319 protein-coding genes, 7 tRNA genes, 3 pseudogenes and 2 riboswitches are annotated in these 383,962 nt (G+C 70.5%); of the genes and pseudogenes, 153 read left to right on the top strand and 176 right to left on the bottom strand.

What is annotated here, in order from left to right; all coding sequences use genetic code 11:
- Positions 1-203 precede the first annotated feature (203 nt).
- Positions 204-593 carry a hypothetical protein gene (locus tag ACIBH4_RS04350; RefSeq protein WP_362505988.1) on the bottom strand — a complete coding sequence of 130 codons (390 nt, stop codon included), beginning with the start codon at positions 591-593 and terminating at the stop codon, positions 204-206.
- A 95-nt stretch (positions 594-688) separates the two neighbouring features.
- Here ACIBH4_RS04350 and ACIBH4_RS04345 point away from each other — a divergent pair, with 95 nt between their 5' ends.
- Genes ACIBH4_RS04345 through ACIBH4_RS04335 form a run of 3 tightly spaced genes read left to right on the top strand, consistent with a single transcriptional unit; the run spans position 689 to position 1,775 of the window.
- Positions 689-1,054, top strand: coding sequence for a hypothetical protein (locus ACIBH4_RS04345; protein ID WP_362505985.1), 366 nt, complete (start codon positions 689-691; stop codon positions 1,052-1,054).
- A 4-nt stretch (positions 1,055-1,058) separates the two neighbouring features.
- Positions 1,059-1,448: a hypothetical protein gene (locus ACIBH4_RS04340; protein ID WP_362505982.1), complete on the top strand. Its 390-nt coding sequence runs from the start codon at positions 1,059-1,061 to the stop codon at positions 1,446-1,448.
- Between the two features lie 60 nt (positions 1,449-1,508).
- Positions 1,509-1,775, top strand: coding sequence for a hypothetical protein (locus ACIBH4_RS04335; RefSeq protein ID WP_350949216.1), 267 nt, complete (start codon positions 1,509-1,511; stop codon positions 1,773-1,775).
- A 177-nt stretch (positions 1,776-1,952) separates the two neighbouring features.
- Here ACIBH4_RS04335 and ACIBH4_RS04330 read toward each other — a convergent pair whose 3' ends face one another.
- The 11 genes from ACIBH4_RS04330 to ACIBH4_RS04280 form a co-directional block, all read right to left on the bottom strand.
- Positions 1,953-2,204: a hypothetical protein gene (locus ACIBH4_RS04330; RefSeq protein ID WP_362505979.1), complete on the bottom strand. Its 252-nt coding sequence runs from the start codon at positions 2,202-2,204 to the stop codon at positions 1,953-1,955.
- A 271-nt stretch (positions 2,205-2,475) separates the two neighbouring features.
- The gene (locus ACIBH4_RS04325; protein ID WP_362505976.1) at positions 2,476-2,934 is read right to left on the bottom strand and encodes a winged helix-turn-helix domain-containing protein; all 459 of its coding nucleotides are present in this window, start codon (positions 2,932-2,934) and stop codon (positions 2,476-2,478) included.
- A 215-nt stretch (positions 2,935-3,149) separates the two neighbouring features.
- Positions 3,150-4,043, bottom strand: coding sequence for an aldehyde dehydrogenase family protein (locus ACIBH4_RS04320; protein ID WP_362505973.1), 894 nt, complete (start codon positions 4,041-4,043; stop codon positions 3,150-3,152).
- The gene (locus tag ACIBH4_RS04315; protein WP_362505970.1) at positions 4,036-5,475 is read right to left on the bottom strand and encodes an aldehyde dehydrogenase family protein; all 1,440 of its coding nucleotides are present in this window, start codon (positions 5,473-5,475) and stop codon (positions 4,036-4,038) included. The genes ACIBH4_RS04320 and ACIBH4_RS04315 overlap by 8 nt, the downstream gene beginning before the upstream one ends.
- A 15-nt stretch (positions 5,476-5,490) precedes the next feature.
- The gene (gene deoC / locus ACIBH4_RS04310) at positions 5,491-6,411 is read right to left on the bottom strand and encodes a deoxyribose-phosphate aldolase (protein WP_362769391.1); all 921 of its coding nucleotides are present in this window, start codon (positions 6,409-6,411) and stop codon (positions 5,491-5,493) included.
- Complete coding sequence (locus ACIBH4_RS04305) at positions 6,404-7,408, bottom strand: ABC transporter permease (RefSeq protein WP_362505965.1); 1,005 nt, start codon at positions 7,406-7,408, stop codon at positions 6,404-6,406. Before ACIBH4_RS04305 ends, deoC begins: the two co-directional genes overlap by 8 nt.
- The gene (locus ACIBH4_RS04300) at positions 7,405-8,907 is read right to left on the bottom strand and encodes a sugar ABC transporter ATP-binding protein (RefSeq protein ID WP_362769388.1); all 1,503 of its coding nucleotides are present in this window, start codon (positions 8,905-8,907) and stop codon (positions 7,405-7,407) included. The genes ACIBH4_RS04305 and ACIBH4_RS04300 overlap by 4 nt, the downstream gene beginning before the upstream one ends.
- The gene (locus ACIBH4_RS04295; protein WP_362769385.1) at positions 8,904-9,881 is read right to left on the bottom strand and encodes a sugar-binding domain-containing protein; all 978 of its coding nucleotides are present in this window, start codon (positions 9,879-9,881) and stop codon (positions 8,904-8,906) included. Before ACIBH4_RS04295 ends, ACIBH4_RS04300 begins: the two co-directional genes overlap by 4 nt.
- Positions 9,878-11,395: an FGGY-family carbohydrate kinase gene (locus tag ACIBH4_RS04290; RefSeq protein ID WP_362769382.1), complete on the bottom strand. Its 1,518-nt coding sequence runs from the start codon at positions 11,393-11,395 to the stop codon at positions 9,878-9,880. Before ACIBH4_RS04290 ends, ACIBH4_RS04295 begins: the two co-directional genes overlap by 4 nt.
- A 2-nt stretch (positions 11,396-11,397) precedes the next feature.
- Positions 11,398-12,450 (bottom strand): galactitol-1-phosphate 5-dehydrogenase, encoded by a 1,053-nt coding sequence (locus ACIBH4_RS04285; protein WP_362505952.1) that lies wholly within the window; start codon positions 12,448-12,450, stop codon positions 11,398-11,400.
- Between the two features lie 158 nt (positions 12,451-12,608).
- On the bottom strand, positions 12,609-13,601 hold the full coding sequence (locus ACIBH4_RS04280) for a substrate-binding domain-containing protein (protein WP_362505949.1): 993 nt from the start codon (positions 13,599-13,601) through the stop codon (positions 12,609-12,611).
- Between the two features lie 235 nt (positions 13,602-13,836).
- Between ACIBH4_RS04280 and ACIBH4_RS04275 the strand changes: the two genes are divergently transcribed.
- The 7 genes from ACIBH4_RS04275 to ACIBH4_RS04245 all read left to right on the top strand — a co-directional run bounded on the left by ACIBH4_RS04275 (position 13,837) and on the right by ACIBH4_RS04245 (position 20,564).
- Positions 13,837-15,015 carry an AI-2E family transporter gene (locus ACIBH4_RS04275; RefSeq protein ID WP_362769394.1) on the top strand — a complete coding sequence of 393 codons (1,179 nt, stop codon included), beginning with the start codon at positions 13,837-13,839 and terminating at the stop codon, positions 15,013-15,015.
- 240 nt (positions 15,016-15,255) lie between these two features.
- Positions 15,256-16,503 carry a glutamate-cysteine ligase family protein gene (locus ACIBH4_RS04270; protein WP_362769379.1) on the top strand — a complete coding sequence of 416 codons (1,248 nt, stop codon included), beginning with the start codon at positions 15,256-15,258 and terminating at the stop codon, positions 16,501-16,503.
- On the top strand, positions 16,500-17,957 hold the full coding sequence (egtB, locus tag ACIBH4_RS04265) for an ergothioneine biosynthesis protein EgtB (protein ID WP_362769377.1): 1,458 nt from the start codon (positions 16,500-16,502) through the stop codon (positions 17,955-17,957). Before ACIBH4_RS04270 ends, egtB begins: the two co-directional genes overlap by 4 nt.
- Positions 17,958-18,671: an ergothioneine biosynthesis protein EgtC gene (gene egtC, locus ACIBH4_RS04260; RefSeq protein ID WP_362505939.1), complete on the top strand. Its 714-nt coding sequence runs from the start codon at positions 17,958-17,960 to the stop codon at positions 18,669-18,671.
- An 85-nt stretch (positions 18,672-18,756) separates the two neighbouring features.
- The gene (gene egtD, locus ACIBH4_RS04255) at positions 18,757-19,737 is read left to right on the top strand and encodes an L-histidine N(alpha)-methyltransferase (RefSeq protein ID WP_362505936.1); all 981 of its coding nucleotides are present in this window, start codon (positions 18,757-18,759) and stop codon (positions 19,735-19,737) included.
- A 268-nt stretch (positions 19,738-20,005) separates the two neighbouring features.
- Positions 20,006-20,242 (top strand): DUF2945 domain-containing protein, encoded by a 237-nt coding sequence (locus tag ACIBH4_RS04250; protein ID WP_362505933.1) that lies wholly within the window; start codon positions 20,006-20,008, stop codon positions 20,240-20,242.
- Positions 20,235-20,564, top strand: coding sequence for a DUF3140 domain-containing protein (locus ACIBH4_RS04245; RefSeq protein WP_362505930.1), 330 nt, complete (start codon positions 20,235-20,237; stop codon positions 20,562-20,564). Before ACIBH4_RS04250 ends, ACIBH4_RS04245 begins: the two co-directional genes overlap by 8 nt.
- A 236-nt stretch (positions 20,565-20,800) precedes the next feature.
- On the opposite strand, the gene ACIBH4_RS04240 is transcribed toward ACIBH4_RS04245, so the two are convergent.
- From ACIBH4_RS04240 to metG, 3 genes are all read right to left on the bottom strand, one after another.
- Positions 20,801-21,091 (bottom strand): IS3 family transposase, encoded by a 291-nt coding sequence (locus ACIBH4_RS04240; protein ID WP_362505927.1) that lies wholly within the window; start codon positions 21,089-21,091, stop codon positions 20,801-20,803.
- Positions 21,088-21,393 carry a transposase gene (locus tag ACIBH4_RS04235; protein ID WP_362505924.1) on the bottom strand — a complete coding sequence of 102 codons (306 nt, stop codon included), beginning with the start codon at positions 21,391-21,393 and terminating at the stop codon, positions 21,088-21,090. Before ACIBH4_RS04235 ends, ACIBH4_RS04240 begins: the two co-directional genes overlap by 4 nt.
- A 302-nt stretch (positions 21,394-21,695) precedes the next feature.
- A complete protein-coding gene (gene metG / locus ACIBH4_RS04230; RefSeq protein ID WP_362505921.1) occupies positions 21,696-23,249 on the bottom strand; it encodes a methionine--tRNA ligase in 1,554 nt (517 codons plus the stop codon).
- 384 nt (positions 23,250-23,633) lie between these two features.
- On the opposite strand from metG, the gene ACIBH4_RS04225 reads away from it, so the two are divergent.
- A complete protein-coding gene (locus ACIBH4_RS04225) occupies positions 23,634-23,942 on the top strand; it encodes a MiAMP1 family antimicrobial peptide (protein ID WP_362505918.1) in 309 nt (102 codons plus the stop codon).
- Positions 23,943-24,136: 194 nt separating this feature from the next.
- Here the strand turns inward: ACIBH4_RS04225 and ACIBH4_RS04220 are convergent, their stop codons facing one another.
- From ACIBH4_RS04220 to ACIBH4_RS04205, 4 genes are all read right to left on the bottom strand, one after another.
- Positions 24,137-24,286, bottom strand: coding sequence for a hypothetical protein (locus ACIBH4_RS04220; protein WP_362505915.1), 150 nt, complete (start codon positions 24,284-24,286; stop codon positions 24,137-24,139).
- Between the two features lie 136 nt (positions 24,287-24,422).
- Positions 24,423-26,006: a right-handed parallel beta-helix repeat-containing protein gene (locus tag ACIBH4_RS04215; protein WP_362505912.1), complete on the bottom strand. Its 1,584-nt coding sequence runs from the start codon at positions 26,004-26,006 to the stop codon at positions 24,423-24,425.
- Positions 26,007-26,319: 313 nt separating this feature from the next.
- Complete coding sequence (locus ACIBH4_RS04210) at positions 26,320-27,573, bottom strand: pectate lyase (RefSeq protein WP_362769374.1); 1,254 nt, start codon at positions 27,571-27,573, stop codon at positions 26,320-26,322.
- A gap of 522 nt (positions 27,574-28,095) precedes the next feature.
- Positions 28,096-29,691 carry a CocE/NonD family hydrolase gene (locus ACIBH4_RS04205; protein ID WP_362505906.1) on the bottom strand — a complete coding sequence of 532 codons (1,596 nt, stop codon included), beginning with the start codon at positions 29,689-29,691 and terminating at the stop codon, positions 28,096-28,098.
- Positions 29,692-29,764: 73 nt separating this feature from the next.
- On the opposite strand from ACIBH4_RS04205, the gene ACIBH4_RS04200 reads away from it, so the two are divergent.
- Together ACIBH4_RS04200 and ACIBH4_RS04195 are read left to right on the top strand one after the other, a co-directional pair.
- Entirely contained in the window at positions 29,765-30,058 is a 294-nt protein-coding gene (locus tag ACIBH4_RS04200) for a type II toxin-antitoxin system prevent-host-death family antitoxin (protein WP_362769371.1), read from the top strand.
- Positions 30,055-30,315, top strand: a complete 261-nt coding sequence (locus tag ACIBH4_RS04195; RefSeq protein WP_362505900.1) for a Txe/YoeB family addiction module toxin — start codon at positions 30,055-30,057, stop codon at positions 30,313-30,315. Before ACIBH4_RS04200 ends, ACIBH4_RS04195 begins: the two co-directional genes overlap by 4 nt.
- Positions 30,316-30,431: 116 nt before the next feature.
- On the opposite strand, the gene ACIBH4_RS04190 is transcribed toward ACIBH4_RS04195, so the two are convergent.
- Genes ACIBH4_RS04190 through ACIBH4_RS04170 form a run of 5 tightly spaced genes read right to left on the bottom strand, consistent with a single transcriptional unit; the run spans position 30,432 to position 36,264 of the window.
- On the bottom strand, positions 30,432-31,028 hold the full coding sequence (locus tag ACIBH4_RS04190; protein ID WP_362769368.1) for a DUF1349 domain-containing protein: 597 nt from the start codon (positions 31,026-31,028) through the stop codon (positions 30,432-30,434).
- Positions 31,025-31,990 carry a Gfo/Idh/MocA family oxidoreductase gene (locus tag ACIBH4_RS04185; protein WP_362769365.1) on the bottom strand — a complete coding sequence of 322 codons (966 nt, stop codon included), beginning with the start codon at positions 31,988-31,990 and terminating at the stop codon, positions 31,025-31,027. Before ACIBH4_RS04185 ends, ACIBH4_RS04190 begins: the two co-directional genes overlap by 4 nt.
- Positions 31,972-32,982 carry a zinc-binding dehydrogenase gene (locus ACIBH4_RS04180; RefSeq protein WP_362769362.1) on the bottom strand — a complete coding sequence of 337 codons (1,011 nt, stop codon included), beginning with the start codon at positions 32,980-32,982 and terminating at the stop codon, positions 31,972-31,974. The genes ACIBH4_RS04185 and ACIBH4_RS04180 overlap by 19 nt, the downstream gene beginning before the upstream one ends.
- 1 nt (position 32,983) lies before the next feature.
- Entirely contained in the window at positions 32,984-35,038 is a 2,055-nt protein-coding gene (locus tag ACIBH4_RS04175; protein ID WP_362769359.1) for a N,N-dimethylformamidase beta subunit family domain-containing protein, read from the bottom strand.
- On the bottom strand, positions 35,035-36,264 hold the full coding sequence (locus tag ACIBH4_RS04170) for a galactosyltransferase-related protein (RefSeq protein ID WP_362769356.1): 1,230 nt from the start codon (positions 36,262-36,264) through the stop codon (positions 35,035-35,037). Before ACIBH4_RS04170 ends, ACIBH4_RS04175 begins: the two co-directional genes overlap by 4 nt.
- A 303-nt stretch (positions 36,265-36,567) precedes the next feature.
- Between ACIBH4_RS04170 and ACIBH4_RS04165 the strand changes: the two genes are divergently transcribed.
- From ACIBH4_RS04165 to ACIBH4_RS04140, 6 genes are read left to right on the top strand one after another with little or no spacing between them, the layout of a single operon-like run.
- On the top strand, positions 36,568-37,761 hold the full coding sequence (locus ACIBH4_RS04165) for a radical SAM protein (protein WP_362769353.1): 1,194 nt from the start codon (positions 36,568-36,570) through the stop codon (positions 37,759-37,761).
- A gap of 15 nt (positions 37,762-37,776) precedes the next feature.
- Entirely contained in the window at positions 37,777-39,858 is a 2,082-nt protein-coding gene (locus ACIBH4_RS04160; RefSeq protein ID WP_362769350.1) for a DegT/DnrJ/EryC1/StrS aminotransferase family protein, read from the top strand.
- Positions 39,855-41,048: a hypothetical protein gene (locus tag ACIBH4_RS04155; RefSeq protein ID WP_362769347.1), complete on the top strand. Its 1,194-nt coding sequence runs from the start codon at positions 39,855-39,857 to the stop codon at positions 41,046-41,048. The genes ACIBH4_RS04160 and ACIBH4_RS04155 overlap by 4 nt, the downstream gene beginning before the upstream one ends.
- 44 nt (positions 41,049-41,092) lie before the next feature.
- On the top strand, positions 41,093-42,160 hold the full coding sequence (locus ACIBH4_RS04150; protein WP_362505874.1) for a hypothetical protein: 1,068 nt from the start codon (positions 41,093-41,095) through the stop codon (positions 42,158-42,160).
- A complete protein-coding gene (locus ACIBH4_RS04145) occupies positions 42,160-43,029 on the top strand; it encodes a phytanoyl-CoA dioxygenase family protein (RefSeq protein WP_362769345.1) in 870 nt (289 codons plus the stop codon). Before ACIBH4_RS04150 ends, ACIBH4_RS04145 begins: the two co-directional genes overlap by 1 nt.
- On the top strand, positions 43,016-44,332 hold the full coding sequence (locus tag ACIBH4_RS04140) for an MFS transporter (RefSeq protein ID WP_362505868.1): 1,317 nt from the start codon (positions 43,016-43,018) through the stop codon (positions 44,330-44,332). The genes ACIBH4_RS04145 and ACIBH4_RS04140 overlap by 14 nt, the downstream gene beginning before the upstream one ends.
- 10 nt (positions 44,333-44,342) lie before the next feature.
- On the opposite strand, the gene ACIBH4_RS04135 is transcribed toward ACIBH4_RS04140, so the two are convergent.
- Positions 44,343-45,554 carry an ROK family transcriptional regulator gene (locus ACIBH4_RS04135; RefSeq protein ID WP_362505865.1) on the bottom strand — a complete coding sequence of 404 codons (1,212 nt, stop codon included), beginning with the start codon at positions 45,552-45,554 and terminating at the stop codon, positions 44,343-44,345.
- A gap of 147 nt (positions 45,555-45,701) precedes the next feature.
- Between ACIBH4_RS04135 and zwf the strand changes: the two genes are divergently transcribed.
- The 7 genes from zwf to ACIBH4_RS04100 all read left to right on the top strand — a co-directional run bounded on the left by zwf (position 45,702) and on the right by ACIBH4_RS04100 (position 53,525).
- Positions 45,702-47,177 (top strand): glucose-6-phosphate dehydrogenase, encoded by a 1,476-nt coding sequence (gene zwf / locus ACIBH4_RS04130; RefSeq protein ID WP_362505862.1) that lies wholly within the window; start codon positions 45,702-45,704, stop codon positions 47,175-47,177.
- 74 nt (positions 47,178-47,251) lie between these two features.
- The gene (gene edd, locus ACIBH4_RS04125) at positions 47,252-49,147 is read left to right on the top strand and encodes a phosphogluconate dehydratase (protein WP_362769342.1); all 1,896 of its coding nucleotides are present in this window, start codon (positions 47,252-47,254) and stop codon (positions 49,145-49,147) included.
- A gap of 43 nt (positions 49,148-49,190) precedes the next feature.
- On the top strand, positions 49,191-50,147 hold the full coding sequence (locus ACIBH4_RS04120; RefSeq protein ID WP_362505856.1) for a glucokinase: 957 nt from the start codon (positions 49,191-49,193) through the stop codon (positions 50,145-50,147).
- On the top strand, positions 50,144-50,755 hold the full coding sequence (gene eda / locus ACIBH4_RS04115) for a bifunctional 4-hydroxy-2-oxoglutarate aldolase/2-dehydro-3-deoxy-phosphogluconate aldolase (RefSeq protein ID WP_362505853.1): 612 nt from the start codon (positions 50,144-50,146) through the stop codon (positions 50,753-50,755). Before ACIBH4_RS04120 ends, eda begins: the two co-directional genes overlap by 4 nt.
- 115 nt (positions 50,756-50,870) lie before the next feature.
- On the top strand, positions 50,871-52,094 hold the full coding sequence (locus tag ACIBH4_RS04110; protein WP_362769339.1) for a TIGR03118 family protein: 1,224 nt from the start codon (positions 50,871-50,873) through the stop codon (positions 52,092-52,094).
- A 380-nt stretch (positions 52,095-52,474) separates the two neighbouring features.
- Positions 52,475-53,131, top strand: coding sequence for an AAA family ATPase (locus tag ACIBH4_RS04105; protein WP_362505847.1), 657 nt, complete (start codon positions 52,475-52,477; stop codon positions 53,129-53,131).
- 67 nt (positions 53,132-53,198) lie between these two features.
- Positions 53,199-53,525, top strand: a complete 327-nt coding sequence (locus tag ACIBH4_RS04100; RefSeq protein WP_362505844.1) for a cupin — start codon at positions 53,199-53,201, stop codon at positions 53,523-53,525.
- Between the two features lie 40 nt (positions 53,526-53,565).
- Here the strand turns inward: ACIBH4_RS04100 and ACIBH4_RS04095 are convergent, their stop codons facing one another.
- The 3 genes from ACIBH4_RS04095 to ACIBH4_RS04085 all read right to left on the bottom strand — a co-directional run bounded on the left by ACIBH4_RS04095 (position 53,566) and on the right by ACIBH4_RS04085 (position 55,355).
- A complete protein-coding gene (locus tag ACIBH4_RS04095; protein ID WP_362505841.1) occupies positions 53,566-54,267 on the bottom strand; it encodes an NAD-dependent deacylase in 702 nt (233 codons plus the stop codon).
- 11 nt (positions 54,268-54,278) lie between these two features.
- Positions 54,279-54,809 (bottom strand): hemerythrin domain-containing protein, encoded by a 531-nt coding sequence (locus ACIBH4_RS04090; protein WP_362505838.1) that lies wholly within the window; start codon positions 54,807-54,809, stop codon positions 54,279-54,281.
- A gap of 93 nt (positions 54,810-54,902) precedes the next feature.
- Positions 54,903-55,355 (bottom strand): Lrp/AsnC family transcriptional regulator, encoded by a 453-nt coding sequence (locus ACIBH4_RS04085; protein ID WP_362505835.1) that lies wholly within the window; start codon positions 55,353-55,355, stop codon positions 54,903-54,905.
- A gap of 112 nt (positions 55,356-55,467) precedes the next feature.
- Between ACIBH4_RS04085 and ACIBH4_RS04080 the strand changes: the two genes are divergently transcribed.
- Positions 55,468-58,956 (top strand): indolepyruvate ferredoxin oxidoreductase family protein, encoded by a 3,489-nt coding sequence (locus tag ACIBH4_RS04080; protein WP_362505832.1) that lies wholly within the window; start codon positions 55,468-55,470, stop codon positions 58,954-58,956.
- Positions 58,957-58,959: 3 nt separating this feature from the next.
- Here ACIBH4_RS04080 and ACIBH4_RS04075 read toward each other — a convergent pair whose 3' ends face one another.
- Together ACIBH4_RS04075 and ACIBH4_RS04070 are read right to left on the bottom strand one after the other, a co-directional pair.
- A complete protein-coding gene (locus ACIBH4_RS04075; RefSeq protein ID WP_362769335.1) occupies positions 58,960-60,000 on the bottom strand; it encodes a carbohydrate kinase family protein in 1,041 nt (346 codons plus the stop codon).
- The gene (locus tag ACIBH4_RS04070) at positions 59,997-61,067 is read right to left on the bottom strand and encodes a LacI family DNA-binding transcriptional regulator (RefSeq protein WP_362505826.1); all 1,071 of its coding nucleotides are present in this window, start codon (positions 61,065-61,067) and stop codon (positions 59,997-59,999) included. Before ACIBH4_RS04070 ends, ACIBH4_RS04075 begins: the two co-directional genes overlap by 4 nt.
- A gap of 294 nt (positions 61,068-61,361) precedes the next feature.
- Here ACIBH4_RS04070 and ACIBH4_RS04065 point away from each other — a divergent pair, with 294 nt between their 5' ends.
- Positions 61,362-62,651: an ATP-binding cassette domain-containing protein gene (locus tag ACIBH4_RS04065; protein WP_362770295.1), complete on the top strand. Its 1,290-nt coding sequence runs from the start codon at positions 61,362-61,364 to the stop codon at positions 62,649-62,651.
- Between the two features lie 54 nt (positions 62,652-62,705).
- Here ACIBH4_RS04065 and ACIBH4_RS04060 read toward each other — a convergent pair whose 3' ends face one another.
- From ACIBH4_RS04060 to ACIBH4_RS03995, 14 genes are all read right to left on the bottom strand, one after another.
- A complete protein-coding gene (locus ACIBH4_RS04060) occupies positions 62,706-63,428 on the bottom strand; it encodes a hypothetical protein (protein ID WP_362505820.1) in 723 nt (240 codons plus the stop codon).
- A 229-nt stretch (positions 63,429-63,657) separates the two neighbouring features.
- On the bottom strand, positions 63,658-64,296 hold the full coding sequence (locus tag ACIBH4_RS04055) for an amino acid-binding protein (RefSeq protein ID WP_362505817.1): 639 nt from the start codon (positions 64,294-64,296) through the stop codon (positions 63,658-63,660).
- Positions 64,297-64,390: 94 nt separating this feature from the next.
- Entirely contained in the window at positions 64,391-65,665 is a 1,275-nt protein-coding gene (locus ACIBH4_RS04050; protein WP_362505814.1) for a right-handed parallel beta-helix repeat-containing protein, read from the bottom strand.
- Positions 65,666-65,870: 205 nt separating this feature from the next.
- Positions 65,871-66,902, bottom strand: coding sequence for a methyltransferase (locus ACIBH4_RS04045; protein ID WP_362505811.1), 1,032 nt, complete (start codon positions 66,900-66,902; stop codon positions 65,871-65,873).
- Positions 66,903-66,979: 77 nt separating this feature from the next.
- Positions 66,980-68,296 carry an MFS transporter gene (locus ACIBH4_RS04040; RefSeq protein ID WP_362505808.1) on the bottom strand — a complete coding sequence of 439 codons (1,317 nt, stop codon included), beginning with the start codon at positions 68,294-68,296 and terminating at the stop codon, positions 66,980-66,982.
- Positions 68,293-72,912: an amino acid adenylation domain-containing protein gene (locus tag ACIBH4_RS04035; RefSeq protein WP_362770297.1), complete on the bottom strand. Its 4,620-nt coding sequence runs from the start codon at positions 72,910-72,912 to the stop codon at positions 68,293-68,295. Before ACIBH4_RS04035 ends, ACIBH4_RS04040 begins: the two co-directional genes overlap by 4 nt.
- Positions 72,912-73,586 (bottom strand): DUF6875 domain-containing protein, encoded by a 675-nt coding sequence (locus ACIBH4_RS04030; RefSeq protein ID WP_362505803.1) that lies wholly within the window; start codon positions 73,584-73,586, stop codon positions 72,912-72,914. The genes ACIBH4_RS04035 and ACIBH4_RS04030 overlap by 1 nt, the downstream gene beginning before the upstream one ends.
- Positions 73,583-75,064 (bottom strand): NAD(P)/FAD-dependent oxidoreductase, encoded by a 1,482-nt coding sequence (locus ACIBH4_RS04025; RefSeq protein WP_362505800.1) that lies wholly within the window; start codon positions 75,062-75,064, stop codon positions 73,583-73,585. The genes ACIBH4_RS04030 and ACIBH4_RS04025 overlap by 4 nt, the downstream gene beginning before the upstream one ends.
- Entirely contained in the window at positions 75,061-75,186 is a 126-nt protein-coding gene (locus tag ACIBH4_RS04020) for a hypothetical protein (protein ID WP_362505797.1), read from the bottom strand. Before ACIBH4_RS04020 ends, ACIBH4_RS04025 begins: the two co-directional genes overlap by 4 nt.
- Before the next feature lie 430 nt (positions 75,187-75,616).
- Positions 75,617-76,669, bottom strand: a complete 1,053-nt coding sequence (locus ACIBH4_RS04015; RefSeq protein ID WP_362505794.1) for a LacI family DNA-binding transcriptional regulator — start codon at positions 76,667-76,669, stop codon at positions 75,617-75,619.
- Positions 76,659-78,275 carry a glycoside hydrolase family 13 protein gene (locus ACIBH4_RS04010; protein WP_362505791.1) on the bottom strand — a complete coding sequence of 539 codons (1,617 nt, stop codon included), beginning with the start codon at positions 78,273-78,275 and terminating at the stop codon, positions 76,659-76,661. Before ACIBH4_RS04010 ends, ACIBH4_RS04015 begins: the two co-directional genes overlap by 11 nt.
- A gap of 50 nt (positions 78,276-78,325) precedes the next feature.
- Entirely contained in the window at positions 78,326-79,201 is an 876-nt protein-coding gene (locus ACIBH4_RS04005) for a sugar ABC transporter permease (protein ID WP_362505788.1), read from the bottom strand.
- Entirely contained in the window at positions 79,198-80,184 is a 987-nt protein-coding gene (locus ACIBH4_RS04000; protein ID WP_362505785.1) for a sugar ABC transporter permease, read from the bottom strand. The genes ACIBH4_RS04005 and ACIBH4_RS04000 overlap by 4 nt, the downstream gene beginning before the upstream one ends.
- A gap of 24 nt (positions 80,185-80,208) precedes the next feature.
- A complete protein-coding gene (locus tag ACIBH4_RS03995) occupies positions 80,209-81,501 on the bottom strand; it encodes an extracellular solute-binding protein (protein WP_362505782.1) in 1,293 nt (430 codons plus the stop codon).
- Positions 81,502-81,867: 366 nt separating this feature from the next.
- Here ACIBH4_RS03995 and pulA point away from each other — a divergent pair, with 366 nt between their 5' ends.
- Together pulA and ACIBH4_RS03985 are read left to right on the top strand one after the other, a co-directional pair.
- Positions 81,868-87,732 carry a pullulanase-type alpha-1,6-glucosidase gene (pulA, locus tag ACIBH4_RS03990; RefSeq protein ID WP_362765600.1) on the top strand — a complete coding sequence of 1,955 codons (5,865 nt, stop codon included), beginning with the start codon at positions 81,868-81,870 and terminating at the stop codon, positions 87,730-87,732.
- A gap of 129 nt (positions 87,733-87,861) precedes the next feature.
- Positions 87,862-89,586, top strand: a complete 1,725-nt coding sequence (locus ACIBH4_RS03985) for a carbohydrate-binding module family 20 domain-containing protein (protein WP_362765596.1) — start codon at positions 87,862-87,864, stop codon at positions 89,584-89,586.
- A 161-nt stretch (positions 89,587-89,747) separates the two neighbouring features.
- On the opposite strand, the gene ACIBH4_RS03980 is transcribed toward ACIBH4_RS03985, so the two are convergent.
- The 3 genes from ACIBH4_RS03980 to ACIBH4_RS03970 form a co-directional block, all read right to left on the bottom strand.
- On the bottom strand, positions 89,748-92,210 hold the full coding sequence (locus ACIBH4_RS03980) for a serine/threonine-protein kinase (RefSeq protein WP_362765593.1): 2,463 nt from the start codon (positions 92,208-92,210) through the stop codon (positions 89,748-89,750).
- A 135-nt stretch (positions 92,211-92,345) separates the two neighbouring features.
- Positions 92,346-92,996 (bottom strand): response regulator transcription factor, encoded by a 651-nt coding sequence (locus ACIBH4_RS03975; protein WP_362505770.1) that lies wholly within the window; start codon positions 92,994-92,996, stop codon positions 92,346-92,348.
- A complete protein-coding gene (locus ACIBH4_RS03970; RefSeq protein ID WP_362505767.1) occupies positions 92,993-94,102 on the bottom strand; it encodes a histidine kinase in 1,110 nt (369 codons plus the stop codon). The genes ACIBH4_RS03975 and ACIBH4_RS03970 overlap by 4 nt, the downstream gene beginning before the upstream one ends.
- 111 nt (positions 94,103-94,213) lie before the next feature.
- On the opposite strand from ACIBH4_RS03970, the gene ACIBH4_RS03965 reads away from it, so the two are divergent.
- Positions 94,214-95,197 carry an ABC transporter ATP-binding protein gene (locus tag ACIBH4_RS03965; RefSeq protein WP_362765590.1) on the top strand — a complete coding sequence of 328 codons (984 nt, stop codon included), beginning with the start codon at positions 94,214-94,216 and terminating at the stop codon, positions 95,195-95,197.
- Positions 95,194-95,958, top strand: a complete 765-nt coding sequence (locus ACIBH4_RS03960; RefSeq protein ID WP_362765587.1) for an ABC transporter permease — start codon at positions 95,194-95,196, stop codon at positions 95,956-95,958. The genes ACIBH4_RS03965 and ACIBH4_RS03960 overlap by 4 nt, the downstream gene beginning before the upstream one ends.
- A gap of 138 nt (positions 95,959-96,096) precedes the next feature.
- On the opposite strand, the gene ACIBH4_RS03955 is transcribed toward ACIBH4_RS03960, so the two are convergent.
- The 3 genes from ACIBH4_RS03955 to ACIBH4_RS03945 all read right to left on the bottom strand — a co-directional run bounded on the left by ACIBH4_RS03955 (position 96,097) and on the right by ACIBH4_RS03945 (position 98,094).
- Complete coding sequence (locus ACIBH4_RS03955) at positions 96,097-96,894, bottom strand: metalloregulator ArsR/SmtB family transcription factor (RefSeq protein ID WP_362505760.1); 798 nt, start codon at positions 96,892-96,894, stop codon at positions 96,097-96,099.
- 162 nt (positions 96,895-97,056) lie between these two features.
- Positions 97,057-97,773 carry an MgtC/SapB family protein gene (locus tag ACIBH4_RS03950; RefSeq protein ID WP_362505757.1) on the bottom strand — a complete coding sequence of 239 codons (717 nt, stop codon included), beginning with the start codon at positions 97,771-97,773 and terminating at the stop codon, positions 97,057-97,059.
- 48 nt (positions 97,774-97,821) lie between these two features.
- The gene (locus ACIBH4_RS03945) at positions 97,822-98,094 is read right to left on the bottom strand and encodes a hypothetical protein (RefSeq protein ID WP_362505754.1); all 273 of its coding nucleotides are present in this window, start codon (positions 98,092-98,094) and stop codon (positions 97,822-97,824) included.
- A 271-nt stretch (positions 98,095-98,365) separates the two neighbouring features.
- On the opposite strand from ACIBH4_RS03945, the gene ACIBH4_RS03940 reads away from it, so the two are divergent.
- From ACIBH4_RS03940 to ACIBH4_RS03925, 4 genes are all read left to right on the top strand, one after another.
- Complete coding sequence (locus ACIBH4_RS03940) at positions 98,366-99,328, top strand: alpha/beta hydrolase family protein (protein WP_362505751.1); 963 nt, start codon at positions 98,366-98,368, stop codon at positions 99,326-99,328.
- A 170-nt stretch (positions 99,329-99,498) separates the two neighbouring features.
- Complete coding sequence (locus ACIBH4_RS03935) at positions 99,499-101,556, top strand: N-acetylneuraminate synthase family protein (protein ID WP_362765584.1); 2,058 nt, start codon at positions 99,499-99,501, stop codon at positions 101,554-101,556.
- A 276-nt stretch (positions 101,557-101,832) separates the two neighbouring features.
- On the top strand, positions 101,833-102,759 hold the full coding sequence (locus tag ACIBH4_RS03930; protein ID WP_362505745.1) for a glycosyltransferase family 2 protein: 927 nt from the start codon (positions 101,833-101,835) through the stop codon (positions 102,757-102,759).
- Positions 102,759-104,081 (top strand): polysialyltransferase family glycosyltransferase, encoded by a 1,323-nt coding sequence (locus ACIBH4_RS03925; RefSeq protein ID WP_362765581.1) that lies wholly within the window; start codon positions 102,759-102,761, stop codon positions 104,079-104,081. The genes ACIBH4_RS03930 and ACIBH4_RS03925 overlap by 1 nt, the downstream gene beginning before the upstream one ends.
- 89 nt (positions 104,082-104,170) lie before the next feature.
- On the opposite strand, the gene ACIBH4_RS03920 is transcribed toward ACIBH4_RS03925, so the two are convergent.
- The gene (locus tag ACIBH4_RS03920) at positions 104,171-105,379 is read right to left on the bottom strand and encodes a DUF6716 putative glycosyltransferase (RefSeq protein ID WP_362505739.1); all 1,209 of its coding nucleotides are present in this window, start codon (positions 105,377-105,379) and stop codon (positions 104,171-104,173) included.
- A gap of 91 nt (positions 105,380-105,470) precedes the next feature.
- A complete protein-coding gene (locus tag ACIBH4_RS03915) occupies positions 105,471-106,511 on the bottom strand; it encodes a hypothetical protein (protein WP_362505736.1) in 1,041 nt (346 codons plus the stop codon).
- A gap of 698 nt (positions 106,512-107,209) precedes the next feature.
- A riboswitch (cyclic di-AMP (ydaO/yuaA leader) is annotated at positions 107,210-107,348 on the top strand.
- Between the two features lie 18 nt (positions 107,349-107,366).
- Between ACIBH4_RS03915 and ACIBH4_RS03910 the strand changes: the two genes are divergently transcribed.
- The 7 genes from ACIBH4_RS03910 to ACIBH4_RS03880 all read left to right on the top strand — a co-directional run bounded on the left by ACIBH4_RS03910 (position 107,367) and on the right by ACIBH4_RS03880 (position 115,359).
- Complete coding sequence (locus tag ACIBH4_RS03910) at positions 107,367-108,062, top strand: CHAP domain-containing protein (RefSeq protein WP_362505733.1); 696 nt, start codon at positions 107,367-107,369, stop codon at positions 108,060-108,062.
- A 431-nt stretch (positions 108,063-108,493) separates the two neighbouring features.
- On the top strand, positions 108,494-109,843 hold the full coding sequence (locus ACIBH4_RS03905; RefSeq protein WP_362505731.1) for an extracellular solute-binding protein: 1,350 nt from the start codon (positions 108,494-108,496) through the stop codon (positions 109,841-109,843).
- 83 nt (positions 109,844-109,926) lie between these two features.
- Positions 109,927-110,904, top strand: coding sequence for a sugar ABC transporter permease (locus ACIBH4_RS03900; RefSeq protein WP_362505728.1), 978 nt, complete (start codon positions 109,927-109,929; stop codon positions 110,902-110,904).
- A gap of 92 nt (positions 110,905-110,996) precedes the next feature.
- Positions 110,997-111,803 (top strand): carbohydrate ABC transporter permease, encoded by an 807-nt coding sequence (locus ACIBH4_RS03895; RefSeq protein WP_362505725.1) that lies wholly within the window; start codon positions 110,997-110,999, stop codon positions 111,801-111,803.
- Between the two features lie 35 nt (positions 111,804-111,838).
- A complete protein-coding gene (locus ACIBH4_RS03890; RefSeq protein WP_362506321.1) occupies positions 111,839-113,224 on the top strand; it encodes a GH1 family beta-glucosidase in 1,386 nt (461 codons plus the stop codon).
- 34 nt (positions 113,225-113,258) lie between these two features.
- Entirely contained in the window at positions 113,259-114,266 is a 1,008-nt protein-coding gene (locus ACIBH4_RS03885) for a LacI family DNA-binding transcriptional regulator (protein WP_362505722.1), read from the top strand.
- Positions 114,267-114,369: 103 nt separating this feature from the next.
- Positions 114,370-115,359, top strand: a complete 990-nt coding sequence (locus ACIBH4_RS03880; RefSeq protein ID WP_362505719.1) for a phosphotransferase — start codon at positions 114,370-114,372, stop codon at positions 115,357-115,359.
- A 66-nt stretch (positions 115,360-115,425) separates the two neighbouring features.
- Here the strand turns inward: ACIBH4_RS03880 and ACIBH4_RS03875 are convergent, their stop codons facing one another.
- On the bottom strand, positions 115,426-115,833 hold the full coding sequence (locus ACIBH4_RS03875) for a YkvA family protein (protein WP_362505716.1): 408 nt from the start codon (positions 115,831-115,833) through the stop codon (positions 115,426-115,428).
- A 229-nt stretch (positions 115,834-116,062) separates the two neighbouring features.
- Between ACIBH4_RS03875 and ACIBH4_RS03870 the strand changes: the two genes are divergently transcribed.
- Both ACIBH4_RS03870 and ACIBH4_RS03865 read left to right on the top strand, forming a co-directional pair.
- Entirely contained in the window at positions 116,063-117,280 is a 1,218-nt protein-coding gene (locus tag ACIBH4_RS03870; RefSeq protein WP_362765578.1) for an FAD-dependent oxidoreductase, read from the top strand.
- 65 nt (positions 117,281-117,345) lie between these two features.
- The gene (locus tag ACIBH4_RS03865; RefSeq protein WP_362765575.1) at positions 117,346-118,677 is read left to right on the top strand and encodes a class II 3-deoxy-7-phosphoheptulonate synthase; all 1,332 of its coding nucleotides are present in this window, start codon (positions 117,346-117,348) and stop codon (positions 118,675-118,677) included.
- Between the two features lie 91 nt (positions 118,678-118,768).
- Here the strand turns inward: ACIBH4_RS03865 and trxA are convergent, their stop codons facing one another.
- Positions 118,769-119,140: a thioredoxin gene (gene trxA, locus ACIBH4_RS03860; RefSeq protein ID WP_344748620.1), complete on the bottom strand. Its 372-nt coding sequence runs from the start codon at positions 119,138-119,140 to the stop codon at positions 118,769-118,771.
- A gap of 296 nt (positions 119,141-119,436) precedes the next feature.
- Positions 119,437-121,818, bottom strand: coding sequence for an ExeM/NucH family extracellular endonuclease (locus ACIBH4_RS03855; protein ID WP_362505703.1), 2,382 nt, complete (start codon positions 121,816-121,818; stop codon positions 119,437-119,439).
- A 163-nt stretch (positions 121,819-121,981) separates the two neighbouring features.
- Here ACIBH4_RS03855 and ACIBH4_RS03850 point away from each other — a divergent pair, with 163 nt between their 5' ends.
- Positions 121,982-123,031, top strand: a complete 1,050-nt coding sequence (locus tag ACIBH4_RS03850) for a pentapeptide repeat-containing protein (RefSeq protein ID WP_362505700.1) — start codon at positions 121,982-121,984, stop codon at positions 123,029-123,031.
- A gap of 81 nt (positions 123,032-123,112) precedes the next feature.
- Here ACIBH4_RS03850 and ACIBH4_RS03845 read toward each other — a convergent pair whose 3' ends face one another.
- Positions 123,113-123,949: an alpha/beta hydrolase gene (locus ACIBH4_RS03845; RefSeq protein WP_362505697.1), complete on the bottom strand. Its 837-nt coding sequence runs from the start codon at positions 123,947-123,949 to the stop codon at positions 123,113-123,115.
- Positions 123,950-124,115: 166 nt separating this feature from the next.
- Between ACIBH4_RS03845 and ACIBH4_RS03840 the strand changes: the two genes are divergently transcribed.
- Positions 124,116-124,802 carry a permease prefix domain 1-containing protein gene (locus ACIBH4_RS03840; RefSeq protein ID WP_362765572.1) on the top strand — a complete coding sequence of 229 codons (687 nt, stop codon included), beginning with the start codon at positions 124,116-124,118 and terminating at the stop codon, positions 124,800-124,802.
- A gap of 18 nt (positions 124,803-124,820) precedes the next feature.
- Here ACIBH4_RS03840 and ACIBH4_RS03835 read toward each other — a convergent pair whose 3' ends face one another.
- Positions 124,821-125,150: a helix-turn-helix transcriptional regulator gene (locus ACIBH4_RS03835; RefSeq protein ID WP_362505691.1), complete on the bottom strand. Its 330-nt coding sequence runs from the start codon at positions 125,148-125,150 to the stop codon at positions 124,821-124,823.
- 166 nt (positions 125,151-125,316) lie between these two features.
- Here ACIBH4_RS03835 and ACIBH4_RS03830 point away from each other — a divergent pair, with 166 nt between their 5' ends.
- The 8 genes from ACIBH4_RS03830 (at position 125,317) to menC (ending at position 134,419) form a co-directional block, all read left to right on the top strand.
- Positions 125,317-126,501 carry a cytochrome ubiquinol oxidase subunit I gene (locus ACIBH4_RS03830; RefSeq protein WP_362505688.1) on the top strand — a complete coding sequence of 395 codons (1,185 nt, stop codon included), beginning with the start codon at positions 125,317-125,319 and terminating at the stop codon, positions 126,499-126,501.
- Positions 126,502-126,512: 11 nt separating this feature from the next.
- Entirely contained in the window at positions 126,513-127,283 is a 771-nt protein-coding gene (locus tag ACIBH4_RS03825; RefSeq protein ID WP_362765569.1) for a cytochrome d ubiquinol oxidase subunit II, read from the top strand.
- Positions 127,284-127,299: 16 nt separating this feature from the next.
- A complete protein-coding gene (cydD, locus tag ACIBH4_RS03820) occupies positions 127,300-129,087 on the top strand; it encodes a thiol reductant ABC exporter subunit CydD (protein ID WP_362765566.1) in 1,788 nt (595 codons plus the stop codon).
- Entirely contained in the window at positions 129,084-130,838 is a 1,755-nt protein-coding gene (gene cydC / locus ACIBH4_RS03815; RefSeq protein ID WP_362505679.1) for a thiol reductant ABC exporter subunit CydC, read from the top strand. The genes cydD and cydC overlap by 4 nt, the downstream gene beginning before the upstream one ends.
- Before the next feature lie 162 nt (positions 130,839-131,000).
- The gene (locus ACIBH4_RS03810) at positions 131,001-131,132 is read left to right on the top strand and encodes a hypothetical protein (RefSeq protein WP_362505676.1); all 132 of its coding nucleotides are present in this window, start codon (positions 131,001-131,003) and stop codon (positions 131,130-131,132) included.
- On the top strand, positions 131,129-132,343 hold the full coding sequence (locus ACIBH4_RS03805) for a M20 family metallopeptidase (RefSeq protein ID WP_362765563.1): 1,215 nt from the start codon (positions 131,129-131,131) through the stop codon (positions 132,341-132,343). The genes ACIBH4_RS03810 and ACIBH4_RS03805 overlap by 4 nt, the downstream gene beginning before the upstream one ends.
- Positions 132,340-133,119: a GNAT family N-acetyltransferase gene (locus ACIBH4_RS03800; protein ID WP_362765560.1), complete on the top strand. Its 780-nt coding sequence runs from the start codon at positions 132,340-132,342 to the stop codon at positions 133,117-133,119. The genes ACIBH4_RS03805 and ACIBH4_RS03800 overlap by 4 nt, the downstream gene beginning before the upstream one ends.
- A 199-nt stretch (positions 133,120-133,318) precedes the next feature.
- Positions 133,319-134,419 (top strand): o-succinylbenzoate synthase, encoded by a 1,101-nt coding sequence (gene menC, locus ACIBH4_RS03795; RefSeq protein WP_362505667.1) that lies wholly within the window; start codon positions 133,319-133,321, stop codon positions 134,417-134,419.
- A gap of 260 nt (positions 134,420-134,679) precedes the next feature.
- On the opposite strand, the gene ACIBH4_RS03790 is transcribed toward menC, so the two are convergent.
- Positions 134,680-136,005 carry a serine hydrolase gene (locus ACIBH4_RS03790; protein ID WP_362765557.1) on the bottom strand — a complete coding sequence of 442 codons (1,326 nt, stop codon included), beginning with the start codon at positions 136,003-136,005 and terminating at the stop codon, positions 134,680-134,682.
- A 371-nt stretch (positions 136,006-136,376) separates the two neighbouring features.
- Positions 136,377-137,738, bottom strand: a complete 1,362-nt coding sequence (locus ACIBH4_RS03785; RefSeq protein WP_362765554.1) for a trypsin-like peptidase domain-containing protein — start codon at positions 137,736-137,738, stop codon at positions 136,377-136,379.
- Positions 137,739-138,099: 361 nt separating this feature from the next.
- Here ACIBH4_RS03785 and ACIBH4_RS03780 point away from each other — a divergent pair, with 361 nt between their 5' ends.
- Together ACIBH4_RS03780 and ACIBH4_RS03775 are read left to right on the top strand one after the other, a co-directional pair.
- Positions 138,100-138,675, top strand: coding sequence for a PadR family transcriptional regulator (locus ACIBH4_RS03780; protein ID WP_362765551.1), 576 nt, complete (start codon positions 138,100-138,102; stop codon positions 138,673-138,675).
- Complete coding sequence (locus ACIBH4_RS03775) at positions 138,672-139,478, top strand: SGNH/GDSL hydrolase family protein (RefSeq protein ID WP_362505655.1); 807 nt, start codon at positions 138,672-138,674, stop codon at positions 139,476-139,478. Before ACIBH4_RS03780 ends, ACIBH4_RS03775 begins: the two co-directional genes overlap by 4 nt.
- Positions 139,479-139,598: 120 nt before the next feature.
- On the opposite strand, the gene ACIBH4_RS03770 is transcribed toward ACIBH4_RS03775, so the two are convergent.
- From ACIBH4_RS03770 to ACIBH4_RS03725, 10 genes and pseudogenes are all read right to left on the bottom strand, one after another.
- A complete protein-coding gene (locus ACIBH4_RS03770) occupies positions 139,599-140,204 on the bottom strand; it encodes a hypothetical protein (RefSeq protein WP_362505652.1) in 606 nt (201 codons plus the stop codon).
- A gap of 168 nt (positions 140,205-140,372) precedes the next feature.
- On the bottom strand, positions 140,373-141,029 hold the full coding sequence (locus ACIBH4_RS03765) for a methionine ABC transporter permease (protein ID WP_350943662.1): 657 nt from the start codon (positions 141,027-141,029) through the stop codon (positions 140,373-140,375).
- A complete protein-coding gene (locus ACIBH4_RS03760) occupies positions 141,026-141,988 on the bottom strand; it encodes an ATP-binding cassette domain-containing protein (protein WP_362505648.1) in 963 nt (320 codons plus the stop codon). Before ACIBH4_RS03760 ends, ACIBH4_RS03765 begins: the two co-directional genes overlap by 4 nt.
- A gap of 193 nt (positions 141,989-142,181) precedes the next feature.
- Positions 142,182-143,324, bottom strand: a complete 1,143-nt coding sequence (locus ACIBH4_RS03755; RefSeq protein WP_362765548.1) for a Fic family protein — start codon at positions 143,322-143,324, stop codon at positions 142,182-142,184.
- Between the two features lie 136 nt (positions 143,325-143,460).
- On the bottom strand, positions 143,461-145,830 hold the full coding sequence (gene lon / locus ACIBH4_RS03750) for an endopeptidase La (protein WP_362505642.1): 2,370 nt from the start codon (positions 145,828-145,830) through the stop codon (positions 143,461-143,463).
- Positions 145,831-146,160: 330 nt separating this feature from the next.
- A complete protein-coding gene (locus tag ACIBH4_RS03745) occupies positions 146,161-146,661 on the bottom strand; it encodes an FCD domain-containing protein (protein ID WP_362765603.1) in 501 nt (166 codons plus the stop codon).
- A gap of 18 nt (positions 146,662-146,679) precedes the next feature.
- Positions 146,680-146,886 (bottom strand): annotated as a pseudogene (locus tag ACIBH4_RS03740) (GntR family transcriptional regulator); the annotation flags it as partial.
- 116 nt (positions 146,887-147,002) lie between these two features.
- Positions 147,003-148,700: a dihydroxy-acid dehydratase gene (locus ACIBH4_RS03735; protein ID WP_362505636.1), complete on the bottom strand. Its 1,698-nt coding sequence runs from the start codon at positions 148,698-148,700 to the stop codon at positions 147,003-147,005.
- Positions 148,701-148,757: 57 nt separating this feature from the next.
- Positions 148,758-149,732, bottom strand: coding sequence for a cyclase family protein (locus tag ACIBH4_RS03730; RefSeq protein WP_362505633.1), 975 nt, complete (start codon positions 149,730-149,732; stop codon positions 148,758-148,760).
- A gap of 29 nt (positions 149,733-149,761) precedes the next feature.
- Positions 149,762-150,709: a carbon-nitrogen hydrolase family protein gene (locus ACIBH4_RS03725; RefSeq protein WP_362505630.1), complete on the bottom strand. Its 948-nt coding sequence runs from the start codon at positions 150,707-150,709 to the stop codon at positions 149,762-149,764.
- Positions 150,710-150,779: 70 nt separating this feature from the next.
- On the opposite strand from ACIBH4_RS03725, the gene ACIBH4_RS03720 reads away from it, so the two are divergent.
- From ACIBH4_RS03720 to ACIBH4_RS03705, 4 genes are all read left to right on the top strand, one after another.
- Complete coding sequence (locus tag ACIBH4_RS03720) at positions 150,780-151,535, top strand: SDR family oxidoreductase (protein WP_362505628.1); 756 nt, start codon at positions 150,780-150,782, stop codon at positions 151,533-151,535.
- A 62-nt stretch (positions 151,536-151,597) separates the two neighbouring features.
- Entirely contained in the window at positions 151,598-152,644 is a 1,047-nt protein-coding gene (locus tag ACIBH4_RS03715) for an ABC transporter permease (RefSeq protein ID WP_362765545.1), read from the top strand.
- 53 nt (positions 152,645-152,697) lie between these two features.
- A complete protein-coding gene (locus ACIBH4_RS03710; RefSeq protein ID WP_362505623.1) occupies positions 152,698-153,864 on the top strand; it encodes a substrate-binding domain-containing protein in 1,167 nt (388 codons plus the stop codon).
- A 71-nt stretch (positions 153,865-153,935) separates the two neighbouring features.
- Positions 153,936-156,428 carry an ATP-binding cassette domain-containing protein gene (locus ACIBH4_RS03705; RefSeq protein ID WP_362765542.1) on the top strand — a complete coding sequence of 831 codons (2,493 nt, stop codon included), beginning with the start codon at positions 153,936-153,938 and terminating at the stop codon, positions 156,426-156,428.
- 164 nt (positions 156,429-156,592) lie between these two features.
- On the opposite strand, the gene ACIBH4_RS03700 is transcribed toward ACIBH4_RS03705, so the two are convergent.
- Entirely contained in the window at positions 156,593-157,267 is a 675-nt protein-coding gene (locus ACIBH4_RS03700; RefSeq protein WP_362765539.1) for a cellulose binding domain-containing protein, read from the bottom strand.
- A 514-nt stretch (positions 157,268-157,781) separates the two neighbouring features.
- On the opposite strand from ACIBH4_RS03700, the gene ACIBH4_RS03695 reads away from it, so the two are divergent.
- From ACIBH4_RS03695 to ACIBH4_RS03675, 5 genes are all read left to right on the top strand, one after another.
- The gene (locus ACIBH4_RS03695; RefSeq protein WP_362505614.1) at positions 157,782-159,104 is read left to right on the top strand and encodes a histidine kinase; all 1,323 of its coding nucleotides are present in this window, start codon (positions 157,782-157,784) and stop codon (positions 159,102-159,104) included.
- A 37-nt stretch (positions 159,105-159,141) separates the two neighbouring features.
- Positions 159,142-159,918, top strand: coding sequence for a response regulator transcription factor (locus tag ACIBH4_RS03690; protein ID WP_362505611.1), 777 nt, complete (start codon positions 159,142-159,144; stop codon positions 159,916-159,918).
- Positions 159,919-160,041: 123 nt separating this feature from the next.
- Complete coding sequence (locus ACIBH4_RS03685; RefSeq protein ID WP_362505608.1) at positions 160,042-160,782, top strand: alpha/beta hydrolase; 741 nt, start codon at positions 160,042-160,044, stop codon at positions 160,780-160,782.
- Positions 160,775-162,022, top strand: coding sequence for an acyltransferase (locus tag ACIBH4_RS03680; protein ID WP_362765536.1), 1,248 nt, complete (start codon positions 160,775-160,777; stop codon positions 162,020-162,022). Before ACIBH4_RS03685 ends, ACIBH4_RS03680 begins: the two co-directional genes overlap by 8 nt.
- A gap of 60 nt (positions 162,023-162,082) precedes the next feature.
- The gene (locus ACIBH4_RS03675) at positions 162,083-162,736 is read left to right on the top strand and encodes a biliverdin-producing heme oxygenase (RefSeq protein ID WP_362765533.1); all 654 of its coding nucleotides are present in this window, start codon (positions 162,083-162,085) and stop codon (positions 162,734-162,736) included.
- A 185-nt stretch (positions 162,737-162,921) separates the two neighbouring features.
- Here ACIBH4_RS03675 and ACIBH4_RS03670 read toward each other — a convergent pair whose 3' ends face one another.
- Positions 162,922-163,296: a DoxX family protein gene (locus ACIBH4_RS03670; protein ID WP_362765530.1), complete on the bottom strand. Its 375-nt coding sequence runs from the start codon at positions 163,294-163,296 to the stop codon at positions 162,922-162,924.
- 240 nt (positions 163,297-163,536) lie between these two features.
- Between ACIBH4_RS03670 and ACIBH4_RS03665 the strand changes: the two genes are divergently transcribed.
- Positions 163,537-164,166, top strand: coding sequence for a TetR/AcrR family transcriptional regulator (locus tag ACIBH4_RS03665; protein WP_362505591.1), 630 nt, complete (start codon positions 163,537-163,539; stop codon positions 164,164-164,166).
- Positions 164,167-164,240: 74 nt separating this feature from the next.
- Here the strand turns inward: ACIBH4_RS03665 and ACIBH4_RS03660 are convergent, their stop codons facing one another.
- The 5 genes from ACIBH4_RS03660 to ACIBH4_RS03640 form a co-directional block, all read right to left on the bottom strand.
- A complete protein-coding gene (locus ACIBH4_RS03660) occupies positions 164,241-165,104 on the bottom strand; it encodes an STM4011 family radical SAM protein (protein ID WP_362505588.1) in 864 nt (287 codons plus the stop codon).
- A gap of 126 nt (positions 165,105-165,230) precedes the next feature.
- Positions 165,231-166,640 carry an STM4012 family radical SAM protein gene (locus ACIBH4_RS03655; RefSeq protein ID WP_362765527.1) on the bottom strand — a complete coding sequence of 470 codons (1,410 nt, stop codon included), beginning with the start codon at positions 166,638-166,640 and terminating at the stop codon, positions 165,231-165,233.
- On the bottom strand, positions 166,631-167,437 hold the full coding sequence (locus tag ACIBH4_RS03650) for an STM4013/SEN3800 family hydrolase (protein ID WP_362506318.1): 807 nt from the start codon (positions 167,435-167,437) through the stop codon (positions 166,631-166,633). Before ACIBH4_RS03650 ends, ACIBH4_RS03655 begins: the two co-directional genes overlap by 10 nt.
- 1 nt (position 167,438) lies before the next feature.
- Entirely contained in the window at positions 167,439-168,569 is a 1,131-nt protein-coding gene (locus ACIBH4_RS03645; protein ID WP_362505583.1) for an STM4014 family protein, read from the bottom strand.
- Positions 168,566-169,516: an STM4015 family protein gene (locus ACIBH4_RS03640; protein WP_362505581.1), complete on the bottom strand. Its 951-nt coding sequence runs from the start codon at positions 169,514-169,516 to the stop codon at positions 168,566-168,568. Before ACIBH4_RS03640 ends, ACIBH4_RS03645 begins: the two co-directional genes overlap by 4 nt.
- A 128-nt stretch (positions 169,517-169,644) precedes the next feature.
- On the opposite strand from ACIBH4_RS03640, the gene ACIBH4_RS03635 reads away from it, so the two are divergent.
- Positions 169,645-171,072 carry an MFS transporter gene (locus tag ACIBH4_RS03635; protein ID WP_362765524.1) on the top strand — a complete coding sequence of 476 codons (1,428 nt, stop codon included), beginning with the start codon at positions 169,645-169,647 and terminating at the stop codon, positions 171,070-171,072.
- 31 nt (positions 171,073-171,103) lie between these two features.
- On the opposite strand, the gene ACIBH4_RS03630 is transcribed toward ACIBH4_RS03635, so the two are convergent.
- Positions 171,104-172,333 (bottom strand): cytochrome P450, encoded by a 1,230-nt coding sequence (locus ACIBH4_RS03630; protein WP_362505576.1) that lies wholly within the window; start codon positions 172,331-172,333, stop codon positions 171,104-171,106.
- Between the two features lie 95 nt (positions 172,334-172,428).
- Here ACIBH4_RS03630 and ACIBH4_RS03625 point away from each other — a divergent pair, with 95 nt between their 5' ends.
- Entirely contained in the window at positions 172,429-173,850 is a 1,422-nt protein-coding gene (locus ACIBH4_RS03625; protein ID WP_362765521.1) for an FG-GAP repeat protein, read from the top strand.
- Between the two features lie 176 nt (positions 173,851-174,026).
- Here ACIBH4_RS03625 and ACIBH4_RS03620 read toward each other — a convergent pair whose 3' ends face one another.
- The 3 genes from ACIBH4_RS03620 to ACIBH4_RS03610 form a co-directional block, all read right to left on the bottom strand.
- Positions 174,027-174,464 carry a hypothetical protein gene (locus tag ACIBH4_RS03620; protein ID WP_362505570.1) on the bottom strand — a complete coding sequence of 146 codons (438 nt, stop codon included), beginning with the start codon at positions 174,462-174,464 and terminating at the stop codon, positions 174,027-174,029.
- A 151-nt stretch (positions 174,465-174,615) separates the two neighbouring features.
- Positions 174,616-176,166 (bottom strand): alkaline phosphatase D family protein, encoded by a 1,551-nt coding sequence (locus tag ACIBH4_RS03615; RefSeq protein WP_362505568.1) that lies wholly within the window; start codon positions 176,164-176,166, stop codon positions 174,616-174,618.
- A gap of 218 nt (positions 176,167-176,384) precedes the next feature.
- Positions 176,385-177,218: a hypothetical protein gene (locus ACIBH4_RS03610; protein ID WP_362505565.1), complete on the bottom strand. Its 834-nt coding sequence runs from the start codon at positions 177,216-177,218 to the stop codon at positions 176,385-176,387.
- A gap of 371 nt (positions 177,219-177,589) precedes the next feature.
- Between ACIBH4_RS03610 and ACIBH4_RS03605 the strand changes: the two genes are divergently transcribed.
- From ACIBH4_RS03605 to ACIBH4_RS03595, 3 genes are all read left to right on the top strand, one after another.
- Positions 177,590-178,834: a mannosyltransferase family protein gene (locus ACIBH4_RS03605; protein WP_362765518.1), complete on the top strand. Its 1,245-nt coding sequence runs from the start codon at positions 177,590-177,592 to the stop codon at positions 178,832-178,834.
- A 326-nt stretch (positions 178,835-179,160) separates the two neighbouring features.
- Positions 179,161-179,583, top strand: coding sequence for an alternative ribosome rescue aminoacyl-tRNA hydrolase ArfB (gene arfB / locus ACIBH4_RS03600; RefSeq protein ID WP_399171361.1), 423 nt, complete (start codon positions 179,161-179,163; stop codon positions 179,581-179,583).
- 204 nt (positions 179,584-179,787) lie between these two features.
- The gene (locus ACIBH4_RS03595; RefSeq protein ID WP_362505556.1) at positions 179,788-180,231 is read left to right on the top strand and encodes an NUDIX hydrolase; all 444 of its coding nucleotides are present in this window, start codon (positions 179,788-179,790) and stop codon (positions 180,229-180,231) included.
- A 45-nt stretch (positions 180,232-180,276) separates the two neighbouring features.
- Here ACIBH4_RS03595 and ACIBH4_RS03590 read toward each other — a convergent pair whose 3' ends face one another.
- The 3 genes from ACIBH4_RS03590 to ACIBH4_RS03580 all read right to left on the bottom strand — a co-directional run bounded on the left by ACIBH4_RS03590 (position 180,277) and on the right by ACIBH4_RS03580 (position 183,845).
- Entirely contained in the window at positions 180,277-181,764 is a 1,488-nt protein-coding gene (locus ACIBH4_RS03590) for a glycosyltransferase family 39 protein (protein ID WP_362765515.1), read from the bottom strand.
- A 166-nt stretch (positions 181,765-181,930) separates the two neighbouring features.
- Positions 181,931-182,713, bottom strand: coding sequence for an HAD-IIA family hydrolase (locus ACIBH4_RS03585; protein ID WP_386203120.1), 783 nt, complete (start codon positions 182,711-182,713; stop codon positions 181,931-181,933).
- 232 nt (positions 182,714-182,945) lie between these two features.
- Positions 182,946-183,845 (bottom strand): TIGR03619 family F420-dependent LLM class oxidoreductase, encoded by a 900-nt coding sequence (locus ACIBH4_RS03580; RefSeq protein ID WP_362505550.1) that lies wholly within the window; start codon positions 183,843-183,845, stop codon positions 182,946-182,948.
- A gap of 57 nt (positions 183,846-183,902) precedes the next feature.
- Here ACIBH4_RS03580 and ACIBH4_RS03575 point away from each other — a divergent pair, with 57 nt between their 5' ends.
- Complete coding sequence (locus tag ACIBH4_RS03575) at positions 183,903-184,817, top strand: aminoglycoside phosphotransferase family protein (RefSeq protein ID WP_362505547.1); 915 nt, start codon at positions 183,903-183,905, stop codon at positions 184,815-184,817.
- 44 nt (positions 184,818-184,861) lie between these two features.
- Positions 184,862-185,149, top strand: a complete 288-nt coding sequence (locus ACIBH4_RS03570) for a zf-TFIIB domain-containing protein (RefSeq protein WP_362505544.1) — start codon at positions 184,862-184,864, stop codon at positions 185,147-185,149.
- 140 nt (positions 185,150-185,289) lie between these two features.
- Here the strand turns inward: ACIBH4_RS03570 and ACIBH4_RS03565 are convergent, their stop codons facing one another.
- The 14 genes from ACIBH4_RS03565 to ACIBH4_RS03500 all read right to left on the bottom strand — a co-directional run bounded on the left by ACIBH4_RS03565 (position 185,290) and on the right by ACIBH4_RS03500 (position 203,794).
- A complete protein-coding gene (locus ACIBH4_RS03565) occupies positions 185,290-186,267 on the bottom strand; it encodes a hypothetical protein (RefSeq protein WP_362505541.1) in 978 nt (325 codons plus the stop codon).
- 174 nt (positions 186,268-186,441) lie between these two features.
- Positions 186,442-187,893 (bottom strand): phosphatase PAP2 family protein, encoded by a 1,452-nt coding sequence (locus ACIBH4_RS03560; RefSeq protein ID WP_362505538.1) that lies wholly within the window; start codon positions 187,891-187,893, stop codon positions 186,442-186,444.
- Between the two features lie 168 nt (positions 187,894-188,061).
- Positions 188,062-188,847 (bottom strand): UDP-galactose-lipid carrier transferase, encoded by a 786-nt coding sequence (locus ACIBH4_RS03555; RefSeq protein WP_362505535.1) that lies wholly within the window; start codon positions 188,845-188,847, stop codon positions 188,062-188,064.
- 103 nt (positions 188,848-188,950) lie between these two features.
- Positions 188,951-189,592 (bottom strand): ATP/GTP-binding protein, encoded by a 642-nt coding sequence (locus tag ACIBH4_RS03550; RefSeq protein ID WP_362505532.1) that lies wholly within the window; start codon positions 189,590-189,592, stop codon positions 188,951-188,953.
- A complete protein-coding gene (locus tag ACIBH4_RS03545) occupies positions 189,573-189,959 on the bottom strand; it encodes a DUF742 domain-containing protein (RefSeq protein ID WP_362505529.1) in 387 nt (128 codons plus the stop codon). The genes ACIBH4_RS03550 and ACIBH4_RS03545 overlap by 20 nt, the downstream gene beginning before the upstream one ends.
- Positions 189,956-190,399 (bottom strand): roadblock/LC7 domain-containing protein, encoded by a 444-nt coding sequence (locus ACIBH4_RS03540; protein ID WP_350943732.1) that lies wholly within the window; start codon positions 190,397-190,399, stop codon positions 189,956-189,958. The genes ACIBH4_RS03545 and ACIBH4_RS03540 overlap by 4 nt, the downstream gene beginning before the upstream one ends.
- A 100-nt stretch (positions 190,400-190,499) precedes the next feature.
- Entirely contained in the window at positions 190,500-193,040 is a 2,541-nt protein-coding gene (locus tag ACIBH4_RS03535; RefSeq protein ID WP_362505526.1) for a nitrate- and nitrite sensing domain-containing protein, read from the bottom strand.
- A gap of 210 nt (positions 193,041-193,250) precedes the next feature.
- Positions 193,251-194,942, bottom strand: coding sequence for a prenyltransferase/squalene oxidase repeat-containing protein (locus ACIBH4_RS03530; RefSeq protein ID WP_362505523.1), 1,692 nt, complete (start codon positions 194,940-194,942; stop codon positions 193,251-193,253).
- Positions 194,939-195,895, bottom strand: a complete 957-nt coding sequence (locus ACIBH4_RS03525; protein WP_362765511.1) for a terpene synthase family protein — start codon at positions 195,893-195,895, stop codon at positions 194,939-194,941. The genes ACIBH4_RS03530 and ACIBH4_RS03525 overlap by 4 nt, the downstream gene beginning before the upstream one ends.
- Positions 195,892-197,280, bottom strand: coding sequence for a cytochrome P450 (locus tag ACIBH4_RS03520; RefSeq protein WP_362505516.1), 1,389 nt, complete (start codon positions 197,278-197,280; stop codon positions 195,892-195,894). The genes ACIBH4_RS03525 and ACIBH4_RS03520 overlap by 4 nt, the downstream gene beginning before the upstream one ends.
- 478 nt (positions 197,281-197,758) lie before the next feature.
- Positions 197,759-198,745 (bottom strand): methylmalonyl Co-A mutase-associated GTPase MeaB, encoded by a 987-nt coding sequence (gene meaB / locus ACIBH4_RS03515; RefSeq protein ID WP_362765508.1) that lies wholly within the window; start codon positions 198,743-198,745, stop codon positions 197,759-197,761.
- Complete coding sequence (scpA, locus tag ACIBH4_RS03510) at positions 198,729-200,942, bottom strand: methylmalonyl-CoA mutase (RefSeq protein WP_362765505.1); 2,214 nt, start codon at positions 200,940-200,942, stop codon at positions 198,729-198,731. The genes meaB and scpA overlap by 17 nt, the downstream gene beginning before the upstream one ends.
- The gene (locus tag ACIBH4_RS03505; protein ID WP_362765502.1) at positions 200,939-202,798 is read right to left on the bottom strand and encodes a methylmalonyl-CoA mutase family protein; all 1,860 of its coding nucleotides are present in this window, start codon (positions 202,796-202,798) and stop codon (positions 200,939-200,941) included. Before ACIBH4_RS03505 ends, scpA begins: the two co-directional genes overlap by 4 nt.
- Positions 202,799-203,026: 228 nt before the next feature.
- Complete coding sequence (locus ACIBH4_RS03500) at positions 203,027-203,794, bottom strand: N-acetylmuramoyl-L-alanine amidase (protein ID WP_362505504.1); 768 nt, start codon at positions 203,792-203,794, stop codon at positions 203,027-203,029.
- 394 nt (positions 203,795-204,188) lie between these two features.
- Between ACIBH4_RS03500 and ACIBH4_RS03495 the strand changes: the two genes are divergently transcribed.
- The gene (locus ACIBH4_RS03495) at positions 204,189-205,634 is read left to right on the top strand and encodes a serine/threonine-protein kinase (protein ID WP_362765499.1); all 1,446 of its coding nucleotides are present in this window, start codon (positions 204,189-204,191) and stop codon (positions 205,632-205,634) included.
- On the opposite strand, the gene ACIBH4_RS03490 is transcribed toward ACIBH4_RS03495, so the two are convergent.
- The gene (locus ACIBH4_RS03490; protein ID WP_362505498.1) at positions 205,600-206,562 is read right to left on the bottom strand and encodes a DMT family transporter; all 963 of its coding nucleotides are present in this window, start codon (positions 206,560-206,562) and stop codon (positions 205,600-205,602) included. The two genes, ACIBH4_RS03495 and ACIBH4_RS03490, sit on opposite strands and share 35 nt — an antisense overlap.
- A 69-nt stretch (positions 206,563-206,631) precedes the next feature.
- On the opposite strand from ACIBH4_RS03490, the gene ACIBH4_RS03485 reads away from it, so the two are divergent.
- From ACIBH4_RS03485 to ACIBH4_RS03470, 4 genes are all read left to right on the top strand, one after another.
- On the top strand, positions 206,632-207,516 hold the full coding sequence (locus ACIBH4_RS03485) for a LysR family transcriptional regulator (RefSeq protein ID WP_362505495.1): 885 nt from the start codon (positions 206,632-206,634) through the stop codon (positions 207,514-207,516).
- A 54-nt stretch (positions 207,517-207,570) separates the two neighbouring features.
- Complete coding sequence (locus ACIBH4_RS03480; RefSeq protein ID WP_362505492.1) at positions 207,571-208,698, top strand: DUF5925 domain-containing protein; 1,128 nt, start codon at positions 207,571-207,573, stop codon at positions 208,696-208,698.
- Between the two features lie 162 nt (positions 208,699-208,860).
- On the top strand, positions 208,861-209,304 hold the full coding sequence (locus ACIBH4_RS03475; protein ID WP_362765496.1) for a DUF1622 domain-containing protein: 444 nt from the start codon (positions 208,861-208,863) through the stop codon (positions 209,302-209,304).
- Positions 209,297-209,608, top strand: coding sequence for a hypothetical protein (locus ACIBH4_RS03470; protein ID WP_362505486.1), 312 nt, complete (start codon positions 209,297-209,299; stop codon positions 209,606-209,608). Before ACIBH4_RS03475 ends, ACIBH4_RS03470 begins: the two co-directional genes overlap by 8 nt.
- Here ACIBH4_RS03470 and ACIBH4_RS03465 read toward each other — a convergent pair.
- On the bottom strand, positions 209,590-212,391 hold the full coding sequence (locus ACIBH4_RS03465; protein WP_362765493.1) for a DUF6493 family protein: 2,802 nt from the start codon (positions 212,389-212,391) through the stop codon (positions 209,590-209,592). The two genes, ACIBH4_RS03470 and ACIBH4_RS03465, sit on opposite strands and share 19 nt — an antisense overlap.
- Entirely contained in the window at positions 212,388-213,755 is a 1,368-nt protein-coding gene (locus ACIBH4_RS03460; RefSeq protein ID WP_362505480.1) for an SWIM zinc finger family protein, read from the bottom strand. The genes ACIBH4_RS03465 and ACIBH4_RS03460 overlap by 4 nt, the downstream gene beginning before the upstream one ends.
- A gap of 1,262 nt (positions 213,756-215,017) precedes the next feature.
- On the opposite strand from ACIBH4_RS03460, the gene ACIBH4_RS03455 reads away from it, so the two are divergent.
- The 6 genes from ACIBH4_RS03455 to ACIBH4_RS03430 all read left to right on the top strand — a co-directional run bounded on the left by ACIBH4_RS03455 (position 215,018) and on the right by ACIBH4_RS03430 (position 222,727).
- Positions 215,018-215,401 carry an Lsr2 family protein gene (locus ACIBH4_RS03455; RefSeq protein WP_362505477.1) on the top strand — a complete coding sequence of 128 codons (384 nt, stop codon included), beginning with the start codon at positions 215,018-215,020 and terminating at the stop codon, positions 215,399-215,401.
- Between the two features lie 159 nt (positions 215,402-215,560).
- Entirely contained in the window at positions 215,561-216,829 is a 1,269-nt protein-coding gene (locus tag ACIBH4_RS03450; protein WP_362505474.1) for a M20/M25/M40 family metallo-hydrolase, read from the top strand.
- A 648-nt stretch (positions 216,830-217,477) separates the two neighbouring features.
- The gene (locus tag ACIBH4_RS03445) at positions 217,478-218,845 is read left to right on the top strand and encodes a hypothetical protein (protein WP_362505471.1); all 1,368 of its coding nucleotides are present in this window, start codon (positions 217,478-217,480) and stop codon (positions 218,843-218,845) included.
- A 57-nt stretch (positions 218,846-218,902) separates the two neighbouring features.
- Positions 218,903-220,075: a DegT/DnrJ/EryC1/StrS family aminotransferase gene (locus ACIBH4_RS03440; protein ID WP_362505468.1), complete on the top strand. Its 1,173-nt coding sequence runs from the start codon at positions 218,903-218,905 to the stop codon at positions 220,073-220,075.
- Positions 220,076-220,416: 341 nt separating this feature from the next.
- Positions 220,417-221,508 (top strand): GNAT family N-acetyltransferase, encoded by a 1,092-nt coding sequence (locus ACIBH4_RS03435; protein WP_362765490.1) that lies wholly within the window; start codon positions 220,417-220,419, stop codon positions 221,506-221,508.
- Between the two features lie 19 nt (positions 221,509-221,527).
- On the top strand, positions 221,528-222,727 hold the full coding sequence (locus ACIBH4_RS03430) for a DegT/DnrJ/EryC1/StrS family aminotransferase (RefSeq protein ID WP_362505462.1): 1,200 nt from the start codon (positions 221,528-221,530) through the stop codon (positions 222,725-222,727).
- A 47-nt stretch (positions 222,728-222,774) separates the two neighbouring features.
- On the opposite strand, the gene ACIBH4_RS03425 is transcribed toward ACIBH4_RS03430, so the two are convergent.
- From ACIBH4_RS03425 to ACIBH4_RS03410, 4 genes are all read right to left on the bottom strand, one after another.
- A complete protein-coding gene (locus ACIBH4_RS03425) occupies positions 222,775-223,293 on the bottom strand; it encodes an ATP-binding protein (RefSeq protein ID WP_362765487.1) in 519 nt (172 codons plus the stop codon).
- 80 nt (positions 223,294-223,373) lie between these two features.
- Entirely contained in the window at positions 223,374-224,192 is an 819-nt protein-coding gene (locus ACIBH4_RS03420; protein ID WP_362505456.1) for a DUF1206 domain-containing protein, read from the bottom strand.
- A gap of 37 nt (positions 224,193-224,229) precedes the next feature.
- Entirely contained in the window at positions 224,230-225,162 is a 933-nt protein-coding gene (locus ACIBH4_RS03415) for a Ppx/GppA phosphatase family protein (protein WP_362505453.1), read from the bottom strand.
- Between the two features lie 12 nt (positions 225,163-225,174).
- The gene (locus ACIBH4_RS03410; RefSeq protein WP_362505450.1) at positions 225,175-225,909 is read right to left on the bottom strand and encodes a methyltransferase domain-containing protein; all 735 of its coding nucleotides are present in this window, start codon (positions 225,907-225,909) and stop codon (positions 225,175-225,177) included.
- Between the two features lie 512 nt (positions 225,910-226,421).
- On the opposite strand from ACIBH4_RS03410, the gene ACIBH4_RS03405 reads away from it, so the two are divergent.
- Positions 226,422-228,209, top strand: a complete 1,788-nt coding sequence (locus ACIBH4_RS03405; RefSeq protein ID WP_362765484.1) for a tetratricopeptide repeat protein — start codon at positions 226,422-226,424, stop codon at positions 228,207-228,209.
- 420 nt (positions 228,210-228,629) lie between these two features.
- On the opposite strand, the gene ACIBH4_RS03400 is transcribed toward ACIBH4_RS03405, so the two are convergent.
- Positions 228,630-229,631, bottom strand: a complete 1,002-nt coding sequence (locus ACIBH4_RS03400; protein ID WP_362765481.1) for a phosphotransferase — start codon at positions 229,629-229,631, stop codon at positions 228,630-228,632.
- A gap of 243 nt (positions 229,632-229,874) precedes the next feature.
- Between ACIBH4_RS03400 and ACIBH4_RS03395 the strand changes: the two genes are divergently transcribed.
- The gene (locus ACIBH4_RS03395; protein WP_362765478.1) at positions 229,875-230,294 is read left to right on the top strand and encodes a heme-binding protein; all 420 of its coding nucleotides are present in this window, start codon (positions 229,875-229,877) and stop codon (positions 230,292-230,294) included.
- 142 nt (positions 230,295-230,436) lie between these two features.
- A complete protein-coding gene (locus ACIBH4_RS03390) occupies positions 230,437-230,580 on the top strand; it encodes a hypothetical protein (protein ID WP_350943780.1) in 144 nt (47 codons plus the stop codon).
- Here the strand turns inward: ACIBH4_RS03390 and rbsK are convergent.
- The 3 genes from rbsK to ACIBH4_RS03375 form a co-directional block, all read right to left on the bottom strand.
- Positions 230,554-231,456, bottom strand: a complete 903-nt coding sequence (gene rbsK / locus ACIBH4_RS03385) for a ribokinase (protein ID WP_362765476.1) — start codon at positions 231,454-231,456, stop codon at positions 230,554-230,556. The genes ACIBH4_RS03390 and rbsK overlap by 27 nt on opposite strands.
- Before the next feature lie 68 nt (positions 231,457-231,524).
- A complete protein-coding gene (locus ACIBH4_RS03380) occupies positions 231,525-232,172 on the bottom strand; it encodes a response regulator transcription factor (protein WP_350943783.1) in 648 nt (215 codons plus the stop codon).
- A complete protein-coding gene (locus ACIBH4_RS03375; RefSeq protein WP_362505434.1) occupies positions 232,163-233,413 on the bottom strand; it encodes a sensor domain-containing protein in 1,251 nt (416 codons plus the stop codon). Before ACIBH4_RS03375 ends, ACIBH4_RS03380 begins: the two co-directional genes overlap by 10 nt.
- Positions 233,414-233,764: 351 nt before the next feature.
- Here ACIBH4_RS03375 and ACIBH4_RS03370 point away from each other — a divergent pair, with 351 nt between their 5' ends.
- From ACIBH4_RS03370 to ACIBH4_RS03360, 3 genes are all read left to right on the top strand, one after another.
- On the top strand, positions 233,765-235,126 hold the full coding sequence (locus ACIBH4_RS03370; RefSeq protein WP_362765473.1) for an acyltransferase family protein: 1,362 nt from the start codon (positions 233,765-233,767) through the stop codon (positions 235,124-235,126).
- 127 nt (positions 235,127-235,253) lie between these two features.
- Complete coding sequence (locus ACIBH4_RS03365) at positions 235,254-237,746, top strand: DUF3516 domain-containing protein (protein WP_362505429.1); 2,493 nt, start codon at positions 235,254-235,256, stop codon at positions 237,744-237,746.
- A gap of 112 nt (positions 237,747-237,858) precedes the next feature.
- The gene (locus ACIBH4_RS03360) at positions 237,859-238,377 is read left to right on the top strand and encodes a DUF2087 domain-containing protein (protein WP_362505426.1); all 519 of its coding nucleotides are present in this window, start codon (positions 237,859-237,861) and stop codon (positions 238,375-238,377) included.
- Here ACIBH4_RS03360 and ACIBH4_RS03355 read toward each other — a convergent pair.
- From ACIBH4_RS03355 to dusB, 3 genes are all read right to left on the bottom strand, one after another.
- Positions 238,344-238,580, bottom strand: coding sequence for a hypothetical protein (locus ACIBH4_RS03355; protein WP_362505423.1), 237 nt, complete (start codon positions 238,578-238,580; stop codon positions 238,344-238,346). The genes ACIBH4_RS03360 and ACIBH4_RS03355 overlap by 34 nt on opposite strands.
- Positions 238,517-239,602: a sulfite oxidase gene (locus tag ACIBH4_RS03350; RefSeq protein WP_362505420.1), complete on the bottom strand. Its 1,086-nt coding sequence runs from the start codon at positions 239,600-239,602 to the stop codon at positions 238,517-238,519. Before ACIBH4_RS03350 ends, ACIBH4_RS03355 begins: the two co-directional genes overlap by 64 nt.
- A 213-nt stretch (positions 239,603-239,815) precedes the next feature.
- On the bottom strand, positions 239,816-240,937 hold the full coding sequence (gene dusB / locus ACIBH4_RS03345) for a tRNA dihydrouridine synthase DusB (RefSeq protein WP_362765470.1): 1,122 nt from the start codon (positions 240,935-240,937) through the stop codon (positions 239,816-239,818).
- A 90-nt stretch (positions 240,938-241,027) separates the two neighbouring features.
- On the opposite strand from dusB, the gene ACIBH4_RS03340 reads away from it, so the two are divergent.
- The 4 genes from ACIBH4_RS03340 to ACIBH4_RS03325 all read left to right on the top strand — a co-directional run bounded on the left by ACIBH4_RS03340 (position 241,028) and on the right by ACIBH4_RS03325 (position 242,155).
- Positions 241,028-241,690, top strand: a complete 663-nt coding sequence (locus ACIBH4_RS03340; protein ID WP_362505414.1) for an amino acid-binding protein — start codon at positions 241,028-241,030, stop codon at positions 241,688-241,690.
- 206 nt (positions 241,691-241,896) lie between these two features.
- Positions 241,897-241,968: transfer RNA gene (locus ACIBH4_RS03335), tRNA-Gly, on the top strand.
- A gap of 25 nt (positions 241,969-241,993) precedes the next feature.
- Positions 241,994-242,064, top strand: a tRNA-Cys gene (locus ACIBH4_RS03330).
- A gap of 16 nt (positions 242,065-242,080) precedes the next feature.
- Positions 242,081-242,155, top strand: a tRNA-Val gene (locus tag ACIBH4_RS03325).
- A 107-nt stretch (positions 242,156-242,262) separates the two neighbouring features.
- On the opposite strand, the gene ACIBH4_RS03320 is transcribed toward ACIBH4_RS03325, so the two are convergent.
- Complete coding sequence (locus tag ACIBH4_RS03320; protein ID WP_362505411.1) at positions 242,263-243,159, bottom strand: methyltransferase domain-containing protein; 897 nt, start codon at positions 243,157-243,159, stop codon at positions 242,263-242,265.
- A 199-nt stretch (positions 243,160-243,358) separates the two neighbouring features.
- Positions 243,359-243,871: a hypothetical protein gene (locus ACIBH4_RS03315; RefSeq protein WP_362505408.1), complete on the bottom strand. Its 513-nt coding sequence runs from the start codon at positions 243,869-243,871 to the stop codon at positions 243,359-243,361.
- 384 nt (positions 243,872-244,255) lie between these two features.
- Here ACIBH4_RS03315 and ACIBH4_RS03310 point away from each other — a divergent pair, with 384 nt between their 5' ends.
- From ACIBH4_RS03310 to ACIBH4_RS03290, 5 genes are all read left to right on the top strand, one after another.
- A complete protein-coding gene (locus ACIBH4_RS03310) occupies positions 244,256-245,932 on the top strand; it encodes a metallophosphoesterase family protein (RefSeq protein ID WP_362765467.1) in 1,677 nt (558 codons plus the stop codon).
- A gap of 78 nt (positions 245,933-246,010) precedes the next feature.
- Positions 246,011-246,685: a hypothetical protein gene (locus ACIBH4_RS03305; RefSeq protein WP_362505403.1), complete on the top strand. Its 675-nt coding sequence runs from the start codon at positions 246,011-246,013 to the stop codon at positions 246,683-246,685.
- Complete coding sequence (locus tag ACIBH4_RS03300) at positions 246,682-247,473, top strand: hypothetical protein (RefSeq protein ID WP_362765464.1); 792 nt, start codon at positions 246,682-246,684, stop codon at positions 247,471-247,473. The genes ACIBH4_RS03305 and ACIBH4_RS03300 overlap by 4 nt, the downstream gene beginning before the upstream one ends.
- A 407-nt stretch (positions 247,474-247,880) precedes the next feature.
- Positions 247,881-249,059, top strand: a complete 1,179-nt coding sequence (locus ACIBH4_RS03295; RefSeq protein ID WP_362765461.1) for a Cmx/CmrA family chloramphenicol efflux MFS transporter — start codon at positions 247,881-247,883, stop codon at positions 249,057-249,059.
- Between the two features lie 246 nt (positions 249,060-249,305).
- Complete coding sequence (locus tag ACIBH4_RS03290; protein WP_362505392.1) at positions 249,306-250,946, top strand: DUF885 domain-containing protein; 1,641 nt, start codon at positions 249,306-249,308, stop codon at positions 250,944-250,946.
- Positions 250,947-251,229: 283 nt separating this feature from the next.
- Here ACIBH4_RS03290 and ACIBH4_RS03285 read toward each other — a convergent pair whose 3' ends face one another.
- Together ACIBH4_RS03285 and ACIBH4_RS03280 are read right to left on the bottom strand one after the other, a co-directional pair.
- Entirely contained in the window at positions 251,230-254,385 is a 3,156-nt protein-coding gene (locus ACIBH4_RS03285; RefSeq protein ID WP_362505389.1) for a BTAD domain-containing putative transcriptional regulator, read from the bottom strand.
- 357 nt (positions 254,386-254,742) lie between these two features.
- The gene (locus ACIBH4_RS03280) at positions 254,743-254,892 is read right to left on the bottom strand and encodes a hypothetical protein (protein WP_350943812.1); all 150 of its coding nucleotides are present in this window, start codon (positions 254,890-254,892) and stop codon (positions 254,743-254,745) included.
- A 252-nt stretch (positions 254,893-255,144) separates the two neighbouring features.
- Here ACIBH4_RS03280 and ACIBH4_RS03275 point away from each other — a divergent pair, with 252 nt between their 5' ends.
- From ACIBH4_RS03275 to ACIBH4_RS03265, 3 genes are read left to right on the top strand one after another with little or no spacing between them, the layout of a single operon-like run.
- Positions 255,145-255,483: a hydroxyisourate hydrolase gene (locus ACIBH4_RS03275; RefSeq protein ID WP_350943813.1), complete on the top strand. Its 339-nt coding sequence runs from the start codon at positions 255,145-255,147 to the stop codon at positions 255,481-255,483.
- 41 nt (positions 255,484-255,524) lie between these two features.
- On the top strand, positions 255,525-256,364 hold the full coding sequence (locus ACIBH4_RS03270) for a BTAD domain-containing putative transcriptional regulator (protein WP_362505384.1): 840 nt from the start codon (positions 255,525-255,527) through the stop codon (positions 256,362-256,364).
- 20 nt (positions 256,365-256,384) lie between these two features.
- A complete protein-coding gene (locus tag ACIBH4_RS03265) occupies positions 256,385-257,050 on the top strand; it encodes a hypothetical protein (RefSeq protein ID WP_362765458.1) in 666 nt (221 codons plus the stop codon).
- 226 nt (positions 257,051-257,276) lie between these two features.
- Here the strand turns inward: ACIBH4_RS03265 and ACIBH4_RS03260 are convergent, their stop codons facing one another.
- The 13 genes from ACIBH4_RS03260 to ACIBH4_RS03200 all read right to left on the bottom strand — a co-directional run bounded on the left by ACIBH4_RS03260 (position 257,277) and on the right by ACIBH4_RS03200 (position 270,515).
- Entirely contained in the window at positions 257,277-258,323 is a 1,047-nt protein-coding gene (locus ACIBH4_RS03260; RefSeq protein WP_362505378.1) for an FAD-dependent oxidoreductase, read from the bottom strand.
- Between the two features lie 13 nt (positions 258,324-258,336).
- The gene (locus tag ACIBH4_RS03255) at positions 258,337-259,641 is read right to left on the bottom strand and encodes an MFS transporter (RefSeq protein ID WP_362505374.1); all 1,305 of its coding nucleotides are present in this window, start codon (positions 259,639-259,641) and stop codon (positions 258,337-258,339) included.
- The gene (locus tag ACIBH4_RS03250; protein ID WP_362505371.1) at positions 259,638-260,876 is read right to left on the bottom strand and encodes an ATP-grasp domain-containing protein; all 1,239 of its coding nucleotides are present in this window, start codon (positions 260,874-260,876) and stop codon (positions 259,638-259,640) included. Before ACIBH4_RS03250 ends, ACIBH4_RS03255 begins: the two co-directional genes overlap by 4 nt.
- 1 nt (position 260,877) lies before the next feature.
- Entirely contained in the window at positions 260,878-262,257 is a 1,380-nt protein-coding gene (locus ACIBH4_RS03245; RefSeq protein ID WP_362505368.1) for a cation:proton antiporter, read from the bottom strand.
- A gap of 5 nt (positions 262,258-262,262) precedes the next feature.
- Entirely contained in the window at positions 262,263-264,068 is a 1,806-nt protein-coding gene (locus ACIBH4_RS03240) for an ABC transporter substrate-binding protein (RefSeq protein ID WP_362505365.1), read from the bottom strand.
- A gap of 2 nt (positions 264,069-264,070) precedes the next feature.
- Positions 264,071-264,442 carry a hypothetical protein gene (locus ACIBH4_RS03235; RefSeq protein ID WP_362505362.1) on the bottom strand — a complete coding sequence of 124 codons (372 nt, stop codon included), beginning with the start codon at positions 264,440-264,442 and terminating at the stop codon, positions 264,071-264,073.
- Positions 264,439-265,287, bottom strand: coding sequence for a dimethylargininase (ddaH, locus tag ACIBH4_RS03230; RefSeq protein WP_362505359.1), 849 nt, complete (start codon positions 265,285-265,287; stop codon positions 264,439-264,441). The genes ACIBH4_RS03235 and ddaH overlap by 4 nt, the downstream gene beginning before the upstream one ends.
- Positions 265,284-266,528 (bottom strand): ATP-grasp domain-containing protein, encoded by a 1,245-nt coding sequence (locus ACIBH4_RS03225; RefSeq protein ID WP_362505357.1) that lies wholly within the window; start codon positions 266,526-266,528, stop codon positions 265,284-265,286. Before ACIBH4_RS03225 ends, ddaH begins: the two co-directional genes overlap by 4 nt.
- Before the next feature lie 11 nt (positions 266,529-266,539).
- Positions 266,540-268,075 (bottom strand): class I tRNA ligase family protein, encoded by a 1,536-nt coding sequence (locus ACIBH4_RS03220; RefSeq protein WP_362505354.1) that lies wholly within the window; start codon positions 268,073-268,075, stop codon positions 266,540-266,542.
- On the bottom strand, positions 268,072-268,437 hold the full coding sequence (locus ACIBH4_RS03215; protein ID WP_362505352.1) for a cupin domain-containing protein: 366 nt from the start codon (positions 268,435-268,437) through the stop codon (positions 268,072-268,074). Before ACIBH4_RS03215 ends, ACIBH4_RS03220 begins: the two co-directional genes overlap by 4 nt.
- Before the next feature lie 40 nt (positions 268,438-268,477).
- The gene (locus tag ACIBH4_RS03210) at positions 268,478-269,776 is read right to left on the bottom strand and encodes a SidA/IucD/PvdA family monooxygenase (RefSeq protein WP_362505349.1); all 1,299 of its coding nucleotides are present in this window, start codon (positions 269,774-269,776) and stop codon (positions 268,478-268,480) included.
- A 74-nt stretch (positions 269,777-269,850) separates the two neighbouring features.
- Positions 269,851-269,997 carry a hypothetical protein gene (locus tag ACIBH4_RS03205; protein WP_362505347.1) on the bottom strand — a complete coding sequence of 49 codons (147 nt, stop codon included), beginning with the start codon at positions 269,995-269,997 and terminating at the stop codon, positions 269,851-269,853.
- 149 nt (positions 269,998-270,146) lie between these two features.
- Positions 270,147-270,515, bottom strand: a complete 369-nt coding sequence (locus ACIBH4_RS03200; protein ID WP_362505344.1) for a hypothetical protein — start codon at positions 270,513-270,515, stop codon at positions 270,147-270,149.
- A gap of 393 nt (positions 270,516-270,908) precedes the next feature.
- Here ACIBH4_RS03200 and ACIBH4_RS03195 point away from each other — a divergent pair, with 393 nt between their 5' ends.
- The 5 genes from ACIBH4_RS03195 (at position 270,909) to ACIBH4_RS03175 (ending at position 278,767) form a co-directional block, all read left to right on the top strand.
- Positions 270,909-271,898: a LuxR C-terminal-related transcriptional regulator gene (locus ACIBH4_RS03195; protein ID WP_362505341.1), complete on the top strand. Its 990-nt coding sequence runs from the start codon at positions 270,909-270,911 to the stop codon at positions 271,896-271,898.
- A 172-nt stretch (positions 271,899-272,070) separates the two neighbouring features.
- A complete protein-coding gene (locus ACIBH4_RS03190; RefSeq protein WP_362765455.1) occupies positions 272,071-276,159 on the top strand; it encodes a Pls/PosA family non-ribosomal peptide synthetase in 4,089 nt (1,362 codons plus the stop codon).
- Between the two features lie 22 nt (positions 276,160-276,181).
- The gene (locus ACIBH4_RS03185; protein ID WP_362765452.1) at positions 276,182-277,474 is read left to right on the top strand and encodes a M1 family metallopeptidase; all 1,293 of its coding nucleotides are present in this window, start codon (positions 276,182-276,184) and stop codon (positions 277,472-277,474) included.
- A gap of 31 nt (positions 277,475-277,505) precedes the next feature.
- Positions 277,506-277,922 carry a DUF2809 domain-containing protein gene (locus ACIBH4_RS03180; protein WP_362765450.1) on the top strand — a complete coding sequence of 139 codons (417 nt, stop codon included), beginning with the start codon at positions 277,506-277,508 and terminating at the stop codon, positions 277,920-277,922.
- A gap of 35 nt (positions 277,923-277,957) precedes the next feature.
- Positions 277,958-278,767, top strand: a complete 810-nt coding sequence (locus ACIBH4_RS03175) for a DNA-formamidopyrimidine glycosylase family protein (protein ID WP_362505329.1) — start codon at positions 277,958-277,960, stop codon at positions 278,765-278,767.
- Between the two features lie 107 nt (positions 278,768-278,874).
- On the opposite strand, the gene ACIBH4_RS03170 is transcribed toward ACIBH4_RS03175, so the two are convergent.
- A complete protein-coding gene (locus ACIBH4_RS03170; protein ID WP_350943850.1) occupies positions 278,875-279,729 on the bottom strand; it encodes a tryptophan 2,3-dioxygenase family protein in 855 nt (284 codons plus the stop codon).
- 149 nt (positions 279,730-279,878) lie between these two features.
- On the opposite strand from ACIBH4_RS03170, the gene ACIBH4_RS03165 reads away from it, so the two are divergent.
- Positions 279,879-280,304, top strand: coding sequence for an Lrp/AsnC family transcriptional regulator (locus ACIBH4_RS03165; protein WP_362506312.1), 426 nt, complete (start codon positions 279,879-279,881; stop codon positions 280,302-280,304).
- Positions 280,305-280,568: 264 nt separating this feature from the next.
- Here ACIBH4_RS03165 and tnpA (ACIBH4_RS03160) read toward each other — a convergent pair.
- Positions 280,569-280,968, bottom strand: a pseudogene (tnpA, locus tag ACIBH4_RS03160) (IS200/IS605 family transposase).
- A gap of 55 nt (positions 280,969-281,023) precedes the next feature.
- On the opposite strand from tnpA (ACIBH4_RS03160), the gene ACIBH4_RS03155 reads away from it, so the two are divergent.
- On the top strand, positions 281,024-282,166 hold the full coding sequence (locus ACIBH4_RS03155) for an RNA-guided endonuclease InsQ/TnpB family protein (protein ID WP_399171359.1): 1,143 nt from the start codon (positions 281,024-281,026) through the stop codon (positions 282,164-282,166).
- Between the two features lie 97 nt (positions 282,167-282,263).
- Here ACIBH4_RS03155 and ACIBH4_RS03150 read toward each other — a convergent pair whose 3' ends face one another.
- On the bottom strand, positions 282,264-283,625 hold the full coding sequence (locus ACIBH4_RS03150) for an alpha/beta hydrolase (RefSeq protein ID WP_362505322.1): 1,362 nt from the start codon (positions 283,623-283,625) through the stop codon (positions 282,264-282,266).
- A 41-nt stretch (positions 283,626-283,666) separates the two neighbouring features.
- On the opposite strand from ACIBH4_RS03150, the pseudogene ACIBH4_RS03145 reads away from it, so the two are divergent.
- The 4 genes and pseudogenes from ACIBH4_RS03145 to ACIBH4_RS03130 all read left to right on the top strand — a co-directional run.
- Positions 283,667-283,852: pseudogene (locus ACIBH4_RS03145) on the top strand (hypothetical protein); the annotation flags it as partial.
- Between the two features lie 314 nt (positions 283,853-284,166).
- Positions 284,167-284,724 (top strand): GNAT family protein, encoded by a 558-nt coding sequence (locus tag ACIBH4_RS03140; protein WP_362505313.1) that lies wholly within the window; start codon positions 284,167-284,169, stop codon positions 284,722-284,724.
- Positions 284,725-284,993: 269 nt separating this feature from the next.
- Positions 284,994-285,809, top strand: coding sequence for a CbiX/SirB N-terminal domain-containing protein (locus ACIBH4_RS03135; RefSeq protein WP_362763251.1), 816 nt, complete (start codon positions 284,994-284,996; stop codon positions 285,807-285,809).
- Positions 285,810-285,920: 111 nt separating this feature from the next.
- A complete protein-coding gene (locus ACIBH4_RS03130; RefSeq protein WP_362505307.1) occupies positions 285,921-286,328 on the top strand; it encodes a nitroreductase family deazaflavin-dependent oxidoreductase in 408 nt (135 codons plus the stop codon).
- A gap of 132 nt (positions 286,329-286,460) precedes the next feature.
- Here ACIBH4_RS03130 and pgeF read toward each other — a convergent pair whose 3' ends face one another.
- The 3 genes from pgeF to tnpA (ACIBH4_RS03115) all read right to left on the bottom strand — a co-directional run bounded on the left by pgeF (position 286,461) and on the right by tnpA (ACIBH4_RS03115) (position 288,879).
- Positions 286,461-287,147 (bottom strand): peptidoglycan editing factor PgeF, encoded by a 687-nt coding sequence (gene pgeF, locus ACIBH4_RS03125; RefSeq protein WP_362506306.1) that lies wholly within the window; start codon positions 287,145-287,147, stop codon positions 286,461-286,463.
- Positions 287,148-287,279: 132 nt separating this feature from the next.
- Entirely contained in the window at positions 287,280-288,464 is a 1,185-nt protein-coding gene (locus tag ACIBH4_RS03120) for a transposase (protein WP_362763254.1), read from the bottom strand.
- Positions 288,457-288,879 carry an IS200/IS605 family transposase gene (gene tnpA, locus ACIBH4_RS03115; RefSeq protein WP_362505301.1) on the bottom strand — a complete coding sequence of 141 codons (423 nt, stop codon included), beginning with the start codon at positions 288,877-288,879 and terminating at the stop codon, positions 288,457-288,459. Before tnpA (ACIBH4_RS03115) ends, ACIBH4_RS03120 begins: the two co-directional genes overlap by 8 nt.
- A 154-nt stretch (positions 288,880-289,033) precedes the next feature.
- On the opposite strand from tnpA (ACIBH4_RS03115), the gene ACIBH4_RS03110 reads away from it, so the two are divergent.
- Positions 289,034-289,399, top strand: a complete 366-nt coding sequence (locus ACIBH4_RS03110) for a PH domain-containing protein (RefSeq protein ID WP_362505298.1) — start codon at positions 289,034-289,036, stop codon at positions 289,397-289,399.
- A gap of 104 nt (positions 289,400-289,503) precedes the next feature.
- Here ACIBH4_RS03110 and glgA read toward each other — a convergent pair whose 3' ends face one another.
- Positions 289,504-290,679 carry a glycogen synthase gene (glgA, locus tag ACIBH4_RS03105; RefSeq protein ID WP_362505295.1) on the bottom strand — a complete coding sequence of 392 codons (1,176 nt, stop codon included), beginning with the start codon at positions 290,677-290,679 and terminating at the stop codon, positions 289,504-289,506.
- 48 nt (positions 290,680-290,727) lie between these two features.
- Between glgA and glgC the strand changes: the two genes are divergently transcribed.
- Complete coding sequence (gene glgC, locus ACIBH4_RS03100) at positions 290,728-291,954, top strand: glucose-1-phosphate adenylyltransferase (protein ID WP_362505292.1); 1,227 nt, start codon at positions 290,728-290,730, stop codon at positions 291,952-291,954.
- A 194-nt stretch (positions 291,955-292,148) separates the two neighbouring features.
- On the opposite strand, the gene ACIBH4_RS03095 is transcribed toward glgC, so the two are convergent.
- The 6 genes from ACIBH4_RS03095 to ACIBH4_RS03070 form a co-directional block, all read right to left on the bottom strand.
- Positions 292,149-293,300 carry a mechanosensitive ion channel domain-containing protein gene (locus tag ACIBH4_RS03095; protein ID WP_362505289.1) on the bottom strand — a complete coding sequence of 384 codons (1,152 nt, stop codon included), beginning with the start codon at positions 293,298-293,300 and terminating at the stop codon, positions 292,149-292,151.
- 60 nt (positions 293,301-293,360) lie between these two features.
- A complete protein-coding gene (locus ACIBH4_RS03090; protein WP_362505286.1) occupies positions 293,361-294,356 on the bottom strand; it encodes a ribonucleotide-diphosphate reductase subunit beta in 996 nt (331 codons plus the stop codon).
- 62 nt (positions 294,357-294,418) lie between these two features.
- Positions 294,419-296,839, bottom strand: a complete 2,421-nt coding sequence (locus ACIBH4_RS03085) for a ribonucleoside-diphosphate reductase subunit alpha (protein ID WP_362505283.1) — start codon at positions 296,837-296,839, stop codon at positions 294,419-294,421.
- A gap of 115 nt (positions 296,840-296,954) precedes the next feature.
- A riboswitch (cobalamin riboswitch) is annotated at positions 296,955-297,156 on the bottom strand.
- A 4-nt stretch (positions 297,157-297,160) separates the two neighbouring features.
- Complete coding sequence (locus ACIBH4_RS03080) at positions 297,161-298,177, bottom strand: tripartite tricarboxylate transporter substrate-binding protein (protein ID WP_362763257.1); 1,017 nt, start codon at positions 298,175-298,177, stop codon at positions 297,161-297,163.
- Between the two features lie 91 nt (positions 298,178-298,268).
- On the bottom strand, positions 298,269-300,089 hold the full coding sequence (gene glmS, locus ACIBH4_RS03075; RefSeq protein ID WP_362505277.1) for a glutamine--fructose-6-phosphate transaminase (isomerizing): 1,821 nt from the start codon (positions 300,087-300,089) through the stop codon (positions 298,269-298,271).
- A gap of 53 nt (positions 300,090-300,142) precedes the next feature.
- Positions 300,143-300,418 (bottom strand): hypothetical protein, encoded by a 276-nt coding sequence (locus ACIBH4_RS03070; RefSeq protein ID WP_362505274.1) that lies wholly within the window; start codon positions 300,416-300,418, stop codon positions 300,143-300,145.
- 153 nt (positions 300,419-300,571) lie between these two features.
- Between ACIBH4_RS03070 and ACIBH4_RS03065 the strand changes: the two genes are divergently transcribed.
- From ACIBH4_RS03065 to ACIBH4_RS03045, 5 genes are all read left to right on the top strand, one after another.
- Positions 300,572-302,788 carry a peptidoglycan recognition family protein gene (locus ACIBH4_RS03065; RefSeq protein WP_362763260.1) on the top strand — a complete coding sequence of 739 codons (2,217 nt, stop codon included), beginning with the start codon at positions 300,572-300,574 and terminating at the stop codon, positions 302,786-302,788.
- A 90-nt stretch (positions 302,789-302,878) separates the two neighbouring features.
- Positions 302,879-302,950: transfer RNA gene (locus ACIBH4_RS03060), tRNA-Gly, on the top strand.
- 25 nt (positions 302,951-302,975) lie between these two features.
- Positions 302,976-303,046: transfer RNA gene (locus tag ACIBH4_RS03055), tRNA-Cys, on the top strand.
- Positions 303,047-303,120: 74 nt separating this feature from the next.
- Positions 303,121-303,192 (top strand) — tRNA-Gly (locus ACIBH4_RS03050).
- A gap of 13 nt (positions 303,193-303,205) precedes the next feature.
- Positions 303,206-303,280 (top strand) — tRNA-Val (locus tag ACIBH4_RS03045).
- 192 nt (positions 303,281-303,472) lie between these two features.
- Here ACIBH4_RS03045 and ACIBH4_RS03040 read toward each other — a convergent pair.
- Together ACIBH4_RS03040 and ACIBH4_RS03035 are read right to left on the bottom strand one after the other, a co-directional pair.
- Positions 303,473-305,218, bottom strand: a complete 1,746-nt coding sequence (locus ACIBH4_RS03040) for a lectin (protein WP_362763263.1) — start codon at positions 305,216-305,218, stop codon at positions 303,473-303,475.
- A 167-nt stretch (positions 305,219-305,385) separates the two neighbouring features.
- Positions 305,386-308,307, bottom strand: a complete 2,922-nt coding sequence (locus ACIBH4_RS03035) for a lectin (protein ID WP_362505265.1) — start codon at positions 308,305-308,307, stop codon at positions 305,386-305,388.
- 776 nt (positions 308,308-309,083) lie between these two features.
- Between ACIBH4_RS03035 and ACIBH4_RS03030 the strand changes: the two genes are divergently transcribed.
- From ACIBH4_RS03030 to pcp, 7 genes are all read left to right on the top strand, one after another.
- Positions 309,084-309,515, top strand: coding sequence for a PPOX class F420-dependent oxidoreductase (locus ACIBH4_RS03030; protein ID WP_362505262.1), 432 nt, complete (start codon positions 309,084-309,086; stop codon positions 309,513-309,515).
- 85 nt (positions 309,516-309,600) lie between these two features.
- On the top strand, positions 309,601-310,125 hold the full coding sequence (locus tag ACIBH4_RS03025; protein WP_362505259.1) for an NUDIX hydrolase: 525 nt from the start codon (positions 309,601-309,603) through the stop codon (positions 310,123-310,125).
- A gap of 296 nt (positions 310,126-310,421) precedes the next feature.
- On the top strand, positions 310,422-311,309 hold the full coding sequence (locus ACIBH4_RS03020; RefSeq protein ID WP_362505256.1) for a hypothetical protein: 888 nt from the start codon (positions 310,422-310,424) through the stop codon (positions 311,307-311,309).
- Between the two features lie 32 nt (positions 311,310-311,341).
- Entirely contained in the window at positions 311,342-312,289 is a 948-nt protein-coding gene (locus ACIBH4_RS03015; RefSeq protein ID WP_362505253.1) for a hypothetical protein, read from the top strand.
- A gap of 116 nt (positions 312,290-312,405) precedes the next feature.
- A complete protein-coding gene (locus ACIBH4_RS03010) occupies positions 312,406-314,259 on the top strand; it encodes an endonuclease/exonuclease/phosphatase family protein (protein WP_362763265.1) in 1,854 nt (617 codons plus the stop codon).
- Between the two features lie 28 nt (positions 314,260-314,287).
- Positions 314,288-314,824, top strand: coding sequence for a DUF393 domain-containing protein (locus tag ACIBH4_RS03005; protein WP_362505247.1), 537 nt, complete (start codon positions 314,288-314,290; stop codon positions 314,822-314,824).
- The gene (gene pcp / locus ACIBH4_RS03000) at positions 314,821-315,447 is read left to right on the top strand and encodes a pyroglutamyl-peptidase I (RefSeq protein WP_362505244.1); all 627 of its coding nucleotides are present in this window, start codon (positions 314,821-314,823) and stop codon (positions 315,445-315,447) included. The genes ACIBH4_RS03005 and pcp overlap by 4 nt, the downstream gene beginning before the upstream one ends.
- Before the next feature lie 114 nt (positions 315,448-315,561).
- Here pcp and ACIBH4_RS02995 read toward each other — a convergent pair whose 3' ends face one another.
- Together ACIBH4_RS02995 and ACIBH4_RS02990 are read right to left on the bottom strand one after the other, a co-directional pair.
- Positions 315,562-316,608, bottom strand: coding sequence for a hypothetical protein (locus ACIBH4_RS02995; RefSeq protein WP_399171358.1), 1,047 nt, complete (start codon positions 316,606-316,608; stop codon positions 315,562-315,564).
- A 91-nt stretch (positions 316,609-316,699) separates the two neighbouring features.
- Positions 316,700-318,136 (bottom strand): glutamate--cysteine ligase, encoded by a 1,437-nt coding sequence (locus tag ACIBH4_RS02990; RefSeq protein WP_362763268.1) that lies wholly within the window; start codon positions 318,134-318,136, stop codon positions 316,700-316,702.
- Positions 318,137-318,320: 184 nt separating this feature from the next.
- On the opposite strand from ACIBH4_RS02990, the gene ACIBH4_RS02985 reads away from it, so the two are divergent.
- From ACIBH4_RS02985 to ACIBH4_RS02975, 3 genes are all read left to right on the top strand, one after another.
- Positions 318,321-319,358: an alcohol dehydrogenase catalytic domain-containing protein gene (locus tag ACIBH4_RS02985; protein WP_362505235.1), complete on the top strand. Its 1,038-nt coding sequence runs from the start codon at positions 318,321-318,323 to the stop codon at positions 319,356-319,358.
- A gap of 112 nt (positions 319,359-319,470) precedes the next feature.
- Complete coding sequence (locus tag ACIBH4_RS02980; RefSeq protein ID WP_362763270.1) at positions 319,471-321,387, top strand: S9 family peptidase; 1,917 nt, start codon at positions 319,471-319,473, stop codon at positions 321,385-321,387.
- 159 nt (positions 321,388-321,546) lie between these two features.
- Positions 321,547-322,521, top strand: a complete 975-nt coding sequence (locus ACIBH4_RS02975) for an aldo/keto reductase (protein WP_362505229.1) — start codon at positions 321,547-321,549, stop codon at positions 322,519-322,521.
- A 275-nt stretch (positions 322,522-322,796) separates the two neighbouring features.
- On the opposite strand, the gene ACIBH4_RS02970 is transcribed toward ACIBH4_RS02975, so the two are convergent.
- From ACIBH4_RS02970 to ACIBH4_RS02960, 3 genes are read right to left on the bottom strand one after another with little or no spacing between them, the layout of a single operon-like run.
- On the bottom strand, positions 322,797-323,069 hold the full coding sequence (locus tag ACIBH4_RS02970; RefSeq protein WP_362505226.1) for a DUF6510 family protein: 273 nt from the start codon (positions 323,067-323,069) through the stop codon (positions 322,797-322,799).
- Positions 323,066-323,824 (bottom strand): ferredoxin reductase, encoded by a 759-nt coding sequence (locus ACIBH4_RS02965; RefSeq protein WP_362763273.1) that lies wholly within the window; start codon positions 323,822-323,824, stop codon positions 323,066-323,068. The genes ACIBH4_RS02970 and ACIBH4_RS02965 overlap by 4 nt, the downstream gene beginning before the upstream one ends.
- A complete protein-coding gene (locus tag ACIBH4_RS02960; protein WP_362763539.1) occupies positions 323,794-324,393 on the bottom strand; it encodes a sulfite oxidase-like oxidoreductase in 600 nt (199 codons plus the stop codon). The genes ACIBH4_RS02965 and ACIBH4_RS02960 overlap by 31 nt, the downstream gene beginning before the upstream one ends.
- A 354-nt stretch (positions 324,394-324,747) precedes the next feature.
- On the opposite strand from ACIBH4_RS02960, the gene ACIBH4_RS02955 reads away from it, so the two are divergent.
- A complete protein-coding gene (locus ACIBH4_RS02955; RefSeq protein ID WP_362505220.1) occupies positions 324,748-325,311 on the top strand; it encodes a DUF4142 domain-containing protein in 564 nt (187 codons plus the stop codon).
- A gap of 5 nt (positions 325,312-325,316) precedes the next feature.
- Here ACIBH4_RS02955 and ACIBH4_RS02950 read toward each other — a convergent pair whose 3' ends face one another.
- Both ACIBH4_RS02950 and ACIBH4_RS02945 read right to left on the bottom strand, forming a co-directional pair.
- Positions 325,317-326,339 (bottom strand): substrate-binding domain-containing protein, encoded by a 1,023-nt coding sequence (locus tag ACIBH4_RS02950; RefSeq protein ID WP_362505216.1) that lies wholly within the window; start codon positions 326,337-326,339, stop codon positions 325,317-325,319.
- Entirely contained in the window at positions 326,323-328,788 is a 2,466-nt protein-coding gene (locus ACIBH4_RS02945; protein WP_362763276.1) for a glycoside hydrolase family 3 N-terminal domain-containing protein, read from the bottom strand. The genes ACIBH4_RS02950 and ACIBH4_RS02945 overlap by 17 nt, the downstream gene beginning before the upstream one ends.
- A 348-nt stretch (positions 328,789-329,136) precedes the next feature.
- Between ACIBH4_RS02945 and ACIBH4_RS02940 the strand changes: the two genes are divergently transcribed.
- The 3 genes from ACIBH4_RS02940 to ACIBH4_RS02930 are packed head-to-tail and all read left to right on the top strand — an operon-like array spanning position 329,137 to position 332,342.
- Positions 329,137-330,492, top strand: coding sequence for an extracellular solute-binding protein (locus tag ACIBH4_RS02940; RefSeq protein ID WP_362505210.1), 1,356 nt, complete (start codon positions 329,137-329,139; stop codon positions 330,490-330,492).
- Positions 330,489-331,415 carry a sugar ABC transporter permease gene (locus tag ACIBH4_RS02935; RefSeq protein ID WP_362505207.1) on the top strand — a complete coding sequence of 309 codons (927 nt, stop codon included), beginning with the start codon at positions 330,489-330,491 and terminating at the stop codon, positions 331,413-331,415. Before ACIBH4_RS02940 ends, ACIBH4_RS02935 begins: the two co-directional genes overlap by 4 nt.
- Positions 331,416-331,418: 3 nt before the next feature.
- Positions 331,419-332,342, top strand: a complete 924-nt coding sequence (locus ACIBH4_RS02930) for a carbohydrate ABC transporter permease (protein ID WP_362505204.1) — start codon at positions 331,419-331,421, stop codon at positions 332,340-332,342.
- 68 nt (positions 332,343-332,410) lie between these two features.
- Here ACIBH4_RS02930 and ACIBH4_RS02925 read toward each other — a convergent pair whose 3' ends face one another.
- Complete coding sequence (locus ACIBH4_RS02925) at positions 332,411-333,919, bottom strand: alpha-N-arabinofuranosidase (protein WP_362505201.1); 1,509 nt, start codon at positions 333,917-333,919, stop codon at positions 332,411-332,413.
- Between the two features lie 287 nt (positions 333,920-334,206).
- Between ACIBH4_RS02925 and ACIBH4_RS02920 the strand changes: the two genes are divergently transcribed.
- A complete protein-coding gene (locus ACIBH4_RS02920) occupies positions 334,207-335,166 on the top strand; it encodes a TAXI family TRAP transporter solute-binding subunit (RefSeq protein ID WP_362505198.1) in 960 nt (319 codons plus the stop codon).
- A 156-nt stretch (positions 335,167-335,322) separates the two neighbouring features.
- Here ACIBH4_RS02920 and ACIBH4_RS02915 read toward each other — a convergent pair whose 3' ends face one another.
- Entirely contained in the window at positions 335,323-336,792 is a 1,470-nt protein-coding gene (locus ACIBH4_RS02915; protein ID WP_362505195.1) for a HAMP domain-containing sensor histidine kinase, read from the bottom strand.
- Between the two features lie 6 nt (positions 336,793-336,798).
- The gene (locus ACIBH4_RS02910) at positions 336,799-337,482 is read right to left on the bottom strand and encodes a response regulator transcription factor (RefSeq protein ID WP_362505192.1); all 684 of its coding nucleotides are present in this window, start codon (positions 337,480-337,482) and stop codon (positions 336,799-336,801) included.
- Between the two features lie 174 nt (positions 337,483-337,656).
- Between ACIBH4_RS02910 and ACIBH4_RS02905 the strand changes: the two genes are divergently transcribed.
- The 4 genes from ACIBH4_RS02905 to ACIBH4_RS02890 all read left to right on the top strand — a co-directional run bounded on the left by ACIBH4_RS02905 (position 337,657) and on the right by ACIBH4_RS02890 (position 341,781).
- Complete coding sequence (locus tag ACIBH4_RS02905; RefSeq protein ID WP_362505189.1) at positions 337,657-338,682, top strand: tripartite tricarboxylate transporter substrate-binding protein; 1,026 nt, start codon at positions 337,657-337,659, stop codon at positions 338,680-338,682.
- A 1-nt stretch (position 338,683) separates the two neighbouring features.
- Complete coding sequence (locus tag ACIBH4_RS02900) at positions 338,684-339,145, top strand: tripartite tricarboxylate transporter TctB family protein (RefSeq protein WP_362505186.1); 462 nt, start codon at positions 338,684-338,686, stop codon at positions 339,143-339,145.
- 20 nt (positions 339,146-339,165) lie between these two features.
- Positions 339,166-340,671 carry a tripartite tricarboxylate transporter permease gene (locus ACIBH4_RS02895; protein ID WP_362505183.1) on the top strand — a complete coding sequence of 502 codons (1,506 nt, stop codon included), beginning with the start codon at positions 339,166-339,168 and terminating at the stop codon, positions 340,669-340,671.
- A gap of 180 nt (positions 340,672-340,851) precedes the next feature.
- Positions 340,852-341,781 (top strand): alpha/beta hydrolase, encoded by a 930-nt coding sequence (locus tag ACIBH4_RS02890; RefSeq protein WP_362763279.1) that lies wholly within the window; start codon positions 340,852-340,854, stop codon positions 341,779-341,781.
- 44 nt (positions 341,782-341,825) lie between these two features.
- Here the strand turns inward: ACIBH4_RS02890 and ACIBH4_RS02885 are convergent, their stop codons facing one another.
- Genes ACIBH4_RS02885 through ACIBH4_RS02870 form a run of 4 tightly spaced genes read right to left on the bottom strand, consistent with a single transcriptional unit; the run spans position 341,826 to position 346,361 of the window.
- The gene (locus ACIBH4_RS02885; RefSeq protein ID WP_362505178.1) at positions 341,826-343,217 is read right to left on the bottom strand and encodes a cellulase family glycosylhydrolase; all 1,392 of its coding nucleotides are present in this window, start codon (positions 343,215-343,217) and stop codon (positions 341,826-341,828) included.
- 35 nt (positions 343,218-343,252) lie between these two features.
- Positions 343,253-344,077: a carbohydrate ABC transporter permease gene (locus ACIBH4_RS02880; protein WP_362505175.1), complete on the bottom strand. Its 825-nt coding sequence runs from the start codon at positions 344,075-344,077 to the stop codon at positions 343,253-343,255.
- On the bottom strand, positions 344,074-345,054 hold the full coding sequence (locus ACIBH4_RS02875) for a sugar ABC transporter permease (RefSeq protein ID WP_362505172.1): 981 nt from the start codon (positions 345,052-345,054) through the stop codon (positions 344,074-344,076). Before ACIBH4_RS02875 ends, ACIBH4_RS02880 begins: the two co-directional genes overlap by 4 nt.
- 8 nt (positions 345,055-345,062) lie before the next feature.
- The gene (locus ACIBH4_RS02870; protein WP_362505169.1) at positions 345,063-346,361 is read right to left on the bottom strand and encodes an extracellular solute-binding protein; all 1,299 of its coding nucleotides are present in this window, start codon (positions 346,359-346,361) and stop codon (positions 345,063-345,065) included.
- A 176-nt stretch (positions 346,362-346,537) separates the two neighbouring features.
- Here ACIBH4_RS02870 and ACIBH4_RS02865 point away from each other — a divergent pair, with 176 nt between their 5' ends.
- The 6 genes from ACIBH4_RS02865 to ACIBH4_RS02840 all read left to right on the top strand — a co-directional run bounded on the left by ACIBH4_RS02865 (position 346,538) and on the right by ACIBH4_RS02840 (position 354,658).
- Positions 346,538-347,548 (top strand): LacI family DNA-binding transcriptional regulator, encoded by a 1,011-nt coding sequence (locus ACIBH4_RS02865; RefSeq protein WP_362505166.1) that lies wholly within the window; start codon positions 346,538-346,540, stop codon positions 347,546-347,548.
- A 295-nt stretch (positions 347,549-347,843) separates the two neighbouring features.
- Entirely contained in the window at positions 347,844-349,166 is a 1,323-nt protein-coding gene (locus tag ACIBH4_RS02860; RefSeq protein WP_362505163.1) for a glycoside hydrolase, read from the top strand.
- 140 nt (positions 349,167-349,306) lie between these two features.
- A complete protein-coding gene (locus tag ACIBH4_RS02855) occupies positions 349,307-349,984 on the top strand; it encodes a cupin domain-containing protein (RefSeq protein ID WP_362763282.1) in 678 nt (225 codons plus the stop codon).
- Positions 349,985-350,152: 168 nt separating this feature from the next.
- Positions 350,153-351,838, top strand: a complete 1,686-nt coding sequence (gene polX, locus ACIBH4_RS02850) for a DNA polymerase/3'-5' exonuclease PolX (RefSeq protein WP_362505157.1) — start codon at positions 350,153-350,155, stop codon at positions 351,836-351,838.
- Positions 351,839-352,160: 322 nt separating this feature from the next.
- Positions 352,161-353,672 (top strand): wax ester/triacylglycerol synthase family O-acyltransferase, encoded by a 1,512-nt coding sequence (locus ACIBH4_RS02845; protein WP_362505154.1) that lies wholly within the window; start codon positions 352,161-352,163, stop codon positions 353,670-353,672.
- A 62-nt stretch (positions 353,673-353,734) separates the two neighbouring features.
- Positions 353,735-354,658, top strand: coding sequence for an aldo/keto reductase (locus ACIBH4_RS02840; protein ID WP_362505152.1), 924 nt, complete (start codon positions 353,735-353,737; stop codon positions 354,656-354,658).
- A 189-nt stretch (positions 354,659-354,847) separates the two neighbouring features.
- On the opposite strand, the gene ACIBH4_RS02835 is transcribed toward ACIBH4_RS02840, so the two are convergent.
- The 11 genes from ACIBH4_RS02835 to ACIBH4_RS02785 all read right to left on the bottom strand — a co-directional run bounded on the left by ACIBH4_RS02835 (position 354,848) and on the right by ACIBH4_RS02785 (position 365,532).
- Positions 354,848-356,458, bottom strand: coding sequence for a cation acetate symporter (locus ACIBH4_RS02835; RefSeq protein ID WP_362512311.1), 1,611 nt, complete (start codon positions 356,456-356,458; stop codon positions 354,848-354,850).
- Positions 356,455-356,784 carry a DUF485 domain-containing protein gene (locus ACIBH4_RS02830; protein WP_362512308.1) on the bottom strand — a complete coding sequence of 110 codons (330 nt, stop codon included), beginning with the start codon at positions 356,782-356,784 and terminating at the stop codon, positions 356,455-356,457. The genes ACIBH4_RS02835 and ACIBH4_RS02830 overlap by 4 nt, the downstream gene beginning before the upstream one ends.
- Positions 356,785-356,956: 172 nt before the next feature.
- Positions 356,957-358,141 carry an MFS transporter gene (locus ACIBH4_RS02825; protein WP_362512304.1) on the bottom strand — a complete coding sequence of 395 codons (1,185 nt, stop codon included), beginning with the start codon at positions 358,139-358,141 and terminating at the stop codon, positions 356,957-356,959.
- Between the two features lie 249 nt (positions 358,142-358,390).
- Complete coding sequence (locus ACIBH4_RS02820; RefSeq protein WP_362512301.1) at positions 358,391-359,890, bottom strand: cation acetate symporter; 1,500 nt, start codon at positions 359,888-359,890, stop codon at positions 358,391-358,393.
- Complete coding sequence (locus tag ACIBH4_RS02815) at positions 359,887-360,387, bottom strand: hypothetical protein (protein WP_362512298.1); 501 nt, start codon at positions 360,385-360,387, stop codon at positions 359,887-359,889. The genes ACIBH4_RS02820 and ACIBH4_RS02815 overlap by 4 nt, the downstream gene beginning before the upstream one ends.
- A complete protein-coding gene (locus tag ACIBH4_RS02810; RefSeq protein ID WP_350943945.1) occupies positions 360,384-361,145 on the bottom strand; it encodes a LytTR family DNA-binding domain-containing protein in 762 nt (253 codons plus the stop codon). The genes ACIBH4_RS02815 and ACIBH4_RS02810 overlap by 4 nt, the downstream gene beginning before the upstream one ends.
- A 105-nt stretch (positions 361,146-361,250) precedes the next feature.
- The gene (locus ACIBH4_RS02805) at positions 361,251-362,447 is read right to left on the bottom strand and encodes a histidine kinase (RefSeq protein WP_362512293.1); all 1,197 of its coding nucleotides are present in this window, start codon (positions 362,445-362,447) and stop codon (positions 361,251-361,253) included.
- A 130-nt stretch (positions 362,448-362,577) separates the two neighbouring features.
- Entirely contained in the window at positions 362,578-363,054 is a 477-nt protein-coding gene (locus ACIBH4_RS02800) for a VOC family protein (protein ID WP_362512290.1), read from the bottom strand.
- Positions 363,055-363,397: 343 nt separating this feature from the next.
- Complete coding sequence (locus ACIBH4_RS02795; RefSeq protein ID WP_362763285.1) at positions 363,398-364,417, bottom strand: YihY/virulence factor BrkB family protein; 1,020 nt, start codon at positions 364,415-364,417, stop codon at positions 363,398-363,400.
- On the bottom strand, positions 364,418-365,137 hold the full coding sequence (locus ACIBH4_RS02790; RefSeq protein WP_362512283.1) for a DUF3618 domain-containing protein: 720 nt from the start codon (positions 365,135-365,137) through the stop codon (positions 364,418-364,420).
- A complete protein-coding gene (locus tag ACIBH4_RS02785) occupies positions 365,134-365,532 on the bottom strand; it encodes a phage holin family protein (RefSeq protein WP_362512280.1) in 399 nt (132 codons plus the stop codon). The genes ACIBH4_RS02790 and ACIBH4_RS02785 overlap by 4 nt, the downstream gene beginning before the upstream one ends.
- 484 nt (positions 365,533-366,016) lie before the next feature.
- On the opposite strand from ACIBH4_RS02785, the gene ACIBH4_RS02780 reads away from it, so the two are divergent.
- Complete coding sequence (locus ACIBH4_RS02780; RefSeq protein ID WP_362512277.1) at positions 366,017-367,744, top strand: NERD domain-containing protein; 1,728 nt, start codon at positions 366,017-366,019, stop codon at positions 367,742-367,744.
- A 53-nt stretch (positions 367,745-367,797) separates the two neighbouring features.
- Here ACIBH4_RS02780 and ACIBH4_RS02775 read toward each other — a convergent pair whose 3' ends face one another.
- The 3 genes from ACIBH4_RS02775 to ACIBH4_RS02765 form a co-directional block, all read right to left on the bottom strand.
- Positions 367,798-367,956 carry a hypothetical protein gene (locus ACIBH4_RS02775; protein ID WP_350943952.1) on the bottom strand — a complete coding sequence of 53 codons (159 nt, stop codon included), beginning with the start codon at positions 367,954-367,956 and terminating at the stop codon, positions 367,798-367,800.
- Positions 367,957-368,036: 80 nt separating this feature from the next.
- A complete protein-coding gene (locus tag ACIBH4_RS02770; protein WP_362763288.1) occupies positions 368,037-368,975 on the bottom strand; it encodes a YegS/Rv2252/BmrU family lipid kinase in 939 nt (312 codons plus the stop codon).
- A 111-nt stretch (positions 368,976-369,086) separates the two neighbouring features.
- Entirely contained in the window at positions 369,087-371,867 is a 2,781-nt protein-coding gene (locus ACIBH4_RS02765) for an immune inhibitor A domain-containing protein (protein WP_362512272.1), read from the bottom strand.
- A 189-nt stretch (positions 371,868-372,056) separates the two neighbouring features.
- Between ACIBH4_RS02765 and ACIBH4_RS02760 the strand changes: the two genes are divergently transcribed.
- The 3 genes from ACIBH4_RS02760 to ACIBH4_RS02750 all read left to right on the top strand — a co-directional run bounded on the left by ACIBH4_RS02760 (position 372,057) and on the right by ACIBH4_RS02750 (position 375,836).
- The gene (locus tag ACIBH4_RS02760) at positions 372,057-373,418 is read left to right on the top strand and encodes an FAD-linked oxidase C-terminal domain-containing protein (RefSeq protein WP_362512269.1); all 1,362 of its coding nucleotides are present in this window, start codon (positions 372,057-372,059) and stop codon (positions 373,416-373,418) included.
- A gap of 110 nt (positions 373,419-373,528) precedes the next feature.
- Positions 373,529-375,421, top strand: a complete 1,893-nt coding sequence (locus ACIBH4_RS02755; RefSeq protein ID WP_362763291.1) for a protein kinase — start codon at positions 373,529-373,531, stop codon at positions 375,419-375,421.
- A 118-nt stretch (positions 375,422-375,539) separates the two neighbouring features.
- Positions 375,540-375,836 carry a hypothetical protein gene (locus ACIBH4_RS02750; RefSeq protein ID WP_362512262.1) on the top strand — a complete coding sequence of 99 codons (297 nt, stop codon included), beginning with the start codon at positions 375,540-375,542 and terminating at the stop codon, positions 375,834-375,836.
- 182 nt (positions 375,837-376,018) lie between these two features.
- Here the strand turns inward: ACIBH4_RS02750 and ACIBH4_RS02745 are convergent, their stop codons facing one another.
- Positions 376,019-376,975 carry a TIGR01777 family oxidoreductase gene (locus ACIBH4_RS02745; RefSeq protein ID WP_362763294.1) on the bottom strand — a complete coding sequence of 319 codons (957 nt, stop codon included), beginning with the start codon at positions 376,973-376,975 and terminating at the stop codon, positions 376,019-376,021.
- Positions 376,976-377,340: 365 nt separating this feature from the next.
- Between ACIBH4_RS02745 and ACIBH4_RS02740 the strand changes: the two genes are divergently transcribed.
- On the top strand, positions 377,341-378,189 hold the full coding sequence (locus tag ACIBH4_RS02740) for a hypothetical protein (protein WP_362512256.1): 849 nt from the start codon (positions 377,341-377,343) through the stop codon (positions 378,187-378,189).
- Positions 378,150-380,810 carry a PQQ-binding-like beta-propeller repeat protein gene (locus ACIBH4_RS02735; protein WP_362763297.1) on the top strand — a complete coding sequence of 887 codons (2,661 nt, stop codon included), beginning with the start codon at positions 378,150-378,152 and terminating at the stop codon, positions 380,808-380,810. Before ACIBH4_RS02740 ends, ACIBH4_RS02735 begins: the two co-directional genes overlap by 40 nt.
- Positions 380,811-380,852: 42 nt before the next feature.
- On the opposite strand, the gene ACIBH4_RS02730 is transcribed toward ACIBH4_RS02735, so the two are convergent.
- From ACIBH4_RS02730 to ACIBH4_RS02715, 4 genes are all read right to left on the bottom strand, one after another.
- Complete coding sequence (locus tag ACIBH4_RS02730) at positions 380,853-381,374, bottom strand: N-acetyltransferase family protein (RefSeq protein WP_362763300.1); 522 nt, start codon at positions 381,372-381,374, stop codon at positions 380,853-380,855.
- Entirely contained in the window at positions 381,371-381,787 is a 417-nt protein-coding gene (locus tag ACIBH4_RS02725) for an arsenate reductase ArsC (RefSeq protein ID WP_362512247.1), read from the bottom strand. The genes ACIBH4_RS02730 and ACIBH4_RS02725 overlap by 4 nt, the downstream gene beginning before the upstream one ends.
- Before the next feature lie 64 nt (positions 381,788-381,851).
- Entirely contained in the window at positions 381,852-382,937 is a 1,086-nt protein-coding gene (gene arsB, locus ACIBH4_RS02720; RefSeq protein WP_362763303.1) for an ACR3 family arsenite efflux transporter, read from the bottom strand.
- A complete protein-coding gene (locus tag ACIBH4_RS02715; protein ID WP_362763306.1) occupies positions 382,934-383,317 on the bottom strand; it encodes a metalloregulator ArsR/SmtB family transcription factor in 384 nt (127 codons plus the stop codon). The genes arsB and ACIBH4_RS02715 overlap by 4 nt, the downstream gene beginning before the upstream one ends.
- A gap of 125 nt (positions 383,318-383,442) precedes the next feature.
- Between ACIBH4_RS02715 and ACIBH4_RS02710 the strand changes: the two genes are divergently transcribed.
- Positions 383,443-383,931, top strand: a complete 489-nt coding sequence (locus tag ACIBH4_RS02710; RefSeq protein ID WP_362763309.1) for an ArsI/CadI family heavy metal resistance metalloenzyme — start codon at positions 383,443-383,445, stop codon at positions 383,929-383,931.
- Positions 383,932-383,962: the final 31 nt, after the last annotated feature.

The following is a 383,962-nucleotide window of genomic DNA, read 5'->3' as shown; positions in this document are numbered from 1 at the left end:
ACCCCTCCCCCGGGGGGGGGACTGGCCCCCCCCCGGGCCCACCCCGCCCCCGCCCCCCTACCCGCGCTCCCCCCCCACCCTTGGGGGGGGGGGGGCGGGGTTGCCGGCCCCCCCACCGCCATGTCGGGAGGAGTCCTTGCCGGGCCCCTGTCCGCCCTCGTTGGGCGGGGCCCCATAGAACACCCGGTCAAAGGGGGCGGCTCTCAGGAGGCCGGGCCGACCTCCGGTTCCGGTGCCCCGTCACCGGACGTGTCCTCTCCCCCGTCGCCCGCGACCTCACCGTCGGCCTCGTCCTCGGTCTCGGTCTCGGCCTTGGCCTCGCTCACACCCTCCGGCCTTTCCTCTTCAGGAGTGCGGCGCGCGTCATCAGGATCCGCCAGGAGTGGTCGCTCGGGGAAGGTCGTGTCCGCCCCCGACCGCTCCGCCACGACCCTGCTCTCGCCGTCGATGCCCCGCGGACCCGCGGGCGGCGGATCCTGCTCGGGGGCGTCACTTTCGGCATCGGTGCTCTCGGCACCGGTACTTTCGGTGCCGCCCGTCTCGGCATCTTCACGCTCGGCCGTGTCTTCGCTCGTCTCAGGAGTGTCCGTCATGCCGACCCCCTCCCCTGACAAAGTCCAAATATGTCGCCGGCAGGCATGGGGCCGGTCAGCCGGGTAGGGAAACCCTCGACGAAGGGAGCGAGATCATGACGGTCACCCGGTTTCAGGATCTGCCACTGGCCGAGCACGACAGGGCCTGGGACGGCGAAGCGGCCGAGAAACGCGTCCGATCATGGTCGGACGCCGAGGAGGAGCCCAATGCCCGATACCGAGAGGCCCATCTCTGGTACGACGGCGACGAGCCGGACAACTTCGGGAGTTACAAACTTCCCATCGCCGATGTGATCGACGGCAGGCTCAAGGTGGTGCCGCACGCCGTACGAGCCGCGGGAGGGGTCCTGCAGGGGGCCAGGGGCGGGGTCAAGGTGCCCGAGGAGGACCTCGGCCGGATCAAGGCCCACCTGGCCAGGTACTACGCCAAGATGGGCGAGAGCGCCCCCTGGGAGTCCTGAGGGGATGACGCGCTTCGCGTTCGAATTCGACCCGGCGTGGCGGATACCGCTGCTGGTGGTCGGGGTGAGCCCCGGGAGGGCCTTCGCCGAGGTCCGCGAGGGCGATCTCTCGGTTCGCTTCGGCCCCTGGTCGCTGCGCACGCCCCTGTCCAATGTCGCGGGCACCACCGTGACCGGCCCGTACGCTCCGTGGAAGGCCATCGGACCGCGCCTGTCGCTCGCCGACCGCGGGGTGACGTTCGGCACCAGCACCAGGCGGGGCGTGTGCGTCCGGTTCCACGTCCCGGTGCCCGCTCTGGCACCGGGACGTTTCCTGACCCACCCGGCCGCAACTCTCACGGTCTCCGATCCCGAAGGACTGGTGGAAGCCCTCGGGCAGTCGCCCGAGACGTGAGCTGGACACATGACAGAGGGGCATCCGGGTAAAAGGGGCGTTCCAACCAAGGAGGGAAACATGACGGCCGAAGGAGAGATGCCGGAGGAGACTTCGGCGAGCGGGAAGCCCATGGTCGCGGCCACCCCGCGCGACGTCGTCCACATTCGCCTGGGCTCGTTCGCCCTGATAGCGGCGATCGGCCTCGGGGTGCTCGGTTTCGTGGCCGGAATCACCTGGCTCACCGTCGTGATGGCCGTGCTGGCCGTGATCGCGATCGTGGACATCGCCCTGGCGGTGCACAGGCAGTCGCGTTCCGCTCCGGGTACGACGACGGAAGCCGGCTGAGCCGCCGCGTTCGGCGCCGTCAACGGGTCGCGACGGGGCGGGTCCCGGCCGTGTCGTCCGCCGCACCTCGGCGGACGGCGGCGCCACAGGCGCCGTGACGGCGAACGGCGCCGGGCGTGATGACCACGCCCGGCACCGTCGCGCCTCGCCCATTACCGTTTTCTACTTTTTCCTGGTTTACCAGTAGGTGTAGACAACGGGGCGGTAATAGGACTGGAAGCCGAAGGGAACGTAATTGTTGTAGAAAGTGAATGGCGAATACCTGTTGTAGTAGGTGTAGGGGCCGAAGGGGTCGTGGTTGTTGCTTCCGGCGACCACCGAGACCTGCTGTGGCGCCACGCTTGCCCCGGCGGGCTGAGCCGACACCGTCATGCCGACGATCAGGGTGGAGGCCACCAAGGTGCCGGCGGCGAGAGCCTGCTTGAACATGAAAGATCACTCCGTGTCTGATGGTTGAACCCGGCATGCCGCCAGGACTTACAGGGCGCCGATCGGATTTCCAGGAAATATGACGAATCGATGCCACGTAAGACGCTAGTTCAGAGCCATAACGACCTTCGCCCCAGAAAGGACAAAGCCTTGGTCCGGGATCATTTCCGGAAAGGAACGGCGGAGGTTACATCCGAGCGGCTCCTCCGCTCCCCCAAGGAAGCGGCTTCTCACCGAGCCGCCCGCGCGGCATGGAGATCACGAAGCCCGCTCACGCCGGGGATCCACCACGCGTCCGCGCGGGCCCGCGCATCGGCAACCCGAACCGGCCGGTCCATCCCAGCCGGTCCAGCAGATAGGCCACCCCGCGCACGGTGTAGGAGACCTGGAACCTCTCCGCGATCACCACGGCGACACGCGCGGTGGTCCAGTGGCCGTCGTCCCAGCCGTGGGCGGCGGCGCCCTCCTCCAGGGTCGCCTCCAGCCGGGCCAGTTGCTCGTCGGTGAGCTTCCTGCCGCCGGCGGCGCCCCTGGAGACCAGTGCCGCCCTGCCGCCCCGTCTCCAGAGCGCGTACCACTCGTAGGCGGACTTGCGGGTGACTCCCAGCAGCCGGGCCACCCGCGCGGGCGCGATCTCCCCGGCGAACATGTCGGCGGCCCGGAACCGCAGCCTCTCGCGCCTGGCTCGCTCCTGCGCCGACAGCCCACCGCCCCTGTCTGAATATCTCATACTTTAAGGCTCTCACCTGGGCAAATGGGACCTAACAGGCGCCCGCCCCCGTGTCACCCCCGAGCTTCTCTGCCGGGCCGGGTGAGAGGCGTGCCCGGCCCCGGAGCGTCGGGGACGCGATGGCGGCGCTCCTGAGCAGGGCGCCGTTCCCGCGCGGACCCCGGCGCGTGGGCGGGAACGGAGACCGCGCTCGCCACGGCCGGCCCACCCCGGTGTCAGACACCCACCGGATGCCAGACCGTCTTGATCTCCATGAAGGACCTGATCCGGGAGACGCCGGGATCGGCGGCGGTCCAGTCGTCGTGAAGGCCCGGCCGCAGGACCCGCTTGAGGGTGGTCGCCGCGCTCTCCTCCAGCTCGGAGGCGAGGTCGCCCGCCCCGGTCAGGTCGAGGGCGTTCACGTCGGCGTGGCCGGCGAGTGGCGGGGCGAGCTCACCCAGGCGTCCGGTCAGGATGTTCACGACCCCCGCCGGCAGGTCCGAGGTGGCCAGCGCCTCGGCGAGCGTGACGGCGGGGAGCGGGGCACGCTCGCTCGCCACCAGCACCGCCGTGTTGCCCGAGGTGATCACCGGCGCCAGCACCGAGACCAGTCCGAGCAGCGGGGAGTCGGCGGGGGCGATGACGCCCACGACCCCGGTCGGCTCGGGCTCGGAGTGGTTGAAGAACGGACCCGACACCTGGTTCGCCCCGCCGAGAACCTGGCCGATCTTGTCGGCCCAGCCCGCGTAGTAGACCCAGCGGTCGATGGCGGCGGACACCAGCCTCTCGGCCCCCGCCCTGCTCACCCCCTCGGCCGCGGCGGTCTCCTCGGCGAACTGGGCCCGGCGCCCCTCCATCATCTCGGCCACCCGGTACAGGATCTGGCCCCGGTTGTAGGCGGTACGGCCGGACCAGCCGGGAAACGCCTTGCGCGCCGCCACCACGGCGTCGCGCGCGTCCTTGCGGGACGCCTGGGCCGCGTTGGCGAGATGGACCCCGCGGGAAGATGTCACCGGATAGGACCTGCCTGACTCCGAGCGAGGGAACGCCCCGCCGAGATACAGCTTGTACGTCCTGCGCACGGCGACGCGTGCCGGCGCGGGGAACGGAGGGTCGGTTCTGTCAGCCAAGGTATGCCTCCAGCCCGTGCCGGCCGCCCTCGCGGCCGTAACCGGACTCCTTGTATCCGCCGAACGGGCTGGCGGGATCGAACATGTTGAAGGTGTTGGACCACACGACGCCCGCGCGCAGCCGGCTCGCGGTCCACAGCATCCGGGAGCCCTTCTCCGTCCACACCCCGGCGGACAGGCCGTACGGCGTGTTGTTCGCCTTGGCGACGGCCTCCTCCGGTGTGCGGAAGGTGAGCACCGAGAGCACCGGGCCGAAGATCTCCTCGCGGGCGACCCTGTGCGCCTGCGTGACGCCGGTGAACACGGTGGGCGGGAACCAGAAGCCACGCTCGGGGATCGGACACGCCGGTGACCAGCCGCTCACGCCCTCCGCCTCGCCTGCGGCGACCAGTTCGCGGATCCTGGCGAGTTGCGCGGCCGAGTTGATCGCCCCGATGTCGGTGTTCTTGTCCAGCGGATCGCCCAGCCGCAGCCGCTCGATCCTGGTGCGCAGCTTCGCCAGCAGCTCCTCCGCGATCGACTCCTGCACCAGCAGCCGAGATCCCGCGCAGCACACGTGCCCCTGGTTGAAGAAGATCCCCGAGACGATCCCCTCCACGGCCTGGTCGATCGCCGCGTCGTCGTACACGATGTTGGCGCCCTTGCCGCCCAGCTCAAGGGAGAGCCGCCTGCCCGTGCCCGCCACGGCGCGGGCGATCTCTCTGCCCACCTCGGTCGAGCCGGTGAAGGCCACCTTGTCGGCGTCCGGGTGGGCGACCACGGCCCGGCCGGTGTCGCCGGCGCCGGTCACGATGTTCACCACGCCGGGCGGCAGTCCCGCCTCCTGGCAGATCTCGGCGAACGCCAGCGCGGTCAGCGGGGTGGTCTCCGCGGGTTTGAGCACCACCGTGTTCCCGGTGGCCAGCGCGGGCGCGACCTTCCAGGCGAGCATCAGCAGCGGAAAGTTCCACGGGATGACCTGCGCGGCCACGCCCAGCGGGCGCGGCGAGGGGCCGAGCCCGGCGTGGGCCAGCTTGTCCGCCCATCCCGCGTGATAGAAGAAGTGTGCCGCGACCAGGGGCAGGTCGACGTCCCTGGTCTCCTTGATCGGCTTGCCGTTGTCCAGCGATTCGAGCACGGCCAGCTCGCGTGCGCGCTCCTGGATGATGCGCGCGATCCGGAACAGGTACTTGCCGCGCTCCGCCCCCGGCAGCGGCGACCAGACCCGCTCGAAGGCCCGACGGGCCGCGGTGAAGGCGCGGTCGACGTCGGCCTCGGAGGCGACGGCCACCTCGGCCAGCGGCTCCTCGTCGGCCGGGTTGATCGTGACGATCCGCTCGTCGCTCTTGGCCTCGACGAACTCGCCGTCGACGAACAGGTCGTAGGACGGCCGGATCGACACGGTCGACCGTGACTCCGGCGCGGGCGCGTACTCGAAGATCTCCTCCGTCATGTGATCGGAGTCCCCCTAGTCGATCGTGTAGTAGTCGGGCCCGGCGTAGTGTCCGGTGTTCAGCTTGGTGCGCTGCATGAGCAGGTCGTTCAGCAGGGTCGAGGCGCCGAGCCTGAACCACGCCGGATCCAGCCAGCCCTCCCCCGCCACCTCCTTGACCAGCACCAGGTAGCGCATCGCGTCCTTGGTGGTGCGGATGCCGCCCGCGGGTTTCACCCCCACCCGCCGTCCGGTGGCGGCCAGGTAGTCCCGCACCGCCTCCAGCATGATCAGGGTGACCGGCAGCGTGGCGGCGGGCGTGACCTTGCCGGTGGAGGTCTTGATGAAGTCCGCCCCGGCGTGCATGGCGAGCCAGGAGGCCCGCCGCACGTTGTCGTACGAGACCAGCTCCCCGGTCTCCAGGATGACCTTCAGGTGCGTCTCGCCACAGGCGTCCTTCACCGCCGCGATCTCGTCGAAGACCTTGCGGTAGTCGCCCGAGAGGAACGCCCCCCGGTCGATGACCATGTCGATCTCGGTGGCGCCGGCGGCCACCGCCATACGCGTGTCGGCCAGCTTCACCTCCGGCGACGTGCGGCCCGAGGGGAAACCCGTGGCGACCGAGGCGAGCCCCACCCCGCTGCCGGACAGCCTCTGGGCGGCCACCGACACCATGTCCGGGTAGACGCAGAGCGCGGCGACCGGGGGCACGGTCGGGTCGGCGGGGTCGGGACGCATCGCCTTGCTCGCCAACGCGCGTACCTTGCCCGGGGTGTCCGCCCCCTCGAGCGTGGTCAGGTCGACCATCCGGATGGCCAGGTCGATCGCCCGGCGCTTGGCCGTGGTCTTGATGGACCGGGTCGCCAGGTCCGCGGCCCGCCGGTGCACGCCGACCTGGTCGACCCCCGGCAGTCCGTGCAGATAGGCCCGCAACGAGCCAGGGACGGTGTCAGGCACGAGCGCCCCGCCTTTCGATGAGCATGTTGAGGATGAGGGCGACCAGCAGGATCAGGCCGGTCACCACCATCTGGAAGAAGGAGCCCAGGCCGAGCAGGTTGCACAGGTTGCGCAGCACCGACAGCAGCAGCACCGCCACGAACGTGCCGAACACCCCGCCCCGGCCGCCGAACAGGTTGGTGCCGCCGAGCACGACGGCCGCGATCGCGTCCAGCTCCAGCCCGCTGAAGGCGGTGGGCTGGCCCACGGTCAGCCGGGAGGTGAGCAGCACCCCCGCGAGCGCGGCGAGCGCGCCGGACACCGCGAACACGGCGGTGATCACCCCGCGCACCGGCAGGCCGGACAGCCGCGCGGCCTCCTTGTTGCTGCCGACCGCGTAGACGTACTCGCCGAAGGTCGTGCCCCGCAGCACCACGGCGGCGAGAATCGTGATCACGACGAACACGATCCCGATGATCGGCACGTAGCCGATGAACCCGCCGCCGAGGAGCTGGAACGTCTCCGAGCCGCCGCCGCCCGCCGGTTTGCCGTCGGTGAGCAGGTAGGTGAGCCCGCGAATGGCCGTCAACCCGGCCAGCGTGGTCATGAACGAGGGCAGCGACAGGTAGGCGGACAGCCCGCCCATGAGCGCGCCGAACAGCGCGCCCACCGCGACGCTGAGCAGGATCGCCGGTACGAAGTGCACGTCCGACCCCATGAGCAGGGCGACCGTCATCCCGCCGAAGGCGGCCACGCTGCCGACCGACAGGTCGATCCCCGCGGTCAGCACCACCATCGTCATGCCGATGGCGACGATCCCGGTGAGCGACGACTGCTGCAGCAGGTTGGCGATGTTGCGGCCGGTGAGGAACTGCGGGGCCAGCAGCGTCGCGACGACGCACAAGGCGATGAAGACCAGCAGCAGGTTGGATTTGACGATCAGGTCGGTGCCGCGGCGCGACCTGGAGCCGCCGGGGTCCTTGGTCGCCGGGGTGGCGGATCCGATCGATGTGGTCATGGAGTCGCTCCTGTGATGACGGTGTGCGCGATGACGTTCTCCGGGCTGACCCTCGGGTCGAAACACGCGACGTTGCGGCCCTCGTACAGGACCTGGATGCGGTCGGCGTTGGCGGTGAGCTCGGTGAGCTCGCTGCTCGCGAGCAGTACCGCCACCCCCTGGTCGGCCAGGTGTCGCACCTGCCGGTAGAGGTCCGCCTTGGCCCCGACGTCGAGGCCGCGCGTGGGCTCGTCCAGCAGCAGGACCCTGATCCCGCCCCGGGTGATCCACTTGGCCAGCACGACCTTCTGCTGGTTGCCGCCCGACAGCTCTCCCACGAGCTGGTCGGGTCCGGCGGACTTGATGCCCAGACCGGTCAGCGCCGGCCGGGTGAGCCGCCGCCCGAGGCGGCCGGGCAGCAGCCACGGGGGCCGGCCGATCGCCGCGATCGCCGCGTTGCGGCCCACGGACAGGCCGAGCATCAGCCCCTGCTCCTTGCGGCTCTCCGGCACCAGCGCGAGCCCGGCGCGTACCGCCGCCGACGGGCTGCCCACGCGCATCGGGCGCCCGTCCAGCTTCGCGGTGACGTGTGCCCTCAGGTCGCCGAAGAGCGCGCGCAGCAGGGTCGTACGGCCCGCGCCGCCGAGTCCGGCGAGCCCGACGATCTCCCCCGGCCGCACCTCCAGGTCGCGTACGTCGATCAGGCCCGGCAGGTGGACCCGGTCCACGCTCAGCAGCGGCTCGCCCTCGGGGGCGGGGTGGTCGGTGGGGCGTATGAGTTCCCTCGCCTCGCCGATCATCGCGGCGACGATCTCGCCGGGGCCGGTCGAGGCCAGGTCGTAGACGCCGACCGTACGGCCGTCGCGCAGCACCGTGGCACGGTCGCCGATCTCCATCACCTCGTCCATCCGGTGCGAGATGAAGATCACCGAGCGTCCCTCTGCGGTGAGCGACCTGATGACGTCGAAGACGGCGAGCAACTCGCTCTCGCCGAGGGTGGCGGAGGGCTCGTCCATCACGATCACTCGCGCGTCGGCGGTGAGCGCCTTGGCGATCGCGGTGAGCTGCTGGGCCGCGATGGGCAGCTCCCTGACGGGCGTGGTCACCGAGAAGCGCGCGCCGACCCGGTCCAGCGCCTCGCGGGCCAGCCGCGCCCGCCGGGACCTGCGCACGAACGGGCCGAACCTCGGCGTCCTGCCCAGCAGCAGGTTCTGCGCGACGGTGAGATCGGGCAGCAGGTCCAGCTCCTGGTAGATCACGGCGATGCCCGCGGCGAGCCCGGCGTGCGGGGTGGCGGCCCTGAAGGGTTCCCCGTCGAGCAGGATCGTGCCCTCGTCCGGCTGGTAGGAGCCAGAAAGGATCTTCATGAGCGTGCTCTTGCCTGCGCCGTTCTCGCCCAGCAGGCAGTGCACCTCGCCGGGGCGTACGGTCAGCTCCACGCCGTCCAGGGCGACGGTGCCGGGGAAACGCTTGACGATCCCGGCCATCCGCAGCCTCGGGTGCTCGGCGGTGTCCGTCATGGCTCCTCCCTCGTCTCCCTCGTCGCGGTGTCCAGCAGGTAGGTCGCGCTCTGGTCGTCGGTGATCAGCACGTCGCAGAGACGGCTCACCACGACCGCCCGGCACACCGCGTGTTTCGCCGCGCCGCTGACGAGCGCGACGGAGGTGGTGGCCGAGCGCAGGGCGTCCAGCGAGAGGCCGAGCGTGCGCCCGTCCAGGCCCGGATCGACGATCCGGCCGCGCTCGTCGACGAAGCGGCCGAGCACGTCGCCGACCGCGCCGGCCCGTGCCAGCCGGGTGACGTCGTCGGCGTCGATCTGGCCGGAGTCCACCAGCACCGAGTCGCTGCCCATGCCGCCGGGACTGAACAGGAACAGGTCGGCGCGGGTGGCGAGGGCGAGCACGTCGGAGACGGCCCGGTCGCTCTCCAGCACCGCCCGGGTGCTTTCCTGCTCCAGGATCGCCGGGGCGGGCAGCAGCGTCGCGGTGCCGCCGCCGTGGTGCGCGATCAGGTTCGCCATGCTGTGCGCGGTGGTCGGCTGCCGTGATCGGCTGTGCGCGCCGTTCACCTGCACCACGTTGACGCCCGTGGCCCACCCGGGGGTGAGCCCACCGGCCAGCCGGTCGAGCGTGCGTCCCCAGGAGACGCCGATCAGCTGGGGCGCGGGACGCATCGCCATCAGGTGGTCGGCCCCCGCGGCGGCCACCCGGTCGCGCAGGTACTCCGGGTCGTTCCTGGCGTTCCCCGCCACCACGATCGCCTCGCGCAGACCGAACCGCTCCTTGAGCGAGCGCTCCAGGGCGTGCACCCGGGAGCGGGGGTGCAGCACCTCGATCCTCACGATCCCGGCCTGGCGGGCCTCGGCGAGCATCCGGCCCACCTTCCAGCGGGTGAGATGCATGCGGTGGGCGATCTGCTCCTGGGTCTCCCCGCTCTCGTAGTAGCGGACGGCGACCTGGTAGAGCTGGTCGTGATAGTCCACGGGAATGCTCATGTCAGCCCGTCCCCTCGTTCAGGTGCGCTCAGCCGGTGCGCGATCGCCGTGGTGGCGGCGGTCGCCGCGAGATAGTCGTCGTAGCCCTGCCGGTACGGGTTCCGGTGCTCGGCGACCGGCTCGACCACGCGGATCCTCGGCTCGTAGTGCGCCGCGGCCTCGGCCAGCGAGGCGTGCCATCCCGCACCCACCGAGGCGATCACCGAGCAGGCGCGCAGCGTGAGATTGTCCCCGGTGACCAGGCTGATCGGCCGGCCGAGCACGTCGGCGGTCGTCTGGAGCCACAGCTCGTTGTGCCGGATGCCGCCGGAGACGAAGACCTCCTCCACGCCGATCCCTCCCGCGACGAAGGAGTCGATGACCTGGCGGGTGCCGTACGCGACCCCTTCCACGGCCGCCCGGTAGACCTGCTCGGGGGTGCTGGCGAGGGTCAGCCCGAGCACCGCGCCGCGCAGCCGCGGATCGCGCAGCGGCGTGCGGTTTCCCATGAAGTAGTCCAGGACGATCAGTCCGTGCTCGACCGGCGGCAGCACCGCCGCGGCCTCGATGAGCCCGCCGATCTCCGGCCTCGGCCGCCCGATGAGCCGCTCGCCCGCCCAGGCCAGCACCGAGCCCGCGCTCACCTGACCGCCCTCCACCAGCCAGTGCCCCTCGCGCAGCGCGTCCGGGTACGGGCCCCACACGGTGGAGGGGAAGACCGGTTCCGCGATCTCGGTGACGAACGCGTTGGACGTGCCGCACACGATCGACACCCGCCCCTCGCGGGCGCCCCCGACTGCCAGCAGGGACAGGTGCGCGTCGATCCCGCCGGAGGCGACGACGGCGGGGCCGGTGATCCCGAGCTGTTCGCGGGCGTCGGGGCCGAGGGGTCCCACCGGGTCACCGACCGGCACGATCTCGTCCGGCAGCTTGTCGCCGAGGTCGCCGATGCCGAGCTTCTCGTACAGGTCGTGCGGGAACCCCGCCCCGCGCGGATCGTAGTTGCTCTTGCAGACCGCGTTCATCTGCGATCCGGCCCACCGTCCGGTGAGCCGCCACACGATGTAGTCCACGGCCTCGACGACGCGTGCGGCGGCGCGGTAGATCTCGGGCTCGTGACGGGCCAGCCACATGGCCTTGGGCACCAGCCACTCCACCGCGTCACAGTCGCCCGAGTAGCGCAGGGCCGGGTGGTCGATCTGCGCGGTCAGCGCCGACTCCTCGCTCGCCCTGCCGTCCATCCACAGCAGGGCCGGGCGCAGGGGGCGCCCGTGGCGGTCGAGCACGGCGACCGTCGAGGCGGTGGTCGCCACCGCGACACCGGCGATCTCCGGGTTCCCCGCCTCGGCGAGCGCCGCCCGCGCGGCGTGGACGCTCGCCCGCCACCAGTGGTCCGGGTCCTGCTCGGCCCAGCCCGGCCTGGGGAAGATGGTCGGGTAGGACTCGTCGCCCGCCCCGAGCCGCGCGCCGCCGGCGTCGTAGACCGCCGCGCGGGCGCCTTCGGTTCCCAGGTCGAGGGCGAGGAAAGCGCTCACGGTCACCCCTCGTTCGGCAGGAACAGGACCTTGGAGCTGAAAATGGAGCGTTCGCCGAGGCTGACCATGGTCTCGGGAAGCGCGTCCAGCCCCAGCTCATGCGTGATCATGAACTTCCAGGCGAGGTCGCCGGAGGCGAGCGTCCTGGCCGCCACCCGCCACTCCTCGCCCGGGAACGGCGCGGAGAAGGAGTTCCACGCGCCGTGCAGGGTGACCTCGCGGCGCAGGAAGGAACTGAAGGTGGACTTGGGCAGCACCACGGGGTCGTGCGGGATGCCGATGAACACCGCCTCCCCGTGCCGTCCGGCCAGGCCCACGGCCTGGTCGACGGTGGCGGGCACGCCCGCGGACTCGATGACCACGTCGTAGCCCTCTCCGGCCACCTCGGCGGCGGCCTCGGCGCTGACCGCGGTGTGCGTGGCCCCGGCCTCCGTCGCCATGGCCGCCTTCCGCTCGTCCAGTTCGATCACGAGCACCTCGGCGGCCCCGGCGATGCGCGCCCACTGCACGGCGAACAGCCCGATCGGGCCGGCGCCCACCACCGCAACCCGGTACCCGCCGCGCATCTTCGTGCGCCACAGGGCGTGCAGCGCGATCGCCGCCGGGTCGAGCATCGCCGCGGCCCTGGGGTCGAGGCCGTCGGGGAGCACCATCAGGTTCTCGGCCGGTACGGAGACGTACTGCGCGTACGCTCCGTCCCTGCGGCTGCCGAAGTAGCCGTAGTCCTTGCACAGGCCGAACCGGCCCTGGCTGCAGGGTCCGCAGGCGTGGCAGGGGATGAGCGGCGGCACGGTGACCAGGTCGCCCTCCCGCACCCGGCCGGTGGCCGACAGCCGCTCGCCCATCCGCACCACGTGCCCGGAGAACTCGTGGCCGCAGATGATCGGGAAACGGTAGGCCCCGGCACGCAGCATGCGCGGGATGTCCGAGCCGCACACTCCGCACGCCGCGACGCGGACGAGCGCCTCGTCGGGGCCCGGTGTGGGCACGGGTACCTGCTCGACCCGGATGTCCCCGGGGGCGTGGAGCACTGCGGCCTGCATGGTTTCCGGCATTTCTTCTTTCTTCCTCGTCTTCTGCTTCTCGCGTGTCGGTGTCGCGGGCCGTGTCCTCCAGGGGTCTTCCTGAGGTCTTTCACGACCCGGACCACCGGCCTTCGCCGCGGATGCCCGCGTGCCCGCCCCTGCGGGCCGGTCCTTGGGGGAACGGTCGCCTACGGGAGTGTCTGGGCGAACTCGGTCTCTCCGCTGTACTTCGCGGCGTTCTCACCGTCGATCAGCGCGGTGCCCGCGTCGACCGAGGGCTCGACCTGCTCGCCCTTCTGGACCTTGAGCACCGTCTCGACGGCCGTCGCGCCGAGGGAGATGGGGTCGTTGAGCGCGGTGGCCACGTACCGGTCGCCGTCGGCGATCTGCTTGACCGCTTCCATGAGCCCGTCCACCCCGGCGACCAGCACCTTGTCCTTGCCGTTCTCGGTGAGGACCTGTAGCGCGCCGAGCGCCATGTCGTCGTTGTGGGCGTAGACCGCGGCGACGTCCGGGTGGACCTGGAGCAGGTCCTGCATCGCGGTGACGGCCTTGGCGCGGACGTAGTCGGAGTACGGCCCCTCGATGATCTTGATCTTGGGGTTCGCCTCGACGGCCTCGTGGAAGCCCGCGCTGCGGTCGCGCGCCACGGCTCCACCGGCGTCCCCGCGGATCTCGATGACGGTGCCGCCCTCGGCTCCGAGCTTCTCGCTGAGCCGCTTGCCGACGAGTTCACCCATCGCCTTGTTGTCCCGCCCGACGTGCGCGACCGCGCCCTCGGCCACCGGCCGGTCCACGGTCACCACGGAGACCCCGGCCGCCTTGGCCGCGGCGAGGCTGGGCTGCACACCCTGCGGATCCACCGGGTTGATGAGCAGGATGTCGACCTGCCGGGTGATGAGGTCCTGGATGTCGTTGTTCTGCTTGGTGACGTCCCCGTCCGCGTCGGCGAAGTGGAGCGTGGCGCCGGCCTTCTTCGCGGCGGCCTCGGCCCCCTCGCGCAGTTGCACGTAGAAGGGGGACTGCTGGGTCGCCTGGCTGAAGCCGATGGTGATCGCGCCGTCCGCCTTCTGGTCGGCACCGGCGGTGGATCCACCGGGGGTGGACGACACCGAGCAGGCGGACATCGCCGTGAGGGCGAGGAGGAGCGCGGGCATGGTGAGCAGCCGCAATCTACGCATATGGGACCTCCAGGGTGTGATTTAGATAACGCACGCTAAATCGGACGTTAACCTCACGGCAACACATGAGCCAAAATTTGCTCATATGAGCACGCTACCCCGTCTCCCGGCCACCGGCTCCCGAACGTACCTGCTCTACCTGCGGAAACGTGCCAATCCACGCACGGAGGGAGGCCCGATCCGGGCCTCGCGTTGACGTGGGCCCGACCATGTCTAGGGTGAACACGTGCCCGCCATGCTGAACGCCACCAAGACCCGCACCGCGCTGCGCACCTCGGCGCGCATCTCCCTGGAGATGCTGCTCGTCGTGCTCATGACCGCGGTCAGCCTGTGGATCCTGGGCCAGATGTGGTCCATCCTCTGGCCGCTCGTGATCGCCCTGCTCCTCACCACGCTCACCTGGCCCGTGACCCGCCTGCTGCGCCGGCACGGCTGGCACCCCACCCTCGCCGCCACGACCGTCACCGTGCTCTTCCTCCTGCTCGCCGCCGGCACCGCGGTGCTGATCGCCGTCCCCGTGGCCTCCCAGTCCGGCGAGCTGGCCACCGGCGTGAGCAACGGCATCCAGCAGCTCCGCAGGTGGGCCGCCGGCCCGCCGCTGAACATCGGCGCCGACCAGGTGAGCACCGCGCTCGACACCGCGGCCTCCCGCATCCAGGACAGCGTCGGCAGCATCGTCACCGCCACCCTCAGCGGGGTCGGCACCGTGGTGAACGGCCTGGTCAACACCGTCCTCGCGCTCTTCCTGATGTTCTTCTTCCTCAAGGACGGCCCGCGTTTCCTGCCCTGGCTCACCCGTCAGCTCCCCGGCCGCCTCGCCACGGACGTCCCGGCCGTGGCCACCCGCAGCTGGGACACCCTCGGCTCGTTCGTCCGCTCCCAGGCCTTCGTCGGCCTGCTCGACGCCGTCTTCATCGGCCTGGGCCTGTGGATCGTGGGCGTACCCCTCGTCCTCCCCCTCGCCGTCCTCACCTTCGTCTCGGCGTTCATCCCCATCGTCGGAGCCCTGTTCGCCGGCTTCGTCGCGGTCCTCATCGCGCTGGTGTCCAACGGCCTCACCGACGCGCTGATCGTGCTCGCCATCATCGTCGCGGTGCAGCAGCTTGAGGGGAACGTGTTCCAGCCCATGGTGCAGAGCCGCGGCCTCGGCCTGCACGCCGCGGTGATCCTGCTCGCGGTGACACTGGGCGGCAACCTGGCGGGCATCGTGGGCAGCCTGCTCGCCGTGCCGGTCGCCGCTCTGATCGCCGTGGTGTGGAACTACATCCGCGAACAACTCAGCGACCCACCCCGGGAACCCGACACCGGCGGGCCGGACACGGGCGGGCCCGGCACGGGCGGGCCGGAGACCAAGAAGCCGGAGACCGAGAAGCCGGGCACCGGTGCGGCCGTCCCCGCACAGAGCCCCAGCTGACACCGTCGAATACCACGTAACTCACCAAAAGGTGTCGAACTAGGTTAGAACGGGAATTTCCCCTCTAGAGCTACCATTTCTCCGGCGCCCTCCACCAGGAGGGCGCCGCGACGACCGAAAGGCCGGACGAGACGCCGCGACCTCGCGCGCCTCGACGCCCTTCATTCCCCCTAACGCCTGAGCCTTCACGGCTCTATAAATCCATACCTAAATGGACATATAAGGCGAAAGGGGATGAGGATGACCGGTCTGGCGACCGAGAACACACTTATCCGGAACGCCTCGGATGTGGAGACCTTCGCACGACGCTGCTTCCTCGGCTCCCCCGGCGACCGGGTGGGTGTCGAGCTGGAGTTCCTGGTCTTCGACCATACGGATCCCGCCCGCCAGGTCCCGCTGGCGAGGATCACCGACGCCCTGCCCTCGCTCCCCGGAGGGAGCCTGGTGACCTACGAACCCGGGGGCCAGCTGGAGCTCTCGGGACCGCCCGGCTCGCTGCCGGACGCGATCGCCCTGCTGACCGCCGACGTGAACGCGGTGCGCCGGGCGCTCCGGGACGCCGGCCTGGTGCTGGGCGGGGTGGGTCTCGACCCGCTGCGACCGCCCAGGCGGCAGCTGCGCCTGCCCAGGTACGAGGTGATGGCGCGGTTCCTCGGCACCCCGTACGGGTCGCTGATGATGTGCTCGACGGCGTCGGTCCAGGTCAATCTGGACCTGGGCGACAGACCCGTGGCTCGCTGGGAACGCGCCCACCTGCTGGGGCCCGTCCTCGTGGCGGCCTTCGCCAACTCGCCGCTCAGCGAGGGACGACCGTGCGGATGGATGTCGGGGCGGCAGGCGGTGTGGGAGCGGCTCGACCGCACGCGCACGGCCGCCGTCCCGGTGAGCCGCGACCCCGGCGCCGCGTGGACGGACTACCTGCTCGACGCCCGTCTCATGGCCGTGCGCGACACCGACGGAGACGGGGAGGACACCGAGTCCTACCGTCCGGTCCTCGACGGCTCGACCTTCCGCGACCGGCTCGCCTCGCCGGAACACCCGCCGACCCTGGCAGACCTGAGCTACCACGCCACGACGCTCTTCCCGCCCGTACGGCCGCGCGGCTGGCTGGAGATCCGCTATCTCGACGCCCAGCACCCGGCGATCTGGCCGGTGTGCGCGGCGGTGACCCACACCCTGGTGACGGACGACCGCGCGGCCGACGCGGCCCTGGCCGCGGCCGGGCCGTGCGCGGGGATGTGGGCGTCGGCGGCGCGCCGCGGCCTGGCCGAGCCCCGGCTGCGCAGAGCCGCCGACGCCTGCTTCCGCGCCGCCCTCGCCGCGCTGCCCCGGCTGGGGGCGGCCCCGGCCCTGGTCTGCGAGGTGGCCGCCTTCGCCGACCGCCACGTGACACCGGGCCGGGCCCCGGCCGCCGACCTGCTCGATCTGGTGAGGGAATCGGCGGAACGCCTGCCCGACTGGCTGGCCGAGGAAGGACGGATCCGATGAGCGACTTCAAGGAACGGATCGCCGCCGAACTGACCGCCGCGCGGAACCGCTCCACGACCTACACCGACGCCGAGGACGACCTGCTGGTCAGACAGCATTCGCCGCTGATGTCACCTCTGGTGTGGGATCTGGCCCACGTGGGCAACTACGAGGAGCTGTGGGTGCTGCGGCAGGTCGGCGGGATCACCCCGCTCCGCCCGGAGATCGACGACCTGTACGACGCGTTCAAGCACCCGCGCGCCGACCGCCCGTCCCTGCCCATCCTCGGGCCGGCCGAAGCGCGCCGCTACATCGAGGGTGTGCGCGGCCGGGTGCTGGACGTCCTGGACACGGTCGACCCCTACGATCCCGACCCGCTGCGCAGGAACGGCTTCGTCTTCGGCCTGGTGATCCAGCACGAGCACCAGCACGACGAGACGATGCTCGCCACCCTGCAGCTGTCGGGGCGGCCTGGACTGGTCCGCGACGGCGACCTGCCTCCCGGAGGAGCGCCCGGCTCCGAGGAGGTGTTCGTCCCCGCGGGTCCTTTCATGATGGGCACCGACACCCAGCCTTGGGCCTACGACAACGAGCGCCCCGCCCACCGGCTCGACCTGCCCGGCTACTGGATCGACAGGCTGCCCGTCGGCAACCGCGCCTACGCGGACTTCGTCGAGGACGGCGGCTACGACGCCCCCCGCTGGTGGTCCCCCGACGGCCTGCGCTGGCTGCGGCGCAACCACGCCTCCGCCCCGCTGTTCTGGACCAGGGACGGCGACACCTGGTGGCGTAGCCGTTTCGGCAGGACCGAGCCCGTACCCATGGACGAGCCCGTGCAGCACGTGTGCTGGTACGAGGCCGACGCCTACGCCCGGTGGGCGGGAAAGCGGCTGCCCACCGAGGCCGAGTGGGAGAAGGCCTGCGGCTGGGACGCCGCGGCCGGGCGGGCCCGGACGTATCCGTGGGGCGACGACGACCCGGGACCCGGCGTGGCGAACCTCGGGCACAGGGCGGCACGGCCGGCCCCGCTCGGCTCCTTCCCGCTGGGAGCGAGTCCCTGCGGCGCCGAACAGATGATCGGGGATGTGTGGGAGTGGACCGGTTCGTGGTTCCTGCCCCACCCAGGTTTCCGTAGTTTCCCCTACCGCGAGTACAGCGAGGTGTTCTTCGGCGCCCGCTACCGGGTGCTGCGCGGCGGGTCCTGGGCCTCCGACCCGGCCGTGGTCCGCACCACGTTCAGGAACTGGGACCGCCCGGCCCGCAGGCAGATCTTCGCCGGCTTCCGGTGCGCCCGCTCGGCCTCCCCTGAGCACTCCCCCCGGCGTTCCCCCGGCCACTCCGTCAAGCGCTCCGCGCCGCGTTCCCCCGGTGACTTTCCGGGAGGTTCGCCCGGAAGTCCGCCGGGACGCCACCGGGAGCGCCCGGCGGAGCGCCTTACCGAGCGTTTTACCGGGCGTCCTACGGAGCGCGGCTAGATGTGCCGCCACGCCTCCTGGCTGGGTGCTCCACGCACCCTCGCCTCGCTGATCCACGACCCGGTCCACGGCCTGCTCCGGCAGTCCTACGCCCCGCACCTGCAGCGCCACGGCAGGCTCAACGCCGACGGCTTCGGCATGGGCTGGTACGACGCCTTCGCGGAGCCGGTCCGCTACCGCCGGACGATCCCCGCCTGGGCCGACGCCAACCTGGCGGGCCTCGCTCGAACGGCCCGCTCCGGCTGCCTGCTGGCCTGCGTACGGTCGGCCAGCGCCGGAATGCCGATCGAGGAGAGCGCGACCGCGCCCTTCGCCGACGGGCCGTGGCTGCTCAGCCACAACGGCCGCGTCTCGCGAGAGGTGGTGAGGGAGCTCGCCGACGACGCGGAGAGTTCCTGCGACTCCGCGTGGCTCGCCGCCGCCGTGTTCGCCAGGCGGCGGATGGGCGACCCGCTCGGCGAGGCCCTGGCGGAGGTCGTCACCCGCGCCGGACTGAAGGATTCGCGCGCCCGTCTGAACCTGCTCGCCTGCGACGGCGCGTCGATCGCCGCGACCGCCTGGGGCGACACGCTCTTCCTCCGCCTCGACGGCCACCCGCGCGACGGCGTGCTCGTCGCGAGCGAGCCGCTGGACGACCGGCCCGGCTGGCAGGCCGTGCCGGATCACACCCTGGTCCTCGCCTCACCCGACGGGGTGAGCGTCCAGCCGCTGTGACCGGGCGGGGCGAGACCACGAGAAAGCACAGCACCCGGCCACGGACCGGCGAGCGGGATCGTGGCCCCCACATCCAGGAGGCCCAGTGACCGTCAGCGAGCCAACCATCCGCCTGGTCAACCATCTCGGCCGCGACCATCTCCGGCAGGCACTCGAACACGACGTCCGCGCCGGGCTGACGTCGACGCCGAAGTGGCTGCCGCCCAAGTGGTTCTACGACGAGGCGGGCAGCGAGCTGTTCTCCCGCATCACCCGGCTGCCCGAGTACTATCCCACCCGTCGCGAGCTGGCGATCCTGCGCAGGGAGGCCCTCGACATCGCCGTGCGCGGCGGCGCGGACACCCTGGTCGAGCTCGGTTCGGGGACGAGCGAGAAGACGGTCCTGCTGCTGGACGCCCTCTCCGCGGCCGGGACGCTGCGCGCCTACACGCCGGTGGACGTCGACGCGGCCACCCTGAGCGAGGCCGCGCACCGGCTCGCCTCCCGCTACCGTGGCCTCACCGTGCACGCGATCTGCGCCGACTTCGAGGCGCACCTCGCCCTGCTGCCCCGTACGGGACGGCGGATGGTGGCCTTCCTCGGCGGGACCATCGGCAACCTGGCCCCGGCGGCGCGCGAGGTGTTTTTGAAGGAACTGCGCGCCACGCTCCGTCCCGGCGACACCTTCCTGCTCGGCGCGGACCTGGTCAAGGACGCCGACCGGCTGGTCGCGGCGTACGACGACGTGAGCGGGGTGACCGCCGCCTTCAACCGGAACGTCCTGCGCGTGATCGACAGGGAACTGGACGCCGACTTCGAGCCGGACGCCTTCGAGCACGTCGCGCTGTACGACGCGCGGCACGAGTGGGTCGAGATGCGGCTGCGCGCGAGCCGCGCCATGCGCGTGCGGATCGGCGACCTCGGCCTGCGGATCTCCTTCGCGGCCGGAGAGGAGATCCGGACCGAGATCAGCGCCAAGTTCCGCACCGAGGGCCTGCGCAGGGAACTCATGGCGGCCGGTTTCGGGATGATCCGCCAGTACATCGACCCCACCGGCGACTTCGTCCTCCTCCTCGCCCACCCGTGACCCGCGCTCCCCTTGGTGCTCGACACCGTATTCCGGGCACCGCCGGTGAGCTCGGCGGAGGTGTGGAACCGCTCACAGCCACCCCGGCGCCCGGCGCCGGCTCTCGCCGGGCGCCGGGCCGGGGTGGCAATCAGCGAGTAACCACCTGCTAAACACCGGCCATCGACCACGGCGCCCCGTCGATCGTTGAGGGCGATCCGATCCAGCGAAGCGCCTGGGTTCGAGCCCGGCACGATGGGGTTCGAAAGGGTACGGGTAAGGGTCGGCCATGACCGACAAGCGCAAGCAGGACGACCTCGACGTGGGTGACGAGGTCACGTGGGAGAGCCACGGCTCGTCGACCTCGGGCAGGGTCGAGAAGAAGATCACGGAGCGGACCGAGGAAGCGGGCCGTACCGTGGACACCTCGGCCGACGATCCGCAGTATCTCGTACGCAGCGACAAGAGCGGCAAGACCGCCGTGCACAAGCCGTCGGCGCTGCGCAGGAAGAATCGCCATGACTGACGACGGCGAGCGGATCGCCGCGGACTTCGACCAGGCGGTCAACATGACGGCCGCGGAACTGGAACGCTGGCTGGACACCGATGAGTCCAAGAGCGCCGGGGACAAGTCGGGCGGCGAGGAGTCGACAGGCCACCGGTCCGGCCGCCAGATCATCGAGATCCTGCGGAAGCGGAAGGACGACCTGGGAGAGGACGACTACGCCCACATGCGCAAGGTGATCGGCTATGTCCGCCGCCATCTGACGCAGCGGCCGTCCCGGGACGTGAAGGAGACCCGCTGGCGATACTCCCTCATGAACTGGGGGCACGACCCGCTCAAGTGAACGCGGCCCGCGCCGCCGGTCACGCGCGGACAGGCCGTCCGGACCTCGTCCCCGGCGGGCCTGAACCGGCCGAGGGACGTCGCGGTGTTCTCCGCTTCGCGGAGGGCGACCACCGCATCTAAAACTGACGTGAACCGCGCCGGGTTTCGTGGAGACTCTGGTGTGTCCCGAGTCCGGTGGAGTCGCGTTTCTGGATTGTCATGCCACGATGGTCGTGTTTTCGAACTCTATCGGGGTCAACATGCCAAGGCTGCTGTGACGCCGGCCAGCCCGGCCCGGCGCATCAGGAGTTCCACTGCGCCGTGACTGACCGGCACGCCGTGGCCCAGCCGCAGCTCGGCGTGTACACGGCGGGCACCGTAGGTGCTGCGGGAGTCGGTATGCACCTGAGTGATCAAATCGGTCAGCCAGGCGTGCCGGATCGCACGCTGGGAGGGGGGCCGGTTGCGCCAGGCGTAGCAGCCCGAGACCGACACCCGAAGGACCCTGCAGGCGACCTCGACCGCGATGGCTTCATCGACCGTCACCGCGACGGCTTCGAACCGCCTTTTGGGGGCACCACCTCTCGCACCAGCTCGATCGCACGGCGGGTGGCCCGCAGTTCGGTCTCCAGCTCGGCGATGCGCTGCTTGGCCGCGACCAGTTCGGCCTTCTCTCTGCTGGTCAGACCGGGTTCCAAGCCGCGGTCGATGCGGTCTTGTCGACGCCAGGAATAGATCGTCTGGCTGCTGATGTCCAGGTCACGGGCCACATCGGTGACCGTGCGGCCCGCCTCAACGAGATCCAGTACCTTGCGTCGGAACTGCGATGGGTAGCCATGCCGTCCCATGCCATTCTCCTCTCAACGAGTGGCACAAGAATCCAAGAACCCGCCTCCACAAGACCAGGGGCACACCAGGAGCAACGGCCGGGATGTCTGGGCAGAGGAGCCACGCAAGCCTGCGGGGAGCGCCAGTTCTGGGTGACCAACTGGGGGGCAACGCCCCCGGACGGGAGCGTTTCCGATGGCCGCTGCGTCGCGGTGAGGGCCGGGACACGGCCCCGCCCGCGTCGCACCCGGCGCGGATCGGAGCACGGCCCCCTTACACCGCGCGCCGGAGCACGGAACCCGGCCCTCGTGCGCGGTGTGCGTCAGGGCAGGGGTTCCGGCTCCGGGGCGGCGAGCCGCCGGAAGAGCGGGCTCGGCTCGGGAAGGCCACTCTCCCCGGCCGTGCACTGCGCGGCGATCCGGGCGGCCGTACCTGGCAGGAACGGCGCCAGCTGATCGGCCAACGTCTCGCACGCCCGGACGAGCGCGGCGAGGACGGCGTCGAGCCGGGCCGCGGCGCCGGGGTCGCCGTCGCGTTCGGCACGGGCCAGCTCCCAGGGCCTGGTGAGGTCGACGTAGCGGTTGGCCTCGTCGACGATGGCCCAGACCGGCGCGGTGGCCCGGCGGAACGCGAAGTCGTCCAGGGCCGAGCGGACGAGACCGGGCGCCTGGCGGCAGACCGTCTCAAGGGCCTCCCCTCCCGGCGCGCCGATCCCACCGTCTCCCCCGGGCCCGGCGAGGGGAACGTGCCCGTCGCGGTAGCGATGGACCATGGCGACGACCCGGTTGACGAGGTTGCCCAGCCCGTTGGCGAGTTCGTCGTTGGCGCGGGCGACGAGCCGGTCGACCGTGAAGTCGGCGTCCCCGACGCGCGGCACCTCGCGCAACAGCCACCAGCGGACGGCGTCGGTGCCGTACTCCCCGGCCAGGGCGATCGGATCGGCCGTGCCCCCACCGGATTTGCTGATCTTGCGGCCACCGGCGGTGAGGTAGTCGTGTACCACCACGTCCGTGGGCGGCGGCTGCCCGGCCGACAGCAGCATCGCCGGCCAGTAGACGGCGTGGAAGCGCAACACCCCCTTGCCGACCAGGTGGATCCGGCGGTCGGCGCCGACCCACCAGCGGCCGTGGTTCTCACCGCCGGTGCCGTAGTCCAGGGCCGTGATGTAGTTGCCGAGCGCGTCCCACCACACGTAGACGACCTGGCCGGGGTCCCCGGGAACCGGGATTCCCCACCCCCGGGCACGGGCGGTCGACCGGGAGACCGAGAGGTCCTCCAGACCTCCGGCGATGAAGCCGAGGACCTCGTTGCGACGCTCCGCGGGCTCGATCCTCAGGCGTCCGCCGGCGACGAGGTCGTGGAGCCGGTCCGCGTAGCGCGAGAGGCGGAAGAACCAGTTCTCCTCGGCCACCCGCTGGGGCTCGACACCGTGTTCCGGGCATCGTCCGCCGGTGAGCTCGGCGGGGGTGTAGAACTGCTCGCAGCCGACGCAGTAAAGACCCTCGTAGTGCTTGCGGTAGAGGTCACCGGCATCGGCGCAGGCCCGCCAGAGCCTCTCCACGCCACTGCGGTGGCGGGGGTCGCGGCTGGTACGGATGACGTCGTCGACCGCGAGTGCCAGCGGCTCGCGCAGCGCGACGAACGCCTCGGCGTTACGGTCGACGAACTCCTGGACGGGAACACCGGCCGCCTCGGCGGCCAGCACGTTCTTCAACGAGTTGTCGTCGGTGCCGGTCTGGAACCGCACCTGCTCGCCCTGTGCCCTGCGGAACCGGGCGAGCACGTCGGCCTGCACGAGCTCCAGCGCGAACCCCAGGTGGGGGCGGGCGTTGACGTAGGGAATGGTGGTGGTGACGTAGATGTGCGGCGTGGTCATCGGAACCTCCGGGAAAACGGGGGCTCCGGCCGGTGAAACGCGCCGAGGCCCCGTGACAGGGCCTCGGAAACGAACGTCCGTGCGGCGTCAGCGGCCCCGTGAGCGGGGCATCATCACCTGGCGTCCGAACGTGTTCATGCGGTCAGGCTAACACCCGCCCCTCGGCACGAGCCGCCGGTTTTACGGCGAACGCCCTCAGCGCCACGAGGGATCAGGTGCCCTCGCGACGAGCCGCTGGGAAACCATGACACCCCGCGCGGGTCGCCTCATGGCCTCGGCGATACCTCTGGTAAACGATCCGGACCATGCATTGACCGCTTGCTTCACTCTGAGTGATAGTCTCATTACTCATTGTAGACAATCGAGATCGTCGAGAGGATCGTCGTGAAGCGAATCGCCCTCGTCCCCGTCATCTCCGCTGCCTTGGTCGTGGTCATGGGCAGCGCCGCCTACGCCTCGCAGTACGTGGCCTACGAAGGGCCGGGCTTCACCGGCCGGTCGGTGGTCATCGACCGGTGCGGCCCGTCCAACATCCCCTTCCACGGGTCGTACAGGTGGTACGGCGACGGCCAGAGCGGCCGGATGTACAACCAGCCCGACACCCAGGGGGTGATGCACTTCGAGTTGGCGTCCAACCGCAACGCGGAGCAGAGGACGCCCGTCGGCTGGAAGAGCATCTTCATCGTGTGCTGACGTCCCGAAGACATGGCCGGAAGGCGGAGCCCGTCCGCCTTCCGGCCACGCACCCGCGTCTCCGCCGCCCGCCTCCTCAGACCGAAAGTCGCCGGCTCCGGACGCAGTAGAGCATGACCGGCAGGTCACCCTTGTCGACGACAAGGTGGACGGCGCGGTGTTCGAGGAGGGCTCGGCGGACAGCAGGCCACCGGTTACCTGGCCGACTCCATGATGGCGAGCACCTCCGGCATCATCTCCCGGTAACCGGCGCCTTGCTTGACCCGAGCGCTGAAGTTCTGGGCTTCGTGCGTCGTCGGCAGGACACCCACGAGCAGCATCCGGAGCCCTGCCGGCCCGTACACCTTGAAGAAGGTGCGCCTGTCCTGCTCGGCTCCGGCCCCCGTGGAGAGATCATCACCTACGGGGGCCGGGCGTGCCGGCGATGTCTTCGCCGGAGCGGCCGAGGAGCGAATCCGTGCCGCGTGGTGTGGGGACGGGTCAGATGCGCGCGCCGACGTCGGCGCCGTTGGAGGGGCGTAGGAAGGTGGAGGAGCGGATCGAGCCGTCCGCCGCGCGGGGTCCGGTCATCGTGCCCGGGTCGGTGCCGGTGAAGGTCCAGGTGCCGCCGAGGTTCCAGGAGTTGCCCGAGCCGGAGGAGGACGAGCCGAGCGAAACCTGCGTCGCGTTCGCCACTGACAGGTTCTTGGTGAGGGTGGAGCCGGAACGGGCGAAGTTGAATCCGGTGCCGCCGTTGCGCCACGCGGTGTTGCGGTCGGCGGTCAGTAGTCCGGGATTGCCGTTGTCGATGAAGCCGCCGACCGCGTTGTCGAACGCGATGGAGTTGCGGATCACGTGGTCGGCCCGCGGGTCCGGGTCACCGCCGCCGAGCTTGAAGCCGTTGCCGTCTCCGGTGTAGTCGGGCAGGTTCCACCGGTTGAAGCCGTTGCCCCACGCCACCGACGACTCCACGGTGATCGGTGACGGGAACATCCAGAAGTCCAGGCCGTCGTCGGAGTTGTTCCACAGCCGGGCGCCGCGCACCACGTTGCCGCTGCCCGAGCCTTCCTTGATGGCGAGGCCGTCGGCGCTCTCGCCGTTCTTGCGCGGGTCGCGATTGCCGTAGGCGTCCAGGTTGATGATCTGGTTGTTGCCGGAGGCGCCCTGAAGGTGCAGGCCAGACTCGTAGTTGTCCCGGGTGATCAGACGGTCGAAGACGTTGTTGTTGGTGTCCAGGCCGAAGACGCCGTACGGGCCGTGGATGACCTCCAGGCCGATCAGGCGCCACCAGTCCCCCTCGATGTGGATGGCGCCTCGCTCGGGGCGGGGAATGGAGGAGCCGACCGCGCCGGGCGTGTAGGGCATGTTCTCACCGTCGAGGATCACTTTTTCGCCGTTGTGGTTGCGCATCGTGATGGGCTGGCTCGGGGTGCCGTTCTTGAGGATCTGGATGTTGGTGCTCGGCGCGTACGTTCCGCCGCGGAGGATGATGGTGTGGCCGGGCTGGGCCAGGTCGACCGCCCGCTGGATGGTCTTCAGCGGTGCGCTGAGCGTGCCCGGAGCGGCGTCGTCGCCGTTGGTCGCCACGTACAGCTCGTTGACCGGTTGCGGTCCGCCTCCGGTCTCGACGTCGAGGTAGTCGATGTTGGGCAGCCCGGCGGAGGTGGTCGGGGTGAGGCGGATGGTGTTGCCGCCCGCGTTGACCGGCACGGTCAGGGTGGTGGTGGTCCAGGCCGTCCAGGCACCGGTGCCTCCGAACGACGGGGTCGCCACCGTGGATCCGTTGACGACCAGACCGGCGGGCCTCGCAGTGGTGGTGCCGTTGGCGAAGCGAATTCCCAGTGTCGCGACACCGGCGGCGGAGGCGTTCACGGTGAACTGGGCGTAGCCGCCGACGGCGTTGTCGCCGTTGCAGAAACCGCTGCCGGAGTAGCCGGTCCAGTTGGAGTCGACGGTGCCGACGCAGACCGCGGGCGAGGTCTCGGCCTCATGGCGGATGGGAGCGGCGTGCGCCGCGTTCCCGGACAGCGCGACGAGTACGCCGGCGAGCAGACCGGCACACGCGAGGAAAGGTGTCAGACGCATCGTTGGTCTCCAGGGGCGTTTCATCGTGGGGCGGCGGCTGGAGCGGGACCGTCACGAGCCGATCTTTCTCGCGCCCCGGTCGGCGGACTCGACCCGAGAGGCGACCGCCCTCGCGTGCTCGGGCGGTCGCCGGTGTGGGTGTTCTGCCAGGTATGGGCGGTTCCACCGCCCTCGCGTGCCTGGGGGTCGATGCGGTCTCGCGGTTGCGGTCGGGGTCGTCTTCGGGGAGCACCGGGTAGGCGGGGTGGGGGGGAGCACCCCGCCTACCCGGCACAGGGCAGGAGGTGTGCGTCTGCCCGCCTACCCGGAGGTTCTAGCGGCGGGTGATGTTGGACTCCGAGTACAGGCAGTTCGTGCCGTCGGGTCCCTCACCGATCTTGCTGGGCTCGCTGCCCTTCGGCACGCCCTTGTAGCGCTCGCAGATGGTGGTGTTGCCGTAGACGGTGATCCGGCTGAAGCGCGCGGTGTCGCCCCAGTTGGAGTTGATCCCGGCCAGCACCTTCGTGGAGCGGGCGGTGATGCCGTCCATCACCACGTGGCGCGTGTAGGAGCTGGAGCAGTTGCCGCAGGCCCGGTACAGCTTGCCGGAGCTGTGCACCTGGAAGTTCCTGATCGTGAGCGTGCCGGCGCCGTTGTGCTGGAAGACCTTGTCGGCGCCGGACTTGGCACCGCCGCCGTCCACCAGGTAGGTGGCCGAGGAGCTGGAGGACTTGAACGTCGCGGCGTCCTCGCCGACGTCGTTCCACCACACGTTGCGAATGGTGCAGGAGCCCTCGCAGTGGATGCCGTCACCGGCCGGGGCGTCGAGGATGACGTTCTGGATCGTGCCGCCGTTGGCCACGACGAACATCGGGTCCTGGCTCTCGCCCTGGCCTCCGTCACCGATGCCGTAGTAGCGCTTCATGCCGCCGTCGAAGAACGTGCCGGCGTTGCGGGTGGTGGTCTGGTGCACGCTGCCGGTGTCCGAGGGCCACGAACCGCTGCCGTCACCGCCGCCGGGGGGCGGGGTCGGGGTGGGAGTCGGGGTGGGGTTCGGAGGGGGCGTGCCACCGGCGGTCCGGAACGTCCACTGCTTGGTGGTCACCGAGTCGCAGGAGTTCTGCTGCAGCAGGGCGCCGGAGGAGGTGGAGTTGTCCTGGACGTTGAGGCACTTGCCGCCGTTGGCGTTGACCACCCGGTAGTTGGACCCGGAGGCGGTGAGCTGCCAGGTCTGTGACGCGGCTCCGGTGCAGGACTCCTGCTGGACCGCCTTGCCGGCGCTGGTGGAGGCGTCCCGCACGCCGAGGCACTTGCCGCTGTGCGCCGCCTTGATCTGGTATCCGCCGCCCGAGGAGGTGAGCGTGAAGACCTGTCCGGCGGCGTTGGTGCAGGCGTTCTGGGCCAGTTGCACGCCGTCGCCGGTGCTCTGCCCCGGTACGGCGGCGCACAGGCCGCTACCGGCGTTGGCGAGCGTGTAGTTGCCGTTGGAGGGGGCCGCCGAGGCCGGGGTGGAGAGCACGGTCACCAGTCCGCTGCCCGTCACGAGGGCGGCGGCCAGCATGACCGCGAGTCTTCGGTCCTTGCGCATCGTCATCTCCAGTTCGGTTGGGGGGGTGCGAGCGCTTGGCGGGGCCGAAGCGCGTCAGGGGGTGATCCCCTTGGCGGCCACACCTGCGGCAGCCCGGACACCCTGATCGTCACCGTCCTCGTCAAGCTCCCTTCGCCGGCGGGCACGCCTGCCGGACACCATGGAGAAGGTCGCCCACCTTCTGTCGGTAAGCGCTTTCCCGCATGCGCTTGGAGTGAAGCACAAGGTGGATGAGGATGAGAAGCCCCAATAGGCGAAAAGCCCCGATGGCTCGTCATCGGGGCAGTTCACAGCGATTTTCCGAGGGCCGCCCACCTCAGGGCAACCCTGAAACTTTCATTTCGGGAGGGGTGGGTCACTCACCGCCGCGCCGCTTGGGCTCTCGCCCTCGAAGGAGTCCGGAGACACCGTCACCGGCGGGCCTCGACGGTGACCGTGGTTACCTCCGGGCCCGCTCGGATCCGGATGCCGACAGGTGACGGGTGACAGGTATTGGCGCGGTGGGCGTCCGGCGTAGGTCTGTTACCGAGGGACGATCGGAAGGGTGATGTAGGAGTCGGGGAAGACGGTCTGGTGCTGGACGACCAGGTCGGCCTCGGTGGAGTCGGCGGAGGTCCGGCCGGTGCCGGGGTTGCGGTCGAAGCGGGGGAAGTTGGAGCTGGAGATCTCGACGCGGATGCGGTGGCCGGTCTTGAAGACCTGGCTGGTCGCGACGAGGTCGACCTCGTGCACCCCGGAGACGACGAAGGTCCGGACGATGCCGTCGGTCACGCTCACGGCCCGGCCGTCGGGGTGGACGTCGACGAGCTTGGCCGTCCAGTCGGTGGAGACCGCCGAGGTCTCCGCGTGCAGGGTGACGGAGAGGGGGCCGGTCACCTCGACATCGGAGGCGAGCGTCTCGGTGGTGAAGCAGAGCACGTCGGGGCGGAGTTCGACGTCGCGCTGGTCCTGGGGGCCGACGTTCGTCACGTCGGGGAGCAGGAGCGGACCACCGGTCGTGGGCACCGGATCGCGGGGGTCGAAGGTGAAGGTGGACGGCGCGGGGTCCGGAGGAGGCTCGACCGACAACAGGCCGCCGGTGTGCAGGTGGTAGCGGGTGCCGACCGCGCGGGACAGCGGCCACTCCTCCTCGTCCCGCCAGACGTTGTCGCCCATGACGAAGATCTTCACAGCCGGGCCGGTGTCCTCGCCGCAAAGGAAGTCCAGCTGCCGCTGCGGCAGCATGACCGCCTGCGCCGAGGCGGAGAACCCGAAGTCCAGGTGTCCGGTGCCCGTCGCGTAGGAACCGTGCGACCAGGGGCCGATGACCAGCGGGCCGCCCAGCCGCCGATGGTTCTCCAGGGTCCCTGCGAGGAACAGGTCGAACCAGCCCGCGACGTGCATCACGGGCACCTCGATCCGGTCGTGCCGCAGGGTCTCGGCCAGCCCCTCCCAGTAGGCGTCGCGGGTCGGGTGCGAGATCCAGTCGCTCCACCACGGTCCGGCGGGGACGTCGCGCAGCGGCAGCGTTCGCACGGCGGCGGCCTGGTCGCCCAGTACGGGCAGGAGCGCGCCGAAGCCCGCCCCCACGTCCTCGCCGGCCTCCATCCCGTGCATCAGCCCGAGCATCTCCTGCAGCAGGCCCCAGTTCAGCGCCGAGCCGAGCGCGAAGGCCCCGCCGTGATACTTCAGCCCGTCGTAGAAGTCGTGCGGGGTCATCGAGGCGACCACCGCCCTGAGCCCCGGCGGGCGGGTCGCGGCGGCCTGGAGCGCGCATCCGGCGAGGTAGGACATCCCGAAGGCCACGACCTCGCCGTTCGACCACGGCTGGGAGGTGATCCACCCGACGGTGTCGTAGCCGTCGTCGCCCTCGTCCAGCCACGGACGGAACTCCCCGTCGCTGCTTCCGCGTCCCCGGCAGTGCTGGAGCACCACCGCGAAGCCGGCCTCCAGCGCGGGGATCTTCGGCGCCACCGCGAACGAGTCCGAGCCGTACGGTGTGCGGACGAGCAGGGCGGGGAACGGCCCGTCCGAGGCGGGGCGGTAGACGTCGCCGCGCAGGATCGTGCCGTCGCGCACCGGTATCGGAGTGTCGTGCTCGGCGACGATGGCGAGCGGAGGGCGGTTCAGCTTCGGCATCACGAGTTCCTTGAAAGTGTCCGTCGGGCCTCGGGGGGCGTGCCGGGGAGATGATCCACCGCCGCCACCGTTGATGTACATCATCATGTACGCTGGCGACATGAAGGTGATGACCATGTCCGAATCGCGGGCCAACTACGCCGCCACCCTCGACGCCGTCATCGACGACCAGGAAGAGGTCCTCATCACCCGCCCCGGCGGAGAAGGCGTCGTCATGGTGTCGCAGCGCGAATACGAATCGATGCGCGAGATGCTCTATCTGATGGCCTCTCCCGTCAACCGCAGAAGGCTGTCGGAAGCGGTCGCCCGGCTGGAGGCCGGAGGCGGCACCATCCGCGAGCTGGCGGATGAGGACACCACCTCTTGAAGATCCTTTTCGACGAGCTCGCCTGGCAGGACTACTGCTACTGGCAGCGAGAAGATCGGCGCATCCTCAAAAGGATCAACCAGTTGATCACCGACATAGCCCGGAACGAGAACGAGGGCATCGGCAAACCAGAGCCATTGAAGTACGAATGGTCCGGCTACTGGTCCCGGCGCATCACCTCGGAACACCGGCTCGTCTACCGTGTCAACGACGACACCATCATGATCGCCGCCTGTCGATATCACTACGAGAAGTAGTGTCCGTCCGGCAGACCCCGCATCCTCGACGGCTCGCCATCCGGGCTGGTCAGCGCGATTTTCCAAGGGTTGCCCGCATCAGGGCAACCCTTGAACCCTCATCCGGGAAAGGCGGGTCACTCACCGCCGCGCAGGTCGGCCAGACGTTTGGGCGAGTACTCGATGTCCTCGAAGCGTACGGTGCAGCCGTCGCCGGTGGGGCTCTGCGCGAGGAAGCCGACCTCCGGGTCACCGTCGAGCGCGAAGTATCTGATGAGGTTCCAGAAACCGGACTCGTCGGCGACGTGGAAGGCGAAGGCGGAGCCGATGCGGGAGATCCGCAGCCGGATGTCCCGGCCGTCCATGGTCACGGAGTTGCAGTCGTCGGACACCCCGCGGGTGACCACCGAGACGATCGTGGGCTTGCCCTGCGGGGAGAGTTCGAGGCAGAACTTGGCCCACCGGTCGTCGTCGGCGTACAGCAGCAGGACGGCCGCGTCGTAGGTGGACAGCAGGTCGAGCCTGACCCGCGCGCTGAGGGTGAAGTCGCCGTCCAGGCGGCCGACGAGGGCGGGGGCGTTGGCGTAGCGGTTCGGCTCTCCAGGGTCGGAGAAGAGGTCGGTGCCCGCCCCCGCGACGATGGAGAGCGCGTCGCCGTCGGCGCTCCAGTCCTCGGGCCGGTTCAGCCAGCGCAGCGGCGCGGGGAAGGCGGGCAGGGAGACGGTTTCGCTCACGGGTGTTCCTCCAGAGGGGTTGCGATCGCGTAGGCGGTCGCGATGAGACGGTCGACGGTGTCGGCGTCGCGGACGGTGCAGACCGGATCGGTCCCGTTCCTGACGCTACGGGCGAAGTCGGCCATGAGGGGGAGATGCGGGTTCGGCGGCGGGGGAAGGAACTCGTCGACGGCGACCCCGCCGACGATCCCGCGCACGGTCCCCGAGTCGAGGGGGTCGAGTTCCAGGTGACCGCCGTCGAAGAACAGGCGCAGCCGGTCGTGGCGGGCACCGGGCCTCCACGCCGTCTCCAGGCCGGCCGTGGTTCCCGACGGCCAGGCCAGTTCCACCCGGGCGAGGCGCTCGGCGCCCAGGTCGAAGGGCCGCCCGGTCCACGCGGCGGTCACGGCCGGTTCCCCCAGCAGCCAGCAGAGCAGGTCCAGACGGTGACTGCCCACGTCGGCGAGTACTCCCCCGCCGGAGAGCGCGGGGTCGGTGCGCCAGAGCCTGGGGTCGTCGGGGCCCGGGTCGAAAGGGCTGGAGAACTCCACGATCGCGCGGTGTACGGCACGCCCGCGCAGGATCTCGCGCACACACCCGAGCGCGGGCGCGAGCCGGCGGTAGTAGGCGACGCCCGCGTGGGCGCCGGCCAGTTCGGGCGCCGCCCCGCCGAGCGGTTTCTCCACCAGGACCGGCAGTCCCGCACGCGCCGCCGCGATCGCGAGCGGCAGATGGGCCGCGACCGGTGTGGCGACGTAGACGACCTCCGCCGCGTCGAGCAGTTCGGTGTAGTCGGACGTGCCGAAGGCGCCGGACCCGCCAGGAGAGAATCCGAACTCCTCACAGATCGCCCGGGCCCGCGTGGCGTCCCTGCCCCACACGCAGGTGACGGTCTCGCCCAGGGAGAGCAGGGCGGGAAGGGCCTTCCTGCGGACGATGTCGCCGTATCCGGCGATCCCCCATCTCAGCCCTGGCCGGGACATATGGCGATCTTCAGGGTTTGCGGGGGCGGAGTCTGGAACGGCGCCGCGCTTCCCGCCGGATGAAGGGTGGGACTCTCTGAGAGGCGGTCGAGGGCGTCCTGAAGCCGCTCCAGCGGGTAGACGGCGCTGAGGATCGCGTCGAGACGCAGATCCTTGGTGAACGTGGCGGCCAGCCGCTCGGCCACGCGCATCGCCTCGGCCCTCGCGGTGTCGGTCGGCTCGGCGGAGCTGTGCACCCGCAGTCCCTTCTTCTCCCACTTGACCATGTCGAAGGTGACATGGGTGTCGATGTGGTGGGTGCCGAGGAAGACGACCAGACCGTTCTGCCGGACCAGGTCGACGCAGGCGTTGGCGGTGTGCGGGGTGCCGACCGCCTCGATGGCGACGTCGAACTCCGTTCCCAGTTCCTCCGGTACGGCCTGCGGTGACTTCACCAGCGAGGTCCGGTCCGCGCCGAGGAGCACCGAGCGCTCCAGACGCCAGGGATCCAGGTCGGCGACGGCGATCTCGGCCGCGCCGCGCAACCGTGCGACCCGCAGGGCCATCAGCCCGACCGGCCCCTGCCCCACGATGGCCACCCGATCGCCCAGCCGCACCCCCCGGGTCGCGTGCACGGCCAGGGGCAGCAGTTGCAGGATCGCCCCCTGCTCGAAGGGCACGTCGTCGGGAAGGACGCCCACGCTCACCTCCCTCGCCGCCGCGTACTCGGCGAACCCCGAGGTGAGCGGGGTGCGGACGAACACCCGCCGCCCCGGCTCGACGCGGGTCACCCGCTCCCCCACGGCCTCGACGGTGCCGGCGACCTCGTGGCCGAAGCAGCCGGTCGCGCAGTGGTCGCGCAGGCCGAAGTAGTGATAGTAGGCCAGGTCGCTGCGGTTGCAGACGGTGCAGGCTCCCACCCGGACGAGCACGTCGCCCGGCCCGATGGGCGGGACCGGCGCGTCGCCGTCCAGGCGGATGCGGTGTCGGCCGACGAGTTCGATCCGGCGCACGTCACTCCTCGTTGTTTCCGGTCTGCGGATGTCCCGTGATCGCTTCGCCCGCCGGGGGCCGTGGACGTCCCGGGGCTGCATCGCCCGCCAGGGGATTCGGAGGTCCCGTGATCGCGCCGCCGACCAGTTCGCGCCAGAACAGGTCGCCGCCCGGCGTGGCGCCGACGAGTCTGCCCGCCGTACCGGTCAGCGTGGCCAGCCCGGGGGTGGTGCCCAAAAACGCCCACTCGTCATCCCGCGTCCTGACCCGCAGTTCCCCGTCGTGGGTCAGCCCGATCAGCCGTCCCCCCACGTGGGCGAGCGCGGCGAGCCTCGGCCCTTCGCCCGCAAGGGTCCACGGCCGCGACCGCCCCGCGGCGAGCGGACGCTGCCACAGCTCGCCTCCGGCACCGGCGGCGAACATGGTCTGGTCGACGGGGGCGATCCCGACCGCCTCCGGCGGGGCGTCGTACAGCTCCTTCCACGAAGCCCGATCGGTCACCGGTTCGCGGACGACGACGCGCCCTTCGGAGTGCAGGCCGTACAGGAGGACGGGCGAGCCCGGCGTCGCCTCTCTCGGCGCGGTCAGCGCCACCAGACCGGGCGCGGGCTCGATCCGCCGCCATCTCAGGTTCTGGGTGCGGTACGGCCTCACCCAGAGATCACCGTCGGTGAGGACGGCGAAGAGACGGTGCTCGCAGGCGGCGAGCGCGAGCGCGGCGGCCCCGCGCCCCATCGGCTCCCACCAGCCGGGATCACCGGCGAGCCTGGCGAGCACGTTGCGGGTGACGCGGTCGAGCACCGGGTCGTCGAGGGCGTCGCCCCAGCCGATCGTGGCCGCGTTGAAGACGGTGCCCGCCCCTCGGCGCATGATGCCCATGGTGGCGTGGCCGCCCTGGCCCAGGTGCCGCCAGTGGCGCAGGTCGGCGGTGGCCAGGATGGCGAAGTCGGCGGGGGTGCCGTCGGCGCCGGTCGCCAGCGGGACGCCGTCGACCTCGACGTACTCGGCGGCGTCGGTCTCGTAGCCGACCGCACCCCTGCCGAAGGTGTCGCCGTCGCGCAGCCCCGTGCCCTCGAACACCCAGTGCTCGGCGAAGCGCACCGTGTACGACTCGGACTTCATCGCGTCCATGTCCTCCCAGCAGCCCGCGCCGCGCCGGAAGCTCACGCCGGTCAGGCTGTTCTCCGGCCGGCCCACGGGGGAACCCGACCACTCCACGGTGACCAGGCTCGGATCGGTCGCGGCCATCGGGTCGAGCAGGGCGTCGCGGTGGCACACCATGGTGCGGCCTTCGTCCTCCAGCCGGATCTGCCACCAGCACGTGTTGCCGGCGAAGAAGGCGATGTTCCCTCCGGAGGCCACGAAGGACTCCGCGGCGTCGCGCATCTCCCGGGTCCAGTACTCGTCGTGCCCGGGGATCACGAGCAGTCGGCGGCCGCGCAGCAGCGTGTCCGGATCCTCGTGCAGGTCCAGGTTGGAGCAGTAGTCGGCCCGGACGCCGTTACGGCTCAGCCACCGGTAGAAGTCGTCCTCCCAGTTGCCCGCGGGTCCGCCGCCCGGCCGGTCGAAGGTGACCCTGCCGGCTCGCTCCGGGCTCTCCGTGGGATACAGGCCCTCTCCTGGAACTCCGGCCCTGTTGTACGCCTGCCAGGTGAGGAAGGGCACCGACACCAGGATCGCCTCGGCGGATCCCGGTTCGCGGGCCCGGACGACGAAGTAGGTCTCGTCGTCCTCGCTCTCGTCGGCCCAGGCCTCGCCGCCTCGGGTCCCGTCGTCCCCCTCGCCGAGGGTGAATCCCACGGCGTAGAGGGAACTGGGCCAGCTCTCGGGGACCCGCAGGGTCCACCAGGGCCCGGAGGCGTCCAGCTCGGCCCTGACCTCGCCGGTCACGGCGTCACGCACCCGGGCACGGCAGCCGACCGCGCCATGCTCGCCGCCTGCCGCCGGATCGCCGGCGGCGATACCGCCGGGCATCGGGCCCTCGGTCGTCGGAGCACCGGGCAGGAGACGGAAGCGCAGCGATCCGCCCTGCGGCACCGAGGTGCGCGCCGCGTAGGCGCGAACGGCCAAGGTCATGCCCTGGGGCCTCGCAGGTCGCCGTATCCGCCGGCGACGTTCCAGCTCAGCGGGGCGATGTGGGCGTTGAACGGCACCCCGCCCAGGGTCATCTCCGGACGCGGGTGGGCCAGGTGCAGCAACGGGTCGTCGAACCGGGTGAACCCTCCCGCCAGGCTCAGCCGCGCCACGACGTCGTCGTCCTCGCCGCCCCAGCCCTGGTATCGCTCGTCGAACCCGCCGATCGCGTCGAAGGTCGTCCTTCTCACCCAGAGGCAGGCCCCCGGCGGTTCCTTCAGCACCAGCGCGCGTACGGCGTCGAGCGGCACGTCGGCCTCGCCGCGCTCGCAGCGCCGGCGGACGGCGGCGGCGGAGGACTCGGGATCGAGGCAGAACATGCGGCGGTAGGGCAGGAAGGCCGAGAGTTCGGGCTCGCGTGCCATGCGGTCCAGGTTCCGGCTCAGGAACCGGCGGTCCGCCAGGATGTCGGTGTCCAGCACGCAGATCAGCTCGGGCTCGCCAGGGGTGTCGCGAACCCCGACGTTGACCGCCCAGGACTTGTTGAAGTGCCCGTCGTGTCGCGCGAACACGTAGTGGTCCACCAGTGGTTCGACGGTGTCACGCCAGGTGGGCGCCGAGTCGGACTCGACCACGGTGACGCTCACCCGGGCGTCGCGACCGTCCTGGTCGCGCAGGGCGGCAAGGCAGGCCAGCAGGTTGCGGGTACGGGCACCGCCGACGCGGTCCCTGAAGGGGATGACGACCACCGTCTGTGCCCCCGACGCCCCCGACGCCCCTGGTGCCCCCGGTGCTCCCGACATCCCCGGCGTTCTCGGCGTTCTCGGCCGTGACCAGGCGGAGGCGTCGGCCACCGACACCTCGGCGGCGGAGCGGTCGGTGAGCGCGCCGTTGTGGTAGTCCACCAGCACGCGCGCGTCGGCCGCGACGACCAGTTCCCCGAGGCGCGCACGGTCGGCGGGGGAGCGGTCCAGCAGGGGAAGAAGCGCGTTCACCAGCGCGGTCTCCAGCTCGCGATCCCCGGGAGAGGCGGCGAAGCGGCGCAGGTCCTCCGCCGCGGGCTCTCCGGCCACGAAGTGGGCGAGAGCGGCGGCCACCGCGTTGTAGTGCGGGCCGCTGATCTCCCACCAGTCGGCGGCGACCATGGGAACCGACGGGTCGTTGGCGAGGAAGGCGTAGGCGGCCAGCCTGGACCCGAGTGTCCGCGTGTCCGGAAAGGAACCTGGCATTTGGGGCGACACTATCGGAGTTTCTGTCATGCCGTTTCCCTCCACCTGCACGAACTCCCTCCGACCGCGCGAATGTCGGACCCGACGTACCGTACCGTGTCCGAAAATGCCCCACAAGAGGTCTTGACCCATTTAAGGGCGTCATTTAGGATCCCCATTTGGGAGCGCTCCCATGGCCTGAATGTCACGATCACGACCCTAAATCGACCTACTTCAACACGTATCCGAGCGACGCCTGCCAGCGCGCCGAATTTGGCACAAGGACCGGGTTGACAAAATCCTTCCTGGTCGATTGGGGATGAAATGTCGAACGAGAGTTACCGGGCGGCGAGACCCACCAACGGGGAGGGTCTGGCGGAGGTCGAACTCGACCAGGCACACGCTCCCGACAAGGTCATGGCCCACGAGGATCTACTGAGGAAGTTCGTCAACGGGGAGAGCTTCCGACCCGTCCATATGCGCATCGGCATCATGGGCGCCTGTAATATGCGCTGCAATTTCTGTAACTTCCATTCGCCGAACGAGGAGAACTTCTACGATCTGTTCTCCTTCAAGGACGCAATTCCCACGGACAAGAGCGTCAAGCTCATGCGGGAGTTCGCCGAGTCCGGCGGCCGGGCCGTCACATTCTGCGGCAGCGGCGAATGCACCATTCACAAGGGCTATACGGAGATCTGCGATTCCGGGCACGCGGCCGGGCTGCGCATCGGTCTCATCACCAATGGCTCCCGGCTGCATCGGGACGACATCGCCGACTGCGTGGTGAACACCCACACCTGGGTGCGCATCGGCCTCAACGCCGGCACCGAGGCCACCTTCAACGAGATCACCCGGGACCGCGAGCAGACGTTCAAGTCCTTCCTCGGCTCCGTCCGCAGGTTGCGCGACAACGCCGTCGACCCCGAGTTCCGCATCGGGTTCAACTTCGTGATCACCATGCAGAACTACCGGGAGATCACACAGGCCGCCCTGATAGCGCGCGACTCAGGGGCCCACTACGTACGGTTCGAGCCGGAGTTCTACAGTTCGATGGGCCACGAGACGATCGAGCAGGTCATGGCGGAGGTCTCCGCCTCGCTCGACGAGGTCTCCGCGCTGTCGTCGGAGGAGTTCGAGGTCTCCGTGCCCAAGCTCGACCGGGGACCGATGGACCAGGTGGAGTCCGTCGAGGGCGACTTCGACCACTGCCACTACAGCCGTTTCGTCACGGCCGTCGGCGCGGACGGCCATCTCTACCCCTGCCCCCAGGTCCACCTGAACAGCCGCTACCGCATCGGCAACGTGCTCCAGGACGGCTACCTGAACGTCCTTGAGGGCGGCCCCAGAGCCGAGTGGGAGTCGAGCAACCCGCTCAGGACCGACCTGTGCAAATCCTGTTTCTACCGGCCGCAGAACGAGTTACTCGAATGGCTGCGCAAGGGACGGATCAAACTGGACGACGCGCTGAACACCTACCGCGTCGAGGTTCCGCACACGCTCCACGCCGACTTCGTCTGAGATCCGGGGTTCGCGTTGACGTCGATCGACCGGTTCCACCATCTCGGCCACTCTCCGGTCGATCCCGCCCCCGGCTCCCCCGCACCTGACCCTGCCGTCCGCAACGGCCAGGTGCGCAGGGCGGTGGCCCGGCTGGCCGCCACCCGGCAGGTGCCCCTTCGGGTGCGCTCCACCCGCAGGCAGGAGGGCGGGGAGCCGCGGGTGGACCACTACCTCTTCGAGCACGAGGGCCGCCGGGAGCTGCGCGCGGTCATGCTGGCCCCGCCGGGCCCGGGGCCGTGGCCGGCCGTGCTGGTCTGCGCGGGGCGTAACGCGACCCTGGAACGGGTCACCGGGCTCCTGCCTCCCGACCATCCCGGGCGCGACGTCGCCGCGCACCTGACCCGGGCCGGTTTCCTCACCCTCACCCTCGACCACGGTCTCGACCGCTGGGTGGAGCCCGCCACGCTGGGCGGGCGCGATCCCGGCGACGTGCTGGACGGCACGCTGCGGCTGCGTGGCGGGAGCCTCCTCGGGGCGATGGCGGAGGACGCGGGAGCCGCGCTCGACTGGCTCGGCACGCACCCGGACGTGGCACCCGGGCGGATCGGCCTGTTCGGGCACAGCATGGGCGCGGCCGTGGCGCTGCACGCCGCGCTGCTGCGCCAGGAGCCGCTCCCGCTGTGCGCCGCCAGCCACCTGGGCACGTACGAGACGATGATCGGCCGGTCGCTGGCCTGGAACCAGTACGTCGCCCTGCCGTCCATCCTGCGTCACGCCGACCTCCCCGACCTGTACGCGGCGCTCGCCCCTGCTCCCCTGCAGGTCCAGTACGGCACGGCCGACGGTCGCCTCGATCCCGGCGACGCCAAGACCGCCGGCGAACGGATCGTGAGCGCCCACCCTTCGGCCGAGATCCTGCCGCTGCCCATGGGCCACGGCACCGGCCTGGCCGAAGCGGCGGACTTCTTCACCCGGTCCCTGGCCGAGCCCGCCACCGCTGTGCCGGACGTGCCCGCGGCCAAGGTGGGGTTCGACGTCCGGGCCCGCCTGGACGTCCTGGACCTCGTCGACGACGCCCTCGCCTCCGGCTCCCTCACGCTCGGAACGCGCGGCATCCGGCTGGAGGCGCTCGCGACCGGGGAGATCGGGCGCGGCACGGCGGCGGTGAGCTCGGGTTCCTCCGCGCTGGAGATCGCTCTGCGGATCGTCGGGGTCGAGGGGCGCACCGTCCTGGTCCCGGCCAACACCTTCTTCGCGACCGCGGCGAGTGCCGTCCGCGCCGGCGCCCGGGTCGACTTCGTGGACATGGAGCCGGACGGTCTCGGTATGGACCCCGAAGGGCTGCGCGCCGCCCTCGCCGCCCACGAGGACGTGGCCGCGGTCGTGCCCGTGCACATCGCCGGGGTCGTCCCCGACTCGCTGGCCGAGGTGCTGGCCGAGTGCGACAGGCAGGGGATCGCCGTCGTCGAGGACGCCGCCCACGCCCTCGGCTCCTCGTTGCACGGACGCCCGGCGGGCACCTTCGGCCGGCTGGCCGCCTTCTCCCTGTACCCCACCAAGATCATCACCAGTGGCGAGGGGGGCCTGCTCAGCGCGGACGAGAGCGACCTGAAGCGCGTCATGCACCTGCGGGACCACGGCAAGCGCTCCTTCGAGGAGAACCTCCACGACGATCTCGGCAGCAACTGGCGCATGAGCGAACTGCACGCGGCGGTGGGTCTGATCCATCTGGCCCGGCTGGCCGAGGTGCTGGCCGAGCGTACGGAACTGGCCGCCTGGTACGACGACAGCCTGGCCGGCGTGCCCTCCCTGAAGCGCCCCGCCGTGCCTGCGGGGTGCGCGACGAACCACTACAAATATCTCGCCCTGCTGCCCGAAGGCGTCGACCGCGCGGCGCTCAAGCGGCACCTCCGCGCCGAGGGGGTACGGCTCGCGGGCGAGGTGTACGACGTCCCGCTCCATCGCCAGCCCTACTTCGCCCGGCACTTCGCGAACCGGTCCTTCCCGAACGCCGAGGCGTTCACCTCCCGGCACATCTGCCTGCCGCTCTTCCCCGGTATGGCACGCGCCCAGCAGGAGCGGGTCGTCGGCGCGCTGCGGGACGCGCTGTCGTGACCGGCGAGGTGGTCCTGCCGTTGCTGCGCGCGGGACGGTGGTACCGGTCGATGGACACCGTGCCCGTCCCCGGAGGGCCGTCGCTCTCCCTCGCCCCGGAGATCCTCATCCGCGACGACGGCGCGCGCCTGCGGGCGCGCCGTGCCGCGATGACCGTCCCCTCCCTCGCCCGGCGCCTGGAGATGCTCCGCGAGGCCGTCGCGCTGTTCCGGCACGGCCGCGTACCCGTCGAGTCCCTCGGCGTTCAGGACGCCGGGCAGTTCGACGAGGCGATGCGCGCCACGGCGGGGCTCCCCTCCGCTCTCGTGCGACGCTGGTCGGCGATGCTCGGCGAGCGGCTGGAGGAGATCGCGGCGGACGTGCGCGAGACCGGCGGGCTCACCCTGGTCTCCCTGCCCGCCAACACCTTCACCTGCCTGGAGGGAGTGCTCGAGGCGGCGCTGTCGGGCGCGGCGGTCTGGGTCCGCCCCAGCAGGCGCGAGCCGCTGTCGTCGGCCCGCCTGATCGGGGCCCTGCTGAGCGTGGGCTGGCCGCCGGAGACGCTGGGTTACTACCCGAGCGCGCCCCGGGTCCTGCCCGCGCTGATCCGGGCGACCGACAGGCAGATCGTCTACGGCGGCGACGGCCTGGCCGCGGAACCGGCGATGGACACGCCGTCCCTCGATCTGCGCGGCCCCGGGCGGGCCTGCATGATCGTGGGCGCGCGGGATCCGGTGTATCCCGAGGAGCTCGCCTTCAGGATCGCGCGGGACGCGGGCCGTTTCTGCACCTGCGTGTCCACGGTGGTCTGCCTGCGGACGGCCGGGGAAGCCGCCGTCGAGCGTGGTCGCGCGGTCGCGGCGGTGCTCGACGGCATCTCCCTCGACCCGTCCGACCTGCGTCTGCCGCAGGCGTCGTGGCCCGAGGCCGACGCCGTGCGCATGGCCGCGTTCGTCTCCGACCGGCTCCTCCCCGGCGGGCGCGTCCTCACCCGGCGGCCGCTCCTGGTCAGGTCGGGTGGGCTGACGTTCCTCGCGCCCACCCTCGTGCACGTCGACGACGTCGGTCATCCACTCGTCGGCTGCGAGCTGCCCTTCCCCTTCGCCGTCGTCGTCTCCACGGACGAGGCGGGAGCGCGTGGCGTCGCCGCCGGGTCCCGCTTCGTTCACCCGGCCTGCTTCGCGGCCGTTCCCCAAGGAGTGTCGTCCTGAACCCGAGCAGTCATCTCCTTCCTGTCGGCTCCCTGCTGGACGCCATGCGAGAACAGATCCCCCCCATGCGCGAGTCCCTCGACGAGTGGACGGCGCGCATGATGAGCTGGCACTTCAGTGAGGAGAGCGGCTCACCGTTCTGGCTGGCGCGCAGGAGCCGCCTGCCCTTCGACCCGATCCGCGACGTCACCGACTACGCCTCCCTGCGCCTGTTCGGCCTGTTCGACAAGACCGATCTGCGGGGGGTGAGCGCGCGCGACCTCGTGCCCAGGGGCTTCGCGGGGCGGCCGTTCCGCGTCGTGGAGACCGGCGGGACGTCCGGGCCGCCGTACCGGGTCGTCGATGTGACCCGTGCCGTCTACGACGTGAAGATGTACCGCGTCATGCTGGAGGCCCGCGGCCTGCTCGGCGGCGACATCCTGGCCATGACCCCCAGCGGCCCGCACGCCTACGGGCACTTCGTCAAGCTGCTCGGCGACAGCTGGGGGGCGGCGGTCTTCTCCGTGGACTTCGACCCGCGCTGGGTGAAGCACCTGCTTCGCGCCTCCTTCGGCGACGGCGCCGACGCCTACGTCGAGCACCTCGTCGCGCAGACGGCGGACCTCCTGCGGGAGGAGCGGGTCAGCCTGCTCTTCACGACCGCCAAACTGCTCCTGTCGCTCGCCCCCGCGCTGGACAAGCCTCTCGCGGAGTACGGCGTCCGCGCCGTGTGCACCGGTGGCACCTCCTGCTCCCCCGAGGAGGCGCGCTATCTGCGCGAGGAGTATCTGGACGGGGTCCAGTGGATCGACACCTACGGCAACACCCTCGTCGGACATGCCCTCCAGGGTGACGCCATCTCCCCCGACGAGCCGCACAGCTACCATCTGCCGCCGCCCTTCGCGGTCATGCACGTCGTCCGGCCCGACGACGTGTGGCAGGAGGTCGCCGCCGGCGAGCGGGGCCGGATCAGGGCGGTGACCCTCCTGGAGGACCTCTTCCTGCCCAACCTGCTGGAACGGGACAGCGCCGTCTCCGCCCCGCCGCATCCCTGGTTTCCGTGGCCGGGGGTCGCGCGAGTGGGGCCCTACGAGGCGGAGGACGCCGACCAGATCACCGAGGGGGTCTACTGATGCCAGGAGACAGGCGAGCCGTCTCCTCCAACGGCGTGCCCATCCCGTTCACCGACGAGTTGTTCGCCCCGCTTGCCGACAGCAGCGCGCTGCTCGGCGATCCCGAGGCGCTCAGGCGGCGGTTCCACGACGACGGACTGTTGCTGCTGCGGGGGTTCCTCGACCGCGAGGCGGTTCTCTCCCTGCGGGGGGCGTACCTGTCGGCGTTTCCCGAAGGTCTGCTCAGGCCGGGGACCACCCCCGAGGAGGGCGTCTTCTCCGGTCGCCCGCCGGAGGGGCTGCCCTCCCACGGGGTGAGGGACCACCCCGCCTACGACTTCGTGCGTACGGAGCGGTTCACCTCGTTCGCCCGGCAGCCGGCCCTGACGGAGCTCGCCTCGACCCTGCTCGGCGGCCCCGTCCGGCTGCTGCCCCGGGGCATCCTGCGCCACTTCTACGCGGGCTCGCTCCGGGCCTCCCGCGCCCACACCGATCACGCGTACATGTCCCAGGGCAGCGACCGCGTCCTGACGATGTGGATACCCGTCGGCGACTGCCCGATGGAGACCGGGGGCCTGGTCTACCTGGAGGGCTCGCACCGGGAGTCCGCGGAGCGGTTCGATCCGGCGCGGCTCAGAACCGATCGGGCCCACGACTCCCGGCCGATCAGCCACGACCTCCAGATGACGGCCCGCGTCGTCGACCGGCGATGGTTGTGGAGCGACTACGAGGCGGGCGACCTGACCGTGCACAACCCGTACGTGGTGCACGCCTCCCTCGACACCGTGACCGACGTCATGCGTGTCTCGGCCGACGTGCGGTTCATCCGCGAGGAGGACGAAGTGGACCCCAGGTGGATGAAGGAGTGGGCCGGCGATGACGGCGCCTGAGAACATGACCGAACCCGCGTCAGGAGGACGGCCTCCCAAGGATCCGCCCGGGGTGGACTCGCCCGCCGGTGAGCCGCCGGGGACGCCTCCCGAAGCGGTGATGTCGCGGGCCGCGGGCCTGACCCGCCTCGCCGCGATGTCGGCGTTCCTGATCGTGGGGATCTCCTACGCCAGCTTTCTGATCAGGGTCCCCTCGCTGAAGGTGGAGCACGATCTCTCCGCCGGGCAGCTCGGCCTCCTGCTCGTCGTCCCCTCCGTCTCCGCCCTGGTCGCCATGCAGCTCGCGGGTGGCCTGGTGGCCCGGTACGGCAGCGCGCCGATCGCCCGGGTGACCGGGGTGGCGCTGCCGCTCTCCCTGGTCGGCCTCGCGCTGGCCTCCGATCCGATCCAGCTCGCCGTCGCACTGGTGATCTTCGGTCTGATCGACGGGCTTCTCGACGTCTCCATGAACGCCCACGCCATCGCGGTCGAGCGCGCTCACAAACGGTCCGTCATGAACCGCTGCCACGCCGCCTGGAGCATCGGCGCGATGATCGCCTCCGTGCTGGGCGGCCTCGCCATCCAGGCCGGTCTCACTCCCATGTCGCACTTCTTGTGGCTGGGCGTGGCCGTGGCCCTGTTCTCGCTGGTCACCGGGATGTGGATGCTGCCGGCCTCGGCCGACCGGCACGCGCCCCAGGAGGGCGAGAAGAAGGTCCGGGTGAAGTGGCGGGACGGGTGGACCCCTCGGGTGCTGATGTTCGGCGCGATGGGCGCCGTCATCCTGATCCTGGAGGGCGCGGTCGGTAACTGGAGCGGCGTCTTCCTCCTGGAGGATCGCGGCGCCACCCTCGCCGTCGCCTCGCTGGGATACACGTTCTTCAACCTGTGCCAGACCGCCGGCCGCCTCGTCGGTGACCGCCTCCACGAGCGGTACGGCGCGCCCGCCCTGGTCAGGGTGAGCGGTGGCATCGCCCTCTGCGGCCTGCTGATGGTCGTGCTCAGTCCCGGGATCGTCGTCGCGATCGCGGGTTTCGCGGTGGTGGGGATCGGCCTCTCGGTCCTGCTCCCCCTCATCTTCAGCGCGGTGGGGCACGGCGGCGCGGAGGGCCTCGGGGCGGCCGCGGCACTGGCCAGGTTCACCACGCTGACCTATTCGGGACTGCTGCTGGGCCCCGTCCTGGTCGGCTGGTTCGCCGAGTTCGTGGGCCTGGCCGTGACCTTCGCCGGGTTGCTCGTCCTGCTGGCGCTGGTGGTCCTCAATGCCAGGTCCACGGGCACGGCGGATCGCGCGGATCGCAAGGAGCCGGCGCGGGAGGCGTAGGAGGAGCGGCTCAGACGAGGGAGCGGACCGAGCGGACCGAGCGCAGCGGCTGCCAGCCGGCGGAGTCGACGGCCTCGGGCGACAGGATGTGGTCCAGGACCATGTGGGCGCAGCCGATGATCCCGGCGCTCGGGCCGAGTCGGCTGCGCTCTATCCGCAGGTTGCGGGTGGCCAGCGCCGTCGAGCGGCGGTAGATGACCTCGCGGACCCCCGAGACCATCGGCTGGAAAGTCTCCGCGACGTCTCCGCCGAGGACGACCACCGAGGGGTTGAGCAGGTTGACCGCGCTGGCGACGACCTCGCCGAGCATTCTGGCGGCGTTGCGGACCACGGTCATGGTCTCCGCGTCCCCTGCCCTGACCAGGCTCACCACGTCGGCGAGGCTCGTGACCTCGTGCCCCCTGGCACGGAGCTGACGCAGGATCGCGGTGCCGCTGGCGACGGAGTCGACGCAGTCGATGTTGCCGCAGCGGCAGAGGACGCCCCCGCCGTCGCGGACCGGGATGTGCCCGATCTCCCCCGCGGCGCCCAGCGCCCCCCGCAGGATCTCGCCCCCGGCGATCACTCCGGAGCCGATCCTGGTGGAGACCTTGATGAACAGCAGGTCGTCGGCCTCGCCCGCGTAGATCTCGCGGTGCTCGCCGATCGCGATGACGTTCACGTCGTTGTCGAGGAAGACCGGGGCGGGGAAGCTCTCGGCGATGATCGGCGGGATGGCCACACCGGTCCAGCTGGCCATGATCCGGGCGCTCTCGGTGCGGCCGGCCGCGAACTCCACCGTGGCGGGGACCCCCAGGCCGACGCCCCGGACCAGGGAGACGGGGCGGTCGCCGAGCAGCTCGCTCCAGCTCCGCATGACCAGGGGCAGGACGACGTCCGGCCCCTCCTCCACGTCCACCGAGAGGGCGGTGTCGGCCAGCACCTTGCCCGCGAGGTCGCAGACGGCGACCTGTGCGCGGCTCGCGCCGAGGGAGCCGACCAGGACGACCCCGCCTGAGGCGTTGAAGACCAGGCGGGTGGGCGGGCGGCCTCCGGTGGAGGGGCCCTCACTGTCCTCCACGACGAGGCGCCGCTCCAGCAGCTCGGTGACGCGCAGGGACACGGCGGGTCTGGACAGGCCGGTGACACGCCCTATGTCCGCTCGGGTGGCGGCCTCGCCCGAGCGGATGAGGCGCAACACCTCACCGCTGGTGGCCAGCGCGGCGGCGGGACGTCGAGGCATCCGCCAAGTGAATCACACCCACTTAGGAAATGAAAACTTCATACTTTCTCATCTCAAATTACAAAACTCCGCTTGTGTAGAGCGCAAGATCTAGCTAGTGTCCGATCTATCCCCAAATTCGATAGATCATCACGGAGAGTTCCCCCGATGTCCGAGACCCCGCAACCCGCCGACCTCATCGTCTTCGGCGGCACCGGCGACCTCTCCATGCGGAAACTCCTCCCGGCGCTCTACCACTCCGACCGGGACGGGCGTCTCGCCCCCGAGACCCGCGTGATCGCGATGTCCCGCGGCGGGCTCGACGACGCCGACTTCCGCGGCAAGGTGGACGCCGCGATGCGCGGCTCGGTGCCGCAGGACGACCTCGACACCTGGCGGCGCTTCCTCGGCCGCCTGCACCACGTCACCATCGACATCAGCGGCCAGGACCCCACCGGGTGGACGAGACTCGCCCGGACGCTCGACGGGCACGAGCACCGCGACCGGGTGTTCTACCTGGCCAGCCCGCCCATGACATTCGGCCCGTTCTGCCGCGAGGCGCACCGCGCCGGCCTGGTCACCCCCGCCTCGCGGGTGGTGCTGGAGAAGCCGCTCGGACGCGACCTGCGCAGCGCGATGCGGATCAACGACGAGGTCGGCGCCATCTTCGACGAGCGGCAGATCTACCGTATCGACCACTACCTGGGCAAGGAGACGGTCCAGAACCTCCTCGTGCTCCGGTTCGCCAACGCGTTCCTGGAGCCGATCTGGAACTCCCTGTGGATCGACCACGTCCAGATCACCGTCGCCGAGACCGTCGGCACCCCCGGCCGTCGCGGCTACTACGACCACGCCGGCGCGCTGCGCGACATGGTGCAGAACCACCTGCTCCAACTGCTCTGCCTGGTGGCGATGGAGCCGCCGTCGCGCAACGACCGCGAGTCGATCCGCGACGAGAAGGTCAAGGTCCTCCAGGCTCTGCGGGCCATCACCGGCGGCGAGGTGGACCGTTTCACCGTGCGCGGCCAGTACACGGCGGGCGAGTCCGGCGGCGTCCCGGTGCCCGGCTACCTCGACGAGCCCGACAACACCGCGCCCACCGACGACTCCCGCCGGGTGGAGACCTTCGCCGCGATCCGCGCCGAGGTGAAGAACTGGCGCTGGGCAGGGGTGCCGTTCTACCTGCGTACGGGCAAGCGCATGCCGCAGCGCTGCTCGGAGATCGTGGTGCAGTTCAAGGACGTGCCCCACTCGATCTTCCCCGGTAGCACGCCGAACCGGCTGGTGCTGCGGCTGCAGCCGAGCGAGGGCATCCAGCTGAACATCATGGCCAAGGAGCCCGGCGCGGGCGAGGTGGCGCTCAAGCCCGTCCCGCTGAGCCTCAGTTTCGCCGAGACCTTCACCGGCCGGGTGCCCGAGGCCTACGAGCGGTTGCTCATGGACGTCCTCGCCGGCAACCCGACCCTGTTCATGCGGCGCGACGAGGTCGAGGCCGCCTGGCGGTGGATCGACCCGATCCTCGACGAGTGGGAGTCGCGGGGAACCCCGCCCGAGCCGTACCCGGCGGGCAGCGCGGGACCCGCCGCGGCCCACGAGCTCGTCGGCCGCAGCGGCCGCGTCTGGCACGAGGAGGGGGCGGAGTGAGCGCGCGAGCCGACCGCCCTGACCGAAGCGACCACCCCGGCAACGATGACGCCGACCACGATCGAGGAGTCCGGATGCACCCCGTGATCCAGGAGGTGACCGACCGTCTGGTCGAGCGCAGCCGCCCCAGCCGCACCGCCTACCTGAACAGGCTGCGCGCCGAGGCCGAGGCGGCCCGCCTGCGCGGCCCCGCCAGGGCGAGCCTGGGCTGCGCGAACCTCGCGCACGGCTTCGCCGCCGTGGGCGAGAGCGACAAGCGGGACCTGCGCGCCAACGTCAAGCCCGGCGTGGCGATCGTGTCGAGCTACAACGACATGCTGTCGGCGCACCAGCCCTACGAGACCTACCCGGCGATCCTCAAGGCGGCCGTCAGGAAGGCCGGCGGCGTCGCGCAGTTCGCCGGGGGCGTGCCCGCGATGTGCGACGGCGTCACGCAGGGCCGGGCGGGTATGGAGCTTTCGCTCTACAGCCGCGAGGTCATCGCGATGGCCACCGCGATCGCGCTCTCGCACGACATGTTCGACGCCTCCCTCATGCTCGGCGTCTGCGACAAGATCGTTCCCGGCCTGCTGATCGGGGCGCTGCACTTCGGCCACCTGCCCGCGGTGTTCGTCCCCGCCGGTCCGATGACCTCCGGTCTGCCCAACAAGATCAAGGCCCGCACCCGGCAGCTGTTCGCCGAGGGCAAGGTCGGCAAGGGCGAGCTGCTCGACGCCGAGGCGAAGTCGTACCACTCCCCCGGCACCTGCACCTTCTACGGCACCGCCAACTCCAACCAGGTCATGATCGAGGTCATGGGTCTGCACCTGCCGGGGTCGACGTTCGTCAACCCGCGTACCGAGCTGCGCGAGGCCCTGACGAAGGCCGCGGGCAGGCGGGCGGTCGAGCTGACCGCGCACGGCTCCGAGTACACCCCCGTCGGCGAGGTCGTCGACGAGAAGGCGATCGTCAACGCCTGCGTGGCACTGCTCGCGACCGGCGGCTCGACCAACCACACCATGCACATCGTCGCCATCGCCGCGGCGGCCGGCATCGAACTCCTGTGGGACGACCTGGCCGCGCTGTCGAAGGCGGTGCCGCTGCTGACCCGCATGTACCCCAACGGTCACGCGGACGTGAACCACTTCCAGGCCGCGGGCGGCATGCAGGTGCTCATCGGCGACCTGCTGGACGCCGGGCTGCTCCACCGCGACGTGCTCACGATCGCCGGGCGCGGGCTGGACCACTACCGCTCGGCCGCCGAACTCAAGGAGGGCGAGCTGGTCTGGCAGGAGCGCACCGAGGGCAGCACCGACCTCGACGTGCTGCGCCCGGTCTCCGAGGCGTTCTCCGCAGACGGCGGCATCCACATGCTCGACGGCAACCTGGGCCGCGCGGTCAGCAAGGTCTCCGCCGTCAAGGACGAGCACCTCGTCATCGAGGCCCCGGCCAAGGTCTTCGACGACCAGCTTGAACTGCTGCGCGCCTTCGACGCGGGCGAGCTGGACGGGCAGGACTTCGTGGCGGTCATCCGCTACCAGGGACCGAGCGCGAACGGCATGCCGGAGCTGCACAAGCTCACCCCGCCGATGGCGGTGCTGCTGGACAGGGGGCAGCGGGTGGCGATCGTCACCGACGGCCGCATGTCCGGCGCGTCCGGCAAGGTCCCCGCGGCCATCCACCTGTCGCCGGAGGCCGCCGACGGAGGCCCCATCGCGCTGGTGCGCGACGGCGACCCCATCCGCCTCGACGCCGCCGCGGGCACCCTGGAGCTGCTGGTCGGCGCCGAGGAACTGGCCGCCAGGCCCCTTCAGGGCGCGCCGCTCACCGACGCCCAGTGGGTGGGCACCGGCCGCGAGCTGTTCGGCGCCTTCCGCCGCACGGCGGGCCCCGCGGAGCGCGGCGCGGGCGTCTTCGCCCTGAACGGCCACGCCGAGGCCGTCGCGAACGGCACCCGCCCGGCGACCGCCCAGAGCGGAATCCGGGCGTGAGCGTGCACATCGTCTCCTTCGCACGGTCCGCGAAGGAGATCTCGTGAGCCTTCCCTGGCTCGTCGCCGACATCGGCGGCACCAACGCCCGGTTCGGGCTGGTCACCGAGCCCGGTGGACAGCCCGAGGCGGTGGCCGTGCTCGCGGGCGCGGAACACGATGGCCTTCCCGAAGCCGTAGCCGCCTATATCGCAGATCATGCGGGCGGAGTTCAGCCGGGAGCCGCGTGCGTCGCGATCGCGGGGCCCGTGGAGGGCGACCGCTATCGGCTCACCAACTCCGGGTGGACCGGGTCGGTACGCGACCTGGGCATCCCGAACACCTGGCTGCTCAACGACTTCGAGGCCCTGGCCGCGTCCCTGCCGTACCTGCGGGGCGACGACCTGGTCTCCCTGGGCGGCCCCGAGCCCTCGCGCGGCGTCAAGGCCGTACTCGGGCCGGGGACGGGTCTCGGCGTGGGCGGTCTGGTGCCCGCGGCCGAGGGCTGGGTGCCGATCCCCGGGGAGGGCGGGCACGTCACGGCGCCCGTCCTCGACAGGCGGGACCACGAGATCGTCCGGGCACTGCGCGCGGACGGCCTGGAGCACGTGGTGGCCGAGCACCTGCTGTCCGGGCCGGGGTTGTCGCGCCTGCACCGGGCCCTCGCGCTCGTCCACGGAACGGACGCGCCGACACTGTCCGCCTCCGACATCGTGGCCCGGATGGACGATTCGCTGTGCGCGGAGACCGTCGAGGTCTTCTGCGCCATGCTCGGCACCTTCGCCGGGAACGTCGCTCTCACCCTCGGCGCGCGGGGCGGCGTCTACCTGGGCGGCGGCGTGCTGCCGCGTATCGTGGACCGGGTCCGCTCCAGCGACTTCCGCCGTCGCTTCGAGGCCACCCCGACCCTGAACGACTACCTTTCCGACATCGCCACGGTGCTGATCGTGGCCCCTCAGCCCGCTCTCACCGGCGCGGCGGCCTGGCTGAGCCGGCGCCTGTCCAACCTGGAGTTCGTATGAGTCTGCTCGACATCGCCCCGGTCGTCCCGGTCGTCGTGATCGACGATCCGGAGACCGCGGTCCCCCTGGCCCGCGCCCTGGTCGCGGGTGGCCTGCCGGTCATCGAGGTGACCCTCCGCACCGCCGCCGCCCTGGACGCCATCACGCGCATCGCCGCCGAGGTCCCGGAGGCGGTGATCGGCGCGGGCACCATCCGCACCCCGGCCGACGTGGCGGCCTCCGTCGCGGCCGGCGCCAAGTTCCTGGTCAGCCCGGGGACCACCCCGGGGCTGGTCGACGCGATGGAGGTGAGCGGGGTGCCGTTCCTGCCCGGCGTGGCGACCGCCTCCGAGGTCATGGCGCTCGCCGACCGCGGGGTGACCGAGATGAAGTTCTTCCCCGCCGAGGCCGCCGGCGGCCTGCCGTACCTGAAGGCGCTCGGCGGCCCGTTGCCGCAGGTCAAATTCTGTCCGACGGGCGGCATCAAGCTCGCGACGGCCCCCGACTACCTCGCGCTGCCGAACGTCGGCTGCGTGGGCGGGACCTGGCTCACCCCGGCCGACGCGCTCGCCGGCGGCGACTACTCGCGCATCGAGAAACTGGCCGCCGAAGCGGCCGCCCTCCGCTGACTCCGCCGCCCCCGCGACTCCTCCCGGGTGCCGGCCCTGGAGAAGCGGACTGAACCGCGCACGGACCCCACGCGTATCTCGCGGCGAAAGGCACTCCCTCACAGAGGAGCCATGAATGCGAGTACGCACCGTCACGATCTGCGCCACGGTCCTGGTCATGGGCGTCGCCGGTACGGCGTCCGCCGGGACCCATCAGACGCGGGCCGGAGCGAAACAGGCCGGGTCCGCGAGCGGTCCCGAGAAAGCCGGTCAACAGAGCCTGCGAAACCATTTCGCGGTCACCAACCTGGTCTCGGACGTCAGCGGGCGGGCCGCGGTCACCGACCCCGCGCTGGTCAACCCGTGGGGACTGGCGATGGGCAAGACCCTCTGGGTCTCGGCCACGGGCACCGGCATGGCCACCGTCTACTCCGGCGGCGCGGGCACCGTGAAGCAGGAGAAGACCCAGGTCCGCGTCCCCGGCGGCAGGCCCACCGGGCAGGTCGTCAACATGGGCGAGGAGTTCGTCGTGAAGGGTCCCGGTGGTTCCGGGCCGGCCACGTTCATCTTCGCCAGCCCCAGCGGGGCGATCACCGGCTGGAACGCCGAGGCCGACCCCGACGACGCGATCATCAGCGCGTTCGTCAAGGGCGCCGACTTCAAGGGCCTCGCCCTCGCCGAGACGAACCGGGGGCCGATGCTGCTCGCCGCCGACTTCGCCCGCAACCGGATCCACGTCTTCAACGGCGACTTCGACCGGATCTCGATGGGCCGCCGCGCGTTCCAGGACCCCGGCCTGCCGGAGAACTACGCGCCGTTCAACGTGGAGGTCGTGGGCAACTCCGTCCTCGTCGCGTACGCCAAGCGCGACCCCGAGACCGGCAAGTCCGTGGCCGGGCAGGGCAAGGGGTTCGTCAGCCAGTTCAACGGCTCCGGCCGCTTCCTCGGCCGCTTCGTCGCGCGCGGAGCCCTCAACGCTCCCTGGGCGATGACGCTGGCCCCGAAGAACTTCGGCAAACTCTCCGGTGCCCTGCTGGTCGGCAACTTCGGCGACGGCCGCATCAACGCCTACAATCCGCGCAACGGCCGCCCGCTCGGCCCGCTGCGCTCCTCCGACGGCAGGGCCATCACCCTGAGCGGCCTGTGGGACCTGGAGCCCGGCACCGAAACCGTTGGCGGCACGAACTCCCTGTGGTTCAGCGCGGGCAGCGACGGCGGCACGCACGGCCTGCTCGGCCTGATCAGGCCCGGTGGAGCGGCCACCTCGACGACCTCCCCCACGGGCGGCTCCTCCCCCACGCCCTCCTCGCACCCGAGTTCCCACAACTCCGGCTCCAACAACTCCGGTTACAACTACTGACGGACCATCGACGGGCGTCAGGGCCCAGGGCTTTCCCGGCGGCGCCGGCACCCCCGCACCAGCGGACCGCGAGGCCGAGCCGGCCCGCACGGATCGCGGGAGGGGTGTCGGCGCCGCGGCGCGTCCGGAAGAGTCACCTCTCCATGAACGCGAGATCGCCCGGTTTCCTTTAACCTTGAACGAACGAGGGGAGTACTTCCCAAGGACCGGTCCGGTCAGTACGGACGCCCTGTGGCGTCCCCGGACGGTCGCCCGCGTGACGCGGGTGAAGGAGACCTCGAATGGCCGAGCGCATTCGAGGAGCGAGCATGCCCCCTGACAGTCCCCTCCCCCTCCGGGCACCGTCCCACCGGCGTCTTTCCTGGAACGCGAGAGGCGGCATGAGAGAAGTCCCCCACACCAGCGAGGTGCACGTGATGGCCACCACACCGGCCAGCGGGCCCTCCGCCGAGGATCTGCGCTATCCGGCCGGATCGCTGGTGCTCCTCGCGGGGCTCCCGGGCGCGGGCAAGAGCACCCTGCTCGACCGTCTGTACGGGCTGCGCGGCGACGAGAGGGAGCCGGTGCGCGCCGGTGACACCCTCGTCATCGACTCGCGCCAGTCCCGCAACTGGTGGGCCCCCTACCTTGGCCCGATCCCGCAAAGAGCCCGCATCCCACTCGTGCACACCACCCACGCGGTGCGGATCGCCCGCGCCATGTGGAAGGGGCACGCCGTCGTCGCGCACACCCGCGGCACATGGCCGCACATCCTGTACGGGTTCGCCTGGCTGGCCCGCCGGGTCGGCAACGAGGTCCACCTGATCCTGCTCGACGTGGAGCCGAGGCTCGCCCGCGAGGGGCAGCTCTCGCGCGGCCGGGTCGTCACGAGCGCGACCTTCGCCCGGCACTGCCGCCGCTGGCGGGTGCTCGTCGAGCGTGCCCGCGGCGGCTCGCTCCCCCCTGCGGCGAGCGTCACGATCCTCGACCGTCCCGCCGCGGACCTGCTCAGGACCATCCGCTTCGACGAGCGGCCCTCCGCGCGGCGGAACGGATGACTTTACCTTCGCCTGGCTCTGCGCCTCGTCCGGCCAGGGCAGGTACACAGCGACCGGAAGGAAACCGATGACCGACGTACTGGCTCTCGCCCAGGAGCATCTCAGCCTCGCCAGAGCGAGCGCGCACGGCCGCAGCGCCCACACCTACCTCAACGAGGGCACCCTGCGCCAGGCTCTCATCGCGCTGACCGCCGGGACGGCCCTCGGTGACCACGAGGCCCCGCCGGCCGGGAGCCTGCACGTCCTGATGGGGCGGGTACGGCTCGTCGACGGCGAGCAGACCGTCGAGCTCGGCGAGGGCCACACCGCTCCGATCCCGCAGCGGCGGCACTCGCTGGAGGCCGACGAGGAGTCGGTGGTCATCCTCACCAGCGTCGTCAACATCGGCGGCTGAGGGCGTTCACGCCCACCCCCCTCAGGTGGGCACAGCTCTCTCAGATGAGGGACGAGCACAGGCGCGGGACGGCGACCCCGATGGGGTCGTGGATCACCTCGTCGGCCAGGTGGTCGTACGGGGTCGGCTCGGCGTTGACGACGACCAGCCGGGCACCCGCGCGCACCGCCACCTCCACCAGGGAGGCCGCGGGCTGCACCCGCAGCGAGGTGCCGACGGCGAGGAACACCTCGCACTCCTCGGCCGCCTCGACCGCGCGGGTGAGGACGACCGGGTCGAGGGACTGGCCGAACATCACGGTGGCCGTCTTGACGATGCCTCCGCACTCGTGACAGGCGGGGTCGCTCTCGCCCGCGTCGATCCGGTCGATCGCCTCGCGCGTGGTGGAGCGGACACCGCAGGCGGTGCACAGGGCGCCGAACATGTTGCCGTGCAGTTCCAGCACCCGCTCGGGCGGTGACCCGGCCCGCTGGTGCAGGCCGTCGACGTTCTGCGTGACGAGCCACGCGTCCGGCAGGGCGGCCAGGGCACGATGCGCCGCGTTCGGCTCGGCCTCCCACGCGGGGTTGTCGCGGCGCATCAGCCACGAGCGCCGCCGGATCTCGGGATCGGCCATGTAGTAGTCGTAGGTGACGAGCTTCTCGTGGTCGGGGTCCCTGCGCCACATGCCGTTCGGCCCCCGGTAGTCGGGGATCCCCGACTCGGTCGAGATCCCCGCACCCGTCAGCACCGTCACCCTCATGCCCAGTGATCCTAGCCAGCCGAAGGTTCGTCCTCGTCGTCGATCAGCAGGAAGTCGGGCCGGTTCTCGCGCCACTCGGGCACGTCCATCGAGTTGAGCACGGAGATGAGCTTCTTCTCCTCGTAGATGAAGTGCGTCTGCATGATCGCCGACAGCGCCCCCACCTCCTCGCGCACCTTGGAGGCCGTGACCGGGTCGGGTCTTTCCGGGAGGGACTCAAGGAGTTTCCGCAGATTCCCCAGCAGCCAGTCCAGCTGGTTGTGGTCCGCCCGCAGCTCGGAGAGCACCTTGCGCAGCTCGGGGAACTCCTCGGCGATCACCGGGAACGCGCCCCTGTCCTCACCGGTGTGGTGGCGCGTCAACGCGGTGCAGAAGGAGAGACAGTGGGCACGCAGGTCCCGTGGCGGGAGCCCCTTGCCGTCGAAGTAGTCGTCGACGCTGTCCTGGAGGTCCTCCAGCATCTCGCGGAGCCAGATGTGCACTTCGAGCAACTGTGTGCCCATGGCGGTGAGGCGGTCGCCCGCTCCTGAACGTGCGTTCACACTCCTCCTTATTCGATGGGGTGATTCCCCGGTGTTCTCGAAGTCCCGGGGAGCGCGGCGAATTCCGGTGTGGTCCTGACGGCGTCCGGAAGCTCAGAGGGGCAGGATGCCGCCGGGCTTGAGGGCTTTCATGGCGATCTGGGAGGTGAGCTTGTCGAGACCGGGCAGGCGGCCGAGCTTCTCCAGGCACAGCTGGCTGTAGGCGTCCATGTCGGGCACCGCCACCCGCAGCACGTAGTCGGGGCGGCCGAACATGCGCAGGCACTCCACCACGTCGTCGATCTCCATCACGGCGGCCTCGAAGGCGGTGACCGTCTCGGCGTCCTGGCCCTCCAGCTCGACGTAGGCGACGACCTGGAAGCCTCGCCCCACGGCCACCGGGTCGATCACGGCACGGTAGCCGGTGATCACTCCGGTCTCCTCCAGGTTGCGGACCCGGCGCAGGCACGGCGAGGGGGTGAGCCGCACCCGTTCGGCCAGCTCCAGGTTGCTCAACCGCCCCTCCGCCTGCAGGAGACCGAGAATTGCGCGATCCGTCACATCCATGACATCGGATGCTAACGGGAGGTCCCCTCTCTGGAAAGTTTGACATCGAATTTTGTTCTACCTGGCATAACCTTGCGGCACCGCAGGAGCGCCGACGACGGGACGACAAACCATGACGATCTTCGCAGACGCCCGTGAGATCTCCCCCGACGACCGCTACCTGCTCGACGAGAGCCAGGTCTTCATGACCGGCACCCAGGCCCTGGTGCGGGTCGTCCTCGACCAGATGCGCGCCGACAGGGCCGTGGGCCTGCGTACCGGCGCGATGGTGTCCGGCTACCCCGGCTCCCCGCTCGGCGGCTTCGACCAGGAACTGGCCCGCTCCCGCCGGCACGCCGAACCGCTCGGCGTCGTGCACCGCCCAGGACAGAACGAGGAACTCGGTGCCACCGCCGTCTGGGGCAGCCAGCTCGTGCCCGCGCTTCCCCGCCCGCGCACCTCCGGCGTGCTGGGCGTCTGGTACGGCAAGGCACCCGGCGTCGACCGCGCGGCCGACGCGTTCCGGCACGGCAACTTCGTCGGCGCCCACCCCGAGGGCGGCCTGATCGCGCTCTGCGGCGACGACCCCACCTGCAAGTCCTCCACCCTCCCCTCGGCGACCGAGGGCACGCTCGCCACGCTGGGCATGCCGATCGTTCACCCCGGCAGCGTCCAGGAGCTGCTCGACCTGGGACGCCACGCGATCGCGGCGTCCCGGGCCAGCGGCCTGTGGGTCGCGGTGAAGGCCGTCTCCAACGTCGTGGACGCCACCGGCACCGTGGACGTCGGGCGTGACCGGGTCGTCCCGGTCACGCCCGTCGTCGAGTACGAGGGCAGGCCGTACCGGCACATGCCCGACGCCACCCTGCTCACCCCGTGGTCGCTGGAGATGGAGCGCACGCTCGTCGGCCCCCGCCTCGACCTGGCCCGCGCCTACGCCCGCGAGAACGGGCTCAACCGCGTCACCGCCGACCCCCGCGACGCCTGGCTGGGCATCGTCGCCTCGGGAACCGCCTACCACGACGTCCGCGAGGGCTTCCGCAAGCTCGGCGTCACGCCGGAGGAGGCCGGTGTCCGTCTCCTGAAGATCGGCATGCTCTGGCCGCTGGACCCCGAGGTCGTCCGGACCTTCGCCCGGGGGCTGTCGGAGATCCTCGTCGTGGAGGAGAAGGCCCCGCTGCTGGAGACCTCGATCAAGGACGTCCTGTACGGGACCGCCGACGCCCCGCGCGTGCTGGGCAAGCTCGACGAGAACGGCGCGCGGCTCATTCCCCCGCACGGTGCGGTCGACGCCGACCTGGCCGCCAAGGCCATCGCCTTCCGGCTGCGCCGCAGAGGGCTGACCGACCTCGGCGAGCGGGTGGCGAAGGGGCTCTCCGTCATCTCGCGCCCGGCACCGCTCACACTGCTCGCGCCCAAGCGCACCCCCTTCTTCTGCTCGGGCTGCCCGCACAACCGTTCCACCGCCGTCCCCGACGGCGCGCCCGTCGGCGCCGGAATCGGCTGCCACACGATGGTGGTGCTCAACCGCGAGGGCAAGGGCACGCTCACCGGCCTGACCCAGATGGGCGGCGAGGGGGCGCAGTGGATCGGCCAGGCGCCGTTCACCGACACCCCGCACATCTTCCAGAACCTCGGCGACGGCACCTTCCACCACAGCGGCTCGCTCGCGGTGAGGGCCGCGGTCGGAGCGGGCGTGAACATCACCTACAAGCTGCTCTACAACAGCGCGGTCGCGATGACCGGCGGCCAGACGATCACCCCGGCCCTGTCGGTGCCCGACCTGACCCGCTGGCTGGAGGCCGAGGGGGTGCGCAGGGTCGTCGTCACCACCGACGAGCCGGAACGCTACCGGGGGGTCAGGCTCGCGGGCATCGCCGAGGTCCGCGACAGGACGGCGCTGGAGGACGCCCAGCGCGAGCTGGCCGCGGTCCCCGGCGTGACCGTCCTCGTCCACGACCAGCAGTGCGCGGCCGAGAAGCGGCGACTGCGCAAGAAGGGCGACCTGCCCGACCCCGTCAGGCGGGTCGCGATCAACCAGCGCGTCTGCGAGGGCTGCGGCGACTGCGGGCAGAAGTCCGAGTGCCTGTCCGTGCTGCCGGTGGAGACCGAGTTCGGCCGCAAGACCGAGATCCACCAGTCGTCCTGCAACAAGGACTACTCGTGCGTGGAGGGCGACTGCCCGTCCTTCCTGACCGTCCTGCCCGCCACGAAGAAGGCCGCCTCCCGCAGGCGCGCACCGGTGCCCGCGCCGCCGGACATGCCCCTCCCCGAGGCGCGCACCGGCGATGCCTCGATCAGGCTGGTCGGCATCGGCGGCACCGGCGTGGTGTCGGTCGCGCAGATCCTCGGCACCGCCGCGATGCTCGACGGCAGGCGCTCGCGGGGACTCGACCAGACCGGCCTCGCCCAGAAGGGCGGCACGGTCGTCTCCGACATCCTCATCTTCGACGGTGACGGCGAGCGTTCGGCGCGGGGCGGGGCGGCCAGCGTGGACGCCTACCTGGCGCTGGACCTGATCGGCGCCACCGACCCCGCCCACCTGGCCGCCGCCGACCGTGACCGTACCGTGGCGGTGGTCTCCACCAGCCTGGTGCCGACCGGTTCGATGGTGCTCGACCCGTCCACCCACCTGACCGACCCCCGCTCGCCGATCGCCGCGCTGGAGTCGCGGACCCGGCGCGAGCTGAACGTCTACCTCGACGCCGAGGAGCTGGCCCAGGCGCTGTTCGACGACCACATGCCGGCCAACACGATCATCGTCGGGGCCGCCTGGCAGCGCGGGCTCATCCCGCTCGGCCTGGAGTCGGTCGAGCGGGCCATCCGCGCGGGCGGAGGCAGGGCCGCCGAGCGGACCGTCGCCGCCTTCCACTGGGGCCGCGCGGTGGTCGCCGCCCCCGAGGCCGTGGCGGCGGTGACCCGCCCCGCCGTCCCCGCCGCGCCGCTCCCCGACCGGTCGGCGGCACACCTGATCGACGCGGTCGCCGAACCCGGCGGCGAGCTGCACCGGATCCTCACCGTCCGGGTCCCCGACCTCGCCGCGTACCAGAACGCGCGCTACGCCGCCGGGTACGTCGACGCCGTCCGCGCGGTCCTCGCCAGGGAGCGCGAGGTCTCCCCGGGCAGCACCGCCGTCACCGAGGCCTACGCCAGGCAGCTGCACCGGCTGATGGCGTACAAGGACGAGTACGAGGTGGCGCGCCTGCACCTCGACCCGGCCGAGCGGGCGCGGATCGCCGCCGAGTTCGGAGAAGGCGCGAGGGTCTCCTACAACCTGCATCCGCCGTTCCTGCGCGCCCTGGGCATGAGGCGCAAGCTCCGCCTCGGCCCCTGGTTCGACCCGGCCTTCCGCCTGCTGTACGGCATGCGCGTGCTGCGCGGTACCCGCCTGGACCCGTTCGGCCTGGGCGGGGTGCGCGCGACGGAGCGGGAGCTCGTCGCCGAGTACACCCGCGACGTGCACCGGGCGCTGGACCACCTGCGCCCGGCGACCGAAGAGCGGGTCCGCGAGCTCGCGGAGCTGCCCGCCATGGTGAGGGGGTACGAGCACGTGAAGCTGCGCAACGTGGCCGCCTACCGCGAGCGCGTGACCGCGCTCCTCGACGACCTGCGCGAGGGCTGAACGTCAGGTCTTCGGGACGACTCCCGCGCCGCCGGCGGGGAGCGACTCCCCTCCGAGCCGCTCGTGCGGCCTCACGGGGTCGAGTGCCCCCGCGCGGCCGAGGAGGTCCGGCTCGGTGATGGGGTTCTCGTGGGTGCCCTCCGACGTGCAGGCATGGGCTCCGGCGACGGCGCCGAGGGGGACGGAGTCGTCGAGGGAACGGCCGGAGAGCAGCCCGTACAGGACTCCCGAGACGAACGCGTCCCCGGCGCCGTTGCTGTCGGCCACCGGGCCCGGCAGGGGGGCGGCGGGGAAGGCGCGCAGGCCGGCCGCGTCCAGGACGTGGCAGCCCTCGGCGCCCTCCGTGCAGACCACGGCCCTCGCCCTGCCGCGCGCCAGGATGTCGCGCATGACCTCGTCGCGGCGCGGGCCGAGTGCGGCGGCCGACAGGAAGACCAGGTCGGAGGAGTAGGCGAAGTCCCTGTGGTGGTCGTTCTCGCCGTCCCAGTCGTGCAGGTCGGTGGAGACCGACCCTGCGCCCAGGACGATCCCCGCCACCGGTCCGGCTCCGCCGACCGGCTCGGGACCGGTGCGCGGGTCGGACCCGTTGCGCAGGTCGGGGTAGACGTGCCGGGAGAAGTCGGTGATCGACACGTGGACGTGCCGGGCCGCGCGGACCGCGTCCAGGTAGAGCTCCCTGGGCAGTCTCTCGCCCGCCGCGGCGCGCGGGTCGAACAGCGAGGTGCGCCGCCCGTCCGGGCCGACGAGCAGGACGCTGCGCCGGGTCCCCTGCGGGGCGAGCGCCCAGCCGGTGTCCACCCCCTTCTCCTCGAAGTGGGCCCGGACGAACCTGCCCTGCGGGTCGTCGCCGATCAGGTCGACCAGCTTCACCCTCAGCCCGAGCGCGTGACAGCCGAGGGCGACACCGCTGCCGGTGTTGCCGATCCGGTCGATCACCGGGGGGACCGGGTAGGTGTCGGCGTACGGCAGGGGGAGCGAGGGCACGTAGGCGGTGGTGTCGACACCGGTACCGCCGATGACGACGACGTCGTGGCCGGTGTTCAACGTGTTCCTTTGACCAGGGGGCCCGAGCCGGTCGAGCGGCGGACGACGAGTTCGGGCTGGAACATCAGCTCGACGTGTTTGGCGCGGACTCCGTTGATCTCCTCCAGGAGGGTCGCCACCGCCGCCGAGGCCATCGCGCCGATGGGCTTGCGCACGGTGGTGAGCGGCGGGTCGGTGAACGCGATCAACGGCGAGTCGTCGAACCCCACCACCGACACCTCCCCCGGCACCGACAACCCCCGATCCCGGCAGGCCCTGATCGCACCCAACGCCATCAGGTCGGAGGCGCACACGATCCCCGTACACCCCCGCGCCAGCAACTGCGCCGCGGCCGCCTGCCCACCCTCCACCGAGAACAACGAATGCGAGATCCACTCGTCGACCTCCGTCACCCCCAGCAACTGCGCCATCGCCTGCCGGTACCCCTCGATCTTCCTGATCACCGGCACGAACCGGCGCGGGCCGACGGCCAGGCCGATGCGCTCGTGCCCGAGGTCGGCCAGATGCTGCACGGCCAGCCGGGCCGCGGCCCGGTCGTCCGGGGAGATGAACGGGGCCTCGATCCGCTCGCTGTAGCCGTCGAGCAGGACGATCGGCAGTCCGCGTTCGATCAGGCGACTGTAACGGTCCATCTTCGCCGTGGTGTCGGCGTGCAGCCCGGAGACGAAGACGATGCCGCTCACCCCGCGGTCCATCAGGAGTTCGGTGAACTCGTCCTCGGGGGCTCCTCCGGGCAGCTGGGTGCAGAGCACCGGGGTGTAGCCGTGCTGGGTGAGCGCCTTCTCGATGGCCTGGGCGAAGGCGGGGAAGATCGGGTTGTCCAGCTCGGGGGTGACCAGGCCGATCAGCCCGTTGCTGCGCTGGCGCAGCCGCTGCGGGCGCTCGTACCCCATCAGGTCCAGAGCCGTCAGTACCGCCTGCCTGGTCGACTGCGAGACGCTGGGTTTGCCGTTGAGCACCCGGCTGACGGTGGCCTCGCTCACCCCGGCCTGCGCGGCGATGTCGGCCAGTCGTATCGTCGTCCCGTCGGAGCGGGAACGCGAGTTCCGAGGGAGCTCATCCTCCATCAGGCAGTCACCCCACCATGCGGCTGAACCGGGCGCGAGCCGATCGGCGTCCGGCGCCCTCTATGAAATTCGTTTCTGCAATTTTTCGCAAACTGTAACATTTCAACCCTCGTCTGGCGCTCTGGTCAGGACTCCCTGTCACCGCTGGTCGTCACATCGGGGAGCGGAGAAGTAACTAACAGATGAGCGATTTCTAACGACATCTATGGACACGCGGGTAAGTGTCGCGATGTACTACCTCATCAATCACACAGCTGGGATCCGGGCGGGGGCGCCCGGGAGGAACGAGCGCGCATGAGTACCGTCGTCCTCGACAACGTGAGCAAGGTATACCCGGGCGGGTACCTCGCGATCGACCGCATGAGCCTGCGGGCCGAGAACGGGGAGTTTCTCGTGCTGCTGGGCCCTTCGGGCTGCGGTAAATCCACCCTGCTCCGGATGATCGCGGGCCTGGAGGAGGTCACCGAGGGGGACCTGTGGCTGGGCGGCACGCTCGCCAACGATCTCGCTCCCCGCGACCGCGACGTGGCGATGGTGTTCCAGAACGGCGCGCTCTACCCGCACCGGACAGTACGCGGCAACCTCTCCTTCCCCTTGGAGATAGCCAAGGCCGACCCCTCACTGGTCAAGGAGCGGGTGACGGAGCTGTCCAAGGCGTTGCACATCGACGAGACCCTGGAGCGGCGCCCTGGAACGCTCTCCGGTGGCCAGCGCCAGCGCGTGGCGATGGGTCGCGCGATCGTCCGCCAGCCCTCCCTCTTCCTGATGGACGAGCCGCTCTCCAACCTGGACACGGGCATGCGCACCGAGCTCCGGATGGAGATCTCGTCGCTGGTCCGCTCCCTCGGAGTGACCACGATCTACGTGACGCACGACCAGGTCGAGGCCCTCACCCTGGCCGACCGGATCGCCATCATGAACCGCGGCGTCCTGCAGGACGTCGGCACCCCCGGGCAGGTCTACAACGACCCGGCGACCGCCTTCACCGCGGCCTTCCTCAGCTCCCAGCAGATCAACCTGCTCGCGGCCACCGTCCGCACCCCGCAGAACCAGTTCATCCTGCTGGACTTCGGCCCGCACCAGATCATGATCCCCTGGACCGATCCCAGGGCGTACGTCATCTCACAGCACGTGGGCCGCCAGATCATCGTCGGCCTGCGTCCCGACTGCCTGGCCCCGGTCCCCGACAGCTTCGAGGGGCCGACCTTCCTCGGCCGCGTCCGCGCCCTGGAGTACCACGGCCACGAGTGGCTCGCCTACGTCGAGAGCGGGCTCACCTCCGTGACCGTCCCCGAGCCTCCCGACCCCCGGCAGAAGGTGAACGGCATGGGCGTCCCCCTCGTCGGCGGGCGGGTCCGTTCGATGTTGCGGAGGCTGATGCCCAGTGCCATGTTCGACGAGGACGAGCCCCAGCCGGAGCAGGAGCAGGAGCGCTCCGGCGGCCACCGCCGGGCCGACCTCATCGTCCGCCTGGGCTCCCGCCCGGTCTGGCGGGCAGGGGAGTCCGCCAGGGTGGGGGTCGACGTCACCCGCCTGATGCTCTTCACCATGGACGGCGCCCGCATCGACCCGCCGCAACGGTGAGACGACACCGCCCCGGCACCGTCGTGGCGGCGGTCGTACGGGCGGCGGCGCCGGTCAGACCGTCCTGATCGTCTCGCCGATCCGGTCGAACAGTGCCTGCTCGCCCTCGGCGTCGGTGCTGAGCGTGACGATGCAGGTCTTGTCCTCGGCGGGTACGTAGTACTGGGTGCCCCGGATGTGGACGCCGTTGGTCTCGAACGAGTAGACGAGCCGTGCGGCCTCCTTGGAGCCGATCGGCACCTTCCTCGCCTCGAGGACCTTGGCGCCGAGCTGTTCGAGCTGGGCTCTGGTCTCCTTGATCAGCTGTTCCGTCGGGATCCGCCGTCCGGCCTGGCAGAAGGCGTTGAGGTTGGTGGGGAATCCTTTCGCGGAGGGCTCGGCCGAGCCGCCCGAGGCCCAGAGGCCTTTGTTCTCGACCAGGGTCTGCAGGCTCTCCTTGGCCTGCTCCAGCATGGGCCCCGACAGGCCGCTGTTCCTCAGTCCTTTGTCGAGGTCGTCCTTGGCCAGGTCGAGCGCGACCCAGTCCTTGGGGACCGCGACGACGACGCCGTTGGCGGGCCCCCCGATCAGCTTGAACCCCTCGGGCACGGGTGCGGGGCTCCGCGTGGAGGTGGCACCGGGGGTCGCGCCCTGCCCGGGACCGGGGCTTCGCACCGTCCCCAGGCCCCGCGCGGGGGCGGCGTCCACGGCGACCGGCCCCCCGCCCCCGCAGGCCGTACTCACCCACAGGCAGAGCCCGAGCAGGCTCGTCGTCACGACGTGATGGCGCTTAGGCATCAGGCTGCCCTCCTCCCGGACCCGCGAGGGCCCGGTACCGATACGACCTGCGGCGTCTGTCGGGGGGAGAGCTGATGCGGATGTGGGCGACGGCCATCGCCTCGCCGGGGGAACCGGCCCGCGGCGGGCGGGACCGGGCACGACGGGCGGGAATGCACGGTCATGGGAGTGGCATCAGGCCACTCCTCGTCTTCCTACCCCATAACCGACATATCGGAAACGCTGGCACTCAAGAAGCACGTCCCATGATGGAGACGATCTCCAGGACCCGCATGGCACGGTCCAGCTCCGCGCGGTGGAAGGGCGGGCCGTCGGTCCTGGCCAGGATCAGGTGCCGGCTCGTCCCCGGCACCGGAAGGCTCATCAGCTGGTGCCGCCCCGAGCCGAGGACGGCGGGCCTCAGCGTGGCGAGATCGGCCACCTTGACACCGACGAGACCGCTCCCCTCGTCGAAGGCCTCAGGTGCCTGCCAGCTGCGCTGGAGGAGCTCTCCGCTCTCCAGCGATATGATCACCGCCCACTCGGCGCTCACCAGGTCGGGCACGGCGTCCACGAGGGTGGCGAAGGCCCTGCCCGGATCGGCGGCGACATGCTTCAGCAGGTCGTAGTCGGGGGCGGCGCCGGGAATCTCCCGGGTGGGCCAGACACCCTCGACGCGCATCCCGGGGACGCCGGAGAGGCGGTCCCTCACCGTCTCCGCATCCACGGTGCCGGGCCAGGAGACGGTGAAGTCGTCCATCGCCCGGCCGAGCTCACGTTCCAGCACCGTCACCTGGAGAATGTCCGCGCCCAGCGTGCCGAGCACCCGGGCCGCCTGCCCCAGGGCGCCTGGCCTGTCGGGGAAGGAAACGCGTAGCCGCAACATCATGCCGATCACCTCACTCTGCGCACCAGACTGTCCTAGCCAGGTTTCACGGAGGTTCCGGGGAGATGTCCAAAATAAGACCTGAAATGGGTATAAGTCAGGACTGATAGGCCCCGGCGGCGGGGGACGCGGACAGCGCGGCGCCGGAGAGGTCACGGGCGAGACCCGTGCCTCCGTACCAGGCGGGGCCGAGCTTGACACCGCGGCCGAGCGCCGGGGAACCGGGGCGCAGGCGCAGGTCCGTCCGGCTCCTGAAACGGGGATCGGCCATGATCGACCGGGGGCCGAGCTTGAACTTGCGAGAGCGGCCCTTGTAGACGCCTGCGTCCTCGTCGGCCCCCTTGCCGTCCTCGAAGCCCACCTCGCCGCCGACCACGATGATGTTGTTGCGCAGCTTCAGGATTCCCGGGGAGCAGCCGTCGTGACAGGCCCAGCCGAGGGTTTTGCGTGCGGGCAGGTAGACCGAGTTGTGCACCGCGACGGTGCCCTTCACCGGCCCGACCACGTGGCGGGCGCCTCGGGTGACGAGGAAGGCGGCCCTGCGCGAGGAGGTGACCACGTTGTGGGCGAAGACGTTGTCCGCGGCGGTTTTGCCCTTTCGCGCGCCGAGCTCGACGAAGGTCTCGTTGTTCCTGGCGATGTTGTGGGTGACCCGGTTGCGGTTGCCGTTGAACACCTCGACGGCGGCGCCGTCGTTGCCGTAGTCCTTGCTGGCGGCATAACTGCCGGTGATCACGTTTTCCGTGACGAGGTTGTCGTCGCCGTTGAGCAGCACGCCGAACGCGCCGGAGTCGTCGTCGCCGCCCTCGGTGTTGACGCTCATGCGGTTGTTCTCGCTCAGCAGGCTGTTCTTGACGACGTTGTACCTGCCCATGAAGTGGACCCCGGTGATGTTGCGTTCGGCGATCACGCGGTCGAGCTCGTTGCGGTTGCCGCTGACCTCGAAACCGGCCCACCGGCAGTTGACGGCCCGCACCCCCACGACCCGCACGTAGGAGCCCGTGATCACCACGCAGTCCTCGTCCCTGCCGCTGATCTTCGGGGCCGTGCCCCTGCCGTAGGGCTCGACCACGATGGGGGCGGCGGCGGTGCCCCGGCCGGACAGCGTGAGCACTCCCGGCCAGCTGCCGCCGCGCTTGAGGCGCACGGTGTCACCGGCGCCCAGGGTGGCGGCGTTCACGTTGTCCAGGCTGCGCCAGGCCGTCGCGGCCGAGGTCCCGGCGGCGGAGTCGTCACCGGATCTGGAATCGACGTAGTAGACGGTGCCCGCCGTGGCCACCGTGGCTCCGGCGGCCCCCGGCACGGCGACAAGCATGCTTCCCACCATGAGAGCCCCCGCCACGGGAGCGGCCCACGGCCTCGTCGAGTTCATTTCTGGTACGCTCCATCGCCTTCACCGCCGGTACGTCAGCGCAGATCTTCGCACACCCGGAGTTCGCTCAGCGGTCCGAGTGACGGACCCACAGCCGACCGTTATCTACTCCTCACTCCGATGACTCGGCAAGTTCGCCGCGGCGGGCTCGGAAGGCGGCGTGCGGAGCCGGGACGCCGGGGTCACGGGGGTACCCCACGCGGGTTCATCGCCGGGTGGCGACGATCAGGAAGTGAGCCGGGGAGCGCGTCAGGGCGTACTCCTGCGGTTCGTGACAACCGGCCTCGGCGAGCCACCGGGTGACCGTCTCCTGGGAGTACAGACGCCCGCCCTGGGTGTGGTGCAGGTTGAGCTCGAAGAGCGGGGTGAAGGCCCGTGCCGCCGTGTCTCCCGGATGGTCGGGAGCCCTGTCGAGCACCAGCGCGACCCCTCCGGGGCGCAGCGTGCGCGCCGCGGCCCGCAGCAGGGCCGAGGCCTGCTCCTCGCCGAAACCGTGCAGCAGGTTGAACAGCAGCACGGCGTCCTGGTCCCGGTACGGGAGATCGCCCAGGATGTCCCCGGAGAGGACGGTGACGCGATCGGCCACTCCCTCCGAGACCACCGCCGAACGCCCCGCCTCGATCCCCGAGGGCAGATCGACGACGGTGGCGCGCAGATCCGGCCGGTCACGGCAGTAGGCGATGCTGTAGCGGGCGTGCCCGCCCCCCAGGTCGAGCAGCCGGGAGGCGCCGTCCGGCAGGGGGACGACGGCGGCGATCTCCTCTCCCAGCCATCCCGCCTGGTCCTGGAGTAACCGTTGGAAGCGGGCCAGCACCTCGGGGCGCCCCGCCAGCCAGGTGTAGAAGTCGGCGCCGCGCTCGCCGGAGCGCACCGACTCCTCAAGGCCGCCCCAGAGCCCGGCCAGGACCTCCTGCCAGAACAGCAGCATGTTGCCGTACGCGCCGAGCAGCGGGCGGGACACGGCGGTGAGCGCGTACCCGTCGGCCCCGGACGTCACGTACCCCGTCGCGGCGAGCGCGCCGAGCAGGACGCGCAGGCCCTCACGGTCGGCGCCGAGCGCGGCGGCCAGCCCGGGCAGGTCTCTGGGACCGTCGGCCAGGGCCTCGAACAGGCCGAGCCGGAGCCCGGCCGCGGCGGCGTGCGCCGACATGGCGCCGATCACGTCGAGATGGGGACCGGGTGCCTCTCCGCTCTCCAGGTAGCGGCGGGTGTCCTCGGGTGTCAGGTGCAGCGGCATCGGACCTCGTTCACAGGTTCGTAAGTGGTGAGGATCATGGGTTCGTGGAAGCCGTGGGTCACGGAGGTCTGGAAGGATCAGGAGACCGGGGCGGGTGCGGTGTCCGTCCTGGGTGCGTCGGGGATCTCGCGCTCCAGGCGGCGAAGCCGGGGAAGGACGAACGTCGTGACCGCGAGGGCGACGAGCAGAAGCCCGTCGATCAGGAAGATCAGGGCGGTGCCCCTGCCCGGCCCCGTCCCGATCAGCTCCCCGACGCTCCCGGCGAGCGCGCCCCCCGGCATCAGCAGGGGGCCTGTGAGGTGCTCGGCGGCGGGCGCGGCGCTCAGGTAGGCGATGGGCATCGCGCACTGTCCCAGGGTCCGCGCCGTGGCGAGAACCCGGCCGAGCGCCCCGGCCTCCGTCTTGACCTGCAGGACCGTCATCACACAGCCGTTGACCACCGGCAGGACGAACAGGAACGCGGGAGCGACCACCGCGATGAGCGCCACCGAGGGAGACAGGCCGTGCGCGGCCAGGGCGAGCCCGCCCGCTCCCATGAAGACGCTCATCCCGGTGATCCTGCGACGTGGTCCTCCCCACAGGCCCATGACCATGCTTCCCGCGAACAGTCCCGCCCCGCCGGCGAACACCAGTACCCCGAGCGTGGCGGGCCCGGTGAACGACAGGATGAGCGGGCGGATCAGCACCCCCGCGACGGCGAACACGAGGTTGAACGCGGCGAAGACCGCCACCAGGGGAAGCAGCCCGTGGGAGCGCAGGTGCCGCAGCCCGAAGAGCAGGTCGGTGCCGAGCGAGGGCGGGCTCGCGACGGTCTCGGGCCGGGTGGCCGACCGGGGCAGCCTGGTCGCCAGGACCACGGCCGTCGCAACGGCGAACGACAGGAGGTCCAGCAGAAGCACCCCGCGCAATCCCACCACCTCCAACAACGTCCCCGCCGCCACCGGGGCCGCGATCTGCAAGCCCCAGGTGGCCTGCGTCAGTCCGTTGACCCGCCCCAGGTGGCGTTGGGGCACCAGCAGCGGCGTCATCGCCTGGTAGACGGTGAGGTGGAAGGTCCCGCAGATCGCGCCGACCGCGGTGGCGACGTAGACGTGCCATACGGCCAGGCTCTCCATCTGGACGATCAGCAGCAGCGCGACCGTCGACAGCGCCGCCCCGCAGTCGCTCAGCACGAGCACCCACTTCCTGTCGAAGCGGTCGACGACCACCCCGGAGAAGGGGGTGATGAGGATGCCGGGCAGCGTGGTGCAGAGCAGGGTGAGAGCGAACTGGGTCTCGGATCCGGACTCCTGGTAGACCCAGACGCTGAGCACGAAGCCGGTGAGACTGGAACCGATCACCGACACCAGCTCGGCGGACCAGATACCGGCGAACCTGAGCGCGTCGGCCCTCAACGGAGCCCTCCTTCCGCGGACATGTCGGCAGACGTTCGGGAGGACACCTCGGTGGACGTCCTTGGAGATCTTTCGGGAAGGATCCCGGGGGACGACGTTTCGAGGAACGCCAGATAGCGGCCGATCAGGGCGGGATCGGGCGGTGGACAGGTGAACGAGCAGTCGAACCGCGGTCCGCGCGGCCCCGGCGGCTCCTCACCGAGATCGGCGGCGAACGGCCCCATCGCGACCGGCTCCCCTTCGGCGGATCTCCGCAGGATCTCCGCCCGCCAGCGCTCCCAGGGGACCCGTTCCACCTCGTATCCGTGATCGAGGAGAGCCGCCGCCATCCGCCGGTAGGTGATCCCCTCGGCGTCGAAGTAGTGGAAGTCGCGCCCGGCCACCGCCGGGTCGAGGAGCCTGGCGGTGATGGCGGCGGCGAGGTGGTCGACGGGGATGACGTCCTCGGCGACCGGTATGTCAGGCACCATGCGGAGTTGGACGAACGTGGTGAGCAGCCGGTTGAAGTAGTCACCGGGGTCGCCCCGGCCGGTGAGGCTGTGGCCACCGACCCGCGCGGGCCGGTGGATCGTCACGGGCAGGCCGTGCTCACGAGCCCGCCGCGCCACCGCGTCGGCGACCCACCGGGTCTGGTAGTACGGGGAGGCCAGCCCGGCGGGGTCGTCCGGGGCCTCGTCCTCGGCGATCGGGCGATCCCTGCCCGCCCAGCCGAGATACACGCCGAGAGTGGAGACGGTGTGCAGCGGGGTCGGCCTCAGGTGCGCGGCCAGCCGGATCATCTCGACGGTCCCGCCGACGTTCACGGGATCGAGCATCCGGTACGGCTGGAGGAAGTTGACGATCCGCCCGGTGTGACAGATCAGGTCGCTCCCCTCCGCCACGGCGTCGTAGACGTCGGGTTTCAAACCCAGCCGGGGCGCCGCCAGGTCCCCGGCCAGGCCGGTGACCCTTTCGCCGTAGCCGGGCCTCCAGAGGCCGTGCCGGGCCAGGGCCTCACGGACCCGGTCGGCGGCGGCATGCTCATCCCTCGCTCTGACCAGGCACATCACCTCGGTGACGCCGCGCTGAAGCAACTCGGCCAGCAGGTGCGTCCCGAGAAGGCCCGTCGCCCCCGTCAGCAGCACCCGCCCGCCCGGCGCGAAGCCGATCGGGCCGGGGACGTCGCGCGCACCGGACGCGGAGCCGGTGACCTCACGCGCGTCCCCCGGTGCGCCGCGCATCGAGCCGAGGGCCTCGCGCACGTCATCGGGCAGCACCGCCAGCGCCCTCAGGTCGTCGTCGCCCGGCAACGCCTCCGGCGCGGTCGCGGAGGCCGCGAGCTCCGCCAGGTCGGCCGCCTCGAAGAGACCCCCCAGGGTGATCTCGACCCCGGCCTCCCCGCGCACCTCGCCGAGCACCCTGGCGGCCAGCAGCGAGGACCCGCCGAGGGAGAAGAAGTTGTCGTGACGTCCCACCCGTGGAAGGTCGAGCACCCTGGCCCACACCCCGGCCAGCGCCGTCTCCAGCGGGCCGCGCGGCGGGACGTATCCGGGCGCGTCCCGTGAGACGGCCGGGAGCCGCCCGGTGTCGACCTTCCCGTGTGGCGTACGCGGGATCTCGTCGAGCGGGACGAGCACGGCGGGCACCATGTGCCGTGGCAACCGCTCGCGCAGGAAGCCTCGCAGTTCCTCGGAGCCGGCGGTGCGCGGCGCCACGTAGCCGATGAGCCGGTCTCCCTCGGGAGAGGCCACCACGGCCGCGTCCCGCACCGCCGGGTGCGCCACGACGGCGGACTCGATCTCGGCAGGTTCGATGCGGTAGCCGTTGACCTTCAGTTGCCGGTCGACTCGCCCGAGGAACTCCAGTGTCCCGTCGGGCAGGTATCTGGCCAGGTCCCCTGTCCGGTACATGCGAGCCCCCTCGCGCCCGGCGTGAGGGTCGCGGACGAACCGTGCCGCGGTCTCCTCCGGCTGGGCGACGTAGCCCCGGGCCAGGCAGTCACCGCCCAGATGAAGCTCACCCGGCGTGCCGGTGGGCGCGAGGCCGCCCCTGCGGTCGAGGACGTAGGCGCGGACGTGCGGCAGGGGGCGCCCGATCGGCAGATGGTCCCGCCCGGCCGCCTCGGCGCCGTCGCGGGTGCGGTGCACCGTGGCGCACACGGTCGCCTCGGTCGGGCCGTAGTGGTTGAACAGCTCGACCCGGCCGCCGGTGGCGGCGGCCCAGGCGCGGACCGCCCAGAGCGGTACCCGCTCCCCGCCGACCATCATCGTGGTGACCGGCCAGTCGTCGGGCACCGCGCCGGGCGCCAGCGCGGCCGCCCACCCGCGCCACAGGGAGGCCGCCGTGTCGACCGCGGTCACGCCGTGCCGCGCGCAGAAGCGCACCAGCTCCGGCCCGTCCAGCAGGGCGGGGTCGGGATGCAGCACGACGGCGGCCCCCGAGCACAGGGCGGGGAACACGTCCCCCACCGAGGCGTCGAAGGTCAGCGGCGGCAGCATCAGCACCCGCCCGCCGGGCCCGAAGCCGTGGACGACGCGGAACGACTCGGTCAGCCGGGCGAGGGTCCCGTGGGTCACCATCACCCCCTTGGGGCGTCCCGTGGACCCCGATGTGTAGATCACGTACGCGAGGTCCTCCGGTTCCGCGGGCGGCGTCTCATCGAGACCGCCCGTGTCATCCGAGCCGTCCGTGTCATCGGCGTCACCGGGGTCACCGGGGTCACCGGGGTCACCGGGGTCACCGGCGAGACGCCGGGAACCCCGCGCGGCCTCGCGCTCCCCGGCGCCCCCGACGCCGTCCTCGGCGATGAGAACCGTCCCCGGGTAGCCGACCAGCGCGTCCCGGTGCCCGCCGGAGGTGACCGCGGCGACCGCTGCGGCCTCCTGGAGTATCCCGGCGATCCTGTCCGGCGGGTCGGCCGGGTTGAGCGGCAGGTAGGCGGCGCCCGCCTTCAGCGCGGCGAGCAGGGCGACGACGGCGTCCCCGCCGTTCGGCAGGACGATGCCGACGACGGACTCGCGTCCCGCCCCGGCCCTCCGCAATCGTGCCGCCAGCCGCGCCGAGCGGCGTTCCAGTTCGCCGTAGCCGATCGTCCCGGCCTCCGAGACCAGCGCGGGGGCGTCGGGGGTCTCGGCCGCCCACCGGGCGATGAGGTCGTGGACCGCCGTGAAGTCCCGGGCGGTACCGGGATCGCAGGACTCGGGGCCGCCGGGCACGTCCCCTGCCGAGGGGTCCTCGCCCCGGGAGAGGCCCTCGGGCGAAACGGTCCCGGAGACAGCGCCGGAGACCGACGCGGAGGCGTCCGGCGTGCCGGTGTGGATCTCCTCATGGAGCGGGATCTGCCAGACCCGCAGGTCGGGCGTGGCGGTGAAGGCGGAGAGGAAGACGACGACGTGACGCAGGAACCGGTCGACGGTGTCCTCGTCGTAGAGGTCGGCGGAGTAGTCGGCGTGCAGCTCGATCCCTCTCTCGCCCACACTCACGACGAGGGTGAGGTCGAAACGGGCGCCGGGGGACGACTCATCGAGTTCCCATGTCTCCACGGCGATGTTCGCCGCCCGCTCGACGGACCGTCCTCCCTCTCCCATGACGAGCAGCGTCTGGAAGACGGGATTCCTGCGCAGGTCCCGGGGTGCCCCGGCCAGCTCGGCGATCTCCTCGAACGGCGTCGCCCGGTGGCCGAGCCCCCTGATGACCGAGCCGCGTACGGCGCGCAGGAGTTCGGCCAGGGTGGGGTCGGCCCGCAGGTCCGTCCGTACGGGGATGAGGTTGATGTAGCAGCCGACCGAGCCCTCCAGCTCGATCAGGTGCCGGTCGACCAGGGCGGTACCGACGACCACGTCCTCCTCGTCGGAGTGCCTGGCCAAGGTGGCGGTCATCGCCGACATCGCGATGACGAACAGGGTGCAGCGCCGTGCCCTGACGAGGGCGTACAGGTCGGAGACCAGGTCGGCGGGCAGCCGCAGGGAGCGGCGGGCCCCGCCCAGTACGGGTTCGCGGGGCCGTGGCCGGTCCTGCGGGAGGGTGGTGACGGCGGGTGCGCCGGACAGGTACTCGCGCCAGTGTTCCAGGCCCGCCTCACGCCCCTCGGCCCCCTGCCCGGCGAGCCAGGCGGCGTAGTCGGGGAACTGGGTGGGCGCCGACTCCGGCGGCTCCCCACCGTCGACCAGCATCCGGTAATGGGCCCAGAGGTCCTCCTCCAGGATCCCGAGCGAGGGCGCGTCGCACATGATGTGGTGCAGGCACCAGCTCAGGATGTGTTCCTCGTCCGTGAGCCTGATCAGCACGGCCCTGTGCAGCGGGGCGCCGTCGAGGACGAACCTGCGCGAGAGCACATCCCTGACGAGGTCGCGCGCCCGCTCCTCGTCGGGCGCGTCCACCACCCGCAGTTCCGGCCCGCTCTCCCGTACCACCTGGGCGGGGCCCTCGACGATGACCAGGCGCAGCGCCTCGTGGCGGTTCACGACGGCGGTGAAGGCCGCGCGCAGCGCGTCCGTGTCGAGCGGCCCGGTGAGACGCTGGAAGGTCCAGCAGACGTAGGACGCCCCGCCGGGCCCGGCCCGGTCGAGGAACCACAGGCGCGCCTGGGCGGGGGTGAGCGGGATGGGCGCCGCGGAGTCACGGCGCGCGATCGGCATCACTCCACCCCTTCCATGATGGTCTCCATGACGATCTCCCTCAGGTGGGCGGGCACCTTACCGTCGAACCGGGTCAGGTACGCGCGGCGGTGGGCCGGGTCCCCCCACAGGAAGGGAAGGTCCGTGGCGACCATGTGGCGGATCGCGAGCAGCGGCACGGGACCGGCGAGAGGGCGCAGCAGCGGGTTCCACAACCCCGGCTTGTCGGGCGGCCCGTCGTGGAACTCGCCGATCATCAGACCTTCGTCGACGAATGCGTTCTTCAGCTCGTTCTGCGCGCCGTCGATGAACTCCAGGCGGTCGCCGAGGCAGGGAAGGAGCAGCAGGATCGTGGTGAACACGGCCTCGGGCCCGTCCAGCGGCGCGAGCGTGGTGAACCAGGCCCGGTAGGGCTCCACCGCGGCGACGACGTCCTTGACGGTCTCGACGGCGCGGGGGCCCGCCTCGGGCATCGCCAGATAGAACCTGCCTCTGCTCAGCGACCCCTGGGCGTACGGGCAGACCGGGCCGTTGCGGCCGAGGTCGGGGTGCGGGCGGCACAGGTAGGTCTCGGCCCACTCCACGACGGCCCGCAACTCGTCCTTGTGCGTGAGGACCTCGCGCGGCGGTGAGGTGGCGTCGAGGTCCGAGACCTCGATCAGGCGGAGCGAAGGATCTTCGGGATGCGTGATCACGGGGTCGTCCTCCGCGACGAGGAGCCGATCCGTACGGCCGCCAGGGCGGCTCCCGCGGCCAGCGCGGCGCCCGACCAGCGCAGCACGCGGTCCTGCCGGTGTGCTCGGCGCAACGCCTCGCCGTAGGGCATGTCGGTGTGCGAGACCATGGTGTAGAGCGGTCGCCACAGGGTGGGGAAGGCGCGGTTCAGCGCGAGGTCGGCCTGCCTGCGGGCCAGCCGCAGAGGCGACCGGGTGCCGTCACGCAGATCGGCGAAGTTCCGCTCGGACAGGTCGGCCAGGATGTCGGTGTGCGGTTTGCGCAGCCGCTGGTACTCGTCGAACGCGGCCGCGCGGTCGCCGGAGTGCCGGGCGAGACAGCCGTCGAGCACCAGGCAGTCCTCCAGTGCCGAGTTCATGCCCTGGCCGTAGAACGGATAGACCGCGTGGGCGGCGTCGCCTGCCAGGACCACCCGGTCGGCGTGCCGCCAACGCGAGGTGCGAATGGTCACCAGGTTCCCCACCGGGTTGGCGGCGTACTGCTCGGCCAGGTCGGGGACGAGGTCTGCCACGCCGGGGAACATCCGCAGGAAGAAGCGGGTGACGTCCCGCTCCCCGGCGAGTTCGGCGAAGCCCGGGGTACCGGAGTGCGGCAGGAAGAGCGTCGCGGTGAGCGAGCCGTCCACGTTGGGGTGGGCGACGATCAGGGCGTTCTCACCGGGCCAGACGTGCAGCGCGTGCAGCGGGACGCGCGACCCTCCTCCGGGGGCCGCGGGGATCGTGAGTTCCTTGTACCCCCATTCGAGGAACTCCTGGCGGTAGTCGGCGGCGAGCCCTCGCTGCATGGAGGCGCGTACTGCGGAGAACGCTCCGTCCGCGCCGACCACGAAGTCCGCGCGGGCGTCGCGCGTCTCCCCGGTGATCGCGTCGGCGAGGGTGAGATCCCCGCTCCCGCGGTCGACTCCCGCGCAGCGGACGCCGAAGAAATGCCTGACCCCCTCGTGCGCGGCGGCACTCTCGACGAGAAGCGTGGTCAACTCGTCCCTGCGGATCGAGTACAGGATCTCCCCCGGGTCGGTGCCGTACGCCTGGAAGGCCGCGGGCCTGCCCGGACGGTGGATCATGCGTCCCCGCATCGGTACGAGCCTGTCCCCGAGAGTGTTCCAGAGACCGACGTGCCGCAGGGCACGGATGCCACGGGCCGACAGGCCCAGGTTGATCGAGCGTCCCTCGCCGTCGCCTTTGCCGTCGCGCGGGTCGGGGCGCAGGTCGTAGACGTCGACCGGGTGGCCGCGGCGGGCGAGGAGGATTGCGAGCAGCGATCCCGCCGGGCCCGCCCCGACGATCGCGGCCCGCGCGCCCCGGTCTCCGTGACCGGCCGCGCCGGCCCGGTCGGCAAGGGCGCCGGGAGCGCTGTGGAGGTCCGGAGGCCCGGAGGCGCTGTGGGTCTCGTGGCGGCTCGGGCCGCCGGGCGGGCGTGAGTGGGAGACCTCCCTCACAACGTCCCCTCCGCCCTCGCTCCGCGGTGGGAGCGCATGCCCACGCGGTCGCGGATCGGGAAGGGGGTGGGCAGAGAGGAATCGGTGGTCATGGCGATCTGGGCGGTACCGTGCACACTCAAACCGGCCTCCTGAGGCGGGCGCGCGAGATCTACGGATCGAACGAGAGTGAGGGCCCGGGCCGCGGATGGCCCGGGCCGAGCACATGCCGAGCGAAACAACCGGCGGCTGTGGCGGCCTTCGCGATGTTCGAGAGAGCCGGCGACTGCGGCGGTCTTCTCGATACCGGGAAGGACCGGCGGCTGTGACGGCCTTCGCGGCGTTTCCGGAGGACCGGCGACTGCGGCGGCCTTCTCCGTGCCCGGAAGGACCGGCGGCTGTGGCGGCCTTCGCGGTGTTCCGAAGGACCGGCGACTACGGCGGCCTTCGCGATGTGAAGATCTCGGAGTATAGAGATCGACGGGCGCACCGGGGAAGCCCGTGACAATGGCGGAAATGGGTTACCGCGAAATGTCAAGCGGGTTATCAGGAAATGTCAGCAGGCGAACGTATTCAGCGAACGATCTTGGGACCCGATCCCGTCGAGCCCCGCACGATGAGTTCCGGCTGGAAGATCAGCTCGGAGTGCTGGCCGGGCGCGCCCGCGACGGCCTCCAGGAGCGTGTGCACGGCGGCGGTGACCATCGGCTGCACGGGCTGGCGCACGGTGGTGAGCGGCGGGTCGGTGAACGCGATCAACGGCGAGTCGTCGAACCCCACCACCGACACCTCCCCCGGCACCGACAACCCCCGATCCCGGCAGGCCCTGATCGCACCCAACGCCATCAGGTCGGAGGCGCACACGATCCCCGTACACCCCCGCGCCAGCAACTGCGCCGCGGCCGCCTGCCCACCCTCCACCGAGAACAACGAATGCGAGATCCACTCGTCGACCTCCGTCACCCCCAGCAACTGCGCCATCGCCTGCCGGTACCCCTCGATCTTCCTGATCACCGGCACGAACCGGCCGGGGCCGACGGCCAGGCCGATGCGCTCGTGCCCGAGGTCGGCCAGATGCTGCACGGCCAGCCGGGCCGCGGCCCGGTCGTCCGGGGAGATGAACGGGGCGGGCACGTCGGCGGCGTGCCCGTTGAGCAGGACGATCGGCACGCCCTGCCCGATCAGCTGGGTGTAGCGGTCCGAGCGCGCGGTGATGTCGGCGTGCAGCCCGGAGACGAAGATGATGCCGCTCACCCCGCGCTCCACGAGAACCTCGGTGAACTCGTCCTCGACCGCCCCGCCGGGCAGCTGGGTGCAGAGCACCGGGGTGTAGCCGTGCTGGGTGAGCGTCTTCTCGAATGCCTGGGCGAAGGCGGGGAAGATCGGGTTGTCCAGCTCGGGGGTGACCAGGCCGATCAGCCCGTTGCTGCGCTGGCGCAGCCGCTGCGGGCGCTCGTACCCCATCAGGTCCAGAGCCGTCAGTACCGCCTGCCTGGTGAGGGCCGACACGCCCGGCTTGCCGTTGAGCACCCGGCTGACGGTGGCCTCGCTCACCCCGGCCTGCGCGGCGATGTCGGTCAGCCTCGCGGTGCCGCCGGTGCCGAGCTGCCCGGTGCTACTCGACATCGGGTTCCCACCAGACGGCGGAGTCGGGGGCGAGCCGCACCACGCCGTCCACGACGGCCGTATCCGCGCTGGCCAGCAGGATCCGCCCGGGGGCGGACAGTTCCACGGACTCGCCGGTGAGGTTGAGCGTGCAGGCGAAGCCTTCGCCCCTGGCGAAGGCGAGGGTGCCCTCCGGGGAGTCGAGCCAGGTCAGCGGGGCGTCGTCGAAGGAGCGGCGCTCGCGTCTGATCCTCAGCGCATCCCGGTAGAGGTTCAGCGTGGAGAGCGGGTCGTCGAGCTGGGAGGCGACGCTGAGCGGCCCCCAGGAGGGCGGCATGGGCAGCCACGTCGCCTCGGCTCCGGGCAGGCTGAAGCCGAAGTGCGGCTCGTCGTCGGCCCACGGGAGCGGCACCCGGCAGCCGTCGCGCCCGTGGTCGGGGTTGCGCAGGCGCTGCGGGTCGCGCTGGAACTCCTCCGGTAGGTCGAGTACCTCGGGCAGCCCGAGTTCCTCGCCCTGGTAGACGTAGGCCGAGCCGGGCAGGGAGAGCGTCAGCAGGGCGGCGGCGCGGGATCGGCGCAGGCCGATCTCGCCGCCGCCGTACCTGGTGAGATGGCGTTTGACGTCGTGGTTGGAAAGCACCCAGGTGGAGGGCGCCCCGACCATTCCCGCCGTCGTGAGCGACTCCTGGATGACCGCGCGGAACGGGGCGGCCTCCCAGGGGGTGACGAGGAAGTGGAAGTTGAACGCCTGGTGCATCTCGTCGGGGCGGACGTAGTTGGCCAGCCGCTGCGAGGACGGCGCCCACGCCTCGGCGACGCCGATCCGCTCCCCCGGGTAGGAGTCGAGCAGTTTGCGCCAGGCGCGATGGATCTCGTGCACGCCGTCCTGGTCGAAGAACGGCACCACCTCGGTGCCGATCATCCCGACCTGGTCGGCGTGACCGACGTCGGGCAGGCCGTCGGCCTTGACCATGCCGTGGGCGACGTCGACGCGGAAGCCGTCCACGCCCATGTCGAGCCAGAACCGCAGGATCGACTCGAACTCCGCGTGGACCTCGGGGTTCTCCCAGTTCAGGTCGGGCTGCTGCGGGGCGAACAGGTGGAGGTACCACTCGCCGTCGGGCAGCCGGGTCCACGCGGGGCCGCCGAAGATCGACTCCCAGTCGTTGGGCGGCAGCTCACCGCCGGCGCCCCTGCCCCGGCGGAAGATGTAGCGCTCGCGTGCGGGGTCTCCGGGGGGCGCCGCGAGGGCCTCCAGGAACCACGCGTGCCGGTCGGAGGTGTGGTTGGGCACCACGTCCACGATGACCCGCAGGCCGTGCCGGTGCGCGTCCTCGATCAGCGCCCCGGCGTCGGCGAGCGACCCGAAGATGGGGTCCACATCCCGGTAGTCGGCCACGTCGTAGCCGAAGTCGGCCATCGGCGAGGTGAAGAACGGGGTGAGCCAGATCGCGTCGACCCCGAGGTCGGCCAGGTACGGGAGCCTGCCGCGCACGCCGAGCAGGTCTCCCACACCGTCGCCGTTGCCGTCGGCGAAGCTGCGCACGTAGACCTGGTAGATCACCGCGTCGCGCCACCATCGGGTGACGGCCCCGGCAGTGAGGCCCGCCTGGACAAGCTCGGTCATATTAAATCCCCCGATCAGATGACGTACCAGGATGTAGTAGCACGGTGGTGTTACGACTTCGTGGCACCGGCGGTAAGCCCGGTGACCAGATGCCGCTGGACGAGCAGGAAGACGACCGCGGCCGGGACCGCGATCAGCACCGCCGCGGCCGTGAGCAGGCCCCAGTCCGACCAGTGCTGGCCGACGAACTGCTGGAGCCCGATGGCGAGCGTGCGCTTCTCCTCCTGCGACATGAACACGGTGGCGTAGGCCACCTCGCCCCAGGCGGTCATGAACGAGTAGAACGCGGTGACCGCGAGGCTCGGCCTGGCCAGGGGCAGGACGACCCGCCAGAACGTGCCGAACGGGGTGAGCCCGTCGACCAGCCCGGCCTGGTCGATCTCACGCGGGATGGAGTCGAAGTAGCTCTTCATCATCCACGCGCAGAACGGCACCGCCACCGTCATGTAGGCGATGACGAGTCCGGGGATCTGGTTGAGCAGCCCGAGGCCCGCCATCAGGTTGTAGAGGGGGACGATCAGGATCGCCACCGGGAACATCTGGATGACGAGCAGCATCCACATCACCCCGCGGTAGCCGGGGAAGCGGAAGCGGCTGACCGCGTACCCGGTCGTGGAGGCGAGGAAGACGCCGATGACCGTGGTGAGGCCGGCGACGATCACCGAGTTGAGCAGCCAGGTCGGGAACTGCGTCTCGGTCAGCACCCGGACGTAGTTGTCCAGCGAGGGCTGGTTGAAGATCTCCAGTTCGCTGGAGAGCCAGCCGTCGCGCGGCTTGAGCGAGGTGAGGAAGAGCCAGACGATCGGGAACAGCGAGACGGCGACCGCGGCGAGCAGGGTGGCGTGCAGCAGGATCGACTTGCCCACACCGCGTTCCCCGCGTCCCCTGACGCGCCCGCTCCCGGCCCCGGTGGTGACGGTGCTCACCAGACCTCCCCTTGCTTGCGCAGCGAGCGCCGGTAGACCACGGCCAGCACGACGAGGAGCAGAAGGATGATCACTCCCCATGCCGCGGAGTTGGAGTAGTTGCGGACGCCGGTGAAGGCCTCACGGAAGGCGTAGGTGACCAGGATCTCGGTGGAGCTTCCCGGCCCTCCCCCGCTGATCAGATAGATCACCGGGAACATGTTGAACGTCCAGATCGTGCCCAGAAGGACAACCGTGCTCGACACGGTACGCAGGCTGGGAATCGTAATGAAGCGGAAGCGCTGCCACGGCGTGGCGCCGTCCACCTCGGCCGCCTCGTACAGCTCACCGGGGATCGACTGGAGCCCGCCCAGCACGGCGACCATCATGAACGGCACGCCCATCCAGACGTTGACCGCGATGACCGCGATCTTCGCGGTGGTCGGGTCGTCGAGCCAGCCGACCCCTCCCAGGCCCGCGGCCCGCAACATCGCGTTGATCACACCGAAGTCGCTGTTGTAGAGGTAGCGCCAGATGAACGCCGAGACGAAACCCGGGATCGCCCACGGCAGGATGAGCAGCAGCCGGTAGGCCGAGCGGAACCTGATCTTGCGGTTGAGCAGCAGGGCGAGGCCGAGTCCGAGCCCGTAGTGGAATCCCACGCAGGTGACGGTCCACACGACCGTCCAGGTCAGCTTCTCCCAGAACAGCCCGCTGGTCAGGATCGCGACGTAGTTGTCGAACCAGACGAACTCGTAGGTCGAGGGGATGACGTTGACGCCGATCGTCCGGCCGATGTTGGCCTCGGTGGCGTCGGTCAGCGACAGGTAGACGCCCCTGGCGAGCGGCCAGCCGACCAGCAGGGCGGTGACCAGGATCACCGGGGCGACCATGGCCCAGGCGTACCAGTGCCTGCCCAGCGCCAGCCGGAGGGCCCCCGGGGGGCGGCCCCGGCCGCGGGTGCCGTCGGCACCCGCGGCCCGGCCCCTGGCCGTGTTGTTCACACGCCCAGTCGAGAGCGCCACGGATCAGCTCCAGTCCTTGAAGATGCCTCGGTACTGGTCGTCGACCTTCTTGAGCATGTCCTCGGGGGTCGCCGTGCCGCCCACCAGCGACTGGTAGCCCTCAAGGAGCGGCTGGAAGAGCTGGCCGCCCTCGGGGATCCACGGTCGCGCGGTCGCGGTCTCCATGATGGGCTTGAAGACGGAGACGTCCTTGTTGGCCTGCACGTCGGGGTTGTCGTACGCGGAGGCGCGGGTCGGCAGGAGGCTGATCTCCTTGGCGACCTTGGCCTGGGCCTCGGGGGTGCTCATGAAGCGGACGAACTCATAAGAGGCGTCCAGGTTCTTGGAGCCGGCGTAGATGGCCAGGTTCCAGCCGCCGGTGGGGGCCCCGGCCTTGACCGAGCCCGCGGGGACGGGCGCGATGCCCAGGTTCTCCTTGTCCTTGAACTCCTTGCCCTGGTAGATCTCCGACAGCGCCCACGGGCCGTTGTAGATCATCGCGGCCTTGCCGTCCTTGAGGGCGGTCATGGCGTTGGCGTAGCTGTCCTGGATCGCGGGCTTGGGCGCGGCACCGGAGGTGATCAGGTCGGAGACGGTCGCCATCGCCTTCGCGTTCTCCGGGGAGTTGACGGTGATCTTCTTGTTCTGCACGTCGAGGAGGTCACCGCCCTCGCCGTACATGAAGGGCAGCAGGAAGTAGGAGTCGACGTTGAGCGCGAGGCCGCTGGCGCCGGTCTTCTTCTTGACGTCGAGCGCGGTCTGCTTGAGCTCCTCGACCGTGGTGGGGGCCTCCTCGTGCCCCGCCTCCTTCAGCAGCCGCTTGTTGTAGATGAGCGCGAGGGTGTCGGTGACCTGCGGGACGGCGTACGTCTTGCCGTCGTACTTGGTGCTGCTCAGCGGTCCCGGCAGGAAGTCCGCCTCGTTCTCCACCGCGCGGGTGCCCTCCAGCGGCTGCAGGTAGCCGAGTGAGGCGAACTGGGAGGTCCAGGCGACCTCGGAGCGGATCACGTCCGGTGCCCCCGCACCCGCCTGCGCCGCGGTCTGGAACTGGTTCTGCGCCTGGTCCGAGGGGACGTTGACGTACTTGACCTTGATGCCCGGGTATTTCGCCTGGAAGTCCTGGATGAGCGCCTGGAACGTCGGGCCCTCGCTGTCGGGCCTGACGGTGTCCCACCAGGTGATCTCACCGGTGATCTTCGACGGATCCGCCGCCGCGGACTGGGCGGGGGCCGCCGTGCCGGCGTCACCGCCACCGCAGGCGGAGACCGCCAGGGCGAGGGCCGCGACGATCGTCGCGGCCGAGAAGGCTCGCCGCATGTTCTTCTCCTCGTGTTCAAGGGGGCGGCCGGGACCGAAGAGCCGTCCGGCCGGGTCTGGAGTACGCCGGACGTTACGCCTACGTGAATCCCATTGGAAGAAGTTTCTGCAAGAGGCTGCAAAGTCGTTACAAAGCCACCCCAATTCCAAGGAGTCGGACCATCCTCCGACGGGATTGCAAGTGGCTATATCAACCACTTAAGGGCAATAAATCCCTTTTCATGCGTTTTGGCCCCTCGACCAAACCTCTTCCGGACGTCCGCGAATTGCCGGGATTCAGAAATTTGCCGCAAGGGATTGCACAGATCACCACTAGTGAGTAACTTCCGGGCAATACCCTCGAAACAACTCCCGTGGAGGCCCCCCGTGGTCTGGCCGCTCCCCCCACGGCGCGCGAGAACGACCCTTCTGACGGGCGCCGCGCTCGCGGCAGCCCTGATCGCCACCCCTCTCGTCGCCACCCCGCCCTCCGCCGCCGCGTCCACCTCCCCCGCGTCCGCGCCCCGCACCGCACCGGTCTCCGCAGCGCCGTCCACGGTGCCCTCCGGCGATCCCGTGGTGTCCGCGCTCAGCCGCACCGCCGAGCCCTCCGACAGGGACCTCGCCCGCGACGCGCTCCGCACCGACCTGAGCCGCGAGCGCTTCTACTTCGCGATGACCGACCGGTTCGCCAACGGCGACACCCGCAACGACCGGGGCGGTCTGTCCGGCGACCGGCTCACCACGGGCTTCGACCCCACGCACAAGGGCTTCTACCAGGGCGGCGACCTCAAGGGCCTGCTCGGCAGGCTCGACTACGTCAAGAACCTGGGCAGCACCGCGATCTGGATCACCCCGGCGTTCGTGAACCGTCCCGTGCAGGGCTCCGGCGCCGACGTCTCGGCCGGCTACCACGGCTACTGGATCACCGACTTCACCAGGATCGACCCGCACCTCGGGACCAACTCCCAGATGAAGGAGCTGGTGCGCGAGGCACACCGGCGCGGGATGAAGGTCTTCTTCGACATCATCACCAACCACACGGCCGACGTGGTCGACTACGCGGAGAAGACCTACTCGTATCGCGCCAAGGGCGCCTACCCCTACGTCGACACCCGCGGCACACCGTTCGACGACCGCGATCACGCGGGCAAGGACACCTTCCCCAAGGTGGACACCGGATCTTTCCCGTACACGCCGGTCGCGCCGAAGAACGTCAAGACCCCGGCCTGGCTGAACGACCCGACGATGTACCACAACCGGGGCGACTCCACCTTCAGCGGCGGCGAGAACGACGAGTACGGCGACTTCTTCGGCCTCGACGACCTGTGGACCGAGCGCCCGGAGGTCGTCAAAGGGATGATCGACATCTACAGGACGTGGGTGCGCGACACCGGCCTCGACGGCTTCCGCATCGACACCGCCAAGCACGTGAACATGGAGTTCTGGGAGAGGTTCTCCCCCGCTCTGCGCGGCTACGCGGCCCAGCGGGGCAACAAGCGGTTCTTCATGTTCGGCGAGGTCTACTCGGGCGAGCCCTCCTTCACCAGCCGCTACTCCACCCGGGGCGGCATGAACGCCACCCTGGACTTCCCGTTCCAGGAGGCCGCCCGCTCCTTCAGCGGCGGCACGGCGGACGCGTCCAGGCTGGCACGGCTGTACGCCGAAGACGACTACCACACCGACGCCGACGGTAACGCCTCGTCGCTGCCGACCTTCCTCGGCAACCACGACATGGGCCGCATCGGCCGCTTCGTCTCCCAGGACAACCCCGGCGCCCCCGACTCCGAGCTGCTGCGCAGGTCGCTGCTCGCCCACGAGCTGATGTATCTCACCCGCGGCCAGCCCGTTGTCTACTACGGCGACGAGCAGGGTTTCACCGGCAAGGGCGGCGACCAGGACGCCCGCGCGTCCATGTTCGCCTCCAGGACGGAGAGCTACCTGAGCGACGACCTGATCGGCACCGACTCCACCCACGCCAGGGACAACTTCGTCCCCTCCCACCCGCTCTACCGGGGGATCTCCGCCCTGGCCTCGCTGCGCGACGCCCACCCGGCCCTCGCCGACGGCGCCCAGATCGAGCGGCTCGTCTCCGGCGGCGTCTACGCCTTCTCCAGGATCGACGCCGCGCGGCAGGTCGAGTATCTGGTGGCGGTCAACAACGATGAGCGGCCCGCGACCGTGAGCGCGCCCACCTTCTCGGCGAGCGCGGCCTTCACCAGGGTGTACGGCGAGGGTGCCGCCACGCTCACCACCGGCGCGGACACGAAGCTGGCGCTCAGCGTCCCCGCCCTGTCGGCGGTGGTCTACAAGGCGCCCGCCAAGCTCGCCGCCCCGGCCTCGGCCCCCGCCGTCTCGGTCGCCCTGCCGGGGGCGGAGATCAGGGGCACCGCACAGGACGGCCGGATCCCGGTCGTCGCGATCGTGCCCGGCACCGGCTTCGACCAGGTCACCTTCGCCGCCCAAGTGGGCGAGGGCCCCTGGCGGGCGATCGGCACCGACGACGCGCCGAACACCACCCCCTCGGGCCGTGCGTTCCGGGTCTTCCACGACCTGCGCGGCATCGCGGCGGGCACACCGATCTCGTACAAGGCCGTGGTGAAGGACTCCGCGGGCCGGTTCGCCTCGGCGAGCGCGGCGGCGACCGTCGGCGCCGAACCCGCCCCCGAGGAGCCGGGCGCGGTGAAACGCGACTGGCTCGTCGTGCACTACCAGCGGGAGAACGCCGGCGACTACGACGGCTGGGGCCTGCACGTCTGGGGTGACGTGGAGAACCCGACGGAGTGGGCGACCCCGCTCCCGCTGACCGGCGAGGACGCCTACGGCCGCTTCGCCTGGATCAGGCTCAAGCCGGGTGCCACCAGCGTCGGGATCATCGCCCACAGGGGCGACGAGAAGGACGGCGGCGACCGGATCGTGAACCCCGCCAGGAACGGCGAGGTCTGGCTGGCGAAGGGGAAGGTGGAGACATACCCGTCCCGCGCGGCGGCCCAGGGGTACGCGACCGTCCACTACAACCGCCCCGACGGCGACTACGAGGGCTGGGGGCTGCACCTGTGGGGCGACGGGCTCGCCGACGGGGTGCCCACCGACTGGGCCGCGCCGCGCCCGCCCGACGGCACGGACTCCTACGGCGCGTTCTGGAAGGTACCGCTGAAGGACGCCTCCACCCCGGCGAACTTCATCGTGCACAGGGGCGACACCAAGGACCCCGGGCCCGACCAGTCGTTCACCCCCGCCCTGCGGCCCGACGCCTACGTCGCCTCGGGCGTGGCGAAGGTCCACCAGAGCCGGGCCGCGGCCGAGAACGTCGCGATCCTGCATTACCACCGGCCCGACGGGAACTACGACGGCTGGGGACTTCACCTGTGGGGTGACGTGGCGACTCCCACCGAGTGGGGCGCGCCGCTGCTGCCCGCGGGCGAGGACGGGTTCGGCGTTCACTTCCGCGTCCCTTTGACCGAGGGGGCCAAGACCGTGAACTACATCGTCCACAAGGGTGACAACAAGGACCTGCCCGACAACCAGTCGCTGGACCTGACGGCGACCGGCCACGAGGTGTGGCGGGTCGCCGCCACCGAGGGCCACCTGCTGCCCCAGCCCTCGGCGCGCGGCGCCGACGCCGACCTGTCGAAGTCGTCGGCGCACTGGATCGACCGCGCCACCGTCGCCTGGAAGATCGACCCCTCCACCGCCGGCCGCTACTCCCTCGCCTTCTCCGCCAAGGGCGGCATCGCCTACTCGGGTGGCGACCTCACCGGTGAGGTCAGGCTGATTCGCCTCGCGCCCGGTGCGCTGACCGAGGCGCAGAAGGCGAAGTGGCCGCACCTGGCGGGGCACGCCGCGTTCACCGTCGACCCGCGCGACGCCGACCTGGTGAGGGAGGCCACCCGCGGCCAGGTCGTGGCCGTCGAGCGCGACGCCTCCGGCGCCCTGCTCGCCGCCACCGGCGTGCAGCTGCCCGGTGTGCTCGACGACCTGTACGCCAAGGCGGCGACCGCCGGCCTCGGCCCCTCGTGGAGCGGCGGCAGGCCCGGCCTGTCGGTCTGGGCCCCCACCGCGGTCAAGGTCGAGCTCGCGCTCTACCGCGACTCCTCGGGCGGCAAACGCACCGTCCACCCCATGCGCCGCGACGACGGCACCGGCGTCTGGTCGGTGCGGGGAGAGCGGGACTGGAAGGACCGCTACTACACCTTCCTGGTGACGGTCTACGCACCCGGCGAGGGCACGGCGGGGAAGGTCGTCGTCAACGAGGTGACCGACCCCTACAGCCTGTCGCTGTCGGCGGGCTCGGGCCGCAGCCAGCTCGCCGACCTGTCCGACGGCGCCCTGCGACCCGACGGCTGGACCTCCCTGGCCAAGCCCAGGGCCGTCCCCCAGGAGAAAGCGTCGATCTACGAGCTGCACGTGCGCGACTTCTCCGCCTCCGACACGACCGTCCCCGCGGCGAGGCGCGGCACGTACGCCGCGTTCACCGGCGACTCGGCGGGGATGAGGGAGCTGCGCGGGCTGGCCGAGGACGGGCTCACCCACGTGCACCTACTGCCCGTCTTCGACATGGCGACCGTCCCCGACAGGAAGGCCGACCGGACGGAACCGGCCTGCGACCTGGCCTCGATGCCCCCCGACTCCGAGGAGCAGCAGGCCTGCGTCGCCGGAACAGCGGCGAAGGACTCGTTCAACTGGGGTTACGACCCGCTGCACTACACCGTGCCCGAGGGCTCCTACGCCTCCGAACCGGACGGGTCGTCGCGGATCAGGGAGTTCCGCGGCATGGTCGGCGGGCTGAACAGGGCCGGGCTGCGGGTGGTGATGGACGTGGTCTACAACCACACCCACGCCTCGGGCCAGGACACCTCCTCGGTGCTCGACCGCATCGTGCCGGGCTACTACCACCGGCTGCTCGACGACGGCACGGTGGCCACCTCCACCTGCTGCGCCAACACCGCGCCCGAGCACGCCATGATGGGCAGGCTCGTCGTCGACTCCGTCGTCACCTGGGCCCGCGAGTACAAGGTGGACGGCTTCAGGTTCGACCTGATGGGCCACCACCCCAAGGCGAACCTGGTAGCGGTCCGCGCGGCGCTGGACAGGCTCACCGTCGCCCGCGACGGCGTCGACGGAAAGTCGATCATCCTGTACGGGGAGGGCTGGAACTTCGGCGAGGTCGCCGACGACGCCCGTTTCGAACAGGCCACCCAGGCGAACATGGCCGGCACCGGCATCGGCACCTTCAACGACCGGCTGCGCGACGCGGTGCGCGGCGGCGGCCCGTTCGACGCCGACCCCCGCGTGCAGGGCTTCGGCTCGGGGCTGGCCGGGGCGCCCAACGACTCACCGGCCAACGGCGACGAGGCGCAGCGGCGGGCCCGGCTGCTGAACTACCAGGATCTGATCAAGGTCGGGCTCGCCGGCAACCTCCGCGACTACACATTCACCGCCACCGACGGCAGGCGGGTCAAGGGCTCGGAGGTGAGCTACAACGGCTCCCCCGCCGGGTACACCGCCTCACCGGGCGAGGTCGTCACCTATGTCGACGCCCACGACAACGAGACGTTGTTCGACGCGCTGGCGTACAAGCTGCCACCGGCGACCGCGATGGCCGACCGGGTGCGCATGCAGTCGCTCTCCCTGGCCACGGCCGTCCTCGGGCAGGGCACCTCGTTCATGCACGCGGGCAGCGAGCGGCTCCGTTCCAAGTCACTCGACCGCAACTCCTACGACTCCGGCGACTGGTTCAACCGGCTGCTGTGGGACTGCTCGGCGGGCAACGGTTTCGGCGCCGGGCTTCCCCCGAAGCCCGACAACGAGGACAAGTGGCAGTACGCCAGGCCGCTGCTGGGCGACCCGGCGCTGAAGCCGGACTGCGCGGCGATCGGCGCCGCCCGCGCCCGCTACGGCGAGCTGCTGAGGATCCGCTCCTCCTCGCCGGTCTTCGGCCTCGCCACCCTGGCCGAGGTGCAAAGGCGCCTCACCTTCCCGACCGGCGGCACCTCGGAGACCCCGGGTGTCGTGACCATGCACCTGGACGCCACGGGGATCGACCCGCGCTGGAAGTCGGTCACCGTCGTCTTCAACGCGACCCCCGAGGCCCGGCCGCAGACCGTCGCCGCGCTGAAGGGCACCCAGGTGACGCTCCATCCCGTCCAGACGGCCGGCGACGACGCCGTCGTGAAGCAGTCGACGTTCGACACCGCCACGGGCACGCTCACGGTCCCCGCTCGCACGGTCGCCGTCTTCGTCCAATCCTGACAAACAGCACAGAACTCCCCTCGGGGGGTTCGCGCACAGCCCCGCAGAGCCCGTAAAAGCCGCCGGGCCGGGTGTTGCAGCACCCGGCCCGGCCAGGGAACCCGTCCATCGATCCTGGAGGCCCCACCCGTGAAACCCTACAGAGTCGTCCTCGCCACGGCGTTGAGCGCCCTGGTGAGCGCCGCCGTGCTGGTGCCCGGCGCGCTCCCCGCCCAGGCGGCGCCGCCCACCCCCGGTCCGATCGTCAAGCTGTGGAACTGGAACTGGAACTCCGTCGCCAGGGAGTGCACCGACGTCCTCGGCCCCGCCGGGTACGCCGCCGTGCAGGTCTCCCCGCCGAACGACTCGATGTCCAAGGGCGGGTCGGTCTGGTGGGACATCTACCAGCCCGCCCGCTACACCCTCACCAGCAAGTTCGGCGACGAGAACGCGTTCAAGAACATGATCAACACCTGCCACGCGGCGGGCGTCAAGGTCCACACCGACGCCGTCATCAACCACATGACCGGCCAGGGCAGCACCAGCTACGGCGGCTACACCTTCGGCAAGTACAACTACCCCGGCCTCTACTCCGCCGCCGACTTCCACTCCCCCACCTGCACGATCAACGGCTCCGACTACGTCAGCGACGGCTGGCGGGTGCAGAACTGCGAACTGGTCGGCCTGGCCGACCTCAACACCGGCTCCGAGTACGTCCGCAACCAGATCGCCGGCTACCTCAACAGGCTCACCTCCCTCGGCGTGGACGGCTTCCGCGTCGACGCCGCCAAGCACATCAACCCCGGCGACCTGGCCGCGATCAAGGGCAAGCTGACCGGCTCGCCGTACATCCACCAGGAGGTCATCCAGGGCGACGGCGAGGCGATCAGCCCGAGCCAGTACACCGGGATCGGCGACGTGCACGAGTTCGTGTACGGGCGCAAGCTCAAGGAGCAGTTCGGCGGCGGCCAGATCAAGAACCTGCAGTCCTTCGGGCAGAGCTGGGGCCTGTCGGTGCCCGGCGACAAGGCCGTGGTCTTCATCGACAACCACGACACCGAACGCAACGGCTCGACCATGAACTACAAGTACGGCGACGCCTACCGGCTGGCCAACGTCTTCATGCTCGCCTGGCCGTACGGCACGCCGAGGGTCTACTCCGGGTTCACCTGGAGCGACGGCGAGGCCGGCCCGCCCTCGGCGGGCGGCGGCTTCGCCGTCGACGCCGACTGCGGCAACGGCCGGTGGACCTGCTTCCACCGCCAGATGAACGGCATGGTCGGCTTCAACCGCGCCGTCCAGGGCACCACGGTCGGCAACTGGTACGACAACGGCAACAACGTGATCGCCTTCAGCCGGGGCGCGAAGGGCTGGGTCGCGATCAACAACGAGGGCGGGAGCGTCACCCGCGCCTTCTCCACCGGCCTGCCCGCCGGGACCTACGCCAACGTCGCCGGAGGCGGCTCGGTCACCGTCGGATCCAACGGCACGGCCTCGGTCACCGTCCCCGCGAGGGGCGCGGTCGCGATCCACACCGGCGCCTCGGGCCCCGGCCCCAGCCCGACGCCGACGGTCACCCCCGGCCAGGTCGCCACCTCGTTCAACGCGACCGTGACCACGAACTGGGGCCAGAACGTCTTCGTCGTCGGCAACGTCGCCGCGTTGGGCTCCTGGAACCCGGCGAACGCCGTCGCCCTGTCGTCTGCCGCGTACCCGGTCTGGAGAGCCACGGTGAACCTGCCGCCCGGCACGACGGTCCAGTACAAGTACGTCAAGAAGAACCCCGACGGCTCGGTGACCTGGGAGAGCGACCCCGACCGCTCCTTCACCACCTCCTCCGGCGGCACCGCCACCCGCACCGACTCCTGGCGCTGACCTCTCTCCCCCCGGCACCGGCCCCGGCCGGTGCCGGCTCAGCGCCGGAACTACGGGCGCGCCCGCTCCACCAAAACGGCGAACCCGTCGAGATGGCGCGAGGCCGTACTCGAACAACCCGTCCACGTCCGGCACATTCTCCCCGGTGACCTGGAGACCGGTCAGCCCAGGCGCCAGACGCGGACGGTGTCGTCGCCGCCCCCGGTGACCGCGACGGGGCGCCCGTCGAGCTCGGCCACCGCGGCGGCGAACACGTTGTGGTCGTGGGCCTTGAACAGCCGTCCCGCCCGCTTCCCGGTGTCGAGGTCGTGGACCTGCGCGGTGGAGTCGTTGCTGCCGGAGACGACGACGGTGAGCGACCCCACCCGGCCGACCGCGAGGGAGTAGATCCACCCGCTGTGGCTCCGGATGGGCGGGCGTGCCTCACCGGCGCCGGCGGCGTCGTCGATGTGGATGTCCTGCGCGCCGCCGGCGGACAACACCACGAGCCTGCCGTCCAGCTCGGCCGTGGTGACGGCGGTGACCTGGGCCCGCTGGGTGAGGATCGTCTCGCCGGACCCCGAACGAAGCGGCCAGCGGCGCACCGTGCCGTCGCCGCCGCCGGTGAACACGACGGGCTCGCCGTCGAGGGTGGCCGTGGCGAGGCCGAACACGGCGCCCTCGGAGGCGCGACGGGCCTTGCCGATCGCGGCGCCCGTCCTCAGGTCCCACACGCGCAGGCTTCCGTCGCGGCCTCCGGTCACCACGACGGGCTCGCCGTCGAGGGTGGCGAGGGCGAGGGAGAAGACGGGCACGGCGGCGTCGAAGGGCTTGCCGACCGGCTTGCGGGTGGCGAGGTCCCAGCGGCGTACGGTGCCGTCGTCGCCGCCCGACACCGCGATCGTCCTGCCGTCCAGCTCGGTGACCGCGACGGAGCGCACCCAGTTGGTGTGCCCGGTGAGGGTGGCCAGCGGCTTGCGGGTCGCGAGATCCCACAGGCGGACGGTGCGGTCGTTGGCACCGGAGACGATCACGGACCTGCCGCCGACCTGGGCGATCGCCACCGACTGCAGGTCGTCGCGATGGCCGCGCAGCGGGCCGCCGACCGGTGCGCTCTTCCAGTTCCCGGTGACCGAGGTGGGGGTGGCGGCGGGGGACGGCGATCCACTGGGAGAGGGTGAAGCGCTGGGAGACGGTGAGGCGCTGGGAGACGGTGAGGCGCTGGGCTGAGTGGACTCGCCGGGTGAGGGGGAACCGCCGGTGACCGACGGGGAGCCGGTCATCGCGACGGGAGTGGGGTCCGCGCCCTCCTCCCCGGTCCCGGCCAGCAGTGGCGGGAGCACGAAGACTCCCGCGGAGACCGCGACGGCGCAGACGGCGACGGCGGCCCCGATCCGCCACGGACGCGATCGTCCTGACCCGCCCGGCGCGGCCGTGCCGACGGCCCCTTCCCACGGGCCACCGGGAGAGGTGGAGACCCCGTGGCCCTCCTGGTGCCACTGTCCAGGCTCGGTGCTCGAACCCGTCGGTGACCACCCGGCGGACGGCGGCCGCGGAGGTACCGCGCCCGGCTCGAACGGCGACGACGGCTGGGACGGCGACCGCTGGTGATCGGCCTCCCACCCGGATGACGGTTGCGGTTGCGGTTGCGACGAAGGCGACCGGTCATGGAGCGGTGACTGCGGAGACGGCGGCTGTGAAGACTGTGGCTGAGAAGACTCTGGCTGCGAAGAGGGCGTGGGCTGCTCGGTCTGCGACGGCCACTGGGACGACGAGGACTGGACCCGAGCCGATTGACCGGTCTGCGGCGATTCCGAGGGCGGCATGGCGGCGCCGGCCGAAGGCTGGCGGATCAGCCGGAACAGCAGGTCGGAGGCGACCGGCCGATCGGCGGGCTCCTTGGCCAGGCAGGCGCGCAGCAACGGGCGCAACCCCTCGGGCACCCCCGACAGGTCGGGCTCGGTGGTGAGGATGCGGTGAAGCACCGCAGGGATGGTGTCCCGGCCGAACGCGGGGCTGCCGGTGGCCGCGAACACCATCGTCACGGCCCAGCTGAACACGTCCGAGGGGACGGCGGCGGGCTGGCCGTGGATCTGCTCGGGCGACATGTACGTCGGGGTCCCGACGGCACCGCTGGTCTGGGCGAGCCCGGCGTCGAGTTCCTTGGAGATGCCGAAGTCGATCACGCGCGGGCCGTCGAAGCCGAGGAGCACGTTGGCCGGTTTGAAGTCGCGGTGCGCGATCCCCGCCTGGTGGATGGCGACGAGCGCGGTGGCCGTGCTGATCGCGATGCGCTGCAGGGCGGCGCCGTCGCGCGGCCCCTCCCTCTCGACGGCCTGCTGCAGCGAAGGCCCGTCGATGAACTCGCTCACCACGTAGAGGTGGTCGCCGCTCTCCCCCGCGTCGAGCACTCGGGCGGTGCAGAACTCGGCGATCTGCCGGGCGACGGCGATCTCCCGCTCGAAGCGCGTCCTCGCGACCTGGTCGGCGGCGAACCTGGGGTGCAGCACCTTGACCGCGACACGCTCGCCGGCCGGATCACGGCCGAGGTAGACCGTTCCCTGTCCGCCCTCGCCGAGCCTCGCCTCGATCACGTACGGCCCGAAGGCGGTGGGGTCGCCGGATCTGAGCTCCGTACCGGCCATCGTGCTCCTCCCCGCCGCGAGCCCGCCCGAGTGGTCCGGCGGCCACGCCCTGCCGCACGCGCCGGGTTCCGGGCAGTCTGGTCCCGGAAAAGAGCATGCCAGTATCAGCAAATTTGACCAAATGCCTGCCGGCTATCAGTCGAGAAGGTTGGCGTGCAGGGCGCGCAGCACCGCGTTGGTCCGGTCGCGCGCCCCGAGTTTGAGCAGCATGGTCGAGACGTGGTTCTTCACCGTGCCCTCGGCCAGGAAGAGAGCCTGGGCGATCTCGCGGTTGCTGTAGCCCTCCGCGACGAGCCGCAGCACCTCCACCTCTCGTTCGGTGAGCCGCTGGATCGCGGGCAGGTCGTCGTCATCCGCCGGTCGGCGGCGGTGCACCGCGCGCAGCAGCCGGTCGGTGATCGACGGCGAGATCAGCGTCCCTCCGTCGGCCAGGACGCGGATGGCCCGGGTCAGCCGTTCGAGCGTCACGTCCTTCAGCAGGTAGCCGCACGCCCCCGCCCGCATCGCGTCCAGTACCAGGGTGTCGTTGTCGAACGTGGTCAGCACGAGCACCGGCGGTGAGCCGTCCGCACGCTCCCGCAACGCCCTGAGCACCCAGATGCCGTCGTGGCGGGGCATGCGCAGGTCGAGCAGGACGACGTCGGGGGCGTGCTCCTCGATCGCCGCCAGCGCGGCCATGCCGTCGTCGGCCTCCCCCACCACCTCGATGTCGTCGGTCAGGCCGAGCAGGCTGCGGATGCCCTGCCGAACCAGGGTCTGGTCGTCGACCACGATCACCCTGATCATCGCGCGGGCACCGTGGCGGTGACACGGAAACCGTCGCTGCCGTCGAGCCGCACGTCTCCGCCGATCGCCTCGATCCGCTCGCTCAGGCCGCGCAGCCCGTTGCCCGGCCGCAACTCGGGGCTGCCGCGCCCGTCGTCGACGGAGGTGAACCTCACGTCCCGCTCCGGTGTGCTCTCGATCCGGATGCGCAACGAGGTCGCGTCCGCGTGCCGGATGGTGTTGGTGACGATCTCCTGGACGACACGGATGAGCGCCAGGGTCACCTCCTCGGTGGGGCACACGTCGTCGTCGATCCACACGCCGATGTCGAGGCCGGGAATGTCGCGTACCACGGCGGCGAGGGCCTCACGCAGATCGGGCGCGTCGGTGCGCAGCTGTCCGACGGTCGCGCGCACGTCGCGAAGCAGGTCCCGCGCCACCCGGTCGGCACGCTCGATGTGCACGCGCGCGCCCGGCCCTTCGCGGTGCCGGGCGACCTCCAGCTCCAGGGTGAGCGCGGTGAGCTGGTGCCCCATCAGGTCGTGCAGCTCCCTGGCGATGCGCAGGCGTTCGTGAGCGCGTGCGGTGTCGGCCAGAATCACACTCGCCGCCCGCAGATCCAGATGCGCCTCGCCCAGCTCGCGGCGCATCCGCTGCTCCCTGATGGTCACCAGCACGCTCAGCAGCGTCGCGATCTGGATCAGCAGGTACAGCAGCGCGCTGAGGGCGATCTCGGCGAAGGTGGAACCGGTGAGGCCCACGGTCACGGCGATCACGACGACGTTGAGCACGATCACCACCGGGCCCACCCACGGCGGCGCGACGTACGCGCTCAGGGCGGCGGTGAAGACCAGCAGGATCGGCAGCCACCCGGCGCCGGGCGCCGTCAGGATCGTGAGCCATCCCAGCACGACGGCCGCGCCGTAACAGACCCACGCCTGCCTCGGCCGGCATTCCTCCCAGAGGGCGGCGATCAGCGCGGTGACCAGCAACGCCACGAAGAGCGCCCCCCACACCGGCCGGGGCACCTGCGTCTCGGCCACGCCGAGCAATATCGGGGTGCCCACCGCGAGGCACACCAGCAGTGCCGCCAGCCCCGCCCACACGTCCGGCTCGATTCGCCGCATGCCGTTCACCCTACTTGCGCTCGCGTCCCCGCTGAGGTGCCGAAAGTCATGGGTACCGATACTGACCATCGGCACAGGCGCCGACGGCTCGCCCTTCCTAACGTCGACGGCATGCATGCGACAACGTCATCTCCCGCCGTCGAAGCGAACGGCCTGCACAAGCGCTACCGCTCCAAGGTCGCCGTCGAGGAGGTCAGCCTTTCTGTCGCCACCGGCGAGATCTTCGGCATCCTGGGACGCAACGGAGCCGGTAAGACGACCACCGTCGAGCTGATCGCCGGGCTCAGACGACCCGACCGCGGCACCGTCCGCGTGCTCGGCCTGGACACCCGGCGAGACCGGGCCCGGCTGCGCCAGGTCCTCGGGGTCCAGCTGCAGGAGGCCGTCCTGCACTCCGCGCTCACGGTCACCGAGCTGGTCCACCTGTACGGGACCTTCTACCGCGACCCGCTACCGTCCGACGACCTGATCGAGTCGGTCGGCCTGACCACCTCCCGGCGCACCCGCTTCGAGAAACTCTCCGGCGGCCAGCAGCAGCGACTGTCGATCGCGCTCGCCCTCGTCGGACGGCCCCGGGTGGTGATCCTCGACGAGCTCACCACCGGCCTCGACCCCGAGGCGCGCCGTCAGATGTGGTCGACCCTTGAGCGGTTGCGCGAGTCCGGCGTGACCGTCCTGCTCGTCAGCCACACCATGGAGGAGGTCGAACGACTGTGCGACCGGGTCGCGCTGCTCGACGAGGGCCGGGTCGTCGCCCTCGACTCGCCCTCGGGGCTCGTGCGAAGGGCCGGGTTCGTCCAGCGGGTCACCTTCCGCGCGATCACCCCTGTGCCGAGCGGGCTGCTCGAAGGACTCGACGGGGTCGACCGGGTGCATGCCGAAGGCGACCGCGTCGTCGTCGAGGGCCGCGGTGAGCTGCTCCAGGCCGTCAGCGTCGCGCTCGTGCACGCGGGCGTCGCGGCGGCCGAGACGCGCAGCGAGCAGGCCGGCCTCGACGACGCCTTCCTCGCGCTGACCGGACACCGGCTCGACAACACCGTGCTCGACACCAAGCTCGACACCGTGCTCGACACGAGGGAGGAGACGGTCCGATGACGGACATCACCGTCCACCGCCCGGGCCCGCGGGCCTGGGCGGCACTGCTGATCTGCGAGCTCAAGATGGTCGTCCGCGACACCGCCGGGCTGATCGTGCCGATCGGCCTGCCCATGCTCATCCTGGTGATGAACGCCTCGTCCGCCGGCCGGGAGGCGATCGCGCACGGTCGCACGGCGTTCGACGTCTACGTGCTGCCGCTGGTGTTCACGATGGTCGTGGCCACGACCGGCATCGTCAACATGCCGAGCTTCCTGGCCTACTACCGTCGCAGCGGCATCCTGCGACGCCTGGGGGTGACGCCCGCCTCGCCCGCGCTGGTCCTCGTCGCCCAGGCGGCCGCCGGCGTCCTGCAGATGGCCCTCGGTATCGCGGCCGCCTGGATCCTCGCCCTGCTGGCGTTCGGCGCCCACCCCCCGGTGCGCGTCGGCGCGGCGCTCGTTGTGCTGGCGTTGACGGTGGCCGCCATGTACGCCCTGGGTCTGACCGTCGCAGCGCTCTCGCCCACCCCGAACTCCTCCGTCGCGATCGGCCTGGTCGTCTTCTTCGTGCTGGGCGCCACCGGCGGCATGTTCGGCGGGCGCGGCAACCTCCCGGAGGTGATCGCGACGATCGGGCAGTGGCTGCCGTTCGGCGCCGGGAGCCAGGCCCTGTCTGCCGCCTGGATCGGCGCGCCCATCGAGGCCTCCAACCTGATCGGCCTCGCCGCCGCCATCGTGCTCGGCAGCGGCGTCGCGGCCGTGTTCTTTCGCTGGGAGTAACCCGCCGTACGTCCCACGGGGGACCGGCACTCGGGCACGGCCCGATGGGACGGTCCGCGAGCCGGCCCCCGTCAGGCTCGCGGCCTTCCCGGCAAATCGGGGCAGGCCACCGGACATCCGCGGAGGCCGCTCCGGCCCTTAGCCGAGCGGCAGCGTCTCGCCCGATTCCAGCAAGGTCTTCAGGTTCGACAGGATCTCGGGCCAGCCCTCGCTGACGCCCTTGATCATCTCGCTGCCCGCGACGAGTCCCTCATGGGTCACGATCAGCTTGACCGTGGCCCCACCGGCGGGTTCGATCTCGAAGGTGATCTTCGAGATCGGCTCCTTCCTGAGCTCGGCGAGCTTCTCGTCGCTCCATCCGAACATGTCGGCCACCTCCTGCTCGTAGTTGTGCCAGGTGTACGACAGGCGCTTGCCGGGGTCGGCCTCGAGCACCCGCTGGCCCCAGTCGTTGTACTCGCCGTCCGCGGTGACCTTCCACTCGACCGGGGCGCCCGGCGTCCAGTCGGAGCGCGGGCCCCCACCACCGAAGTAGCGGGTGATGAAGGCCGTGCTGGTCAGGGCCTCCCACAGCCGCTCCGGCGTGGTCCTGATGTAACTGATGTAGACGAAGCTGGTCTCGGACACGTCCGTACCCTCCAGGGCTCGTTTCAGGTCGGCGAGCGCACGCGCCCGCTCGCGGTCGTAGCGGCCGATCCACCGGTCGGCGATCTCGTTGATGGGCGCGGCGTTGAGGTAGTGGAGCTTCTCCCTGCCGCGTCTGACCGTCTCCACCAGGTGGGCCGCCTCCAGGACGGACAGGTGCTTGGTCACGGCCTGCCGGGTCATGTCCAGCCCCGCGCACAGCTCGCGCAGGGTCTGGCCGTTGTGCCGGTTGAGACTGTCGAGCAGCCTCCGGCGACTGGCGTCGGCGAGTGCTTTGAATACCGCGTCCATGCTGTCTCACAGAGTTAGGCAACCATTCGGATGCATGTCGGAATATAGGCAACCTTTTAGTTGCCTGTCAATGCGGACCCTTGCGCCTTCACGATCTCCCGTAGGGCGACGAGCGCGGCGGTCGCGACCACACCGGGGACCCCGAAGGCGCACGACCGCGGTTCAGGACGCCGCCGCGTCGGTGTCCCGGCTCACCACGGCGAGCACCCCGTCGATCTCGGAGAGCGCCGTGGTCAGCTCCGTTGTCGACCCGACGCCGTGCACGGTGAGCCAGAGCGAGACGACGGCCGGGCTCTGGCCCTCGCTGCGCCGGTCGACCGAGAGTTCGTCCACACCGAACCCCCGGTTCGTGCATTCGGCCAGTGCCGACCGCAGCACGCCCCGGCCGCCGAGGTAGGTCAGCCGGAACCGCGAGGGTGCGTACTTGGACCCGGGAAGCCGGTCGGCCAGCGGCGTGAGGACCAACACCGTCACGAGGTATCCGGCGGTCACGATGACCGCCAGCAGCCACAGCCCGGCCCCCGCCGCCATCCCCACCCCGGCGGTGAGCCAGACCGCCGCGGCGGTGGTGAGGCCCCGGACCGCGTCACCGCGGACGAATATCAGGCCCGCGCCGATGAAGCCGATACCGGACACGATCTGGGCGGCCACCCGGGACGGATCGACCGTGACGTTATCCCCCAGAACATCAGAGAAGCCGTACTTCGACACCAGCATGATCAGAGCGGCTGCGAAGCCGACCAGGGTGTGAGTACGCAGGCCCGCGCTCTTCTGGCGGGCCTCCCGCTCAAGGCCGATCAGGGCCGAGAGCACGAAGGCGAGGAGCAACATTCCCACCTGTGCCCAGCCCTGTCCCGCGAGTTCGCCGAGAGGCGCCATCACCGTCACCCCGGTCTCGTGTCCCGGCGGGGGCGTCCGCGTTCCCGGCTACGCCGCCTCCGCGGCCTCCCCCGCCTGCCGCAACATCGGGAACCGCCGCTGTTCCGACAGGTAGTGGCCGAACCCCACGACGAGCGCGACGGGCCATTCGATGACCCCCAGCGCCCCCAGAGCGCCCAGCACCCCGTAGAAGACCAGCCGGTCCGGCGGCGGCAGGGTCAACGTCCCGATCACCGGCACGGTGATGTGCGGCGGCAACTGCTCCCCCTTCGCCCTGCCACGCGCCCTGCCGTTCGAAGCGGTGGTGGTTGTCCTCGCCATGGCAGCCTCCACAAATCACGACATATCCCGCCAATCCCCTGCCTCACACGAGCCGTAACGCCGTTTGACCAGGACTTTGCCCCTCCGACCGGCTCTCGGACCACCGGCTCGCGAAGCCCCACGCGTCGCCGGAATCGATACGAACGGATGATCCGGATCAGCCGAGCCACATCGACCATGAGCTCCAGCGCCTCCGCGAGAGGACACCGCTTCGGGCCCGGTACGGCAAGTAGGCTTCACGCGATCAGCGGGAGGCGGCAGGATTGGCGGCGTGAACCGCACCGCTGTACGTCTGGGAGTGCTCCTGCTGGCCGCCGTCGCGGTCGGGGCGGTGCTGCTCGCACTGCTGCCACCGTCCTCGACAGGCACGTACGGCAAAGAGGACACCCGAGCCTCCGCCGTCGCGGTGAAGAAGGTGGGCGAGCGCGACCACGAGCTCACCGTCACCTCCGCCGCGCTCGGCCGCGAGGGCAGGGTGAGGGTCCTGCTGCCCGAGGGGTGGGCGCCGGGCTCGGGTCCGTGGCCGGTGCTGTATCTGCTGAACGGCTGCTGCCAGTCCGGCTACGACACCTGGATCACCAAGGGCGGCGCCGCGGAGCTCACCTCCGGCTACCGCGCACTCGTGGTCGTCCCCGAGGGAGGCACCGTCGGCTTCTACTCCGACTGGCGCGAGGGCCCCGGCTGGGAGACCTTCCACCTCACCGAGGTACGGACCATCCTGGAGCGCGACTACGGCGCCGGAGACCGGCGGGCGGTGGCGGGGCTGTCCATGGGCGGGTTCGGGGCGATGTCGTACGCGGCCCGCCACCCCGGCATGTTCCAGGCCGCGGCCTCCTTCTCCGGGGTGCTGCACACCCGCGACGGCAACGGCGGCGTCGACTGGCTGCTCGGGCAGTACGACGAGAAATCCGTGAAGCTCTGGGGTCCCCCTCGGGATCCGGAGTGGGCCGCCCACAACCCGGCCGACCTCACCGGCGCGCTGCGCGGGGTACGGCTCTTCGTCTCCAGTGGCGACGGCGCCCCTGGCCCGCTGGACGACGTCTCCGAGGCGCGCGACGAGGGCGAGGCCTCCCTGTTCCTCCAGGCCGTGACCTTCGTCGAGCGGGCCAAGGCGAACGGCGTCGATGTGGCGGTCGACTTCTACGGCCCCGGTACCCACTCCTGGCCCTACTGGCGCCGCGGCCTCGAACGCTCGCTTCCCATGCTCATGAGCTCCATCGGCGCGGCGGCCTGAGAATCCACGCGGCGGCCTCCGCTCCCGGCTGGGTCTCCCGGCGGCGCGGAAAGTTAAGACTGGCGACTTTGGACGTTCAGCTCAGACACCCCTTTCCGGTCCATCCCCGTGGCTAGGTTCCTATGACACCCCAGCTCAGGGGCGTTCGCCGTATGTCATGAGGAGCCACCTTGCGAGTCCTGGCCGTTGTCCCCGCCCGTGGAGGTTCGGTGGGGGTCCCCCTGAAGAACCTGGCCGCGGTAGGCGGCACTCCCCTGGTCGCCCGTGCGGTACGAGCCTGCGTGCGCGCCGAGTTGGTCGACGAGGTCGTGGTCAGCACCGATCACGAGGGAATCGCCGAAGTCGCCCGCGCCGCGGGCGCGACCGTGATCGACAGGCCGGGAGAACTGAGCGGCTCGACCGCCTCCAGCGAGTCCGCTGTGCTCCACGCGCTCGACCACGTCCCCGACGTCCCCGACGTGGTCATCCTGGTGCAGTGCACCAGCGCGTTCATCGACCCCGCCGACCTGGACGGCGCGATCGCCAAGGTCCTGGACGGCAGCGCCGACGTGGTGTTCTCCGGGCTGGAGACCCACGAGTTCCTCTGGGACGCCGCCGGCGCGGGTGTGAACCACGACCCGTCCTACCGCCCCCGCCGCCAGGATCGCGAGCCGCACTTCCGCGAGACCGGCGCGTTCTACGTGATGCGCACCGAGGGCCTGCGCGAACACGGCCACCGCTTCTTCGGTTCCGTCGCCGTGCAGCAGGTGCCCTCGCGCCACGCCATCGAGATCGACACCCCCGAGGACCTGGAGATCGTACGGGCGCTCGCCCCCTTCGTCGACGAGCCCGAGCCGATCGACGTGGACGCGGTGATCACCGACTTCGACGGCGTGCACACCGACGACCGCGCCTACGTCGACCAGGACGGCCGCGAGATGGTCACGGTGAGCCGCTCCGACGGCATGGGCATCTCGCTGCTGCGCCGCTCGGGCGTCAAGCTGATGATCATGTCCACCGAGCACAACCCGGTGGTCGCGGCCCGTGCCCGCAAGCTGGGCGTGCCCGTGCTGCAGGGCCTCACCGACAAGCGGACCGTGCTGCGCGACTGGCTCGCCATCGAGGGGATCGACCCGGCCCGCGTCGCGTACGTCGGCAACGACGTCAACGACCTGGGCCCGATGAGCGACGTCGGCTGGCCCGTCACGGTCCCCGACGCCCACCCCAAGGTCCGCGCCGCCGCCAGGACCGTGCTGACCAGGCCAGGAGGCGCCGGGGCCGTACGGGAGCTGTGTGACCGCGTCCTCGCGGCCCGCCCGGTGGACGAGGTCGCCGTCGCCCCCGCGCCGCGCGCCGAGCTGCGGCTCACCCCGACCGCCAGGCCCGTCCAGATCGGCGACGCGCTGGTCGGCACCGGGCAGCCGGTCTACGTGATCGGCGAGATCGGCATCAACCACAACGGCGACCTGGACATCGCGCGCAGGCTCATCGACGTGGCGGCCGAGGCGGGCTGCCAGGCGGTCAAGTTCCAGAAGCGCACGCCGGAGATCTGCGTGCCGCTTGAGCAGCGCGACCAGATCCGGCAGACGCCCTGGGGCGAGATGACCTACATGGAGTACAAGATCAGGACCGAGTTCGGCCTGGACGAGTACACCCAGATCGCCAAGTACTGCCAGGAGCGCGGGCTGCACTGGTTCGCCTCGCCGTGGGACGTGCCGTCGGTGGAGTTCCTGGAGTCCATGAACGTGGTCACCCACAAGGTCGCCTCGGCGAGCGTGACCGACCTGGAACTGCTCCGCGCGCTCGCCGCGACCGGCAAGCCGATCATCCTGTCCACCGGCATGTCCACGCTGGAGGAGATCGACCGGGCGGTGGAGATCATCGGCACCTCCAAGCTGGTCCTGATGCACGCCACCTCCACCTACCCCCTGCCTCCCGAGGAGGCCAACCTCCGCACGATCATCACCCTCCAGGAGCGGTACGGCGTGCCGGTCGGCTACTCGGGCCACGAGCGCGGCCTGCAGATCTCGCTCGCGGCGGTGACCCTGGGCGCGGTGACCGTGGAACGGCACATCACGCTCGACCGCACCATGTGGGGCTCCGACCACGCCGCCTCCCTGGAACCGGCCGGGCTGGAGCACCTGGTCCGCGACATCCGGATCATCGAGACCGCCCTGGGCGACGGCGTCAAGCGCGTCTTCCCCGGCGAGGAGGCTCCCAAGTCGCGGCTGCGGCGAGTCAAGGTGTAAATGGCGCTGCTACATGGCGACGCTAACGCGTCGCGGTGAGGCCGCTCTTACCCGACTCCTGTTTGTTTGCGACGCTAACGCGTCGCGGTGAGGCCGCTCTTACCCGACTCCTTCCCTCGTCGAGGAAGATCGCTCGTTCCTCGCGACCTCCCTCTCCTCGGTCCAGTCGTCGGCGCGGCCTCACGGGGAGTCCCGTCAGGGGGGAGGTGAGGGGGGTCCGTTGGGAGGGAGTGAGGGGGTTGTTGGGGTGGTTGAGGTGGGGATGGGAGGGTTAAGTTGATCAAGTTGTCGGTGGTGGTTCCGGTGCGGGACGCGGAGGGCTACATCGGTGACGCGCTGACCTCGCTGACCAGGAACGCGCGCAGGGACTTCGAGTTCATCGTGGTGGACGACGGCTCCGCGGACGCGACCGGGCAGATCATCGAGGACTTCCGCGACGACCTGCCGGGGCTGGTCGTGCTGCGCAACGAGGCGCCGGCCGGGCTGGCCGACGCACGCAACCTCGGGGTCTCGCTGGCCTCCGGCCGCTATCTGACCTTCATGGACGGCGACGACTGGCTCGCGCCCGGATACCTGGAGAGCCTGGTCGGGGCGATCGAGCGGCTCGGCTGCGACTTCGTCCGGGTCGACCACGTCCAGGTGGAGGGCAGGAAACGGACGGTCCACCGGGCGCCGCTCGCCACCCGGGAGGTGGTGGTGAAGCCGCGCGACCACATCCTGCCCGCCGGGTCGAAGACCATGGTCGACTACCCGTACGCGTGGGCGGGGATCTACCGCCGCGACCTCGGCGAGCTGCTGACCTTCCCAGGGCACCTGCACACCGCCGAGGACAGGCCGTGGATCTGGCGGCTGCACCGTGAGGCGGCTTCTTTCGCGGTGGTGTCGCTGGCCGGGCTGTTCTACCGGCGGATGGTGGCGGGCTCGCTGACCCAGATCGGCGACGCGAGGCAGCTGCACTTCTTCGACGCCTTCGACCTGGTCTTCGCGGGCCTGGAGGAGGAGTTCACCCCCAAGGCGGCGCGGATGTTCCTCGCGCTTCTCGCCCACCACCTGGAGACGGGCGAGCGGTTCTCCCCCGAGCTGCGCGCCCGCTTCGAGGAGCGTGGCGCCGCGGCCCTGAGGCGCCTCCCCTCGGATCTGCTCGCCGAGATCCGCCTGGATCCAGAACGTGACCAGGTCCTGCGCAGACTCCTGGAGGGCTGATGACGCAGCTGTTCTACGCCTCGACCCTGTTCGGCGCGATGACACTGGCGGCGGCGATCGACGACGGCCGCTTCGGTCCCCGCGAAGGGCGCCGGATCCTGCTGGTGTCCAACAACGCGGCCATCCCGGAGATCACCCCGCCCCTGGACGAGGCGGCCGGTTTTGCCGCGCTGCGCCCGCACTTCGACGAACTCCACTCGTGGAACGAGATCATCGCCCCGCTGCACCCCTCGGACTGGAGGGCTCGCGTCATCGAGGTGCCGATGCTGAGCCGCATGGTCGCCTCGCGTCTGTCCCTGGATGACGGTCCCGCCGAGCTGATCCTGGAGTCCGTCGCGGTCCCCCCGGCCAGGACCCTGGGAGGGCTGGTCAGGGACTGTCCGATCACGGTCTACTCCGACGGCCTGATGAGCTACGGCCCGACCCGCGACCCGCTGCCGTTGGAGATCTCCGGGCGGATCACGCGCCTGCTCCACCTCGACCTGGTACCCGGCCTCACGCCGTTGCTGCTGTCGGAGTACGGGGTTCCCGCCGAGTCCCTTCCCGGCCGGGCCTTCCTCGACGTGATCGGGAAGGTCGGCGGGGAGGCCGGGGACGCGCGTTCGGGGCGGGCGATGATTCTCGGGCAGTACCTGTCCGCCCTCGGCATCCTCACCCCCGAGGAGGAGGCGCGACTGCACGCCGACATGCTGGGCGGCCTCGTCGCCCGGGGGTTTCGCAGCGTGCTGTTCAAGCCCCACCCGGCCGCCGGGCGCAGGCACGCCCAGCGACTGCGCGAGACGGCCGCCGAGCTGGGCGTCGAGCTCGACGTGGTGGCGGAGACCGTACCCGCCGAGTCGTGCTTCGCCGCGCTGAGGCCCGAGCTCGTGGTCGGCTGCTTCTCCACCGCCCTGATCACCGCGAGCCGGTACTTCGGGCTCCCGGTGGCGACGTCGGGCGTCGAATCGGTCCTGGATCGTCTCACCCCGTACGAGAACAGCAACCGGATCCCGGCCACCATCGCCGACGCCCTGCTGCCGCGCCTGTCGGCGGACGGCTCGCTGGAGGAACCGCCGCCGGTGGATCTTCCCGCCCTGGTGAGCGCGGTCGGCTACTGCATGCGGGCCGAGGTGTATCCGGGGCTGCGCGAGAGCGCCGCCGCCTACCTGGAGGCGCACGGCCCCGCCCGCTACTTCAAACGCCGGCGCCTCGGCTCCCTGGATCTGATCACCGCTCCCCCTGCCGCCGCCCCCAGGGAGCGGAGCCCGCTGGGCAGGCTCCGCGACCGCCTGTCGAAGGCGCTCCCCCTAGAGAGCCGGTCGGGTAACCGCGCAGAGCGTTGATCGACATCGGATGCGGCCAGGCCGATCCGTTGCGACCTGTGGTTTTACCCGATGGCCGGACATCACCCGGTCCTTGTTCGACCGGCGCTCTAGATCCGGCCGAACCCCTTGAGATAGCGGCGCATCCGGCGCTTGGCGCGGTAGCCGACGCGCAGCATGTTCGGCGGCACCTCCACGCGCATGCGGGCGCGGCGGCGGGCGGCGGCGTACTCGGGACCTTCGAGCAGGGACTTCGCCGGGACGAGGCGCCCGGAGCGGGCCCTTCCGACCAGGGAGACCATCCGCGACACCCAGTCGCTCTCGCCACCGGGGTGGAAGTAGTTGACCTTGCACCAGGCGTCGTCCGGGTGCAGGAAGCGCCCGGCGGAGAGGTCGTCGAGGGTGCCGAGCAGGCCGCTGTCCTCGAAGACCAGGTTGATCATCTCGGCGCCGACCCCGAAGTCCGACAGCACCAGGAGCGGTACCTTCTGGGCGATCGCCTCCAGCGCGGCGGTCGAACTGACGGTGACGAAGCCGGCCGCGTGGGCCAGGTGCTCGTGCATGGGTCCCACCGCGAAGCGCACGGCCCCGGCGCGCACCCGGCCCTCCTCGGCGAGCGACTGCCACAGGCGCTGGTAGTGGTAGCGCTCGTTGTGGGTCTGACGCTCGGTGTCCAGGGCCCGGAGCTTGACGACGACGTCCAGGTCGGGCCGCCTTCCGGCCAGCTCGGCCAGGGCGAGCAGGACGCGTTCGCGCTCCTCCCTGCGTTTGGGCACCTTGGCCTGGGTGGCGAACACCACCCGGTCGCGCGGCCCGGTGGCGGCGATCTCCGCGTCACCGCGCAGGAACGGCAACCTGGCCAGCCCGATCTGGCCGCCCCCGCCCAGCCTGACGCCGATCTCGGAGAACTCCTCGATCTCCCGGCCGCTGTGCAGCACTAACAGGTCGCATCCGCTGCGAAACAGCCACGCCTTCTCGGTGGCGGGTACGGAGATGCCCGGCAGCCCCGAGACGAACACCGGCCGGAACCGCAGCCCGGTCAGCACGTCTGCGGTCAGCACGTCCACCACGGGTCCCGTACAGGCGACGAGCACCACGTCGGGCCTGAATCGCTCGGCGGCCCGGCGCAGCGCGCGGGCCGACAGCACCGGCGGGTCTGCCGCCGAACCGGCCACGGCGGCGTGGATCTGCGCCGGCGACGGAGTGATGGGGGTGCGGACGACCGCCAGTTCCGACTCACAGCCCGCGGGCAGGTCCCGCAGCAGGCAGGCCGCCCACTTCAGGTAGGAGTCGGAGTCGGCCACGGCCAGGACCTTCAAAGAGAACCTCCGACGGGGAATCCCCCGGTTTCGTGTGCGGGCACGGTGTGCGTAGCGCGAGCGGCGAGCCCGCCCGGCCTCGGCCGTCGGGTCATGACCCGGTGACGCCCGTGTCGTGATGGGCGAACCTCGACAGGTGGGAGCGCAGTGACGGCGCCGCCTCGGCCGTCCACCACTCGTCGGGAACGTCCACCGTCTCCACGGCGACTCCCCGGGCCGAGAGCAGGACCCGCAGGGAGGTGACCGCGGTGGACGGCAGGCTCAGCACCCGCTGCTCGGCGGCCAGGCCGCGCAGGGTCATCTCGGCGGGGATCCCGCCGTCGTAGACGGTGATTCCCGGCTGTTCCCCGACCCGGGCCAGGTCGCCGGGGTCCTCGCGGCGGTGCGGGAAGTAGGCCACCGGCTCGGCCGATCCGAGCCCGGCCAGCCAGCCGAAGTAGCGTTCGCGGTGGATCAGGCCGTTGCGGACCAGCGAGGTGCCGAGGACGACGGTGCGCTCGGCGGGACGGGGCCTTCGCAGCGGCTGGGATCGCAGCCAGGCGAAGTCGTGGGTGACCAGCTCGACTCCCCTGGCACGTACGGCCTTCGCCAGGTCGGAGGGCACCGGCAGCGCGGTGAAGATCGACAACCGCCCCGCACGGGCGGCGGCGCGCAGCCTGAGCCCGGCCGCCGTGGCGAGGACGGTCCTGAGCCCTCCCGCCTTCCCCCTCGCCCTCAGCAGGGGCGTTCCCGCTCTGCCGGTGAGCAGTTCCAGGAGCCTGATGGTGGCGAGCCCGTCGTCGACGATCACGATCCGGCCGGGGGACGCGGTGAGCCAGCGGAACTGGACCTTGCCGGAGAAGGCGTCACCCACCGCCCAGGTCTCACCCCGGCGAGGCCGGGGCATGTCCGGGCGTGCCGGGGTGAGCTCAAGCCCTCTCGGCAGGGTGAGGCGGCCGAGTTCGCGGCCTGTCACGGCCAGCGGGCGGAGTTTCGCCCGGGGGACGAGATGGCTGCGGACGCCGAGCAGCCCGGCGTGGTGGGCCTCCACCGCGCAGAGCATCTGCAGCGGGGATTCCACCCAGGCGATGGCCGAATCCTGCTCCCGCGCGTGGTCTCGACCGTCCTCCACGCCGGGCGATGACCCGTTCACGACTGGCACAACCTAACCCGGTGGCCTTAAGGAGCAGGGAACTGCGGATGAACAGCCGACCACGCGCGACTGCAGATGATCTTTCCGGCCTCCGCCTTTCCGTGGCCGCCGTCCGAGGTCGGATACGACCGGATGTCCGTCGACCAGGTCGTCGGGCGGGGAGGCGTCGGCCCCGAACTCGAACCGCAGCCCTCTGGAGGTTGGGAGGACCTCCGGGCATGGTCGCGAGCCGACGGATCCCGCGTGCGCTCTCCGGCCCTTTCATGGGAGAACCCCTACCGTCCGCATACTTTTTACTATCGAATATTTGTTCGAAAATATGGCGAGCACAAGATCTTCGATGGAGGCCTTCCTCCTCGCGCGATAGCACGCCCGGGCCGACGCTTCGCGGGCGGGCCCGGTAAGCCCGAATCGCCGTGAACACGGGGGATCCCGGACACCCTCCCCATCCCCGCGGGAAGACGCGCCCGACGTCGGAGGGACATGATCGACTTCCTTTCCCCCGCCCGGCGGCCCCCTGCCGTACCCCCTCATTTGGGACGTATTACCAAGTCAGAGCAATGTGTCCTACTTGTAATCGTCTGCCCTGTTGTCGTACGTTCGTCCTGTTCATGGCAATTGTCTAGGTCTATACAGGTCTGTGCATTGCCGTCACATTGCCCGACCGTGCTCCACCCGGCGGAACCCTCCGCCATCGGTGAGCACGGCCGCCGAATCCGCGAAGTCTGCGGAACCGGGGAACCACGTTCCTGGGGTGAATCAACGCACTCATGCGTCGTAGGGCACTTCCCAGCCCGAACCCGTCAGCTAACCCGGTAGGCGGTATGGAAGCGAAGCAAGGAGCCGAACCCCCACATGACCAAGCATCGCCTCACCTCCACCCCCCGCGCCGCCTGCGCCATCCTGGGCGCCTGCGCCGTTCTGGCGACCGGCACCACCGGCGCGGCCCTGGCCGACAGTCACAGTGTCGTGAACGCACCGCCCGCCGACACCCGCGCGCAGGGCACCAGTGCCGCGAAGACCCCCCTGCAGGTCGTGGCCGAAGGCCTCCCCAAGGTCTCGGCCGCCCAGGTCCTTGACATCGCCTCCAAGCAGATCGGCGTCCGCGAGAACTCCCGGGGCGGCGGAACCAAGTTCCACTCCTGGTACATGTCGAGCCCCCGCGCCATGGAGACCATGGCCCGCGACGGCGGCAAGAGCGTGTACGAGTACGCCAACGCCCCCTGGTGCGCGATGTTCGTCTCCTGGGTCGGCGAGACGGCCGGCATCCGCCCCACGATGGGCTGGGACGCCTACACCGTCACCCACGCCAAGTGGTTCAAGAACAACGGACACTGGGGCACCACCCCCACCCCCGGCGCCGTCGTCTACTTCGACTGGGCCGGCGGCAAGAGCATCGAGGGCATCGACCACGTCGGTTTCGTGAAGAAGGACAACGGGAACGGCACGATCACCACGATCGAGGGTAACACCGGCAACGGTGTCGTCGAGGAGCGTGTCAGGCCCGTCTCCCAGATCGTCGGTTACGGCTACCCGGTCTACTCGGACTGACTCCCAGCCGACCCCTGGCCGCCGCCCGGCCCCCTCGCCGGTGAACGCGTGCGGCCCTCACGCTTCCAGGGGCACCGCTCGAACGAGCGGTGCCCCTGACGGCGTTCCATCTTGCCCCCTCCGCTCTTCCCGCGAGCCCCGCGCGACCACGAAATGCCCCAACTGGTATGCCCGTGAGGTGGGAGCGCTCCCAATCACCCTTGTGGGAGGTATGTACATTTTTCATACCAAAAGTCCCACCTAAAGCGACCGGATGTAACGGTTGAGTTTCGGCATATTGACGTCCTGGTTGCCTATCGTCCACTCTTCGTGGGAGCGCTCCCAAAAGCACATTGAGGAACGATCTCGTCGCGACGACCGCGTTTGTCGGGGACCGGTCCGCGATGTCGCCTCCCAATGAAATTCGGGCGACCACCTGAGAGGGGTCCGGAATGTTGAACAACAAGCGACACGGCAAGCTCGCCGCCGTCGCGGTCATGGCGGCCACCGCCCTGGCCATCACGTCATGCAGCTCCAGCGAGCCGGCGGCACCCGCCGCGGAGGGCGGTTCCTCCGCCCCGGCCGAGCCGGTAACCATCACCGTGCACACCTTCGGCGGCGGTGAGAACTTCGGCTACGACAAGGCCGTGGAGACGTGGAACGCGGCGAACCCGAACATCCAGGTCAAGTACCAGAACCTGACCGACCGTTTCGAGGACGTCTATCTTCCGCAGCTGCTCCAGCGCCTGCAGGCCAACAGTGGCGCGGCCGACATCATCGCCCTGGACGAGGGCGCGATGGGTCTCATGAAGGCCCGCCCGCAGTTCTTCACCGACCTTGCCGAGTACGGGCTGGACAGCCGTAAGGCCGACTTCCCCGCAGCGAAGTGGGACAACGGCATCAACGCCGACAACAAGCTCTTCGCGCTGGGCACCGACATCGGTGGCATGACCATGTGCTACCGCAAGGACCTGTTCGAGAAGGCGGGCCTGCCCACCGACCGCGAGGAGGTCGGCAAGCTCTGGCCGGACTGGAACGCCTTCAAGGCGATCGGCGAGAAGTTCAAGGCCGCCAACCCCGGCAAGACCGACCCCAAGTTCCTCGACGGCCCGAACACGCTCTACAACGTGATCCTGTCGCAGGAGGCGCCGAAGAACGGCAACGTCGCCTACTTCGACAAGAGCAACCAGCTCATCATCGAGAGCAACCCGGCCATCAAGACCTCCTTCGACACGGTGAAGGACTTCAGCGAGGCGGGCCTGACCGCCAAGCTGGCCTCGTTCACCCCGCCGTGGAACGCCGCGATCAAGAAGGGCGCCTTCGCGACCATGGGCTGCCCGGCCTGGATGCTCGGCGTGGTCTCCGGTGCGGCCGGCGACGACAACAAGGGCAAGTGGGACGTCGCGTCCGTGCCCGGCGGCGCGGGCAACTGGGGTGGCTCCTACCTCGCGATTCCCAAGCAGAGCAAGCACCCCAAGGAGGCCGCCGAGGTCCTGAACTACCTCACCGGCAAGGAGGGCCACGTCATGGCCTTCCAGGAGGCCGCGGCCTTCCCGAGCTCCATCCCCGCCCAGCAGGACCCGGCGGTCGCCGACCTGAAGAACCCGTTCTTCAACGACGCGCCGACCGGTCAGATCTTCGGTGCCTCGGTCAAGGACCTGCTGCCCGTGTTCCTCGGCGAGAAGCACGCCCAGGTCAAGACCGCGGTGGAGAAGGTGCTTGAGGGCATGGACCAGGGCTCGGTCCCCTACGACCAGGCCTGGACCAAGTTCCTTGAGGCCGGCGTCAAGGCAGCGGGCTGATCCCCGTACCGACCCGCATCGGCCCGGCTGCGGCGATCCCGCAGCCGGGCCGGTCGCCTGCCCCCGCTGAAAGGCTCTGACCGATGACACTGCACGTCGACTCCCCGGCCGCGCCGCCACGGCCCAGCCCTCGCCGGTCCGGCGGGCGCCGCGGACCGAAGCAGGGCGGTGGGTGGTCCCGCTTCGACCTCCGGGCGACCCCCTACTTCCTCGTATCCCCGTACTTCCTGCTTTTCGCGATCTTCGGCGTCTTCCCCCTCGGCTACACCCTCTGGGTCTCCCTGCACGACTGGGAGCTCGCCGGAGACAAGACCCTCGTCGGCCTCGACAACTACATCGAGCTGATCACCGACGAGGCCTTCTGGAACGCGGTGATCAACACCCTCGGCATGTTCGTCATGTCGACGATCCCGCAGCTCGTCCTGGCCCTCCTGCTGGCCAACGCGCTCAACAAGCGCATCCGGGGACGGCTCTTCTTCCGCCTCGGCGTACTGCTGCCGCTGATCACCTCCGTCGTCGCCGTCGCCGTCGTCTTCACCCAGCTCTACGGGCGCGACTACGGCATGATCAACTGGTTCCTGAGCTTCTTCGGGGTCGACGCGATCAACTGGCAGAACGAGAAGTGGTCCGCGTGGATCGCGATCTCCACGATGATCGACTGGCGCTGGACCGGCTACAACTCGATCATCCTGCTCGCCGCCATGCAGACCATCCCCAAGGACCTCTACGAGGCCGCCGCCATCGACGGTGCCACGCCCAGGCGGCAGTTCTGGCAGATCACCATCCCGATGCTCCGCCCGACGATCATCTTCGTCGTCTTCATCTCCACCATCGGCGGCCTGACGCTGTTCACCGAGCCGGTCATGTTCGACGGCAACCCGACGATGAGCGGCGGCGCCACCGGCCAGTACCAGACCGTGGCGATGTTCATCGTCAAGGAGGCGTTCCGCGACTTCGACTTCGGCTACGCCGCCGCGGCCTCGTGGCTGCTGTTCGCACTGATCCTCATCGGGACACTCATCAACTACTCCTTCACCCGCCGTATCGGGGGTTCCAAGTGACGGCCACCCAGCTCCGGCGGCCCCCCGCGCAGCACTCCCGACGCCCCTCGGGCCAGTCGGCCGCGCGAAACCGCATCTGGGACGCGGGCCCGATGACGAAGGTCGTCCTGGCCTTCGCCCTCGTGCTGTCGGCGTTCCCCATCTACTACATGTTCATCATGGCCACCCGGACCAACGAGGAGGCCATCGACGTACCCCCGCCGCTGTTCCCCGGCGGCCACCTCGGTGAGAACATCGCGCGACTGCTGTCCACCGAGGACGCCTACTTCATGACCGGCCTGATCAACTCGGCCATCGTCTCGGTCACCGTGACGGTCTCGGTCGTGCTGATCTCCACCCTCGCCGGCTTCGCCTTCGCGAAACTGCGCTTCAAGGGCAGCAAGATCCTGCTGGGCCTGATCCTGGTGACGATGATGGTCCCGCTCCAGCAGATGGGCGTCGTGCCGCTGTACGAGCTCATGGTCACGCTCGGCTGGACCGGTCAGCTGAAGGCGGTGATCCTGCCCTTCCTGGTCAACGGCTTCGGGGTCTTCATGATGACCCAGTACGCCACCCAGGCGGTGCCGGACGAACTGGTCGAGGCGGCCCGTGTCGACGGCGCCTCCACCATGCGCATCTATCTCAACGTCATCCTCCCGGCGCTCCGGCCGGGTATGGCGGTGCTCACGCTCCTGGTCTTCATGCAGACCTGGAACGAGTTCATGTGGCCGTTGATCGTGCTGAACCCGGACAACCCGGTGGTCCAGACCTCGATCGCGGCGCTCAACCAGGCCCACGGAACCGACTACGTGATGCTGTTCACCGGCACCGCGGCATCGGTCCTGCCGCTGTTCATCGTTTTCATCGCGTTCGGCCGCCAGATCGTCGGCGGACTCATGGAAGGTGCGGTCAAGGCGTGACCACGCAAGAGACGCGGATCAAGAGCCCGGATCTAATGTTTCCGACGAACTTCGTCTGGGGTGCGGCCACCTCCGCCTACCAGATCGAGGGCGCTGTCTCGGAGGGCGGCCGAGGCCGCTCCATCTGGGACACCTTCGTCAAGCAGCCGGGAAAGGTGGTGAACGGCGAGCACGCCGACATCGCCATCGACCATTACAACCGCTACCGGGACGACGTGCGGATGATGGCCGAACTCGGCCTCAGCGCGTATCGGTTCTCCGTCTCCTGGCCCCGGATCCAGCCCGAGGGGCGCGGGGCCGTCAACCCCGCGGGCATCGACTTCTACAGCCGCCTGGTCGACGAACTCCTCTCCCGGGGCGTCGACCCGTGGGTGACGCTCTACCACTGGGACCTGCCCCAGCCCCTGGAAGACGCGGGCGGCTGGCCCGCACGGGACACGTCGAAGCGCTTCGCCGACTACGCGGTGGCCGTGCACGACGCGCTGAGCGACCGGGTCCGCAACTGGAGCACGGTCAACGAGCCCTGGTGCTCGGCGTACCTCGGGTACGCCTCGGGAGAGCACGCCCCCGGCCGGCGTGAGCCGGAAAAGGCCGTGTACGCCGCCCACCACCTCCTGCTCGCGCACGGCCTGGCCGCGCAGGCGATCCGTGCCCAGCGGCCCGAGAGCATGATCGGCGGCTGCGTCAACCTGTACGCGATCTCGCCCCAGACCTCCTCGGAGGCCGACCAGGACGCCGCCCGCCGCATCGACGGGCTGCAGAACCGTTTCTTCCTGGACGCCCTGCTCAAGGGCGAGTACCCCGACGACGTCCTGGAGGACCTCGGCCGGCCCGAAGGGCTCGTCCACGACGGGGACATGGAGATCATCTCAACGCCGCTGGACAAGCTGCTGATCAACTACTACAGCCGCTTCACCGTCTCGGGAACCCCCGGCGGCGCCGCGTCGGCCGCGGCGGCGCCCACCGACAGCGGGTCGCCCTGGGTCGGTAGCGAGCACGTGTCGTTCGTCGAGGGCGGGCGGCCCGTGACGGCCATGGGCTGGGAGATCGACCAGTCGGGGCTGCTGGAGATCCTGCACCGGCTGACCACCGAGTACCCGCGCGTCCCCCTGATCATCTCCGAGAACGGCGCGGCCTTCGACGACGTCGTGGGCCCCGACGGGGTCGTCCACGACCGCGACCGGGTCGACTACTTCGACGCCCACCTGCGCACCTGCCACGCCGCCATCGAGGCCGGGATCCCGCTGGAGGGCTACTTCGCCTGGTCGCTGATGGACAACTTCGAGTGGGCGTGGGGGTACGGCAAGCGGTTCGGGCTGGTACACGTCGATTATGAGACCCAGATTAGAGTTCCCAAAGAGAGCGCTCTCTGGTATGCCGGGACCATCAGGCGTGGAGGCCTGAGCGGTCCGGCAGAATAGGGGCCCGGAAATTCATCACTGGGGGCACAATCACATGAACGGCGACCGTCGTCCGACGCTTGAGGCGGTCGCGGCCCTGGCAGGTGTCGGCCGGGGCACGGTGTCGCGGGTCATCAACGGCTCGCCGAAAGTGAGCGAGAGGGCTCGCGACGCCGTGCTGCGGGCGATCCAGGAGTTGGGCTACGTGCCCAACCGGGCGGCCCGCGCGCTGGTCACCCGGCGCACCGACACCGTGGCACTGGTCGTCTCGGAGTCGGAACTGAGGGTCTTCGACGAGCCGTACTTCGCCGGGACCATCCGCGGCATCGGCTCGGCCCTGTCGGAGACCGGCCTGCAACTGATCCTCGCGATGGCGCAGTCGGCGCAGGAGCACGAGCGGCTGGAGCACTATCTGACCGGGCAGCACGTCGACGGGGTGCTGCTGATCTCTCTGCACGGCGCCGACCCGCTGCCGGGGCGGCTGGAGGCGATGGGCGTGCCGACCGTCATCGGCGGTCGGCCGGTCGGCCTCACCCCCTACAGCTACGTCGACGTCGACAACCGGGCCGGGGCCAGGCAGGCGGTCAAATACCTGCTGAGCAAGGGCCGCCGCCGGATCGCCACCATCGCGGGCACCCAGGACATGGGGGTGGGCGTCGACCGGCTCGCGGGCTACCGCGACGCGCTGATCGCGACCGGCGTGAGCGAGATGGTGACGTACGGCGACTTCAGCGAGGAGAGCGGCATGGCCGCGATGCACAGGCTCCTCGCCGAACACCAGGACCTCGACGCCGTCTTCACCGCCTCCGATCCGATGGCGCTGGGCGCGATGCGTGTGCTGCGCGAGGCGGGAAAGTCGATTCCCGATGACGTGGCGGTGATCGGCTTCGACGACTCCCCCGCGGGGGCGCACTCCTCGCCCGCTTTGACCACCGTGCACCAGCCCACCGAGTCGATGGGCCGGCAGATGGCCCATCTGCTCGTCGCCCGCATCAACGGCGAGCAGCTGGAGCAGCCGGTGGTCATACTGGACACCCACCTGATCGAGCGCGACTCCGCCTGACCTGCCCTCAAAGGCCGGCGCCCACCTTCCTCCCCTGCCCGGCGCGCCACGTCCAGGCCGCACCACCGTTCCCCAGCCGCGCCGAGGCAGGACGAGGTAGGACATGGACAGCAGAACGAAACGCCCGCTCACGCTCGCCCAGCTCGACGCGCTGGCGCGGCGGGCCCTGGGGGGCGGCCTCTCCTCCGCCACCGAGCTCACCGGCGGCTTCGCCAACGCCGTGTGGCGGCTCACCCTGCTGGACGGGCGGGAGGTGGTACTGAAACTGTCACCGCCACCAGAGCTGGAGCAGCTGCGCTACGAGCGCAACCTGTTGCGTACCGAGGCCACGGTCTACGGTCTGGCCGCTCAGGCGGGAATTCCGGTCCCCGAGCTGCTGCGCGCCGGGTTCGACGATCCGGTGCTGGGCGGCGACTACCTGGTCCTGTCCGCCCTCGACGGGGTGCCGTGGAGCCAGGCGAAACCGGCGAAGGCCGACCGGCGGGCCCTGCGCAGGGAGCTCGGCGGCCACCTGGCCAGGCTGCACGCGATCACCGGCGACGTCTACGGCTACCCGTACGCGGGTCTGACCGGCGGCACGTGGCGGGAGGCGTTCCTGGTGATGACCGATGCGATCCTGGCCGACGCGGGCCGCTACGCCACCCCGCTGCCGAGGCCGGTGTCCGAGATCGCGGCGGCGATCGAGGCAGGCGCGAGCGCGTTGGAGGAGGTCGTGACCCCCTGCCTCGTCCACTTCGACCTGGGGTCGGGCAACGTCTTCCTGACCCGCGACGAGACACCGCGCATCCAGGCGATCATCGACCACGAGCGGGCCTTCTGGGGTGACCCGCTCGCCGACTTCGTCGCCCCGACGATCTTCGGCGAGCTGGAGGAGTCCGATCCGATCGTCGCCGGATACCGCGACGCGGGCGGCGTCGTGGAGTTCACCGGCCCCGCCCGTACCCGGATGGTCCTCTACCGCCTCTATCTGGCGCTGATGATCCTGATCGAGAACGGCCCCCGCCAGTATCCGGAGAAGGAGTACGCCCCTCTGCGGGACCGCTGCGCCGCCGACGTGCTCGAAGCCCTCGACAAGCTCTCGGCGGCGCCGTGACCCGCGTCGCTCAGATGACCTGAGCCGCTCGTCGCCGTCCACCGGTGCGGGAGGCGCGACTCGCGACTATCCCGGCTCTCCGACGAGGCGCCGAACGACGGCGAGCCCTTCGGGCGTACCGGGCCAGTGTCCTGCCAGCGCGTCGGGACCCGCACGTCTGACGACCGACCGCAGGACGAAGGCGACGACGATCGCGTCGTCGGCGTAGCCGAGCACCGGGATGAAGTCGGGGATCAGGTCGATGGGCAGTGCCAGGTAGCCCAGCAGCAGCCACAGCCGGACCCGCACCCCGCGAGGCAGGCCGTCGTCGCGCGCGAGCCTGGTGACCAGGCGGAGCAGATCGGGCAGTAGGCGCAACGCCTCGCCCAGGGCGCCGCCTCTGGGGCGCGCGATCACCAGGAAGACGGCGAGGGTGAGCCAGAGCATCAGCAGGCCCCCCGCGATCGCCGCAGCCACCTTCCAGACCTCGGCCACCTTCCCTCGCCTTCCTCGTTCTCACCGGTTCTCACCGGTTCTCACCGCCCGCGAACGCCCTTCACATCGACGGTTCCGTGGCAGCGGAACGGGCATGGCCAGACCGGAGGTCAGGATACGCGCCCTCGGGAAGACGGTCCGAGGCGAAAAGCTTTGATCACCACTATCGCCCCCCAACCTGCTTTCCTTCCCCCGGGTCCTGTGTCAGAATTTCACTAGGTGATGAATTATGCGGAGAAACACATGCGTGATCGCCGGGGGCGGCCCGGCGGGGGCGATGCTGGCGCTGCTGCTGGCGAGGGCAGGCGTCGAGGTGACGCTCCTGGAGAAACACGAGGACTTCCTGCGGGACTTCAGGGGCGACACCATCCACCCCTCGACCCTCCAGATCCTCGACGAGCTGGGGCTGGCCGAGCAGTTCCACCGGCTGCCGCACCGCAAGGCGTACGGGATGGAGATCCACACCGACGACGCCACGGTGCCAATCGCCAATCTGAGGCGACTCAAAGGCAAATATCAATACATCGCCTTTGTCCCGCAGTGGGAGTTCCTCGACCTGCTCACCACCGCCGCCGGGCGCTACCCGAACTTCCGCCTCGTCATGAAGGCCGAGGTGTACGGGGTGATCCGCGAGGGCGACGCGGTGCGCGGGGTCCGCTACCGAGACCCCTCGGGCGAGCACGAACTGCGCGCGACCCTCACCGTGGCCGCCGACGGCCGCCACTCCGACGTACGCCGGGCCGCCGGGCTCGTTCCCGTTGAGCACAGCGCCCCCATGGACGTGGTCTGGTTCCGGCTGCCGCGCGAGCCCTCCGATCCCGACAAGACGTTCCTGCGGCTCTCCAACGGCCACATGATGGTGTCGATCAACCGTGAGACCTACTGGCAGCTCGCCTACCTGATCGAAAAGGGCGGCTTCGAAACCCTGCGCTCGGAGGGGATCGAGGCGCTGCGCGGGCCGGTCGCCAGACTCCTGCCCTTCCTCGACGACCGGGTCGGGCGGCTGCGGGACTTCGGGGAGGTCAGCGTGCTCTCGGTCGCGCTCAACCGGCTGCGCCGCTGGCACCGCCCCGGCCTGCTGGTCATCGGCGACGCCGCGCACGCCATGTCGCCGATCTTCGGCGTCGGCATCAACCTCGCCGTACAGGACGCGGTCGCCGCCGCCAACCTGCTGGCCGGGCCGCTCGCCTCCGGGGCCGAGATCCCCGAATCCCTGCTCGCCAGGGTCCAGCGGCGGCGCACCCCGCCCACCATGATCACTCAGTTCGCCCAGCGCGTCGTCCAGAGCCGGCTGATCCGCCCGACGCTGAGCGGGCGCGGCCGGCCGGTGCGGCTACCGCGCGACATCTCCCGCCTTCCGCTCATCGGCTTCCTGGCCAGGCGTTTTGTCGGGTTCGGCGTCCTTCAGGAGCATGTTTCCAGCCCCACGGAATCTCACCAGGTATAAAGTCCTTCTCACTGGGTGGACGATCGGGTCTGTTCTAACACCCGGTTGCAATAGCCTGGTATGTCGTGAGCATCAACCTCGAATCCTGGCGGCGGCTGCCCGCGGCGCAGCAGCCCGAGTGGCCCGACCGTGGCGAGCTGGACAAGGTCGTCACCGAGCTGAAGGGCCTCCCGCCCCTCGTCTTCGCGGGCGAGTGCGACAACCTCAAGGCCGACCTCGCGGCGGTGGCGCGGGGAGAGGCCTTCGTCCTCCAGGGCGGAGACTGCGCCGAGACCTTCGCCGGCGCCACCGCCGACGACGTGCGCAACAAGCTCAAGACACTGCTCCAGATGGCCATCGTGCTGACCTACGCGGCGAAGGTCCCCGTGGTGAAGATCGGCCGGATGGCCGGGCAGTTCGCCAAGCCGCGCTCGAAGAACACCGAGATCCGCGACGGTGTCGAGCTGCCCGCCTACCGGGGCGACATGGTCAACGGCTTCGAGTTCACCCCCGAGTCCCGCGTTCCCGACCCCTGGCGACTGCTGCGGGCGTACCACTCCTCGGCGGTGACGCTCAACCTGGTCCGCGCCTTCACCAAGGGCGGTTACGCCGACCTGCGCCAGGTGCACGCCTGGAACCAGGACTTCGTGATCGAGTCCCCGGCCGGCAAGCGCTACGAGCAGCTCGCCCGTGAGATCGACCAGGCGCTCGCCTTCATGCGCGCCTGCGGGGCGGAGCCCGAGGAGTTCCACACCGTCGAGTTCTACTCCTCGCACGAGGCGCTGATCCTCGACTACGATCAGGCGCTCACCCGGATCGACTCGCGGACCGGCCGGCCGTACGACGTCTCGGCGCACATGGTCTGGATCGGCGAGCGCACCCGCCAGCTCGACGGCGCCCACCTGGAGTTCTTCGCCAGCATCCGCAACCCGATCGGCGTCAAGCTCGGCCCGACGACCAGCTCCGAGGACGCCCTCGCGCTGATCGAGAAGCTCAACCCCGACAACGAGGCCGGACGGCTCACCTTCATCACCCGGATGGGCGCGTCGAAGATCCGCGAGCACCTCCCCGAGCTGGTGGAGAAGGTGACCGCGAGCGGCGCCCAGGTGGCGTGGATCTGCGACCCCATGCACGGCAACACCTTCGAGGCGCCCAGCGGCCACAAGACCCGCCGTCTGGACGACGTCCTGAACGAGGTGGCGGGCTTCTTCGAGGTGCACCGCGCGCTCGGCACCCACCCGGGCGGCGTCCACATCGAGTTCACCGGCGACGACGTCACCGAGTGCGTGGGCGGCGGCGCCGAGATCGTCGAGAACGACCTCGCCAGGCGCTACGAGACGGCCTGCGACCCGCGCCTCAACCGCGGCCAGTCACTTGACCTCGCCTTCAGGGTGGCCGAGCTCTACCGTTCGGTCTGATCTCACCGACCGACTCTCGATCACGTGAAAGCCCCGCTCCATCGGTCTTCCTCCGGTGGCGCGGGGCTTTCACGTGATCGGGAGCCGGGCATCAGCCCTTCTGCGCGCCCAGCTCGTTGGCGAGCTCGGCGCGGATCGCGTCCATGTCGAGCGCGCGAACCTGGCCGATGAGGTCCTCAAGGGCGGGCTCGGGCAGCGCGCCCGGCTGGGCGAAGACGACGATGCCATCACGAATGGCCATGATCGTCGGAATCGAGGTGATCTCGAACCCCTGCGCGAGCGCCTGCTCGGCCTCAGTGTCGATCTTGCCGAACTTGATGTCGGTGTGCTTCGCCGACGACTTCTCGAAAATCGGCCCGAAGGTGCGGCACGGTCCGCACCAGGCCGCCCAGAAGTCCAGCAGGACGATCCCCTCGTCGGCGATGTCGTTGAAGTTCTTCTCGGTTACCTCGATGGTGGCCACCGGTGGCTCCTTCTGTCGTTCACGTCTGTATGGCTGGCATAACCACTTCCCCTCCCCGCGCATTCCATCCCGCCATCCCGCCGGGCATGCTCCTCACACGGCTCGCCGTCCGGCGTCGCGCATCGCATCGGGCGTCTCCTGTCCACCGGAACCGGAAGCCGAGGACGAGGACAAGGGCGAGGGCGAGGGCCGCCCCCACGCCCCTCGCCGGCCGGGACGATCCGGGCCCGGCCATACGGCGAGACCTCCGCGGGGCCGCCCCGCGGAGGTCTCGCGTCAATGTCTCGTGGTCGTGATCAGCGCTTTCCACCGGTCAGCGTCAGTCCGATGATCACGGGGTCGTGGTCGGAGGAGCGGAACGCGTCGGGCTGGTAGAGGCTCGGCGGGTTGAACTCGGTGTTGTAGTCGAGGATCCGGCTCTCGTCGGCGTTGATGTGCCAGATCGTCGCGCTGGTCACGCGCTTGAGCAGGTCCTTGCCGACCAGGGCGTGGTCCAGCTCGCCGACCAGTCCGTCGAAGAGGTAGCTGTAGCGCAGCGGCGCCGGGACGAACCTCTTGGTCACGCTGGTCAGACCCGCCGCCTCCAGGGTGTCGATCGGGTCCTCCTCGCCGTAGGCGTTGAGGTCACCGAGGACGAGCGGGTTGGTCAGGTTCAGGCTGTTGATCAGGCCCAGCGTCGCCTGCGCCTGGCGGATGCGCTCGCCGTTGTAGCAGCTCTGCCCGTCACCCTGGTCGGCGTCGGGGCCCACGGCCTGCGCGTCGCAGCCCTTGGACTTGAAGTGGTTGACCAGCACGGTGAAGGACTGGCCGCCCTGGACCCTGCGGAAGGTCTGGATCAGCGGGGGCCTGCGGAAGACCGGGTCGGTGGAGGAGCGCGCGGCCCCCACCGGCTCGACCTTGCCCGGCTTGTAGATGGCGGTCACATGGATCACGTCGGTGCCGGGGTAGGGGTGGGTGATCGCCGCGTAGGTGCCCGCGCCGACCTCGGCGTTGAGCGCGTCGACCAGGGCCTGCACCGCGGTCTGGCCGTTGTTCTGGACCTCCATGAGGCCGACGACGTCGGCGTTCATGCCCTTCAGCGCGGCGACCAGCTTGGTCAGCTGGCGCTGCTGCTCGGGGGCGTTGCTCGCACCGCGCGAGCCGAGGGTGGTGAACCAGTTGAGCGTGTTGAGGCTGGCCACCTTGACGTTGCCGACGACCGGGAACGGTGCGGGCAGGCGCGGGTTGGTCCGCAGGAAGTTGACCTGCTTCGTCGGCTGGAGGCGGTACTTGCCGAAGCCGTACCCCATCACGCCGGTGACGCCGAGCGCGGTGTCACCAAGGCGGACGGTGCGCGGGTCGGTGTAGGGGATCGTCGGCGGGTTCTCCACCGTGGAGCCGTCGTCCAGCAGCAGGGTGCGCCGCGCGTTCTTGGCGGCGTCCACCCCCGCCCTGTCGGTCGGCTGGAACACGCGCCCCCCGGAGGCGACGGTGACCTCGCCGTAGCGGCCCAGGTTGTAGTGGTCGTTGACGGTGAGCAGCTCGGGGAAGGTGACGAGCATGCTCTCGACGGGCTCGAAGGTGGCGCCCTCGGCGAGCGGCAGCTTCTGCCTGACAGGGGTGATGGTGCCCTTTCCGCAGACGTCCACCGCGGTGACCGGCGACAGCTCGGTCCAGCCGTTGAACTCTATGACCCTGCCGGTGACCAGGACGCGGTCGCCGACCTTGACGTCCTTGAAGGAGTCGCGGGCGAAGGCGAACAGCCCCTCGGAGGTGGCCGGGTCGGAGTCGGGGGTCGGGTCCTGCAGGAAGAAGCCGCTGAGCTGCGTGCTCTTCTGGAGATCGGCGGTCACGACGCCCTCGACGCGGACGGTCTGGCCGGCCAGCGGGCTGACGTCACCGCTCCCCTGCACCTGGGCGATCTGGTGGGTGACCGGAATCTCGCACGGCTCCCCCGGCGGCGTGGGAGTCGGGGTGGGGGTCGGCGTGGGCTCCACCGTCGGGGTCGGCGTGGGGGTGGGGGTCGGCTCGACGTCGCCGCAGGGCGCGGGGGTGGTCGCCCGGTTACGCGGCGCCGGGTCTCCTGTCTCCACGTCGTCACCGTTGACGTCGGTGTCGGCGCAGCCGTGGTCCTTGCGCAGGCCCGCCAGGGCGACCGCGAGGGCGGGGGCGGCGGTGCCCTCGAAGTAGTTGGCGCCGCCGTACCCGATCAGGTCGGCGATGAGTGTCGTCTGCTCCGGCGAGCAGGGAGCGGAGCCGCCGTTGCACGCCAGGCCCGTGGCCGAGCGGACCAGGGCCACCTTGCCCGCGGAGCCGCTCAGGTTGATCGTTCCTGTGGTGTCCGCGGCGGGCAGCGGGGAGCCGTTGGCGCCTCCGGCCAGCTGGACCAGGTGGTACTGGCCGGGCGCGAGGGTGCCCGCCAGGGGGACGACCGGGTTGGCGCCGAAGTTTCCCGTACCGGTGGCGCTCGCGTACTGGACGGACCAGCCGTCCAGGGCGACGGGCGCGGCGCTGCGGTTGAACAGCTCGACGTAGTCGTTGGCGAGCGGTGCTCCGGCGTTGCCGCCACCGCCGTAGACCTGGCTGATGACAACGGTGCCCGGTTCCGCCAGGGCCGGGGATGAGGCGAGGGCCGCGACGCCGCCGGTGGCGAGGCAGGCGGCCACGAGGGCGGCGAACGCCCGGGTTGAAGCACGCATGAACCGGAGCGTAAGGCTCCATGCATTGCTTATCACTCACATATAAGTGGATAGATAGTGAAATCCCGAATATTGACACTTCATGTCTATCCGACCCGGTCAGATATGGCTTTCCTTGACCTAGAAGTCGCTTGTCCCGGCGTTCGCGGGTATCACTGGAATTATGAGAACTCTGGACGTGGGTTGGGTCACCTGCGCCGCCTCCCCCGAGTGCGCCGGATCCGCGCGGCAACCGTACGGGCGATGCCTGGCACATCTGGACACCGCCGAGCTCGACGAGGTTGTCCGCGGCCTCTCCCCCGGTTCCGCCGTCGACCTGCGGGCCACCGTCGTCGGCAGGGACCTGCTGGAGCGGATCCTCACCGCCACCCGAGGGCGCCTGGGCAGGGCCCGGTTCGACTGGGCGACCTTTCCCGAGAGCGTACGGTTCGGCGACATCACGTTCGGCGGGGACGTCTCCTTCGACCACGCGCACTTCCGGCGTCTCGCCTCGTTCTTCAACGCCCGTTTCGCACGCAACGCCTCCTTCAGAGAGGCGAGGTTCGACCGGGGGTTGTCCCTGCACGGTGTCGCCGTCACCGGGCACGCGGCCTTCGACCGGGTCTCCATCGACGGTGACGCCCTGTTCGGTGCCGCCCTCTTCGACCGGACCGCGTCCTTCGAGTGCGCCGACTTCCATGGCTTCGTCACCTTCGACGGCACCGGCTTCGCGGGCGACGCGACCCTGCGAGGGTGCAGGTTCCGCCGTACGGTGTCCTTCCGCAAGACGAGCTTCGGCGGGCTGGCCGGGTTCGACGGCGCGCGTTTCTCTGCGGGCGGCTACCTGGCCCCGATCTCGGTCGGCCGCCACCTCACCCTCGCCGGGGCGTGGGCGGGCAAGGGACTCGACGTGACCACGGGCGGGTGCTCGGTGGACCTGCGGCGCCTGGAGGTGGGCGGGCGGTTGAACGTCCGGCTCGACGACGCCGAGGCCGACCTGGAGGGGGCGACCCTGCGCGGCCCCGCCACGGTAAGGGGCCGGGACGGCGCCAGGGTGACCTCGCTGCACGAGGTGGACGCCGAGGAGCTGGAACTCGCCGACCTGGATCTCAGCACCTGCCTCTTCACCGGCATCCGCCACCCGGAAGGACTCAGGATGAGCGGCTGCGCGCTCGCCGTCGTCCCGCGCGGGACGCGCTGGTGGTCCCTGTGGCGCTCCCCCGACCACGGGTGAGAGCTTTTCGTGCGGCCGGACGGCCCATCGGGGGTCCGGCCGTGCGAGCCGGGGGCGGGGAAGGGCGGGGAGCCGTGGCGGTCAGGAGGTCGTGCGGGTGCTCTCACCCGGGCCGGTTCCCGTCAGGAAGGCCGTGACGTCTTCCGCGAACCGCCCGCTGCGGAAGGCTCCCAGGTGGCCGAGGCCCGGATAGGTGATCAGGCGACCGTCGCAGACCCCCTCGGCGGTCCGCCTGAAGAGCTCGACCGGGTAGTCCAGATCTCTCTCGCCGCCGATGACCAGGGTGGGGGCGGCGATGTCGGCGAGACGGCCGGTCAGGTCGAACCTCTCCTCGGCGTGGGCGAAGGCGAGCATGTCGCGAGGGTCGTCGGGGCGTGCCAGCGGATCCAGCAGCCACAGCAGTACCCCGGCGAGGGCCTGCCCCGCGGGCGAGGCGACGGTCGTGACCGCCTGGTGCTGCAGGCCGCGCCGCCCGGCGGCGACCGCCTCGGTGTAACGGCGCTGGAGCCGCCTGACGCGCGGCGTGAGCCTGCAGGCCGCCCCCGCCACGACCAGCGCGCGGACCGCGTCCGGACGGTCGGCCGCCAGCTGCAGCGCCACCGAGCCTCCCGACGACAGGCCCATCACGTCGACGGGCCCGCCGAACCGCGCGTGCAGGGCATCGGCGTGGCGGGCGGCGATGTCGGCCATGGTGGTTCCCTGGGCCATGCCGGGGGCGCGGCCGACGGCGTACAGCCGGAAGTGGCGTGCCAGCGGGGCCAGCACCCGCAGTTCCAGGCCGCGCACCAGTCCGGTCGGGTTGGTGTGGGCGGGGGTGAACCAGCGCAGTACGACGAGCGGCGTGCCATCGCCGAAGGCGTAGTACGGCAGGCCACCCGCCAGCGTGCCCTCGCGCACCTCAAGATCCTTGGTCCTCACGACGGGCCCCTCCCTCCCACCGGTGCCGCTGGGTTCGAGCGTATTCGCAGGTGGATCTGGGCCGGCTCGGGGTCTTCTCAGGGGCCTCCCCGATGCGCGGGTTCCGAACGGAAGACCAGGATGGGAGACGCGTACCCTGGATGGAAATCGGGCGACTGGAGAGCACATGGCAGGCACCGAGGTCATCGAGGACTACGTGACCGGGCTCAGCCGCGCTCTCAGGGGTCCTCGGAGACCGAAGCTCGACATGATCGCCGAGGCGCGCGACAGCCTGCTCGACACCGCCGAGGCACTGGAGAGCGAGGGCCTGAGGCGTGAGGAGGCCGAGCGGGCCGCGGTCGAGGAGTTCGGGGCGATCCGCGAGATCGCGCCCGGCTACCAGGAGGAGCTGTCCAACTCGGCGGGCCGGAGGCTCGCCGCCCTGCTGTTCGTCACCGTGCCGCTCACCACGGTCATGTGGAGCGTGATCTGGAAGATCTTTCCCGCCGCCCCGGCGTACGAGGCCATGCCGGACTGGTTCGTCCCGGTCGCCCGTAGCGTGGACCTGCTCCAGATGCTCACCGGCGTGATCGGCGGGGTCGCGTTGTTCTCGCTGGGCAGAGGGCTGCGCAGGATCAGGCGGCCCCGGCTCGTCACCCGGGCCCTGGCCATGTTCGTCTGGGCCATGCTGCCGGTCATGCTCGTGCTGTGCGGGGCGTTGATGTTCGGCTCACGCGGCCCGGCCGGGTTCGGCGACTATCCGCCGGGGATCGTCGCGTCGCTGATGAGCTACGTGTTCTGGCTCGCACAGCTGTACTGCGCCTCCCGCTGCCTGAGCATCACCCGGCGCGGGCCCGTCCCCGTGACCGCCTGAGGGCGGCTCAGGAGGGCGTCAGCGGGTGGTGCGCGGTTCCAGGACGCTGCCGATCACCCCGGCGAACTCCCGCCAGGCGGAGCGCTCGCCGGCGAGGGCCGTGCGCCCCGAGGAGGTGAGCCGGTAGGTGCGCCTCCTGCGCCCGCCCACCGTGGCCCACTCGCTGGCCAGGTATCCGGCCTGCTCCAGCCGCCGCAGCGCCGGGTAGACCGTGCCCGTCGGCACGTTCAGCGCGCCGCCGCTGCGCGCCTGAAGCGCCTCGATGATCGCGTAGCCGTGCAGCGGCTCGTGCTCGAGCACGGAGAGCAGCAGGGCGTCCATGTGACCGCGGAGCGCGTCGGTGTTCATCCGGTCACCTCCGCCCGCCGGACGGATCCCGTCTCACCACACCCGGCGGTTCGTTCACTTCGCTGGCTCACGTCGTCAGCCTACCTCTCGTATAGGCATGCTACATGTAGACGTTCTACATGTAGCATGCCTATAGGTAGACAGACACAACAATGGAGGTGAGTCCGTGGACGTGCTCGACCTGGCCCGGACGCAGTTCGCCGTGACAGGAAGCCTCCACTTCCTGTTCGTCGTGCTGACCCTGGGCCTGGCCCCCCTGATCGCGATCATGCACACCCGCTACGCCATCACCGGCAAGCCGGTCCACGAAAGGGCGACCCGCTTCTGGGGCCAGATCTACGTGATCAACTACGCGCTCGGCATCCTCACCGGGCTGGTGATGGAGTTCCAGTTCGGCATGAACTGGAGCGGCCTCTCGCACTACGCCGGGGACGTCTTCGGCGCGCCGCTCGCGATCGAGACGCTCGGCGCGTTCTTTCTGGAGTCCACCTTCCTCGGACTGTGGATCTTCGGCTGGCACCGGCTACCGAAATGGCTCCACGTGGCGTGCATCTGGGTGGTGACGCTGACCGCCTACGCGTCCGCCTTCTGGATCATGGTGGCCAACTCGTTCCTGCAGAACCCCGCCGGAGCCGTGGAAGGGGACGGTCACCTCGTCCTGACCGACTTCGGCGCGCTGCTCACCAACCCGATGCTGACCATGGCGCTGCCGCACGTACTCGGCGCCGGTCTGTGGGCCGGCGGTTTCGTGCTGATGGGGGCGAGCGCGTACCAGTTGTTCCGGCGCACCGCCGAGCGGGAGTTCTTCACGAGCTCGCTCCGCACGGGAGTGATCACCTCGCTCGTCGGCTCGCTGATCACGGTCGGCTTCGGCTACGCCCAGTTCGGCCCGATCTCCCTGTTCCAGCCGGACAAGTTCAACGGCGGGGGCCTGTCCGCGTGGGCGCTCGGCTTCATGATCGCGATCGGCCAGCTGCTCCAGTTCCTCATCATGTTGGTGCTGGCGCCGACCGTGTACTGGCTGCCGCGCTGGCGCTGGGCACACCCCCTGCTGATCGCGATCACCCCGCTGCCGTTCGTGGCGGCGATCCTGGGCTGGCTGGCGAGGGAGTCCGGCAGGCAGCCCTGGATGATCAACGGGAGGCTGACCGTCGCCGACGCCATGTCCCCCGGCCTCACCTCCCAGATGGTCACCGTCTCGCTCATCGCCTTCGGCGGCGTGCTCGCCCTGCTCGCGGTGATCGACTACGTGCTGATCGCCCGCACCGTACGGCGCGGACCCGCCGCCACCACCCTCGGCGCGGACGCACCGGCCGACCCCACCGAGCGCGCACACGCGCTCAGCCACTAGGGAGACAGACCGTGGACATCCTCTGGCTCGGCGTGTTCGCCCTCCTGCTGATCGGCTACTTCGCCCTGGAGGGCTTCGACATCGGCCTGGGCATGCTGTTACCCGTACTCGGCAGGACGAGGAGGGACCGAGACGAGATCGTCGCCGCCATGGCGCCGTTCGTCCTCGCCAACGAGGTGTGGCTGGTGGCCGTGGCGGGCGTCCTGTTCGGCGTCTTCCCCTCGATCGAGGGAGATGTGCTGTTCGGCCTCTACCCGCTGGTGGTCTCCCTGCTGGTGTCGTGGATCGTGCGCGACGCCGGGCTCTGGTTCCGCCGCCGCGCCGACGGGAGCGCGTGGCGGACGACCTGGGACTGGGCGATCGTCATCGGCTCGTACGGCCTGGCGTTGAGCTGGGGCATGGCCCTGGTCGCGGTGGCCGGCGGCCTGGTGGGGTCCCCGATCAGCCTGCCGGGGCTGGTCGGCGGGCTGGCGGTCGCCGCGCTGCTCGCCTTCCACGGCTGGACGTTCGCCTCGTGGCGGCTGCCCGGACAGGTGACCGGCGCGCGCCGCACCGGACGGGCGCTCCTGCTCTCCGCGTGCGCCGCCGCGGCGCCCGTCGCGGTGCTGCTCGCCGTACTCGCCCCCTGGCTGCTCGACCGTACGGCGCCCGCCGGGACGCTGAATGTGCTGAGTGTCATGATTCTGCCCTTCGCGCCGGTCATGGTGGGTGCGCAAGTATGGGTATGGCGGACGTTCGGTCCCGGGCGCGCCGCCTCCGATCGGGTTCCTTCGTTCTTCTGAGCTCTCTAGGGTTGGCATGCACAAGGATCTTGTACGGCTGGCACTGGGCGAGCGGGCCGTCCGCCGCCACCTGGCCGTGTGCCTGGCCGCCGCCGTCCTGACCGGGCTGCTCGTCCTCGTCCAGGCGGAGCTGCTCGCCGGGGTGCTGTCCGGGCGGTTCGCGACCCCGGCCCTGATCCTGCTGGCGCTCGTCGTCGGCGTCCGGGCGCTGCTCACCCTGGGGCAGGGGATCGCCGCCGGGCGCATGACCACCGGGGTGAAGTCCGCCCTGCGGCACCGCCTGCTGGCGCGGCTGCGGGATCTGGGCCCCGTCAGGCCCGCCTCGCAGCGCTCGGGCGAGCTGGTGACCCTGACCGGCCGGGGCCTGGACGCCCTCGACCCCTACCTGTCGGGCTACCTGCCGGCGGTGGCGGTCGCGGGCGTCGTGCCGATCGCGGTGCTCGTCCGGCTGTTCACCGCCGACCTGGCCAGCGCGGTGATCGTACTGGTCACGCTGCCGCTCATCCCGATCTTCGGGGCACTGGTCGGCATGCACACCAAGGCCGTGACGGAGCGCCAGTGGAAGGCCCTGTCCCGCCTCGGCGGGCACTTCCTGGACGTGGTCAGGGGCCTTCCCACGCTGCGGGCCTTCGGCAGGGCCCGCTACCAGGCCGAGGTGATCCGGCGGGTGGCCGACGCCCACCGGGCCGCGACGATGCGCACGCTGCGGGTGGCGTTCCTGTCCTCGCTCGTCCTTGAGCTGGCCGCGTCCCTGTCGCTCGCCCTGGTCGCCGTCCCGGTGGGCCTGCGGCTGCTTTCCGGCTCCCTGGACCTGTCGACCGCGCTGCTGGTCCTGCTCCTGGCGCCGGAGGCGTACCTGCCGCTGCGCAACATGGGCGGCAGGTTCCACGCGGCGATGGAGGGCGTCGCCGCCGCCGACGAGGCGTTCGCCGTCCTGGACGGCGAGGCGGAAGCCCCAAGGGCAACGGGGGCCGCGGGAGCCTCGGCGGTCTCGGCGGTCTCGGCGGTCTCGGCGGTCTCGACAATGGGGCCCGCGCGCGACGGGCGGGCGGGAATCCGTACGGCGGAGGAATCCCCGCCGGAAGCGGAGTCCGGAGCGGGGAGCGCGCCGGAGATCCGGCTGGAGCATGTCACGGTGCGCTACCCGGACCGTGAGGAGGCCGCGCTGCGGGACGTGTCGCTGGTGATCGCCCCCGGCGAACGGGTGGCCCTGGTCGGCGAGAGCGGCGCGGGCAAGAGCACCCTGCTCCACCTGCTGCTCGGCTTCGTCACCCCCACCGAGGGCCGGGTGCTCGTCGACGGCGCCGAGATCGGCGACCATGACTCCTGGCGGGCGCGCCTGGCGTTCGTCCCCCAGCGCCCGCACCTCTTCGCCACCTCGGTCGCCGACAACATCAGGCTCGGTGCCCCCGGCGCGACGATCGACGAGGTCAGGGCCGCGGCGCGGGCCGCGCAGGCGGAGGAGTTCATCCTGGCACTGCCCGAGGGCTACGACACGGTGCTCGGCGAGCGCGGGACGAACCTGTCGGCCGGGCAGCGGCAGCGGGTCGCGCTCGCCCGCGCGTTCTGCCGCCCGGAGGCCGACCTGCTCCTGCTGGACGAGCCGACCGCGCGGCTCGACGGCCGCAGCGAGGGCGCGGTCGTGAACGCGACCCGCGACCTCGCCGAGGGCCGCACCGCCGTGATCGTCGCCCATCGGCCCGCGATGATCGACCTGGCCGACCGGGTGATCCGGATCGCCGACGGACGCGTGGTGGCCGGGGAGAGACCTCCGGCGGGGACACGAGAGGAGGTCTCCTCGTGACCGACGTCAGCCAGATCCCGACGGGCCGGATGGACGGGGAGCGAACGGTGGGCCAGGCGGACGGACGACCTGCCGACCGGTCCGGCGGGCGGCTCGCCCTCGCCGCGGCCGCGGGGGCGGCGGCCGAACTGGCCGGGCTCGGGCTGATCGGCTCCGCCGCGTGGCTCATCACCAGGGCCGCCGAGCAGCCCCCGCTCGCGGCGCTGAGCGTGGCGATCGTCGGGGTCAGGGCGTTCGCGACGACCAAGGGCGTCTTCCGCTACGGAGAGCGTCTGGCCGGTCACGACGTGGCGCTGCGGGCCCAGGCGACGACCAGGGAGCGGCTCTACCGGGCGCTCATCCCCGGAGGATCGCCGAGGCAGCGGGGGGCCGACCTGCTCAGCCGCATGGTCGACGACACCGACGCGGTACAGGACCTGCTCGTACGCTGCCTGCTCCCGGCGCTGGCGGCGCTGGTCACCGGCGTGGCCGCGGTGGTGATCGGACTGTTCCTGCTCCCGGTGGCGGCATTCGCGCTCCTCGCCGGGCTGCTGGTGGCCGGGGTGCTGATCCCCGCGGGCACGGCCGCCGCCGCGCGGCGCTGGTCGGCGCGGATCGCCCCGGCACGGGCCGACCTGGCCGCCCGGGTCGCCGATCTGGTGCACGGGGCCGCCGACCTCGCCGCCTACGGGGCGGACGAGCGGGCACTCGCCGCCGCCGCCGAGACCGACGCCCGGCTGGCGGCGCTGGAGCGCAGGCAGGCACGGGCGAACGCGGTGGCCTCGGCCCTGGGCATGCTCACCCAGGGACTGACCGTGACGGCGGTCGTCCTGCTGGCGGGGAGCTCGGGGGCGGGTGCGGTGACCACCGCGGTTCTCGCGCTGGTCTCGCTGGTGTCCTTCGAGCCGGTGCTGCCGATGGCCGCAGCCGGGGAGCGGCTGACCGGGGTGCTCGCCGCCCTGCGCCGCCTGCGGGAGGTGGGCGCGACCCCACCGGCGGTGACCGAGCCGTCCGTCCCGGTCCCTGTCCCCGGCGGGCCGCCGACCGTCGAGATCGAGAACCTGGTGGTCCGGCACGACGCCGGTCTCGCCCCCGCCCTGGACGGCGTCAGCCTCACCCTCACCCCCGGTAGGCGCGTCGCCCTGGTCGGCCCCAGCGGTGCCGGCAAGAGCACCCTGCTGTCGGCCCTGATGCGCCTGGTAGAGCCCGAGTCGGGGACGATCAGGGTCGGCGGGGTGGACGTCCGGGAGCTCGCGTCCGACGACGTGCGGCGGGTGATGACCGGGCTGACGCAGGATCCGTACGTGTTCCAGACCTCGCTGAGGGACAACCTGCGGCTCGCGGGCCCGGAGGCCGGTGAGGAGGAGCTGGCCGAGGCGGTGCGGCGGGCACGCCTGGACCGGTGGGTGGAGCGCACCGGCTGGGACGCGACGCTCGGGGAGGACGGGCGTACGGTGTCCGGTGGCCAGTTGCAGCGGCTGGCGCTGGCGCGGGCGCTGTTGCACGACCCGCCGGTGCTGCTGCTCGACGAGCCCGCCGAGGCCCTGGACGAGACGACGGCGGACGCGCTCATGGCCGACCTCCTGGACGCCACCCACGGCCACACGACGCTGCTCGTCACGCACCGGCTGCGCGGGCTGGAGCGGGTGGACGAGATCGTCGTACTGGAGAACGGGTCGGTGACGCAGCGGGGCACCCACCGGGAGCTGGTCTCCTCTCCCGGCTACTACCGCGACCTGTGGCGCTCGGAGGCGCTCACCGCCGGCCGGTGACATCTCGCTCCCCTGCCGCCCGTCCCCCCTCTCCAACCGGAGCGAAACAAGTGATCTTGGCCGATTGGATGAACAATTCACCACTCTTAGGAAAACCAGCCGAATTACATCTCCCTCAACCTGTCGTACCGTCGCGGTAACCAAGCATCGGAGGGCCGGCACGTGTCCGTTGAGCTCCACCACCGCGCCGTCGCCGCGACCGGCGGCGTCGTCTGCGTCGACTTCCTGACCGCCTTCCTGGCCGAGTACACCGTGGACCGGCTGTTCCGCGCCGAGCTGGGACGGGCGCGATGAACCTGGACGTCATGCTCGAGGACCTGGAGGAGCTCGTCGCGTGCGAGTCGTTCTCCGCCGACCACGAGGCGGTGGCCCGTAGCGCCCGGGTGGTCGCCGACCAGGGGTTCAGGAGGCTCGGCGCGCGCGCCGAGACGATCGTGATCGGCGGGGTCACCCACCTGCGGTGGACCTTCGGCACGCCTCGGGTCCTGCTGGTCGGCCACCACGACACGGTCTGGCCGCTCGGGACGCTCGCCGAGCGCCCCTGGTCGGTGAGCGGCGGGATCGCCCGGGGCCCCGGGGTGTTCGACATGAAGGCCGGGCTGGTGCAGGCGTTTCACGCGCTCGCCGCGCTGCCCTCGCCGGACGGGGTGTGCGTGCTGGTCACCGGCGACGAGGAGGTCGGTTCACCGTCCTCACGCGCGCTGATCGAGGAGTCGGCACGCGGCCTCGCGGCCGCGTTCGTGCTGGAGGCGAGCGCCGACGGCGGAGCGCTCAAGACGGCACGCAAGGGAACGTCGGTCTACGAGCTCGTGGTGCGCGGAACGGCCGCGCACGCCGGCCTGGAGCCGGAGAAGGGGGTGAACGCGGGGATCGAGCTGGCCCATCAGATCCTCGCCGTCACCGGGATCGCCGATCGGGTGAACGGTGCTCCCCCTGTCGTGACGACGGCGGAGACGTCGCCCGCCGCGACGCGCGGGCTGCCCCTGCTCCCAGATCCGCGGCCGGGCTCCGCGGCACCGGAGACGCCGCACGGCGGGCCCGGCGGCCTGGGCCGGATCACCGTCACGCCCACGGTGCTGTCGGCGGGGACCACGGTCAACACCGTGCCCGCGCTGGCCCGCCTGTCGGTGGACGTGCGGGTGCCCACTCTCGCCGCGCAGGAGCGGGTGGACGAGCTGATGAGGGCGCTGTCCCCCCGGCTCGCCGGGACCCGGCTGGAGGTGACAGGTGGCCCGAACCGCCCTCCCCTGGAGGAGGCCTCGTCGGCCGGATTGTTCGCCGTCGCCCAGCGGATCGCCGCCGGCCTCGGGCTAGCCCCGCTCATCGGTGTCGGAGTGGGCGGAGCCTCCGACGGCAACTACACCGCCGGAGCCGGCTGTCCCACCCTCGACGGGCTGGGCGCGGTGGGCGGCGGCGCCCACGCCGACGGTGAGCACGTGGTCGTGGCCGAGATGCCCGGTCGTACGGCGCTGCTGACCGGCCTGCTCCGGGCGACGCTCGGATGAACGGCGTGATACTGCGCGAGCTGCGCTCCATCGAGGAGATGGAGGAGGTCTTCCGGCTGTTCGACGGCATCTGGCACCCCGATCCCGGCGGGGAGCCCATCACCGTCGAGCTCATGCGGGCGCTGTCACACGCGGGCAACTACGTCACCGGCGCCTACCAGGGCGATCGGCTGGTGGGCGCCTCGGTCGGCTTCCTCGCGGCCCCGGCCGGGCAGGTGCTGCACTCGCACGTCACCGGCGCCGCCGTCGGGCGCGGGATCGGATTCGCGCTCAAATCGCACCAGCGCCGCTGGGCGCTCGACCGGGGCCTGGATCTCATCACCTGGACCTACGATCCGCTGGTGCGCCGCAACGCCCACTTCAACCTGGTCAAGCTCGGTGCCCGTCCCGAGGAGTACCTGCCGTCCTTCTACGGCGTGATGGAGGACGCGATCAACGCGGGCGACGAGTCCGACCGGGTGCTCACCGTCTGGCGGCTGACCGAGCCGCGGGTGCTCGCCGCCGTACGGGGCGAGCCGCACCGGCCGAAGGTCCCGCCGGACGCGGTGACCGCCCTGGCCGAACGCGACGGCCGCCCGGTCCCGGGAAGGACCGACGCCCGGATGCTGCTGGTCGCGATACCGGCCGACATCGAGGCGCTGCGCCGCACCGATCCCGGCGCGGCCAAGTCATGGCGCCACGCCGTGCGCGACGTGCTTGGCTCACTGATGGAAGAGGGCGCCCGGGTGACCGGGTTCACCGCCGAGGGTGACTACCTCGTGGAGCGGGCCGGGTGACCGGGTTAACCGCGAGGGCCGCCACCCCGTGGAGCGGACCCGCTGAATGCCCCGATCTGCGAGGCTCGCGGCGGACGCTCAGGGAACGTCCGGTGGGGCGCTCGGAGAAGGACGCGGCGCGAGCCGCGCGACATCGTGGAACGGGTCGCCTGACCGGCGGCGCTAGAGGAGGGAGACGCGGCGGAGGCCGCACACCGTCATGAAGATCACTGGAATCGAGCTGCGGCGGATCAGAATGCCGCTGGTCGCCCCCTTCCGCACCTCGTTCGGCACCGAGACCGAACGCGACGTCCTGCTCCTGCGCGTCGTCACCCCCGACGCAGAGGGCTGGGGCGAGTGCGTGGCCATGTCCGACCCCCTCTACTCCCCCGAATACGTCGACGGCGCCGCCGACGTCCTGCGTCGTTTCCTCATTCCCGCCCTGCCCGCCCACGTCGACGCCCACGGCGTGAACCGCGCCCTGCGCCCTTTCAAGGGCCACCGCATGGCCAAGGCCGCCCTGGAGACCGCCGTCCTGGACGCCCGGCTCCGCACCTCCGGCGAGTCCTTCGCCTCCTTCCTCGGCGCGGAAGCCGACCGCGTGCCCTGCGGAGTGTCGGTCGGCATCATGGACTCCGTCCCCCGGCTCCTCGACGCCGTCACCGGTTACCTCGACGAGGGTTACGCCCGGATCAAACTGAAGATCGAACCCGGCTGGGACCTCGCCCCCGTCCGCGCCGTCCGCGAACGCTTCGGCGACGATCTTCTCCTGCAGGTCGACGCCAACGCCGCCTACACCCTCACCGACGCCCCCCACCTGGCCAGGCTCGACGACTTCGGCCTGCTGCTCATCGAGCAGCCCCTCGCGAACGACGACATGGTCCAGCACGCCCGCCTCGCCACGAAGATCACCACCCCCATCTGCCTGGACGAGTCCATCGAGTCGGCCGAACACGCAGCCGCCGCCATCACCCTGGGCGCCTGCTCGATCATCAACGTCAAGCCCGGCCGCGTCGGCGGCTACCTCGAGGCGCGGCGCATCCACGACCTCGCCCGCGCCCACGGCGTCGCCCTGTGGTGCGGCGGCATGCTGGAGACCGGGATCGGTCGCGCGGCCAACCTCGCCCTCGCCGCGATGCCCGGCTTCACGCTGCCCGGCGACACCTCCGCCTCTCGCCGCTACTACGCCACCGACATCACCGCCCCCTTCGAGCTGAACGAAGGGCATCTGGAGGTCCCCACAGGGCCCGGCATCGGTGTCGACCCCGTCCCCGCGATCCTGGACGAGGTCACCGTCTCCACCGAATGGATCACCGTCTGAAGCGTTCCCCACCTCGGCGAGAACCCGGGTGGAGCCGGTCGCGTGGCCCGCGCCGCGGCCGGCTCCCCCACCTCGTAGGTGAGCGTCGGCCCCCGGCATCTGCCGGGGTACGGCGTGAGGTCCACGGCCTGCGGCGTCCCGGCGGGGACCGGGAAGTCCGGGGCCGCGAGCCCGGTGCTCTCGCGTATCACCGGTCCAGCTCGACCAGTTCCTCGTCGACGAGCTGCATCACGAGGGCCGCGGTCCAGAACTCCGGCTCCTCAGGCGATCTTGGGTGTGGCACGCACACCCAGGTGGATGTACGGCGAGCCGTCGGGGAGTTCGTAGAACACCGCCGACAGCCACTGCGGCTCTCCTTCGGGGCGGCCGACGAAGGTGACGTCGTCCACCGCGACGAGATCGAACTCCATTGGCTGCTTCAGCCCGGCGAGGGCTCCGGTGGCCTCGATGTGCAGCGAGAGCCTGCCGCCGCGGATCGTGAGCGTCATCCGGCTGCCCGCCCGCTCGTACACGCCGGCGTACCGCTCGACGTCGGTCTCGAACGGCGCGGCCGGCGGTCCCAGCACGGGCGGCACGGCCAGGCCGAGCAGTTCGCCGAAGAGCTCGGTGGCGAGGGCGTGATGGAACGCGGCGGTGTGGCCGCCGTTCGCCAGCGCGCACACCACGGTCTCGCTGTCGGGTACGGCCCAGAGCATGGCCGCCTGGCCGATGGTGTTGCCGCCGTGGGAGATGATCCGGTGCCCCTGCCACTCGTCCAGGATCCAGCCCAGCCCCCACTGCCTCCCCAGGGTGTACGGGTTGGGGATGTCCACCTGCGGCTCCCACATCGCCCGCGGGTCGGCGAGCAGGCCGGTGCCCAGGTGCGCGCGGGCGAAGGCCACGACGTCGGCGGGACGCGCGCAGATCAACCCCGCCGGGCCGCAGGAGCGCATCAGGCCCCAGACGGGGGCGGGCGCGCCGTCGATGTGGCCCATCGCGCCGCGGAAGCGCAGCACGTCCTCCGGCAGGGTCCAGGTGTGGCTCAGGCCGAGCGGCTCGATGATCTGCTCGCGCAGCGCGGCGTCCCATCCCTTGCCGGTGAGACGTTCGATGACGCGCCCGGCGATGATGAAACCCGAGTTGCAGTATGACTGGGTGGCGCCCAGGGGGTGGTTCTGCGCGAGGTTCGCACAGGCCTCGACGTACTTCTCGACGCAGTCGTCGCCGCGGCCGGTGTCGAGGAAGAGGTCCCCGTCGATGCCGGAGGTGTGCGAGAGCAGGTGCCGGATGGTGACGGTCTTGGTCACCTCGGGGTCGGCGACCCGGAACTCCGGCAGGATCTCGGCGACCGGGGCGTCGAGCGTGAGCGCGCCCCGCTCGACGAGGAGCATGATCTGGGTGGCGGTCCAGACCTTGGTGACCGAGCCGATCTGGAAGAGCGAGTCGGTGGTCGTCTCCACCCCGGTCTCCACGTTGAGCACGCCCGCAGCGAACTCGTGCACCTCCCCCTCGTGCAGGAAGGCCAGGCCAGCGCCGGGCACCTCGTACTCGGTGATCAGCTCGGCGAGACGGGCGTGCCAGCGACCGGGATCCACTGCTCCAGCCATTCGACGATCCTTTCTTCGTGGTCCACCCGGTGGGACGGACGGCCGTCGAGGATGAACACCCGGGTGGCACACCAGCGCTTACTTGTACGTTCCACTCGCGGGGAAAGGCGAGGCATGTCCGAAGGTTAAGCCCACCCGGGCGCCGCTTCTTCGGCCTTCACGACGAACCGGACCCGATCCGTTGTGTCGTCCTCCAACCGCCTCGCGGGAGCGCCCGCTCTCCGGCCCCGCCGAGGGGGCGCGTCCACCGAGGTCTCGAAACCGGCGGGACCCGCGCGGCGGACCACGGCGACCGGATGTGCCGTGAACGACGAAGACGGATGTGCCGCCGGAGCCGTGGTGGCCTCCGGCGGCACATCCGTCGGGGAACCTTACTCGCCGGTCTTCTCCGCGAGGGTCACCGTGACGGTGTGGGGCTGCCCGTCGCGGGCGTAGGTGATGCTCACCTGCTGGCCGGGCTTGAAGCCGCGGACGGCTCCGACCACGGTGGCGGCCTCGTCCACCGCCGTGTCGTTGATCTTGGTGATCAGATCGCCCTGCTGGATGCCCGCCTTGGCCGCGGGGCTTCCCTCGGTGACCTGGCCGACCAGGGCTCCGCCCGCGTCCCCGGTGGCGTCGGTCATGCTCACGCCCAGGAAGGCGTGGGAGACCTTGCCGCTCTCGATGAGCTGCTGGGCGACCTGGTTGGCGGTGGTGATGGGGATGGCGAAGCCGACGCCGATGCTGCCCTCCCCGCCGTTGGTGGCGATGGCGGTGTTGATGCCCACCACCTGGCCGGCCGCGTTGACCAGAGCGCCTCCCGAGTTGCCGGGGTTGATCGCCGCGTCGGTCTGGATGGCGCCACCGATGGTGGTGCCCGCACTGCCGCCCTGCTGCTGCCTGCCCCAGCCGGGCGGGAGCTGCTGCCGGCCCTGGTCACCGCCGACGGTCAGGGTACGGTTCAGCGCGCTGACGATCCCGGCGGTGACCGAGCCGGACAGGCCGAGCGGGCTGCCGATCGCGAGGACGGAGTCACCCACCTTCAGCCGGTCGCTGTCGCCGAGCGAGGCCTTGGTCAGGCCGGAGACCCCCTCCGCCTTGATGACCGCGAGGTCGGTGGCCGGGTCGGTACCGACGATCTTCGCGGTGGCGGACTTCCCGTCGCTGAACTTGACGGTCACCTGGCTGCCCGGACCCCCCTGGCCCCCGGCCTCCACCACGTGGTTGTTGGTCAGGATCAGTCCGTCCTCCGACAGCACCACCCCGGACCCCTCGCCCCCGCCGGCGGCGGTCCTGATCTCGATCGACACCACGGAGGGCTGGACGGCCTGGGCGATGTCGGCGACCGTGGTCACGTTGCCGACCTGGCTCACCACCGGGCCGGCCGACGAGACCTGGGCGACGGTGCCGCCGTTGAGACTCGTCGCGGCGAAGGCCCCCGCGACCCCACCTCCGACGGCCATGGCCGCCAGAGCGAGACCGGCGCCTACTTTCTGCCCGACGCTGAGCCTGCCTCGCTGCGGGGGGAGCGCCCCCGATCCCCCGTACCCCCCGGCTCCTACTGGTGCCTCGGCGGCGAGCTGTTCCGGCACCGGGTGGATCAGCGTCGGCTGCGGTCCGGTGTCGGCGTCGGCGCGGTAGGCGCCGACGCGCGGCGGCACCTTGCCGAACTGGGTCCAGCCGTCGTTCCCGGGGGTCGCCTCGGCCGGTATGCCCTGCTGCTCATTCCTGTTCGGGTCCATGTCTTCCCCCAAGTCCTACATCCTCCCCGGTTCGACGGGGCGGAGGCCGGTGCTCACCGGTTAGGGAAAACAATGCCCGACCGCACGTAAGACCAGCTTAAGAGCCTGATCGCGTCGAGCGGGATCCTCTGACAACGGCTTTATCCGCCGTGCTCAGCGGGCGCCCCGCGGCGCGGAGACCACCATGAAGATCTTTTCCGGAATCAGCGCGCGGGCGGGGGTGCCGATGATCACCCGCCCCTCCGGCCGGGGAATGTGGCGATCGTCCGTGAGGACGCCGCCGAGCTTTCGCTCCGCTCTCTTGTCCCGGACTCACTCATGCCACATACTCATAAATATGACTATTAATCATCATGACTACTGCGGCTAGCCGGTGGCCCTGCGACACGCGGTGCTGGCCGCGCTGCTGGACGGCGAGTACAGCGGTTACCAACTGACCAAGATCTTCGATGTGGGGGTCTCCAACTTCTGGTACGCCGCCCCCCAGCAGCTCTACGCCGAGCTGGCCAAGCTGGAGTCCGACGCTCTGGTGACGGGCCGCGAGGTCGTTCAGCAAGGACGTCCCAACAAGCGTGTGTTCACCGTGACCGAGGCCGGGGTGGGCGAGCTCGCCGCCTTCGCCGCGATCCCGGCCAAGCCCCTGCTCATCCGCGACGACCTGGCCGTGAAGGTCCACGCGTCCGACCTGCTCGCCCCCGAGATCCTGATCGCCCAGCTCCACGAACGCGCGGAGGAGGCGGCGGCCAAGCTCACGCTGTTCGGCAAGATGCTGGTGCGCCTGCGCGGCGACATGGACGAGAAGTCGTTCCTACGCCTGGGGGAGCGCGTCGGCCCGTACCTCACCTGCCTGGGCGGGCTTCGGCTGGAGCGGGAGATGCGCGACTGGTGCCTGCAGACGGCCCGGACGCTGGGTGAACGTGCCGTACACAACGAAGGAAAGCCGGCGTGAAGACCTACCACCGCTATGTCGCGCTCGGCGACAGCCAGACCGAGGGGCTCGGCGACGGCGACGACGTGAGCGGGTACCGCGGCTGGGCCGACCGGCTCGCCGAGCACCTGGCCGACGCCAACCCGGACCTGCTCTACGCCAACCTCGCCGTACGCGGCCGCCAGGCCGCCCGGGTCCGCGACGAGCAACTGCCTGTCGCTCTGGAACTGCGCCCCGACCTGGCCACGGTCGTGGCCGGCATGAACGACGTCATCCGCCCCGGATACCGGGCCGCCGAGGTCGCCGGCGCCCTGGAGGACATGTTCGCGGGCCTGACCGCCATCGGGGCGCACGTGGTCACCGCGACCTTCCCCGACATCACCAGGGTCGCGCCGCTCGCCCGCCCGCTCCTGCCCAGGGTGCTCGACATCAACGAGCGCATCCGCGAGGCCGCCGCCCGCCACGGCGTCACCGTGATCGACATGTACCCGCTCGCGTTCGTCACGGATGCCCGGATGTGGCACGAGGACCGCCTGCACATCAGTTCCGTGGGGCACGCCAGGCTCGCCGCCGCCATGGCGCACGCCCTGAGCCTGCCGGGCAGCGACCCCACCTGGAGGTCTCCGCTCCCCGCGCTGCCCGCCCCCGCCGTCTGGCGGACCGCGGCGACGGAGCTGCGCTGGCTGGTCACCTTCGCCAGGCCGTGGATCGGCCGCCGCCTGCGTGGCCGCTCCTCGGGTGACGGCCGCACGGCCAAGCGCCCCCTTCTCACTCCACCGGCAAGGAACGATCAGCCGATGCCCGGCGGATCGGGCATCGGCTGATCGACGAGTTCGACCCGCGGGTTCGGTGAGAGGTGCCCGCACGCGACCGGGCCGCGATCTCGCGGACGAGATCGCGGCCCGGTGGACGGTCAGGCCCTACGCGGGACCCGGCCGTATGGATCAGGCGTGGCTGTAGATGTTCTCCCAGCCACTCTGGTAGCCGTTGAAGTGGCCGTGGTTGCCCCGCCCCACCTTGACGTAGATGTGCTCGGCGTCCTTACCGGAGAAGGAGTGGAAGCCGGGCCGCTTGGAGCAGTTCTTGAAGCTCTTGAAAGTGGTCGAGCCGTCGAAGCCCACGACCTTGAAGGTCTCCCAAGCGCAGAAGTGCCTGGGCTTGCCCCACCACTTGTGGTTGGTGAGCTTACTGTCGACGGTGTAGTGGTATGTGTCCTCCCACTTCCACGCGCGCTTCTTGAACCACTGCTTCACCCACTTGCACTTCTTCTCACCCTTGTACCAGGTGCACTTCTTGACGATCTTGGAGTACTTCTTCCAGTACCACTTCTTCTCTGACTTCTTCTCCACGGTGACCTTGCCTTCGGCCTTCGCCTTCTCGTCACCGGAGTAGTACGGCCCCCAGCTGTCGGCGTAGAAGGGGTCCGCGGCGGTGGTCGTGGCGACGGTCTGGACGGGGGTCACGGTCGCGGCGCTGGCCATCGCCGGAGTAGCCGTGGCGAGCAGGGCGGCGGCACCGGCGCCCAGGAGGATTCGGCTGGCGAATCGCATTTCGAGGGTTCCTCTCGGGAGTGAGGATTTTGACACCCACGTTGTACGATGCGCCGATTGCCCGTAACTTTCACTTCACTTAAAAGGCGAGGCCACACCAATGATCAAATAAAATCACTTGCCGGATAAATCATAAAACAGGGGTAAATGATCAGTGCGACAATCCGGTCAGTTACGCGCGAGACGGCGGGCGACGGTGTCACCCAGGGTCTGCACGAGTTGCACCACGACGACCAGCACGACAACGGTGACGATCATGAGCGTGGTCTCGAAGCGCTGGTAGCCGTAGCGGATGGCCAGGTCCCCCAGTCCTCCCCCGCCGATCGCCCCGGCCATCGCCGAGTACGAGATCAGCGCGACCACGGTGACCGTGAGCCCCGCGACCAGGCCGGGCATCGCCTCCGGCAACAGGACCTTGCCGACGATGGTCACCCGTCCCGCCCCCATGGCCTGGGCCGCCTGCACCCTGTCCCTGCCGACCTCGCGCAGCGCGGTCTCCACCAGCCGGGCGAAGAACGGTGCCGCGCCGAGGGTCAGCGGGACCACCGAGGCGATGGTGCCGATGGTCGTGCCGACGATGAGCCTGGTCAGCGGGAGAATCGCGATCATCAGCACGATGAAGGGCAGCGAGCGGCCGATGTTCACGATCAGCCCGAGCACCCGGTTGAGCGCGGGCGAGGGGAACAGCCCGCCTCGGTCGGTGGCGACCAGCGCCACCCCGAGCGGGAGACCGAGGATCACCGTGAACAGGGTCGACCACAGGACCATCTGGACGGTCTGGCCGGTCGACTCCAGCAGCAGCGGGAGCATCTCTTCCCAGGTCATCGGGCCTCCTCGACGAGCAGGCCGCGTCCGGCCAGGTAGGTGAGCGCGGCGGCGCGCTCGTCACCGGTGACGAGCAGGCGCAGCCGTCCCGTCGAGAGGCCCGCCACCTCCTCCAGCGCCCCGCCGAGGATGTTGACGTCGACGTCGAACTTGCGGACCACCTGCGAGACCACCGGCTCACCGGCCTGCCCGGTGAAGGTGATCGTGACCTGACCAGGCTCCGGCTCGGGAAGGGGGAACAACTCGGCGGCGAGCCTGGAGCCGGGCCTGGAGATCAGCTCGGGGATGGTCCCCGACTCCTCGACCACGCCGTCCCGCATGATGGCGACCGAGTCGCAGATCGACTTCACGACGTGCATCTCGTGGGTGATCAGCAGGATCGTCAGGCCGAGCTCGCGGTTGAGGCGCTTGAGCAGGGCGAGGATCGACTGCGTGGTGCCCGGGTCGAGCGCCGAGGTGGCCTCGTCCGACAGCAGGACCGGAGGGCTTCCCGCCAGCGCGCGGGCGATGCCGACCCGCTGCTTCTGCCCGCCCGACAGCTGCGCGGGGTGCGCCCCCGCCTTGTCGGCCAGCCCGACCAGTTCCAGCAGCTCGGCCGTACGCCTGGCACGCTCGGCTTTGGCCACCCCCATCACCTCCAGCGGGAAGGCGACGTTCCCGGCGACCGTGCGGGAGGAGAGCAGGGCGAAGTGCTGGTGGATCATCCCGATCCGCTGCCGGGCCCTGCGCAGGTCACCCTCCTTCAGGCCGGTCAGCTCCTGCCCCGCCACGGAGACGGTGCCGGAGGTGGGTCGCTCCAGGAGGTTCACGCAGCGCAGCAGGGTGCTCTTACCGGCGCCGCTCTGCCCGAGCACGCCGAATATCTCACCCTCGCGGACGTGGAGATCCACCCCGTCGACGGCGACCACCTCTCGGCCCCGATCCTGATAGACCTTCCGCAGGCCCGACACATCGATCACAACCGGTTCCCAACGCGTCTGCTTTTACCCTAATTCCCGACATGTTATGTGAAACCAATCACTTGTCAGAAATATCCGCATATGGGACACCACCCATGACCGTACCCGGTCGCGCCGAGGTCCAGCCGGGGCCGGTCACGCCGATACCGATTCCGCGGGATCGTCCCGATGGACGGCCGTGTCCGATCGCGAGCTAGTCATGCCGGTACGGATCCCGCAGGGGGGTGATCCGCTGGGCGAAGTCCTCCTTGATCACCCGCATCCTCTCCCCGGGCGCGTAGAAGCGGCCCTTGGTCTCCCCGTACGGCGTCAGCCAGCCCTTCGCCGCCAGGTCACGCAGGTCCCTGACCGCCTGCCCCTGACTGAGCGTCTCGTCCAGCTGGTATCTGCTCCGGCGCAGTCGCCGGTTGACGAACACCTCGTACAGCGCCGAGACCGTGCGGGGGTTGAGCCCGTCGGCGTCGACCCGCTCCTCCAGGAGCATCCACACCTCCCCCGCCTCCGAGAGTCTCCGCCGGACCTGCTGGGCCTGGAGGTGGTGGGCGCGCAGACAGAAGCGCACCCAGTGCAGCGTGTCCTTGTGCGGACTCCAGGTGCGCCTGACCACCGCGGCCAGCGTTCGGTAGTAGTCGACGGTGTTCTCGGCGCCTCCCAGCCATTCCTCGATGGAGGAGAACTCGGGGGTCGTGATCCGGTCCCTGCCGAGCACGAGTGTCTGGAGCGCCCGCGACATGCGGCCGTTGCCGTCGCGCCAGGGGTGGATGCTCACCAGGTTGAAGTGGGCCATCGCCGCCCGCACGTAGCTCGGCGCCTCCAGGTCGCCCTCGTTGAGCCAGACGACCAGCTCGGTCATGAGCTCCGGCACCCGCTCGGCGTCCGGACCCTCGTAGACGACCTCTCCGGTGGCGGAGTTGCGGACGTAGATGACACCGGGCCGCACCGTGCCCGGGGTCTTGTCATGGTGATGGCCGATCATCATGAAGTTGAGCGCGTGGAGCAGGCCGGCGTCGAACGCGAACACCGGGGCGCGGGAGAGCATCTGGATGTAGGTGAGCGCCTGCTGGTAGCCGGAGATCTCCCTGGCGACCGCACCGGAGGTCTCCAGCGGCTCCTCACCGGCCATGATCGACTCGATGTCCTCGACGCTGGCCCGGTAACCCTCGATCGAGTTGGATCCCTGGATGGCCCGTGCCTGGAGCTGGCGCCGGAGCTGGCCGTCCCAGCGGTGGCTCTCCGCGAGACGGTATTTCAGGTCGCGGCGCATCTCCTCGATCTCGCCGAGCACCGCTTCATCGACGGCCTCCAGTGAAGGTGTTCCGTACAGCATGGAGCCCATGCCATCATGACCAGATCATTTGGTCAATCGACTTTATGATTCGTTCATTTATGTTCGTTAAGCCTGTTTCATCCGGGAACAACGCGGACGGCCCGCCCTCTCGTCGTAGAGGGCGGGCCGACACGGGGAGCGCGGGTCAGGCGGCGGCGCGCTCGGCCACCTTGGCCGGGGTGAGCGCGATCTCCAGGACCTCGCGCACGTCGCTCACCGCGTGCACGGTGAGCTCGTCGCGGACGGCCTGCGGGACGTCGTCCAGGTCGGGCTCGTTGCGCGCCGGGATCAGCACGGTCGTGATGCCCGCCCGGTGGGCGGCGAGCAGCTTCTGCTTCACCCCGCCGATCGGGAGCACCCGGCCGGTGAGGGAGACCTCGCCGGTCATCGCCACATCGGCGCGGACCTGACGGCCCGACAGCAGCGAGGCGAGGGCCGTGATCAGGGTGACGCCCGCGGACGGGCCGTCCTTGGGAACGGCTCCGGCCGGGAAGTGGACGTGCACCGAGCGGTCCTTGAGGGAACCGACGGGCAGCTCCAGCTCCGCGCCCCGCGAGCGCAGGTAGGAGAGCGCGATCCGAGCCGACTCCTTCATGACGTCGCCGAGCTGACCGGTGAGGGTCAGGCCGGTGTCGCCGGTCTCGGGGTCGGCCAGGGACGCCTCCACGTAGAGGACGTCGCCTCCCGCCCCGGTGACCGCGAGGCCGGTGGCCACGCCGGGCACCGCCGTACGCTGGCTGGACTCCGGAAGCGAGGACTCCGGCACGTTGCGCGGGCGGCCCAGGTAGGGGACCAGATCCTCCACCGTCACGGGCAGCTCGCTCTCGCCGAGCGCGACGTTCGCCGTCACCTTGCGCAGGATCCTGGCGATCGAGCGCTCCAGGGAGCGGACCCCGGCCTCCCTGGTGTACTCACCGGCGAGCCTGCGCAGCGCGTCCTCGCCGACGGTGACGTCTTCCGCGGTGAGACCGGCCTTGTCGAGCTGGCGCGGAAGCAGGTGGTCGCGGGCGATGGCGACCTTCTCGTCCTCGGTGTAGCCGTCGAGCGTCACGATCTCCATGCGGTCCAGCAGCGGGCCGGGGATCGCCTCCAGCACGTTCGCGGTCGCCAGGAAGAGCACGTCGCTGAGATCGAGCTCCACCTCCAGGTAGTGGTCGCGGAAGGTGTGGTTCTGCGCCGGGTCGAGCACCTCCAGAAGCGCGGCCGTGGGGTCGCCCCGGTAGTCGGAGCCGACCTTGTCGACCTCGTCGAGCAGCACGACCGGGTTCATCGAACCGGCCTCGCGGACGGCCCGGACGATCCGGCCGGACTGTGCCCCCACGTAGGTGCGCCGGTGACCGCGGATCTCGGCCTCGTCGCGCACGCCGCCGAGGGCGACCCGGACGAACTTCCTGCCCATCGCGCGGGCCACGGACTCGCCGAGGGAGGTCTTGCCGACCCCGGGAGGACCGGCCAGCGCGAGCACGGCGCCGCTGCGGCGCCCGCCGACCACGCCGAGGCCCTTCTCCGCCCTGCGCCCGCGGACGGCCAGGTATTCGATGATGCGGTCCTTGACGTCGTCGAGGCCGGTGTGGTCGGCGTCGAGGACGGCGCGGGCCGCGGCGATGTCGTAGGAGTCCTCGGTCCGCTCGTTCCAGGGGATGTCGAGGACGGTGTCGAGCCAGGTGCGGATCCAGCCGGTCTCGGGAGACTGGTCGGAGGTCCGCTCCAGCTTGTCGACCTCCTTGAGCGCGGCCTCGCGCACCTTCTCGGGCAGGTCGGCGGCCTCGACACGGGAGCGGTAGTCCTCCTCTTCCGAGGCGGAGGTGTCACCGTTCAGCTCGGCGAGCTCCTTGCGGACCGCGGCGAGCTGCTGGCGAAGCAGGAACTCGCGCTGCTGCTTCTCCATGCCCTCCTGGACGTCCTTGCGGATCGTCTCGGCCACGTCGAGCTCTGCCAGGTGCTCGCGCGACCACTCGACCAGCTTCTCGAGCCGGTCGGCCGGGTCTGCGGTCTGGAGGATCTCGGCCTTGCGCGGGACGCTCAGCCAGGGGGCGTAACCCGAGTTGTCGGCGAGGATCGAGGGGTCGTCCATCTGGTTGACCGCGTCGACGACCTGCCAGGCGCCCCGCTTCTGCAGGATCGTGGTGGCCAGCGCCTTGTACTCCTTGGCGAGCTCGTGGGCGCGCTCGCCCGCCGCGACGGCGGGAATGCGGGTGGCCTGCACCCACAGGGCCGCGCCGGGGCCGGTCGTGCCGGCGCCCACGCGCACCCGGTCGACACCGCGCACCACGGCAGCCGGCTCGCCTCCGGGGAGCCTGCCCACCTGCTCGACGATCGCCCTCACGCCCACCGAGCCGTATCTGCCGTCGATCCGGGGAACGAGAAGGACCTCGGGCTTGTTGTCAGCGAGAGCCTGCGCCGCGTCGATCGCGGCCCGGACCTCGGTCTCCGACAGGTCAAGCGGGACCACCATGCCCGGCAGCACGACCTCGTCGTCGAGCGGCAGGACCGGGAGGATCAAGCTCTCACTCATGTGAACTCCAAGGGTTGAGTTATACACACTCAATTAATGGGAGTCCGATAATGTTCCCGGCGTTGAGCCTGTTCGCTGTGAGCGATCGTAATTGTGTAATCATGGCTGCTCGGACAACTCGACCGCTTCAGGAGTGCGCGTACACCGGACCGCGTCGGCAGAGGGGCAGGGAAGAACGCGCCTCAGGGCCGGAGGACGGCCGATACGCCGCCGGGCGCCCCTGGTGAAGAGCGCCCGGCGGCGAGACGTCCGGCGCTCGCGCGGAGCCGTCTCACCGTCATCGAGCACGAGGCCGACGTGGGGCACGTCCGGTGCCCGCGCGCGGAGCCGTCAGGGGTTCGAGGAGTTCTGGGGCGAGACGACGGGGAGGACGGGAGGTTCGAAGCCGGCACCCGTGAGCGGATCCCCGGTCGACTGGGTCAGCAGCAGGCGCGTGGTCTCCAGTAGATGATCGTGCATGGCCTGTGCGGCTCCCTGGTTGTCACGGGCCTGAATGCGCTCCAGAATGCGCTCGTGAACTCGCCAGATGTCGGTGAGCGTCCTGGTCCGGGTCGTGGACAGGCCTCGGGCGGACATCTGGGCGCGTGTCGTCGCGACGCTCTGGGTCACCCGCTCGTTGCCCGCTCCTTCCAGGATCAGCTGATGGAACTTCACATCCTCCTCCTGGAAGAGGCGCTCGTCCCCGATCTCGACCGCCTTGCCCATCTTCTCCAGTGCCTCCGAGACCGATGCGATCTGGTCGTCGTTCATCATGGTCGCGGCACGATAGACCGAGGGGACCTCGAGCAGGAAACGGATCGAGTAGATCTCCTCGATGTCACGCGTCGTCATCTGGAGGATCCTGACACCGCGGCTGCGTTCGAAACTGACGACCCCATGGGTGGCGAGTTGGAGGAGAGCCTCCCGGACCGGTGTCCTGGACACCCCCAACTGGGCGGCGATCCCCACCACGGAGTGCAACGTGCCAGGTGCCAACTCGCCTGTGAGGATGGCCCGGCGGATGACTTCGAACGTCTGAGTCGTCAACGTTGTCTTATCCGTCGAAATCTGTTCCATCCGGCATGGCTCCTGGTGTTTTGATCTACAGCGTCTGACGTGACGCTCAATGATGCCCCTGCTGAATCAGAAACGCATCGAGAGAGCGACATGCGGCGTGTGGCATGGCGGCCGTTTCAGAGAAATGATAGATCGGCTCCCTCGGTGGCCGGGAGTACCGTCTGCGCGTACAGTCGCCGCCAGCCGCGTGCCGGCAGTTCAGGCGGGACGAAGTCCGCGCGGCGCCGCTCCAGTTCGTCCTCGTCCACGAGCAGGTCGAGTCGCCGGGCCGCGACGTCCAGCCTGATGAGATCGCCGTCACGGACGAGCGCGATCGGTCCCCCGGCCGCGCTCTCCGGAGTGCAGTGCAGCACCACGGTGCCGTAGGAGGTGCCGCTCATCCGCGCGTCGGAGACCCTGACCATGTCCCGGATCCCGGCGCGGGCCAGCTTGGCGGGGATGGGCAGGGCACCGGCCTCCGGCATCCCCGCGGCGACGGGTCCCGCGTTGCGCAGCACCAGCACGTGATCCGGCGTGACGTCCAGATCGGGGTCGTCCAGGATCCGGGCCGCGTCCTCCGCCGAGTCGACGACCAGCGCGGGTCCGGTGTGGTCCATCAGGTGAGGGCTCGCGGCGGCGGTCTTGATGACCGCGCCGCCCGGGGCCAGCGTGCCGTACAGCACCGCCAGACTCCCCGCCGCTCCCAGGGGGTCCTTCAGCGGGCGGATCGTGGTCTGCCAGTCCTGCCGGGCGGGGGTCTGCTCGATCAGCGATCCCAGGGTGCTCCCCGAGACCCCGACGGTCTCCGGTTCGAGCATGGGCTCCATGACCTTCAGCAGCGCCGACAGCCCTCCTGAACGGTGGAAGTCCTCCAGGTATCCCGATCCTGCGGGCTTGCAGTCGACCAGGAGCGGCACCTCGGCGCCGATCGCGTCGAAGTCCCTGAGGTCGAGCGGCACCCCGGCCCTTCGTGCCACGGCGGTCAGGTGGATCAGCGCGTTCGTCGATCCGCTCAGCGCCGAGAGCACGCGGATGGCGTTGCGGAACGCCGCGGGGGTCATGATCTCCCTCGGCAGCGGACCTCCCGACCGGCCGAGTTCCACGGCACGGCGGCCGGTCTCGACACCGTGTCGGAGGCGGGCGCCGGTGGCGGCGGGCGGCGTCGCGCCCCCCGGCAGCATCATGCCGAGGGTCTCGGTGAGACAGGCCATGGTGGAGGCGGTTCCCATGACCGCGCATGTTCCCGCGGTCGACACCAGTTCGTTGCGAACACCGGTGATCTCCGCCTCGTCGAGTTCGCCGCCGCGGTGCCTGCCCCAGAAACGCCGGCAGTCGGTACAGGCCCCGAGCCGCTCACCCTGCCAGCTGCCTGTCATCATCGGCCCGACGACCTCGAGAAGTACCGGCTTGTCCGAGGAGGCCGCGGCCATCAACTGGGCCGGCACGGTCTTGTCACATCCGCCGAGCAGGACCGCGGCGTCCATCGGAAGCGCGCGGATCATCTCCTCGGTGTCCATCGCGAGCAGGTTGCGGAACAACATCGTCGTCGGGGAGGTCAGGATCTCCCCGAGCGAGATGGTGGGGAACTCCATGGGAAGGCCGCCGGCCTCCAGGACTCCACGCCTGACCGCCGCCAGCAGGGCGGGCATGTCGCGGTGGCAGGTGTTGTAGTCGGACTTCGTCACCGCGATCCCGACGATCGGCCGGTCCAGCGCCACGTCGTCGTACCCGCTGGAGGCCAGGAAGGCACGCCGGAGGTACTTGCTGAAACCGTCATCACCGTATGACGTGCGAGCCCGGTCGATGACCGATTCGGTCGGGGGCGTCGTATTCATGGCGGGTGGACCTCCGGGGGTCAAACCGATCGGGGGAAGAGGAAGGAAGAGGGGGCGTCAGTGCCGGAGAGGCATGGCGAGCGGACGCGTGGGAGCACCGGTCGCGCCACGGAGCTTCAGGGAGGCGGCGACGAAGGCGAATTCATGGAGCCCGTCCGCCGAGAGCTGCTCGCAGTCGACCACCTCCATGATGGGGACGCCCGCTTCTCCCATGAGATAGGTGTGGACGACCTGCCAGTTCTCCTCGTCCGCGGCCGGCATCTGCTCCAGGGCGAGGGTGTCGCCGCCGATGACCGAGGCGCCGAGCCGGGCGAGGAACCGGGCCCCTTCCAGGTTCAGGCCAGGACTGTTGTCGATGTAGGCGTCGATCTTCGGCCAGGCACGCATCCGGCCCGTGCGCACCAGCGCCACGTCACCGGGCCGGAACTCGACGTTCTGACGCCGCAACGCCTGGCGGAGGTCTTCCTCACCGATCCCGTGGTTGTCGGGAAGCATGTCGACACCGTGCAGCGCGGCGATGTCGAAAAGCACGCCGCGGGCGATGATGGGAGGGATCTTGTCCGCACCGCACTTGGTCCAGTGCCGGGAGCTGATGTGGTCCTGCGCGGAGAAGCCGTTCCAGATCTGGCCGTTGTACCCGAAGTGGTTCAACGTGTCGATGTGGGTTCCGCAGTGCGTGTACATCGAGATGGCGTCGCCGGAGTAGGAGACCAGTTCGTTCTGCTCGCGCCCCATTCCGGTGATGTCGTCCAGGATCGTGCCGGCCGGGGTGTGCGTCATCCACTGCTGGAAGCCGGGGTCGCCCGCCTTCGTCCACGAGGGCATTCCGACGAAGTAGTCCACCGACAGGTCGATGGCACTGCCGCCGTCCGCCCGTCGCAGCACCTCGCGCGAGGCCTCGGGGGTGAGCAGGTTCAGCATGCCGATCTCGTCGTCGGGACCGAATGGGCTACGGGTGACCTCTCGGAACTTGGCGCAGTACGCCGCGATCCTGTCTCTGGTCGCCTCACTGATGAGTGCGGGCCCGCACATGGTGATGTCCGCCTTCCTGTTCGATCCGCTTACCGGCCCGAGGGCACCGAGCGGGTGATCTCGCCGTACATCTCGGGGCGGCGTCCGGAGAACACCGGGAGTTCGAACCGGCCGGGTTCGATGATCAGTCTCTTCGTCCGGGCCTTCCGCACGTCGATCTCCGCTCCGAACAACCCCTCCTCCTGCCCGGCGTCCACCAGCACCGCTCCTGAGGGCGCGATGATCTGGCTCCTGCCGATGAAGGGGGTGCCCGCCTCGGAGTCGGGGCGGTCGGCCACCGCGAGATAGGTGAGGTTCTCCAGCGCGCGCACCCGTGTCACGTGGTCGGCGAGGATGTCCGACCCCGCGGGCCAGTTGGTGGGCATCGCGATGACGTCGGCGCCCTGGAGCGCGAGCTCGCGGGCGGACTCGGGGAACCTCAGGTCGAAGCAGATCATCACACCGACCCTGCCGAAGGGGGTGTCGACCACCCTGGGCGCGGTGCCGCCGCCCTGTTCGACGAAACGGTCCGCACCGAGGTAGGGCAGGTGCTGTTTACGGTATCGGCCGATGATCCCGGAGGGCCCGATCACCAGGGCCGAGTTGTGGACCTCCCCGTCCGTCTCCTCCAGGAGACCGACCACCGCGTGGATGGAGCTCTCCCGGCAGGCGTCCACCACGCGGCCGATCCGCGGATCCGCGACGTTGAGCGCGGCGGCGTAGGTGTCGGCGCGGGAGTCGAACAGGTAACCGGTGAGCACGCATTCGGGGAAGACCACCAGCCGGTGCCCGGCCGCGGCGCCTGCCCGCAGGATCTCAACGACTCGATCGACGTTCGCCGCCACATCCGTTCGGTCGACGCTCATCTGAGCCACACCGATCGGGATGCCGGATCCCGTATCCAAACCGGGCAATGTGCACCTCTGATGTCCATGAGGGAGTGAACACGGCTCAGAGTTGCATGCAGCATGCTGCACGTCAAGCGCAGCATTCACCATTGACATGCAAAGTGCTGCATGCAATGGTGACTCGACCGATTCGGACATCGCACCTGAGAGGTAATGAGTCATGCCAAAAGTAGTTATCCTCGCCGGTGCCGTGGGCGGGATCGGCGCCGCGACGGCCCGCGAATGCGCGGCAGCCGGTATGTCCGTCCTACTGACGGATCAACGGGCCGAGCTCGCGGAGCGGCTCGCCGCCGAACTCCGCTCGAACGGCGCGGACGCGGTGGCACACGGGCTGGACGTCACCGACGAGGAGGCCGTCGCCGGGACCGTGCGGATCGCTCTCGACCGGTGGGGCCGGATCGACGGTCTGGTGAACTGCGCCGCCACCATCGTGGCGAAACCGCTGGTCGACACCACACTCGCCGAATGGGAGCGGGTCATCACGATCAACGCGACCGGCACCTTCCTGCTGAACAAGCACGTGGTGAGCGCGATGCTCGCCCAGGGGTCACCGGGCTCCATCGTCAACCTCTCCTCGATCTCGGGGACGGTCGGCCTGGCCAACCAGGCCGCGTACTGCGCCTCCAAGGGTGCGGTGTCGCAGCTGTCCCGCCAGATCGCCGTCGACTACGCCGCCGCCGGGATCCGGTGCAACGTGGTCAGCCCCGGGTCCGTGGTCACCGAGCAGTTGGAGACCTACCTCGGCTCCCAGCCCGATCCCGAATCGGCTCGGCGGCACCTCATCGAAGGCCACCCGATCGCGCGTCTCGCGGAACCGCAGGAGGTGGCCAAAGTGGTCCTTTTCCTGCTGAGCCCCGCCGCCAGCTTCATGACCGGGGCGGACGTGGCGGTAGACGGCGGCTACACCGCCGTCTGAAAGCACCGGCGTACCTCCTCCTCCATCCCCGGCTCACGCAGTTTCCAGGAAGGGAACCGGAAATGTCTCGGCATACGACCTTGCCGCCGACGAGGCGCACCGCTCCCGGTGGACCGATCGACCCGCGCCGCCTCCTGACAGGCCGGTTCTCCTCGATCTGGCTGATCACGCTGCTGCTCTTCGCCGCCAGCCCGCTGATCTCCCCCGGCAGCCTGTCCGGCTCCGCCGTCCTGTCGATGCTCCCGTTCGCCGCCGTGATGGCGATCGCCGCGCTCGGCCAGACCCTCGTCGTCTCCCAGGGCGGCATCGATCTGTCGGTGCCGGGGGTGATGGCGCTGGCCGCGGTCCTGGCGACCAAACTGCCGACGGTCACGAGTGTGCCGGTCTGGGCGGCGGTCGCGATGGGGGTCGCGGCGGGCGCGGTGAGCGGTCTGATCATCGGTATCGCCGTGGTGCGGCTGTCCATCGCCGCGTTCGTCGCCTCCCTCGCGGTGAACTCCATCCTCATCGGTGTCGTCCTGCAGGTCTCCAAGGGGTTCCCCGCCTCTGCCGCCCCCGGCCTGAGCGCCTTCGCCGTCGGATCCGTGTGGGGCGTCCCCAATCTGCTGCTGGTCGCCGTCGTGGTGGTCACCTTCGCGCACTGGGGTGTCCGGCACACGGTGCTCGGCCGTCGCTTCATCGCGGTCGGCGCCGGGCGGCCTGCGGCGCGGCTGCTCGGTCTGCCCACCGGCTCCTACGAAGCGGGTGCCTACGTGGCGGCGGGTATCTGCTACTCGCTGGCCGGCGTCCTGCTCGCGGGTTACCTGCGGACCCCGGACATCCTGCTCGGGAACACCTACCTGCTCCCCACGATCGCGGCCGTCGTCCTGGGCGGAAGCCTGCTGTCCGGCGGCATCACCAGCCTGGCCGCCACCGCCGTCGCCGCGCTGTTCCTCACCCAGCTGGACCAGGTGGTCCTCGCCGCCGGCGCCTCCACCGCCACCCAGCTGCTCGTCCAGGCAGGCGTGCTCGCACTGAGCGTGGTGGCCCGCGGAGTGCCCTGGGGCGCCGTCCGCACGCGGCTGAGAACCCGTTCCCCCGCTACCCGATCCGTGCCGTCATCACCGTGAACGGCGAGCTTCCTCCCCTCCCCAAGAAGTGTCACCCCCGACAGGAGATCGCAATGCCTCCCAGCAAACCTCGATTCCGGGCCCGCCAATCGGCCGCCGTTCTGGCACTCGCGCTCCTCGGCGCGGCGGGCTGCGCCGGCGGCCCGGGTGAAACGAAGGCCGCCGGCGGTGTGCAGGACGTCTACAGCGACATGGCCCGGACCGGAGACGTCTCCCAGCTCCGCCCCATGACGGACTTCTGCGGCACCAAACCGGTGAAGGTCGCGCTCGCCGACGGTACCGGCGACAACGCCTTCAGGAAGACGGCCCGCGCCGAGTTCGAGGACGAGGCGAGCAAGTGTCCCAACATCACCGTGCTGCCGTACGCCGACGGTCAGAACAACCCGCAGAAGGCGATCAGCGACATCAAGGCCCTGGTCGCCCAGGGGGTCGAGGCCCTGGTCGTCTTCCCCGACGCGGGCGAGGCGCTGCTGCCGACACTGCGCGAGGCCTACAAGGCGGGCGTGCAGGTGGTGCCGTGGACGGCGAACCCGGGAGGCAAGCCGGGCCAGGACTACACCACGTTCGTCGGCCACAACACGGTCAACGACGGCGTGACGTGGACGCGCTGGATGTGCGAGAACCTCGGGAGCAAGGGCGGCAACGTCGTCTTCCTCGGCGGTACTCCGGGCAACACCCAGAGCATCACCGAGATGGTCGGCATCGAGAAGGAGCTCAAGGAGAACACCGCCTGCGCGAGCGTCAAGCTGCTGAACGAGCCCGGCAAGCCGATCGACACGAACTGGAACCCGGCCCAGCTGCAGAAGGTCGTGTCCGGACTGCTCACCAAGTACCCGGCCATCGACGGTGTGATCACCGACTCCGGTGACGCGTCGCTGGGTGGCATCCGCGCCTTCCTCCAGGCCGGTCGGCCCCTGCCGTTGTGGACCGCCAACGACCTCAACGGCTTCGCCTGCGCCTGGAAGGAGAACTCCGCCAAGCAGCCGACCTTCCAGACCGTGACCGTGTCCTCGCGTACCTGGATCATCCGCCTCGCACTGCGCAAGGCCGTCGCCGCGCACCAGGGCATCAAGAACGACGAGCCCGAGATCATCAACATCCCGATCTTCGAGAACACCCTCGACACGACGAAGCCCCCCAAGTGCGACCCCGATCTTCCCGCCAGCGCGATCCTGTCCTCCGAGCTTTCGCCGGAGCAGCTCAAGCAGGCCTACAACTGATCACTCGTTGTGTTCCGCCGGGCGCGTGCTCGGCGGAACACATTGAGCCTGAGTGAGGAGTGATCCTTCGCATGGCCGATTCGAACGCTGGACTGGTTCTCCGCGGGGTGACCAAACGCTTCCCCGGCGTCGTCGCGCTCGACGGCGTCGAGTTCCAGGCCCATCCGGGCGAGGTGCACGCCCTGGTCGGAGGTAACGGCGCCGGGAAGTCCACGCTCATGGCCGTGGCCTCCGGCGCACTGGCACCCGACGCCGGCACCGTCGAGATCGCGGGCTCGCCGATGCGGCAGCAGTCCCCGATCGCCGCCCGGGAACAGGGCCTGGCCATCGCCTTCCAGCATCCGGCGCTTCTCCCCGACCTCACGGTCACCGAGAACCTCCTGCTGAGCGTGCCGAAACGGCTGCGGCCGTCATTCGGCAACGCTCAGGACTGGGCTCGGGAACAGCTGCTCGTCATGGGGATGGACATCGACCCGGCCGTCGCGGCCGGGCGGTTGACCCTGGCCGAGAAGCAGGCGGTCGAGATCTGCGGTGCCTTCGCCTGCGAGCCCAGCGTCCTGATTCTCGACGAACCGACCGAGCCCTTCATGGCGGCCGAGATCGAGAGACTCTTCGAGCAGGTCAGGCTCGCCGCGGCCCGCGGCATGACGGTGATCTACATCAGCCATCGGCTGCCCGATGTGATGGCCCTGTCCGACCGGCTGACGGTACTGCGCGACGGACAGGTGCGCGGAACCTTCCTCTCCTCCGAGGTATCCGAGCAGGAGGTCATCACCCGCATCGCGGGACGCGAGATCGAGGCGCTGTTCCCACCGCGCCCCTCATCCGTCGGCGACGTCGTGATGGAGGTCAGGGACCTGCGCTCGGACCGGCTCCGGGGGATCACCACCACGCTGGCCCGCAACGAGGTTCTCGGCCTCGCCGGCGTGGAGGGCAACGGACAGCGCGACTTCATCCGGTCACTCGGCGGCGCCGACCCGGTGACCGGCGGCGACGTCATCGTCTCCGGTCGTCCCGTCGATCTCGGCAGCCCACGTCGTGCCCGGCGTGCCGGCGTCGTGCTCATGCCTCAGGAACGGCACGTCGAGGGCGTCGCGACCGTACTGTCGGTCAAGGAGAACCTGGGCGTCGCCGCCACGGGTCAGACGGCGGTCGCCGGTGTGGTGCGAGGCTCGGCGGAGAACTCGATCGTGGCCGAGGAGATCAGCCGACTCGGCATCAAGGTGGCCTCGCCCGAGTCTGCCGTGGAGCACCTGTCGGGAGGAAACCAGCAGAAGGTCGTACTCGGCCGGGCGCTGCTCTCCGCGCCCAAGGTGCTGCTCTGCGACGAGCCCACCCAGGGCATCGACGTCGGTGTCCGCTCCGACATCTACCACCGGCTCCGCTCCACCGCCGAGTCGGGAACACCCGTCGTGGTGCTCAGCTCGGACAACGTCGAACTGGCCGGGTTGTGCGACCGGGTACTGGTCTTCTCCCAGGGGCGGGTCGTCCGCGAACTGACCGGCGACGAGATCTCCGACCACTCCCTCACCGAGGCGTCCCTGACGGCCGCGACCTCGGCGCGGACGGCGGAGTCCTCGGTACGGACACGAGGCACGGGCCTGTTCGGCGGAGTGCGGCGTCTGCTCTCCAGCGAGCAGGCACCCAGCGCGTTCCTCGCGATCGCGATCGTGCTGCTCGCCGCGGTGAGCGCGACCCGTAGCGACCGCTTCCTGTCCGAGTTCAACATCGCGAGCATGCTGGGACTGCTGGCACCGGTACTCTTCCTCGCCGCCGGCCAGCTCGTCGTCATCCTCACCGGGGGGATCGACCTTTCCGTCGGACCCCTGAGCGGAGCCCTCGTGGTCATCGCGTCGTTCTACATCCTCGACGGGTACGGGGCCGGCTGGTGGATCCTGGGCTTCCTGCTGATGATCCTCATGGCGACCGGTGTGGGTCTGGCCAATGGGGCGATGGTCAGATTCGCCAGGGTGACACCGGTGGTCGCCACCCTGGTCACCTACACCGCGCTCCAGGGATTCTCCCTGTTCATGCGGGACTCGCCTGGAGGCTCCATCGCCACCTCCGTCACCGAGGCGCTCAGCGCGCGCATCGGCCCGATTCCCTGGGCTGTGATCGTCGGTGCCGCTCTCCTCGTCCTGCTGGAAGTGATGTCCAGGCGCTCCATGATGGGGCTCAGGTTGCGGGGTGCCGGCTCGTCCGAACACGCGGCACGGAACCGGGGCATCCCGGTGGCACGTGTTCACCTGGTCGTCTATCTCGCCAGCGCGCTCTTCACGGTGCTCGGCGCCCTGCTGCTGATGGCACAGATCGGCGTCGGCGACCCGACTGCGGGCATCAGCTACACGATGGCCGCCATCACCGCGGTCGTCCTCGGCGGGGCCTCGATCTTCGGGGGCAGGGGCAGCTTCGTCGGCGTCCTGTTCGGAGTCGTGCTCCTGCAGCTCATCCAGAACACCACGGTGTTCCTCGGTCTGTCGCAGTCGTGGCAGTACTGGATGCTGGGCCTCATGGCACTGGGCGCGACGGCCGTCTACTCACAGGTCCGCACCGCGCGAACGTGACAGGCGGACGGCCACGCGCCTCCCGGCGGGCAGCCCGGATCACGGGTGCCCGACATCGCGACCGGCTGCCACCGGGACCATCGGGGCCCTCTTTGGCCTCCGGTCACGCTGTCGGGCACACCTTGACCGTTCAGAGGGGGCGTGTCATCGGGTCGGTCCCTCTCTTAGGACTGAGCGCACACGATCCCGTTGATCGACAAGGCCGCCGGGGTGGGGTTGGCTCCGCCATGGGTGCCCTGGAAGCCGATGACCCGGGACTGCCCGGGAGACAGGTCCTTGTTCCAGGCCAGGCTCTTGGCCGTCACCGCGGTTCCGGTCTGCGACCAGGTGGCCGACCAGCCCGAGGTCACCCGCTGACCCGGGTCGGCGAAGGTGAAGGTGAGCCGCCAGTCGGTGAGGGGGGTGGAGCCGGTGTTGGAGACCTTGATGTTCGTGCTCATTCCGGTGCTCCACGGCCAGGAGGTGTACTCCACCTCGCAGCTGCCGGTCGGCGTCGGCGTGGGTGGGATGGGGAGGTCGTTGTAGATCTTGACGGCCACCGTTCCCGACGGAGGGCTCACCTCGTTCAGGGGGTCGACGGCCACGACGTACAGGTGGTATGTCACCGACTCGACGCCACGTGGGGGAAACGGAAGGTAGACCGTCCCCTCGGTCGCCGCGGACTGGAAGGTGGCCACCCGGACGGCCGTGCCGTTCCTGTCCTCGTACACGTAGTAGCAGGCGATGCCCTGCGGGTCGGTGGAAGCGGCCCAGCTCAGGCGTACCGAGTTGAGCATGACGTTCAGGACCGTCGGCGTTCCCGGCGCGGTCGGCGGGCTGCTGGAGGGCGCCGGGGTCACCGGGCCCGTATGGCACGGGGGAGCACCGGACGGAGCGGGCGACGGCACCGGTGACGGCGCGGCCGTGGCGCTCCCTGCCGCCAGGAGGACGAGAGCCGCGGCCGTCATTCCTCCGGTGACCCAACCGGCCAACCATGTTCTTACTCGCATCGACCTACCTCCCCGTAGCGATCAGCCTTTTCAAGAAAAATCACACCCAGGATGGGAATGGTCAACGCAGCGCGACCACCACGACCGGATGCCCCTGATGAACGAGGCCGGCCGATGAAACGTTCAGCGACGACGGGTGCCGATGGAGAGCCGGAGAAGGCCCTCGGATCACGGTGAGGACACGGGAGGTACCAAGGCCCGGCCACCGCTCCGGGTGGACCGCTCTTCCTAAAGACCCCGGGTGGTTCCTGCGGGTGATGCCGGAGCCTCGCCCCATGGTGGCCGAGTGGCTCCTGCGGGTGATGCCGAGGTCTCACCCCACGGTGGGACGCGGAGTGGGTCCGCCCCTGCCTAGGCTGTTCCGGTGATCTCCAGCTCCGCCCGGCGGTTCCTCTCGCGACATACGTGGCGGGTACGGGAGATCGCCGTGCCGCTGGTCCGCCCTCTCACCGAGGCGCTGGTGACCGGGGTGTCCGACCCGGCCCGCCCTCGGTCACGCCGCCTCGCTCCCCGGATGCCGGGAGTGCTGGGACTGCTGCCGTTCCGCAGGGTCGACCTGGTCCTGCTGGGTGACCTGCTGCTCGCCTTCCTGTTGTTCAATCTGGCCCTGTCCGACCTCCAGGGCCGGGTGGTCGCGACGCGCTCTCCCCTCGATCCCCAGGGGATCGTGTTCGCGGCCCTCGCCTTCTCCCTGCCGCTCGCGCTGCGCGACCGGTGGCCGCTGGCGGCCTGGCGGTCGGCCTTCCTTCTCATCCCGCTGGGAACGGTCGTCTCGCGGCAACTCCTCATCGGCATCCCCTACACCGCCTCCACCACGTTCATGTACACGCTCGTGGTCTACGCGGTCGCGGCCCGCTGCGAGCGGCACATCACCATCGGTGTGTGGATCGCCTCGATCCTGGGCTCCTGGATGATCCATCCCGACTCGGTGACCGTCATCACCGGCATGGTCACGGTGACCGTCCTGTTCGGCCACAACGTGCGCGCCCGGCGGCTGGCCGCCGGACTGCTGGCCAGGGAGGAACGACGCAGCGAGCGCGCCCTCGCGGCCCAGGCCGCCCTTGAGGAACGGGCCAGGATCGCCAGAGAGCTCCACGACGTCGTCGCCCACCACATGTCGGTGATCGCCATCCAGGCCGAGGCCGTCCCGATGCAGGCGGCCGGGGACGCGCGGCGCCTGGAGGAGGGACTGAAGGAGATCCGGGCGCTGTCCCTCGCGGCGATGACCGAGATGCGCCGTGTGCTCGGCGTCCTGCGGGAGGAGGACGAGTACGCCGACACCGCGCCGCAGCCGGGTCTCGGCCGTCTGGAGGAACTCGTCGACACCGCGCGCTCCGCCGGGCTCGGCGTGACGCTCAAACTGGGCGGTGACCTGAGCGGGCTGCCCACGGCGGTGAGCCTGTCCGCCTACCGGATCGCCCAGGAGTCTCTCAGCAACGCCATGCGGCACGCCCCCGGCTCCGCCGTCTCGCTGCGCATCACCCGATACCGTTCCGAGCTGCACATCCACGTGACGAACAACACCGGATACCGCTCCCCCAAGAAGCAGGGAACCGACAACCACATGGGACACGGCTTGATCGGGATGCGCGAACGGGTGTCCATGCTCGGCGGGAAACTCTGGGCCGGTCCGACCGGGACGGGCTTCGCGGTCACCGCCATACTGCCGATCACCGAGGATGTATGAACCCTTCCCTCAAAGGCTCCCCGCTCAAGGAGATGTGATGACGATCCGGGTGCTCATCGCCGACGATCAGGGCATGGTACGGACCGGTTTCACGGTGTTCCTGAGCTCGCAGCCCGACATCGAGGTCGTCGGCGAGGCCGCCAACGGCGCCGAGGCCGTGGCTCGGGTGGCCGAGTTACGGCCCGACGTGGTGCTGATGGACGTGCGGATGCCGGTGATGGACGGCCTGACCGCCACCCGCCACATCCTCACCCCCGGCGTCTCTTCTCCTCCCGCCCCTTCCTCACGGGCGAGCTCCGGCCCCGCCGTACCCACGCATTCCTCCGTACGGTCGGACTCCCACGCCTTCCCCGGCCCGCCCGACGATCCCGGCACGCGTCCTTCCATGCCGAAGGTGCTGATCCTGACCACGTTCGACCTCGACGACTACGTGTACGAGGCGCTGCGCGCGGGGGCGAGTGGCTTCCTGCTCAAGGACGCCTCCGCGCAACAACTCGCCGAGGCGGTCCGGGTGGTGGCGGCCGGGGAGGCGCTGCTGGCGCCCTCGGTGACCCGGCGGCTGATCGCGGAGTTCGCCCGCGTCGGCCCGAGCCGCCCGCGCGGACGCCTGGACGACATCACCGAGCGGGAGACGGAGGTGCTCGCGCTCATCGCGCGAGGCAGGTCCAACCAGGAGATCGCCGAGGAGCTCATGCTCTCGGAACAGACGGTCAAGACCCACGTGGGCCGGATCCTCGCGAAGCTGAACCTGCGCGACCGCGCCCAGGCGATCGTCCACGCCTACGAGACGGGCCTGGTCCGCCCCGGCGAGTGACCCCGGGATCGGCCCTCTCCTTCCCGAGGGGGACCGGGAAGGTGACCGCCTCGGGGTGACGCGGGTTACGGATCGTGATTCCTAGCGTTCTGTCCGGTTCTTCAGACCTGACAGGAGGCTCGCATGTTCCGCCGTACGCTCGCCGTGGTCGTCGCCGCGGCGTTCGCCTACGTGACGGTTCCGCCGCCCGTGGGCGACCGGGTGGTGCGGGTCTACGGCGACCTCGGCACGGCCGAGCGCGTCGCGGTCATCGTTCCCGGCACCGACACCACGGCCGCCACCTTCGACGGTGGCAGGGCGAGGCCGTACAGCACGCCGGGGGGCGGCGCGCGAGCGTTGCTGGCCGAGGCGCGGGCGCTGGATCCGGGAGCGCGGCTCGCGGTGGTCGCCTGGCTCGGCTACGACAGCCCGGCGATGCTCAGCCTGCGCGCGGTGACCGGCGAGGCCGCGGAGCGGGGCGCGGTGGAGTTGCGACGGTACGTCACCGAGACGCTCGGGGGGAAACGGGTCAGCCTGCTGTGTCACAGCTACGGCTCGGTGGTGTGCGCCGGGGCCGTGCCCGGTTCCGGGGTCGCGGACACGGCCGTGTTCGGCAGCCCTGGGCTGGGCGTCTCGTCGGCCGCCGAGCTGGACGGCACCCGGTTGTGGGCGGGCAGCGGCACCCGCGACTGGATACGTGAGGCGCCCAAGCTCAGGATCGGGCCGCTCGGATTCGGCCCCGACCCCGCCGGCCCGGCCTTCGGTGCCCGCCTGTTCGGTACCGGTTCCGCAGATCACAGCGAATATCTCCGGCCGGGCAGCGAGTCCCTGCGCAACCTGACCCTGATCGCGCTCGGCCGTGTCGGCGAGGTGTCCCGTGGCTAGCCTCGTGGCCCGGATCGAGGCGGCCACCCCCGAGGGCAGGGATCGTGGGGTGGACGCGCTGCGGGCACTCGCGATCGTGGGCGTGGTGCTGGGGCACTGGCTGGTGACGGCGTGGGATCGGGGCGCGGCGGGGGCCGTTCACCTGTCCAGCCCGCTCGCCCACCTGCCGGAGTTCACGCCGATGTCCTGGGTGCTGCAGACGCTGGCGGTGTTCTTCCTCGTCGGCGGCTACGCGGCGGCACGCGGCCTCCGCTCGGTGGCGGCACGCGGCCCGACGCCTCATGGGTCAAAGACCCATGAGATGAAGACCCGCGGACCGGACTCCCCGTCGCACGCTGCGGGTCCCGTGGCGGCGCGCGGCGCGCGTCGGGGAGCGGGGAGCGGCGCTCACCCGGCGGGAGCCTGGGTGCGCGCCAGGATGGGGAGACTGCTGGGGCCGGTGGTGCCGCTGGTCCTGGTCTGGGCGGGGATCGCGGTGGGGATGGCGCTGCGCGGGTCCTCGGCGGGAACGATCAGGGTGATGGTGCTTCCGGCGATCGGGCCGCTGTGGTTCCTCGTCGTCTTCACCGTGCTGACCGCGGCCACCCCCCTTCTCCTGCGCGCGCATCCGGTCGTCGTCGCCGTCGTGGCGTTCGCGGTCGTGCTCGGGGTGGACCTGTGCAGGTTCCGGTTCGGCGCCCCGGCCTGGACGGGATGGGTGAACCTGACGGCCGGGTGGCTGGTGCCGTACGCGCTGGGGATCGCCTGGGCGGGCGGGCTGCTCGCCTCGCGGCGGGTGGCCGCGGCGCTGCTGGTCGGCGGCTTGGCCGGGGCCGCGCTGCTGGTCGGCGCGTTCGGGTATCCGGCGAGCATGGTGGGCGTGACCGGGGACGCGGCCTCCAACCTCAGCCCGCCCAGCCTGGCCGTGGTCTGCTTCGGGCTCGCCCAGGTGGGGGTGGCGCTGCTCGTACGCGCGCCGCTGGCCCGGTTGATGCGGCGTCCCCGGTTGTGGGCGGTGGTCGCGTTGGCGAACCTGTCGGCGATGACGCTCTTCCTGTGGCATCAGAGCGCGGTGAGCGCGATCGCCGTCGCCGCCCTGCGTTTCGGCGACGTACCCGGCCTGCTGGCCACACCCGACGAGCCTGCCTGGTTGCTGCACCGGCTGGCCTGGATACCGGTGTTCGCGGCCGTTCTCGCGCTCGCCTGCCTTCCGGGATCAACTCGGGGGCGATTTAATGACAGGGTGTCGTCATCGGCTTGACGACGTGGCGCGATTTTTGTGACACTGTGTCATGAAAGTGCCCCTCGTCGCGGAGTGATCATGAGCGATTCGCCCTTCTCCGAAGTCCTCAGGAACGCCACCTGGGGTGACCACGAGTCCGCCGAGGACGAGAGCTACCTCAAAGCCCTGATGGCGGGCCATCTCAGCCCCGAAGCGTACGGCGAGATGGTCGCCCAGCACTACTTCGCCTACGTCGCCCTGGACGGCGCCTCGCGGTCGCTCGCCGAGGACCCCGTCGCGGCACCGTTCGTCCTCCCCGAGCTCTACCGGGAGGAGGCCCTGGTCCGCGACCTGGAGACGATCTACGGATCCGGCTGGCGGTCCAGGATCGAGCCCTCCAAGCCGACCCTCACCCTGGTCGCCCGGATCAACCAGGTCGCCACCTGGCCCGCCGGCTACATCGCCCACCACTACACCCGCTACATGGGCGACCTGTCCGGCGGACAGTTCATCCGGATGGAACTGCAGAAGATCTACGGCTACCAGCCGGGTGGCGGCGTCGACTTCTACCTGTTCGACGAGATCGGCAGCCTGCCCCGGTTCAAGAACGAGTATCGGGCCCGGCTGGACGCGCTGCCCCTGGACGAGGCGGAGAAGCAGCGCCTGATCCGCGAGACCAAGCTCGCCTACCTGCTCAACACCGAGGTCCTGGGCGAGCTCGGCCGGGTGGCCAGGGCCGAGGTCGCCGCCTGAAGGCGGCCCCTCCACGACATGGGTGAACGCTCCGGCACGGGTGTATCCGTGCCGGAGCGTTTCGCGGGTCGATGACCAGCTGATACCTGCTCTTGCCTGGAGTACGGATGTCCCCGCGCCGGAGCGTTCACCCATCCGGCGTCAATCCTCCGGTCCCGGAGAAAGCGCCGAAGGGCGTACGGCACTCAGAAGGCGTACGGCCCGAAACGCCCCCAGGCCACGAAGGCGGCCAGCAGGAGAAGGATCACGTTCATCGGAAGCGCCGAATACTCCTTGCGCCTGACGTGCACGACGATGGCGCCGATCATCGTGATCACCAGGCCGGCGGCGGCGAGCGGGGTCAGCACGGGCAGGATGCCGGAGACGGCGGGCAGGACCAGCCCGATCCCGGCCAGCACCTCAAGAACGCCGATGCCCTTGATCTGAGCGGCGGAGAAGTCCCCCACCCATCCCCCCAGCTTGGGGATGAGTTCCTCGCGCGGCTGGGTGGCCTTGGTGAGACCCGCGATGAGGAACATCCCGGCGAGCAGGATCTGCACGGCCCAGAGGGCAATATTCATGAGGAACTCCGAAAACAGGTAAAGGCACGGCTTCGTTCGCCGCCACCGTAGCGCGGGCGACGGAGGCGCCCGACCGGGGATCGGCCTCACCTTCAACGCCTGCCATGTCGACCGCGTCGGCCCGCGTTCTCCGCGGCCCCGACGAGATGACCCGCGCCTCGCCATGGGATCGGGCAAACGCCCGGCGCCGACCCCGCAACGACCTGACAGCCGGGGACGGCATTGTGCGACCATGGGGCCATGCCCCGGATTTCGGCCGCGACCATCGGCGAGCACCGTGCCCAGACCCAGGATCGCATCCTGCGGGCCGTCTCGCGTCTCTCGCGGGACCAGGGCATCGACGCCATCTCCATGACCGACGTGGCGAGCGAGGCCGAGATCACCCGCACCGTGCTGTACAACTACTTCCCGGACAAGGCCGCGCTGCTGCTCGCCTTCACCGAGCGGGTGACGCACTACTTCATCGACAGCTACGAGCGGGAGTTGCCCGACCTGGCCTCACCCGCCGAGCGCCTGCGGGTCTTTGTCAGGCTCCAGCTCGACGGGTTGCTCGCCCACCCGCACCCCGGCCCCGCCGACCTGTCCGCGGCGCTCGGCCCCGACGCCTACCAGCGCCTGGCCGACCACGTCGAGCCGATGCAGCGCATCCTGACGGGCATCATCGAGAGCGGCGTGGCATCGGGTGACTTCCAGGCCCCCGACGTGGCCGCCGCCGCCCGGATCATCCTCGCCGTCATCGGCGCCGAGCGGGTACCGCTGCTCAGCGGTGAGGTGACGCCCGAGGAGGCCGAGAGGATCGTCTCGGGTTTCGTGCTGCGCGGTCTCGGTTGCCCGAGCGCCCCTGCCCCCGAGCCCGAGGACGGTATCTGAGTCCCCGAGGCCCCGGGCTCTCCGGGCTCTCCGGAACGGTATCCGAGCTTCCCGGAGACGGCCGGGCCCTCCGATCAGCCCGGCGGCAGGAGGGCGGGGATGCGCTCAAGGACTCCCCCGGCGAAGACGTCGTACAGGCCGGTCGTCTCCAGGTGCACGTAGCCGATGTGGCAGTCGCACACCGCCACCGGACACGCCGCGGCCCTCGGGGCGAACGTGCCGTCGTAGAGGTTGCCGAGCACGGCCGGGACGAAGTGGCAGCGCCGCACGGTGCCGTCGCCGTCGACGGAGATCACGCTGTCTCCCGTACGGCAGGGCAGGCCCGCACTCCGGTGCGGGGTCCTGCTGTGGTGGAACAGCGGGTCGATCTCCGTCCAGGCGTCCGCCTCGTCGTCGGTGTAGACGGTGCCCTCCGCGGCGTTCACCCAGACGTACACCTCCGTCGGCAGGTCGGCCCGGAGGCGGCGAGCCTGGCCCAGGTGCTCGGGCAGGCCGACGACGCCGACGCTGAAGCGGACCCCGTGCTTGAGGAGGTCACGGCAGCGGCCGAGGAAACGCTCGTACGTGACCTGTCCGGGGTGGTAGGTCACCCAGAGGGCGAGCGTGTCCAGGTCGGCCTCGGCCAGCCAGCCTGACCGGCAGCTGAAATTGGTCTGAATGGCGACCCTTCGTACGTGGGGTAGGTGGCTCAGCTCGACCATCGCCCGGCGGTACCAGGAGCGGACAAGGCCCTCGCCCCAGGGGGTGAACAGCACCGAGACCGGATGGTCTCGCCCGGCCACCCAGGCGGTGAAGCGCTCCAGCGCCGCCCGGTCCCGGCTCAGTTGCCCGGAGCCGTCACGCCGCTTGGCGAACGGGCAGTAGGGGCAGTCGTAGTCGCAGCTCGCCAGCGGCCCCCGGTAGAGGATCGTCAACTCACCGTGCTCCCGGCCGGGCATCGCCGGACGGTCGCGGTCCTGGTCAAGGACCGTCAGATGATCGCGACCTCGGCCGCCGGCGCGTGTCTCCCCTGCGCCTTCTTCGTGCGGCGCGCTCGATTCGTCCGCCTGTGTCCTCATCGGTCATCACCGATTCTCGTATCGGGCCATCAGCGCGCGGACCCTGCCGGAGAACAGGGCGGGGCCGATCGCGTCGGAGTGGGCCAGACCCTCCGCGGTGAGCCGGAGCCATCCGGGCCCGGCACCCCCGGGCGACGGGGCGTCGCGTTCCAGCAGGCCCCGCTCCGCCAGACGCTCCAACTCCTCGCCGAAATGGGCTTCGACCCCGGCGCCGAAGCGGTCTCGGTAGACGGCGGGATCGAGACCCTCGGCCTGGAGCAGCGACTGGATGAGGTGGCGGCGGCGGCGATCGTCGTCGTCCAGCCGGAATCCCACGTTGGCGACCGCGAACTCCTCCGGGGCGAGACGCACGTAGTCGTCGATGATCGCGCGCACCTGCCCGGCGCCGACCGCGTACTCGTAGGAGTAGTGCAGGCCGGAGGTGTAGGAGCGGGCGCCGCAGCCGAGGCCGACCATGCCGTCGCTCTGGCAGGTGTATTCGGCCGGGCTGGATCGCCCCGGCAGCCGGAACATCCGCATTGAGACCTGCTCGTACCCTGCGGCGAGCAGGTGGTCGCGGCCCTGGCGGTAGAGGGTGAGGCGGTGGTCGTCCCAGTCGCGGACGCGGCGCCCGAGGCCGGTGAGCGGGCGGACGTACAGGGGGTAGAGGTAGATCTCCTCCGGTTTCCAGGCGAGCGCGGCGTCCAGCGAGTAACGCCAGGACTCCTCCGTCTGCCCGTCGATGCCGTAGATCAGGTCGATGTTGAGCGTCTCGAACCCGGCCTCGCGGATCCGGCCGAGCGCCGTCTCGACCTCCCGCCGCCGCTGCGGCCGCACCGCCGCGCGCGCCTCGGCGTCGACGAAGCTCTGCACGCCGATCGAGACGCGGGTCGCACCCCGCTCGGCGAGGACGGCGAGCCGCTCGGCCGTCGCGGTCGCCGGGGAGGTCTCCACCGACATCGGGACGGCCCGCAGGTCGGCGCCCGTGATCCGCTCGGTGAGGTCGAACATCCGGGTGAGCTCGGCGGCGCTCAGGTAGGTCGGCGTGCCGCCGCCGACGGCGGCCGCCGTGAAGCGGGGATCGTCCAGCGCGTCCCGTACGGCGCCGGCCTGGCGTTCCAGCGCGTCGAGGTAGGCGGCGACAAGCTCCTCGGGGGCGCCGGTCCTGGTGAACAGGTTGCAGAATCCGCAACGCATCTCGCAGAACGGGATGTGCAGGTAGAGGAAGAGGCGCCCGGTGGGCTCACCCGCCCACACCTCCGCCAGCGACGGCCGCGGGTCCAGCGGCCGGTAGGCCGTCTTGTGCGGGTACGCGTAGACGTAGCCCTGGTAAGGCCCCGCGTCGGTGGGCGGGGACGACGAGGAAAGCACGGGGAGCACAGCCCGTCCGCCGCCCGCCGTCTTCGGCACCCGGCCGGAATCCGGAGTCACCGCCATCGCCCCCGCTCCATCGTGAACTCCCCGTAGGGCACGGTCCAGACGACCTCGTGGCCGATCCTGTGCCCGATATATCCGTCTTCACCGTAAGCGGTGCCGTGATCGGAACAGACGATCGCGAACCCCGGCCGCCGCTCGCTCATCAGCGCGAACAGCCTGCCGATGTGCCGGTCGACGTATTCGAGGGCGGCGGCGTGGCTTTCGCGGCTGTCGCCGTGCTCGCGAGTGCCCCCCGGCAGGTGGAACCAGTTGGGCTGGTGCAGCGCCGAGACGTTGACGAACAGGAAGACCGGCCGGTCGGCTCCCGCCACCGCCCGCTCCGCGCGGTCGATCTGCGCCTCGAACGAGGTGGGCGCGGTGACCCCGAACCCCGGCTCCCAGTGGCTCTCGGCGAACATCCCCGGCAGCGCGGACCCGAGCGGGGTCAGCTTGTTGAAGAACCCGACTCCCCCGACGCAGACCGTGTGGTAACCCGCCCTCGCCAGCCCCGAGGGCAGGTCGGGGGCGTCGAACACCCAGGTGCCGGGGGCCGTGGTCTCGCTGCCGGGGAACGCGGCGGCGAACGGGCGCGGGTGCGGTCCCGGCACGGCGGGGGTCGGCAGGAAGCCGGCGAGGATCGCGGCGTGCGCGGCGTAGGTGAAGCTGCCGGGGCTGTGCCGGCGCTCCCAGCGCCCGCCGGGGAGCGCCCGCGCCAGGTTGGGCAGCCGCCCGGCCGCCATCGACTCCTCCGCCACGTCGTAGCGGAGGGTGTCGAGCGTGACCAGCAGCAGGTCGTGGCTGCCCACGATCTCGTTCATGTCACGCACGGGGCCCTCTCCCCCCGTTCCGCACCGGGACCCTCGCTCTCCCGATCGGGGCGTGCCTGGCGAGGATCGCGCGGACCTGGGCGCCGTAGGTGTCGAGCCCCTCGGCTCCGCCACCCGGCAGCCCTTCCAACCCGGGAAGCAGGTCTCCGAACGCGTTCACCTCGGCCACCGCGAACTCCCGCCAGTCGACCCCGATCATCAGATCGACCCCGACGGCGAGGCTCCCGGGGAAGCGGGCCGCCGTCCGCGCGCAGACCTCCAGGGCCGACTCCCATCCCCGGGGGCCGAGAGCGGCCTCGACGGCACCCAGATCACCTCGTACGCCACCGAGGTGGAGGTTCGTCATCGGGCTGCGGCTCGCGCGGACGACCGCGTGGGTGGGCGTGCCGTCCACGACGACCACCCTCAGGTCGATCGCGCGCCCTTCGAGGCTCGCCTTGGGAAACCAGCGCTCGACGTGCAGGCCGTCGGTGGCCAGCAGGTCGACGATCGCCGCGACCTCGGTCTCGTCCTCGTAACACCTGACCCGCAGGGAGTTGCGCAGCCCGCCGGAGACCGTCTCCGCCGAGGTCACCGCCCTCACCCGGCGCCCCGACGCGTGCAGGGCGACGACGCCGGAGGCCGACGAGCCGTGGGCCGGTTTGACGAACACCCGGCCCCAGCGGGCCTCGCCCATCCGCTCGCGCAACTCGGCGTAGCCGCCGACCGGCCCGGCGAGTGCCGGCGGCACCGGCACCCCGGCCGCCGACAGCCTGGCGTGGCAGCGCCGCTTGTCGAACATCACCGAGACGTCCTCGACGTCGGCGAGCAGCACGGCCCCCGGCGTCGCGGTCACCGCCCGAAGGACCCCGGTGATCCCGGCAACGAACCCGGCGTACCAGCGGGCGCCTCCATCGACCCTGGACGGCTCGCCGGGGCCGCGCAGCAGCGCGTCCGCCTCGGCGTCCTCCCCCGGCGAGTCGATCCTCACGAGCGTCTCCGGCGCGATCCGGATCTCCTCGCCGCGCAGCACGGACGTCCACGGCACGACGACGGGCTCGTCCAGCCCCTGCCGGACGCAGGCGTCGGCGAACATGGTCACCCGCCGGTCGCCCGGCGTGCCGACGACGGCGAGCGCCCTCACTCGGCGACCGCGACGTAGCGCCACTCGTCGTCGGGCTCCCGCTGGTCGGACACGTCGAGCAGGATGCCGGAGAACGTCGCGGTGAGGCGCTCGACCATGGCGTCGGTGAGGTAGTGGTGGTGCAGGTCCAGGCGCTTGAGATGGGTGAGGGAGACCCCGGAGAGCAGGGCCTCGGCGCCCTCGTCGGTGAGCACCCCCATCGACAGGGAGAGCGACTCCAGCCGGGCCACGACGGGGGCGGAGGCGACGAGAGCCGCGACCTCGTCCTGGATCTCGCTGTCCTGCAGCCCCAGGTGCCTGAGGGCGGGCAGCCGCTCACCGGACAGGATGTTCTCCAGGTCGGCCCCGGTGGTCTCGCCACCGTAGTCGCTCGTGCCAAGCCAGAGCTCCAGGTATTCGAGCGCGGGGAACTCGCTCATGCCGACCGTCCTGACCACGGAGGCGGGCAGCCCGCCCGCCTCGAAGCGCAGTATCTTGAGGTGCTCGTGCCTGACCGGCCGCAGCTCCAGCCCCGTCCCGCCCCGGACCTCCAGCCGCTCCAGCAGCGGGAAGGACTCCAGCAGCGGGGTGACGTCGCTCTGCTGGATCCAGGAGATCTCGCACTCCTCCTGCGGCATCGCGGCGAAGAAGAGCGAGCGCAGGGCGGGGAAACGCTCCGCGTTCTCCGCCAGCAGCCGGATGGGCTCCGAGGCGTCCTTTTCGTAGGCGTCGGCCCAGCCGCCGATGATGAGCGCCCTCACCCCGGTGGTGTCGACGGTCTCGATGAAGCGCGTGAAGTGCTCCTCGAAGGTCTCCTTGGCGTCGTAGACGCGGACCGAGACACGCCACGCGGCCTCCCCCGCACCGGGCATGGGCGCGCCCGGGGGGCGCAGACCCACGATGGGCAGGCCCGCGTAGTCTCCTCGGTAAAGACCGTCGACGTCGTCGTTGAACTCGCTGTAGTCCATCGGAGGCTCCCCGTCAGGCTCGGCTGTGACAAGGACCGTCCTATCAGAGGCGCGCGACACTTCGGACCTCGCTCCCGGGGTCGCGGACGCGGTCGGACAGGTGCGAGAGGTCGGCGATGATGAGCGGCATGGACAACGGTCACATTCGCTTCACCTCCGCGACGGGTCGCTGGGTCCTCCTGACCACCGTGCTCGGCTCCGGCATGGCCATGCTGGACGGCACGGTCGTCAACGTGGCCCTGCCCGCCCTCGGCGCCGACCTCGGCGCCGACATGGCGGGCCTGCAGTGGACGGTCAACGCCTACACCCTCACGCTGGCGGGCCTGATCCTGCTGGGCGGATCGCTCGGCGACCGGTACGGCAGGCGCAAGGTCTTTCTGGTCGGCGTCGTCTGGTTCGCCCTCGCCTCCGCCCTGTGCGGCCTGGCGCCCAACGTGGAGACGCTGATCGCCGCCCGTGCCCTGCAGGGCGCAGGCGGGGCGCTGCTCACCCCGGGATCCCTCGCCATCATCCAGGCGTCCTTCGACCGCGACGACCGGCCCAGGGCGATCGGGGCGTGGTCGGGCCTGGGCGGGGTGGCCGCGGCCATCGGCCCGCTGCTGGGCGGCTGGCTGGTGGAGACGGCCGGGTGGCGCTGGGTGTTCCTGATCAACCTGCCGCTCGCGGTTCTCGTCGTGGCGGTCGCCCTACGGCACGTCCCCGAGAGCAGGAACCCCTCTGCTACCGGAAGGTTCGACGTCCTGGGCGCGGCGCTCGCGGCGCTCGCGCTCGCCGGGATCACCTACGGCCTGATCGACCTCGCGATCGTCCCGATCGCGGTGGGCGTGCTGCTGGGCGCGGCGTTCGTCTGGCTGGAGATCAGGCGCTCGCCCGAGGCGCTCGTACCGGTCGAGGTCTTCTCCTCAAGGGTGTTCAGCGCGGTCAACGTCGTCACCTTCATCATGTACGCCGCGATGGGCGTGGTGTTCTTCCTCCTCGTCGTCCAGTTGCAGGTCTCTGCGGGCTTCTCCCCGCTGGTGGCCGGGACCTCGATGATCCCGGTGACGATCCTGATGCTGCTGCTGTCGGCGCGGGCGGGTGAGCTGGCCAGGCGCCTGGGGCCCCGGCTGCCGATGACGGCCGGCATCCTGGTCTGCGCCGGCGCCCTGCTGCTGATGTCACGGATCGGCCCCGGCTCGTCGTACGTGGTGGACGTGCTGCTTCCCGCGACCCTGTTCGGGCTCGGCCTGTCGGCGGCGGTCGCGCCGCTCACCGCGACGGTGCTCGCCACCGCCGCCGAACGCCACGCGGGGGTGGCGAGCGGGGTGAACAACGCCGTCGCCAGGACCGGCGGGCTGCTCGCGGTCGCCGCGATCCCCCCGCTCGCCGGGCTGACCGGCGACGCCTTCGCCTCCCCCGTGACCTTCACCGCGGGATTCCACACGACGATGCTGGTGAGCGCGGCGATGATGGGGTTCGCGGCGCTGATCACCTTCCTCACCATCAGGGAGAACGTCCTCGTCCAGGCCGAGCCGAAGCTGGGCTGCCCGGTGACGGCCCCCCAGCCCGGTAAGTGAACGCGGGCCTCAGAAGGGGCTCAGGACGGCCTCAGAAGGTGAACGCCTGGCTGCGGACACTGTTGTCGAAGTTGGACACCAGCAGCTCGGGCTCGCCGACCGAGCGGATCTCCGGCAGCCGGGTGAACAGCTCGCGGAACATCGCCCTGATCTCCTGCCTGGCGAGGTTCGCGCCCAGGCAGAAGTGCGGCCCCGGACCGCCGAAGCCCACGTGGGGCTTGGTGTCACGGGTGATGTCGAACCGGTCGGCGTCGGGGAAGACCGTCTCGTCGCGGTTCGCCGAGCCGTAGAAGAGCACGACCTTGTCACCCGCCTTCAGGTGCAGGCCGCGCAGGTCGTAGTCCTCGGTGACGGTGCGGCGGAACTGCATGATGGGTGAGACGTAACGGACCATCTCCTCGATCGCGCCGCCGATGTGGGCGTCGAAGTCGTCCGCCAGCAGGCGCCGCTGCTCGGGGTTGTCGGTCAGCAGTTTGATGCCGTGCGCCATGGTGTTGCGGGCCGTCTCGTTGCCCGCCACGAGCAGCAGCGTGAAGAACGATCCCAGCTCGCGGTCGGTCAGCCTCTCGCCGTCGACGTTCGCGGTGACGAGCGCCGAGACGAGGTCGCCGCGCGGCGCCTGGGCGCGTTCCTTGCCCAGGTTGATCACCAGCCGCTGCAGGGCGAGCAGCGCGAGCGTGTTCTGGGCGGCCATCCTGACGGTGTGCGCCAGGCTGGGCCGCACGCCGGAGTAGGCGGTGGAGATGTCGACGTGCTGGTGGACCTTGGCCCGCACGTCGTCGGGGACGCCCATCATGTCGCAGATGACGTGGATGGGAAGCTTGGCGGCCACCTGGCCGACGAAGTCACCAGGCCCGGAGGCCGCCACGTCGTCGACGATGCGCGCGCACGCGGCGTCGATGTCACCCTGCAGGCCTGCCAGCATCTTCGGACTGAACGCGCGGGAGACGATGCGGCGGAGCCTGGCGTGCCGGGGGTCGTCCATGTTGACCATGGACTCGCCGAACACGTGCTTGACCCATCCGGGCGGCTCGGGGCTGGTCACTCCGGGCTCGCTGGAGAACACCTTGGCGTTGCGGCTCGCCTCCACCACGTCGGCGTGGCGGACCAGTGCGTAGAAACCCTTGCCCGAGCGGAGCAGCGGGACCCGCTTCTCCTCGAAGAACACCGGCTTGTCGAGATCCCGAAGCCGCGCGAACGCCTCATGCCGCTCCTTGAGCGGCCGCCGCCAGAATCCCAGGTCGGCCAGGTCGATTTCCATGGCGTCAATCCTGGCATGTTCTTTACGCGTACCGGCCACGTGAATTTCATGTCCCGGTGGGCCGCGTGTCCGAATCACCGGAAACCATCTCGGGTATGAGAGCCGCGCTCCTCACCTCCGCAGTCCTCACCTTCCTGCTGGTCTCCGCCTCCCCTGTCCCCGCCCACGCCTCGGCCGCCGCCTGCTCCGGCGTACCCTCCGACTTCGACGGCGACGGGCGGGCCGATCTCGCGGTCGCCGCGCCCTACACCCGCTCCGGCCACCACGCCCGCGCGGGATCGGTCACCGTCCTGTACGACCTGCGCGACCCCGTGGAACTCACCCAGGACACGCCCGGGGTGCCCGGCGAGAGCGAGACCGGGGACTCGTTCGGCTCGGCGCTCGCGACCGGTGACCTCGACGGCGACGGCTGCGCCGACCTCGCCGTGGGCGTCTCCGAGAAGAACCGCTCCCGGCCGGGAGAGGACGGTCACGGTGTCGTGCAACTGTTCCACGGCTCGCCTGACGGCCTGCGGCCCGGCAGGACGATCGACGCCGGGGACCTGGGCCGCGAAGGTGATCCCGGCCGGTTCGGTGCCGCGCTCGCGGCGGGGGACCTGGACGGCGACGGCGACGACGAACTGGCGATCGGCGCCCCCGGGCTGGGCGGTGGCGCGGTCGGGGTGTACGGCCTCAAGGGCCGCAAACCGTACATGATCACGCAGGAGACCGGCTGGGTGGGGCAGCGCGAGCGGGAGACCGACCAGTTCGGCGCGGCGCTCGCCACCGGTGACTTCGACGGCGACGGCCGGGCCGAGATCGCCGTGGGCGCACCCGCGGACACGGTGCTGAAGAACGGCCAGGGCTCGGTCACCGTCCTCGACGTCCGGCGCCGAAAGGCGACCATACTCACCCAGGACAGCCCCTGGATCAGCGGCCTCGCCGAGGCCTGGGACTTCTTCGGCAGCGCCCTCGCCACCGGTGACTTCGACGCCGACGGACGCGACGACCTGGTGATCGGGGTGCCCGGCGAGGGACTGAGCGAGAACCAGCGGGCGATGGACTACGGCGACGGCACCGTGCACGTCGTCTACGGCTCCCGCTCAGGACTGCGGACGGCGGTCTCCGAGACCTGGTCGCAGCGCTCCCTGAAGGGCGAGCCGCGCTACTTCGACCGCTTCGGCGCCGCCCTCGCCGCCGGGGACCTCAACGGCGACGGCGACGACGAGCTGGTGATCGGGGCGCCGGGTGAGAACGCCGTCCACGTGCTCGCGGGAACCCGTTCAGGCGGCCTCACCAGGAACCACAACCTGCTGGTCACCGGTGCGGGCGGCGACTTCGGCGCGGCCCTGGCCACGGTCGCCGGCCGCCGCCTCGTCGTCGCGGCCCCGGGCAGCGGCAGGCTCACCCTGCTGCGCGGAAGCGTGCGCAAGGGCTCCTACCCGGGCATCCGCCCGTCGACGGCGAAACCTCTTGTCGGCGCTCCCAAGGACACCCTGTTCGGCTACACCTTCGCGAGCCCGTCCTCCCCGCGGTAGGGGCCTGCGAGAGTGCGGGCTGCACCGGTCGTCGACGAGACCGTCACCTACCCGGGTGCCGGGCCGGTCGGCCTGACGGCCGAGACCGATCGTGAGGTCGAACGGAGTCTTCGCGCGTCTTCTGCGCCGGGCCGGGGGCCGATCCCCGCGCCCGGCGCCGGAAAGAGGGCTCGGGTTCAGCGGATGCGCGTGCTGGCCTTGATCTTGCGGCCGATCTCCTTGCGGAGCTTGCGGATGTCGGCGTCCGCGTTGGATGTGGCGATCACGCCGAAGGTGGCGGTGGCGACGCCCCGGCGCGAGCCGGCCCAGGCGCGGATCCGCACGGTCGTCGAGTCGCCCTTGTCCAGGGAGGTGATCCAGCACGACAGGCTACGGCCCTTGACGGAGCATTTGACGCTGCGCGGTTTGGAGGCCACCCGGATCTTGCGGAAGCGTTTGGAGAAGTCTCCGACGAGCGCCACGTAGTGCTGGCCCTTGGCCTTCCTGTTGCGGACCTTGACGGAGTAGACGAGGGATCCGCCCCGTTTGACGTGCTTGGGGAAGGTGATCACGTACCCGAAGGCGGAGGGCGCCGCGGCGGCGGACGCGGCCGGTAATGCGGGTAACGCGGACAAGGCTGAGGAGGCTGATCCGGCGGCTGCGGCGGAGGACGGAGAGAGGAGGGCGCCGCCCACCGCTGCGGCGAGAGCCGCGGCGGTGAGCCTCGTGGTGAGGGGACTCATAAGCGGCATCATCCAACAAATCAGTCTGAATTCCTCTCACGTTTCAGGTAAGTGCCGACTGTCCTGACGGCACGGTGAACCGTGCGCCGGTCTTCGCGGGGGCGCCGCGCCTGCTGATGTAGTCGAGCGTGCGGAAGTCCGCCCGCAGTTCCTCCGGGGTGACCCGACAGACGATGTAGCCGCGCCGCTGGTCAAGGTAGGAGATATGCGGATTCTCCGCGATCGTCCCGGCGATCCTGCCCTCGTCGCGGTAGCCGTCGCCGTCACTCGCGATCGAGGAGGTGACGAGTTCCACCGCCACGCGGGGAGAGTCGGGGTCGTCGAAGTCGAGCTTCAGGTCCGCCGCGTGGTGCATGTGCGCGTCGCCGGTCAGCACGACCGGGTTTGACGCGCCCGAGTCGCGGAAACCGGTGAGCAGACGGGTGCGCTCGGCGGCGTAGCCGTCCCAGGAGTCCATGTTGACCTCGACTCCCGGCCCGACCTTGGAGTCGCGCTGGGCCATCAGGATCTGCTGGCCGACCAGGTTCCAGCGGGCGCCGGAACTCGCGAGACCGTCCAGCAGCCAGCGCCGCTGGTCCTCGCCGAGCAGGGTGCGGCCGGTCGCGAGCCGCTCGTCGCAACCGGACCTGAGCCCGTCCTCGCACGCCTGGTCGTCGCGGAACTGCCGGGTGTCGAGCAGGTGGAAACGGGCGAGCGGCCCCCAGTCCACCCGGCGGTGGACCCGCATCGACGCGCCTCCCGGCACGCTCGTCCTGCGCAGCGGCATGTTCTCGTAGTACGCCTGGAAGGCGTTCGCCCTGCGCCGGGCGAAGGCCGGGGCGCCGGTGCTGGAGACGTCCCCTGCCCAGTTGTTCTCGATCTCGTGGTCGTCGAAGGCGACCAGCCAGGGCGCGACCGCGTGCGCCGCCTGCAGGTCGGGATCGCTCTTGTACTGCGCGTGGCGCATCCGGTAGTCGGCCAGCGTGGCGCACTTGCCCCAGGTGTGCTGCCGGACACTCCCGCCCAGCGCCGTGTATCCCCGAGGGGCGTACTCGTACATGTAGTCGCCCAGGTGCACGACCAGTTCGGGGTCCTGCTCGGCCAGTCTTCTGTACGCCGTGTAGAAGCCGTGCTCGTAGTGGGCACAGGCGGCGACGGCGAAGGTGAGCGGGGACGACGAGGACACGGCGGACGGTGCCGTACGGGTGCGGCCGGTCGGCGACAGGTGGCCCTCGGCGCGGAAGCGGTAGAAATACTCCCGCCCCGGCTCCAGGCCGTCGACCTCGACGTGGACGCTGTGCGCCTGCTTCCAGCGCGCGGTCTCGGTGCCCTCGCGGACCACCTTGGAGAACCGCTCGTCGGTGGCGAGCTGCCATTCGACGTCCACGTCCCTCACCGGCATGCCACCCCGGCCGTTCAGGCCGAGCGGGTCGAGGGCGAGCCTGGTCCACAGCACGATCCCGTCCTTCGACGGGTCGCCGGAGGCGATGCCGAGGGTGAAGGGATCACGGGCGAGGGTCCGGGAGGGGCCCAGCCCCGCCCCGGTCAGCAACAGGCCGCCCGCACCCGCGGCGGCGAAGGAAAGGAACACTCTGCGTGACGGCTTCTGCTCCACCCCACCAGTGCAGCCGTTACAGCTTTCCCCGCCGTGACCTGCGAATCAAGGCGAGATGAACAGCCGTCGCACAGACAGACGCCTTACCCACCGTGATTGAACGACGGCCGACCTCAAGGCGACATCGCGGCGAAGGATCGGCCTCCCGCCGGTGGCCGCGCGGCATTGTCGGCGGCGACGGCCCGCACCGAGAGCCGCACCGAACCACGCGAGCGAGGTCAGCGCAGGTAGGGCTTGAGGTGGGGGGTGAGGGCGCCGCAGCCCAGGTATTTCTCCACGGTGTGGAAGTCGATCCAGTCGAGGTTGACGATGACCTCCTGGTCGACCCCGGTGAAGCAGGTCCTCAGCGCCGGAGGGATCGCCGCGATGTCGTCCTTGTCGGCGATGTTGACCCACCGCTTGACCTTGCGGGGGCGCTCGCCCCAGTTGTTGACCGGGGCGGGCACCAGGCGCTCGAAGATCACGTTGCGCATGCCGAGCGGGCTGCCGAGGGTGACGAGCAGATCGACCTCCAAGTCGGGGTTGGCCCAGAGTGTCTCGTACGTCACCACACTGCCCAGCGAGTGGGCGATCACCACCTTGGGGCGGTTGCGCCTGATCACCTCGGCCACGGCCGCCCGGGCCTTCGCCCGGGCCTCGCCCCCGGCGGCCATGTAGGCGGCGACCTCGGGACAGAACAGCCTGGCGAACTCGGCGGCGTTGACCTCCAGCCGGTCCAGCAGCCAGCCGGTCATCCGGTACAGAGCACCGGTCAGCCCCTCCCCCACCGCGTCGATCTGCCTGGCCCAGGCGACGAAGACCTCCTGGGCGCCGACGTCCATGGTCCGCACCGCGCGTACGGACTCGTCCTTGCTCTCGCCCAGCAGGTGGGCGTAGTAGGCGATCTCGGTGACGTAGCGCTCCTTGGCGTGCGGCTTGCCGCCGGTGAGGCCCTTGTGCAGGTAGCGGTCCCACTTGTCGCGCATCGCGACGGCCGCGCCGCTGACCGAGTTACCCGCGTCGCGGTAGTACCGGTACTTGCCGATACCGTGCACCCCGACGATCGTGTCCACACTTCCTCGCCTTCTGTGTTGGATGCCTGGCTTTCACGGGTGTTGATGACATACGCCCCGAGCAACTCTGGCGGAAGCGAACCCCACGCCACAAGACCGCGGCGACGACCCGGCCGGCCCCGTCTGACTGTCCGCAAGTGTCGCCGGTACCCGGCCACGGTTGGCCGGACTCACCGATGCCTGGTCTGACATCCCCCTTCCACGGCGGGCACGGCGGCTAGCACCGCGTGGAAGTTTCATGGCGGGGCGGGGCGTCCCGCCACCGGGCGGGAGTGGTCTTCGCAGGAGACGAGCGAGGACGGGCCGGCACGGAAGGATCATGCCGTGGGCAACCGGTTGCCCGGATTTTGCGGCTATATAAGGATTCTCGCATGACTGATCGCGCGCCCGCCGGGCCGGTGGAGATCACGGAGCCGGAACCGGCCGACGCGGAACCCGGCGCACGTCCCGGCGAGACTTCCAGCGAGACGACCGGCGAGTCAACCGGTGAGGTGGTCGGGCGGCGGCGGGTGCCCAGGTTCCTGACCGACCCCGGCGACCGGCTGGCCCTGCTCCTCTGGGCGCTGTCGCACGTCGGTGTGCTGATCTACGCCTACCTGGCCGGCCCTGGCCGGACCACCGATCCCTTCCTCAACCGGTTCACCCGCTGGGACGCCGAGAACTTCATCGCCATCGCCCAGTTCGGCTACGACGGCCCCCCGGGCATGCAGGACGCCGAGAAGCTGCCGGCGTTCTTCCCCGGCATGGCGATACTGATCAGGATGATGCGGCCGGTCGTCGAGGACGGCCGGCTGGCCACGATGATCATCTCGCTGGTGGCCAGCGCGGTGCTCGCGGTGGCGCTGTCGCGGCTCGCCGAGACGTACGCGGCAGGCAGCGGCCGGTACGCGGTGGCGGCGCTGTTCCTCAGCCCGTTCGCCGTGTTCCTGTACTCCGGCTACTCGGAGGCGCTGTTCCTCGCCCTGGCCGTCTCGGCGTGGCTGCTCGCCAGGAACGGCCGCTGGGAGGACTCTGCGCTGATCGCCACCGGAGCCGCCACGGTGCGCATCTCCGGCCTGTTCCTGGCCTTCGGACTGCTCGTCATGTTTCTGGTGGCGGAGAACGGCCGCAAACGCCCGGGCGGGTGGCGCCTGCTGCCCTGGCTCGCGCTCCCCGGCGTGCCGCTCGTGCTGTACAGCTTCTACCAGTGGACCCGCACCGGCGACTGGCTGGCCTACAACTCGGTGCAGGACCGGTTCTGGGGCCGGCACGCCGTCTGGCCGTGGGAGGCGCTCGCCAACACCTGGAGCATGTCCGACGACGTCGCCTCGCTCACCACGTCCTACTACGAGGAGATCATCTCGGCCGCGGTGCTGCTGGTGCTGGCCGTCTGCCTCGCGGTGCGGCGCAAGTGGCCGGAGTTCGCGTACATCCTCCCCCAGGTGCTGTCCTTCCTCACCCTGTCGTCGTTCTACATGTCGATCGGCCGGGGGTCGCTGACCTGGTTCCCCCTGTGGATCGCCATCGGCGTCGCGGGGGTGCGAAGACCCTGGGTGTGGCTGGTGAGCATGGCCATCATGATCCCGGTCATGGCGATCAACACCGGGAACTTCACCACCGGCGCGTGGATCGGCTGACACCGCCCGCGCCCGCCCTGACGCCCGCGCCCGGCGGTCCACCGGCGGGCGTCAGGGCGGGCGCGGGGCGGCGGGTGCCGTCAGGGTCAGGAGGAGTCCTGCTCGGGGTCGCCACCGTCGGACAGCAGACCAGAGTCTCCACTGATCCCGGAGCGCTTCACACAACGCGTAAGCTCCTCAGCGTCCTCGCGTAGCTGCCTTGCCTGGGGCGTCAGCCTGCTCCCAGGGCCAGGGCGGATGAGAAACGGGGCATAAAACTATTTGCTCCATGCTTGTCACCCCTCGGTACGCTGGAAGCACACCCCCGTGAGAAGGAAGTCACCGCCATGCCCGGTCCGCTCCAGATCAGCGGCTCGGTCTCGGTCCCCGAGGCCGAGCTCGGCTGGCGGTTCTCCCGCTCCTCCGGCCCCGGAGGCCAGGGGGTGAACACCACCGACAGCCGGGTCGAGCTCAGCTTCGACCTCGCCGCCACCGAGGCGCTGGGTCCCGTCTTCAAGGCCCGCGCCCTCGAACGCCTCGCTCCCCGCCTGGTGAACGGGGTGATCACCATCGCCGCCTCGGAGTTCCGCTCCCAGCTGCGCAACCGCGAGGCCGCCGAGATGCGCCTGGCCCAGATCCTGCGCGAGGCGATCGCCCCGCCGCCCAAGAAGCGCCGCCCGACCAAGCCGAGCAGGGGCGCGATCGAACGGCGGATCACCGCCAAGAAGCAACGCTCCGACCTCAAGCGCCTGCGCAGGGACCACCACTGACCCGCTCTTCGCACACGCCGCAGGCGGCCATGTCCGATCCGACGCGGTGAGCGATCACCCCGGGCCGGTCGGGGGCAGGTGCGGAACACAGGATCGGCCGGCCTCCCGTTTCAGGAGGTGGTCGGCCACCCGGGCCGTGAAGAAATCCCGGATCCCCGGGCTCGGATGCGGATCGCGCGACCGGGGCGGTGACAGAATGGCTCCATGTCCGTCGTGCCGAGCGTCCGCGCCGTACTTCTCGACGAGGACCGTCTGGTGGTGTTCCGGCGCACGGTTCCCGGCAGGGAGCCGTACTGGTCCGTTCCCGGCGGCCACGTCGAGCCCGAGGACGCCTCCCTGGAGCACACCCTGCACCGCGAGGTCATGGAGGAACTGGGCGCCGTGGTCTCCGCTGTCACCCCGCTCACGACCCTGCAGTGCCTTCGCGACGGGGGGATCAAGACCCAGCACGTCTACGGCTGCCGCCTCGTCTCCATGGACCCCGCACTGCGCTGCGGCCCGGAGTTCGACGACCCCGCCCGCGGCGAGTACGAGGTGGTGCGGCTCCCGCTCGACCCCGCCGAGATCTCCGCCATCAACCTCGTCCCCCCGGAGCTCGGCGCCTACCTCACCGGCACCGTCACCCGCCTGCCCGCTCTGATCGCCTGACCTTCCGCACGCGAGAGCCCGCGCACCTCTGCCGGGCTCGCGTGGTCAGCGCCGTTCGCGGACGTACAGGGCGAACCAGGAATACCCGAAGTCGTCGGTGGACGTGAGGGTGAAGTCGCGGTCGGCCATGAGGGCCAGATAGCGCTCGTCGTCCTCCACGAAGGACCTGTCCTTGTGCTTCCTGCCGCCGCTGACCAGCCAGACACGCTCGACCCCCTCCAGCGCGGCCGCGAACTGCGCGGCGGTCCTGGGCTCGCGCCGGCCGGGAGCGTAGGTGAGGTCGCGCAGGCCGCGGTAGGCGTCCTCGTAGACGGCGACGAACAGGCGCCTGTTCTTCGTCACGTAGAGTACGGCGTCGCCGGGACGCTGCCTGGCCAGCAGCGTGGCCGCCATGTCACGCAGGTTGTCGGGCCGCGTGTCCGGCTCGCGGATCGTGAGGTGCGCCGGGACGGTCAGCGCCGCGACGAGGAGTACTCCGATCCAGCCCAGCGCCCGGGGCCGCATGGCGTTCAGGCCGGCCCCGGCGAGCAGCGCCATCGCGGGGACGGCGAAGAGCACGTATCTGGGCTGGAAGACGGGGTGGACCACCGAGATCGCCATGGACACGAACGGCAGCAGCGCCCAGGGCAGCGCGACCGCCGTCAGCCGCCCACCGGAGAACGCACCGATGAGCATGAGGGCGACCAGGAGCAGCGCGACCCACCCGGTGCCCGCCACCTCCTCCCCGAACCAGACGACGTCGGTGAGCTTCGACGGCTTCAGCCACGACAGCTGAGCCTCGCGCTGGCCCGCCGCCAGGAGCGCGAGCGGGACGATCCCGGCCGCGGCCACGACGAGCGCACCGGCGAACCGTGCGATCCCGGACCGGGACGCCGACACCGACGCGGGCGAGGGCCGGGACGGTGGCGCCGACGCAGGCAAGGACGGAGAGGCGGGCACCGACCGGGGCGCTTGGCGCCACCACAGCACCGTCACCGCGTGCGCGACGACCAGGAGGAGGGCGTAGACGTGAAACCAGCCGAGCAACACCAGGCAGGCCCCGTAGGCCGCGTACCATCGGCGGCTCGACCGCCTCGCCGCCTCGATGAGCACCCAGGTGGCCAGGACGGCGACCGCCGTCACGATCGCGTAGCTGCGCGCCTCCTGGGCGTACCGGCTCACCATCGGCAGCACGGCGTAGAGCGATCCCGCGAGAAGACCGGCCCCCGGGGTGGCGAGCCTCCTGCCCAGGACCGCGATGCCGTACGCGGCGGCGGCCGTGGCGATGGCCGAGGGCAGGCGCATGGCCAGCTCGCCGGTCGAGAACGCGGCGAACGGCCGGAGCAGGAGATAGTAGAGCGCGTGCACCCGGTCGATGCTGCCGAGCAGGTGCCACAGGTCGTCGATGGGCATCGAGGCGGCCAGGGCGCTGACCGACTCGTCGCGCCAGAACGAGGGCGTGGTGATGCCCCAGAGCCCGATCAGCATCGCCGCCACCGCGGGGATCGCCTCCGGCAGACGACACCGGGCCCTGCCCTTCTCCGCAACATCCATCACATCGCGCTATTTCACACCATGAAGGCGATCAACGCGACGGTACGGCCGAACCCGGCCGTGAGTGGGGGCGCCGAGCCTAACGACTATCACCCTTATACCGATATTTCCGGTATTGCGGATGGTGTGGGCACCGCCGTGTCGGCCCGGCGGCTCCGGTCGATCCCTAGTCGATCAGGTCGATCAGGTCGGCGACCGAGTCGACCACCATGGACGGACGGAACGGGTAACGATCGATCTGGTCCTTGCTGACGACCCCGCTGAGCACCAGGATCGTGTGCAGCCCCGCCTCCATGCCGGAGACGATGTCGGTGTCCATCCGATCGCCGATCATGGCGGTGGTCTCGCTGTGGCCGTCGATGGCCCGCAGCGCGCTGCGCATCATCATCGGGTTGGGCTTGCCCACGAAGTAGGGCTCCACCCCCGTCGCCTTGGTGATCATCGCGGCGACCGCGCCGCAAGCGGGCAGCGACCCCTCGTTCGAGGGACCGACCGGGTCGGGGTTGGTGGCGATGAACCGGGCACCACCCTCGATGAGGCGGATCGCCCGGGTGATCTGGGTGAAGCTGTACGTGCGGGTCTCGCCGAGGACCACGTAGTCGGGGGCGATGTCGGTCAGGACGTAGCCGACCTCGTGCAGGGCGGTGGTCAGCCCCGCCTCCCCCACCACGTACGCCGAGCCGCCGGGGCGCTGGCCGTCCAGGAACTTCGCCGTGGCCAGCGCGGAGGTCCAGATCGACTCCGGCGGGATCTCCAGACCGGCCGCGCGCAGCCGTACGGCCAGGTCGCGCGGGGTGTATATCGAGTTGTTGGTCAGCACGAGAAACCGCTTGCCCGACTCGCGCAGGCGTCGGATGAACTCGTCGGCGCCGGGCACCGGATGTCCCTCGTGGACAAGGACCCCGTCCATGTCCGACAGCCAGCACTCGATCTGCTTGCGCTCGTCCACCGTTCTCCTCTGTTCCCGTGTTCCCGCCGGGTACGTATCGGAACCAAGGATGACAGGACCGGGCCGATCCCGCGTCACCAGACCCGTACATCCGGGCATCTCGAAGGTGAAAAGACCGGCCACGCGAGACCTCCGGCCGCCACGCGGCCCGCCGCGGCCCCTGGGAGGCCGCCACCCGGCCCACCGGCTCCGTTCGCCGCCCGGCTCCCCGTACGCGGGACCGAACTCCCGCTCAGGGCGCGAGTGCCTCCAGCGCCTCCAGCGCCCTGCGCATCGACACCTCGGGGTCGGCGTCGGGCGATCCGATCTCCGGGTCGAAGTTGAGGTCGTGGAAGACCTCGGTGACCCCCTTGGCCTCGAGTTCCTCGACGTCCCGCCTGATCTCCTCGAACGAGCCGGTCAGCGGCTCGCGGCCGGACGCTCCCGCGGGACGGACCCGGGTGACGCCCCGGGTGACGAAGCGCAGCGCCTCGGGATCGCGCCCTGCGGCACGCGCCGCCTCCTTGACGACGGCGATCCTCTCCCCGATGCCGCCGAGGTCCTCCCGGCTCGAACTGATCCAGCCGTCCGCCAGCCGCCCCGCACGCCTCAGCGCCACCTCCGCGGAACCGCCCAGCAGGATCGGCGGCACGACGGGCGGTTTCGGATCCTGGTGCGCCGGGGGCACCTCGTAGAACTCGCCCCTGTGCTCCACGGTCTCCTCCGTCCACAGGCGCCGCAGCAGCGGGACGTACTCCTCCGCGCGCCGACCGCGCCGCTCCATCGCCCCTCCTGAGGCGGCGAACTCCTCGGGCAGCCACCCCAGGCCGAACCCCGCGTCCAGTCGCCCACCGGAGACCGCCTGCAGGCTCGCCAACTGCTTCGCCATCAGCGCGGGCGAGGCGAACGGCAGGTTGAGCACCGCCACCCCCAGCCGGACGCGGCTCGTCAGGCCCGCCAGGTAGGCGAGCGTGACCACCGGGTCGTGCACGCTGCGATAGGTCGGGCCCATGGTGTGACCCCGCGGGTAGAGAAGGCGCTGGAAGGTCCACAGCTCGTGATAGCCGAGCCCTTCGGCCTCCTTGGCGACCCGCGCCATGTTGTCCGGCGTCGCCCAGGACCCCGAGACCGGCACCGCGAAACCAATCCTCATACCTCGCACTTTATTGCGCCGGTGCGCGGAGCCTTTGACCGGTGGTTCACTTGCCGGGTGGACAGCGAGGATCCGATCGACGAACTACTTGGGATCGCCGCCGGATACGGCGGTGTGCCCGGCACGGTCCTGCCGACCAGACCGGACGTGATCATCGTGCGGGCCGGTTCCGTCGTGGTCAAGGCGCACGCGCCGGGCGCGGAGCGGGAACCGCTGGTGGAGCGGATGCGGGCCACCGCGCACCCGGCACTGCGAGGGATCATCCTCCAACCGGTGACCGAGGAGGTCATGACCGCCGGGGACCGGCTGGTCACCGTCTGGCCGGCCGGTACACCGGTGGACCACGCGGATCCGGACGCGGCCCCCTGGGAGGCCGCCGCCCGGCTGCTGGCGCGGCTGCACGCCGTACCGGCGCGGGCGCTGCCTCCGCTGCGGGCCGCGGGCGGACCGGCGCGGGTGGCCTCGACCGTCGCCCGCCTGGGCGACCGCTCCGCCGCCGAACTGGCGGTGCGCCGTGCCTTCACCTGCCTGCCCTTTCTCCCCTCACCCGGCGCGCACCTCCCCGATACGACGGCTCCCGGTCTGACCCACGGCGACTGGCACATGGGCCAGATGGTCCGCGCGCCGGACGAGTGGATCCTCATCGACATCGACGACCTCGGCATCGGTGACCAGGCATGGGACCTGTCCAGGCCCGCCGCCTGGTTCGCGGCCGGACTGCTGGAGCCCGACGTGTGGTACCGCTTCCTCGGGGCCTACCGCGCCGCGGGCGGGGTCGCCGCCGGACCGGACGGCGACCCGTGGGAACGGCTGGAGACACCGGCGCAGGCGATGACCGTGCAACTCGCTGCCACCGCGGTGGCAGCCGCGGGGCGGGCGGGGCGTCCGCTGGACGAGGTGGAGGAGGTGCTCGTCGAGTCCTGCCTGAGGATTGTCCGGCATCGAAGCGCCTGCAATAGTGTGCCGCAGTAGGTTGTGGTTACTCGTTACCACGCCAGAACAAGGAGACCAGCCAGATGCAGTGCCCCAAGTGTCGGGGCGCCATGCGCACCTATGAGCGCAACGGCGTCCACATCGACCAGTGTGAGAGCTGTCGCGGAATCTTCCTGGACTACGGCGAGCTCGAGACGCTGACCCGCATGGAAAGCCAGTGGTCGCAGTCCCACGCAGCTCCGCCGCCGCCCCCGCCGCCTCCCATGCATGGTGCTCCCGGCTACGGCGCTCCCGCCTGGGGTGCACAGCGTCACGGCCACTACGGCCACCACCGCCAGCGCAGCTGGGTCGGGATGCTCTTCTCGACCTGATATCCGCTGAGGCGACACCGCGACCTCGTCATGAGGTCGCGGTTTTCACGGCCTCGGCGCCCTCGCGTCCCGAGAGAAGTACGCCCCCGTGCCCTCGGCCGCCCAAGAGGAGAGGCGTCAGGGCGGCGCAGGAGAAAACCTCAGGCGGGGAAGTCGCCCGGCTTGACCTTCTTGGGCTTCACGGTGCCCCCGGTCACGGCGTGCAGGGTGATCGTCCAGTTGGTCCAGCGGATCTGGGTCCCGGTGTTGACGGTCCTGAACCGCACGGACTTGCCGAACTGCTCGAAGTTGCACGACCGGGTGAAGGTCTTGGCCTTCGCGTCCCAGTCCTCGCCGAGGGTGTAGTAGATCTTGTAGCTGCCGTCCCGCACACCCTGGATCTTGAAGTTGGACTTCCTGCGGACGTACACGGTGACGGCCTTCTTCTTCCCGCGCACCAGGACGACGACGGCGTCCTGCCTGGTGCCGTTGCGCAGTTCGAGGAAGGCGCGGCCAGGACGTCCTTCGGAGGCGATGAACCTGCCGTTGGACAGTCGGCGATTACGCTTCTTGGCCGCCTTGACCGGGATGACGCTCGCCGGATAACCGCTCAGCTCCTTGGCGACGTCTTCCACGTCGGACAGCTGGTTCGCCTGGGCCATGCCGGTCAGCACGGCCGGGCCGGTGCACACCCGCTGGTCCTCCGCATCCTGGCGGGCGGTGTCGAAGGAGGTGCGCAGCCGGCCCAGGGCCTCGACATAGCTGTCGTGCTGGACCTTCACCTCGGCGGGAGGGGCGAGGGCGGAGAGCCGGGTCACCGCGGCCTCCACCGCTCCGGAGGTCTTCTGCAACTGCTTGCCGAGGGTCTTCAGCCCGCCGGTCGCGGCGAGCTTCTTCACCGCTTCACGCACCGGGCCGCGCGCCTGCTCCAACTCGGCCCGGTACTCATCGGGCGTGAGCGTCACGACGGCGGGCAGGGAGATCTGGCCGCCGGCTCCCTGTCCCGTTTCCGCCGTTCCCGTTCCCACGGTGCCACCCGCGGTGGCCGGGCCGACCACGGGATCATCCGGGGACGAGGTGCAGGCGGTGAGGGTCAGCAGGGTGACCACGGCACAGGCGAGCAAACGGGGGGAAGTCACCCGCACAACTATTGCCGGATCGATCACTGTGCGTCAAACGGTGTCCGGCGACCGGCAATCCCCGACGAGGTCACCTGCCGGTTCACCACCGGCCATCGGCTGACGAGGGTCGATCCCGGCAACGGCGGATCGCGGCCGGCGACGTCCCGCCCCCGAGCCGGTACGTCACGGGGATCAGCCGGACGGCCGGATCACGAGAAGCGACCGCGGACGCTTGGTGAACTCCACCTCTCCCGTGACCGTGAACGTCTCGCCGTCGCACGCCAGTGGCAGCCGTCCCGAAGGTGCGGAGACGCGCAGCGTGTCGGCCTGCCACTGCTGGTAGTGGCGTGACAGCTTCACCCGTCCCGCCAGCAGGCTGAGGAACACCCGCAGCCTGGGCAGCCGGTCGGCGGCGGCGAGCACGCGGATGTCCAGCAGGCCGTCCTCCAGACGCTGCCGTCTGGAGGGGGCTCCGCCGCGCTCCTCGTAGCGGCAGTTGCCCACGAACACCATCCAGACGCGCCGGGGCACACCGTCCACGACGAGTTCGACGGGGCGCGCGCCCCCCGGCCCGAGCGCCTCGGCCATCGCCCAGAACAGCGCGGGCCACTTACCGATCCGGCTCTGCCTTCGCTCCCCACGCTCCACCAGCGCCGGGTAGACGCCCACGCTGGCGGTGTTGACGAACGTCCGGCCCGCGACCTCGCCGACGTCGACGGCGACGAGGTCGCCGCTGTGGTAGGCCGTCACGGCCTCCTGTGAGCTCTCCACCCCGAGCGCGCGGGCGAAGTGGCCGTGCACGCTCGCGGGGACGACCAGCAGCGGGGTCGCCCCGCCCACCGCCTCCTGGGCCGCCAGGTTGACCACGGTGTCTCCCCCGGCCACCGCGAGCACCTTGGCCCGCGAGGCGGCGTCCCGCACGGCGGCCCCGAGGTCGTCGCCCGGCGCCACCTCGACGACCTCGGCCCGGGGGAAGGCCACGCGCAACGCCTCGGCCGTTCCCGCGACGGCGTCGGCGGAGCCGTCGACCACGGCGATCGCCCCCTCGCCGTCGGGGTCGAGTCGCGCGGACGGCGCCGTGAGGGCGGCGCGCGCCTGGCCCGCCTCACCGGCGTCGGGCCAGATGCGGCGGGTGAGCAGCCCCGCCGCCACACCGATCCCGGCTCCGGCGAGCACGTCGCCGGGGTAGTGCACTCCGGTGTAGACGCGGGAGAAACAGACGGCCGCCGCGAGGAGCGCGACGGGGACAGCGACCACGCGTGGCGCCTCCAGTGCCACGGCCGCGGCGAAGGCTCCGGCCGTGGCGGAGTGACCTGAGGGGAACGACGCCGAGGCGGGCATCTTGATCAGCCGGGCGAGCGGGAGCCCTTCCGCCGACGGCCTGTTCCTGCCGAAGGCCTGCTTGCCGACCAGGTTGACCAACGGACTGGCGAGGCTGACCGCGAGCAGTCCCCTGGTCGCGGCCCGGCGCAGTGGCCGTCGCCCGCTGACCGCCAGCGCCCCCGCCACTCCGGCCCACAGGAGCGAGTTGTCGGCCGCGCGTGACAACGCGGGGACGACGCGTTCGAGACCGGGCAACCTCGCGCCCGCCACCATGGCGAACACCCGCCGGTCCAGCCTGCTCAGCCGCGACCCCAACCGCATGCGCCGCACCCTCCTGCGATGAAGAAAAGCCATGACGAACCGCCACGACCCACCCGCCACGACGAACCGCTCACGACGAGCGGTGATGACGAACGAACGGACGGCCATTCGATTCTGCCCGGTGCCCGGGGCCCGGGGCGTCTTCGCCGCTCCCGTACTTCTCACACGTCATTCGTCCGCGGCCGCCCCCACCGCGGAGGAGATCACCGGCTCGTGGCCTCTGGTGGTGAGTTCGGCCTCGATCGCGGCGCAGACGGTCTCCACGACCGTGACGCGGGCCAGGCGCTTGTCGTCGCCGGGGACCACGTGCCACGGCGCCTTGGGGTGGTCGGTGCGGGCGAGCATCTCCTCCACCGCGGCCTCGTACTGCGGGCGCTTCTCTCGGTTGCGCCAGTCCTCGTCGGTGAGTTTCCACACCCGCAGCGGGTCGCCCGCCCGGTCCTGGAAACGCCTGAGCTGCTCCTCCTCGGAGACGTGCATCCAGAATTTGACCATGATCATGCCTTCGGCGGCGAGGGTCCGCTCGAACTCCACGATCTCCCCGTACGCGCGGGACCACTGCTCCTCGGTGGCGAAGCCCTCGACGCGCTCCACCAGCACCCGGCCGTACCAGGAGCGGTCGAGCACGGCCATACCGCCCCAGCCGGGCAGGACCGGCCAGAACCGCCACAAGAAGTGGTGGCGCTTCTCGTCGTATGTCGGCGCGGCGAACTGGGCGACGCGGACGTGGCGCGGGTCAAGTGGGCGCACCAGCCGTTTGATGGCCCCTCCCTTGCCCGAGGCGTCCCACCCCTCGAAGACCACGCACAGCGGCGGGCCGATGCGCTGCTCACCGACCTGGCCGCCGAGTGTGAGGCGCAGGCGGAGTAGGTGGTCCAGAGCGGCGTCGAGGCGCTCGGAGGCGTCCTTCTTGGAGAGCTTCTGTGACAGGTCGACCTGGGAGAGGCGGTTCATGCCGACAAGCCTCGCATGTTCCCGCTGACCCGCGATCCGGGGAGCCACCCGGGTCCCGCCGCCTGTCGTCAGGCCAGGCGGTCCCCGGAAGGGTCCGCCGCTGTCAGCGGGTCGCTGCCTGCCCCGTGGCGGGTTCGGCGTCCGCCTGTGAGGAGACCGCGCCCAGCCGCGTCCGCATCGCGTGCTCGACAAGGGTGATGAGCACTTTCTTGCCCGACTCCCGCTGCCTGGCGTCGCACAGCACGATCGGGATGTCCTGGTGGAGGGTGAGCCCGAGCCTGACCTCGTCGAGCTCGTACTTGCGGGCCCCGTCGAAGCAGTTGACCGCGACGATGAAGGGCGTCTCGCGCCGCTCGAAGTAGTCGAGCGAGGGAAAGCAGTCGGCGAGCCTGCGGGTGTCGGCGAGCACCACCGCGCCCAGCGCGCCCAGCGCGAGCTCGTCCCAGAGGAACCAGAAACGCTCCTGGCCGGGCGTGCCGAACAGGTAGAGGCGGTAGTCGTCACCGATGGTGATACGGCCGAAGTCCATCGCGACCGTGGTGGTCTGCTTGGCCTCCACGCCCAGCAGGTCGTCGACACCGATACCCCGGTTGCTCAGGGTCTCCTCGGTGCGCAGCGGCTCTATCTCGGAGACCGCGCCGACCAGCGTCGTCTTGCCCGCGCCGAATCCACCGGCGACCAGGATCTTGATCGCCTTGGGCAGCTTCACGCGTCCGGCGTCGCGGCTAGAGCGCACGGAGTCCATCGAGCACCGCCCTGTACAACCTCTCGTCGTGCATGTCCGTCTCCGAATGCGGTTCTTGCATGGCGATGAATCCCTGATCGAGCAGGTCGCTGAGCAGGACACGGACCGTGCCTGCCGGAAGGTTCATATGGGCCGCGATCTCCGCGACCGACTGGGGCTGCAGGCAGAGCCGGACGATGGCCTGACTTTCCGGCTCCAGTCCTGGCTCCCTCGACGAGACCTGCCGGATGGTCACCACCAGGGTGATGAGGTCGAACCTGCCGCGACCCGGTTCGGTCCTGCCGCGCGTCAGGACGTACGGCCTGACGATCGGCCCCGCCTCGTCGCCGACCCACTGGGACTCTGGCTGCTCGTCGAAGATGCTCATCGTAGGCCGTCGCCCCTGAAGGAGTCGGCCCTGGAGGAGTCGGCCGTTCTGGTCGGCGAGGTGAGGTACTGGCCCACGCGGGTGACGAGCATGGCCATCTCGTAGGCCACCAGGCCGACGTCGGCCTCGGCGCTGCAGAACACCGCGAGGCAGGCTCCCTGCCCCGCGGCGGTGACGATCAGGTACGCCGTCCGCATCTCGATGATGGTCTGGCGCATCGGCCCGCCACCGACCCGGTCGCTGACTCCCCTGCCAAGGCTCTGGATCGCCGATCCGACGGCGGCCAGATGCTCGGCGTCGGCCGGGGAGAAGCCCGCCGAGGCGGCCAGCAGCAGGCCGTCGGTGGAGAACACGATGCCGTGCTGAGCTTCCTCCACCCGCGAGACCAGGTCGTCCAGCAACCAGGCCAGGTCCGTGAAAGACCCTGTTCCCTGCACCACTTCGTTGTCCTCTCCTTCCGCCCGCCGGCGTTCCCTCGCCGGTTCGTGGCAGCTCATCGGCGCCTGCCCGGCACCCGCAATCTGAGATCGTTCACTGGGGTCACACGGCGGACCCGCCTTCGCCCACGGGATCGCCTTCGCGGTCGAGCAGTTGGGCGGCGTCGTCGCGGCCTCGTCGCGTACCCGCCTGGAAGGACGACATGGCCGCGCGGATCGTCTCCGGCGAGCGCTCGTCGTCGGCGTCGTCGGCCGGAGACTGCGGGGCCACGGGCTCGTCCTCCTGCAGGGGGGCGGCGAGGTGGGTCTGGGGAACGCGCCTCGGGAGACCGCCCGGCGTGTGACTGCTGTCGGGCGGGGGCAGCACGGGCGGCAGCGAGCTCCCGGAGCCGCCGGGACGCGCGTGGGCGCCGGAGTCGTCGGGGCCTTCGCCCGCGGGGGCGCCCTGCGAGACCTGAGTTCCCGGGGCGGCGAAGTCGGGCAGGTGGCCGGGCGTTCCGGTCTCCGGCGACCACCTCAGTGCCGAGGGATCGGCGAAGCGACCGGGAAACGTCGGATCGGCGATTTCCTCCCCGGGCGCGGGACCCGCGGAATGCCGTCCCGAAGGCGCCTGTTCGGCCTGCGCGGGGACTCCGGCGATGCCCAGGGGGTCGCCCACCCGGCCGCGGACCGCGGCGACCGCGGAGGTGGCGCCGTTCATCTCGGTGCTGCTCGCCGGGCGCGCCTGCGGCACGCCGACGCCGACGGAGGCCCCCTGGTCCTCCTCGTTGATCAGGTCCTGCGGGATGAGGACGACGACGGTCGTGCCGCCGTACGGGGAGGATTTGAAGGTGACCCGGATGTCGTGCCGTTCGGCCAGGCGGCTGACGACGTACAGGCCCAGGCGGGCGTTGCCGGAGAGCTTGAGCTCCGGCGGGTTCGCGATCCGCTCGTTCGCCTCCGCGATGTCCGCGGCGCTCATGCCCAGGCCCCGGTCCTCGATCTCCAGCGCGTAGCCGTGGGCGACGAGGTATCCGCCGACCTGCACCGTCGTGTAGGGCGGGGAGAAGGAGGCGGCGTTCTCGACGAGTTCGGCGATCAGGTGGATGACGTCGCTGACGGCCCTGCCGTCCAGCGAGACCTCGCCCAGGGGCATCACGTCGACCCGGGTGTAGTCCTCGATCTCGGCGAGGGAGCCGCGGACCACGTCGATCATCGGGACCGCGTCGCGCCAGGCGCGGCCCGGAGCCGCGCCGGAGAGCACGAGGAGGTTCTCCGCGTAGCGGCGCATGCGGGTCGCGAGGTGGTCGAGCCTGAACAGGTCGCGCAGTTCCTGAGGATCGTTCTCGCGCCGTTCCATCACGTCGAGCACGCTCAGCTGGCGGTGCACCAGCGACTGGGTGCGGCGGGCGAGGTTGCGCAGGATGTCGGCGATGTCGCGGCGCAGCTGCGCCTGCTCCGCGGCGACCTTGATGGCGGTCCGCTGCACGGCGTTGAACGCCTGGCCGACCTGCCCGATCTGGTCGTCTCCGAACTTGAGGGGGGGCGCCTCGGCCGCGACGTCCACCACCTGGCCGTGGCCGATCCGCTCGACCACGGCGGGCAGCCGCTCGTTGGCGAGTTCCCAGGCGGCGGCCCGCAGTTTCTCCAGCTGCTGTACCAGGGCGCGGGCCGTGGTGATGGCCAGGACGACCGAGGCGATGACCGCCACCAGGCCCAGGCCGCCGGCGAGCGCGAGCCGCACGATGACACCGACGGCGACCGGACCCGACCGCTCGACCACTCCGCTGCCGGCCGTGAGCACGGCCTGCGTGAACTTGACCTGTGCGGGCTGGGCGTCAGAGCTCCACCGCGTGACGTCGATCACTCCGGCCGACACCACGTTCGGGTCCTCGATCAGCTGGTTCTCCATGACGCGCAGTCGGGTGAACTGCTCGCCGGCGACCATCCGCTTGTGGGCCTCCTGGTCGGCCGGGGGCAGTTCGGCCACCGCCTGTTCGGTGAGGAAGCGCCGCGTGCCGACCATCTGCGTGAACCTGACCAGCTCTCCTTCGGAGAACTTGCCCCCGGTCAGGGCGCCCATCACCAGGGCGTCCTCCTGGGAGAGCATGTCCCTGGCCCGGTTCATCGCGATGAGCGTGCGGGTGTCCTTGGCGAGTTCCTCGTCGTCCAGCGTGGCCAGCGAGTCATAGACACGGAAGATCGAGTCGACGATGCCGGTGATTTCCGCGGCCGCCCAGGTCCGGTTGACCCGGCCGGCGTCGATCGCCTTGCGCGCGGCGGGCAACCCGTCCAGCAACCGCTGGGTCTCGCCGATGCGGCGGTGCAGGGCGGGACTTCCCAGCAGTTCCACCCCGCTGCCGCCGGTGAGTTCCCTGAAGTTCGCGTCGGCGGCGTCGGTGCGCTTTCGCTGGGCGGTCATCGCCTCGCGCCGTTGGCGTTCCGCGCTGACCGAGCCTAGGGTGATCGCGGTCAGCCGCCGCTCGGCCTGCAGTTCGACGATGAGCCGCTCGCTCGGGTCGGCCACCTCGGTGTTGAGAGTCGCCACGCCCAACATGTTCAAACCGTCACGGACCGTCACCCATGCCGTGAACGCCCAGAGCGCGGTGAGCGACACCAGAAGTGCCGTGACCTTGGTCCGCAAGCTCGCGTTACGCAAGCGCATGGTATCCACCCCGGGAAACAGAAAAGATAGACGGCATTTTTCGTGGCAGTTGACACATCCTGGTCAAACAGGTCAAACAGTCGCCACATCGCTGGGATCAGCGGGGCATCCCGCATCACACCCGCCGAACCTTAGCAATGTCCCTATAAACCCTCAAGACGGACAGAGTGGATGCACCCTTGTGTCCTGTTTTGAATTCACGGTCAATTCTCAATACGGGTTGTCCTCGGGAATGGTGAGCGCGCGTCGCGCCAGGTGAAGCGCGCCCAGAACAGCCGCCCTGACGATCGCCACCGGCAGATACAGGTCCTTGTCGACCCAGAGCGAGGGCGCCTCGCCGTCACGGGCGGCCAGCAGGTGTCGGTATCCACGTTCCACGGCCTGTCGCCACCGCCTGTCCCGCGCGGCGTCGGTCAGCAGCAGGATCTGCAGCGCGTAGGCGGTCTCCTCCGCGGTGCCCTCCCATCGGCCCCACGACCCGTTCCCGCGCTGGGTGGCGAGCACCCAGTCCACGGCACCGCCCACCGCGCCCGCCGACTCCCCGCCGCCGAACTCGCGCAGCGCGATCGCGCAGCAGGCCGTGGCGTAGTACGGAGAGACGTGCCAGCGGTCCGTCCAGCTGCCGTCCGCCTCCTGGCGGTCACGCAGCCATGCCGCCAGCTTCGCGACGACGGCCGCGTGGCGAGGCTCTCCCTCACGGCGGCGCAGGTATTCACCGAAGGCGTCGAGCACATGCGCGTTGGTCGTCGGGGACATCCCCTCCTCCCCCCGCCAGGTGCAGAAGTGGGTCTCCAGCTCGAACGACCACAGCCCCTCCGGCTCGCGCGGCTCGTCGAGCAGCGCGAGCGCGTACAGGGCGACGGAGGTGGTGTCGGCGTCCGCGGGCAGGCCGGGCCCCGTGGCGATCCCTTCGGGGCCGAGGCCGTCCCGCAGGCTCGCGACCAGTTGCGGCGGCACGTCCAGCGGGATCCCCGCACGCCGCAGCCAGCTCAGCGTCCAGCCGCGCTCGAACACGGCGATGGGCAGGGTGCACGGCATGGGACCGCCTGAGGAGGCCACGACGGCCTCCAGATACCGCCGTACGGCCGTCTCGTCACGCGCCCTGCGTGCCGCGCGCTCCTCGGCTCCGGCTTCGGTCCCGGGTGCGACCTCGGCTCCGGGCCGGGGCCCTGGCTCGGGCGGCGAGGCCAGCCAGGCCGCGCTCGCCCCGGGTGAGGCTCCCACGGCCGCCATCCCGCCGGGCATCGGCGTGGGAAGGATTCCCGAGGCGGCTATCGCCTCCGGGCCCGCGACCTCGAGGGCATGGACCAGTTTCTGCGGGATCGGCGCGCCCGACATCAGCCACGCCCTGACGGCCGTCAGCTTGGCGCCGCCCGTGCCCGGGGGCGGTTGCGGCCCCTCCCCGTCGAGGTGACCGTCGATCAGGGCGAACAGGGAGGCGACGATGAGCTCGATCGCGGGCGTGTCCGGCGGCCAGCCGGCCTGGAAGGACCGGTTCCCGATGGCCTCCAGCCCGCGTTCCACGGCCTTGGCGAGGAGGGCGCGGTCGGAGGAGCCTTCGCGCCCGAGTTCGACCAGGAGCGCCTCGACCGCGCTCAGAGTGGGGACGAGGGCGTGGTCGCCGGAACGCCCCCAGCTACCGTCCGGCCGCTGGGTGTCGAGCAGGAACTCGACCCGGGTGGCGTGCCCTGCCAGCCACGGCGCCAGGCTCACCACCCGGCCGGTCTCGTACGGGGAGGCGGACACCTGCCCCCAGGGCTCGGCCGACAGTCCGGCGACCAGCTCGCGCGCCTCGGCGACCACGTCGATCCCGGCGGCGATCCCCGCGTGATCCTCCGTACGGATCCCGGTGCCGGCCTCGGTGCCCGGTTCCGTGATGGTCAGCAGGCCGTCGCCCCTCACAACGTCCCCCAGTAGTCTCCGACCTGGTAGAAACCCGCGCAGAAGTCCATCTGGCGTTCCATGTAGCCCGCCAGCTCCGGGTGGGCGGTCCGTAGCGGGGCGATGAGCTCCCGGCTCCGGGCGGCGAGCCCGGCGATCCGCTGTTCCACCTCGGCGCGGCCGACACCGAGCAGCAGGACGTTGAGATCTCCCCAGGCGACGTCCCGCTCGTAGGTGCCCAGGTCGTTGAGAAGGCGGATGACCCGTTGCACCGCCCAGCCCGCCTCACGCAGCGCGTCGACGTCCGCGACCGCGCCGGGGCCCGTGACGTGGATCCAGTGGGCCGCGAACGCGTAGGAGAAGCCGAGGTTGTCGGCGTTGCCGAGGTACTCCTCGTAGGTCGGCGTGACCTTGTCGGTCTTCCAGCGCCACTCCGTGAGCATCCCGTCCAGCATGCGCTCCAGCTCGTCGCGCCAGACCGGCCCGAGTTCGGGGAACGCGGGCGAGGCCGCGAGCTCGTCGCGGATGTCGCCGAGCATGCGGGTCAGGTCGTCATCGGGGACCGGCGAGGCCCCGTCCGCCACGTCCAGGCACCTCCGGGCGATGGCCCGCACCTCGGGCAGCGAGGTGGCGACGTAGTCGACGAGCCAGTCCAGGCCGAACGCCCAGAGGGAGACCTTGTTCGCCATCCGCAACTGCTCGGCGCCGAACCAGGGGCCGCCGAACGCCATGGCCAGTGAGAGCGTGCTGTACAGGGCCGCGTCGAACGGCTTGGCGGAGAACAGGCCGGGATAGGTCTCCGCCCACTCGCGCATGTCCCGCTGGGACCGCCCGGCGCGGGCGCAGATCGCCCCCGCCTCCCTGGCGTCCCCCCGGACGCCGGAATCGAGCCGTGCACCGGGATCTGGCCGGACGTCCGGATTGGAGCGGAGCCAGGAATCGGGCCGGACGTCCGAGTCGGGCGGTAGCGTCATCGCAGGACCCCGCTCCGGTCACGTCCGTTGAAGGACACGCCCAGCGAGACCTTCTTCCGGGGACGCAACGAGGCGGCCCAGCCGGTGTCGAACGGCCCCGGGGTGCGCACCGACATGCGGAACCGGCTGAGGATGCTCGCGACGAGGAGCGGCGCCTCGATGTAGAACAGGGGCTCGCCCAGGCACCTGTGCGGGCCGCCGCCGAAGGGGAAGTAGGAGTATCTGTGCCTGCGCTCCTCGCTCCCGGACCTGCTGGGCGCGAACCGCTCGGGGTCGAACTCCTCCGGGCGCTCCCAGAACTCCTCCAGTCGCTGCGTGGCGTACGGGGTGACCAGCACCGACGATCCGGCCTTGATCCGGATGCCGCCGATCTCCGTGTCCTCCATGACCTTGCGGGGGAGAAACCAGCCCGCCGGGTACAGGCGGAGTGTCTCCTGCAGGACCATGCGCGTGTAGACGAGACGGGGGATGTCCTCGGGGACGGCCGGACCCTCGCCCACCACCTCGTCGATCTCCGCCCGGAGCTTGGCCTCCACGTCCGGGTGCTCCTCAAGGAGCAGCCACAGCCAGGTGAGGACCATCGCGGTGGTCTCCGACGAGGCGGCGTACACGCTGACCAGCGCGTCGCGGATCTGCTTCTCGGTGAGTCTGTCACCGTTCTCGTCGACGGACCGGCAGAGCACGGAGATGACGTCGACGTTGTCGTCGGGCTGGGCCATCGCCTTTCTCACCACCGGAAACACCACGTCGTCGATCGACTGGACGGCCCGCAGAAAGGTCTTGTCACCGGGTATCCGCATGAAATACGGCATGAAAGGCATGAGAATCCGGTAGACAAGCGAATAGGACGCCTGTTCGAAGGCGGGGATAATGCGTTCCCCGTCCTCCCGGTTCAACTTGTCCCCGAACAGCACCCGGTTGACGATGTAGCTGAGGATCCTGGACATCTCCGTGGCCGCGTCGAAGTCCTGCCCCGACCGCACGTACTCGTCCCATTCCTCGACGCGCCCCGCGACGCGCCTGGACACCTCATCGGCGATCGTGGCGATGTACCGCGTGGTGAACAGGGGTTGCAGGACCTTCCTGCTGTTCTGCCAGTGTTCGCCGTCGCTCATGATGCTGTGCCCGAAAAGCCGCTCCAGAGGGCGCCAGAACATTCCCAGGCGCTGGTGTTTCGCCCATTCGATGCGCATCACCTGCTGGACGTGATCGGGATGTGTGATCAGATAGGGGCGAAAGGGCCCCAACTCCAGCCGGACGATCTCACCTCGCGCCTCCCGTGCGAACCCGGCGAGAGCCCCCGCCGGTTCGCGGAGAAGCTTGGGCAGGGCTCGACGCATCGGAACGGATCTCGCCCGGCGACCGGCACGGACGTGCACGTCCATGGACATAGGCAAACATCTCCCACCTCGCGTGACGTGAATTCGCGCAGCACGAGACAACCGCCCGCGCGGGTGAGCGCGGCGGTGTTCGAAAACGGGGACACCCCACGTGTCCCGTTCCCACCCGGGGCGCGAATCAGGACTGGTCAGCCAACGGAACAGGACCGCTCGGCCGACAATCCACCTGGGACGCTCCGAGCCTCCTCGCCTGTCTCATTCTGTGTTTTACACGCTAAAGCGCATCACATCACAACATTAGTTAATCTTCGCACAAAGTATCACATGACTCACCAGAAGTGATCAAGGGTGTATAGCATATAAAGCTCACCACTTTCGGGCGTGATCCTCGTTAACATGCGCTGTTAACACGCGCTTAACATGAGCGCTTAATTAGTGGATCAGCCGCCAATCATGCGATGACCTGGCGTTACGCAGTGTGACGGCGGGCCCTCAGCCCCGAGCCGTCAGACTTCCCGAGCGCTCAGGCGCCCTTGGCGAAGGCCGCGAGGATGCGGTCAGCGGCCAGCGACGGGGTGAGGACACCCTCCTGAACCTCGCACTCCACCTGGCCGACGATCGCCGCGACCTCGGGGTGCTCACGGAGCCGGGTGAGCAACCTGTCGGTGATCAGCGCCCAGGTCCAGCGGACCTGCTGGCGGCGACGGCGCTCGGCGAGCTCCCCCGAGGCCTCCAGGGTGTCGCGATGGTGGACGACCTGCCGCCACAGCTCGTCCAGCCCCTTGCCGGTCAGCCCGCTGCAGGTGAGCACCGGGGGCGTCCGCCCCGCGCCCAGCAGGCGAAGCGCTCCCGCGAGCTCCCTCGCGGCCTTGCGCGCGTCCAGCTCGTAGGAGCTGCCCTCGGCGCCGTCGGCCTTGTTGATCGCGATCACGTCGGCCAGCTCCAGCACCCCCTTCTTGATGCCCTGGAGCTGGTCTCCCGTCCTGGCCAGGGTGAGCAGCAGGAAGGTGTCGACCATGTCGGCCACGGCGGTCTCCGACTGGCCGACGCCGACGGTCTCCACGAGGACGACGTCGTATCCGGCGGCCTCGACCACGACCATCGCCTCGCGGGTCGCCCTGGTGACCCCGCCCAGGGTGCCCGAGGTGGGCGAGGGGCGGATGAAGGCGGCCGGGTCGACCGCCAGGCGGGACATCCTCGTCTTGTCGCCCAGGATGCTCCCGCCCGTACGCGTCGAGGACGGGTCGACGGCGAGCACCGCCACCCGGCGCCCCTCCCCGGTCAGCCGGGTGCCGAGCGCGTCGATGAACGTGGACTTGCCGACACCGGGCACGCCGGTGATACCGACCCTGCGCGCGGCGCCGGAGAGCGGGGTCAGCTCGGCGAGCAGCCGCTGGGCCAGGTCCCTGTGATCGGCCCTGGAGGACTCCACCAGCGTGATCGCCCGCGCGATCCAGGCCCTGGACCCCTCCTTCACTCCCTGAACGTAGTCGTCAAGCGTTCGCGTCATGGCCCAGCCGGGTGAGCAGGTCCGCCAGCAGTCCCCGGGCGGCGTCGGCGATCACGGTGCCGGGCGGGAAGATCGCGCTCGCCCCCGCCGCGCGCAGCGCGTCGAAGTCACCGGGCGGGATGACCCCGCCGACCACGATCATGACGTCCTCCGCGCCCAGCGCGGCCAGCGCCTCGCGGAGCGCGGGCACGAGCGTGAGGTGCCCGGCGGCGAGCGAGTTCACGCCGACCACGTGCACGTCGGCCTCGACCGCCTGGCGGGCGACCTCGTCGGGCGTCTGGAACAGCGGGCCGACGTCCACGTCGAAGCCGAGGTCGGCGAAGGCCGTCGCGATCACCTTCTGGCCCCGGTCGTGACCGTCCTGGCCCATCTTCGCCACCAGGATGCGGGGACGGCGGCCCTCCAGTCGCTCGAACTCGGCGCAGGCCGCGCGAACTCCGTCCACGCCGGATCCCACCTCCTCGCGATAGACCCCGGTGATCGTACGGATCTGCGCCGCGTGCCGCCCGAAGACCCGCTCCAGCGCGTCGGAGATCTCCCCGACCGTGGCCATGGCGCGGGCCGCCTCGATCGACAGCGCGAGGAGGTTCCCGTCGCTCGCCGCGCCCTTCGTAAGCGCGGTGAGAGCTTCCTCCACCCGGATGGGATCGCGCTCCTCGCGCAGGCGGCGCAGCTTCTCCAGCTGCTGGGCGCGTACCGAGGTGTTGTCGACCTTGAGCACCTCGATGGGCTCGTCGGCGTCCGGCCGGTACTTGTTCACGCCGATGACCGGCTGGCGTCCGGAGTCGATGCGCGCCTGGGTGCGGGCGGCGGCCTCCTCGATGCGCAGCTTCGGCAGGCCCTGGTCGATCGCCCTCGCCATACCCCCGGCGGCCTCGACCTCCTCGATGTGGCCCCACGCCCTGGAGGCCAGCTCGTGGGTGAGCCGCTCGACGTAGTAGGAGCCGCCCCAGGGGTCGATCACCCGGCAGGTGCCCGACTCCTGCTGGAGCAGCAGCTGGGTGTTGCGGGCGATCCGGGCGGAGAAGTCGGTGGGCAGTGCGAGCGCCTCGTCGAGGGCGTTGGTGTGCAGCGACTGGGTGTGCCCCTGGGTGGCGGCCATCGCCTCCACGCAGGTGCGGACGACGTTGTTGTAGACGTCCTGGGCGGTGAGCGACCAGCCGGAGGTCTGTGAATGGGTCCGCAGCGAGAGCGACCTCGGATTCTTCGCCCCGAACCCGGACACCAGCCGCGCCCAGAGCAGCCGCGCCGCCCGCAGCTTGGCGACCTCCATGAAGAAGTTCATGCCGATGCACCAGAAGAACGACAGGCGTGGCGCGAACCTGTCGATGTCCAGGCCCGCCTCGACGCCGGCCCGGAGATACTCCACCCCGTCGGCGAGGGTGTAGGCGAGCTCCAGGTCACACGTGGCCCCGGCCTCCTGGATGTGGTAGCCGGAGATCGAGATCGAGTTGAACTTCGGCATCTTCTCGCTGGTGTACGCGAAGATGTCGGAGATGATCCGCATCGAGGGGGTCGGCGGGTAGATGTAGGTGTTGCGGACCATGAACTCCTTGAGGATGTCGTTCTGGATGGTCCCCGCGAGCTGCTCGGGGGCCACCCCCTGCTCCTCGGCGGCCACGACGTAGAGCGCGAGTACGGGCAACACCGCGCCGTTCATGGTCATCGACACGCTCATCCTGTCGAGGGGGATCCCGTCGAACAGCTGCCGCATGTCGTAGATGGAGTCGATGGCCACGCCCGCCATGCCGACGTCCCCGGCCACGCGGGGGTGGTCGGAGTCGTAGCCCCGGTGGGTGGCCAGGTCGAAGGCGACCGACAGGCCCTTCTGCCCGGCGGCCAGGTTGCGCCGGTAGAAGGCGTTGGACTCGGCCGCGGTGGAGAATCCGGCGTACTGGCGGATGGTCCACGGCTGGTTGACGTACATGGTCGGGTACGGGCCGCGCAGGTAGGGGACCGCGCCGGGGTAGGTCTCCAGGAAGTCGAGCCCGGCCAGGTCGGCGGCGGTGTAGAGGGGCTTGACGCCGATGCCCTCCGGCGTCTCCCACAGCAGGTCCCCGGGATCGCTCCCGGTGGCCTCCCGAACGGATCGCGCCCAGTCCTCCAGGCCGGGATCCGGAGCCGCGAGGTCCGCCGGGTGCTCGCCGGGGGCCGCCGCCCGCGCACCGAGCTCAATGCCGGAGAAGTCGGGAATCATCGAGCCACCCCCAGATCGTCGAAGGTCGTCCGGAGCACGCCGAGCGCGTCACATCCCGCGTAGAGATCGCCGTCCACACCCTCGTAATCTCCCTTCCCCGCCAGCCACACCTTTACCGCCCCCGCACTCCTCAGCGCGGCGGCCACCGCCTCGGCGTGCCCGGCGTACAGCCGGTCACTGGAGCACAGGCAGGCGATCTTCGCCCCGGAGGCGGCGAACGCGGCGGCGATCTCGCCGGGATCCGTGACGGCGCCGCCGGTCACGGTGGCGATACCGCCCGCCTGGAACAGGTTGGCCGCGAACGACGCCCTCGCGGTGTGCGAGGCCACCGGGCCGATGGTCGCCAGGAAGACCTTGGGCCGGGTCTCCTGGGCGTCGGCCAGATCGCGCAGCGCCTCGAACTCCTGCGCGTAGTGCACCCCGGTGCTCCCGCTGGGCCCGGCCTCCCTGCTGAGAGGCCGCTCGGCCAGGTCGGGGAACTCGCTGACGCCGGTGATCGGGTCGCGGCGCCTCGCGATTCCGGCCGCACGCCGCTCCCAGGTGGCCGCGAGCCGTCCCGCGACGAACCCGGAGGCGAGGGCGTCGGCCATACCCCCGACACGCTCGATCTCCTGGAACCACTCCCAGGCTCTGACCGCGAGGTCCTCGGTGAGCCGCTCGACGTACCAGGAGCCCCCGGCCGGGTCGATCACCCGGGCCACACCGGCCTCCTCCACGAGCAGCGACTGGGTGTTGCGCGCGATGCGGCGGGCGAAGGCGTCCGGCAGGCCGAGGCGGGCGTCGAAGGGCTGCACCGTCACCGCGTCGGCCCCGCCGGTACCGGCCGCGAAGCAGGCGAGCGTGGTACGGAGCATGTTCACCCACGGGTCGCGGGCGGTCATCATGGCCGAACCGGTCACCGCGTGCTGTCGCTGCGCCGCGCCCAGGACGCCGCACACCTCGGCGACGCGCGCCCAGAGCCTGCGGGCGGCCCTGAGCTTGGCGATGGTGAGGAACTGGTCGGCGGTGGCGGCGTAGCGGAACTCCAGCTGCCCGAACGCCTGCTCCATCGTGAGGCCCGCACCGGTCAGGGCACGCAGCGCGGCGACCCCCGCCGCGACGGAGCAGCCGAGCTCCTCGGCGTCGCCGCCCCCCGCGTCGTGGTACGGCGTGGCGTCCACGACCACCGCCCGAAGGCCCGGATGGTCCTCGACGCAGCGGCGGGCCAGCTCGATCGCCGTGTCCGCGTCGGCGAGGACGTCGGCGCCCAGGTTCCCCGTGAGCCTCCCCGGTCCGCCATCGGCCGCGTGGCCGGTGGCACCGGAGACCGCCCCCGGTCCGTCGCCGGACACCACCGTTCCCGGCCCGCCGCCGGGCGCTGCGGCCTCGGCGCCGCGCGGCGCCGAGGCTTCCCGCTCCCCGGCCAGTGCGAAAAGCGCCATTGCCGCCTCGCGGGTCCGCTTGCCCGCGTCGAGCGTGACCGAGATCAGGTTCAGGTGGACCCGCTCCAGCGCGCGTGGCAGATCCTCCGGGTCGAGGGCGAGCCACAGCGAGTCGACGCCGTTCTCCAGGTCCGCGAGGATCGCCTCGGGGTCGGGCACCTCGTGGCGCTGCCGTACCTCCCAGCCACCCTCGGGACGGGAGCCGCGGACGTAGGGCGCGGCTCCGGGAAGACCGGGATCACCTGGCAGGTCGGACGCGTCGTAGATCGGCGCGATCGTCACGCCGTCGTAGGTGGTGAAGGCCAGCGCCTCTTCCGGGGAGTCGGTCTCGACCCCGGACTTGCGCAGCACCCCGAGCGCCAGCTCCCGCCACCGGTCACGGGTGACCGGTGGGAACTCGGCGGCCGATCGAGACTCCTCAGGCGGCACGGTCATGCACCGGATCCTAAGCGTCGCGCCGCCGAGAACTTCCCCCGCCCCCCGGACGAATACCAACACTGGGGTCAACAGGGGGTGCGGGCAGGGGGTTCGGCGTGACTCGTGACCGGCGTGATCCGCGCTGGTGCGGCGTCAACAGGGGGTGTGGGCAGGGGGTTCGGCCCCAGGACCCGTCGCCCGGTGGCGACGGCGAGGCACGCCACCGGGGAGCCGGTCACGCGGCGGTCAGGTGACGGGCTCCTCCCAGGCCGCGTCCCAGGTGGCGCGGTCGACGGCACCGGTGACGGCGAGGCCCTTCTCCTTCTGGAACTTCCTGCAGACCTCACTGGAGGCGGGGCCGTACAGGCCGTCGACGTCGATCGCCCAGCCCCGGTCACGCATCCGCCGCTGCCAGGTGCGGACGTCCTCCCCCTGCATGATCGGCGGCTGCTTGAGTGTGCGGCCGGGGAAGGAGGGATGAGGTCCGGGCGGGTTGGGAGCCCCGCCGGGGCGGGGGGCGCCGCGCTTGACCCACGCGTACAGGGGCTCGCCGGGGCAACTGGTCGAGTAGCCGTCGCGGTGCCCCTTGATCTCCCTGCCCGCTCCGCCCTTGTCCCTGAGGTATTCGATGGCGTCGAGGATGCCGTGCAGGATGTCGTCGGTCGGCTTGGTGAATCCCGAGGAGCCGACCAGTCCGAGCACCGCGTAGTGGTCGCTGTTGAGCCCGGCGCCGTTGGCGGCCGGGACGTTGCGCACGCCGCGCCCCTCGAAGACCTTCCGATGCGGACAGACCAGCATGGAGTATCCGACATCGATCCAGCCGTTGCCGTCCATGTGGTGGCTCTGGATGGACTTCACCAACGCGACACACTTGGCGTGGTCGTTCACGATGTCCGGGCTGACCTGGCCACCCGTGTAATGAACCTTCACTCCCTTGGTGGAGTTGAGCTTGCTGTAGGAACCGCGCGGCTGGCGGGCGCCCCACTCACGGCGAGTAACGAGATCGATGGCCACGAAACGTCTCCACTGTCTGAGTGATATTGCCCTACCGGAGCGTAATGGCTGACACGGCACCAATGAGGCTGTTAAACCAATTGATCCCTTGTCACGGTGTGATGGGGGAAGGGCTCCGGATGGTCGTCGGGTAGCGAAACAGCCGTTCTCCTAACCCCTGCCGGGCACCCTAAACCGCGTCTTCCCCCCGGTCCGCGAGACTCGGCGAGCCCCGTCGAGGTGGGGGCGCGTTCCCCTCTTCCAGGTTCCTCTCCCCTCGGCGCGAACGCCGTGGATCACCGGCGAGCCAGGCATCCGGCACGCAGCCTCGAACCGGGCGGTTCCCCTTTCTCCTCCGTGTCATCCGTTCACCCATCACACTTCACATCACCGACAAGACGGATAGCCTTCCCCCATGGTCGTGACCCCCCTCACCCCTGACGACCCGGTTCGGCTCGGCGCGTTCCAGCTCGCAGGGAGAGTCGGTGAGGGCGGCCAGGGCGTCGTCTACCTCGCGCACGCTCCCAGCGGCGAGCAGGTGGCGGTGAAGGTGCTGTTCCGCGGCGACACCGCGTCGCGGGCGCGGCTCGCCCGCGAACTGTCCGCCCTGGAGAGCGTCGCACCCTTCTGCACGGCGCGCGTGCTGACCGCCTCCGTGGACGGCCCCCTCCCGTACGTGGTCAGCGAGTTCGTCGACGGCCCCTCGCTGGAGGAGAGGATCCGCGAGCGAGGCCCGCTGCGGGGCGGCGAACTGGAACGCCTGGTGGTCGGTACGGCGACCGCACTGACGGCCATCCACGCCGCCGGGGTGGTGCACCGCGACTTCAAGCCCGCCAACGTGCTGCTCGGCCCCGACGGCCCCAGAGTGGTCGACTTCGGCATCGCGAGGGCGGAGGGCGCGGCCACGACCGCCTCCGGCCTGATCGGCACCCCCGCCTACCTGTCCCCCGAGCAGATCGGCGGGGCTCCCGCCTCGCCCGCCTCCGACGTGTTCGGCTGGGCGGCCACCATGCTCTGCGCGGCGAGCGGCAGTCCTCCCTTCGGCGCCGACACCGTGCCGGCCGTGCTGAACCGGATCCTCAACCACCACCCGGACCTGTCGCCCCTGCCCCCCGCGTTCGCGGGGCTGATCGCCTCCTGCCTGGACAAGGATCCCGCCCGCCGCCCGACGGCCCGCGCGCTGATGGTCGGCCTTGTCGACCCGGTCGCCGCCGACCCCTCCACCGAGGACCTCGCCAGGATCGGCAGCCGGATCGCCGCCCCTCCGGGACGGTCGGCGCTCACGACCCAGGAATCCCGCCGTGGCCGGCGGGGCGTCGTCACCGGCGCGGCCCTCGTCGCGGTGTCGCTGCTGATCGCCGCGGGGGTCGCCGCCCGGCTGATTCCGAGCACCCCCGAGACCGGCGTCGACGGTTCCGGCCGGACGACACCGTCCGCCCCGCCGCCCTCGTCGTCGCCGTCCGGGAGCGAGGCCCCGTCCACTCCGGAGCCCTCCGGCACCGAGAGGTCGGCCCCGCCGGGGAACGGGGTCGAGATCCCCGCCTCCTTCGCCGGAGCGTGGGCCGGTGACGGCGTCACCTCCACCAACCCGTTCTCCCCCGGTGAGAAGCGGATCGAGGTCACGCTCAGAAAGGGCGACGACGGAGCCGAGTGGGCGGAACCGGTCAACGGCTGCAAGGGGCGGATCACCCTGACCAAGGTCACCGCCGAGGAGTTGACCTTCACCCTCGGCTCCGGCACCGGCTGCGTCCCCGGCACCGTGTGGCTCAAGCGCAAAGGTGACGCCCTGACCTACACCTGGAAGGACGTTCCCGGCCCCGAACTGGTCACCGAGACCGGCGACCTGACCAGGAGCCGATGAGGCCCTGACCGGTCATGATGCCGATGACGACGATCACCGCGCCCAGCGGCTGATTCCACGTCAGCGTCTCACCCAGGACGAGCACCCCGAGGACGACCCCCACCAGCGGGGTCAGGTACGTCACCGTCGAGGCGGCCGTCGCCCCCCAACGGGCGATGACCGTGGTGTTCCAGATGTAGGCGAGCCCCGTACCCAGGATGCCCAGGGCGGCCATGCTCGCCACGACGGGCAGGTCCAGGCGCACCGGACCGCCTGCCAGCAGTGGGCTCAGCGCGAGCATGACCAGGGCCGCCACACTGATCTGGGCGGCGGCGATCGTGGTGGCGTCGTGGCCGTAGGAGACCACGAAGCGCCGCGTGTAGGCGAAGGCCAGGCCGTAGCAGAACGTCGCCCCCAGGCAGGCCGCCTGCGCCCATCCGGGACCGGCCTCGCTCAGGTTCCACGGGGCCAGGACGACGACGACACCGGCCGCGCCCAGCAGCAGGCCGAGCACGCCGGCCGCGTTCAGGCGCTCTTGGCGGACCGCGGCCAGGGTCACGAACATCGTCATCAGCGGCGTCGTGGCGTTGTAGATGCTGGAGAGCCCCGAGGGGATGTGCTGCCCGGCCCAGGCGAACATCAGGAACGGCACCACGCACAGCAGCAGCGCGACCACCCCCAGGTGCGCCCAGAGTCTCGGCTGCCTCGGCCATCTCCGGCGGGTGACCAGCATGATCGCATTGAGGGTGAGTGCTCCCAGCGTGAGACGACCCAGCACCGTCTGGACGGGAGACAGGCCGGTGAGGGCGACCTTGATGAACAGAAAGCTCGCCCCCCAGGTCAGGGCGAGCGCGAGATATCGGGCGAGCACGGACCTGCTCGCCGGGAGCGGCGCGGCGTCGGCCACCCGCACCTGCGGAGATGCCGGGAGGGTTCTTTCACGGGTCACCGGAGCAGTCTCATCAGGCTCTGAGCATGTGTCCAATGAGTTGCCCCAGCAGTGTGATGAGATGTCCTCATGAGGGCCACGGTCGCGCAGCTCCGAGTCTTCGCCGCTGTGATCGCGAACGGTGGCTTCGGCGCGGCCGCCGAGGAGCTGGGCATGTCCCAGTCGGCGGTCTCCCACGCGCTCGCCGCACTTGAGCGCGCTCTCGGCGCACCGCTGGTGCTGCGACACGGAGGCGTGGGGCCCACCGCCCTGGGGATGACGATCCTGCCGCACGCCCAGGCGGCGCTCGCCTCGGTCTCCGCCATCGACGAGGCCGTCTCCGCACACCTGGGACAGCACACCGGAGTCGTCCGCGTCGCCGCCCCGCCCACGGTCTGCTGCGGGCTGCTCCCCCAGCTCATGCGGACGTGGCGCGCGGAACTCCCCGGTGTCGAGGTGCAGGTCTTCGAGGGCGACGACGACGAGCTGTCTCCCTGGCTGGAGACCGGAGTCGTCGACGCCGCCGTCCTTGTCGATCCGCTGCCTCCTCCTCCCGCGCATGTGGTGGTGGGCCGCGACGCCTTCCACGCCGTGGTCCGCACCGACCACCCCCTCGCCGGCCAGGAACACGTCACGATGGCCGAGTTGACGGAGGATCCGCTGCTCGTCTCCAAGGGGGGCTGCGAGCCGCAGACCCGCCTTCTGTGTTCCCTGGCGGGTGTCCCCTACGCCCCTGTCCAGCATGTGCGCGAGCTCGGCACGCTCATCGGAATGATCGCCGCGGGCATCGGCGTCTCGACGGTTCCCGACCTCGGCCGCGGTCTCCTCACCCCCGGGCTAGTCATGATCCCGCTGAAGCCGTCCCTGACCCGCGCCCTCGTCCTCACCGGTCCGCTCACCCGCCCGCCGAGCCCTTTGGTCGACGCCCTGCTTCGCACCGCCCCCGAGGCCCCTGCTTCCCCGGCGGCCTCCTGAGTCCGGTGCGAAAACCCTTCGACCGGAGGGCGCCCCACGAGGATCATTGGCGCCATGTCCGTACTCAAGGAGGTCGACTTCCAGCCCGAGCCGCGCCCGGTCGAGCTGCCGATGAAGATCTGGCTCGACGACGGCGACGCGGCGGTGGACGTGATCGACGCCCTCGCGTTGTCCCCCTTCGCGACCGGGGCCCAGCCCTGGTCGCGCACCGCGAACCTGGAGCGGGTCCGTCCCGACGCCTCTCTTGCCCCCGCCTCGGGAACGCTCGTCCGTGCGGCCTCGGAGAAGGACGGTCGTGACTCGCGGCTGCTGTGCGGAGAGGGCTGGACCCTGCGCGTGGTCCGCTACCGCAACCGCGCCGCCACGGTCAGCGTGACCGCGGTCGACGAAGGACTGGCCCGCTCGGTGATCGAGGAGATCACGAGGGACGCCGAGGAGCCCGCCCCCGAGAGCGACCACGTCACGATGGGCTTCTGGTGGCAGGGGCCCCGGGGCAGCCGCCGCTCGGAGAAGCCGATCACCGCCGCTCCCTGGGCGGGGGTCTCCGGCAACTACGCCAGGTCCGTGAGCGAACCGCTGTCGCGGCTGATGTCCGTCACCCCCTCGGAGGCACACGGCCGGCTGATCCTGCTGCACGGGCCGCCGGGCACCGGCAAGACGACGCTGCTGCGCACGCTCGCCCACGAGTGGCGGTCGTGGTGCCAGGTCGACTGCGTGCTGGACCCCGAGCAGCTGTTCCACTCTCCCGGATACCTCATGGAGGTCGCCGTCGGCTCCGACGACCATGACCACGACGGAGGCGACAGCGGGGATCGGTGGCGGCTCCTGGTGCTGGAGGACTGCGACGAGCTGATCAGGTCCGGCGCCAAGGAGGCCACCGGGCAGGGTCTGTCGCGCCTTCTCAACCTGACCGACGGGCTCCTCGGCCAGGGCCGTGACGTCCTGGTGGCCATCACCACCAACGAAGCCCTCGCCCACCTCCACCCTGCCGTCACCCGTCCGGGCCGCTGCCTCGCCCAGATCGAGGTCGGCGCCTTCCCCCACGACGAGGCCGCCCGCTGGCTCGGCACCACCGAAGGGCTCTCCCCCTCCGGCGCGACCCTCGCCGAGCTCTTCGCCCTCCGCGACGGCGTCGTCAGCCACGCACCGGCCACCCAGGAGAACACCGGCCTCTACCTCTGATGAGCGCCGCGAGCCGAGCGACGACCGCGGGCGAGTGATCGGAGCGCCGCCGATCGGCTGGGGGACAGCGCGGGCGGAGCGCCGCGCTCCGCCTTCGAGGGGCGCGGACCGGGCGGCGACCGCGGGCGCATGGGCCGGGATCCGGCGGGGTACCAGCAGCGCATGCCCGATCTTCTACCGGAGGAGACCCTCCGGCGGCTCGTCGACCTGCTGGTACGCCTCGTCGAGGCGGCCGGGGCGGCCGTCATCTTCGTCGGCGCCGCGATCGCGTTCGTGCGGTTCGTGCTGGTGGCCGTACGGCGGCACGAGGACGGGTTCATCGCGGTGCGGCTGTTCCTGGGACGCTTCCTCGCGCTCGGCCTGGAGTTCCAGCTGGCGAGCGACGTGCTGCGCACGGCGATCGCGCCGAGTTTTCCGCAGATCGGGCAGCTCGCGGCGATCGCGGCCATCCGCACCGCCCTGAACTTCTTCCTGAACAGGGAGATCCAGCGGGAGGGACGCACGATGAGCGAGGCACGCGGGCGCGCCTCACAGGCCGCCCTCGGCGGACGGGGTTCGCCGGACGACCCCGGTGGGCACGTCCCGCCCGGTGCGGGGAATGGCTGACCTCGCCCGCACGCTCGTTCCTCTCATCGTCGTCATGGGACTGGCCGCGGCGCTCGCCGTCCTGCTCTCCGGCGGCGCTGCCGGCACTGCCCTGGGAGTGCTGCTCGACTTCCTCCTCGCGGCCGGGCTCCTGCGCCTCTCCCAGGCCCAGACCTGGGCGGCGATCATCACCGCGGCGCTCACGGTGCTGATCCGCAAGCTCGCCGCCGCCGGGTTCTCCGCGCGCCCGACGGGACGGCGTCCGCCCGGCCGCCGTCCCGCCACCCCCACCCCGAGCGGGCGGGCTCAGGGCCGTACGAGATAGTCGTGCAGGCGGCGGCACTGGCGGCCGAACCCCGACGAGGAACGGCGTGACGACGGGGTGAGCCCGGTGATCTCTCCTCGCGCCCCGGCCCAGCCGGCCACCTCCACGCCCAGGGCGACGAGCCCGGTCGCGCCCGAGCGCGGCCGCTCCCCCTCTCCCGGCAACACGTGCGGCAGTGCCGCCCGGATCATCTGCCAGACCTCTCGGTGGGCTCCCTGCCTGGCCGCCCGCTCAAGCCCGGCCACCGCGTGCGGCAGCTTCACCCAGGTCCGCTCCGTGAGCAGGGCGAGCTGCCTGCCGAGTGCGTCCGCGGGCAGGTCCCCCCTCGCCGCCATCCGCAGTACCAGCCGCACGCCGCGGTCCGGATCCCGTTGGGCGAGAAAGAAGGCGAGCAGCAGCGCGGTCGGTTCACCGGCCTGCCCCTCACCGGCGATGAGCGCCTCGACGTCTTCCGGCTGGACCGCGGGCCCGTACCAGGAGTGGAGCAGATGAGGGAGATAGCCGACGGCGACCACGTCACGGTGCGAGGGCAGGACTGCGGGCCACCAGGCCATGTACCGGCCGTGCATCTCCCCGTCGCGGCTCGGCACCCCGCCGAGCAGTTCGTCGACGAAGGTCAGGCCGGTCGCCTCGGCCCGCGTCCAGGGGACCGGATTCAGGCCGGCGCCCGAAGGCGGCTCGTGTTCGTCGGTGTAGCGGAGGTTCCCGTTCTCGGTGAACGTCCAGCGGACGCGCGTCTCCACCTCGACCGGCCCCTCCGCCAGCCATCGCGCCGCCCGGCGCCCGGCCTCGGAGGTGAGCGCTCCGGCCCGGACGACCACCTCGGGTTCCACGGTCGCCGGCAACCGCAGCAGCGCCTGCTGGAAGTCGGCGGGCAGTGGCTCGGCCCCGGTGGCCTCGACCTCCTCCAGACGCGTGAGGAAGACGGCGGGATCGAGGTGGCCGGTGGCGGCGGTCGGGGTCGCGAGCAGGACCGGCGGCAGCGTTCCCGCCCTGAGCGCGGCGAGCACCTCCGCGCACCGCCGGAGCACGAACCGGTGCGGCGTGGAGACGTCGTGCTCACCGGGGAGCCGGTCGGGCCTGAGTTCTCGGGCGGTGCCGCGCGCCTCCCCTGGTCCTGCCGCCCCGCCGCTCTCGCCAACTCCGGCGAGGACCCGCATGATCTGGTGGCGCGCTCCGGCGAGAAAATCACCGAGGAACATCTCCCAGCCGCCCGCGTCCCCCGGACCGGTCGTACTACTCCCGAAGGCCCACCCCTCGGAAACCTCCGGAGCCTCAGACATCTCCCAGGCCGCCGGTCCGGGGTCGGCGCCAGGGGTGACGAGTTCGGCGGCGATCGCGGTGAACCAGTCGTGTGGCGCGTACCAGTCCTCCCTCTGGTAGAGCTCGTGAATTCGGTCGACGCTCCCGCTGAGCGCGGCGCGCAGCGCCTCGCGGTCCTCCGCCGTGAGCAGGACGAAGCCCGCGAGCCACCGCTCGGCCTCCTGCCAGTCGCGAGACGAGCCCGCGCGGACCAGTTCGGCGACCGTGCCCGGCGGGTCGGGGAAGGCTCCTACCGGATCGGGTGGGGTGAGCGGCGGCGGGGCGAGAACCTCCGGCTCCGACTCGGGCTCCGGCTCTCCCCCGAGAGCCTCGGCGAGGAGCCGTCTCAGGTCGGGCGGGAGCGCGCCCGGAGCCGAGCGCAGCGTCTCCGCGCCGAGCGGAGTGAGGTGTGCCGCGTGCTTGACCGCGAGACGCGTGGCACGTTCCTGTACGGCGTACGCCTCGTGGCCGAACGCGGACGCGAGGGCCGGGGCCAGCTCGTCGGCCCGTTCCGGCGACCGCCGCAGGGTCTGGTCGAGCCAGATCAGCCCCGTGCGTACCAGCCCGCTCTCGGCGCGGAACAGCACGCTCTCCAGCGCCTCGGTCACGTCGGCCGGGTCGAGGTGGTCGAGGCGGCGCAGGTGCCTGAGCGCCAGCTCCGCGACCGGCCCCGGCGCGGCCGGCAGCAGGCGCAGGTAGTCGCGGGCGCGGGCCTCCACCTCCGCGTACGTGGGTTCGAGCAACTCGTGGAGGCGGACGAAGAACCGCAGGTCGGTGGCGTCCCCTCCGCGCAGGAACCGGCTCACGCAGCCGTTCACGAGCATCTCGCGGCTCGCCCGCCCCTCGCCGCCCAGCATGGCCAGTGCACTGAGCCAGGAACCGGCGCGCAGCGGGGTGCTTCGCTCCTCGCGCAGGGCGCGGCCCACGCCCTGCGCCTCGAAGATCCTCGGCAGCATGGTGTCGAGGAGCGGATCCCTGCGGAGCCTGCTCGCACTGGGCGGCGTGGCGAGCCAGCCGAGCACGAGCGGGTCGTGCTCGGGCGGGGTCACGCCGGTACGGCGGAGCAGAGCCAGCACCAGCGGTATCCCCGGTGAGGTCCGGTCGCGGATCCGGAGCGTGAGCCGGGTGACCAGATCGGCCTGCCACCCGGGCTCCCGCGCGGAGATCACCGTCATGAGGGCGTCGGTGTCACCCGGCGTCTCCCAGCCGAAGAACGCGAGTTCGCGGCGGTTCAGCCAGGTGGCCGCGGCCGCCGCGCCACCGAGCGAGCCCGCGCCCGCCACCCGCAGGTGCTCTCTCCGCGCGCCCCGCCTCTCCCACCGATCGAAGGCGTTCGTCCCGAGACGCGCCGACCTGAGGTGTCCAGGAAGTTCCTTCGCGACCTCCTTGCGCCCGGCGGCGTCGAGTCCCGCCATCCGGGCCGCGAGCTCGTCGAGACCGCCCTTGTCGATGAGGTCGCGGACCTCGTCCCAGACCGTCATCGGGAGTCCTCCCCGACGTGGGAGAGCGGCGCCGCCGGGGAGGCGTCCGCGGTGCCGGCGGCCATCCGGGCGGCGAGCACGTGCTTGCAGGGGCCTCGCGAGCCCCGGTGGTCGTACCACCAGGGGCAGGTGCACGACCCCTCCGCCATCCGCACCAGGCGGACGCCGCCTCCGGTGGTCACCTCGGCCGAATCGGGACCGGTGAGGCGGACCGCGCCGGAGGCCACCAGGGCGCGGGCGGAGCCGAGCCTGGGGTTCAGCGCCGCGACGTGGTCACGGTCGTAGGGCAGCTCGCGGTGGAAGTGCGCGGCCTCGAAGAGGTCGTAGCCGACCCGGCCCGCCGTGCCGAGCTGGGTGAGCGCGGCCCGGACCCGCTCCGGCGCGAGTCCGGAGCGTTCGGCGAGCAGGCCGAGCTCCAGGGTGGGCTCGAAGTCGAGCAGGATGCCGACCAGGTCGGCGTCGCCGGCCACCACGTCTGAAGAAAGATCGTCCAGGACGGCTCCCTCCCCGGAGAAACCGCGCCAGGCCTGCGGAGAAAGCACCAGCGTGTACCGCATACCGGGCAGTTCCAGCTCCCAGGCGCTCGCCCCGGAGCCGTCCGCCGGCCCGTACACCCGCAGAGCCTTGGTGAAGCGCAGCGACGGCATCATCGTCGCCAGCCTGCCGGTCCCGGCCAGATGGACCCCACCGGGTACGGCCCGCTCCGAGAGCCTCAGTTCCCTGCCGGCGGGGACCGCCCACACCTCGGCCGTCGCCCGCTTCGGCAGTCCTCGCAGGAACCTGACGGCCTGCGGCCCGGCGAGTTCGGCACGCAGGTCGAACCCGGACGCGATCACCTGGACCTCCGCGAAACCGCGCAGCCACCGGTCGGGCAGCGGCACCTTCTTCTCCACGACCGCGCCGTCCAGGGTGGTCACGGTGAGCTCGTCGGGGCCGACCCCGACGTGCAGCGGGTCACGGGCGCCGACCCTGGCCAGTGCCTCACGCAGCGGGTTGTTGACGTCCACATTGGTGGTGCCCCGGTCGAAGATCTCACCGTCGAGGGCGGGGCCGAGCACGTCCAGCCGGGCGTAGACGCCGCCGCAGGCGGAGAAGGACTCGAATCGAAGACGGTCGCCACCGCAGGTCACGACCGGATCGCGGGTGAACCCCGGCTGCGGCCGGTGGTAGCGGGCCAATGCCACGTCGGCGACCGCGAGCAGGCCGGTCGCGGCCGGTGCGGCCTGGGTGAGCACCCCGCTGAAGAAGCGGGGATGGTCGAGAAAACCCGACGTGGTCCGGCCACCGGATGTCGACAGGCCCAGATGTCCGTCGGCGAGCGCGGAGGGACCGGCATAGGCGTAGGCCTGCACTGCGTTTGTCATGAGCCGGACGGTAGAGATCGCTACCGACAAATCCGATCTCGTCCGCAGGGGAGGTGTCGGCCACCGACGCCGAGGACTCCCGCTGAGACTCCCGAGGCTCCGGAGCGAAGGGCCGAGGGTTCGGGAGCCCGCCCGAGGCCCGGGACCGCCGGACCTCCCGGTCGCCGGGGTGGGCGGGCCAGGGGGCGGAATCCCCGGTGACCACGTCCGGGCGATCCGGTGATCGGGCCGGACGGCCGGGTACCGGACCCCGAGTGTCCGGCCGAACCGGGAACGCCGGGATCCGGTCAATACGCCTATCCGATCTCCGATCGGTTCGCGAACAATTCGGGGAACGCCGCCTGATTGATCCGGGTGATGGAACGGGCCAATGTCGACCAAGGAGCAAACGACCGCCGACGTCTCCCCTCCCCCGCAATGCGAGACGCCCGGAATCATACGGTCCGCAAGGCGAGTCTTGCCTTACCTGAGAGTGTCGAGATCACACCTCAATGTGATCGGCAACGTACCGGCGGGCGTCTTCGAAGGCACCCGATACCGGACACCTGAAACCCGTGGACGGGCGGCACGCATTCCGGGGGCGGCGAAGTCATTTGTCCTCCGGAATCCCGGAACGCGCTCGGTTACGAACTTCCGGCGTGCGTGAATTGTCCGCCGAGCGTCCGGCGCGACCCGCGCGAAGCCTCTCCTTCCGCCTCTCCCGGCCTGGCCCACCCCTCGCCCCTTCCGTGCGATCTCGGTTTGACAGGTACCGTGAGCAGCGAAAAGGGAACGAAAGAACCTGTCTGCGGGCCGAGATGACGGCCGCGGGAGACCGGCGTCTCCGGTGCCGCGGAGCCAGGGAAACGAACCGCGGCGGAACGATGGACCGGAGTGGCCCGAAGTGGTGGAAGTCGATTTTTTTCCGGGCGGCCAGGATGGAAACCACCCGGAGGTCACGAAACTCCAAAGTGCCCCGGCACTCCTTCGGGAAAGCCCGCCGGGGCAGCCGACAGAGCCCGGCATACAAGGCGCCAAGGGGTCCCGGTGTCGTCGTCGTTTTTAATGCCCCGCGAACGGGAAGCATTTACCAATGACGTGGAGGCGCCGGAGTCCGACCTTGAGTAATTAACCTGAGAGAGTGGATCTCCGGCGAACAGAGGTTTCCTGAGCGCGACAACGAAAGGAGGGACTAGAGTTTTACGCGCGGGGAAGAGACGCGGGACCATCGTCGGCCGGGTTCACAGCCGCACGCTCCGGCGCCAAGATTAAGGAGTCACACAATGGCACGTCAGCAAGTCGTCACGTTCACCGATGACATCACCGGCAAGAAGGCCGACGAGACCGTCTCGTTCGGCCTCGACGGCACCGCCTACGAGATCGACCTGAGCTCGAAGAACGCCACGAAACTTCGCGAAGCCCTCAGACCGTTCCAGTCCGCCGCCCGCAAGGCGAGCACTTCCATGGGCCGCAAGGGCAGGTCGAAGAGTTCCGGCGGCAACCGTGAGCGGAGCGCCGAGATCCGGGCGTGGGCGAAGTCCCACGGGATCGAGGTGAGCGAGCGCGGACGCATCGGAGGAAAGGTCGCCGAGGCGTTCGCCGCGGGCGACCCCAGCGTGGCGAAGGGCTCGACCAAAAAAACCCCGCAGACCGCGCACAGCGAGTGAGGCCGGGCTCCCGGACCCTGGAGGGGTGGCGGCGTCATAGCCGACCGGGAGTGCTCGAAACGACCACATAATGACCACATGGGGTGCTATTTCCAACCCGGAGGGGTATGCACCTTTTGATCAAAAGCTTTGGGAATCTGGCTCCGGGGGCGTTCTTTGATGAGCGAGGTCGCGCAGATCTGTTCGGATCTGATCAGATTCGACACCACCAACCCCGGTACCGGTGAACGTCCGGCGGCCGAGCACGTCGCCACCCTGCTGTCCGACGCCGGGATCGAGCCCGTGGTGTTCGAGTCGGCCAGCCGCAGGACCAGCGTGATCGCCAGGATCCCCGGCGACTCGCCCGAGGCCCTGCTGATCCACGGCCACCTCGACGTAGTCCCCGCGAGGCCGTCCGACTGGCGGATCCCCCCCTTCTCCGGCGAGGTCTTCGGCGGATGCGTCTGGGGCCGGGGCGCGGTCGACATGAAGGGCACCCTCGCCATGACGCTCACCCTGGTCCGCGACTGGGCCCGGCGCGGAGTACGGCCGGACCGGGACATCGTGCTCGCCTTCCTCGCCGACGAGGAGGCCACCGGCGAGTACGGGGCGCGCCACGCGGTACGGCACCACCGCGAACTGTTCGACGGCTGCACCGACGCGATCAGCGAGTCCGGCGGCTACAGCGTCACGGCCGGGGGCACGCGGATCTACCCGGTCGCGGTGGGCGAGCGCGGCACCGCCTGGATGCGGCTCACCGCGACCGGCGTCGCGGGCCACGGCTCCCGCCCGCCGGTGGACAACGCGGTGGCCGAACTCTGCCACGCCATGTCCAGGATCGCCTCCCACCGCTGGCCGGTGCGGCTGACGCCCGGAGTGGCGGCGCTGATCGAGGACCTGTCGGCCATTCTCGGCGAGCGCATCGATCTCGACCGGCTGGAGGAGGAGGCGCGGCGGCTCGGCAGGATCGGTGACCTGTTCGGGGCGCAGATCCGCAACTCGGCGAACCCGACGATGCTCCAGGCGGGCTACAAGGTCAACGTGGTCCCCGGCACCGCCGAGGGGCACGTGGACGGGCGGTTCCTGCCGGGGCATCGGGAGGAGTTCCTGGAGACGATCGACCGTCTGCTCGGCCCCCGGGTGACCCGGGAGTTCGTCAACATCGAGGACGCCCCCTCCGCCCCGATGGACTCGCCGTTCTTCGACCGGCTCCGCGCCGCCCTGGTGGCCGAGGACCCGTCGGCGCGACCGGTGCCTTACGTGATGTCGGGCGGTACGGACGCGAAGTCCTTCGCGGGGCTCGGCATCAGGGGCTACGGCTTCGCCCCTCTGATGCTCACCCCGGATCTTGACTACTTCGGCATGTTCCACGGTGTGGACGAGCGTGTCCCCGTCGAGGGTCTGGAGTTCGGCGTCCGCGTCCTGAACCGCCTCCTCACCTCCCGCTGAACCGCGTCCCGGAACCTCGGACTCCATCCGAACCGCGTTCCGGCCCCCTCCCGGCCCCCTGACGTCCCCGGCTCCCGGCGTCCGAACCGCCGCGAAAAGCCCTGGCCTTCCGGATCTTCCGGCTTCCCCGGGCCTTACGGATCGCTCCGATTCCTCCCCCACGCGCCGAGCCGCTCGCGGCGGCATCGGTGATCTCAGCCACTCCCGCTCATCCCAATCCCTACGAAAGCAGGGCAGCCTCTATCACAATCAAGTCCTGCCTGGGACTTCCGTATACATGCCGGACACGGCCCGCCGGAAACTGGGGCATCATGACTCACGTGCCGATTCTCATGTACCCCTCGGTGACCGGCAGGTCTCGCGACGAGACGCGAAGGCCGGTGACGTGCCCTTCCGTCCCCGTCGACGAGACCACCGCCCCACCCCGCCCGAGCGATTCGCGGCGCTCCCGCGCCGCCTCCGGGAACGGCGCGGATCGGAGAGACCGGCGTGGGTGAGCACGGCACCGGCCGGCACGCCAGGCCGGGGAGCGGCGTCCCCGCACCGGACAGCGGGCCGGACATTCTCGGGCCCGGCGCGAACACGGCCTCCGGTCTCCGGACAGCCGGCGGCAAGGTCGATGCAAGCGACCCGGCCGATGATGGCGGCGTGACGCGCGACGAAGGCGAGCGGGCGACGGGCCGGACGGCCACCGAGGCACGCGGGACCGGCCTGATGGACCGCCTCCGCAAGGACCTCAGGAACCCTCTGTTCCTGCAGGGCTACGCGCTAATGATCAACACGGGGATCACCGCCGTGCTGGGGCTCGGCTACTGGTTCCTCGCCACGCACCTGTACAGCGCCACCGCGTTCGGTGAGGGACAGGCCCAGATCAGCGCGATGCGGCTGTTCTCCTCCCTGACCGGGCTCGCCTTCGCGGGCGCCATGGCCAGGTTCATCCCGGTGGCCGGGCGCCGCACCGCCGAGTTCATCCTGCGCGGCTACGCGGTCGCCGGAGCCACCGGCCTGGTGGCGGCGCTGGGGTTCCTGCTGACCTTACCGCTGTGGGGATCGGTCTACGCCGACCTCGGCGGGCTCGGTCCCGGCCTGTTCTTCCTCGCCTCGGTGCTCGTGTGGACGATCTTCACCCTCCAGGACGTGACACTGGCCGGGCTGCGCAACGCCGTCTGGGTGCCGGTCAACAGCCTGGCGTTCGGCCTGGTCAAGATGGGCCTGCTCATCGCGCTGGCGCACGCGCTGCCGCAGGGTGGCGTCTTCGGCGGCATCTTCGTCTCGTGGATCGTGCCGACGGCCATAGCGCTGATCCCGATCAGCTGGCTCATCTTCGGGGTCATCATCCCCAGGCACGTCAAGAACACCGAGGTGACCGCGGCGAACCCGCCGCGCCTGCGCGAGGTGGGGCGCTTCCTCGCCGGAGACTTCCCCGGCGCGTTCTCCATCCTGCTGATCCTTTATCTCGTCCCGGTCATCGTCGCGGGCTGGCTCGACGACGCCCCGACGTTCGGCTATTTCTCGATAGCGCACACACTGGGCTCCATGGTCGGGCTGCTCGCGGCCAACATGGCGGTCTCGCTCACCGTCGAGGGCTCCTTCAACGCCGCCCAGCTGGGACAGAGCGTGCGCAACGCGCTGCGGCGCACCTTCCTGATCGTCGGGCCGGTCGTCGCGGTGGTCGTGATCGGCGCGCCGCTGATCCTGGGCGTGTTCGGCCCGGGGTTCGCCGAGGCGGGCACGCCGCTGCTGCGCCTGATGGCGATCGCCGTGCTCCCCCAGACGGTGATCGAGATCTGCCTCAGCATGCTGCGCGCCCAGAGCGAGGCACGCAAGCTCGCCCTCGTCCAGATCGGGATGGCCGTCCTGGTCCTCACCTCGATAGCGGTGCTCTTCCCCCACTTCGGAATCGCCGCGGTGGGCTACGCCATGCTCGGCAGCCAGCTCCTGGTCGCGCTGCTGATCTTCCCAAACATGCGCAGAGTGATGAAACATGGCAAAACATCCCAGGTGGCGACCGGTTAGGGCGACACGACCCTTCCGGTTTGCGGTCACGATGTCGTACGTGATATCTGGTCTCCGGTGACTCCTGAGCACATAGTGGCGAAGCGGACTCATCGCCTCTGCCTTCCGCTGCCCTCCAACCGCCTTGGCCTGTATCTGGCCCTGCGGCACTGGTGCAGCCCTGGTCAGCGACTGCTGATGTCACCGCTGTCGGCGGACGAGATCCTCTTCCTCGTGCTCGCGGCCGGGCTGCGCCCGGTCATCGCCCCTCTCTCCCTTGACGACGGCAACATCGACGCCGACGCCGTCGACCTCGACACGGTCGACGCGGTGCTGACCACCAACCTGTACGGCCTGCCGGACCGGGTGGCCGCGTTCGGCGGCAAGATCCTGATCGAGGACGTCGCGCACGCGATCGAGACGAGCGTGAACGGCAGGCCGATCGGCACCTTCGGGGTGGCCGGCGTGTTCAGCCTGTCCAAGCACGCGGGAGCGGGCTCCGGCGGGGTGATCGCGGTCGAGCACCTCTCGGATCTGCGTGCCCTGGAGCGTGAGCGCGACCGGCTGCTGCAGCCCGGTGTCTTCAAGAAAGAGATCCACAGTGTGCTGACCTCCGCGGGCCGGCACGCCGCGCTGCGCCTGAACATGGTCCGCCCGGCGCTGAGGGCGATGCGTGCCCTCGGCATGGAGGAGGAGCGCGAGGGATACCGCATCGCACCACGCCCCGAGGATCTGCACAGGGCGATGGAGTACGCACCGCAGCAGTTGCCGGCGTTCGACTCCTGGGTCCGGGCCGACCTGCACGACTACCGGGCCAGGCGGGGCCACCTTTCTCGCTGGTACCAGTCGAGGCGCCTGCACGCGCTGCCCCGGCAGCGGTCACGGCGGATCGCCGGCGTCTCGGTGCTGGCCGCGCTGCCCACCGTCGCCCCTGCCGTACGCCGCCACCTGGACCAGCCGCTTTTCCGGGTTCCGCTGCTGGTCTACGGCCGTGACGCGGCCATCGCCGAGCTGGAGCGGCACGGGGTCGCCACCGGATACCTCTACGACCCGCCGTACGACGGTTACCTGCCCGAGTTCACCGACCCCTCACCCGAGCCCGAGGTGGCGCGTTGGTGGGCCCGGCACGTGCTGCCGGTCGACCCTCTGTACGCCCATCGCGCCCTGCCGGTCATCGAACGGCTCATCCCCGCGCTCCCTCCGATGCCGCCCAGGACGCCCTCGGGGCCGGCCTCCTTCGACGTCGCGTAGCGAGCCTGCCGCATTAATAAACGAACTATCTCGTTACTAAGCGAATAGGGCGATATCCCGATAGATTCAGCGCATCGGGCGGTAATTCGGGGGAACAGCGGATCGGGGGATCCGCAGTTCGGGAAGTCGGGGAATCCGCGGATCGGGAGATCAGCCGCCGCCTGGTTCCGGGCTGGTCTCCACGTGCCGTGACGCACGTTCCGCATGCCCGCCGTCTGGACCTCCCCCTGCTCCGACGACGTCCAGTTGCCTGGTCCCAGGCTTCGAGAAAGGACCACCGGCCTCGTGAACGGTAGGTTTGCGCACACCGCCGGTCACCCCGGCGCGACGGGGGACGGCGCATGAGAATCAGCGTCATCCGGCCCTCGGAGTTGGGCACGGCCGATATCTCGGCATGGCGCGGAATGCAACGTTCCAGCTCACACCTGGACAATCCCTTCCTCAGCCCGGACTTCACGATCGCGATGGGCGAGGTCCGCCCGGAGGCGCGGGTAGCGGTGATCAGCGAGTCCGACGGGCCCGTCGGGTTCTTCCCCTTCGAACTGCACGGTGGCGGGGTGAGTGCCGCTCTGGGCGGGTGGGTGTCGCTCTCCCAGGGGGTCGTCCACCGCCCGGGCGCCGAGTTCGACTCCGACGCCCTGCTTCGGGCGTGCGGGCTGAGCGTGTGGGAGTTCGGCTGTCTGGTCGACCACCAGCCGTGGTTCAGGCCGTTCGAGACGCTCAGGCAGGAGGCCGTGGTCCTCGACTTCGCCGACGGCTACCACGCCTTCCTCGACGAGCTGCGCGAACGCTCCCCGAAGTTCCTCAAGTCCACCCTGTACAAGGAGCGGAAGCTGAGCCGCGACGTGGGCGAGGTCACCTCCGAGTTCGCGGTGGACGACCCCGAGAGCTTCCGGCTGCTGCGCCGGTGGAAGTCCGCCCAGTACCAGCGGATGGGCCGCGCCGACCGCTTCGGCAAGGCGTGGGTCGTGGAGCTGGTCGAACGCCTGCACGCCGCCGACACCGACGACTTCGCGGGGCCGCTGTCGATGCTGTACGCCGACGGCAGGCCCGTCGCGGGCCACTTCGGGCTGCGCACCGGCACGACGATGATCGGCTGGTTCCCCGCCTACGATCCCGGGTACGCCAGATACTCCCCCGGCCTGATCCAGCACCTGCGCATGGTCGAGGCCGCCGCGAAGCTCGGGATCACCTCGCTGGACCTGGGCATCAGTAACGGCTCGGAGTACAAGGACGCGCTGTGCAGCAGGACCGTTCCGGTCACCGAGGGCATCGTGCGCCGCCGGTCGGTGGGCGCGGCGGCGCACTGGCTGCGTACCGAGCCGGTCCGCCGGGTGCGGCGGTTCATCCTCGACAGCCCGGTCCTGTACGGCGCCGCCGACAGGGCCATGAAGCGGTACGGTCGGCTGCGCACCGGCAGGAGGAGTCGATGAGCCCTCGGAAGGAGGCCCGATGAGCGCCCGCCCTGCCACCTTTGACCACGCGGACGGCCGCCGCGCGCTGGAGGCGGTCATGCGCGACCGGATCGGCCGGGAGTGCCTCCACGTGCCGTCCGCCAGGTTCGGCCTGCTCATCGCGCTGCGCCACTGGTTCAAGCGCGGCGACAGGGTACTGATCTCGCCGACGAACTGTGAGACGGTGCTGTTCGTCGTGCTCGCCGCCGGGCTTGAGCCGGTGATGGCGCCGGTCTCCTGGCGCGACGGCAACATCGACGTCCCCGCCGTCGACTGGACCGGCCTCGCCGGTGTCGTCACCACGCACCTGTACGGCCAGCCCGACCGGGTGACCGAGCTGCGCGCCGAGTGCGACCGGCGCGGCGTGATCCTCCTCGACGACGCGGCGCACGCCATGCAGACGACTGTGCAGGGCCGCCCCGCGGGTACGTTCGGCACGGCCGGAGTGTTCAGCCTCGCCAAGCACGGGCGGGCGATGTCCGGCGGGTTCCTCACCGCGGAGGACCCGGCCGTGCTGCCCGAGCTGGCGCGTGCCAGGGACGAGCTGCTGCTTCCCGGAGGGGCGCGCGCCCAGTTGCTCGGCACGCTGCGGCCCGTGCTGCGCGAGACGATCTACCGCACCGGGCTGGTCAGGCCGATGTGGCACGCCCTCAAGGCGCTGGGTCTCGTGCGCTGGACCGGCCACCGCTGCCCGCCCCGCGAGGAGGAGTTGCGCGCGGTCGTCGCCGCCGACCCGGTCGACCCGCGCGCCATGGACCACTGGCTGCGGATCGACCTCGACGACTGGCGGATGCGCCAGGGGGCGCTGCTTCGCGGATACCACCGCTCCCGGTTCCGGGTGATCGACCGCGAACGGGAGCGCCGGGTGGCCGGGGTCGAGCTGCTGCGCACCCTGCCCTGGGCGGCCGACGGCGTCCGCGAGGCGGCGCCACTGCCGCTGCTACGGGTGCCCCTGCTCGTCGAGAACCGCGACGAGGTCGTCGCCCGGCTGGAGAGCCGGGGCGTGGTGCCCGGTTTCATCTACGACCCGCCGCTGGACGACTATCTGGACCGGGTTCCCTCGGGGCCGACCCCGGAGATCGCCCGCTGGTGGACCGGTCACGTCCTGCCCGTCGACCCGCTCCGCGCCGCCCGCATCGCGGGGCTGCTGGCCGAGCTGGACGTCCGCCCGGCCACGCGGCCCTCCACGACGCCGTGACGGCCGAGCTGAGCGAGGAGGCGCTCCCGCAACCTGTACCGCCGGGACTACCGGGCGGCGGCCAGGCTGCCCGTGCGCAGGTCGGCCGTCTCCAGCTCGAACCAGACCCTGTTGGAGCCCGCCTCCCTGACCATGCCCCAGCGGTGGGCCAGCGTCTCCAGCATGGGCAGGCCCCGGCCCCCTGTCGCGTCGGCCGAGGCGCGGCTCGCGGTGGGGGCCTGGCAGGAGCCTTCGTCCTGGACCGAGACACGCACTCCCGCCGGCAAGCGAACCACCGTGACGGTGAACGCCCCGCCGTCCCCCGACCTGGAGTGGATCACCGCGTTGGTGGCGATCTCACTCGTCAGCAGGACGCAGTCGTCGTGGAGGGGGTGGTCTCGCCCCAGGATCACCGAGACCAGGTGGCGAGCTCTCGCCACCTGGTCCGGGGACCCCGCCAGGCGGAGAACCCATTCACTGCCGTCGTACTCCGACGAGTCCATACCGCCCCCTCCGATGACGTTCACTTCTGGGAAGACGCGGAGGTCGGCGGGGAAGATGTCGCGGAAAAGTAGGAATGTGATCACTTACCGGATAGACAGGTGAGGCTTGCCAGAGCGGCTTTCACCTGCGTGTCCGCACCTGGCGTACCGTGCGGCTCCATCCGTCACAGACGGCGCCAGCGAGCCTCGAAGAAACAGTAGGCCGCGAACAGCAGCAGACCGATCGCGATGACACCGAGCAGCCACGGACCGACAGGGGTGTCGGCGAGCGAGCGCAGCGTGGAGTCGACGCCCTTGGCCTTGTCGGGGTCATAGGTGATCGCGGCCTGGATGACGAAGACACCGGCGGCCACGGCGATCGTGCCTCGGGCGATGAAGCCGGCCATGCCGAACTTCTCGGCGAGGTCTCGCGCCTTCGCGGGCATCTCTCCGGTGCGCAGGTCCTCAAGGAACTTCTTCTTCCAGCCCTTGTGGATCCAGTAGCCTCCCAGGGCGATCAGACCCAGCCCCATCAGGCCCACCAGGAACTGCCCGGCGGGCAGGTCCATCAGCATCGCCGTGATGTCCTTCGACTGGCTGTCCGACGAGGAGGCCGAGTCGCCGCGCAGCAGCACGCTGAGCAGCGTCGCCACGACCAGCGAGTAGACCACCACCCGTGCGGCGGCCTCCACCCTGTCCTTGGTCTGGCCACGGCCGATGATGGCCTCCGACAGCTGCCAGGCGACCAGCGCGACGAACCCGACCACCATGAGCCAGAGCAGGAACGTCCCGAACGGCTGCTCGGCCACCGTCTCGATCGCGCCGCTGTTGTCGGCTTCCTTGCCTCCGCTTCCACCGCCGAAGGCGATCTGCAGGGCGAGGAAACCGATCAAGCCGTAGAGGACACCGCGGCACGCTATGCCGACGCGTGCCAGCCTGTCCAGCGTCTGACTGTTGGCCGCTTTACGAGCGGCCCCTTCCACGTGAGCCTGAGGGGTGTTCATAACCACCCGCTCTTACCTGTGAGCGCCCTGGCAAACCTTACCGTTCGGGCATCGCGTCCAGCCGCCGCAGAATCACTCCCTCGCGCAGCGCCCAGGGGCACACCTCCAGCTGGCTCACCCCGAACAGGTCCATCGCGGCGTCGGCGACGATCGCCCCGGCCGGCAGTTGCGGCGCCCGCGCCTCGGAGACCCCGGGCAACTCGGCGCGCTGCCCGGTGGTCATCTTGATGAGCCGGTCGGTCCACCCGACGAGGTCGGTGTGCCTGAGCACCCGGCGCACGGACGGTCCCTCGTTCGAGGGAGCGGCCCCGGCGATCCTGGCGAGCTGTCTGAACGTCTTGGACGTCGCCACCGCGTGGTCGGCCTGACCGTACCGGGACACGTTGCCCACCGTGCGGGCGATCTCGGTCCGTACGTGCCTGCGCAGCGCCCGCACCTCCTCGGCGGGTGGCGGGTCGGCGGTGAAGCAGTTACGGGTGAGCCGGCCCGCCCCCAGCGGGAGCGACACCGCGACATCGGGCTGTTCGTCGATGCCCGAGGCGATCTCCAGTGATCCCCCGCCGATGTCCAGCACCAGCAGCCGCCCGGACGACCACCCGAACCAGCGGCGCACGGCCAGGAACGTCAGCCTCGCCTCGTCCTGGCCGGACAGCACCTCGATGTCGACCTGCGTGTCGGCCTTGATCCTGGCGAGGACCTCCTCGCCGTTCACCGACTCCCTGACCGCGGAGGTCGCGAAGGCCATGAGGTCCTCGACCCCCTTGTCCTCGGCGAGCCGCAGCGCCTCCTCGACGAACCCCTGAAGCCGCGCGGCGCCTTGCGCGGACAGGCGGTCGCCGTCCTCCATGTGCTCGGCAAGCCTCAGGTCCACCTTGTGGGAGTACGCTGGCAGCGGCCGGGCTCCCCGGTGCGCGTCCATCACCAGCAGATGGACCGTATTGGAACCGATGTCGAGAACGCCCAGTCGCATGGGACGAAGTTACTACCCCTGCGGGCCCCGTCGGTCCGGGGTGCGCGTGTGAACGCTCACCGCGTATCCGCCGCCGTCGTAGGGTGCCCCCTCCCACGTGGCGAGGCGCCTCAGCGGGGAGAGCCCCGAGTCCCGGCACCAGCCGTCGTAGTCGGCCAGGGTGACCGTCGCCGAGGCGAGCGGGAGGTGGGCGGCGTCCAGCCCGAACCCGCTCACCAGCAGCCCGCCGGGCCGCAGCAGCGCCGCGAGGCCCGCGACGGTCCGCGCCTCGGTCCCGGGGGCGAGCAGGGGGATGACGTTGCCCGCGGCGACGACCATGTCGAAGCTCCCGCCCTTCTCGCCTCCCTGAATAGAAGTATCCCGTTCATCCCGTACGATCCGGTTCTCCTGATCCGTTCGGTCCGCGAGCGCCACGGGATCGCCAAGGCCGCCGAGATCACCGAGATCGCTGAGGTCGGCCAGTATCCAGGGCAGTCGTGGCGCGACCCTCCGGGCGACGGCGAGCATGGACGCGTCGAGATCGACGCCCACGCAGTCGTACCCCAGCTCGGCGAGCCGGATCGCCACCCGCCCGGTGCCGCACCCGGCGTCCAGCACCCGGGCCGGCGGCGGCAGCAGTTCCTCGCACAGCCGCGCCTCACCGTGCATGTCCGCCCCCGACTCGGCCAGCCGGGCGAACCTCTCCGCGTACCGCTCCCCGGCGTCGCCCCCCGCGATGTCCGTCCAGCGGCTCCTCGGTTCTCTCATCGCACCAGGGTCTCACCCCCGGGGGAGCCCTCCGCGACGGCCGGCGCGAGGGCGTTCCGGCTCTCCACGCCCCCACCGCGCGTACGAGACCGCCACGCGGCGAGCGGATGGCGGGACATCAGCGGCTCCCGGCGCGGATCGCGGACGGGCCGGTCTCAGCGAGACCACCGCGCGGCGCCTGTCCATAGGACTGTCCGGATCCGGCCACGATAAGAAATACTTCTTGTCAATATGGGCGATTACTGCGAATACTTGCAATTTGTTATTATTCGTGAGGAAGGCCCGCAATGAAGCGTGTTATTGTTCACAAGCCTGGCACCATCGCACTCAGTGGCACCGCCAGCCCTAAACACATCGGCTGAGGCGGAATCGTAGATCCGGCGTCCAGCGATGGGCGCCGGCTCCCCGGTAGAGTCATATCACCAAATATCGACTAATCGAGTTAAAGGAGTCCGGTGAGTCGGGGACAGCAACCGCAAGGAGACCCGCCGCCCCCCACGGTAGACACAACGGTGGACACAGTGGACGCGGATCGGCGCCTGCGCGGGCCGTACACCGCCGGGAGCGCGATCGTCTCCGCCCTGCTGCCCGCCGCCCGGCCCGAGCTCGTCTCCCGCTACGACATCGAGTTACGCGCCGTCGCGCCTGACCTGCGCGATCAGATCCCCGCCCGGCGCCGGTCGGTGGCCGCGAGCCTGCCCGCCGCGGAACGGATCCTGGTACACGCCCCGCGCCGCACGCTGCGCCTGGCCAACGGCCTGGCCGAGTTCGTCCGTGAGCACCTGTCGGAAACCGGGGCCCGCACGTTCGTCGTCGAGAACACCGACCTGGCCGACCCCACCGACCTTGAGCTCCTCACGGTGCTGCGGCGCCGTGTCCCCGCCGACCTGCTCACCGTGCTGACCCGCGAACGTGCCGTTCCCGAGGAGAGCCTCGGCGCGGAACGGCACGACGCCCTCGCCGACGAACTGGAGAGGGAGGGGACACTCGGCGCGCGACTCGGAGCGATCCCGTACCACCGTGAGCGCGGCGGCGATCCGTCGAAGGCGGTGGAGGCGCTCCTGTTCGCGGTGCAGTGGTGCCTGGACGAGGGCTACCACGACGCCGTGGTGGATCTCGGCGAGCGTGCCCTGCGCCTCACCCACCCCGACGACGACCCCGCGACGTGGTGGCGGCTCCTGCACAGCACCGCGACCGCGCTGGCCGCGCTGGGCCGCGAGGACGACTCGGAGGCCCTGTTCGACCTGGCCAGGCGCGAGAGCCTCTCCCCCGTCGTCCACGCCTCGGCCGCCTACGCCACCGGGATGCTGAAGGTCCGCCACCGCGACCCGGCACGGCGCGACCCCGACGCCGCGCTGGCGCTGGTGAACCAGGCGATCGCCATCTCCTCTCTGCTGCCCGACCCTCGCGAGCGGGCGTTCAAGCTGGGGTTCGACCTCAACGGCCGGGCGCTGGTGGAGGTACGGCGGGGCCGTCCCGCCCAGGCGCTGGAGCTGGTCCAGCAGGCCGTCGCCCTGGCCGATCGCGACCTGCCGCCCGGCGAGCACCCGATACACCGACTGGTGCTGCTGGCCAACAGGGCGCAACTCGCCGTGATGCTGGGCCGTCCCGCGGCCGCGCTCGACGATCTGAACGCGGTGATCGCGGCCGACCCCGGCTATCCCGACTACTACATCGACCGGGGCAACCTGCTGCACCGCCTGGGCCGGACGGACGAGGCGGTCGCCGACTACGAGACGGCGATGCGGGTCGGCCCTCCCTTCCCCGAGCCCTACTACAACCGGGCCGAGATCCGTTTCTCCGCTGGTGACCATCGAGGCTCGCTCGCCGACCTGAACCACGCGCTGGAGCTGGACCCGGAGTTCGTGGACGGCCTGGCCAACCGGGCGGGGCTGCTGGCCGCGCTCGGCGAGTACGCCGCGGCCAGGGCGGACGCGGAGACCGGGCTCGCCATCGATCCCGTCAACCCGTACCTGTTGTGCGCGCTGGGCCAGGTGGAGACCGCCGAGGGCCGCTACGACAGGGCGCGCACCGCCTTCGACCGCGCCCTGGAACTCGCCCCCTCGCTCGCCGCCGCCTGGGCGAACCGAGGGCTGCTGGCGTTCGAGACCGGCGATCCCGAGGGCGCCGTCGCGGACTTCACCCGGGCACTCGACGCCGGGGACGATCCCGCCCTGCTGTTCAACCGGGCGATGGCGCTGCGCGCCGCCGGACGCGACCAGGCGGCGGTCGCCGATCTCACCCGCGCGCTGGAACTCGCCCCGGACGACGAGGACATCCGGCGCGAGCTGAAGTCCTGACCCCGTACGGCCCCTCACCGAGCACGGCGAAGACGCCGAAAAACATTCCGGATTCAGAGATTGGAACCAGAAAGTCACGGTCGGTAAGGTGTCGTGCCCATACGAGAGAATCCCGCTATCCGAATATCCATCACACACACAGTGATGTGCGTGTGCCGTCTCGTATTCGCCTCCGGTATTTCAGGGGTCGGAGGCGGGTAGGGGCGATTTCCCGATTCCGGACGCGCGATCACCGTGCGCCACGCCGCCGGACACCCCGTGCCCGAGTGCCGCGCCCGCGAGGGACGGATGGTGACGGATTCGGGGCCCGGCGAGCGCGGGCGGTGGACGACGAGCGGCCGACCGGCGTCGACCGGGTGGTCGACAAGAAGCAACCGGGCGGTCGGAAGTCGGGAAGGCGACGGGCAGCCGACGACAGGGTCAGCGGAGCGAGCCGCCGAGATGGCGTTCCGCCAGCTCGCAGGTGCCCTCGGTGTAGCCGGCGCCGAGTTCCGCGGCGATGTCGGCACCGGTGTGGGTGCCGATCCAGGCGACGAGCAGCAGGCGGCGGAACATTACGAACGTCCAGATCTCGGCCTCGTCCTCGGCCGGAAGGTCCAGGACGGTCCGGTATCCCCGCACCCACGCGTCGATCAACTCGGGAACCTCGGGACGGTGCTCGACGAAGCTGACCGCGGCGGCCAGGTCGTAGAGGTACCAGCCGAAGCCGCAGTCGTCGAAGTCGATGACGCCTGGCGGGTTCTCGCCCTCCACGAGCAGGTTGGCGGCGCGCAGGTCGGCGTGGATCAGGCCGTAGCGTCCGGGGGCGCGGCCGAAGCGGTGGAGCCGCTCGCGCAACTCCTTGTCCAGCCGCCCCAGCACGGCCCGCGCCTCGGTGTCCATCCCCAGGCCGTCCTGCCAGCGGCCCCACCGCGACTCGGCGCCGAGAGCGGCCTCGTAGTCCCAGTGGAAACGGGTGAATCCCTCGGGCGGGGACCACCCGCGCGCGTGCCGGTGCATCCGCGCCGTGAGGGCGCCGAGCCGCTCGAAGCCGGGCAGCGGATCGTCCTGGGGCGGCTCTGTGCCGGGCAGGAACTCGAACATCACGCAGTCGCGCGGCTCGGGACCGGGGACGGTCAGCACCCTGGAGCCGTCGGGAGCCGGGATCACCCGGGGGGTACGGATCCCCGCCTGCTCGCGAAGCGCCTCCAGCCAGGACAGCTCGGACAGGATCGCCGGGGTGGAGTGATAGCCGAGCCGGTGCACCCGCAGGATGGAACGCGTGCCCGAGACCGGGTCGTCCACCCGGTAGGTGGCGTTCTCCGACACGTTGACCAGGGTGACCTCGGCGTCGGGCAGGCCGTGGAACCGCGTCGCCGCGCGGGCCACGTCGTGCACACGGGCCAGCACGTCACCCCCGGCGGACAGGTCGTGGACCCGCATCGGCTCCTCCATCGTCGGTCGGATCGGGCGCGCGAGACGCCAGATCCTATCCAAGATTCCGGTGTCGCCCCGCGGTGCCATTTCCCTTCCGGTACGACGCTCCCGGCCCGCTCCGGTCCTCCGAAGGGCTCGCGCGGGCGTCGCATCGTTATGACACCTCACATCACCAGAACGGCGGCGCACGCGCACCCGGCCGTCCATGCCGACGACCTTCGAGACGGTTTGGCGACGGTGGGGAGACCGGTGAACCTGGAACTCGCGCTGCGCATGTGTGAGGCCGCGGTGAGGCAGGCCGCGCGGGAGGGCGCGCTCATCTCGGTCGCCGTGGTCGACGCGGGCGGGGACCTGGTCGCGTTCCAGCGGATGGACGACGCGCGGATCACCGGATCCGTCCTCGCCCCCGGCAAGGCCTACACCGCGCTCGCCCACCGCATGCCGACCGCCGACCTCGCGCCGCTGGTCCTGCCGGGAGGCGATTTGTACGGTCTGGCGGGTGATCGGTACGTGTGCTTCGGCGGGGGTGTGCCGCTCGGAGGGGCCGGCGACGGGTACGGGGCGGGCCGGGCGAGCCGGGTGGTGGGCGCGGTCGGCGTGAGTGGCGGCACCGTTGCCCAGGACATCGCCTGCGCCGAGGCCGCCGCAGCCCTCTGGGAAAGCGCATAAACGGATATATCAATAAAAAAGGGACGGCGGAAATCGCCATTCCTGTGAAACAGAAGCGCGGCGTGTTACCTCCGCCGACCGCGGGGCAGTGAGGGCCTACCCCGGACGATGATCGTCTGGGATGACCCTTTGGAGGATTCTCGTGGACGTTCTCGTGCTGCTCGCCCTGGTCTGCTTCCTGGCCGCCACGATCTGGTCCGCCATCAGCCGCTCCTGGCCGATCGCGCTGCTCGCCGCGGGGGCGTTCCTGCTCACGCTGTCAGAGACCTCCCTCATCAGCGGCTAGGCTCCCGTCGATCTCGGCGCGGGTGGGCATAGAGGTGCTGGCACCCGCGCGCTGGACGGACAGGCCCGCGGCCGCGGTGGCGAAGCGGACGGCCCGCTCGACGGGCTGCCGCTCGACACGAGCCGCGGCGAGGGCTCCCACGAAGGTGTCGCCCGCGGCCGTGGTGTCCACCACGGCCACCGTGGGAGCCTCGACGCGCACCACGGGCCCGTCGCCCGAGGCGGTGAGCACGCCGCGCGCCCCCAGGGTGATGATCACCCATCCGACCGAGCCCCTCAGTTTCTCCAGGGCTCGCTCGTGGTCGGCCAGGCCGGTGATCGCCGAGGCCTCGTGCTCGTTCGCCACCAGGATGTCCACGGCCTCCAGCAGCTCCGCGGGGAGCGGCTGGACGGGCGCGGGGGTGAGGACGACGGTGGTCCCGGCCGCGCGGGCGGCCCTGGCGGCCGCGGTGACGGCCTCGATGGGGAGCTCCAACTGCAGAAGCACCATGTCGGAACAGGAGATGACCTCGATCTCGGCCGCCGAGGGGGCGGTCACGGTCCCGTTGGCGCCGGGGACCACGATGATCGAGTTACCGCCGTCGCCGTCCACCACGATCTGGGCGATGCCGGAGGGGCCGGGGACCGTGCGCAGGTGGGTCGCGTCGACCCCCGCCTCGGTGAGCGTACGCCGCATCTCGGTCCCGAAGGCGTCGTCGCCGACCGCACCGAGAAAGGCGACCCCGGCTCCCGCCCGCGCGGCGGCGACGGCCTGGTTGGCGCCCTTGCCGCCGGGCACCGTGCGGAAGGCGCGGCCGGTCACGGTCTCACCGAGCGCGGGGGCGACGTCGACGTAGGCCACGAGATCCATGTTGGCACTGCCGAAGACCGAGATCACTGTTCCTCCTCGCGGTCGGAAGCGCGGGTGTGCGGGCGGGTGTGAGGGCGGCGGTACGGGAACACGGGTCAGGAACGCAGGTAGGCCAGGACCGCGAGGACACGGCGGTGCTGGTCGCCGTCCTCGGCGTACAGGCCGAGCTTCGCGAAGATGCTGCGGATGTGCTTCTCCACGGCCCCGTCGCTGACCACCAGCTGACGGCCGATGGCCGGGTTGGACCTGCCCTCGGCCATCAGGCCGAGCACCTCGCGCTCTCGCGGGGTGAGCTGGGCGAGGGGATCGTCGCGGCGGCGTCGCACCATCAGCTGTGCCACCACCTGGGGGTCGAAGACCGTACCTCCGGCCGCGACCGTGCGCAGCCCTCCCATGAAGTCGTCCACGTCCACGACGCGGTCCTTGAGCAGGTATCCCACCGCGCCCCTGGCGTCGGCGAGCAGATCGTCGGCATAGGACACCTCCACATACTGGGACAGGATCAGCACCGGCGCGCCGGGAACCCTCCGGCGCGCCTCCACCGCCGCCCGCAGCCCCTCGTCGGTGAAGCCGGGCGGCATTCGTACGTCCACCACCGAGACGTCGGGCCGGTGCTCCGCGACGGCCTCCACCAGCCGGTCGCCGTCACCCACCGCCGCGACCACCTGGCAGCCGAACTCCTCCAGGAGCCTGATCAGGCCTTCCCTGATGAGCACCGCGTCATCGGCCACAACTACCCGCACGGAACCTCCGCCACTATGACCGTCGGCCCTCCGACGGGTGAGTCGACCGCCAGCTCGCCGTCCACCGCCTTCAGGCGGTCCCCGAGCCCCGACAGGCCATGTCCCTTGGCGACATGGGCGCCGCCGACCCCATCATCCCCGATTGTCAGCATGAGGAAGTCCCCCGTCCTGCTCAGCGTCACGGTACAGATCGTGGCCTGGCTGTGCTTGGCGACGTTGGTGAGGGACTCGGCGACGACGAAGTAGACGGTGTTCTCCACGGCCGCGGGGAAGCGCCCCACCACCTGGACGTCCAGCTCGACGGGGACGGTGCAACGGCCGGCGAGCGCGGCGAGCGCCGGGGCCAGGCCGCGGTCGCTGAGGATCGGCGGGGCGATACCGCGCGAGAGGGCGCGTAGCTCGTCCAGGGTGTCGCGGGTGGAGGTGATGGCCTCGCCGAGCATCCGTTCGACGGCCCCCGGGTCGCGCTTGAGCTGGCGCTGGGCCCGCGACAGGTCCATCGCCAGGGAGACCAGGCGCTGCTGAGGTCCGTCGTGGATGTCACGCTCCAGCCGGCGCAGCGCGTTGGCCTCGGCCGACACCGCGGCGGCCCGGCCCTCGGCCAGGTCGTCGATGCGCTCGTGCAGCTCGGCCACCCCGGTCAGCATCGCCCTGCCGAGTCCGGCCTGGACGAGCGCGGCGCCCCGCACGATCGCCGGGAGGGTGAGGGCGAAGAGCACGCCGATGGTCGTGTTGATGATCACATCGACCCACAGGCTGTCACCCAGGCCGAGGAGCCTGCCGAGTCCTCCGTCGTTGCCGGGGATGGCGTAGATGATCCACCCGTAGAGCGGGTAGGTGAGACCGACGATCGTCCCGACCCACCAGACCGTCGCCAGCACGAAGGTGACGATGGAGATCGGGAAGACCACGACGCCGTAGAGCAGGTCGAGCCACGACTGGCCGTTGGTGAGCGGGTTGATCATCCTGCGGAACCATCCGGCGCCCTCCGGGGCGGGCAGATATCTCGGCCGCGCCACGGGACGGCCGAGCACCTCGGGCAGCCAGCGCCGCTCGACGTCGGCGAAGCCCCTGGCCACCAGGAGGGTCGTCGCGAGGATGGGCAGCCCCACGAACACGACGGTCGTGCCGCTCCCCGCGGCGAAGCCGGCCACCATCAGGACGAACCAGATGGCGGAAAGCGGGAAACCCACGATCAGATAGCGGGTGTCGGTGCCGATGCGGCCGAGGAGGGTTCTCATGGCGCCAACGCTACGAGGGCCGGCCCCGTCGATCGACCCTGTGTGCCCGCGTACCGGGGTAGGGCCAGCACTACCCGGGACGGTGGGGAGATCGGGCGAGAAGACTGCTGCGGGCGTCACTGTGCCGCCGGGCTCCTGGCGGGAGGCTTTTCACATCGTCACACCTGCGATTTTCGTCCTCCTTCCCGGAGATCGCCCTCCCTGAGAATCGAGATCCCCTTGACCGCCGTGATCCCTGTTTCGGCAGCGCCTCCCGCAGCGCCTTCGTCGGTGACTCCGACAGCGCCGCGACCCGTGACCGCGGCGGCGACCGCACTGTCGGCTCCCGCGGATTCGGTGGCGACTCCGCCCGTGACAGCCGTCCCGCTCCCCCGTACGGCGCCTCGCCCGGCCTCCGCGCGCGCCGCGCGCGATCCGTTCGTCGACGTGCTCCGCGTGTTCGGCATGGTCCTGGTGGTGCTCCAGCACTGGAGCATGCCGCTGCTCTCCTTCGCCGACGGCCGGATCTCCACCGGTAACGCGCTGGCCGCGGGGAACGGATGGATGATCACGTGGTTCAGCCAGGTGATGCCGCTGGTGTTCTTCGCGGGGGGCGCGGCCAACGCGATCAGCCGCCGGAGCGCGGCGAGGCGCGGCGAGGCGACCCCCGCGTGGCTCGCGGGGCGCCTGCGCCGCCTGGCCTGGCCGGTGGTCCCGCTGGCGGCGGTCTGGCTGCCGTTGCCCCACCTGCTCCTCGCGCTCGGCGTTCCCGAGCAGCCGGTCATGACGGCCTCACGACTGGCCGGGCAGCTGCTCTGGTTCCTCGCGATCTATCTCGTCGCGGTGGCGGCGACGACGCCGATGCTCAGGCTCAACATGGTGTACGGCTGGCGGGTGCCGGTCGCGCTGGCGGCGGGGGCCGTGGCAGTGGACGTCCTGCGCTTCACCAGCGGCCTGGACATCGCCGGTTTCCCCAACATCGTGCTGGTCTGGCTGGCGGTGCACCAGCTCGGCTTCCTCTATGTCGACGGCCGGCTGGGCCGCCCCTGGGTCCTGGCCCTGGCCGGGTACGGTCTGGGCGCGGCGCTCACGGCCTTCGGCCCCTACCCGCTCAGCATGATCGGGATGCCGGGGGCCTCCGTCTCCAACATGGCACCCCCCACGGTCGCGCTGCTCTCGGTCGGGGTGGGCCAGATCGGGCTCGCGCTGGCGCTGCGCCGATGGATCGTCCCCTTCGCGGAGTGGCCGGGGGTCTCGCGGGCTCTGGACTGGGCCGGCTGCCGGATGATGACCCTCTACCTGTGGCACATGAGCGCGCTGTTCGTCATCGTCTCGGTGGTCGTCGTGGGTCTGGGCATCTCCACCCCCAAGCCGGGCACCCCGGCCTGGCTGTCCGGCTGGCCCCACTGGTTGCTCATGCTCGCCCTGGCGATGTGGCCGCTGCTTCGGGGGTTCGCCAGGTTCGAGACGCCTCCCGCGACGGGGCCGTACACCGGCGGGCCGGTCAGGATCCTGCTGGCCACCGTGCTGGTGGGGCTGGGTCTGCTCACGTTCACGGTGACCGGCTTCGTCCCGGGGACGGTGCCCCTGCTCGGGGCGGGCGCGATCGTGGCGGGCCTGGCGCTCACCGGCTCCTCCCGCCGCACCTCCCCACCTCGCCGGACCTTCCCGTCTCGCGGGCACCGGGGCGTACCGAGCGTGCCGGGCCAACGAGCCAACGGCGTGGTTGTCTAATTTGATCAGCATTCCTGCCGGAAAAAGCAGCCATAACTACACAAAGTTACGCACTTTACCTGGAATGTAAGGTGATCCGCGACCGCCTCCGGTCCGACCACCTCAAGTTCTTCGGCAGTATTGAACCGTGAGCCTTGTAGACCGCCTGCCAGAAGAGATCGACGCCGACCCCGACACCATCTTCGACGCCTTCGTCGAATGGAACTCCGAGCGAGGGCTGACCCTCTACCCGGCGCAGGAGGAGGCTCTTATCGAGGTGGTGTCGGGAAACAACCTGATCCTGGCCACCCCGACCGGCTCGGGCAAGAGCCTGGTCGCCGCCGGAGCCCATTTCACCGCGCTCACCAGGGACGTGCGCACCTTCTACACCGCGCCGATCAAGGCGCTGGTGTCGGAGAAGTTCTTCGACCTGTGCGCGGTGTTCGGCACCGAGAACGTCGGGATGATGACCGGCGACGCGAGCGTGAACCCCGGAGCGCCGATCATCTGCTGCACCGCGGAGATCCTCGCCAACGTCGCGCTGCGCGACGGCGCCGCGGCCGACATCGGCCAGGTGGTGATGGACGAGTTCCACTTCTACTCCGAGCCCGACCGCGGCTGGGCCTGGCAGGTACCGCTCCTGGAGCTGCCGAACGTCCAGTTCATTCTGATGTCGGCGACCCTGGGAGACGTCACCAGGTTCGAGGAGGACCTGACCCGGCGCACCGGCAGGCCCACCGCGGTGGTGAAGAACGCCGAGCGCCCGGTCCCGCTCGTCTACTCCTACCGGCTCACCCCTCTCCACGAGACGCTGGAGGAGATGCTCACCACCAACCAGTACCCCGTCTACGTCGTCCACTTCACCCAGGCCGCGGCCATGGAGCGGGCGCAGGCGCTGATGAGCATCAACATGTCGACCAAGGCCGAGAAGGAGGCGATCGCCTCCATGATCGGCCACTTCCGGTTCACCACCCGGTTCGGCAAGGCGCTCTCCCGGCTGGTGCGGCACGGCATCGGCGTGCACCACGCCGGGATGCTCCCGAAGTACCGCCGCCTGGTGGAACGCCTCGCCCAGGCGGGCCTGCTCAAGGTCATCTGCGGCACCGACACGCTCGGCGTCGGCGTCAACGTCCCGATCAGGACCGTGCTGTTCACCGCGCTGTCGAAGTACGACGGCAACAAGGTGCGGCGGCTGCGCGCCCGCGAGTTCCACCAGATCGCCGGGCGGGCCGGGCGGGCCGGATTCGACACCATCGGCTACGTCGTCTGCCAGGCCCCCGACCACGTCGTGGAGAACGAGAAGGCCCTGGCCAAGATCGGCGACGATCCCAAACGGCGGCGCGGTTTCGCCCGCAAGAAGCCCCCGGAGGGCTTCGTCGGCTGGAGTGAGGAGACCTTCGAGAAGTTGCAGGCCGCCGAGCCCGAGCCGCTGAACTCCCGGTTCAAGGTCAGCAACGCCATGCTCCTCGCGGTGATCAACCGTCCGGGCGACTGCTACGCGGCCATGCGCCACCTGCTCACCGACAACCACGAGGACCGCAAGTGGCAGCGGCGGCACATCAGCCAGGCCATCGCGATCTACCGGTCGCTGCTGGCCGGAGGCGTGGTGGAGAAGCTGAGCGAGCCCGACGAGCACGGCCGGATGGCCCGCCTCACCGTCGACCTGCAGGAGGACTTCGCGCTGAACCAGGCGCTGTCCACCTTCGCGCTCGCCACCCTGGAACTCCTCGACATGGAGTCGCCGAACTACGCCCTGGACATGGTCTCGATCATCGAGTCCATCCTCGACGATCCCCGCCAGATCCTGTCCGCGCAGCTCAACAAGGCGCGCGGCGAGGCGGTGGCACTGATGAAGGCCGACGGCATCGAGTACGAGGAGCGGATGGAGCTCCTGGCCGAGGTCACCTATCCGATGCCGCTCGCCGACCTGCTGCTGGGCGCGTACGAGACCTACCGGCGCGGCCACCCCTGGGTGGGCGACTACACGGTGAGCCCCAAGGGCGTCGTCCGCGACATGTACGAGCGGGCGATGACCTTCGCCGACTACGTGCAGTTCTACGAGCTGACCCGCTCGGAGGGCACCGTACTGCGCTATCTCGCCGACGCCTACCGCACCCTGTCGCGGACCATCCCCGAACACCTCAAGACCGAGGACCTGGTCGACCTCATCGAGTGGCTCGGCGAGCTGGTCCGCCAGGTCGACTCCAGCCTTCTGGACGAGTGGGAGCAGCTGCAGAACCCGACCGGGGAGCTGGAGGCGCCCTCGCTGGAGGAGAGCACCAAGCCCGTCACCGCCAACACCCGCGCGTTCCGCGTGCTGGTCCGCAACGCGATGTTCCGCCTGATTGAGCTCGCCGCCCTGGAGAACGAGCAGGAGCTGGAGCAGCTGGCACCCGACGTCGACTGGGGCGCCGCGCTCGACGCCTACTACGACGACCACGAGGAGATCGGCACCGGCCCGGACGCCCGCGGCCCCGGCCTGCTCCGCATCGAGGAGGAGAAGGAGTTCTGGCGCGTCCGCCAGGTCATCTCCGACCCCGCGGGCGACGGCGACTGGGGCATCGACGCACAGGTGGACCTCGCCGCCTCCGACGAGGAGGGCCGCGCGGTGGTCCACGTCATCGGCCTGAACCGCCTCTGAACCGCCTCTGAACCGTCCTCGCCACGTCCCTGCCGGCGCCGGCAGGGGCGCTCAGCGTAGGAGACCGCCCGTGCGCGCAGAAATATCAGGCGGGACCGACAAGAATGACCGGATGAGCGACGAAGCGATCAGGCAGGTGCTGGGCCTGCTGTACCAGGAAGACACGTTGAGGGTGCTGGCCGCCCTGGTGCTGGGCGGCAAGCCGGAGGAGGAGTCCGGGCTCGACAGGGAGGCGGTCAGGCGCGCGCTGGACCGCCTGGAACGCGGCGGGCTGGCCGTACGGGGAGAGGGCGGCGAGTGGGAGGTGCGGCGCGAGCGCTTCCGTGAGCTGCTGCACGCCACAGCGAGACCCGCCACCCCGGCCTCCCCCGAGGAGAGGGTTCTGCAGTCCTTCCTCGTCGAGGGACGACTGCGGGCGATCCCCACCAAGCGCGACAAGCAACTGGTCGTGCTCGACTACGTGGTCCAGGTCTTCGAGCCGGGAGTCCGCTACCCGGAGAAGGAGGTCAACGTCGCGCTGCGCGCCTTCCACGACGACTACGCGGCCCTGCGCCGCTACCTGGTCGACGAGGGCATGCTCAGCAGGGAGAGCAACGTCTACTGGCGCAGCGGCGGCTCCGTCGAGGCTTGAAGTCGGGCGGTCAGCGTCCGGATGTGGTCGATCAGCTCTGGCGGCTCCCGTACGGTGAAGTCCAGGCCGAGCTGCCCGATGGTGAGCGCCAGCCACTCCAGCGAGTCGCCGCCGGTGCGCAGGCGGTCGATGCGCGCCCTCAGGGGGCGCAGGTGACGCGGGCGCGAGACCAGGAGGTGTTGGCGTACCCCTTGGGATTCCACACGTGCCGGGGCGATTCCGGCTGGGTGGCACCGGCGCTGTCCCACGCGCGGGCGACGATCACGGTCTCGCCCTCCCCCAGTTCGACGGTGGTGTGCCAGTGCCGCCACGCCCAGGGGCCCACCTGCTCGCCGAGGTCGGCCTGCATCCAGGTGTCGCCCCCGTCGAGGGAGACGTCGACGCGGGCGACGGTACGGCCGTCCCCGGCGTAGGCGTAACCGGTGATCCGGGTGAGGCCCGGCCACGTGCGGGCGCCGTCGCCGGGGCTCAGGATCGCGGTGTTGAGGACGACTGGTCCCAGGGAGATGCCGTCACCGGGCCCCGCCTTGGCGGGGTCGGCCTCGGGGGGCAGGAGACGGTAGGCGGTGGCCTGGAAGTAGTTGTCAGAGGGCTCCTCCCGCGCGGTGACGCGCTGAAGCCATTTGACGCTGCGGGCGCCGATCCAGCCGGGGACCACGACGCGGAGCGGGGCGCCGTGTGCCCGGGGCAGCGGCCGGTCGTTCATGGCCCAGGCCAGCAAGACGTCCCCGCCGACGGCCTTGGCCACGGGGATGGAGGCACCGTAGGGCTGGGGTGGATCGGCGAGTTCGGAGACATCGGGGGCGGCGAAGGCGATGTGCGCGGCCCCGGGAAACAGCCCGGCGCGGGCGAGGACCTCGGCCAGGCCGACACCGCTCCAACGCGCGGTCGAGGTGGCTCCGGGCCCCCACGGATCCTCACCGGGAATGTCGCGGACCTCGACCAGACCGGCACGGCGGTTGCCCGCGCACTGCAGGGTCGCCACCAGCGTGACCTCGGAGAACTCGGAACGCAGCTCCTCCAGCGACAGCGTCAGCGGGCACTCGACCAGGCCGTCCACCCTCAGGCGCCAGGATGTCGGATCCAGGTCGGGGACGGGACCGTGGTTGCGGCTGTAGAAGGTGTCGAGCGGGGTGAGGATGTGATCGGCCAGGGCGCCCGGCGGAGCCTCGGCGTTGTACGGCTCGCTCCCGTGGACCACCATGTCGTCTCTCTTGCCCCACATGTTCACATGACTCGGAATACCCGGGAACGGGGGCACGACACGGCTTCGGGCCGAGACGGGAGGCGGCTGTGGGCCTCCCGGTGCCCCGCGTGGCGCGCGGCACCGGGAGCAGGCGCGATGGGCGGTGGCGGGGGCGCCGATTGGCCGTCCCGTACGGAGTCCGGCGGCCACCCGGCCCGGTGGCCCGGCGCTCCGAGCGCCGCCCCGGCGCCGTCAGCCGCCCGAGGTGTCGCTCTCGGCGTCGGCGCTGGGAACCGCGAGATCATAGGGATCGTCCAGCCACCCGGCGGGCAGGTGGACGCGGTCGCGCGGGTTGGTCTTGCCCCGGGGGGTGTCCACGCCGTCGGGCCACGGCTGGGCGGCGTCGAGTTCGGCGAGACCCTCGCGCAGGTCCGACAGGCTCTCCGAGGTGGCCAGGCGGCGGCGGAGGGCGGCACCGACGGTGAAGCCCTTGAGATACCAGCCGACGTGCTTGCGGAAGTCGACCACCGCGTGCCGCTCGCTCTCGAAGCACTCGGCCATCAGGGTCGCGTGCCGGTCCATCGTCGCGGCGACCTCGCCCAGCAGGGGCCTGCGCCGCTCCTCGCCGCCCTCGCACATGGTCGCCAGGTCCGCGAACAGCCACGGGCGCCCCAGGCAGCCCCGGCCCACCACGACGCCGTCGCACCCGGTCTCGTCCATCATGCGGCGCGCGTCGGCGGCGCTCCAGATGTCGCCGTTTCCGAGCACGGGGATCTCCGTCACGCTCTCCTTGAGCCGCGCGATCGCCTCCCAGTCGGCGATGCCGCCGTAGTGCTGGATCGCGGTGCGGCCGTGCAGCGCGATCGCGGAGACGCCCTCCTCGACGGCGATCCGCCCGGCGTCCAGGTAGGTCAGGTGGTCGTCGTCGATGCCCTTGCGCATCTTCACGGTCACCGGCAGCGTCCCCGCGTTGCCCACGGCCTCGCGCAGGATCGACCGGAACAGGTTCCGCTTGTACGGCAGCGCGGAGCCACCGCCCTTGCGGGTCACCTTGGGCACCGGGCAGCCGAAGTTGAGGTCGACGTGATCGGCCAGGTCCTCCTGCGCGATCATGCGGACGGCCCTGCCGACGGTCACCGGGTCGATCCCGTACAGCTGGAGGCTGCGGGGGCTCTCCTCGGGCTCGAACCGGATCATCTTCAGGGTCTTGGGGTTGCGCTCCACCAGTGCCCGCGTCGTGATCATCTCGCAGACGAACAACCCGCCGCCCTGCTCCCGGCAAAGGGTGCGGAAGGGCGCGTTGGTGACCCCGGCCATCGGGGCGAGGACGACCGGCGGCCACACCTCCAGTGATCCCAGCTTCAAGGACTCCACCTGGCTTTTCTACCGCACCGCGACGAGCAGGACGAATCATCGCTGGGTATTCTGTTCCTGCGTGGATCGACGTGACATGGGAGGCCGCGGATGCTGCTGCGACTGCGGATCGCGCTGCCCGACCAGCCGGGCTCGTTGGGGAAGGTGACCCGTGTCCTCGGTGTCGCGGGCGCCGACATCACCCAGGTGGTCGTCCTCGACCGGGGCGAGGGCCAGGCGCTGGACGACATCACCGTCTACTGGCCCGACTCAGCCTCCAGGGAGAGCCTGGTCGAGGGGCTGGAGAGCGTCCCTGGGGTGAGGATCGAGGGCATCTGGGGCACGCGAGAGGCGCCGGGGACCTATCCGGAGCTGGAGATCCTCAAATACATCACCACCGCGGGCGACCGCGCCCTCGCCACCCTGATCGACTCCATGCCCGTGCTGTTCAGCGCCGACTGGGCGGCCGCGGCGACCGAGAAGAGCCCGCGCACGGTCGTCCACTCCAGCTGGCGCGCCCCCGAGCAGGTGCCCTTCCCCGACGAGACCCCCGTCCGCCCGACGGCCTTCACCCTCGACTCCGGCCTGCACGTGATCGCCGCCCCGCTGCCCCCTCTCGCCCTCACCTTCCTGCTGGCCCGCACCGACGGTCCCGCCTTCCACCGCATAGAGGTGCACCGCCTCACCCGCATCCTGGAGATCTTCCTCACCCTGCCCGCCGTGGAGCGCGTGGTCACGCGCCAGCTGCGCCGCCCGGCCGAGCAGGACGGCTGAGCAGGACGGCTGAACGAGAGGGCCGAACGCCCGGCCTGGATCCGCACCGTGTGGGAGCCCGCGGACGGGTGCCGCCGCACGGGTGCCGGCGGGCGGATTCACGCGACGGCCACGGGGTCGGCGACTGAACGCGCGGTTACACAACCGCCGGGAAAACCCGCTAGAGTTCTCTCGTCGCCACCGGGTACGAAACCCGGAGGAAACACGCGGAAGTGGCTCAGTGGTAGAGCATCACCTTGCCAAGGTGAGGGTCGCGGGTTCGAATCCCGTCTTCCGCTCGAAGGGTCTTCGGGCTCTCACTCCGGTGGAGTGGCCGAGAGGCGAGGCAACGGCCTGCAAAGCCGTCTACACGGGTTCAAATCCCGTCTCCACCTCTGGTCCTTCCCATGCGGACGATTAGCTCAGCGGGAGAGCGCTTCCCTGACACGGAAGAGGTCACAGGTTCAATCCCTGTATCGTCCACCATCGCCCATGGTATCCATGGGCCGATCACATCAAACGGCCGCCAAAGTCCCAATTCGGGGGCCTTGGCGGCCTTCTGCCTTTCGGGCCGATATCCGGTGTTTCGGCTCTCACACCGGCTTCTCGGCGACGACGATGACGTAGTCCAAGCCGGCGAACTTCTGCCGCATACGCGTGTCGTCGGTCAGCTCGCGATGCAACCAGCGGCGGTAGACCCAGGTGACCTTCTGCTGAAATGCCTGGTCGTCCAGCTTCTGTTCCGCCCATTTGCACCACGGTTCGTACACGTGGTCACGAATGGAGGTCAACTGGACATGGGCGAACCCGGCGGCCCGGAGGCGGGCGACATACTCGTTGCCGTCGTACAGGTTTTCCTCGGGGACCGAAGTGGAGAAAAGCTCTCGGCGGCCGCCGTTGTCGACACTCAACGGCACGACGTCCGCCGTCGCGAGCACCCCGCCGGGTCGAAGGATGTGGTGAGCCTGGCGGAAGAATTCGTCCCTGGTCCGGAAATGCAGGGCCGACTCCAGGGCGACCACCCGGTCGAAGCTGCCGGGCTCGAACGTCATCGCGGTCGCCGACCCCTCCTGGAAGATCAGCCGATCGTCCAGACCGCGGGCGCGGGCCTTCTCCTGAGCGATCCGCACATGCGTCGGCGTTACGTTCAATCCAACGATCTTCGCTGGATTGTGCCGTTCCAACCACATGAAGTCCTGGTCGCCGTATCCGAATCCGGCATCAAGAATGCGATCGCCCTCCCGAAAGCCCGCGGCGTCCCCCAACTTCTTCGCCAGCGCCTCGCACGCGTCGTCGAGCGTGTCGGCCCCATCGCGCCAGTAACCGAAATTGAGGTACGAGCTGTGCTCGTTCAGGGCGGTCCAGGTGCTCGGCGGAAAGATCTCGTAGGCACGTTTGGCACGGGTCTCCGGCGACGACATGCTGAGCCTGATACTTCGGCTAACGGCGAGCACGTCATCCCAGAGTGAGATCCGCTGCGGGGTGGTCATAGGGGACCTCCTGGGTGTGCTCATGCTTCAGGTACGACAGGGCGACAGCCTTGATACTGGGTACACCGGCGCTAAGGATTTCCACAGATATCGAGTTGCCCCGCATATCGGTGGGCTGGTTACCGGCCTTTGTCGGGCGGCGCGGCCGAGGCCGGGAAAATTCGCGGTGAGCCGGTGAGCCCCACGGACGACCGCTCGGTCACCAACTCGCCATGGGGAGCGCCGAGCCGTCCATCGGGCCTTGCGGACTGTAGACAACGCACATGACGTCGCGGTCGCCGTCGGCCCAGGTCTTCCTGGTCGGCATGACCGGGTAGAAGTCCAGGCCCGAGGCCGAAGCGCCGCTCCAGTTGCTGTCGAACCCCCGTCCGCAGCTCTCCTTGGCGAACACGGTCAGCGCGGCCGGGTCCCATTCACCGTCGGGGGCGTGCACGAAGCCGTACGACTGGTTGGCCGCCCGCTCCTTGCAGGGTGTGTAGAGGACGATGACCTCGGCCGCCTCCGGAGAGTAGGCCGGGTCGGTGAAACACTCCCCCGCCTCGATGTGCAGAAGCCCGCCGGTCTCCGCGGTGACGAAGGTCTCGTCCTTGATCGTCGGCCCCGCCGAACCCGCCGTGGACGACGGCAGGAAGAGCGCGCCGAGCACCACGAGGCCGGGGAGCAATGTCCGGCGGGCTGACCGCCGGTCACCCGCCTGCCGGGGGCCGATCATCGAACACCTCTCGTTCGGGAACGTCGGTCTCGCCCCCTTTCGGGAGGAAACGCGGCACGACGCCGCGTACCGGACCCGTCGAAACCCCGGGCGAGGCCACATGCCGTGTGACGCGGGTCGTGAAGCGGGCGCACACGTTCCGCCTCCGTCAGAGCCCGCTCGCCCGAGGTTAGGGGTGTTCCAGCGAACGCGAGGACAACGGAAGGCGTCGAGCGCACGACCTTCTGGCGACATCAACGGGGCTTTTGGTGCCAGAGATATAGAAGAGGAGGTATTCATCCTTATGTAACGCTCCATATGGGCTTTTGTCCTTCTTTTTTGGATCAATGTCGACGTCCACCGCACTCCCTCGATGGAATGCGATCCCTCCCTGGAGAAGAGCTCATGATGGGCGAAGCCAAACTGCCCCGATCCGCCGGATCCCGGCGTACCAGGCTGACGGCGGTGAGCGCGGGCGTGCTGATCGCCGGCGGCCTCGCGTTCAGCCCGGTGGCGTTCGGCGCGGCCGCGCCGCCGAAGTACCCCGCCGCCGATATCCACAAGCCCTCCCCCATGCCCGACCGGGTCATCCTCACCCCGACCACCACGCCGGCGGCCAGCCAGAAGGTCACCTGGCGGGCCGTGACCGACGCCGAGTCGGCTCAGGCCCAGATCCTCGAGGCCCCGCGCGCGCTCGGCGACGTCGCGCCGTCCGCGGGCGCGGTCACCACCGTCAAGGCGCTCAGCACCACCCCGGTCAACACCACGCTGGGGTACGCCTCCGTCTACCACACCGTCGAGTTCACCGGCCTGAAGCCGAACACCCGCTACAGCTACCGGGTCGGCGACGGCACCAACTGGAACGAGTGGAGCGACTTCACCACCGCGGCGGCCGACCTCCAGCCGTTCTCGTTCATCTACTACGGCGACGCGCAGAACTACATCGACTCCGCGGTGCCGCGCGTCTTCCGCCAGGCGTTCGCCGACCGCCCGCAGGCGAAGGTGATCGTCAACGCCGGTGACCTCATCGACAACGCCAACAACGAGGAGCAGTGGGGCCAGTGGTACAAGGCCGCCGGCTTCATCGACAGCCAGGTCAACAACATCTCGATCCCCGGAAACCACGAGTACAGCGGCGGCCTGTCCACCTTCTGGCGTCCGCAGTTCCCCTATCCGGACAACGGACCGGGTAACCCGGAGCTGAAGCAGACCGCCTACACCGTCGACTACCAGGGCGTGCGCTTCATCGGCCTGGACACCAACGTGCAGAGCAACGCCACCCTGATGGCCGCGCAGACCACCTGGCTGGAGGGTCTGCTCAAGGACAACCCGAACAAGTGGACCGTGGTGACCTTCCACCACCCCGTCTACTCCACCACCGGCACCCGCAACAACCCCGCCGTACGCGGCCAGTGGGGCCCGCTGTTCGAGAAGTACGGCGTGGACCTGGTCCTCCAGGGCCACGACCACTCCTACGGCCGAGGCAACGTGGCGACCGCCCGCAAGTCCGTCACCGTCAACAACGGTGTCGCCTACGTCGTTTCCGTCTCCGGCGGCAAGATGTACGCACTCAACAACGGCGAGAACTGGACCGGCAACGGCGCCGAGGTCGTCAGCAAGAGCCAGAACACCCAGCTCTACCAGCTGATCGACATCGAGGCCGACAAGATCACGTTCGAGGCCCGTTACGCCAACGGCGAGCACCACGACGGCTTCGTCGTCCGGAAGAACGCCAAGGGCGAGCGCACCGTCAACGAGGTCCGCACCGCGGAGAACACCGTCGGCGAGCAGGTCGTCGTCGACAAGACCGCCGTCGAGCACCGCGGCGAGCTCACGATCTCCGCGTACGGCTACGACCCCGCCGAGCAGGTGTCCGTCGTCATGAGGAAGGCCGGCGACGACGAGCGCGGAAAGGGGAACGACACCGTCTCCGTCGGCACGCGGGAGGCCGATGAGCTGGGCCGTCTCACCCACACCTTCAAGGTGCCGAGCAGGCTGAAGAAGGGCGAGACCTACGTGGTCCACCTGGACAGCGCGAACCAGAAGATCACCAGCCCGGCCGTCACGGTCACCAAGAAGTAGCCCCTCCCGGGGACGGGGCCGCCGTCACGGCGGCCCCGTCCCTCGGGCGTACCGGAGCCCCGTCGGACAGGAAACGCATTGAAAATCCACGCCCGTACGCTGGCGGGCGCGCTGCTCGTCGGCGCCCTGGTCGGCTGGGCCGCCCCAGCCTCCGCCCATCCCTTCGGACCGCCGTCCACCGCACGGATCGGGGCCGACGGCTCGCAGGTGACCATCTCGTGGCTCCCCGCCGAGGATGACTGGGTCGCGCTCGGCCAGTCGCTCGGCGCGTTCGAGGACCCCTCCACCGGCACGGTCTCGACGGAGCTGACCGGTGAGCAGAAACTGGGGCGCTCAACGGCCCTCCGCGACTACCTGCTGGAGAAGATCACGGTCGCCCAGGCCGGCCGGCCGTGCCAGAGCCGGCTGGAGGAACTCCGGGCGCTGCTCGTCGACGGCGCCCGGTTCGTCTTCGACTGCCGGAGTCCGGTGACCGAGGTGGAGGTGACCGTCGCCGCCCTCACCGATCTCAACACGGCGTACCGGACGATGCTCATCGCGGACACGCCCGCCACCCCCGAGCAGACCCTCTTCACCGAGGCGGTCAGCACCCAGCGCCTGAGCTTCTCCGGCACGGCGGAGGGCGGCACGTCCTGGCAGACGACAGGTGTCGCCGTCGGCGCCGCGGTGCTGCTGGCCGGATCGGGCGCGTTCACCATGCTGCGGACCCGGCGCAGGACAGGCACGACGAGTACGACAGGTAGGCGACCATGACGGAACTCAGCGGCTTCGAGAGCCGGTTCATCTCCCTCTTCGACAACAGGGGCGTCTTCTGGGCGGTCCTCGCCGTCGCCCTCGTCGCCGGAGCGATGCACGCGGTCGCCCCCGGGCACGGCAAGAGCGTCACCGCGGCCTACCTGGTCGGCACCCGGGGCACCTACCGTGACGCGCTGCGCCTGGGATTCATCGTCGCCCTGATGCACACCTTCTCGGTGCTTGTGCTGGCGTTCGCCTGGGTGGGGCTGAGCAGCGCCGCGAGTTTCGGCACGAAGAGCGTCACCGCCTGGATGCAGGTGCTGGCCGGCGTGATCACGATCTGCGTCGGCATCCACCTGACCTACCGCCACCTGCGAGGACGTCGGCTTCGGGCGCAGGCCCAGCACGGCCACGGCCACGGCCACAGGCACGGGCACGGGCACGGGCACGGGCATCAGATCGGGGAGGGGCCGGATCCCTGGTCGCGCCGGGGCCTCGTCGCGCTCGCCCTCTCCGGTGGACTGCTGCCCTCGCCGTCGGCGTTCGTCGTCCTGATGAGCGGGCTGCTCACCGGCCGGGCCTTCGACGCCGTCACCCTCGTCGCCGCCTTCGGCGTGGGGATGGCCCTCACCCTGACCGGCGTGGGCATCGTGACGATCCGCGGCCTCACCCTGCTGACCCACGGAACTCACCGGTGGTCACTCGCCTCCACGATGATGGCCTGGGCTCCGGCCGCCGCCGGCCTCGCGGTCTCCTCCGCCGGAGGCCTCTACCTCGTCGCGGCCCTCGGCACCATCACCGGCTGACAGCCCCGCCGCCCATCAGGGTCCCTCCGAACCGGACCACGGCGAAAAAGATCGTTCTCGATGAGCTCGCGGCCAAACGGCTGGACATGACGCGTCCGGCGTTGCTAACTTGCGCCTATGTCCAGCCCCGAGGCATCCAGACACTAGCCACCGGTCGTCCGGTGGCCGGCCACCGTCGTCGCGTTGAGGCCTCGCGGCCAATGAGGCCGCGCTCACTGCCGTCCGCGACCACCGCCACCGGATCGCCATAGCGCAGGCTGTGCTCGACCTGGACCGAACGTCACCTCCGTGACGTCGGCAGGGTCTCTCGCGCGATGGCCGCACCCCGATCGGACGGTTCCTCTCTCCGACACCGGCGCGGCCTATCGCCTCCTTATCGATCCACAGTGTGGTCGCGGAGTTTTGTCATGCCATTCGTTGTTCACCTGCTCGGACTGGCGGTCTTCGCCCAGGCGACGTCCGAGTTCATGCTGTCCGGCCTCGTGCCGGGCATCGCACGGGACCTGCACGTGTCCATCCCCGCCGCGGGATTTCTGACCTCGGCGTTCGCGGTGGGGATGGTCATCGGCGCGCCGCTGATGGCGATCCTGAGCCTGCGCCGGTCGCGACGTCGCTCGCTCCTCACCTTCCTCATCACCTTCATGCTCGTCCATGTCCTGGGCGCGGTCACCACCGACTACGGGGTGCTGCTGGTCTCCCGGGTCGTCGGGGCGCTGGCGTGCGCCGGGTTCCTGGCGGTGGCCCTGGCGACCGCGATGAGCCTGGTCGCACCGAACGCCAAAGGACGCGCCACCTCCGTCCTGCTCGGTGGGGTCACCATCGCCTGTGTCGTGGGCGTTCCCGGCGGTGCGTTGCTGGGTCAGCTGTGGGGGTGGCGCTCGGCGTTCTGGGCGGTGGCCGTCCTGTCGGTGCCGGCCATCATCGCGATCCTGCGGTCGGTACCGGCCGACGGCCCCGAATCCAACCACACGAGCGCGCGCGGTGAACTGCGCTCGCTGCGCGATCGGCGGCTTGTGGTGATCCTGCTGCTGGGATGCCTGGTGAACGGCGCGACGTTCTGCTCGTTCACCTACCTCGCGCCGCTGGTCACCACCGTCACCGGAATCGAATCCGCATGGGTGCCCGCCGTACTGGCCCTCTTCGGGCTGGGTTCGTTTCTCGGTGTCACCGTCGGCGGCCGGATGGCCGACGTACGACCTCTCGCGCTCCTGGTGAGCGGCGGGGTGGCCCTGCTCGTCGGCTGGATGGTGTTCGCGGTGGCCGCGGGGAGCCCGGTGGCGACGACGGTGCTCGTCCTCGTCCAGGGAACCCTCTCGTTCGCCGTCGGGTCGACGTTGATCTCGCAGGCACTCTACGCGGCGACCGGGGCACCGACCCTGGCCGGTGGGTTCGCCACGGCCGCGCTCAACGTGGGCGCCGCGCTCGGTCCCTGGTTCGGTGGAATCTCCATCGGCGCGGGACTCGGTTATCGCTCGCCGCTGTGGGTCAGTGCGCTGCTGGTGGCCCTGGCACTCGCCACCGCCGGTGTCGCCTGGGGGATTCGACGCGGGGCGGCCGGCTTCCGCGAGGAAGGCGTCGCGTCGTAGCCGACCGGGATCGAGGCGGCGCCGGGTCGAGCCGGTCGTCCGGCGGAGGAGCATGAGGGAAGCCCCCGGCCCGGCCGCCTCCTGCTTGTCCGGCATCGTTGTCCGGTGCCGGACAAGCGGGGCGCGGAGCTCGAAAACGAATCGGGCAACGGAGTCCCAGCCGGCCGGAGGACTGGTTTCCCCAGGTCCTGGGGTCGGATAGCGAAGGAATAGGGGGCCGATGCCGGGCCTTCCTAAGTTTCGGACATGAGCACTCCGATCTTCGCGCTTTGCGATGAGTACGTCACCCGCTGGGCGGCACTGGACCCGATCGCGGCAGGTGCCGAGGGCATCGTGTCCGACTTCGTAGCCGCCACCGACCACAGTCCCGCCGGGAGCGCCGCCCGGGCCGAGATGATCCGCTCGACCTTGAAGAGTCTCGACGAGCTGGTCCCGACCGGTGAGCCGGACATCAGGGCGGCCACCCACCTGCGGGAGCGGCTGGAGGCCGAGCTCGCCTGGCACGACACGGGCGAGCCGCTGCGCTGGGTGGCGGCGCCCTACGGGCTGCCCTACCGGGTGCGCTCCAGCGTCGTCCTCCTCCCCCACGGCAACGACGACGAATGGCGTGATGTCGCCGCCCGCCTCGCGGCGATCCCGGAGATGCTCGCCGGGTGGCGGGAGAGCCTGGAGACCGGTCTGGCGATGGGGCTGCGGGGTGCCCGCAGGCAGGCGCTCGCCATGGCGGACCAGGCCGACCAGTTCTCCGGCGCCGGCGGGACTCCCCCGGCCCACGACGCCTTCGTCGCCACCTACGGTGAGGGTCCGGTCAAGGAGGAGCTGCTCAGCGCCGCGGCGGCGGCCCACGCCGCGTACGCCGACGCCGGGCGCTACCTGCGCGAGGAGTACGCCCCGAGGGCGGACGAGGCCGACGCGGTGGGCCCCGAGCGCTACGCGGTCGTCGCCAGGATCAGTCTGGGCGCCGACATCGACCTGCGCGAGGCGTACGAGTGGGGCTGGGCTGAGCTGGAGCGCATCGGAGCCGAGACGGCCGCCGAGGTCGAGCGGATCAAGCCCGGTGCGACCATCGAGGAGGCGACCGCGATCCTCAACGAGACCCAGGCCGTCGACTCGCTCGAGGAGTACCAGGCGTGGCTGCAGGAGCGCCACGACCGGGCGATCGAGCAGCTGAACGGCACGCACTTTGACATTCCCGAGCCGCTGCGGCTCATCGTGGCCGAGGTCGACGTGAGCTCCACCTCCGGCGCCGCCTCCTACAACGCGCCCAGCGAGGACCTGTCGCGGCCGGGCCGCACCCTGTGGCCGGTCGGGGGCCGGACCCGCTTCGCCACCTGGAGCGAGCTGACCACGATCTTCCACGAGGGCGTGCCCGGCCACCATCTGCAGTTCGGTGCGATGCGCATGGCCGGCGACACCCTGTCCAGGTTCTCCAAGGTCTCCTGGGTGGACGGCCACGGCGAGGGGTGGGGCCTGTACGCCGAGCGGCTGGCCGACGAGCTCGGCTGGTTCACCGACCCCGGTACCCGGCTGGGCATGCTCAACTGGTCGGCGCTGCGTGCCGCCCGGGTCGTCATCGACCTGGGCGTCCACCTCGATCTTCCGCTGCCCGACGGTTCGTCGTGGACCTTCGAGAAGGCCTGCGAGGTGCTGCGCGAGCAGGGCCGCTGTGAGCCGCACCGGGTCGAGGCGGAGGTGGTGCGCTACTTCGGCTGGCCCTCCCAGGCCATCTCCTACAAGCTGGGCGAACGAGCGTGGGTGCAGGCCCGCGAGGAGGCCAAACTGCGCCTGGGCGACGCCTTCGACCTGCGTGCCTGGCACACCGCCGCGCTGGAGCTGGGGCCCGTCGGCCTGTCCAGTCTCGCGGAGGCCCTGCGCCGCATCTGCTGAGCACCGGCGATCCGGCGGCGCCGATGGTCTCGTGACCGGCGGCACGACCGGTCACGACCGCCCGGAGAGGTCCCTCCCGGACCTCTCCGGCGGTTCGTCGCTCACGTCTTCGGAGTTCGCCGGACCGTCCCCGCTCCGGGCCGTTCGGCTCAGGGCACCGGCATCCATCCACTTTCGACCGGGTCGGGCTCAGGACACCGGCGCCCTCGCCCTCAAGGCGCTCAGGAACTCGGTGCCCTCGGCCGTACGGCGCTCAGGATCTCGGGATTCGACCGTACGGGGCTCAGGACGCCGGGACCTTCCGTGCCCGGTCGTGCGGGCGTGCCTGACGGGGCGAAGGAAGGTTCTCCAGCTGGGCGCGCACCCTGGCGGCGATCGCGGGGGGCATCGTGTCCGCCAGTTCGAGCGCCTCCTCGGAGACGCTCCGCGCCGCCTCCTCCTCGTCGACGGCGAGGTAGGCCGCGGTGAGCATGACCAGGACGCGCACCTGGTGGAGCGGCGCGTTGATCTTGTGGAACAGGCCGAGGGCCTGGTGGAAGCGGCCGATCGCCTGTTCGGTCTGGTCGCAGGCGAGCGCCAGCTCACCGAGCCCGAGCACGACCCTCGCCTCGGCGAGTCTCTCCCCCGCGGTACCCGCCACCTCCAGGGCGTTCTGGAGGGTGGTCTCGGCCTCCTGGAGGTCCCCCTGGCGCAGCTTCGTGATGCCCAGGCCGTGCAGGGCGTACGCCTCGCCGGTCGGGTCGCCGATGTTGCGCACGGTCGTGAGCGTCTGCTCGAAGACCTCCGCCGCCGACGCGAAATCCTCCAGCCTGAGGTAGGTCTCGCCCAACCGGTGCAGCACCTGCGCCTCCACCCTGCGGCTGCCACCGACCCTGCTGAGTTCCAGCGCCTCGCCCAGCAGACGTCTGGCCTCTTCGAGTTCGTCGCAGTCGAGCCTGATCTGGGCCATGCTGTGCAGCACGTAGGCGGAGGCGACCTGGTCGCCGGTGCCGCGGAAGATGCCCAGCGCGCGGTCGTAGCGTTCCACCGCGTCGTCGAGTTGGCCGCTCATCCGGTCCAGGAAGGCGATGTTGCGGATGACGAGGGCCACCCCCAGGTCGTCCCCGGCCTCCTCGAACAGCTTGGCCGCCGACTCGAAGTCGCGCCGCGCGTCCCCGAAGCGCTGCTCGGCGATGTAGAGCGACCCTATTGAGTAGAGCATCGCCGCCTGCCCCCGGCGGTCCCCGGCCTGCCGGGCGGCTGCCAGCGCTATCTGGTGGGTCTCCCGCCAGTCGTCGAAGTAGATTCTCGACTCGAACAGGGTGACCGCGCTGATCGCGAGATCCCAGCACAGCTCGACGAACCCGGCCTGCGCCGCCTGGCGGATGCCCGAGACCAGCGTCAGCCGCTCGCGTTCGTACCAGGGCAGGGGGGCCATCACCAGCTTCTCGACCAGCCGTCCCGGCAGCGGCCAGCGCGGCGCGTCGCTGTGGACCTGCACGTAGTCTCCGCCGTACTCGCGGCGGTGCGCCTCACCGGTCAGGAAGAGCAGGCCGCCGAGCACTCTCTGCAGCGCTGCGTTGCGGTCGGCGACCGCCTCCTCGCCGGCGAGGCGCTCGCGGGCGAACACGTGGATCAGGTCGTGGAAGCGGTACTGGCTCTGCACGCCGTACCCGGCGTCGGTCGTCTCGACCAGCTGGGCGTCGGCCAGGTCGTCGAGCAGGTCCTGCGCGTCGGAGGGATGGCAGTCGAGCAGCGCGGCGGCGACCCAGCCGGAGAAGTGCCGGGACTCCAGGATGGCGAGGCGCCTGAACAGGCGGCGCGCGTCCTCGCTCACGCTCTCGTAGGTGAGGGAGATGCTCGCCCTGATGCCCAGGTCGCCGTGTTTGAGCTCGTCGAGCCTGCGGGTCTCGTCCTCCAGCCGTCCCACGAGCTGGTCGATCGACCAGTGCGGGCGGGCGGCGAGCCGCGCGCCCGCGATGCGCAGTGCCAGCGGCAGGTGGCCGCAGAGGTCCGCCAGCTCGGCCGCCGACTCCCGCTCCGCCTGCACCCGCTCGATGCCCGCGATTCTGGAGAGCATGTCCACCGACTGCCTGGAGTCGAAGAGACCGACGTCGAGGTGGGCCGCGCCCGGCAGGCCCGCGAGCCTGCTGCGGCTGGTGATGATCACCGCGGCCTCGGGGTTGCCGGGCAGCAGGGGCAGCACCTGGCTCTCGCTTCTGGCGTCGTCCAGGACGATCAGCATCTTGCGCCCGGCGAGCAGCGCGCGGTACATCTCCGCCCGCTCGTCCACCCCGTCCGGGATCGCGTTGCCCGGCACGCCCAGCGCGCGGAGGAAGCGTTCGAGCACCTGCCCGGAACCGATCGGATGGGACTCCCCTCCGTGCAGGTCGGCGAAGAGCTGGCCGTCCTCGTAGCGTCCGGCGACGCTGTGCGAGACGTGCACCGCGATCGTGGACTTGCCGATGCCCGGTTTGCCGACGACGGCGATGACGGGGACGGCGAGCCGCTGACGGTCCTCCGCGGCGAACGTGAGCTGGCGGCGGATGGCCTCGACCAGCTTGATCCGGCCGGTGAAGTCGGCGATGTCGGTGGGAAGCAGGCGGGGAACCGTCCGGCGGGCGGCCGGCGCCTCCTGCGGCTCCGCGTGGCGTTGGGAGGATTGCTGTTGCTGCTGTTGCTGCTGCTGTTGCTGTTGCTGCCGCCCCGGCGCGTCGATGCTCTCGTCGGAGGTGAGGATGGCGTACTCGAGCTGCTGGAGGCTCTCGTTGGGTTCGATGCCCAGCTCGTCGATCATCGTCTGGCGGGCACGGCGATAGACCGTGAGCGCCTCGGCCTGGCGTCCCGAGCGATAGAGCGCGAGCATCAGCAGGCCGCGCAGCCGCTCCCTGAGCGGGTGCTCCTCGACGAGCTCGCTGAGTTCGCCCACCAGCTCGTGGTGCCTGCCCAGTTCCAGCTCGATCTCGACGCAGTCCTCGTTCGTCGTGATCCGGCGCTCGCTCAGCCTGCCGACCGCGGCCTGCACGAGCCGGCTCTCCTGGCCGTCGAGGGCCGGCCCTCGCCAGAGGGCGAGCGCGGCCCGATAGTGCCTGACGGCGTCCTCCAGGTGGCGGTCGTCGCGAGCCTGGCGGGCCTGGTTCAGCAGGCCCTCGAAGTTCTGGGAGTCGAGTTCCCCCTCGGCGACTCTTAGCGTGTATCCCTGGGAGTGGGTCGCGATGACGTCGGGCCCGCCGTTGGCGGCGAAAAGCCGCCGCAGCGAGGAGATACAGATCTGCACCTGCGCGCGCGATGTGCTGGGGAGATCCTCTCCGTAGATCGCGTCTGTCAGCCGTCCGATGGTGACCATTCGGTTGGCCTCCAGCAGGAGGCAGGAGAGGACGACCTGTTGCCGAGGCGCGCCCAGATCCAGAGGGCGAGCGTCGGCGAGGACCTCCAGGGGGCCGAGGATTCGATACTCCACCGAATCTCCTTACAGAATCGCGGCCTGACCAGGAATTCTCCGCACGGTTGGTGTAAGAGAGACATCAGGGATCTAACCGCTGCCTTAAAGCAGGCAACAATAGACTCAACCCCACCTCTCCGCGATCTTCGGACATATAACCCGACGATCACGGCGAGCAATTTTATATGCATGAAACGTGGTCTGTCCGGGATCATACAACGTCACTGATGGGAGAACCAGTGGGGTTTGTGAAGGTCTGACCCAACTTGCGACTAACGTGCGGGTTTGTGACATGAACAAGCGGCCGGGCCCTGGAAGGCTCCGACCGCTCCGGTGAACTCCCACCGCCGGCGACCCGCCGGGTGGGTGTGTGCTTCAGCCCCAAGGGGTGTTGCTGGCGAGCACGGTGGTCTTCGCGGCCCCGTCGGCGACCGAGGGGACAACCGCGGCGAGACCGAGGCATCCGAGAACCGCGATGGCGGAGACGATGATCCGGAGGGTGTTGATGCTCGCGAATTCCCGCATTTCCTGTACCTCTTCTTCGTGTCTCGCAGGCCGTTCACTGCTGTCCGCCTGTCTGCTTCAAAACGTAAACAGCCCCCCTATCCGCGCCTTATCCGATCTCTTCTGATCCGATATCCGGCACGAAAATGGGCTCGGGTAGCCGATGGATAGCGGGCCGAAAGCGGACGGATAGCCCTCCCGTGGAGCCTGATAGGGCCGAGGTCGCGCGATACAGGTCACGCGGCCCCGAACCAGAAGATGGGTATCCTCACCATGAGCATCGCCACGCAGGCACTTGACGGCGTCTATGGCCGATCCGCGGCCGGTGTCCGAGCTCGCCTGGAGCGCGCCTCGGGTAACGGCTGGGAGCCGGTATCCGAGGGCGAGACCGACATCGACGGAAATGTTAAAGAATGGGTGGACGAATTCATGGAGCGCGGGCTCTATCGTCTCATCCTCGCCACCGACCACTATTTCGCCGGGCTCGGCATGACCACCTCCTACCCGGAGATCACGGTCATGTTCAGAATGCACGACGATCGCATGCCTTATCAGGTCCAGGTCGTACTGGCTCCGCACTCGTACTCGACGTGCTTCGGCGTCCGCGGGTGAGTCCGCGAACGGCGGAGTCCGTCCTCCCAAGGGAAGCGAACATGCCCGTTCAACAATTGGCGAAAGCCGGCCCCCACAACCCCGGGCAGGACGAGGGCACCCCCTCGGTCATCGCCCGATGCCTGAGCAACTTCCGCCTGGAGGTCGACGGGCAGGCCGTCTCACACTGGCGTGCCGGCAAGTCGCGGGCCCTGTTCCAGTACATGCTGGTCAACCGTGAGCGGTTCGTCCACAGGGACCGGTTGCGCGAGGTGCTGTGGCCGGAGCGGGAGGGCCACCCCTCCAGCTCGCTCAAGGTCGCCGTGCACGGCGTGCGACGGGTGCTCAACGAGTTCGAGGGGAGGGACGGCTTCTCCCTGCTCCACCAGGACCGCGGGTACGTGCTGCGGACGAACAGCGCGTGGGTGGACATCGAGGAGTTCCAGCGCGCCTTCGACCGAGGCCGGAGCGCGTGGGTGGCCAAGGACTACGACACCGCGATCGCGTGGTTCCAGCGGACCGCCGACCTGTACGTCGGGGACTTCCTCTCCGGCGAGACCGGCGACTGGATCAACGAGCAGCGGCAGTGGATGCGCGCGACCGCCCTGCGCGCCCTGACCTCGCTGCGCACCGAGGCTCTGGAGCGCGAGGACTGGCCGGCCGCGATGCACTGGTGCCGCAGGGCCCTCGACGTCGATCCCCACCACGAGACCACCTACCAGACCCTGATGATGATGCACGGCGAGCTCGGCGAGCTCGGCCGCGTCCTGAGCTGGTACGAGGTGTGCCGCCACCGGTTGCGTACCGACCTCGACGTCGAGCCGAGCGAGCGCACCGAGCGGCTGCTGGCCACGCTCATGCGAGGCCGGAGCCGGCCGCCCCTGACGGGTCAGCGCCTGTGACGGCGCCTGCGACGGCGCCCGTGAGGGAACTCGCGACCTCTCTCGGCCGGGGGCCCGACCTGGAACGCCTGCGCGCGGCGGTCGGCGAGTTCGCCCGCTACGGCGCGGCCGACAGGTCGTGGGAACGGCTGTTGCTGGCGACCGGGCCGCAGGTCGACCCCGCGCTCGCGGCCCATCGCCGGGCACTGCTCGCCTGGTTGAACGCGTGGGGGTGCCGGCTGCGCTATCCGCGTGACGGCGAGCCCGACGTCTTCGGCGCGGAGACCGCGGCCTGGTGGGAGCGCTGGAGAGAGCACCTGCCCGGCCAGGACGCCACGCTCGCGACGCTGGGCGACACGGAGATCGACGTGCTGGGCGGGTGTTACGCGGACCTGTCGGCGATGCGGGCGACCCCGGGGGCCAGACCCCGTTCGCTGGGGCCGACCGCCGCGACCAAGATGCTGCACGCCCTGCGCCCGGGGGCGCTGATGCCCTGGGACGCGGCCATCGCCGAGGCCCTGCACGGGGCGCGTACGGCGGACGCCTACCGTGCGCACCTGCGGATGGGCCGGGGCTGGGCACGGCACCTGCTCAAGGAGACGGGTCTCGGCGAGCGAGAGCTGGCGGTGGAGCTGGGCCGCCCCGGGCGTCCGCTCGCGAAGATGCTGGACGACTACTGCTATCTCGCGTTCACCGCGGCGACCTGACAGGCCCTCGCTGCGACCGGCGAACCCGCCAACTGCCGCGGAGACGAGCAACCCCACCGGACTCCCCCTCACCGCGGCGTTCACGACCGGCGACCCCGCCGGATGGCCGCTGAGACAGGCGCCCCCACCGGGCTCCCCCTCACTGCGGCGTTCACGACCGGCGACCCCACCGGATCCCGTCTTCGGAGCGGCGGGGACGCGACCCGCACGGGCCGCGTCCCCGCGCTCAGCGCAGCGACCTGACCAGGCTTCGCGCGGCCGTGCGGCTCGCGGCGAGCACGGTCTTGCCCGCGCCGCCGCTCCCTCCGGTGAAGGTGTAGACGCCCTTGGCCAGGGGACGCAGCGACAGCCCTCCCGTGGGGTGGTAGCACTCGACCGCGGTGACGGCCTTGACCGACCCGTCGGCCGGCCGGTATCCGATCCTGGCCTCGGCGACATCGAGGATCCTGCTGGTGAGCACGGGGTCGGTCGGCACGGTTCCAGGGGTGATGTCCCATCTGTCGGTCGGCAGCCCGAGCAGGACCCGCCCCTCGGCGTAGGACCTGCCGTACAAACCGGACGTCTCGTCGACGAACGCGTTGGGCCCCCTGCCCGAGGTGGGGCCGAGCACGTACTGGATCACCTTGGTGCGCAGCCCCGCGTCCGACAGGCCCGTACGGGCGAGAAGGCTCTGGGTCCACGCCCCGGCGGCCACCACGACGGCGTCGAACCTGGCCGGGCTGCCCTCGGCCGGCCGGACCTCGGCCTCGGCGGTGATGCCCTCCACCTGCCCGTCGGTGACGAAGGCGCCCGACCTGGCGAGCTCCACCAGGAGCCGGTCGCGGAAGGCGTTCGGGGAGAGGTGTCCGGCACGCTTCTCGACGACGGCCACGCTCCCCTCCGGCAGCTCGCGGAACGTACCGCGGCTGCTGAGCTCCTCACCGCTGACCAGGGAGATCGAACCGGGCAGGCGGCTGCGTACCAGCTCCACCAGGCCCTCGGTGCCCGGCCCGAGGCCGGGCAGCAGGTACACCGAGCCGGTCTCCCGGTAGGAGGCCCATTCCCGCAGCTCCCGGTTCGAGTGGAGCTCGGCCAGGCTGTCGGCGGCCTCCAGGCACAGGGCGGGGTCGGGCTCGAAGGCCCTGGTCAGGCCCCCGGAGGCGGCGCTGGCGTCGGCCCTCCTGTGCGGTTCTCCGGTGTAGAGGTGGACGGAGCTGCCCCTGACGACCTCGCACAGGCGCCAGGCGAGCATCGCCCCGGCGATCCCACCGCCCACGACGGCGATTCTGATCATGTAACTCCTCCGTTCATGTCGCCGAGGCGGTCGCGGTGCGCGACTCGTCGGCCTTGTTCGGGTCCCGCATGCCGATCAGGCCCGCCACGGTCGCGATCGCGGAGAGCAGGGCGGCCCACAGCCACACCGAGCGCCCCACCTGGAACCACACCAGGGTGCCGATCACCGGCCCGATCGCGGTACCGAGCCCGAAGACGCTCTGCATGGCGCCGATGTAGCGTCCGCGGAGCCGCTCGGGGCCGGCCAGGGCGGGGTAGGCGAACGTGGTGGGTCCACCGATGATCTCCGAGAGCGTCCAGACCAGGGTGCCGAGCATGAACCAGATCGGGAGCGGGGAGATCGCGTAGATGGCGTAGCCGACCGAGACGAGACCGAGGCCGAGCAGCGCGGTCAGCCGGATCGGCCACTTCTGCACGACCTTCGTCATCGCCAGCTCGCAGGTGATGACGATCAGGCCGTTCAGCGAGACGGCCGCGCCGTACCACCACAGGCTGAGGCCGGCCGCGGAGATGTCCAGCGGGAGGGTGGCCGTGTACTGGCAGTAGACGATGGAGGTGAGCAGCATCGCGAGCAGGTAGACGCTGTAGCGCCAGTCGGCGAAGACCGCGAGATAGCCGGAACGGCCCTCGGCGGGCGCCGCCTTCGCGGCCTCCGCCTCCGCCAGCTTGGCCGCGGCACGCACGGCCTTCGGCGCGCGCCGGGGCAGCGCGAACATCACGATGCCGCCGAAGATCAGTGCCGCGGCGGCCTCTCCCCAGAAGAGCGCGTTGTAGGAGACGGCGAGCAGCGCGGCGCCGATGAGCGGGGCGGCGGTCATACCGAGGTTCAGCCCGAGCCGGTACATCGCCGTGATCATCACGACCCGGTGTCTCGGGGTGAGCTCGGTGAGCATCGTCTGGGCCGCGGGCCGGTAGAACTGGCCGACCGTGCTGACCATGAAGACGGCGGCCAGAAGCAGGGCGTAGGTCGGGGCGTAGAGGATGGACACGATCAGCAGGGCCGAGCCGCCCATGCTGATCAGGGTGACCGCCCGGGCGCCGAGCCGGTCGGAGAGCGAGCCTCCGGCCAGCGAGCCCACCACCGCGCCGGCACCGTACACGCCCAGCGCGAGCCCCGCCTGGGTGGCGGAGAAGCCCCGGTCGGTCAGGAACAGCACCAGGTAGATCTGGATGAACGCGGCCAGCCTGCTGATGAAGCCGCCGAAGAGCAGTGCCTTGACGGCGCGCGGGGCCTCTCGCAGGGTGACGAAAACCCCGTCGTCCTGCTTGCGCGGGGGTGTCCCGGACAGGTCGTTCTCGTTCTCGATAACGGCGGTCATGCGGCTGCCTTCACCTTCAGGTGTGCCTCGGCTGCGTCCAGCGCGGCCCGGCACTCGTCGACGGTCGGGGATAGCGCGGTGGCGTAGGCGATACGCCCCCACAGGGTGCCCTTGGGCGGTGGTGAGACGGTCGCGCCCGCGGCGACCACCGGGACCGCCCGGTCGATCTCCGCGGGCAGGCCGGCCTCGTCGAACTCGATCGACTCGATCGTGGTGTCGTCCTCGGCGACGTAGAAGAAGCGCACGCCGCCGACGAGCTTGCGCTCGGGGGCGATGTCGGGGGTACGGCCACAGGCCACCGCCGCGGCGGCGAGGCCGGGGTCGATCCCGGTGGTGATCATGCCGAGGTAGGGGATCATGTCCCCGCCCAGGCGCGCGTTCACCTCGATGACGCGCAGTCCCCTGGAGGAGAGCTTGACCTCGGTGTGGGTGAAGCCGTCGGTGAACCCGAGCGCGGTGTGCGTGTCCTGCAGGACGCGGCAGAACTCGGGGTCCTGCAGGAGCTCGTCCTGGGCGTCGACGAAGTGGCCCACCTCCTCGCAGTAGGGCTCGTAGCCGAGGACCTTCCTGCCGAGGAAGAGCGGGGTCACCACGCCGTTCTGGACGACGGCGTCGACGCTGACCTCGGGTCCGTCCGCGAACTCCTCGACCAGGACGGGGATCTCGAACGTCGCGCCACCGGGGACCCTCAGGTCGTGGACGAAGGCGAACCGCTCCGCCAGTTCCTCGGGGTCCTCCACCTTGATGACGCCCAGGCTGCCGCCGAGGCCGCGCGGCTTGAGGATGGCCGGATAACCGACCGTCTCGGCGGCGCGCAGGGCCTCGTCGAGTGTGGAGACCGCGAGCGACCTGGGCTGCGGGACGCCGAGCGCGTCGAGCGCGACGCGGGTGAGGTGCTTGTCGCGGCAGCGGCGCACCATCTCGGGGTCGCCGCCCGGCAGGCCGAGGGCCTCCGAGACGTGCGAGGCGGCCAGGATCGTCGCCTCGTCCCAGCAGAGCACCCCGTGCACGGGCTCGTGGGCGGCGAGTTCCAGCGCGGCGGCCGCCAGCGCGGGGCCGTCGGCCAGGTCGGCGACGACGGTCCAGCCGGTGACGTACTCCCGCTCCCAGCCGGGCTCGGCGGTCATCATGAGGTGGACGCGGTACTCGGTGGCGATGGAGCGCAGCAGGTATTCGCGGTAGTGCCGCATTCCCGTCGCGACCACGAGGAGCAGCGGCCTGGTGTCGGTGATCATGTCACGCCTCCTTGGCGGTGGTCACGAGCTGTCTGTCGGTACCGTCGGCGCCGTCGGTGCCCTGCAGGGTGTCGAAGAACTCCTCGCGGACGGCCTCGTCCTCGGTGGGGGCGATCCTCGCCGCCGCGAAGCGCAGCAGGGGCGGCGCCATCATCGAGGTCACGACCGCGACCAGGACGATGACCGTGTAGGACGCGGTGGTGAGCACGCCCAGGCGGAGGCCCACCATCGCGATGATCACTTCGATCACGCCGCGGGAGTTCAGGCCCGCGCCGAGCGCGAGGGCCTCCCAGCGGGTCCTGCGGGCGATGCGCGCCCCGAGGTAGGCGCCGCCGAACTTGGCCGCGATGGCGACGGTGAGCACCACGATCCCGGCCACCAGTACGGGCGGGTTGGCCAGTTCCGTCAGGTCCATCCGCAGGCCCGCCGTCGCGAAGAAGATGGGCGCGAGCACCGCGGCGACGAGCGTCTGCAGGGGGGCCAGCCTGGCGACCTTCAGGTCAGGAGAGGAGCCGACGAGCGCGCCGCAGACGAAGGCGCCGAGGATGGCCTCGAACCCCATCGCCTGGGTGGCCGCGGCCGAGAGCAGGATCATGATCGTCACCGCGGCGATCGTGGTGACGCTCCCGCCCCTGTCTGCGAGGCGCAGCACCTTGGCAACCACCCTGCGGCCGAGCAGGACCGACACGGTCACGAGCCCGACGAGCAGCGCGATCGCGGTGAGCGCGGCCTGCCCGGTGCGCGCCCCGGCGGTGGCGAGCGCGGAGACCACCGAGAGCAGGAGCCAGCCGACCACGTCGTCGATGACGGCGCTGCTCAGGATGAGCTGGCCGATGTCGCGGTGCAGCAGGCGCATCTCCATCAGTACCTTGGCGATGACGGGGATGGCGCTGACGCAGAGCGCGACGCCGAGGAAGAGGGCGAAGACGGTGTGGTCGACGCCTTCGGCGATCATCTCGGCGGGGGCGAGGAACCCGATCCCGACGCCGAGGACGAGCGGTACGGTCAGTCCCGCACCGCTGATCACGGCGGCGGTCTTCCCCTGGCGGCGAATGAAGCCCAGGTCGAGGTGCATGCCCGTCAGGCCCACCAGCAGCAGGACGCCGACCTGACCGACCGCGTCGATCATGTGGAATCTGGCCGGGTCGGTGGGCAGCAGCCAGGCGGAGAACTCGGGGGCGACGTTGGCGAGCAGCGAGGGCCCGATCAGGATTCCCGCGCTGAGCTCACCGAGCAGGGCGGGCAGGCCCAGCCGGACGGAGAGACGGCCCAGGACGGTGGCCAGCCCCAGGAGCAGCCCGAGCTGCAGCAGGAGGATCATGAGGTTCTCGGCGGGGATGACGGCGACGGGAGCCATGGCGACCGGCACGGGGATCGGCATGGGGATCAGTCACCGTTCTCGACGTAGTACCAGTTCTCCGGGCTGATCATCCCGAAGGGGTTGATCGGCTCGAAGCCGCGGAGGTTGTTGGCCACCTCGAACAGCCGCAGCGAGAAGTTGGGGATGAAGATGACGGGGACCTGCTCGGCGATGTAGTCCTGGTACTCGTAGAGCGCGGCGGGGTCGTCGCTGGTCAGGGTGCGGTCGATGAGCTCGTCGGCCTTCGGGTCGGTGTAGTGGCCGAAGTTGCCGCCGGCGTCGGTCCGGAAGAGGATCTCGCCGCTCGGGTAGTGGTAGACCCAGCCGCCGCCCCAGGTGCTCAGCTCCCACAGGCAGGGACTGTCGGGCCCGACGACGCAGGGGGCGTCCTCGGCGACCAGGACCGAGCCGTAGACCTCCTGCAGCCGCAGCTCGATGCCGGCCGCGACCGCGTCGTCACGGAACTGCTCCATCAGCCGGGTGAGGGCGGGACGGCCCTCGGCGTACCTGAGCGAGAAGCTGAGCTTGGTCCCGCCCGGGATGCCCTCCCCGGCCTGGCCGGGGCCGGTGCCGGGGTTGACGCAGACGGCCGGCGTCGTGCTGGTGTCCCAGCCGTTCGCCTCCAGCAGCTCGCGGGCCCGCTCCGCGTCGAAGGGCAGGATCGGCGCGCCCTGCAGGGTGGGCGAGACCAGGTCGCTCACCGGGTAGCGGGGCACCGGCCCGTCCTGCCGGTAGGCGTAGCCGTGGTAGATGTCGCGGGCCGCCCGGTCCTGGTCGAGCGCGTGCTGCATCGCCTGCCTGATGTAGGTCTGGGCGAGCATCTTCCCCGCGACGGTCGGGTTGTTGTAGTTGAGCGGGATGTAGCGGATACAGAAGGCCGCCTGCGGGACCAGCGTGTAGTTCTCACCCAGCGGGTTGGGGCCGCCCTTGGTGGGGTCGTCGGTCGGCTCGGTGCTGAAGCTCAGCGGGAGGTAGCCGACCTGGATGCCGTCCGGCCCGTCCGGTCCCTCCAGCAGCTTCTGGTACTCCTCCCCGTCGGACATGAAGGGGAGCTGCCGGAACTCGTCCAGGTGCGGCTTGTTCGGCCCGGAGTAGTGCTCGTTGGGGACGAAGGTGACGACGCCCTCCATGGTGTAGCTCTTCAGCCGCCACGGGCCGCTGACCACGCTCCACACCGGGCTCGTCGCCCAGTGCACCCGGTCGGAGTTGTCCTCCTCGATGACGCCGCCGTTCTCGCCCATCAGGAAGTCGTAGACCGCGGCGACGTTCTCCAGGCTGTACGAGGCGTCGGAGGGCCCGTCGGCGGTGCGGTCCCAGGCCTTGGGCATCGGGGTGATGGTGCTGAGCTGGTTCATCAGCACCCAGCGCTTGGAGTAGACCTTGTCGAAGGTGAAGTAGACCTTGTCCTCGGCGAGCTTGCCGTAGGAGACGAGGTTGTCGGGGAAGCAGCCCGGCACGTACTCGCCGTAGCGCTCGCCCTTGACCGCCATCATGTTCACCCAGAACAGCACGTTGTCCGCGCAGATCGTCTCGCCGTTGGACCATTTCCAGGGCTTGACGGTGACGGTGACGGTGAGGCCGTCCTCGCTCCACTGCGGGGGCTCGCCGATGCTGAGGTCGTAGTCGACCTCGGGGGTGCCGTGGGTGCCGAAGAAGTAGAGCGGCCGGTACATCAGGATCTGGAACTCGAGCAGGTTGCGGGTGCCGAAGCGCTCGGGCGGGGTGAAGGGGAAGATGATCGAGGGAGGGAATCCGGGGGCGCAGGCCCAGGTCACCGTGCCGCCCTTGACGGGCCGCTCAACGTTCGGACGGGCAATGGTGTTCAGGGTCATGATCAGCTCTCAGTCCTCTGGTGGGGCAGGGCAAAGGTCTCGGGATCGATCTCTTCGAGCAGGGAGACACCGCTGCTCGCGTGGGCTCCGTAGCGCTCCCACGTCTCGTGGAGCAGAACGCGGCCGTCGGGGAGGAGTTCGGGGGTGCTGCGGCAGTGGCCCGACACGACGGCGCCGGTGTCGAGGACCATGGTGTAGGCGAAGTCGAGGGTGCCGTCGGAGGCGCAGAGCCCGGTGAGGGTCCCCCGGCGGGCGTGGCCGCCGGAGAACTCGCCCCACAGCAGGTCGCCGTCCTGGCGGTACAGGGCGATCGGGTGCTCCTCCCCCGCCGGGACGCCGCCGGTGGTGAAGCGGCGTCCGTTGTAGTCGATCATGAGCGGGCCGCCCGGAGTTCGAGGGTGCAGCACTTGGCGCTGCCCCCGGACTTCAGCAGCTCGGAGAGCTCGACGCCGATGGGCTCGTAGCCGCGCTCGCGCAGCTCGCCCATCAGATGGGTGGCCGCGGGCGGCAGCAGGACGTGGCGGCCGTCGGAGACGGCGTTCAGCCCGAACACCTCGGCGTCGGCCTCGTTGGCGATGATCGCGTCGGGGTACAGGACGCGCAGCACGCCCTGGCTCTCCCTGGAGAAGGCCCCCGGGTAGTACATGATCTGGTCGCGGTCGAGCACCGCGAGCGCGGTGTCGAGGTGGTAGAAGCGCGGGTCGACCAGCCTCAGCCCCGCCACGGGCATCCCGAAGAACCTCTCCGCCTCGCGGTGCGAGCGGATGTCGGTGCGAAAGCCGGTGCCGGCCAGCAGGTACCTTCCCGCGTGCAGGTAGTCGCCCTCGCCCTCGTTGACGAAGACGGCCTCGCGGGTCTGGTAGCCGCGGGCGCGGAACCACTCCAGGTAGGCGGGCCCCTCGGCGGCCCGCTCCTCGTGGCGGAACCTGGCCGACAGCACCTTGCCGTTGATGACCGTCGCGCCGTTGGCGGCGAAGACCATGTCGGGGTTGCCGGGCAGCGGTTCGATGAACTCCACCTGGTGTCCCAGGGCGCGGAAGGCGCGCAGCAGGCCGTCCCACTGGAGCCTCGCCAGCGCGCCGTCGACCGGTTTGCCGGGGTTCATCCAGGGGTTGATGGAGTAGACGACATCGAAGTGGGTGGGAGGGCACATCAGGTAGCGGCGGGTGCGGGCGACCCTCAGGGTCCGCTGTGGCGCCTCCTCGGCCAGCTGCGTCATGACAGTTCTCCGTCCCGGACGAACGTGACGTTGATCTTGGAGGCGTAGTCGAGCATCGTCTCCCTGGCGTCCTCCAGGGAGGTGCCGGTGGTGCCCAGGAAGCCGAGGATGCTGTTGCCCTCCGGCGGGCGCCGGACGACGTCCCCGGGCTTGGCGGTGATCTTGAGGAAGAAGACCCGCTCGGACTCGGAGACCTCGGCGGGCACGTCGATCGCGGCGATCTTGCCCGCGTCGCACATCAGGCACATCGCGGTGATGTGGACGCCGGTCGGCCGGTAGTGGCGCACCCTCGGCGCGGCACCGCGGGCCACGTCCATCACGGCGCGGATCGGGTTGTGCGCGGCGGTGATCCCGGCGATGAGGTCCAGCCCGCCGCCACCGGGCCTGATCGCGATCTCCAGCAGGTACGGCTCGCCCTGGTGGAAGCGCACCTCGGCGTGCAACACGCTGCGGCGCAGCCCCTGGGAGTGCGCGCCGGCCCTGACCACGCGGTGGACCGCGTTCACCTGCTCGGGGGTGAGGGCGGTCGGCCCGTGGTGCACGTCGTCGTCGAAGGTGCCCCCCTCGACGGTGATGCGGTCCACGATGGAGCCGAGGTAGACCTCGCCGTCCCAGGCCACGGCCTCGATGAGGAACTCGTCGCCGTCGAGGAACGCCTCGACGAGCAGGCCGTGCGGGCCGAGGTCGAGGCCGTGCGCCTCCATCTCGAACCACGACATCCCCTCGATGCCCTCCAGCGCCTGCGGGAACAGCTCCGCCATCTCCTCGGCATCGTCGACCTTGAACACGAAGTTGCTCGCGGCGCCGAGGGTGGGCTTGAGGATGACCGGGTAGCCGAAGTCGCCGGCCGCGCCGAGCGCGGCCTCCAGGTCGGTGACGAAGCGGAAGCCGGGGTGCGGAGCGTCGTATTTGCGGTGCGCCTCGCGCATCAGCAGCTTGTTGCGGCTGGTCCTGGCCGCCTCGACGCCCACGCTCGGCAGTCCGAGCGCCTCGGCGACGGCCGCGACCGTGGTCACGGCCGACTCCGAGAAGGTGATGATCCCGTCGAAGCGCTCCTGCTCGTGCCACTCCTTGGCCTCGGTGATGAGGTCGTCGATGTTCTGGGAGCCCACGACGCGGTAGCGGTCCTCCGGCCAGAAGTCCGGGGTGCCGATGCCGTTGAGGACGTAGAGTTCCGCGCCGTAGTCCTGAACCTGCTGGTAGCGGGAGTGGTAGTAGGTGGCGTTCTGGCGTGCTTCCATGGCGAGGAGTTTCATCGGGGGCTCCCGGGCAGTCGCGGTAGCGTGAAGGCGTCGATCGTCTCCGCGGAGGTGTCGAGGGTGAGCTCGACACCGGCCGCCTCGGCCTCGGCCGCGACGTCGATGAGGATGGGGGCGGCGCAGGAGAGGAAGGCGCGCACCTCCATCAGGAGGTCGCCGGGCTCGTCGCGCTCGGCGGTCAGCAGCCTCGCGAGCTGGGTGACGATGTTGTCCGCCGCCCGGGTGAGGCTGAACGAGGTGAGGTCGTAGCAGAGCCGGAACCTCTCGACGACCACCGTGGCCCGGCGGCGTCCGGCGTCGGTGACCTTCAGCTCCTCCCCCGGGTCGGTGACGAGGGCGTCGAGGCGGTCGGCGAGCGCGTTCCACGGCTCGCGCAGCCTGCGGGAGGTGACCTTGTCGAGCCCCTCCCTGGTGAAGTTGGCCCGCTGGTCCTCGGGGCAGGTCAGGGCGAGATAGAACCGGACGAGGTCGCGTGGCACCTCGGCGACCAGGTCGGCGCCGCGGATGAGGTGGTTGCGGCTGGTGGAGAACTTCTCGTTCTCCAGCTCATAGAACTCGTTGCAGATGTTGGTGTCGGGGGTGATGTAGCGGTCGCCGTGGGCGAGCAGCATGACCAGGTCGACCATGCCCCAGAAGTAGACGTTGTCGAATCCGTGGAAGTAGACGAGGCTGTTGCCGCTCTCGGCGCGCCAGGCCTGGTCGACGGGGCCCTCCGGCTCGCCGGCCGCCTTCCAGGTGCTGTAGATCGAGGCGGGCATCGCCTCGACCCACGGGTAGAGGATCTGGCCGGGCGTCTCGGCGAAGGGGGCGTCGATCCCCCAGCCCGGCGAGGGCACCGTGATCGGGATCTCGGGAAGCGGCCTGGCCAGGATCTCGCGGATGAGCTGCTTGCTGTGTCCCCGCCAGGTGCTCTCCCGGGCGGCGTAGTAGGCGGTGAGCTCCTTTCGGTAGTTCTCGATGGGCAGGACCAGGACGGTGACCTCCCGCGAGGTCACCGGGTCTGCGGGGTCGAGGACCGAGCGCGGGTCGCCCAGGTCGTCGAAGTGGTTGGGGTGGCCGCAGCCCTCGCACGACCCGCCGCAGCTCTCGGTCAGGCAGGCCGGGCACTCGCCCTTGACCAGCCCGTCGAACAGGTAGGTTCCCGCGTTCTCCGCGTACGGCATGCGCACGGTCCGCGTCTCGAACCGGCCCTGCTCGTGCAGGGCGGTGACGAAGTCGAGCACGGTACGCCGGTAGACGTCGTCGATGGGCGGCATCGGGGCCAGCGAGATGCCCATCGCCTCGACCGACCGCTGGATGCGGGCGGTGGACGTCGCGCACAGCTCGGCCGGCGTGGTGCCGTGCTTGTGGGCGGTCGAGATCATGTACGACTGGCTGTCGTCGGTGCAGGTGTTGTAGTTGACCTCGCGGCCGTCGGCCCGCAGGTAGCGGGCGTAGACGTCTCCGGCGACGTAGGGACCCGCCATGTGACCGACGTGCAGGTCACCGTTCGGCGTCGGCGTCGCGGCGATGACGATCGTCTCCGTCATCTCTCCTCCTGGTGGCGGTTCTCGAACGTGCGGGTCATGTCGTGGTCCCACCAGATGCCGTACATCTCGAAGCTGGCGGTGCCGTCGTTGACGACCCGGTGGTCGGTGCCAGGCGGGAAGTAGACGACGTCTCCGGCGGAGAAGGGGGTGCTCTCGCCCTCGCTCTCCAGAACCGCCTCGCCGGAGACGGCGATGAAGATCTCGTACTCGTGGTGGGCGTGCCGGGTCGAGGCGGTTCCCGGTTCGATGACGCACCAGGCGCCCTCGAAGGGGGCGTTCAGCGTCTCCCAGGGCAGCAGCCGCTTGGCGAGCAGCCCGTTGTCCTGGCGCAGGTGGGCGGGGTCAAAGGTACGGAGGTCCACGGGGGTTCTCCTCGAAGGTTTCTGAGAGGCTCGGCAGGGGTCAGGAGGCGATCGGGAGGGCGAACGGCGTGAGGAGCTCGGCGGCGGCGTTGTTGCCCTGGATGTCGTAGACGATCTCCTCCGCCCGGTTGGCCAGCGTGCTGAGCAGGGAGTCGGCGATGCCGTGCGTGTCCTCGTTCACGCCCTGCAGGTAGCAGGCGGCGCCCGAGCCGGTGGGCAGCGACAGCTTGTAGAAGCGGTCGACGCCGATCTCGCCGAGGCCGGCCTTGGTGGCGAGGTCGCGGATCAGCGTGGGCATCCGGCGGTCGAAGCCGGTGCCGAGCAGCAGGACGTCGCAGGTCAGCTCGTCGTGGTCGCCGCTCTTCCTGTCCCGGAGGGTGAGGACGATCTCGTCGCCCTCGATCCTGGCCCGGGCGATCTCGGCCATCGTGATCATCCGGATCCTCTCCTGTCCGGCGAGGCGCTCCAGGTAGATCTGCCGGTAGAGGTTTTCGAGCAGGCCCGGCGACAGCCCGGCGTAGTTGGTGCGGTGCATCTCGCCGAGGAGCTGGCGTCGCGCCTCGGGACGCGACCGGTGGAACTCGTCGACGAAGGAGGCGTAGAAGAGCTCGTTGGTGAACTTGCTGCTCTCGTAGCCGGTGAGGCCGATGGAGCGCATGATCATCGTGCACTGGGCGTTGGGCATGCTCTGGTGGGTGGACCACAGCATCTCGGCCGCGCTCTGCGCGCCGCCGATGACCGCGACCCGGTGCGGGGCGTCGTGGTCGATCTCGGCGATCACCTGGCTGTACTCGGTGCTGTGGATGATCCGTTCGCGGGGGAGCTCGTCGAACACCTCGGGGATGTGGGCGTCACGGCCCGCGCCGACCACCAGGGTGCGGCAGCCGATGGTCGAGCCGTCGGCGAGCCGGACGATCCACCGTTCGACGCCGCCGTCCTCGGCCATGACCGGCTCGACCGCCACGCAGCGCCGGCCGTACTCGATGCGCACCTGAGCGAGCGACTCCGCCACCCAGAGCAGGTAGTTCGAGATCTCCGTTCTGTACGGGGTGAAACTGCCCAGGTTGACGAATTCACTGAGCCTTCCCACGGAGTGCAGGTGGTTCACGAAGGAGAATCTGCTCTGCGGGTTTCTCAACGTGACCAGGTCCTTGAGAAAGGAGACCTGGCTCTGGGCCCAGGGCAGCAGCATTCCCCGATGCCAGACCACGTTCTCGTGCTGTTCTATGATCAGCGTTCTTGTGGCCAGTTCCGGAGCGAGCTCTTCGAGGGCCACGGCGAGGGCGAGGTTGGACGGCCCTGCGCCGAGAGCGAGTAACTCGACTTCCTGGTGCTTCACGATGGTCGCCTCCCGGACGACTTCTCGGGCTCGGTGCCCGTGACGAATGGTTTTCTGGGTTTCTCCTGGTCGGCTCACTGCCAGCCGGCGCCGCCCGCCGGGGTGCGGGCCGCGGTGGCCGTGAGGCCGGCCCTCATCCCGGGCACGGCCGCGGCGACGAGAAGGGCGGTGAGAGAACGGGCGCCGAGTGCGGGGGCGATGCGACTGACCGTGGTGCTCATTGTTCTTCTTTCCTTTCGACCGGCGATTCTCGGCGCCCTTTTTCTGTTTCACGGGTGATCTCCGAATTACGTTTCCGGATATTTCCCGCTTCGTTCTGACACTTTGATTCTTGAGCGATCGTGGTTGCTTGCGGAAGCCCTGGAGCCTGTCAGCGCGCTGCAATGGCAGGACGCTGACAGGCCTCCTCGTCGAAGGACTCAAGACGCCCGAGTGCGAGGTCGAGGTCGGTGCCGCAGGCCACCAGCGACCACCCGGAGAGTTCGGGCACGCTGCGGAGAGCACGCAGACACAGTCGGGCCGCGGCGCTCTCGGCCTCGTCGAGGGTGGGCCTGCGGATGAAGAGACCGAGATGGATTCCGGCGGGATGCTGCTCGCTGTAGATGTGCTCTATCCCGTCGGCGGACTCCGCCAGCACCAGAAGAAGGTGGCGGAGCTCACGCGCGGGCATCCACCCACCGTCCGGGGCCAGGTGGCCTTCGATCTGGGGGGCACGCAGGCGCGCGTTGATGAGATACATGAATCGACCGTGGTTCGCGCGCGGCGAATCCACCAGGTATTTCCCCTGTCAGGTCCATGGCGTGGCAGCATCATGCCAGCGCGCCCCGCTCCCGCGGCCCGATGCCGGCGGCCCCGCACGACGCCCCCGCAGACCCCGCGTCCCACCCCGGCAGGACCCCCGGACAGCGTCCCCGCAGGCCTCGCGCCCACCCCGGAAGGCCCTCGGAGGACACCCCGCCACACCCCGCGTCCGAAGGAGGATCCCAGCGGACCGGCACGCCCCGGCGGGGGCGGGGGCGATCGCGTAACCCGGTCATCACTGCGCCCGGCTACTTTTCAAGCTGTGATCGTCGTGGGTCCCGCCCACCGGATCGTGTCTCGGTCATGCTCGAACCGTGGAGGAGTCGTGCTCATGCTGCTTGGCATCGGGTCCGCCGAGGAAACCGTCTACCGCACCATTCTGGAGAACCCCTCCTTCGGGGTGACCGAGCTGAGCCTGGAGCTGGGATGGCCGGTCCACCGGATCCGCGCCACCCTGGACGAACTGGCCAAGTTGTCACTCCTGCGCCCCTCCTGGGAGGAGCCGGACGTGCTGCGCCTGGTCCGCCCGGAGGTGGGACTCTCCGCGCTGCTGGCCAGGGAGGAGGCCGCGCTGCTGGCCAAGCAGCAGGAGATCGAGCGGAGCCGGACGGCCGTCGCCCAGATGATCGCCGCCTACGGCGACCACCACCCGGCGCGCTCGGACGGCGACTCCGAGGCGCTCGTCGGCATCGACACGATCCGCGGCAGGATCGAGGAGCTGGTCGACGGGTGCCGGCAGGAACTACTCGGGTTCGAACCCAAGAGCGCCCAGACGCCGGAGAACATCCTGGCGAGCCGCCCGCTGGACGAGACCCTGCTCGACCGTGGCGTGACGATCCGCATCATCTACCCCGACAGTGTCCGCAACGACCAGGCGACCACCGGATACGCGGCCTGGCTCACCGGTAAAGGCGGCCAGGTCCGCACCACCCCCGGACTCCCGCTTCGCATGCTCATCTTCGACCGCCGAACGGCCCTGCTGCCTACGGACCCGGCCGACAGCAGCGTCGGAGCGGTTCTGCTGCGCGGGGCGGGCGTCGTCGCCGCCCTGGTCTCCCTGTTCGAGCAGACCTGGGGGACCGCCGGCCCTCTGGGCGAGGAGCGCATGCGCGACGAGAAGGGCCTCAGCGACCAGGAACGCGAGGTGCTCCGCCTGCTCTCGACGGGGTTGACCGACGAGGCGGTGGCCCGCAGGCTCGACGTCTCGGTGCGCACCCTGCGGCGCGTCACCGCCGAACTGATGGAACGGCTCGGGGCTCGCAGCCGGTTCCAGGCGGGGTGCCTCGCCGCGGCCAAGGGATGGCTGCCCTCCTGCCCGTGACGACGCGGGCCGCCCCCGACGTACGGTGATCACTCAGGCCTCGCGGCCATCTGGGTGAAATGTGCCCGAAAGGGAAGGTTCATGTGAGGTACGGCCCCACGGAGGAAATGCGTTAACCCCGTGCACGTAGGCTGTCCCGGGCCCACAGGGCGCGTACACATGGGGGAAGCCAGTGATTCCGTTACCGGTCGGCACCGGCATGCCGTCGCGAGCGCTCCTGCCCGGAGGGGCCGCGCCGCAGGTCAGGACGTTGCTGGACATCCTCGACCAGACCACGCGACGGCACCCCCACGCGCTCGCCCTGGACGACGGTAAGACCCGTCTCGACTACACCGGGCTGCGGGCCGAGGCGAACCGGATGGCCCTGGAGATGCGGGCGGCCGGGATCGGGCGCGGGGACCGGGTCGGGGTGCGGATTCCCTCGGGCACCGTCGGCCTGTACGTCGCGATCGTCGCCGTGCTCACCGCCGGGGCCGCCTATGTGCCGGTGGACGCCGACGACCCCGACGAGCGGGCCGACCTGGTCTTCGGCGAGGCGGGGGTCCGCGCCGTCATCGGCGACGGCGGGAAGATATCCCCCTACGGCGACCCGTACGAGCACCTGGACGCCTCCTCTGGTGACGCCGCGGCCGGCCGCGTCGGGCACCTCGGTGAGCTCTCCGGTGAACCCTCCGCCGAGCAGGGTGTCGAATGTGAGATTCACCACCTTCACGGCCCCGGGCACCTCGCGCCTGAGCCCCGGCGCACCGGCGGCTCCGAGCTCGACTACGCGGCCGAGCTGCACGGCGGGGGCCCGTACCACGGGCGCGGTGCAGACGCGACGGGCGGGAGAGCGGGCGAGGAGCGAAGGCGGGTCGGCGAGCGCCCCGGCCCCGAGGACGACGCGTGGATCATCTTCACCTCCGGCTCCACCGGCAGGCCCAAGGGGGTGGCGGTGACCCACCGCAGCGCCGCCGCGTTCGTGGACGCCGAGGCGCGGCTGTTTCTCGTGAAAGAGCCGATCGGCCCCGGTGACCGGGTGCTGGCGGGGCTGTCGGTGGCGTTCGACGCCTCCTGCGAGGAGATGTGGCTCGCCTGGCGTCACGGGGGTTGCCTGGTGGCGGCGCCGCGCGCGCTGGTGCGCACCGGCATGGACCTGGGGCCGTGGCTGCTGGACATGGGCATCACGGTGGTGTCGACCGTACCGACGCTGGCGGCGCTCTGGCCCGTCGAGACGCTCGACGACGTACGACTGCTGATCTTCGGTGGCGAGGCGTGTCCCCCGGAGCTGGCCGAACGGCTGGCCGTGCCGGGGCGCGAGGTGTGGAACACCTACGGTCCGACCGAGGCGACGGTGGTGGCGTGCGCGGCGCCGCTCACCGGGGAGGGCCCGGTGCGGATCGGGTTGCCGCTGACGGGCTGGGACCTCGCCGTCGTCGGCAAGGACGGCGAGCCGGTGGCCATGGGAGAGACCGGCGAGCTGGTCATCGGCGGGGTCGGGCTCGCCAGATACCTGGATCCGGTCAAGGACGCGGAGAAGTACGCGCCGCTCACCTCGCTCGGCTGGAAGCGCGCCTATCGCAGCGGCGACCTGGTGAGGGCGGAGCCGGAAGGGCTCATCTTCGTCGGGCGGGCCGACGAGCAGATCAAGCTCGGCGGGCGCAGGATCGAGCTGGGCGAGGTGGACGCGGCGCTGCAGGCGCTACCCGGGGTCGCCGGGGCGGCCTCGGCGGTCCGCACGACCGGCGGCGGACACCAGTTGCTCATCGGCTACGTCGTGCCCGGCGAGGAGTTCGACCGGCGGGACGCCGGAGACCGCCTCCGCCACTCCCTGCCCGCCGCGCTCGTCCCCAGGATCGCCATCGTGGACGAGCTCCCGACGCGCACCTCCGGGAAGATCGACAGGGACGCCCTGCCCTGGCCGCTGCCCGGCAGGCCGGGGACGGCGGAGACGCCGGACTCCGGCGTGCCTGACGTCGACCCGTGGGTGACCGAGTGCTGGACGGACATCCTGGGCGGCGTCGAGGGCGACTTCTTCGCCGAGGGCGGCACCAGCCTCGCGGCGGCGCGGCTGGTCTCGACCCTGCGGACCCGCTACCCGGCGGTCACCGTCGGCGACGTCTACGACCACCCGACGCTGGCCGGGCTCGGCAGGCACCTGTCGGCGCTCGACGCGCCGGAGATCGTGACCACCGACCGGATCGTCACGCCGATGCCGCGCCGCGCCGCGATCGCGCAGGCGGCGCTCACCGTGCCGCTGCTCAGCGTCGGCGCGCTGCGCTGGGTGGTGGCGCTCGCCGCGCTGAACAACCTGGCCGGATCTCCCTGGGCTCCTGCCGTCTCGTGGTGGTGGGTGCTCGCCGGCGCGCTGCTGTTCGTCAGCCCCGCCGGACGGATCGCGCTGGCCGCGGGCGGCGCCAGGCTGCTGCTGCGCGGCCTTGAGCCCGGCACGTACCCCAGGGGCGGCGGCACGCATCTGCGGCTGTGGTTCGCCGAGCGGCTCTCCGAGCGGCTCGGCGTGGGCGAGGTCTCCACCGCCCCGTGGCTCACCCACTACGCGCGGGCGCTCGGCGCCCAGGTCGGCGACGACGTGGACCTGCACTCGATGCCGCCGATCACCGGGATGCTCAAGCTGGGCAGGTACGCGGCCGTCGAGCCCGAGGTCGACCTCAACGGCTACTGGATCGACGGCGACCAGGTGCGTGTCGGCGAGATCAAGATCGGGGCCTCCGCCACGGTCGGCGCCCGCACCACCCTGTTCCCCGGCACGAAGATCGGCAAGAACGCCCAGGTGGCGCCCGGCTCAGCGGTGGCGGGCTCGGTGCCCTCCGGGGAGCGCTGGGCGGGTGTGCCCGCGAGCCGGACGGGCAAGGCCCGGCCCGCGGCCGTCGACCGCCCGCCGCGCTCGTGGCCCTGGGCGACGGCGTACGGGCTGTCCGCGCTGGTTCTGAGCCTCTTCCCGGTGATCGCCGCACTGCCGGGCCTCGCCATCCTGCTGCGCGACGGCGCCCCCTCCCTGCTCTCCGTCCTGTACGGGGTGCCGCTCGCCACCCTCGCCTCGGCGGCCACCCTCGCCCTGCTCACCGTGGCCTCGGTGCGGCTGCTCTCGGTCGGCCTGCACGCCGGGCAGCACCCGGTGCACAGCCGCCAGGCCTGGCAGGCGTGGGCGACGGGCCTGCTCATGTCGATGGCGCGGGTCTGGCTGTTCCCGCTGTACGCGAGCATGGTCACCCCCGCCTGGCTGCGCGCCCTGGGCATGAAGGTCGGCCGTGACGTGGAGCTGTCGACGGTGCTGGCCCTGCCGTCGATGACCTCGGTCGGCGACGGCGCCTTCCTCGCCGACGACACGATGGTCGCGCCGTACGAGCTGGAGGGCGGGCGGCTGCGGGTCGGCCACGTGCGGATCGGCAAGCGCGCGTTCCTCGGCAACTCGGGGATGACCGCGCCGGGGCGCAAGGTGCCCAAGGACGGGCTGGTCGCGGTGCTGTCCGCGACGCCGAAGAAGGCCAAGGCGGGCTCGTCGTACCTGGGGATGCCTCCGGTGGAACTGCGCAGGTCCGCCGAGGAGGGCGATCGGAGCCGTACCTACGACCCGCCGCCGAGGCTGAGGTTCGCCCGCGCCGCGGTCGAGGTGTGCCGCGTGGTGCCGGTGATGTGCACGGTCGCCGTGGCCGTGCTCGTCGCGGCGGCCGTGGAGTGGCTGGCCGGGGCGTACGGCTTCGCGGTGGCGGCGGCCCTGTCGGGCGTGGCGGTGCTGGGCGGCGGGGTGCTCGCCGCGGCGACGGCGACCGTCGCCAAGTGGGTCCTGGTGGGCAGGATCGCGGTGGGCGACCGGCCGCTGTGGAGCTCGTTCGTGTGGCGCAACGAGCTGGCCGACACCTTCGTGGAGGTGCTCGCCGCGCCCTGGTTCGCCCAGCGCTGGCTGGGGACGGCTCCGCTGAACCTGTGGCTGCGCTCCCTGGGGGCGCGGGTGGGCAGGGGCGTGTGGTGCGAGACCTACTGGCTGCCGGAGGTCGACCTGGTCAGCCTGGGTGACGGGGTGTCGGTCAACCGGGGGTGCGTGTTGCAGACGCACCTGTTCCACGACCGCGTGATGAGCATCGATACTGTCGTCATGCGGGACGGATCCACACTCGGCCCCCACGGGGTGGTCCTGCCCGCGGCGACGATCGGGGAGAACACCACGGTCGGACCGGCGTCCCTGGTGATGCGCGGTGAGTCCGTGCCCGCCGGGACCCGCTGGTTCGGCAACCCGATCGCGGCCTGGGCCCGGCGAGGATAGCGCGCGAACAGAGGAAGCCGGTGTGGCTTTGAGCACGACCTCCACCCTCCAGCTGTACTTCCCCATGCACGGCGACGACGGCTACCGGGTGGAGCACTACGACCTCACCCTCGACTACCGGGTGGGCCCCAACCGCCTGGGCGGGGTGGCCAGGATCTCCGCGGTGGCGCTGCGGCCGCTCACCCGGGTCGCCTTCGACCTCGGCGCCCTGCGGGTGAGCGGCGTGCTGGTCGACGGCGCGCCGGTGCGTTTCACCCACCGCGGCGGCAAGCTCCACCTGTCGCCCGCCGGGCTGCGCCCCGGCCGGTTCACCGTCGAGATCCGCTACGCGGGCACCCCCCGCCCTGTGAGCAGCCACTGGGGCGGGCTCGGCTGGGAGCAGCTCACCGACGGCGTCATCGTGGCCGGCCAGCCGATCGGGGCGCCCTCGTGGTTCCCGTGCAACGACCGGCCGGACGACAAGGCCACCTACCGGATCTCGGTCACCGCCGCCTCGGTGTACCAGGTGATCGCCAACGGGGAGCTCGTCTCCAAACGGCGGGCGGCCTCGACGACCACGTGGGTGTACGAGCAGGCCGAGCCGATGTCCTCCTACCTGGCGAGCGTGCAGATCGGCCGCTACCAGCAGGCCGAGGCCGGTCCGGGGACGCGGCTGGTCTTCCCCGCCGGATACGCCACGCGGGTGCGCCACGACTTCGGGCGCCAGGAGCGGATGATGGAGGTCTTCCGCGAGCGGTTCGGCCCCTACCCGTTCGGCTCCTACACCGTGGTGGTCGTGGACGACGAGCTGGAGATCCCGGTCGAGGCACAGGGTATGTCGATCTTCGGGGTGAACCACGTGGACGGCAAACGGGGCGAGGAGCGGCTGGTGGCGCACGAACTGGCCCATCAGTGGTTCGGCAACAGCCTCACGGTGGCCGACTGGAGCGGCATCTGGCTGCACGAGGGGTTCGCCTCGTACGCGGAGTGGATCTGGTCGGAGAGTTCCGGCGGCCTGTCCTCCGACGACCACGCGCACCGCTGGCACCGCCGCCTTTCGGCGCTCCCGCAGGACTTCACGCTGGCCGACCCGGGTCCCCGGCGGCTGTTCGACGACCGCGTCTACAAACGCGGCGCGCTCACCCTGCACGCGCTCCGGCGCACCGTCGGCGACGACTCCTTCTTCGCGCTGCTCAGGGAGTGGACGGCCGGGCACCGCCACGGGACCGTCACCACCGACGCCTTCACCGCGCTCGCCGCGCGCCGCACGACGCGGCCACTGGACGACCTGTTCGCCGGCTGGCTGCACGGCCGCCCCCTGCCCGCCCTCCCCTGACCTTCGTACATCGGACAACGCGATGGCCCTGATGGAAGATCCCTCCTCCCGCACGCGCCTGCTCGCCGCGCTCGCCGCCGTGGTGACCGTCGCCGCCGGGCTCACCGTCCGCGCGGTCACCGGCGGCTGGTTCGGCAAGTACGCGGGCGACGCCCTCTACACCGTGCTCGTCTACGCGCTGGTGGTGCTGGTGTGGCCCCGGATCACGCCGGTGCGGGCCGCGATCAGCGCGCTGGCGTTCAGCTGGGCGGTCGAGCTGGCCCAGCTGACGCCCGTTCCCGCCGCGCTCTCCGAGGTGAGCGTCGTGGCCAGGCTGGTGCTCGGCAGCACGTTCGGCGCGGCCGACCTCGTGGCGTACCCGGCCGGGGCCCTTCTCGCCGCGTCGGTCCACGCCCTGGCCCGGCGCCGTTCCCGGCGTCGGCGGGAACGGGCGTCCGCCGTGCCCTGAGCATCGCCGCGCGGATCGTATGATTCTCATCAATCATGCCTGAAGGACACACCATTCATCGCCTCGCCCGAGAGCATCGGCGGGCGTTCGGCGGACGGGCCGTGCACGCGGAGAGCCCCCAGGGGCGGTTCGCCGCCGGGGCCCTGCGGATCGACGGGCGGGTGCTCACCGAGGCCGACGCCCACGGCAAGCACCTGCTGCTGGGTTTCGACGACGAGCGGTGGCTCCACGTCCACCTGGGCATCTACGGCAAGTACGCCTTCGGCCCGGTCCCCGTGCCCGCCCCGACAGGGATGGTGCGCCTACGCCTGAGCAACACGGGCGAGTACGCCGACCTGCGCGGCCCCAACACCTGCGAGCTGCTCGACCCCGCGGGAAAGGCCGCGCTGCACGCCAGGCTCGGGCCGGACCCGCTGCGCGCGGACGCCGATCCGGAGATCGCCTGGCGGCGGATCAGCCGCAGTCGCGTCTCCGTCGGGGTCCTGCTGATGGACCAGTCGGTCGTCGCGGGGGTGGGCAACATCTACCGCGCCGAGGCGCTGTTCCGCCAGGGGGTCGACCCGTCACGGCCCGGCCGCGACCTCACCCACGGCCGGTGGGAGGCGATCTGGGCGGATCTGGTGCTTCTGATGGCCGACGGCGTCCGGGTGGGCCACATCGACACGGTCAGGCCCGAGCACACTCCGCAGGCGATGGGCCGCCCGCCCCGCGTCGACGGCCACGGCGGCGAGGTCTACGTCTACCGGCGCTCCGGCATGCCCTGCTTCCTGTGCGGCACCGAGATCCGCACGAAGGTGCTCGCCGGCCGCAATCTCTTCTGGTGCCCGGTCTGCCAGGTCGGCTGACCTCCTCCCCGGTGGGGAAGGGCGCCGAGCGGGCCGCTGACGAGCGCGGGCATCGGAGAGTCCGAAGGATCTCGGAGGATCCTCGGGGTGAGGCGCCGGGGATCGCCTCACATCAGGGTTCTGGCCGTCCAGAGTTCGGGGAAGATCTCCCGTCGCATGCTCCGCTCCAGCCAGCTCAGGCCGCTCGACCCGCCTGAGCCGGGCTTGGCGCCCATCGAGCGGCGCACCGCCATCAGGTGCCGGTAGCGCCATTCGGAGAACTGCTCGGCCAGGTCGGTCAGCGCCTCGGCCAGCGGGGCGAGCGGGCCGCCGTACACCTCGACCCAGACCGCCTCGACCTCGGGGACGGGCTCGTGCTCGGTGGCGAGGTCGCGATCGAGCACCGCACGGGGGACGGCGTGGCCCGCGCGGGCGAGGAAGGCGAGGACCGAGTCGTAGAGGCTCGGCCGGTGCAGGGCCTCCACGAGCTCCTCGTACGCCTCGGGGTTGCGGCGGTGCGGCCGGATGAGCGCCTCGGACTTGTTGCCGAGCAGGAACTCCACATGGCGGTAGAGGGCCGACTGGAAGCCGGACCCCTCGCCGAGCGCGTCGCGGAAGGAGTTGAACTGCGCGGGGGTCAGCCAGCTCAGCGCGGCCCAGGCGGCGTTGAGCGCCTCGAAGTGCCGTACGGTGCGCTTGATCGTCGAGATCGCGGCGTCGGCGTCGTCCTCGTCGAGCTGCCGCTGGGCGAGGTGCCACTCGGTGCGGAGCAGTCCGAAGTAGAGCTCCATCACCTGGGTGGTGACCAGGAACGGCAGTTCCTCGGGAACGTCGGTGAGGGTGCGCTGGATGCCGCGCAGTGCGGCGGTCCCCACGTAGTCGTCGTAGGGCGTGCCCTCTTCGAAGCCCAGCGTCGGCAGCCCCTCGTTGGCCTCGGCGCGCGCCTTACGGTCCTGCTCTGTGAGCTGCTTGATGCCGGTCATCACTCCTCCTCCGCCTGCGTACCTCCATGGTGGTCTGTATCGGTCTGTACGGAAATAATGGAAGAAAGGCGATTATTGGGCTGAGCCTTCGGAACGTAAGGCATCGGGCAGATCAAGTTACGACGTGACGGAGTGTGACCGTGGACGCGATGGATTGGGCGCTGCTGGCCGAGTTGCAGGACGACGCACGTCTGTCGTACAGCGAGCTCTCGCGCCGGGTGCACCTGTCCGCTCCGGCGGTGGCGGAGCGGGTGCGGCGGCTGGAGGAGACCGGGGTGATCACCGGCTACCACGCCCGGGTGGACGCGGCACTGGCCGGGCGCGGGGTGGCCGCACTGATCAGGATGTCGTGCTACGGGCCCCGCTGCGTGCTCCGCGACGAGCAGGCGCTCGCCTGGCCGGAGATCCTGGAGGTGCACCGGGTGACCGGTGACGCCTGCTGCCTGCTGCGGGTGGCCGCCTCCTCGATGACGGCCTTCGAGGAGATGATCGACCGGCTCGCCCCCTACGGCCACCCGTCGAGCATGATGGTGCTGTCCAGCCCGGTCCCCTGGCGCCCGCTCTCCTCGCTCTGACGGACCTCCGACGGGCCTCCGAGGGGTGGGCCTGGGTGGGTCCGCCAGGTCGGGCGACCCGGCTCGGTGGGCCTTCGCCGGACGGGCGCTCACCCTTCGGGGCGGGAATCGTTTCGAGGCCGGAATCGCGGGCCTTCTCCTGTCGAGGGACCTTTCAGCGGAATCTGGCGTGGAACCCCGGACGTTTACGCCCGGGAGGAAACGACAGCGCGGGAGGGCCTCCAGGCCCGAACGGTGCCGTGACGGCTGGTTCATGTGAGCAGATCAGTCCGGCCGTTTCTGGCTTTCGATGCACTCCTTGATGATCGACAGCGGGGCGCCGCCGCAGGAGGCGGCGACGTAGGACGGGGACCACAACTGCCCGCCCCACAGATATTGACGCACGTGCGGGCCGAACTCTTCGCGCAGCAGCCGGGCCGAGACGCCCTTGAAGGAGTTGACCAGGACCGACAGGGCCACTTCGGGCGGGTAGCCGACCAGCAAGTGCACATGATCGTGCTCGCCGTTGACCTCGGCCAGGACGGCGCCGACGTTGTCGCATACCTCGATCATGATGGCTTCACCGCGGTGCGGCATCTCGCCGGTGAACACTTTCCGCCGGTATGTGGGAGTGAAGACTAACTGCGCATGGAGGCTGTAGACGGGCGGTGCGGCCCCTGCGGATATCGGGTTCAGGTTTTCACGGCGGCGACAGGGGCCGATGGGTAGTGTGTGCGATTGTGAAACTGGTGGTGCGGGTGAAGCTCCTGCCAACGCCCGAGCAGGCGACAGCGTTGGAGGCGACCCTGCGCGCGGTCAACACGGCCGCCTGCCAGGTCTCCCGCCAAGCCCACGAGCAGCGCATATTTCGCAACTACGACCTGCGCAAGCACACCTACACGCAGATCAAGGACAGGTACGGGCTGGCCGCTCAGGCCGCGCAGCACGTCGTCAAGAAGGTCGCCGACGCCTACGCCACCCTGCACGCCAACCTCCGAGCCGGGAACCTGGGCAAGGTGGGCTCTGCCCGCCGGGCACGGGCCCAATCCACGCCGATCGTCTTTCGCGCCGACGCCGCCCAGCCGTTCGACGACCGCTGCCTGTCCTGGCAGATCGACGCGCGGACGGTGTCGATCTGGTCGGTGGCCGGCAGGCTGAAGAACCTTCAGTTCACCGCGTCCGCCCAGCAGCTCACGACCCTGTCGGCCCACCGCAGGGGCGAGTCCGATCTGGTCTACCGCGACGGCAGGTGGTTCCTGATCGCGACCTGCGAGGTGCCCACCCCCCGCGTCAAGGACCCCGGCGCCTTCCTGGGGGTGGATCTGGGCATCGTCAACCTCGCCACCACCAGCGACGGCACCCGTCACTGCGGCAAAGCGCTGAACGCGGTCAGGCACCGCCAGCGCGAGCTACGCCGCCGCCTGCAGTCCAAACGCACCAAGTCCGCCAAGCGGCTGCTCAAACGGCGCCGCCGCAAAGAAGCGCGGTTCGCCGCCAACACCAACCATGTCATCGCCAAGCAGATCGTGACCGAGGCAGAACGCACCGGCTCCGGCATCGCCCTGGAAGACCTCCAGGGCATCCGGGACCGGGTACGGCTTCGCAAGCCCCAGCGGGTCACGCTGCATTCCTGGAGCTTCCACCAACTAGGGAGCTTCATCGGCTACAAGGCGGCCCGGGCCGGGGTCGCCCTCATCCACGTCGATCCGGCTTTCACCTCCCAGCAGTGCTCGTCGTGTGGGCAGGTGGACCGCAAGAACCGGCTCGATCAAGCCTCTTTCTCGTGTACGTCGTGCGGCTTCGCTGAGCACGCGGACGTCAACGCAGCCCGCAACATCGCCGCACGCGGTGAGACGGGCTGGGCAGTGAGTCACGCTGCCTGACGCGGACCGGACCGTCGAAGCCATCGACGGCGAGGAGCTGCAAGCTCGGTCGTTCACGGCCGAGAAGCTGACGAGTCCTTCGATCGGTGGAAGCGCTTCAGGAGGGGGTTCGGTGCTCGGCGACCGCCCCGGCGGTGGCCCGCCAGATCGGTGAGGCGGGGTCGATGACGTCAAAATGATCGCCCGACATTTCGAGATATGTCACTTGATCGCCCGCCGCCTGGGCGGCTCGCGCGTAGCGGCGGCTGAAGTCCACCAGGTCCAGGTCGTCCCCGCCGCCCTGCACGATGAGCTGGGGCACTCCTACCGGAAGCCGTTCCAGCGGCCCCGAACTCCGATAGACGTCGGGCACCTCGGCGAGGGATCCGCCGAGCGCGGCGGCGACCGCGCCGGTGCCCGTGTGCCTGCGATCCCCCTCGGCCAGGTCGAGCACCCCCGCCAGGGAGACGGCCAGGGTGATCCGGTGGTCGTCGGCGGCGGCGCGCAGCGCGAGCTGTCCGCCCGCCGAGTGGCCGATCACCACGAGCGGGCCGTTCGCGCTCTCCGCCGCGAGGGCGACGCCCCGGGCGACGTCCTCGGTGGTCGCGTCCCAGCCGTGCAGGTCGGGGCGGCGGTACTCGAGGTTCCAGGCGACGAATCCGCGCTCGGCGAGGTCGACGGCGAGCGCGTCCATCAGGTCCGCGCCCCAGATCGAACGCCAGAAACCACCGTGCAGCAGCACCGCGGTGGGCACCTGTTCGCCGCTCTCCCCCGGCGCCGCGAGGGCCCGCCCGTCGATCCCGTCCGGCATCTCGTCCGGCGCCGCGGCGACGGGCGCCTGCCCCTCCGCCTCACCCGGCGGAACCGCGGACGCCTGCCCGGCGCTTCCGGGCGGCGACGTCGTGGCGAGGGCCTGCCCCCGCGCAGGATCGTCTCCGTACGGGGAGCGGACCTCCGCCCACTGGTCGGGGTGGTCACCGTAGGCGATCCTGCGCGCGGGCCGGCGCAGGCGATGGACGGCGTGCCTGATCGCCCAGGTCAGTCCCCAGATTCCCCGCCCGTGCATGTGGGTGCCCGACACGGTCCCCGCCGCCCTCGTGGCTCCGGTGGCGCCCACGCCACCGGCGGCCCCCGTGCCGCCCGTGGAGGCCGCGCCGTCCGCGGTCCCGGTGCCCGCCTCGGCCGTCGGAAGGGGCGCGTCGGCCTTCGCCGGGTGGGGCGTCATCGTCAGGTCGAGCCAGACCGCGTCGGGACGCTCGGAAGCCAGGCGGCGGGCCTCCGGATCCGGGCCCGGCAGGACGACCAGGACGTCCGAGGACTCCAGCACCGCCCGGAAGCCGGGCACGTCCGGGGTCGCCGACACCGTACCGGCGACCCCGAGCGCCGCGAACTCCCGGTCGGCCACCTCGGTGAGCAGGCGAAGATCCGCGACCACACCGGGGCCGATGAGCACGATCACATGCGGATTCGGAGGAAGCATCCGCTTATTGTGCCCCATTACACCCTGTTTACGGCTAGGGGATATATGCCGTTATCAGCATCTTCCTCTACGGTTCGGCCGCGGCCCCGGTCTTCAACAGACTCTTCTTCCCCACCTTCGAACCGCTCACCGGCACGCTGCTCGCGTTCCTCACCTACGCGATCGGATTCGTCGCGCGACCGCTCGGCGGCATCGTGTTCGGCCACTTCGGCGACCGGGCCGGGCGGGCCGGTGGCAGGGGACGGCCATCCCCGGCCACCGCCCTCCGGTGCCCTTCCCCCAAAAGGAGGATCGACATGTCCGTCGAAGACGGCGTCGCTCCCTGCGAAGTGAGGCGGACCTCCACGCGAAGCCGACCGCACGGGAGCCGGCCCGTGTCCGATTCCGGACACGGGCGAGACCGTGTCGCCTGAGTCGTGGCGCAGGAATCCTGGCCCTGGGCACACACGGAGCCATGCGTATAAGATCACTAAAATGATGGTATGTCCGCTTACCGGAAAGATCTCTAGCCGTGAGCGCTCCGAGACGTTAGCGTCTGCGCATGCGCCACGTTGAGATCTCGGGCAAGAGACTCCGGCTCAGGGAAATCACCATCGATGACGTGGACGCCCTGCACGCCGTATACGGTGACCCGACGGCCACCGAGCACCTGCCGTTCGACCCCCGCACGCGCGAGGAGGTCGAGGAAACGATCATCGAGGCGATCGACGCCTCGGAGGTCGAGCCTCGGCGTCTCTACGTGCTGGCGGTGACCGACCTCGACAACAGCGAGGCCTTCGGCGTCGCCCGGCTGCACATCGAGGCCGACCACCCGCACAGCGCGGAGATCGGCCTCGGGCTCCGTCCCGACCACTGGGGCCGGGGCATCGGCACCGACCTGATCCGGCTGATCCTGACGTTCGGCTTCCGCGATCTGCGCCTGCACCGCATCTGGGGCGCCCGCTCCCCCGCCAACACCGCCGCCCAACTCGCGATGCTGGTCGCCGGGATGGTCGAGGAGGGCAGGATCAGGCACCACGTACGAGCCCGCGGGGTCTGGCGCGACTCCATCGTGCACTCGGCGCTGGAGGACGAGTGGGAGGGGCACCGTGACGTCTGACCTGACGGGTTTCCCAGCCGAACACCGCCCACCCACCCACCATGAACCGGTCACTCGCCGACGCGCCGGTCGTGACCCGGTCGCACGCCGGACATGAGCCGACCGCGTACCGGCCGCGAGCAAAGCGCATACCGGCTGTGAGCTGGGCGCACGCCCGGTCACCAACCCGCCCGGAAGCCGGGTTCCCCACCCCTTTCCACAAATGTTGTGACGGAAATGCTGCCGTTTCCGGTCACGGGAAGTGTCAAATGCCCCTAGAGTCCGCGCATGTGAGCGAGAGTCCCATCCTCCCCGTACGAGGGCGCCCGGTACGGCCCTCCGGAAGGCACCGCAGGCCCGTGCCCTCCCAGCTCCCGCCCGAGGCCCCAGCACTCGTGCTGGCCGCGCTCGGCGACGCCTCCGGCACCGCCGCGGAGCTCGCGGCCCTCATCCGGGGGGACAATCCACAGATCCAGGTCCGACTGGCCGCGCTCGGCGAGGACGGCAAAGGACTGACCTCCGAACTGGAGGCGGCGGCGAGGGAGCGTCCCGAGGACGCGACGGCCGCCATCGTGGTTCCGCTGCTGACCGGCCCGCACCCGGTCGCCGACCAGTTGATCTCCGCGGCGGTCGCCTCCAGCAAGGTCCCGGTGACGGTCACCGCCCCCCTGGGGCCGCACCCGCTGCTTGCCGAGGCCCTGCACATCCGCCTGTCGGAGAGAAGCCTGGCGCGGGCCGACCGGATGCGGCTGCTCAACGTCTCCAGCCCGGTCGACGCGGTCATCCTTGCCACCGTCGGCGGCGAGATCGCGGCGGCGGAGGCACAGCCGACGGCGGTGCTGCTGGCCTCGCGGCTCACCCTGCCCGTCCTGGTCGCCTCCCTCGACAGCGCGCCCACCGTGGCGGACGCGGCCGGGCGGCTTCGCGGCATCGGCGCCCAGCGCATCGCCGTCTCCCCCTGCCTGCTGGGCCCTGAGGCGCCTTCAGGGCTCGCGAACGCGGCCGCGGAGGAGATCGGGGCCGAGTGCGCCGAGGTCCTCGGCGCGCACGATCTGATCGCGGACCTGGCCGCCCGCGCCTACGGAAGCATCCTGTCGGCGGATTGATCGACCCGGTGTGATGGATTCCCTCTGTCGATTATTGACCCGCGCAATCGTCAGAGGGAATAGATCACACTGTCGGGCATCGACCCGCGCAATCGTCAGAGGGGATAGATCATGCTGTTCGGAAAAGAGCATGTGGCGAGATATCAGGCGACCGACGGCGCCGAGGGACACGAGTGGCAGGGCACCACGACCCTGATCCTCACCACCGTCGGCCGCAGGTCCGGCGAGCGGCGCTCCACCCCGCTCATCTACCAGCGCCACGGCGACGACCTCCTCGTGGTCGCCTCCAAGGGGGGCGCCGACGATCCGCCGCTGTGGTACCTCAACCTCCAGGCGGACCCCGAGGTCGAGGTCCAGGTGCTGGGCGACCGGTTCAAGGCCAGGGCACGCACCGCCACCCCGGAGGAGAAACCGGAGATGTGGTCGATCATGGCCGCGGCCTGGCCCGCCTACGACGACTACCAGACGAAGACCGAGAGGGAGATCCCGGTGGTCGTGCTGGAGCGCGCCGCGTCGTGATCGACACCGCGTGACCGGGGAGGGCCGGGCGGGGCCCGTAGGCGACCGCGACCGGAGGGGACCGGGCAGGTCCCTAGGCGACCGGGACCGGCCTTCCCTCCGTACGCGGGCCAGGACCGGGGTGAGGGCTGGTCAGGGCTCCAGCCAGACGTAGCCCGCGAACCTGCCGGTCGTCCCCTCCCCGCGATGGGAGAACAGGTCAGGGCTCTCGATGGTGCAGCGGGTGTCGTGGGTGATCTCCCCGACGCCCGCCTTGCCCAGCTGCGAGGTGATCGCGGCCCGCAGGTCGAGGGCCGGGGTGTCCTGGCGGGTGATCGACCACGCCTCGGGAAGCATCACCGCGACCTCCTCACGCATGTCCGCGGGGACCTCGTAGCAGGTGCCGCAGGCCATCGGGCCGATCAGCGCGGTCATCCTCGCCGGGTCCGCTCCGCGCCCGGCCATCTCCTCGACCAGGGCCGTGACGACGCCGGACATGGTGCCGACCCGGCCCGAGTGCGCGGCGCCGACCAGTCCGGCCTCCGGCTCGGCCAGCAGGACGGGCGCGCAGTCGGCGCAGAGCGCGGCCAGGCCGAGGCCGGGCACGTCGGTACAGACCCCGTCCAGCGGCGGCGGGTCGTCGCCGAAGGGCTCTCTGACATAACGGACGTCGGCGCTGTGGACCTGCCGCATGAACACGACCCGCTCCAGGCCGAACTCAGCGGCCGTCCTGGCTCTGTTCTCCGCGACCGCGTCCGGCTCGTCGCCGCACATGCCTCCCAGGTTGCGGCTGCGGTACGGACCGGCGCTGACACCACCGTGACGATCGGTGATCCTCATCTGAAAGTTCACCCGCCGACCTTACCCGCCCAGGAACCTGCCCCCCGGGACGTTCGTTTCACAGAGACACAGATCCCCCTACAGATTGCGAACGTCGTGACTCCTCCGCTTCCTGAAGGGAGCGGCTTCTCGTTAAGCCGCTTGCGCGACATCGCGAAGGGCAAGCCCTGCCCTGAGGATGCTGATCGCCGCGTTCACGTCGGCGTGCGCGACGTGTGCGCACCGCTGACAGCGGAACTCGGCTTGGGTGGGGCGGTTCTCCTTCGCAACGTGGCCGCAGGCGGCGCACGTGCGGGAGGTGTTGGCGGGGTTCACCGTGATCACTTCTCGACCGGCGCTTTCAGCCTTGTCCGCGAGGATCGTCAGGAACACCCCCCAACCCGCGTCGAGAATCGAACGGTTGAGGCCGGACTTCTGGGCGACGTTACGGCCGGGCGCCTCGACGGTGCCGGACGCCGAGCGGGTCAGGTTCGCGATCCGCAGGTCCTCGCAGGCGATGACGTCGTGGTCGCGGACCAGCGCGAGTGCGGCCTTGTGCGCGCCGTCGAGGCGTTGACGACGGACCTTGCCGTGCAGGGCGGCGACCCGCGCCACCGCTTTGCGGCGCCGGTTGGAGCCGCGCTTCTTCCTGGCGAGGTCGCGTTGGGCGGCAGCGAGGCGGTCGGCGGACGCGGCCAGGTGACGAGGGTTGTCCAGGTGCTCGCCGTCGCTGGTGGTGACGAGCGAGGCGACGCCCAGGTCGATTCCGACGGCCGTGCCGGTCGTGGGAAGCGGTTCGGCGGGTACGTCATCACACGACAAGATCACGTACCAGCGCGAACCTTCCCGCTTGACGCCGATCGTCTTGACGATGCCGCGCATGGCGCGGTGCTGGTGAACGCGGACATGCCCGACGCCCTGGAGGCGGAGGTAGGTGGCGGTGGGGTGTTCGGGCTGGGAGTCCCACCGGCAACCGTCGCCGTCCTTCGGCCATTCGACGCTGTCGAACCGCCCCCGGCCCTTGAAGCGGGGAAAGCCCGGCGTGCGCCCGGCCTTGACGCGGGCGAAGAACGCGGCGAACGCCTTGTCCAGGCGGCGCAGGGTGGCCTGCTGGGAGGAGAACGACCACCGGCCCTGGCCGCCCGCGTCGGTGGCGCGGATGTGCTTGAGGTCGGCCGACTGGTCGCCGTACTTGATGCTCACGCCCGCCATGCGGTACGCGGTGCGGCGGTGCTCCAGCGCGGCGTTGTACAGAGCGCGGTGATCGTCCAGGCAGGCGGTCAGCGCGACCTGCTGGTGGGCGGTCGGACGCAGCAGGAACTTCAACGAGCTACGCACGAGCCCCCCCACCGGTGGGGACGCGCTCGTATCGGGTCTCGATGTAGCGCTGCACGGTATCGGCGGACACCGCGCCGGTCGTGGCCACGAAGTACGACCGTGACCACAGCGTCGGCAGTTGGGAGCGCAGGTGCGGAAACTCGGCACGCAGGTGGTGGGAGGTGAAGCCCTTGAACTGATTGGCCACATGCGACGGAGAGTTCTTCGGGTGCGGCTTGACGAACAGGTGTACGTGGTCGGGCATCACCTCAAGCGCCACGATCTCCCGTCCGTGCTCGTCGGCCTTGGCGCGAATCAATTCCTCAAGGAGGTCCTTGACCCGCCCGCCCAGGACCGGGCGGCGGTACTTCGGGCACCACACCACGTGGTATCCGAGGTCGTACGCCGCGCCGGGGGTGCGCACTTGACGGGTCACACGATCACTATGACAGTGCCGTCCATCTAACGTGCGACGATCGGAGATCCCCCATGCGCAGACCTGACCGGCCAGGGCACGCTCGGGCCTTGACGGCCCTCCCGCTCCCGATTCCCCCGTCACCTAAAGGCGACGGCCCCCTAAGGAGGATCTGATGGCTCAGGTTGTGTACGACCGCAAGGAGCAGTACCAGCAGATCGAGAGCGGCCTCATGCCCGGCGAGCAGATCATCGCCGTCTACGACGCCATCGGTACCGGCACCGGTTTCCTGGGGCTCACCGACAAGCGGGTGATCGTGCAGGACAAGTCGTTCGTCGGCAAGAAGATCGCCATCACGAGCATCCCCTACAACAAGGTCTCCGCGGTGAGCGTGGTGAGCAACAAGTCGATCGCGGGCTCGTTCTTCTCCTCGGGGGCCATCGCGATCCACGTGGGCACCCACACCTACGAGGTGGAGTTCCGGGGCGACAACAAGGCGCACCACGTGCACAACGTGATCCTGCACTTCATCACCGCCTAGGACCCCACCTCGTCACCGCCGGAGACCACCGGGGAACCACCGCGGGAGACCACCGCCGTAGGCCCCGCCTCGCGAGAGACCGTCACCCGGCGGAGGCCGGCAACCTACCGGCGGGCGACCTGCCGGTAGAGCTCCATCGTCCGCTCGGCGATGCGCTCCCAGGAGAAGTGCTCCACCGCGCGGATCCTTCCCGCCTCGCCCATCCGGGTGGCGAGGGCTGGATCGGCGAGCAGCCGGTTGACGCGCTCGGCGAGGTCGGCGGCGAAGGCGTCGGGGTCGTGCGGGGTGCCGTCGGCGGCCTGGTCGATCGGGACCAGCAGGCCGGTCGAGCCGTCGGCCACGACCTCGGGGATGCCGCCGGTCGCGGTGGCCACGACGGCGGTCTCGCAGGCCATCGCCTCCAGGTTGACGATGCCCATCGGCTCGTAGACGGAGGGGCAGACGAACACGGTGGCGTGGGTGAGGATCTGGATCACCTCGGGGCGGGGAAGCATCTCCGAGATCCACACGACGCCCTCGCGGTCGAGCCCGCGCACGAGCGCGGTCACCTCGGCGGCGATCTCGGGCGTGTCAGGGGCTCCCGCGCAGAGCACCAGCTGGGCGTCGGGGTGGAAGTCGCGTGCCGCGTGGAGGAGGTGGACGAGGCCCTTCTGCCGGGTGATGCGGCCCACGAAGACGACGTAGGGCCTGCTCGGGTCGATGCCGTGCCGTTCCAGGACGTCGGTGTCCCGGTCGGGGGCGTACTCGCCGGTGTCGATCCCGTTGTGGATCACTGTGACCCTCTCCGGCGAAATCTCCGGATAGCTCGCCAGCACGTCGCGGCGCATCCCCTCGGAGACCGCGACGATCGCGTCGGCGCTCGCCAGCGCGCCGCGCTCGGCCCACGATGACAGCGTGTAACCGCCGCCCAGCTGCTCGGCCTTCCACGGCCGCAGCGGCTCCAGGCTGTGCGTGGTCACCACGTGAGGCGTCCCGTACAGCATCTTGGCGACGTGGCCGGCAAAGTTGGCGTACCAGGTGTGGCTGTGTACCAGGTCGGCGCCCTCACACCCGGCGGCCATCTCCAGGTCGACGCCGAGCACCTGCAGCGCTGCGTTGGCCGTCTCCAGCCCGCCGGGCACCCGGTAGGCCGCGACGCCCTCCTCCGGTCGTGGTGCTCCGAAGCAGCGGACCCGGGTGTCGGCGAGCCTGCGCAACTCCCGGGCGAGGTATTCGACGTGAACTCCCGCCCCTCCGTAGACGTCGGGGGGGTATTCACGGGTCAGCAGATCCACTCGCATGCGATCAGCCTAGTGTTTCATCCCTGTTCATCAGGTTAAGGTCCACCTATGAGAGTCCTCGCGATCGTGCTCGCCGGTGGAGAAGGTAAGAGGCTCATGCCTCTGACAGCTGATCGAGCGAAGCCTGCGGTGCCTTTCGGGGGGATATACCGGCTCGTCGACTTCGTACTGTCCAATCTCGCCAACGGCCACTACCTCCAGATCGTTGTGCTGACGCAGTACAAGAACCACAGTCTCGACCGGCACATCTCCCGGACATGGCGCCTGTCGGCGATGCTCGGCAACTACGTCACACCGGTCCCCGCCCAGCAGCGCCTCGGGCCGCACTGGTTCTCCGGTTCCGCCGACGCGCTGTTCCAGAACCTGAACCTCATCTACGACGAGATGCCCGACCACGTCATCGTGTTCGGCGCCGACCACATCTACCGCATGGACCCGCAGCAGATGGTGCGGCAGCACATCGAGAGCGGTGCCGAGGTGACCGTGGCCGCGATCCGGCAGCCGCTCTCGCTCGCCGACCAGTTCGGGGTCATCGAGACCGACCCCGCCGGGCGCAAGATCACGGCCTTCCGCGAGAAGCCGAAGGACGCGGTGGGCCTGCCCGACGCGCCCGACCAGGTCTACGCCTCGATGGGCAACTACGTCTTCAAGACCCAGTCGATGATCGACGCGCTGAGGGAGGACGCGCTCGACCCGACCAGCAAGCACGACCTGGGCGGCAACATCATCCCGATGATGGTGAAGTCGGGCAGCGCGGAGGTGTACGACTTCGCCGACAACATCGTGCCCGGCTCCACCGAGCGCGACCGGGGCTACTGGAGGGACGTCGGAACGCTCGACGCCTACTACGAGGCCCACATGGACCTCATCTCGGCGCATCCGGTCTTCAACCTCTACAACAGCAGCTGGCCCATCTACACCGGCCACGATCCGCTCCCCCCGGCCAAGTTCGTGCACAACGACGGCGACCGGGTGGGCAGGGCGATCGACTCCCTCGTCTCCGCGGGCGCGATCGTCTCCGGCGGGCTCGCCGAGCGTTCCATCCTCTCCCCCGGCGTGGTGCTGCACTCCCACTCCCAGGTCGAGGACTCGGTCCTGATGGGCAACGTGAAGGTGGGCCGCGGCGCCATCGTCCGCAAGGCCATCGTCGACAAGAACGTGATCATCCCGGACGGCGCCAGGATCGGCTTCGACCTGGAGTACGACCGCAGCCGCTTCGCGGTGACCAACGGCGGCATCGTCGTCATCGGCAAGAACGAGATCGTCGAGCGCTGACCCCCGCCCCTCTCGCCGGACACCGAACGTCGGCGGCCTCGCCGAGGCCACCGACGCCGTGCGGGCGCACATGGTGGCCCTCGTCCGCGAGTCGGCCGCCGGAGCGGGGGTCCTGCTGACCTGCGGACTCCGGCGGCCCCGGTGGAGCTCCCTGAAACAGAACAAACCGGATGCCCTGGCGCCTGCCTGTCGCCTCAGACCGGATCCGGCTGGTCTCCGTCCCGCTGGGCGAAGCCGTCCCGCTCGCGGGCGTCCCCGCCCAGGCCCCGCGACATGAGCCCCGCGCCCATCAGGCCGGTGAGCGTCCCGGGAACGGTCGCGGAGGGGGGCGGGGTCTCGACCCGGAAACGGGGCAGCGCCTCGGGATACCTGTCGCGGACGAAGGCCACCATGTGCTCGCGCATGTCGCACTTGAGATCCCAGGCGCTGGCGGAGTCGGCGGCGCTCATCAGCGCGCGCAGCTCAAGCAGCCCGTTGGGAAGGGTGTCGGTGACCTGCAGGGTCCAGTCCTTCTGGTCCCAGAGCGGGTGCTCGCGCAGGGCCCGGTAGAGCTCGGCGCGCAGCTCGTCCACCGGCACCGACCAGTCGACCCGGATCATCACGTGACCGATCACCCGGCTGCTGTGCCGGGTCCAGTTCTCGAACGGGTTCGCCGTGAAGTAGGAGACCGGCAGGACGAGCCGTCGCTCGTCCCACAGCCGCAGCACCACGTAGGTCAGGCTGAGCTCCTCGATTCGGCCCCACTCCCCCTTCACCACCACGACGTCGTCCAGGCGGAGCGCGTCGCTGAAGGCCAGCTGCAGCCCGGCGAGCATGTTTCCCAGGGTCGACTGGGCGGCGATGCCGACGACGACCCCGGCGATACCCGCCGAGGCGAGAAGTCCGGCTCCCAGCGCCCGCACCTGCGGGAAGGTGAAGAGCATCGCGCCCAGAGCCAGCACGATGATCACCGCGGAGGCGACCCTGCGGACCAGGGTGATCTGGGTGCGGATGCGGCGGGCTCTGCGGTTGGCCTCGCCCTCGACGGCGATCAGGCGTTCCAGGACCACGTCGGTGACCGCGTAGGCTGCCTGGATGATCAGCCAGGTGGCGCACCCGATCATCGCCAGGCTGAGAGCGCGGTCGATCACCTGGCCGAGCGAGCCCTCCGCCATGCCCGGTTCGTAGATGGTGTGGGCCGTCGCCACGACGGCCGTGGCGAACCCCGGCCAGGTGCAGCGGTGCACGAGCGGACCGGCGAGGACCCATCTCTCGCCGATCAGCCGCGAGCGCAACACCCGTCGCACCACCTCCACCGCCACGACGGCGGCGACGATGGAACCGATCATGATGATCCAGCTGGACACGTGAGGCGTCCCCCTCGTCGTCTCTCTGCCCCGTCGTTCTCTTCCCGGACCGACAGCTAATCAGAAGGATTCGTCGAACGTGACATTCCCTTCGACGGCTATCTGGTAGGCGGAAACCCGGCGTTCGAAGAAGTTGGCCAGCTCCTGCACGTCCTGCAACTCCATGAACGCGAACGGGTTGGCCGTGCCGTACCTGACGGGCATCCTGAGCCTGACCAGGCGCTGGTCGGCCACGTACTCCAGATAGCGGCGCATCTGGTCCACGCTCATCCCGAGCAGGCCGTCACCGCACAGGTCGGCCGCGAAGGCCAGCTCCGCCGCGACCGCCTCCTCGATCATCCGGGTGACCTGCTCGACGAGCTTGTCGTCGAACAGGTCCGGCTCCTCGGCCCGTACGGTCTCCACGACACCGAAGGCGAACTCCATGTGCATGGACTCGTCGCGGAAGACCCAGTTCGTCCCGGTGGCCAGGCCGCCGAGCAGGCCCCGGGAGCGGAACCAGTAGACGTAGGCGAAGGCCCCGTAGAAGAACAGCCCCTCGATGCACGCCGCGAAGCAGATCAGGTTGAGCAGGAACGCCCGCCGGTCCTCCCGCGTCTCCAGCCGGGTCAGCCCGCCGAGCGAGTCGATCCAGCGGAAGCAGAACTCCGCCTTGTCGCGGATCGAGGGGATGTGCTCGACCGCGGCGAACGCCTTGACCCGCTCGTCGGGATCGGGCAGGTAGGTGTCGAGCAGGGTGAGGTAGAACTGGACGTGCACCGCCTCCTCGAACAGCTGCCTGCTGAGATACAGGCGCGCCTCGGGGGCGTTGAGGTGCTGGTAGAGGTTGAGGACGAGGTTGTTGGCCACGATCGAGTCGCCGGTGGCGAAGAAGGCCACGAGACGGTTGATCAGGTGACGCTCCTCGGGCGTCATCCTCGCCAGGTCCGCCAGGTCGGAGGTGAGGTCCACCTCCTCGACCGTCCAGGTGTTGCGGATCGCGGCCCGGTAGCGCTCGTAGAACTCCGGGTAGCGCATCGGCCGCAGGGTGAGATCCATGCCGGGGTCGAGCAACATCGGCGCATCGCCTTTCTGAGGGCTTCTGAGGACTTCTGAGGTCTTTCGCAGACCGGAGACGGCTACTGGCAGGCGTCGCAGTACTCGGGGTTCTCCAGGGAGCAGGCGACGGCCTCGGACACGACCTCGGGCACCGCCCCGGGCACGACCTCGGGCACGGCCCGCTCCGCCGGGGCCGCCACGGTGGCCTGCGCGATCCGGGTGGCCGGGCGCGAGCGCAGGTAGTAGGTGGTCTTCAGGCCCGACTTCCACGCGTAGGCGTACATCGAGGAGAGCTTGCCGATGGTCGGCGTGGCCATGAAGAGGTTCAGCGACTGCGACTGGTCGATGTACGGGGTGCGCGCGGCGGCCAGGTCGATCAGCGCCTTCTGCGGCAGCTCCCAGGCGGTCCGGTAGAGCAGCCTCAGGTCGGCGGGGATCTCGGGGATGTCCTGGACCGAGCCGTCGGCGCGCTTGATCGCGTCGCGGATCGGCGCCGTCCACAGGCCGCGGGCCTGGAGGTCACGGACGAGATAGCGATTGACCTGGAGGAACTCCCCCGAGAGGGTCTCGCGCTTGAAGACGTTGGAGACCTGCGGCTCGATGCACTCGTAGCAACCGGCGATGGAGGCGATCGTGGCCGTCGGCGCGATCGCGATCATCAGCGAGTTGCGCAGGCCGGTTTCCGCGATCCGCTCCCTGAGCTCCGTCCACGCGGCCGACGTCGCGGCCCCGTAGTGGTCGGGGTGCAGCACCCCGGTGGCGGCCCTGGTCTCCTCGTACGAGGGATGGCGGCCACGCTCGACGGCCAGGTCCGAGGAGGTCCGGTAGGCGGCGAGCGCGATCTCCTCGGAGATCCGGGTGGACAGCTCCAGCGCGCGCGGCGAGTCGAACGGCAACCGCAGCGTGAACAGCACGTCGGCCAGGCCCATCAGGCCGAGCCCGATCGGACGCCACCTCTGGTTGGCGGCCCTCGCCTCGGGGGTCGGGTAGAAGCCCAGGTCGATGGTTCGGTCGAGGAACCGCACCGCGGTACGGACCGTCGCGCGCAGCCGCGCCCAGTCGATCCCGTCCTCGAGGTCCCCTGACAGGTGGGCGGCGAGGTTGATCGAGCCGAGGTTGCAGACGGCGGTCTCGGCGTCGCCGGTGACCTCGAGGATCTCGGTGCAGAGGTTCGACAGGTGAATGACGTTCTGGGGCATCGCCGTCTGGTTTGATGTCCGGTTCGCCGCGTCCTTGAAGGTCATCCAGCCGTTGCCGGTCTGGGCGAGCGTGCGCATCATCCGCCCGTACAGGGTGCGGGCGGGAATCCGCCGGGTGAAGCGGCCCTCGGCCTCGGCGGCCCGGTAGGCGTCGTCGAACGCGGCGCCGTACAGGTCGGTGAGGTGCGGGACCTCCTTGGGGTCGAACAGCGACCAGGGGCCGTCGGCCTCGACCCGGCGCATGAACTCGTCGGGGATCCAGTTGGCCAGGTTCAGGTTGTGCGTGCGGCGGGCCTCCTCGCCGGTGTTGTCGCGCAGTTCCAGGAACTCCTCGACATCGGCGTGCCAGGGCTCCAGGTAGACGCAGGCCGCGCCCTTGCGGCGGCCTCCCTGGTTCACCGCGGCGACACTGGAGTCGAGCGTGCGCAGCCAGGGCACGATGCCGTTGGAGTGGCCGTTGGTGCCCCGGATCAGCGAGCCCCGCGAGCGGACCCTGGTCCAGGCGATCCCGATGCCCCCCGCGTACTTCGACAGCCGCGCGACCTGCCCGTAGCGCTCGTAGATGGACTCCAGCTCGTCGCGGGGCGAGTCGAGCAGGAAGCACGAGGAGAGCTGGGGCCTGCGCGAGCCCGAGTTGAACAGCGTGGGCGAGCTGGGCAGGTAGGACAGGGTGGCCATGAGCGCGTACAACTCGGCGGCCTCCTCGACGGTCTCGGCCAGGCCGCAGGCCACCCGCAGGAAGAAGTGCTGCGGGCGCTCCAGGACCTTGCGCGTCCGCGGGTGGCGCAGCAGGTAGCGGTCGTAGACGGTGCGCAGCCCGAAGTACTCGAACCTGGCGTCCGCCTCCGGATCGACCAGCGCGTCCAGGACCGCGGCGTGGGTGGACACGAACCTCGCGAGTCCGTCGGCGATCAGCCCCGCCTCGTGGGTCGCGGCGACGGACTCGGAGAAGGTACGGACGCCGTGCTCGGCGGCCTCGTCGGCGATCAGCTCGGCCAGCATCGCGGCGGCGACCCTGGAGTTCTCCGGATCGGTGATCACCCGGGCGGCGGCCTCGTCGATGGCCAGCCTGCGGCCGTCCGCGGCGCTCCCGGCGCTCAGGGCGCCGTCGTCGCCCGGCGCGGCCACCGCAGCGCTCTCGGTGTTCCCGGTGTTCCCGGTGTTCCCGGCGCTCCCGGCGCTTCCGGTGTTTCCCGCGCCGCCATGGCCCAACGCGGCCACCACCGCACCTTCGACGCCGCTGTCGCCCGTCGCGGTCGCCGCCGTGCTCCCCGTCGCGGTCTCCGCCAATGCCTGTGTCACGTGGTGCCCCTCGCTCGATCGGACTCGCCCCCACGGCTCCGCCGGATGGGCACGCGTCCGCGAGCGATCCCGGGCACGCCGGATCGCCTCGTTCCGCGAGCCCTCCCACGAGGCCCTGGACATTCACGTCACCGGCAGGTCTTCGGACTCACGGGCGCAATGCGCATGCCTACCGGCCGTCGCTTCCCAGGCGTGGATCGCCCAGTGCTCAATGACGGCTTTCGTTCCCGTTCACCGCTGCGGGGCAGTCCCGGAATCTCACCGGGTTCCCTCTTGCCTCGCCCCCCTCGGGGCGAACCAGCAACGAGCAGGATCCTACATCTAGGGGCGCCTGACGCAACTACCCCAACAAGTTGTGTCGGAGGACTTCAGCAGACCGAGCTCGTGAAGCACACCGCGGGCGCGGGCCGTCTCGGTGGAGAGCCACTGGCGAAAGTCGTCGCCGCTGAGATAGACCCGGCTCCAGCCGTGGGCCGCGCACAGGGAGCGCCAGCCTGGCGCGGCGTCGAGCCTGTCGCACAGGGCGATCGCGGCGTCCCTGTCCTCCGGGCTCATGTCCTTGGGCCCCAGCAGGCCGCACCAGTCGCTGTACTCCAGCCGGACGTCGACCTCCCTGAGCGTCGGCGCGTCGATCCCGTCGATCCGGTCACCGGAGGAGACCGCCAGGGGCCGCAGACGGCCCGCGGCGATCTCGGACCGCAGGGCACGCGCCGATCCCAGCAGGGCCGCCACCTGGCCCACCTGGAGCCCCTCCACCGCGTCCTCGGGGGTGAGGTATCCGGCATACTCCAGCAGCCGGGCGTCCACCCCGAGGCACTTGCCGATCATGCCGTAGAGCACGTGCTCGGAGCCTCCCTCCGGACGACCGCCGACCGCGAGCCCCGCCGGGTTCCGACGCAGCCGCGCGGCGAAGTCCTCGAAGGTCAGCAGGCGGGAGTCGGAGGGGACGACCAGGACCGACCAGTCGCCGACCAGGCGGGCGATGGGGGTGGCGGCGTTCACCACGGCGACGGTGTTGGCGATCTCCGCGGCGGCCACCATCGGCATCGCGGTGACGAGCAGCCTGCCCTCTCGCGCGAAGGGGCCGTGGAAGGCGCCGAACGCGTCGCGAGGGGCGGAGCCCAGGGCGCCGCCCCGCTCGACGGCCATCGCGGTACGCGCCAGTCCCGCCTGGACCACGACGGTCGCCAGCCTGCCCGCGATCCTGTCCCAGCCATGGCCGTCGGCGGTCGGTTCGAGGACGAACAGGCGCTTCACCACCGAGCCGGCGCCGTTCGCGCCGCACCCCGCGGCGACCAGCACCCCCGCCGCCAGCGCGAAAAACCCCCTACGGCGCATAAGCGCCCCTTCCCCCAAGAACCCCCTATACCAGAGGTTAGTACCTCATCACTATCCGTGATGAGACGGGGGGAGGGGAAGGGCGCGGGGCTCACTCCACCGTGACGCTCTTGGCCAGGTTCCTGGGCTTGTCGACGTCGCGCCCCAGGGCCACGGCCGCGTGGTAGGCGAAGAGCTGCAGCGGGATCGAGAGCAGGATCGGGTCCAGCTCGGTCTCGTTCTTGGGCACCACGACACAGTCGTCGGCGAGCTTGGGGTCGGCGCCGCGGTGGCCCACCATGAGCACCCGGCCGCCCCGGGCGCGGATCTCACCCAGCGTGGTGAGATTCTTGTCCAGCAGCTCGTCGTCGGGGACGATCGCCACCGTCGGCATGTCCGGGCCGATCAGCGCCAGCGGCCCGTGCTTGAGCTCGCTCGCCGGATAGGCCTCGGCGTGCACGTACGAGATCTCCTTGAGCTTCTGCGCGCCCTCGCGGGCCACCGGATAGCCCCTCACCCGGCCCACGAACATCATGCTCGGCGACTCGGCGTACTTGCCTGCCAGCTCCTTGAGCTGCGGCTCCAGCGCCAGGATCTCCTTGATCTGGTCAGGCAGCCTGCGCAGGCCGTCGCAGATCCTGCGGCCGTCGGCGGGAGACAGGTCACGCACCCGGCCCAGGTGCAGCGCGAGCAGCGCGAAGGCCACGGCGGTCGAGGTGAACGCCTTGGTGCTCGCCACCGAGACCTCGGGGCCCGCGTGCAGATAGAGGCCGCCGTCGCACTCGCGGGCGATCGCGCTGCCCACCGTGTTGACGATGCCGAGCACCCGGCCGCCCTTGCGCTTGAGCTCCTGCACGGCGGCGAGGGTGTCGTAGGTCTCGCCCGACTGGCTGATCGCCACATAGAGGGTGTCGGCCTCCACCACCGGACTGCGGTAGCGGAACTCGCTCGCCGGCTCCGCGTCGGCGGGGATGCGCGCCAGTTCCTCGATGAGCTGCGCGCCGATCTGGCCCGAGTAGTACGCGGAACCGCAGCCGATGACCTTCACTCGGCGGAACGAGCGGCTCTCCCGCGCGTCCATGTTGAGACCGCCCAGATGGGCGATGTGGAAGCGGTCGTCCAGCCGCCCGCGCAGCGTCCTGGCCACCGTGTCGGGCTGCTCGGAGATCTCCTTGAGCAGGTAGTGCTCGTAGCCGCCGGTGTCGTAGTGCCCGGCCTCCCAGTCGACGGTCAGCGTCTCCTTGGCCGTCTCCCGCGCGTCGCTGGCGAAGGTGTTGAACCCGTCGGCCCGCAGCACGGCGATCTCGCCGTCCTCCAGGTGCACCACCTGGCGCGTGTAGCGGACCAGCGCGGCCACGTCGGACGCGGCGAACATCTCCTTCTCGCCGATGCCCAGCACGATGGGACTGCCGTTGCGCGCCACGACCACCTCGCCGGGACGCTCGGAGTCGATCACCGCGATCCCGTACGTGCCGACGACCCGCTTGAGCGCGGTCCGCACGGCCTCCTCCAGCGAGTCGGCCTCCTTGACCGTACGGGCGATCAGGTGCGACAGCACCTCGGTGTCGGTCTCCGACAGGAAGATCGCACCGTCGGCCTCCAGCTTGGCGCGCAGTTCGTCGGCGTTCTCGATGATGCCGTTGTGCACGACGGCGATGCGCTCGTCGGTGGACAGGTGCGGATGGGCGTTGACGTCGCTGGGCGCGCCGTGGGTGGCCCAGCGGGTGTGACCGATACCCAGGCCGCCCTTGAACCGCGCGGGCACGACCGCAGCCAGGTCGGCCACCCGGCCCTTGACCTTGCGCATCTTGAGGCCCTTGTTGGAGATCACCACACCGGCCGAGTCGTAGCCCCGGTACTCAAGACGCTGCAGGCCCTCCAGCAGAATGGGCGCCGCGTCCTTGGGCCCTACATAGGCCACGATTCCGCACATGTAACCGCTCCTTATTCATGAACATCACTAAACGATCGAGGTGCCGTCGCCTGCTACCCGTAGACGATCCGGCGAAGCTGTCGCAGGGAGAGTTCGGGTGCCGCGACACGGCGTACCGCCAGCTCGGCGGCGACCCTGGGGAAGATCTCGTCGTTGACCAGCCCCCTGGCCCTGAGCTCCGCGTGGCGCCGCCGGACGAACTCGTCGGCGGACTCGGAGAAGTAGGCCAGCACGTCCGCGACGACCCGCGCCGCCTCGCCGGGACCGAGCGCGCTCGTCCGGGTCAGGTGGGTGATCAGATCCTCATGCGGATTCCGTGCCGTGGACACAGATCAGGACCATACGCATCCCGGAGGGACCACACCAAGTTTCCTGCCCGATTTCGGGCAGAGAATCTCCTCAACATCACAACCTCACCACAATGCGCGACAGTCGGTAATCTCTGATAACTCTAGGTAGTTGCCAGAGGGGGAGGAACCGCCATGCGCCGCCTGCCAGGGATCACCGTCGTCACCGCTCTCGCCGTCCTCGCCTCGGTCGCCCCCGCGCAGGCGGCACGTCCCGGGGGTCGGCCGGCGCCCTGGACGCCCTCGCCCCTCTCCGGGACCTCCACACCGTCCGGCACGGCGACGGCGACGGCGGGAACGAGGGCGCGGTCCGGCAGGCAGGCCGCCTTCACCAAGGCCGCACGGACGTACGGGGTGCCACAGAGCGTGCTGCTCGCGGTCTCCTACCTGGAATCCCGCTGGGAGGGCCACGGCGGGCGGCCCAGCGTCTCCGCGGGGTACGGCCCGATGCACCTGGTCGACGGCCGAGCCGCACCCGGACGGCCCCACGGCGCCGGGGAGGACCCGCGCGGCGACGAGACCCGGCCTCGCGTGATCGCCGTTCCGTCCGTCGTGAAGGAGCGGCCGCGAGACACCCTGCGGCGGGCCTCCGAGCTGACCGGCCTGCCCCCCGACCGGCTGCGCGAGGACGCCTCCGCCAACATCATGGGCGGCGCCGCGCTGCTCGCCGACTACCGGCGCCGTGCCGGCGGGGGCCCTCGCGACGACCCGGCCGGCTGGTACGAGGCCGTCGCCCGCTACCCCGGCACCCGGGAGAGAGGCGCGGCGGGAGAGGATGCCTCGCTCTCCTTCGCCGACGAGGTCTACGCGACGATCAGGGCCGGTGCCGCACGGGTGACCGACGACGGCGAGCGGGTGGCCCTCCCCGCCACACCCGACCTGCCCACGCCCCCCGCGCCTCCTGCGCCTTCTACACCTTTTGCGCCTTCCGCGCCCTCCACGCCGCCTTCCGTGTCTCCCGCGTCGTCTCCCGCGTCCCTCGCGGCCTTCGCGCGGCCCGCCCCGGCTGAGCCCTCGAGACCGTCCGAGCCGCGAGCGCCGCTCCCCCTGGAACGGCGCGCCTCGCCCTCCGAGCCACCCTCCGCGTCACCCACCCCCACCCCCACCCCCACTCCGGTCCCCACCCCGGCGCCCAGCCCCGTCAAGAAGATCGCCATGGTGCCCGCTCCCGGACCCGACTGCCCGAAGAACGTCTCCTGCGAGTGGCTCCCCGCCGCCTACGAACGGCTCCCCGGCGGCGGGTACGGAAATCACGACCGCTCCGACGGCCCTCGGGAGATCGACTACATCGTGATCCACGACGGGGAGACGAGTTACGACGCGATGACCCGCCTGGTCAAAGACCCCACCTATCTGAGCTGGCACTTCACCATCCGCTCCGCCGACGGCCACATCGCCCAGCACCTGCGGGCCAGGGACATCGGCTGGCACGCGGGAAACTGGTACGTCAACTCCCGTTCCATCGGCCTGGAGCACGAGGGCTATCTGGCCAAGGGCGGCGCCTGGTACACCGAGGCGATGTACCTCGCCTCGGCCAGGCTGGTCCGCCACCTCGCGGCCAAGTACGACATTCCCCTCGACCGGGCCCACATCCTGGGGCACGACAACGTGCCGGGCACCACCCCGGAGACCGTAGGAGGCATGCACGAGGACCCCGGCCCCTACTGGGACTGGGCCCACTACTTCGAGTTGCTCGGCAGGCCGCTGCGCGCCTCGGGTGGCGACGCCGCGCGCTCGGTGCTGATCAGGCCCGACTACGGCACCAACAGACCGGGATTCACCGGCTGCGGCGGGGGGTGCCGTGACCTGGGCGCCGCCTCGGTCTGGCTGCGCACGCGCCCTTCCGCCACCGCGCCGCTGGTCAAGGACATCGGCAAGCACCCCACCGGCGACTCCACGTACAGCGTCTACGATCACGCCGCCCGCGCCTCCACCGGCCAGCGGTACGCGCTCGCCGAGCGCAGGGGCGACTGGACCGCGATCTGGTACCTCGGCCAGAAGGCGTGGTTCCACGACCCGGCCGCGGCCCCCACCTCGGTGCGCGCGTCCGGCCCTCTGGTGACGCCCAGGCCGGGCCGTTCCCCGGTCAAGGTGTACGGCAGGGCCTATCCGCAGAAACCCGCCTACCCGAAGAGCGTCCCCGCACAGACCCTGACCCCGCTGCAGTACTCGATACCCGCCGGGCAGGCCTACAGCTCCGGCCCGGCGACACGGGGCTCGTACCTCAGGGCGGCCTCCTTCGACCCGTCGGAACACCGCGTCGTCACGGGCGACGCCCGCTACCGGCAGATCCAGTTCGGGCACCGGATCATGTTCGTCCGGGCCTCCGACGTCCGATCGGTCACCGGATGAGGCTCTCCGATGATCCGGCTCGTTGCGCACATTCGCCCTGCGGAGGCGCTAGAGTTTTCACGTGCCCCGGAGCCGTTTCCCGGGGATCACGCGGAAGTGGCTCAGTGGTAGAGCATCACCTTGCCAAGGTGAGGGTCGCGGGTTCGAATCCCGTCTTCCGCTCCGGCGGGCCTCCAGGGGCCTGACCGGTGGAGTGGCCGAGAGGCGAGGCAACGGCCTGCAAAGCCGTCTACACGGGTTCAAATCCCGTCTCCACCTCAACGCACGACCATCGGACCCTCCGGGATCCGGTAAAGTAGTGCGAGCGCCGAGGGGAAACCCGAAGCGAATACGCGGAAGTGGCTCAGTGGTAGAGCATCACCTTGCCAAGGTGAGGGTCGCGGGTTCGAATCCCGTCTTCCGCTCTGATTCACCCGAGGACGATTAGCTCAGCGGGAGAGCGCTTCCCTGACACGGAAGAGGTCACAGGTTCAATCCCTGTATCGTCCACCATCTCCCATGGAATCCATGGGTTGATCAAGTCAAATGGCCGCCAAAATCCCAGCTCAGGGACGTTGGCGGCCTTCTGCTTTCTACAGCTGACAGCCGCGCCCCGTCTCGCCGGATCAGTCGGCCCCGTCCAAGGACGCCCCTGGAGCCGGCCCGCCGAGGGCGGACCGGCTCCGGAGTCACGTCACATCACGGTCATACCCGGTTCCATCTCTGGCTGGTGCTGCCCTGGCAGGTCCAGATGTGCGCCCTGGTGCCGTTGGCCGTGCCGGAGTTGGACACGTCCAGGCACTTGCCGCTGCCGATCGCGGTGATCGTGCCGTCCGAGTTGAAACGCCACTTCTGGTTGTTCTGACCGTTGCAGTCCCAGATGATCAACACCGTGCCGTTCGCGGTCCCGGCCCCGTTCACGTCCAGGCACTTGTTGCCGTACACCCGCAGCTCGCCCGAACTGGTCGAGGTCCACCGCTGGTTGGCCTGGCCGTTGCAGTCCCAGATGTTCACCGCCGCACCGTTGCTCTGCGAGGCGCCGCTGACGTCCAGGCACCGGTTCGACGCCACCCCGCGCAACGCGCTCGTGCTCGCGGTGGGCGTCGGGGTCGGGGTCGGGGTCGGAGTTGGCGTCGGGGTCGGGGTCGGGGTGGTCAGTTCCTTGATGCGGATGTTGCGGAACGCCGCCACGTCGCCGGACCCGTGGTTCTGGATGCCGATGTAGCCCTGCTGGAGCGAGCGGACCGGGTCGGTGTTGGTGAAGTCGTTGATCTTCGTGCCGTTCAGGAAGACCTGCAGCCGCTCACCCTCCACCAGCAACTCGTAGGTGTTCCACTGGCCCGGCGGGTTCAGCGCAGCGTCACGTGCGGCGATGTCCGCCGCCTTGAAGCCGTAGATCGCCCCCGTCGTCTTGTCAGCGCTGTCGGTCGCGTCGATCTGCACCTCGTGTCCGGTGTTGAGCGCCGCGTTCGGGTCACTGGTGGCCGGGAACCCGACGATCACCCCCGAGTTGGAGTCGCCGGTCAGTCTCCAGTCGAGCTTGAGCGAGTAGGAGCCGAACTCCTTGGCGCTGTACCAGAGCATGCCCATGCCACCCTGGGAGCTCAGCGTGGCGTTGCTGTTCGCGAACGATCCCGGACCGGCCTGCGACCAGCCCGTCGTCGACCCGTTGTACAACGCCGTGTAGCCGGTCTCCGGGCGGCAGTCGGCGTTGACCGCCTTGGCCGCGTACCGGATTCCGCCCAGCAGCAGCGTGCGGAAGTTCGAGTCCGAGTACGACGCCTGGGTGTGCCCCAGTCCGGTGTAGAACGAGCGGCCGGAGGCCTGGGGACGGCACCAGGTGATCGGGTGGTCACCCATGCCACCGCCGCTGTAGCTGCTCTCGTCCAGGTTCTGCAGGACCCGCACGTTCGGACGGGGGTTGCTCCGATAGCTGTACCACTCGTCGGACCGGGACCATGTCGTCCCCAGATGGGCGGTCGCGGCGTGCGCCCGGTCCTCGTTCCGCACCGTCGCCTGCTGGATCGCCGGATGGCTGTTGAACCAGGCACCCACCAGCTGCCCGTAGTACGGCCAGTTGTACTCGGTGTCGGCGGCCGAATGGACTCCCACGTATCCGCCGCCGCCGTCCACGTACGACTGGAAGGCGTTCTGCTGGGTGTCGTTCAGCACGTCACCGGTGGTGTTGAGGAACACCACCGCCTTGTACTGGGCGAGGTTGGACCCGCTGAAGGCGTTGGAGTCCTCGGTCGCGTCCACGGTGAAGTCGTTGGAAGCCCCCAGGTCGCGGATGGCCTGGATACCGACGGGGATCGCGTCGTGCCGGAACCCGGCCGTCTTGGAGAAGACCAGCACCTTGAAGGCGGCGGCCTGGGCGGGGACGGCGGGGACCATCATCGTGGCGGCGGCGGCGGTGAGCGCCACCGCGGCGGCCGAGAGGCGTCGCAGCACAGGTGTCCTCCGGTCGCCGCCCGCGGCGGATGTCAGATGTCGAAGCATGGGTGTCCTTCCATCGTGGCGCCCGGCGAGGCCTTTTCGGCGATGAGCCGGGCCGCGCCGGGCGCCACATCGATGAGGTGCTCGTGAAGTGGTCGGGGTCGCGTAGGAGGCGGACCGCCTCAGACGCGGTTCCATCTCTGGCTGGTGCTGCCCTGGCAGGTCCAGATGTGCGCTCTGGTGCCGTTGGCGGTACCGGAGTTGGACACGTCCAGGCACTTTCCGCTACCGATCGCGGTGATCGTGCCGTCCGAGTTAAAGCGCCACTTCTGGTTGTTCTGACCGTTGCAGTCCCAGATGATCAACACCGTGCCGTTCGCGGTCCCGGCCCCGTTCACGTCCAGGCACTTGTTGCCGTACACCCGCAGCTCACCCGCACTGGTCGAGGTCCACCGCTGGTTGGTCTGGCCGTTGCAGTCCCAGATGTTCACCGCCGCACCGTTGGTCTGCGAGGCGCCGCTGACGTCCAGGCATCGGTTCGACGCCACCCCGCGCAACGCGCTCGTGTCCCCGGAAGGCGTCGGCGTCGGCGTCGGGTTGGGCGTCGTGCCGGTGCCGAAGGTGAAGGCGTCCAGGTCGAACAGGTAGCCCTGACCGGTCGCGCCGCGGAAGACGAGGTACAGCGTCGTGGCGCCGCTCGGCCCGCCGCTGATGTTCGCCGAGACGTTGGCGAAGGTCTCCCAGCTACCGGTGCTCGTGACGTTCACCGATCCCAGCAGCGTGCCCGTGGCCGAGCCCGCCCGTACCTCGATCCGGCCGCCCGCGCCCGCCGAGGACACCCGCGCGGTGAAGCTCGTGACGTTGCTCAGGTTGTACGGCTGGAAGGAGATCCAGTCACCGTCGTCGACGAAGCCCGCGGTCTTGCCGCCCTCGGCGCTGGTGTGGTCCGCCGTCTGCACGCCCTGCTGGGCACCGAAGTGCTCGGCCTGCCGGTGCCGTGGCTGCAGCGTCCGGCTGCTGGTGGCGGTCAGACCGCCCCCGTCGGTGTAGGAGGCCACGAAGACACCGAAGATGTTCGCCGCGGAGTCGTGCTCGCCGTCGACCGGCACCGCGATGGAGCCGCTGCAGCCGTTCCTGGAGGTGATCTGGTGAGCGTGGCTGTCATGGCCGAGCGAGTAGGTGACCGTCACCTTCGAACAGTCGATCGTGCCGTCCTCGGGGTCGCTCACGCTGACCTGGAACGGCACCGTGTCGCCGAAGGAGAACAGCTGACCGTCGCCCGGCGACGTGAGCGTGACCGACGGGGCGGTGTTGCCGACGGTCACGCTGACACTCGCGCCTCCGGTCAGCCCCTGCGGGTCGCGCACGGTGAGCGTGACGGTGTACGAACCGTTGGTGGTGTAGGTCTTGGTCGGGTTGGCGGCGGTGGAGGTGGTGCCGTCGCCGAAGTTCCACGAGTACGTCAGCGCGCCGCCCTCGGGGTCGGAACTGCCCGACGAGGAGAAGTTCACCGTCAGCGGAGCCGCTCCCGAGGTCTTGTCGGCCGAGGCCCTCGCGATCGGGTTGCGGTTGGCCGCCTGGCCGATGTACTCGATCCGGTAGAGCGCCTGGTTGTTGTTTCCCGTGCCGTAGTCCAGCACGTACAGCGCTCCGTCGGGACCGAAGGCCATGTCCATCACCTGCGTCCCCGACCACGGGAACGAGGAGATCTCGCCGTAACCGCCGTCGCTCTTCACCTCGATGGCCTTGATCCAGCGGCGGCCGTACTCGCCGGCGAAGAACCGTCCGTTGAGCGACTGGGGGAACTTGACGCTTGAGTTCAGGTTCGCGTCGTACCGGTAGACCGGGCCGCCCATCGGCGACTCCGAGCCGCCGCCGAACTCCGGCGGCGAGCCGGAGTCACCGGCGTACTTGATCCACGCCGGCTTGGCCGGGGGCAGCGTGGTCAGTCCGGTGTTGCGGAAGGAGTTGTTGGTCGGGCCTCCCGAGCAGTTGTACTTCGCACCGGTGCTGTTGGAGGCGAAGTTCCACTCGTTGTAGGTCTCGTTGGTGGTGTTGCTGCCCGTGCAGTACGGCCAGCCGTAGTTGCCGGCGGAGGTGATGCGGTTGAACTCCACCTGACCGCTCGGTCCCCGGTTGGAGTTGGTCGACCCCGCGTCCGGCCCGTAGTCGCCCAGGTAGACGACGCCGGTCGCCTTGTCGACGCTCATCCGGAACGGGTTGCGCAGACCCATCGCGTAGATCTCCGGCCGCGTCCCCGACGTCCCCGGCGCGAACAGGTTGCCGCTGGGGATCGTGTAGGTGCCGTCCGCCTGCGGCTTGATCCGCAGCAGCTTGCCGCGCAGGTCGTTGGTGTTGCCGGCCGAGCGCTGGGCGTCGTACTGCGGGTTGCGGTTGGTCCGCTCGTCCAGCGGGGAGTAGCCGCTCGACTCGAAGGGGTTGGTGTCGTCGCCGGTGGTCAGGTACAGGTTGCCCTGCGCGTCGAAGTCGATGTCACCGCCCGCGTGACAGCACTGACCACGGTCGTTGGCGACCCGCAGGACCACCTTCTCGCTGGCCGTGTCGAGCGTTTCATCCGATTTGAGGGTGAAACGGGACAGGTAGAACTCGCCCTTCCACTGGTCGAACTGCGCCTGGGTGCCGGTGGCCGGGGCGTCGCCGTTCGGCGTGCTCAGCCGGGGTGAGTAGTACAGCCAGACGTACCGGTTCGTGGCGAAGTTCGGATCGACTCCGACTCCCTGCAGGCCCTCCTCGTCATGGGTGTAGACGTTGAGCCTGGCGGACACCTTCGTGTTGCCGTTGACGTCGGTCACGCGCAGTGTGCCGTCGCGGGCCGTGTGGAGGACCGATCGGTTCGGCAACACGGCCAGTGACATCGCCTCGCCGATTTCGTTACCGCCCGACGCGAGTGAGATCTGCTGGTAGTCGGACGCCGGGATGTTCAGCGCGAGCGCCTGGGACGACGAACCCGCTCCGTTGACGCCGGATGATGACGCGTGCAGGGCCGGGGTGGCCGCGAGGGTGGAGGTGACGGGGGCGACGAGGGTGAACGCCGCGGCCAGCAACCCGGCGACGATACCGGTCAGGACCGGTCTGCGCGCCATGGCAGGCGAAGATGGTTGCACGGTGGTTCCTTCGGGGGGTGGGGGGTGTGGGTCAGGTCACGCCCTCCGCCTCAGGTGGGTGACGCCCTCCCGAGGTGGAGACCGTCGCCGAACGGGAAGACGTGCGGCGGCGGCCGGCTGCGCGGATCCAGGTCGGGGATCGTCCGGATCATGCCGTTCCGTGGCATGGTGACCGCGATCGGCGGAGCGGCGGAGGCGGCCTCCCGGCCATCACGACACCGATGGGGACGGCCACGCCGGGCCAGGGCGGGCCTCGGCCGCAGGGCTCGTTCGATCGGTCACGTGCTTCTCCCAGGATGGTGCGCCTCACCGGTGACACCACGAAAGAAGGCATGGTGCGGCGAGGTGGTGAATGTCGACATGGCCGATCACGACGTGGAGGGCGCGAAGCGTCCCCACATCCCGCTCATGTGATCCAGCCGCGGAGGCACCGGAAGGATCACCCCTGGGACCTCACTACCCATTACGTTCCGGGCGCTTATCCCCGTCAAGACTTTAAGCCTACTTATTTCACAAATAGCACACCGCCGTTCCGGCCGTGGTGAGCCGTTTTCCGCTCCTACCTGGGACGATGTCCGTCCTGCGGTTACCTGAGCCGACCGGCCCGCATGAAACGTTCAGATGTGTCGTACTGATAGGAGGTCTTCGATCTCGGCGAAGCACCTCCGTGCCCTCCCCCCGGCGAAGCGTCCCCGCCCCCTCGGCCCCGCATCGCGGGGGAATAATCGGCATCCGGTCGCGCCTTGGCCCTGAACATGACCGCCACACCATTCGATCCGCGCGCGCTGCTCACGGAAAGCCGCCTCGGCGTCCTCGCGACGATCAAGACCGACGGCCGCCCTCAGCTCTCCCCCGTCATGCCCTTCTACGACCCGGAGGCCAAGGTCGTCTACGTCTCGATGACCGAGGGACGCGCCAAGACGGCGAACCTGCGTCGAGACCCGCGCGCCACGCTGGAGGTGACCGCCCCCGACGGTCTGGCATGGGCCACCGCCGAGGGCACGGCGACACTCACCGGGCCGGGAACCGATCCGCACGGCCCCGAGGTCGAGGCACTGGTGCGCTATTACCGCCTCGCCGCCGGCGAGCACCCGGACTGGGACGAGTACCGGGCGGTGATGGTCTCCGACCGCCGGGTGCTCATGGTCATGACGGTCGACCACGTGTACGGCGAGAGGATCGGCTGACGGCGTCCGGAGGAAACGCCGAACGTCTCGGGCCGCGCCCTCGGTAGCGTGGGCGAGATCAGGTAACACGCTGGGAGCACACCGCATGCGCTGGCAGGTCCACTCAGAAGAACCTCTCTACACCGATCGGTGGCTCGATGTCCGGGTCGCGGACGTGGAACTTCCCGACGGCAGGCGCCTGGACTACCGGCTGATCCGTACCGCGCCGGGGGCCGGAGCCGTCGTCACCGACGATCGGCGGCGGGTGCTGCTGATCTGGCGGCATCGCTTCATCCCCGACTCGTGGGGCTGGGAGATTCCCATCGGCGGGATCGAGGACGGCGAGGAGCCGGCGACGGCCGCCGCACGCGAGTTCGAGGAGGAGACCGGATGGCGGCCTGGACCGCTGCGCCCGCTGCTGCGTGTCCAGCCGAGCAACGGGCTTTCCGACTCGGTCCACCACATCTTCCGCGCCGACGGCGCCGTCCACATCGGCCCGCCGACCGACCCGTGGGAGGCCGAGCGCGTCGAGTGGGTGCCACTCGCCGATGTCCGCGACATGGTCGGCAGGGGCGACGTCACGTGCGGCACCAGCATGGCCGCGCTGCTCTACGTCCTCACCGATCCGTAGGACATGAAGCGATCCGTAGGACGCGAAGCGATCCGCCTCCCGGGCCGGCTCTCGACGGCCGCGACCACTTCAAGGCTCCTACCTGCCCGTCTACCAGAACGTCCACCGAGACGGATCCGCCTCAACTCCCGGTCGGCCCGGGAGGACACCCCTTCCCACCTGGGGCGATCTCCGGACAATCATCCCGATCTTCTTTTCGGCACGCGATACTTGATGATAGGGAGCACCATGTAAGGAGGCATGACCTGAAACATGGTTAATCGCTATGCTTTTGAAACACGGCAAAGGGGGCGCCTGTGCAGCGCGTGGTGGTCGATCCTGAGGTGCCCGGGGAGGTCGCCGACCTCTTCCGCCAGAACGGCCCGTTGCTTTACCGCCTCCGCACCAAACGCCCGCCCAGGGACGTGGACGCCCCCAGGGTTCCGGGAGTGCTCATCGGCTTCTTCGGCGGATCGGTCGCTCTCACGGGGGGCGGCCTCCTCGCCGTCGGCGCTCCGATCCCCCAGGCCGTCGTCCTGCTCATCCCGCTGATCATCTTTTATCTCTTCATCCTCGGGGTGGTCTACCTCGCCAGGAAGCCCTCTCCCGCCGACTCCGTCGAGCGGCTCCTGTACGCGCACTCGCGGCACTGGCACGGGCGCTTCCTGATCCTGGAGGACTTCGACTACGACGCCAGACATCTGCTCGGCCGGGTCCAGAGGGCGATCGACCACATCCTGCGCTCGCGGGTCAACGCGATGGGCATGCTCGACAGCGTGCGCAACTCGGTGATGCTCCCCGCCGAGGAGTGGGAGATCGCCCGGCTGCTGAACAAGCTCTCCTCGCTGCGGGCCAAGCACCGCCACCTCGCCAAGGGCGGCAGGAGCCCCGAGGTGCTCGCGGCCATGGCGCCGCTGGAGCGGGCGCTGGCCGCGAGCGAGGCCGCCGTACTCGCGCGGGTCGAGGCCCTGGAGCGCTACGCGGGCCACGTCTCCGACGCCGAGCGGGCGCTGCGCGCCCAGGGGCAGATCGAGGTCCTGCGGGCGCATCTGCCGGAGTACGAGCAGCTCGTCGCCGAGACGGGCGCGGCCAGATTCTCCGGGCCGGAGATCAGGCATCTCAGCGGCGACGCCGACATGCTTCAGCGAGCGCTCCGCGAGAGCGTACGCTCGGCACACGAGGCTTTCCGCCATCTCGACAGCTGACGTCAAATGTGATCGAACGGAGGGACGAGCCTGTGCGGTCAGTGGTGGTCGATCCTGAAGTTCCCCCCCGGACCGCCGACCTGTTCCGCCGGCACGCGTCGATGTTGTCGCGCATCCGCGCCGGTTGGACCCCTGAGCCCTCGCCGCCCAACTCCCGCCTGACCGGACGCTTCCTGAACGCCGGCGGAGGGGTGGCGGCGCTCTTCCTGGTGTGCCTGATGTTCCTCGCCGACGTCGGGCAACTGCTGTTCTTCATGCTCTCGCTGCTCGTCTTCGTGGTCTTCGTCGGCCTGCTGGCCGCCCGCGAGCCCGCGGAGCCCGAGACGGTCGAGCAGGAGCTCTACCGCGAGGCCCGCTGGTACGAGGGCCGCTACCTGCTCCCGGCCGAGGACTTCGACTACGGCGCCGGGCAGTTGCTCGACCGGACCCAGCAGGCGATCGACTACATCCTGCGCTCGCGCGTCAACGCGGCGGGCATGCTCGACAGCGTGCGCAACTCGGTGATGCTCCCCGCGCAGGAGTGGGAGATCGCCCGGCTGCTGAACAAGCTCTCCACACTGCGAAACGAGCACCAGGAGTTCGTGTACGGCGGGAGCACTCCGGAGTTGGCCGCCGCCATGGCGCCGCTGGAGCGGGCGCTGGCCGCGAGCGAGGCCGCCGTACTCGCGCGGGTCGAGGCTTTGGAACGCTACGCGAGCCATGTGGCCGACGCCGAGCGGGCGCTGCGCGCCCATGACCAGATCGAGGCGCTTCGCGCGCGGCTCCCCCGCTATGAGGAACTGCTCGCGGAGTCCGGCGCCGACGCCTTCGCCGTACCGGAGATCGGGAGGCTCACCGAGGACGCCGGTCAGCTGGAACAGGCGTTGCGCGACAGTGTCCGCTCCGCGCACGAGGCGTTCCGCCACCTCGACGCCTCCGCCTCTCCTCCCGCGGACCCGGCTTCGCCCGGGGATTCGCCGGAGGAGCCCTCGGCTCGCTGAGAGACTCCGGCTCCGGCGAGGTCGTCTCCCACCCGGGGTGCGGCGCTTCGGGCAGGTCTCGCCCTTGTCATAGGGCACGAAGAAGGCGAGGATAGCTCGCGTTCTTGGGAGGTAGCATGCGGATCCGCCTGGACGTGACCCTCGGCGTGGTCGTGCTCGTCGACGTGCTCCGGGTCTTCCTGCCATCGCTGATCACGCTCTTCGGCCGGGCGGGAAGCACCCCGGCGGAGATGATGGGCCTGTTCGCCGTCTCCTGGTTCGTCCTGGCCTTTCTGACCGTACCGCTCGCCAGATTCGTCCGCCCTCCGCTGATCGCCCTCGGCGCCGCGGGCCTGCTGTTCCTCTCCCGGCTCGCGCTCCAGCTCACCGACGGCGGGGGGCCTCAGCTGTACGTGGCCGGTCTCGGTCTGCTCGCCGGGCTGGTCTGGCTGGTGGCGATCGCGATGAGCGGCATCGACGCCCGGCCCGTGATGGGCGGGGTGATCACCGGCCTGGCCGCCTCCACGGTGATCCACGCGGCGCTCGACGGCATCGACCTGATGTGGCGTCCTGGAGCGGTCCCGTGGCTGCTGCTGGTGGTGGAGCTCCTGCTCTTCTGCGCGTTCACGGTCCGGGCCGAACCCCCGGACGAGGAGTACTCCGGGGCTCCCCGCGCCTGGCTGACGCTCGGCCCCGCCCTGCTGCTCTGGGGCCTCTACACCGGCAACACCGCGCACGCCCAGGCGGCGACCGTCTCCGCGCAGCAGGCCGCCGCCGTGATCGTGGCGGCGTTCGCGGTGGTGTCGGCGGCGCCCGCCGCGCTGCCGGTGCTGCGCCGCCCGCTCCTGCCCGCGGTCGCCCTGGTGGCCTCGGCGGTGGCGTTCACGCTGGGCAGGGCCACCGTGGACGGCGTTCACGGGGTGGCGCCCGGCTGGACGATCGTCGCGCAGATCGTCGGGCAGGTCGCGCTGGGGGCCTGCCTCGCGCACGCCGCGACGACCTTCGGCCGGGATCGGCCGGCCCGGCGGGGCCTGGCGACGGCCGGGGGGATGCTGCTGTTCGTCATCTTCGTCTTCGGCTACTACGCCGCCTACGACCTCTACCTGCCCAACGCGTGGGTACCGATCTGCGCGGCGCTCGTCGTCGCGTTCGGAGGCGTGACGGGAAGCGCGGGCCTGCCGCGCCGCTCCTACGACCGGCGGTTCGCGGCGGCCGCCGTCGCCGCGGTCGCGCTGGTGGCGGCCGTTCCCCTGTGGCAGGGTACCCACCCCGGCTGGAAGGGCCCAGAGGACGGACTGCGGATCGCGGCGTACAACATCAGGATGGGCTACGGCGAGTCCGGCAGGCTCTCCCTGGAACAGCAGGCCGACGCGCTCAGGGAGCTGAGACCGCACGTGGTGGTGCTGAGCGAGGCCGACAGGGGCTGGTTGCTCAACGGCGGCCACGACGGGGTACGGCTGATCGCCGAACGCCTGGGCATGCACTACATCTGGGCACCGGCAACCGACGAGGTGTGGGGCGACGCCCTGCTCACCGCGCTGCCGATCACCTCGATCAAAAACCACGTGCTCGTCCAGGGCGGCCCGACCGGCGCGCAGGCGCTGGAGGTCGGTCTGCGGTGGCAGGGCGAGGACGTCACCGTGATCGGCACCCACCTGCAGCCTCCGCCGGGCTGGCGCGAGCTCGACCAGGTCGAGCAGCTCGGGGAGATCGTCAGGAACGCCTCGAGGGGTGACACCCCGGTGATCGTGGCCGGTGACCTCAACCTCCAGCCCGGCGATCCGGCCTGGCGGGTGCTGACCGACGCCGGCCTCACCGACCCCTTCGCCCCGGTCAGGCCGTTCAACACCATCCCGTCCCGGAGCGGGCCCGCACAGCAGATCGACCACGTGCTCGTCACCCCGGGATTCACCGGAAAAGACCAGTCCAACCCCGATGTCCCGCACTCCGACCACCGTCCGGTCGCGGTCACCCTGGTCGCCGGGCCTTGATCGGGTCCTCCTGGGTAGTGTCAGGTGCATGACGGAAGAACCTGTACTGGTCTTCGACGGCGACTGCGGTTTCTGCACGACGAGCGTCCGGTTCGCCGAGCGCCGCATCGGGGTGCGCGCCCGGGTCGTCCCCTGGCAGTTCGCGGATCTCCGGGCGCTGGGTGTCACGCGCGAGCGAGCCGAGCGCGAGGTGCTCTGGGTCGAGAACGGCCGGGTGTACGGCGAGGCGCAGGCGGTGGCCAGGCTGCTGATCGCCGCCGGTCTCCCGTGGAGCCCGCTGGGGTTCGTGCTGCGGATCCCGCCGTTCCGGTGGGTGGCCCGGGGGGTCTACCGGCTCGTCGCCGCCAACCGTCACCGCCTGCCGGGCGGCACCCCCGCCTGCGCCCTGCCCTCGGAGCCCTCGAACTCCGGACCCGTGAGCTCCCCTCCCACAGGTTCTCCGTCCACGGGTTCCCCCACCTCGAACCCCGCGGCCCCGAACCCCGCGACCCCAGATCTCGCAGGCTCGGATCTCGCGACGTCGGCCCCTTCGGGCTCGGACCCCGCGGTCTCGGAGCACCGATGAAGGGCGTCCTGCTCGCCGGGCTGGAGCCGCTCGACGGCGCCGCGAACCCGTCGTGGGAGGCGATCGGGCTCGTACCCGGAGTGCGGACCGCGCTGCTCCCCTGCGCGTTCGGCGGGTCGCTGGAGCACCTGCGCGCGGCGGTGGTGGAGCACGATCCAGCGGTGGTCGTGTGCGTCGGGCAGGCCGGAGGGCGGCCCGACGTGACGGTGGAGCGGGTGGCCGTCAACCTCGACGACGCCTGCGTCCCCGACGGCACGGGCCGCCGGCCGATCGACGAGCCGGTGGTGCCCGGTGGTCCCGCCGCCTACTTCTCCACCCTGCCGGTGAAGGCGTGCGTGGCCGCGGCGCGGGCCGTCGGAGTCCCGGCGAGCGTCTCGCAGAGCGCCGGGACGTGCCTGTGCAACCATCTCTTCTACGGCCTCATGCACATGATCACCACCGAGCGGCCGGCGGTTCGCGGGGGCTTCGTGCACGTGCCGTTCAGCCCGGAACAGGTCCTGGGCGAGGCCATGCCCTCCATGCCCGTCACGCTGGTCGCCCAGGCGCTCACCGCGATCGCGACCACCGCCGTCTCCGTCTCCCTGGGCGGCGATCTCCGCCTGGTCGGCGGCTCCCCCCACTGAAAGGGCCCACGGTCTCCGAGCGGCACACCGTACGACCGCCTCCGGCGGCCTCGGGAAGATCGGGCACCGCGCCCTCGCAGCCCTGCGGAGACACCATGTCCTCGAAGCGGCTCCTCAGAGCGGCACGCCGTACACCACGCGACGGCCCACGAACTCGCTCACGCTCCACAGCGTCCTCTTGCCTCGGACACAGGTCAGATCCTCCGGGCCCACCGGATAGGGCCGCTTACGCACCGTGTCGCCGACCACGATCAGGGTGCCGTTCCTGGTGGAACCCGCGGCCTGGCTGAGATACCAGACGCCCTCGTAGGAGAGCGCGCCCTGGATCTTGTCCCCCGGCAGCGCGTAGGCGTCCATCGCCTGGACGACACCCCCGGCAGGGGCGTTCAACGTCCCCTCCGCGGTCAGCGGCCAGCGGGCGACCCGTCCGACCGTGCCCGCGGTGTCGACGTACTCGCCGGAGATCAGCACATCGGGATCGGTGCTGCGGTCGACGGCGGCGAAGGAGAAACGGACGCTGCCGCTGGTGGTGGTCCAGGCGTCGGTCTGCGGCATCACGTACCGGTAGCCGAACGCGTCGTACACGCCGGCCTTCCTTCCGATGGTCTCCGTACCGCTCCCGTTGATCTCGAAGATCTGCCGGGTGTCGAAGACCCGCAGGCCCCGGGTGGTGTCGGCGACGTACAACAGGTTGCCGTACCAGGCGACGCCGCCGGCGTGGATGTTGATCGGCGTGATGCCTCCGTCGGCTCCGGTCCGCACCAGCAGGACGTGCCGGTAGCGGAGCGTCGCGGGATTCACGAAGGTCAGGCGCACGCCCCTCTCCGCCCCCGACGACGGCGTGTGGTACCAGCTCACCACGAACGTGCTCCCGGTGATCCCGGCGTCGGAGGCGCAGGTCAGGCCCTGGGGATACCACTCCTTGGTGGCGTTGTCCCCGGCGTCGAAGGTGTACCAGTCAACCGGTTTCGGCTTCATCGTGCCGAACGCCCCGGTGCCGGCCGACCCCTTCCTGACCGTGACGCGGTTGGCCTTGGCCAGGACGGTGTCGAGTGATGCCCGCTTGAGGTCCTTCTCCAGAATCTTGATTCCGGCCGCGAGGCCGCCTCCGTCCCGCTTCAGCCCGAACGGCTCGGCCGATACGACCTTCATCTGACTCATGAGGGGGGTCTCTTCCTGTCCGGTTCCGCCAGGATCGGCGGATCAAGATACGGAGTTCATGAGTATGCCGGTACTCAAATCCCTTTTGCAGTTAGAAAGGCCAGGTGTGGACGGGTTCCCCGGCCAGCGACAGCTCCCGGTACCGGCTCACCACGCGCGCCGCCGCGGCCTGGTCGCCGCCCTCGCGAACCAGCGCCTCCCGCTGCCAGATCGCACCGGTACGGCGGCGGGCGACGCGTTCCCGCACGATGTCCAGCGCCCACCGGGCCTCGTCCGGGTCCACCCCCATCCTGTCGAGCCCGGCCTCGGCGACCGGCAGCAGCTCAAGGGCGAGCCGCTCGGCGGGGATCTCCTCGTTCAGGCCCGGCCAGCTCAGCGGCGCGTCCAGGCCGTGGATCGCGGCGCGGTAGAAGTTGCGGTAGGCCCCGGCGAAGGGGAAGTCCTCCACCGGCTGGACCGCCAGGGCGGCGGTGAGCCCGAGCAGGAAGGCACTGTTCGCCGCCATGTCGGGCGCGCTCGGCCCGGCGGGCAGGGCACGCATCTCCACCCGCAGGTGGCCGCCGTCACCGGGGTCGTAGACCGGCCGGTTCCACTGCCACACGGTGCCCTGGTGGAGCCGGAGCTCGGCCAGTCCGGGGACGCCGTCGGCGGGCACCTCCTCCGGCGCGAAGGTCATCGGCAGCACCGGCTCGTAGTCGCGGACGCATGTCTCGAAAATCTCCTCGGCGCTTCGCACCCAGCCGGAACCGAACCCCACCCGCCGGTTCCTGCGGTCGAGCCGCTCCACGTCCCGGTCGTCCGCGGCCTCCTCGAACAGCGCGATCCTCGTCTCCTCCCACAGCCTCCTGCCCAGGAAGGAGGGCGAGTTCCCGCTGACCGCGAGGACCGGGCCGATGGCCAGCTGGGCGGCGTTGTAGACGCGGGAGAAGTCGGCGGGGGGCGTGCGGAGATGAACCTGCCAGGAGGTGTTGGCGCTCTCCAGGATCACCCCCTCGACCTCAAGCTCCAGCATCTCGACGCCCTCGATGCGCACCCGGAACGGCTCCGTGCGCAGCCGCCGCATGCCCCTGGCCAGCGCCCGGTAGCGGCCCTCGCCGCTCAGCGCCTCGTGGGTGAAGTCGAACTCGCTCAGCGAGGGCAGGATCCCGATCACCACGGCCTGCCCGCCCTGTGTCGTGGCCGCCGCGTCCACCACGGTCATGATCTCCCGCATCTCGCTCACCAGGGCGGTGAACGGCCGCCCGGCGATCGGCAGCGGAGTCAGGTTGGCCTCCAGGTTGAACCTGCCCAGCTCCAACGTGAGCCGACCGTCGCCCGCGGCGACCTGCACCTCGCGGTTACGGGGAAGCGGCCTCCCTTCGGGCGTTATGAGAAACATCTCCAGCTCGGCCCCGATGGTCGCGGGACCGGCGCCGAAACCCGGTCTTGCGAGCACCTCGCGAAGGGTGTCGAGCTGCTCCGCCAGTTTCCCCCTGAAACGGAGGAACTCCGCCTCGGAGTAGCGGTCCTTGTCGACTTGCTGCCCCATCACACCGTCCGATCAGTTGACCCTTGTGACCCTCCCTCTCTCCCAGAGTGCACCTTCTAATCAGGACACCTCACGACCGGCTCAGCGACCGGACCGGCTCACCGACCGAATAGGCTCACCGGTCAGGTGGGCCCACCGGCGGAAAGCGCCGGAGACCACGGGCCGGGGCAGAGGAGTGTGACGGGTGCGAGCGGTGCTTTTCGACGCCTTCGGGGCCGATCCAGAGGTCCGGGAGGTGCCCGCCCCCGAACCTCCGCCCGGTGGAGCGGTGATCCGCGTGGAGGCCACCGGGCTCTGCCGGAGCGACTGGCACGGCTGGCAGGGTCACGACCCCGACATCCGGGTCCTCCCCCACGTGCCGGGGCACGAGTTCGCCGGGGTCGTCGAGGCGGTGGGCACCGGCGTCGCCTCGTGGCGGCCGGGCGACCGGGTGACCGTCCCCTTCGTCTGCGCCTGCGGCTCCTGCCCGGCCTGCCTCTCCGGTGACCAGCAGGTCTGCGAACGCCAGACCCAGCCGGGGTTCACCCGCTGGGGCTCCTTCGCCGAGTACGTGGCCGTCGATCACGCGGACGTGAACCTCGTACGGCTCCCCGAGGAGATGTCCTTCACCACCGCCGCGAGCCTGGGCTGCCGCTTCGCCACCTCCTACCGCGCCGTGACCGCCGTGGGCCGGGTACGGCCGGACGAGTGGGTGGCCGTGCACGGCTGTGGCGGCGTGGGGCTCTCCGCCGTCATGATCGCCGCCGCGGCCGGGGCCCGGGTGGTCGCCGTGGACGTCTCGGCGGGAGCCCTGGAGCTGGCCCGGCGCTTCGGCGCCGTCGCCTGCGTCGGAGCCGAACCACCCGAGGCCGACATCCCCGCGCGGGTCAGGGAGCTGACCTCGGGCGGGGCCCACGTCTCCATCGACGCGCTCGGCAGTCCCGGGACGTGCGTGGCCTCGATCGAGAGCCTGCGCCGCCGTGGACGCCACGTCCAGATCGGCCTGCTGCCAGGACTCACCCCGCTCCCGATGGGCCGGGTGATCGGCTACGAGCTCGAACTCCTCGGCAGCCACGGCATGGCCGCCCACGCCTACCCGGCGATGCTGGAGGCCGTCGCCGACGGCGCCCTGAGCCCGGATGCCCTACTCACCCGCTCCATCGGCCTGGAGGAGGCCGGAGCGGCGCTCGCCTCGATCGGCTCCGTTCCCGGCGTCACGATGATCCTGCCGTCCCCGCGCTGAGGGGTGAGGCGGGAACCCCGGACACGGGGAAGGCTCCGGCGCGGGCCGAAAGCCGCTTGAGAGCGCGCCTGCCAAAGCACGCGCGCAGTCAACGGAGATAGCTTTACTGGTTATGCGTCCTGAAGACCTCGCCCAGCTCACCGTTCCGGGGAGCGTCACGCTCCACGGTGACCTCCTCCTCGTCGACCTGGCCGGTCCCGACCCGGAGGCAGACGCCTACCTGGGAGGTCTGTGGCGGGTGCCCGCCGACGGCCCGCCCGTCAGGTTCACCTTCGGTGAGCGCGACAGCGCACCACGCATCTCCCCCGACGGCGCCTGGGTCGCCTTCCTGCGCTCCGGCGCCACCGAAGGGAGCCGCCCGCAGCTGTATGTGATGCCCACCGGCGGCGGCGAGGCCCGGCCGATCACCGATCTGCCTTTGGGCGCGGGCGTCCCGGTCTGGGCCCCGGACTCCCGCCGGATCGCGTTCGTCGCCCGGGTCGCCGAGCCCGGCCGGTACGGCACGCAGGAGGGTGTGAGCGCCGTCGCCGAGGCACCTCGCCGAATCACCGGGCTGCGCTACCGGACCGACGGGGTCGGCTTCACCTTCGACCGGCCACAGAGCCTGTTCGTGGTGAACGCCCTCGCCGACGTCCCGCGACCGGTACGGCTGACCGAGGGTCCCTACGACGTGGACTGCCCCGGCTGGACGCCGGACGGCGAGCACGTGCTGGTCTCGGCTCCCCGCGACCTCGACGGCGAGAGCCTGTACACGGACGTGTACGCGGTTCCCTCCGGTGGGGGCGCCCCGATCCTCGCGGTGCGCAGCGACGGCTCCGCCGAGCATCCCGTCGCCCTGCCGGGCGGGGAGGTGCTCTATCTCGGTACGGCGTTCTCCGGCATCGACGCGGTGGCCCGCAACGCGGGCCTGTACCGCGCGCCGCTGCGGATCGGCGGCGCCGGCGAGAGCGGCGGGGCGGTGGCCGGGACCCGGCTGACCGAGGAGGAGTCGGTGGACTGCGACTCGCTGCCTCCCGTACCCGGAAAGGACGGCGTCCTGGTCGTGGTGCGGACGCGCGGCGCGGTCGAGCTGCGCCTGGTGCCCTCCGGTGCCCTCGACGCGCCGCTGGAGGAGCTCGTCGTGGTCCTGGGTGAGCGGGCGAGCGTGAAGGCGTTCACCGTCTGCGGGGAGAGGGTGGTCGCGGTGGTGTCCACGCCCGCGAGCCCCGGCGAGGTGGTCACTCCCGACGGGGCACTGACCGACTTCTCCGGCACCCTCACCGGGATCAGGCCGCTGCGTGAGATCACCGCCGTCTCCGCCGACGGCTACCCGGTGCACGGCTGGCTCGCCCTGCCCGAGGGCGACGGGCCGCACCCGGTCCTGCTGAACGTGCACGGCGGCCCTTTCCACCAGCACGGGTGGGCGTTCCTGGACGAGACCCAGATCTACGCGGGCGCCGGGTACGCGGTGGTCCTGCCCAATCCTCGCGGCTCCTGCGGGTACGGCCAGGAACACGGCCGATCGGTGATCGGCGCGCTGGGCACCGTGGACGCCGACGACGTGCTCGCCCTGCTGGACGCGGCGCTGGCCACTCCCGAGTGCGACGCTGAGCGGGTGGGCGTGATGGGCGGCTCCTACGGCGGCTTCATGACGAGCCATCTCGCCGCCCACCACGGGAGCCGGTTCAGGGCCGCCTGGAGCGAGCGCGCGGTCAACGCCTGGGACTCCTTCACCGGCTCCTCCGACATCGGCTGGTTCTTCGCCGACGCCTACTGCGGCCCCGATCCGGAGGCCCAGCGCGCGATGAGCCCCCTCTACCGGGCCGACCGGATCACCCTGCCGTTCGCCGTGGTCCACTCCGAGGACGACCTGCGCTGTCCGGTCGAGCAGGCGCAGCGGATGTTCGTCGCGCTGCGCCGCAACGGCGTCCCCACCGAGTTTCTCCTCTTTCCCGGCGAGGGGCACGAGCTCACGCGCAGCGGCCGCCCAAGGCACCGCCTGCAGCGCTTCGAGGCCGTCCTGGAGTGGTGGTCCCGTCACCTGTCCTGATCCTCCGGCGTGGAGTGCGAGCCCAGGAGAGACCGGGGCGGGAAAACCGCTGCCTCAGGTCTGCGCGCCCATCCGCGGGGAACGGCGGCGGGTGGGCGAACCGCTCGGAGGCTGCGGTCGTAGGGTGGGCTCAGGCTCTTGAAGATCGGGAGGTTTGACATGGAATACGTGCGCCTGGGGTCCACCGGTTTGAAGGTGTCGAGGATCTGCCTTGGCATGATGAGCTACGGCGACCCCGCCAAATGGGGTGAGTGGGTTCTCGACGAGGCCGCGGCCGAGCCGATCGTGCGCCGGGCGGCCGAGGCGGGGGTGACGTTCTTCGACACCGCCGACGTCTACTCGTTCGGCGCCAGCGAGGAGGTCACCGGCCGCCTGCTCGCCAGGATCTTCCCCGGCAGGGACGACTACGTGCTCGCCACGAAGGTGTGCCTGCCGATGAGCGAGGGCGTCAACGACGGCGGCCTGTCGCGCAAGCACATCCTCTCCTCGATCGACGCCTCGCTGCGCCGCCTGGGCACCGACTACGTGGACCTGTACCAGATCCACCGCTGGGACCCCGACACGCCGATCGAGGAGACCATGGAGGCCCTGCACGACGTGGTCCGCGCCGGCAAGGTCCGATACATCGGTGCCTCCAGCATGTACGCCTGGCAGTTCGCGAAGGCGCAGCACACCGCCGAGATCCACGGCTGGACAAAGTTCGTGTCGATGCAAAATCATCACAATCTTCTTTACCGGGAAGAGGAGCGGGAGATGAACCCGCTCTGCCTCGACCAGGGCATCGGCCTGATCCCGTGGAGCCCGCTGGCCAGGGGCCTGCTGGCCCGCGCCGGATCCGAGGAGGTCACCACCCGGGCGGGCAGCGACCCCCGCATCGAGGCCCTCTACGACGACGCCGACAACGACCGTCTGATCCTCGACCGGGTCGCCCAGGTGGCCGGAGAGCGCGAGGTCGCTCCCGCACGGGTGGCGCTGTCCTGGCTGCTGCACCAGCCGGGCATCTCGGCCCCGATCGTGGGCGCGACCAAGGACGGGCATGTGGACGACGCGGTCGCCGCGGTGGACCTGTCCCTCACCGAGAAGGAACTCGCCTTCCTCGCCGAGCCGTACCGCCCCCGGGCCGTCAAGCTCTGACGTCGCCTCACCCGGCAGGGCTCTCAGCGCGGCGTCGCTCCAGGCCGGGTGAGGGGACGCGGCGTCGCTCCAGGCCGGGTGAGGGGACGCGGCGTCGCTCCAGGCCGGGTGAGGGGAGGCGGCGTCGGCGCGGGAGAGTGCCGGCCGGTCACCGATCCGAGGACCGGCGGTCCGGCTCCTGTCGGTCACGCCGGACGAAGGGCCCGGATCGTCACCGTGACGCCCCGGGCTCCCCGGTGCCGCGTTCCTCGAATGTCCGGAATGATGTCAGCCGCTCAGGAGTCGGCGGGCAGCTCGAACTGGACGCACGTCATGCCGCGCATGTCCAGCCATGCCCGCCCCTGTGCCCTCACGAGCCGGAAGACGACCTCCTCGCACCCGGGGCAGCGGGCCACCAGACCCGGGGCGTGGGTGTAGAGGATCGCCTCGGCCAGTGTGAGGCTTCGCGCGCAGCCGGAGCACCAGCCGGTGGCGGCGGTCAGGTCGACGGCGAACACGTCGCGCAGTGCTCCGCCCGCCGCGTTTCCGTCGAGGTGGTCCTGGCTCATGATGGTCCTCCACTGGGGCCGAAGCGTTCCGTGCGGATCAGGCGGGGGTCGTGCCCCGCCGAGACGAGCAGGCTTGCGACGGTCTCGACGAATCCGGTGGGACCGCACACGAAGACGGCCGGTTTCCGTTCGACGGGCCAGACGGCCTCGGCGAGCAGGGCGGCGTCGACCCGCGCGGGCGGGCGTGCCCAGCCGTCGGGCACCTCGCGCGTGTAGGCGTAGGTGACGTCCAGGCCGGAGCCGTCTGCGCTGCGACGGTCCAGCTCGGCGCGGTAGAGCGCGGAGCCGGGCCCGCGCGTGGAGTACAGCAGCCGGAACGGCGTGCCGACCCCGGCCGAGGCGCGGGCGCGGATCATCGCCATGAGCGGGACGACCCCCGAGCCGCCCGCGACCAGTTGCACCGGCTCGGACGCCTCCGGACGCCAGACGAACCAGCCGCCGATCGGGCCGCGTATCTCCAGCGGGTCACCGGGCGAGAGGACCTGGGCGAGGTAGGGGGAGACCTCACCGTCGGGCAGCGGCTCGACGGTGAGCTCCACGCGTTCCCCGTCCGCGGCGGAGGCGATGGAGTAGGAGCGCTGGGTGGAGTAGCCGTCGGGGGCGGTGAGCCGCACGTCGACGTGCTGGCCGGCGAGGTGGCCGGGCCAGCCGGGAACGTCCAGGGTGATCGTGCGTGCTGCGGAGGTCTCGTCGCGCACGGCGGTGACCGTGGCGACCCTCCAGGTCAGTCGCCCCAGTACCGTTGCTCGCGCCATGGGTCTCCGTAATTGTGATAGCCGACGCCCTCCCAGAATCCTGGCTGGTCCTCGTCGAGGAGCCGGATGTCGCGCACCCACTTGGCGCTCTTCCAGAGGTAGAGGTGCGGCACGAGGAGCCGGGCGGGCCCGCCGTGCTCGGGGGTGATGGGCTCACCCTCGTAGCGGACGGCGATCCAGGCCCGGCCGTCGAGGAGGTCCTCCAGCGGGAGGTTCGTGGTGTAGCCGCCGTAGGAGGTCGCCAGCGCGTATTCCGCGGAGGTCTCCACGCCGTCGAGGAGGGTGTCGAGTGACACGCCCTCCCAGGTGGTGCCGAGCTTGGACCACTTGGTGACGCAGTGCAGGTCGACCGTGAACCGCTCCACGGGCAGCGCGTTGAGCTCCGCCCAGCTCCAGCGGACGACCTCGCCGGTCTCGGTGGTGACGCCGAGGCTCCAGTCGTCGGTGGAGACCAGGGGCGTGGGTCCGGCCGACAGGACGGGGAAGTCCTCCGTGAGGTACTGCCCCGGCGGCAGGTCCGGGTTGCCGGCGCGACGGCGGCCGAAGAACCCGGGCGAGACGATACCGATGACGCCCACCTCCCACTGTCCGGCAGGTCATGACGATCGTGGTGTCCCCTCGAACGAGTCTCGAGCGGACGGATCACGCGAACAGGGTAAATCTCATCACATTTAGCCACGGCCCGTGTCATCCGGGGAGGTCCGGCGCGTTTTCTGGCGCCGGACCGGACATCCGATCCCCACCGTCCGGTCACTCGACCAGGCAGGCGCGGCGGGCACGGGATTGGCCTGCTCCACCAACGGGCACCATATGCGTACTTTCCATAAGATTTACTACTTATAGCGTCATATCAACCTATATATGCATATATGAGAAGAGAGAAGGCGTCAGTTCTGACCGTGAATTGATCGACGGAGGATCCGATGACTCGAAAGGCGATCATCATGCTGGCCATCGCCATGGCGGCGACAGGCGGCACGGCCGACCTCGGCGCCGCCTCCGCTCCCCCGCCGCCCAGCCGGCAGGATCGGGAATTCCTCGTCCAGGCGCACCAGGGCAGCCTGTTCGAGATCGAGGCGGGTCTCGCCGTCACCGGGAAGACCGACGACCAGAATGATCGGGAGGCCGGAAAGGCCGTGCGCGTGCTGGGGGCGAAGCTGGTCGCCGACCACACGAAGCTCGACAGGACCATACGGCAGGTGGCCGACCAGCTGGGCGTGAAGCTCCCCGGTGAGCCCAGCGAGGTGCAGCGCCGGCGCCTCAAGGAGGTGATGGCGTTGAGCGGGATGGAGTTCGACAGGGCCTGGATCGGTATGGAGATCGCCAACCACCGCGAGGGGGTCGCCCTCGTGAAGAGGGAGATCGACAACGGCTCCGCCCCCATGGTGAAGAAACTCGCCGTCCTCACCGACCGCGTCGTGCGGGAGCACCTGGAGATGCTCCTCCAGATCGAGAAGGCGATCGTCCCCAGCCCTTCGAAGAGCTGAGGCGCTCAGCCCCTGCCGGGTGCGGTGGTGGAGCCGCGCACCACCAGTTCGGTGGCGAGTTCGACGTGGTGGGAGTCGACCCGCTCCCCCGCCGCCAGGCGCAGGGCCGTGCGTACGGCGACCCCGCCCATCTCCCGCAGCGGCTGGCGCACAGTCGTCAGCGGGGGCGAGGCCATCCGGGCGACCTGGGTGTCGTCGAAGCCGACGATACTGAGGTCCTCGGGCACCCGCAGCCCTCGCGCCCTGGCCGCCTCCAGCACGCCGAGCGCGATCTCGTCGCAGCCGGTGAAGATGGCGGTGGGGAGCTCAGGCAGGTCGAACAGGGCCGTGCCGCCCCTCACCCCCTCCTGGTAGTGGAAGGGCCCCTCCCGTACGTGACTCGGGGGGACCGGGGCGCCCGCGGCCTCCATCGCCGCGCGGTAGCCGTGGAGACGGGCCTGGTTGCAGGCGGCGGTGGCCGGGCCGCCGAGGTAGGCGATGCGCCGGTGCCCGAGTGCGAGCAGGTGCTGTGTCGCGACCAGTCCTCCGGCGAAGTTCGTCGAGCCGACGCTGACGACTCCCCTGGTCTGCGGCATGTTCAGGGGGTCGATCACGACCAGCGGTAGCCGTGCCCGGGACAGGGCGCCGAGCTGCTCGGCGGTCAGCTCGCTGGTGATGGCGATCACGGCCCGCCGTCCGGCCGCGGCGAGGCCGCGCGCCCAGGTCCCGGCGCGGTCGGCGTTCGTGCGGATGCTCACCACGATCGCCGCGTCGGCCTCGGCACGCACCGCGCCCTGAACGATCTCGGTCGAGTACGGGTTGAGATCGGCGTTGAGCTCCACCTCGAGCGTGGCCGGCACGGCCGCGTCGCCCCGGCGGCGCTGCGACAGCGAGACGTAGTCGTGCTCCTCCAGCAACGACTCCACGAGGGAGCGGGTCACCGGGGAGACGTCACCTCGGCCGTTGAGCACCTTGGACACGGTCGCGACCGACACCCCCGCCGAGGCCGCGACCGTGGCCAGCGTGGCCCTCCTAGGACTTGCCGGCATCTGTTCTCCCTTGCTGTGCGGCGGAAGCGCCCGGAGCGGGTTCCACGTCCACCCGGGTGACCAGTCGCCGGTCCACGCCGACGTGACGCGGCGGACCGGTCAGGGTCACGCGGCCCCGGCAGGGCAGGTCGGACGCCGACGCGCCCACGAACACCTCAAGATCCCCCGGCTCCACGACGCGCCGCAGGTCGCGTCCGGTGAACGCGGTCCTGTCGGCGGACACGGTGAAGGTCGCCAGTGCGCTCGCGCCGGGCTCCAGCCTGACCCTGGTGAATCCGGTGAGCTGTAGCACCGGCCGGGTGACCTGGGCGATCACGTCGTGCAGGAAGAGCTGCACGACCTCCTCGCCCACCCGGCTCCCGGTGTTGCGCACCCGCACCGACACGGTGAACTCCCCGTCGGTGGGCACCTCGGCGTCGCTGATCCTCAAGGAGTCGATCGCGAAGGTGGTGTACGAGGCACCGTGCCCGAACGGGAACAGCGGGGTCGGGTCGAGGTTGCTGATGCCCTGGCTGTTGGCGCCCAGCGGCGGCTGCAGGTAGGTGCCGGGCTGCCCGCCAGGGCCGCGCGGGATCTGCACCGGCAGCTTCCCGCTGGGCTGCACCCGGCCGGACAGGACCCCGGCGATGGCCGCTCCGCCCTCCTCCCCGGGCATGAACGCCTGGACGAGCGCGGCGGCCGTCTTCGACACCTCGCCCAGCGCGTACGGGCGACCCGAGACGACGACCACCACGACCGGCGTGCCGGTGGCGGCGAGCTCGGCCAGCAGGTCCTCCTGCGCACCGGGCAGCCGCAGGTCCTCGGCGTCGCAGCCTTCGCCCGACGTACCGAGCCCGAACATCCCCGCCAGGTCGCCGACGACGGCCACGCACACGTCGGCCTCGCGAGCCGCCCGGGTCGCGGCGGCGAAGCCGGAGCGGTCCTCGCTCCGCACCTCGCAGCCCTGCTCGTGGATCAGCTCGGCACCGGGCAACTCGGCCCGCAGCGCGTCGAGCAGGCTGGGCGCGTCCACGCCGAGCCCGAGTCCCGGATGGCGGGGCAGCACGTGGTTGGGGAAGGCGTAGCAGCCCATGAAGGTGCGCGGGTCGTCGGCGCAGGGGCCGACCACGGCCACCCGGCGCGGCTCAGGACGCCCCTCGCCGAGCAGCGGCAGCGCGGTGCCCGCGTCGAGCAGCACGATCGACCGTTCGGCCAGCTCCCTGGCGAGTGCCCGGTTGTCCGGCGAGTCGAGGTCCACGTCCGCCGCCTGGGCGACCGACCTCTCCGGGGTCCAGTCCGGATCCAGCAGTCCGAGCGTCACCTTCTGGGTGAGCAGGCGCCGGGCGGCCCGGTCGACCAGGGACTCCGGCAGCTCGCCCCGCCGCACCCGTTCGACGAGGTGCCGGCCGAAGCCGAGCGTGTCGGGCAGTTCGACGTCGAGGCCCGCGCTCAGCGCCTGCACCCCGGCCTCGTCGGTGTCCGCGGCGACCTGGTGCATCGTCGCGAGGAACGGGATCGCCCAGTAGTCCGACACCACCGTCCCGGTGAAGCCCCACTCGTCGCGCAGCAGGTCGGTCAGCAGCCACGAGTCGGCCGCGGCGGGAACACCGTCCACGTCGGAGTAGGAGTTCATGACCGAACGCGCGCCCCCCTCGACGAGAGCGGTCTCGAAAGGCGGCAGGACCATGTCCATCAGCTCGCGCCGCCCCATCGGCACCGGGCCGTGGTTGCGGGCCGCCCGGGAGGCGGAGTAGCCGGCGAAGTGCTTGAGGGTGGCGATGACCCCGGCGTTCTCCAGGCCGCGCACGTAGGCCGCGCCGAGCATCGCGACGAGGTACGGATCCTCGCCCATCGTCTCCTCGACCCGGCCCCAGCGGTAGTCGCGCACCACGTCCAGCACCGGTGACAGGCCCTGGTGGACGCCCACGGCGCGCATGTCCCGTCCGATGGCGGTGGCCATCCGCTCCACCAGGTCCGGGTCGAACGTCGCCCCCCAGGCGATGGCCGCGGGGTAAACGGTCGCACCATAAGTAGTGAAACCGGTCAGACACTCCTCGTGGACCAGCGCCGGGATGCCGAGCCGGGAGTGCTTCACCACCTCGGACTGCAGCCGTACCACCTCCGCGGCGCCCTCCGCCGCGGTCACCGGAGCACTGCCGAACACCCGCGTCAGGTGACCGAGCCCGTGGCGGATCGTCTCCTCGAAGGGCACGCTTCCCGAGGCCGCGAAAACGTCCTGCATCGGGGCGACGTTCGCCGTGCCCTCGCGACTCTCCTGACTCTCCTGGGGCTCCCCGCCCTGCTCAGCCCCCATGACGTTGCCCGGCCACCGGCTGCCGAGCTGGCCGACCTTCTCCTCCAGGGTCATCTCCGCAAGAAGGGCGTCGACCCGATCCGCCACGGGGAGTGCCGGGTCCTGCCACGGACGGAGGACCAGGCCCTTCGTGGAGGTCCCATCTAGCGCCGTCATCTGCTCTCCTCAAGAAAAACCCGCACCGCAACCCATTCGAAACTTTTCGGTGTGCCACGAAAGCTCTACCCGAATCCTGCCGCAAACGATACGACCAGGAAAAGTCCAGATGAGAGTACCTTACATAGCGCACATACCAAGCTCATCCCGACATGCGATGACCTCTTGACACGCAACTATCTGAAATCTAAATTGACGTGCCACGCGGTCTGTTTCGGAAATGTTTCGACATGTCAGGCGCAAGAGCGGATGCCTGACAGCGGGGGTGCTGATCCACGACCTACGGCCGCCACCGATTTTTCACACGGAGCCTCGCCCAGCCTCGGCATTCGACATACGGAGATCAGCGTGGAGTCAACGACACCATCTCGCCGCACCTTCCTCGCCCTTTCCATGGGCCTCCCTCTGGGAGCCGCGCTGGCGGCCTGCGGCACTTCCGGCCCCACCCCGGCGGGAGGGACCGGAACCGGCGGCAGCGGCGGGAACGCCGCGAGCAAGGCCACCTACTGGTTCCTGTCGAACCAGCCGCAGGAGGGTGTGCGCACCAGGGCCGTGGAGCGGTTCAACAAGGCCAACCCCAACGGTCAGATCGACTTCACGGCCATGCAGAACGACGCCTACAAGACGAAGATCAAGACGGCGATCGGAGCCGGCCAGGCCCCCACCATCATCTGGGGCTGGGGCGGCGGGACCCTGCGCACGTACGTGCAGGCCAACCAGGTCGAGGACCTCACCCCGTGGTTCGAGGAGAACAAGGCCGTGAAGGACCGGCTGTTCTCCTCCTCCTTCGGCGCGGCCACGATCGACGGCAAGATCTACGCGATGCCGGCCGAGACGATGCAGCCCATCATCCTGTTCTACAACAAGAAGGTGTTCGAGCAGGTCGGCGTGGAGCCGCCGAAGTCGTGGGGCGACATCATGGCCCTCGTCCCCAAGTTCAACGCCGCGGGCATCGCCCCGTTCTCCCTCGGCGGCCAGTCGCGCTGGACGAACATGATGTGGCTGGAGTTCCTCTTCGACCGCATCGGCGGCCCCGAGGTGTTCCAGGCCGTGTTCGACGGCGAGAAGGACGCCTGGTCCCACCCCGCCGCCATCGAGGCCCTGACCAAGATGCAGGAGCTCATCAAGGCGAACGGGTTCATCAAGGGCTTTTCCTCCATCACGGCCGACTCCAACGCCGACCAGGCCCTGCTGTACACCGGCAAGGCCGCGATGATGCTGCACGGCGGCTGGACGTACGGCAGCATGTCCGCCGACGGCGGCGACTTCGTCTCCGGCGGCCACCTCGGCTACATGAACTTCCCGCCGGTCGAGGGCGGCAAGGGCGACCCCGGCAACACCGTCGGCAACCCCGGCCAGTACCTGTCGATCTCCTCCAAGGCGACTCCCGAGCAGAAGGAGATCGCCAAGAAGTTCTTCGCCACCGCCGTGCTGAACGACGAGGACGTCAAGGAGTGGGCGGGCACGGGCGCGGTGCCGATCGTCAACGGCGCCGACAGCGCGTTCGCCGGTTCCAAGGACGAGGAGTTCCTGAAGTTCGTCTACGGCATCGCCAGCAACGCCAAGGCTTTCGCCCAGTCCTGGGACCAGGCGCTCAGCCCCACCGCGGCCGAGGTGCTCCTGGACAACATCGCCAAGCTGTTCCAGCTGTCGATCACGCCTGAGGAGTTCGCCTCCAACCTGAACGCGGTCATCGGCAGTTGAGCGCGCTAACCTCCCCCGCCAGAAGAGGGAGGCCGTCGGCCGCCACGCGAAGGAACCACAGCGCCATCCTTCCGTGGCTGGCCGTACCGGCCCTGCTGATCTTCACCGCCTTCGGGGTAATCCCGCTGCTCGGGGTCCTGTTCCTCAGCTTCAGCACCTGGGACCAGGTCGGCGACATCCAGATGTCCGGGCTCACCAGCTGGCGGGCCGTGCTCAGCGACCCCGGCCTACCGCACGCCCTTTGGGTGACGTTGCTGGTGATGGTCGCCTCCTGGGCGGTCCAGACGCCGGCCAGCATCCTGCTCGGGGTGTTCCTGGCCGGGCAGCAGCGCTACCGCGCGCTGCTGGCCGTGCTGTACTTCATCCCGCTGCTGCTGAGCTCGGCCGCCATCGCGATCGCCTACAAGGCGCTGCTCGACCCGAACTTCGGGCTCGGCGCCGGGCTGGGTATCGACCTGCTCGTACAGGACTGGCTCGGCGACCCCGTCCTCGCCTTCAGTGTCGTGATCTTCGTGGTGTCGTGGCAGTTCATCCCCTTCCACTCGCTGCTCTACCAGGGCGGCGTGCGGCAGATCCCGCGCTCCATGTACGAGGCCGCCGAGATAGACGGCGCGGGCCGCGCCCGCAAGTTCTTCAGCATCACGCTGCCGCAGCTCAAGTACACGATCATCACGTCCTCCACCCTCATGGTCGTCGGATCCCTGACCTTCTTCGACCTGATCTTCGTACTGACCGCGGGCGGTCCCGGCGACGCCACCCGGGTGCTCGCCCTGGACATGTACAAGCGCGGGTTCCAGGCCAACCTGATGGGGCCGGCCAGTGCCATCGCCGTCATCCTCGTCCTCGTGGGCCTCGCCCTGGCGTTGTTCCTGCGCAGGCTCGGCGGCCGCGACGCCAACGCCAGCCAGATGGAAGGGGCCTGAACCATGAGCTTGACGACCCCCACGGGGCTCAAGCGGACCGAGACAGTCGGGGCGGGACACCGGCGCCGGCCGCCGGCACGCAACGGGAAGCAGTCGCGGACACTCGGTGAGCGCCCCAACTGGCTGGGCGGGATCGCGGGCTGGCTGTGGCTCGCGGTCGTGATCGTGCCGATCTACTGGATCGTCATCACCAGTTTCAAGGCCCAGAGCAGCTACTACGCCAGCAACCCGCTGGCGCCGCCCACCGAGCCGACCCTCGACAACTACCGGATGGTCGTCGAGTCCGACTTCCCGCTGTACTTCCTCAACAGCCTCATTGTGACCATCGGCGCGGTCGTCCCCGCGGTCGCGGTCGCGTTCATGGCGGCGTACGCGATCGTCCGGGGCAGCACCATCTTCGGCTTCCTGCGCAGGGTGAACTCGCTCTTCCTCATGGGCCTGGCCATCCCGTTGCAGGCGACCATCATCCCGATCTACCTGATCATCATCCGGCTGCAGCTCTACGACTCACTGACGGCGCTGATCCTGCCGTCGATCGCCTTCGCGATCCCGCTGTCGGTGCTGGTCCTGTCGAACTTCATCCGTGACGTGCCCAAGGAGCTGTTCGAGTCGATGCGGCTGGACGGCGCGAGCGAGATGGCGACGCTCTGGCGGCTCGCCCTCCCGCTCACCATGCCGGCCGTCGTGACGGTGACGATCTACAACGCACTGACGGTCTGGAACGGGTTCCTGCTGCCGCTCATCCTCACCCAGAGCCCCGACAAGCGCACGCTTCCGCTCGCGCTGTGGACCTTCCAGGGGCAGTACAGCGTGAACGTACCGGCCGTGCTCGCCTCGGTCGTGCTGACCACGCTGCCCATCCTGGTCCTGTACGTGGTCGGCCGCCGCCAGCTGCTCAGCGGCCTGACGGCAGGGTTCAGCAAGTAGCCGCACCCTGCCGTCCGGCGCCCCTCCCCCCTTGCCGTCGGCGAGCGGACGGCGAACGGACGGACGGGTCAGGCGCGGAGGAGACGGATCACGTTCCACGAGACGGCGGGCAGCGTGATCTCCAGGGTCCCGGCGTCGAGGCGGGCCTCGGTGTTCGTACGGGGGGCCACCGTGTCCGGGGCGTCGGCGGTGTTGCGGGCGTAGGGGTCGGGGCCGGACAGCACCGTGGCCCCGGCGAGCCTCACCGGACCGAGGGCGCGCAGGTCGGCGGTGAGGGTGAGCGGCCGGTCGGTCGAGCGGTTGACGGCGAACAGCGTGGTGGCGCCGCTCTCCTCGTCGTGGGTGGCGACGGCGTCGAGGGCGGCGACCTCTCCGAACCTCGCGGTCTCGTGGGTGGGAGAGGCGGACTCGATCCGCAGCACCTGACCCACCGCGTACCGGGAGGCCTGGGCGAAGGGGTGGAAGGTGGTCTGCCTCCAGGCCCTGCCGCCCGGTTCGGTCATGATGGGGGCGATCACGTTGACCAGCTGGGCCAGGCAGGCGGACGTCACCCTGTCGCTGTGGCGCAGCAGCGAGATCAGCAGCCCGCCGAAGGTCACCGCGTCGGCCAGGTGGTAGTGGTCTTCGAGCAGCGGCGGAGCGACCGGCCAGTCGCGCGGTGGTTCTGCGTTCTGGAAGCGGGACAGGTACCAGACGTTCCACTCGTCGAACGAGATGTTGATCTTCTTCTTGTTTCTGAGCCTGGCGCCCACGCTGTCGGCCGTCGCCACCACCGCGTCGATGAAGTGGTCCATGTCGGCCGCCGAGGCGAGGAAGCTTGCCAGGTCGCCGTCGTGCTCCTCGTAGTAGGCGTGGCAGGAGACGAAGTCCACCAGGTCGTAGGTCTCCTCCAGCACGGTGGACTCCCACGCGCCGAAGGTGGGCATGCCCGAGCCCGAGCTCCCGCAGGCGACGAGTTCCAGGGCCGGGTCGATCATGCGCATGGCGCGGGCGGTCCCGGCGGCCAGCCGCCCGTACTCGCGGGCGCTCATGTGGCCGATCTGCCACGGGCCGTCCATCTCGTTGCCCAGGCACCACATCCGGATGTCGTGCGGCCTTTTGGCGCCGTGGGCGACGCGCAGGTCCGACAGGTGGGTCCCGGACTCGATGTTGCAGTACTCCAGCAGGTCCAGCGCCTCGGCGACTCCCCGGGTGCCGAGGTTGACGGCCATCATCGGCTCCAGCTCGGCCTTGCGCGTCCAGGCGACGAACTCGTCCAGGCCGAACTCGTTGGTCTCCGTGCTGTGCCAGGCCAGGTCGAGCCGCCGGGGCCGTTCGCTCCTGGGGCCGACGCCGTCCTCCCAGCGGTATCCGGACACGAAGTTCCCACCGGGGTAGCGGGCCGTGGTCACGCCCAGCTCGCGGGTGAGCTCCAGCACGTCCCCCCGGAAGCCCTCCTCGTCGGCGGTGGGGTGGCCGGGTTCGTAGATGCCGGTGTAGACACATCGGCCGAGGTGTTCGACGAACGTCCCGAAGGTGCGCCGGTGGACGGGGGCCACCCTGAACGCGGGGTCGAGGGTGAGGTGCGCGGACAGCACGAAGGTCTCCTCATGTGCGACTCATACTGCGACTCATGTGCGACTCATGCGCGACCCGCGCCGGCCTCCGACGCGAGATCGCCAAACTCGTGGATCACCGCAAAGGCGGGCGACTCCAATTGTTGGCGATAACACGAGCGAAAGGCCAGCCGTTGGCCAGGGGAAGAGATCCTCGGACCGGAGCCTCCCGGGGCCTCCCGAAGCCCTCGGCCCGGCGAGAACCTCCTTCTCCGGTTGCCCGGAGGGAAAGATCCGCAGACCGGGGCCGCCGTCCGTATCATCTCCGCATGGCGCTGAATCCGGAGCCGCGGTTCAGCCGGAGGGCGGTGCTCCTTGCCGCCGGAGGGCTGCTCGCCGGCTGCTCCCGGCAGCCCGAGGCCGACAAGGTCCACCTGCGCCTCGCCACCGGGCCGGCGGGGGCGGTGTACCGGCGCATCGGCGGCGCGCTCGCCGAACACGTCTCCGAGCGGGTGCCGGGCGTCACCCTGGTCACCGTGCCGAGCGGGGCGTCGGCCGACAACATCCGGATGCTGCGGGCCGGCGAGGTCCACCTCGGGCTGACGAGCCTGGACGCGTTGATCACGACCGACGGCAGCGCGCCCGAGGGACTCTCGGCGATATGCCGGCTCTACGACAGCCACCTGCATCTCGTGGTCATGGCCGGTTCCGAGATCGGAGAGTTCCGGGATCTCCACGGCAGGCGTGTGTCCCTGGGCGCTCACGACTCGGGCACCGAGTTCACGTCGCTGCGGGTTCTGGAGCTCGGCCGGATGAAGACCGACGTCCGCTACCTCAGCCAGGCCGAGTCGGCGGCGGCGCTGCGCGACGGCGAGATCGACGCGATGTTCTCCCTGACCGGCGTCCCGACACCCGCCGTCACGGAGCTGGCGCGACGCCACCCGATCCGGCTGATCCCGCTGGACGCGCAGGCCGACGCGCTCTTCGCCGCGTTCCCCGGCCCCTACGCTCCGGCCACGATCCCCGCGACCGCCTACACCGGCGTCCCGGCCACCCGCACCGTCGCCGTGCCGAACGTGCTCCTCGTGCGCGACGACCTGCCCGACGGCCTGGTCCACGCCATCACCGACACGATCTTCACGCACACCGGCACGATCATCTCCGCCAGCCGCGACGACGCCGAGGCCGTTCCAGAGGCGTGGCAGATCAACGTGCGTACCGGGATCTCCACCGCGTCGATCCCGCTCCATCCGGGAGCGGCCGCCTGGTTCCGCGACCGCAAGCGCTGACCCCGGGCGGCGGGCCCGCGACGGAACCTGAGTCTTCTCGGGCGCACGACCTCAGACGCGCGAAGGAGCCGGCTTCCCAGGCGCACCATCTCGGACGCCCGAGGGAACCGGCTTTTCCCAGGCGCACCATCTCGGACGCCCGAGGGAACCGGAGCCTCAGGCGCACGAAGGAGCCTGGTCCTCGGTCGGCGACTCCTGTCCCGAGACGGCCGGCAGCGCGACCACCGCGGCGAATCCGCACCCGGCCCCGTCCGGACGCGGCAACCCGTCCTCCAGCCGCAGCTCGCCCCCGGCCGCCCCGACCAGGTCGGCGCAGATCGCCAGCCCCAGGCCGGTCCCCGGCACGTTCTGGTGCCGCGGTGACCGCCAGAACCTGCCCAGCGCCTGGGCCCGCTCGGAGGCGTCGATTCCCTCGCCGTCGTCACGGACGGTGATCGTGACCACGTCTCCGGAGGCGTCGCCGGCGCCCGTACCTCCGGGGACGAATCCGGCCCTCACCTCCACCACCCGCGCGCCCGAGAGCCGCAACGCGTTGCTGATCAGCTCGTCCAGGATGCTGCCCAGCCCGCCCGTCGGCTCCAGCAGCCGCAGCCCCGACGGCACGTCGACCGCCAACCTCTGCCCCGCCGTCGCCGTCAGCGCCTGCCACCGGTCCACCCGGGTCGCCAGCACCGCGTCGAGATCCACCGGCGACGCCGTGCGTATGCTCTCCATCCGCGCGCTGGCCTGCAGCGAGTTCAGCATCCGCTGCATCGCCTTCAGCTCGTCGACGGCGATGTCGTAGACCTGCCGCCCGCCGCCGGTCTCGCGCAGGTGCGGCTCCAGGCTCTCCACGGCGAGCCGGAGGCTGGTGAGCGGATTGCGCAGTTGGTGCGAGGCGTCGGACACGAACGCCCGCTGCCGCTGCACGGCGTTCTCGACCGCGTCCATCATGGTGTTGAACGACTCCGCCAGCCGCCGCAGCTCGACCGGACCGGCCTCGGCGTCCGCCCGGATGGTGAGGTCGCCCCGTGAGATCCGCGAGCTCGCCGCGTCCAGTTCCCGCACCGGCCGCAGCACCCACGCCGACACCGGCCAGGCGACGGCCACCAGTGCGACCAGCGGGAGCAGCCCGAGCCCTGCGAGCCAGGCCCATCGCACGAGGATGCGACGGTGCGTCTTCGACAGGCCGGAGATCGTCACGACGGCTCCGACGACCTCGCTGTCCCTGCCCACCGGCTCCGCGACCACGAGCGCGGAGCCGTCCCACGGAGCCCACTCCCCGGAGGGCTCGGACCTCGCCCCGGCCAGCGCCGCGGTCACGATCCTGGGCAGCGCCCGCTCGGCCCGCGCCGCCCGCCGGTACGCGGCGGCCGGTCCGAGCAGCACCGTGCCCGAGGTGTCGATCACCGCGGCCGGGATGCCGTACAGCTCGTGGTAGCGCGCCAGCTCCTGTTGGAGCGCCTCGGTCCGCCCGGTCGACAGCGCGGTGTCGGCGAGCGAGGCGAACCGGCCGACGTCGTTGAGCCGATCGACGTAGGTCTCCTGCATCTCCCGCTCGGCCACGGTGACGCTGAGCGGCACCCCGAGCGCCGCGACGAGTAGCACCGCGAGGGGGACGAGGACGACGAGCAGGCGACGGTGCACGGCGCGTCAGCCGATCAGCTCCGGCTGGTCGGCCAGGAGCCGATAGCCGACCCCGTGGATCGTGCGGATGAGCACGGCCGGCCCGATCTTGTGCCGCAGCGCCGCGATGTGGGTGTCCAGGGTGCGGCTGGAGGACTCCCAGGTCGCGCCCCAGATCTGGTCGAGGATGACGTCGCGGCTCACCACGTTCGGAGCCCGCCGGGCCAGCAGCAGGAGCAGCTCGAACTCCTTGCGGGTCAGCGTCACGGGCGTGCCGCCGACGGCGACCTCGCGGGTGCCGACGGCGATCCGCATCGGGCCGAGGACGAGTGGCTCGTCGGGGTGGCTCAGCGCGCGGGCCACCCGGGTGCGCCGCAGGACGGCGTCGATCCTGGCCAGCAGCTCCGGTATGCCGAACGGCTTCACGATGTAGTCGTCGGCGCCGGCGCGCAGGCCGCGGACCCGCTCGTGCTCCTCCGATCGTGCCGTCACGGCGATGACCGCGGTCTCCGGGCGGTCGCGCAGCCTGCGGATCACGTCGAGCCCGTCGCCGTCGGGCAGGCCCAGGTCGACGAGAACCACGTCGGAAGGGGCCGCGCGTACGGCCTCCGCCGCGGTGGCGATGCGGTGGACCTCGAAGCCCGCCTGGGCCAGGACGGTGACCAGACCCCGCGCCACGCGGTCGTCATCCTCGATGATGGTGATCCGCATACCGGCGGATTTTACGGCGTGAATCGCCTTCTGGTCAGCCCTTCATTTTTTTTGATTTCTCTGACATCCATCGCATTCTTTGGATTTCTCTGACACTATTCGCGCCCTCGTCAGTCGAGACTGAGGCCGCGCGCATACCGGCAGATGCGCGTGCGCCAACGAGGAGGCCTCGACATGAGAACGACCGGCAGACACCGGGCCATCGCACGGCTGATCGCCACGATCGGCGCCGTCTCACTTGTCGCCGCCTGCTCCGGCAACGGGGGCGCCACCGGCGGAAGCACCGCCGCCGGTGGCTACCCGGACCAGAACATCACGTTCGTCGTACCGTTCAGCGCGGGCGGCCCGACGGACACCGTCACCCGCATGATCGCCGAACCGATGGCCGCCAAGCTCGGCGCCAAGATCGTCGTCCAGAACGTCGAGGGCGCGGGCGGCACGGTCGGCGCCGGCGAGGTCGCGCGGGCCGCCCCCGACGGCTACACGGTGCTCATGCACCACATCGGCATGTCGACGGCGCCCGCCCTCTACCAGAACCTGGGCTACCAGCCGCTTGAGGACTTCGAGATGGTCGGGCTCGTCACCGAGGTGCCGATGACGGTCGTCGCCCGCAAGGACTTCACGCCCGCGACGCTCCAGGACCTCGTGACCCACGTGAAGGCGAACGCCGGCGAGGTCACGCTGGCCAACGCCGGCATCGGCGCCGCCTCCCACCTGTGCGGCCTGCTCTTCCAGACCGCCGCGGGCGTCAAGCTCCAGGAGGTCCCCTACCAGGGCACCGGCCCCGCGCTGACCGACCTCGTCGGCGGCCAGGTCGACTTCATGTGCGACCAGACGACCAACACCAGCGGCCAGATCTCCGCCGGTGAGGTGAAGGCGTACGCGGTCACCACCCCGGAGCGGGTGAAGAGCCTGCCGGAACTGCCCACCACGGCCGAGGCCGGGCTGCCCGGACTCCAGGTCAGCGTGTGGCACGGCCTCTACGTCCCGGCCGGCACCCCGCAGGACGCCGTCCAGAAGCTGTCCGAGGCGCTGAAGACGGCACTGGCCGACCAGGGAGTCGTCGAGCAGATGGCCAAACTCGGCACCGTACCGGTCCCGGCCGAGGACGCGACCCCGCAGGCGCTGCGGGCCAAGCTCGAAGAGCAGCTCGGCACCTGGGCCAAGGTCATCGCAGACGCCGGCGTCAAGGCCTCCTGAAGTGGAGCGCCGCAGGTCCCTCCCCGACGTCCTCGCCGGGGGAGTCTTCGTCCTGATCGGTGGCGCGTTCGTGGCGGGGTCGCTCGGCCACGAGCTGGGCACCCCGCTGCGGATGGGCCCCGGCGCCTTCCCGCTGCTGGCCGGCGCGATCGTGACGGTCCTGGGCTTGGCGATCGTCGTCAAAGGGCTCGTCGCCGGCGAGGTGATCTCGTTCGGGCCGATCCCCTGGCGTGCGGTCGCCGTCATCACGCTCGCGCTCGTGTTCTTCGGCCTCACCGCCCGGGGCCTTGGATTCGTACCGGCCTCGGCGGCGACCGCCCTGCTCACCGCGCTGGCCGACTCGCGCGTACGGCTGCTCACCGCCGTCGCCGTGGCCGCCGGGCTGACCGCGGCCGCCACGCTCATCTTCGTCGTCGGACTTCAGCTGCGGATCCCGCTGTGGGGCCCGTGGCTGGGGTTCTGACGCGACATCCGGATTGAGGCATGGAACTTCTCGAAAACCTCGCGCTGGGCCTCTCCACCGCCCTGCTACTGCAGAACGTCCTCTACTGCTTCGTGGGGGTGCTGCTCGGGACGGCGGTCGGCGTGCTGCCCGGCATCGGGCCGACGGCGACGGTGGCGATGCTGCTGCCGATCACGTTCGGCTTCGAGCCGGTGACGGCGTTGATCATGCTGGCGGGCATCTACTACGGCGCGCAGTACGGCGGCTCGACGACCGCCATCCTGATCAACCTGCCCGGTGAGTCGTCGGCGGCGGTCACCGCTCTGGACGGGCACGAGATGGCCCGGCAGGGCCGGGCCGGCGCGGCGCTGGCCACCGCCGCGATCGGATCCTTCTTCGCGGGCACGGTCGCCACCGTCGTACTCGCCGTCGCGGCCCCGCCGCTCGCCCGCGTCGCATTGACGTTCGGCCCCGCGGAATACTTCTCGCTGGTGCTGCTCGGCCTGATCGTGTCGATCGCGCTGGCGCGCGGCGCGGCGCTCAAGGCACTGGCGATGATCGGGCTCGGTGTCCTGTTCGGCACGATCGGCCAGGACATCTACACCGGCACGCCCCGGTTCGTGTTCGACCGGCGCGAGCTGTACGGCGGCGTCGACTTCGTGTCGGTCGCCGTCGGCGTGTTCGGGGTGGCCGAGATCCTGCGCAACCTGGAGAACGAGCGGACTACCGCGGCGATCGCCGACAGGGTGAGGAACCTCTGGCCGACCCGCGAGGACCGGCGCCGGATCGTCGGCCCGATCCTGCGGGGCACCGCTCTCGGCTCCGCGCTCGGCGTCCTGCCCGGCGGTGGCCACGTATTGGCCTCGTTCACCTCGTACGCCGTCGAGAAGCGGATCTCAAGGCGGCGGCAGGAGTTCGGGCACGGCGCGATCGAGGGCGTCGCCGGCCCCGAGTCGGCGAACAACGCCGCCGCGCAGACATCGTTCATCCCGCTGCTCACCCTGGGCCTGCCCGCCCACCCGGTGATGGCGCTGATGGTCGGCGCGTTCATCGTCCACGGCATCACCCCCGGCCCGAACGTCATCACCGACGAGCCGGCGCTGTTCTGGGGCCTGATCGCGTCGATGTGGATCGGCAACGTGCTGCTCGTGCTGCTGAACCTGCCGCTGATCGGCCTCTGGGTGCGCATGCTGCGCATCCCGTACCAGGTGCTGTTCCCGATGATCATCCTGTTCGCCGCGATCGGCACGTACTCCCTGGCGTTCAACGCCTACGACGTCTACGCGATCGTGTTCTTCGGGATCCTGGGCTACCTTTTGATCAAGTGTGGCTGCGAGCCCGCGCCGCTGCTGCTCGGCTTCGTCCTCGGCCCCCTGCTCGAGGAGAACCTACGGCGGGCGCTCATCATCTCCCGCGGCGACGCGTCGGTCTTCCTCACCCGGCCGATCTCCGCGACGCTCCTCGCCCTGGCCGCGGCGGCGCTCGTCGTCACCGTCCTGCCGGCGATCCGCAGACGCCGCGAACTCGTGTTCACCGAGGAGGAGTAGGAGTCCTCCCCGGCGGCCGGGGTAAGGCTCTCGTCTCCATCCGCCTGGCGAGCAACCGGATATCTACCTAATTCGCCAGACATTCCACCTTATCGTGGGCGGCATTCCCGACACCGAGCGGCCGAACTCGGTCGGCAGGCGCCGACCGGGTACGACCCGCCAAAGAAGGAGGCGACAGCGATGTCAGGGATGTCAGGGCCCCTCTTCAATCCCGACCTGCGCATGGCGCGGTTCCTGCCGCGCTCGGTGGTCAGTCCGCGTACCCTCGGCCTGGTCCGCAAGCTGGAAGGGCTCGGCGGGAGCAGGCCCCCCTCGAAGGGGACGATCGTGCACGTCGACGCCGACGTCTCCGTGCGCGTCTTCCGGCCGGCGTCGGCCAGGAACCCCGCACCGGCTCTGCTGTGGATCCACGGGGGCGGATACGTCACGGGAACCGCCGCGATGGGAGACCGCATGTGCCGCCATGTCGCCGAGCGGCTGGAGGTCGTCGCGGTGTCGGTGGAATACCGGCGGGCACCGGAGCATCCGTTCCCGACACCGCTGCACGACTGCCACACGGCGCTGCGCTGGCTGGCCGGACAGCCGGACGTCGATCCGGCGCGCATCGCGATCGCCGGCGAGAGCGCCGGCGGCGGGCTCGCCGCCGCACTGACGCTGCTCGCCAGGGAGCGCGCCGAGGTGAACCCGGTGTTGCAGGTGCTGTCCTACCCGATGCTCGACGACCGGACCACGGCGCGGACCGACGTCGACCGGCGCGGGCTGCGCATCTGGAGCCAGGAGAACAACCGCTTCGGATGGCACGCCTACCTCGGCCCCGCGGCCACCGGCGACGTACCTCCGCTGGCCGCGCCGGCCCGCTACGAGGACCTCTCCGGACTTCCGCCCGCCTGGATCGGTGTCGGCACCAACGATCTGTTCCACGACGAGGACGTCGCCTACGCCGAACGACTGCGGCAGGCCGGCGTCCCCTGCACGCTGCACGTGGTGCCCGGCGCCTACCACAGCTTCGACGTGATCCAGAGCGGGGCCGCCGTCTCACGCGCCTTCATGCGGCACCAGGTGGCGGCACTGAACGACGCGCTCAACGGCACCGGCCGGACACTCGCCTGACCGACCTCCCCGGCACGCGGGGGTATCGCACCCCCGCGGGGTGGTCAGGCGTCGTCGCCAGGGGCTTCACCGCGCAGGTTCTCGGCGAGCAGGTCCAGCAATGGCTGCCGCCGGACGCACTGCTCCAGGGCGAAGGAGTCGGCCAGGGCGGTGAGTTCCTCGTCGGAGCAACCGCGCAGCAGATCGGCGTACTCGGGCAGCAGCGCCTGGGCGATGAGGATGTGCCGGATCAGGTCGTCGATCTGGTAGCGGGCACCCCACGGGTAGGGATCCCAGGTGGGGAACTCGGTCTCCATCAGCCGATGCAGGGGGGCGAGCTCGCTCGCCGACTCCTCCATCGTCGAGCCCCACCGGTCGGCGCCCAGCCGTCCCTTCTTGGCGATGAAGGCACCGAAGCGGCTCATGTACGGCTCACCCGCGCTGACCAGGCCCTGCAGCCCGACGTCCTTGTAGGTCCACAGCGACCAACCGGCCTCGTAGGAGTCGAAGATCTCCAGCTGGTCGCGCAGGATCTGGTAGCGCTGCCGGTCGATCTCCGGGGTGCCGGTGTAGACGGGGCCGAACTCGCCCACCCAGATGGGGGTACCGGTCTCCCGCTGGAAGATCGTCCGTCGCTCGAAAGAGCGCTCCAGCTGCTCCCGGTCCACCCACTCGCCACGGGTGTGGCCCGGGTAGGGGCCTCCGTGCGCGAAACCGGCCAGGGCGTAGTCGTGGCAGACGAAGACCGTGTTCTCGTACACCTCGCGGAAGATCGAGAAGTCGGTGGAGTAGGTGTTGCCGTCCAGGAACAGCACGTGCTTGGGGTCGACGGCGCGGACGGCCTTGACCAGGCGGTCGTAGAAGGGGCCGACGACCCGCCCGCCGGAGTCGCCCGGCTCGTTGATCGGGTTGTATCCGGCCACCCAGGGGTTGTCCCGGTAGCGGTCGGCCACGACCTCCCACAGGTGGACGGCACGGTCCTGGAAGTGCCGGTGCTGCCAGAACGCAGCGATGTGGGTGGGGTTGTCGGAGTGCCAGTGCTGGTTCTGCGCCCCGGGCAGGGCGTGCAGGTCGATGACGCTGCGGATGCCGTGCTCGGCGAGCAGGGCGATCACCCTGTCCAGGTGACGGAAGCCGTGCTCGACGATCTCGAAGGGGCGGTCGTCGGACTCCAGGTGACGGTAGTTGATCGGGATGCGGACGCAGTTGACACCGAGGCCGGCCAGCAGCGCGGCGTCGTCCGCGCCGAAGAACGAGGTGAGCAGACGGTCGAAGAACAACTCGGCCCGCTCCTCCCCCAGCACCCCCCGCACGGCCTCGCGCATCGCGGCCTCGTTGGCCGGGTAGCCGGTGATGAAGTTCTCCATGTTCAGCCAGCCCCCGAGGCCTACTCCACGCAGCCGTACCGGGGTGCCGGCCGAATCGACGAGACGGGATCCGGCGACACTCAGGGTCATGTTGTCTCACTCTCTACACGACGACGGAATTCGGGTCAGCCCTTGGTGGCGCCCGCGGTGAGGCCGCTGATCAACTGACGCTCGGCGACGGCGTAGAAGGCGAGCGCCGGAACCATGGAGACCATGACGTAGGCGAGGATCCTCGCGGTGTCGGACATGTACTGTCCTCGGAACTCCTGGACACCGAGCGGGAGGGTCCACAGGTTCGGATCGTTGAGGACCACCAGCGGCAGGAAGAAGTTGTTCCAGCTCGCCACGATCGCCAGCACCGAGACGGTGGCGAGGGCGGGCCTGGCTATCGGCAGCAGCACTCTCCAGAAGAAGCCGAAGGGGCTGCAGCCATCGATGATGGCGGCCTCCTCGACCTCCTTGGGGATGGATCGGAAGAACGTCCGCAGGATGATGACGGTCAGCGGGAGTCCGAACGCGGCCTGCGGCAGGATCACCCCGAGAGGGTTGTCCAGCAGGCCGAACGTACGCAGCAGGACGAACAGCGGCAGGATCGCCACCGCGAAGGGGAACATCAGCCCGATGGCGAACAGCGTGAACAGGAACTCCCTGCCGCGGAAGGCGAACCTGGCGAAGGCGAAGGCGGCCATCGCCGACAGGCCGACGACCAGCACGGTGGTCGTGACCGCGATGAACAGGCTGTTGAGGAGCTGACGCCAGAACACCCCGGAACCGATCACGTCGGTGTAGTTCTCGGTGACCCACGGGGAGGGCAGGCCCAGCGGGTTGCCGGAGAGCTGGCCTGAGGTCTTGAAGCCGCCGAGCAGACCGTACAGGAAGGGGACGACGACGAAGACGGCCGCGACCCAGATGATCACGTGCGTCGGGTACGTCCTGAGCCGGGCGATCATCGACGGTCTCCCATGGTGGTACTCGCCCCTTCCAGGTCTCGGCGCAGGACGAACCGCTGGTAGCCGAGGGCGAAGACGAGGCTGATCAGGAACATGACGACGCTGATCGCGCTGGAGTAGCCGATCTGGGTGCGTTTGAAGCCGTACTCGAACATGGTGACGGCCATGGTCTCCGAGGCGTGCGAAGGGCCGCCGCCGGTGAGGATCCAGACCAGGTCGAAGAGCTGGATCGTGCCGATGACGGACAGGAACACGCTGACCCGGACGGTGGGGCCGAGCAGCGGCAGGGTGACGTGGCGGAACACCTGCCAGCCGCCCGCGCCGTCGATCCTGGCCGCCTCGCCCAGCTCCTTGGGGATACCCTGCAGCCCGGCCAGATAGATGATCATGTGGAACCCGAAGTACTTCCAGGTGATCACCAGGAAGAGCGAGAACATCACGGTGTCCGGTTCGGACAGCCAGGGCCACGGCTCCAGCCCCCAGGAGGTGAGCAGCTGGTTGGCCAGGCCCGCCTCGGGCGACAGGATCAGCGAGAACAGCACGCCGGTGATCGCCTCGGAGAGCATGTACGGCGCGAAGAACAGCAGCCGGTAGAAGGCGCGCCCGCGGATTCTCTGGTTCAGCATCACCGCCAGGCCCAGCGAGAGCGGCAGCTGCACCCCCAGGCCCAGCACGATCAGGATGGCGCCGTTGCGCAGGTCGCCGACGAAGATGTCGCTCTGGAACAGCCGGGTGAAGTTGTCCAGGCCGATGAAGTTGCTCGGCGGGCCGATGCCGTTCCACTTGTAGAGGCTGGTGTAGCCGGCCACCAGGATCGGTGCCAGCACCAGCAGCACGAACAGGACGAGCGCGGGGAGCACGAACAGGATCGCGGTGACCCAGCCGCGCCCCCGGCGGGGGCCGTCGGCCCTCCGCCGGGCGGCGGGTTTTTCTGCGTGAGGGGCCGGACGTGCGTCCGGCCCTGTCATCGTCTTCATCCGGGCGGTTACTCCGACTCCGCCTTGGCCGTCTCGGTGATGACCTGGACGACCTCCTCAGGCGTCTTGGTGCCTCCGATCAGCTCGGCCACGGCGTCGTTGACCTCCTGGCCGACGGCCGGCGGGTACTCCTGGTCGAGGTAGAGCTGGAAGCCGCTCGCTGCCGCCAGCGTCTCGGAGACCGTCTTGATGTGGGGGTCGGTGACGGCCGTGTCCTCGCCCTCCTTGAGCACGGGCAGGACCCCGCCGGCCTTCACGGCCTTGCTGTGGTTCTCCGCCGTGAGCGAGAACTTCAGGAAGTCCAGCGCGGCGGGCGGGGCGTTCACGCCCACGGCCATACCGCCGCCGCCGCCGAAGGCGTCGCCCGCCGATCCCTTGCCGCCCTCCACCGCGGGGAAGGTGAAGAAGCCGAGGTCGTCGCCCAGGCCCTTGCCCGAGTCGTTCTGCACGGACGGGGCCCACTGGCCCATCAGCTCCATCGCGGCCTTGCCGTTGCTCACGCTGGCGGCCTGGCCGTCGGGGGTGGAGTAGTCGGCGCCCAGGAAGCCCTTCTGGAACGGCTGAAGGTCGACGAGTTCCTTGAGCCGCTGCCCGGCGGTGACGAAGTCGGGGCCGGTGAAGTCGTTGGTGGTGCCGGCCTGCTTGAGCGCGTCCAGCCCGGCCACCCGCATCGCCAGGTAGGCCCAGTAGTAGTGGCCCGGCCACTTGGCCTTGCCCGCGAGGGCGATCGGGGCGGTGCCGGAGTCCTTCAGCTTCTTCACCGCGTCCAGGAACTCGGTCCAGGTGGCGGGCGGGGTGGTGATGCCGGCCTTCTTGAACAGCGCCTTGTTGTACCAGAAGCCGACCATGCCGATGTCGACGGGCAGCCCGTAGGTCTTGCCGTCGAACTGGTAGGCGGACAGTGACGCCGGGGTGAAGCCGCCGATGACGTCGCCGGCCTCTGAGGACAGGTCCTTCACCAGGCCGGCCTCGATGTGCTGCTTCAGGACGCCGCCGCCCCAGGTGGAGTAGAGGTCGGGCGCCTTGCCCGACTGGGTGAGCGTGGCGAGCTTGGGCTTGTAGGAGTCGTTCTCGATCGCGACGTTCTTGATCGTGACGTTCGGGTGGGCCGCCTGGTACTCCTTGATGCGATCGGCCCAGAAACCCTTGAGGGGTTCCGCCGTCGCGAAGTTCCAGAACTCGAAGGTGACCTTGTCCGAGCCGGCGCTCTCGCCAGATTGGGCTCCGTTGCCGTCTCCGGTCGTACTGCAGGCTCCGAGAAGCAGCGCGGACACCGCCAGAGCCACCACGCCTCGCCGACTCAACATGGAGATCCCCTTTCGGGAGGTAAGGTGAAAGATTTCATATTTTCCCCGAATATTTCGTGATCCGGAGAATAGGTAAATTCGCGGTTACACGTCAATAGCCCGGCGGTAGTGATCCCGAACAGCAACGACCACCTCCACCGGAGGCTCTCCGAAAGGTTTCAGTTAGTATTCGCCACATGCCAACCAAGCCGCGCGTGACGATCGCCCTCATCGCCGAGGAGGCCGGGGTCTCCGCGCCCACGGTCTCGAAAGTCATCAACGGGCGGCCCGAGGTCGCGACCGAGACCAGGCAGCGCATCGAGCGTCTGCTGCACAAGCACGGCTACCAGCGCAGGACCGGTCAGGGTGACGTCCCCGTCGGCCTGGTCGACCTGGTCTTCACCGAGATCGAGAGCCCGTGGGCGATGGAGCTGGTGCGCGGCGTGGAGACCGCGGCCCGCGAGGTCGACGCCGGGGTGGTCGTCTCGGTCCTGCACAGCCACGCCGGGCCGGGCAGGGACTGGGTGGAGCGGATCGCCGCCCGGCGCACCGACGGGGCCATCCTGGTCGGCTCCCGCATCAGCGTCGACCAGCACGGCCAGCTGGCCGCCAGGGCCATCCCGTTCGTGGTGGTGGATCCGGAGGGCGAGCCGCCGCCCGGGGTCGCCTCGGTCGGCGCCACCAACTGGAACGGCGGCCTGGCCGCGACCCGCCACCTACTGGAACTGGGCCACCGCAGGATCGGGATGATCGGCGGCCCCGCCACCATGCTGTGCAGCAGGGCCCGCGTCGACGGCTACCGGGCGGCGCTGGAGACCGCGGGGATTGCGGTGGACACGGAGCTCATCAGGTACGGTGACTTCCTGGTCGGCTCCGGCCGCGACCACGGCCACGACCTGCTGTCCCTGGACGAGCCGCCCACCGCGATCTTCGCCGGCAGTGACATGCAGGCGTTCGGCGTCTTCGAGGCGGCCAGGCAGCGCGGCCTGCGGGTCCCCGACGACCTGTCCGTGGTGGGCTTCGACGACCTGCCGTTGGCACGTTCCGCGTGGCCACCGCTGACCACCGTGCGCCAGCCGCTCCAGGAGATGGCGGAGCTGGCCACCCGGATGGTGCTCGCGCTCGACCGAGGCGGGCACGAGCCCCGGCGGGTGGAGCTGGCCACCGACCTTCTCGTCCGCGAGAGCACCGCCCCGCCGGCCGGCTGACCTCGCCCCGTCTCCGCCGCGATCGGCCTCCCCCGCCCGCGCCCGACCCGGCGCACCCTCCCCCCACGACGCCGCTTTCCGGCCGCGGGCCCCGCCGGACCTCGCCGATCTCCTCCCCCGCCGTGCCCTGACCGGCTGTTGACGACCGCTCTCGAAACATTTACGTTACTTGCCACGAAATATCTCGGTAATATTGGGAAAGTTTCGGAAAGCGGGTTTCCGCATGTCTCGACGCCACAGGGCGCTGCTGGCACCGATCCTCACGCTCCCCCTCCTCGGAATCAGCCCATCCACCATGGAAAACGTCTCTCACGTCCGGGTGGACCACCACGACGTGCTGCAGCGGATCGACGGCTTCGGCTTCTCACAGGCGTTCCGGCGCAACGAGCTGGTCCGCGCGCTGCCCGTCGCCAAACAGCGGGAGATCCTCGATCTGTGGCTCAGTCCCGAGAAGGGCGCGGGGCTCAGCATCCTGCGTCTGGGCATCGGCTCCTCCCCGGCGGGCAGCCCGTACGACCTGATGACCTCCATCCAGCCCGAGGATCCCGGCGGGCCGTCCGCGCCGCCGAGATACGTCTGGGACGGCGAGGACGGCGGCCAGGTCTGGCTGGCCAAGGAGGCGAGGCGCTACGGCGTGAGCCGCTTCTACGCCGACGCCTGGAGCGCCCCCGGCTACATGAAGGACAACGGCTCCGACAGCAACGGCGGGAAACTGCTGCCCGAATGGCGGCAGGCGTACGCGAACTACCTGGTCCAGTACACGAAGTTCTACGCCAGGGAGGGCATCAGGATCACCGACCTCGGGTTCACCAACGAGCCCGACCTCACCGTCTCGTACGCCTCGATGCGGTTCACCCCCGCCGAGGCCGCCGAGTTCGTCAAGGTGCTCGGCCCGGTCGCGGCCCGCACCGGGCTCAAGGTGGTCTGCTGTGACGCCGCCGGTTGGTCCCGGCAGCGCGAGTACACCACCGCCGTCGAGGCCGACCCCGCCGCGCGGCGGTGGGTCGCCACGCACGCCGGGCACCCCTACGTCAGCCCGGTGGACGGCCCGCTGCCCACCGACCGGCCCGTGTGGATGTCGGAGTGGTCGCCCGACGGGACCACCTGGAACGAGGCGTGGGACGACGGCAGCGGCTACGACGGCTTCGCGGTCGCCCGGCAGATCCACGACTCGCTCACCCTGGGCGGGGTGAGCGGTTACGTCTTCTGGTTCGGCGCCTCGCGCGGCACCACCCGGGGACTGATCCAGATCGACGAGGCCACCGCGACCTACCGCGTCTCCAAGCGCCTGTGGGCACTGGCCGCCTACAGCCGCTTCGTCCGCCCCGGCGCGGTCCGGCTCTCCGTCGCCGCGACCGACCCGGCGCTGAAGGTCACCGCCTTCCGCAACGCCGGAGGCGCCGGGAGCATCGGAGGCGCCGGAGGCTCGGAGGTCGTCGAGATCCTCAACACCTCCACCGCCCCCGTCACCACCGAGATCACCACCCGGCCCGGCCGCGCCACCGCCTATCTGACCGACGCTGAGCACTCTCTCGCCGCCACCCCGCTGGTGGGGCTGAGGCCCTCCAGGAGCCTCACCCTCGCCCCGCGCTCCCTGACGACCGTCGTCGTACGGTGACGCGCCCGTGCGAGAACACCTATCCCCGTAACGGACGAAACGGCCTCACGTCGCCTCCGGCGGGGTATGACCGGTCCCGAGCCGCGCCCGGCGGAGGCGTCCGCGGAGTTTCGAGGAGTTTCGAGGAGTGAGGAGCACCCGTGTTCGGTACCGGCGTAAGCGATCTGACCGTCTATGACTGGCCCACCGAGGACGACCTGCGCGGGGGGTCGCCCCACCTGCACACGCTGTGCGCCGAGGCGTACGCCGTGGTGGCCGGTTCCGGCAGCGTCCAGACCCTGACCTGGAGTGGGTACGAGGAGACGGCGCTGGCTCCCGGCTCCGTCGTCCACTTCACCCCCGGCACGATCCACCGCCTGGTCAACGGCGGCGGCCTGCGCATCGTGGTCCTCATGCAGAACAGCGGCCTGCCCGAGGCCGGGGACGCCGTCCTCACCTTTCCCCCCGAGATCCTCGCCGACCCCGCCAGGTACGCCGACGCCGTGCGCTCGGATCCGCGCGAGCGCCGCGACCTGGCCGTCAAGGGGTTCCTCCGGCTCCGCGCGCAGGGGCGGCCCGGCTTCGCCGCCTTCCTGGAGGCCGCCGCCAGGCTCGTCGCCCCCCGCCTGGACACCTTCGAGTCCCGCTGGCGCGACGGCCCGCTGCGCGCGGCCGAGACGACCGGCGCCCAGCTGGCGGCCCTGCGCGACGGCGACCTCGCCCACCTGCGCGAGGCCGCGGTGACCCGGGTGCCCTCCGTGCCCCGCGACGGCATGTGCGGCCACCTGCTCACCTATCCCGCGGACCTCCCCGATCGGCCCGATCACGGCCGGGACTGAGAGACCACGGCACCCCGGGAAACACCGGGGATACCGGGGCCACCGGGGCCACCGGGGCCACCGGGGCCACCGGGGGACACGAACCGCCGGGCGGCGCGGCGGCGCGCGCCGCCCGGTTCTCCCGGCGTCCCGACGGGAAATGTCGGTGCGATCTTCTAGGCTGGACCCATGGCACGAGCTAACGATGACGTCGCCGCCGCCCTGGAGGAATACGCCGAGCTGTTCGCGATGAACGGCGGCGACGCGTTCCGGGTCCGCAGTTACCAGAAGGCCGCCAAGGCGATCGCGGGGTTTCCCGACGACATCAGGGCCGTGCCCGTGCGGAGCGTCCCCGGGGTGGGCGAGGCGATCGCGAAGAAGGTCGAGGAATACCTGGAGCGAGGCGGCTTCCGGCAGCTCGACGACCTGCGGGAGAAGGTCCCCCAGGGGGTCAGGCGGCTGACCCGGGTGGCCTCGCTCGGGCCGAAGAAGGCCGTCTTCCTCTTCCAGGAGCTGGGCATCGACTCCCCCGAGGCGCTGGTGAAGGCGATCGGGGAGGGGCGCCTCGACGGCGTCAAGGGCTTTGGCGCCAAGACCGTGGAAAACCTCCTCAAGGGCGTCGAGCACCTCGCCGAGCACAGCGCCAGGATGCACACCGGGACGGCGATGGACCTGGCCGAGCGGGTCATCGCCTCGCTGCCGGGCGCCGAGCGGATCGCCTACGCCGGGTCGCTGCGCCGGATGAAGGACACCGTCGGCGACGTCGACATCCTCGCGGTCGGCCCCGAGTCCCTGATGGACGACTTCAAGGCGCAGCCCTACGTCGCGGAGGTCGTCGCCTCGGGCGAGAAGAAGACCTCGATCCGCACCGCCCAGGGCGTCCAGGTCGACCTGCGCCTCATCCCCGCCGAGTCGTGGGGCGCCGCGATGATGTACTTCACGGGTTCCAAGGAGCACACCGTGCACCTGCGGGAGATCGTCGTGAAGAAGGGCTGGAAGCTGTCGGAGTACGGCCTGTTCGACGGCGACCGGGTGATCGCGGCCGCCGGTGAGGAGGAGGTCTTCGGGGCGCTCGGCATGGAGTGGATCCCGCCGACCCTGCGCGAGGACAACGGCGAGATCGCCGCCGCGCTCAGGCACGAGCTGCCCAGGCTGGTCACCGTCGAGGATCTCCGGGGCGATCTGCACACCCACACCGACCTGACCGACGGGATCGCCTCCCTGGAGGACATGGTCGCCGCCGCCGCGGCCCGCGGTTACTCCTACTACGCGGTGACCGACCACGCGCCCGACCTGGCGATGCACCGGATGAAGCTGGAAAAGGCCCTTCAGCAGCGCGAGCGCCTGCGCGAGCTGCAGAAGAAGTATCCGAAGACGCGGCTGCTGCACGGCAGCGAGCTGAACATCGCGCCCGACGGCTCGGTCGACTGGCCGGCCGAGGTGCTGGAGGGCTTCGACGTGTGCGTGGCCAGTGTCCACTCGCACTTCAACCAGTCGCGCGCGGAGATGACCCGGCGCTTCGTCGCCGCCTGCGAGAACCCGGGGGTGAACATCATCGGCCACCCGACCACCCGCAGGATCGGCATCCGCCCGCCGGTGGACGCCGACTGGGACGAGGTGTTCCGCGCCGCGGCCCGCACCGGCACCGCGATGGAGATCGACTCCTTCCCCGACCGTTCCGACCTGCCCGCCGACCTGGTGCGGCTGGCGCGCCACCACGGCGTGAAGTTCTCCGTCGACAGTGACGCCCACGCGGTTCCGCACCTGGGCAACCAGCGGTTCGGCATCGGCGTCGCCCAGCGTGGGTGGCTCACCACCGACGACGTGATCAACACCTGGCCTTTGGAGCGGCTGCTCGCCTTCCTCGGCCGCTGAGATGACGGCCGGTGCGTGCGAGGTGTGTCACCCTTCACGTATTACCTACTTTGGTGGTAGGAAATAAAGGCGGGAGGGTGGCGCCGAACGCCCATGGGCGAGTATCACCTTCGGAAAAGATCGCCGAGACCACCCCGCCCGGAAGGCGTGCCTACCACGTGAAATGGGAAGGTTACGCAGAGCGACTATCGGTGGGTCTCCGCGCCTTGTCGAGGAGACGTCCGAAAGACGCCGGAGGTCCTACGGAGGAAACGAGAGGGAAACGTGCCGAGGTGATGATGGCAACGCGTGTTCTCTCATTTTCCGCCAGGAGGCCCGACCGATGCGCCAGCTGACCGCGCTCGACGCGCAGTTCCTTCATGCCGAATCGGCGACCACGGCGGCCCACGTCGCAGGACTGGCCATCCTCGACCCCGCCTGCTCCAGGCTTGGAGCCCTCACCCGCGAGTGCCTGATCGGGTTGCTCCGCGAGCGGCTGCACCTGGCGCCGGCGCTGAGGCTGCGCCTGGCCACCGTGCCGTTCGGCCTCGACCGGCCGTACTGGACGGAAGACCCCGAGTTCGACGTCGCCGGCCACATCCACGAGGTGGCCCTCGCGGGTCCCGGTGACGAGGCCCAGCTCGCCGAGAAGGTGGCCAGAATCCACGAGCGGCATCTCGACCGGACCCGCCCGCTGTGGGAGATGCACCTCATCCACGGCCTGACCGGCGGCCGGGTCGCCCTGTACGCCAAGGTCCACCACTGCGCCATCGACGGGGTGTCGGGGGCCGAACTGCTCGCGGCGCTGCTGGACCTGACACCCGAGCCCCGCGCCGTCGAGCCGCCGACGCCCGGCCCGCGGACCACCGCCCCCGGCCTGGCCGGCATGCTCGCCGGGGCCGTGGCCAGGACTGCGCTCCAGCCCGCCAGGGCGCTGTACTCGCTGGGCCGCATGGCGACCGAGCTCGACACGATGCCGCTCACCTCGGCCCTGCCCGGTGCCCGCCAGGTGGCCGCCGCCACCAGGAAGATCGCGGGGAGGGCGTCGGAGCCGTCCGAGCCGCCCATGCTGACCGCGCCGCGCACCCCGTTCAACGGCCCGATCGGCCCCGAGCGGCGCTTCTCCTACGGGTCGATCCCGCTCGCGGACGTCAAGCGGGTGGCCAGGAGCGCGGGAGCCAGCGTCAACGACGTGGTCATGACGCTGTGCGCCTCCGCGCTGCGCGCGTGGCTGCACGAGCGCGACGCGCTGCCCGACCGGCCGCTGATCGCCGCGGTCCCGGTCGCGGTCCGCACCGCGAGCGCGCGGCAGGTGGTCGGCAACCAGATCTCCGTCATGGTCACCCCGATCCCGACCGACCTGGCCTGCCCCCGCGAGCGCCTGCGTGTCATGGCGGGCACCATGCTCGCCGCCAAGCGGCGCTTCGCCGGCGCCCCCACGGCCTGGCTGGGCGAGCTGTCGTCGCTGCTGCCCTCGGCCGTCACCGCGCTGGCGACCTCCGCGGTGTTCCGGCTGGCCTCGATCGTGCTGCCGCCGATCAACCTGATCGTCTCCAACGTGCCGGGTCCGCAGCTCCCGCTGTACCTGTGCGGCGCCAGGGTGCTCGCCTACCACCCCATGTCGGTGCTGACCGACGTGAGCGGCGGGGTCAACATCACCTGCTTCTCCTACGACGGCTCGCTCGACTTCGGCATCCTGTCCTGTCCTGACCGGGTGGCCGACGTGTGGCGGCTCATGGGCCACCTGCGGGAGGCGATGGACGAGCTGATCGCGCAGATCGATCCGCCCGCGCCGGCCGGGCGGATCGACCAGACGGAGCGGCCCCTGCCGGTCAGGGAGATGGTGCCCGCCTGAACGCGGCGCGAGAGTGCCAAGGCCCCGTGCCCACGTGATCGGTCAAGAAATAGAGTTGGCCTATGAGCTTTTCTGAGCTGAACCTGTTTCCTCTCTGCCTCGGCGGCAACGTCTTCGGCTGGACCGCCGACCGGGACGACTCCTTCGCCGTCCTGGACGCCTACGCCGAGGCGGGCGGAAACCTCATCGACACCGCGGACTCCTACTCCGCGTGGGTCCCCGGGCACGCCGGCGGGGAGTCGGAAACCGTGATCGGCGAGTGGATGGCCTCTCGCCGCAACCGCGACCGGATCGTGGTGGCGACCAAGGTGGGTTCCCTGGGCAGCCGTGCCGGGCTGTCGGCGGCCAACATCCGCGCGGCGGCCGAGGACTCGCTCCGGCGGCTGCGTACGGACTACATCGACCTGTACTGGGCCCACATCGACGACGCGAACACTCCTTTGGAGGAGACCCTCGGCGCGTTCGACGAGCTGGTCACCGAGGGCAAGGTGCGCAACATCGGCGCCTCGAACCACAGTGCCGAGCGGCTCGCGCAGGCGCTCGCGATCTCCGAGGAGGCCGGTCTGGCCCGGTACGGGGTGCTGCAGCAGCACTACAACCTGCTGGAGCGCGACTACGAGGGCGCGCTGCGCGACGTGGTGACCGAGGCCGGGCTGACCAGCACCCCCTACTACGGCCTGGCCAGCGGCTTCCTGACCGGCAAGTACCGGCCGGGGGTCACGGCGGACAGCCCGCGCGCGGCCGGGGCGGCACGCTACCTGGAGACCGAGCGCGGCCCGCGGGTGCTCGACGCCCTGGACAAGATCGCCGCCGCCCACGGCGCCGCCCCGGCCACCGTCGCGCTCGCCTGGCTGGCCGCCCAGCCCACGGTGGCCGCGCCGATCGCCAGCGCCCGCAACGTCGAGCAGCTCCGGCCGCTGCTCGCCGTCGCCGACATGACGCTGTCGCAGGAGGAACTGACCCTGCTGGACGAGGCCTCCCGGTAGGAGCACGACGGTCCCGGTAGGGACGAGGTCCCGCCGGAAGGCGTAAGGCTTCCGGCGGGGACGTCCGGCGGGCCACGGGGCGTCCCGTGGCCCGCCGGGGACACATGAGAAAGGGCCCGGCCGCTATGCGGCCGGGCCCTTGGTTCCCCGTACTTCCGTACGAGCCGTACGGGGGGTCGGTACGGGGTCCTAGTGCGAGCTGGCCTTCTCGGCACCGATGCCGGTGAGCGAGCGGACCTCGATCTCCGCGTACTTGTTCGCGTTGTACTCCTTGCTGAGGCGGGCGCCGATGAACCCGGCGAGGAAGCCGATCGGGATCGAGACGATGCCCGGGTTGCTCAGCGGGAACCAGGCGAAGTTCGCGTCGGGGAACAGCGCGGTGGCGCTGCCGGAGACGACCGGCGAGAAGATCACCAGGATCAGCGCGGAGGCCAGGCCGCCGTAGATGGCCGAGACCGCGCCCGCGGTGTTGAAGCGCTTCCAGAACAGGCTGTAGAGGATCGCGGGCAGGTTGCCCGAGGCCGCCACGGCGAAGGCGAGCGCGACCAGGAAGGCCACGTTCTGCCCCTGCGCGAGGATGCCGAGCCCGATGGAGACCGCGCCGATGACGAAGGCCGAGATCCTGGCGACCAGGACCTCCTCCTTGTCGGTGACGTTGCCACGCTTGAACACGTGCGCGTACAGGTCGTGGGCGAAGGAGGAACTCGACGCCAGCGTCAGGCCGGCGACGACCGCGAGGATCGTGGCGAAGGCGACCGCCGCGATGACGGCCAGCAGGATGGTGCCTCCCACCTCGCCGAAGATCGCCTGGCCGACCGCCTCGGCGAGCATCGGGGCCGCCGTGTTGCCCGCCTTGTCCTGCGCCACGATCGCCTCGCCGCCGACCAGGGCCGCCGCGCCGAAGCCGAGCACGAGGGTGAGCAGGTAGAAGGTGCCGATGATGCCGATGCCCCACAGGACCGACTTACGGGCCTCCTTGGCGGTGGGGACCGTGTAGAAGCGGATCAGGATGTGCGGCAGGCCGGCGGTGCCGAGGACCAGCGCGAGGCCGAGGCTGATCAGGTCGATCTTGCCGGCGAGGCCCTGCGCCTCGGTGCCGTACTTCAGGCCCGGCTCCAGGAAGGCCGCGCCCTTGCCGCTCTGGGTGGCGGCCTCGCCGAGCAGGCCCGAGAGGTTGAAGCCGTAGTGGCCGAGCACCAGCAGGGTGACCAGGGTCGCGCCGCCCATGAGCAGCACGGCCTTGACGATCTGCACCCAGGTGGTGCCCTTCATCCCGCCGACGACCACGTAGACGATCATCAGAACGCCGACGCCGACGATCGTGAGCGCCTTGCCCGTCGGCGAGGTGACGCCGAGCAGCAGGCCGACCAGCGCGCCGGCGCCGACCATCTGGGCGAGCAGGTAGAAGATCGACACCGTGATGGTGGAGACGCCCGCCGCGGTGCGGACCGGGCGAGGGCTCATCCGGAAGGCCAGCACGTCGGCCATGGTGAACTTGCCGGAGTTACGCATCAGCTCGGCGACGAGCAGCAGCGCCACCAGCCAGGCGACCAGGAAGCCGATCGAGTACAGGAAGCCGTCGTAGCCCGACAGGGCGATGATTCCGGCGATACCCAGGAAGCTCGCGGCCGACATGTAGTCGCCGCCGATGGCGAGGCCGTTCTGCACGCCGCTGAAGGAGCGGCCACCGGCGTAGTAGTCGGTGGCGTCCTTGGTGTTGCGGCTCGCCCAGAAGGTGATGCCCAGCGTTCCCGCGACGAAGAGCAGGAACAGGATGGTGGAGAGGGTCTGGTGGTTCATTCGGTCTTCCCCTCGACTCCGTGGCGGATGTCGTCGGCCAGCGGATCGAGCTTCTTCTCAGCGAAACGGGAGTAGGCCCAGGCGATGCCGAACGTCGACACGAACTGGAGCAGACCGAAGATCAGCGCCACGTTGATGTTGCCGAAGACCTTCGTGCCCATGAAGTCGCGCGCCCAGCCCGACAGGACGACGTACAGCAGGTACCACGCGAGGAACGCCGCGGTCATCGGGAACGCCCAGGCCCGAAAACGCCTCTTCAACTCCCGGAACTGGTCGCTGGCCTGAATTTCTTCGTAGACCGACGAATCATGTTGCCTGGCGGTCACGGGACCTCCCAAAATGTGATCTGGATCACGGACAACGTAGGGCTGGACGCTACCCTCGGAGGAGACCCGCATGCGGTCTCTTCGCCGAGGCGCCGCCGAGTCGCGTTCAGTTGGGTGGGGCTTGCGGTGAAAGGTCTGTATCGCACGACGAACGGTCCCCGGGAGGCCGTCCTCACCACCGCCTCGCCCGCAGGGCGTACGCCCCGGCGCCGCAGACCGTCAGGCCGACCACCGCGAGCAGAACGCGATAATCGACGAGCGACACCAGCACGGCACCGGCGAGCAGGGACGACAGCTGGGCGAACCCGATGAGGGACTCGAAGGCGGTGGAGACCCGGCCGACGAGGTGGCCCGGGCTGCGGCGCTGCACCAGGGTCGTCCTGGCCACCCCCTCCAGGGTCAGCCCGGCGCCCGCGACCATCATGGCCACCAGCACGACCGCCTCCAAGGGCGCCATCCAGCAGATGACCGCCATGCCGTACAGGCCGATGCCCGCGCCGATCGCGAACAACTCGCCCCGGCGCGCGATCACCGTGGAGCTCCGCAGGCCCCCGGCGATCGCCCCGAGGCCCATCGCGGTCGAGGTGAACGCGGTGAACTCCGGCGACCTGGCCAGGCCGTGCTCGATGACCGCGAAGATCAGCGACTCGGTCGCCCCGGCCAGCGCGAACATCAGGCAGAGCGCCAGGGCCGCGCGGCGCAACGGCGGGTCGGCGCAGAGGTGGCGGGCCCCGGCCCAGAACTCCTCGCGCCAGCGCCCCGGAGGTGCCGGCGAGACGGGCGAGAGAGGTCTCGGCGCGGGGAGCATCGCGAAGACCCCTGCGGCGACGAGGAAAGTGATCATGTCGAACAGCACGAGCGCGCCGATCCCGAAGCCGGTGTAGACACCCACCCCCAGCAGTGGCCCGAACAGGCGCAGCCCCTGCCGGGTGGTCTGCAGGGCGCCGTTCGCCTCGGCGAGCAGGTGCTCGGGCAGGATGGCCTTGAGCAGCCCGCCGAGCGCGGAGAAGATCACCGCGTACGAGCAGCCCATCGCCGCGGACACCGGGTAGACCAGCCAGACCGTGCCCTGCCCGGTGACCGCGATCAGCGGGGTGAGCGAGATTCCCGACAGCAGGCAGGTGACGACGAGGAGCCTCCTGCGGTCGACCCGGTCGATGAGGTATCCGAAGCAGGGCGAGAAGCACAGGGGCACGGTGAAGAAGAACAGGGTCAGACCCGCGGCGGCGTCGGAGCCGGTGAGACTCTTGGCCAGGATGGCGGGCACCAGCAGCAGCGAGGCGTCGCCCAGCAGGCTGACGGCCATCCCGAAGTAGACGAGCCGGAACCGGGATCGGCGCAGGACCTCCGGTATCACCGCTGACCGGCTGACCGGCGGATCGGCGGACCGTCCCGCTCCCGGCGCGGCGCCGTGAACCGGTGCGCCGTCCCGCTCACGGAGAGCCCCGCGGCCGACCGGCGTCCGGCCCGGTTCCCGGGTAGCACGGCAGTGGCGTCGCCGGCCTCGGCGACCGCCTCGTCACCGGAGCCGGCACATACCAAAACTAGTCAGAACAACCGAAATGTCGGTTCATAGTCGTCATTCCGTCACAGCTCATCAGAGCCGTCAAGAGGACCGCGGCCGCCAGTCACCCCGGTCCAGATTGAGGATCTCCGGGGTGTGCAGGCGCACCATCGTGCGGGCCACGTTCGGCGGGATGCGCCCGGGCGTCAGCAGCGAGACCACCACCATGACGAGAAAGGCGATCGGCACCGTCCACGCGGCGGGCTGCGCCAGCAGGGCACCGACCAGGCCGGTGTACGGTCCCCCGCCGATCGTCAGCAGGACCGCACCGCAGGCGAGACCGCCACCGGCGAGCAGCCCCGCCATCGCACCCGCGGGTGTCAGCCGCCGCCACCAGATGCCCAGCACCAGCAGCGGGCAGAAGGAGGAGGCCGCCACCGCGAACGCCAGGCCGACGACGTCGGCGACCGGCAACGAGCGGGCGAAGACCGCCAGAACCAGCGGAACGATCACGGCCAGCACCGCCGCCGCCCGGAACGACCGCACCCCTCCCTTGAGGATGTCCTGCCCGATCACCCCGGCGACCGAGACCATCAGCCCCGAGGAGGTCGACAGGAACGCCGCGAACGCCCCGGCCGTCACCAGCGCCGTCAGCAGGTCTCCGGCCACACCGCCGACCAGCCGTCCGGGCAACGACAACACCACCGTGTCACTGCCTTCCAACTCCGGGAGGTAGATCCGGCCCAGCGCGCCGTAGACCGCCGGCAGCATGTAGAAGGCGCCGAGCAGCGACAGGACCACCAGCGTCGTGCGCCGCGCCGCCCGGCCGTCGGGGTTGGTGTAGAAGCGGACCAGCACGTGCGGAAGCCCCATGGTGCCCAGGAAGGTCGCCAGGATCAGCGAGTAGGTCGAGTAGAGGCCGTACTCCCTGCCCGTCGACAGCGGCAGCGCCCACGAGGCCGCGTCCTGCGCGCTCAGCCCCGGCGCACCGTCGTCATGCCACGCCAGCAGCAGGAACACCAGCGGCACGGCGAGAGCGGTGAGCTTCAGCCAGTACTGGAAGGCCTGCACGAACGTGATCGACCGCATGCCGCCCGACATGACGTTCACCGCGACCACGGCCGCCACCAGCAGGCCCCCCGCCCATTCTGGCGCCCCGGTGATGGCCCGCAGGACCAGGCCCGCGCTCTGGAACTGCGGCATCAGATACAGCCAGCCGATCAGCACGACCAGCACCCCGGCCAGCCTCCGCACCGCCATCGACTCCAGCCGCGCCTCGGCGAAGTCGGGAAGCGTGTACGCGCCCGAGCGGCGCAACGGCGCGGAGACCAGCACGAGCAGCACCAGGTAGCCGCCCGTCCAGCCGACCGGCAGCCACAGCATGTCGGCGCCGTAGGTGAGGATCAGCCCCGCGATGCCCAGAAAGCTCGCGGCCGACAGATACTCCCCGCCGATGGCGGAGGCGTTCCACAGCGGGGAGACCGTGCGGGAGGCGACGTAGAAGTCGGAGGTGGTCCGCGACAGCCTGAGCCCGAACGCGCCGATCAGCACGGCCGCCAGCACCACCAGCACGACGGCCGTCACCCCGTACGCGGTACTCAACGGGCCCTGTCCACCAGCTCGGCGAAGTGGCGCTCGTTCCGCTCCGCCTGCCGGACATACAGCCAGGCCCCGATCACGAACGCCGGGTAGATCAGGCCGCCCAGCACCGCCCAGGGCAGCGGGACCCCCAGCACGTGCAGCGCGCCCAGCTCCGGCACCAGCAGGAACACCACCGGCAGGCCCACCACCACGCACCCCAGCACCGTGCAGACGAACAGGGCCAGACGGAACTGGGTACGGATCAGCGAGCGCATGTAGACCTCACCCAGGCGGGTCTGCTCGTCGATCTCGCGGGTGACCGGGTAACTGGGGTGGCGGGGAGCCATCGTGCGAGGGCTGGTCACCACCTCGCGCCGCGGGCGCTCCTCCTTGCGGGACCGCTCGCCGTCCCTGCGCGGACGCTCGTCCTTGCCTGGACGTTCGGCCTCCCCGCGCGACCGGTCGGCGTTCCTCTGGCGCGGCTCGCCCCCCTCCCCGGGCCCGGCGTCGCCACTCACTCCTGCCTGCCCTTGCGCGCCCTGCGGACCAGCAGATCGCGCAGCTCGCGGGTGTGGCGGCGGCTGACCGGGATCTCGGTCTCGCCGATGCGGACCACGCAGCGCCCCGAGTCGATGTGCAGCTCGTCGATGTGCTTGACCGCGACCAGGTGACTGCGGTGCACCCGTACGAACCCCGCAGAGGACCAGCGCTCCTCCAGCGTCGCCAGCGAGATGCGCACCAGATGGCTGCCACCCGCGGTGTGCAGCCGGGCGTAGTCGCCCTGGGCCTCCACGTAGCGGACCTCGGTGCTGGCCACGAACCTGGTGACACCGCCGAGCTCCACCGGGATGGTGTCGGGGTCGGCACGGCCGGAGCCCTCGACCTCCGGCAGCTCCGCGGAGACGAACACCCTGCGGATCGCCTCGGCCAGCCGCTCCGGCCGCACCGGCTTGAGCAGGTAGTCCTCGGCCTTGATCTCGAAGGCGTCGACCGCGTGCTCCTCGTAGGCCGTCACGAAGACCACCCGGGGCGGGTTGGCGAACTGCGACAGCAGACGGCCGAGCACCACCCCGTCCAGGCCGCGCATCCGGATGTCGAGGAAGACCGCGTCGATCGGCCTCCCGTCGGCGATCGCCCGGTCCAGGACGCGCAGTGCGGCGGCCCCGTCCCTGGCCAGGGAGACCTCTCCGATACGGGGATCGTCCCGAAGGAGGTAGGCCAGGTCCTCCAGCGCGGGAAGCTCGTCGTCCACCGCAAGGACACGCAGGCCGGTCACGCTCACTCCTCCGGGTCGTTCGCGAGGGAATTTCTAGAGGGTGATGAATCAGACATCGCCTGTCAACTTCACGGGATGAGGGGAAGATCCGGACCGGACGCGGGCTCACCGGACGGAGACACCCGGATGGTACTTGGGCAGACGGACGCTGACCTTCGTCCCCGCCCCCTTCGCCGTCTCCACCACCAGGCCGTACTCGTCACCGTAGACCTGGCGCAACCGCTCGTCCACGTTGACCAGCCCCACTCCCCCGGCCCCCGAACGCTCGTCTGCGGCACCGGCGAGGATGCGGCGCAGGCGGTCGGGCTCCATGCCCACGCCGTCGTCCTCCACGCTGATCCGGCACTCGGCCCCGGCGTCCTCGGCGACGATCGAGATGCGCCCGATCCCGGGCTTGCTCTCCAGGCCGTGCTGGACCGCGTTCTCCACCAGGGGCTGCAGGCACAGGAACGGCACCGCGACCGCGAGCACCTCGGGGGCGATGCGCAACGTCACCTGCAGCTGATCGCCGAAACGGGCCCGTTCCAGGGTGAGGTAGCGGTCGATGGAACGCAGTTCCTCGGCCAGCGTGGTGAACTCCCCGTGCCTGCGGAAGGAGTAGCGGGTGAAGTCGGCGAACTCCAGCAGCAGCTCGCGGGAGCGGTTGGGGTCGGAACGGACGAAGCTGGCGATCGTCGTCAGCGAGTTGTAGATGAAGTGCGGGGAGATCTGCGCGCGCAGCGCCCGGACCTCGGCCTCCATCAGACGCGTTCTCGACCGGTCGAGCTCGGCCAGCTCCAGCTGCGAGTCGACCCAGTTCGCGACCTCGTGGGCGGCCCTGACCAGCCCCGCCGAGGCGTGCCCGCCGTACGCGGCGAGGGAGCCCACCACCCTGCCGTCGGTGGTGAGCGGCACCACCACGGCGAACCTGATCGGGCACTCGGGAAGGTCGCACGAGACGACCTCGGGGCCCAGGACACGGGTCCGGCCCCCCGACAGTGTCTTGGCGGCGTGGGCGAACGCCTCGCGGGCGTGGTGGTCGCCCTCGCCGTCGTAGACCAGCAGCCGCTCCTCGTCGGTGACCGCCAGCGCCGGGGAGCCCAGCAACTCCCGAAGGTAGCGGGAGGCCTTCTGCGCCCCCGCCTCGGTCAGCCCCGCCCGCAGCGGCGGCGCGGCCAGGGACGCGGTGTGCAGGGTCTCGAACGTGGCCCGCTCGGCGGGGCTGCTGCCCAGCTCCCTGCGGCCGCGCAGCACCCGCCACAGCACCAGGGCGGGTACGCCGATCAGCGCGGCGACCACCAACACGGCGACGAGGGGTTCCACGTTCCGGACCTTATACGTCCGGTCACGCCCGCGCCTCGTTCATGGAGATCACGGCCATCGCCTTTACGATGTAGATTAAATTCTGTCCGCCGGGGACGGGGACCTGTCCTCACAGGTGGTGAGGCGCCTCTCAGTCCCGCTCTCGCCCCGGGGCGGGGGTGAAGTCGGCGGCCTGATCCGGCCGGTAGACGCCTTCCGCGCCCACCTGGGCGGCGTGGACCTGCTCGTCGGGGGCGTACAGCCGAATCTGGACGCCGTCGGGGTCGACGAAGCCCATCGCGTGGCCGGCGGACGCCTTGATGATCGGGCTGTGCGGGACGCCGAGCCCGTCGAGACGGGCGACCCAGGCCTCAAGCCCCTCAAGGGTGACCTGGAGCGCGAAGGGGTCGGCGTCGAAGAGCGCCCTGGCCAGGTCGGGGTTCTCACGCAACGCGATCTGGAAGGCCGCGCCGGGGACCGTGAAGCTCATGCCCCTGATCACGCCGTCCTCGTCCTGGAAGCTGATGTGGTGTTCCAGCCCCAGGACCTTCTCGTACCAGGAACGGCTCCGCTCCAGGTCACTCACCCAGATCTTGAGGTGGTGCACACCGGTCAGTACGGCGTTCAACTCGTCTCCTCAGGGGGCCTGCGTCGTCGTGACGGTCGTGGTGAAACGGTGGTCGCGGAAAGGGCGGCGGCCCTCCGCGTGCCCGAGATCAGGATAGTTCGCCTTCCGGCCCGGCACCCTGGACCTGACAGGACATCCAGCGGCGGAAAGCTCCGGGTGGGCGGAGAGGAGGGGGTCCGCCGCCCACCCGGAAACGGTCAGATTACCCCGGCAGACATGAGTTTGGCTCGCTTGCGCGAACAGGTATCGGTCCGATCTCCGCGGACCCGACGGCCACGCCGCCTCCCAGAGGCCGAAAGGGCCCCCGTCGCGTCCGGAGCGCGGCGTGGCAGGGGGCCGGGGGTCAGCGTTCGCCCGGACCGGGAAGGGTGACGTTCTCGCCCTCCGCCTCGTCCCTCGGCTCGGCGTACGGCTCGCTCTCCGGCGGGTGGCCCGCGGCGATCTGACGCTCCCGCATGAGTTCGGCGTCGAACTCCGCGCCCAGCAGGACGGCCATGTTGGACAACCACAGCCAGACCAGGAACACCACGACGGCACCGAGCGCGCCATAGGTCTTGTCATAGGAGCCGAAGTTGGCGACGTAGGTCGCGAACCCGGCGGAGACGACGACCCACAGCAGCACCGCGAGCAGCCCGCCGGGGCTGATCCAGCGGAAGCCCGACTGGCGGACGTTGGGCGCGGCCCAGTAGAGCAGCATCACCAGACCCGCGGCGATCAGCACCAGGACCGGCCACTTGGCGTACCCCCAGACGGTGACCGCCGTCTGCCCGACCCCCAGGGCATCGCCCGCCACTTCGGCGAGCCTTCCCGTGAAGGTGACGGCCACCGCCGCGGCGGCCATCAGGACGACGAACACCAGGGTGAGCCCGATCCGCAGCGGGGTGAGCTTCCACAGGGGACGCCCCTCCCTGATGTCGTAGATCGCGTTTCCGGCCCTGACGAAGGCCGCGATGTAGCCCGAGGCCGACCAGAGCGCCACCAGCAGACCGGCGATCGCGAGGAAACCCCTCGCGCTGCCGCTGCCGCGCACCTGCTCGACCTGGTCCTCCACCAGCCTCGTGACGTCGCCGGGGGCGAGGGCGGCGACCTGGGACAGGATCGTGGAGATCACGTCCTGGCCGACCAGCCCGAGCACGGACACCAGCACGATCAGGCCGGGGAAGATCGACAGCACCGCGTAGTAGGTGAGGGCCGCGGCCCAGTCGGGCAGACCGTCGCGCTGGAACTCCCCGACGGTCCGTTTGAGGACCCCCCACCATGCCCCGCGAGGCAGTTCCGAGGGGGTTTGGGGGACGGTTCGGGGGACATGGGCGGGCCGCCCTCGCGAATCGCCGAGAGCGGCCCTTTCCGTGCTACCGGGCATCTACTTCCTCTTGCCCCGCCGCAGGATACGCAGGACGACCAGGACGAGCGCGGCGAAGGCCGCGACCGTCACGACGGGACGCTTGCTCGCCTCGGTCGTGACCCTGCCCGCCGCGTCCTTGATCTCGACGGGAGTCGCCTCCTTCACCCGGCCGACGACCTCGGGGGCCGCCTCCTTCACCCGGCCGACCATCTCGGGAGCGGCCACCTTCACCCGCTCCACCATCTCGGTGGCCGTGCTGGCGGTCGCCGCCCCCACCTTGCGCAGGTCGTCGCCCACCTGGGCGGCGGTCTCCTGAATACGGCCCTTGACGTCGGTCTTGTGCACCAGTGCCTCCACTGTGTCGCCCAGTTCGCGGCGGGCGTCCTCAATGTCCCGCCGCAACGTTTCCGTGTCGTTCCCGTCGTCTCCGACGGTCTTTCCGATCTCTGTCGCTCCCGTCGTTCCCGCCGCGCCACCCCCGGTGTCGGCGTACGGGGTGGTCGCCGTCGCCTCCGGGACGGCGACGGGTGCCGCGCCCTCCCGGAACCCGGACGTGCCGTCACGCTCGGACCCCGAAGCGCCGAGGCCCTCGCGGGACATGCCCTCCGGCTGGTTCGGCGGGATGTTCAGCGATCCGCTCTCGTCCGGCGTGATCGGCTCGTCGACGCCCTTCCTGCGGGATCCGGTGGTTCCGGCGTCCGGCTCGAACCGGTTCCCGCCCGGGTCTGTCTCGGTCATCGGTGCGCCCTCTCTTTCACCGCGTCGATGTCGTCCTTGACGCTCTCGATGGTCCGTACGGGGGTCGGCGGAGCGGCCTCGGCGACCTGGCGCTTGCCGAAGAACCCGAGCGCGCCCGCCACGACCAGCAGTACCCCGCCCACCAGCGCGGCCGCCGCCCACGGGGGCATGACCTGCGCGAGCAGCAGGATCACCGCGGCGACCAGGGCCGCGGCCCCGAAGAGGGCGACGATCCCCGCTCCGCCGAACAGCCCCACACCGATCCCGGCGTGCCTGCCCTTCTCCGTCAACTCCGCTTTGGCCAGGCGCAACTCGTCCCTGACGAGACGCGAGACCTGCTCCGACATCTGCCGGATCAGCTCGGACGTCGGCAGTGACTCCTTGGTGTTGGTCATGGACTGCCTCCTCCCTCACAGCAAGGGGACGTCTACCCTCCTCTCCCCCGGCAAACATGGGTCTGGCTGCGATGATCACAGAGGGCTCGGGGGCGTCACCGTGCCGTATCTCATGGCGAACCACTCCATGGCCCGCATTTGATCCGTTCTTGATTTCGAGCCGGGACATCCGCGGCCCGGGCGGGCACGGCGGCGATCATGAAGGCCCGGTCCGGAGATCCGGGATCACGGCGGTCCGCTCGGAAACCCGGGCCACCCCCGGCCACCCCTCAGCCACCGAGGCCGGACGACCCTCCGGAGCGGCACCGCCACCCATGCGTCCGGCGCGGGTGGACACCTCGATCGCTCTCACCCCCGGGATGCGTCATGATCATAGGGAGGCCCGCGTGTCCGAGTGGTGGAAAAGTAGAGGTACGGGCGAAGATGAGCCTCTTGGGATACTGCGGGGCACGATGAACGCGAGCAGGAAGGCGGCACGCTAGAGATGGCACAGATCGTCGGCGGCGGAAGCCCGGTCAACGACGCCGAGCGACGGGTCATCGCACACCTGCGAGACAACGCCCCAGACGACTGGCTGCTGCTGCACAACATCGAGGTGCCCCGCGGAGACGACATCTTCGAGGTGGACGCGATCGTCCTGACCGGCCACTCGCTCTGCGTCATCGACGTCAAGGGCACCCGCGGCCGGATCGAGGTCGCCGGGACCCGCTGGTTCCCGCTGCGGCGTGAGGCTTTCGGCTCCCCCGTCGCCAAGCTGCGCGGCAACGGGCGCGCGCTGAAGGGCCTGCTCACCCAGGAGCGCCGCGAGCTGGACCGGGTCTACGTCGACAGCCTCGTGGTGCTCACCGGCCCCGACGCCGAACTGGTCGACCCCGCGGGCCGCGACTCGCGGCACGTCACCGACCTCGACGGGCTGATCGACACGCTGAGCGACGTCTCCCGCGTCAGGCGCGGCCACACCACCGACACCGCGCCGTACGGCACCGCGATCATCGAGGCGCTCAACGGGAGCGTGCGGCGCTCCACGGCGCCGCCGCGTTTCGGCAGCTGGGAGGTGGAGGAGCAGCTGGGCGGCGACACCCGGGTCACCGAGTACCGCGCGATCAACGCGACGGTCCCCGGCAGCGAGACGGTCCTGCTGCGCGTCTACCGGGCGGATCCGCTGGCGCAGGAGGAGCCGAGGGCGGCGGAGCGACGGCTGATCACCAACGCCTACCAGGCCCTCACCAGGATTCCCCCGCACCCGTGCGTGGTGCGCGCCCGCGACTTCTTCGCCATCGACGACGAGAGCCGGTTCGTGCTCGTCCTCGACGACGTGCACGGCCAGGCGCTGCACCTGCACCTCACCGCATCCCCGCCCACGCTCTCCACCGCCGCCCGGCTGGACGTGGTGGAGGACATGCTTCGCGGCCTGGCCCACGTCCACGCCAACAACGTGATCCACCGGGCGCTCAGCCCCGCGTGCGTGCTGGTGACGGAGGAGGGCCGGGCCATGCTCACCGGGTTCGACTACGCCAAGCCGGGGCCCCGCGCCCACACCGTGGCCAACGAGCTGCCCAACGTCCTCGACACCCACTACGCCGCTCCCGAATGCCAGGCCATGCCCGTGCGGGTGACGGCCGCCTCCGACGTGTACGCGGCCGGGGTGATCGCCTTCCAGCTGCTGACCGGGAGGCTCCCGCCGATCACCCCCGACGCCGAGCCCGCCTCCGGCGAGGCGTCCGTGGAGGTGATGGACCTGCTGCGGCGCATGCGCGACCACGCGACGCACAAGCGTCCCAGCGCCGCCGAGGCCCTCGCCGACCTGCGGCGGGCTCTGGCCCCCGGCGGGCCCCGTCCGCCGGAGCCCGCCGGCCGGATCCCCGCCCCGCAGCATCTCGCCGTACCACCGGATCCCGCCGGATCGGACGCCCGCTCCCAGGACATCCCGCCCCGGGAAGCCCGCCCCCGGGAGGTCCGGCCACAGCACACCGACCTTCCTCGGAACCCGGCCGCTCAAGCCCCGGGCACCCCAGAGCCGGGCGTGGCGGGCACCGATGTGGCGGGCGACCGGCGGCAGGAGGATCGCGGGCAGGAAGACCTCCCTCACCAGACCCGCCCCCAGGCTCCCGCGCGCCCCGGGGACGAGCGCCACGAGGGCCCGCCCGCACCGGAGACGCTGCTCGGCAGGCTCAGGACGGGCCTACGCCGCATAACCGGCAAAAAGCCGTGAAGGCGAATCAGCCGCCCACCGTCATCAGGACCTGAACCCGGCGCGGGCGAAGGTCAGCGGCGACGGGTGGGACCGCCGCGGAACCGGTCGAGGAGCCCTCGCAGCCTCTGCTGGTTGCGCGGGTCGCGGGCCATGGTCTTGGCCTTCTCCATGTTCCGCCGTCCCTGCGGGGTGCTCAGGTAGCGTCGGACCCGGTCGATCAGCGATGCCATGGTGCCCTCCATCTGTCGGAGATCTCCGACTACCCGGTGACGCCGGCTCCAATCGTCGTCGGCGCCGGGCCGCACCGGGCTCAGGAGTCGACGAAGTCGTCGGGGACCATCACCCGCAGGCCGTTGGGGATGGTGCGGATCGTGATCGGGGTCATCAGGCGGACCTCGCCGTCGACGTCGGCGGCCATCGGCGGGTCGGTCTCCAGGTGCATCTCGCGCCCCACGACGAAGGGGCCTCCCGCCAGGCTGCGCCAGCGGCCGCTGCCGGCGCGGACCATGGTCTCCAGCAGCAGGCGCAGGCGCTTGCCCGAGCCGAGCTGGTACGCGACCAGGAGCCCGTTGTCGATGCTGATGTCCCTGGCGACCTGCCAGCCGCCGTGGAAGCGGCCGTTGGCGATGTTGAGCTGGTGGGTGAGCAGCTCGTGGCGGCGCCCGTCCACGGTGAGGAAGGCACGGAACGGCCGGTGGCCCGGCAGGATCGTGAGGGCCGTGAGCGGGTAGGCGGCGCGGCCGAGAAGACGCTTCACCCCGTGCCTGACCTTGCCCGCCACCTCCACGGAGACCCCGAAACTGGCCAGGTTGGCGAACTCGCGGTCTCCGGCCACGCCCAGGTCGATGTCGGCGACCTTCCCCGTGCGCAGGACCCGGATGGCTCCGGCGAGGTCGAGGGGGACGCCCAGGCTTCGGACGAAGTTGTTGGTCGTGCCCAGGGGCAGCACGCCCAGGGCGACGTCGCGGTGGGCGACGTGCTTGACGGCGGCACTGAGCGTGCCGTCGCCGCCTCCCACGACGAGCAGGTCGGGCTCGAAGGCGAGGGCCTCCTCCAGGGTGGCGCGCAGGCGCTTGGGGTCGACCACCGGCAGGAAACGGATCGAGTCGAACCCCTCGGCCCGCAGCGCGCGGACCACGGCGGCGTAGTGGCGCCGGCCTCGGCGCGAGCGCGTGTTGACGACCACGCAGACCCTGCCCTTGGTCCGGATGGCCTCGGTGTGCTCGGCCTTGCTTCGAAGCTCTCCCACGCTGCCCCTGTCCGATCTGACGGTCGCCCCTTCAAATGGTAGGGCCCCGCCGTCGATGACGGCGGGGCCCTACCGTTTGTGGGATCTCGTTCACCTTCCTGGCCGGTGCCCCTACTTCTTGGGCGGGGTGACCTGCACGATCGCGCCGAGGTCGCCGGGGAGCGGGGTGATCAGCTTGATCTTCACGCCCAGCGCCTTGCCCTCGTCACCGGGGTTGCCCGAGCCGAGGACGTGGCCGTTGCCCATGTCGGTCCCGTACAGCTCGGTGGCCGGGGTGCCGTCGGCGTTGACGATCCGGGTGCTGTAGAGCTGGTCGCCCTTGGACGGGACGACCGTGGAGGCGTCGAAGTCGCGGTAGAACAGGCTGGTGCCGCGCACCTCGAACCCGGGGTACCAGGTCTTCGCGTCGGTGAACTCGGAGACCCCCTTCTGCGCGGCCACCTTGGTGCAGTACTCGCTGAAGGGCTCACCGGGCCCCTCGAAGCACTCGGTGAAGGGGTAGGTCTTGGCGAAGGAGAAGGCGGCGTTCGAGCTCTGCACGCGGCCGCTCATGTTCTTGAGCGTGGTGGTGTCCTTCGCGGCCGCCGTGCCGGTCCGCCGCAGCGGGTCGAAGTGGGAGTCGACGAGGATCAGGCTGCCCTTGGAACCGATGCTCGGCGCCAGGTCGAGGTTGTTCGCCACCGAGTTGTTGGTGTAGTTGGAGTCGCGGAACCACACGAGCATGCCGGGGGCGTTGTACTTGACCTTCTCCACCTTCCAGGAGCCCTCACGGGAGTAGTTGGTGGCGTAGGTGTACTGCAGGCCCTTGTCGAACCCGTCGAAGTTGCGCCACTCGGCCAGATAGAACCGGGAGACCTCGCGCTTGCCGTCGTTGACGACCCAGCCCTTGCCGGTGGTGCCGTTGAAGGTGCCGCCGCTCGCCGTCCAGCCGGCGGCGCCGCTCTCCAGGTCGTCGCTCCAGACGGTCTCGGCGCCGTTGGTGAGCGCGAAGTCGTCGACGTGCCAGCCGCGCGGGGTGTAGGCGGCGTCGGTGTTGTACGTCAGGCGCAGCTTGACGGTCGTGCCGGCGAACGGGGTGAGGTCGACGTAGTCGTGCCGCCAGCCGCCGGTGTCGCCGGCGAGGCCGTACTTCTTGTTGCCGAACGCGGCCAGGTTGCCGTTGGGGTCTGGGTAGTCGTCGCCGGTGGAGACCAGGGCGCCGCCCTCGGTGTAGACCTTCTGCTGTGCCCAGGTCGTGCCGCCGTCCGTGGAGACCTCGACGAAGCCGAAGTCCCAGTCCTCCTCGATCTCGTAGTTGTTCCACATCCAGAACTTCAGGTCGCTTCCCGCGGGCACCTGGACGTCACGGCCGATCTTGACGTTCGCCCACTCCTGGTCGAAGTTGGACCAGAACGTCTTGGTGCCGCTGTGCGGCTCGACCATCGTGACCGGAGGGCTGGTCAGGTTCACCCTGACGCCGTCCTGGGTGAGCTTGGGCGTGCGCGAGGCCTGGCCGATCGTCACCAGGCCGGCGCGGTCGCCCGGGTCGAAGACCTTGGGGTTGGCCCAGCCGAGGACCCACTTGCCCCAGAGGCTCATGTGGGTGGGCATCGACTGGAAGATCGGGCCGCTGTGCGAGCCGCTGGACATCAGGTCCCAGAAGTCGACGGCCGAGGAGGCCTGGCCGCTGGTGTCGTAGAGGTCGGGCAGGCCCAGGTCGTGGCCGTACTCGTGGGCGAAGACGCCGACGCCGGAGTCCTCGGGCTGCACGATGTAGTTGGAGATCTTCACGTTCTGGCCGGGCACCTGGTAGCCGCCGGCCACCGCGCTGGAGTGCGCCCAGATCGCGTAGGTGCCCTCGGCGCCGCCGTCGGAGGACTTGTCCTTGCCCGCGTGGACCAGGACCAGGTGGTCGATCACGCCGTCGGGCTCGGCGAAGTTACCGTCGCCGTCGGCGTCGCCGACGTCCTCGAGGTCGTAGTCGGCCCAGGGGAAGTTCGGGTCGGAGGCGGCGAGGGTGTTGACCGCGTCGATGGCGAGCTGGCCGGCCCCGCGCGGGTTGTCCGGGTGGCCGCTCATGTCCTGCACCGGCTGGCCGCAGGCGCGCGCGCCGTAGTAGGCCTCGGAGTGCGGGACCTTGATCCACGGACTGGCCTGGCCGGTGACCGTGTAGGCGCCCTTGGACATCTCCTCGTACATGTTCTTCATGGTGTAGCCGGAGATGTCGATGCCCTTGCGACCGTCGCGGGGGTCGGTCAGGTCGGTGCGGACGCGCTGGGTGATGCCCTGCTTGGTGTAGAGCATCTTGTTGAAGTGGTCGGGGCTGAAGTCGGGCACCCAGAAGCTGTTGTTGTCCTTGTGCGGCAGGGTGGCCGGGTTGGGGATCCTGTTGTGCAGCGGGCCGTTGAGCAGCGTGCCCGGCGGCTCGGTGACGCACTCGGCCGGGTCCTCGCTGTTCACGTCGGCCGGGCGGGAGAAGCCGGAGAAGTCGTCGTTGGCCTTGTCGTCGAACTCCACCAGCAGCGTGAGGAGCTTGGCAGTCTTGACGGTCTTCGACTTCTTGAAGATGAAGTCGGCGGGGTTGATCCCCGTCCTGATCGCCTGCGCCTCGCGGGCGGCCAGCACCCGCGCGGCCACGGGGTTGCCCTGCGAGTACTTCTCGGCGATCTTCTTGGAGGGACCGGCCTTGCGCGCCTTGGCCGACGGAACGGCGGGGTCCTTGACCTCCGGCTCATCCCTCGGGGGCGCGTAGTTGATGTAGTAGTCGGCCGCGGTCGGCTCGTACCGCGCGACCGAGGTGTCGCTCTCGGCCGACGCACCGCTCACGGCCAATCCCGTGACGGCCAGGCCGAGCACGGGGACTATCGCGAGAAGGCGCCTGCGAGCGCTCCCGCTCCTGACTCTGCCGGACAACGTGTCCCCTTCCTGCCGCCCGGGTTCACCGGACGCGTCCACCACCGGCGCGCCGTATGAGCGCGCCGAACGGGGACGTTAGACGAGAAAGTAAAGGAAGAGTCAAGAGACCAAATGATGTTGCGAAACTGCAATAAAACGCGTTTTGTCCGGAGAAGGCACGTTGGCATAGGCCGTAAAGTCCAATATGTGACTGCTATCTCCGCACTCGCCGCCGCGCTCGCACCGGAGAAGGTGCTGACCGATCCCGACGTGACCGACTCCTACGCGCGTGACCGGACCTTCCTGGAGCCGGGCAAACCGCTCGCCGTGGTACTCGCCCACACCAGGGACGACGTGGTCGCCGTGATGAGATGGGCCACCGAGCACCGGGTGCCCGTCGTGCCCAGGGGCGCCGGGACCGGGCTGGCGGGCGGGGCGACCGCCGTCGAGGGATGCGTCGTGCTCGCGCTGCACAGGATGGCGGCGATCAGGGAGCTCTCCCCCGCCGACGAGATGGCCGTGGTCGAGCCGGGCGTCATCACCGCCGACCTGGACCGGGCCGCCCGCGAGCACGGGCTGATGTACGCCCCCGACCCCTCCTCGTACGAGATCTCCACCATCGGCGGCAACCTCGCCACCAACGCGGGCGGGCTGCGGTGCGTGAAGTACGGCGTGACCCGCGATTCGGCGATGGGCCTGGAGGTCGTGCTCGCCGACGGGCGGGTGATCAACACCGGCAGGCGCACCGTGAAGGGCGTGACCGGCTACGACCTGACCGGGCTGTTCGTCGGCTCCGAGGGCACCCTCGGGGTCATCACCGCGGCGACGGTACGGCTGCGCAGGGCTCCTTCGGTCTACCCGGCGACGATCGCGGCCGAGTTCACCTCGCTCAGGGACGCCGCCTCCGCCGTCTCGGCGATCATCGCGGCCGGATGCCAGCCGTCGCTGATGGAGATGCTCGACCGCAACACGCTCAAGGCCATCGACGACTGGCGGAACATCGGGCTTGAGGAGTCGACCAGGGCGATGCTGATCGCGCAGTCGGACGCGGCCGACGGCCCCGCCGTCTCCGAGCGGATGGCCGAGCTCTGCACCGCCAACGGCGCGGCCTTCGTCGCGGTGTCGTCGTCGGCGCAGGAGGCCGAGGAGCTGATCGGGGTCCGGCGGATGGCGTACCAGGCGAAGGAACGGCTGGGCAAGTGCCTGGTGGAGGACGTGTGCGTGCCGCGCTCCTCGCTGCCGCACATGATCGAGAAGATCGAGGCGATCGCCGTCAAGCACGACGTGCTGATCACCACGGTCGCGCACGCGGGCGACGGCAACCTGCATCCGGTCTTCATCTTCGACCACGCCCTGACCGAGCCGCCGCCGCAGGTGTGGGCGGCGGCCGACGAGCTCTTCAGGGAGACCCTGGAGATGGGGGGCACCCTCACCGGCGAGCACGGCGTCGGACTGCTCAAGCGGCGCTGGCTGGCGCTGGAGACCGGCCCGGTCACCGAGGAGATCCACCACGGGATCAAGCAGGTCTTCGACCCGCTCGGCATCCTCAACCCCGGCAAGGCGATCTGAGCGGGCCTCCCCCCGGAGGGGATCTCCGTCACCGTTCACGCTGGTAGCGTTCTGCCCCATCCAAACCATTTTTGGTGTTGGTTCGGAGACATCGTGTTCGGGGGGACATCGTGACGGCGCCGCTCATCGAGGGGGATCCACCGCGACTGGGCCCGTTCGAGCTGGTCGGACGGCTCGGCGAGGGCGGCCAGGGAATCGTCTACCTCGGGCGGGGGCCCGAGGATGAGCAGGTCGCCGTCAAGCTCCTGCACCACGGGCTGGTCGGCGACCCCGAGGCCAGGGCCCGCTTCCTGCGCGAGGTGTCGGTCGCGCAGCGGGTCGCCAGGTTCTGCACCGCCGTCGTGCTCCACGCCGACCTCGCCGGCAGCCGCCCGTACATCGTGAGCGAGTACGTTCCAGGCCCGTCCCTGCGCCTGCTGGTCGACCGGGAGGGTCCCCGGCGCGGCGCCTCCCTGGAACGTCTCGCCGTCAGTACGGCCACCGCGCTGTCGGCGATCCACCGCGCGGGCATCCTGCACCGCGACTTCAAGCCCGCCAACGTGCTGATGGGGCCCGAGGGCCCGGTGGTGATCGACTTCGGCATCGCCAGGGCGCTGGACTCGCCGGGGATGACGGCGACCGGGGTCGCGATGGGGACCCCGTCCTACCTCGCGCCCGAGCAACTCGGCCCCGGCGAGGTGACGCCCGCGGCCGACGTGTTCGCCTGGGGCGTCACGATGGTCTTCGCCGCGACCGGCAGCCCCGCGTTCGGCCAGGACTCCATCGCGATCGTGATCAACCGGATCCTGAACGCGCAGCCGGAACTGGGCACGCTTGAGGGACCGCTGCGCGACCTGGTCGCGGCCTGCCTGTCCAAGGACCCCGCCTCACGCCCCACCGCCGAACAACTCGTCAGCCACCTGATGGGCGCGGCCCCCACCGGCCCGGTCCCGCGCCCGGCCGCCCTCCCCCATCTCGGCCCCGCACCCGGCACCACTCCCACGACCGATCCCGCCACCGGCCCCACGTCCGCGACGCCCCCGCGACCTGGCGTACAGGGCGGGTACGGCCCACCACCCCAGGCCGGACCGCGCCAGGCCGGACCGCGCCAGGCCGGACCCTGGCAGAGCGGACCCTGGAAGAGCGGACAGGAGCAGGGCGGACAGGAGCAGGGCGGATCAGCACCGAACGGTCCCGACCCCGGCGAAAGGAAGAGACCCCGGCCCGCGGGGCTCCTGCTCGCCGGAGTGGCGGTCGTGGCCGCGCTCGGCGCGACCGCGGGGGCCGTGGCGCTCCTCCAGGACAACGGGAAGGCCGCGGCGACGCGGCCGGCGACGACCCCCACCGCGTCGGAGGTCACGGAGCCGGAGCCCGATCCGACGCTCGTCCCCGAGGTTCCGAAGGAGTCCTCCCAGCCCTCGGAGAGGGTTTCCGAGGCGGAGGAGAGAACCGAGACGGTCCCCGCGATCACGTCCTCCCCATCCCGGCGCACCGCGCGGCCCTCCTCCCGGCCGGACGAGGATCCGGCCGGAGGGACGGAGAAGCCGACGGCGAAACCCGACAACTCCCCCGCACAGACTCCAGGACCGACGGCCTCGCCGCAGCCGAGCGCCCCCTCCAAGCCCTCGCCGTCCTCGTCGTCCCCGACACCCACAGCGAACCCGACGGCGAAGCCCACCGCCAAGCCGCCGCAGAAGCCCAACCCCCACACGGCCACCGGCCTCTGCGGCGGCGGTTACAAAGTGATCAACTCCAGGGCTCTGGGCAGCGTGGCGACCGTCTATCTCCTCTACAACACCGCCCAGGGCAAGAACTGTGTCGTGACCATGTCCCGGTACGTGACATCCTCCAAGGTCGCGATGAACGCGATCCTCCGGGTGAAGGGCGGCTCCGCCGCGAGCGACCCCGGTAAATTCACCGCCTACGCGGGCCCCGTACGACTCCCCGCCGTGAAGAAGTGCGTGATCTGGGGCGGTTCGTACGGATCACGGTCCTGGAAGAGCGGCTGGAGCCACTGCGGCTGAACGTTCGCCCGAAGGGGTGCTGGAAAAAGCCGGATTCTCACCACATCGCCCGGCAAACCAGCTGTAGCTGCCAGGAGTCATAGGAAGAGTACATATCCCCTCCCCTCGGAGCCTCCCCTTGCTCAAGAACCTGCTCGTGTCGGCGGCCCTGGTCGGCAGCGCCCTGATCGCACCGGCCACCGTAGCGCTGCCCGCCTCGGCGGCGACCCTCCACGCCCAGGCCCCTGCCGTTTCCGCAGGTAGTCACGCCGCCTGCCAGTATCGGCAGGACAAGCAGGTCTGGCGGTGCATCACCCCCGGCGCCTTCTGCCCGAAGGCCGCACGCGGAAAGTACGGGTACGCCAAGGTCACCAACCGCAAGTACCGGTGCCTGTACAAGAGCAGCGACCCGTACTGGCGCTGGCGGCGCGCCTGATCCTTGAGACGCTGGAGAGCGCCGATCCCAGCGCAGGGGATCGGCGCTCTCCGGTGTTCCAGCCCGTCAGCAAGGTGACCGTCCTGCGCTCTTCGAGGTTCCCTCGGACACCGGCGGGGCGTCGTCTCGGGGATAGCGTCTCCGCACGAGCCGCGAAACGCCCGCCCGCGCCCCCGGGAGGCTCACACCGGGACGCGGTCCCCTCCTCGCACACGCTTCACGAGATCGTCGGCGGCCTCCGGCCACCGGGCGTGCTCGAAGGTGAAACCCGCTTCGAGCAAACGGCCGGGGACGACCCGGCGGCTCTTCAGCAGGAGTTCGGTGTCCGAGCGCAGCGCGAACGCGCCGAGCCCGGCCATCCACCTCGTCGCGGGCAGGCCGACCCGGATCCCCCATGCCGCGCGTAGCGCGCGCATGAACGCGCGCTGCGACAGAGGCTCGGGGGCGGCGAGGTTCACCGGTCCCGCGAGGTCGTCCCGGTCGACCAGGAACTCGACGGCGCGGACGAAGTCGCGGTCGTGGATCCAGGACATGTACTGCGCGCCGCCCGCGATCGGGCCGCCGAGACCGAGCCGCACCATCCGCAGCAGGACGTCGAGGACACCGCCGCGATCGGGACTCATCACCATCGCGGTACGCAGGGCGACCTTGCGCGTGTGCGGGGCTTCGGCCCGTTCCTGCTCCCGCTCCCACGCTTTCGCGATCTCGACGCTGTAGGCCCAGTAGTCCGGGACACCGGGTTCGCCGCCGCCGATCACGCCGGTCGCCTCGTCGTTGGGCGCGTCGAAGCGGTGGGCGTAGACGGTGGCGGTGCTCATCTGCAGCCAGACCCGGGGAGGCCGCGCGGCGGCGGCGATCGCCTCGCCCACGACCCGGGTGGAGTGCACGCGCGAGTCCATCATCGCCCTCAGGTTGGCGGCGGTGTAGCGGCAGTCGACGCTGCGCCCCGCCAGGTTGACCACGACGTCGCTGCCGTCGATCTCCCGTGCCCAGGGCCCCAGGCTCTCCCCGTCCCAGTGCACGTCGCGCTCCCGCACCGGGCGCCTGGTCAGCACCACGACGTCATGTCCTGCGGCGGTCATCGCACGATCCAGGATCGCGCCTACCTGACCGCTTCCTCCGGGTATCACTATTTTCATCGGACTCCCCAGAACGTGTGAGACCAGCCTAGCGCGGCACGCTGAACGCGTTCAAAAGAGGTCACTCATCGACCCGAGCGCATGCGCGGCGGCCTCGCGAACGTTCCCCAGGGCCGGGTGGCCAACGCTCGACGGCATGAGTTCCCGCCCTCACTCCAGGGCGGCGGGGGCTGCATCGCGCGGTCCAGGATCTCCGCGCCCGGCCGCTCGGACGAGCGGCCCTCCTCCCACATGAGTGGGCAGCGGACCCACAGGACGCGCCGGACATGCTCGCCGACAGTCGTGAATAACCGGAAACCGCTCCTTCGCACTCAAGCTCGTACCTACCCTGGTCTCGACGATCAGCCGTGGAGGAATGCGTTCCTATGGGCAGAGCGCGCCGGAAGAAGCGCACATCGATCGGCCGCGACGCCGCGGCCCAGCGGCAGGAGGACGCCGAGGCGTCCGATCCCGCCCGGGCGAAAGGGTTGCTGGCGTGGCTGGCGGGGATCGTCGGCGCCGTGATCCTGGCCGCGTTCGGCGTCGTGTTCACCGAGTGGTACAACGCGCACGGCTCCGACACGGTCGAGCAGGTACGCGGCGCCGCCCCGATCATCGTCGGCCACGTGGCCGTCGACTACTCCGAGCGCGACACCGTCCTACGCGAACCGGTGACCACCCCCGAGGACCGGGCGCTCATGCTCGCCGCCCACGCGGACAAGCAGCGTGAGGCGATGCTGGCGCGCCACCGGATGGCCCTGATCGACAGCATGAACGTCACCGTCGCGCTGACCGGGAACCGCAGCAGCCTGCGCATCGTGGACATCGAGCCGCGGGTCCTCGCCCGCAGACCGGTGTCGGAGGGCGCCCGCCTGATCGCCGTCACCGGCGGCGGCGAGACGGGCACCGTCGAGATGGCCGCCGACCTTGACCGTCCCACGCCTCGGTTCACGACCGGCGGGGACACCCCGTACTTCCGGAAGAAGCAGATCGACCTGAAACGGGATGAGCCGGTCACACTCAGCCTGAGCTTCACCGGCAAGAAGGCCTACTACGAGTTCGACCTGCGGGTCACGGTGCTCGCGGACGGCCGCACGGAAGAGGTCGTGGTCAAAGGGCCGGACGGAGGGCCGTTCCGGTTGACCGGCGAGGCCGCCCGGTACCGGTCCCACTACCGGCAAGCCTCGCAGGGAGGTTGGCAGCCGGTCTCCTGCGGGAAACGCCGGACATGCTGATCACCCGCTGCCTCCGGGTTCTGGTGGCGCTCTCGGTGGCCGCCGCGCTCGCGGTCGCCGACGACGGGCGGCCTCCGCTGGAGCTCGTGGGGTGGAAGACGGCGTGGTCGGCCCCTGCCGATGAGAAGGCCTCCTTCTCCTTCCTGTCCGGCGAGAATCTGATCATGGCGGCGCCGGAGGCAGGGACGGTGACCGTGCGCGATCCCGACACCGGCGCGATCCGGCTCACCGTTCGCATCCCGCTCCACTCCCTCGGCGACGCGTGGGCCGCGGCCGACACCCTCGTCGTGGTCGGGACCCGGAAAGGATCGTCGGATCGGACCCTGTACGGCTACGACCTGGCCTCCGGCGGACCGCTGTGGCGGCACGCGCTCCCCCCGTCGAGGCCACGGGAGTACAACTTCCCACGGATCCAGGTGTCCGAGCACGGCGTCGTCGTCTTCCACCGGGAGTCCGGGCTGCTCTTGCTCGACGTACGAACCGGCGGCGTCCGGGCGCGGGCCGCCGAGACAGTGGGCTGTGAGGGAGAGACCGACTCCGCCTCCGGGGCTCTGCTGCTGCTGAGCCGCTGCGAGCAGGGCCGCGTGCGGCTCGACTCCTTCGATCCGCGCACACTACGGCGGAACTGGACACGTCCGGTGACCACCTGGCGCGTCGCGCCGGGCGTCGGCGTCCGGCTCTGGTTCAGGGAGGCGTCGGAGGGCTTCGTCATCGCGGCGTTGGACGGCGACGATTTCCTCTTCACGCGGGACGGCACACCGCTGCCCCGCTCCCACCTGGAGCGGGCCACCTCCGGGATCCCGGCGCCGGTCCTCGGCCGGCATCCCGACGCCGAGGACCGCCCCGGGTTCGACTGGAACAACACGTGGCCGCTGCCCGGTTACCTCAACTCACGAGAGCAGGACAGTGGCCCTCCCATCGCACTCCCCCTCGACAGGCCGCTCACCCACACCACCGTCTTCGTGGGGGCGACCTCCCACATGGCCTTCATCCACGGTGACGCCCACATCACCGCCCTGCGTCCCGTCTACGGACGTCCCACCGGCCCCGTCGCGCTCGGCGGTGTCCCGCCGGGCGATTGGCCGGACGCCTGCTCCCTGCTCACCTCACGCGACCTCGGCGACGACTTCCACCGCGTCCCGGGAGGCAGGTCCCTGGGCCGCCTCACGCTGCCCAGGCCCGTGACCTGCGACTGGGTGCCCCCCGAGGACGACCGTGGGGTCATCTCGCTCTCCGTGAGCTGGGTGTCCCCGGACGCCGGCGCCCTCTTCGCCGCCGCCGCCGAGCTGACCAGGCGTCACGAGAGCTTCGACCACGACCCCACGATCGAGGGCGAGGGCGTCTTCTCCTACACCGCCCACGGCCCCGGGGGGACCTTCGGCGCGGCACTGGTCAACGTGGGCCCGGTCGTCGTCCATCTGACGTCGCCGTCGCGACTGGCGCTGCGCCTGGCCGCGGCCCAGGTGCGTGACAACCTGATGGCCCGCTATCGGCCGGGGGAACGCGTCCCACCTCCGGCACGGACGGGCGGGTGGACCCACCTCGCCGACGGAAGGGTCGGCGCCGACCCGGTGGTGGACGGCGGTGCGGTGTACGCCGGCGCCGACGACGGCCTGTACGCCCTGGACGCCGTCACCGGCCGGGCACGGTGGAAATCCTGGCCGGCCACACCCATGCTCGTGGACGGCGTGCTCTACGGCGTAAGGAACGACGGGATGGCGGCCATCGACACCACCACCGGCCGGATGCGGTGGAACCGCCGCTTCGGCACCCAGTACGTCGGTATCAAGGATCTCGTCATCCAGGACGGCGGCGTGTACGCGGGCGTCGGATTCACCCACGTCGTGGCGCTGGAAGCCGCCACCGGCAAGCGGCGGTGGCGCTTCCGCGTCCCCGGCACCCTGGGCCGCGTGGCCGTGGCCGCCGGCACCGTCCACGTGAGCAGCCGGGAAGGCATGCTGTACGCCCTCGACGCCAGGACGGGCACGCTTCGCCGGCGTTCCCGCGTGGGCACCGGCAACATCAACCCGGCCGGTTACCTGGCCGCGACCGGGAAGGCCGTCTTCGTGGTCACCGATGAGAAGGTGTCCGCGCTCGATCCCGCCACCGGGAAGACACGGTGGCGCGCCCGCGTACACACCGCCGTCCGGTACGACCCCGTCGTGATCGGCGACACCGTCTACCTCCGCGATCTCACCGGGCGCACGTACGCGCTGAACGCCGCCTCCGGCCGGGAGCGATGGAGGCTCACCACCGAGAGCGACAGCGGCCGGTGGAACGTCACCGCGTCACGAGGGAATGTCTACGTCGCAGGCCAGAGCCTGCACGCCCTCGACCCCGAAACCGGGAAGGAACGGTGGAGCAGGCCGCTCACCACCCAGGTGTCGGTCCACGAGGACACCGTCTTCGCCCAGGACGAGGGCGGCACGCTGCACGCGCTGGACGCGGCCACCGGCGCGCCCCGCTGGCGTTTTCAGACCGGCGGCCGTTTCCAGACCCGGCCGGTCGTGGCCGGCGGCCTCGTCTACGTCGGCAGCTCGAACGGCAACCTGTACGCACTGCGCGCCACGGACGGACTCCCCGGGCCGAACCCGGCGGAGCTTGACCGGCGCACCCGGTGAGTACGGGACGTCCGGTGCGAGCCGACGAACTCGGGGGCCGCGTCAGGAAACGACCGGGCTGCGGCGCTCGATCAGTACGACGTCACGCCAGACACCGTGGTGGCGTCCGATCCGCTCGCGGGTGCCGATCACCCGGAACCCGGCGCGTGCGTGCAGGGCGAGGCTCGCGGTGTTCTCGGGGAAGACACCGGACTGGATCGTCCAGATTCCGGCGGCCTCGGTGGAGGCGATCAGCGCCGCGAGCAGCGCGGAGCCGACACCGCGGCCTCGGGCCTCGGGGTGGACGTAGACCGAGTGCTCGACCACCCCGGCATAGGCGCACCGGTCGGAGACCGCCGTCGCCGCGACCCAGCCCAGCACCCGGTCACCGGCCCGGTCACCGTCGCTGTCGACCGCGACGTGACTGTGGGCGGGCAGCTTGGCCGCCAGGAAGTGTTCCCAGGCCGGGACGGTGGTTTCGAAGGTCGCCTGGCCCTCGTCGATGCCGAGCCGGTAGATGTCCAGCACCTGCGCGCCATGCCTCGCGGTCATGGCCGTGACGCGCGGCCCCGCGGTGGTGGTCATGCTCGGCCCGCGGCGGGGACCAGTTCGGCCAGCAGTGCGCGGACGTGTGCGTCGATCTCGTCGCGGATGAGGCGTACCTGTTCGATGCCCTGGCCGGCCGGGTCGGCCAGCTGCCAGTCCAGGTAGCGTTTGCCGGGGAAGATCGGGCAGGCGTCACCGCAGCCCATGGTGACGACCACGTCGGCGGCCTGGACGGCCTCGCCGGTGAGCGGTTTGGGGAACGCGCGCCTCAGGTCAAGGCCGAGCTCGTCCATGACCGTGATGACGGCCGGGTTGATGGAGTCGGCGGGGGCGGATCCGGCCGAGCGGACGGTGACACCTCCGGCTGCGTGATGCTGCAGCAGGGCGGCGGCCATCTGGGAGCGTCCGGCGTTGTGCACGCAGACGAACAAAACCTCGGGGACGGTGGACATGAAGGCTCCTTGAACGCGGGCGGCCCGTAGCCGGTCGAAGGACAGGGACATGAGGGTTCTCCGATCACCCGCGGGCGAGGCGGTGGCGCAGGGCCAGGGAGAGGTAGACCAGCGCGAGCAGGACGGGGACCTCGATCAGCGGGCCGACCACTCCGGCCAGGGCCTGGCCGGAGGTTACGCCGAAGGTGGCGATCGCGACCGCGATGGCGAGTTCGAAGTTGTTGCCCGCCGCGGTGAACGCCAGCGTCGCGGTGCGCGCGTATCCCAGACCGACCAGATGGCCCAGGGCGAAGGCGCCGATCCACATGAGCGCGAAGTAGACCAGCAGCGGCAGCGCGATCCGCGCGACGTCGAGCGGCTTGGAGGTGATCGCGTCGCCTTGCAGGGCGAACAGGATCACGATGGTGAACAGCAGCCCCCACAGCGCCACCGGGCCGATCTTCGGCAGGAAACGGGTCTCGTACCAGGTGCGGCCCTTGGTCCTCTCCCCCAGACGGCGGGTGAGGTATCCGGCCGCCAGCGGGATTCCGAGGAAGATGAGCACGGAACGGGCGATGTCCCAGGTGGACACGTCCAGTGCGGCGGCGGGCAGGCCGAGCCAACCCGGCAGCGCGACCAGGTAGAACCAGCCGAGCCCGGCGAAGGCGATCACCTGGAAGGCGCTGTTGAGCGCGACCAGCACGGCGGCGGCCTCCCGGTCCCCGCAGGCCAGATCGTTCCAGATGACGACCATGGCGATGCACCGGGCCAGCCCGACGATGATCAGGCCGGTGCGGTAGGCGGGCAGGTCGGGCAGGAAGAGCCAGGCCAGGGCGAACATCAGCGCGGGGCCGGCCACCCAGTTCAGCACCAGCGAGGTGACCAGCAGCCGCCAGTCACCGGTCACCGTCTCCAGCCGGTCGTAGCGGACCTTGGCCAGCACCGGATACATCATCACCAGCAGGCCCAGCGCGATCGGCAGCGAGATGCCGTCGACCTGCACGACCTGCAGAGCGGCGCCCAGGCCGGGGACCGTTCGGCCCGCCACCAGCCCGGCGGCCATCGCGGCGGCGATCCAGACCGGCAGCAACCGATCCAGCGTCGACAACCGCACCGGCGGCACCGCTTCGGCCCCTGCCGGGGTGGACGGTGCCTGCGCGGTGCCGCTCACGCCATCGCCGGCAGGCGCGGACCCAGGATCGCCGACAGCCGCGCCAGCACGCCCGGGTTGACCCAGTAGTAGACCCAGGTGCCGCGCCGTTCGCAGTCGATCAGTCCGGCCTGGCGTAGCACCTTCAGGTGGTGGCTGATGGTCGGCCCGGTCAGCTCGAAGGCGCCGGTCAGGTCGCACACGCACGCCTCGCCACCCTCATGGCAGGCGATCAGCGACAGCAGGCGCAGCCGCACCGGATCGGCGATCGCCTTGAACAACGGCGCCAGTTCCTCGGCCTCGGCCGTGTTCAGCGGCTCGCACACCAGCGGCGCGCAGCACGCCTGCCCGGCCTCGTCGGTCCCGGCCAGGTCCACGATCGGCAACGCTTGTTTCGACATAGCTCTAAGTTGACAGATCTCTAAGCAGTATTGCAAGCTGGCGATGCCCGCTGAATAGATGTTCATCGAAACAGCGGTGCGGGTGGTGACCGCCACCGCCCGCCGGAACCTCACGGAGGATCACCATGTCCCGTGTCCAGCTCGCCCTGCGCGTCGCCGACCTGGAGGGCTCGATCGCCTTCTACTCCAAGCTGTTCGGCGTGGAGCCCGCCAAACGGCGCCCCGGTTACGCCAACTTCGCCATCGCCGAGCCGCCGCTGAAGCTGGTGCTCCTGGAGGGCGAGGAAGGCCACGACACCCGCCTGGACCACCTGGGCGTCGAGGTCACCGACACCGCCCAGGTGGAGGCGGCCACCCGGCGACTGAAGGACGCCGGGCTCGCCACCTTCGAAGAGAACGACACCTCATGCTGCTACGCCCTGCAGGACAAGGTGTGGGTGACCGGTCCCGGCGCCGAGCCGTGGGAGGTGTACGTGGTCAAGGCCGACGCCGACGTCCTGGGCAAGTCCGCGACCGCCGACCAGGACCCCGCGGCCCCGTGCGCCTGCGGCCCTGCCTCCGAGCAGGCCCCGGGTCAGCCGGTCGGCGCCGCGGCGAGCACCGGCTGCTGCTGACCGAACCACGGGAGATCACCCTTGCCCGCCA

This window comes from Streptosporangium sp. NPDC050284 (assembly GCF_044459525.1).
Classification (GTDB): domain Bacteria; phylum Actinomycetota; class Actinomycetes; order Streptosporangiales; family Streptosporangiaceae; genus Streptosporangium.
Note: the sequence above shows the minus strand (reverse complement) of the source record. Positions and strands in the feature narration are given on the sequence as shown.

Excerpts from the sequence above, each read along its gene's own strand:
- ACIBH4_RS04350 (WP_362505988.1), bottom strand. The coding sequence starts at position 593 with ATGACGGACACTCCTGAGACGAGCGAAGACACGGCCGAGCGTGAAGAT.
- ACIBH4_RS04345 (WP_362505985.1), top strand. The coding sequence starts at position 689 with ATGACGGTCACCCGGTTTCAGGATCTGCCACTGGCCGAGCACGACAGG.
- ACIBH4_RS04340 (WP_362505982.1), top strand. The coding sequence starts at position 1,059 with ATGACGCGCTTCGCGTTCGAATTCGACCCGGCGTGGCGGATACCGCTG.
- ACIBH4_RS04335 (WP_350949216.1), top strand. The coding sequence starts at position 1,509 with ATGACGGCCGAAGGAGAGATGCCGGAGGAGACTTCGGCGAGCGGGAAG.
- ACIBH4_RS04330 (WP_362505979.1), bottom strand. The coding sequence starts at position 2,204 with ATGTTCAAGCAGGCTCTCGCCGCCGGCACCTTGGTGGCCTCCACCCTG.
- ACIBH4_RS04325 (WP_362505976.1), bottom strand. The coding sequence starts at position 2,934 with ATGAGATATTCAGACAGGGGCGGTGGGCTGTCGGCGCAGGAGCGAGCC.
- ACIBH4_RS04315 (WP_362505970.1), bottom strand. The coding sequence starts at position 5,475 with ATGACGGAGGAGATCTTCGAGTACGCGCCCGCGCCGGAGTCACGGTCG.
- ACIBH4_RS04305 (WP_362505965.1), bottom strand. The coding sequence starts at position 7,408 with ATGACCACATCGATCGGATCCGCCACCCCGGCGACCAAGGACCCCGGC.
- ACIBH4_RS04300 (WP_362769388.1), bottom strand. The coding sequence starts at position 8,907 with ATGACGGACACCGCCGAGCACCCGAGGCTGCGGATGGCCGGGATCGTC.
- ACIBH4_RS04295 (WP_362769385.1), bottom strand. The coding sequence starts at position 9,881 with ATGAGCATTCCCGTGGACTATCACGACCAGCTCTACCAGGTCGCCGTC.
- ACIBH4_RS04285 (WP_362505952.1), bottom strand. The coding sequence starts at position 12,450 with ATGCCGGAAACCATGCAGGCCGCAGTGCTCCACGCCCCCGGGGACATC.
- ACIBH4_RS04280 (WP_362505949.1), bottom strand. The coding sequence starts at position 13,601 with ATGCGTAGATTGCGGCTGCTCACCATGCCCGCGCTCCTCCTCGCCCTC.
- ACIBH4_RS04275 (WP_362769394.1), top strand. The coding sequence starts at position 13,837 with ATGCTGAACGCCACCAAGACCCGCACCGCGCTGCGCACCTCGGCGCGC.
- ACIBH4_RS04270 (WP_362769379.1), top strand. The coding sequence starts at position 15,256 with ATGACCGGTCTGGCGACCGAGAACACACTTATCCGGAACGCCTCGGAT.
- egtB (WP_362769377.1), top strand. The coding sequence starts at position 16,500 with ATGAGCGACTTCAAGGAACGGATCGCCGCCGAACTGACCGCCGCGCGG.
- egtC (WP_362505939.1), top strand. The coding sequence starts at position 17,958 with ATGTGCCGCCACGCCTCCTGGCTGGGTGCTCCACGCACCCTCGCCTCG.
- ACIBH4_RS04250 (WP_362505933.1), top strand. The coding sequence starts at position 20,006 with ATGACCGACAAGCGCAAGCAGGACGACCTCGACGTGGGTGACGAGGTC.
- ACIBH4_RS04245 (WP_362505930.1), top strand. The coding sequence starts at position 20,235 with ATGACTGACGACGGCGAGCGGATCGCCGCGGACTTCGACCAGGCGGTC.
- ACIBH4_RS04235 (WP_362505924.1), bottom strand. The coding sequence starts at position 21,393 with ATGGGACGGCATGGCTACCCATCGCAGTTCCGACGCAAGGTACTGGAT.
- metG (WP_362505921.1), bottom strand. The coding sequence starts at position 23,249 with ATGACCACGCCGCACATCTACGTCACCACCACCATTCCCTACGTCAAC.
- ACIBH4_RS04215 (WP_362505912.1), bottom strand. The coding sequence starts at position 26,006 with ATGCGTCTGACACCTTTCCTCGCGTGTGCCGGTCTGCTCGCCGGCGTA.
- ACIBH4_RS04210 (WP_362769374.1), bottom strand. The coding sequence starts at position 27,573 with ATGCGCAAGGACCGAAGACTCGCGGTCATGCTGGCCGCCGCCCTCGTG.
- ACIBH4_RS04205 (WP_362505906.1), bottom strand. The coding sequence starts at position 29,691 with ATGCCGAAGCTGAACCGCCCTCCGCTCGCCATCGTCGCCGAGCACGAC.
- ACIBH4_RS04200 (WP_362769371.1), top strand. The coding sequence starts at position 29,765 with ATGTACATCATCATGTACGCTGGCGACATGAAGGTGATGACCATGTCC.
- ACIBH4_RS04185 (WP_362769365.1), bottom strand. The coding sequence starts at position 31,990 with ATGTCCCGGCCAGGGCTGAGATGGGGGATCGCCGGATACGGCGACATC.
- ACIBH4_RS04175 (WP_362769359.1), bottom strand. The coding sequence starts at position 35,038 with ATGACCTTGGCCGTTCGCGCCTACGCGGCGCGCACCTCGGTGCCGCAG.
- ACIBH4_RS04170 (WP_362769356.1), bottom strand. The coding sequence starts at position 36,264 with ATGCCAGGTTCCTTTCCGGACACGCGGACACTCGGGTCCAGGCTGGCC.
- ACIBH4_RS04165 (WP_362769353.1), top strand. The coding sequence starts at position 36,568 with ATGTCGAACGAGAGTTACCGGGCGGCGAGACCCACCAACGGGGAGGGT.
- ACIBH4_RS04150 (WP_362505874.1), top strand. The coding sequence starts at position 41,093 with ATGCGAGAACAGATCCCCCCCATGCGCGAGTCCCTCGACGAGTGGACG.
- ACIBH4_RS04145 (WP_362769345.1), top strand. The coding sequence starts at position 42,160 with ATGCCAGGAGACAGGCGAGCCGTCTCCTCCAACGGCGTGCCCATCCCG.
- ACIBH4_RS04140 (WP_362505868.1), top strand. The coding sequence starts at position 43,016 with ATGACGGCGCCTGAGAACATGACCGAACCCGCGTCAGGAGGACGGCCT.
- ACIBH4_RS04135 (WP_362505865.1), bottom strand. The coding sequence starts at position 45,554 with ATGCCTCGACGTCCCGCCGCCGCGCTGGCCACCAGCGGTGAGGTGTTG.
- zwf (WP_362505862.1), top strand. The coding sequence starts at position 45,702 with ATGTCCGAGACCCCGCAACCCGCCGACCTCATCGTCTTCGGCGGCACC.
- edd (WP_362769342.1), top strand. The coding sequence starts at position 47,252 with ATGCACCCCGTGATCCAGGAGGTGACCGACCGTCTGGTCGAGCGCAGC.
- eda (WP_362505853.1), top strand. The coding sequence starts at position 50,144 with ATGAGTCTGCTCGACATCGCCCCGGTCGTCCCGGTCGTCGTGATCGAC.
- ACIBH4_RS04110 (WP_362769339.1), top strand. The coding sequence starts at position 50,871 with ATGCGAGTACGCACCGTCACGATCTGCGCCACGGTCCTGGTCATGGGC.
- ACIBH4_RS04105 (WP_362505847.1), top strand. The coding sequence starts at position 52,475 with ATGAGAGAAGTCCCCCACACCAGCGAGGTGCACGTGATGGCCACCACA.
- ACIBH4_RS04100 (WP_362505844.1), top strand. The coding sequence starts at position 53,199 with ATGACCGACGTACTGGCTCTCGCCCAGGAGCATCTCAGCCTCGCCAGA.
- ACIBH4_RS04095 (WP_362505841.1), bottom strand. The coding sequence starts at position 54,267 with ATGAGGGTGACGGTGCTGACGGGTGCGGGGATCTCGACCGAGTCGGGG.
- ACIBH4_RS04085 (WP_362505835.1), bottom strand. The coding sequence starts at position 55,355 with ATGGATGTGACGGATCGCGCAATTCTCGGTCTCCTGCAGGCGGAGGGG.
- ACIBH4_RS04080 (WP_362505832.1), top strand. The coding sequence starts at position 55,468 with ATGACGATCTTCGCAGACGCCCGTGAGATCTCCCCCGACGACCGCTAC.
- ACIBH4_RS04070 (WP_362505826.1), bottom strand. The coding sequence starts at position 61,067 with ATGGAGGATGAGCTCCCTCGGAACTCGCGTTCCCGCTCCGACGGGACG.
- ACIBH4_RS04065 (WP_362770295.1), top strand. The coding sequence starts at position 61,362 with ATGAGTACCGTCGTCCTCGACAACGTGAGCAAGGTATACCCGGGCGGG.
- ACIBH4_RS04060 (WP_362505820.1), bottom strand. The coding sequence starts at position 63,428 with ATGCCTAAGCGCCATCACGTCGTGACGACGAGCCTGCTCGGGCTCTGC.
- ACIBH4_RS04055 (WP_362505817.1), bottom strand. The coding sequence starts at position 64,296 with ATGATGTTGCGGCTACGCGTTTCCTTCCCCGACAGGCCAGGCGCCCTG.
- ACIBH4_RS04050 (WP_362505814.1), bottom strand. The coding sequence starts at position 65,665 with ATGAACTCGACGAGGCCGTGGGCCGCTCCCGTGGCGGGGGCTCTCATG.
- ACIBH4_RS04045 (WP_362505811.1), bottom strand. The coding sequence starts at position 66,902 with ATGCCGCTGCACCTGACACCCGAGGACACCCGCCGCTACCTGGAGAGC.
- ACIBH4_RS04035 (WP_362770297.1), bottom strand. The coding sequence starts at position 72,912 with ATGCCGATCGCGCGCCGTGACTCCGCGGCGCCCATCCCGCTCACCCCC.
- ACIBH4_RS04015 (WP_362505794.1), bottom strand. The coding sequence starts at position 76,669 with ATGTCGAGTAGCACCGGGCAGCTCGGCACCGGCGGCACCGCGAGGCTG.
- ACIBH4_RS04010 (WP_362505791.1), bottom strand. The coding sequence starts at position 78,275 with ATGACCGAGCTTGTCCAGGCGGGCCTCACTGCCGGGGCCGTCACCCGA.
- ACIBH4_RS03995 (WP_362505782.1), bottom strand. The coding sequence starts at position 81,501 with ATGCGGCGAGCCTTCTCGGCCGCGACGATCGTCGCGGCCCTCGCCCTG.
- ACIBH4_RS03980 (WP_362765593.1), bottom strand. The coding sequence starts at position 92,210 with ATGGCCGGTACGGAGCTCAGATCCGGCGACCCCACCGCCTTCGGGCCG.
- ACIBH4_RS03975 (WP_362505770.1), bottom strand. The coding sequence starts at position 92,996 with ATGATCAGGGTGATCGTGGTCGACGACCAGACCCTGGTTCGGCAGGGC.
- ACIBH4_RS03970 (WP_362505767.1), bottom strand. The coding sequence starts at position 94,102 with ATGCGGCGAATCGAGCCGGACGTGTGGGCGGGGCTGGCGGCACTGCTG.
- ACIBH4_RS03965 (WP_362765590.1), top strand. The coding sequence starts at position 94,214 with ATGCATGCGACAACGTCATCTCCCGCCGTCGAAGCGAACGGCCTGCAC.
- ACIBH4_RS03960 (WP_362765587.1), top strand. The coding sequence starts at position 95,194 with ATGACGGACATCACCGTCCACCGCCCGGGCCCGCGGGCCTGGGCGGCA.
- ACIBH4_RS03955 (WP_362505760.1), bottom strand. The coding sequence starts at position 96,894 with ATGGACGCGGTATTCAAAGCACTCGCCGACGCCAGTCGCCGGAGGCTG.
- ACIBH4_RS03950 (WP_362505757.1), bottom strand. The coding sequence starts at position 97,773 with ATGGCGCCTCTCGGCGAACTCGCGGGACAGGGCTGGGCACAGGTGGGA.
- ACIBH4_RS03945 (WP_362505754.1), bottom strand. The coding sequence starts at position 98,094 with ATGGCGAGGACAACCACCACCGCTTCGAACGGCAGGGCGCGTGGCAGG.
- ACIBH4_RS03925 (WP_362765581.1), top strand. The coding sequence starts at position 102,759 with ATGACGCAGCTGTTCTACGCCTCGACCCTGTTCGGCGCGATGACACTG.
- ACIBH4_RS03910 (WP_362505733.1), top strand. The coding sequence starts at position 107,367 with ATGACCAAGCATCGCCTCACCTCCACCCCCCGCGCCGCCTGCGCCATC.
- ACIBH4_RS03905 (WP_362505731.1), top strand. The coding sequence starts at position 108,494 with ATGTTGAACAACAAGCGACACGGCAAGCTCGCCGCCGTCGCGGTCATG.
- ACIBH4_RS03900 (WP_362505728.1), top strand. The coding sequence starts at position 109,927 with ATGACACTGCACGTCGACTCCCCGGCCGCGCCGCCACGGCCCAGCCCT.
- ACIBH4_RS03895 (WP_362505725.1), top strand. The coding sequence starts at position 110,997 with ATGACGAAGGTCGTCCTGGCCTTCGCCCTCGTGCTGTCGGCGTTCCCC.
- ACIBH4_RS03890 (WP_362506321.1), top strand. The coding sequence starts at position 111,839 with ATGTTTCCGACGAACTTCGTCTGGGGTGCGGCCACCTCCGCCTACCAG.
- ACIBH4_RS03885 (WP_362505722.1), top strand. The coding sequence starts at position 113,259 with ATGAACGGCGACCGTCGTCCGACGCTTGAGGCGGTCGCGGCCCTGGCA.
- ACIBH4_RS03880 (WP_362505719.1), top strand. The coding sequence starts at position 114,370 with ATGGACAGCAGAACGAAACGCCCGCTCACGCTCGCCCAGCTCGACGCG.
- ACIBH4_RS03870 (WP_362765578.1), top strand. The coding sequence starts at position 116,063 with ATGCGGAGAAACACATGCGTGATCGCCGGGGGCGGCCCGGCGGGGGCG.
- ACIBH4_RS03855 (WP_362505703.1), bottom strand. The coding sequence starts at position 121,818 with ATGCGTGCTTCAACCCGGGCGTTCGCCGCCCTCGTGGCCGCCTGCCTC.
- ACIBH4_RS03850 (WP_362505700.1), top strand. The coding sequence starts at position 121,982 with ATGAGAACTCTGGACGTGGGTTGGGTCACCTGCGCCGCCTCCCCCGAG.
- ACIBH4_RS03840 (WP_362765572.1), top strand. The coding sequence starts at position 124,116 with ATGGCAGGCACCGAGGTCATCGAGGACTACGTGACCGGGCTCAGCCGC.
- ACIBH4_RS03835 (WP_362505691.1), bottom strand. The coding sequence starts at position 125,150 with ATGAACACCGACGCGCTCCGCGGTCACATGGACGCCCTGCTGCTCTCC.
- cydD (WP_362765566.1), top strand. The coding sequence starts at position 127,300 with ATGCACAAGGATCTTGTACGGCTGGCACTGGGCGAGCGGGCCGTCCGC.
- ACIBH4_RS03805 (WP_362765563.1), top strand. The coding sequence starts at position 131,129 with ATGAACCTGGACGTCATGCTCGAGGACCTGGAGGAGCTCGTCGCGTGC.
- ACIBH4_RS03800 (WP_362765560.1), top strand. The coding sequence starts at position 132,340 with ATGAACGGCGTGATACTGCGCGAGCTGCGCTCCATCGAGGAGATGGAG.
- menC (WP_362505667.1), top strand. The coding sequence starts at position 133,319 with ATGAAGATCACTGGAATCGAGCTGCGGCGGATCAGAATGCCGCTGGTC.
- ACIBH4_RS03790 (WP_362765557.1), bottom strand. The coding sequence starts at position 136,005 with ATGGCTGGAGCAGTGGATCCCGGTCGCTGGCACGCCCGTCTCGCCGAG.
- ACIBH4_RS03770 (WP_362505652.1), bottom strand. The coding sequence starts at position 140,204 with ATGCGATTCGCCAGCCGAATCCTCCTGGGCGCCGGTGCCGCCGCCCTG.
- ACIBH4_RS03765 (WP_350943662.1), bottom strand. The coding sequence starts at position 141,029 with ATGACCTGGGAAGAGATGCTCCCGCTGCTGCTGGAGTCGACCGGCCAG.
- ACIBH4_RS03755 (WP_362765548.1), bottom strand. The coding sequence starts at position 143,324 with ATGGGCTCCATGCTGTACGGAACACCTTCACTGGAGGCCGTCGATGAA.
- lon (WP_362505642.1), bottom strand. The coding sequence starts at position 145,830 with ATGAGTGAGAGCTTGATCCTCCCGGTCCTGCCGCTCGACGACGAGGTC.
- ACIBH4_RS03745 (WP_362765603.1), bottom strand. The coding sequence starts at position 146,661 with ATGACGACGCGTGACATCGAGGAGATCTACTCGATCCGTTTCCTGCTC.
- ACIBH4_RS03735 (WP_362505636.1), bottom strand. The coding sequence starts at position 148,700 with ATGAATACGACGCCCCCGACCGAATCGGTCATCGACCGGGCTCGCACG.
- ACIBH4_RS03730 (WP_362505633.1), bottom strand. The coding sequence starts at position 149,732 with ATGTGCGGGCCCGCACTCATCAGTGAGGCGACCAGAGACAGGATCGCG.
- ACIBH4_RS03725 (WP_362505630.1), bottom strand. The coding sequence starts at position 150,709 with ATGGTGAATGCTGCGCTTGACGTGCAGCATGCTGCATGCAACTCTGAG.
- ACIBH4_RS03720 (WP_362505628.1), top strand. The coding sequence starts at position 150,780 with ATGCCAAAAGTAGTTATCCTCGCCGGTGCCGTGGGCGGGATCGGCGCC.
- ACIBH4_RS03715 (WP_362765545.1), top strand. The coding sequence starts at position 151,598 with ATGTCTCGGCATACGACCTTGCCGCCGACGAGGCGCACCGCTCCCGGT.
- ACIBH4_RS03710 (WP_362505623.1), top strand. The coding sequence starts at position 152,698 with ATGCCTCCCAGCAAACCTCGATTCCGGGCCCGCCAATCGGCCGCCGTT.
- ACIBH4_RS03705 (WP_362765542.1), top strand. The coding sequence starts at position 153,936 with ATGGCCGATTCGAACGCTGGACTGGTTCTCCGCGGGGTGACCAAACGC.
- ACIBH4_RS03690 (WP_362505611.1), top strand. The coding sequence starts at position 159,142 with ATGACGATCCGGGTGCTCATCGCCGACGATCAGGGCATGGTACGGACC.
- ACIBH4_RS03685 (WP_362505608.1), top strand. The coding sequence starts at position 160,042 with ATGTTCCGCCGTACGCTCGCCGTGGTCGTCGCCGCGGCGTTCGCCTAC.
- ACIBH4_RS03675 (WP_362765533.1), top strand. The coding sequence starts at position 162,083 with ATGAGCGATTCGCCCTTCTCCGAAGTCCTCAGGAACGCCACCTGGGGT.
- ACIBH4_RS03670 (WP_362765530.1), bottom strand. The coding sequence starts at position 163,296 with ATGAATATTGCCCTCTGGGCCGTGCAGATCCTGCTCGCCGGGATGTTC.
- ACIBH4_RS03665 (WP_362505591.1), top strand. The coding sequence starts at position 163,537 with ATGCCCCGGATTTCGGCCGCGACCATCGGCGAGCACCGTGCCCAGACC.
- ACIBH4_RS03660 (WP_362505588.1), bottom strand. The coding sequence starts at position 165,104 with ATGCCCGGCCGGGAGCACGGTGAGTTGACGATCCTCTACCGGGGGCCG.
- ACIBH4_RS03655 (WP_362765527.1), bottom strand. The coding sequence starts at position 166,640 with ATGGCGGTGACTCCGGATTCCGGCCGGGTGCCGAAGACGGCGGGCGGC.
- ACIBH4_RS03650 (WP_362506318.1), bottom strand. The coding sequence starts at position 167,437 with ATGAACGAGATCGTGGGCAGCCACGACCTGCTGCTGGTCACGCTCGAC.
- ACIBH4_RS03640 (WP_362505581.1), bottom strand. The coding sequence starts at position 169,516 with ATGGACTACAGCGAGTTCAACGACGACGTCGACGGTCTTTACCGAGGA.
- ACIBH4_RS03635 (WP_362765524.1), top strand. The coding sequence starts at position 169,645 with ATGGACAACGGTCACATTCGCTTCACCTCCGCGACGGGTCGCTGGGTC.
- ACIBH4_RS03630 (WP_362505576.1), bottom strand. The coding sequence starts at position 172,333 with ATGGAAATCGACCTGGCCGACCTGGGATTCTGGCGGCGGCCGCTCAAG.
- ACIBH4_RS03625 (WP_362765521.1), top strand. The coding sequence starts at position 172,429 with ATGAGAGCCGCGCTCCTCACCTCCGCAGTCCTCACCTTCCTGCTGGTC.
- ACIBH4_RS03605 (WP_362765518.1), top strand. The coding sequence starts at position 177,590 with ATGACTGATCGCGCGCCCGCCGGGCCGGTGGAGATCACGGAGCCGGAA.
- arfB (WP_399171361.1), top strand. The coding sequence starts at position 179,161 with ATGCCCGGTCCGCTCCAGATCAGCGGCTCGGTCTCGGTCCCCGAGGCC.
- ACIBH4_RS03595 (WP_362505556.1), top strand. The coding sequence starts at position 179,788 with ATGTCCGTCGTGCCGAGCGTCCGCGCCGTACTTCTCGACGAGGACCGT.
- ACIBH4_RS03590 (WP_362765515.1), bottom strand. The coding sequence starts at position 181,764 with ATGGATGTTGCGGAGAAGGGCAGGGCCCGGTGTCGTCTGCCGGAGGCG.
- ACIBH4_RS03580 (WP_362505550.1), bottom strand. The coding sequence starts at position 183,845 with ATGAGGATTGGTTTCGCGGTGCCGGTCTCGGGGTCCTGGGCGACGCCG.
- ACIBH4_RS03570 (WP_362505544.1), top strand. The coding sequence starts at position 184,862 with ATGCAGTGCCCCAAGTGTCGGGGCGCCATGCGCACCTATGAGCGCAAC.
- ACIBH4_RS03560 (WP_362505538.1), bottom strand. The coding sequence starts at position 187,893 with ATGCGGTTGGGGTCGCGGCTGAGCAGGCTGGACCGGCGGGTGTTCGCC.
- ACIBH4_RS03555 (WP_362505535.1), bottom strand. The coding sequence starts at position 188,847 with ATGAACCGCCTCTCCCAGGTCGACCTGTCACAGAAGCTCTCCAAGAAG.
- ACIBH4_RS03550 (WP_362505532.1), bottom strand. The coding sequence starts at position 189,592 with ATGGACTCCGTGCGCTCTAGCCGCGACGCCGGACGCGTGAAGCTGCCC.
- ACIBH4_RS03545 (WP_362505529.1), bottom strand. The coding sequence starts at position 189,959 with ATGAGCATCTTCGACGAGCAGCCAGAGTCCCAGTGGGTCGGCGACGAG.
- ACIBH4_RS03535 (WP_362505526.1), bottom strand. The coding sequence starts at position 193,040 with ATGCGCTTGCGTAACGCGAGCTTGCGGACCAAGGTCACGGCACTTCTG.
- ACIBH4_RS03525 (WP_362765511.1), bottom strand. The coding sequence starts at position 195,895 with ATGACGCTACCGCCCGACTCGGACGTCCGGCCCGATTCCTGGCTCCGC.
- ACIBH4_RS03520 (WP_362505516.1), bottom strand. The coding sequence starts at position 197,280 with ATGGACGTGCACGTCCGTGCCGGTCGCCGGGCGAGATCCGTTCCGATG.
- meaB (WP_362765508.1), bottom strand. The coding sequence starts at position 198,745 with ATGACGCGAACGCTTGACGACTACGTTCAGGGAGTGAAGGAGGGGTCC.
- scpA (WP_362765505.1), bottom strand. The coding sequence starts at position 200,942 with ATGATTCCCGACTTCTCCGGCATTGAGCTCGGTGCGCGGGCGGCGGCC.
- ACIBH4_RS03505 (WP_362765502.1), bottom strand. The coding sequence starts at position 202,798 with ATGACCGTGCCGCCTGAGGAGTCTCGATCGGCCGCCGAGTTCCCACCG.
- ACIBH4_RS03495 (WP_362765499.1), top strand. The coding sequence starts at position 204,189 with ATGGTCGTGACCCCCCTCACCCCTGACGACCCGGTTCGGCTCGGCGCG.
- ACIBH4_RS03485 (WP_362505495.1), top strand. The coding sequence starts at position 206,632 with ATGAGGGCCACGGTCGCGCAGCTCCGAGTCTTCGCCGCTGTGATCGCG.
- ACIBH4_RS03480 (WP_362505492.1), top strand. The coding sequence starts at position 207,571 with ATGTCCGTACTCAAGGAGGTCGACTTCCAGCCCGAGCCGCGCCCGGTC.
- ACIBH4_RS03475 (WP_362765496.1), top strand. The coding sequence starts at position 208,861 with ATGCCCGATCTTCTACCGGAGGAGACCCTCCGGCGGCTCGTCGACCTG.
- ACIBH4_RS03470 (WP_362505486.1), top strand. The coding sequence starts at position 209,297 with ATGGCTGACCTCGCCCGCACGCTCGTTCCTCTCATCGTCGTCATGGGA.
- ACIBH4_RS03465 (WP_362765493.1), bottom strand. The coding sequence starts at position 212,391 with ATGACGGTCTGGGACGAGGTCCGCGACCTCATCGACAAGGGCGGTCTC.
- ACIBH4_RS03460 (WP_362505480.1), bottom strand. The coding sequence starts at position 213,755 with ATGACAAACGCAGTGCAGGCCTACGCCTATGCCGGTCCCTCCGCGCTC.
- ACIBH4_RS03455 (WP_362505477.1), top strand. The coding sequence starts at position 215,018 with ATGGCACGTCAGCAAGTCGTCACGTTCACCGATGACATCACCGGCAAG.
- ACIBH4_RS03450 (WP_362505474.1), top strand. The coding sequence starts at position 215,561 with ATGAGCGAGGTCGCGCAGATCTGTTCGGATCTGATCAGATTCGACACC.
- ACIBH4_RS03435 (WP_362765490.1), top strand. The coding sequence starts at position 220,417 with ATGAGAATCAGCGTCATCCGGCCCTCGGAGTTGGGCACGGCCGATATC.
- ACIBH4_RS03430 (WP_362505462.1), top strand. The coding sequence starts at position 221,528 with ATGAGCGCCCGCCCTGCCACCTTTGACCACGCGGACGGCCGCCGCGCG.
- ACIBH4_RS03420 (WP_362505456.1), bottom strand. The coding sequence starts at position 224,192 with ATGAACACCCCTCAGGCTCACGTGGAAGGGGCCGCTCGTAAAGCGGCC.
- ACIBH4_RS03415 (WP_362505453.1), bottom strand. The coding sequence starts at position 225,162 with ATGCGACTGGGCGTTCTCGACATCGGTTCCAATACGGTCCATCTGCTG.
- ACIBH4_RS03410 (WP_362505450.1), bottom strand. The coding sequence starts at position 225,909 with ATGAGAGAACCGAGGAGCCGCTGGACGGACATCGCGGGGGGCGACGCC.
- ACIBH4_RS03400 (WP_362765481.1), bottom strand. The coding sequence starts at position 229,631 with ATGCGGGTCCACGACCTGTCCGCCGGGGGTGACGTGCTGGCCCGTGTG.
- ACIBH4_RS03375 (WP_362505434.1), bottom strand. The coding sequence starts at position 233,413 with ATGAGAACCCTCCTCGGCCGCATCGGCACCGACACCCGCTATCTGATC.
- ACIBH4_RS03360 (WP_362505426.1), top strand. The coding sequence starts at position 237,859 with ATGAGCGACGAAGCGATCAGGCAGGTGCTGGGCCTGCTGTACCAGGAA.
- ACIBH4_RS03350 (WP_362505420.1), bottom strand. The coding sequence starts at position 239,602 with ATGTGGGGCAAGAGAGACGACATGGTGGTCCACGGGAGCGAGCCGTAC.
- ACIBH4_RS03340 (WP_362505414.1), top strand. The coding sequence starts at position 241,028 with ATGCTGCTGCGACTGCGGATCGCGCTGCCCGACCAGCCGGGCTCGTTG.
- ACIBH4_RS03320 (WP_362505411.1), bottom strand. The coding sequence starts at position 243,159 with ATGACCACCCCGCAGCGGATCTCACTCTGGGATGACGTGCTCGCCGTT.
- ACIBH4_RS03315 (WP_362505408.1), bottom strand. The coding sequence starts at position 243,871 with ATGATCGGCCCCCGGCAGGCGGGTGACCGGCGGTCAGCCCGCCGGACA.
- ACIBH4_RS03310 (WP_362765467.1), top strand. The coding sequence starts at position 244,256 with ATGATGGGCGAAGCCAAACTGCCCCGATCCGCCGGATCCCGGCGTACC.
- ACIBH4_RS03300 (WP_362765464.1), top strand. The coding sequence starts at position 246,682 with ATGACGGAACTCAGCGGCTTCGAGAGCCGGTTCATCTCCCTCTTCGAC.
- ACIBH4_RS03295 (WP_362765461.1), top strand. The coding sequence starts at position 247,881 with ATGCCATTCGTTGTTCACCTGCTCGGACTGGCGGTCTTCGCCCAGGCG.
- ACIBH4_RS03290 (WP_362505392.1), top strand. The coding sequence starts at position 249,306 with ATGAGCACTCCGATCTTCGCGCTTTGCGATGAGTACGTCACCCGCTGG.
- ACIBH4_RS03280 (WP_350943812.1), bottom strand. The coding sequence starts at position 254,892 with ATGCGGGAATTCGCGAGCATCAACACCCTCCGGATCATCGTCTCCGCC.
- ACIBH4_RS03275 (WP_350943813.1), top strand. The coding sequence starts at position 255,145 with ATGAGCATCGCCACGCAGGCACTTGACGGCGTCTATGGCCGATCCGCG.
- ACIBH4_RS03270 (WP_362505384.1), top strand. The coding sequence starts at position 255,525 with ATGCCCGTTCAACAATTGGCGAAAGCCGGCCCCCACAACCCCGGGCAG.
- ACIBH4_RS03260 (WP_362505378.1), bottom strand. The coding sequence starts at position 258,323 with ATGATCAGAATCGCCGTCGTGGGCGGTGGGATCGCCGGGGCGATGCTC.
- ACIBH4_RS03255 (WP_362505374.1), bottom strand. The coding sequence starts at position 259,641 with ATGACCGCCGTTATCGAGAACGAGAACGACCTGTCCGGGACACCCCCG.
- ACIBH4_RS03250 (WP_362505371.1), bottom strand. The coding sequence starts at position 260,876 with ATGATCACCGACACCAGGCCGCTGCTCCTCGTGGTCGCGACGGGAATG.
- ACIBH4_RS03245 (WP_362505368.1), bottom strand. The coding sequence starts at position 262,257 with ATGCCGATCCCCGTGCCGGTCGCCATGGCTCCCGTCGCCGTCATCCCC.
- ACIBH4_RS03240 (WP_362505365.1), bottom strand. The coding sequence starts at position 264,068 with ATGACCCTGAACACCATTGCCCGTCCGAACGTTGAGCGGCCCGTCAAG.
- ACIBH4_RS03235 (WP_362505362.1), bottom strand. The coding sequence starts at position 264,442 with ATGATCGACTACAACGGACGCCGCTTCACCACCGGCGGCGTCCCGGCG.
- ddaH (WP_362505359.1), bottom strand. The coding sequence starts at position 265,287 with ATGACGCAGCTGGCCGAGGAGGCGCCACAGCGGACCCTGAGGGTCGCC.
- ACIBH4_RS03225 (WP_362505357.1), bottom strand. The coding sequence starts at position 266,528 with ATGGAAGCACGCCAGAACGCCACCTACTACCACTCCCGCTACCAGCAG.
- ACIBH4_RS03220 (WP_362505354.1), bottom strand. The coding sequence starts at position 268,075 with ATGACGGAGACGATCGTCATCGCCGCGACGCCGACGCCGAACGGTGAC.
- ACIBH4_RS03205 (WP_362505347.1), bottom strand. The coding sequence starts at position 269,997 with ATGAGCACCACGGTCAGTCGCATCGCCCCCGCACTCGGCGCCCGTTCT.
- ACIBH4_RS03200 (WP_362505344.1), bottom strand. The coding sequence starts at position 270,515 with ATGTATCTCATCAACGCGCGCCTGCGTGCCCCCCAGATCGAAGGCCAC.
- ACIBH4_RS03195 (WP_362505341.1), top strand. The coding sequence starts at position 270,909 with ATGCTGCTTGGCATCGGGTCCGCCGAGGAAACCGTCTACCGCACCATT.
- ACIBH4_RS03180 (WP_362765450.1), top strand. The coding sequence starts at position 277,506 with ATGGAAGATCCCTCCTCCCGCACGCGCCTGCTCGCCGCGCTCGCCGCC.
- ACIBH4_RS03175 (WP_362505329.1), top strand. The coding sequence starts at position 277,958 with ATGCCTGAAGGACACACCATTCATCGCCTCGCCCGAGAGCATCGGCGG.
- ACIBH4_RS03170 (WP_350943850.1), bottom strand. The coding sequence starts at position 279,729 with ATGACCGGCATCAAGCAGCTCACAGAGCAGGACCGTAAGGCGCGCGCC.
- ACIBH4_RS03165 (WP_362506312.1), top strand. The coding sequence starts at position 279,879 with ATGGATTGGGCGCTGCTGGCCGAGTTGCAGGACGACGCACGTCTGTCG.
- ACIBH4_RS03150 (WP_362505322.1), bottom strand. The coding sequence starts at position 283,625 with ATGCTTCCTCCGAATCCGCATGTGATCGTGCTCATCGGCCCCGGTGTG.
- ACIBH4_RS03140 (WP_362505313.1), top strand. The coding sequence starts at position 284,167 with ATGCGCCACGTTGAGATCTCGGGCAAGAGACTCCGGCTCAGGGAAATC.
- ACIBH4_RS03130 (WP_362505307.1), top strand. The coding sequence starts at position 285,921 with ATGCTGTTCGGAAAAGAGCATGTGGCGAGATATCAGGCGACCGACGGC.
- pgeF (WP_362506306.1), bottom strand. The coding sequence starts at position 287,147 with ATGAGGATCACCGATCGTCACGGTGGTGTCAGCGCCGGTCCGTACCGC.
- ACIBH4_RS03110 (WP_362505298.1), top strand. The coding sequence starts at position 289,034 with ATGGCTCAGGTTGTGTACGACCGCAAGGAGCAGTACCAGCAGATCGAG.
- glgA (WP_362505295.1), bottom strand. The coding sequence starts at position 290,679 with ATGCGAGTGGATCTGCTGACCCGTGAATACCCCCCCGACGTCTACGGA.
- glgC (WP_362505292.1), top strand. The coding sequence starts at position 290,728 with ATGAGAGTCCTCGCGATCGTGCTCGCCGGTGGAGAAGGTAAGAGGCTC.
- ACIBH4_RS03090 (WP_362505286.1), bottom strand. The coding sequence starts at position 294,356 with ATGTTGCTCGACCCCGGCATGGATCTCACCCTGCGGCCGATGCGCTAC.
- ACIBH4_RS03080 (WP_362763257.1), bottom strand. The coding sequence starts at position 298,177 with ATGCGCCGTAGGGGGTTTTTCGCGCTGGCGGCGGGGGTGCTGGTCGCC.
- glmS (WP_362505277.1), bottom strand. The coding sequence starts at position 300,089 with ATGTGCGGAATCGTGGCCTATGTAGGGCCCAAGGACGCGGCGCCCATT.
- ACIBH4_RS03065 (WP_362763260.1), top strand. The coding sequence starts at position 300,572 with ATGCGCCGCCTGCCAGGGATCACCGTCGTCACCGCTCTCGCCGTCCTC.
- ACIBH4_RS03035 (WP_362505265.1), bottom strand. The coding sequence starts at position 308,307 with ATGGCGCGCAGACCGGTCCTGACCGGTATCGTCGCCGGGTTGCTGGCC.
- ACIBH4_RS03030 (WP_362505262.1), top strand. The coding sequence starts at position 309,084 with ATGACCGCCACACCATTCGATCCGCGCGCGCTGCTCACGGAAAGCCGC.
- ACIBH4_RS03025 (WP_362505259.1), top strand. The coding sequence starts at position 309,601 with ATGCGCTGGCAGGTCCACTCAGAAGAACCTCTCTACACCGATCGGTGG.
- ACIBH4_RS03010 (WP_362763265.1), top strand. The coding sequence starts at position 312,406 with ATGCGGATCCGCCTGGACGTGACCCTCGGCGTGGTCGTGCTCGTCGAC.
- ACIBH4_RS03005 (WP_362505247.1), top strand. The coding sequence starts at position 314,288 with ATGACGGAAGAACCTGTACTGGTCTTCGACGGCGACTGCGGTTTCTGC.
- pcp (WP_362505244.1), top strand. The coding sequence starts at position 314,821 with ATGAAGGGCGTCCTGCTCGCCGGGCTGGAGCCGCTCGACGGCGCCGCG.
- ACIBH4_RS02995 (WP_399171358.1), bottom strand. The coding sequence starts at position 316,608 with ATGAGTCAGATGAAGGTCGTATCGGCCGAGCCGTTCGGGCTGAAGCGG.
- ACIBH4_RS02990 (WP_362763268.1), bottom strand. The coding sequence starts at position 318,136 with ATGGGGCAGCAAGTCGACAAGGACCGCTACTCCGAGGCGGAGTTCCTC.
- ACIBH4_RS02980 (WP_362763270.1), top strand. The coding sequence starts at position 319,471 with ATGCGTCCTGAAGACCTCGCCCAGCTCACCGTTCCGGGGAGCGTCACG.
- ACIBH4_RS02975 (WP_362505229.1), top strand. The coding sequence starts at position 321,547 with ATGGAATACGTGCGCCTGGGGTCCACCGGTTTGAAGGTGTCGAGGATC.
- ACIBH4_RS02970 (WP_362505226.1), bottom strand. The coding sequence starts at position 323,069 with ATGAGCCAGGACCACCTCGACGGAAACGCGGCGGGCGGAGCACTGCGC.
- ACIBH4_RS02965 (WP_362763273.1), bottom strand. The coding sequence starts at position 323,824 with ATGGCGCGAGCAACGGTACTGGGGCGACTGACCTGGAGGGTCGCCACG.
- ACIBH4_RS02955 (WP_362505220.1), top strand. The coding sequence starts at position 324,748 with ATGACTCGAAAGGCGATCATCATGCTGGCCATCGCCATGGCGGCGACA.
- ACIBH4_RS02950 (WP_362505216.1), bottom strand. The coding sequence starts at position 326,339 with ATGCCGGCAAGTCCTAGGAGGGCCACGCTGGCCACGGTCGCGGCCTCG.
- ACIBH4_RS02945 (WP_362763276.1), bottom strand. The coding sequence starts at position 328,788 with ATGACGGCGCTAGATGGGACCTCCACGAAGGGCCTGGTCCTCCGTCCG.
- ACIBH4_RS02930 (WP_362505204.1), top strand. The coding sequence starts at position 331,419 with ATGAGCTTGACGACCCCCACGGGGCTCAAGCGGACCGAGACAGTCGGG.
- ACIBH4_RS02920 (WP_362505198.1), top strand. The coding sequence starts at position 334,207 with ATGGCGCTGAATCCGGAGCCGCGGTTCAGCCGGAGGGCGGTGCTCCTT.
- ACIBH4_RS02910 (WP_362505192.1), bottom strand. The coding sequence starts at position 337,482 with ATGCGGATCACCATCATCGAGGATGACGACCGCGTGGCGCGGGGTCTG.
- ACIBH4_RS02905 (WP_362505189.1), top strand. The coding sequence starts at position 337,657 with ATGAGAACGACCGGCAGACACCGGGCCATCGCACGGCTGATCGCCACG.
- ACIBH4_RS02895 (WP_362505183.1), top strand. The coding sequence starts at position 339,166 with ATGGAACTTCTCGAAAACCTCGCGCTGGGCCTCTCCACCGCCCTGCTA.
- ACIBH4_RS02890 (WP_362763279.1), top strand. The coding sequence starts at position 340,852 with ATGTCAGGGATGTCAGGGCCCCTCTTCAATCCCGACCTGCGCATGGCG.
- ACIBH4_RS02885 (WP_362505178.1), bottom strand. The coding sequence starts at position 343,217 with ATGACCCTGAGTGTCGCCGGATCCCGTCTCGTCGATTCGGCCGGCACC.
- ACIBH4_RS02880 (WP_362505175.1), bottom strand. The coding sequence starts at position 344,077 with ATGATCGCCCGGCTCAGGACGTACCCGACGCACGTGATCATCTGGGTC.
- ACIBH4_RS02875 (WP_362505172.1), bottom strand. The coding sequence starts at position 345,054 with ATGAAGACGATGACAGGGCCGGACGCACGTCCGGCCCCTCACGCAGAA.
- ACIBH4_RS02870 (WP_362505169.1), bottom strand. The coding sequence starts at position 346,361 with ATGTTGAGTCGGCGAGGCGTGGTGGCTCTGGCGGTGTCCGCGCTGCTT.
- ACIBH4_RS02865 (WP_362505166.1), top strand. The coding sequence starts at position 346,538 with ATGCCAACCAAGCCGCGCGTGACGATCGCCCTCATCGCCGAGGAGGCC.
- ACIBH4_RS02860 (WP_362505163.1), top strand. The coding sequence starts at position 347,844 with ATGGAAAACGTCTCTCACGTCCGGGTGGACCACCACGACGTGCTGCAG.
- polX (WP_362505157.1), top strand. The coding sequence starts at position 350,153 with ATGGCACGAGCTAACGATGACGTCGCCGCCGCCCTGGAGGAATACGCC.
- ACIBH4_RS02845 (WP_362505154.1), top strand. The coding sequence starts at position 352,161 with ATGCGCCAGCTGACCGCGCTCGACGCGCAGTTCCTTCATGCCGAATCG.
- ACIBH4_RS02840 (WP_362505152.1), top strand. The coding sequence starts at position 353,735 with ATGAGCTTTTCTGAGCTGAACCTGTTTCCTCTCTGCCTCGGCGGCAAC.
- ACIBH4_RS02835 (WP_362512311.1), bottom strand. The coding sequence starts at position 356,458 with ATGAACCACCAGACCCTCTCCACCATCCTGTTCCTGCTCTTCGTCGCG.
- ACIBH4_RS02795 (WP_362763285.1), bottom strand. The coding sequence starts at position 364,417 with ATGCCCGGTAGCACGGAAAGGGCCGCTCTCGGCGATTCGCGAGGGCGG.
- ACIBH4_RS02790 (WP_362512283.1), bottom strand. The coding sequence starts at position 365,137 with ATGACCGAGACAGACCCGGGCGGGAACCGGTTCGAGCCGGACGCCGGA.
- ACIBH4_RS02785 (WP_362512280.1), bottom strand. The coding sequence starts at position 365,532 with ATGACCAACACCAAGGAGTCACTGCCGACGTCCGAGCTGATCCGGCAG.
- ACIBH4_RS02780 (WP_362512277.1), top strand. The coding sequence starts at position 366,017 with ATGGCACAGATCGTCGGCGGCGGAAGCCCGGTCAACGACGCCGAGCGA.
- ACIBH4_RS02775 (WP_350943952.1), bottom strand. The coding sequence starts at position 367,956 with ATGGCATCGCTGATCGACCGGGTCCGACGCTACCTGAGCACCCCGCAG.
- ACIBH4_RS02745 (WP_362763294.1), bottom strand. The coding sequence starts at position 376,975 with ATGAAAATAGTGATACCCGGAGGAAGCGGTCAGGTAGGCGCGATCCTG.
- ACIBH4_RS02740 (WP_362512256.1), top strand. The coding sequence starts at position 377,341 with ATGGGCAGAGCGCGCCGGAAGAAGCGCACATCGATCGGCCGCGACGCC.
- ACIBH4_RS02730 (WP_362763300.1), bottom strand. The coding sequence starts at position 381,374 with ATGACCACCACCGCGGGGCCGCGCGTCACGGCCATGACCGCGAGGCAT.
- ACIBH4_RS02725 (WP_362512247.1), bottom strand. The coding sequence starts at position 381,787 with ATGTCCACCGTCCCCGAGGTTTTGTTCGTCTGCGTGCACAACGCCGGA.
- ACIBH4_RS02715 (WP_362763306.1), bottom strand. The coding sequence starts at position 383,317 with ATGTCGAAACAAGCGTTGCCGATCGTGGACCTGGCCGGGACCGACGAG.
- ACIBH4_RS02710 (WP_362763309.1), top strand. The coding sequence starts at position 383,443 with ATGTCCCGTGTCCAGCTCGCCCTGCGCGTCGCCGACCTGGAGGGCTCG.